314 protein-coding genes, 2 tRNA genes, 1 pseudogene and 1 riboswitch (1 of these 318 only partly in view) are annotated in these 373,225 nt (G+C 67.7%); of the genes and pseudogenes, 151 read left to right on the plus strand and 166 right to left on the minus strand.

The window, feature by feature from the left end:
* From QT382_RS16390 to QT382_RS16410, 5 genes are all read right to left on the minus strand, one after another.
* Nucleotides 1–1,201, minus strand: the start of a protein-coding gene (locus QT382_RS16390; protein ID WP_289255480.1) for a ribonucleoside-diphosphate reductase subunit alpha. 1,655 nt of this gene lie to the left of the window's left edge; the window shows 1,201 of its 2,856 coding nt (coding positions 1–1,201); the start codon lies at nucleotides 1,199–1,201; its stop codon lies beyond the left edge, outside the window.
* Nucleotides 1,202–1,917: 716 nt separating this feature from the next.
* Nucleotides 1,918–3,423 carry a sigma-54-dependent transcriptional regulator gene (locus QT382_RS16395; protein ID WP_289255161.1) on the minus strand — a complete coding sequence of 502 codons (1,506 nt, stop codon included), beginning with the start codon at nucleotides 3,421–3,423 and terminating at the stop codon, nucleotides 1,918–1,920.
* Complete coding sequence (locus tag QT382_RS16400; protein ID WP_289255162.1) at nucleotides 3,420–5,264, minus strand: sensor histidine kinase; 1,845 nt, start codon at nucleotides 5,262–5,264, stop codon at nucleotides 3,420–3,422. Before QT382_RS16400 ends, QT382_RS16395 begins: the two co-directional genes overlap by 4 nt.
* Nucleotides 5,251–5,496, minus strand: a complete 246-nt coding sequence (locus QT382_RS16405; protein WP_289255163.1) for a PP0621 family protein — start codon at nucleotides 5,494–5,496, stop codon at nucleotides 5,251–5,253. The genes QT382_RS16400 and QT382_RS16405 overlap by 14 nt, the downstream gene beginning before the upstream one ends.
* A 32-nt stretch (nucleotides 5,497–5,528) precedes the next feature.
* Entirely contained in the window at nucleotides 5,529–6,353 is an 825-nt protein-coding gene (locus tag QT382_RS16410; protein WP_289255164.1) for a cytochrome C assembly family protein, read from the minus strand.
* Nucleotides 6,354–6,404: 51 nt separating this feature from the next.
* Here QT382_RS16410 and ffh point away from each other — a divergent pair, with 51 nt between their 5' ends.
* Nucleotides 6,405–7,796: a signal recognition particle protein gene (gene ffh, locus QT382_RS16415; RefSeq protein ID WP_289255165.1), complete on the plus strand. Its 1,392-nt coding sequence runs from the start codon at nucleotides 6,405–6,407 to the stop codon at nucleotides 7,794–7,796.
* A gap of 8 nt (nucleotides 7,797–7,804) precedes the next feature.
* Here ffh and ftsY read toward each other — a convergent pair whose 3' ends face one another.
* Complete coding sequence (ftsY, locus tag QT382_RS16420) at nucleotides 7,805–8,851, minus strand: signal recognition particle-docking protein FtsY (protein WP_289255166.1); 1,047 nt, start codon at nucleotides 8,849–8,851, stop codon at nucleotides 7,805–7,807.
* 79 nt (nucleotides 8,852–8,930) lie between these two features.
* Here ftsY and QT382_RS16425 point away from each other — a divergent pair.
* Both QT382_RS16425 and QT382_RS16430 read left to right on the plus strand, forming a co-directional pair.
* A tRNA-Met gene (locus tag QT382_RS16425) sits at nucleotides 8,931–9,007 on the plus strand.
* Between the two features lie 66 nt (nucleotides 9,008–9,073).
* Nucleotides 9,074–9,598 carry a GNAT family N-acetyltransferase gene (locus QT382_RS16430; protein WP_289255167.1) on the plus strand — a complete coding sequence of 175 codons (525 nt, stop codon included), beginning with the start codon at nucleotides 9,074–9,076 and terminating at the stop codon, nucleotides 9,596–9,598.
* 33 nt (nucleotides 9,599–9,631) lie between these two features.
* Here the strand turns inward: QT382_RS16430 and QT382_RS16435 are convergent, their stop codons facing one another.
* The 5 genes from QT382_RS16435 to QT382_RS16455 all read right to left on the minus strand — a co-directional run bounded on the left by QT382_RS16435 (nucleotide 9,632) and on the right by QT382_RS16455 (nucleotide 21,840).
* Entirely contained in the window at nucleotides 9,632–10,981 is a 1,350-nt protein-coding gene (locus QT382_RS16435; protein WP_289255168.1) for a Gfo/Idh/MocA family protein, read from the minus strand.
* A 39-nt stretch (nucleotides 10,982–11,020) separates the two neighbouring features.
* Nucleotides 11,021–13,996: a TonB-dependent receptor domain-containing protein gene (locus QT382_RS16440; RefSeq protein WP_289255169.1), complete on the minus strand. Its 2,976-nt coding sequence runs from the start codon at nucleotides 13,994–13,996 to the stop codon at nucleotides 11,021–11,023.
* Nucleotides 13,997–14,028: 32 nt separating this feature from the next.
* Nucleotides 14,029–15,303, minus strand: coding sequence for a DUF3472 domain-containing protein (locus QT382_RS16445; protein ID WP_289255170.1), 1,275 nt, complete (start codon nucleotides 15,301–15,303; stop codon nucleotides 14,029–14,031).
* 25 nt (nucleotides 15,304–15,328) lie between these two features.
* The gene (locus QT382_RS16450; RefSeq protein ID WP_289255171.1) at nucleotides 15,329–18,367 is read right to left on the minus strand and encodes a TonB-dependent receptor; all 3,039 of its coding nucleotides are present in this window, start codon (nucleotides 18,365–18,367) and stop codon (nucleotides 15,329–15,331) included.
* 113 nt (nucleotides 18,368–18,480) lie between these two features.
* The gene (locus QT382_RS16455; protein WP_289255172.1) at nucleotides 18,481–21,840 is read right to left on the minus strand and encodes a TIM-barrel domain-containing protein; all 3,360 of its coding nucleotides are present in this window, start codon (nucleotides 21,838–21,840) and stop codon (nucleotides 18,481–18,483) included.
* Nucleotides 21,841–22,202: 362 nt separating this feature from the next.
* On the opposite strand from QT382_RS16455, the gene QT382_RS16460 reads away from it, so the two are divergent.
* From QT382_RS16460 to miaB, 9 genes are all read left to right on the plus strand, one after another.
* Nucleotides 22,203–23,351: an SIS domain-containing protein gene (locus QT382_RS16460; RefSeq protein WP_289255173.1), complete on the plus strand. Its 1,149-nt coding sequence runs from the start codon at nucleotides 22,203–22,205 to the stop codon at nucleotides 23,349–23,351.
* The gene (locus QT382_RS16465) at nucleotides 23,344–24,291 is read left to right on the plus strand and encodes an ROK family protein (protein WP_289255174.1); all 948 of its coding nucleotides are present in this window, start codon (nucleotides 23,344–23,346) and stop codon (nucleotides 24,289–24,291) included. Before QT382_RS16460 ends, QT382_RS16465 begins: the two co-directional genes overlap by 8 nt.
* Nucleotides 24,288–25,625, plus strand: coding sequence for a D-tagatose-bisphosphate aldolase, class II, non-catalytic subunit (locus tag QT382_RS16470; protein ID WP_289255175.1), 1,338 nt, complete (start codon nucleotides 24,288–24,290; stop codon nucleotides 25,623–25,625). Before QT382_RS16465 ends, QT382_RS16470 begins: the two co-directional genes overlap by 4 nt.
* Before the next feature lie 42 nt (nucleotides 25,626–25,667).
* Nucleotides 25,668–26,435: a DeoR family transcriptional regulator gene (locus QT382_RS16475; protein WP_289255176.1), complete on the plus strand. Its 768-nt coding sequence runs from the start codon at nucleotides 25,668–25,670 to the stop codon at nucleotides 26,433–26,435.
* Between the two features lie 11 nt (nucleotides 26,436–26,446).
* A complete protein-coding gene (locus tag QT382_RS16480) occupies nucleotides 26,447–27,550 on the plus strand; it encodes an N-acetylglucosamine-6-phosphate deacetylase (RefSeq protein ID WP_289255481.1) in 1,104 nt (367 codons plus the stop codon).
* 29 nt (nucleotides 27,551–27,579) lie between these two features.
* The gene (locus QT382_RS16485) at nucleotides 27,580–29,364 is read left to right on the plus strand and encodes an MFS transporter (protein ID WP_289255177.1); all 1,785 of its coding nucleotides are present in this window, start codon (nucleotides 27,580–27,582) and stop codon (nucleotides 29,362–29,364) included.
* Nucleotides 29,361–31,211 (plus strand): glycoside hydrolase family 35 protein, encoded by a 1,851-nt coding sequence (locus QT382_RS16490; RefSeq protein ID WP_289255178.1) that lies wholly within the window; start codon nucleotides 29,361–29,363, stop codon nucleotides 31,209–31,211. Before QT382_RS16485 ends, QT382_RS16490 begins: the two co-directional genes overlap by 4 nt.
* A 76-nt stretch (nucleotides 31,212–31,287) precedes the next feature.
* Complete coding sequence (locus QT382_RS16495; protein ID WP_289255179.1) at nucleotides 31,288–31,671, plus strand: hypothetical protein; 384 nt, start codon at nucleotides 31,288–31,290, stop codon at nucleotides 31,669–31,671.
* Nucleotides 31,668–33,035, plus strand: coding sequence for a tRNA (N6-isopentenyl adenosine(37)-C2)-methylthiotransferase MiaB (miaB, locus tag QT382_RS16500; protein WP_289255180.1), 1,368 nt, complete (start codon nucleotides 31,668–31,670; stop codon nucleotides 33,033–33,035). Before QT382_RS16495 ends, miaB begins: the two co-directional genes overlap by 4 nt.
* A gap of 7 nt (nucleotides 33,036–33,042) precedes the next feature.
* Here miaB and QT382_RS16505 read toward each other — a convergent pair whose 3' ends face one another.
* Together QT382_RS16505 and QT382_RS16510 are read right to left on the minus strand one after the other, a co-directional pair.
* Nucleotides 33,043–34,377, minus strand: a complete 1,335-nt coding sequence (locus QT382_RS16505) for an MBL fold metallo-hydrolase (RefSeq protein ID WP_289255181.1) — start codon at nucleotides 34,375–34,377, stop codon at nucleotides 33,043–33,045.
* Between the two features lie 70 nt (nucleotides 34,378–34,447).
* The gene (locus tag QT382_RS16510; RefSeq protein WP_289255182.1) at nucleotides 34,448–34,726 is read right to left on the minus strand and encodes a hypothetical protein; all 279 of its coding nucleotides are present in this window, start codon (nucleotides 34,724–34,726) and stop codon (nucleotides 34,448–34,450) included.
* A gap of 56 nt (nucleotides 34,727–34,782) precedes the next feature.
* Here QT382_RS16510 and hemA point away from each other — a divergent pair, with 56 nt between their 5' ends.
* From hemA to QT382_RS16540, 6 genes are all read left to right on the plus strand, one after another.
* Nucleotides 34,783–36,102: a glutamyl-tRNA reductase gene (hemA, locus tag QT382_RS16515; RefSeq protein WP_289255183.1), complete on the plus strand. Its 1,320-nt coding sequence runs from the start codon at nucleotides 34,783–34,785 to the stop codon at nucleotides 36,100–36,102.
* Between the two features lie 81 nt (nucleotides 36,103–36,183).
* On the plus strand, nucleotides 36,184–37,266 hold the full coding sequence (prfA, locus tag QT382_RS16520) for a peptide chain release factor 1 (RefSeq protein WP_289255184.1): 1,083 nt from the start codon (nucleotides 36,184–36,186) through the stop codon (nucleotides 37,264–37,266).
* A complete protein-coding gene (gene prmC, locus QT382_RS16525) occupies nucleotides 37,263–38,078 on the plus strand; it encodes a peptide chain release factor N(5)-glutamine methyltransferase (RefSeq protein ID WP_289255185.1) in 816 nt (271 codons plus the stop codon). The genes prfA and prmC overlap by 4 nt, the downstream gene beginning before the upstream one ends.
* A 116-nt stretch (nucleotides 38,079–38,194) precedes the next feature.
* A complete protein-coding gene (locus QT382_RS16530) occupies nucleotides 38,195–38,785 on the plus strand; it encodes a hypothetical protein (RefSeq protein WP_289255186.1) in 591 nt (196 codons plus the stop codon).
* Nucleotides 38,786–38,856: 71 nt separating this feature from the next.
* Nucleotides 38,857–39,174, plus strand: a complete 318-nt coding sequence (grxD, locus tag QT382_RS16535) for a Grx4 family monothiol glutaredoxin (RefSeq protein ID WP_289255187.1) — start codon at nucleotides 38,857–38,859, stop codon at nucleotides 39,172–39,174.
* Nucleotides 39,175–39,177: 3 nt separating this feature from the next.
* Nucleotides 39,178–39,756, plus strand: a complete 579-nt coding sequence (locus QT382_RS16540) for a UbiX family flavin prenyltransferase (RefSeq protein WP_289255188.1) — start codon at nucleotides 39,178–39,180, stop codon at nucleotides 39,754–39,756.
* Here QT382_RS16540 and QT382_RS16545 read toward each other — a convergent pair whose 3' ends face one another.
* Nucleotides 39,757–40,305, minus strand: a complete 549-nt coding sequence (locus QT382_RS16545; RefSeq protein WP_289255189.1) for a hypothetical protein — start codon at nucleotides 40,303–40,305, stop codon at nucleotides 39,757–39,759. It abuts the gene before it with no gap.
* 141 nt (nucleotides 40,306–40,446) lie between these two features.
* On the opposite strand from QT382_RS16545, the gene QT382_RS16550 reads away from it, so the two are divergent.
* Nucleotides 40,447–42,297 (plus strand): winged helix-turn-helix domain-containing protein, encoded by a 1,851-nt coding sequence (locus tag QT382_RS16550; protein WP_289255190.1) that lies wholly within the window; start codon nucleotides 40,447–40,449, stop codon nucleotides 42,295–42,297.
* Here QT382_RS16550 and QT382_RS16555 read toward each other — a convergent pair whose 3' ends face one another.
* Together QT382_RS16555 and QT382_RS16560 are read right to left on the minus strand one after the other, a co-directional pair.
* Nucleotides 42,298–42,915, minus strand: coding sequence for a lytic transglycosylase domain-containing protein (locus QT382_RS16555; protein ID WP_289255191.1), 618 nt, complete (start codon nucleotides 42,913–42,915; stop codon nucleotides 42,298–42,300).
* A 2-nt stretch (nucleotides 42,916–42,917) separates the two neighbouring features.
* A complete protein-coding gene (locus QT382_RS16560; protein WP_289255192.1) occupies nucleotides 42,918–44,666 on the minus strand; it encodes a proline--tRNA ligase in 1,749 nt (582 codons plus the stop codon).
* Nucleotides 44,667–44,790: 124 nt separating this feature from the next.
* Between QT382_RS16560 and QT382_RS16565 the strand changes: the two genes are divergently transcribed.
* Nucleotides 44,791–45,378, plus strand: coding sequence for an RNA pyrophosphohydrolase (locus QT382_RS16565; protein WP_289255193.1), 588 nt, complete (start codon nucleotides 44,791–44,793; stop codon nucleotides 45,376–45,378).
* Nucleotides 45,379–45,400: 22 nt separating this feature from the next.
* Here the strand turns inward: QT382_RS16565 and proB are convergent, their stop codons facing one another.
* From proB to rplU, 4 genes are all read right to left on the minus strand, one after another.
* Nucleotides 45,401–46,519, minus strand: a complete 1,119-nt coding sequence (proB, locus tag QT382_RS16570) for a glutamate 5-kinase (RefSeq protein WP_289255194.1) — start codon at nucleotides 46,517–46,519, stop codon at nucleotides 45,401–45,403.
* The gene (cgtA, locus tag QT382_RS16575; protein ID WP_289255195.1) at nucleotides 46,519–47,601 is read right to left on the minus strand and encodes an Obg family GTPase CgtA; all 1,083 of its coding nucleotides are present in this window, start codon (nucleotides 47,599–47,601) and stop codon (nucleotides 46,519–46,521) included. Before cgtA ends, proB begins: the two co-directional genes overlap by 1 nt.
* Nucleotides 47,602–47,766: 165 nt before the next feature.
* Nucleotides 47,767–48,024: a 50S ribosomal protein L27 gene (rpmA, locus tag QT382_RS16580; RefSeq protein WP_289255196.1), complete on the minus strand. Its 258-nt coding sequence runs from the start codon at nucleotides 48,022–48,024 to the stop codon at nucleotides 47,767–47,769.
* Nucleotides 48,025–48,058: 34 nt separating this feature from the next.
* Nucleotides 48,059–48,370: a 50S ribosomal protein L21 gene (rplU, locus tag QT382_RS16585; RefSeq protein ID WP_195797624.1), complete on the minus strand. Its 312-nt coding sequence runs from the start codon at nucleotides 48,368–48,370 to the stop codon at nucleotides 48,059–48,061.
* 309 nt (nucleotides 48,371–48,679) lie between these two features.
* Here rplU and ispB point away from each other — a divergent pair, with 309 nt between their 5' ends.
* The 8 genes from ispB (at nucleotide 48,680) to QT382_RS16625 (ending at nucleotide 55,563) form a co-directional block, all read left to right on the plus strand.
* Complete coding sequence (ispB, locus tag QT382_RS16590; RefSeq protein ID WP_289255197.1) at nucleotides 48,680–49,609, plus strand: octaprenyl diphosphate synthase; 930 nt, start codon at nucleotides 48,680–48,682, stop codon at nucleotides 49,607–49,609.
* Between the two features lie 59 nt (nucleotides 49,610–49,668).
* Nucleotides 49,669–49,745 (plus strand) — tRNA-Pro (locus QT382_RS16595).
* 231 nt (nucleotides 49,746–49,976) lie between these two features.
* Nucleotides 49,977–51,707, plus strand: coding sequence for a type IV-A pilus assembly ATPase PilB (gene pilB, locus QT382_RS16600; protein ID WP_289255482.1), 1,731 nt, complete (start codon nucleotides 49,977–49,979; stop codon nucleotides 51,705–51,707).
* 50 nt (nucleotides 51,708–51,757) lie between these two features.
* Nucleotides 51,758–52,981, plus strand: a complete 1,224-nt coding sequence (locus QT382_RS16605; protein ID WP_289255198.1) for a type II secretion system F family protein — start codon at nucleotides 51,758–51,760, stop codon at nucleotides 52,979–52,981.
* Nucleotides 52,982–52,999: 18 nt separating this feature from the next.
* Nucleotides 53,000–53,929 (plus strand): prepilin peptidase, encoded by a 930-nt coding sequence (locus tag QT382_RS16610; RefSeq protein ID WP_289255199.1) that lies wholly within the window; start codon nucleotides 53,000–53,002, stop codon nucleotides 53,927–53,929.
* Nucleotides 53,930–53,946: 17 nt separating this feature from the next.
* Nucleotides 53,947–54,540, plus strand: a complete 594-nt coding sequence (gene coaE, locus QT382_RS16615; protein WP_289255200.1) for a dephospho-CoA kinase — start codon at nucleotides 53,947–53,949, stop codon at nucleotides 54,538–54,540.
* A 79-nt stretch (nucleotides 54,541–54,619) separates the two neighbouring features.
* Nucleotides 54,620–55,375 carry a cell division protein ZapD gene (zapD, locus tag QT382_RS16620; protein ID WP_289255201.1) on the plus strand — a complete coding sequence of 252 codons (756 nt, stop codon included), beginning with the start codon at nucleotides 54,620–54,622 and terminating at the stop codon, nucleotides 55,373–55,375.
* Nucleotides 55,372–55,563 (plus strand): DNA gyrase inhibitor YacG, encoded by a 192-nt coding sequence (locus tag QT382_RS16625; protein ID WP_289255202.1) that lies wholly within the window; start codon nucleotides 55,372–55,374, stop codon nucleotides 55,561–55,563. Before zapD ends, QT382_RS16625 begins: the two co-directional genes overlap by 4 nt.
* On the opposite strand, the gene QT382_RS16630 is transcribed toward QT382_RS16625, so the two are convergent.
* The 3 genes from QT382_RS16630 to tal are packed head-to-tail and all read right to left on the minus strand — an operon-like array spanning nucleotide 55,552 to nucleotide 58,740.
* Nucleotides 55,552–56,172: an HAD family hydrolase gene (locus QT382_RS16630; RefSeq protein WP_289255203.1), complete on the minus strand. Its 621-nt coding sequence runs from the start codon at nucleotides 56,170–56,172 to the stop codon at nucleotides 55,552–55,554. The two genes, QT382_RS16625 and QT382_RS16630, sit on opposite strands and share 12 nt — an antisense overlap.
* 4 nt (nucleotides 56,173–56,176) lie before the next feature.
* The gene (gene pgi, locus QT382_RS16635; RefSeq protein ID WP_289255204.1) at nucleotides 56,177–57,790 is read right to left on the minus strand and encodes a glucose-6-phosphate isomerase; all 1,614 of its coding nucleotides are present in this window, start codon (nucleotides 57,788–57,790) and stop codon (nucleotides 56,177–56,179) included.
* Nucleotides 57,790–58,740 carry a transaldolase gene (gene tal, locus QT382_RS16640; protein WP_289255205.1) on the minus strand — a complete coding sequence of 317 codons (951 nt, stop codon included), beginning with the start codon at nucleotides 58,738–58,740 and terminating at the stop codon, nucleotides 57,790–57,792. The genes pgi and tal overlap by 1 nt, the downstream gene beginning before the upstream one ends.
* A 174-nt stretch (nucleotides 58,741–58,914) precedes the next feature.
* Between tal and zwf the strand changes: the two genes are divergently transcribed.
* Nucleotides 58,915–60,360, plus strand: coding sequence for a glucose-6-phosphate dehydrogenase (zwf, locus tag QT382_RS16645; RefSeq protein ID WP_289255206.1), 1,446 nt, complete (start codon nucleotides 58,915–58,917; stop codon nucleotides 60,358–60,360).
* 8 nt (nucleotides 60,361–60,368) lie between these two features.
* Nucleotides 60,369–61,229 (plus strand): MurR/RpiR family transcriptional regulator, encoded by an 861-nt coding sequence (locus tag QT382_RS16650; RefSeq protein WP_289255483.1) that lies wholly within the window; start codon nucleotides 60,369–60,371, stop codon nucleotides 61,227–61,229.
* Between the two features lie 9 nt (nucleotides 61,230–61,238).
* On the opposite strand, the gene QT382_RS16655 is transcribed toward QT382_RS16650, so the two are convergent.
* The 25 genes from QT382_RS16655 to QT382_RS16775 form a co-directional block, all read right to left on the minus strand.
* On the minus strand, nucleotides 61,239–61,538 hold the full coding sequence (locus QT382_RS16655; RefSeq protein WP_289255207.1) for an STAS domain-containing protein: 300 nt from the start codon (nucleotides 61,536–61,538) through the stop codon (nucleotides 61,239–61,241).
* An 11-nt stretch (nucleotides 61,539–61,549) separates the two neighbouring features.
* The gene (locus QT382_RS16660; protein WP_502929908.1) at nucleotides 61,550–62,185 is read right to left on the minus strand and encodes an MlaC/ttg2D family ABC transporter substrate-binding protein; all 636 of its coding nucleotides are present in this window, start codon (nucleotides 62,183–62,185) and stop codon (nucleotides 61,550–61,552) included.
* 70 nt (nucleotides 62,186–62,255) lie between these two features.
* Entirely contained in the window at nucleotides 62,256–63,050 is a 795-nt protein-coding gene (locus tag QT382_RS16665) for an MlaA family lipoprotein (RefSeq protein WP_289255208.1), read from the minus strand.
* On the minus strand, nucleotides 63,047–63,532 hold the full coding sequence (gene mlaD, locus QT382_RS16670; protein ID WP_289255209.1) for an outer membrane lipid asymmetry maintenance protein MlaD: 486 nt from the start codon (nucleotides 63,530–63,532) through the stop codon (nucleotides 63,047–63,049). The genes QT382_RS16665 and mlaD overlap by 4 nt, the downstream gene beginning before the upstream one ends.
* Before the next feature lie 15 nt (nucleotides 63,533–63,547).
* The gene (gene mlaE / locus QT382_RS16675; RefSeq protein WP_289255210.1) at nucleotides 63,548–64,330 is read right to left on the minus strand and encodes a lipid asymmetry maintenance ABC transporter permease subunit MlaE; all 783 of its coding nucleotides are present in this window, start codon (nucleotides 64,328–64,330) and stop codon (nucleotides 63,548–63,550) included.
* A complete protein-coding gene (locus QT382_RS16680; RefSeq protein WP_289255211.1) occupies nucleotides 64,327–65,163 on the minus strand; it encodes an ABC transporter ATP-binding protein in 837 nt (278 codons plus the stop codon). Before QT382_RS16680 ends, mlaE begins: the two co-directional genes overlap by 4 nt.
* A gap of 98 nt (nucleotides 65,164–65,261) precedes the next feature.
* On the minus strand, nucleotides 65,262–65,870 hold the full coding sequence (locus QT382_RS16685; protein ID WP_289255212.1) for an energy transducer TonB: 609 nt from the start codon (nucleotides 65,868–65,870) through the stop codon (nucleotides 65,262–65,264).
* On the minus strand, nucleotides 65,867–70,270 hold the full coding sequence (locus QT382_RS16690) for a pilus assembly protein (protein WP_289255213.1): 4,404 nt from the start codon (nucleotides 70,268–70,270) through the stop codon (nucleotides 65,867–65,869). Before QT382_RS16690 ends, QT382_RS16685 begins: the two co-directional genes overlap by 4 nt.
* A gap of 116 nt (nucleotides 70,271–70,386) precedes the next feature.
* Entirely contained in the window at nucleotides 70,387–71,016 is a 630-nt protein-coding gene (locus QT382_RS16695) for a pilus assembly PilX family protein (protein ID WP_289255214.1), read from the minus strand.
* A 68-nt stretch (nucleotides 71,017–71,084) separates the two neighbouring features.
* The gene (locus tag QT382_RS16700; RefSeq protein ID WP_289255215.1) at nucleotides 71,085–72,251 is read right to left on the minus strand and encodes a PilW family protein; all 1,167 of its coding nucleotides are present in this window, start codon (nucleotides 72,249–72,251) and stop codon (nucleotides 71,085–71,087) included.
* Entirely contained in the window at nucleotides 72,248–72,679 is a 432-nt protein-coding gene (locus tag QT382_RS16705) for a type IV pilus modification PilV family protein (protein WP_289255216.1), read from the minus strand. Before QT382_RS16705 ends, QT382_RS16700 begins: the two co-directional genes overlap by 4 nt.
* 5 nt (nucleotides 72,680–72,684) lie before the next feature.
* Nucleotides 72,685–73,296 carry a GspH/FimT family pseudopilin gene (locus QT382_RS16710; RefSeq protein ID WP_289255217.1) on the minus strand — a complete coding sequence of 204 codons (612 nt, stop codon included), beginning with the start codon at nucleotides 73,294–73,296 and terminating at the stop codon, nucleotides 72,685–72,687.
* The gene (locus tag QT382_RS16715) at nucleotides 73,290–73,721 is read right to left on the minus strand and encodes a type IV pilin protein (protein WP_289255218.1); all 432 of its coding nucleotides are present in this window, start codon (nucleotides 73,719–73,721) and stop codon (nucleotides 73,290–73,292) included. The genes QT382_RS16710 and QT382_RS16715 overlap by 7 nt, the downstream gene beginning before the upstream one ends.
* A 335-nt stretch (nucleotides 73,722–74,056) precedes the next feature.
* Entirely contained in the window at nucleotides 74,057–75,532 is a 1,476-nt protein-coding gene (locus QT382_RS16720) for a glutamate synthase subunit beta (protein WP_289255219.1), read from the minus strand.
* A 25-nt stretch (nucleotides 75,533–75,557) separates the two neighbouring features.
* A complete protein-coding gene (locus QT382_RS16725) occupies nucleotides 75,558–80,321 on the minus strand; it encodes a glutamate synthase-related protein (protein WP_502929909.1) in 4,764 nt (1,587 codons plus the stop codon).
* A gap of 146 nt (nucleotides 80,322–80,467) precedes the next feature.
* On the minus strand, nucleotides 80,468–81,178 hold the full coding sequence (locus QT382_RS16730) for a transposase (protein ID WP_289255220.1): 711 nt from the start codon (nucleotides 81,176–81,178) through the stop codon (nucleotides 80,468–80,470).
* Between the two features lie 112 nt (nucleotides 81,179–81,290).
* The gene (locus QT382_RS16735) at nucleotides 81,291–82,424 is read right to left on the minus strand and encodes a deoxyguanosinetriphosphate triphosphohydrolase (RefSeq protein ID WP_289255221.1); all 1,134 of its coding nucleotides are present in this window, start codon (nucleotides 82,422–82,424) and stop codon (nucleotides 81,291–81,293) included.
* A 16-nt stretch (nucleotides 82,425–82,440) separates the two neighbouring features.
* On the minus strand, nucleotides 82,441–83,541 hold the full coding sequence (gene aroB, locus QT382_RS16740) for a 3-dehydroquinate synthase (protein WP_289255222.1): 1,101 nt from the start codon (nucleotides 83,539–83,541) through the stop codon (nucleotides 82,441–82,443).
* A 31-nt stretch (nucleotides 83,542–83,572) separates the two neighbouring features.
* Entirely contained in the window at nucleotides 83,573–84,136 is a 564-nt protein-coding gene (locus tag QT382_RS16745) for a shikimate kinase (RefSeq protein WP_289255486.1), read from the minus strand.
* The gene (locus QT382_RS16750) at nucleotides 84,133–87,492 is read right to left on the minus strand and encodes a hypothetical protein (protein WP_289255223.1); all 3,360 of its coding nucleotides are present in this window, start codon (nucleotides 87,490–87,492) and stop codon (nucleotides 84,133–84,135) included. Before QT382_RS16750 ends, QT382_RS16745 begins: the two co-directional genes overlap by 4 nt.
* 89 nt (nucleotides 87,493–87,581) lie before the next feature.
* Nucleotides 87,582–89,690 carry a type IV pilus secretin PilQ gene (locus QT382_RS16755; protein WP_289255224.1) on the minus strand — a complete coding sequence of 703 codons (2,109 nt, stop codon included), beginning with the start codon at nucleotides 89,688–89,690 and terminating at the stop codon, nucleotides 87,582–87,584.
* Nucleotides 89,691–89,758: 68 nt separating this feature from the next.
* Nucleotides 89,759–90,223 carry a pilus assembly protein PilP gene (locus tag QT382_RS16760; protein WP_289255225.1) on the minus strand — a complete coding sequence of 155 codons (465 nt, stop codon included), beginning with the start codon at nucleotides 90,221–90,223 and terminating at the stop codon, nucleotides 89,759–89,761.
* Nucleotides 90,224–90,312: 89 nt separating this feature from the next.
* On the minus strand, nucleotides 90,313–90,999 hold the full coding sequence (locus QT382_RS16765; protein ID WP_289255226.1) for a type IV pilus inner membrane component PilO: 687 nt from the start codon (nucleotides 90,997–90,999) through the stop codon (nucleotides 90,313–90,315).
* Nucleotides 91,000–91,003: 4 nt separating this feature from the next.
* Complete coding sequence (locus QT382_RS16770) at nucleotides 91,004–91,612, minus strand: PilN domain-containing protein (RefSeq protein WP_289255227.1); 609 nt, start codon at nucleotides 91,610–91,612, stop codon at nucleotides 91,004–91,006.
* Entirely contained in the window at nucleotides 91,609–92,688 is a 1,080-nt protein-coding gene (locus QT382_RS16775) for a pilus assembly protein PilM (RefSeq protein ID WP_289255228.1), read from the minus strand. The genes QT382_RS16770 and QT382_RS16775 overlap by 4 nt, the downstream gene beginning before the upstream one ends.
* A gap of 260 nt (nucleotides 92,689–92,948) precedes the next feature.
* Between QT382_RS16775 and QT382_RS16780 the strand changes: the two genes are divergently transcribed.
* A complete protein-coding gene (locus QT382_RS16780) occupies nucleotides 92,949–95,306 on the plus strand; it encodes a penicillin-binding protein 1A (protein WP_289255229.1) in 2,358 nt (785 codons plus the stop codon).
* Here QT382_RS16780 and cyaY read toward each other — a convergent pair.
* Nucleotides 95,296–95,652: an iron donor protein CyaY gene (cyaY, locus tag QT382_RS16785; RefSeq protein WP_289255230.1), complete on the minus strand. Its 357-nt coding sequence runs from the start codon at nucleotides 95,650–95,652 to the stop codon at nucleotides 95,296–95,298. The two genes, QT382_RS16780 and cyaY, sit on opposite strands and share 11 nt — an antisense overlap.
* On the opposite strand from cyaY, the gene lptM reads away from it, so the two are divergent.
* Nucleotides 95,651–95,845, plus strand: a complete 195-nt coding sequence (gene lptM, locus QT382_RS16790) for an LPS translocon maturation chaperone LptM (RefSeq protein WP_289255231.1) — start codon at nucleotides 95,651–95,653, stop codon at nucleotides 95,843–95,845. The genes cyaY and lptM overlap by 2 nt on opposite strands.
* Here lptM and QT382_RS16795 read toward each other — a convergent pair.
* From QT382_RS16795 to QT382_RS16825, 7 genes are all read right to left on the minus strand, one after another.
* Nucleotides 95,842–96,837 (minus strand): ABC transporter ATP-binding protein, encoded by a 996-nt coding sequence (locus tag QT382_RS16795; protein ID WP_289255232.1) that lies wholly within the window; start codon nucleotides 96,835–96,837, stop codon nucleotides 95,842–95,844. The genes lptM and QT382_RS16795 overlap by 4 nt on opposite strands.
* On the minus strand, nucleotides 96,834–97,817 hold the full coding sequence (locus QT382_RS16800; protein ID WP_289255233.1) for an ABC transporter ATP-binding protein: 984 nt from the start codon (nucleotides 97,815–97,817) through the stop codon (nucleotides 96,834–96,836). Before QT382_RS16800 ends, QT382_RS16795 begins: the two co-directional genes overlap by 4 nt.
* A complete protein-coding gene (locus tag QT382_RS16805) occupies nucleotides 97,814–98,743 on the minus strand; it encodes an ABC transporter permease (protein WP_289255234.1) in 930 nt (309 codons plus the stop codon). Before QT382_RS16805 ends, QT382_RS16800 begins: the two co-directional genes overlap by 4 nt.
* A gap of 2 nt (nucleotides 98,744–98,745) precedes the next feature.
* On the minus strand, nucleotides 98,746–99,729 hold the full coding sequence (locus QT382_RS16810) for an ABC transporter permease (protein ID WP_289255235.1): 984 nt from the start codon (nucleotides 99,727–99,729) through the stop codon (nucleotides 98,746–98,748).
* 130 nt (nucleotides 99,730–99,859) lie between these two features.
* Nucleotides 99,860–100,603, minus strand: coding sequence for a DUF3047 domain-containing protein (locus QT382_RS16815; protein WP_289255236.1), 744 nt, complete (start codon nucleotides 100,601–100,603; stop codon nucleotides 99,860–99,862).
* Between the two features lie 112 nt (nucleotides 100,604–100,715).
* Nucleotides 100,716–101,819, minus strand: coding sequence for a porin (locus QT382_RS16820; RefSeq protein ID WP_289255237.1), 1,104 nt, complete (start codon nucleotides 101,817–101,819; stop codon nucleotides 100,716–100,718).
* Between the two features lie 182 nt (nucleotides 101,820–102,001).
* On the minus strand, nucleotides 102,002–103,024 hold the full coding sequence (locus QT382_RS16825) for a porin (RefSeq protein ID WP_289255238.1): 1,023 nt from the start codon (nucleotides 103,022–103,024) through the stop codon (nucleotides 102,002–102,004).
* 275 nt (nucleotides 103,025–103,299) lie between these two features.
* Here QT382_RS16825 and coq7 point away from each other — a divergent pair, with 275 nt between their 5' ends.
* On the plus strand, nucleotides 103,300–103,935 hold the full coding sequence (gene coq7 / locus QT382_RS16830) for a 2-polyprenyl-3-methyl-6-methoxy-1,4-benzoquinone monooxygenase (protein WP_289255239.1): 636 nt from the start codon (nucleotides 103,300–103,302) through the stop codon (nucleotides 103,933–103,935).
* Here coq7 and QT382_RS16835 read toward each other — a convergent pair.
* Nucleotides 103,932–105,347 carry a wax ester/triacylglycerol synthase family O-acyltransferase gene (locus tag QT382_RS16835; protein ID WP_289255487.1) on the minus strand — a complete coding sequence of 472 codons (1,416 nt, stop codon included), beginning with the start codon at nucleotides 105,345–105,347 and terminating at the stop codon, nucleotides 103,932–103,934. The genes coq7 and QT382_RS16835 overlap by 4 nt on opposite strands.
* Nucleotides 105,348–105,474: 127 nt before the next feature.
* Here QT382_RS16835 and QT382_RS16840 point away from each other — a divergent pair, with 127 nt between their 5' ends.
* Nucleotides 105,475–105,726 (plus strand): acyl-CoA-binding protein, encoded by a 252-nt coding sequence (locus QT382_RS16840; RefSeq protein WP_289255240.1) that lies wholly within the window; start codon nucleotides 105,475–105,477, stop codon nucleotides 105,724–105,726.
* A 40-nt stretch (nucleotides 105,727–105,766) separates the two neighbouring features.
* On the opposite strand, the gene QT382_RS16845 is transcribed toward QT382_RS16840, so the two are convergent.
* Genes QT382_RS16845 through QT382_RS16855 form a run of 3 tightly spaced genes read right to left on the minus strand, consistent with a single transcriptional unit; the run spans nucleotide 105,767 to nucleotide 109,173 of the window.
* Nucleotides 105,767–106,072: a polyhydroxyalkanoic acid system family protein gene (locus QT382_RS16845; protein ID WP_289255241.1), complete on the minus strand. Its 306-nt coding sequence runs from the start codon at nucleotides 106,070–106,072 to the stop codon at nucleotides 105,767–105,769.
* A 21-nt stretch (nucleotides 106,073–106,093) separates the two neighbouring features.
* A complete protein-coding gene (locus QT382_RS16850) occupies nucleotides 106,094–107,140 on the minus strand; it encodes an aminopeptidase (protein WP_289255242.1) in 1,047 nt (348 codons plus the stop codon).
* The gene (locus QT382_RS16855; protein ID WP_289255243.1) at nucleotides 107,137–109,173 is read right to left on the minus strand and encodes a molybdopterin-containing oxidoreductase family protein; all 2,037 of its coding nucleotides are present in this window, start codon (nucleotides 109,171–109,173) and stop codon (nucleotides 107,137–107,139) included. Before QT382_RS16855 ends, QT382_RS16850 begins: the two co-directional genes overlap by 4 nt.
* Before the next feature lie 136 nt (nucleotides 109,174–109,309).
* Between QT382_RS16855 and QT382_RS16860 the strand changes: the two genes are divergently transcribed.
* On the plus strand, nucleotides 109,310–110,506 hold the full coding sequence (locus QT382_RS16860; protein ID WP_289255244.1) for a M20 aminoacylase family protein: 1,197 nt from the start codon (nucleotides 109,310–109,312) through the stop codon (nucleotides 110,504–110,506).
* Complete coding sequence (locus QT382_RS16865; RefSeq protein WP_289255245.1) at nucleotides 110,503–111,051, plus strand: DUF1415 domain-containing protein; 549 nt, start codon at nucleotides 110,503–110,505, stop codon at nucleotides 111,049–111,051. The genes QT382_RS16860 and QT382_RS16865 overlap by 4 nt, the downstream gene beginning before the upstream one ends.
* A gap of 16 nt (nucleotides 111,052–111,067) precedes the next feature.
* Here the strand turns inward: QT382_RS16865 and QT382_RS16870 are convergent, their stop codons facing one another.
* From QT382_RS16870 to QT382_RS16880, 3 genes are read right to left on the minus strand one after another with little or no spacing between them, the layout of a single operon-like run.
* Nucleotides 111,068–112,441, minus strand: coding sequence for a serine hydrolase domain-containing protein (locus QT382_RS16870; RefSeq protein WP_289255246.1), 1,374 nt, complete (start codon nucleotides 112,439–112,441; stop codon nucleotides 111,068–111,070).
* An 11-nt stretch (nucleotides 112,442–112,452) separates the two neighbouring features.
* The gene (locus QT382_RS16875; protein WP_289255247.1) at nucleotides 112,453–113,973 is read right to left on the minus strand and encodes a permease-like membrane multi-spanning protein; all 1,521 of its coding nucleotides are present in this window, start codon (nucleotides 113,971–113,973) and stop codon (nucleotides 112,453–112,455) included.
* A gap of 8 nt (nucleotides 113,974–113,981) precedes the next feature.
* Nucleotides 113,982–114,731 carry an ABC transporter ATP-binding protein gene (locus tag QT382_RS16880; RefSeq protein WP_289255248.1) on the minus strand — a complete coding sequence of 250 codons (750 nt, stop codon included), beginning with the start codon at nucleotides 114,729–114,731 and terminating at the stop codon, nucleotides 113,982–113,984.
* A 127-nt stretch (nucleotides 114,732–114,858) separates the two neighbouring features.
* Here QT382_RS16880 and QT382_RS16885 point away from each other — a divergent pair, with 127 nt between their 5' ends.
* Complete coding sequence (locus QT382_RS16885; RefSeq protein WP_289255249.1) at nucleotides 114,859–116,550, plus strand: tetratricopeptide repeat protein; 1,692 nt, start codon at nucleotides 114,859–114,861, stop codon at nucleotides 116,548–116,550.
* Nucleotides 116,551–116,554: 4 nt separating this feature from the next.
* Here QT382_RS16885 and QT382_RS16890 read toward each other — a convergent pair whose 3' ends face one another.
* The 7 genes from QT382_RS16890 to QT382_RS16920 all read right to left on the minus strand — a co-directional run bounded on the left by QT382_RS16890 (nucleotide 116,555) and on the right by QT382_RS16920 (nucleotide 135,504).
* The gene (locus QT382_RS16890; RefSeq protein ID WP_289255250.1) at nucleotides 116,555–117,625 is read right to left on the minus strand and encodes a WD40/YVTN/BNR-like repeat-containing protein; all 1,071 of its coding nucleotides are present in this window, start codon (nucleotides 117,623–117,625) and stop codon (nucleotides 116,555–116,557) included.
* Nucleotides 117,622–118,257 (minus strand): Crp/Fnr family transcriptional regulator, encoded by a 636-nt coding sequence (locus QT382_RS16895; protein ID WP_289255251.1) that lies wholly within the window; start codon nucleotides 118,255–118,257, stop codon nucleotides 117,622–117,624. Before QT382_RS16895 ends, QT382_RS16890 begins: the two co-directional genes overlap by 4 nt.
* Nucleotides 118,258–118,331: 74 nt before the next feature.
* Nucleotides 118,332–119,369 carry an adenylate/guanylate cyclase domain-containing protein gene (locus QT382_RS16900; protein ID WP_289255252.1) on the minus strand — a complete coding sequence of 346 codons (1,038 nt, stop codon included), beginning with the start codon at nucleotides 119,367–119,369 and terminating at the stop codon, nucleotides 118,332–118,334.
* Nucleotides 119,362–119,703, minus strand: coding sequence for an Hpt domain-containing protein (locus QT382_RS16905; protein ID WP_289255253.1), 342 nt, complete (start codon nucleotides 119,701–119,703; stop codon nucleotides 119,362–119,364). Before QT382_RS16905 ends, QT382_RS16900 begins: the two co-directional genes overlap by 8 nt.
* Before the next feature lies 1 nt (nucleotide 119,704).
* Nucleotides 119,705–126,988 (minus strand): GAF domain-containing protein, encoded by a 7,284-nt coding sequence (locus QT382_RS16910; protein ID WP_289255254.1) that lies wholly within the window; start codon nucleotides 126,986–126,988, stop codon nucleotides 119,705–119,707.
* On the minus strand, nucleotides 126,978–132,824 hold the full coding sequence (locus tag QT382_RS16915; protein ID WP_289255255.1) for a GAF domain-containing protein: 5,847 nt from the start codon (nucleotides 132,822–132,824) through the stop codon (nucleotides 126,978–126,980). Before QT382_RS16915 ends, QT382_RS16910 begins: the two co-directional genes overlap by 11 nt.
* A 103-nt stretch (nucleotides 132,825–132,927) precedes the next feature.
* A complete protein-coding gene (locus tag QT382_RS16920; protein ID WP_289255256.1) occupies nucleotides 132,928–135,504 on the minus strand; it encodes a sensor domain-containing diguanylate cyclase in 2,577 nt (858 codons plus the stop codon).
* A 102-nt stretch (nucleotides 135,505–135,606) separates the two neighbouring features.
* On the opposite strand from QT382_RS16920, the gene QT382_RS16925 reads away from it, so the two are divergent.
* Nucleotides 135,607–136,284, plus strand: a complete 678-nt coding sequence (locus QT382_RS16925) for a GGDEF domain-containing protein (protein ID WP_289255257.1) — start codon at nucleotides 135,607–135,609, stop codon at nucleotides 136,282–136,284.
* A gap of 155 nt (nucleotides 136,285–136,439) precedes the next feature.
* Nucleotides 136,440–137,999: a sensor domain-containing diguanylate cyclase gene (locus QT382_RS16930; protein ID WP_289255258.1), complete on the plus strand. Its 1,560-nt coding sequence runs from the start codon at nucleotides 136,440–136,442 to the stop codon at nucleotides 137,997–137,999.
* Here the strand turns inward: QT382_RS16930 and QT382_RS16935 are convergent.
* Complete coding sequence (locus tag QT382_RS16935) at nucleotides 137,996–138,568, minus strand: DUF1134 domain-containing protein (RefSeq protein WP_289255259.1); 573 nt, start codon at nucleotides 138,566–138,568, stop codon at nucleotides 137,996–137,998. The two genes, QT382_RS16930 and QT382_RS16935, sit on opposite strands and share 4 nt — an antisense overlap.
* A gap of 2 nt (nucleotides 138,569–138,570) precedes the next feature.
* Nucleotides 138,571–139,194: a TetR/AcrR family transcriptional regulator gene (locus tag QT382_RS16940; protein WP_289255260.1), complete on the minus strand. Its 624-nt coding sequence runs from the start codon at nucleotides 139,192–139,194 to the stop codon at nucleotides 138,571–138,573.
* Nucleotides 139,195–139,297: 103 nt separating this feature from the next.
* Here QT382_RS16940 and QT382_RS16945 point away from each other — a divergent pair, with 103 nt between their 5' ends.
* The 11 genes from QT382_RS16945 to QT382_RS16995 all read left to right on the plus strand — a co-directional run bounded on the left by QT382_RS16945 (nucleotide 139,298) and on the right by QT382_RS16995 (nucleotide 149,577).
* Nucleotides 139,298–140,383, plus strand: a complete 1,086-nt coding sequence (locus QT382_RS16945; RefSeq protein ID WP_502929911.1) for an MBL fold metallo-hydrolase — start codon at nucleotides 139,298–139,300, stop codon at nucleotides 140,381–140,383.
* 163 nt (nucleotides 140,384–140,546) lie between these two features.
* Nucleotides 140,547–141,683: a sensor histidine kinase gene (locus tag QT382_RS16950; protein WP_289255261.1), complete on the plus strand. Its 1,137-nt coding sequence runs from the start codon at nucleotides 140,547–140,549 to the stop codon at nucleotides 141,681–141,683.
* Nucleotides 141,680–142,765 (plus strand): histidine kinase, encoded by a 1,086-nt coding sequence (locus QT382_RS16955; protein WP_289255262.1) that lies wholly within the window; start codon nucleotides 141,680–141,682, stop codon nucleotides 142,763–142,765. The genes QT382_RS16950 and QT382_RS16955 overlap by 4 nt, the downstream gene beginning before the upstream one ends.
* Nucleotides 142,766–142,783: 18 nt before the next feature.
* Nucleotides 142,784–143,563, plus strand: a complete 780-nt coding sequence (locus tag QT382_RS16960) for a LytR/AlgR family response regulator transcription factor (RefSeq protein ID WP_289255263.1) — start codon at nucleotides 142,784–142,786, stop codon at nucleotides 143,561–143,563.
* Nucleotides 143,564–143,586: 23 nt separating this feature from the next.
* Complete coding sequence (locus QT382_RS16965) at nucleotides 143,587–144,114, plus strand: protein tyrosine phosphatase family protein (RefSeq protein ID WP_289255264.1); 528 nt, start codon at nucleotides 143,587–143,589, stop codon at nucleotides 144,112–144,114.
* Nucleotides 144,115–144,234: 120 nt separating this feature from the next.
* The gene (locus tag QT382_RS16970) at nucleotides 144,235–145,005 is read left to right on the plus strand and encodes a LytR/AlgR family response regulator transcription factor (protein ID WP_289255265.1); all 771 of its coding nucleotides are present in this window, start codon (nucleotides 144,235–144,237) and stop codon (nucleotides 145,003–145,005) included.
* Between the two features lie 187 nt (nucleotides 145,006–145,192).
* Entirely contained in the window at nucleotides 145,193–145,645 is a 453-nt protein-coding gene (locus QT382_RS16975) for a hypothetical protein (RefSeq protein ID WP_289255266.1), read from the plus strand.
* Nucleotides 145,646–145,719: 74 nt separating this feature from the next.
* On the plus strand, nucleotides 145,720–147,921 hold the full coding sequence (locus QT382_RS16980; protein ID WP_289255267.1) for a molybdopterin-dependent oxidoreductase: 2,202 nt from the start codon (nucleotides 145,720–145,722) through the stop codon (nucleotides 147,919–147,921).
* A 224-nt stretch (nucleotides 147,922–148,145) separates the two neighbouring features.
* Complete coding sequence (locus QT382_RS16985) at nucleotides 148,146–148,352, plus strand: cold-shock protein (protein ID WP_289255489.1); 207 nt, start codon at nucleotides 148,146–148,148, stop codon at nucleotides 148,350–148,352.
* A 151-nt stretch (nucleotides 148,353–148,503) separates the two neighbouring features.
* Entirely contained in the window at nucleotides 148,504–148,719 is a 216-nt protein-coding gene (locus QT382_RS16990) for a hypothetical protein (RefSeq protein ID WP_289255268.1), read from the plus strand.
* Nucleotides 148,720–148,779: 60 nt separating this feature from the next.
* Entirely contained in the window at nucleotides 148,780–149,577 is a 798-nt protein-coding gene (locus tag QT382_RS16995; protein ID WP_289255269.1) for a type 2 periplasmic-binding domain-containing protein, read from the plus strand.
* Between the two features lie 7 nt (nucleotides 149,578–149,584).
* Here the strand turns inward: QT382_RS16995 and QT382_RS17000 are convergent, their stop codons facing one another.
* Genes QT382_RS17000 through QT382_RS17010 form a run of 3 tightly spaced genes read right to left on the minus strand, consistent with a single transcriptional unit; the run spans nucleotide 149,585 to nucleotide 155,367 of the window.
* Nucleotides 149,585–150,943, minus strand: coding sequence for an efflux transporter outer membrane subunit (locus QT382_RS17000; RefSeq protein ID WP_289255270.1), 1,359 nt, complete (start codon nucleotides 150,941–150,943; stop codon nucleotides 149,585–149,587).
* Nucleotides 150,944–150,966: 23 nt separating this feature from the next.
* Entirely contained in the window at nucleotides 150,967–154,137 is a 3,171-nt protein-coding gene (locus QT382_RS17005) for an efflux RND transporter permease subunit (RefSeq protein ID WP_289255271.1), read from the minus strand.
* Between the two features lie 21 nt (nucleotides 154,138–154,158).
* Entirely contained in the window at nucleotides 154,159–155,367 is a 1,209-nt protein-coding gene (locus QT382_RS17010; protein ID WP_289255272.1) for an efflux RND transporter periplasmic adaptor subunit, read from the minus strand.
* Nucleotides 155,368–155,513: 146 nt separating this feature from the next.
* On the opposite strand from QT382_RS17010, the gene QT382_RS17015 reads away from it, so the two are divergent.
* The 17 genes from QT382_RS17015 to QT382_RS17095 all read left to right on the plus strand — a co-directional run bounded on the left by QT382_RS17015 (nucleotide 155,514) and on the right by QT382_RS17095 (nucleotide 174,918).
* Nucleotides 155,514–156,236: a TetR family transcriptional regulator gene (locus QT382_RS17015; RefSeq protein ID WP_289255273.1), complete on the plus strand. Its 723-nt coding sequence runs from the start codon at nucleotides 155,514–155,516 to the stop codon at nucleotides 156,234–156,236.
* A 91-nt stretch (nucleotides 156,237–156,327) separates the two neighbouring features.
* Nucleotides 156,328–158,646 (plus strand): YgiQ family radical SAM protein, encoded by a 2,319-nt coding sequence (locus tag QT382_RS17020; RefSeq protein WP_289255274.1) that lies wholly within the window; start codon nucleotides 156,328–156,330, stop codon nucleotides 158,644–158,646.
* Between the two features lie 229 nt (nucleotides 158,647–158,875).
* Nucleotides 158,876–161,116, plus strand: coding sequence for a GGDEF/EAL domain-containing response regulator (locus QT382_RS17025; protein ID WP_289255275.1), 2,241 nt, complete (start codon nucleotides 158,876–158,878; stop codon nucleotides 161,114–161,116).
* Nucleotides 161,117–161,335: 219 nt separating this feature from the next.
* The gene (gene pilM / locus QT382_RS17030; protein ID WP_289255276.1) at nucleotides 161,336–162,187 is read left to right on the plus strand and encodes a type IV pilus biogenesis protein PilM; all 852 of its coding nucleotides are present in this window, start codon (nucleotides 161,336–161,338) and stop codon (nucleotides 162,185–162,187) included.
* Nucleotides 162,184–162,789, plus strand: coding sequence for a PilN domain-containing protein (locus QT382_RS17035; RefSeq protein ID WP_289255277.1), 606 nt, complete (start codon nucleotides 162,184–162,186; stop codon nucleotides 162,787–162,789). Before pilM ends, QT382_RS17035 begins: the two co-directional genes overlap by 4 nt.
* On the plus strand, nucleotides 162,786–163,409 hold the full coding sequence (locus QT382_RS17040; protein ID WP_289255278.1) for a type 4a pilus biogenesis protein PilO: 624 nt from the start codon (nucleotides 162,786–162,788) through the stop codon (nucleotides 163,407–163,409). The genes QT382_RS17035 and QT382_RS17040 overlap by 4 nt, the downstream gene beginning before the upstream one ends.
* Complete coding sequence (locus QT382_RS17045; RefSeq protein ID WP_289255279.1) at nucleotides 163,394–163,777, plus strand: hypothetical protein; 384 nt, start codon at nucleotides 163,394–163,396, stop codon at nucleotides 163,775–163,777. The genes QT382_RS17040 and QT382_RS17045 overlap by 16 nt, the downstream gene beginning before the upstream one ends.
* On the plus strand, nucleotides 163,774–165,342 hold the full coding sequence (gene mshL, locus QT382_RS17050) for a pilus (MSHA type) biogenesis protein MshL (protein WP_289255280.1): 1,569 nt from the start codon (nucleotides 163,774–163,776) through the stop codon (nucleotides 165,340–165,342). The genes QT382_RS17045 and mshL overlap by 4 nt, the downstream gene beginning before the upstream one ends.
* An 11-nt stretch (nucleotides 165,343–165,353) precedes the next feature.
* A complete protein-coding gene (locus tag QT382_RS17055) occupies nucleotides 165,354–167,063 on the plus strand; it encodes a GspE/PulE family protein (RefSeq protein ID WP_289255281.1) in 1,710 nt (569 codons plus the stop codon).
* A 22-nt stretch (nucleotides 167,064–167,085) separates the two neighbouring features.
* The gene (locus tag QT382_RS17060; RefSeq protein WP_289255282.1) at nucleotides 167,086–168,321 is read left to right on the plus strand and encodes a type II secretion system F family protein; all 1,236 of its coding nucleotides are present in this window, start codon (nucleotides 167,086–167,088) and stop codon (nucleotides 168,319–168,321) included.
* A gap of 2 nt (nucleotides 168,322–168,323) precedes the next feature.
* Nucleotides 168,324–168,671: a hypothetical protein gene (locus tag QT382_RS17065; RefSeq protein WP_289255283.1), complete on the plus strand. Its 348-nt coding sequence runs from the start codon at nucleotides 168,324–168,326 to the stop codon at nucleotides 168,669–168,671.
* 22 nt (nucleotides 168,672–168,693) lie between these two features.
* Complete coding sequence (locus QT382_RS17070; RefSeq protein ID WP_289255284.1) at nucleotides 168,694–169,101, plus strand: type II secretion system protein; 408 nt, start codon at nucleotides 168,694–168,696, stop codon at nucleotides 169,099–169,101.
* Nucleotides 169,102–169,119: 18 nt separating this feature from the next.
* Nucleotides 169,120–172,683, plus strand: coding sequence for a DUF6701 domain-containing protein (locus tag QT382_RS17075; protein WP_289255285.1), 3,564 nt, complete (start codon nucleotides 169,120–169,122; stop codon nucleotides 172,681–172,683).
* Nucleotides 172,664–173,137: a prepilin-type N-terminal cleavage/methylation domain-containing protein gene (locus tag QT382_RS17080; RefSeq protein WP_289255286.1), complete on the plus strand. Its 474-nt coding sequence runs from the start codon at nucleotides 172,664–172,666 to the stop codon at nucleotides 173,135–173,137. The genes QT382_RS17075 and QT382_RS17080 overlap by 20 nt, the downstream gene beginning before the upstream one ends.
* Nucleotides 173,127–173,603, plus strand: a complete 477-nt coding sequence (locus tag QT382_RS17085) for a type IV pilus modification PilV family protein (RefSeq protein ID WP_289255287.1) — start codon at nucleotides 173,127–173,129, stop codon at nucleotides 173,601–173,603. Before QT382_RS17080 ends, QT382_RS17085 begins: the two co-directional genes overlap by 11 nt.
* Complete coding sequence (locus QT382_RS17090) at nucleotides 173,603–174,466, plus strand: prepilin-type N-terminal cleavage/methylation domain-containing protein (protein ID WP_289255288.1); 864 nt, start codon at nucleotides 173,603–173,605, stop codon at nucleotides 174,464–174,466. The genes QT382_RS17085 and QT382_RS17090 overlap by 1 nt, the downstream gene beginning before the upstream one ends.
* A complete protein-coding gene (locus QT382_RS17095) occupies nucleotides 174,463–174,918 on the plus strand; it encodes an MSHA biogenesis protein MshP (RefSeq protein WP_289255289.1) in 456 nt (151 codons plus the stop codon). The genes QT382_RS17090 and QT382_RS17095 overlap by 4 nt, the downstream gene beginning before the upstream one ends.
* 6 nt (nucleotides 174,919–174,924) lie before the next feature.
* Here QT382_RS17095 and QT382_RS17100 read toward each other — a convergent pair whose 3' ends face one another.
* The 3 genes from QT382_RS17100 to QT382_RS17110 form a co-directional block, all read right to left on the minus strand.
* Nucleotides 174,925–177,690 (minus strand): diguanylate cyclase, encoded by a 2,766-nt coding sequence (locus QT382_RS17100; RefSeq protein ID WP_289255290.1) that lies wholly within the window; start codon nucleotides 177,688–177,690, stop codon nucleotides 174,925–174,927.
* A gap of 98 nt (nucleotides 177,691–177,788) precedes the next feature.
* Nucleotides 177,789–179,420, minus strand: a complete 1,632-nt coding sequence (locus QT382_RS17105; RefSeq protein ID WP_289255291.1) for a S41 family peptidase — start codon at nucleotides 179,418–179,420, stop codon at nucleotides 177,789–177,791.
* Between the two features lie 110 nt (nucleotides 179,421–179,530).
* Nucleotides 179,531–180,451, minus strand: a complete 921-nt coding sequence (locus QT382_RS17110) for an alpha/beta hydrolase family protein (protein ID WP_289255292.1) — start codon at nucleotides 180,449–180,451, stop codon at nucleotides 179,531–179,533.
* A 70-nt stretch (nucleotides 180,452–180,521) separates the two neighbouring features.
* Here QT382_RS17110 and QT382_RS17115 point away from each other — a divergent pair, with 70 nt between their 5' ends.
* Nucleotides 180,522–181,451: a LysR family transcriptional regulator gene (locus QT382_RS17115; RefSeq protein ID WP_289255293.1), complete on the plus strand. Its 930-nt coding sequence runs from the start codon at nucleotides 180,522–180,524 to the stop codon at nucleotides 181,449–181,451.
* On the opposite strand, the gene QT382_RS17120 is transcribed toward QT382_RS17115, so the two are convergent.
* The 12 genes from QT382_RS17120 to QT382_RS17175 form a co-directional block, all read right to left on the minus strand.
* On the minus strand, nucleotides 181,448–181,717 hold the full coding sequence (locus QT382_RS17120; protein WP_289255294.1) for a DUF2277 domain-containing protein: 270 nt from the start codon (nucleotides 181,715–181,717) through the stop codon (nucleotides 181,448–181,450). The two genes, QT382_RS17115 and QT382_RS17120, sit on opposite strands and share 4 nt — an antisense overlap.
* Nucleotides 181,718–181,723: 6 nt before the next feature.
* On the minus strand, nucleotides 181,724–182,086 hold the full coding sequence (locus QT382_RS17125; RefSeq protein ID WP_289255295.1) for a GFA family protein: 363 nt from the start codon (nucleotides 182,084–182,086) through the stop codon (nucleotides 181,724–181,726).
* A 17-nt stretch (nucleotides 182,087–182,103) separates the two neighbouring features.
* Nucleotides 182,104–183,234: an acyl-CoA dehydrogenase family protein gene (locus tag QT382_RS17130; protein WP_289255296.1), complete on the minus strand. Its 1,131-nt coding sequence runs from the start codon at nucleotides 183,232–183,234 to the stop codon at nucleotides 182,104–182,106.
* Nucleotides 183,235–183,250: 16 nt separating this feature from the next.
* Nucleotides 183,251–183,919: an SDR family oxidoreductase gene (locus tag QT382_RS17135; RefSeq protein WP_289255297.1), complete on the minus strand. Its 669-nt coding sequence runs from the start codon at nucleotides 183,917–183,919 to the stop codon at nucleotides 183,251–183,253.
* Nucleotides 183,920–183,999: 80 nt separating this feature from the next.
* On the minus strand, nucleotides 184,000–185,178 hold the full coding sequence (locus QT382_RS17140) for an acetyl-CoA C-acyltransferase (RefSeq protein ID WP_289255298.1): 1,179 nt from the start codon (nucleotides 185,176–185,178) through the stop codon (nucleotides 184,000–184,002).
* Between the two features lie 23 nt (nucleotides 185,179–185,201).
* Complete coding sequence (gene aceK, locus QT382_RS17145; protein WP_289255299.1) at nucleotides 185,202–187,016, minus strand: bifunctional isocitrate dehydrogenase kinase/phosphatase; 1,815 nt, start codon at nucleotides 187,014–187,016, stop codon at nucleotides 185,202–185,204.
* A 28-nt stretch (nucleotides 187,017–187,044) separates the two neighbouring features.
* Nucleotides 187,045–187,725: a carbonate dehydratase gene (gene can / locus QT382_RS17150; RefSeq protein WP_289255300.1), complete on the minus strand. Its 681-nt coding sequence runs from the start codon at nucleotides 187,723–187,725 to the stop codon at nucleotides 187,045–187,047.
* The gene (locus QT382_RS17155) at nucleotides 187,722–188,642 is read right to left on the minus strand and encodes a pyridoxal-phosphate dependent enzyme (RefSeq protein ID WP_289255301.1); all 921 of its coding nucleotides are present in this window, start codon (nucleotides 188,640–188,642) and stop codon (nucleotides 187,722–187,724) included. The genes can and QT382_RS17155 overlap by 4 nt, the downstream gene beginning before the upstream one ends.
* Nucleotides 188,643–188,648: 6 nt before the next feature.
* Nucleotides 188,649–189,830 carry an isovaleryl-CoA dehydrogenase gene (locus QT382_RS17160; protein ID WP_289255302.1) on the minus strand — a complete coding sequence of 394 codons (1,182 nt, stop codon included), beginning with the start codon at nucleotides 189,828–189,830 and terminating at the stop codon, nucleotides 188,649–188,651.
* A gap of 148 nt (nucleotides 189,831–189,978) precedes the next feature.
* Nucleotides 189,979–190,656 (minus strand): DUF6438 domain-containing protein, encoded by a 678-nt coding sequence (locus tag QT382_RS17165; protein ID WP_289255303.1) that lies wholly within the window; start codon nucleotides 190,654–190,656, stop codon nucleotides 189,979–189,981.
* 26 nt (nucleotides 190,657–190,682) lie between these two features.
* Nucleotides 190,683–191,150 (minus strand): cyanophycin metabolism-associated DUF1854 family protein, encoded by a 468-nt coding sequence (locus tag QT382_RS17170; RefSeq protein ID WP_289255304.1) that lies wholly within the window; start codon nucleotides 191,148–191,150, stop codon nucleotides 190,683–190,685.
* A gap of 2 nt (nucleotides 191,151–191,152) precedes the next feature.
* Nucleotides 191,153–193,435: a cyanophycin metabolism-associated ABC transporter gene (locus QT382_RS17175; protein ID WP_289255305.1), complete on the minus strand. Its 2,283-nt coding sequence runs from the start codon at nucleotides 193,433–193,435 to the stop codon at nucleotides 191,153–191,155.
* 176 nt (nucleotides 193,436–193,611) lie between these two features.
* Between QT382_RS17175 and QT382_RS17180 the strand changes: the two genes are divergently transcribed.
* The 3 genes from QT382_RS17180 (at nucleotide 193,612) to QT382_RS17190 (ending at nucleotide 199,810) form a co-directional block, all read left to right on the plus strand.
* Nucleotides 193,612–195,792, plus strand: a complete 2,181-nt coding sequence (locus QT382_RS17180) for a cyanophycin synthetase (protein WP_289255306.1) — start codon at nucleotides 193,612–193,614, stop codon at nucleotides 195,790–195,792.
* A 29-nt stretch (nucleotides 195,793–195,821) separates the two neighbouring features.
* Nucleotides 195,822–198,386 carry a cyanophycin synthetase gene (gene cphA, locus QT382_RS17185; RefSeq protein WP_289255307.1) on the plus strand — a complete coding sequence of 855 codons (2,565 nt, stop codon included), beginning with the start codon at nucleotides 195,822–195,824 and terminating at the stop codon, nucleotides 198,384–198,386.
* A gap of 146 nt (nucleotides 198,387–198,532) precedes the next feature.
* Nucleotides 198,533–199,810 (plus strand): serine hydrolase domain-containing protein, encoded by a 1,278-nt coding sequence (locus tag QT382_RS17190; protein WP_289255308.1) that lies wholly within the window; start codon nucleotides 198,533–198,535, stop codon nucleotides 199,808–199,810.
* Between the two features lie 18 nt (nucleotides 199,811–199,828).
* On the opposite strand, the gene QT382_RS17195 is transcribed toward QT382_RS17190, so the two are convergent.
* The gene (locus tag QT382_RS17195; protein ID WP_289255309.1) at nucleotides 199,829–200,596 is read right to left on the minus strand and encodes a substrate-binding periplasmic protein; all 768 of its coding nucleotides are present in this window, start codon (nucleotides 200,594–200,596) and stop codon (nucleotides 199,829–199,831) included.
* A gap of 67 nt (nucleotides 200,597–200,663) precedes the next feature.
* Between QT382_RS17195 and QT382_RS17200 the strand changes: the two genes are divergently transcribed.
* Together QT382_RS17200 and QT382_RS17205 are read left to right on the plus strand one after the other, a co-directional pair.
* Nucleotides 200,664–201,992, plus strand: coding sequence for an MATE family efflux transporter (locus QT382_RS17200; RefSeq protein ID WP_289255310.1), 1,329 nt, complete (start codon nucleotides 200,664–200,666; stop codon nucleotides 201,990–201,992).
* Between the two features lie 108 nt (nucleotides 201,993–202,100).
* Nucleotides 202,101–203,537, plus strand: coding sequence for a GGDEF domain-containing protein (locus QT382_RS17205; protein ID WP_289255311.1), 1,437 nt, complete (start codon nucleotides 202,101–202,103; stop codon nucleotides 203,535–203,537).
* Here the strand turns inward: QT382_RS17205 and soxA are convergent.
* From soxA to QT382_RS17235, 6 genes are read right to left on the minus strand one after another with little or no spacing between them, the layout of a single operon-like run.
* A complete protein-coding gene (gene soxA, locus QT382_RS17210; protein WP_289255312.1) occupies nucleotides 203,534–204,241 on the minus strand; it encodes a sulfur oxidation c-type cytochrome SoxA in 708 nt (235 codons plus the stop codon). The two genes, QT382_RS17205 and soxA, sit on opposite strands and share 4 nt — an antisense overlap.
* A complete protein-coding gene (locus tag QT382_RS17215; protein WP_289255313.1) occupies nucleotides 204,238–204,561 on the minus strand; it encodes a thiosulfate oxidation carrier complex protein SoxZ in 324 nt (107 codons plus the stop codon). Before QT382_RS17215 ends, soxA begins: the two co-directional genes overlap by 4 nt.
* Before the next feature lie 9 nt (nucleotides 204,562–204,570).
* Entirely contained in the window at nucleotides 204,571–204,981 is a 411-nt protein-coding gene (locus QT382_RS17220) for a thiosulfate oxidation carrier protein SoxY (RefSeq protein WP_289255314.1), read from the minus strand.
* Nucleotides 204,978–205,346 carry a c-type cytochrome gene (locus QT382_RS17225; RefSeq protein ID WP_289255315.1) on the minus strand — a complete coding sequence of 123 codons (369 nt, stop codon included), beginning with the start codon at nucleotides 205,344–205,346 and terminating at the stop codon, nucleotides 204,978–204,980. Before QT382_RS17225 ends, QT382_RS17220 begins: the two co-directional genes overlap by 4 nt.
* The gene (locus QT382_RS17230; protein WP_289255316.1) at nucleotides 205,343–207,505 is read right to left on the minus strand and encodes a xanthine dehydrogenase family protein molybdopterin-binding subunit; all 2,163 of its coding nucleotides are present in this window, start codon (nucleotides 207,503–207,505) and stop codon (nucleotides 205,343–205,345) included. The genes QT382_RS17225 and QT382_RS17230 overlap by 4 nt, the downstream gene beginning before the upstream one ends.
* Nucleotides 207,502–208,002 (minus strand): (2Fe-2S)-binding protein, encoded by a 501-nt coding sequence (locus tag QT382_RS17235; protein ID WP_289255317.1) that lies wholly within the window; start codon nucleotides 208,000–208,002, stop codon nucleotides 207,502–207,504. Before QT382_RS17235 ends, QT382_RS17230 begins: the two co-directional genes overlap by 4 nt.
* A 125-nt stretch (nucleotides 208,003–208,127) precedes the next feature.
* Here QT382_RS17235 and QT382_RS17240 point away from each other — a divergent pair, with 125 nt between their 5' ends.
* Together QT382_RS17240 and QT382_RS17245 are read left to right on the plus strand one after the other, a co-directional pair.
* Nucleotides 208,128–209,267 carry a GGDEF domain-containing protein gene (locus tag QT382_RS17240; protein ID WP_289255318.1) on the plus strand — a complete coding sequence of 380 codons (1,140 nt, stop codon included), beginning with the start codon at nucleotides 208,128–208,130 and terminating at the stop codon, nucleotides 209,265–209,267.
* 56 nt (nucleotides 209,268–209,323) lie between these two features.
* Nucleotides 209,324–209,668 carry an HU family DNA-binding protein gene (locus QT382_RS17245; RefSeq protein ID WP_289255319.1) on the plus strand — a complete coding sequence of 115 codons (345 nt, stop codon included), beginning with the start codon at nucleotides 209,324–209,326 and terminating at the stop codon, nucleotides 209,666–209,668.
* Between the two features lie 16 nt (nucleotides 209,669–209,684).
* Here QT382_RS17245 and QT382_RS17250 read toward each other — a convergent pair whose 3' ends face one another.
* The 4 genes from QT382_RS17250 to QT382_RS17265 all read right to left on the minus strand — a co-directional run bounded on the left by QT382_RS17250 (nucleotide 209,685) and on the right by QT382_RS17265 (nucleotide 215,080).
* Complete coding sequence (locus tag QT382_RS17250; protein ID WP_289255320.1) at nucleotides 209,685–211,988, minus strand: M56 family metallopeptidase; 2,304 nt, start codon at nucleotides 211,986–211,988, stop codon at nucleotides 209,685–209,687.
* Nucleotides 211,981–212,379: a BlaI/MecI/CopY family transcriptional regulator gene (locus QT382_RS17255; RefSeq protein WP_289255321.1), complete on the minus strand. Its 399-nt coding sequence runs from the start codon at nucleotides 212,377–212,379 to the stop codon at nucleotides 211,981–211,983. Before QT382_RS17255 ends, QT382_RS17250 begins: the two co-directional genes overlap by 8 nt.
* An 82-nt stretch (nucleotides 212,380–212,461) precedes the next feature.
* Nucleotides 212,462–213,703 carry an anion transporter gene (locus QT382_RS17260; protein ID WP_289255322.1) on the minus strand — a complete coding sequence of 414 codons (1,242 nt, stop codon included), beginning with the start codon at nucleotides 213,701–213,703 and terminating at the stop codon, nucleotides 212,462–212,464.
* Between the two features lie 39 nt (nucleotides 213,704–213,742).
* Complete coding sequence (locus QT382_RS17265) at nucleotides 213,743–215,080, minus strand: pectate lyase family protein (protein WP_289255323.1); 1,338 nt, start codon at nucleotides 215,078–215,080, stop codon at nucleotides 213,743–213,745.
* 120 nt (nucleotides 215,081–215,200) lie between these two features.
* Between QT382_RS17265 and QT382_RS17270 the strand changes: the two genes are divergently transcribed.
* The 5 genes from QT382_RS17270 (at nucleotide 215,201) to QT382_RS17290 (ending at nucleotide 220,815) form a co-directional block, all read left to right on the plus strand.
* Nucleotides 215,201–216,178, plus strand: coding sequence for a TRAP transporter substrate-binding protein (locus tag QT382_RS17270; protein WP_289255324.1), 978 nt, complete (start codon nucleotides 215,201–215,203; stop codon nucleotides 216,176–216,178).
* On the plus strand, nucleotides 216,178–216,675 hold the full coding sequence (locus QT382_RS17275; protein ID WP_289255325.1) for a TRAP transporter small permease: 498 nt from the start codon (nucleotides 216,178–216,180) through the stop codon (nucleotides 216,673–216,675). The genes QT382_RS17270 and QT382_RS17275 overlap by 1 nt, the downstream gene beginning before the upstream one ends.
* Nucleotides 216,666–217,955, plus strand: coding sequence for a TRAP transporter large permease (locus tag QT382_RS17280; protein ID WP_289255326.1), 1,290 nt, complete (start codon nucleotides 216,666–216,668; stop codon nucleotides 217,953–217,955). The genes QT382_RS17275 and QT382_RS17280 overlap by 10 nt, the downstream gene beginning before the upstream one ends.
* Before the next feature lie 71 nt (nucleotides 217,956–218,026).
* A complete protein-coding gene (locus QT382_RS17285) occupies nucleotides 218,027–218,746 on the plus strand; it encodes a response regulator (protein WP_289255327.1) in 720 nt (239 codons plus the stop codon).
* Nucleotides 218,743–220,815, plus strand: a complete 2,073-nt coding sequence (locus QT382_RS17290; RefSeq protein WP_289255328.1) for an ATP-binding protein — start codon at nucleotides 218,743–218,745, stop codon at nucleotides 220,813–220,815. The genes QT382_RS17285 and QT382_RS17290 overlap by 4 nt, the downstream gene beginning before the upstream one ends.
* A gap of 17 nt (nucleotides 220,816–220,832) precedes the next feature.
* On the opposite strand, the gene QT382_RS17295 is transcribed toward QT382_RS17290, so the two are convergent.
* Nucleotides 220,833–221,633: a Crp/Fnr family transcriptional regulator gene (locus tag QT382_RS17295; protein ID WP_289255329.1), complete on the minus strand. Its 801-nt coding sequence runs from the start codon at nucleotides 221,631–221,633 to the stop codon at nucleotides 220,833–220,835.
* Between the two features lie 244 nt (nucleotides 221,634–221,877).
* Here QT382_RS17295 and QT382_RS17300 point away from each other — a divergent pair, with 244 nt between their 5' ends.
* Entirely contained in the window at nucleotides 221,878–222,351 is a 474-nt protein-coding gene (locus tag QT382_RS17300) for a Rossmann-fold NAD(P)-binding domain-containing protein (RefSeq protein ID WP_289255330.1), read from the plus strand.
* Here the strand turns inward: QT382_RS17300 and QT382_RS17305 are convergent.
* On the minus strand, nucleotides 222,348–223,229 hold the full coding sequence (locus QT382_RS17305; RefSeq protein ID WP_289255331.1) for a hypothetical protein: 882 nt from the start codon (nucleotides 223,227–223,229) through the stop codon (nucleotides 222,348–222,350). The two genes, QT382_RS17300 and QT382_RS17305, sit on opposite strands and share 4 nt — an antisense overlap.
* 67 nt (nucleotides 223,230–223,296) lie before the next feature.
* Here QT382_RS17305 and QT382_RS17310 point away from each other — a divergent pair, with 67 nt between their 5' ends.
* The 6 genes from QT382_RS17310 to QT382_RS17335 all read left to right on the plus strand — a co-directional run bounded on the left by QT382_RS17310 (nucleotide 223,297) and on the right by QT382_RS17335 (nucleotide 234,092).
* Nucleotides 223,297–224,598: an OmpA family protein gene (locus QT382_RS17310; protein WP_289255332.1), complete on the plus strand. Its 1,302-nt coding sequence runs from the start codon at nucleotides 223,297–223,299 to the stop codon at nucleotides 224,596–224,598.
* Between the two features lie 9 nt (nucleotides 224,599–224,607).
* Nucleotides 224,608–227,391, plus strand: coding sequence for a caspase family protein (locus QT382_RS17315; RefSeq protein ID WP_289255333.1), 2,784 nt, complete (start codon nucleotides 224,608–224,610; stop codon nucleotides 227,389–227,391).
* Between the two features lie 190 nt (nucleotides 227,392–227,581).
* A complete protein-coding gene (locus QT382_RS17320; RefSeq protein ID WP_289255334.1) occupies nucleotides 227,582–227,872 on the plus strand; it encodes a co-chaperone GroES in 291 nt (96 codons plus the stop codon).
* A gap of 52 nt (nucleotides 227,873–227,924) precedes the next feature.
* Nucleotides 227,925–229,571, plus strand: a complete 1,647-nt coding sequence (gene groL, locus QT382_RS17325) for a chaperonin GroEL (RefSeq protein ID WP_289255335.1) — start codon at nucleotides 227,925–227,927, stop codon at nucleotides 229,569–229,571.
* 247 nt (nucleotides 229,572–229,818) lie between these two features.
* Entirely contained in the window at nucleotides 229,819–231,846 is a 2,028-nt protein-coding gene (locus QT382_RS17330; RefSeq protein WP_289255336.1) for a DUF1631 family protein, read from the plus strand.
* Nucleotides 231,843–234,092, plus strand: a complete 2,250-nt coding sequence (locus QT382_RS17335; RefSeq protein WP_289255337.1) for a patatin-like phospholipase family protein — start codon at nucleotides 231,843–231,845, stop codon at nucleotides 234,090–234,092. The genes QT382_RS17330 and QT382_RS17335 overlap by 4 nt, the downstream gene beginning before the upstream one ends.
* On the opposite strand, the gene QT382_RS17340 is transcribed toward QT382_RS17335, so the two are convergent.
* On the minus strand, nucleotides 234,076–234,957 hold the full coding sequence (locus QT382_RS17340) for an alpha/beta fold hydrolase (RefSeq protein WP_289255338.1): 882 nt from the start codon (nucleotides 234,955–234,957) through the stop codon (nucleotides 234,076–234,078). The genes QT382_RS17335 and QT382_RS17340 overlap by 17 nt on opposite strands.
* Nucleotides 234,958–234,994: 37 nt before the next feature.
* Complete coding sequence (gene yihA / locus QT382_RS17345) at nucleotides 234,995–235,750, minus strand: ribosome biogenesis GTP-binding protein YihA/YsxC (RefSeq protein ID WP_289255339.1); 756 nt, start codon at nucleotides 235,748–235,750, stop codon at nucleotides 234,995–234,997.
* A 75-nt stretch (nucleotides 235,751–235,825) separates the two neighbouring features.
* Between yihA and QT382_RS17350 the strand changes: the two genes are divergently transcribed.
* The 5 genes from QT382_RS17350 to msrQ all read left to right on the plus strand — a co-directional run bounded on the left by QT382_RS17350 (nucleotide 235,826) and on the right by msrQ (nucleotide 241,690).
* The gene (locus QT382_RS17350) at nucleotides 235,826–236,443 is read left to right on the plus strand and encodes a c-type cytochrome (RefSeq protein WP_289255340.1); all 618 of its coding nucleotides are present in this window, start codon (nucleotides 235,826–235,828) and stop codon (nucleotides 236,441–236,443) included.
* 103 nt (nucleotides 236,444–236,546) lie between these two features.
* Complete coding sequence (locus QT382_RS17355; RefSeq protein WP_502929912.1) at nucleotides 236,547–238,688, plus strand: cytochrome c biogenesis protein ResB; 2,142 nt, start codon at nucleotides 236,547–236,549, stop codon at nucleotides 238,686–238,688.
* A complete protein-coding gene (gene ccsB / locus QT382_RS17360) occupies nucleotides 238,685–240,031 on the plus strand; it encodes a c-type cytochrome biogenesis protein CcsB (RefSeq protein WP_289255341.1) in 1,347 nt (448 codons plus the stop codon). Before QT382_RS17355 ends, ccsB begins: the two co-directional genes overlap by 4 nt.
* An 85-nt stretch (nucleotides 240,032–240,116) precedes the next feature.
* Nucleotides 240,117–241,067: a protein-methionine-sulfoxide reductase catalytic subunit MsrP gene (gene msrP, locus QT382_RS17365; RefSeq protein ID WP_289255342.1), complete on the plus strand. Its 951-nt coding sequence runs from the start codon at nucleotides 240,117–240,119 to the stop codon at nucleotides 241,065–241,067.
* Nucleotides 241,067–241,690 (plus strand): protein-methionine-sulfoxide reductase heme-binding subunit MsrQ, encoded by a 624-nt coding sequence (gene msrQ, locus QT382_RS17370; protein ID WP_289255343.1) that lies wholly within the window; start codon nucleotides 241,067–241,069, stop codon nucleotides 241,688–241,690. The genes msrP and msrQ overlap by 1 nt, the downstream gene beginning before the upstream one ends.
* Here the strand turns inward: msrQ and QT382_RS17375 are convergent.
* Nucleotides 241,655–243,739: a S9 family peptidase gene (locus QT382_RS17375; RefSeq protein ID WP_289255344.1), complete on the minus strand. Its 2,085-nt coding sequence runs from the start codon at nucleotides 243,737–243,739 to the stop codon at nucleotides 241,655–241,657. The genes msrQ and QT382_RS17375 overlap by 36 nt on opposite strands.
* Before the next feature lie 165 nt (nucleotides 243,740–243,904).
* On the opposite strand from QT382_RS17375, the pseudogene QT382_RS17380 reads away from it, so the two are divergent.
* The 5 genes and pseudogenes from QT382_RS17380 to glmU form a co-directional block, all read left to right on the plus strand.
* Nucleotides 243,905–244,795 (plus strand): annotated as a pseudogene (locus QT382_RS17380) (NAD(P)/FAD-dependent oxidoreductase); the annotation flags it as partial.
* 84 nt (nucleotides 244,796–244,879) lie between these two features.
* Nucleotides 244,880–245,248 carry a dihydroneopterin aldolase gene (locus QT382_RS17385; RefSeq protein ID WP_289255491.1) on the plus strand — a complete coding sequence of 123 codons (369 nt, stop codon included), beginning with the start codon at nucleotides 244,880–244,882 and terminating at the stop codon, nucleotides 245,246–245,248.
* Nucleotides 245,249–245,255: 7 nt separating this feature from the next.
* The gene (ttcA, locus tag QT382_RS17390) at nucleotides 245,256–246,203 is read left to right on the plus strand and encodes a tRNA 2-thiocytidine(32) synthetase TtcA (RefSeq protein WP_502929913.1); all 948 of its coding nucleotides are present in this window, start codon (nucleotides 245,256–245,258) and stop codon (nucleotides 246,201–246,203) included.
* A gap of 89 nt (nucleotides 246,204–246,292) precedes the next feature.
* Nucleotides 246,293–246,898, plus strand: coding sequence for a DUF4136 domain-containing protein (locus tag QT382_RS17395; RefSeq protein ID WP_289255346.1), 606 nt, complete (start codon nucleotides 246,293–246,295; stop codon nucleotides 246,896–246,898).
* A 47-nt stretch (nucleotides 246,899–246,945) separates the two neighbouring features.
* Nucleotides 246,946–248,346, plus strand: coding sequence for a bifunctional UDP-N-acetylglucosamine diphosphorylase/glucosamine-1-phosphate N-acetyltransferase GlmU (glmU, locus tag QT382_RS17400; protein WP_289255347.1), 1,401 nt, complete (start codon nucleotides 246,946–246,948; stop codon nucleotides 248,344–248,346).
* Here glmU and QT382_RS17405 read toward each other — a convergent pair.
* Nucleotides 248,339–249,181 carry a phytanoyl-CoA dioxygenase family protein gene (locus QT382_RS17405; RefSeq protein WP_289255348.1) on the minus strand — a complete coding sequence of 281 codons (843 nt, stop codon included), beginning with the start codon at nucleotides 249,179–249,181 and terminating at the stop codon, nucleotides 248,339–248,341. The genes glmU and QT382_RS17405 overlap by 8 nt on opposite strands.
* An 86-nt stretch (nucleotides 249,182–249,267) precedes the next feature.
* Between QT382_RS17405 and QT382_RS17410 the strand changes: the two genes are divergently transcribed.
* On the plus strand, nucleotides 249,268–249,798 hold the full coding sequence (locus QT382_RS17410; protein ID WP_289255349.1) for an SRPBCC family protein: 531 nt from the start codon (nucleotides 249,268–249,270) through the stop codon (nucleotides 249,796–249,798).
* Nucleotide 249,799: 1 nt separating this feature from the next.
* Here the strand turns inward: QT382_RS17410 and QT382_RS17415 are convergent, their stop codons facing one another.
* The 3 genes from QT382_RS17415 to QT382_RS17425 all read right to left on the minus strand — a co-directional run bounded on the left by QT382_RS17415 (nucleotide 249,800) and on the right by QT382_RS17425 (nucleotide 253,128).
* Nucleotides 249,800–251,200, minus strand: coding sequence for an acyl-CoA thioesterase/bile acid-CoA:amino acid N-acyltransferase family protein (locus tag QT382_RS17415; protein WP_289255350.1), 1,401 nt, complete (start codon nucleotides 251,198–251,200; stop codon nucleotides 249,800–249,802).
* A 207-nt stretch (nucleotides 251,201–251,407) separates the two neighbouring features.
* On the minus strand, nucleotides 251,408–252,274 hold the full coding sequence (locus tag QT382_RS17420; protein WP_289255351.1) for an amidohydrolase family protein: 867 nt from the start codon (nucleotides 252,272–252,274) through the stop codon (nucleotides 251,408–251,410).
* Nucleotides 252,271–253,128 (minus strand): transposase, encoded by an 858-nt coding sequence (locus QT382_RS17425; protein ID WP_289255352.1) that lies wholly within the window; start codon nucleotides 253,126–253,128, stop codon nucleotides 252,271–252,273. Before QT382_RS17425 ends, QT382_RS17420 begins: the two co-directional genes overlap by 4 nt.
* Before the next feature lie 107 nt (nucleotides 253,129–253,235).
* Here QT382_RS17425 and QT382_RS17430 point away from each other — a divergent pair, with 107 nt between their 5' ends.
* The 7 genes from QT382_RS17430 to QT382_RS17460 are packed head-to-tail and all read left to right on the plus strand — an operon-like array spanning nucleotide 253,236 to nucleotide 258,273.
* Complete coding sequence (locus tag QT382_RS17430) at nucleotides 253,236–254,150, plus strand: DUF808 domain-containing protein (protein ID WP_289255353.1); 915 nt, start codon at nucleotides 253,236–253,238, stop codon at nucleotides 254,148–254,150.
* 48 nt (nucleotides 254,151–254,198) lie between these two features.
* Entirely contained in the window at nucleotides 254,199–255,758 is a 1,560-nt protein-coding gene (locus QT382_RS17435; RefSeq protein ID WP_289255354.1) for a S10 family serine carboxypeptidase-like protein, read from the plus strand.
* A gap of 17 nt (nucleotides 255,759–255,775) precedes the next feature.
* On the plus strand, nucleotides 255,776–256,144 hold the full coding sequence (locus QT382_RS17440) for an EF-hand domain-containing protein (RefSeq protein ID WP_289255355.1): 369 nt from the start codon (nucleotides 255,776–255,778) through the stop codon (nucleotides 256,142–256,144).
* Nucleotides 256,141–256,857, plus strand: a complete 717-nt coding sequence (locus QT382_RS17445; protein ID WP_289255356.1) for a hypothetical protein — start codon at nucleotides 256,141–256,143, stop codon at nucleotides 256,855–256,857. Before QT382_RS17440 ends, QT382_RS17445 begins: the two co-directional genes overlap by 4 nt.
* 11 nt (nucleotides 256,858–256,868) lie before the next feature.
* Entirely contained in the window at nucleotides 256,869–257,108 is a 240-nt protein-coding gene (locus QT382_RS17450; RefSeq protein ID WP_289255357.1) for a hypothetical protein, read from the plus strand.
* Nucleotides 257,109–257,115: 7 nt separating this feature from the next.
* The gene (locus QT382_RS17455) at nucleotides 257,116–257,742 is read left to right on the plus strand and encodes a UPF0149 family protein (RefSeq protein ID WP_289255358.1); all 627 of its coding nucleotides are present in this window, start codon (nucleotides 257,116–257,118) and stop codon (nucleotides 257,740–257,742) included.
* Nucleotides 257,743–257,745: 3 nt separating this feature from the next.
* On the plus strand, nucleotides 257,746–258,273 hold the full coding sequence (locus QT382_RS17460; RefSeq protein ID WP_289255359.1) for a YgjV family protein: 528 nt from the start codon (nucleotides 257,746–257,748) through the stop codon (nucleotides 258,271–258,273).
* Here QT382_RS17460 and QT382_RS17465 read toward each other — a convergent pair.
* Both QT382_RS17465 and QT382_RS17470 read right to left on the minus strand, forming a co-directional pair.
* A complete protein-coding gene (locus QT382_RS17465; RefSeq protein ID WP_289255360.1) occupies nucleotides 258,246–258,773 on the minus strand; it encodes an AAA family ATPase in 528 nt (175 codons plus the stop codon). The genes QT382_RS17460 and QT382_RS17465 overlap by 28 nt on opposite strands.
* A 5-nt stretch (nucleotides 258,774–258,778) precedes the next feature.
* A complete protein-coding gene (locus QT382_RS17470; RefSeq protein ID WP_289255361.1) occupies nucleotides 258,779–261,442 on the minus strand; it encodes a S9 family peptidase in 2,664 nt (887 codons plus the stop codon).
* Nucleotides 261,443–261,563: 121 nt separating this feature from the next.
* Here QT382_RS17470 and QT382_RS17475 point away from each other — a divergent pair, with 121 nt between their 5' ends.
* The gene (locus QT382_RS17475) at nucleotides 261,564–261,860 is read left to right on the plus strand and encodes a hypothetical protein (RefSeq protein WP_289255362.1); all 297 of its coding nucleotides are present in this window, start codon (nucleotides 261,564–261,566) and stop codon (nucleotides 261,858–261,860) included.
* Nucleotides 261,861–261,872: 12 nt separating this feature from the next.
* Here the strand turns inward: QT382_RS17475 and QT382_RS17480 are convergent, their stop codons facing one another.
* From QT382_RS17480 to QT382_RS17490, 3 genes are all read right to left on the minus strand, one after another.
* Entirely contained in the window at nucleotides 261,873–263,207 is a 1,335-nt protein-coding gene (locus QT382_RS17480) for an HD-GYP domain-containing protein (RefSeq protein WP_289255363.1), read from the minus strand.
* 71 nt (nucleotides 263,208–263,278) lie between these two features.
* On the minus strand, nucleotides 263,279–264,598 hold the full coding sequence (locus tag QT382_RS17485; RefSeq protein ID WP_289255364.1) for an HD-GYP domain-containing protein: 1,320 nt from the start codon (nucleotides 264,596–264,598) through the stop codon (nucleotides 263,279–263,281).
* Nucleotides 264,599–264,694: 96 nt separating this feature from the next.
* Complete coding sequence (locus QT382_RS17490) at nucleotides 264,695–264,907, minus strand: heavy-metal-associated domain-containing protein (RefSeq protein WP_289255365.1); 213 nt, start codon at nucleotides 264,905–264,907, stop codon at nucleotides 264,695–264,697.
* Nucleotides 264,908–264,957: 50 nt separating this feature from the next.
* Here QT382_RS17490 and QT382_RS17495 point away from each other — a divergent pair, with 50 nt between their 5' ends.
* On the plus strand, nucleotides 264,958–267,126 hold the full coding sequence (locus QT382_RS17495) for a heavy metal translocating P-type ATPase (protein ID WP_289255366.1): 2,169 nt from the start codon (nucleotides 264,958–264,960) through the stop codon (nucleotides 267,124–267,126).
* Here QT382_RS17495 and QT382_RS17500 read toward each other — a convergent pair whose 3' ends face one another.
* On the minus strand, nucleotides 267,127–268,200 hold the full coding sequence (locus QT382_RS17500; RefSeq protein ID WP_289255367.1) for a ChaN family lipoprotein: 1,074 nt from the start codon (nucleotides 268,198–268,200) through the stop codon (nucleotides 267,127–267,129).
* A 114-nt stretch (nucleotides 268,201–268,314) separates the two neighbouring features.
* Between QT382_RS17500 and QT382_RS17505 the strand changes: the two genes are divergently transcribed.
* Entirely contained in the window at nucleotides 268,315–268,881 is a 567-nt protein-coding gene (locus tag QT382_RS17505) for an NADPH-dependent FMN reductase (protein ID WP_289255368.1), read from the plus strand.
* Nucleotides 268,881–269,786, plus strand: coding sequence for a pirin family protein (locus QT382_RS17510; protein WP_289255369.1), 906 nt, complete (start codon nucleotides 268,881–268,883; stop codon nucleotides 269,784–269,786). The genes QT382_RS17505 and QT382_RS17510 overlap by 1 nt, the downstream gene beginning before the upstream one ends.
* A gap of 7 nt (nucleotides 269,787–269,793) precedes the next feature.
* Here QT382_RS17510 and QT382_RS17515 read toward each other — a convergent pair whose 3' ends face one another.
* Both QT382_RS17515 and QT382_RS17520 read right to left on the minus strand, forming a co-directional pair.
* On the minus strand, nucleotides 269,794–270,651 hold the full coding sequence (locus QT382_RS17515; RefSeq protein WP_289255370.1) for a pirin family protein: 858 nt from the start codon (nucleotides 270,649–270,651) through the stop codon (nucleotides 269,794–269,796).
* Nucleotides 270,652–270,682: 31 nt separating this feature from the next.
* Nucleotides 270,683–271,306, minus strand: a complete 624-nt coding sequence (locus QT382_RS17520; RefSeq protein WP_289255371.1) for an FMN-dependent NADH-azoreductase — start codon at nucleotides 271,304–271,306, stop codon at nucleotides 270,683–270,685.
* A 192-nt stretch (nucleotides 271,307–271,498) separates the two neighbouring features.
* Here QT382_RS17520 and QT382_RS17525 point away from each other — a divergent pair, with 192 nt between their 5' ends.
* Nucleotides 271,499–272,416, plus strand: coding sequence for a LysR family transcriptional regulator (locus QT382_RS17525; RefSeq protein WP_289255372.1), 918 nt, complete (start codon nucleotides 271,499–271,501; stop codon nucleotides 272,414–272,416).
* A 19-nt stretch (nucleotides 272,417–272,435) separates the two neighbouring features.
* On the opposite strand, the gene QT382_RS17530 is transcribed toward QT382_RS17525, so the two are convergent.
* Complete coding sequence (locus QT382_RS17530) at nucleotides 272,436–273,122, minus strand: energy transducer TonB (RefSeq protein ID WP_289255373.1); 687 nt, start codon at nucleotides 273,120–273,122, stop codon at nucleotides 272,436–272,438.
* A 125-nt stretch (nucleotides 273,123–273,247) separates the two neighbouring features.
* Nucleotides 273,248–273,375, plus strand: a riboswitch (TPP riboswitch).
* A gap of 104 nt (nucleotides 273,376–273,479) precedes the next feature.
* Here QT382_RS17530 and thiC point away from each other — a divergent pair.
* The 5 genes from thiC to QT382_RS17555 are packed head-to-tail and all read left to right on the plus strand — an operon-like array spanning nucleotide 273,480 to nucleotide 279,003.
* Nucleotides 273,480–275,348, plus strand: a complete 1,869-nt coding sequence (thiC, locus tag QT382_RS17535; RefSeq protein ID WP_289255374.1) for a phosphomethylpyrimidine synthase ThiC — start codon at nucleotides 273,480–273,482, stop codon at nucleotides 275,346–275,348.
* Nucleotides 275,348–276,382: an FAD-dependent oxidoreductase gene (locus tag QT382_RS17540; RefSeq protein WP_289255375.1), complete on the plus strand. Its 1,035-nt coding sequence runs from the start codon at nucleotides 275,348–275,350 to the stop codon at nucleotides 276,380–276,382. Before thiC ends, QT382_RS17540 begins: the two co-directional genes overlap by 1 nt.
* Nucleotides 276,379–276,603, plus strand: a complete 225-nt coding sequence (gene thiS / locus QT382_RS17545) for a sulfur carrier protein ThiS (RefSeq protein ID WP_289255376.1) — start codon at nucleotides 276,379–276,381, stop codon at nucleotides 276,601–276,603. Before QT382_RS17540 ends, thiS begins: the two co-directional genes overlap by 4 nt.
* A 1-nt stretch (nucleotide 276,604) precedes the next feature.
* On the plus strand, nucleotides 276,605–277,411 hold the full coding sequence (locus QT382_RS17550; RefSeq protein WP_289255377.1) for a thiazole synthase: 807 nt from the start codon (nucleotides 276,605–276,607) through the stop codon (nucleotides 277,409–277,411).
* Nucleotides 277,408–279,003 carry a bifunctional hydroxymethylpyrimidine kinase/phosphomethylpyrimidine kinase gene (locus QT382_RS17555; RefSeq protein WP_289255378.1) on the plus strand — a complete coding sequence of 532 codons (1,596 nt, stop codon included), beginning with the start codon at nucleotides 277,408–277,410 and terminating at the stop codon, nucleotides 279,001–279,003. The genes QT382_RS17550 and QT382_RS17555 overlap by 4 nt, the downstream gene beginning before the upstream one ends.
* Before the next feature lie 15 nt (nucleotides 279,004–279,018).
* Here the strand turns inward: QT382_RS17555 and QT382_RS17560 are convergent, their stop codons facing one another.
* The 3 genes from QT382_RS17560 to QT382_RS17570 are packed head-to-tail and all read right to left on the minus strand — an operon-like array spanning nucleotide 279,019 to nucleotide 280,340.
* Nucleotides 279,019–279,537, minus strand: coding sequence for a 2'-5' RNA ligase family protein (locus tag QT382_RS17560; RefSeq protein WP_289255379.1), 519 nt, complete (start codon nucleotides 279,535–279,537; stop codon nucleotides 279,019–279,021).
* Nucleotides 279,530–279,958, minus strand: coding sequence for a VOC family protein (locus QT382_RS17565; protein ID WP_289255380.1), 429 nt, complete (start codon nucleotides 279,956–279,958; stop codon nucleotides 279,530–279,532). The genes QT382_RS17560 and QT382_RS17565 overlap by 8 nt, the downstream gene beginning before the upstream one ends.
* A gap of 10 nt (nucleotides 279,959–279,968) precedes the next feature.
* Complete coding sequence (locus tag QT382_RS17570) at nucleotides 279,969–280,340, minus strand: VOC family protein (protein ID WP_289255381.1); 372 nt, start codon at nucleotides 280,338–280,340, stop codon at nucleotides 279,969–279,971.
* 90 nt (nucleotides 280,341–280,430) lie between these two features.
* Between QT382_RS17570 and QT382_RS17575 the strand changes: the two genes are divergently transcribed.
* A complete protein-coding gene (locus QT382_RS17575; protein ID WP_289255382.1) occupies nucleotides 280,431–282,647 on the plus strand; it encodes a putative bifunctional diguanylate cyclase/phosphodiesterase in 2,217 nt (738 codons plus the stop codon).
* On the opposite strand, the gene QT382_RS17580 is transcribed toward QT382_RS17575, so the two are convergent.
* Nucleotides 282,648–283,550: a sensor histidine kinase gene (locus QT382_RS17580; protein ID WP_289255383.1), complete on the minus strand. Its 903-nt coding sequence runs from the start codon at nucleotides 283,548–283,550 to the stop codon at nucleotides 282,648–282,650. It abuts the gene before it with no gap.
* A gap of 98 nt (nucleotides 283,551–283,648) precedes the next feature.
* Between QT382_RS17580 and QT382_RS17585 the strand changes: the two genes are divergently transcribed.
* A complete protein-coding gene (locus QT382_RS17585) occupies nucleotides 283,649–285,748 on the plus strand; it encodes a response regulator (protein ID WP_289255384.1) in 2,100 nt (699 codons plus the stop codon).
* On the opposite strand, the gene QT382_RS17590 is transcribed toward QT382_RS17585, so the two are convergent.
* From QT382_RS17590 to QT382_RS17610, 5 genes are all read right to left on the minus strand, one after another.
* Nucleotides 285,711–286,322: a response regulator gene (locus QT382_RS17590; protein WP_289255385.1), complete on the minus strand. Its 612-nt coding sequence runs from the start codon at nucleotides 286,320–286,322 to the stop codon at nucleotides 285,711–285,713. The two genes, QT382_RS17585 and QT382_RS17590, sit on opposite strands and share 38 nt — an antisense overlap.
* 153 nt (nucleotides 286,323–286,475) lie before the next feature.
* Nucleotides 286,476–287,717 carry a serine hydrolase domain-containing protein gene (locus QT382_RS17595; RefSeq protein ID WP_289255386.1) on the minus strand — a complete coding sequence of 414 codons (1,242 nt, stop codon included), beginning with the start codon at nucleotides 287,715–287,717 and terminating at the stop codon, nucleotides 286,476–286,478.
* Between the two features lie 9 nt (nucleotides 287,718–287,726).
* Nucleotides 287,727–287,978, minus strand: a complete 252-nt coding sequence (locus tag QT382_RS17600) for a helix-turn-helix transcriptional regulator (RefSeq protein ID WP_289255387.1) — start codon at nucleotides 287,976–287,978, stop codon at nucleotides 287,727–287,729.
* On the minus strand, nucleotides 287,975–288,595 hold the full coding sequence (locus QT382_RS17605) for a hypothetical protein (RefSeq protein ID WP_289255388.1): 621 nt from the start codon (nucleotides 288,593–288,595) through the stop codon (nucleotides 287,975–287,977). Before QT382_RS17605 ends, QT382_RS17600 begins: the two co-directional genes overlap by 4 nt.
* An 86-nt stretch (nucleotides 288,596–288,681) precedes the next feature.
* Nucleotides 288,682–289,122: a MerR family transcriptional regulator gene (locus QT382_RS17610; RefSeq protein WP_289255389.1), complete on the minus strand. Its 441-nt coding sequence runs from the start codon at nucleotides 289,120–289,122 to the stop codon at nucleotides 288,682–288,684.
* 56 nt (nucleotides 289,123–289,178) lie between these two features.
* Between QT382_RS17610 and QT382_RS17615 the strand changes: the two genes are divergently transcribed.
* Nucleotides 289,179–290,237, plus strand: a complete 1,059-nt coding sequence (locus QT382_RS17615; protein WP_289255390.1) for an MBL fold metallo-hydrolase — start codon at nucleotides 289,179–289,181, stop codon at nucleotides 290,235–290,237.
* A 172-nt stretch (nucleotides 290,238–290,409) separates the two neighbouring features.
* Here QT382_RS17615 and QT382_RS17620 read toward each other — a convergent pair whose 3' ends face one another.
* The 7 genes from QT382_RS17620 to QT382_RS17650 form a co-directional block, all read right to left on the minus strand.
* Nucleotides 290,410–291,246, minus strand: coding sequence for a M48 family metallopeptidase (locus QT382_RS17620; protein ID WP_289255391.1), 837 nt, complete (start codon nucleotides 291,244–291,246; stop codon nucleotides 290,410–290,412).
* A gap of 30 nt (nucleotides 291,247–291,276) precedes the next feature.
* Entirely contained in the window at nucleotides 291,277–292,059 is a 783-nt protein-coding gene (locus QT382_RS17625; RefSeq protein ID WP_502929915.1) for a lysophospholipid acyltransferase family protein, read from the minus strand.
* Nucleotides 292,056–292,697 (minus strand): D-glycero-beta-D-manno-heptose 1,7-bisphosphate 7-phosphatase, encoded by a 642-nt coding sequence (gmhB, locus tag QT382_RS17630; RefSeq protein ID WP_289255392.1) that lies wholly within the window; start codon nucleotides 292,695–292,697, stop codon nucleotides 292,056–292,058. Before gmhB ends, QT382_RS17625 begins: the two co-directional genes overlap by 4 nt.
* A gap of 13 nt (nucleotides 292,698–292,710) precedes the next feature.
* Nucleotides 292,711–294,849 (minus strand): glycine--tRNA ligase subunit beta, encoded by a 2,139-nt coding sequence (gene glyS / locus QT382_RS17635; protein WP_502929918.1) that lies wholly within the window; start codon nucleotides 294,847–294,849, stop codon nucleotides 292,711–292,713.
* Between the two features lie 12 nt (nucleotides 294,850–294,861).
* Entirely contained in the window at nucleotides 294,862–295,782 is a 921-nt protein-coding gene (gene glyQ / locus QT382_RS17640; RefSeq protein ID WP_289255394.1) for a glycine--tRNA ligase subunit alpha, read from the minus strand.
* A 61-nt stretch (nucleotides 295,783–295,843) separates the two neighbouring features.
* The gene (gene lnt, locus QT382_RS17645; protein ID WP_289255395.1) at nucleotides 295,844–297,358 is read right to left on the minus strand and encodes an apolipoprotein N-acyltransferase; all 1,515 of its coding nucleotides are present in this window, start codon (nucleotides 297,356–297,358) and stop codon (nucleotides 295,844–295,846) included.
* A 10-nt stretch (nucleotides 297,359–297,368) separates the two neighbouring features.
* Complete coding sequence (locus QT382_RS17650; RefSeq protein WP_502929916.1) at nucleotides 297,369–298,253, minus strand: CorC family transporter; 885 nt, start codon at nucleotides 298,251–298,253, stop codon at nucleotides 297,369–297,371.
* A 120-nt stretch (nucleotides 298,254–298,373) separates the two neighbouring features.
* Here QT382_RS17650 and QT382_RS17655 point away from each other — a divergent pair, with 120 nt between their 5' ends.
* From QT382_RS17655 to QT382_RS17670, 4 genes are all read left to right on the plus strand, one after another.
* Nucleotides 298,374–299,426, plus strand: coding sequence for a CobW family GTP-binding protein (locus QT382_RS17655; RefSeq protein WP_289255396.1), 1,053 nt, complete (start codon nucleotides 298,374–298,376; stop codon nucleotides 299,424–299,426).
* A 154-nt stretch (nucleotides 299,427–299,580) separates the two neighbouring features.
* Entirely contained in the window at nucleotides 299,581–300,297 is a 717-nt protein-coding gene (gene dksA / locus QT382_RS17660) for an RNA polymerase-binding protein DksA (protein ID WP_502929919.1), read from the plus strand.
* Between the two features lie 46 nt (nucleotides 300,298–300,343).
* Nucleotides 300,344–302,179: a hypothetical protein gene (locus QT382_RS17665; RefSeq protein WP_289255398.1), complete on the plus strand. Its 1,836-nt coding sequence runs from the start codon at nucleotides 300,344–300,346 to the stop codon at nucleotides 302,177–302,179.
* A 65-nt stretch (nucleotides 302,180–302,244) separates the two neighbouring features.
* Nucleotides 302,245–303,027: a potassium channel family protein gene (locus tag QT382_RS17670; RefSeq protein ID WP_289255399.1), complete on the plus strand. Its 783-nt coding sequence runs from the start codon at nucleotides 302,245–302,247 to the stop codon at nucleotides 303,025–303,027.
* Nucleotides 303,028–303,041: 14 nt separating this feature from the next.
* Here the strand turns inward: QT382_RS17670 and QT382_RS17675 are convergent, their stop codons facing one another.
* A complete protein-coding gene (locus QT382_RS17675) occupies nucleotides 303,042–303,809 on the minus strand; it encodes a type III pantothenate kinase (protein ID WP_289255400.1) in 768 nt (255 codons plus the stop codon).
* A gap of 205 nt (nucleotides 303,810–304,014) precedes the next feature.
* Between QT382_RS17675 and QT382_RS17680 the strand changes: the two genes are divergently transcribed.
* From QT382_RS17680 to QT382_RS17690, 3 genes are all read left to right on the plus strand, one after another.
* On the plus strand, nucleotides 304,015–304,488 hold the full coding sequence (locus QT382_RS17680) for a cache domain-containing protein (RefSeq protein WP_289255401.1): 474 nt from the start codon (nucleotides 304,015–304,017) through the stop codon (nucleotides 304,486–304,488).
* Nucleotides 304,489–304,501: 13 nt separating this feature from the next.
* Nucleotides 304,502–306,034 (plus strand): methyl-accepting chemotaxis protein, encoded by a 1,533-nt coding sequence (locus QT382_RS17685; RefSeq protein WP_289255402.1) that lies wholly within the window; start codon nucleotides 304,502–304,504, stop codon nucleotides 306,032–306,034.
* A gap of 94 nt (nucleotides 306,035–306,128) precedes the next feature.
* A complete protein-coding gene (locus QT382_RS17690) occupies nucleotides 306,129–307,664 on the plus strand; it encodes a methyl-accepting chemotaxis protein (RefSeq protein WP_289255403.1) in 1,536 nt (511 codons plus the stop codon).
* On the opposite strand, the gene cobA is transcribed toward QT382_RS17690, so the two are convergent.
* From cobA to QT382_RS17750, 12 genes are all read right to left on the minus strand, one after another.
* Nucleotides 307,642–308,418, minus strand: coding sequence for a uroporphyrinogen-III C-methyltransferase (gene cobA / locus QT382_RS17695; protein WP_289255404.1), 777 nt, complete (start codon nucleotides 308,416–308,418; stop codon nucleotides 307,642–307,644). The genes QT382_RS17690 and cobA overlap by 23 nt on opposite strands.
* Complete coding sequence (locus tag QT382_RS17700) at nucleotides 308,415–311,168, minus strand: nitrate reductase (protein WP_289255405.1); 2,754 nt, start codon at nucleotides 311,166–311,168, stop codon at nucleotides 308,415–308,417. The genes cobA and QT382_RS17700 overlap by 4 nt, the downstream gene beginning before the upstream one ends.
* 7 nt (nucleotides 311,169–311,175) lie before the next feature.
* Nucleotides 311,176–311,556: a nitrite reductase small subunit NirD gene (gene nirD, locus QT382_RS17705; RefSeq protein ID WP_289255406.1), complete on the minus strand. Its 381-nt coding sequence runs from the start codon at nucleotides 311,554–311,556 to the stop codon at nucleotides 311,176–311,178.
* Entirely contained in the window at nucleotides 311,553–313,994 is a 2,442-nt protein-coding gene (gene nirB / locus QT382_RS17710; protein WP_289255407.1) for a nitrite reductase large subunit NirB, read from the minus strand. The genes nirD and nirB overlap by 4 nt, the downstream gene beginning before the upstream one ends.
* Nucleotides 313,988–314,755, minus strand: coding sequence for an ABC transporter ATP-binding protein (locus QT382_RS17715; RefSeq protein ID WP_502929920.1), 768 nt, complete (start codon nucleotides 314,753–314,755; stop codon nucleotides 313,988–313,990). Before QT382_RS17715 ends, nirB begins: the two co-directional genes overlap by 7 nt.
* 59 nt (nucleotides 314,756–314,814) lie before the next feature.
* Nucleotides 314,815–315,717 (minus strand): nitrate ABC transporter permease, encoded by a 903-nt coding sequence (ntrB, locus tag QT382_RS17720; RefSeq protein ID WP_289255409.1) that lies wholly within the window; start codon nucleotides 315,715–315,717, stop codon nucleotides 314,815–314,817.
* Nucleotides 315,718–315,727: 10 nt separating this feature from the next.
* Entirely contained in the window at nucleotides 315,728–316,948 is a 1,221-nt protein-coding gene (locus tag QT382_RS17725; protein WP_289255410.1) for a CmpA/NrtA family ABC transporter substrate-binding protein, read from the minus strand.
* 292 nt (nucleotides 316,949–317,240) lie between these two features.
* Nucleotides 317,241–317,852, minus strand: a complete 612-nt coding sequence (locus QT382_RS17730) for an ANTAR domain-containing response regulator (protein WP_289255411.1) — start codon at nucleotides 317,850–317,852, stop codon at nucleotides 317,241–317,243.
* Nucleotides 317,853–317,897: 45 nt separating this feature from the next.
* A complete protein-coding gene (locus tag QT382_RS17735) occupies nucleotides 317,898–318,302 on the minus strand; it encodes an FKBP-type peptidyl-prolyl cis-trans isomerase (protein WP_289255412.1) in 405 nt (134 codons plus the stop codon).
* A gap of 101 nt (nucleotides 318,303–318,403) precedes the next feature.
* Complete coding sequence (locus QT382_RS17740; RefSeq protein ID WP_289255413.1) at nucleotides 318,404–319,684, minus strand: TRAP transporter large permease; 1,281 nt, start codon at nucleotides 319,682–319,684, stop codon at nucleotides 318,404–318,406.
* Between the two features lie 13 nt (nucleotides 319,685–319,697).
* Nucleotides 319,698–320,261 (minus strand): TRAP transporter small permease, encoded by a 564-nt coding sequence (locus tag QT382_RS17745; RefSeq protein WP_289255414.1) that lies wholly within the window; start codon nucleotides 320,259–320,261, stop codon nucleotides 319,698–319,700.
* Nucleotides 320,262–320,414: 153 nt separating this feature from the next.
* Entirely contained in the window at nucleotides 320,415–321,434 is a 1,020-nt protein-coding gene (locus tag QT382_RS17750) for a TRAP transporter substrate-binding protein (RefSeq protein ID WP_289255415.1), read from the minus strand.
* A gap of 152 nt (nucleotides 321,435–321,586) precedes the next feature.
* Between QT382_RS17750 and QT382_RS17755 the strand changes: the two genes are divergently transcribed.
* Nucleotides 321,587–323,536, plus strand: coding sequence for a sensor histidine kinase (locus QT382_RS17755; RefSeq protein WP_289255416.1), 1,950 nt, complete (start codon nucleotides 321,587–321,589; stop codon nucleotides 323,534–323,536).
* Complete coding sequence (locus QT382_RS17760) at nucleotides 323,529–324,131, plus strand: response regulator transcription factor (protein ID WP_289255417.1); 603 nt, start codon at nucleotides 323,529–323,531, stop codon at nucleotides 324,129–324,131. Before QT382_RS17755 ends, QT382_RS17760 begins: the two co-directional genes overlap by 8 nt.
* On the opposite strand, the gene QT382_RS17765 is transcribed toward QT382_RS17760, so the two are convergent.
* On the minus strand, nucleotides 324,128–325,702 hold the full coding sequence (locus QT382_RS17765; RefSeq protein ID WP_289255494.1) for an amidase: 1,575 nt from the start codon (nucleotides 325,700–325,702) through the stop codon (nucleotides 324,128–324,130). The two genes, QT382_RS17760 and QT382_RS17765, sit on opposite strands and share 4 nt — an antisense overlap.
* Before the next feature lie 232 nt (nucleotides 325,703–325,934).
* Between QT382_RS17765 and icmF the strand changes: the two genes are divergently transcribed.
* The gene (gene icmF / locus QT382_RS17770; protein WP_289255418.1) at nucleotides 325,935–329,225 is read left to right on the plus strand and encodes a fused isobutyryl-CoA mutase/GTPase IcmF; all 3,291 of its coding nucleotides are present in this window, start codon (nucleotides 325,935–325,937) and stop codon (nucleotides 329,223–329,225) included.
* A gap of 84 nt (nucleotides 329,226–329,309) precedes the next feature.
* Here the strand turns inward: icmF and QT382_RS17775 are convergent, their stop codons facing one another.
* Together QT382_RS17775 and QT382_RS17780 are read right to left on the minus strand one after the other, a co-directional pair.
* The gene (locus QT382_RS17775) at nucleotides 329,310–329,942 is read right to left on the minus strand and encodes a DVUA0089 family protein (RefSeq protein WP_289255419.1); all 633 of its coding nucleotides are present in this window, start codon (nucleotides 329,940–329,942) and stop codon (nucleotides 329,310–329,312) included.
* 220 nt (nucleotides 329,943–330,162) lie between these two features.
* Nucleotides 330,163–330,534 carry a rhodanese-like domain-containing protein gene (locus tag QT382_RS17780; RefSeq protein ID WP_289255420.1) on the minus strand — a complete coding sequence of 124 codons (372 nt, stop codon included), beginning with the start codon at nucleotides 330,532–330,534 and terminating at the stop codon, nucleotides 330,163–330,165.
* A 90-nt stretch (nucleotides 330,535–330,624) separates the two neighbouring features.
* On the opposite strand from QT382_RS17780, the gene QT382_RS17785 reads away from it, so the two are divergent.
* Nucleotides 330,625–331,290 carry a glutathione S-transferase family protein gene (locus QT382_RS17785; protein ID WP_289255421.1) on the plus strand — a complete coding sequence of 222 codons (666 nt, stop codon included), beginning with the start codon at nucleotides 330,625–330,627 and terminating at the stop codon, nucleotides 331,288–331,290.
* A gap of 7 nt (nucleotides 331,291–331,297) precedes the next feature.
* Here QT382_RS17785 and QT382_RS17790 read toward each other — a convergent pair whose 3' ends face one another.
* The gene (locus QT382_RS17790; RefSeq protein ID WP_289255422.1) at nucleotides 331,298–331,771 is read right to left on the minus strand and encodes a GNAT family N-acetyltransferase; all 474 of its coding nucleotides are present in this window, start codon (nucleotides 331,769–331,771) and stop codon (nucleotides 331,298–331,300) included.
* Between the two features lie 26 nt (nucleotides 331,772–331,797).
* The gene (locus QT382_RS17795; protein ID WP_289255423.1) at nucleotides 331,798–332,271 is read right to left on the minus strand and encodes a rhodanese-like domain-containing protein; all 474 of its coding nucleotides are present in this window, start codon (nucleotides 332,269–332,271) and stop codon (nucleotides 331,798–331,800) included.
* Between the two features lie 84 nt (nucleotides 332,272–332,355).
* On the opposite strand from QT382_RS17795, the gene pdxR reads away from it, so the two are divergent.
* The 3 genes from pdxR (at nucleotide 332,356) to QT382_RS17810 (ending at nucleotide 335,300) form a co-directional block, all read left to right on the plus strand.
* A complete protein-coding gene (gene pdxR / locus QT382_RS17800; protein ID WP_289255424.1) occupies nucleotides 332,356–333,813 on the plus strand; it encodes a MocR-like pyridoxine biosynthesis transcription factor PdxR in 1,458 nt (485 codons plus the stop codon).
* A gap of 72 nt (nucleotides 333,814–333,885) precedes the next feature.
* A complete protein-coding gene (locus QT382_RS17805; RefSeq protein ID WP_289255425.1) occupies nucleotides 333,886–334,653 on the plus strand; it encodes an SDR family oxidoreductase in 768 nt (255 codons plus the stop codon).
* 38 nt (nucleotides 334,654–334,691) lie between these two features.
* Nucleotides 334,692–335,300 (plus strand): YdeI/OmpD-associated family protein, encoded by a 609-nt coding sequence (locus QT382_RS17810; RefSeq protein WP_289255426.1) that lies wholly within the window; start codon nucleotides 334,692–334,694, stop codon nucleotides 335,298–335,300.
* An 84-nt stretch (nucleotides 335,301–335,384) separates the two neighbouring features.
* Here QT382_RS17810 and QT382_RS17815 read toward each other — a convergent pair whose 3' ends face one another.
* The 4 genes from QT382_RS17815 to QT382_RS17830 form a co-directional block, all read right to left on the minus strand.
* Nucleotides 335,385–337,073, minus strand: coding sequence for a PAS domain-containing hybrid sensor histidine kinase/response regulator (locus QT382_RS17815; RefSeq protein WP_289255427.1), 1,689 nt, complete (start codon nucleotides 337,071–337,073; stop codon nucleotides 335,385–335,387).
* A gap of 118 nt (nucleotides 337,074–337,191) precedes the next feature.
* Nucleotides 337,192–338,832, minus strand: a complete 1,641-nt coding sequence (locus QT382_RS17820; RefSeq protein WP_289255428.1) for a magnesium transporter CorA family protein — start codon at nucleotides 338,830–338,832, stop codon at nucleotides 337,192–337,194.
* Nucleotides 338,833–338,861: 29 nt separating this feature from the next.
* Entirely contained in the window at nucleotides 338,862–340,949 is a 2,088-nt protein-coding gene (locus QT382_RS17825) for a TonB-dependent receptor plug domain-containing protein (protein WP_289255429.1), read from the minus strand.
* A gap of 49 nt (nucleotides 340,950–340,998) precedes the next feature.
* Complete coding sequence (locus tag QT382_RS17830; protein ID WP_289255430.1) at nucleotides 340,999–342,180, minus strand: GGDEF domain-containing protein; 1,182 nt, start codon at nucleotides 342,178–342,180, stop codon at nucleotides 340,999–341,001.
* A 112-nt stretch (nucleotides 342,181–342,292) separates the two neighbouring features.
* Here QT382_RS17830 and QT382_RS17835 point away from each other — a divergent pair, with 112 nt between their 5' ends.
* Nucleotides 342,293–343,177, plus strand: a complete 885-nt coding sequence (locus QT382_RS17835) for a diacylglycerol/lipid kinase family protein (RefSeq protein WP_289255431.1) — start codon at nucleotides 342,293–342,295, stop codon at nucleotides 343,175–343,177.
* Nucleotides 343,178–343,214: 37 nt separating this feature from the next.
* A complete protein-coding gene (locus tag QT382_RS17840; RefSeq protein WP_289255432.1) occupies nucleotides 343,215–343,685 on the plus strand; it encodes a CreA family protein in 471 nt (156 codons plus the stop codon).
* Here the strand turns inward: QT382_RS17840 and QT382_RS17845 are convergent.
* The 3 genes from QT382_RS17845 to QT382_RS17855 all read right to left on the minus strand — a co-directional run bounded on the left by QT382_RS17845 (nucleotide 343,678) and on the right by QT382_RS17855 (nucleotide 349,162).
* Nucleotides 343,678–344,793 carry a lactonase family protein gene (locus tag QT382_RS17845; protein WP_289255433.1) on the minus strand — a complete coding sequence of 372 codons (1,116 nt, stop codon included), beginning with the start codon at nucleotides 344,791–344,793 and terminating at the stop codon, nucleotides 343,678–343,680. The genes QT382_RS17840 and QT382_RS17845 overlap by 8 nt on opposite strands.
* Before the next feature lie 18 nt (nucleotides 344,794–344,811).
* Nucleotides 344,812–345,510 carry a chitinase gene (locus QT382_RS17850; RefSeq protein WP_289255434.1) on the minus strand — a complete coding sequence of 233 codons (699 nt, stop codon included), beginning with the start codon at nucleotides 345,508–345,510 and terminating at the stop codon, nucleotides 344,812–344,814.
* Nucleotides 345,511–345,592: 82 nt separating this feature from the next.
* Nucleotides 345,593–349,162 (minus strand): alpha-1,6-glucosidase domain-containing protein, encoded by a 3,570-nt coding sequence (locus QT382_RS17855; protein WP_289255435.1) that lies wholly within the window; start codon nucleotides 349,160–349,162, stop codon nucleotides 345,593–345,595.
* 160 nt (nucleotides 349,163–349,322) lie between these two features.
* Between QT382_RS17855 and QT382_RS17860 the strand changes: the two genes are divergently transcribed.
* The 6 genes from QT382_RS17860 (at nucleotide 349,323) to QT382_RS17885 (ending at nucleotide 355,942) form a co-directional block, all read left to right on the plus strand.
* Nucleotides 349,323–350,834: an AMP nucleosidase gene (locus QT382_RS17860; protein ID WP_289255436.1), complete on the plus strand. Its 1,512-nt coding sequence runs from the start codon at nucleotides 349,323–349,325 to the stop codon at nucleotides 350,832–350,834.
* Between the two features lie 207 nt (nucleotides 350,835–351,041).
* Nucleotides 351,042–351,836 carry a CPBP family intramembrane glutamic endopeptidase gene (locus QT382_RS17865; protein ID WP_289255437.1) on the plus strand — a complete coding sequence of 265 codons (795 nt, stop codon included), beginning with the start codon at nucleotides 351,042–351,044 and terminating at the stop codon, nucleotides 351,834–351,836.
* A gap of 110 nt (nucleotides 351,837–351,946) precedes the next feature.
* Nucleotides 351,947–353,110 carry a GGDEF domain-containing protein gene (locus QT382_RS17870; protein ID WP_289255438.1) on the plus strand — a complete coding sequence of 388 codons (1,164 nt, stop codon included), beginning with the start codon at nucleotides 351,947–351,949 and terminating at the stop codon, nucleotides 353,108–353,110.
* A gap of 51 nt (nucleotides 353,111–353,161) precedes the next feature.
* Nucleotides 353,162–353,734 (plus strand): GNAT family N-acetyltransferase, encoded by a 573-nt coding sequence (locus QT382_RS17875; RefSeq protein ID WP_289255439.1) that lies wholly within the window; start codon nucleotides 353,162–353,164, stop codon nucleotides 353,732–353,734.
* Nucleotides 353,735–353,739: 5 nt separating this feature from the next.
* Nucleotides 353,740–354,333 carry a GNAT family N-acetyltransferase gene (locus QT382_RS17880; RefSeq protein WP_289255440.1) on the plus strand — a complete coding sequence of 198 codons (594 nt, stop codon included), beginning with the start codon at nucleotides 353,740–353,742 and terminating at the stop codon, nucleotides 354,331–354,333.
* On the plus strand, nucleotides 354,299–355,942 hold the full coding sequence (locus QT382_RS17885; protein ID WP_289255441.1) for an acyl-CoA dehydrogenase family protein: 1,644 nt from the start codon (nucleotides 354,299–354,301) through the stop codon (nucleotides 355,940–355,942). Before QT382_RS17880 ends, QT382_RS17885 begins: the two co-directional genes overlap by 35 nt.
* Before the next feature lie 6 nt (nucleotides 355,943–355,948).
* On the opposite strand, the gene QT382_RS17890 is transcribed toward QT382_RS17885, so the two are convergent.
* Both QT382_RS17890 and QT382_RS17895 read right to left on the minus strand, forming a co-directional pair.
* A complete protein-coding gene (locus QT382_RS17890) occupies nucleotides 355,949–356,755 on the minus strand; it encodes an alpha/beta hydrolase (RefSeq protein ID WP_289255442.1) in 807 nt (268 codons plus the stop codon).
* A gap of 15 nt (nucleotides 356,756–356,770) precedes the next feature.
* The gene (locus QT382_RS17895) at nucleotides 356,771–357,949 is read right to left on the minus strand and encodes a PQQ-dependent sugar dehydrogenase (RefSeq protein ID WP_289255443.1); all 1,179 of its coding nucleotides are present in this window, start codon (nucleotides 357,947–357,949) and stop codon (nucleotides 356,771–356,773) included.
* 109 nt (nucleotides 357,950–358,058) lie between these two features.
* Between QT382_RS17895 and QT382_RS17900 the strand changes: the two genes are divergently transcribed.
* Nucleotides 358,059–359,279 carry a vanadium-dependent haloperoxidase gene (locus QT382_RS17900; protein ID WP_289255444.1) on the plus strand — a complete coding sequence of 407 codons (1,221 nt, stop codon included), beginning with the start codon at nucleotides 358,059–358,061 and terminating at the stop codon, nucleotides 359,277–359,279.
* A gap of 3 nt (nucleotides 359,280–359,282) precedes the next feature.
* Here the strand turns inward: QT382_RS17900 and QT382_RS17905 are convergent, their stop codons facing one another.
* Together QT382_RS17905 and QT382_RS17910 are read right to left on the minus strand one after the other, a co-directional pair.
* A complete protein-coding gene (locus QT382_RS17905) occupies nucleotides 359,283–360,161 on the minus strand; it encodes a DUF2785 domain-containing protein (RefSeq protein WP_289255445.1) in 879 nt (292 codons plus the stop codon).
* Between the two features lie 17 nt (nucleotides 360,162–360,178).
* Entirely contained in the window at nucleotides 360,179–361,606 is a 1,428-nt protein-coding gene (locus QT382_RS17910; RefSeq protein ID WP_289255446.1) for a M28 family metallopeptidase, read from the minus strand.
* Nucleotides 361,607–361,763: 157 nt separating this feature from the next.
* Between QT382_RS17910 and fusA the strand changes: the two genes are divergently transcribed.
* The 6 genes from fusA (at nucleotide 361,764) to QT382_RS17940 (ending at nucleotide 366,919) form a co-directional block, all read left to right on the plus strand.
* The gene (gene fusA, locus QT382_RS17915) at nucleotides 361,764–363,869 is read left to right on the plus strand and encodes an elongation factor G (protein ID WP_289255447.1); all 2,106 of its coding nucleotides are present in this window, start codon (nucleotides 361,764–361,766) and stop codon (nucleotides 363,867–363,869) included.
* 45 nt (nucleotides 363,870–363,914) lie between these two features.
* Entirely contained in the window at nucleotides 363,915–364,514 is a 600-nt protein-coding gene (locus tag QT382_RS17920) for a hypothetical protein (RefSeq protein ID WP_289255448.1), read from the plus strand.
* Nucleotides 364,515–364,892: 378 nt separating this feature from the next.
* Nucleotides 364,893–365,075, plus strand: a complete 183-nt coding sequence (locus QT382_RS17925) for a hypothetical protein (protein WP_289255449.1) — start codon at nucleotides 364,893–364,895, stop codon at nucleotides 365,073–365,075.
* A 54-nt stretch (nucleotides 365,076–365,129) separates the two neighbouring features.
* Nucleotides 365,130–365,336 (plus strand): hypothetical protein, encoded by a 207-nt coding sequence (locus QT382_RS17930; RefSeq protein ID WP_289255450.1) that lies wholly within the window; start codon nucleotides 365,130–365,132, stop codon nucleotides 365,334–365,336.
* A 117-nt stretch (nucleotides 365,337–365,453) separates the two neighbouring features.
* Complete coding sequence (locus QT382_RS17935) at nucleotides 365,454–366,296, plus strand: HDOD domain-containing protein (RefSeq protein ID WP_289255451.1); 843 nt, start codon at nucleotides 365,454–365,456, stop codon at nucleotides 366,294–366,296.
* A complete protein-coding gene (locus tag QT382_RS17940; protein ID WP_289255452.1) occupies nucleotides 366,296–366,919 on the plus strand; it encodes a methyltransferase domain-containing protein in 624 nt (207 codons plus the stop codon). Before QT382_RS17935 ends, QT382_RS17940 begins: the two co-directional genes overlap by 1 nt.
* Nucleotide 366,920: 1 nt before the next feature.
* On the opposite strand, the gene QT382_RS17945 is transcribed toward QT382_RS17940, so the two are convergent.
* The gene (locus tag QT382_RS17945; protein ID WP_289255453.1) at nucleotides 366,921–367,403 is read right to left on the minus strand and encodes an Lrp/AsnC family transcriptional regulator; all 483 of its coding nucleotides are present in this window, start codon (nucleotides 367,401–367,403) and stop codon (nucleotides 366,921–366,923) included.
* 124 nt (nucleotides 367,404–367,527) lie between these two features.
* Between QT382_RS17945 and hppD the strand changes: the two genes are divergently transcribed.
* Nucleotides 367,528–368,655, plus strand: a complete 1,128-nt coding sequence (gene hppD / locus QT382_RS17950) for a 4-hydroxyphenylpyruvate dioxygenase (protein ID WP_289255454.1) — start codon at nucleotides 367,528–367,530, stop codon at nucleotides 368,653–368,655.
* Between the two features lie 86 nt (nucleotides 368,656–368,741).
* Here hppD and QT382_RS17955 read toward each other — a convergent pair whose 3' ends face one another.
* A complete protein-coding gene (locus tag QT382_RS17955) occupies nucleotides 368,742–369,620 on the minus strand; it encodes an esterase/lipase family protein (RefSeq protein WP_289255455.1) in 879 nt (292 codons plus the stop codon).
* A gap of 36 nt (nucleotides 369,621–369,656) precedes the next feature.
* Between QT382_RS17955 and QT382_RS17960 the strand changes: the two genes are divergently transcribed.
* The 3 genes from QT382_RS17960 to QT382_RS17970 are packed head-to-tail and all read left to right on the plus strand — an operon-like array spanning nucleotide 369,657 to nucleotide 373,066.
* Nucleotides 369,657–370,379 carry a DUF8198 family protein gene (locus QT382_RS17960; RefSeq protein ID WP_289255456.1) on the plus strand — a complete coding sequence of 241 codons (723 nt, stop codon included), beginning with the start codon at nucleotides 369,657–369,659 and terminating at the stop codon, nucleotides 370,377–370,379.
* A gap of 60 nt (nucleotides 370,380–370,439) precedes the next feature.
* Nucleotides 370,440–372,140 (plus strand): long-chain-fatty-acid--CoA ligase, encoded by a 1,701-nt coding sequence (locus QT382_RS17965; protein ID WP_289255457.1) that lies wholly within the window; start codon nucleotides 370,440–370,442, stop codon nucleotides 372,138–372,140.
* A complete protein-coding gene (locus tag QT382_RS17970) occupies nucleotides 372,137–373,066 on the plus strand; it encodes an MBL fold metallo-hydrolase (protein ID WP_289255458.1) in 930 nt (309 codons plus the stop codon). The genes QT382_RS17965 and QT382_RS17970 overlap by 4 nt, the downstream gene beginning before the upstream one ends.
* The last annotated feature ends 159 nt before the right edge of the window (nucleotides 373,067–373,225 follow it).

The raw sequence follows: 373,225 nt of genomic DNA on the forward strand, positions 1-373,225 counted from the left end.
CGTTCGTGCCCTTGATGTGCGAGCCCAGCGCGCGCACCGGGGTCCAGTCGTTGCCCAGGCCGCCGGCGAACTTGGACAGCAGCGCGTTTTCCTTCAGTGCCTCGTAGATGCCGTCCAGGTCGTCAGCCACCGTCGTCAGATAGCAGCTCGACAGCTGCGAGCGGCGGGTGCCGGAGTTGAACAGCGTCGGCGTGCTCGACATGAAGTCGAAGCTCGACAGCACTTCATAGAACTCGATGGCGCGGGCTTCGCGGTCGATCTCGTTCAGCGCCAGGCCCATGGCCACGCGCATGAAGAAGGCCTGGGGCATCTCGATGCGACGACCCTCGACGTGCAGGAAGTAGCGATCGAACAGGGTCTGCAGGCCCAGGTAGTCGAACTGGAAGTCGCGGTCGGCCTTCAGCGCGCCGCCCAGCTTGGCCAGGTCGTACTGGGCCAGCTTCTCGTCCAGCAATTCGGCCTGGATGCCCTTCTTGATGAATTGCGGGAAGTACTCGGCATAGCGCGAATGCATCTCGGCCTGCGTCACTTCCTCGCCCAGGATTTCCTTGCGGACCGTGTGCATCAGCAGACGCGCCGTGGCCTGGCTGTAGCTGGGGTCCTTCTCGATCAGGGTACGGGCGGCCAGGATGGCGGCCTTGTAGACCTCGTCGATGGGCACGCCGTCGTACAGGTTGCGCTGGGTCTCGGCGAGGATGGGCTCGGCCTTGACGTCGGCACCCAGGCCTTCGCAAGACGAGCTGATCAGGGCCGAGAGCTTGGCCAGGTCCAGCGGCACGCGCTGGCCACCATCGACGACGAACAGCTCGGGCTGGACTTGCTTGGCAGCCACCGTCTCGCCCTGGCGCAGGCGCTCCTGCGAACGGCGCTCGCGGTACAGCACATAGGCGCGGGCCACTTCATGGTGGCCGCCGCGCATCAGGCCCAGTTCGACATGGTCCTGCACATCTTCAATATGGAAGGTGCCGCCGCTGGGACGCGAACGCAGCAGCGCGCGCACCACGCTCTCGGTCAGTGCATCCACCGTCTCGCGCACGCTGGCCGAAGCAGCACCGCTGGTGCCGTGCACCGCCAGGAAGGCCTTCATCAGGGCCACGGCGATCTTGCTTGGCTCGAACGAGACCACCGCGCCGTTGCGGCGGATGATCTGGTACGCGGCGTACGTCGACTGCGGTGCCGCGGCGCTGTCGATGCCGACCATGCGGCTGGCGCCTTCGGCGACGGCGGGCTGGGCGAGGTTGGTATGCATATCGGTCGAATTCCTTGTCTTGCTTCTGGTTCGAATCGGAATGGCAAAGCCGCGGCGGCACTGCGGCTGCAGCCGTGGCTTCATCTGGGTCTTGGTTCGGGGCCGCTCCCTGCGCCGCGCACGAGACGCGGGCAAGAGCCCCAGGGTTCCTGCAATCTGCCGTCAAGGATGAACAGCGGATCACCGGCCGATGCCTGGCCCCAGGATCCGCTCGCTGCGGGCGCAGCGTGGTCTGGAATGTCTCCGGGAACAGCTTTTGAGACGGGCATTGCGGTCTGGAACCGAGTCAGCAGGATAGCACGAAAGGACACTATATCTGGGGGTAGATGACCCTTCAAGCACTACCAATAGCGTGCGAACCCCGTTGACCTAGGGGTATGAAATCGCTAGCCGAGAGTCCGTTTGGCGGTCATTGCGCCAGGTCTTGCCTGGCTTGATCGCGAGCCATGCGCGTGCTGTTCGGCACCTGCGCGCTGCAGCCCGCGCCAATGCTGGCTTGCAGCGCGAAATGGCGTGCAAAGCCGCGTCAATCGGTGCTTTGCTTTCGCGGGTCCGGCCTGCGCCTGGGGCTGGGACAGTGCTCCCCGGATGTCTGTCGAGTGCTCACGCTGTAACAAGTGGCAAGCCACCACTAGGGATAGCCTGGGGCCCTCGCAAACCCTTGGGCTTCAGCTGTCGCCGCCGCCCTCGCCCACCGTGATGCCCAGCCGCGCCATGCGGTAGCGGATCTGCCGTAGCGACAGGCCCAGCGCGGCACCAGCCGCCGTGCGGTTGTAGCGATGCCGTTCCAGGGCACGCACCAGGATGTCGCGCTCGACCTCGTCCAGGAACAGGGCCAGGTCTTGCGGCAGCTGGACCACCTCCAGCGGGGCAGGCTGGGTTGGCGGCAGGCTGGCCAGCGGATCGTCAAGCGTGGCGAACTGCGAGTCGTCCAGCGCGGCGTCCGGCAAGTCCAGGTCCTCGGCATCGATGGTCTCGCCGCCCGACAGGGCCAGCGCGCGATGCAGCAGGTTCTCGAGCTCTCGCACATTGCCGGGGAAGGCATAGCGCGCCAGCTGGCCCAGAGCCTCGCCGGTCAGGCGCGGCGGTGGTGAGACGCCGGCGTCGCGGGCGATGCGCTCCAGTACCCGTTCGCTGATCGCCCCCAGGTCCTCGATGCGTTCGCGCAGCGGCGGCACGCGGATCTGGATCACATTGAGCCGGTAGAACAAGTCCTGGCGGAAGCGCCCCGCGGCCACCTCGGCACCCAGGTCCTTGTGGGTGGCGCTGACGATGCGCACATTGACCGGCGCTTCGCTGACCGCTCCTATCGGGCGCACCGAGCGCTCCTGGATGGCGCGAAGCAGCTTGCTCTGCATGGCCAGCGGCAGGTCGCCGATCTCGTCGAGGAACAGCGTGCCGCCATGCGCGGCCTTGAAAAAACCGTCCCGGTCCTCGTTGGCGCCTGTGAAAGCGCCCTTGCGGTAGCCGAAAAACTCGGCCTCAAGCAATTGCTCCGGGATGGCGCCGCAGTTCACCGCGACGAAGGGGCCCACGGCGCGGGCTCCGGCATCGTGGATCGCCCTGGACACCAACTCCTTGCCGGTACCCGATTCGCCTTGGAGCAGCACCGGCGCCATGCTGCGCGCGACCTTGCCTATCAGCGCCCGTACCTGGCGCATCGCCGAAGACTCGCCGGCCAGCCGCTGCAACGCCGACTTCAGCGCAGCACTTTCCTCGCCAGCCGCAGGCTCGGTCGGGATATCGACCACTGGCGTCGCGGGCTTGCTCGAACCGCGCACCGGACTGGGCGCCTCGGCCCTGGGACCACGGCCCAGCGCCGCAGCCACGACCATGCGGAACTGGCGCAGGTCCACCGGCTTGGTCAGATAGTCATAGGCCCCGGCCTTCAGCGCCTCGACCGCGTTCTCCGGCGAGCCGAAGGCCGTGATCACCAGGGTCTTCTCGTCACGAGCCTGGCGTTCCAGCCAGTTCAGCACGTCGAGGCCACTGCCATCGGGCAGCTTCATGTCGGTGATCACGGCGCTGAAGCGACGTGCCTGCAGTCGTTCCAGGGCGGCCTCCACCGTGCCGGCCGTCTCGAGTTCATAGCCCTCGCGCAGCAAGGTCAGCTCATAGAGCGTCAGCAGGTCGGGTTCGTCATCGATGACCAGCAGGCTTTGTTGGGCACTCATGCGGTGACTGCAGTGGAAGCGCTGATGCTGCGATTCAGGCTCAGCAGGAATTCATTGCCCGCCGACTTCGCGTCGCCATCGTGGCGGCGGTAGTCGATGCGGGCGCCATAGCGCTCGCAGAGCTCGCGGCAAATATACAAGCCCAGTCCGCTGCCCCGGCTGCGGGTCGAGAAGAAGGGCTCGAACAGGTGGCGCTCGACCTCGGGCGCGATGGGTGCGCCGAGATTGAAGACCGACAACACGACCGCACCATCGTTGCCGGACCGCAGGCTCACCCGCAGCGCCGCAGCCTGTCGCGGCGCATGGCGCAAGCCGTTGTCCAGCAGATTGATGACCACGCGCCGAAGATGCTCCGGCTCGAACTGCGCCCAGCAGCTGCTGGACGGCAATTCCAGTCTCAGCAGGCCGCCGACCTCGTGGCCCAGGCCATTGGTGCGAGCCCAGTCAGCACAGATGTCGGGCAGCAACCTGGCAAGGTCCAGCGGCACGGCCTGCGGTGGCCTTCCGGGCGCGAGCTCCATCACGTCATCGACGATTCGCTTCAGGCGGTCCACATTGGCCGCCACCATGCTGGTCAGCTTGCGTTGCTGGGCATCGTCCGCGTCTTCGGCCATCAGTGCATTGGCCTGTGCGATGGCGGCCAGCGGATTGCGGATCTCATGGGCGATGCCGGCCGACACCCGGCCCATGGCCGCGAGTTTCTCCTGGCGGCTGCGCGCCAGGACGGTGCGGTGGTCCTCGATGAAGAGAACGCAAAGATCTTCGCCGGCCTGGCTCTCGCGCGAGCGCGTGAAGCGCATGCGCAGCCGCAGCCCGCGCTGCGATTCAGGTCCGAAGCGCAGCACGATGTCGCGCCCCTCCTCCGGCCAGCTGCCTTCAAGGAAGGCCTGCTCCACCGAGCGCACCAGACCGTCCCAGGCTCCTACACCACGCAATTGAAATGGCGCCGTGCGTGCCGGCTGCCGCTCTCCCAACAAGGCCCGAGCCGATGGATTGGCGGCACGGACGCGGCCGCGCCGGTCCACCACCAGCACGCCCTCCTGCATCTCGTCTATCACCAGGCGGCTGAGCTGGGCCTGCTGACGCGCCAGTTCCAGGCTGCCGCGCGCAGCACGCTCCTCGCGCGCCAGGCGGCTCGCAAGCTCGCTGGCCAGCAGGCCGATCACGAACAGGCCTATGCCGGTCATGCCGGCCTGGGTCAGCCGCAGGTCGGGCTCGAGGCCAAATACATAATTCCAGCCGGCCGTGCCCAGCATCAGCAGGGCGGCGATGGCCGCGGTCGCCAGGGTAAGCAGTCGAGGCGTCAACACGCCGGCCATCAGCACTGGCATCACGAACAGGGCGCCGTAGTTGACGCTGGCCTGATGGTCCGTGGCATGCAGCAGGCCGAACAGCAGCAGGTCGAAACCAATGCTGGCCAGCCATTGCGGGCTGTTCAGCCGTGACAGCGTCTGGGCCGAGGCACTGCGCTGTACCCGTGGCAACAGCCAAAGCGCCGTGGCCTCAAAGGCATAGAAGCTGCAGACCAGCAAGGCCCAGCGCGGCGCCGTGGCACCAATCGCGGTGGCCAGCAACAGCGTGGCGACCAAGGCCAGGCCAAGTGCCATGCGCGCGCCCAGGAAGGCGCGGTAAAGCCTCAGGAAGGCGCTGCCACCGGCATTGACCAAGCGCCGCGGCTGCTGAACGAAGAACTGGGCATCCTCCCCTACCGTGCTGCTGCGTGGCAGGGCTTCATCCAGCGCGCCGGCTTCGCTGTCGCCCAGGCCCGGCCCGAACCATGAGGGGCGCGAATCTTCGCCCGCGCCCGGCAGGTCGCCGACCCGGGCGTTATTCGCCGCCATGGGCAGCCTCGTAGGCCGCACGATGGGCCGCGCTGCAGAACACCCCCCCGCGCCCCGGCATCGCTTCCGCCTCGGGCAGGTGCAGGCCGCATTGGGCGCAGGACACCATGTTCTTGGGGCTGGCCGGCTGGGGTGGCGGCGCTGGAGGCTGTACCGGGCCGGCGCGCCGCTTGGCGCCCAGCTTCCAGAACACCAGGGCCACCAGGGCGAGCAGGAGCAGGAACTTGAACATCGTCGGATTGAAGAACTTCGCTGCCTTCTTGATCAGCCGCCCGCCGAGCGCTGCAGCAGCACCTCGAGCACGAAACGCGATCCGGCATAGGCCAGGAGCAACAGGGCTGCACCGAAATACAGCCAGCGTGTCGCGCGACGGCCGCGCCAGCCCAGCACTTGGCGGCCGGTCAACAGGCCGGTCAGCACCAGCCAGCCGAGCACGGACAGCAGGGTCTTGTGGTCCCAGCGCCAATGCGGCGTGAACCACCACCCCAGCAGGATGGCCAGCGACAGCACGGCAACTCCGGCGGCCACGAACTGGAAGGTCAGGCGCTCCAGACGCAGCAGCGGCATGCCGGCGCCGCTGTTCACCATGGCTGCGGCCTTCTTGTCTCGCAGCTGACGTTCAGCGCGGTTCCACATCGCCGCATGCAGGACCGCCACGCCGAACAAGCCATAGGAGGCCAGGCCCAGCACCCAATGCAACGGTGCCCAGGGCGAAACCGCGGTCGGGCGGCTTTCACCGGGAAAGACCAAGGCCAGCACACAAGCCGCCGCAGCCAACAGCGCCAGCACACGGCGGGCGCCTGGCAAGGGCAGGAAGCGGCTCTCGACCAGATAGACCGCCAGCACCAACCAGCAGGTCATGGACAGCGCCGGCGCGAAACCAAACCGAGCCCCGGTGACTACGCCTCCCAGGCCGGAGATGTCCAGCAGCAAGGCCATCGCCTGCGCGACCCAGCCTATGGGAAGTGCCATGCGCAAACGGTCGGCGCGCGCCTCGTCGACCCAGGCCGCCACCCCGTAGGCCAGCACGGCGACCAGGCTGCTTGCGGCCAGGGCCAGAGTGGCGGGAGAGGCGGACGATAAAATCATCGCCACAGTGTACTTATCAGCGGCCGCCCGTCCGGGTGGCGCTAACCCCCGATGGCCTCCACCCTGACCGACCGCCTGAGCCAGCTCGTGAAGACGATGCGTGGCCAGGCCCGCATCACCGAATCCAATGTGCAGGACATGCTGCGCGAGGTGCGCATGGCCCTGCTCGAGGCCGACGTGGCCCTGCCTGTGGTGCGGGACTTCGTCGCCCGCGTCAAGGAAAAGGCGCTGGGCCAGGAGGTGGTGGGTTCGCTGAATCCGGGCCAGGTGCTGGTCTCTGTGGTCCACAAGGAACTCGCCGCGACGATGGGCGAAGGTGTAGCCGACATCAACCTCGCCGCCCAGCCGCCGGCCGTGATCCTGATGGCCGGCCTGCAGGGCGCCGGCAAGACCACGACCACCGCCAAGCTGGCCAAGCACCTGATAGAGAAGCGCAAGAAGAAGGTGCTGACCGTCTCGGCCGACGTCTACCGCCCGGCTGCCATCGAGCAGCTCAAGACGGTGACCAAGCAGGCTGGCGCCGAATGGTTCGCGTCGACCCCGGATCAGAAGCCGCACGACATCGCCCTGGCTGCCATCGACTACGCCAAACGCCACTACTTCGACGTGCTGCTGGTCGACACGGCCGGCCGCCTGGCCATCGACGAAGCGCTGATGGCCGAAATCCGCGACCTGCACGCGACGCTGAATCCGGTCGAGACCCTGTTCGTCGTCGATGCCATGCAGGGCCAGGACGCGATCAACACGGCCAAGGCCTTCAGGGAAGCACTGCCGCTGACCGGCATCGTGCTGACCAAGCTGGATGGCGACTCGCGCGGCGGCGCGGCGCTGTCGGTGCGCCAGATCACCGGCGCCCCCATCAAGTTCGCCGGCGTGTCCGAGAAGATCGATGGGCTCGAAGTGTTCGACGGCGAGCGCCACGCCGGCCGCGTACTGGGCATGGGCGATATCGTGGCCCTGGTCGAGGAAGTGACCAAGGGCGTGGACATGGCCGCGGCCGAGAAGCTGGCCGGCAAGCTCAAGTCAGGCAGCGGCTTCGACCTGAACGATTTCCTCTCGCAGATCGCGTCGATGAAGAAGATGGGCGGCCTCTCCAGCCTGATGGACAAGCTGCCCACGCAGATGGCGGCCAAGGCCGGTCAGGCCGACATGGACAAGGCCGAGCGCGACATGCGTCGCATGGAAGGCATCCTCAACGCGATGACCGCCAAGGAGCGCGCCCATCCGACACTGCTGCTGGACGGCAAGACCAAGGCCAGCCGCAAGCGCCGCATCGCGCAAGGCGCCGGCGTGCAGATCCAGGACGTCAACCGCCTGCTGACTCAGTACGACCAGATGCAGGCCATGATGAAGAAGATGAGCGGCGGCGGCCTCTTCAAGATGATGAAGAAGCTCGGCGGCATGAAGGGCATGGGCGGGATGATGCCGCCCGGCATGAAGTAAGCCCCGGCCTATTCCAGCAGCGCCTGCGCGAACTCCCGCGCATCAAAGGTCTGCAGGTCTTCCAGCTTCTCACCAACGCCGATGAAGTAGACCGGGATCGCACGTTCGCGTGCGATGGCGGCCAGCACACCGCCCTTGGCCGTGCCATCTAGCTTGGTGATGATCAGGCCGGTCAGGCCCAGCGCATCGTCGAAGGCCTTGACCTGGTTCAGCGCGTTCTGGCCAGTATTGCCATCCACCACGAGCAGCACCTCGTGCGGCGCCGAGGCCTCGGCCTTGGCGATGACGCGCTTGATCTTCTTGAGCTCCTCCATCAGGTGGAGCTGGGTCGGCAGGCGGCCCGCCGTGTCGGCGATGACGACGTCGCAGCCGCGGGCCTTGCCGGCAACGACGGCGTCGAAGGTCACCGCCGAAGGATCGCCTCCCTCCTGGCTGACGATCTCGACCTGGGCGCGATCCGCCCAGACTGACAGCTGCTCGCGTGCCGCCGCGCGGAAGGTGTCGGCCGCCGCCAGCAGCACCTTGGCATCGGCCGCTGCCAGATGTCGGGTCAGCTTGCCGATGCTGGTGGTCTTGCCAGCGCCATTCACGCCGACCACCATCATCACCGTGGGCTGGGTCGCGCCGATGGCCAGCGGCTTCTGCAGCGGTTGCAGCAGCTCGGCGAGTGCATCGATCAGCAGGCCGCGCACGGCGGCAGGCTCGGTGGCCTTGGCTTCCTTGACGCGGCGCTTCAGGTCGTCCAGCAGGAACTGCGTGGCCTTGACGCCGGCATCGGCCATCAGCAGGGCCGCCTCGAGTTCTTCATACAGCGCATCGTCGATCTGGGTGCCGATGAAGACCTGGGCGATGCTGGACCCGGTCTTGCGCAGACCCTGGCGCAGCTTGTCGAGCCAGGTCTTGCGCGGCGGCTCGATGGGCGTGATCACCGGCTCGGCGTTGGACTGCAACTCGGCGGCTGCGACCGCCGGGGCCGGTGCCTGCTGGGAAGGGACAGGTGTTGTCTCACTCGCCGAAGCACTGCCGCCGAACTTCTTCTTGAAGAAACTGAACATCGAGAAAACGCTTTTTTCAGGGCTGCCGCCAAAGGACTTGCATTGTCCTTCAAAAGTCCGCTAGAATCGCGGGCTCTTAGGCGCTTTAGCTCAGCCGGTTAGAGCGACGGAATCATAATCCGCAGGTCCGGGGTTCGAATCCCTGAAGCGCCACCAAAATCAGAAGCCCGCTGTCCTCCAAAGACAGCGGGCTTTCTCGTTTTCAAGCCTGGGGTGCAAACCATGTCCCTGCTCCGCCTCGACCCCGCCGGTCTGCGCGATGCCGAAGAACTGCTGGCCTTCGAGACCTTGAACCGCGCGTTCTTCGAGTCCATGGTCAACTCCCGGCCTGCCTCGTTCTACTCACCCGACGGCATCGCCGCTGCGCTGGCCCTGGCGGAGCGCGAGGCGTCCGAGGACCGTGGCTACCAATACCTGATCCGACACGCCTCGGACGGCCGGTTGATCGGTCGCATCAACCTGATCGCGGTACGGCGCAAGCATTTCCATTCGGCCGAACTGGGCTACAGGCTGGCCGAGGCCGAGCAGGGCCAGGGCTTCGCCAGCGAAGCCGTGCGGCTGATGCTGGCCAAGGCCTTTGGTGAGCTGGGCCTGCTGAGGCTGGAGGCCAACGCCCGCGTCGCCAATGTCGGTTCGCAGCGAGTGCTGCTGAAGAACGGCTTCGTCCAGTTCGGCCATTCGCGCCGCAGCTTCCAGCTGGACGGCGTCTGGCACGACCGCTTGCACTACGAATGGCATGCAGCCTAACGGAGGCCGGCAATCCGGCCGCTTGGCACTGCTTCAGTAGCGGTCGTCGAAAGCAAAGATCGGCTTGCGCGTCTTCCACTGGCCGCCGGTGAAGTCCGGGAACTCCAGCGTCTTGAAGCCGCTGGCGATGGACTGCTCGGACAGCGGCGTGATCGCGCTCCAGGCCACGGCGTCGTAGATGTCGATGGGCATGGGCGCCGAGGCCTTCAGCGCTTCGATGAAGGCATGGACCACAAAGAAGTCCATGCCCCCGTGGCCGGCACCTGCCGCCGTGGCCGCGTACTTCTTCCACAGCGGGTGGTCGAACTTGTCGCCGTACTTGTCGAACGGCTCCCACTGGTGGGACGGGCTGATGCCCTCGACATGGATGGAGCGGTTGACGTCCATCCACAAGCCCTTGGTGCCCTGCACCCGGAAGCCCAGCGAATAGGGCCGCGGCAGCGAGGTGTCGTGCTGCAGGATGATGGTCTCGCCGTTCTCGCAGGCCAGCGTGGTGGTGACGATGTCGCCCAGCGCGAACTTCACGCCGGCATTCGGATGCTGCTTGCCGCCCTGCGCCTCCACGTAATCGTGCAGGCCGCGCGCCTTGGTGGCGAAGGCGTTGATGTGGGTGAAGCGGTTGCCGCGATGGATGTTGGCAACCATCGCGCAGGGACCTATGCCATGGCTCGGATAGAGCTCGCCATTGCGTTTGACCGAATGCTCGGTGCGCCAGCGGGCCTCGCTCCAGCCCTTGGCACCGAACTCCACGCCGCCGCCATAAGGCTTGCCCGGGTCGCCCGAGTTGAACTTCACCGCGCGCAGGTCGTGCTGGTAGCCACCCTGCAGATGGACGATCTCGCCGAACAGGCCGGCCCGCACCATCTGCAGCACGGCCATCACGTCGCGGCGGTAGCAGACGTTCTCCAGCAGCATGTAGGGCGTGCCGGTCTTGAGCTGGGTGTTGAGCACCTCCCAGTGGTCCTGCAGCGTCACGCCGGCCACCACCTCGCAGCCCACGGCCACCTTGGCCTGCATCGCCGCAATCGCCATCTCGGCATGCCATTCCCAGGGCGTGGCGATGATGACGCCGTCGATCCTGGACGCGTCCAGCAGCTTGCGCCAGGCCTGTGGGTCCTTGTCGTCGCCGCAGCTGCGGGGCCGGGGCTTGCCGGCCTTATCGGCCATGGCCAGCGCCCGGTTCAGCATGATGGGCTCGATGTCGCACAGGGCCGCCACCTCGACGTCGTCGCGGCGCAGCAGCTCCTTGAGCAGCACCTGGCCGCGCATGCCGGTCCCTATCAGAGCGATGCGAACGCGTTCGCGCCCGGCGGCGCGGGCCGAGGCACCCATGGAAAGGGCGCCCGCCGCGCCCAGGGTGGAAAGAAAGTCTCTGCGTTGCATGGAGTCTCTTGCTTCCTTCTTCTATTCGATGGCCGCGGCTTACCAGAACTTGTAGCTGGCCGAGACCGAGTACGAGCGACCGAACAGGTTGAGGCCATGGTCATAGCCTTCCCAGCCGTTCGGATCGTAGTAGGGCTTCTTGTTCAGCAGGTTCTTGATGTTCAGGCCGAGGTTCAGGTCCTTGATCGGCTTCCAGTTGAAGCCCAGGTTGACCGTGTAGTGTGCCGGCGCTCCCTTGCACAGGTTGGCCGGTAGCGCCACATAGGCCGCCTGGCAATTCTCGGGCGTGTTGTCGGTGTCCCAGTCGCCGTAGCCCCACTTGGTCTTGCCGGTGTAGTTGACGAACAGGCTGGTCACCAGGTTCTGGTAGGTCCAGGCGGCGTCGAAAGTGCCGCGCAATTTGGGCGAGCCGTAGTAGCCCACATAGTTGCTGGAGAAGCCGTAGCCGTCGTCGCTGTTGTAGACCTCCCGCGCCCGGATCGACACGGTCGCGCCCAGGGCCAGCTTGCCGTACTCGCCCAGCGAATGCTTGGAACGGGCGTCGATGTCGAAGCCGTCCAGCAAGGTGCGGCCGCGGTTGAAGTAGCTGTTGGTCAGGCCGGCCAGGTTGCCCACCGAATACTTGGGAACGCCGCCGGCGCAGGCTGCTGCATTGGCAGGGTTGGCGCACATGGCGGTGGCGGCCGCCATGTTGGCGCGGTCTGCGTCGGTGATGGGCCCACGGGTCGCCTGATTGGTGCCGGCCAGGGCCGGGCCATAGGCCTCGACCAGCTTCTGGAACAGCTCGTTGAAGTCCTGGCGCAGGATTTCATTGCGGCGGTAGACGAACCAATAGTCGAAGGACAGGCTGAAGTCCTTCCAGGGCTGCAGCACGATGCCCAGCGTGGAGATCTTGGCCTTCTCGGGCTGCAGGTTCTTGTTCGGCGGCGTGAGGCCGCCGACCGTGCCGCTGCAGTTGGAGTTCAAGAGCGCCTTGCCCAGGTCCACGTCGGTGCTGCTGACCGACTTCATCAGCAGCTTGGCAATGGCATTGGTCTCGTTGCATCGCACCGTGTCGCCCACGCCACCCACCTGGGCATAGACGCCGCCCTCGCCGGCCTCGGCCAGGCTGGGCGCACGGAAGCCCTCGGAATAGGTGCCGCGCAGCAGCACCTCGGGGCTGACGCGCCACTTGAGGCCGATCTTGGGCGCCAGGTTGGCGGCAAAGCCCGGGTACTTGTCCAGGCGGGCCGCAGCGTTCAGCTCCAGGCTCTTGCTGAAAGGCACGATGACTTCGCTGAACAGCGCACCCACTGTGCGCTTGCCGTCGAACCAGGAGCCGCCCTGCTGGGTGATCAGGCCGTTGGCGGCATCGGTATTGCCCGGCGTGAAGAAGCTCTCGCGCATCAGGTTGGCACCGAAGGCGGCGCGCACCTCGCCACCCGGCAGCTTGGCCAGCGTGCCTTCGACCTTGCCGTCCCAGGTGATCAGCTTGGTCCAGGACTGGATGTCGAAGGTCGGATAGGCCTCGCGCAGCAGCGCGGCATTGGCCTCGCTGATCACGCCGAACTGGTAGGCCGGGTTGTCCGAGATGTACGTGCGGCCGGTGACCGGGTCCTTGGTGAACGGGCCGAAGGCCTTCTCGAAGCCCTTGAGGTTGACGTTGACCGTCTGGTACAGCACCGAGTGACTGCCGGCCACGCTCAGCGCGGTCTCGAAATCCCAGTCGCCCCACAGATTGCCGCGCAGGCCGGCCAGGGCACGGTAGTTGTTGTCGGTATTGGTCTGGCCGAAGTGGTCGTTGGCGTCCTGCAGCAGGTAGTTCAGGCCGGCGGCTCCGCCCATCTTGGCCGCCATGTCGGCATCGAGCCGGCCCTTCAGGTAGACGTTGTTGGGGCCCAGGTAGGGATAGCTGAAGGTGTTCAGCGTGGTGCCGGTATTGCGCGAGTACCAGTTCGTGGTGCCACCGCCGCTGTTGAAGGTGCGCGGGCCGTTGTCGCCGTGCATCTTGATGTGCGTGTAGGCCACCTCGGCAAAGCCTTCCAGCGTGTTGCCCAGGTCCACGCGGCCGTTGACGTAGGCCGTGGCGCGGTCCGAACTGGGGCCGGTGTCGAGCTGGTAGGGCAGCGTGTTCCAGATGCAACGCGTGCCCGAAGCCTCGGTCAGCGAGGTGGGGCAGCCCTTGACCGCGCGCTGGGTGCGGGCGTTGTTGGCGTTCTTGTCGAACACGAACAGCGTGCCCGGATTGAACACGCCCGGCTCGCTGCCGCTGCCGATGCGGAAGTTGGTGATGTAGCTGGGGTTGTTGACGTAGAACTGGTCCGGCCGCTTCAGGTAGGTGTCTGACAGCGCGATCGGATCGCGCTTGTAGAGGTTCAGCGAGCCGTAGAGGCTGTAGCCGTCCTGGGCCAGGTCGCCGCGACCGTAGAGCAGGCTGCCCTGGTGCTCGCCATAGGACTTCACCTGCGAAGCCCAGTCGGTGCTGATGCGGCCTTCCAGGCCCTGGTAGCCCTTCTTGGTGATCACGTTGATCACGCCGGCCACGGCGTCGGAACCATAGACCGCCGAGGCGCCGTCGGTCAGGATTTCCATGCGCTCGATCGCCGCCGCCGGGATCGCGTCGATGTTGACGAACATGGTCTGGAAGCCGGCCGGCGCGCCGTAGTACGACAGGCGGCGGCCGTTCAGCAGCACCAGGGTGCCTTGCGCGCCCAGGCCGCGCAGATTGGCCTGCGAGGCGCCGTCGGAGCCGGTGAACATCGAGCGGAAGTCCTGCTGGCCCGGGCGGGCCGCGGGCAGGTTGTCCAGCACCTGCAGCAGCGTGCGGGCGCCCATGTTCTCGATCTGCTTGGCATCGATGACCTGCAGCGGCGAGGCGGTCTCGGTGTTGATGCGCTTGAGGCTGGAGCCGGTCACCTCCACACGCTCGAGCTTGGACTTGTCCTCCTCGGGCGTGGCGGGCGCGGCGGTCTGGGCCTGGGCCCAGCTGGCCAGGCCCGCCGCGATGAGCAGGCCGGTCAATTGCTTGGTCTTCATCTGCTGTCTCCTGTTGGGGTGGGTGGCCGTTGTCAGAGCGACATCGGCGTTTGCTTGGTATCGCCGGGCAGGTTCAGCGGCCGGCCCACGGCCATGCCGCCGGTGCTGAGCCGGAACTTGCCGTTCTCGACGATGTGCTGGTAGTTGGCACAGACCTCGTTGTGCGTCGGCGTGTAGACCGCCGTGCCCTTGGCGGTCTTGACGTCGACCCAGGCGCCGCTGGCCTTGTCCAGGTACTTCACATTGCCGAAGTAGGCAGCGCGCGGCTTGTTGGCCAGGCAGCTGCCGGCCTCGGTGCTCCAGTCCTCGACGAAGCCGTAGGCACCCGAGTTGGTCTGCGGCCTTGGCAGGCGCATCGTGGCCAGCTTCTGGCGCAGGCCGTCGGTCGGGTCGGTGAAGAAGACCGTGTAGTCCTGCTTGTTGTTCGGCGCCGCCGCCACTTCCATCTCGAAGCGGTAGGCCACATTGGTCTTGGGCACAAAGGCTGACTCGCATTTGATGCCCGTGCCCTCACCGCCAAAGTTCGAGCATTTGCTGATGCCCGGGTCGATCACCTCGGGGCTGACACCGTTCACATCCCACAGCGAGAACAGGCGCTGGTGGCTCTGGATGCCGGTGTAGCCGCCATTGATGCCGATGACCTCGTAGTAGGTCGTCGGCTCCCAGGTGATGGGCGTGACCTCGGCGCTGAACTTGTCCCAGGCCGGCGTGCTCCAGCTCAGGTGGATGGAGTTGGCACGCGTGGTGTGGCCGGACGCGGTGCCGCTGATGGCGACCGACTTCACCGTGCCGTCCACGCCCTGGATGCTGACGTCCAGCGCCTGTGAGGTCGCCGTGCCGGCGGTCCACCAGGCCGAGACATAGCCATTGGCGTCGCTGACCGTGCCGTCCGGGAACACCCAGCCGCTGGCGTCGCCGGAGCGCGGCTGCCAGGCCACGTTGCAGCCAGCCTGCGCCTTGCCGTCCAGCGTGACGCGCACCTGCAGCTTTTGCGGCTCATGCGTGTTGTTGACGTCAGTCGGACCGGGGTCGTAGAGCGTCTTCGAGAACACCGATCCCATGCGCGCCAAACCGGCACTAGGCGTGATCGCGGTGATCACGGCGGCATTGGGACAGTCCTTGGTCTGCGGCCGTGCCTGCGTCGGATCGGTGGGCGTCGTAGGCGGGGTAGGCGTCGTGGGTGTTGCCGCTCCGGCGCCACCGCCGCCACCGCCACCGCAGGCGGACAGCAGCGCCAGGCTGGCGAACGCGGCGGCCACCGGCCGCGCACGCTCGCCCCCACGAGACCTTGTCGTGTGCTTGTTCATAGAGACTCCTTCGCTTGCTGCGGCCTCAGAACGCGTAGTTGTATTCAGCCGTCAGGCGCACCGAGCGTGGGCCCGTGCGGCCGGCCACCTGCAGATAGGTCTCGGTGACCGCGCCGCCGTCTTCACGGTTCTCGTTGTAGCGAGTGACCGAACGGCGGTTCAGCAGGTTGAACACGTCGGCTTTCAGGCTCAGGCCCTTCACGGCGGCCGGCATGTAGGCGAGGTTCATGTCCAGCTGCGCCGTCCAGGGCAGGCGGCCCAGGCTGCCGCGCGGCGAGGGCTTGCCGTTGCAGTAGAAGTAGGCGCCGCCGTAGCTGCCGGCAGTGCCGTCATGCAGGGCATCGGGCAGCTCGCCCAGGCAGTTGCGCGGGCCGCCGGAGATCAGCGAGACGTTCGCGCCGACGGTCACTTCCGGCGTGATCTGCACGAAGCCATAGGCCTTGATCGCGTGGCGATGGTCGCTCGGCAGATAGCCGTAGGCGTTGTACATCAGCTCCTTGTGGTCGTCGCTGACGGTCAGGGCCACGTCGCCGCCGCCGAGGGTGTCGGTCTGGCCTTCCATGTTGCCCTTGAGGGTGGACAGCGTGTAGGTCAGCTTGCCGTACCAGCCGTCACGGAACGGATGCTCCGCAAACAGGTTGAGCGCCGCGTACTTGCGCGCCGGCTTGGGCGTGCCCCATTCGGCGGCGCTGATGTCGACGCGGCGCAGGCCCTTGCCGTCGAGGAAGTCGATCCACAGGTTGTTGTCGCGACCCGGGTTCATGATCGCGCACTGGAAGCCGCCCCAGTGGCTGGCGTCCACATGGTTCTTTTCGGCCCAGGCGTCGATCGGGCGCTGGTCGCAGGTGTCGTCGTTGGTGTCGTTCAGGCGGCGGTACAGGAAGCTCGCACCGACCACCAGGCTCTTGTTCAGCGCCTTCTCCAGTCCCAGCGAGAACTCGTCCTGCGACAGCGGCTTCAGGTCGATGGCCGTGACTTCAAGCGCATTGCGCGACTGGCCGTAGGCGTTGTTGGCCGAGTAGGGTTTGCTGATCGCATGCAGGCCGGTCGGTGCACCGTTCGCGTCGACGCCGGTGTAGGTGAACAGCTCGCCGGTGCGCGTCAACGGCGCGGCCATGTTGCTGGACAGGTTGGAAGGCACCGGCAGGTGGTAGCGGCCGGCGTTGGCGAACAGCTTCAGCGAGCCGTCGCCGGCGAAGTCCCAGGTCGCGCCCAGGCGCGGCGCGATCATGTTGCGCTGGGAGATGAAGGCATCGCCGTTGCTGGTGTAGTTGGTGAACTGCTCGCGGCGCAGGCCCAGGTCCAGCAGCACGCGGTCACTCAGCTGCCAGTGGTCCTGGATGTACTGGGCCGCCTGCACACCGCTCGGGCGCGCCAGGTTGGTGTCGATGTCCTTGCTGACGTAATAGCCCTGCGTGCCGTAGCCACCGCCCTGGAACGGCGTCTCGAACGCGCCGGTGATAGCGCGGTTCGGATCGGTGGCCTTGCGGTAGGTCCAGCGATAGCCACCGGCCAGCGAGTTTCCGACCACCGAGTTCACGTTCAGGCGGTCGATGCCGCCGCGCAGCGAGTGCTGGCCCAGCTTGTACTCGATGTCCAGGCGCAGTCCCTTCTGGCGGTCGCCCGACTCCGGGTCCACCAGGCTGCCGGTCACGGTCTGCGGCTGTGCATAGCTCAGCCCGGGCACCCGGGCGCTGACGGCCGACGAGGTCTGCGCCAGGCTGGCGTTGTAGCCCTCCGGCGTGCGCGAATGCTTGGTGCGCGAATCGCCGTAGACGGCCGTGACCGTCAGGTCATCGCTCAGGTAGCCGGTGTACTTGAAGATCGAGATGTCGGCGCCCGGCGCCGAGCCGGAACCGCAGCAATTGACATAGGTCTGCCTGCCGTTGCCGGGGGTGTTGTCGTGCGTCAGCGTCGAGTAGTTGAAGCCGAAGGCCTGGCTGCGCGACGTGGTCTTGTCGTAGAGCTTGGTCAGCTCGAAGTGATGGTCGTCGGTAAGGTTGTAGTCCAGCTTGGCCAGGTAACGATCGACCTTGCTGTCGCTCTTGCTCCAGCCGGTGGGCGAGCTGACGCCCAGGCTGGTGGGCATGGCGATGGACTCGGACTCGCTGCGGGTCTGCTCCAGCGCCACGAAGGCGAACAGCTTGTTGGGAATCACCGGGCCGCCTGCATACAGGCCCACGACCTTGCTGCTGCTCTCGTTGCCCTGGTTCCAGTACTGCAGCTTGCCGTCGGTGGGCGGATGCTCGCCGGTGTTGGGGTAGTAGGTGTCGTATTGCTTGCCCTTGAGCGAACCCGGGATCCAGCTCAGCTTGCCGCCGACCTCGAACTTGTTGCCGCCGCTCTTGGTGGTGATGTTGACCACGCCGCCGGTGCTGCGACCGAATTCGGCGCCATAGCCGCCGGAGAGCACCTGCATATTGCCGATGGCGCCAAAGGGCAGCTCGGAAGCCCCGACCTGGGTGAGGATGTTGGTGATCGGGAAGCCGTTCACGTAGAAGGAGTTTTCGGACTGGCCCGAGCCGGCGATGCTGGGCGCGTTGCCGTACTGGCCGTTGGTGCCACGCACGACGCCGGGAGTCAGCTGGATCACGGCCGCCACGTCGGCCGCCACCGGCAGCGCCTTCAGTTCCTTGGCGGTGAAGACCACGCCGTTGTTGGTGTTGGAGACGTCGATGCGCTTGGCGGCGCCACTGACGGTCACCGTATCCAAGGTGTTGGTGACGCCGAAGTTGGCCTCCACGCCATTGCCCACCAGGGCCTCGACCTCCTGCGTCGCCTCGACCTTGCCATTGCGCATCAGGCGCAGCTGGTAGCGGCCCGGCGGCATGGAATTGGCCTGGAAGCGGCCGGCGGCATCGGGCGTCAGCGTGCGCTGCACGCCGGTGTCCAGGTTCTGGAGCACGACCGTGGCACCTGCGGCGAGCTTGACCTCGCCGTAGATCGTCGTCGTGGTGTTGGACTGCGCGACGGCCACCGGCGCGGCGGCCATCAGGCCCAGGGCCAGGGCAACGGCGCCGGCCGTGACGCTGAGGTGGGCGGGCAGGTTCTTCTTGCTCTGCATGGTTTCTCTACTCCAGTGATGTCTAGGGTTGGGGTCCGGGCGGCAAGGCTCCGCCCCGACCTGCCGGCGGGCAGGCCTTCAATGGCTGACTTGTTTGAACGAGGGTCTGGGGCTCAGTGCTGGACAGTGGCGGCGTCGCCCTCCATCCCGATCAGGACCGCGTTGGCCCAGTTGCCGCAGACGGCAGCTGGCTTGGATCCACGCGCTCCAAGCGTGCGCAGGCTGAGCTGGCTCAGCCCCCGCACATCGATTTCTGGTTTGACCACGGCGGGTGCCTGCACCAGGCCGCTGTCGTAGAGCAGCCGCGGGCCGCTCCAGATCTGGAACTGCAGGCCGCCGGCGGCCTTGCAGCTGTCGTCCACGCCCAGGTCGGCGCGCAGCAGCTGCCAGTCGCCTGCGAGCTTCAGGTCGACACGGCCGCTGCCACCCATGCCCAAGCCCTTGCGGAACAGCAGGCCGTTCATTCGCATCTCCTTGGCCGCGCCTTGCGGCTTGTCGCGCGCCACGCCGGCGGGCAGCTTGGGCAGCGCGGACAGGAAGCGCTGCTGCTCGGGGCGCTGGGCCGGCCGGTGCTCCAGCACGCGGAATTCCGACAGCGTGATCGGCGCCACGTCACTGGGCTGGGTCGCATCGAAGGCCTTGGCCGGCACGGCATTGCCCTGGGCCGCCGTGACCATGGGATCGACCGCGCCTGCGTCCTCGCCCTCGGGGTTGTGGGTGCTCAGCACGCGGAAGCGCAGCAGGCGGCCGGCCTGGGGCTTGGGCAGCTCGATGCGCTGCTCGCCCTGCTGCAGCTTGAGACGGCCGCGCAGCACCGGCTGGCCCCATTCGCCCATGTTGTCGGCGAGGTAGACCTCGTAGTCGCGGATCTGGCCATGCTGCCAATGCGCATCGCTGCGCGGTGCCAGCGCGAGACCCGCGATCAGGCGGCGCTCGGCAAAGCCCAGCACCCATTCATGCGGGCCGGCCTTGACCAGCTGGTTGCGCGAGGTGCGGAACCAGGTCTCGCGCTTGCCGTCGAAGGCGTTCTCCAGCGGCTGGCCCTTTTCCTCGGCCGGACGGGCCACGACCACGATGGCATCGGCCGGAATCTCCGGGCCCAGCTGCGGCGCCGACGGGAAGTCGTCGTCCTGGGCCGGCGCGGCCTGGATGCCTTGCAGGCGGATGGCCAGCGGCTGGCGGATGTCGCGCCTGGCCAGCTTCACATGGACCGTGCCGCGGCGCTCGGCGGCGTCGAAGTACCAGCCCTGCTCGGCCGCCTCGAAGGCCGCCGCTCCGGCCAGCTTGGGCAAGACCTGACCCGCGGCCGTGACCGACGAAGGCTCGCTGCGGCTTAGCACCCGCAGCGAATAGGCCCGCTGCGCCTCCTGGCCGGCGTATTCGCCGCGCACGGCATCGATCTGCACCGACAGCTGCTGCCCTTCCAGCAGCATCGCGATGCGCTGCTCGCTGAACGCACCCTGCTGGTATTTGCGGCTCAGGCCATCGTCCTCGTAGAGCGTGAACTCGGACTTGGCGGCCGGATAGAGGTCCAGGGTCAAACGGTCCTTGGGCTTCTGGCCGTCGAACAGCACCTCGGGGTACAGGGGCAGGATGGCACCGGCACGGACGAAGACCGGCAGCTTGTCCAGCGTGACCTGCAGGTCGATGTCGCGGCCGGCGGCCGGGCTGCTCGCCTGGCGGCCGTCCCAGTAGTCGATCCAACGGCCCTGCGGCAGGTGGATGTTCTTGCGCCAGCCCTGGCTCGCCGCCTGGCTGCGGTAGACCGGTGCCACCAGCAGTTCGCGGCCCAGCAGGAACTGGTACTTGTGGGCCTCGGTCCAGGCCGCCGGATCCTGCGGGTTGTCCCACATCAGGCCGCGAACCAGCGGTGCACCGCTGACCTCGGCCTCACGGGCCAGCGTGTACATGTAGGGCGTCAGTCGCAGCTTGAGCTTCAGGTAGTTTCGGTTGATCGAGCGATAGGGCTCGTCATAGGCCCAGGGATGCTTGCGCGCCGCGGCGGCCCAGCCCGACATGCCCATCAGCACCGGCGTGAAGCTCTTCCACTGCAGGTCGCGGGTGTAGGTCTCGGGACTGCCGCCGAAGATTGCGTCCACGTCGCCGGAGGCATAGGCCTGGCCCGACAGGCCCGAGCCGATCAGCGTCGGCACATGCCAGCGGATGTAGTCCCAGCTGGCGCTCTGGTCGCCGGTCCAGGTCACGGCATAGCGCTGCGTGCCGGCCCAGCCCATCACGGTCCAGATGAAGGGCCGCGCATCGGAGTTGTCGAGGATGCCGTCATAGGCCGCCTTGTTGGCATCGAGCGAGAACTGGTAGCCCTTGCCGGTCCAGGCCACGTCCAGCTTCTGGGCGCGGGTACCGGCCGTGCCGACTTCCCACTTGATCTTGTCGACGCCGTTCTCGGTCCACAGGCCGGTCTTGAAGCCGAGCGTTGAGAGGCCTTCGACGACCTTGGGCAACTCGCTGTAGCCGCAGCCATAGCCGTCGTTGGGCAGGATCCAGCCGCCGGGCATGTCGTGCTCGCGGTACTTCCTCGCCACCGACTCGACCACGTCGGGCGTCTTGCCCGTCGGGCCATCGCTCCAGCCCTGGGGCACGGTGCCGGGCTTCTTGACGTTGTCGCCGTCGTTGTAGCAATCGGCGTCGCCGTATTCCAGGGCCCAGCGCGGCAGCAGCCGGGCACGGCCGGTCCATTCGGTGTAGCGGGCCAGCACCTCGCGGATCGAATCGCCGACGAAGTAGTAGGCGTCGAAGCGGGCCTCCTGATGCGCGAGGGTGATCTGCTCGTTCTGGCGCAGGTCGTAGCTGCCGTCGCTCCAGGTGTTGCGCAGCATGCCCCAACCGCGCGAGCTCATCAGGAAGGGCGCTGGACTGGGCCGGTCGCCCTCTTCCCAGCCGCCCGAGTACGAGACCTCGAGCTGGCGGCCCTTGAATTCATAGCGGCCGTTTTGCTGGCCGCCGCCATAAAAACGCTCGGACGGGCTGCTGGCAAGTGTTTGCACGGCCAGCTTGTCGCTCAGGTCCAGCGGCTCAAGCTCGCGCCACAGCGGCTCGCTTTCGCTGGCGCGGTACAGCGTGAAGCGTAGCGGCTGCTTGTCGACTCGCAGCCGCAGGGCCGAGGTGGTGATCAGCCAATGGTCGGCCTGCTCCTCCAGCTTGGAGACCAGGCGCGGCTCGGGCTGGCCGACGACGATGGTCGCCGCCTTGTCGCCCGCGCCGGTCAGCGGGCCCTTGGCGCTGACCCAAAGCCGCAGCACATCGGCACGCGGCAGGCTGATATGGACCAGGGCGCCACGGTCGGTGCGCAGCTCCCATTGCGCGGCGCTGCCATCGCCGCCGGTGACGGCCTTCAGCGTCCGGGCGTTGCCGACCGGCGCTGCGGTGGCCGCCAGGCTCAGCAGCCCGGCCAGCAGGGCGCCGGCCAGATCGAAGGCGGGGCGGGAAAGAAAGGGATTCGTGGGGCGCTTCATCAAAGTCTCTGGCGGACCCGAGGCCTGAACGACGGGCTTGCGATTTCCATTTGTTGCGCAAACTTTATGCAGCGATTGGATGGCGGTCAACGAAAAGAAAGCAAAAACAAGCAAGTTTCTTGAAAGTTGAGTGAAAACCACTAGTAAATCACCTTGAAAACCTTTCGATATCAGGTTATTCACCGCAGCATTCTTTCGACTTCGTCGCAAATCCGCGGCTGATTTCCGACAAGACCCTCATGATTTGCCGAATATCCGGCTTGTTCCTTCGACAGCTGATGCCAACTTATCTTTCGTTATCTTTCTTTGTTTGACATTACGAAAGTTCGTCGTTATCGTTGCGCCGGACTTTGAATCCCGCAATGAACACCATCCTTCAGCGTCCGTCGCAAGACTGGCGCCAACTCGGCGGCCTGGACACGGCCGAAGAAATCACCCAGCAACCGCGGCTCTGGCGCCAGCTGGCCCAGCAGCTCGATCAGTCACAACAAGCCCGCGTCGCCGCCTTCCTCGGTGACTGGCTGAACCAGCCCACGCATCGCGTCATCCTGACCGGCGCCGGCAGCTCGGCCTTCGTCGGCGAGATCGTGGTCGACGAGCTGAACAGCGCCTGGCCGGCCCAGGTCCGGGCCATCGCCACCACCAGCCTGCTGACCCATCCCGAGCTCTATCTGGAAGAAAGCGCGCCGACCCTCTTGGTCTCGTTCGCCCGCAGCGGCAACAGCCCGGAAAGCCTGGCGGCCGTTGAGCTGCTGCGCCGCCGCCTGAAGGCGCCGCGCTTCATCAACATCACCTGCAATGGCGAAGGCCAGCTGGCGGCCCAGGCCGAAGGCCGCGCCGACAGCCTCAACCTGCTGATGCCGCAAGGCAGCTGTGACCGCGGCTTCGCCATGACCAGCAGCCTCAGTTGCATGCTGCTCGCTGCCCTGGCCGTGCTGGGCAAGCACGGCGATGCGGCGGATCGCATCCAGCAGTTGGCCACGGCGGCCGAGCAGGCCCTGGCGCAGTGGACTGCCCCGATCGCGGCGCTGGCGGCCCAGCCCTTTGATCGCATCGTCTACCTTGGCAGCGGCCCACTGGAGTCCCTGGCCAAGGAGGCGGCGCTCAAGGTGCTGGAACTGTCCAGCGGCCGCGCCCTGGCCCTGGCCAACACGGCGCTTGGCTTCCGCCATGGCCCCAAGTCGGCACTGAACCCGGCTTCGCTGGTGATCTTCCTGCGCAGCAGCAAGCCGCTCGCCCAGCGCTATGAGCAGGACCTGCTGGACGAGCTGCGCCGCGACCAGGTCGCCGGCCACTGCCTGTCCGTGGGGCCTGTCGAATCCGGTGCCGAGCTCGCCGTGGCCGCGCCGGCCGGCCTCGGCGACAGCTGGCTCGCCCCGCTGTGGCTGATCGCCGCCCAGCTGTTCTCGCTGCACAAGTCCGCGGCCCTGGGGCTGACGCCGGACAACCCCTTCCCGGACGGCACGGTCAACCGCGTGGTCCAGGGCGTCACCATCCATCCGCATGACTGAGGTCTCTTCCATGCGCGCGGTCCACGGCATCGACATAGGCGGCAGCAAGATCGAGCTGGTCGGCTATGCCATCGAGCCCGACGGCGCCCTGGTCGAGCGCCATCGCCGCCGCGTGGCCACGCCGCGCGAGGACTTCGCAGCGTTCCAACAAGCGATTGCCGAGCTGGTGAACGAGGCCGACGCGACCCTGGGTCTGCAGGCACCAGTGGGCCTGGGCCTGCCCGGCATCGTCGATGCCGCCAGTGGCCGCCAGCTCAGCTCCAATGTGCCCGCCTTGAACGGCCGGCCCGTGGCGCAAAGTCTGCGCGAGCGGCTGCAGCGGCCGGTGGTCGTGGGCAATGACTGCCAATGCTTCGCACTCTCCGAGGCGCAGGGCGGTGCGGCCGATGGCCTGCCGAGCATGTTCGGCGCCATCCTCGGCACCGGCGCGGCCGGTGGCTATTGCGTGGACGGCCGCCTGATACGCGGGCTCAACGGCATCGCCGGCGAATGGGGCCACTGGAGCCTGCCGGCCTCGCTGCTGGCCCGCCACGGCGTGCCGCTGATTGACTGCCCCTGCGGCCTGCGCGGCTGCCTGGAGCGCTATGTCTCGGGAACCGGGCTTTCCAACCTGCACCGCCATTTCGGAGGCGAAGGCAGCGAGGCCGTTGCCATCGCCGCACGCGCCGCGGCCGGCGATGCGCTGGCTCGCCAGGTACTGGACATCCACGTAGACCTGCTGGCCCAGGCCTTCGCAACTCTCGTCATGACCATCGACCCCCATGCCATCGTGCTGGGCGGCGGCCTGTCCAAGCTGGGCCATCTGTACGAGCAACTGCCGGCGGCCATGGCCCGTCATCTTTTCCAGGGCCTGGCCATGCCGGCCATCCTGCCTCCGCATTTCGGCGATGCCGGTGGCGCCCGCGGCGCTGCCCTGCTCGCCTTGCAATCGCATCCATGAACACCGTCGTCGAATCGCTGTCGCCCGTCCAGTCCATCCTGAAGGCCCACCGCCGCGGCGAGGCCGTGGGCCTCTACAGCGTCTGCTCCAGCCATGAGCTGGTGCTGCGCGCCGCGATCCGGGTCGCGCTGGAGATGGGCACGCCGCTGCTGGTCGAGGCCACCTCCAACCAGGTGGACCAGAACGGCGGCTACACCGGCATGCAGCCGCATGATTTCCGCGCCTATGTCGAAGGCCTGGCGGCCGAGCTCGGCCTGCCGCTGCACGAGCTGGTGCTGGGCGGCGACCACCTGGGCCCCAACAGCTGGCAGAAGCTGCCGGCCGCCGAGGCCATGGCCCATTCGCGGGTGCTGATCCACGACTACGTGACCGCCGGCTTCCACAAGATCCACCTGGACTGCAGCATGAGCTGCGCCAACGACCCGCTGCGGCTGGACGACGAGACCGTCGCTGCCCGTTCGGCCGAGCTGGCCGCCGTGGCCGAGGCGGCGGCCCAGGCTGCCGGCCTGCCGCCGCCGGTCTACGTCATTGGCACGGAAGTGCCCGTGCCCGGCGGCGAAGCGTCGCTGGAGCAGGCCTTGTCGGTCACCCGGCCCGAGGCCGCGGCACGCACGCTGGAAATCCATAGGCAGGCCTTCGTCGCCGCCGGCCAGCGCGAGGCCTGGCAGCGCGTCATCGCCATGGTGGTGCAGCCCGGCGTCGACTTCGACCACAGCCAGGTCCAGCACTATGTGCCGGCCGCGGCGGCCGAGCTCTCAAGCTTTGTCGCCGGCCAGCCCGGCCTGGTGTTCGAGGCCCACTCGACCGACTACCAGCTGGAGTCCTCGCTGCAGGCCCTGGTGCGTGACCACTACGCCATCCTCAAGGTCGGCCCGGCCCTGACCTTCGCACTGCGCGAGGCGCTGTTCGCGCTGAGCCGTATCGAAGAGGAACTGGTCGCCCCGGCCGAGCAGGCCCGCCTGCCCGAGGCCCTGGACCAGGCCATGCAGGCCGAGCCGCGCCACTGGCTCAAGCACTACGCCGGCACGCCGGACCAGCAGCGCCTGCTGCGCCGCTATGCACTGAGCGACCGCTGCCGCTACTACTGGGGCGAGCCGGCTGTGAAGGCAGCCCAGGCCCGCTTGTTTGCCAATCTGCAGGCCAGGGGCATTCCGCTGCCGCTGATCAGCCAATACCTGCCCGAGCAGTTGCCGGCCGTCCTGCAGGGCCGGCTGGCCAGCAGCCCGCAGGCCCTGGTCGAACACAAGATCGGCCAGGTCGTTGCCGCCTACGCACGAGCCACCACGCGCCCCCAGATCGAAAGTCCGCATGCGGGCCGGGTTTCGTCCCTATAAGCTTTCGCCGTCATTCGAAAGACACCCAGCCCTTCCATTGCCATGAGAAACACCAGCCAGCGCCGCGAACAGATTCTTGACCTGCTGGTCACGCAGGGCAGCGTCCAGGTTTCCGACCTGGTGCCCAAGCTGGGCGTGTCCGCCGTCACCATACGCACCGACCTCAGCGCCCTGGAGAACCAGGGTCTGGTGACGCGCAGCTACGGCGGTGCCACCCTGGTGCGCACGCCGCCGCCCGAGCAGAGCATCCGCCAGAAGGACACGCTCAACACCGGGCTGAAGGAGCACATTGGCGCGGCCGCGGCCCGCCTGGTCGAGCCCGGCGACAACATCATCATCGACAGCGGCACCACCACCTTGCACATGGCCCGCCATCTGCAAGGCCTGGACCGGGTCACGGTGATGACCAACGGCCTCAACATCGCCTGGGAACTGGCCGACACGCCCGGCGTCGAGCTGATGCTGACCGGCGGCCTGCTGCGCAAGCAGTCGCTGTCGGTGCAGGGCGCCCAGGCGGAGGCCTGCCTCAACGTCTACAACTTCGACAAGCTGTTCCTGGGCGTGGACGGCTTCGACCTGCAGTTCGGCGTCACCACCCACCACGAGGCCGAGGCCAGCCTGAACCATCGCATGGTCGAGCGGGCCAAGAAGGTCATCGTGCTGACCGACGCCTCCAAGTTCGGCCGGGTCAGCCTGCACCGCATCGTGCTGCTCGACCGGGTCCATGCGGTGATCACCGATGCCGGCATCAGCCCGGAGTACCGCGAAGGCCTGCAGCGCCTGGGCATAGAAGTGATCATCGCCGAGTGACTGACCACGCCATGCTCAGCGGCCGCATCCTCACGCCCCAAGGCTGGATCACCGGCCGTGTGAGCTTTGGCGAGCGCGTGGCGCGCATCGAGGAAACGGCGGTCGAAGGGCCGCTGCGCCACATCCTTCCCGGCTTCGTGGACCTGCATGTGCACGGCGCCTCGGACGTGGACATCATGGCCGGCGGCGATGCCGGCGAGGTCGTGGCCCGCACCCATGCGCGGCACGGAACGACCAGCCTGCTGGGCACGACCATGACGGCCCGCATCGCCCTGATCGAGCAGGCCCTGCAAGGCCTGGCCGGCGTGATCGCCGAGCGCAAGAAGGGCTGCGCCCGCATGCTGGGCGTGCACCTGGAAGGCCCCTTCATCAGCGCCCAGCGGCTCGGCGCCCAGCCGCCCGAGGTGATGCTGGCGACACTGGACAAGGTGAAGCGGCTGCACGAGATCGCGCCCATCCGCGTGCTGACGCTGGCGCCCGAGATCAGCGGTCACCTGGAATTGATCCCCGAGCTGAACCGCTTGGGCATCCGGGTCCAGGTCGGCCACAGCGCCGGTACCTACGAGGACGGCGTCGCCGCACTGCAGGCCGGCGCGGCCGGCTTCACCCATCTATTCAACGGCATGACCGGGCTCAAGCACCGCGAGCCCGGCATGGTGGGCGCGGCCCTGGCCCATGCGGAATACGCCGAGCTGATTCCCGATCTGGAGCATGTGCATCCCGGCGCCATGCTGGCCGCCTTGCGCAGCATCCCCAGGCTCTACTGCGTCAGCGACGCCACGGCTGCCACCGGCATGCCCGACGGCGAATATGCGCTGGGCACGCAACGGGTCTTCAAGTGCCTGGGCTGCGTGCGCCTGGCCACCGGCTCGCTGGCCGGCAGCGCCCTGACCATGGACATGGCCCTGCGCAACCTGGTGTCGCTGGGCCTGGACCTGGCCGACGCCTCGCATCGCCTGTCGCGCAACCCGGCCGACTACCTGGGCGAAGGCCAGCGCGGCCGCATTGAGCCGCAGGCCTTTGCCGACCTGGTGGTGCTGGACGAGCAACTGCAGGTGGAGCAGGTGTTTGTCGAGGGCGAGCCGGTGGACCTGCTATCCGATTCTTCATCCTGAGACGACGAGACAACGAGGGAGTGTTGACGATGACCGTTGAAGCCAAGCCTGTCTGGGCCATGCGCTACCTGCTCTTCATTGCCGGCCTGGGCGGCCTGCTCTACGGCATCGACGTGGGCATCATTGCCGGCGCCCTGCCCTATCTGGAATCCACCGCGTCGGTAGCCTGGAAGCTGTCGGCCCAGCAGCTGAGCTTCATCGTCGCCGCCGTGCTCTTGGGCAGCGTGCTGTCCTCGCTGTTCGCCGGCGCGCTGGCCGACCTGATAGGCCGGCGCTGGGCCATGTTCCTCAGTGGCGCGCTGTTCACGCTCAGCATCCCGGTGATCGCCTTGGCCGAGGGCTACACGCCGCTGTTGCTGGGTCGCCTGCTGCAAGGCATCAGCGGCGGCCTGATAGGCGTGGTCATTCCGCTCTACCTGGCCGAATGCCTGGGCGCCGACAACCGCGGCCGCGGCACGGCCATGTTCCAGCTGCTGCTGACCATAGGCCTGGTGGTGGCCGCGCTGATCGGCCTGTACCAGGCGCAAAGCGTGGAATCGGCCAGCGTGGCCGCCCGCCAGCTCGCCGACACCTCGGCCCAGCAGGCTGCGCTGTTCGCCGCCAAGGACCAGGCCTGGCGCAGCATCTTCTGGATGTGCCTGACCCCGGGCCTGGTGTTCAGCGCCGGCTGCCTGCTGCTGGCCGAGTCGCCGCGCTGGCTGCTGAGCCGCGGCCGCGTGGACGCCGCGCGTGCCGCCCTGCTGCGCACCCGCAAGCCCGAGGTGGCCGAGGCCGAGCTGCGCGAAATGCAGCAGGTCGCCGATCCCGCCAAGGCCGCTGCCAAGGACGCGCTGCTGAGCCGCCGCTATGTGCTGCCCTTTCTGCTCGCCTGCCTGGTGCTGGCCTGCACCCAGGCCACCGGCATCAACTCGGTGCTGGCCTATGTGGTCAACATCCTGAACCAGGCCGGCCTGCCCGGCTCGGTGGCCAACCAGGCCGATGTCGCGATCAAGCTGCTCAACGCCCTGATGACCGTGGTGGCCGTGCTGCTGGTGGACCGCAAGGGCCGCAAGTTCCTCTTGATGCTGGGCAGCGGCGGCATCGTGCTGTCGCTGGTCACGGCCGGCCTGCTGTTCCGCCAGGCCGAGAGCGGCCGGGTCGATGTGGCGCCGGCAGTCCAGGCCCGGGTGCAGGGCGAGGCCCTGGCGCTGACGGTCGATGCCACGCTGATCCAGCAGTTCGGCCGCGCGGCTGATGGCTCGGCCCAGCAGCTCACCTTGTCTTATTCCTACGGGCCCTTCACCAATGTGCAGAGCCGTCGCACGGACGAGGCCGGCGGCACGCCGATCCGCATCAGCCGCGAGGACACGGTCCAGGCCGACAGCGTGATCGGTACCTTCTTCCGCCGCCTGCACCTGAACCCCTTTGCCGATCCGGCCGCGGCGACCAACGCGCCGCTGAAGATCGAACAGGCCCTGATTGGCCCGGTGCCGTCCGAGAACCATGGCTGGGCCGTGGCCGCCGCCATCTTCGCCATGGTCGCGTTCTTCGCCGTGGGGCCGGGCGTCTGCGTCTGGCTGGCCTTGTCCGAGCTGATGCCCACGCGCATCCGATCCAACGGCATGAGCATTGCGCTGCTGATCAACCAGTTCGTGTCGACGGTGATCGCCGCGGTCTTCCTGCCCACGGTGGGCCAGCATGGCTATGCCGCCATGTTCTTCTTCTGGGCCGGCTGCACCCTGGTCTACTTCCTCGCCGCCAGCTTCCTGCTGCCGGAGACCAAGGGCAAGACGCTGGAGGAGATCGAGGGCCACTTCGCGGGCGGCCGCGCATGAGCGGCCTGAGCCGACGCGCGCTGCTGCTCAGCGGCAGCGCCCTCGCGGCCGTTCCGGCGCTCGGAAAACCCGCGCCGCGCTTCGCGGTGCAGGGCTCGCAGTTCATGCTGGACGGCAAGCCCCTGCAGATCCGCTCCGGCGAGATGCACTACCCGCGCGTGCCGCGCGCGGTCTGGCGCGACCGCTTCCGCAAGGCCAGGGCGCTGGGCCTGAACACCATCACCACCTACGCCTTCTGGTCGCAGCATGAGCGCGAGCCGGGGCAATGGGACTTCACGGGCAACAAGGACCTGCGCGCCTTCATCCGCACGGCGGCCGAGGAAGGCCTCTACGTGATCCTGCGGCCCGGGCCCTATGTCTGTGCCGAAGTCGATTTCGGCGGCTTCCCGGCCTGGCTGCTGCGCACGCCGGGCCTCAGGGTGCGCAGCCTGGACCCGCGCTTCATGGCCGCCAGCCAGCGCTACCTGAAGCGTATCGCCAAGGAAGTGGCCGACCTGCAGAGCAGCCGTGGCGGGCCGCTATTGATGCTGCAGGTGGAGAACGAATACGGCTCCTATGGCCGCGACCATGACTACATGGCAGCGATGCTGAAACAGATGCGCGAGGCCGGCTTCGATGCGCCACTGTTCACTTCTGACGGCGGCGCCGAGCGATTGTTCGAGGGCGGCACCCTGCCCGAGCTGACGCCGGTGGTGAACTTCGGCGGTGGCAAGTCCGACGCCCAGGCTTCGTTCGAGGCCCTGGCCGCCTGGCGGCCGCAGGGCCCGCGGATGGCCGGCGAATACTGGGCCGGCTGGTTCGACCACTGGGGCGGCCCGCACCACACGCAGCCACCCGAGCAGGCGGCCGAGACGGTGGACTGGATGATGGCGCAAGGCCATTCCTTCAACCTCTACATGTTCCACGGTGGCACCAGTTTCGGCTGGCTCGCCGGTGCCAACAGCTCGGCCAAGGAGCCCTACCAGCCCGACACCACCAGCTACGACTACGACGCCGTGCTGGACGAGGCCGGCCGCGTGACGCCCAAGTACCGCCTGGTGCGCGAGCGCATCGCCAAGCACCTGGCGGCCCGCGGCGAGACGCTGCCACCGCTGGTGGCCGACGGGCCCGGACCTCAGGCCATCCCGCCCTTCGCGCTGGAGCGCATCACCGGTCTCCTCGATGCCTTGCCGCAGCTGGGCGCCGCCATCGCCTCGCGCTTCCCGAGTCCGATGGAGGCCTTCAAGCAAAGCCATGGCCTGATCCTCTACCGCAAGCGCTTCGAGCAGGCGCGCAAGGGCATGCTGCAGATCGACGAGGTCCGCGACCTGGCCACGGTGCTGGTGGATGGCCGGGTCGTCGGCACGCTGGAGCGCCGGCTGGGCCAGCGCGAGCTGGCGGTCGAGATTCCGGCCGGCGGCGTGCTCGACATCCTGGTCGAGAACCTGGGCCGCATAGGCTTCGGGCCCAAGCTCGATGCCGAGCACAAGGGCATCAGTCGCTCGGTCAAGCTGGCCGACCAGGAACTGCTGGACTGGCAGGTCCATGCGCTGCCGCTGGATTCGCCGACCGGCCTCAAGCCGGTCCAGGCCCAGGCCGGCGGCCACAGCTTCCACCGCGGAACGCTGGAGCTGAAGGCGCCCGTCGACAGCTTCCTCGACATGCGCGGCTGGGGCCGCAGCCTGGTCTGGATCAATGGCCAGTTGCTGGGCCGCAGCTGGGCTATCGGCCCGCAGCAGACCTTGTTCCTGCCGGCCTCCTGGCTGAAGGCCGGCCCCAACGAAGTGCTGCTGCTGTGCGACAAAGCACCGGCCAGCGAGGCCCGCCTGCAGGGCCTGGCCGAGCCGGTTTTCGACACGTCGCGGTAAACTCGCGCCACTTCGCCGGCCCGCCGCACTTGTTGCAGCGGGCCGTTCCCTTTGACGCAGCCACTGGACAAATACCATGTACCGCTGTGCCCTCACCGCCGTCATCACGGCGGTTGCGCTGCATGCCAGCGCCTTCGCCCAGACCCACCGCTTCTTCCCCGCCACCGCCCTGCGCGGTGACCTGGTGGTGCTGCAGACCCCCGACGTGAGCCTCAATGGCAAGCCGGCGCGCCTCGCGCCCGGTGCCCGCGTCAAGGGCGACGACAACATGCTCAAGCAGCCGGCCAGCCTGATGGGCCAGAAGCTGGTGGTGCACTACACGGTGGACCCGCAAGGCCTGCTGATGGATGTCTGGGTCCTGAACCCGGTCGAACTGGCCAACAAGGGCTGGCCGCGCAGCCGCGAGGAAGCGGCCCGCCTGCAGTTCGAGCCCGGCACCCAGACCTGGAGCAAGCCATGAGCGGCGCCAGCGACACCAAGAAGGTCTACATCAAGACCTTCGGCTGCCAGATGAACGAGTACGACTCGGACAAGATGGCCGACGTGATGGGCGCCGCCCAGGGCTATGAAAAGACCGACGACCCGGAGCAGGCCGACCTGATCCTTTTCAACACCTGCTCGGTGCGCGAGAAGGCGCAGGAGAAGGTGTTCAGCGACCTGGGCCGGGTCAAGCACCTGAAGGCCAAGGGCGTGAAGATCGGCGTCGGCGGCTGCGTGGCTTCGCAGGAAGGCGCAGCCATCATCGAACGCGCGCCCTACGTGGACGTGGTCTTCGGCCCACAAACCCTGCACCGCCTGCCGCAGATGCTGGCCGCGCGCGACGAGCAGCGCCGCCCGCAGGTCGACATCAGCTTCCCCGAGATCGAGAAGTTCGACAATCTACCGCCGGCCAAGGTCGAGGGCGCCTCGGCCTTCGTGTCCATCATGGAAGGCTGCTCCAAGTACTGCAGCTATTGCGTCGTTCCGTACACCCGTGGTGAGGAAATGTCGCGCCCCTTCGAGGACGTGCTGACCGAGATCGCCGGCCTCGCGGACCAGGGCGTGATGGAGATCAACCTGCTGGGCCAGAACGTCAATGCCTACCGCGGCAAGATGGGTGATAGCGGCGAGTTCGCCGACCTGGCCCTGCTGCTCGAGTACGCGGCCGAGATCCCCGGCATCCAGCGCCTGCGCTTCACCACCAGCCATCCGAACGAGTTCAGCCCGCGCCTGATCGAGGCCTACGGCAAGATCCCGCAGCTGGTGAACCATCTGCACCTGCCGGTCCAGCATGGCAGCGACCGCATCCTGATGGCGATGAAGCGCGGCTACACCGCGCTGGAGTTCAAGAGCATCGTGCGCAAGCTGCGTGCGATCCGGCCGGACATCCGCATCGCCAGCGACTTCATCGTCGGCTTCCCCGGCGAGACGGAAGAAGACCATGCCAAGCTGATGAAGCTGGTCCATGACGTGGGCTTCGACGCCTCGTTCAGCTTCATCTTCAGCCCGCGCCCCGGCACGCCGGCCGCTGCGCTGGAAGACACCACGCCCTATGAGGCCAAGGTCAAGCGCCTGCAGGAGCTGCAGGCCGCGATCGAAGCCAATGCGGTGAAGATCAGCGAGACCATGGTCGGCACGGTGCAGAAGGTCCTGGTCACCGGCCATGCCCGCAAGGACGCGACCGAGCTGATGGGCCGCACCGAATGCAACCGCATCGTCAACTTCAAGGGCCAGCCGCGCCTGATGAACCAGCTGGTCGACCTGACCGTCACCCAGGCCTTCGCGCATTCGCTGCGCGGCGAGGTGGTGACGGTCGGCGAGGAAGCGGCGAGCCTGCCGGCCTGAGCCGGGTTCAGCGGGCCTGCTGCCTTTGCATCAGGCGCAGGCCCTCGGCCAGCTCGGCCGTCGTGCCCGAGCGGCCGTGGACGCCGACTATCCAGTCCACCTGCAGTGCCTGGTCCTTGATCAAGGCCTGCAGCTCGGCAGCCATGGCAAAGGCCGGCGGCACCGGGCCCACATCCGGGATGTAGAAAAGATCGCCCTGGAACAAGGCCCTGGACGCGCCGTCATAGGCCACCAGCATGTCGCTGGCATGGCTGCTCGGCAGCGGCATCAGCTTGATGCGGCGGTCGCCCAGGTCCAGCTCGCGCGCCTCCAGCACCTCGACCACCTTGGACGCCAGCTCGGCACCATGCTGGCGCTGCAGGGCCAGGCGGGCATTGCGGCCGGCCAGGATCTGCACGCCTTCGCCGAAATAGACCGGCAGGCCGGCCACATGGTCGCGGTGCGCATGCGAGACCACGGCATGGGTGACCGGCCGGCCTGGCGCCAGCTTCTCGATCAAAGCCCTCACACGACGCGCCTCATCGGCGCTGACCGGCGCATCGAAGACGACGATGCCCTGGCTGCCGATCGAGAAACTGCTGTGATAGCGCGAGGCCGAGCCATCTATTCGGTAGCTGCCCGGCGCTATCGGCGTGGCGCGCAGGCCTTGTGCATCGACCACGGGCTCCACGTAGCCGGCCGGCAAGTCGAAAGCGCGACCATCACTGCGGTCTAGGTCGCTGGCCGTCACCTGCCATCGCACCCGCAGGACCTCGCCACGCTTTTCGCTGATCTGGCGCGGCTGGCTCAGGCCCGAAGGCAGGCCCTGGTAGTCGGCATATTCGTAGAGCACGCCGCTGGCGCTGCGGGCGCTGAGCAGCTCGCCGGTCGCTGGGTCGCGCCTCAGGCTGGCGCGCCGGCCGGCCGAGTCCAGGACCTCGATCTCGGCGCCGCTTGCGCTCGCCTCAATGCGTTGCTTCAAGAGCGCCGGCGTCAGGAACTGCAGTTCGGCCAGGTCAGCCTTCAGCGCCTCCGGCGTCTTGCGCGTGATCTCGGTGCCGTTGCGCCACTTCAGGAGGTCCAGCGTCGCGCTGCCGGTGGTGGCCGCGCCCAGCTCCATGAAGTTGAAGCGCACCGGACCGGGATAGACGCTCTCGGTCGTCAGCCGGAAGCGGCCATCGCTGTCCAGCAACAGCCGCATCTGCCGCTGTACCAGTTGGAAGGCCTGGGCCGGATCGCTGGCCTGCTCGGGCACCGGGCTTTCGCCGCGCAGTTCCAGGCTCAGCCGTTGCCAAGACGTCTGGGCCTGCGCCGCGCCCAGGCCTACACCCAGCCCAAGGGCCAGGCTTGCCACTCGTTTCATCGCTCCACTCCCGTTCTTGTTGACGGGCGCGACTGTGCGAGCTGCGCGCACGGCAGCCGAAAGTAAGAACTCAGCTTCGGGGACGCAGGGCCAGCCACCACTGAGGCAGAGCGATGGCGAGGATCATCAGGCCGTAGCCCGCCATCTTGCCGTCACGGCCCAGCAGGGCCAGGGCCGCAACCAGGCCGGCGCTGCCGGCGATGCCGCCCCAGAGGGCCAGGCGGCGCCAGGCCACGGCCTTCAGCTCCTGGCGCCAAAGCAGCTTGGCCAGGCCGGCCATCAAGGCCGCCACGACCCAAGCCGGGGCCAGGAAATTCAGCAGATGCCAGAGCGCGTCAAGGGGGTTCAAGGTCTTGTGACCGATGTCAGGGCGGGTGGTGGCGCGAATTTTATAATCGCGCCCCTATGAGCAGCGTCTTCGCCCTCGGCCTGAACCACAACTCCGCCCCGCTGGACCTGCGCGGCCGGTTTGCGTTCTCGCTCGAGCAGCTGGCGCCCACGCTCTTGGGCCTGCGCGAGCAGCTGTCGCGCCGCCAGGCTCAGAGCCAGCCGGAAGCCGCGCTGGTCTCCACCTGCAACCGCACTGAGCTCTATGTCGCCGGCGCACCGGCCCTGGTCAAGCCGACCATCGCCTGGCTGGCCGAGGTCGGCGGCGTGGGCAGCGATGCGCTGATGAACCATGCCTATGTGATGGAAGGTGGCGCCGCGGCGCGCCATGCGTTCCGCGTGGCCTCGGGGCTGGATTCCATGGTGCTGGGCGAGCCCCAGATCCTGGGCCAGCTCAAGCAGGCGGTGCGCGAGGCCGACCAGGCCGGCACCCTGGGGACCACGCTGCACCAGCTGTTCCAGCGCAGCTTCTCGGTGGCCAAGGAAGTGCGCAGCTCGACCGAGATCGGCGCCCATTCGATCAGCATGGCCGCGGCCTCGGTGCGTCTGGCCAGCCAGCTGTTCGAGGACCTCAGCAAGATCAAGGTGCTGTTCGTGGGCGCCGGCGAAATGATCGAGCTGGTCGCCACCCATTTCGCTGCCCGCACGCCCAGGCACATGGCCGTGGCCAACCGCACGCTGGAGCGAGGCGAGAAGCTGGCCGGCCGGCTCGGCGCCGAGGCGATACGCCTGGCCGAGCTGCCGCAGCGCCTGCATGAATTCGACGCCGTCATCTCCTGCACCGCCAGCAGCCTGCCGCTGATCGGCCTGGGTGCGGTGGAGCGCGCGCTCAAGACCCGCCGCCACAAGCCCATGTTCATGGTCGACCTGGCCGTGCCGCGCGACATCGAGCAGGAAGTGGCCCAGCTCGACGACGTCTATCTCTACACCGTGGACGACCTGTCGGTCGTGGTGCAGAGCGCCGGCGAGAAGCGCCAGGCGGCGGTCCAGCAGGCCGAGGCCATCGTCGAGGCCGGCGTGCAGAGCTTCGTCCACTGGCTGGACCAGCGCCACACGGTGCCGCTGATCCAGGCCCTGAACCAGCAGACCGAAGACTGGCGCGCGGCCGAGATCGCCCGCGCCCGCAAGCTGCTGGCCAAGGGCGAGGACGTGGACACGGTGCTGGAGGCACTGTCCCGCGGCCTCACGCAAAAGATGCTGCACGGCAGCCTGGCCGAGCTGCACGCCAGCGAAGGCGAGCAGCGGCTGCAGCTGGCCCAGACCCTGTCACGCCTGTTCCTGCGCTCCAGCAGCAAGCCTGTTTCCGGCGAGTCCGGCGAGTCCGGCGAAGAGCATTAGCGGCCCTTCTTCGCGCCGCCTTGTCGGCTGACGCGGCATCATCGCGTCGGCTCCTCGCCCCCGCTACCGGATTCCTCCTGAATGAAAGACACCCTGCGCCAGCAGTTCGAACGCCTGGGCTATCGCCTGGTCGAACTGGACGCCACCCTGGCCGACGGCTCGGTCGCCGCCGACATGAAGCGCTACCGCGCGCTGACCAAGGAGCAGAGCGAGGTCTCCAGCCTGGTCGAGACCTACCGCCGCTACCTGCAGCGCGAAGCCGACCTGACGGCCGGCAAGGAGCTGCTGGCCGACCCCGAGATGGCGGAGATGGCCAAGGAAGAAATCGCCGCGGCCGAGGCCGACCTGCTCAGCCTGCATGAGCAGCTGCAGCTGGCCCTGATTCCCAAGGACCCGGACGACGAGCGGCCGGCCTTCCTCGAAATCCGCGCCGGCGCCGGTGGCGACGAATCGGCCCTGTTCGCGGCCGACCTGGCCCGCATGTATCTGCGCTTTGCCGAGCGCCAGGGCTGGCGCAGCGAGATCCTGTCCAGCAACGACTCCGACCTGGGCGGCTACAAGGAACTGGTGGTGCGGCTGGAGGGTGACGGCGTCTATGGCCGGCTCAAGTTTGAATCGGGCGGCCACCGCGTGCAGCGCGTGCCGGCCACCGAAAGCCAGGGCCGCATCCACACCAGCGCCTGCACCGTGGCCGTGATGCCCGAACCCGACGAGGCCGAGGAGATCCAGCTCAACCCGGCCGAACTGCGCATAGATACCTTCCGTGCCAGCGGCGCCGGTGGCCAGCACGTCAACAAGACGGACTCGGCGATCCGCATCACCCATTTGCCGACCGGCCTGGTGGCCGAGTGCCAGGACGACCGCAGCCAGCACCGCAACAAGGCCAAGGCCATGGCCGTGCTGGCCGCGCGGCTGCGCGACAAGGACAAGAACGAGCGCGCCGCCAAGGAAGCCGCGACCCGCAAGAGCCTGATAGGCACCGGCGACCGCAGCGACCGCATCCGCACCTACAACTTCCCCCAGGGCCGCTTGACCGACCACCGGATCAACCTGACGCTCTACAAGCTCGGCGCCATCATGGACGGCGACCTGGAAGATGTGATCCAGGGCCTGCAGCAGGCCCAGGCGGCCGAACAGCTGGCTCAGCTGGAGGGGCGCTCGTGAACCTGGCCCAGGCCCAGGCTCAGGCCCAGGCGGCTGGCCTGGACCGACTTGAGACTCAACTCCTGCTCGGCACCCTGCTGGAGCGCGACCGCAGCTGGCTGCTGATCCATGGCGAGGACGAACTGGCCCCAGAACAACAGGCCCGCTTCGAAGACTGGCTGGCCCGGCGCCTGGCCGGCGAGCCGTTGGCCTACCTGGTCGGCGAGAAGGAATTCCACGGCCTCAGGCTCAAGGTGGACCGCCATACCCTGGTTCCCAGGCCGGACACCGAGGTCCTGGTCGACTGGGCGCTGGAGTTGGTGCCCGAGCAGCAGGCGGCCCACGTGGTCGACCTGGGCACGGGCAGCGGCGCCATCGCCCTGGCCCTGGCCCATCGCCGGCCGCAGGCGCAGGTGGCGGCTGTCGATTTCTCGGCCGGCGCCCTCGCCATGGCCCAGGCCAACGGCCAGGCCCTGGGTTTGAGCGTCGAATGGCTCGCCGGCAGCTGGTTCGCTCCGCTGGCGGGCCGGCGTTTCGACCTGGTCGTCAGCAATCCGCCCTATATCGCCGGCGACGACGAGCACCTGGCGGCGCTCAGCCACGAGCCGCTCAGCGCCCTGACGCCGGGCGGCGACGGCCTGGAATCGTTACGGGAGATTGTTGCTTACGCGCCCGAACACCTGGCTCCAGGTGGCTGGCTGCTGCTGGAACATGGTTGGGATCAGCCGGCGGCTGTGGCCGATCTGCTACTCGCACGGGGCTTTGTCGACCTGGCCTGTAGGCGCGACCTCGGTGGCCAGGCCCGCGTCTCGGGGGGGCGCTGGCCGGGCTGAACACAAAGCCACAAACGAGGCGTTGTTTCCGCTCAAAAGTGGACCCACAAGCGGCCGGCGGCGGCGTAGTATTGGCCGAAAACAGCGGGTGATATTGCCCCGCCAAGGAGACCGCCATGAACCGCCTGCTGCGCCTGAGTACCGTGAGCCTTGCCCTGGCCCTGACCGGCCTGGCCGCACAGGCCGAGGGTCTCCAGCTGCGCAGCAAGCCCATGGACGCGCTGCGCTGGCAAGCCCGGTTGCAGCTGAACCAGCTCGATGCCTCCAGCCCCATGGGTTCGCGCCTGCTGGGCGCTAACCTGCTGGGCGACTACTACCTGACCGGCTCCATGGAAGGTGGCCTGCGCGCCACCGGCGGCCTGCTGCTGGGCCCGCTTTCGCTGCTGCAAGGCAATGGCGGCCTGGCCCTGGGCAACAATGCCATGAAGGCCAGCCACCTGGCCGTAGGCCAGCGCCTGGTCAGCATGCCGGGCCTCGGCGGCGCGCTGGGCAACGACTATGGCTCCTCGCTGTCCTATCTGGGCATTGGCTACACCGGGCAGTCGCTGCGCAGCGGCTGGGGCTTCAGCGCCGACCTGGGCCTGGCCATGAGCGGCCTGGCCGACGGCCTGCGGCTGGGCAGCAGCCGACCGACCGCATTGGACGATGCGGTCCGCACCGCGCGCTTCCAGGCCGTGCTGCAACTGGGCCTGAGCTACCGCTTCTGACCCTGCGCGGGCAAGCGCACCAGGCCTCGCCGATAATTGCGCCCATTGCAAAGAACCCTGGGCGAATTCCTATGAGCGACGTACAACAGCGCATCGACGATCTGGTCAAGAACAACCGTGTGATGCTGTTCATGAAGGGCACGGCCCAATTCCCCATGTGCGGCTTCTCCGGCCGCGCGATCCAGATCCTCAAGGCCTGCGGCGTGGGCGACCTGAAGACCTTCAACGTGCTGGAAGACGAGGCAGTGCGCCAGGGCATCAAGGACTACGCCAATTGGCCCACCATCCCCCAGCTTTACGTCAACGGCGAATTCGTCGGCGGCTCGGACATCATGATGGAGATGTACCAGGCCGGTGAGCTGCAGCAGGTGCTCGGCGGCCAGGCCTGATTGATGTCCAAGCCTCGGCTGGTCGTCGGGATCACGGGTGCAAGTGGCGCTGCCTATGGTCTTCGCCTGCTGCGCCGGGCGCGTGAACTGGGCGCCGAGACCCACCTGATTGCCACGCCGGCCGGCGTCCTCAATGTCCACCATGAACAGGGCCTGAGCCGCGCCGCCTTGGAGGCCGAAGCCGATCACAACCACGCACCGGGCGACGTGGGCGCCTGCGTGGCCAGCGGCAGCTTTGCCACGGCCGCCATGGTCGTGGCACCCTGCTCCATGAAGAGCCTGGCGGCCATCGCCCATGGCTTTGGCGACAACCTCCTGACTCGCGCCGCCGACGTGACGCTGAAGGAGCGCCGCCGGCTGATCCTGATGGTGCGCGAGACCCCGCTTAACCTGGCCCATCTGCGCAATATGACGGCGGTGACCGAGATGGGCGGCATCGTGTTCCCGCCGCTGCCGGCCTTCTACCACCGGCCGCAGACCATTGACGAGCTGATCCACGAGAGCTGCGAGCGGGTGCTCGAACTCGCCGGCCTGGCGGGCGCAGCTCCGCAAGCCTGGGAAGGCCTGCGGAACCGTCCCTGATCAGCCCAGCATGCGCTTGCTGGTCTCCTGGCCGCAGCCGCGCTGGATCTCTACGCCGTTGCGGTCGAGGGCCAGGAAACTGACCTCGCCCTGTCCGGTCGTGCCGTCATGGCCCAGCTTGAGCTGACGCCGCACCAGGCGGGTGGACACCCGCTGGCCATTGGCGTCGTACTCGTAGATGCGCTGCCAGATCAGATAGCTGCGCTCGGACTCGGCCGTCCGCCCCCATTGCCCCATGCCGACGCCGCGCGAGGCCGGCGGGGCCTCGTTGGTATCGGTCAGCGCGCCGCCGCGGCCGAACAGGTTCATGCCGACGAATTCGCGCAGCACCTGGCCGCTGTTGCAGTCGCGGATCTGCACCCGCGACTCCCAGACGCCTTCGATCGGGTCGGCTTCTGACAGCGGCGTGACTGCAGCGAACTCGGCCTGGGCCAGCACCGGCAGGCTGCCCGCCCCGCCGCCGCAAGCCTGGATGAGCAGCGTGGCCACGGTCGCCGGCAACAAGGCGCCGGCCACCGATCTGAGAGAACTCGGTATCTGCTTGTTCATCAGCATGCTCCTGAAATTGAAGGACTGCCGCCGTGAAGCCCCCCTTGGAACCGACGCGGCGGCAAGGGCAGAATCGGCGACGCCTTGCTCAAAAGTCTTGAAATTCAGGTGAAGAAGCCTGAAAAACAGGGGCCTGAAGCGATGAGCCCACCGCTAGCGTTCGGAGACTTCCTGATCGACGTCCAGCAGCGCCGCCTGGTCCGCCAGGGCACCGGCGAGGTGCTGGCGATCACGCCTCGCGTGTTCGACCTGCTGCTGGCGCTGATAGACCGGGCTCCCGAGGTGGTGTCGCGGGAAGAGCTGCTGAGCCAGGTCTGGCCCGGCCTGGTGGTCGAGGACAACAACCTCAGCCAGCACCTGTCCATCCTGCGGCGGCTGCTGGGCGACGAGGCGGAATCTCCGCGCTACATCCAGACCGTTCCGCGGCGCGGCCTGCGCTTCATCGCCGAACTCCGCCCGTCCATCGATCCGGCGCCGGTGGCAGCCCAAACTCCAAGGCGCAAGGCCTTGCTGCTGGCCGGTCTGGGCGGCGGGCTTGGGGTCGGCGCCCTGCTCTGGTGGAAGCTGGCTCGCGTCGGCGAAGGCAGACCCGACAGGATCCGCTCGCTCAGCGTCCTGCCCTTCAAGCCGCTGGTCGAGGGCTCGTCGAATCCGGTGTTGGAAATCGGCCTGGCCGATGCCTTGATTACCCGCCTGGGACGCCTGAAGGACCTGCGCGTGACGGCCATTGCCAGCAGCCGGCGCTACAGCGACCCGCAGCAGGATCCGCTGGCCGCCGCCCAGGCCCTGGACACGGACAGCGTGCTGGATGGCACCCTGCAGCGCCAGGGCGACCGGCTGCGCGTCACGGTGCGGCTGCTGCGCCGGGCCGATGGCGCCTCGCTCTGGAGTGCCAGCTTCGACGAACAGGCCGGCGACCTGTTCGCGCTGCAGGAGCGCATCGCCCAGCAGGTCGCCAACTCCCTGCAGCGCGAACTGGGCCTGCCACCGCGCAGCTTCGGCCGCGGCGGCCAGGCCCAGGAGCTCTACATGGCCGGGCGGCTCAACATCATCACCATCAAACCGGCCCATGTGAGGCGCGGCATCGAGTTGTTCCAGCGCGCGATCGAGTTGGACCCGGAGCATGCGCTGGCCCATTCAGGCCTGGCCGAGGCCTGGCGCCGCCTGCCGGTCACCGAGGACTCGCCGCCTCAGCAGGCCTTTGCGACGGCGCGTCGCTACGCCCTGCGGGCGCTGGAACTGGAGCCGGAACTGGCCGAGGCCCATGTGGCCCTGGGCTGGGTCTATCTGTGGCACGACTTCGATTGGCCCAAGGCAGAGGCTTCGTTCCGGCGTGGCATCGCGCTGAATCCCAGTCTGGTCGAGGGTTACACGGCCTATGGCCACCTGCTGTCCCACCTTGCCCGCCCCGAGCAGGCCGTGGAACAGCTGCAGCTGGCCCGTCAAGTCGACCCGCAATCCCTGGTCGCGATCTTTCTGATGGCCTGCTTCCTGGTACCGCTGGGCCGGCTCGACGAGGCGCAGCGCTATGTCGACCTTGCGCTGAACATAGACCCGCAGTTCTGGAACGCCTACTTCGCCCAGGGCCTGATCTCCAGCGCCCGGCGCGATCCTGCGGCCGCCATCGCTGCGCTGCGCAAGGGCCTGACACTGACGGACAGCAGCCAGATCAGTTCCAGCCTGGCCTGGCTGCTCGCAAAGACCGGCCAGGTGCCCGAGGCGCGTCGCATGCTGGCCGAGATGATGCAACGCCAGCAGGCCGGTCGCATGCTGCCCAGCTCCCTGGGCTTGGTGCATCTGGGACTGGGCGAGGAAGACCAGGCCATGCAGTGGCTGCAGGAGGCTCGGCGAGTCGGAGATCCGCGGGTCAGTTTTCTGCGCGTCGATCCGCGCTGGTGGGCCCTGCGTCGCCGGGCCGATTTCATGCAGCTCTACGAAGGCCTGAAGCTGCCGCCTTTGCCACAGCCGGAAGCAGCGGCCAAGCCTGGCTAATCAGCGCTCGCCCGCCAGCAGCCACTGCCGACGCGCACCGAGCACGGCATTCGGATACTCGGGTCGGCCACGGCTGCCGTTGTAGCGGCCCAGGGCCAGGAAGAGGTCGCCCTTCTCGATGTCGAGGTAGTGGCGCAGGATCACGCAGCCGAAGCGCAGGTTGGTCTGCATGTGGAACAGGCGCGAGGACTGGCCGTCGCCGATCAGGCGGGTCCAGAACGGCATCACCTGCATGTAGCCGCGCGCGTCCGCAATGCTGATTGCGTACTTGCGGAAGCCGCTTTCAACCTGAACCAGGCCGAGCACCAGGGCGGGCTCCAGGCCGGCCCGCTTGGCCTCGTACCAGACCGTCTCGAGGAATTCGATCCGGGTCAGCGCCTCGCTCTTGCGCTTCTTCAGCCGCTCGCTCATCGTGCCCAGCCAGCTCATGTAGGCCAGGCGGTCATCGAGATTGTCGAAGCGTGGCTTGGGCGGTGCGCTATTGCCTATCGAGGCCGACAAGGCCGAGCGCACAGCATCGGCCAAAGGCTCCTCGACCTGGGCACCGGCTCGTGCCCAACCCGGCACGAGGCCGGCGGCAGCGGCTCCGATCAGCAGCTTGCGCCGCGATGCCTGCATCGTCAGTTCAGGCCCAGGCGCTGCTTGATGAAGGCGACGGCCTCGCCCGCCGCGACCTTGGTGGCCTCGGCGTCGCGACGGCCCTGGTACTCCAGCTGGCCTTCCTTGAGGCCGCGGTCGGAGATCACGAGGCGATGCGGCACACCCACCAATTCCCAGTCGGCAAACATGGCGCCGGGGCGCTCGCCGCGGTCGTCCAGCAGCACGTCGACGCCCAGCGCCTGCAGCTCGTCATGCAGCTTGTGGGCTGCTTCCTTGACCGCTTCGCTGCGGTCCATGCCAATCGGGCACAGCACCAGGGTGAAGGGCGCGATGGCGTCGGGCCAGATGATGCCGCGCTCGTCGTGGCTCTGCTCGATGGCAGCGCCCAGGATGCGGGTCACGCCTATGCCGTAGCAGCCCATCACCATCAGCTGGGGCTTGCCGGTCTCGTCCAGGTAGCTGGCGTTCATGTCCTTGGAGTACTTGGTCCCCAGCAGGAAGACATGGCCGACCTCGATGCCACGCTGGATGGCGAGCACGCCTTTGCCATCCGGCGAGGCATCACCGGCAACCACGTTGCGGATGTCGGCCACCAGGTCCGGCTCGGCCAGGTCACGGCCCCAGTTGGCGCCGGTGTAGTGGAAGTCGGCCTCGTTGGCGCCGCAGACGAAGTCGCTCATCTGGGCGACGGTGCGGTCAGCGATGACTTTGACCGGCTTCTTCAAACCGATGGGACCCAGGTAGCCGGGCTTGCAGCCGAAGTGCTCGTCGATCTCGGCCGTGGTCGCGAAGCGGAAACCGGCCTTCAGGCCTTCCAGCTTGCCGGCCTTGACCTCGTTCAGCTCATGATCGCCGCGCACCAGCAGCAGCCAGACCTGGGTCTTGGCAATGTCGCCCGCCTCGTTCTTCTCATCGGTGGCCAGGACCAGCGACTTGACGGTCTGCGTGAGCGGCAGGCCCAGCAACGCGGCCACGTCTTCACAGGTGCTCTTGCCCGGCGTGGGCGTCTTGGTCAGTGCTTGCGCGGCAGCGCCGCGAGGCTGTGCAGGAGCGACCGCTTCGGCCAGCTCGATATTGGCCGCGTAGTCGCTGCTCGGGCAGTAGACGATGGCGTCCTCGCCGGTATCGGCGATGACCTGGAACTCGTGCGAAGCCTCGCCGCCGATGGCGCCGGTGTCGGCATTCACCGCCCGGAACTCCAGACCGAAGCGCTGGAAGATGCGCTGGTAGGCCTGGAACATGGTCTGGTAGCTGAGCTTGGCGCTGTCGATGTCACGGTCGAAGGAGTAGGCGTCCTTCATCGTGAATTCGCGGCCGCGCATCAGGCCGAAGCGGGGACGACGCTCGTCGCGGAACTTGGTCTGGATGTGATAGAAATTTTTGGGCAGCTGCTTGTAGCTGCGCAGTTCCTGGCGGGCGATGTCGGTGATCACCTCTTCCGACGTGGGCTGGATCACGAAGTCGCGCTCGTGCCTGTCCTTCACGCGCAGCAGTTCGGGGCCCATCTTGTCGAAGCGGCCGGTCTCCTGCCAAAGCTCGGCGGGCTGAACCACCGGCATCAGCAGCTCGACGGCGCCGGCCCGGTTCATCTCGTCGCGGATGATGCCCTCGACCTTGCGTATCACCCGCAGGCCCATGGGCATGTAGTTGTAGATGCCCGCGCCCAGGCGCTTGATCATGCCGGCGCGCATCATCAGCTTGTGGCTGACGATCTCGGCGTCGGCGGGGGCTTCCTTCAGGGTCGAGACGAAGAACTGCGAGGCTTTCATGGGCGGAACGGGGACAAGCAAAACCCGGCCCTGAGGCCGGGTCGGGGTGTGAGGGTTAGCGAGGGGAGCGCCGGGGAGGCGGCCCGATGCAATAATCGATCCAACTATAGATTCGAGGTTGATTATGCTCGACCGGGAAGGCTTCCGCCCCAACGTCGGCATCATCCTGCTCAACCACAGGAACGAGGTGTTCTGGGGCAAACGCATCCGCACCCATTCCTGGCAGTTCCCGCAAGGGGGCATCAAGTACGGCGAAACGCCCGAGCAGGCGATGTTTCGTGAGCTCCACGAGGAAGTGGGTCTCACCAGTGACCATGTGCGCATCATTGCGCGAACGCGCGACTGGCTGCGCTATGAGGTGCCTGAGCACTTCATCCGCCGCGACGCGCGCGGACATTACCGCGGCCAGAAGCAGATCTGGTTCCTGCTGCAGATGATGGGGCGCGACAGCGACATGAACCTGCGCGCCACCGACCATCCGGAGTTTGATGCCTGGCGCTGGAACGAATACTGGGTGCCGCTGGACGCGGTCATCGAGTTCAAGCGCGGCGTCTACGAGATGGCGCTGACTGAGCTGGCCCGCTTCCTGCCGCGCATCAACCACCACAACCGGTACCTGCGCTCGGGCATGCGTCCGCAGGGGCACCGTGAGCAGCGGGAGCCTGAGAGCGAAACCGCGGCCGAGCAGCCGGCAGAAAAGCAGGGCGAGTGACGCTGAGACAACGGGGGGCTCGCTAGGCGAGAACCATGTTGTCCCTGTGGATCAGTTCCGGTTCGGCGGCGTAGCCCAGCACCTGTTCGATCTCGAACGAGGGCTTGCGGGCGATCAGGCGAGCCTCGGCGCTCGAGTAGTTGGTCAAGCCGCGGGCCAGTTCCTGGCCGCCGGCGTCACGAACAGCGATCACATCGCCGCGATGGAAGTCTCCCTGCACCTCGACGACACCGATCGGCAGCAGGCTCTTGCCCTCCTCGCGCAGCTTGATGGCGGCGCCGGCATCCACACCGACCGAACCTCGAAGCTGCAGATGGTCGGCCATCCACTGCTTGCGGGCGGCCAGCTTGGCCGTCGATGCAAGCAAGGCTGTACCGATGGCCTCGCCGCGCGCCAAGCGCAGCAGCACGTCGGGCTCGCGCCCCCAGGCAATCACCGTGGAAGCACCGCTTCCGGCGGCCCGCTTGGCAGCGAGGATCTTGGTGATCATACCGCCGCGACCCAGCGACGATCCGGCACCGCCGGCCATTTGCTCAAGCTCGGGCGTGCCTGCGACAGCTTCGTCGATGAAACGAGCATTGGGATCCTTGCGCGGATCGGCCGAGTACAGGCCCTTCTGATCGGTCAGGATGACCAGGGCGTCGGCCTCGACCAGGTTGGCCACCAGAGCGCCGAGGGTGTCGTTGTCGCCGAACTTGATCTCGTCGTTGACGACGGTGTCGTTCTCGTTGATCACCGGCAGCACCCGGTGCTGCAGCAGGGTCAGCAGCGTGGAACGGGCGTTCAGGTAGCGTTCACGATCCGCCAGGTCGGCGTGGGTCAGCAGCACCTGGGCGCTGCCCATGCCCTGCTCCCGCAGCTTGGTCTCGTACATCTGGGCCAGGCCCATCTGGCCGACGGCCGCAGCGGCCTGTAGCTCATGGACTTCCTTGGGCCGCGTGGCCCAGCCCAGGCGCTTCATGCCTTCAGCGATGGCACCGCTGGACACCATTACCAGCTCTCGCCCCTCCGCAGCCAATGCAGCCAGCTGCCTGCACCAAGTGGCGATGGCTTCGGCATCGACGCCCCGACCTTCGTTGGTCACCAGGCTGGAACCAACCTTGACGACGATGCGGCGTGCGTCCCTGAGCGCAGCGGCCATTACGCCGCCCCCTTGCCTGCACCCTCTTCGACCGGCCCATCGAAGCGCACGTCGCGCTCGACATGGTGGACCTGCTGAGCAGCCACGTGGTCGTAGATCGCGTGGATCAGCGGCTGACAGCCTTCGCGGGTCAGGGCCGAGATCTCGAACACCGGGCCCTTCCACTTGTAGCGCTTGATGAAGTCCTTGACTCGTTCGGCGCGCTCTTCTTCGGGGACCATGTCCAGCTTGTTGAGCACCAGCCAGCGAGGCTTGTCGTACAGCTCCTGGTCGTACTTCTTCAACTCGGCGACGATGGCCTTGGCCTCGACGACCGGGTCGATCGCTGGATCGAACGGAGCCAGGTCAACCACGTGCAGCAACAGGCGTGTGCGCTGCAGATGGCGCAGGAACTGATGACCCAGGCCAGCGCCTTCCGAGGCACCCTCGATCAGGCCGGGAATGTCGGCGACGACAAAGCTTTTCTCCGGCGCGACGCGGACGACGCCGAGATTGGGATACAGCGTGGTGAAGGGATAGTCGGCAATCTTGGGCCGCGCATTGGACACGGCCGTGATCAAGGTTGACTTGCCCGCGTTGGGCTGCCCCAGCAGGCCCACGTCGGCCAGCACGCGCAGTTCCAGCTTGACCTTCTTCGCTTCCCCAGGCCAGCCGGGCGTCTTCTGACGCGGAGCCCGGTTCGTGCTGCTCTTGAAATGCAGATTGCCGAAGCCGCCATCGCCGCCCTTGGCGAGCAGCACCGGCACACCGGGCTCCAGCAGTTCGGCGATGACCTGCTCGGTCTCCAGGTCCTTCACGATGGTGCCTACCGGCATGCGCAGCGTGATGTCCTCGGCCGCAGCACCGTACTGGTCGGAACCGCGCCCGGCTTCGCCATTGCGGGCCTCGTGGCGGCGTGCGTAGCGATAGTCGATCAGCGTGTTGAGGTTGATGTCCGCAACCGCAAAGACGCTACCGCCCCGACCACCGTCGCCGCCATCCGGGCCACCGAAGGGGATGAATTTCTCGCGCCGGAAGCTGGCACATCCGGCTCCACCATTGCCGGCCACGATGTCGATGGTGGCTTCGTCGACGAACTTCATAGGGATGCTTGCTTTTCGAGCCCGATGGGCCATGGTAAGCCAGACCAGAGAATGGCCAGGCCTGTCGGCAGCCGCAAAAAACAAAGCCCCGGGCAATGCCGGGGCTCTTGCATCACGACGCGGCCGGCTGCTGCCACCGCGTCATGTCCGCTGAATCTCGGGGATTCAGACCGGCGTGACGACGACCGTCTGGCGGTTGTTCTCGCCCTTGACGGCGAACGACACCTGACCGTCGACCAACGCGAACAGCGTGTGGTCCTTGCCCATACCGACGTTGTTGCCAGCGTGGAACTTGGTGCCGCGCTGACGGACGATGATCGAGCCAGCCGAGATGGTCTGGCCGCCGAACACCTTCACGCCCAGCATCTTGGGCTTCGAGTCACGGCCGTTCCGTGTGGAACCGCCGCCCTTTTTCTGTGCCATGGATTAACTCCTTGAACTGTTGGCGAAAGCCGGTTTAGCCATTGACCGCGCTGATTTCCAGCTCGGTGTAGGTTTGGCGATGGCCTTGGCTCTTCTTGTAGTGCTTGCGACGACGCAGCTTGAAGATGCGCACTTTGTCGTGCTTGCCCTGGGCCACAACAGTGGCCTTGACGCTTGCGCCAGCAACCAAGGGAGTGCCGACCTTCAGCTCAGCGCCGTTACCAACGGCGAGAACTTGGTCGATCACGATCTCTTGGCCAACATCCGCAGCAATCTGTTCTACCTTGATCTTTTCGCCAGCAGCAACCTTGTATTGCTTGCCACCGGTTTTTATGACCGCGTACATATCAGCCCTTTCAGCAGTGAACGCCTGCGCCCCTCGCCTGACCGTTGCCGGCCTGGCCCCAGGACGCAAGACCCGAACTACGCCCGAACGTCGAGCGCAGAGCCCGCGAGTGTAGCAGTTCTGCAAAACAAGGGCAAACCCTACACAAGCGGCGCCTCGGCGGAAGCGACTCAACGCACCACCTCGCAAGAGCATCCAGGAGCTGTTTCTATAATTCCGTCTTCATTTCACAGTGAGCCAAGATTGCAAGCCGCGTCTGCCTCGTCCCAATCCCCTGTCGCCGAGGTCCTCGCGGCATTGAACGCCGAAATGCTCGAGGTCGATGCCGTGATCGCGCGTCGACTGCAGTCGGACGTGGCCCTGATCAACCAGATCGGTCACTACATCGTCCATGCAGGCGGCAAACGAATGCGGCCAAAGCTGGTGCTGCTGTTCGCAAATGCACTGGGCTTTCGGGCCCCCGCGCGATTCGAGCTTGCCGCGGTCGTCGAATTCATCCACACGGCAACTTTGCTGCACGACGACGTCGTCGATGAATCGTCGCTGCGCCGAGGCAAGGCAACGGCCAACGCCCTTTTCGGCAATGCCGCCAGCGTCCTGGTCGGCGACTTCCTGTACTCCCGCGCCTTCCAGATGATGGTGGCAGTCGATCGCATGCGGGTGCTCGAAGTGCTTGCCGAGGCCACGAATGTGATCGCTGAAGGCGAAGTGCTGCAGTTGATGAACATGCACGACCCTGACGTTTCGGTGGAGAGCTATCTACGCGTTATTCGCTACAAGACAGCCAAGCTATTCGAAGCCAGTGCACGCCTTGGTGCGGTCCTGGCGAAAGCCAAGCCGGAAGTCGAGGAAGCCTGCGCAGCCTATGGTCGCAGCCTAGGCACTGCTTTCCAGCTGATTGATGACCTGCTGGACTATGAGGGCGACTCCCACGAGCTCGGCAAAAACGTTGGCGACGATCTGCGCGAGGGGAAACCCACGCTGCCGTTGCTTGTAGCCATGGAGCGAGGCAGCGCCGACCAACGCCAAATGATCCGCCATGCCATCGAGCATGGCGAAGTTGAACGTCTCGGAGACATCGTGCAGATCGTGCGAGCCACGGGCGCCATCGAAGCTACGCGCGATGCGGCGCGAACAGAAGCGCAGAAAGCACGCGAAGCACTGAACGCACTCCCACTTAACAAGTGGCGCGAATCTCTGCTAGAATTCGCCTTTCAGTCAGTTGAGCGAACTTCTTGATCGCTTGATTGAAGAGAGCTGACGCCTCGCGCCCTCCCGGGCCAAGAGGCTTCGGAAATCGGGGTGTAGCTTAGCCTGGTAGAGCGCTACGTTCGGGACGTAGAGGCCGGAGGTTCGAATCCTCTCACCCCGACCAAATCCTCTCTTCAATCCAAACCCTGGCACATTCGTGCCCCAGCGGAAAATCCTGGTTTCAAGCCCAAAGTGTTGCGTCGCTCATGCGCAGGACAAGGCTGCGCCATGTGCGCACACCGTCACAGCGCGCGCTCGCCCCGGGAAAAAGCTCGGTTTACAGTGTGAAATCGATGGGTCATCATGACCCGCCCTCACGGAACATGCGGGTTGCTATTGCCCGCCTTGAGATCGCATTCACGTGGACACCACCTTGGCCGAGTCGACCCATTCCTCCCTGTCAGGAGTTGCGCGCGTGCTCGTCCATGCTGGCAAGCTGCCGGTCAAGACGGTGGAGGACTTGGTCCGCCAGGCCAAGGAGAAAAAGACCAGCTTCGTCGGTGCCCTGATGGCGGCTTCTGCCCTGCCTGCTGCCGACCTGGCGCACACGCTGTCGCATGCCCTGGCGCTGCCGGTGCTGGATCTGAATTCCATCGACCAGCAGAAGTTGCCGCAGAACATCATCGACGCCAAGTTGATGCACCAGTACAACGTGGTGGTGCTGGGCCGTCGCGGCAGTCGCCTGTTCATTGGCGGCGCCGATCCCACCGACCAAGAGGTCGTCGAGCGGATCAAGTTCGCCACCCAACTGTCGCCTGAATGGGTGATCGTCGAGTACGACAAGCTTGGCAAGATGCTGCAGGGCACTGGATCGAGCGCAAGCGAAGTCCTTGAATCGATCGCCGGCGGAGACTTCGAATTCGATGTCTCCGAAGAAGACCCGACCGCCCAACAGGAAGCGTCCGACATTTCGGCCGACGTTGAAGACGCCCCTGTCGTGCGCTTCCTGCAGAAGATGCTGATCGACGCCATCAACATGCGTGCGTCCGACCTGCACTTCGAGCCCTACGAATACCACTACCGGGTCCGCTTCCGCGTCGACGGGGAACTGCGTGAGATCACCCAGCCGCCCGTGGCAATCAAGGACAAGTTGTCGTCGCGAATCAAGGTGATTTCGCGCCTGGACATTGCTGAACGTCGTGTTCCGCAGGACGGCCGGATGAAGCTGAAGTTCGGCGCTAAGGCCATCGACTTCCGCGTCAGTACGCTGCCGACCTTGTTCGGCGAAAAGATCGTGATTCGTATCCTCGACCCCTCGTCAGCCAAGCTCGGCATCGAGGCCCTAGGCTACGAAAAGATCGAGAAGGAGCGGCTGCTGGGATGCATCAGCCGCCCCTATGGCATGGTGCTTGTCACCGGACCGACCGGCTCGGGCAAGACGGTGTCGCTCTACACCTGCCTGAACATTCTGAATCAGCCCGGCGTCAATATCTCGACAGTCGAGGATCCGGCCGAAATCAACCTGCCCGGCATCAACCAGGTCAATGTCAATGACAAGGCCGGACTGACCTTTTCCGCAGCCCTGAAGTCCTTCCTCCGCCAGGATCCGGACATCATCATGGTCGGCGAGATCCGCGACCTGGAAACCGCCGACATCGCGATCAAAGCGGCACAGACCGGCCACATGGTGATGTCCACGCTGCACACCAACGACGCGCCGACGACGCTGACCCGATTGATGAACATGGGCGTCGCACCATTCAATATCGCGTCAAGCGTGCTGCTGATCACCGCCCAACGTCTTACGCGACGCCTGTGCGAAAGCTGCAAGACCCCAGCCGACTATCCACGCGATGCCCTGATACGCGCCGGCTATGCTGAAGAAGACCTGGACGGCAGCTGGAAGCCTTACCGAGCCGTCGGCTGCAGCAGTTGCAACAATGGTTACCGGGGCCGGGTCGGCATTTACCAAGTGATGCCAGTGACCGAAGCCATCCAACGCATCATCCTGACCCAGGGCACGGCCATGGACATCGCCGCCCAGGCGCAAGCCGAAGGAGTACGTGATCTGCGCCAGTCCGGGCTGGTCAAGGTGCGCGTTGGCGTGACAACGCTGGAAGAAGTGCTCGCGGCCACCAATGAATAATTCGCAGGCGCATACAAGCAGCCTGCCAGGGCCCCTGCCCAGGAGTATCTATGGCAACTAGTGCATCGGCGGCAGCCAAGGTCAAGGACTTCGTCTTCGAATGGGAAGGCAAGGACCGCAATGGCAAGGTGGTCCGCGGCGAGATCCGAGCCGGCGGCGAAGCCATGGTCAGTGCCACCTTGCGCCGCCAGGGCATCCTCGTCAGCAAGGTCAAGAAGCGCCGTGCCAGCGGTGGCAAGTCCATCAGTCAAAAGGACATTGCCGTCTTCACCCGTCAGTTGGCCACCATGATGCGAGCTGGCGTACCGCTGCTGCAGGCCTTCGACATCGTTGCGCGCGGTAGCACCAACCCAAGGCTGACCCGACTGCTGAACGACATCCGCCAGGACGTGGAGACCGGCACCAGTCTGTCTGCCGCTTTCCGCAAGCACCCGATGTACTTCGATGCGCTGTACTGCAACCTGGTCGAAGCCGGCGAGTCGGGCGGTATCCTGGAAGCCCTGCTGGACCGCCTGGCCATCTACCAGGAAAAGACGGTTGCGCTGAAGAACAAGATCAAGTCGGCCCTGACCTATCCCATCGCCGTGATGGTGGTGGCCTTCGTGGTCGTGGCCGTGATCATGATCTTCGTGGTGCCGTCGTTCAAGGACGTGTTCACGTCTTTCGGCGCCGATCTGCCTGCGCCGACGCTGGCCGTGATCGCCCTGTCCGAGTTCTTCGTCAGCTACTGGTGGCTGGTCTTCGGCACGCTGGGTGGTGGCATCTACTTCTTCCTGCAGACCTGGAAACGCTCCGAGAAGATGCAGAAGGCCATGGACCGGCTGTTGCTCAGAATCCCGGTCTTCGGCGACCTGCTCTACAAGTCGGCCGTGGCGCGCTGGACCCGCACCCTTTCAACGATGTTCGCCGCCGGCGTGCCGCTGGTGGAGGCGCTGGATTCGGTCGGAGGCGCCTCCGGCAACGCCGTGTTCACCGAAGCAACCGAGAAGATCCAGCGCGACGTGTCCACGGGCGCGGCGCTGACGACCTCGATGCAGACCACGGGCATCTTCCCGACCATGGTGCTGCAGATGGCCTCCATCGGCGAAGAATCCGGCTCGCTGGACCACATGCTGGGCAAGGCGGCCGAGTTCTACGAGGACGAGGTCGACGAGGCGGTCAAGGCCCTGTCGAGCCTGATGGAGCCCATCATCATCGTGTTCCTCGGTACTGTCATCGGCGGCATCGTCGTTGCCATGTACATGCCTATCTTCAAGCTCGGCCAGGTGGTCTGAGCAAGCGCTCTCCTCTTCATGATTGCAGACTACGGCTGGCTTCTCACCCCCTGGGCCCTAGGCATCCTGGGCCTTTGCATAGGCAGTTTCCTGAACGTCGTCATCCACCGGATCCCGTTGATGCTGGAGCGTCAATGGACGTCGGATGCTGCTGCGCAGCTGACCGAATCGGACGATGTCCAGAAGGCCTCTGGCCTTGCCAAGGCCGATGCCGACAAAGTCGCCAACGCGGCCAACATGCTGGTCAAGCAACTCGACCAGCAAGCACCGCTGAGCCTGTCCAAGCCACGCTCGCGCTGCCCGCATTGCGGCCACCAACTGGCCTGGCACGAGAATATTCCGCTGCTTGGCTGGCTGCGCCTGGGCGGCAAATGCGCTCACTGCAAGGCGTCGATCTCCAAGCGCTACCCGCTGATCGAGCTGACCACCGGCTTGATGTTCGCTGCCCTGTCGTGGCGTTTCGGCGCACAGCCGACCACCTTGCTGTGGTGCGGATTCGCGGCCACGCTGCTGGCGCTGGCCGCGATCGACTGGGACACCACCCTGCTGCCCGACTCACTCAATCAGCCTCTGCTGTGGGCCGGCCTGTTAGCCGCCCACTTGGGCTGGACCGTGCCCATGCACGTCTCGCTGGCCGGCGCAATGCTCGGTTATCTGTCGCTCTGGTCGGTCTACTGGCTGTTCAAGCTGGCGACCGGCAAGGAAGGCATGGGCTATGGCGACTTCAAGCTGCTGGCCGCCCTGGGGGCCTGGTTGGGCTGGAAGATGATCCTTCCCATCGTGCTGGGCGCCTCGGTCATCGGTGCCATCGTCGGCATCGCGATGAAGATGTCCAGCAGCCTGCGTGAAGGCCGCTATGTGCCGTTCGGCCCCTTCCTGGCGGGTGGCGGCTTCGTCGTGCTCTTTGCCGGCTCGGAGCGCGTGCTGGGCTGGCTGGGCTGGGTCTGAACCCTGCTTCTTCTGCCATGCGAATAGGCCTGACCGGCGGCATAGGCAGCGGCAAGAGCACGGTATCGCGCTGCTGGGAGCAGATGGGCGCCACCGTCATCGACAGCGACTCGATCGCCCGCGAACTGACCCTTGCCGGCGGTGCGGCCATGGCACTGATCGTGGCCGAATTCGGCCCAAGCATACGGTCCGCCGATGGCTCGCTGGACCGGCAGCGCATGCGCGAATTGGCCTTCACCGAAGCCGATGCCAAGAAGCGCCTGGAAGCCATCCTCCATCCGCTAATTGGCGCCCAGACGGAGGCGCGTGCTGCCGCGGCGGGCACCGAGTTCATCGTGTTCGATGTGCCCCTGCTGGTCGAATCTGGTCGCTGGCGAACCAAGGTGGACCGGGTGCTCGTGGTCGAATGCCTCGAAGCCACCCAGATCGAGCGCGTCGTCCAACGATCAGGCTGGACACGCGAAGCCGTCGAAGCCGTGATGGCCCAGCAAGCCAGCCGCGCTCAACGCCGTGCCGCTGCCGATGCCGTGATCTACAACGAGGCCGTGAAGCTGGCCGAACTGCAGCGCCAAATCAAGGCCCTGGCGCGGCATTGGCGGCCAAAACCCTAGAGTTGTTATGAAACAATCGGGCCCTTCGCGAACGAGCATCCGCTTGCCGCCGCACCGCTGCTGTTGAGGAATGGCCCCCTTGGTCCTATACGAATACCCGTTCAACGAGAGCATCCGCACGATGCTGCGTCTGGAACATCTGTTCGACCGCCTGGGGCAACTGATCCCTCGCGAAACCCCGCTGGACCATCATTTCGCGCTGACGACCATCTTCGAGATCATGGACGTGGCCTCACGGGCCGACCTCAAGTCCGACCTGATGAAGGAGCTGGAGCGCCACAAGGCCCAGTTCAACAGCTACCGGGGCAACCCGGCCATCGCCGAAGCCGCGCTGGACGAGGTGATCGCCCGCATAGACCACGCCTACGCCGGCCTCAACCAGCTGCAAGGCAAGGCCGGCCAGGCCCTGACCTCGAACGAATGGCTGATGAGCATTCGCAGCCGCATCAGCATCCCCGGTGGCACCTGCGAATTCGACCTGCCGGCCTACTACAGCTGGCAGCAGTTCCTGCCGGCGCGCCGCCGCAAGGACCTGATCACCTGGACCCAGTCGCTGATGCCGCTGGCCGAAGGCCTCAACGTGCTGCTGGGCCTGCTGCGGGATTCGGGCACGCCGCACAAGGTGGCAGCCCAGAGCGGCCAGTACCAGCAGAGCCTGGGCGCCGGCCGTTCGTTCCAGCTGCTGCGCCTCAAGATCGACCCCAGCCTGGGCCTGATCCCCGAGATCAGCGGCAACCGCCTGATGGTGTCCATCCGGCTGATGCGTCAGGACGAGGAAGGCCGCCTCAAGTCCGCCCAGCAGGACGCCAGCTTCGAGCTGACGCTGTGCGCATGAGCGACGACGTCAAGCCCCGCATCGTCAGCTGCCCCAGCTGTGGCGGCGACAGTGTGTTCGCGCCCAGCAATCAGTGGCGCCCATTCTGCAGCGAGCGCTGCCGCCATATCGACCTGGGCGCCTGGGCCAGCGAAAGCTTCCGCGTCGAGGCCAGCCCGCCGGCCGAAGGCCAGGACCTAGAGCAATAGCAGGCCGCGGGCCTGCAAGGCCAGCCGTGCCGATCCCGCATCGGTGAACAGCTCGGCCTGCCAAGCGCTGGCGCGAGCGGCCTCGATGTTCGCCGGATGATCGTCCAGCAGCAGCAGCGTTTCAGGCGCAACACCGAATTGCGCAGCCGCCAGCTGGAACACCTCGGCCGAAGGCTTGGACTGCTTGACCCGGCTGGAGAACACGCCGGCCTCGAACCACTGATGCAGCGGATGAAGCTGCTCCAGGTGATCGGCCAGCGGCGCCGGCATATTGGACAGGAAGAACAGCCGGTGGCCGGCTCGCTTCAAGTCTTCCGCCAAGGCCAAGGTGTCCCGTTGCAACTGCAGTTCCTCGGGCACGGCATCCACGACTGCCCTCACCTCGGCCTCGGGCCAGCCGGTGCGCGCTGCGATGCGGCGCACGACCGTGTCTTCGTCGATAAGGCCCTGGTCGAAGGCCCCCCAGTCACCGCCATAATTCTGGAAGAACTCCGCCACCACAGCCTTGCCCGCCTCGGCATCCGGCACGCGATGCGGCCAGACCCGTGCCAGGAAACTGGGCGGGTGCCAGCGAAACAGCACGCCGCCAAAGTCAAAGACGACGTTCACGCGATCAGGCCCGCAGATGCGCAAGCAGGCCAGCGGTCGAGCCGTCCAGGCCCGTCGCGTCGCCTGAAGTCAGGCGCGGCAGCAGGCTGTTGCACAGCGCCTTGCCCAGCTCCACGCCCCATTGGTCGAAGCTGTTGATGCCCCACAGAGCGCCGGTGACGAAGACGCGGTGCTCGTACAGCGCGATCAACGCGCCCAACGAGGATGGCGTCAGGCGGTCCAGGACGAAGGTCGTGCTCGGCCGGTTACCAGGGAAGCTGCGATGGCGTGCCACAGTCTCTGCATCCAGAGAGGCCGAGGCCGTGGGTGCCTTTTCCTGCAGCGCCGCCGCAGTCGTCTTGCCCTGCATCAGGGCCTGCGACTGGGCCAGGCAGTTGGCCAACAGCTTGCAATGCTGGTCAGCGAGTCGCGCGGCCAGCTCGCCCTCGAGCTGGCCGTGATTGGGATGCTTGACCGCGATGAACTCGACCGGGATCACGTCCGTGCCCTGGTGCAGCATCTGGAAATAGGCATGCTGGCCATTGGTGCCGGCCTCGCCCCAGACCACCGGGCTGGTGCCATAGGGCAAGGACCGACCCTCGCGGTCCACGCCCTTGCCGTTGCTCTCCATCTCCAGCTGCTGCAGATAGGCCGGCAGCCGACGCAGGCCCTGGTGATAGGGCGCGACGCTGCGGCTGGTGAAGCCATGGAAGTTGCGGTACCAGAGGTCGAGCAGACCCAGCAGCACCGGCAGGTTGCGCTCCAGCGGAGCACTGCGGAAATGCTGGTCCATGCCATGGGCACCCGCCAGAAGCGCGCGGAAGTTGGCGGCCCCCACGGCGATGGCGATGGGCAGGCCTATCACCGACCACAGCGAATAGCGGCCGCCCACCCAGTCCCAGAAGCCGAAGCTGGTCGTGATGCCGAACTCGCCCGCGGCCCGGGTGTTGCTGCTGGTCGCAACGAAATGCTTGGCGATGTCGGTGCCGCCGGCGGCCAGGAACCAGGCCTTGGCGGCCAAGGCATTGGCCAAGGTCTCCTGCGTGGTGAAGGTCTTGGAGGCGATGACGAACAAGGTCTTGGCCGGGTCCAGGCCCTGCAGCACCGGGGCCAGGTCATGCCCGTCCACGTTGGAGACGAAGTGCAGCTTCAGGCCCGGCCGGCCATAGGCCTGCAGCGCCTGCACCACCATGGCCGGGCCCAGGTCGCTGCCGCCAATGCCGATATGGACCACGTCGCTAAAGCCACGCGCCGGCACGCCTTCGGCGAACTCCAACATGCGGGCCAGCGAGGCCTGGACCTCATCCGAATGCAGGCCAGCGCCAGCCGGCGCCCGCAGTGCGGTGTGCAGCACGGCGCGACCTTCGGTGTGGTTGATGGCCTCGCCATTGAACATGGCCTCGCGTTGCGATTCGAGCCCGCAGTCCCTGGCCAGTTGCACCAGCAGCGCCAGCGTGGCGGCGTCGATGCGGTTCTTGGACAGGTCGGCAAACACCTCGGGCGCCTGCAGCGACCATTGCTCGAAGCGCAGCGGCTCGGCCGCAAAGGCCTCGCGCAGGTCGAAGCGGCGGCCGCTCTGTTCGTACTGGGTCTGCAGGGCGCGCCAGGCCGGGCTCTGGTCGCAACGCGGATGGGACATCAAAGACTCTTTTCGATCATCTGATCCAGCTTGCCGGCATCGACGGCAAACAGGCGGATGCCCTCGGCCAGCTTCTCGGTGGCCATGGCGTCCTGGTTGAGGGCGAAGCGGAAGCCCGCCTCGTCGAAGGAAACGGCAGGGATGTCGGCAGCGCGCGCAGCCTCAGCATCAAGTGCGCGCGTCAGCGGCGCTTCGCTAGCCTGCAGTTGGGCCAGCAGGTCGGGACTGATGGTCAGCAGGTCGCAGCCGGCCAGGGCCGTGATCTGGCCCACGTTGCGGAAGCTGGCGCCCATCACCTCGGTCGCGATGCCGTGCTTCTTGTAGTAGGCGTAGATCTGGGCCACGGACTTGACGCCCGGGTCGTTGGCGCCCGCCATCGCTGCTTCGTCCCAGGCAGCGCCGGCCGACTTCTTGTACCAGTCGTAGATGCGGCCGACGAAGGGCGAGATCAGCTGCACCTTGGCGGCGCCGCAGGCCACGGCCTGGCAGAAGGAAAACAGCAGGGTCAGGTTGCAGCGGATGCCCTCGCGTTCCAGCTCGGCGGCCGCCTGGATGCCTTCCCAAGTCGAAGCGACCTTGATCAGCACGCGCTCGCGGGAGATGCCGGCGGCTTCGTAAAGCGCGATCAAGCGCTTGCCGCGGGCCACGCTGCCTGCCTTGTCGAACGACAAACGGGCATCGACCTCGGTCGACACGCGGCCCGGCACCACCTTCAGGATCTCCAGGCCGAAGCGCACCAGTACCTGGTCGACGATCTGGTCCAGCGGCTTGCCCTTGTGGGCCGCCACGGTCTCGGCCAGCAGCGGCGCGTAGTCGGGCGACTGGACGGCCTTCAAGATCAGCGAGGGATTGGTCGTCGCATCGCGCGGCGCGAACTGCGCCAGCTGCAGGAAGTTGCCGGTGTCGGCGACGACGGTGGTGAAGGACTTCAGTTGTTCGAGCTGGTTCATGGCGAGACTTGCGTTCCGGCGAGAGAGGAAGGGAAGGCGCAATTAGAACCGCTGAGGCGCTCCTGATTGACCCTTGCAAGAAACTCGGGCATCATAATTCCCGTAACTTCGTTACATCAAGAGAACATTTCCAAGCGTACTTTTCAAGGGACCACCCTGACGGTGGCTGAGCGCATGTCTTTCGATCTCGTCTTCTTTGGTGGCACCGGCGACCTCACCTGGCGCAAGCTGATGCCGGCGCTGTTTCAGGCCTTCCGCCACGGCAAGCTGCCCGCGGGTGGCCGCATCCTCGCGGTGGCCCGCGACGAGATGCCCGACGAGCGCTACCGCGAGTGGCTGAAGGAACGCTTCCGCGAGGTCGATGGCCCCAAGCGTCCCAGCGACGAGGAGTTCGAGAAGTTCGCGGCCCTGGTGCACTACCGCCGCATGGATCTGTCCCAGCCCGAGCATTACCAGCGCCTGAAGGAATGGCTGGGCGAGCGCCAGGCCGACACGGTGGTGCTCTACCTGGCCACCAGCCCCCACCTTTTCACCCAGATCTGCGAACAGCTGGGCGCCGCCGGCCTGAACGAGCCGCGGATCCGCGTGGTGCTGGAAAAGCCGCTGGGCCACGACCTGGCCAGCGCCCAGCAGATCAACAAGGTGGTGCGCTCGGTGTTCGCCGAGTCGCAGGCCTTCCGCATCGACCATTACCTCGGCAAGCCCTCGGTGCAGAACCTGATGGCGCTGCGCTTCGGCAATGCGCTGTTCGAGCCGCTGTGGCACCGCGAGAGCATCGCCAACATCCAGATCACGCTGGCTGAAGGCCTGGGCGTCGGCACCCGCGGCCCGTTCTACGACGGCACCGGCGCGCTGCGCGACATGATCCAGAACCATGCGCTGCAGCTGCTGACCATGATCGCCATGGAGCCTCCGGCCACCAACGACGCCGATGCGATCCGCGATGAGAAGCTCAAGGTGCTGCGTTCGCTCAAGCCCTTCACGGCCGAGTCCGTGGCACGCGACGTGGTCCGTGGCCAGTACCGCGCCGGCAGCGTGGACGGCAAGGCCGTGGTCGGCTACTTGGACGAGGCCAAGATTCCGGCCGAAAGCCATTGCGAGACCTTCGTGGCCCTGCGTACCGAAGTGCAGAACTGGCGCTGGGCCGGCGTGCCCTTCTACCTGCGCACCGGCAAGCGCCTGGCGGCACGCGACGCGCAGATCGTCGTCAACTTCCGCCCCGTGCCGCACCCGATCTTCCCCGGCACCAACCAGCCCAACCGCCTGGTCATCAAGCTGCAGCCCGAGGACGGCCTGGAGCTTCAACTGCTGGCAGCCAAGGGCGGCGCCCATGGCGAGTCGCTGGCGCCAGTCTCGCTGGACCTGGACTTCGACAAGGCCTTCGGCAGCGCCCGCGTCGGCGCCTATGAGCGCCTGCTGCTGGACGCCATCGCCGGCCGCCTGAACCTGTTCGTCCGCAGCGACGAGCAGGAGCAGGCCTGGCGCTGGGTCGAGCCCATCCTGGACAGTTGGAAGCAGGACAGCACTGGCCCGCGCCCCTACAACGCCGGCTCCTGGGGCCCGGCCGCCGCCAGCGCTCTGGTGGCGCGCGATGGATACGCCTGGGCGGAGGAATCCTGATGAGCAGCATGTTGGAACGCGTCCGGGCTGCCCTGCCCGCCCTGCCGCCCGCCGAGCAGCGAGTGGCCAAGCTCCTTCTGGCCGATGCCCGCGCCTTTGCCAATCTGCCGGTCAGCGAACTGGCAGACCGCTCGCATGTGAGCAAGCCCACTGTGGTGCGCTTCTGCCGCTCGGTCGGCTATGACGGCCTGGCCGACTTCAAACTCAAGCTGGCCGGCAGCGTCAACGAAGGCGTGCCCTTCGTGCACCGGGCAGTGGATGAGGACGACAAGCCGGGCGACCTGATCGTCAAGGTGGTCGACAACGCCGTGGCCGCCCTGCTCCACTACCGCAACGACGCCGCCAGCCACGCGTTCGAGCGCGCCATCGCAGCGCTGGCCGAAGCTGGACGCAACGGTCGCCGTATCGAGTTCTATGGCGTGGGCAATTCGGGCATCGTGGCTCTGGACGCGCAGCACAAGTTCTTCCGCCTCGGCGTCAACACTGCAGCCTGCAGCGACGGCCACGTGCAGCTGATGAGCGCCACCATGCTCAAGCCGGGCGACTGCGCGGTCGTCATCTCGAATTCGGGAAGAAGCCGCGACCTGTTGGACGCGGCCGAGATCGCGCGCAAGAAGGGCGCGACGACCATCATCATCACGGCCAGCGGCTCGCCGCTGGCGGCCCTGGGCCAGAGCCCGGGTCAGGTTTTGCTAGCGGTGGATCACCCCGAGGACTTCGACCGCTACAGCCCTATGGTGTCGCGGCTGCTGCACCTGATCGCCATTGACATCCTGACCACCGGCGTGGCCCTGCAGCTGGGGCAGAACCTGCGGCCGGTGCTGCAGGAGATCAAGCGCAATCTGCGCAGCAAGCGCTACGCGTCCTGAGCAACAGGATCAGGCCGTGAGGCCGCTCCACAGCACCTCGTCCACGCCGTAGACGCGGGCCAGTTCCTGCAGCTTGGCCGGCACCTGGCGTACCTGCAGACGCAGGCCCTGCTGTTCGAGCAGGCGAGCCGCGCTGAGCAGCAAGGTCAGTGCGCCGGAGTCGAAGTCCTGCAGGTCGCCGGCATCGAGTTGCACCACCTTGCCGGCCGCACTGCCCACCTGAGCGCCCTCGGCCCGCAGGCTGGCCTGGATCTGCGGCCACAAGGCCGGCAGCTGTGCCATGCGCACCGATTCCGGAAGCTTCAGCATGCCGTCCGCCATCACTTGGCCGGCGCGGCGGCGGCCTTCTGGTTCTTGTCGGTCAGCGCCTTGATCAGGCCGTCGATGCCGTTGGCACCGATCTCCTGGCCGAAGCTGCTCTTGTACTGATCAGCCAGCCAGATACCCAACACGTTCACGTCGTAGATCTTCCATCCGGCCGACGTCTTCTCCAGGCGGTAGTCCAGCTGGATCGGGTCGCCCTTGCCACGCACCTCGGTGCGCACGACGACCTCGGTGTCCTCGGCTGCGGCGCGCAGCGGACGCAGGGCGATGTTCTGGTCCTTCACCTGGGTCAGCGCACCGGCATAGGTCCGCATCAGCAGGGTCTTGAACTCGTCCTGCAGGCGCTTCTGCTGCTCGGGCGTGGCCTGGCGCCAGTAGCGGCCCACGGCCGTGGACGTGATGCGCTGGAAATTCACGTGCGGCATGATGGTCTTGTCGACCAGGGCCACGATCTTGCCCACATCACCGGCCTGGATCGCCTTGTCGGCCTTGACCGCCTCTATGGTCTCCAGCGAGAGCTGGCGGATCAGGCCGTCGGCCGTGCTGTTGTCCGCGGCCTGGGCCAGGTTCAGCGCCAGGATGGTGCTGATGCCCACCAGGGCCTTCTTGAAGATTGACGTCGTCATCGTCATCGTTCCATTCCTTTGTTCACGGGCGCTGCAATGCGCCTGTTGCCGGCAACGCGCCGGCGGGTATTTCGGTTCACAGGCCCGGCGCCGAAGCGGCCGAGGCCGCCGGTACCACGGTTGGGGCCGATGCAGCCGATCCGGGTGTCAGGACCTCGAAGTCATCATCCTCATCGCGCGAGATGCTGCCGCGGCGGGTCAGGTAGGCATCGCGGATGAAGGTGTACTTGTCCAGCGCGATGCCATCGAGCATCTCACCAGCGCGCAAGAAATTCGAGCGGGCATTCACAGTCTGCAACACATAGATGGTCACCTTGCTGCGACCATCGTTGAACGCCAGGGCCGGCGATGCGACACGATCCCAGGGCAGTGCCAGCGAGTCACGCACCGACGAAGGGCCGAACAGCGGCCAGACGATGTAGGCGCCGGTGCCGAAACCCCAGCGGCCGAAGGTCTTACCCAGGTCCTCGGTCGTTCGCTCCAGCCCGACCTCGGTGCCCACGTCCAGCAGGCCGCCAAGGCCGAAGGTCGTGTTCACCGCAAAGCGCATGGTCTGCTGCAGTCCGGTCTTGAAACGGCCCTGCAGGAACAGGTTGACCGCCGACCAGGCGTCGCCGACGTTGGAGAAGAAGTTGTCAACGGCCTGACGGACCGGCGAAGGCACGACATCGCTGTAGGCCGTGGCCACGGGCTTGAGCACTTTTTCGTCCAGGGCCTCGTTGAAGCCGAAGACCTTGCGGTTCCAGCTTTCGAACGGGTCGAGCTTGCGGCCGGCGCTGGGCCCTCGCAGCGTGGCGCAGCCGCCCAGTACCAGCAGGCTGAGCAGCAGAACCAGCACGCGGCGCCAAGCAAAGGCAGAGGCTGGGCTCACTTCTTGTCTCCCGCGGGAGCCGTTCCCATGTCGGCTGCCTTGCTGTTGAGGAACTGGCCGATCAGGTTTTCCAGCACCACGGCCGACTGCGTTGCCTTGATCTGGTCGTTGTGGGCCAGGTTCTTCTCGCTGGCACCCGGCTCCAGGCCGATGTACTGCTCGCCGAGCAGGCCGGCCGTGAGGATCTTGGCCGAGCTGTCGGTCGGGAACTGCACGCCCTTGTGCAGATTGATCACGACCCTGGCCTGGAAGGTCTTGTCGTCGAACGTGATCGACTCGACCCGACCCACCACCACGCCGGCGCTCTTGACCGCCGCACGCGGCTTGAGGCCGCCGATGTTGTCGAACCGTGCCGAGACCTGGTAGGTCTCGTCGAAGTTCAGGCTCAGCAGGTTGCCGGCCTTGAGCGCCAGGAACAGCAGCGCCGCGCCACCGATCAGCACGAACAGGCCGACCCAGGCGTCATGACGAGAGGATTGCATTTGGGTTTCTCTCCCTCAAATCGAAAACATCATGGCGGTCAGCATGAAGTCCAGTGCCAGGACCGCCAGAGAAGAAATCACCACCGTCCGGGTCGTCGCCTGCGACACGCCCTCGGGGGTGGGCGAGCATGCATAGCCCTGCTGCAAGGCGACAAAGGTCACGGTGATGCCGAACACCAGGCTCTTGATCACGCCATTGCCGACATCGGCGAACACATCGACGCCGCCCTGCATCTGCGACCAGAAAGAACCGCCGTCGATGCCGATCAGTGGCACGGCGACCAGCCAGCCGCCGATCACGCCCACAGCCGAGAACACGGCCGCGAGCAAAGGCATGGCGATGAAGCCGCCCCAGAAACGCGGTGACAGCACGCGGGTCAGCGGGTCGACGGCCATCATCTCCATGGCTGTCAGCTGCTCGCCCGCCTTCATCAGGCCGATCTCGGCAGTCAGCGAGGTGCCGGCGCGGCCGGCAAACAGCAGGGCCGTCACGACCGGCCCCAGCTCGCGCACCAGGCTCAGGGCAACCAGCAGGCCCACGGCCTCGGCCGAACCGTAGCGCTGCAGCGTGTAATAGCCCTGCAGCGCCAGCACGAAGCCGACGAACAGGCCCGAAACGCCGATGATGGACAGCGAGCGATTGCCCAGAAAGAAGACCTGCTCGCGCACCAGCGAGAAGCGCTTCAGCGCCGGCAGCGTGCGGGCCAGGATCTGGAAGAACAGGCGGGCGCCCCAGCCAATGCCGTCCAGCTTGTTGCGCAGGCCCAGGCCTAGCGATGAACAGAAGGCCATGATCATGCGGCGGCTCCCAAGCCGAAGTCCTCGGCCACCGGCGCGGCCGGCTGGTGGAAGCGGACCGGGCCGTCGGACTCGGCATTGACGAACTGCTTGACCAGCGGATCCTCGCTGTGGCGCAGTTCGTCGGGCGTGCCCTGGGCGACCACGCGGCCGTTGGCCACCATGGCCACGCGGTCGGCGATCTCGAAGGTCTCGTGCAGGTCGTGCGAGACGATGATGCTGGTCAGGCCCAGCGCATCGTTCAGGTCGCGGATCAGCCGGGCGGCCACACCCAGCGAGATCGGGTCCAGGCCGGCGAACGGTTCGTCGTAGAGCACGACGTCCGGGTCCAGGGCGATGGCGCGGGCCAGGGCCACGCGGCGGGCCATGCCGCCGGAGATCTCGGAAGGCATCAGGTCGCGCGAGCCGCGCAGGCCCACCGCATTGAGCTTCATCAGCACCAGATCGCGGATCATGGGCTCGGAGAGCTGGGTGTGCTCGCGCAGCGGGAAGGCCACGTTCTCGAACACCGACAGGTCGGTGAACAGGGCGCCGAACTGGAACAGCATGCCCATGCGGCGGCGGACGGCATAGAGCTGGTCCAGATTGAGCGGCGCCAGGTCCTGGCCGTCGAACAGCACCTGACCCGTCAGCGGCCGGATCTGCCGGCCGAGCAGGCGCAGCACCGTGGTCTTGCCGCCACCGGACGTGCCGATAAGGGCCAGCACCTCGCCGCGCTGGACCTTCAGATTGACGTTTTCGAGGATGACCCGGCCGCCATAGCCGCAGGTGACGTTGCGGAGTTCAATCAGCGGGGGGTCGGACCGTGTGGGCTGAATTGTGGTGGGGGCCATTTGCCTCGGGGCTTGGATCGGAGCCCGCGAGACCGGAGGTTCTGCGGACGGAAGGCGCCATCATAGGGGAAACACCTGATATGCGCCGCCGACCCCTGTCACAAGCCTGACCCACCTTTTCTGACACGACCTTCGGCATCGAAGGCGACCTGGATGCGGATCCGCGATTTCACCGGCTTCCCATCCAACTGGCCGGGGCTGAAACGCGAGCCCAGGAAGGCCTCGCGCGCCTGCTGCTGAAGCAGGTCGGGCAGGCCGTCCCCCTCGAAACGAACCTTGCGGACCAGACCGGCTTCATCGATGAACAGCGTCGCAACTTCGCTGTAATGTCCAGCGAGCACGCCCTCGGCCGGCCAGACCAAAGGCACCTCGACCACCAAGGCGGGCGCCACACTGAGTTCGCGGCGTGCAAGGTAGTCCTGCTCCTCAAATCGTTCGAAAACCGGCTTTCCAAACACGGCCGCACTGCGAGCCGCCGGCTGCGCCTTGGGTTCGGGACCGGCCTCGACCTCGCCTGGCACCGCCTGGACAGGCGGCTCCGTCGCGGCCTTCGCGTCGGCCGCCAGCAAGCGCACATTGACGGCACCATGCACGGCCGGCTCGGCGGGCTGGGCCCGCCATCCCGGCAGAGCCAGCAGCAGGTGGCCTCCCACCGCCAGCGCTACGCAGAACAGCAGCGGGGTGGCCCGCCCCGCTGCTCCGCTCAATCGATCAGCTCGCGCCACGAACTGCGCCGGGCCTTGCTGTTGGTCGTCGCTGACGGGGGTACGGTCAACGGATCCGGAGAGGAGGCATCGGTCTTGGTGACCACCGTCACGCCGGTGCCGTCGGCCAGCTGCACGGTACTGAGGCCGGCCACCATGGAGCTCAGTGTCTTGGCGCTGCCACGTCCACTGATCACGTTGAGCTGATAGATATACGAGGTGCCGTCCTGTGCCTTGTCGCAGTCGGTTGCCGTATTGCCCGGAATATTGCCGGCCGCCGTCAGCATGTTGAAGGCCAGCTGCATGTCCACGTTGATGCGCTCTCGCGTGGATGGCAGGTCCAGATACCAGCCGTTCTTGCTGCTCCAGTCCACCGGATTGGTGTCCTTGACCTTGCGCAACGTCGCGTCCGGATCAACGATTTCCTGCTGCACCAGCTGACCATCCTTGCGCAGGTCACCCAGGCTGACCGAGCCCAGGGCGTCCTTCACCGCATAGATGCTCTGGACATCGGCGTTGGTCACATCGGTCTTGCCCAGGTACCGGCCCGTACCGAAATAGACGACGGCATGCTTGCCGCCATTGGCCTCGATCTCGGCAATCTGCGGCGCCGTCGTGATCGGCTGAGGGATTTCATTCTTGATGGCCTGGCCCAGCTTGAAGGCGCTGTTCTTGGGCTCGAGCAGACCATCGACGTCGAAGCGCCAGATGTTGCCGTACAGGTCGCCGGCGTAGTAGCGCAGGGCCGTGTTGTCGGTGTCGGCATCGACCCAGGCATTGAGCTTGCCGAGGCCGCTCGGATTGGCCGCCGTCCCCACGCCGGTGCTGATGTCCTTCAGCTTCTCGCCGGTCGCAGCGTCAACGACGAACAGGTGACCTGTGCCATCGGCATTGTTGTAGCCCGACGTGAAAGCCACGACCCACTTGCCGCTCTTGAGCTTGGTGATGATGGGGTTGCCATAGCTCAGGCCTTGATTGGCATCGGTGAACTCCCACAGAGCGACCGGGCTGGCCGGATTCGTCACGTCAATCGCGTAGTAGCCCGATCCACCTGAATTCAGACCACCGACCAGGATGGTCTTCCAGGCGCCGCCCACATAGATATCACCGACGACCGGCGTGGCATCAACGGTGTAAAGGTGCTTGGACTCATAGAAGGAATCGCCGAGTCGATACACCTTGTCCATCACCAGGCGGGGCATGTAGGCCCAACGCTCATTGCCGTTGGTCGCATCAAAGGCATGCAGCATGCCGTCGTTCGCTCCAACGTACAGCGTGACCGCCCGGCTGGCATTGGAAGACTTGAAGGTGGCGTAGCTGTTCTCGGTGTAGGAGAAGCCGGGCTTGCCCACATAGACCGGAGACGAGTTGACGATATCGCCGAGGATCTTGTTGCGCACGCGGTACTGCGTCTGAGCCTGGCCGCGCAGGAAGCTCACCATGTTGGCGCCGGAATTGAGACTGCTCAGGAGCGCCGCGCCGGCGCCGGTGCACTGGGTGAGCGACGGTGACTTTGAGCAGGCATTGTCGAAGTAGCCATTCATGGCATCGGCCGTCAGATTGGCATAGGTGAACTCGCGCAAGGTGCCCGTGTTGCCGGTGGCCCCCTTGAAGTAGTAGATCTTCCGCTCGTAGGCAGCCGTCAGCTGCGTGCTTGCCGACCAGGTCGAAATGTCATTGCCAGCAGCGTCCGTGGTCGGCACGGCGCCGGTCTTGACGTTCATCGAATAGGCCTTCAGGTCGCCGGTCCACTCGGAGGACATGAACTGGGCGATGAAGACGCCGTTGTCGCCTTCCACAGGCTGCAGCGTGCTGGTCGCAGCTGCCGACGAGGCTCCAAGCACGGCCTTGATGGAGTTCAGCGCTGCCGACAGGCTGGCGGCCAGCGTGGTCGGATCGGTTGCACTGAAGTAGCGCCCCCGCCCGTTGACGGCGGCGTGCCAGAGGTCGTCGATGTTGGCGATCGCATCGCTGGACGGCGTCGGCCAGTTCTTGTTGCCGCCCTTGATTTCCTTGTAGTCGCCGGTCTCGGCCGTGTCGTAGTCCGCCTTGTAGGTCAGCAGGCCATTCACGCCCAGGCCCAGCGTGTAAGTGCTCATGTGCTGCCAGGTGGCCGTGTCCTCACCGAGCGACTTGACATTGTTCTCGCAGATCGAGGTGCCCAGGGCGCCAGTGCAATTGCCAAGTGCGCTGTCGCGCAGGTCGCTCTTGTAGTAGTACATGGCCACGTCCGCCAGCGAGTCCGTGCTGCCGCCGCTGTTGACGACCGTGCTCGACTCCGTGACCGCGCCGTTGGTCGAGGTCGGATAGCTGTCGGTATTGGTCGTCGCGCCATTGGTCGTCGTCGGGCCGGTACTGCCGGTCTGCGTCGGACCCGTGGTGGCGGTCGAACCCGAACCGGCGGTGTCCGTGTCCGCCGGTGCAGCCGTGGTGCTGCAGGATCCGTAGGTCGGGTAGCCGGCGGTGGTCGCCGGCGTGCTGTTGCTCGAGCTGTTGCTGACGCTGGAAGATGAGGTGCTCGCGGTCGCGCCGTCGACGACGGTCGGCCCGCTGACCACCGAGCCGACCGTCACGGTGGAACTGCCTGAGGACGTGGTGTCGGATTGCAGCACGCCGTCAAGGTAGACAAGCACCTGCGTCATCGGCGTGGTTCGCGTCAGGTTGTAGACGGTGGTCGAGGTACCAGGCGTTGTCGTCGACACCGTCGTGTCGGTCGTCTTTGTCGCCGTGTTCGTGTAGGTCTGGCGAACCGTAATCAGCTGCCCCTGTCCAACCGTGGCGCAGCTATGACTGGACGGCGCCACCGAACCCGTCAGGCTGCTGGGGCTGCTCGGGCGGCTTGGCAGCACATAAGTGAAGGTGGTGGAGTTGACAACGGTGATCGTGAAGGTGCCGTTGTAGGCCGAAATGTTGGTACTCATGGTGACGCTGTCGCCCGTCGAGTAGCCATGGTTGCCTGAGGTTTCAACAGTGATCGTGCACGATCCACCGCCGCTGCCGCATCGATTCACGTCGCTGATGGTGCGGGTGTACAGCTTGCTGTAGGACAAGGTCGTATGGGGCGTCGTCGTCGTCTCGATCTTGCGCGTCGTCGTGGAGCCCACGGTGGTCCGCGCCGTCGAAGCGCTGCGCGTCCCCGTTTCGGTCTTGGTCCAGGTCTTGGTCGTCGTCGTGCGGTCCACGCCACCGTCGTAGTACGGCCGCGTTACGCCCGAGCCGTCTTGCTGGCCAATGGCTGAGCTGCCGTCCAGCTTGTAGCCGGCATTGCCGTTCCAGTAGCCGTCGGTCGACAGGATGGTGAAGTTCTTCTGGCAGGAATACTGCACCGGGTCATAGGTCTGGCCGGAGATCTTCTTCGCGTAGTACAGACCCGCCTGAGACAGGGCGGCCCGCAGCGGCGTGCTGTTGTTCGGGTTGGCGCCATTCACCCGGGAATAGAAGGTGGTCTTCTGGTCGCTGTCGAAGTCCTTGACGTCGAGGATGCCCCCGGTGTTTCCGTTGATCGTCATGAAGCCGATCCGGTACTTGTCGTCCAGCGGTGAGAAGGCCCGGGTCAGGCTGGTCTTCATCATCCGCATGCGGGTGCTGTAGTAGTAGTACCAGTTCGCGTAGTTCTGAGCATCGCTAGACGAGGGCAGAACCAGGTTGGCCGTGAACACCGACTTGCCAGGGTCCGACCCCAGCGATGAGGAGCATTCGTTGTAGAACGTATTGGCGGTGACGCCACTGCTCGTGTAGACGTAGCCCAGCTTGGTCTGGCTGCCGCTGTAGCTGTAGTAGACGTTGTCGATTGGCGAACCCATGCCAACGTAGACGCTGTCGATGTTGTTCGAACCGACCGACATCTTGATGTCGACCTTCAAGGTCTTGGTGCCCGAGTTCCAGCTGGTGACCTTGCCGATCATGTAGGCATTGCTGCTGTAGTACCGACGCCCCCCGCTCGTGTAGCTACCGAACAAGCTGACCACCATCCCCGTGACGTAGGACTGGGTGCTGCTCACCACCACCGTCACCTCGCCACTGCTGACGACGGCATAGGTCGTGGTCCCCGTGGCGGCATTTCGATTGATGGTGTTGTAGACGTCGCCAGTGGTCAGGAAGCTGGCCGAGTCGACGTAGGTCCCGGACAGGAAGTCCTTGCTGGCAGCGCTGCCGTCGGTTCCGGAGGCCGTCAGCGGCAGCACGTAGGTCTTGCTAGGGTCGAAACCCAGGCCATTGCACTGAGCCGCGCGGCGGCCATAGACCGATGTGTAGTCCGAACTGCCGAACTTGGCATCGTCCGGCATGAAGTCCCAGGCCATACTGCCGGAGTCGTCCAGCACGAAAAGCACATTGGGCTTGACCACCGTCGTACTCGTGGTGAACAGCGGCGCCGTCGCAATGTCGGTCGTCCCGGCATGCACTTGGCCAACTGCAGGCCAGAGCAAGCTCAGGGCCAGCGCCGAGATTCGGCGGGAAAGTTTGGGAAACTTGGATTCGGTCATGACAGCCTCACGAATCAGGGCTCGCTACGCCGGGATCAGAAATGGACGAGAGTTTCGGTGTACGAGACCGTGCCGCGGACACCTTCTACCCGCGTGATGATGCGGAAATAGGTGCCGGGGCTCAGGTCGGTGAACCGGATGTTGGAGCCGTAGCCCAACGACCCGCGCTGGGTCGTGGTGCCCGTAGTGGACAGCACCACCGGCTTCACGCAATCGTTGGTCGAGTCGGGCAGACCTTCATTGGCACAAAGTCGGGTGATGAAATAGCGGATCTTGTTGTTGCCCAGGTCGGGCGCATGGGCGGGGGAACTGCAGATCTCGATCGCGCGACCATTCAGGCCCGGCACCTGACAGCCGTTGTCCAGCCAGTCGATCAACACGGCCTTGCTGCCGGCATTGGCATCGGCCCGCGGGCCGACCGGCTCCAGCGCCGTCATGGCCACGGCGGAATAGCCCATGGCCGCTTGAGGCTTGCTCAAGGATTCCGTGGTCGAGCCCTGGATCCAATTGATGGCCGTTTCCGTTCCCAGCGACGAGGCCGCCAGTGCATCCTGCTTGAAGCCCAGATTGCCGAGAACCATCAGCCCGGTATCCACTGAGCGCAGCAGCGCCACCGCACCCAAGGTCAGCACCACGAGGCCCATCAGCGCGAACAGCAGCGACACGCCTTGCTGGGCGCGGCGGGCCTGGACAGCCAGGCGTTGATACATCGGGGTCCTAGTCATAGTGAGCCTCACAGGGACGCCGGCACCGAAGGCGCGGATGCCGCCGGCGAGAAGTCGGCACGCCAAAGCTGGTTGCGCAGTGGCACCAGCAACTCGAACACCTTGTATCGGTAGTGACGCCAGTCTTCGGTCACGTCGGCCTTGAGCGCTACACACTTGCTGGTACCGCAGGTGGTGCTGCCACTCACGGTGGCGAAGGTACCCACGTCCCAACTCGGCGCAGCAGCGGTCACCTCGTCTTTCTCGAACTGGCCGCTGCGGGCCAGCAGGGCAATGCGGACCGCCCTCACCTGCAGCCAGCCTGCGGTCGAGTTCGGCGTGGTGGTGTCGAAGGTGTCCACGACATCATCAGCATTGGTGTCCTTGCCGTAGAACGCCTTCAAGTTGACGATGTTGGGCTGCAGGTCCTGCGTCGTGGTCGTTTGGCTGCGCAGCAATCGTGTGGTCTGGCGCAGCTTGTAGTCGTCAGTGCGCGAGATCGTCACATCGTTGAGCAGGCCGAGGTTGACGACGAAGGCGCCCTCGGCAGCCGCTCGGTCGGGGAAGCCGATCGGATTCCAGGCACCACCAGTCTGGCGCGCCACCTCCTTCAGGCCGGGGTCGGCAGAAATCTGGAACACCTGGCAATCCCGCTGCGCTGCCGCCGGCACCGTGTCCTGGTAGACCAGGACCAACAGGTCGTTCAGCGTCATGCCCAACGACGAGGTCAATGCCAGACGGCGAGCCTTGTCGCCGACCACGTCGGTAGGGTCGTAATAGGGGGCCGTCAGCTTCGCAGGGACGGCGAAACTGGTCTTGGAGCTGGACAGCATGCGAATCGTGTCCGGCGCTCCGTTTGCGCCAGCCGTGATCAGCACGGGCGCCAAGGTGGGGGGCAAATCGGCCGGCGCCGCACCGTTGAATCGGGCACTCAGGTTGCAACCCAGCGCCGCGCCTTCCACGGTCAGGCCATAGCCTGCCATCTTGAGCTGCCGCTCCAGCGAGTAGATCGCGAGGCCGCCGCTGACCTGGGCGTCCGAACCCGATGTCGAACTGCGCCGCTGGCCCTCGGCCAGTCCCAGGATCTTGGCGATCATCAGCGTCGCCAGCAGGCCGACCAGCACGCCGACCATCAGTTCCACCAGCGTGAAGCCGGCCTGTCGGACGGAAGGGCTCTTGAAGATTGGTCGCTTCATTGCTGCCACACCATGGTCGAGCTGTACTGGTTGCGTGTTTCCTGGCCTTGCTGCCAGGAAATCTTGACCTCGATCGAGCGCGCGGCCTCATTGGTGGTCAAGGTCACCTGGGCACTGGGCAGAGCCGCAGTCACCTTGGTCTTCCAATCCGCACAGCGTGGATAGCCGGCACAGTTGGCCGTGCTGTACTGGCCCAGCATGGTCGCGTGATCGGTCTGCACCAGGCCGAAGAGGTCCGAGGCCAGGTTGGCCGCATCGGCCCGGATCTTGCCGGTGGTCTGGGCGCGGGTCATGGCGGCCTGCAGGCCGACCAGGCCCAACACGCCGAAGGCGAAGATCAGGATGGCAATCAGAGCCTCGATCAACGCGACGCCGCGCTGGCGCCGGGACGGGCTGCTGGCCTGGAAGCGCTGGATCTGCTTCATCATGGACCTCACAAGGCCGGGCAGGCGCGCGGGTCGTCGGACGCCGCACCCCGATCGCACATCCGGATGGCGCCGCCACTTTCGACGACCACGCGCAGGCGACGGCCACCACCCGCACTGGCCTCGACATCGACCGTCTGGATGCTCTTGTTGCCGGTGACCGGCTGGACCTGACCCAGGCCATTGAACATGACCCGATCAGCGGCCGCACCGGCCGAGTCCAACGCACTGACGCTGAGATTGGACGCGTTCTCCTGCGCTGCGGAGCGCTGCACCAGTTGCGGTGCCGCAGTCAGGGAAGCCTCCTGGCCGCATTTGCCGGCAGGATCTGCCACGCTGACCACCCAGGCGGGCGAGGTCGACGAAAGCACACAGTTGTCGGTAGGCACCTTGGAGCTATCGCTCACCAGCCACAGGCCAACGGTGGAGTTGCGGCGCAGCGCCTCCATGCGGGCCAGTTCCAGGCCGTTCTTGACACCTTCGGCCGCGTTGCGGACCCGCAGCCCACGCAACCAGTCGGCGGCCTGAGGCAAGGCCACAGCCAGCATCACGCCCAAGATCACCAGCACCACGGCTGTCTCGACGAGGGTGAAGCCGCGAACGGCCTGGCGGCTCAGCATTCGTCCCCCTTGACCAGCCAACAGGCCTTGGCCGAGGCTGCGCCCTTGAAGGTCGTGGTGGCCTGCACGTTCTGGTCGGTCAGCGTGTAGACATGGTCGTTCGCAGCCTTGATCGAGCCCTTGGCCGTCAGCTTGTAGCCCTGGCCCAGGTTGGTCAGCTCACATTCGTAGGTCCAGTACTTGGAAGCCGGCGTATCCGTCAGCGTCACCGTTCCCTCAGAACAGTTGTTGGTACCGAACTTTCGGTTGTCCTGGTAGTACTGTTCCAGCTTGATGCGCAGCGTCGCCAGGCGCGAGCTGCCTTCCGGCAGGCGGCTGCGGCGCACGTAGTCGGTATAGGCCGGCATGGCCACGGCAGCCAGGATGCCGATGATGGCCACCACAATCAGCAGCTCGACCATGGTGAAGCCGGTACTCCGGTTCATCGAACCGGCACTCCGGACAGCCAAGCGACGCTGGACCGGGGAGATATTGAACTGAAGAGCTTGCATGACCAACCCTTGTCGAATCGTGATGCCGGGATTCTGTCCGGTGGCAGGGAAAACAGAAGGCACTGATTCCCGAACTCTCATGCAACGGTATTCTGGGCGCATGATCCCCCAAAAGCTGTGCAATATTGCTCTTGCCAAGTCCGCGTTCCGATGGGCGCGACGCTACAAGCGATGAGTGGTCGGGCCAGGTAAGTACTTGATACCAAGCCCCGCAATGCAGAAGGCCGCCCCTCGGGGCGGCCTTCAGTTTCTGGGGCAGGAGGACCGGCTCAGCGCGGCAGCCGGCTATCGCCCATCAGGAACTCATCCACCGCCCGCGCTGCCTGCCGGCCTTCGCGGATCGCCCAGACCACCAGGCTCTGGCCGCGGCGCATGTCGCCGGCGGCAAACACCTTGGGCACATTGGTGGCGTAGCCGCCGCTGAAATCGGTCGTGGCCTTGGCATTGCCGCGGGCATCCTTGTCCACGCCGAAGGCCTCGAGTACGGTGGCGACCGGCGCCACGAAGCCCATGGCCAGGAAGACCAGGTCGGCCTTGAGCACCTGCTCGCTGCCGGGCACCTCGACCATCTTGCCGCCCTGCCACTGCACCCGCACCGTCTTGACGCCGGTCAGCTTGCCCTTCTCACCCAGGAATTCCTTGGTGGCGATGGCGAATTCGCGCTCGCAGCCTTCCTCGTGGCTGGACGAGGTGCGCAGCTTGATAGGCCAGTAGGGCCAGGTCAGCGGCCGGTCCTCGACCTCGGGCGGCTGCGGCATCAGCTCGAACTGCACCACGCTCTTGGCGCCGTGGCGGTTGCTGGTGCCGACACAGTCGCTGCCGGTGTCGCCGCCACCGATGACGATGACGTTCTTGCCGTCGGCGCGGATCTGGCCCTTGAGCTTGTCGCCCGCATTGACCTTGTTCTGCTGCGGCAGGAACTCCATCGCGAAATGGATGCCGGCCAGGTCGCGGCCCGGCACCGGCAGGTCGCGCGAAGCCTCGGCGCCGCCGCTCAGCAGCACGGCATCGAACTGGCTCTTCAGGTCCTCGGCCGACACGGTCTCCTTGGCCCAGTTCGTGACCTTGGAGCCCTCGCCCAGGCTGGCCACCAGCACGCCGGTGCGGAACACCACGCCCTCGGCCTGCATCTGCTCGACGCGGCGGTCGATGTGCGACTTCTCCATCTTGAAGTCGGGGATGCCGTAGCGAAGCAGGCCACCGACACGGTCGTTCTTTTCGAACACCGTCACCTCGTGGCCGGCGCGGGCCAGCTGCTGGGCGGCGGCCAGGCCGGCCGGGCCGGCTCCCACGACGGCAACCTTCTTGCCGGTCTTGACTTTGGCCGGCAGCGGCTTGACCCAGCCCTCGGCCCAGGCGCGGTCGATGATGGCGTGCTCGATGGACTTGATGCCCACCGCATCGTCATTGACGTTCAGCGTGCAGGCCGCCTCGCAGGGCGCGGGGCAGATGCGGCCGGTGAATTCGGGGAAGTTGTTGGTCGAGTGCAGGACCGCGATGGCACTCTTCCAGTCCTCCGGACGGCCCTTGTAAACCAAGTCGTTGAAGTCCGGAATGATGTTGTTGACCGGGCAGCCGTTGTTGCAGAACGGCGTGCCGCAGTCCATGCAGCGGGCACCCTGCTGCTTGGCCTGGTCGGTGTTCAGGCCGATCACGAACTCCTTGTAGGTCTTGACCCGCTGGACCACGGGTTCATAGCCCTCCTCGAGGCGCTCGTATTCCATGAAGCCGGTGACTTTTCCCATGATGGCTACTTCCTAGTGTTGGGCTTCAGGCCTTGACGGCGGGCTTGGTGGTGCTGGCCTTGACCACCTCGATGGTCTGCGCCGTCTGCTTGGCTGCATGGATCTCGCCGAGTGCCCGGCGGTACTCGTGCGGGAACACCTTGACGAACTTGGCACGCGACTCGGCCCAGTGGTCCAGGATGTCGCGGGCACGCTGGCTGCCGGTCCAGCGGTGGTGGTCCTCGATCAGCTTCTTCAGGATGGCCTCGTCGGTCTGGGCTTCGGCACCGGCCAGGTGATGCCAGATCGCCTTGTCGACGCCGGCCTCTTGCTCATGGGCCGGCAGCACCTTCTCCAGGGCGACCTGGGCGGTGTTGCAGCGCTTGGCGAAGTGGCCGTCCTCGTCATAGACATAGGCGATGCCGCCGCTCATGCCGGCGGCAAAGTTGCGGCCGGTCTTGCCCAGCACGACCGCGGTACCGCCGGTCATGTATTCGCAGCCATGGTCGCCCGTGCCCTCGACCACCGCCGAGGCGCCGGACAGGCGCACGGCAAAGCGCTCGCCGGCCACGCCACGGAAGAAGGCCTCGCCGCGGGTCGCTCCGTACAGCACCGTGTTGCCGACGATGATGTTCTTGGTTGCATCGCCGCGGAAATCGATGCTCGGCCGCACGACCACGCGACCGCCCGACAGGCCCTTGCCGGTGTAGTCGTTGGCATCGCCTATCAGGTACAGGGTGATGCCCTGCGCCAGGAAGGCGCCAAAGCTCTGGCCGCCCGTGCCTTCCATCTGGATGAAGATGGTGTGGTCCGGCAGGCCCTCGGGCCGGTGGCGAATCAGCTCGCCCGACAGCATGGCGCCCACGGTGCGGCGCACATTGCTGACCTCCTGCATGAACTGCACCTTCTCGCCCTTGTCGAAGGCGGGCTGGCACTTCTCGATCAGCTTGACGTCCAACGCGCGGTCCAGGCCGTGGTCCTGGCGGTCGTTGTGCAGGCGGGACACCTCGGCCGGCACGCTGGGGCGATGGAATACGCGAGCAAAGTCCAGGCCCTTGGCCTTCCAGTGGCTGATGCCCTTGCGGGTGTCCAGCAGGTCGGAGCGGCCGATCAGCTCGTCGAACTTGCGGATGCCCAGCTGCGCCATGATCTGGCGCGCTTCCTCGGCGACGAAGAAGAAGTAGTTGACGACATGCTCGGGCTTGCCGGAGAACTTGGCGCGCAGCACCGGGTCCTGCGTGGCCACGCCCACCGGGCAGGTGTTCAGGTGGCATTTGCGCATCATGATGCAGCCCTCGGCCACTAGCGGCGCGGTGGCGAAGCCGAACTCGTCGGCACCCAGCAGCGCACCGATGACCACGTCGCGGCCGGTCTTCATCTGGCCGTCGGCCTGCACCCGCACACGGCCGCGCAAGCGGTTCAGCACCAGGGTCTGCTGCGCCTCGGCCAGGCCCAGTTCCCAGGGCGTGCCGGCATGCTTGATCGAGCTCCAGGGCGAAGCACCGGTGCCGCCATCATGGCCGGCGATGACGATGTGGTCGGCCTTGGCCTTGGCCACGCCGGCCGCAATCGTGCCGACGCCGACTTCCGACACCAGCTTGACCGAGATGTCGGCCTTGTCGTTGACGTTCTTCAGGTCGTGGATCAGCTGGGCAAGGTCCTCGATGGAATAGATGTCGTGGTGCGGCGGCGGCGAGATCAGGCCGACACCCGGCACCGAGTAGCGCAGCATGCCGATGTACTCGGACACCTTGCCGCCCGGCAGCTGGCCGCCCTCGCCCGGCTTGGCGCCCTGGGCCATCTTGATCTGGATCTGGTCGGCGCTGACCAGGTACTCGGTGGTCACGCCGAAGCGGCCCGAGGCGACCTGCTTGATCTTGGAGCGCAGCGAGTCGCCTTCCTTCAGCTCGTAGTCGACCGCGATGACCTTGTTGCCGATCACGTCCGAGACCTTGGTGCCGGCCGTGATCTTGATGCCCTTGAGCTCGTTGCGATAGCGGGCCGGGTCCTCGCCGCCTTCGCCGGTGTTGCTCTTGCCGCCTATGCGGTTCATGGCCACGGCCAGCGTGGCATGGGCTTCGGTGGAGATCGAGCCCAGCGACATGGCGCCGGTAGCGAAGCGCCTGACGATGTCGGCAGCCGATTCGACCTCCTCGACCGGGATCGCCTTCGTCGGATCGAACTTGAACTCGAACAGGCCACGCAGCGTCATGTGGCGCTTGCTCTGGTCGTTGATGATCTGGGCGTATTCCTTGTAGGTGTCGAACTTGCCCGAGCGCGCGCTGTGCTGCAGCTTGGCAATCGCGTCCGGCGTCCACATGTGCTCTTCGCCGCGCGTGCGCCAGGCGTACTCGCCGCCGGCTTCCAGCATGTTCTCGAGCACCGGGTCGTCGCCGAAGGCCGCGGTGTGAAGGCGGATCGCCTCTTCGGCGACCTCGAACACGCCGATGCCGCCGACCTGGGTCGGCGTGCCGCGGAAGTACTTCTCGACGAAGTCTGCCTTCAGGCCAATCGCCTCGAAGATCTGGGCACCGCAGTAGGACATGTAGGTCGAGATGCCCATCTTGGACATGATCTTGGACAGGCCCTTGCCCACGGCCTTGATGTAGTTGTAGATCGCCTTCTCGGACGAGAGATTGCCCGGCAGCTCGGCCGTCATGCTCTGCAGCGTCTCCAGCGCCAGGTACGGGTGCACCGCCTCGGCGCCAAAGCCCGCCAGCACGGCGAAGTGGTGGACCTCGCGGGCCGTGCCGGTCTCGACCACCAGGCCAGCGGTCGTGCGCAGGCCCTCGCGAACCAGGTGATGGTGGATGGCCGACAGCGCCAGCAGGGCCGGGATCACCACGCGCTCGGCGCTGAGGTGGCGGTCCGTGATGATCAGGATGTTGTGGCCGGTCTTGATCGCGTCCACGGCCGAGGCGCACAGAGAGGCCAGCTGAGCCTCGACGCCGGCACGGCCCCATTCACGCGGATAGCTGATGTCCAGCTCGAAGGGCTTGAACTTGCCGTGCGTGTGCGACTCGATGGAGCGCAGGCGGGCCATGTCCTCGAAGTCGAGCACCGGCTGCGAAACCTCAAGCCGCATAGGCGGGTTGACCGCATTGATGTCCAGCAGGTTGGGCTTGGGGCCGATGAAGTTGTTCAGCGACATCACGATGGCCTCGCGGATCGGGTCGATCGGCGGGTTGGTGACCTGGGCGAACAGCTGCTTGAAGTAGTTGTAGAGCGGCTTGTCCTTGCTCGACAGCACGGCCAGGGGCGAGTCGTTGCCCATGGAGCCAATGCCCTCTTCGCCATTGGCGGCCATGGGCGCCAGCAGGAACTTGACGTCTTCCTGGGTGAAGCCGAAGGCCTGCTGGCGGTCCAGCAGCGAGGCCGGGAATTCGGCCGGCGCCGCCGCCTCGACCGGGATGTCGTCCAGCTTGACACGGACGTTCTCGATCCACTGGCGGTAGGGACGCGCGTTGGCGTACTGGTTCTTGAGCTCCTCGTCGTCGACGATGCGGCCCTGTTCCAGGTCGATCAGGAACATCTTGCCCGGCTGCAGGCGCCATTTCTTGACGATCTTGCTCTCGGGGATGGGCAGCACGCCGCTCTCGGAGGCCAGCACGACCAGGTCGTCGTCGGTGATGCAGTAGCGGGCCGGGCGCAGGCCATTGCGGTCCAGCGCGGCGCAGACCTGGCGGCCGTCGGTGAAGGCCATGGCGGCCGGGCCGTCCCAGGGTTCCATCATGGCCGCGTGGTACTCGTAGAAGGCACGGCGGCGCTCGTCCATCAGCTCATGGTTCTCCCAGGCTTCCGGGATCATCATCATGGCCGCATGGGCCAGCGGATAGCCGGCCATGGTCAGCAGCTCGATGGCGTTGTCGAAGGTGGCCGTGTCGCTCTGGTGCTCGAAGCTGATCGGGTACAGCTTCTTCAGGTCCTCGCCCAGCACCGGCGACTTCATCACGCCTTCACGGGCACGCATCCAGTTGAAGTTGCCCTTGACCGTGTTGATCTCGCCGTTGTGGGCGACCATGCGGTAGGGGTGGGCCAGCGGCCATTCGGGGAAGGTGTTGGTCGAGAAGCGCTGGTGCACCAGAGCGATGGCCGAGGTGACTCGGGTATCGCCCAGGTCCTTGTAGTAGGCGCCGACCTGGTCGGCCAGCAGCAGGCCCTTGTAGATCACGGTGCGGCAGCTCATGCTCGGCACGTAGTACTCGCGGCTGTGGGTCAGCTTTAGCGCCTGGATGGCGCTGCTCGCGGTCTTGCGGATCACGTAGAGCTTTCGCTCCAGGGCATCGGGCACGATGATGTCCGGGCCGCGGCCGATGAAGATCTGCCGGATGATGGGTTCCTTCTCCCGCACCGTCGGCGACATTGGCAGCTCGGCATCCACCGGCACGTCGCGCCAACCCAGCAAGACCTGGCCCTCGGCCTTCACGGCACGCTCCAGCTCCTGGACGCAGGCCAGCCGGGAAGCATGTTCCTTGGGCAGGAAGATCATGCCGACGCCGTATTCGCCGGGGGGCGGCAATTCGACGCCCTGCTTGGCCATCTCCTCGCGGTAGTACTCGTCCGGGATCTGGATCAGGATGCCGGCGCCGTCGCCCATCAGCTTGTCGGCCCCGACCGCGCCGCGGTGGTCCAGGTTCTCCAGGATCTTGAGACCCTGCTGGACGATGGAATGCGCCTTCTGGCCCTTGATGTGGGCGACGAAGCCGAGGCCGCAGGCGTCCTTTTCATTGGTCGGGCGGTACAGGCCCCGGGCGGTCAAATCCTCGATCTCGGCTTGAACCTGTGCGGCCTGGCTGATCTTGCTGTTCACGGCGCTCTCCAACTACTGACTACTGACGCGAAGAAAGGAGCCGCGAGATTACTGCGCTGCAGCATTACATACAAGAACGAACAATAGGGGTCAGACTCCTTTTACTGCGATGAGTCAGATTGCAACTGCGTTAATTGGGGACACAGTCATTCGACGGCCGCTGGCAGTGCGCGGCGACCAGCCGGTCTTCCCCGCTTGCGCGGTTGAACCGGCCGGTCGGTCTCATCGGCCAGTCCCTTCAGGAAAGCGGCCGAGCCCAGCGGCCAGCCCTTGTGGGCTGCCTCGGTCAGAGCCTTCCATTCCGAGGCCGCACAGCCCTGTTCCAGCCACTGCCTCCAGGCCATCTCGCGCTCGAACGGCGTATTGCCCATCGCCCAGAACAGCGCGTGGTCGTAGACCAGGGGGTCACGCCTCAGCCCCAGATGGTGGGCGGCGCTGGACCAGAGATAGTCGGCCGGCTGTCCGCCGAGCTGAGCCCGCTGCGGATTCAGCTCCAGGTAGCGCATGCACGCCAGCAGGTAAGTGCTGGCTTCGATAGGTGCGGCTCGGAAGCGGCCGTCCCACAAGGTCCCGCTGCGGCCATGCCGCTTGTTGAAGGCCGCCACATAGCGGCGACCCAGGGCCTGCATCATGCGGCTGAGACCGTCCCCGGTTTCCGGCGTGGCCAGCAGGTGCAGGTGGTTGTCCATCAGCACATAGGCATGGACCTGCACCTTGTAGGTCGCCGCGCATTCGCGCAGGTCGTCTAGCAGGCGCTGGCGGTCCTGGTCGTCGGCCACGATGGGCTGGCGATTCAGGCCGCGCTGGATCAGGTGATGGGGCAGTCCTGGGACGGCAAGTCGAGCAAGTCGGGCCATGGAAGGGGCAGACAGATTGAACCTGTCCCCATTATTGCGCCTCAGCCCGGCCGCTCGTATGGCGTCCGGGCCTTCGTCAGCCACAGGCTCCTACCGGAGCCTGTGCACGGACTCAGACCTGGATCAGTTGCTGCCCGGTCAGGCGCTGGTGTTCCTTGATCGCATAGCGGTCGGTCATGCCCGCGATGTAGTCGGCCACGGCACGCGGCTTGTCGGGAGCGGCCGAGAACTCCTCGGGCATCTGGGCCGGGTCCGTCATGTAGAGCGAGAACAGGTCGCGCAAGACCTGCTCCGCCCGGGTCCGGGTCTGAGCGACCTGGGGATGGCGGTAGAGGTTGGCGAACAGGAATCGCTTGAGCTCGGTACTGGCGGAGCGCATTTCTTTGCTGAAGCGAAGCAGCGGAGCATCGGCGGTGCGGACGGCTTCGACGTCGGCCGGGGCCGCTTCCTCCAGCCGGGTGCGGCTTGCGTCAATGATGTCGTAGACCTGGTTGGACAGCATGCGCCTGATGGTCTCGGCCAGCAGGCGTTTGCCGACCAGTTGGGGATACTCGGCCAGGGCCTCGCGCAGGTAGCGCTGCACCAGCGGCACGGCTTCCAGTTGCTCCAGCGTGACCAGGCCCGAGCGCACGCCGTCGTCGATGTCGTGGGCGTTGTAGGCCACCTCGTCGGCCAGATTGCAGAGCTGGGCCTCGAGGCTGGGCTGGCCGCCATTCAGGAACCGAGCTGCTATGCCGTCGGGCTCCACGGCTTCTATGGCTTGCGCGTTGCGGCGCGAGCAATGCTTGAGGATGCCCTCGCGCGATTCGAAGCTGAGATTGAGCCCATCGAAGGCTGGATAGCGCTGCTCCAGCAGGTCCACCACGCGCAGGCTCTGCAGGTTGTGCTCGAAGCCGCCGTAGTCCTTCATGCAGTCGTCGAGCACGTCCTGGCCCGCATGGCCGAAGGGCGTGTGGCCCAGGTCGTGGGCCAGGGCGATGGTCTCGATCAGGTCTTCGTCCAGGCCCAGGCTGCGGGCGATGGAGCGGCCCAGCTGGGCCACTTCCAGCGAATGGGTCAGCCGGGTGCGGAACAGGTCGCCCTCGTGGTTGAGGAAGACCTGGGTCTTGTAGACCAGGCGACGAAAGGCCGTGCTGTGGACGATGCGGTCGCGGTCGCGCTGGAATTCGCTGCGCGTTGGCGCCGGAGGCTCGGGGAAGCGGCGGCCTCGGCTGCGGTTCGGGTGGCAGGCGTAGGCGGCGCGCATCTTGGGGTGTCCCGGGTCAGGCGGCCGTGCAGTGTTCGAGCACCTCGGCCACCAGGGCTTCGGGCGCGCTTCGCATCACGGCCTTGCCCAGGGCCTCGATCAGCACGAAGCGGATCTCGCCGCCCTCGGCCTTCTTGTCGACCCGCATCAGCTCCAGATAGCGTTCAGTGCCCAGTCGCGGACCTATCGTGGGCAGCCCCGCCCTCTGGATGACGCGGCGCATGCGGCTCGCAAATTCGGCCGGCATCAGGCCAAGCCGTACCGACAACTCGCTGGCCATCACCATGCCGCAGCCAACGCCCTCGCCGTGCAGCCATTCGCCATAGCCCAGGCCGGTCTCAATGGCATGGCCGAAGGTGTGGCCGAAATTGAGGATGGCGCGCAGGCCGCTCTCGCGCTCGTCCTGGCCCACGACCCAGGCCTTGATCTCGCAGCTGCGCTTCACGGCATGGGCCAGTGCGGTCTTGTCACGCGCCATCAGGGCATCAAGATTGGCCTCGATCCAGTCCAGGAAGGCGGCATCGGCGATGGGGCCGTACTTGATCACCTCGGCCAGGCCGGCGGACAGCTCGCGCTGCGGCAGGGTGTCCAGCGTGTCCAGGTCGGCCAGCACCCGCACAGGCTGGTAGAAGGCTCCGACCATGTTCTTGCCCAGCGGATGATTGATGGCCGTCTTGCCGCCCACCGAGGAATCGACCTGCGAAAGCAAGGTGGTGGGCACCTGGACGAAGGGCACTCCGCGCATGTAGACCGCCGCGGCGAAGCCGGTCATGTCGCCGATCACACCGCCGCCCAGGGCGACCAGTACCGTCTTGCGGTCGCAGGCCGTGGCCAGCAGCTGGTCGATGATGGCGTTGAGAGAGGTCCAGTCCTTGTGCTCTTCGCCGTCCGGAAGGACCACGGTCTCGATACGCTGGAAGTGCGACGCCAGTTGCGCCCTCACCCGCTCCAAGTAGAGCGGTGCCACCGTTTCGTTGCTGACAATCAGTGCCGCGGCCGCCTTGGGCAGGCCCTGCCAGCTGGCGGCTTGATCGAGCAGTCCGGGGGCGATCAGGATGTCGTAGCTGCGCTCGGCCAGCGCGATGGGCACGGTGATCAGGGACAGCTGGGAACTCATGCCCGGAGTGTACGGGCCGCTACTGCATGCCTTAGACGTCTCGCTCGGCACCGACCGAGGCCTTGACACGCGTGGGGCTGACCAGGCCGGCGAGTTCCAACTGCATCAGCACCATGTTGACCAGGCCGTGGACCGAGGGTCGGCCCGTTTCCAGCACATAGTGGGCGGTGCGCCGATACAGCGGGTCGCGCTGGCCGAACAGTTCGCGCAGCTTGCCCATCGGATCCTTCACCTGCAGCAAAGGCCGGGTCGTGTCATGGCGAAGCCGGCGGAACAGCTCTTCCGGCGTGGAGCGCAGATAGATCACCGTGGCCTGTTCGTGCAGGCATTGGCGGTTTTCTTCGCGCAGCACAGCGCCACCACCGGTGGCCAGCACCATCTCCTGCTCATGACTCAGCAGCGTGGCGATGACTTCGCTCTCGATCAGCCGGAAAGCCTCTTCGCCCTCCCGGGCAAAGAACTCCTTGATCGAACAGCCGATCCGCTTCTCGATTTCGGCGTCCGAATCGACAAAAGGCACGTCGAGTTGACGTGCCAGTTGTTTGCCGACGGTGGACTTGCCACCGCCGGGCATGCCTACGAGAGCCAGTCTCAGGGGCACGAGGCCTTTTTGACGACGTTCAGCGTCACGGTCGTGGTCAGACCACCCGGCGACTTGAACGCGATCGCCACCAGCCCTTCACTAGCCGTATCGAAGGCATAGCTGACCGTTGCCCTGGAGGCATCCAGCGTGCTGGCGACCGGGCTGCCTCCAATCACCGAGCTCGCAAAACCTTGGGTCGGCGTCGACGACGAAATCACCGTCCCTGCCGCCATAGGATTGAGTCGATAGGCATTGGCGTCGGCCGCCAGAATCTGGAAGCTTCCCGTCTTGGCAGTGGTGCAAACCACGTCGAGACTGTCCACCACGCTGAAGGTCGTCTTCGGCCTGGCCGGGTCGCCATCGGTCGCAAGACTGATGGTCGGCCCGTTCTTGGCAATGGTTGCAGATGCATCAGTAGGCCAGAGTGGCCGCGCTTCAGAGGTCGACAGCACCGTCTCGATAGCACGCCGCACATAGACCTGGCCGGCACCGCTCCAGACCCCGTCGCACGTGCCTGCCACGGAAGGCGTGAAGGCGCTCAGCAACATGGTCGCGGGAGGTGCGACGCAGGCATTCTTGTTGTTGATGGTCAGGCTGATGAACTCGTTGCCGGTCGGGTCGTTGTTGTAGTACCTATCCTTGAAGATATTGCCCAGGTCCTGGAACGGTTCGCCCAGGTCGTAGACGTTGTTGCCGTTGAGGTCGATGAAGGATTCTTCACCCAGCGCGTAGGCGATCACCGTGATACGACCATCGTCAGGCTTGGGCTGCGAGGTCACGAAGTTGGCCGTGAGACGGGCGATGCCATTGACCTGCTGGATCTGCTTGACTGCCTCGATCTGGCCGCCTTCGGTCACGAAGTTCACCGAGGTGCCCGCCGGCACCGGGTTGCCGCTGCGGTCGGAGGCGATGATCTGATAGGTGTTGGGCGTGCCGTCGATGCCATAGCCCTCGATGTTCTTGGTGCCCTGCGACAGCGAGAAGTTGGCCTGCGAGGGCAAGCCGACTGCCACACTGAGATTGCTGGACACCGTAGCGATGGCCGGCGACGAGCCCTGGAGCTTGGCGTGGATACGCACAGGCGTCGGCTGGGTGCCCGAGTTGACGCGGGCCGACACCCGACCCAGGGCGTTGGAAGTTTGCGTGAACGGATTGGCCGAAGGCGGTTCGACGGCCTCGACGCCATGCCCCTCCATGATCACGCCACCAGCACCGGTCTGCAGCCGCATCTCGACCACGCGGTTGGGCAGGGGGTTTCCTGCAGCGTCACGAACCTCGAAGGTCACCAGCGATGACTCCGTGAAGCCGGATCCTTTCAGATAGATGGCTTCGGGCAGCGCCTGGACAAAGGCCAGGCTGGCCGCGGCCGGCGCATCGATCGGCAGGGTCAGCGACCTGGTCGCCGCCGTGCCGTCAATCACCGCCTGGATCTGGTCCGAGGCCTGGACCGCACCGCAGCCGTTGTCGCGGAACTGGATGGTGACGGTATTGCTGGTGGCCGACAGCGTCGACGGCGACAGGCTGGCCTTGCCCTGAGCGGTACACGAGGAGCTGAGCGTCAGCTTGACTGGCGAGGTCACGCTCGCCCCGGACAGGCCCAGCGTCAGCGTGGTCTGACCGTAGGCCGAGAGAGGGCTGAGCAGCGGCGTCAGGCTGTTGATGGATACATCGGTCGCCTGGACCTGGAAGCCCTTGGTTGCCTGCAGATTGGTGCCTGCATAGGTCGCCGTTGCATTGATCTCGTCGGCACCAGCCGACGAGGTGCTGGTGGGCGACATCACAACGATGGCGTCGCCATTGGCGTCGGTCAGTGCAGTTGCAACATTGGTCTTGGCCAGGCTACGGATGACCGTGAAGGTCACGACCTGACCGGCCACCACGGCGCCACGGCTGTCCGTTAGATGGGCGGTCACGGTGGCGGGCACGGCCGCGCTGATGGAGGCCGAGCTGAGCGTCAGCTGCAGCACCGGAATGCCTGAGGAACCGCTGGTCGCCAATTGCAGGGCCGCTTGCGCCAGCACGGCGACGCCACCCACGGTGACGCGGGCCTCGACCACGTCACCCCCGCTGGCACCTACACGCGGACTGATGACGACCGAGCCTGCACCGGTGCCGTCGGTCTTGGCCGTCGAAGCATCAAAGCTGACGAGGCCGTACTGGGATGAGAAGCTGACCACTGCGTCCTTGACGATGGCGCCGGTCGGATCCTTCACGACGGCAACGGCCGTCGCAGGCTGCGTGCTCGAAATCAGGGAATTGCTGAGCGTCAGCGTGACCGATGGCTTCTCGCCGACGATCTGCACACCGAGTTCGGTCAGGAGGTCCTTGCCGGACACCGACGCGCTGGCCTGCACCACGTCGGCCGAGGTGGTCGCGCCGTCCTTGGGCAGCATCGTGGTCGATGCGACACCCGAGGCATTGGTCAGAGCGCTTGTGTTGCCGAAGCTGACACCCCCGGTCTTGGAGACGAAGCTGACCAAACGGCCGGCCACCGGCTTGGCTTGAGCATCGCGGACCGTTGCCTGCAGTGCCACCGCGCCCGTGGAGGTCTTGAGCGTGGTCGTGGTGGCGCCCAACGTCAGGGTGGGCGCCGCCCCCTCGACGGTGAAACCACGCTGGCCGCTGACCTGCACGCTGCTCACCGTGGCCGATGCCAGCAGTTCGTCGGCCCCGGTCAGGCCTGAACTGCCGGCAGAAACCGTCAGCGTTGCCACGCCACTGGCATTGGTCAGGACGGAGCTGCTGGACAGCTGCGCCAGGTTGCCGCGGGCCGTCGCCAGGTTGACCACCACGTTGGGCAAGCCGACGCCGGCGGCCGAACGAACCGTCACCGTGGCGGTACTCGGGAGCAAGGCAGTCACCGAGGTCGAGGACATCGCCACATCGAGCACAGGCCCTGCATTGCCGCCGGGCGTCGGATCCACGACGTCGATCGTGGCCGTCCGGGTGATGGACCCGCTGGTGGCCGTGACCGTAATGGTCCGCTTGGACTGGTCCGAGCCAATGCTGATCGAGGCCGTCATTGAACCGGTCGTATCGGTCTTGGTGCCGCTGGGCGTCGCGATCGCGTTGCTGTTGACGCTGATGGTCACAGGAACATCGGCCACCGTGTTGCGCTTCGAATCCAGCGCAGATACCGTGACGACCGACTTGACCGAGCCGTCGGTCGGCAGGCTGGCCGTGCTCAGCACCAGGGCCAGGTCCGTGGCGGTCGCGCCGGTCCCGCCAGTACCACCGCCACCACCCCCACCCAGCACCGGCGTGCCCGCCGATCCTCCGCCTCCGCCGCAGGCAGTCATCAATACGGTCAGCAGCAGCAGCGCCATGCGCGCAAACCAGCCTCGACCCAGTGCAGCGACCATCTTCATCTCATATCTCCATCGGAACCGACGCACTTGCCGTCGGAATCTCCCTCAAGCCATTGGATTCACTTGCCATGCCGCGTCGCCGTGCCGACTCACTTCACCACGGCTCGTTCCGTCACCACCTTGGGGGTGAGGAAGATCAGCAGTTCTGTCTTGCTCGAAATCCGCGACTTGTTCTTGAACAGGTTGCCAATGATCGGAATGTCTCCCAGCAGCGGCACCTTGCTTTCGTCGATTCGTTCGTCTTGCGTGAAGATGCCGCCGATCACGACCGTGCCGCCGTTCTCCACAAGCACCTGCGTCTGCACATGCTTGTTGTTGATGGCATAGCCCTGGGGCGTCAGCGTGCCCCGGCTGTCCTTGTTCACGTCGACGTTCATGATCACATTGCCTTCCGGCGTGATCTGCGGCGTGACCTCCAGCTTGAGCACGGCCTTCTTGAACGCGATCGACGTGGCACCGCTGGCCGTGGCCACCTGGTAGGGCAGTTCCTCGCCCTGCTCGATCAGGGCCTTCACCTGATCAGCCGTGATGACACGCGGGCTGGACACGATCTTGCCCTTGCCGTCCGCCTCCAGGGCCGACAGCTCCAGGTTCAGGAAGCGGTTGGACGCCGCGCTGAACAGAGACAGCGCAAACGAGACCGGGTTGGCGCCGCCGAAGGTATCGGACGAGACATTGGCCGGCAAATTGACGAACTGGCTGTTGGCATAGCTTTGCGCCACGCCTTGCCCGGTTTGCGCGCCCACGGCGTTGTAGTTGCCGCCGAGCGTCAGGTAGTTGTTGCCGGACAGGTTGTAGCCGGGGATGCCACCCTGGATGCCGCGCAAATCCTGGCTGCCCAGCTTGACACCCAGCGCACGACCGAACTTGTCGTCCGCCTCGACGATGCGGGCCTCGATCAGGACCTGGCGCACCGGGATGTCGATCTTGGCGATCATGGCCTGGATCTCTTCCAGCTTGGACGGAATGTCGCTGACGAAGAGCTGATTGGTGCGCGTCTCGTAAATGACGCTGCCGCGGGGTGACAGGATGCGTGTCGTAGCGGCACCGCTGTTGCCACCACTGCCACTGGTGGATTGGCCCGTCAGCCCCTTGGCCACTTCCTCGGCCTTGGTGTAGTTCAGCTGGAAGGCCTGGGTACGCACCGGTTCGAGGTTTGCAATTTGAGCCTTGGCCTCGAGCTCCATCTTTTCCTTGGCCGCCAGTTCGTCCTTGGGAGCGATCAGCAGCACATTGCCGGTCTTGCGCAGGCCCAGGTTCTTGGCCTGCATGATGATGTCCAGCGCCTGGTCCCAAGGCACGTCCTTGAGTCGCAGCGTGACGCTTCCGGTCACGGTGTCACTGGTCACCACGTTGAAATTGGTGAAGTCGGCGATCACCTGAAGCAGGGCTCGCACTTCGATGTTCTGGAAGTTCAGCGACAGCTTGTCGCCAGCAAAGCCAGGGCCCTGCACCAGCTTGTTGGGATCGACCTTCTGAGGCCGCACTTCGAGGACGAACTGGTTGTCGGTCTGGTAGGCGCTGTGTTCCCAGGCCCCCTTGGGCTCGACCACCATGCGAACCCGGTCACCGACCTGGTTGGTCGAGATGGCTTGCACCGGCGTGCCGAAATCGGTGACGTCGAGGCGGCGACGCAGGGCCTCCGGCAGGGTCGAACGCAGGAACTCGACGACCAGGGACTGGCCTTGCTGCTGGATGTCCACGCCCACCTGGTTGCTGGGCAGGTTCACGATGACTCGGCCCGTGCCATCCTGGCCGCGGCGGAAATCGATCTCACGCAGCGATTGCGGGCTGGCGTTGAGCGACTGCGCAAAGTGCACCGGCTCGCTGGTACCGGAGGCGGTCACGGCCGTCGGCGTGCTGTTCTCCAGAAACAAAACCAGGGCATTGCCCTGGATCTCGGCGCGATAACCTGCCGGCTGACGGAGGTTCAGCACCAGCCGGGTCCGCTCACCGGCCTGCGCGACCGCAATGGTGCGCAGATTGCCCTGGTTGATCTCGATCAGCGATCGGCCCAGATCGTTGCTGACGCCCGCCAGGTCGATCGCGACCCGCGGCGGCGTCTGCACCGTGAAGCCGCGTGGCACCTCGGTCAATGGCTGCGCCAGTTCGATGCGAACGACCTCGGTCCCGGCTTGCTGGACGCTGTTGATCGACTTGATGCTGTTCTGTGCCCAGGCCTGGAGCGGCAGCAGCATGCAGGTAGTGAGCGTCAAGGCCCATGCGCGCCAACGATTCATCCTGGAGATCTCCTGACTGATTGTTCTCATCGTCCCTTCTCCTGAAGCTGGAGGGTCGTGATGCGCTCCACCTGGTCGCCGGTCGCGTCCTGGACGAGTTCCCGCAAGGTGATGGCCGTCTCGCTGATCTGTTTGACAAGGCCGAAGTTCTGGCCGAGGTAGTCACCCACCTTGACCTGGTACAGCAGGTTATCCACCTTCACCAGGGCGTAGCGGCGCTCCTGCCGTGTCAGGCTGCCGACCATGCTCATGCTGTCCAGCGGATAGGCTTCGAGCGGCTCGCGCCGGCGGTTCAGTTCGGCCGCCAGCAGCGAGTTCGGCTGGCTCGCTTCCTGTTTGACCGCCACGCTGAGTTTCTGTGTGCTGTAGGGGTCGACGCCACCCATGGCCTCATAGGGCTGAGGCAGAAATTTCTTGGGCGGCACCAGCGGCGGAACACTGGCCTTGGCATTGCCGGCTTCGGTCTTCATCCAGGCTTGCAGCTCGTCCATATCGGCCGAACAGCCTGCCAGGCTCAGCCCGAGCAGCAGCGGTGCCAGCCAACGCGGTCTTGCTTGTTGCATCGTCGTCATCGCCGACCTCACTTCTTCGCCGCCTTGGCCGCGGCACGCTTCTGCTCAGCCACCTCGGCGGCATCCAGATAGCGGTAGGTCCGCGCCGTCGCTTCCATGCTCAGATTGCCGCTCTGCTGATCCTTGGTCGGCGCAGGCACGACCACCGCCAGGTTGTGAAGGGTCACGATGCGCGACAGGTTGGCGACGTCGGCCGCGAACGAACCTATGTCGTGATAGCGGCCCGAGACGCGCAGGCTGATCGGCTTTTCGGCGTAGTAGTCCTTCATGACTTCCTGACCAGGCCTGAACAGCTCGAACTGCAGGCCGCGCCCCAGGCCGGCCTGGTTGATGTCGGACAGCAGGGCGTCCATCTCGGCCTTGTTCGGCAGTTGCTTCTCGAGCTGCAGCACGTATTCCTCGACCTGGCTCTTCTGCTTGCGCAGCTCGGGCAGGTTCACTGCCTGTTTCAGTTTGGCCAGATATTGATCGCGCAACTTGGGTTCTTCGTCCTTGGCCGCATCGAGCCCGGTCTGCGCATCGGACAGCGCGAGCATCCAGCCTGCAACGCAGACCAGCGCGACGACGGTGATGAAGGCCGCCAGCTTGGGCAGCACCGGCCATTGACCCGGTTCGTTCGGATTGAGGCCGCGGAACTGCTCCGCGACACCTTCGAACCAGGCATTGACGTCAATATTGATGTTCTTGCTTGCCATGTGCTCAGGCCTTGTTCGGCGCGCCCTTCTTGGCGCCAGCATCAGGCTCGACCTGCGGCGTCTTGATCGACACCTTCATCGAGAACTCGAACAGTCGTCGCTGGTCCCGCGAGGTCGTGGTCAGATTGGCTTGCTTGATCTCGACCAGGTCGGCCTTCTCCAGCCACTCCGACCCGCTGCCGGCATTGCGCAGGAACTCGGAAACACGTTCCTGCGTCTGGGCGATACCGACCACGGTCACCACCTTCTCGGCCTGCTTGATGCTGATGAGGTAGATGCCTTCGGGCGTGAACCGGGCTAGCTCATTCAGCAGATGGACCGGCGTGTTGCGATCGGTCTGCAAGCCTTCGACCGCCTTTTGCCGGGCCTGCAGAGCCTCGATTTCGGCCTTGAGGTTGGCAATGTCCTTGATCTGCAGGTCCAGCCGCGCGATCTCGGCGCTGAGGTAGCTGTTGCGGCGTTGCTGCTCGCTCGTCATGTGCTGCAGCAGCAGGTAGACGAAGCCGACGATCAGCAGGCCGAGCACGGCGGAAACGCCAATGCCCGCAAAGAAGGCTTGCTTGCGGCGCTTGCGCTTTTCTTCGCGATACGGGAGCAGGTTGATCAGGATCACGAGTAGAACCTCCGCATCGCCAGACCGCAGGCGGTCAGGTAGGACGGGGCCTCGCGGCGCAGCTTGGGCTCACGCACCGCCGAACCCATGCCCATGTTCTCGAACGGGTTCACGATCATGCAGGCGAATCCGGTCAGCTCGGTCACCCGTTCCTTCAGCCCCGGCACGGTGGCCGTGCCGCCGGCCAGCATCACGTAGTGAACCTTGTGGTGTGGCGTGCTGGTGAAGAAGTACTGCAGGGCACGTCCGATTTCCTGCGACAGACTATCGACGAAGGGGTTCAGGACCGCAACCTCGTAGTCTTCCGGCAGGTCGTTGGCCAGCTTTTTGGCCTCAGCCTCCTCGAAGGAGAAACCGTACTGGCGCGAGATCAGCTGGGTCAGTTGCGAACCGCCAAAGGCCTGGTCGCGGTCGTAGAGCATCTCGTCATCGCGCAGCACCTTGAGGCTGGTGGTGTCGGCGCCGATCTCGAACAGTGCCACCAACGCGTCCTTGCCTTGATTCGGCAGGGCATCGATCAGACGCCCCATCGCCATCCGCGAGGCATGCGATTCGATGTCAAGAACCACGGGGCGCAAACCGGCTGCTTCAGCAAGACCCTGGCGGTCTTGCACCCGGTCCTTGCGGGACGCGGCGATCAGCACCTCGACGTCGCCGACCGAGGTCGGGCTGGGTCCGATCACGCAGAAGTCCAGGCTGACTTCGTCCAGTGAAAAGGGGATGTACTGGTTGGCCTCGGCCTCGACCTGGATCTCCATCTCCTCGTCGCGCAGACCGGCGGGGAGCATGATCTTCTTGGTGATCACCGCAGACTGCGGCATGGCGAGGACGGCATCCCGGGTGCGAGTGCCGCTGCGGGCAACCACCCGTCGCACGGCATCGGCCACCTCGTCGAATTTCTCGATTTGGCCGTCGGCAATCCAGCCTTTTTCGAACGGCTCGGATGCAAAACGCTCCAGCACCATCTCGCCGCTGGCGTTCTGGCTCAACTCCACCAGCTTGACGCTGGACGAGCTGATATCCAGGCCGATCATGGGCGGGTGCTTGCGCCCCAGCAGTACGTCTAGTATTCCCATGACGCGTATCCCCAAACGCGCAAACCTGCGCCGGACTTATTAATAAGTTACTTGAATGCTAGCAGCAAAGCCTATGACGCTTCAAAGAAATCCGGTCACAGCAAGTAACGCCGCGTTGCTAAACATACACGCGGGCTCGTTCAATAAAGGGACAAAAACCACCGCCCGGCGGACCTTGTCAAGACCTGACGTGACGCATCTCACGAACAGAATCGCGGGGGCACCCCTTCCTATAATCGCCCGACTCAAAACGGAGCCCCATGAGCGAAGCCAAGTCCAGTGACACGCCGTCCCCCCCTCAGCTGCACTGGGCCGCAAGAACCGGGCTTTGGTTTCTCGGACTGGGGGCCGCCGCCAGTTTTGCCGGGGCGTTGGTGCTGGGCATGGTGCTGGCGCTGGCCTATCCCAACCTGCCGGATATCTCCGGCCTGACCGATTACCGGCCCAAGCTGCCGTTGCGCGTGCTGTCGGCCGAAGGGGTGTTGCTGGCGGAATTCGGGGAAGAGCGCCGCAACTATCTGCCAATCGCCCAGATTCCCAAGGTGATGCAAGAGGCGGTGCTGGCGATCGAGGATGCCCGCTTCTACCAGCATGGTGGCGTCGACTATTTGGGTGTCATCCGCGCCGGCCTGGCCAATGTGGGCGAAGCCCGCAGCCAGGGCGCCTCGACGATCACGATGCAGGTTGCCCGCAATTTCTACCTGTCCACCGAGAAAACCCTGACACGCAAGATCTACGAGATTCTGCTGGCGCTCAAGATCGAGAGCGCGCTGAGCAAGGAGCAGATTCTCGAGATTTACATGAATCAGATTTTCCTGGGCCACCGCGCCTATGGCTTTGCGGCGGCCAGCGAGGTCTATTTCGGCAAGCCGCTGAAGCAGGTGACGATCGCCGAGGCGGCGATGCTGGCCGGCCTGCCCAAGGCCCCGTCGGCCTACAACCCGATCAACAACCCGCGCCGGGCCAAGGTACGCCAGCAATACATCATCGACCGCATGCTGGACAACGGCTACATCACGGCCGAGCAGCACGCCACTGCCAAGGCCCAGGTGCTGCGCTACCGCCAGCTCAGCGAATCGCCGTCGCAGGCTCAATATGTGGCGGAAGCGGCCCGCCAGCTGATTCACAGCCAGTATGGCGACGAGACCTATTCGCGCGGCCTCAACGTTTATCTGACGCTGCGCGCCGATGAGCAGAGCGTGGCCTACAAGGCATTGCGCCGCGGCATCATGGATTTCGAGCGCCGCCAGGTCTATCGCGGGCCCGAAGCCTATGTGGACCTGCCAGCCGAGCAGAAGGAACTGGATGCCCGCATCGCCGACGCGCTGTCCGACCATCCGGACAACGACGAACTGCAGGCTGCCGTGGTGCTGGAGGCCGATCCCAAGAAGGTCGTCGCCTCCCTGCTGAATGGTGAGGCCATCACCATCGTCGGCGAAGGCCTGCGACCCGCCACCTCCGGCCTGTCCGAGAAAGGCAACCCCAAGACCCGCATCCGCCGCGGCGCGGTGATCCGCGTCATCAAGTCGGTCGGCAAGGCCGGCAAGGATGAATGGACCATCACCCAGCTGCCCGAAGTCGAGGGCGCATTCATTGCCATGGACCCGCGCAACGGCCAGGTCCGCGCCATGGTCGGCGGCTTCGACTTCAACAAGAACAAATTCAACCACGTCACCCAGGCCTGGCGCCAGCCGGGCTCCAGCTTCAAGCCCTTCATCTACTCGGCGGCGCTGGAAAAAGGCTTCACGCCCAGCACCGTGGTCAATGACGCGCCGCTGTTCTTCGATGCCACCACGACCGGCAGTCAGCCCTGGGAACCGAAGAACTACGACGGCACGTTCGACGGCCCGCTGCCTTTGCGCAGGGCGCTGGCCAAGTCGAAGAACATGGTGTCGATCCGCGTCCTGCAGTCCATAGGCGTCCATTACGCACAGGACTGGATCACGCGCTTCGGTTTCGAGGCCGACAAGCATCCGGCCTACCTGACCATGGCCCTGGGCGCCGGCTCGGTCACGCCGATGCAGATGGCACAGGGCTACGCAGTTTTCGCCAATGGGGGCCACAGCATCACCCCACAGCTGATCAGCAAGCTGACCGACAACAAGGGCAAGCTGCTCTACCAGGCGCCGGAGCCGGTGGTCGATGAAAGCAAGCGCGTGATCGACGCCCGCAACGCCTTCATGATGACCAGCCTGCTGCAGGAAGTGACCCGCAGCGGCACAGCCGCCAAGGCGCAAGCGGCACTCAAGCGCCCCGACATCTACGGCAAGACCGGCACGACCAACGATTCGATGGACGCCTGGTTCGCCGGCTACCAGGAAGAAGTGGTGGCCGTGGTCTGGATAGGCTATGACCAGCCGCGCAAGCTGGGTGACCGCGAAACCGGCGGCGGCCTGGCCCTGCCGGTGTGGATCGAGTACATGGGCTTCGCGCTGCGCAACACCGCGGTGTCAGAAGCGGCGGCGCCCGAAGGCGTGGTGCAGCTCAACGGAGAGTGGTACTACGACGAATACACCGGCCATACCGGCGTCAAGGCCCTGGCCAACGATGAGGCCAAGGCACCTCAACCGGTGAGCGAAGCCGAGAAGAAGAGCATCCTGGATCTGTTCAAGCGTTGACGAAGCTCAGCGCTTGGCCAGCCTGGGCGCTGGCCTGCTCGGACAGCACGACATGGAACTCGCGGCCCTCGCGCTCTATCCACTGCCCGTCCACGTAGCGGAAATGGAAGCCGCCGCCGCGCGCCGCCAGCCAAACCTCCTGCAAGGGCGGCTGGGTGTTCAGCACGATCTTGCTGCCGCCCGGCAGGCTCAGCTCCAGCAGGCCGCCGGTCCTGTGGCTGTCGATGTCGATCACGTCCTCGTCCAGCCAGGCGTCTACTGTGGCCTCGACCCGGTCCAGCAGCGCCCGCGTCCTGGTCTGGTAATCGATATCGCTGAGGGGCGTGGCAACAAGAGAGGCGGTCATGGCCGATAAACTTCCTCGAATGGAGCTGAACAAAGAACTGAACGGAAGTGTAGGTCTTGGCCGCTTGGGCCTGGGCTTGACCCTGTTGCTGGTGCTGGCGGCCTGCGGCCAGAAGGGACCTCTGGTCCTGTCCGACGACAAGCCGGCCAAGCCAGGCTCCGCGGCGTCGGCACCGCAGCAGCTAGCGCGCTAGATCCGACCTTCCTCGACCGCGTGGCAGGCCACGCGAATCCCCTTGAGTTCCTGCATGGCCGGCCGCTCGGCCTGGCAGCGTGCGTTGGCATGCGGGCAGCGCGGATGGAAGCTGCAACCGCTGGGCGGATTCAAGGGATTGGGCACTTCGCCCTGCACCGGCGTGCGGCTGCGGCCTGACATCGCAATGTCGGGAATCGCGTCCAGCAGCATGCGCGTGTATGGGTGCCGGGGTTGCGCGAACAACTCGGCCTTGTCCGCCAATTCCACCAGGCGGCCCAGGTACATCACGCCGACCTGGTCGGCCACGTGACGCACCACCGCCAGGTTGTGCGAGATGAACAGATAGGTCAGGCCCTGGCTGCGCTGCAGGTCCTTCATGATGTTGAGGACCTGGGCCTGCACCGAAACGTCCAGCGCCGAGGTGGGCTCGTCGCAGACCAGGAACTCGGGCTGCGTGGCCAACGCACGGGCAATCGAGATCCGCTGGCGCTGGCCGCCCGAGAACTGGTGCGGGAATTTCTGCCGGTCGGCCGCCGACAGGCCGACCATGCGCAGCAGTTCGTCCACCCGGTCCTGCAAGACCTGTCCCTTGCGCATGAGGCCATGTTCCAGCAAGGGTTCGGCCACGATCTGCTGAACCTGCCAGCGCGGATTCAGCGAGGCATAGGGATCCTGGAAGATCATCTGCATGCGCCGACGCAAGGCCGGCGCGGCCTTGGAGCCCAGCGTGGCACCAAGGTCCAGACCATCGAAGCTCAATGAGCCCCGGCTCGGCTGATACAGGCCGACCAGGAGGCGAGCCACCGTGCTCTTGCCGCAACCCGATTCGCCAACCAGGGCCAGGGTGTGGCCCTTCTCGATGCTGAAGGACAGGCCATCGACCGCATGAACGAACTGCCGCGGCTTGCGCTCGACCACGCGGTTCAACCAGGGCGCCGAGACCTCGAAGGTCTTGGCCAGATCCACTACTTCGATCAATGGGCGGCTCATGGCTTGGCCCCCTCTTGATCGTGCAGCCAGCAAGCCGCAAGACTCGCTCCCGCATCGATCAGCTCCGGCCTCTGCTCACTGCATCGAGCCATGGCACGCTCGCAGCGCGGATGGAAGGCGCAGCCCTTGGGAATCGCATTGAGCCGCGGCATTGCCCCATCGATTTGCAACAGGCGCTCACGGTCCTGGTCCATGGCGGGAATGGCCCCCATCAGCCCAGCCGTGTAGGGATGGGCCGGTCGATGTATGACCTCCTGCACAGGCCCGATCTCAACGATGCGGCCGGCGTACATCACGGCCACGCGGTCGCAGGTTTCCGCGATCACGCCCATATCGTGCGTGACCAGCATGACCGCAGCGCCCTGCTCTTTGCAGACCGACTTGAGCAAGCCGATGATCTGCGCCTGAATGGAGACGTCGAGCGCCGTCGTCGGCTCGTCGGCCACGATCAGCTGCGGCTTGGCGGCCAGGGCCAGGGCAATGACGACGCGCTGGCGCATGCCGCCAGAGAACTGGTGCGGGTACTGGTCGATGCGGGCTTCTGGCGCCGGGATGCCGGTTTGCCGCAGCAGGTCGATGGCTCGCTCACGCGCCTGTGCACGACTCATCGGCAAATGGGTGCAGATGGTCTCGATCAACTGCCTCCCCACCGTGTACAGCGGGTTCAGCGAGGTCAGCGGGTCCTGGAAGATGGCGCCTATGCGGCGCCCACGGATCTGGCGCAGCTTGGCCTCGGTCAGCTGGTCTATGCGCTCGCCGGCCAGGCGGATCTCGCCACCGGCGATGCGGCCCGGCGGATCGAGCAGGCCGATGATGGCCGCGCCGGTCAGCGATTTGCCGGCACCTGACTCGCCGACCACGCCCAGCACTTCGCCCGGCGCAATCTCGAAGCTGATGTCGTCCAGTGCCAGCAAGGTGCCGCGGCGCGTCGGGAACTCGACCCGCAGCGAGCGGACTTCCAGCAAGGGCTCGCGGCTCATGAGCGCAACCTCGGATTCAAGGCGTCGCGCAGCCAGTCGCCCAGCAGGTTCACGCTCAGAGAGATCAGCACCAACATCAGGCCTGGCCAGATCGTGATCCAGAGCTCACCAGAGAACAGGAAATCGTTGCCGATGCGGATCAGGGTGCCCAGCGAGGGGCTGGTCGGCGGCACACCAACGCCGAGAAAGGACAAGGTCGCCTCGGTGATGATGGCTGCCGCCACCTGCAGAGTGGCCAGCACCATCACCGGCCCCAGCACATTGGGCAGCACATGACGGAACATGATGCGCCACTGCGGCACGCCGATGACGCGGGCCGCCTGCACATATTCCTTGTTGCGCTCGACCAGGGTTGCCCCGCGCACCGTGCGCGCGTACTGCACCCAGCCCGACAGCGCTATGGCCAGTATCAGCACCAGGAAGGCCAGCGTGTCATGCGCGTTGGGGAACAGGGCTCGCCCGATGCCGTCGATCAGCAGCGCGATCAGGATGGACGGGAAGGACAGCATCACGTCGCAGACCCGCATGATGAAGGCATCGACCCGGCCGCCGACGAAGCCCGACAGCAGGCCCAGGCTCACGCCAATCAGCATGGACAGGCAGACCGAGGCCAGGCCCACGAAAAGCGAGATGCGGGCGCCATACATCAGGGCCGAGAGAATGTCCCGCCCCTGGTCGTCGGTACCAAGCAGGTACTTGGTGCTGCCGCCCTCCATCCAGGCTGGCGGCAGCCTCGCATCCATCAACTCCAGCGTGGCCAGGTCGAACGGGTTGTGCGGTGCCAGGCGCTCCGCGAAGAGCGCACAGACCAGGCAGGTCAGGGCGATGAGGGCGGCGACGATGGCCACCGGCGAGCGACGGAAGGAATACCAGAGGTCTCCGTCGAGGAAGCGGCGCCAGGCGCCGGGCGACTTGGTCTGCGCCATCGTCAATGAGCCCCGGCCTTGCCCTCGACGCGCAGGCGCGGATCGACGGCGAAATAGAGAAGGTCGACCAGCAGATTGATGGTCACGAAGATGAACGAGATCAGGCACAGGTAGGCCGCCATCACCGGGATATCGGCGAACTGCACGGCCTGGATGAAAAGCAGGCCCATGCCCGGCCACTGGAACACGGTCTCGGTGATGATGGCGAAGGCAATCAGCGAGCCCAGCTGCAGGCCGGTGATGGTGATCACCGGCACCAGGGTGTTCTTCAGCGCATGGCCGAAGTAGACGGCCCGGTCGCTCAGGCCACGGGCACGGGCGAAGCGGATGTAGTCGGTTCGCAGCACCTCAAGCATCTCGGCACGGACCAGGCGCATGATCAGCGTCAGTTGGTAGACCGAGAGAGTCAGCGCCGGCAGCAGCAGGTGCTTGAGGCCGTCAGCGGTCAGCAAGCCGGTGCTCCAGGTTCCGAAGGCCACGACCTCTCCGCGGCCAAAACTGGGCAGCCACTTGAGGGTCACGGCGAACACCAGGATCAGCAGGATGCCGATCAGGAAAGTGGGCAGCGAGACGCCGAGCAAAGACATCATCATCAGCAGCTGGGCACCGAAGCGACCGCGTCGCAAGGCTGCGTAGACCCCCAAGGGAATGCCCAGGCCCAGCGCAATCAGACCGGCGCTGAGCGCCAATTCCAAGGTGGCCGGAAGCCGCTCGGCGATCAGGCTGGAGACCTTACGCCCCTGCCGCAGGCTGATGCCGAACTCGCCTTGCACGGCGTTGCCGACGAAGTGCGCGAACTGGACCGGGAACGGCGCATCCAGGCCCAGGTCGTGGCGCAGCTGGTCGCGCTGCTCCTGCGTGGCGTCCTGTCCTAACAGGTTGGTGACGGGGTCGCCGACATACTGGAACAGCATGAAGGCCAGAAAGGCCACCGTCAGCATGACGATCAGGGCCTGGACCAGCCGGCGAAGAATGAAGACAAGCATGTCGTCGAGAAAGCCAGGGCTATCGAATCACGGCGACCGGCCAGCCTCACCGCTGGCGCGAATCATGTCGCAGCGCCTCACGCGCAGCCAAGCGGGTTAGCCCCGATGCAAGGGCCTGCGAACGAAATGCTCAGAAGCTCATGCCGCCAGGCAGTTCGCGCTGCTGTGGGTCAAGGAACTGCAGGCGGCCGTAGCAGGCTTCGGTCCGGCTCTTGGTGTTGTCGGCATCAGTCATCACGGCCGCCTGCACCAGGCGCCCGGGCTCCTCGCCGAAGGCCTTCCGAAAGTCCGAGGCGATGTCTCGGCTGAACCGCTTCCAGGCCCCGGTTGACCGCCCGGAGCCCACGACGATCTTGCGGATCCGGTCGCTGTGCGCATTGACGATGACGGATTCGGGCTCGGCCTTGGCATCCCAGACATACATCAAGGTGGCATAGGGCGGCGCTTCGCCGGTCAGCGTTCGGGCCAGTTCGAACAGCATGCGATTTCGCATGGACAGTCGCCCCTCCTCGCCGCCAAAGGCCAGGACCAGCCGGGCCGGTGCGTCGTCCAGGGGTTCTTCATGGGCGGCGTGCCCGAGCAAGGCGTCGGGCGCGATCCACCAATCAAACTCAACACGGCCCAGCTGTTGCGGATCCAGATCGAGTGGCCGACGCAGCAGGCTGGCCGATTGATTGGCTTCGGCCAGCAAGCAGGCTCGGCCAGCCCGGTTCGCCAGGCCATAGCGTGTTTGTCGCTTTCCGGGAAGTTCGCGGACCGACCAGTCAGGCAATTCGGCCGTCACCGAAGCTGCCGCCTGCTTGTCCGGCTTCGGATCGTGCGAAGCGCAAGCCGCCAGCAGCAGCGGCAGAAAAGACAGCAACAACCTGCTCAAGCCAGCTCCCAATCAGTCGCGGCACGCGCCCATGCACGACGCACAAAAAGAAACGGGCCGCTCTCGCGGCCCGTTGCGGCATCGGTTTGCACCGACGCAATCCCTTTAGGGATTAGAAGCGGTGACGCAGGCCGACCATGTAGCCGGTGCGGGTCAGCGCGGTGTTGGCCAGCGTCAGGTTGCCCTTGGCGCGGAAGTTGTCGAACTCGACGTAAGCGTCGGTACGCTTGGACAGCGCGTAGTCGGCAACGAAGGCCATGGCGTCGATCACGCCGTCAGCACCCGAAGCCAGACCGGTTTGCTTGCCCTTCCAGACCTGGGCACCCACGTTCAGCTGAGGGGTCAGCTGATAGGTGACGCCAGCGGAATACAGGTCACGAACCTTGGCAGCAGCGCCCGTGGCAACTGCCGTACGGGTACCGATAGCCGTGTAGACCGTGCCCAGCAGACCAGCGTTCACTGCCGGATCAAAGCCGGTTTCGAACTTGTTCTGTGCCCAGGCGACGTTGACGTACAGGGGACCGTCGGTCCAGCTGGCGCCCAGCGTCTGAGCCGTGACCTTCTTGCCGCTCTTGTCTTCCGACTGCAGCCAGACATAGGCACCGGCGAAGCTGCCAACAGCGTAACGGGCCATACCGCCCATCGACTTGCCTTGGCCGATCGTGGCGGCGTCGCCACCGTTTTCACCGGCGCTCACCTGTGCTTCGAAGCGCAGGCCGCCCGACTCAACCAGGTACTTGACCATGTTGCTCTGGCGAGCGGTGATGGCCATGCCGATTTCCGGCTTGAACACTTCGATGTACGGCGAGTACTTGAACGAAGCGTAGGTCGACGTTGCAGCGTCGAACAGCAGGTTGTACTGGCGACCCAGGGTGATGCGGCCGAAGTTGTTCGACTGCAGGCCCACCCAGGCTTGACGCCAGAAGTCGGCACCGGCGGACGTGCCGGTGTCGAGCAGCAGGCGGTGTTCCATGCTGGCCAGGGCCTTCAGGCCGTCGCCCAGGTCTTCAACCACGTTGACACCCAGACGGCTCTGCGACATGCCGCCACCGACCATCTGAGACAGCGAAGCAGCCTTGGTCGCGGCGGTGGGGCCGGAATTGGTGGTGTAGCGCACGGCGCCATCCAGGATGCCGTAAATCGTCACACTGGACTGGGCCCAGGCGGCGCTGGTGCTGGCGGCCAGGATGCTAACGGCCAGGCAAAGTTTCTTCATCAAAGTGTCTCCTGCTGAAAAGAGGTCCGAGGCGCATTCTCCACGCCACAAGCTAATGCCGCCAACTTGCCTGTTGCAGACCGCCAACAGTCAGGTCCCGGGCGCCCAGCGCCCAAACAAGAAAGCAAAAGAGCCGCACTGGGCAGCTCGATCTCTGGCGCCGATGGTCGGCGACTTTAACCTTAATAGCTGTGGCGCAGGCCGACGTCAAAGGCGCTGGACTTCTGGCCGGCCGTGACGGTCGGGGAACCGGCGATGGCCACGGCGCTCTTGCCGCTGTTCTTGATTTCGGCGACCGTCATGTACAGCGCCGTGCGCTTGGAGACTGCGTGCACGTAGCCCAGGGTCAGCAGCTTGATGTCACCCACACCCGACAGTGCCTCGGCTGCTGCATTGGCATTGCTGCTTGCGTAGTGCGCACGGAACGACGAGTCTCCGACCACCGGCACGATCACGCCGACCGTGTAGATCGACTGCTTGGCCGCGTTGAACTTGGTGTTGCCGACGGTCGCCTGGACCGTGGCCGGGCCGAAGTTGTACGAAGCGCCGATGACGTTCAGCTTGTAGCTGGAAGCCTTTGCATCGGTATCGGCCAGGCCGCCAGCGATGTTCAGTGCGCCATCCTTGTAGCCCAGTCGGGCCGACTTGTACTTCTTGCCGTCGGTACCTTCGCCGGCGCCCACTTCCAAAGTGCCATACAGGCCGCCGAGGTTGTCGGGCAGGTTGTAGGCGACCTGGTTGTCGGCGCGGTTCAGCGTGTCGGCCGCGCTGCCCAGCAGCGAGTAGACCTTGGAGATGTCGGCGATACCGGCCGTCTCGAACGGCGTGAAGCCGTCGATCACCAGGCGCGCAGCGGTCTTGTGGCGACCCAGGCGAATTTCACCCAGCTTGCTGTCGCTCAAAGACACGGTGGCGCGGCGGCTCCAGAAGCGGGCGGTGTCGCTGCCCTGCGTGCCCACGTCGGCGGCCAGCGCGGCTTCAATCCAGAAATTGGCCTTCAGGCCGTCGCCCAGATCTTCGGTACCACGGAAGCCCAGACGACTGCTTGAGTTGCCGTCGGTGGCCAGCAGGTTCAACGTCTTGCCGCTGGACTTGGCCTGGCGCATGGCCAGGTCGACGACGCCAAAGGCCGTCACGGTCGACTGGGCAGCCGCAGCGCCGGCCAGCGAAGCCAGGACCGCGCCCAGCAGGATCGATTTCTTCATTTGATGTAGCTCCTTGATGTACGAAAACGGCACAGTTGGCCTCAACTACCGCGGCGACGCCCTGATCTGTCGTGAGCCGCAGCTGAAGTTGACGCTATTGCACCAGAGCAAACCCTAGGTTCGCCATCAAGGATTTATGACAAAGGGCTTTCGTTGCCGACCGACAACGACACGCGGCACTCACGAAATCGTCATATCGAACTGCAGGCCGGGCCGGGAGAAGGTGCCCGGTCGACGCACTTAAACTGCCCGCGTCGTCAGCTTGTTGCCCCGCCATGTCCCGCCCCGCCCTGCCCGCCTCCGACCGACTGCTGAGCGCCCTGGACCACGGACTGCGGACCGTGTTTGCCAAGCCGCCAGGCTCCAGGCCATCGCCGGCTTCGAGCCGGGCCGACCTGAGCGAAGACCAGCGTCGCGAATCCGCCGCGCTGATGCGGGTGAATCATGTGGGCGAAGTCTGTGCCCAGGCGCTGTACCAGGCCCAGGCCCTGGTGTGCAGCGACCCGATCCTGCGCGAGGCCTTCGATCAGGCGGCCAAGGAAGAAATCGACCACCTGGCCTGGACCCGGCAGCGCCTGGATGAGTTGGGTGACCGACCCAGCCTGCTCAACCCGCTCTGGTACGGAGGCGCCTTCGCGCTCGGCACCCTGGCCGGCCTGGCCGGCGACAAGGTCAGCCTGGGCTTTCTGGTCGAAACCGAACGCCAGGTCGAACAGCACCTGGCCTCGCACCTGGAGCGGCTGCCGGCCGAGGATCTGCCCTCGCGCGAGGTCGTGGCCCAGATGAAGATCGACGAGGCCCAGCACGCCGAGCATGCCCAGGCAGCCGGTGCCATGGTCCTGCCGACCCCGGTGCCACAGCTGATGAAGATGGCAGCGCGCGTGATGACCCGCGTCGCCCACCGGATCTAGACCGCGTCCTCGCCCCAGGGCAGCATCAGGGCCAGCCACAGCAGCTTTTCGAACTCGGGTGCGAAGCGCTCGATGATGGCCTCGGGATCGGGGCACAGCCCGCTGTCGGTGATCAGGCCGAACTGCACCTTGCCGGCATAGGTGAGGATGCTGACCCCCATGCCGATGTCACCCGACTGCGGCACCCAGAACATCACCCGCTCGACCTCGGAGCCGCAGAACTTCAGGGCCTGGGCCGGACCCGGCACATTGGTCATCACTGCCGTGGCCTTCTTGGCGAAGATGTTCAGCATCGCATGCTGCACCGGCTTGATCAGCAGGCCGGCCACCGAAAGCAGGCCGAAGGCCATGATGGGTTGGAAGCTGCCCTTGAGCTCTTGCATCCGCGCACGCACCGCATAAAGCCGCTCGACCGGATTGGCGATGCCGATCGGCAGCACCAGAGGTACCAGGCCGAAACGATTGCCCAGCTGGTAAGCCTTTTCCAGCGGCCGCAGATTGACCGGCACCATGGCGCGGATTTCCTGGCCGGAAGGGTCGTCGCCCTTGTCGCGCAGATAGGCGCCGATGGCACCGGCCACGCAGGCCAGCAGCACGTCGTTGATCGAAGTGTTGAGAGCCTTGCTGACCGCCTTGACCTCGTCCAGCGGCAGGCCGTTGTCCCAGGCCACGCGCTTGCTCGCGCCTGGCTTCCCCTTGAGCCGGGTGTGGGAGTCGTCCGGCATCAGCGCGAAGGCGGCCACGTCGCTGACTGCCTGGTAGCCCATGCGCGCCATTTCCACGGAACTGTCCAGCGGATGCGGCGGATTGATCATGGTCGCTATCGACTTGCCGGCGCCCGCACCCGCCAGGCCTATGGCCTTGACCGTCATGTCGCTGAAGGGCTTGAGCACCGTGTCGGTGAGCCAGTCCTGGTCGTCGCGAGGCTGCTGCTGGCGCTTGGGCGGCGCCTTGCCGCCATCGGTGATGGACAGCATCACCGAGATCAAGGCGATGCCGTCGGCGATGCAGTGGTGGATGCGGGCGATCAGGTAGCTGGCGCCGTCCAGGTCCTCGATGATCTGAAACTGCCACAGCGGATGGTTCGGGTCCAGCGGCTGAGCGGCCAGCTCGCCCACCCTCTCCTTCAGCGTCTCCAGCTGGCTCTGTCCGCGCATGGGCAGCAGCACCTCCTGGACCACGTGGCGCGAGATCTGGAAGTCCTCGTCCTCCACCCATTGCGCGCCCAGCGCGTCCTCCACCACTTTCTGGCGGAAGCGCGTGTACTGCAAGAGCCGGGCCTCGACCCGCTCGCGCAGCTGCGCCAGCGTGATCCTGGGGCGAATGGTCCAGACCCCGACGATCATCATCAGGTTGGACTCGGTGTCCATGCGCAGCCAGGCCGTGTCGACCTTGGACATCCGTTCGATCATTGGGGCCAAGGCTGTCTCCTGTGTCGTCGATCAGGGGTCGATCTAGAGTCGATTCACCAGACGATGCTGGTTAACATCGGCGGCGTCCATCCCGATTGTCACCACGTATTTGCAGGAGAGAGACACGATGAGCCTCAAGGAACAGTTCGAAGCCGCGGTTGCAGCATCCAAGCAACTGCCGGAACGCCCCGACAACATGACCCTGCTCAAGATCTACGCGCTCTACAAGCAGGCCAGCGAAGGCGACTGCGAAGGCAAGCGCCCCGGGTTCACCGACATGGTGGGCCGCGCCAAGTTCGATGCCTGGGACGGCCTCAAGGGCACGTCGGCAGACGACGCGATGCAGCAGTACATAGACCTGATCGAAGGCCTGAAATAAGCCTTCGCAGGCAACCGAGAAAAGCCGGCCTCAGGGCCGGCTATTTCTTTTTGGTCGAAGCCTTGAGCAGGCTGTCGAGTTCCTTCTGGACCTCGTTCTCGATGGTCGACTTGAAGGCGCCGAGCAGGAAGCCCAGCTTTGCACTCAGCTCGAAGTGGTCCGGCGCAACGATCAGCTCGCCCTTCACCCCGGAGCGGGTGAATTCCACCGTGTCGCTGGTCTTGCCTTCCAGCACGGTGCATTCCATGTCGAACTTGGCCTCGACCTGCTCGGCCCAGGCCCAGGCGATCTCCCTGGCCTTGGCCAGGCCCAGGCTGTGGTCGCGGTGGATGTGGATGTCGGCCATGTCTTCGTCTCCTTGTCGGACCTATTGTGATGCGGCCAGTGCAGCGCGGCGCTCGGACTTGGGCAACGCGGCGAGGCGCCTGACCTCCGCATGGAAGCGCGGCCAGTCGTCGCTCAGCCGATGGAACAAGGCCTCGAAGGCCGGCACCAGCTCGTCATAGGCCGACATCAGGGCCAGGCTGGCATTGTTGGCCTCGGCGAACCAGCGGTCGTAGCGCGAATCGCCGGCCCAGGACAGCTGCTTGAGCCGTTGGTAGTCGGCCCGCATGGCGGCATAGATCTCGGCCTTGCGCGCCGGCTTGTCGGCCTCGCGGCCGGCATAGAGCTTGAGCAGTTGCTCGCGGTAGGGCGCCACCAGCGCGCGGAACTCGGCGCGCTGCTTCTGGGCCCGGACATCACGGGCCCGCTCGGCCTCGGTGGCATGGAGCTTGAGCCAGCGCTCGCCGCCCAGCCGCTCCACGGCCGTGGCATAGGCCTCGTTGAAGCCGGTGTCGTCGCCGGCATAGGCCACCTGGTGGGCCAGCTCGTGGAACACCATGCGCGCCAGCTCGCCTTCCGGATAGCCGATGAAGGTGTTGAGCAAGGGGTCGCCGCCCAGCCAGGAACTCCAGCCCAGCGTCGAATAGGCCGGCACGCCGTAGACCAGGGTCTCCAGGCCTTGCTCCCTCAGGCCGACGCCGAACTCCTTGGCCTCGGCCTCGTCGAAATAGCCGCGGTAGCCCACGCAACCCATGATGGGAAAACACCAGGTCTTGAGCTCCAGCGACAGCGGGGCCGTGGCCACCACGTTCCAGACCGCCGCGCTGCGCTTGAGGTCCGCATAGCGGCGGTAGCTGTTGTTGTCGGGCAGCCTGAGCTCGCTGACCGCGAAATCGCGCATGCGCTGGCTGAGCAGCAGCCGCTCGCGCAGCCTGGGGGCCAGGTCTTGCTGCTGCAGGACTTCGTCCACCGGCCTGGCCGCGCCCACCAGGCGCAGATGCCCGCCCAGCGACTGGCTCAGATAGCCGAGCTGGCCGCAGCCGGCGAGCGGCACGGCCAGCAGCGGCAGCACCAACCAACGACGCTTCACGCCAGCGCCACTTCAACCAGGCAATCGTAGAAACTGGGTGCGTTGCCCATGTCGGTCAGGCGCTGGTGCGTGACCTCGTTGACGTTGGAATGGCCCGGCCCCAGCTTGCGCCACCAGACGCCCAGGCCATTGACCACGCCGGGCCGGGCCCGCTCGCTGATCTGGGCCTTGCAGAGGTAGCTGCCGCGCTCGTTGAAGGCTCGCACCATCGTGCCGTCGGCAATGCCGCGTGCCGCAGCATCGGTGGCGTGGATCTCGATCAGCGGCTCGCGCTCGATGTCGCGCAGGCTCTTGACGTTGACGAAGCTGCTGTTGAGGAAGTTGCGGGCCGGCGGCGAGATCATGGCCAGCGGGAAGCGCTTGGCCAGCTCCGGGCTGGTCGCACGGCTCTCGTAGTTGGGCACGAAGTCGGCGCCCGCCGCCTGGGCCTTGCCGCTGGCCGTGCGGAAACCTCCGTTGGCGAAAGGCGCATCCGGCAGCGGCAGGTCCTGCCAGCCTTGCTCGCGCAAGGCCTCGAAGTCGATCTCGGCGGTGAAGGCCTGGCGGGCCAGGTCCTCGTCGCTCTCGCTGAAGCAGGGCTCGTCATAGCCCATGCGCCGCGCCAGCTGGCGGAAGAATTCGGTATTGGGCCGCGACTCGCCCTCGGGCGCGATCGCCGGCTCGTTGATCAGCACCGAGGTATGGCCGTAGCTGGTGTGCACGTCCAGATGCTCCAGCTGCGTGGTGGCCGGCAGCACATAGTCGGCCAGGTCGGCCGTGTCGGTCATGAAGTGCTCCAGCACCACGGTGAACAGGTCGGCTCGCTGGAAGCCCTTGACCACCTTGGGCGACTCGGGCGCCACCGCCACCGGGTTGCTGTTGTAGACGATCAGCGCCTGGATGGCCGGGCCGAACGAAGGCGAAGCCTCGGCCAGCAGGGCGTCGCCTATGGTGCTCATATTGATGGTGCGGGGGTCGCGGCCGGCCAGCAGCTCGGGCTTGTCCAGCGCCTTCATGTTCTTGAACGGAGCCGCCCATCCCGAGCTTGAGAGCAGCATGCCGCCGGCCCGGTTGCGCCAGGCGCCGGTCAGGCAAGGCAGCAGAGCCACCAGGCGCACCGCATTGCCGCCACCGCGCACTCGTTGCATGCCGTAGTTCAAGCGGATGGCAGCCGGGCTCGTCGTGCCGTAGTCGCGGGCCAGGCCGCGCACCTCGTCGGCCGTGATGCCGCAGACCTCGGCCACGCGCTCGGGCGGCCACTGCAGGGCCTTCTCGCGCAGCGCTTCCCAGCCCTCGACATGCTGGGCAATGTAGTCTTGGTCCAGCCAGTCGTTGGCGATCAGCTCATGCATCAGGCCCAGGGCCAGGGCGCCGTCGGTGCCGGGCAGCAGGGCGATGTGCTGGTGGCATTTGTCGGCCGTCTCGGTCTTGCGCGGATCAATGCAGACCAGCTTGGCGCCGCTCCGCTTGGCCTGGTTGGCATAGGTCCAGAAATGCAGGTTGGACGCGATGGAATTGCTGCCCCAGATCAGGATCAGCCGGCTCTCGGCGAAGAAGCGCAGATGCATGCCCAGCCGGTGACCATAGGTGCGGTTCAGCGCTTCGGCGCCGGCCGAGGCGCAGATCGTGCGGTCCAGCCGCGAGGCACCCAGCTTGTTGAAGAAGCGCGCCGCCATGCCCTCGCCCTGGATCAGGCCCATGGTGCCGGCATAGCTGTAGGGAACGATGGCCTCGGGGTCGCGGGCGGCGATGCTCTTGAGCCGGGCGGCGATGTCGTCCAGCGCCTCGTCCCAGCTGACCGGCTCGAAGCGCGGTGCTTCGTCCTTGCGGCTGACCCGCTTGAGCGGATGCAGCAGGCGCTCCGGGTGGTAGGTGCGCTCGGGATAGCGCGAGACCTTGGTGCACAGCGCGCCATGGGTGGAGGCATGCTCGGCCGCACCCTGCACCTTGATCGCCCGGCCGTTCTCGACGGTGATCTTCAGGGCACAGGTATCGGGACAGTCATGCGGGCAGGCGCCCTTGACGATGCGGACGTTGGCGGCGGCGGAACTCATGGGGCGAACTATTGCACAGCAGAAAAAGTCGTCCGATGGTCAGGGCTAAGGCGCTTGCGCTTCAGAGAAGCCTCATATCCCCAGGGATAAACTCGGTCGCTTCCAAGGCTTCGTCCGCCCCCGGCGGGCGCTCCCCATGAAGCTGATCGATTCCATCGTCCAGACCGCGCCGGAGATCCGGCAGCTGCGCCGCGACATCCACGCCCATCCCGAACTCTGCTTCCAGGAGCAGCGCACCTCCGACCTGATCGCCAGGACGCTGGAGGGCTGGGGCATCCCGGTGCACCGCGGCCTCGGCACGACCGGCGTGGTCGGCATCGTCAAGAACGGCACGTCCTCCCGCGCCGTGGGCCTGCGGGCCGACATCGATGCGCTGCCCATGACCGAGCGCAACGAGTTCCCGCATGCCAGCACCTACCCCGGCAAGATGCACGCCTGCGGCCACGACGGCCACACGGCCATGCTGCTGTCGGCCGCCAAGCACCTGGCCCAGCACCGCAATTTCGACGGCACGGTCTACCTGGTGTTCCAGCCGGCCGAGGAAGGCGGCGGCGGCGCCCGCGAGATGATCAAGGACGGCCTGTTCAAGCTGTTCCCGATGGAAGCCATGTTCGGCGCCCACAACTGGCCCGGCATGCCGGCCGGCGCCTTTGCGCTCAAGAGCGGCCCGGTCTTCGCGTCCAGCAATGAATTCAAGATCACCATCCGCGGCAAGGGCTGCCATGGCGCCATGCCGCATCTGGGCGTGGACCCGGTGCCGGTGGCCTGCCAGATGGTGCAGGGCTTCCAGACCATCATCAGCCGCAACAAGAAGCCGCTGGAAGCCGGCGTGATCTCGGTGACCATGATCCACACCGGCGAGGCCACCAACGTCGTGCCCGAAAGCTGCGAGCTGCAGGGCACGGTGCGAACCTTCACGCTGGAGCTCCTGGACCTGATTGAGCAGCGCATGCAGACCATGGCCGAGGCCACGGCCGCCGCCTTCGAGTGCACGGTCGAGTTCAAGTTCAAGCGCAACTACCCGCCCACGATCAACCACCCGGCCGAGACCGAGTTCGTGCGCCGCGTGCTGGGCGACATGGTCGGCCCCGACCAGGTCCAGGAGTTCGAACCCACCATGGGCGCCGAGGACTTCAGCTATTTCCTGCTAGAGAAGCCGGGCTGCTATTTCCTGATCGGCAACGGCGACGGCAGCCACCGCCACGGTGGCCATGGCCTGGGGCCATGCACCCTGCACAACCCCAGCTACGACTTCAACGACGAGCTGATACCGCTGGGCGGCTCGATGTGGGTACGCCTCGCGGAAGCATGGCTGAACGAAGCACCGAAATGAACATCGACAAAGCGCAAGCCCAAGCCGACACCATCGCCTGGCTGGAGAAGGCCGTGATCGGCCTCAACCTCTGCCCCTTCGCCAAGAGCGTCCACGTCAACCGGCGCATCAAGTACCTGGTCAGCGAGGCCGACACGCCCGAGGCGCTCTTGCAGGAGCTGGCCCATGAGCTGCTGGCCCTGAATCGCGCCGATCCGGACGAGATCGAGACCACCCTCGTCATCCATCCCCAGGTGCTGCAGGACTTCCTGGACTTCAACGACTTCATAGGCGCGGCCGATGCCCTGGTCGAAGACCTGGAGCTGGACGGCGCGCTGCAGATCGCCAGCTTCCATCCGCAGTTCCAGTTCGACGGCACCGAGCCCGACGACATCACGAACTACACCAACCGCTCGCCCTACCCCACGCTGCATCTGCTGCGCGAGTCCAGCATCGAGCGGGCGACCGAGACCATGGCCGACACGGACTCGATCTTCGAGGCCAATATCGCCACGCTGGAAAAGCTGGGCCTGGCCGGCTGGCTGGCCCTCGGCCTGCGCGCCTGAACGATCAGCCGGGCAATCAGTCGCGGCTGAAGACCAGGTCCCAGACCCGCTCGGTCCTTGAATGGACCGCCGTGGCGCGGCCTTCGGCATCACGCTCGAAGCGCAGCAGGCCCAGCGGGCCGGCGCGGAACTGGTCGCGCTGCTCGGTGGCCTGCAGCCGCACGATGCGGCCGGGCCGCTGGCGCAGCACCAGTTGCTCTCCCTCCAGCGCGAGCTGGAACGAGCTCTCGGCCTCGTCCGAACGGTAGCGGCCGATCAGGCCTTGCAGCTCCTGCCGGGTCGGCACCAGCGCCACCGGCCGCGCAGGCGCCGCAGGCATGGGCCGCACCGGTGCGAGCGAGGCATCCGGCAGCAGCAGCTCGGCCACCTGATGGGCCAGCGCCGTTGGCGCCGCATCGCCGGCATTGCAAAGCACGGCCACCGAGACGCCCTGTTCCGGCAGGCGCAAAAGATGGGCGCGGTAGCCCGCCGTCGAGCCGCTGTGGCCGATCTCGCGCAGGCCGCGGTAACGGCCGACCACCAGGCCCATGGCATAGCTGCCGGACTTGCCGTCGTTGAACAGGCCCGGCGTCTCCATGCGCTGCTGAAACCCCGCGTCCCACAGCCGCGGCGAACTCAGGTGCTCGTTCCATATCAGCAGGTCGCCCACCGTGGTCAGCAGGCCGCCGTTGCCGTGCACATTCTCGAAAGGCATGTCCTGCTGGTACTGGGCGCCCTGCGGCTCGTAGGCGATGGCACGGCCCTTGACCACGCGGCGGTAGTCGTCGCGCCAGGCCGTGCTCTTCATGCCCAGCGGCTCGAACAGCTGCTTTCGCGAGAACTCGGCGAAGCTGAGGCCGCTGACCCGCGCCACGAGCATGGCCGCCAGGTTGTAGCCGCTGTTGCTGTACGAGTACTGGCTGCCCGGCACGAAATTGAGCGAGCGCTGGCGCGACAGGATCTCAAGCACCTCGTCATGGCCGATAGTCCGCGTGCCGCGCGGCCAGCCGGCGATGGAGGCCACGGCTCCCCAGTCGCGCAGGCCGGCCATGTGCTGCAACAGGTGGCGGATGGTCAGCGGCGCGCCGTAGTCCGGCAGTTCGGGAAAGTGCTTGCGCACCGGGTCTTCCAGCGAGAGCTTGCCTTCGCGCTCCAGCAGCAGCACGGCCGCGGCAGTGAACTGCTTGGATACCGAGCCGGCCTCGAACACCGAGTCGGCCCGGTTCGGCACCTCGTGCTCAAGGTCGGCCATGCCGTAGGCGCGGGCGAACTCGGTCTTGCCTTTGACGGCCGCGCCGACGGCGCAGCCCGGCGTGCTCGTGCTCCAGCGCGAGAACAACGCGTCCAGCTTGGCCAGGTCGGCCGCCGTGGCGGCTGTTGCTGAAAGCGCGAGCAGCAGCCCGCCCGTCATGCATCGAGTCTTCACAGCTCACCTCGCTTGGACCGGCCCAACCACCAGGTGCCGCCAGTGCCCACCAGCACGGCCAGCAGCGCCAGCGGCGCATAGGCCAGGGCCGCCTGCAGGCAATAGGCCACGCCGACCCAGCCCAGCGTGACGAGCAACTCCAGCCAGCCGACGGCCTGCATGCCTTGCATGCGCTTCTTCATGTCGCCGCGCTTGGCCTGGCGCGGATACCAGACCTGGCCGGCCCCCACCGACACCGTGCCGCCCAGCAGGCAGACCAGCAGGACCAGGGCCTGCCAGCCGCCCTGACCCATCAGGTAGATCTGGTAGGGCAGGACCAGCAGCCACACCGGCAGCAGGGCCGCCAGCACCTTGAGCCAGCGAAGCCGGATCAGCGAGGTGGGCGCACAACCCAGCAGGTCGGGCGCATCTTCGGCGGCCACCGTGATCCAGGCCAGGTTGGCTGCCAGGGCCGTGGCCAGCCAGACCATGGCCGGAATCATGAACACCTGGGCCAGCTGCCCTTCGCCACGCAGCGCGAGAAACAGCATGGGCAGCATGTACATCAGCTGCAAGAGGGTCTGGGTGATCAGCTGCGGGTCGCGCAGGATCAGCCGCCATTCCTTGAGCAGCATGCTGCGCGACAGGCCGGTGCGGAAGCGCACGCTGCCGGCCGCCGGTGCCGGCTGGCCGCGGCGCTCGCTGCCGCTGACCGATTCCTGCGTGCCGGCCAGGAAATGCCGGTGGGTCAGGCTGACCACCAGCCAGAACGAGCCGGCCCCAACCAGCACCGTGGCCAGCAGCGGCAGCCCCTCGCCCAGCAGCGCGCGGGCCGGATACCAGACCGGGCTGTCGATCGACAGGGGCCCGTCGGGCGCCAGCCAGCCGGTCAGCCGGCCCATCAGCCGAGCCTTGGCTTCACGGCTCAGGATGTTGGGCGCCTGGAAGCCCAGGAAGGCGATGGCGCCGACCAGGCTGCCCAGCACCTGGGCCACGGTCCGGGCCCGGCGCGCGCCCAGCATTCGCACCAGCAGCAGCGTGAGCCACAGGCCCAGGGCCGTGACGCCCAGGGCCAGCGCCAGCAGCGTGGGGTAGATGCCGAGCAGCTGCGGATGGCCGGTGAACACGCCGACATTGGCCACCGACGACAGCAGCAGCAGATAGAGCGGCAGCACGCTCACCGCGATGCCCAGGCCTCGCGCCACGAACACGTGGCGGGTGGGCAGGGGCGAGGAGAGAAGCAGGTCCAGGTCGCCGCGGTCGAACAGGGCCGTGACCGACATCAGGATGGCCTGCGACAGCATCAGCGTGACGATGACCCAGAGCGCCAGGCCGCCGGCGAACACGCCGAAGTCCGGCATCTCGCCCGCGGGCAGTCCGGCCAGCAGCTTGTAGGCCGCGAGATGCAGCGAGCCCGACAGTATCAGCAGCAGCACCACCATCAGCGCGATGCCCTTGCCGCCAATGCCACGCCAGGCCAGGCGCAGCTCATGGTGGATCAGCCAGGGCAGGGAACCGGGCCTGCCCTTCAAAGACATAGGACCGCTCATGCGTCTGCCGCCGTCAATTGCAGGAACACGTCTTCCAGCGTCGCGCCGCCCGAGGCCCCGGCGCGCAACTCGTCCAGGCTGCCCTGGGCAATGATGCGGCCGCCCTGGATGATGCTGATGCGCTGGGCCAGGCGCTCGGCGATTTCGAGAATATGGGTGGTCAGCACCACCGTGTAGCCCTTGGCCACGCGGTCCACCAGCAGGTCCTTGACCTGGCGGGCGGCGCCGGCATCGAGGCCGGTCAGCGGCTCGTCCAGGATCAGCAGCTGCGGGTCGTGGATCAGGGCGCCGGCCAGGGCCAGCTTCTGGCGCATGCCGCGCGAGAAGCCCTCGGCCAGCTCGCCCGTGTGCTTCCAAAGGTCCAGCCAGCGCAGCAGCTCCTCGGCCCGCGGCGCGCCCACCACCGGGTCCACGCCCCAGAGGCCGGCCACGAACTCCAGGTATTCCAGCGGCCTGAGCTTGCCGTACAGCAGCGGGTCGTCGGGCAGGAAGGCCATCAGCCGCTTGGCCTCATTCGGCTGCTGCGTGATGTCGTGGCCGAGCACGCGGGCCGTGCCGCCGTCGGGCAGCAGCAGGCCGGCCACCATCCGCAGCGTGGTGGTCTTGCCCGCGCCGTTGGGGCCCAGCAGCGCATGGAACTCGCCGCGCGGTATGGACAGATTCAGCCGGTCCACCGCCGGCTTGCCGCCGAAGGACTTCTGCAGCTCGTTGATTTCCAGGGCGGGCGCGGCGGTATTGGGGCTCATCGTCGAGGCAGAAGCGGTCGTTGCGGGCGGCCCGACTATACGGGCCGAACATCGGCGTCCGGCCCGCGCAGGATTGCCGCTATGCTCGGCGCCGCTTCCCGATCCCCTTGCCTCGGAGGACCGACCCGTGTCCCTGCCCCGCCCCCGCCTGAGCCTGCTGGCCGCCGCCACTCTGCTGGCGGCCTGCGCCACCGTCCCGTTCATGCCGGACCGCAATGCCCGCGCGCCGCAGCTCGACGGCTTCGGCACCGTCAACATGGCGACCGGCATCACCTCGCCGGCCGCGCGAGCCTGGTTCGAGCAAGGCATGGCCCAGGCCTATGGCTTCAACGAAGCGGAAGCGATACGCGCCTTCAAGGCCGGCCTGGCCCAGGACCCCAGCTGCGCCATGTGCGCCTGGGGCGTGGCCTGGCAGCTGGGCCCCAACATCAATGCCACCTCGCGCGGCAACGTCAAGGAAGCGCTGAAGTATGTGGACCTGGCCCTGCGCAACGCCCAGGGCCTGAGCCCCCGCGAGCGCAGCCTGGTCGAGTCGCTGGCGCTGCGCTACGCCCATGCCAGCGAATCCCGCAACACCGCGCCGCTGCAAGGCGCGGTCTGCAGCACCGGCATGAGCGGCGACGAGAAGGCCCATCCGCTGGACATCGCCTATGCCGACAAGCTGCGCGACCTGGTGGACCGCTATCCCGAGGACCCCGACCTGCTGGCCTTCTATGCCGAGGCCGAGCTGGTCGCCACCCGTGACGACTGGTGGGACAGCAAGACCGGCAAGCCGGCCGGCCGCATCGGCGAGCTGGCCGACAAGCTGGAGGCCGCGCTGAAGCGGCATCCGGAGCACACCGGCCTCAACCACTACATGATCCACGCGACCGATGCGGTCCAGGTCGCCGGCCGCGCCGTCGATGCGGCCGACCGGCTGGGTCGCCTGGCCCCCAAGTCGCCGCACCTGCTGCACATGCCGGCCCATACCTATGTGCAGGTGGGCCGCTACGCCGATGCCACGCGGGTCAACCAGGCGGCCATTGCCGCCGACCTCAGCATGGCCGAGACGCTCAAGGCCCAGAAGTTCGAGATCAGCAAGGACTGGCGCGGCCACAACAACCATTTCCAGTGGTACGCCGCGCTGATGGAAGGCCGCGGCGACCTGGCCCTGCAGACCGCCCGCGCGTCGGCCGAGCAGGCCAAGCATGACCACGAGTATTTCGAATATGTGCGCAGCCTGCCCATCCTGACCCTGCTGCGCCTGGAGCGCTGGGACGAGGTGCTGAAAGAGCCCATGCCGCGCGGCAACCAGGGCGTGGCCATCGCCCTGGGCGAGATGGCCAAGGGCATGGCCCTGGCCCGCAGCGGCCAGGCTCAGGCGGCCGATGAGGCCCAGACCCGGCTCGATGCCGCCGCCGAACAGCTGCAGAAGAAGCACCAGGGCAAGGGCTGGGTGGACCGCATGACGCGCGGCATGGCGCGCACGGCCCAGGTCCAGCTGCGGGCCGCGCGGGCCCAGGCCGCCGGCCAGGCCGAGCAGGCGCTCAAGCTGCAGGCCGAGGCGGTGGAGGCGTCCGCTTTTGTAGACAGCACCGAGCCACCCACGCTGGCGGCTGGCACGCGCCTGGCGCTGGCCGAGCTGCAGCTGAAGGCCGGCCAGGCGCTTGATGCCGAACGCAGCCTCCGCGCCGACCTGGCCGAGCATCCGGGCAGCGGCTGGGCCCTGCGTGGTCTGGAGAAAGCGTTGCGAGCCCAGGGCAAGCAGGCCGAGGCCCAGGCCATGGAGAGCCTGCTCGCCCGCACCTGGCCGCAGGCCGACGCCGGCCTGCGCCGCTGAGATCTCAGCGGGCCAGCCGCAGGCCCGCCAGCGCGCCAGCGGCGCCGCTGGCCCAGCCCTGCTTCAGGCCCGGCGCAAAGCTCAGCGCATCGAAGCCGGCCATGCCGGCCGCAAGAGGCATGGGCTGCCAGGTCTTGCCATCGTCGTCGGAACGGTCCGCGCCCTGCGGGCCGACAGCGATCCAGCTGCTCTTGCTCCCCGGCAGGTGCTTGACCACCGAACGGAAGCCCGAGAGCCCTTGCGGCTGCTTGACCAGGGTCCAGGTCTTGCCGCCGTCGCTGGTGAAGGCCGCGTTGTCCACCGCGGCCTGCTCCTGCTTGTAGTCGCCGCCGACGATGACGCCATGCAGGCGGTCGCGGAAGTGCACCGAGAAGATGCCGGCCGTGGCGCTGGCGGCCAGCGGCGTGTCCACCACCTGCCAGCGCTTGCCGCCATCGGCCGTGTGCAGCACGCGGCTGCGGCCCGGCGAGTTGGTGACTATCCAGGCTTCGCGCCTGTCCTGGCCTGAGCCCATCACGGCGATGTTGGAGCCACTGCCCGCAAACGCGCCCTCGCCCGGCAAGGCCGGCGGCAGGGCCGCGTCCGGCACCTTGTCCCAATGGGCGCCGCCATCGCGGGTGACCAGGATCTGGAATCGGCCGTCTATCGAGTCGCCGACCACGAGGCCGTGCCTGGCATCCCAGAACGTCATCGCGTCGTAGAAACCCTGGGCCTCGGTGTTCTGGTGCTGCAGCTGCCAGCTGGCGCCGGCATCGACGGTCTTGTAGATCCGCGAGGCCGGGCCGGGGCCGATTGAGAGCGCATAGGCGGTGCGCTCGTCGATGGCGTCTATGTCGCGGAAGTCCAGCTTGTCGGCGTCCGCCGGCGGCTTGAGCTTGATCCAGTTTGCTCCGCCGTCTGCGGTGCGCAGCAGGCTGAGGTCGGCGCCGCTGGCCCAGGCGACCTTGGCATTGACGGCGCTGACGCCGCGCAGCCGGGCGGTGACGCCGCTGGTCTGGGCGGTCCAGTTCGAATCCTGGGCCAGGGCCAGGCCAGTCAGGGCCAGCAGGCTGATGAGCAGAGGGGAGGTCTTCATGGGCCGGCAGTATCGGCGTTGCCGGAGCGCGAACGCTGGACGTCGCGCATCAGCCGTGCCACCACCAGGCGCATCACGTGGAAACCCAGCTTGGGGTTCTGGTAGTAGAGCCGCGCCATCGCATCGGCCGAGAGGCTGTAGAGCACGCAGTCGGTCTCGCACTGCAGGCTCAAGGTGCGCTGGTGGTCCACGGTGAACAGGCCGATCTCGCCGACCAGGGCGCCCGCCTCCAGCAGCTCGTCGATCTCCAGCAAGCGCAGGCTGCCGCTCTCCAGGTAGAGCATCTCCTCGGCCTGGTCGCCCTTGCTCCACAGCAGGGTACCGGCCTTGGCCGCGCGCCGGCTCATGTGCGGCAGCAGCCATTCGGACACCGGCGTGTCCTCCTTGGCATTGCGTATGGCCCGCACCAGGCGCTGGATCTGCAGCGTCTTCTTGATGTTGATCGGGATCAGGGCGGCGTAGAGGATCAGCGTGGGAATGGCGGCGCTCAGATAGCCGTAGAACACCAGGCACAGGCAGGCCACCAGGGCCACCACGCGCAGCGGCAGCATGCTCTTCATCAGGTAGCTGGTCACCATCAGGGCCGCGCCGATGAAGCCGAAGACATAGGCGATCTGCAGGGTGGTGCTCATGGGGTCCGCAAAGCAAAGCCTGACCCCACTGTAGGCAAGCCGCGTGCCAGCACCAGCGTGCGAACCCCTATCGGTCAGAGGACGGCGAACACCTCGACCGCCTGGGTCTTGCCCTTGAGCTGCTGGGCGCCCAGCGATTCCAGCTCGAAGCCGGCATCCAGCTGCTCGCGCGTCGCACCATCGATGAGCACGGCGCGCTGCGCCTCCTTGGTGCAGACCTCCAGCCGGGCGGCGCGGTTCACCGTGTCGCCCACGCAGGTGTAGGTGGCTCGCTCCTGCGTGCCGGTGTAGCCGGCCACCACGTCGCCGCTGGCAATGCCCACGCCTATGCGGATCTCGGGCCCGCCGGCGGCCTGCTGCTCGCGGCTGAACTCGGCCGCCATCTCCACCATCTCCAGCGCTGCCCGCACCGCGCATTTGGCATGGCCTTCCAGGGGCTGGGGCGCGCCGAAGATGGCCATCAGGCCGTCGCCGATGATCTGGTTGACCACGCCGCCCTGGGCGCCGATCGCGTCGAACATCAGCGTGTAGTAGGTGTTCAAGAGCTCGATCACCTCCTCTGGCGGCAGGGCCTCGGTCAGCGTGGTGAAGCCGCGGATGTCGCAGAACAGCACCGAGGCGGGCACCAGGCGGCCGCCCAGCATGAAGCCCGAGCGCTGCACGTCCTGGGCTACGGCGCTGGTGGCGAAGCGCCGCATCAGCTCGCGCTGCTGGTCGCGCAGCCGCTTCTTCTCGAAGCTGGCGGCGATGCGGGCCCGCAGGAGCACCGGGTTGACCGGCTTGTGCAGATAGTCCTCGGCGCCCAGCTCAATGCAGCGCACCACATTGACCAGGCCGTCCAGGCCCGAGGTCACGATGACCGGCATCTCGCGCAGCTCCGGGTCCGCGGTCAGCTGCTCCAGCACCTGGAAACCGTTCAGGCCCGGCATCTCTATGTCCAGCAGCATCAGGTCGAAGCGCCGCTCGCGCAGCACGGCCAGGGCCTTGAGGCCGTCCTCCACCGCCTGGACCACATGGCCCAGCTGCTCCACCTGGCGCGAAAGCAGCAGGCGGTTGACCCGGTTGTCCTCGACCAGCAGCACCTGGGCCGAGGGCGGGATGCATTCAGCCATGGCAGAGCTCCCGCAGCCGGCCCGCCGCCTGCTGGAACAACAGCTCCAGCCGGCTCAGCAGCGCATCGTCCGCCTCGGCCAGGCCGCCCAGCTCCAGGCTGCGCGCCTGGGCCGCGAAGGCCATCGCGCCGAAGGTGTTGCCGTTGGACTTGAGCGAATGCGAGGTGCGGCGGAAGCTGTCGGCATCGCCGGCCGACCGGGCCTGGTGCAACTGCTTCAGCAGCTGCGGCGCCTCGTCCAGGAAGGTGTCGACCAGCTCGGCGACGAAGTCCGCCCCGGTGTTGGCCTGCAACTCGCCGAACACGGCGAGGTCGATGGCGGTGCTGTCGTTCATCTCAGGCTCCTTCGCGCATCTCGGTGCGCATCAGCGCGGTAACCAGGGCCTCGACCCGGATCGGCTTGGTCACATAGTCGTCCATGCCGGCGGCCAGGCACATCTCGCGGTCGCCCTGCATGGCGTTGGCGGTCATCGCGACGATGCGCGGCCGCTCGCCGTTGTGCCAGCGCTGGTTGATGCGCCGGCTGGCTTCCAGGCCGTCCATCTCGGGCATCTGCACGTCCATCAGCACCAGGTCGTAGGGCTGGCGTTCCACGCATTCGATGGCCTCCAGGCCGTTGCTGGCCACGTCGGCCCGGTAGCCCATCTGCGACAGCAGGCGCAGCGCCAGCTTCTGGTTCACCACGTTGTCCTCGGCCAGCAGGATCCGCAGCGGATGGCGCTCCGCCAGGGCCGGGTCCAGCTGCGACTTGGCCGCCGCCGTGACGTTGTGGCGCTGCTCGCGGTCCAGGGCCAGCACGGTCACCAGGGTGTCGTGCAGCTGGCTCTGCCGCAGCGGCTTGGCCAGGTAGGCGCCGAACAGGCCTTCCGTATCGCCGGCCTCGCGCCGGCCCAGCGAGCTGAACAGCACCAGGGGCAGCTTGGGCTTGAGCGCGCGCAGCCGGCGCGCCAGCTCCAGGCCGTCCATCTGCGGCATGTGCATGTCGAGGATGGCCAGCTCGTAGCTCTCCTTGCCTTCCTTGACCCAGGCGATGGCCTGCTCGGGCAGCTCGGTGTCGGTGACCTCCATGCCCCAGCGCCGCGCCTGCAGCGTGAGGATGCGGCGGTTGGTGGCGTTGTCGTCGACCACCAGGATGCGGTGGCCCAGCAGGGCTGGCTGGGCGCCTATGAACTCGCGCCGGCCTTCGCGCGGCAGCGAGGCCAGCGGCGCGACGATGTTGAAGCTGAAGTTCGATCCGCGGCCCAGGCCTTCGCTCTGCACCGCCATGCTGCCGCCCATCAGCTCGGCCAGGCGCTTGCTGATCGCCAGGCCCAGGCCGGTGCCGCCGTACTTGCGCGTGGTCGAAGCATCGGCCTGGCTGAACTTCTGGAACAGCCGGCCCATGGCCTCGGCGCTCAGGCCAATGCCGGTGTCGCGGATGCTGAAGTCCAGGCTGACCCGGCCCTCGCCCTCGGGCCGGGCCGACAGGGTCAAGACCACCTCGCCGCTCTCGGTGAACTTGACCGCATTGCCTAGCAGGTTCAAGAGGATCTGGCGCAGCCGGGTCACGTCGCCCGACACCGCCTCGGGCACCTCGCCCTCGAACTGGTAGGCCAGGTCCAGGTGCTTGTCGGCCGCCCGGCCGGAGACCAGGTCCAGCGCCGACTCCACGCAGTCGCGCAGGTCGAAGGGCTGGACCTCGATGTCCATGCGGCCGGCCTCGATCTTCGAGAAGTCCAGGATGTCGTTGATGATGGTCAGCAGCGCATCACCGCTGTCGCGGATGGTGGTGGCGAAGTCGCGCTGCTCCTCGTTCAGCGGCGTGTCCAGCAAGAGGCCGCTCATGCCGATCACGGCGTTCATGGGCGTGCGGATCTCGTGGCTCATGGTCGCCAGGAAGGCGCTCTTGGCCTCGTTCGCACCCTCGGCCGCCGCCCTCGCCTCCTGGGCCTCGGCGAACAGGCGCGCATTGCGCAGGGCCACACCCACGTTGGCGGCGATGGTGGAAAGCAGGCGCTGGTCGGCGATGTCGAACACGCCTTCGCGCTCGGTGTTCTGCACGCTGATCACACCCTCGGCGCGGCCCTCGACCACGATGGGAACACCCAGGTAGCTGCGGGTCTGGCGGCCCATGCGCACCGTGCCCAGGGCCTCGGCCCGGCGGTCCAGGTCGGAGTTGATGATCAGCGGCTCGGCCGATTCGATGATGCGGCTGGTCAGGCCTTCGCCAATCAACCGCGACTGGATCTGGTCACCATGCTGGTAGGGGAAATGGATCATGCCGGTGACCCGGTCCAGCAGGGCCACATAGGCGATGTCGGCCTTGAAAAGCTGGCGGCTCTGTTCGCCCACCAGCTCGATCAAGGTGGACAGGTCCAGCTTGCCGGCCAGCTGCTGCGAGACGGCGTTGACCGTGTCCAGCTCGGCCGCGCGTTGCTGGCTGTCGGCGAACAGCCGGGCGTTCTTCATCGCCACCGAAGCGGCCATCGACAGGCCGGCCAGGAACTCCAGCTCATGCGAGCGGAACGGCGCACCGCCGTTGCGCCAGACCACCATGGCGCCGCGCACCGCCTCGCCGGCCAGCAGCGGCGCCACCATCAGGCGCTCGTCCTCTTCCTTGTCGGTGCCGGCGATCTGCACCGCGCGCGCATCGGCATTGGCGTCGTTGACGAACTCGGCCCGGCCGCGCTCGATCACGCTGCCGATGATGCCGACGCCCGGCTGGACCCGCATGTCCAGGATCTGGGCCGCCACCTCGCCCTGGGCCGCGATGGCGCGGTAGCGCGCGCTGTCGGAATCGTCCTCGGGCAGGAAGACCGCGCTGTAGTCGGCGCTCAGCAGCTCGCGGGCGTGGCGCGAGATGCGGTCCATCACCGTCGTCAGGTCCAGCGTGGACGAGATGTCGCGGCCCACCTCGGCCAGGGCTGCGCTCTCGCGCGTGCGGCGCTGGTTGTCGGCGAACAGCCGCGCGGTCTCCAGCGCCAGGCTCATGCTGCTGGACAGAGTCTGCAAGAGCCGCACCTCGCCGTCGCTGAAGGCGTTCTCGCGGTCCAGGTTCTGCAGCGAGATCACGCCGATGACGCGGCCGCCCTGGATCATGGGCACCCACAGCGAGGCCTTGGGCGCCTCGCCGGCGATGGAGGCCGGCTGGCCATAGAGCTTCAGCGCCTTGGCCATGTTGTTGTTGATGACCAGGCTCTGGCCGGTTTCCATCACATGCTTGCGGAAGCCCACCGGCACCGTGCCCGGCGGTATCGCCAGGCGCTGGCCGCGCTCGATGGCATAGGGATGGTTGAGCAGCTGGGTCTGCGGATCGATCAGCGAGATCACCACCACCTGGGCGTCGAAGATCTCGCGGATCTTGTCGCCTATCAGGTCGTGGATGCCCTGCACGTCCATCTTGGCCACCAGGCCGGCCTGCACGCTGTTGATGATGGCCAGTTCGGAATTGCGCTGCTCGGTCTCGTTGAGAAGCCGCTGGGTCTCGGCGAACAGCCGCGCGCTCTCCAGCGCCAGGCTCATGCTGTTGGCCAGCGTCTGCAAGAGGCGCAGGTCGGCCTCGCCGAAGGCGTTCTCGCGGTCCAGGTTCTGCAGCGAGATCACGCCCACGGCCTGGCCGGCCTTGAGCATGGGCACCCACAGCGAGGACTGCGCCGCCTCGCCGGCAAGCATCTTGGGGTTGCCGTACTGCAGGTCCACCGCGTCCGAATGGGCCGCGATCAGCAGCGGCTCGCCCGCGGCAATCACATAGCGGCGGAAGCCGATCAGCGGCGTGGGCTCCAGGTCGAAGCGCTGGCCGCGCTCGATCACATAGGCATGGTGGAGCAGCTTCTCCTGCTCCTCGTACAGCGCGATGTCGACCACCTGGGCATCGAAGATCTCGCGGATCTTGTCGCCTATCAGGTCGTAGATGCCCTGCATGTCCAGCTTGGCCACCAGGCCGGACTGCACGCTGTTGAGGATGGCCAGCTCGGAATTGCGCTGCTCGGTCTCGGCCAGCAGGCGCTGGGTCTGGTCGAACAGCCGCGCGTTCTCCAGCGCCACGCTCATGCTGTTGGACAGAGTCTGCAAGAGCCGCACATCGGCCTCGCTGAAGGCATGCTCGCGGTCCAGGTTCTGCAGCGAGATCACGCCCAGGGCCTTGCCCGACTGGATCATGGGCGCATAGACCGCCGACTTGGGGCTCTCGCCGGCCAGCACCACCGGGTTGCCGTAGCGTTCGCAGGCGCCCAGCATGTCCTCGTTGACCAGCAGGCATTGGCAGCTCTGCATCACATGGCGGCGGAATCCGACGATTTCGGGGAACGGCGCCAGCTTCAGCCGCTTGCCGCGCTCGATGGCATAGGGGTGATGCAGGCCGCCGGCCTGCGGGTCGAGCAGCGAGATCACCACCACCTGGGCGTCGAAGATCTCGCGGATCTTGTCGCCGACCAGGTCGTGGATGCCCTGCATGTCCATCTTGGCCACCAGGCCGGACTGCACGCTGTTGATGATGGCCAGCTCGCTGTTGCGTTGCTCGGTCTCGGCCAGCAGGCGCTGGCTCTGGTCGAACAGCCGCGCGTTCTCCAGCGCCACACTCATGCTGTTGGAGAAGGTCTCCAGGAGGCGCTGGTCCGACTCGTTGAAGGCATGCTCGCGGTCCATGTTCTGCAGCGAGATCACGCCCACGGCACGACCGCCCTGCAGCATGGGCACCCACAGCGTGGACTTGGGCACGTCGCCGACGATGGCCTTGGGGGCGTCGTACTTGACGAAGGCGGAGGCCATGTCCTCCTTGAGCAGCAGGCTGCGGCCGCTGGCCAGCACATGGCGGCGGAAGCCGATCACCGGGATGTTGGCGATCTGCTGGCGTTCGCCCTTCTCGATGGCATAGACGATCTTCATCGACTCGGCGTCGTCGGCCAGCAGGCTGATGTTGACCGCCTGCGCATCGAAGATGTCGCGGATCTTGTCGCCGACCAGCTCGTAGATGCCCTGCATGTCCAGCTTGGCCACCAGGCCGGCCTGCACGCTGTTGATGATGGCCAGCTCGGAGTTGCGCTGCTCGGTCTCGGCCAAGAGGCGCTGGCTCTGGTCGAACAGGCGCGCGTTCTCCAGCGCCACGCCCATGCTGTTGGACAGCGTCTCCAGCAGGCGCACATCGGCATCGCTGAAGGCATGCTCGCGGTCCACGTTCTGCAGCGAGATCACGCCCAGCACGCGCGAGCCGGCCGACATGGGCACGAACACCGCCGACTTGGGCATCTCGCCGGCCAGGCGCACCGGATTGCCGAAGCGGCGCGCCGCCTCCAGCGAGTTTTCCAGGATCACCAGGCTGCGGCCGGTCTCGACCACATGTTTGCGGAAACCCACCAGCGGCGTGGGCGGCACATGCTGGCGCTCGCCGCGCTCGATCATGTAGCGGTGCTGGATCTGGCGCTCGATCAGGTCCACGGTGGCGATGCTGACCACCTGGGCATCGAAGATGTCACGGATCTTCTCGCCTATCAGCTCGTAGATGCCCTCGATGTCCAGCTTGGCCGCCAGGCCGGCCTGCACGCTGTTGATGATGGCCAGCTCGGAGTTGCGCTGCTCGGTCTCGGCCAGCAGGTGCTGGGTCTGATCGAACAGCTTGGCGCTCTGCAGGGCCGCGCTCATGGCGCCGGCCACGGTCTGCAGCAGGCGCACGTCGGAATCGCTGAAGGCGTTCTCGCGCTGCATGTCCACGAGCACGATCAGGCCCAGCACCTCGTTGCCCGACAGCAGCGGCATGTAGACGCCCGATTTCTCCAGCTGCGTGCCCGGCAGCAGCGTGCTGCCATAGGTCTTGAGCGTGGCCTCCAGGTTCTGGTTCATGACGACGGCCTGGCGGGTGCGCATCACGTGGGCGTTGACGCCGGTGTCGCGCAAGGGCCGCGCCGCCACCTTCAGGTGCTGGCCATGCTCGACCAGGTAGGGGTAGTGCATCAGGCCGGCCTGGCGGTCGACGATGCGTATCGCCACGTCGGCCTGCTGGAAGATCTCGCGCAGCTTGTCGCCCACCGCGTCGTAGATGCCCTGCATGTCCAGCCGCGCCGCCAGCGCCTGCTGGATGCTGTTGACCACGGCCAGCTCGGCGGCGCGCTGCTCGCTCTCGCGGAACAGGCGCTGGGTCTCGTCGAACAGGCGCGCGTTCTGCAGCGCCGCGCCCATGGCACCGGCCATGGTCTGCAGCAGGCGCACATCGGCCTGGCTGAAGGCCTTCTCGCGTTCGCAGTCGAACAGGCTCAGGAGCCCGCGCACCTGGCCGCCCCACTGCAAGGGCACCCAGACGGCCGACTTCTCGTCCGAGCTGGTGCCCGGCAGCGGCGGCGCCCCCAGGCGCCGGCAGGCCTCGTCGAAGTTCTCGTTGATGAGAAGCGGTTGGCCGGTCTTGATCACATGGGCCGTGATGCCGTGCAGCGGCTGCGGCTCGATGCGGACCCGCTCGCCCTTCTCGATCAGATAGGGGAAGTCGACCTTGCCCGTCAGCGGGTTGAGGATGCGGATATTGACATCGCGGCCCGAGAAGATCTCGCGCACCTTGTCGCCGACGGCGTCGTAGATGCCCTGCAGGCTCAGCTCGGCGGCCAGGGCCTGCTGCACGCTGTTGACCACGGCCAGCTCGGCGGCCCGCTGCTCGCTCTCGTGATAGAGACGCTGGGTCTCGGCCATCAGGCCGGCGTTGTGCAGGGCCGCACCCATGCTGTTGGCCAGGGTCTGCAGCAACTGCTGGTCGGACTCGCTGAACGCGTCCTCGCGGTCCAGGTTCTGCAGCGACAGCACGCCTATGCGCTGGGCGCCCACGGTCATGGGGACGAAGAGCACCGAGCGCGGCATCTCGCCGACCAGCACCGGATTGCCGAAGCGCTTGGCCGTGGCCTCGGCATCGCGGTTGATCAGCAGCGGCTGACCGGTGTCCAGCACATGCTTGCGAAAGCCATAGGGCGGCCGCGGCGCCGAAGGCGTCAGCCGCTTGCCGCGCTCGCGGATGTACTTGCTCGCCAGCAGGCCGGTGCCTGGCTCGATCAGGCCGAAGCTGACCACCTGGGCGTCGAAGATCTTGTGCACCGAGTCGCCGACCAGCTCGTAGATCTGCTCGATGCTCAGCTCGGCCGCCAGCGCCTGCTGCACGCTGCCGATGACGGACAGCTCGGCCGCGCGCTGGTTCGATTCGTCCTGCGCCTGTTCGAGGCGGCGCGACCGCAGCAGCGCCTCGGCCGCGCCTTCGGCAAAGCGTGCGAGCAAGGCCAGGTCATCACGCTCGTAGCGGCCTATGCGGCCGTCCTGGTCGGCATAGAGCAGGCCGGTCAGTTCGCGCCCCTGCTGCATGGGAACCAGCAGGCAACTGCGCTGCTCTCGCGGCGACGCGCCCTCGGGGCCATGGCGCAGCCGGGGCTTGCGGCTGCGCAGGCCCTCGTCAACCCAGGCCCCTATCGCCTGCTGCACGGCCGTGGTCCGCTCGCCGCGCGGCGCCCGACCGGCCGCCAGCTGCACGCCGTCCTCGCCCACCAGCAGCACCAGGCTACGGCGCGGCGCCAGCAGGCGCGCCAGGGCCTCGTCTATCAGGCCCGGCAGCTCGGCCGGCGAGGCCGCCTGGTACAGGCCCAGCAAGGCCTGCAGCAGTTCCTGTTCAGTTGCCATCGTGCACCTCCCCGCGCCAGCGGGTCTGTTCGAGCGCCCCGACCAGGGCGTCCACGCGGATAGGCTTGGTGATGTAGTCGTCCATGCCGGCGGCCAGGCATTCCTCGCGGTCGCCCTGCATGGCGTTGGCGGTCATGGCCACGATGCGCGGCCGCGCCCCATTGGTCCAGCGCTGGTTGATGCGGCGGCTGGCCTCCAGTCCGTCCATCTCGGGCATCTGCACGTCCATCAGCACCAGGTCGTAGGCCTGGCGTTGCAGGCATTCGAGGGCTTCGAGGCCGTTGCCCGCCACGTCGGCCCGGTAGCCCATCTGCGAGAGCAGGCGCAGGGCCAGCTTCTGGTTCACCGCGTTGTCTTCGGCCAGCAGGATGCGCAGCGGATGGCGCGCCGCCATCTGGGCGTCGATGCTGGCCGCCCGCGGCGCGGCCGCTCGCTCCGGTCGTGCCTCGCCGGACAGCAGGTTGACCAGGGTGTCGAACAGCTGGCTCTGGTGCAGGGGCTTGGCCAGATGGGCGGCGAACAGGCCGTCCTCGGCCTCGCGCCGGCCCAGCGAGCTGAACAGCACCAGCGGCAGCTGCGGACGCAGTGCGCGCAGCCGCGTGGCGAGCTCGCGGCCATCCATGCCGGGCATGTGCATGTCGAGGATGGCCAGGTCGAAGGCCTCGCCGGCCTGCACCGCTTCAAGCGCTGGCGCTGCGCCCTCGAACGAACGCACGGTCAACCCCCAGCGCTCGGTCTGCAGGCTCAGGATGCGCCGGTTGGTCGGGTTGTCGTCCACCACCAGCAGGCGCCTGCCCTGCAACAGGGCCTGCGGGCCGCGCAGGTCGCGCCGTGCCTCGGGGCCGCGTTCGGCCAGCGGCACCCGGATCGTGAACAGGAAGCGCGAGCCCTGGCCGGGGCCCTCGCTCTCCACCCACATGGCTCCGCCCATCAGCTCGGCCAGCCGCTTGCTGATGGCGAGGCCCAGGCCGGTACCGCCGTACTTGCGCGTGGTCGAGGTGTCGGCCTGGCTGAATTTCTGGAACAGCCGGCCCATGGCCTCGCTGCTCAGGCCTATGCCGGTGTCGCGCACGCAGAAGCGCAACTCGGCCTCGTCTGCATCGCCCTGCGCGCTGACGCTCAGCACCACTTCACCCTGCTCGGTGAACTTGACCGCATTGGCCAGCAGGTTGAGCAGCACCTGGCGCAGCCGCGTGACGTCGCCGCCGACCCACTCCGGCACCTCGCCCTCGAATTGATAGGCCAGGTCCAGGCCCTTGTCCGCAGCCCGGCTGCCGACCAGGTCCAGCGCCGACTCCACGCAGTCGCGCAGGCCGAAGGGATGGACTTCGATGTCCATGCGCCCGGCCTCGATCTTCGAGAAGTCCAGGATGTCGTTGATGATGGTCAGCAGGGCATCGCCGCTATCGCGGATGGTGCCGGCGTAGTCGCGCTGGTCTTCGCTGAGCGGTGTGTCGAGCAGCAGGCCACTCATGCCGATGACGGCATTCATGGGCGTGCGGATCTCGTGGCTCATGGTCGCCAGGAAGGCGCTCTTGGCCTCATTCGCGCCCTCGGCCGCCGCGCGTGCCTCGCGCGCCTCGGCGAACAGCTGGGCATTGCGGATCGCCACGCTGACGCCGGCCGCCAGGGTTTCCAGCAGGCTCTGGTCGGCGGCCGTGAAGCGGCCCTTCTGCCGGGTGCTCTGCACGCTGATCACGCCGATGGCGCGGCCCTCGACGAAAACCGGCACGCCCAGATAGGAGGCGGTCTGCATGCCGACCTGGGTGGCGCCTATGGCATCGACCGCAGCGTCCACGTCCTCGTTGAGCAGCAGGGCCTGGCCGGTCTCGATGATCTTGCCGGTCAGACCCTCGCCCGGCTGCAGCGGCAGGAGCTCGTCGCCCACCGCGTAAGGGAAGCGGATCAGCCCGGCCGCCTCGTCGAGCAGGGCCACATAGACGATGTCGGCGGCAAAGGTCTCGCGCAGCTTCTCGCCGACGGTCTGGATCAGCTCGCCCAGTTCGATCTTGCTGGACAGCGCCTGGCCCAGCGCATTGACCGTGGCCAGCTCGTTGGCACGCTGCTGGGTCTGCTGGAACAGCCGCGCGCCTTCCAGCGCCACGCTGAGGCTGCCGGCCAGGGTGGACAGCAGGCGCAGGTCGCTGTCGCTGAAGGCGTTCTCGCGGTCCACGTTGTCCAGACCGATGACGGCCACCACGCGCCCGCCCTGAAGCACCGGCACGCGCAGCAGGCTCCTGGACATCTCGGTGCCCGGGATGATGTTTCGCTGGATGCCCAGGGCCTTCAGCGTCTCGTCAAGCCGCTCGTTGATCAGCAAAGGCTGCGCCTGGTTTGCCACGTGCGACAGCAGCGGCGAGATCGGCCCCTCGGGAACCACGATGGGCTGGCCGCGCTCCAGCATGTAAACCACCTGGCGCGTGCCGGCCTCGGCATCGACCGTCGCGATGCTGATGGCCTGGCTGTCGAACAGGCCACGCAGCTTGTCGCCGACCAGGCGGTAGATGGCCTGCGCGTCGAGCTTGTCGCCCAGGCCTTGCTGCACGTCGGCAATGATGGCCAGCTCGGCGGCGCGGGCATCGGTCTCCTTCAAGAGGCGCTGGGTCTCGTCGAACAGGCGGGCGCTTTCCAGGGCCACGCCCATCGACGAAGCCACCGTCTGCAGGAGGCGCACCTCGGCCGGGCCGAAGGCATGTTCGCGCGAATGCTCTTCCAGCACGACCTGGCCCAGCAGGCGCTCGCCATTGGCGAACGGCATGATCACGATGGACGGGGCCTGGTCGGTGCCGGGCTGGGCGCTGACGCCCTGGGCCGCCTGTTCCGCCAGCGTGCCGAAGATGGTGGGCTCGCGCAGCCGCAGGCCAGCCAGCCAGCGCGGGTCGTCGGCCGCCATGACGCGCGGCTGAAGATACAGGCGCTCCCCATGCTCGGTCTCATAGAGGTAGTGGGTGGTGCGGCTGTCCTGGTCTATCCAGCGGATGCCGACGCTGTCGCAGTGCATCACCTCCCCCAGCTTGTCGCCCACCAGGTCGACGATGCCCTGGAAATTCAGCGAGCCGGCAATGCCCTGCTGGATGCTGTTGATCACCGCCAGCTCGGCGTTGCGCTGCTCGGTCTCCTTCAGCAGACGCTGGGTTTCGTCGAACAGCCGGGCGCTCTGCAAGGCCACGCCCATGGCCGAGGCAATGGTCTGCAGCAGGCGCAGCTCGGCGTCGCCATAGGCGTATTCCTTCTGATGGTCTTCCAGACCGAGCAGGCCCAGCACGCGGTCGCTGGCGATGATGGGCACGTAGATGACCGACTTGGCGCGGTCGGTGCCGGGCATCGCGATGGTCTGCTGATCCTGCTCGAGTGTGCTGCGCAGATAGGGCTGGCGGCTGCCGGAGATCCTGTCCCACATGCCGCCGGGGACGGGCTGGGCCGGTGCGACCTGCAGGCGCCGGCCATGCTCGATCTCGTAGAGGCAGTGCAGGAGGCCAGTCGGGGCGTCGAACCAGCGGATCGCAATGTCCTCGCTGCCCAGCACGCGGCGCAGCGTCTCGCCCACCAGGTCGACGATGCCCTGGAAGTCCAGCGAGCCGGCAATGCCCTGCTGGATGCTGTTGATCACCGCCAGCTCGGCATTGCGCTGCTCGGTCTCCTTCAGGAGGCGCTGGGTCTCGTCGAACAGGCGCGCGTTCTCCAGCGCCACGCTCATGCTGTTGGCCAGGGTCTGCAGCAGCCGCACATCGGCGTCGCCGAAGGCATGCTCGCGGTCCAGGTTCTGCAGTGAGATCACGCCCTTGGCCTCGTCGCCCACCAGCATGGGAACGAACAGGCCGCAGCGGGGGAACTCGCCCTGTATCGGCGTGGCCGTGCCGTAGCGCGCGGCGATTTCCCTCATGCTCTCGCTGATCAAGAGCGGCTGACGCTCGGCGATCACGTGGCCGCGCAAGCCGCTGACCGCCATGGGCTCATCCGGGAAGCGCTGACCGCGCTCGATCGCATACGGAAAGTGCAGGAGCCCGTCGCTCGCATCGAGCAGACTGATGTCGACCACCTGGGCATCGAAGATGTCGCGGATCTTGTCGCCCACCAGGTCGTAGATGCCCTGCATGTCCATCTTGGCCACGAGGCCGGCCTGCACGCTGTTGATGATGGCCAGCTCGGCGTTGCGCTGCTCGGTCTCTCTCAACAGGCGCTGCGTTTCATCGAACAGGCGGGCGCTTTGCAGGGCCATGCCCATGCTGGCCGCCACGGTCGAGAGCAGGCGGACCTCGGCCTCGCCGAAGGCGTACTCGCGCCTATGGTCCTCCATCAGGATGCAGCCGAGCACGCGGTCCTTGCCCGTGATGGGCACGCGCAGCGTCGATTGGGCCTGGTCGGTACCGGCCATGGCGCCCTCGTTGACCGCCAGCTGTTCGGCCACGGTATTGCGGACCACGGGGACGCGCAGGCTGGTCACCTGGGCAAAGCGCTCCGCGGTCGCCTGGGCCACCGGGATCTGCAGGTGCTGCCCATGCTCGACCTCGTAGAGGTAGTGCACGCTGCAGGTCTCATGGTCGTACCAGCGGATACCGATGTCCTCGCTGCGCAGCACCTGGCACAGCTTCTGCCCCACCAGTTCGACGATGTCGCGGAAGTCCAGCGCGCCGGCCATGCCCTGCTGGATGCTGTTGATCACCGCCAGTTCGGCGTTGCGCTGCTCGGTTTCCTTGAGCAGGTGCTGGGTCTGGTCAAACAGGCGCACGTTCTCCAGCGCCACGCCCATGGCTCTGGCCACGGTCGTCAGCACCCGCAGCTCGGAATCGCCATAGGCGTTCTCGCGCTCGTAATGGCGCAGCGCGATCGCGCCGCGCAGCCGGTCGCCGGCCAGCACCGGCACGAAAACCATGGACTTGAAGGGCCGCACATCGTCGAGCGGCGACACGGGCCGGATGCCGGCCGCCTTCCCTTCGGCGTGGGAGCCGATGACCCAGGGCTGAAGCGTCTGCGAGAGCCTGCGCCAGGATGCCGTGGTCGAGCTGCGCAAGGGCGCAATCTTGGTCTTGACCCCACCCAGCAGCTCGTACAGGCACAGCGTCTGGTCGGTCTGGTCGTCGAACCAGCGGATCGACAGGCTCTGGGTGTCGAAGACCTCGCGCAGCTTGTCGCCAACCACGTCGACGATGGCCTGGAAGTCCAGCGAACTCGCAATGCCCTGCTGGATGCCGTTGATCACGGCCAGCTCGGCGTTGCGCTGCGCGGTCTCGCCGAGCAGGCGTTCGGTCTCGGTGAACAGCTGGGCGTTCTCCAGGGCCAGAGCCATGCTGCCGGCCAGGGTCTGCAGCAGGCGCACGTCGGCCTCTGTGAACGCATGCTCGCGGTGCAAGTCGTGCAGCGTCAGCACCAGGCGGGCCTCGCCGCCGACCAGCATCGGCACCAGCAGCTGCGATTTGGGCTGGGCGCCGAGCACCTTCACGCTGCCCAGCGCCGCCGCCACGGCCTCCAGGTTCTCGTTGACCAGCAGCGGCTGGCTGGTACGAAGCACCTCGAGGGTGAAGCCGAGCAAGGGCGTGCGGAAGTCGTCGGTATGGCGCTGTCCGTCGATGAGGCGGTACGGATAGCGGACCTCGCCGGCCGCGCGATCGATGACGCGGATCGTGACGCCCTGGTCGCCGAAGATGCGGCTGAGCTGGTCGCCGATCACCTCGTAGATCGCCTGCATGCCGGGACGACCGGCCAGTGCGAGCTGGATGGCGTCGATCACCGCGCGCTCGGCCTGCAGGCGCGCCAGCTCCTGGCGCAGGCGTTGCAGCTCGTCCGGGCCGTCAACGGGCCCGTCATGGCTTGAATCGCTACTCGACTGCACGAACATCCGCACGCGCCTTTCGACTGCCTGCCTCGTCACGAGGCGCAAGCAGTCTAGGACCGACGGGGAGCCCTGCCCAGCCCGCTGTTTTCCCTAGGGTGCGGCGTCCTTACTCGAGGGGACGGGCCACGCAGTAGCGGCCCTTGCCGCCCCGCTTGGCGGCGTACATGGCGTCGTCGGCACGGCGCAGCAGGCTGTCCGGCGCCTCGCCCGGCGTGGCCATGGCCACGCCAATGCTGGGCGTCACCACGGGCCGGCCGGCGGCCAGCAGATGGGGCTGGCCCAGCAGCTCCAGGATGCGTTCGCACAGCCGGCCCACATCGGCCTGGCTGCCGGCGTCCTCGACGATCACGGTGAACTCGTCGCCACCGAGGCGGCAGACCGAGTCCACGCTGCGCACACAGGCCTTGAGCCGCTCGGCCACGCCGCACAGCAGCTGGTCACCGGCCGCATGGCCCAGGGTGTCGTTGACCTTCTTGAAGCCGTCCAGGTCGACGAACAGCAGGCCCAGCAGGTGGCCGCTGCGGCCGCTGCGCGCCAGGGCTTCGGCCAGACGTTCGTCAAAACTGCGCCGGTTGGGCAGGCCGGTCAGGCTGTCCAGCCGCGCCATCTCGTCCAGCTCCTCCTGGTGGCGCTTCAGCGCCGAGATGTCGCTGAACACGCGCACCTGGTGGCTGGGCCGGCCGTCGGCATCGCTGATCCGGCCCACGCTGAGCCAGATGTCCAGCACCCGCCCGTCCGCACACATGAGCAGCGATTCACCCACCCAGCGCTGGGTGTTCGGGTCCAGCTCTCCGACGGGCGGCAGGCCGCATTCGGTGGCCGGCCGACCCAGCAACTGGGCAGCGGCCCGGCCGGTCAGGGCCGAAAAGGCCGGATTGCAGTCGATCACCCGGTCCTGAGCATCGGTCAGCAGCACGGCATCGCCGATCTCGGCCAGCACGCGCGAGGCCAGACGCAGCCGCTCGGCACTGCCCCGCTTCTCGGTGACGTCCTCGGCAATCACCAGGACATAGTCAGGCAGGCCATCGCTGCCGAAGACCGGGGCCTTGAGCATGTCGAAGTAGCGGCGGCCTTCGGGACTGTCGAAATGCTGGTCCGGATAGTGCCGCGGCACGCCGCCGGCCTGGACCTCCAGATCCTGCTGCTCGTAGCGGCGGGCGTCCTCGGCATCGGCCACGATGTCGCGCACCTTGTGTCCGATGACCTCGTCGCGACGGCGGTGGAACCCCCGCTCGGCCGCGCGGTTCCAGAACAGGTAGTCCCCGCGATTGGCGCCGCGCAGGCTGCGGGCAAACACCGGAATGGGCAGGTAGTCGAGCAGGCTCTGCAGGAAGCTGCGCTGCTCGTCCAGACGCACCTCGGCCGCCTTGCGCTCGCTGATGTCGCGGGTGAACAGGGCCACGCCGTCCTCCAGCGGCACGATCTGGTGCTGCAGCCAGTGGTCATGCAGATGCGGCGAATGCGCAGCCCGCTCGCTGAGCAAGGTCTGACCACTGGCCAGGGCCAGCTCGAACTCGTTGAGCATGCCGCTGTCGCGCGCGCTGGGCAGCAGCTCGCAGAAGCGCCTGCCTATGGGCTCACGCACGTCGAGCAGCCTAGCCGCGCGCGAGTTGGCATCGATCACCGTCAGGTCGTCCAGCCGCCCCTGGGCATTGCGCTCGGCCCGCATCATCAGCACGGCATCCAGGCTGCCTTCCAGCGTGGCCCGAAGGCGCGATTCGGCGCTCTGGACAAGCTGGCCACTGCTGGCCAGACGACGCGCCTGCAGGATCAGCAGCCAGGCGGCGCCAAGCAGCAGCAGGCCGACCAAGCCGCCGGTGGTCAGGATGCGCATCCGGTGGTCGCGGTAGCTCGCCAGCGCCGACTCGGCTTCCAGGCCGACGGCGGCCAGCAGCGGGTAACGGCCCGGCTCGGCCAGCGCCAGGAAGCGCAACTGCCCGTCGAGCCGGCTGGGCAGTGGCTCGAGTTCGGCCCGGGCCTGCGCCTGGCGCTTGCGCAGGCTTTCCAGGTCGATCAGCTCGCCGTGCGAGAGCTTGCCGTCGTTGAGCCGGGCGCGCACCCGGCCGTCGGCGCCCACCAGGGTGAAGGTGCCGCTGAGTCCGGCCTGCTCCTCGGCAGCGGTCAGATCGTCCAGGGCAATCAGGGCCGTGACCGCGCCGACGAAGCTGCCGTCCGGGCCGCTCAGGCGCCGGCTCATGGGCAGCACCGGCCGCGGGTCGCCGCCGGGCAGGACCTCGGTCTCGGCCAGGTCGAGAGCGGCATCCGACAGCTTGGCGGCGCGCCGGAAGAAGGGCCTGGCCGACACCGAAGCCGGCAGCTCGCGTCCGCCGCTGGCTATCAGGTTGCCGCGGGCGTCGACCACCAGCCAGCCAGCCACGCCCCCATTGCCCAGCAACTGGGCCGCGTCGCGCAATCCGCCTTCGCCCGAGCCCCGCAGACGCTGGAGCAGGTCCAGCGTCCGTGCCGCCCGGTCCAACACATTGCTGGCGTGGCTGGCGAGTTTCTGCGCGCCGCGGTCGGCGTCGACCTGAATGCGCTCGGCCTCGGAGCGGTACTCAAGCTGCAGCAGCAGCGCCACGTTGAAGGCCAGCAGGACCAGCACCAGCCCTGCCGCGGCCACGATGCGGCCGGGCGAGGAATTGAGCCGAAGGCGCCAGGGGGCCGGATCGACGGTGACGGGCATGGTTGAGGGCTTGCGTCTGCTTGGCGCGCGAAAAGGTCGCTGAGTGTATCGGCGCACCGGCGTGGCTTGGCTGGGCGGGCGCGGCCGGGCTATTCTTGCCCGATGGACGAACGCATCAAGCCCCTGCTGCAGGCGGCACAGGGGGCCGAACAGCAGGCAGCCCAGGGCGAATGGTCGGGGGTCAGCGAGTTGCTGCCCCGCCTGAGCGGCGCCGGCCTGGCTGCGGCACCGCTGGCCGAGCGCCTGAGCCTGCTGGCTGAACGGGCCGGCCAGTTCGAGCTGGCGCTGCGCTTCTTTCAGTGTTTCCACCGCTTGAGCCAGGCGGAGCCCGGCGGGCTGACCGAGCGCTCGACGCTGGAAGCGCGCTGGCCGGCCCTGCAGGCCGCAGGCCGTCCGCTCTGCCTGGCCCTCCTGGAGCCGGACCAGAGCACCTCGGATCCGACCCGGCAAGACCCGGTACTGCTGCAGCTGGTCCAGCTGCAGCGCAACCAATGCCGCGCGCATGACCTGACGCTGCGCCAGGGCCCGCAGCAGTTGCTGCTGGTGCTGCTCGACATCGAGCTGGCCGCGGCCCGCAATGCCTGCGAAAGGGTGCGCCGGGCGGTCAAGGCCCATGACTGGGCCGCCTTTGGCGTCGAGGGCCTGAGCGTCTCCATCGGCTTCACCGCCTTGCGCGGCGGCGAGTCGCTGGACCGGCTGCAGGCCCGCGCCGAGGCCGGCCTGCTGGCCGCCCGCCGCGAGGGCCGCAACTGCGTGCGGGCCGGCCTGCTGGCCGACTGAACCCAGCCCTCGTCACCTAGGGTCTGCACGGCCTATCGATTGAGGAGGCGGCCTCGGCCGGCCAGGGTCGGACGAGGGATTGCCGCCATAGGCTTGTCGCACGGCGCTGCCTACCATGGTGAGAACCATCGGGAGGTCGCCAGGCGCGAGGGACCATGCTGTCGCTGCCAATCAACAGGGCTTTCAGGCTCAGCCTGAGCCAGTGGATGCTGGTCATCACGCTGCTGACCCTGTTGCCCTTCCTGGCGTTCGCTGTCTATGCCGGGCAGCGCATGATGGCCGACCGCACGGCCGAGCGCGACCGCCAGCTGCTGTCGGTGGCCCAGGACCGCGCCGCCGAGGTCCAGATGCTGCTCAACAAGGCGCAGGCCATGCTGCGGGTGCTGACGGTGTCACGCCCGGCCCAGCAGGGTGACCTGGCCGGTCTGCACGAGCTGGCCGTGGCCGCCCGGCCGCTGCACAGCGATGCCGCCGACATCTGCCTGATCGCGCCGAGCGGCCAGGTCCTGTTCAGCACCGAACAGGCATTGGGCAGCGAGCTGCCGGCCCATCCGGCCCAGCCCGGCCTGATCGAAAGGCTGGAAAAGGGCGAGACCGTGGTGTCCGCCCTGCACCTCAACCCACGCAACCAGCAGCACGAGCTGTCGCTGTCCGTGCCCCTGCAGCTGGGCAACCGGGGCCTGCACGAGCTGCGCCTGGTGATGCGCAGCCAGACGCTGTCGGCACACCTGGCCCGCACGCCCATCAATGGCGCACTGGGCACCTCTCTGATGGACAGGGACGGCACCGTGCTGGCCCGTAGCAGCGATGCGCCCAAGTTTGTCGGCAAGCGCGCGGCCGACAGCGTGCGCGGACTGCTGGCCCAGTCCAGCGGCAGCGTGGCCGACACCACCGACCTGCTGGGCCGCGAGCTGCGCATGGCCCAGGTGATGGTGGCAGGCGCCCCCTGGCACGTGGTGGCCGGCGTGCCGCGCGCGCAGGTCCAGGAGGCCGAGCGCGGCACGCTGCTGCAGCTGGCCCTGCTGGGCGCGGTCTGCATTGCGCTGAGCATCGCCTGCTCTCTGGCGCTGGGGCTCTACCTGGGCCGGCAGATGCGCAAGGTGGCGGCCTTCCACAGCACCAGCCCGGCCGAGCTGGCCAATGAAAGCGCCAGCTTCAATGTGCGCGAGCTGCATGTGGTGGCAAGCGCCCTGGTCAACGCCGCCGAGAACGAACGCGCCGCCAGCGATCAGGCCGCCCGCGCCCAGCTCGACGGCCTGACCGGCCTGGCCCGCCGTCCGCTGTTCATCGGCACGGGTCAGCGCCTGGCCAACGAGGCGCTGCGCCGCCACCATGCGCTGGCCGCGCTCTACATAGACCTGGATGGCTTCAAGCGGCTCAACGACAGCCAGGGCCATGCGGCCGGCGACGCGGCCCTGACCCGGGTGGCCGCCCTGATCAAGGACTGCATCCGCGGCGAGGACTGCGCCGGCCGCCTGGGCGGCGACGAGTTCGGCGTCTTCCTCAGCGCGCCGACCTCGGCCCTGCGCCATATCGCCATGGCCGTCAGCTCGCGCCTGGTCAGCCGGGTCGGTCAGCTGCCCGATGGCCTGGGCTGCAGCATAGGCATCGCCGTGGCCGAGCAGCCGCCGTTCGACATCGAGCAGCTGCTGGCCGAGGCGGACGCCGCAATGTTCAAGGCCAAAAAGGCGGGCAAGAACCGCTGGAGTTTTTAGAACGGATTGAAGCTCTTCTCGCGCCGGTAGTGCAGGTAGCCGACGCTGGCACCGGCGCGCAGGCCGACGCCCAGGCGGATGGGCGCGAGGGTCACGCCGTTGGCGCGCTGGTAGTTGATGCCCACGCCGCCCACGTAATAGAAGCTGCCGTCCACGCCGGGATAGCGGCGGTAGATGGCGCCCACGTTGGGCAGCTTGTAGACCAGGGTGAAGACCTTGGCGGCATTGGCGCCGGCGTCGAAGCCAATCGACGGGCCGGCCCAGAAAACCTTGGCCGAGCCGCCGGCCTTGGTCTGCAGCGTGCCCTCGCCGTAGCGCAGGCCCACGGTCAGCGCGGCGCTGCCCTCCTCGCCCTTGATGTAGCCGTTGGGGCGGCCCTGGTCCTTGAAGGCCTTCTCGATGACCTTGGCAATGCCGGCGGCACCATTGCCGAAGAAGTCGACCGCGGCGGACAGCACCGTGTCTTGGTCGTAGGTCGAGGATTCGTCGTCGGCCGCCAGGGCCGGCAGCGACAGGGCCGGCAGGCCGGCCAGCATCAGCAGGGTGTCACGGCGTTGGGGGTTCATCATCTTCATGCCTCCTTGCGGGAAAAGCGGCCCAGGAACATGTCCACGCAGTCGTCGAGCAGTCGCTCGGCGGCCGCGGAGCCCAGCGGCTCCTGGCCCATGGTCAGCTGCGGCCAGAAGGCCAGCGACTTGAGCAGGCCCTGCAGCAGCTGGGAGGCGTACTGCGGGTCGACCGGCTCGAGCCGGCCATCCTGCTGCGCCGAGGCGATCCATCCAGACAGGCCCGACTCCTTCTCGCCCAGGCGCTCGACCATGTGACGGGCCCGGTCCGGACTGTGCATCATCTCGGCCACCGCGACCCGCACCAGGTCAAGGAAGCTTGTATCGGACAGTAAGCCCAGCTTGCGCGCCAGCAGCTGGCGTAGCTGCTCGCGCAGCGGGCGGCCGGGGTCGTAGGCCAGCTCGCCCATCGCCGCACTGCGCTGGAACAGCTGCAGCAGGATCTCGGCGAACAGCTCGTCCTTGCTGGGGAAATGGTTGTAGACGGTGCGCTTGGACACCTCGGCAGCGGCGGCAATTGCATCCATGCTGGCGCGCTGGAAGCCATGTTCGCGGAACTGCGCCAGCGCCGCCTGGACGATGGCCTCGCGCTTTCGCTCGGTCAGGGGGCGGTCGTCTTCGGAGCTCATGGCAGCAGCAATGTCCTTGCAGAGGGGACGGGAATCTTACACCGCACGGTTTACTTTTCAAACGCAAACACTACACTGTACAGTGTAATTTCAAGACCCAGCCATGACACCACGCCTCCGCTGGACCGCCCTCGTCCTCACCCTGGTTGCACTGATGAGCACTGCCTTCCTGTCTTCCGCCTGCACCTCGCTGCCCCGCGCCGACTACTCGAGCTCGCCGCAGCAGCGCGAGGGCAACTTCCGCAACACCGAGCCGCGCCGCGAGGCGGCCGGCCTCGCCAAGACCTTGCAGATCGCCTGGCGCTTCATGTTCGACAAGCCAGCCGACACCGTGCCCGACCGGGCGCTGGATGTGCTGCCGCTCAGCCAGTCCGAGCTGCTGGCCGCACCCGACCTGAGCCTCTGGCGCCTGGGCCATTCGACCCTGCTGCTGAAGCTGGAAGGCCGCTTCTGGCTGACCGACCCGGTGTTCTCGCTGCGCGCCTCGCCCTTTCAGTGGATGGGCCCCAAACGCTTCCACGCGCCCCCGATTGCGCTGGATCAGCTGCCGCCCATTGCCGGCGTCATTCTTTCGCATGACCACTACGACCACCTGGACGAGGCTGCGGTCAAGGCGCTGGCACCCAAGGTCGAGCTCTTCGTGACGCCGCTGGGCGTGGGTGATCGCCTGATCGCCTGGGGAATACCGGCCGCCAAGGTGCGCCAGCTGGACTGGTGGCAGGCCACCGAGCACCAGGGCTTGCGCCTGGTCTGCACGCCGGCCCAGCATTTCTCCGGCCGCTCGCTGAGCGACGGCAACCAGACGCTGTGGGCCTCCTGGGCCCTGCTGGGCCAGCAAGCGCGGGTGTTCTTCAGCGGCGACAGCGGCTATTTCGACGGCTTCCGCGAGATCGGCGAACGCCTGGGCCCCTTCGACCTCAGCCTGATGGAGACCGGCGCCTACGACCCGCAATGGCCCGACGTCCACATGCAGCCGGCCCAAAGCCTTCAGGCGCACCTGGACGTGAAGGCCCGCGTGATGCTGCCCATCCACAACGGCACTTTTGACCTGGCGATGCACGGCTGGACCGATCCCTTCGAGCAGATCTCGGCCCTGGCCGAGAAGCAGGGCGTGCCGCTCAGCATGCCCCGCATCGGCGAGCGGGTCGCGCTACAGGCTGCCAAGGGCGGCTCGGCCTGGTGGCGCTGAACCAGCACGCTGGCGGGAAGCCGTCACCAACGGAATCGAAATTCATTCAATACGGTCACCACACTCTGGATAGCGTCACGGGAGCAACTGGGTTTCGTCGCCTATCAGCCGGCTTCGTCGCATAGGGCCCATGGGGTTGCGGGCCCGCGACACAATCCGCGCCATGTCAGACATCCCCGCCTCGCCTGCGCTCGTCGTGCCGCCCAACCCGGTCGCGGCCTTGCGGACCATGGTGAACCTGCGCTCGGCCTTGGCGGTACTGGCGATCTGTGTCGTGCACGCGCTGTCGCGCATGCTGGCCTGGGTGCCCTACGAGCCCATGTCGCTGCTGAATTGGGCGCTGGAGCTGCTGGTCTACACCCGGCAGTCCCTGCTGACCGGCACGACCGTGCTCCTGGCCATCGGCCTGGCCGAGGCACTGCTGGCAGCCTGGCGTCTCGGCGGCGCGGCCCGCTTGCTGGTCCAGGGCCTGGCCGTTGCCGGCGGTGCCATGGCGGGCACCCTGCTGCGGGTCCAGGTGTTCCGCTGGCTCGCCAAGGAGCCCATGACCAGCCCGGTCATGACAAGCTGGCTGATTTCCACGTCCGGCCTGTGGTTCGTCCTGGGTTGCCTCGGCTATGCCCTGCTTCAGCTGCTGAACCACGAGCGAGCCATGCAGGCCGAGCTGCAACGCGTGCAGCGCGACCATGAACAGCTGCAGGCCCAGCAACTCGAGGCCCAGGTCTCGGCCCTGAACGCCCAGATCGAGCCGCATTTCCTGTTCAACACGCTGGCCAACGTCAAGCGCCTGTTCGAGACCAGCCCCGAGCGCGGCCGCGACATGCTGCGCAGCCTGATTGCCTACCTGCGAGCGGCCCTGCCCAGCATGCGCCAGCCCGAGTCCACGCTGGGCCAGGAGCTGGACCTGGTCGGCAACTACCTGACCATCCTGCAGATGCGCATGGGCGAGCGCCTGAGCTTCGGCATCGCCAGCGACGCCGAACTGGCCGACGCGCGCCTGCCGCCCATGGTGCTGCCGACCCTGGTGGAGAACGCGATCAAGCATGGCCTGGCCCCGCTGCCCGAGGGCGGCCGCATCGAGATACGCGCCCGCCGCGAAGGACCGGGCAGCCTGGTGGTCGAGGTCCGTGACAACGGCCAGGGCTTCAGCGGCAGCGGTGGCAGCGGCGTGGGCCTGGCCAATACGCGGGCCCGGCTGGCCGCGCTGTTCGGCGAGGCCGCAGCTCTGGAGCTGGAGGCCGCCCAGCCGCGCGGCGTGGTCGCCCGGCTGCGCATGCCCATGCTGGGGGTGGGCGCATGATGTCGCATCTGCTGTCGGCCTGGCGCTCGCTGAAGCGCACTGAATTGCTGCTGCTGCTGGGCCTGAGCCTGATGTTCGGCGCCATCGACCTCAGCGACCTGCTGCGCATCGATGCCGGACCCAAGTTCTGGTCCGTCGTGACCCACCATCTGGTGACCTCTGTCGCCGCTGCCGCGGTCATCATGCTGTGCTGGCTGCCGGCCGACCGCTCCAGCGAGCAGGCCGCCCAGCGCACACGACGTCTCGTCATCGCGACCGTGGTCGGTTCGGTGCTGGCCGCGCTGACGATCTGGGAGCTGACGGTGAGCCTGCCCTGGCCGTCGATCACCGAGCTGGTGATGATCAAGAAGAAGATGCCCATGCCGCAGCTCAGTGCCGGTCTCTTCGTTTCGTTCACCCTGCAGGTGTTGCTCCCGACCTCGCTGCTGGTGGCAGCCAGCGAGATGCTGCGCCGCCAGCGCCGCGCCACCGAGGCGCTTCAAAGGGTGCTGGCCGAGCAGGCCCAGCTGCGCCGCCGCGCCATGGCCTCGCGCCTGGCCGCCCTGCAGGCCCAGGTCGAGCCGCAGCTGCTGTTCGATGCCCTGGTCGATGTGGAACAGGCCTACGACCAGCAGCGTCCCGATGCCGCCCTGCGCATGGAGCGGCTGATCCGCTACCTGCGCGTGGCCCTGCCTCGGCTGCGCGAGGCCGGCTCCTCGCTGGACGCAGAGGCCGAGCTGCTGGACAGCTACCTGGACGTGATGCGCGATCTGCAGCCACGGGCTCCACAACTGGTCCGCCTGTGGGCCGACGGTATCGGTCAGCAAGCCCTGCCGCCCATGCTGCTGCTGCCGCTGTTGCAGACCGCGCTGCAGCGGGCTGCAGGCGATCCGCCGGAGCGCTGCGAGCTCCGTGCCGAGCGCATGGCCGGCAGTCTGCACATCGAACTTAGCTTCGACCGGCCCGGCCTGTGCGGCAGCGTCGAGGACCTGGCGGAGCTGAACAAGCGCCTGGCCTTGCTGGCCGGACCCAGGGCCTGGCTGAGCTGCACCAGCCGAGACAGCGGACCCACGCGTTTCACCCTGGACTTGCCGGACACCTGAAGCCCGAGAATCCCGACCATGCGCAGCCAACCCACCGCCGTCGTCGCCGAAGATGAATCGACCCTGCGCCATGAACTGGTCGAGCAACTGGACAAGCTCTGGCCCGAGCTGAGCATCGTGGCCGAGGCCGCAGACGGCGTGCAGGCCTTGCGACTGCTGGACGAATACCAGCCCGACATCCTGTTCCTGGACATCGAGATGCCCGGCGCGACAGGGCTGGACGTCGCCCGCCAGGTCGGTGGCCGCAGCCATGTGGTCTTCGTCACCGCGTACGACCAGTACGCCGTCGCCGCGTTCGACCAGGGCGCGGTGGACTACCTGCTCAAGCCGCTGGTGCCGGCCCGGCTCTTCACGGCGATCAGCCGGCTCAAGCAAAGGCTGCAGCAAGGTCTGGCCCCGATGGAGCTGGGCGGCGTGCTGGAACAGCTCGGCGCCCGCAATGGATCGACCGGCGCGTCCCTGGCCGGCCGCGCGCCGCTGCGCTGGATCAACGCCTCGGTGGGGCAGACGCTGAAGCTGATCACGGTGGACGAGGTGCTGTACTTCCAGTCCGACAACAAATACACCCGGGTGGTCACGCGCGAGGGCGAGGCCCTGATCCGCAAGCCGCTGAAGGAGCTGGTCGAGGAGCTGGACCCGCAGCAGTTCTGGCAGATTCACCGCTCGACCCTGGTCAATGCCACGGCCATAGGCGCGGTGACCCGCGACTTCCGCGGCCGCATGCAGATCAAGCTCAAGCAGATTGACGAGCAGTTGCTGGTGGCGGAAAGCTATGTGCATCTGTTCAAGCAGATGTGAACGGAAGCTGGAGACACATGCGCATGAACTTCCGCCGGCTCGCCTGCCTCGCCCTGATGGCCGCAGCCACACTGGCGCACGCCGCACCGCCTGATGCCCCGCCCAACCTGATCGCCATCGACGCCAAGCTGGTCACCTCGGGCCAGCCCTCGGCCGAATGGCTTTCCACGCTGGCGGCGCAGGGCTTCGAGGCCGTCATCTACCTGGCACCGCCCACCGTCGGCGATGCGGTGCGCGATGAGCCCCTGATCGCCGGTCGTCAGGGTCTGATCTGGGCCAATCTGCCGATCCGTTTCGACCGGCCGGCCGACGCCGACTACGAGGCCTTCGCCGCCCTGCTCTCGTCGCTGCGCGGCAAGAAGGTCCTGGTGCACTGCCAGGTCAACATGCGAGCGTCGACGCTGACCTTCCTGTACCGCGTGCTGGTCGAGAAGGTCGAGCCGCAGCAGGCCTGGGAAAACGTCAGCAAGGTCTGGACGCCGCAAGGGCCCTGGAAGGCTTTGATGGTCGAGCGGCTGCGCAAGCAAGGCATCGCCTTCGATCCGTTCTGACCCCCTAACTTGCCGGATCAGCATTCCCCATTTGGAGGAAGCGCGGCGCCGAATCGCGTCCGAAAATTCCTTCACCATGCAGGCGCTTGCAGCATTCAGGCAGGTGCACGGGTGGTGGCGATGAACAACAACGCCACGCCCTTCCCTGAAGCGACGGCCCTGGTCGCCTACGACCAGGCCGACCTGCGCTGCCAGCTCCTGCAGCAACTGCAGCTGCTTTGGCCGGAGCTGCATGTGGTGGGCGAAGCGGCCGACGGATTGCAGGCCTTGCGCCTGGCCGAGTTCTGGCAACCCGAGATCGCCCTGCTGGACGTCGACATGCCGGGTGTCAGCGGCCTCGAGGTGGCCCGCCAGCTGGACCCACGCTGCCAGGTGGTCTTCATGACCGAGCATGAACGCCATGCGATCACGGCCTACGAGCAGGGCGCCGTGGACTGCCTGCTCAAGCCGCTGACGCCGGCCCGGCTCAATGTGGCGCTGACCCGTCTGCGCCAGCGGCTGAGCCATTCGATCGGCGAGCCTCCCGTGGCTGCGCCGACCAACGCGCAGCCGGCGCCTGACGGTGGCTCGCTGCGCTGGATCAGCGCCACGGTCGGACATTCGGTCCGGCTGATCACCATCGACGAGGTGCTCTATTTCAAGTCCGACCACAAGTACACGCGGGTCGTGACCCAGCAGGGCGAAGCGCTGATACGCAAATCGCTGAAGGAGCTGCGGGGCGAACTGGACCAGCAGCAGTTCTGGCAGATCCATCGCTCGACCCTGGTGAATGCACTGGCCGTGGCCGGTCTGACCCGCGATGCCGGTGGCCACCTGAGACTGCAACTCAAGCACCGCCAGGAACTGCTGTCCGTGGCCGACGCCTACGTCCATCGCTTCAGGCAGCCCTAGCGCTGCGACGAACGGCGATCGTCGCAGCGCGACCTCGTTTCATGCCCATGGAATGGAGCTTCGTCACCTGCGGTTTCAACTGAGGCGCAGCGCCTCCTAGATTGGATTGGACCGGCCGTCGCGGGAGCTCACAGGCGTCCGGTCCCACCTCGTCTCCACCTCAGGCAAGAAGAACAGGAGTCCCATCATGAATCTGCACGCCATCGGGCGGGCCGGCCTGCTGCTGGCCCCGGCCCTGACCCTCTTCGTCCCGGCCGCCCTGGCCGAACCTCCGCAAAGCGAGCTGCAGCGCGTAGAGATCAGCTCGCAGAAAACGCAGCAGCCTCGCTACGACGTGACCGAGAACTGCCCGACCATCGCCGACAAGCTGCCCGTGGCCCTGGGCCACGACTGGTACCGCATCCAGAAGGACGGCACGGTCTACGTGGAGTTCACGCTGAGCGAGGGCCGGCCCGGCGAGATCCGTTCGTCCGGCGGACCTCGCGACTACTATCCGGCGATCCGCAAGGCCATGCGCAACCTGGACTGCAAGAAGGGCGGCGCCCCCGAGCGCTTCGCCTTCGAGATCGTCTTCCGCGACGAATGGGACCAGCCTATCGATGAACGGCCACGCCCGGTCGCCTTCCTCAAGCTGCGCTGAGACGCTGTCGCCCGCGCGACCTGCGCGCGGGCGGCAAGCGGCCCACAATCGGCAGACCCCATGGAGGCCTGCCGATGTCCAGCACCCACTACCGCATCTGCCCGCTGTGCGAAGCCTGCTGCGGCCTCGAAGTCCGCACCGAGGGCCGGCAGGTCGTCTCCATCCGCGGCGCGGCGCAAGACGTCTTCAGCCAGGGCTTCATCTGCCCCAAGGGCACCTCGCTGAAGGACCTGCATGAAGACCCCGACCGGCTGCGCCAGCCGCTGATCAAGCGCGAGGGTGTCTTCGTCGAGGCCAGCTGGGACGAGGCCTTCGCCGAGGTCGAAAGCCGGCTGCTGCCTGTGTTGCAGCAACACGGCCCTGATTCAGTGGCCGCCGTGGCCGGCAATCCGAGCGCCCACAAGATCAGCCTGCTGGCCTATTTCCCGCGCCTGGTGAAGGCCCTGGGCACGCGCAATGTGTTCAGTGCCTCGACGCTGGACCAGATGCCCAAGCAGCTTTCCAGCGGCCTGATGTTCGGCCACTGGCTCAGCATCCCCGTGCCCGACATCGAGCGCTGCGACTGGCTGCTGATGCTGGGCGCCAACCCCATGGTCAGCAACGGCAGCCTCTGGACCGTGCCCGACTACCGCGGCAAGGCCAAGGCGATGCGCGCGCGTGGCGGCCGCATCCTGGTGGTCGATCCGCGCCGCACCGAGACCGCGGCAGCGGCCGACGAGCATTTGTTCATCAAGCCGGGCGGCGACGTGTTCCTGTTGCTGGGCCTGGTCAACACCCTGTTCGACGAAGGCCTGGCCAAGCCGGGCCGTTGGTCCGAGCACCTGAACGGGCTCGATGAACTGCAGGCCGCGATCCAGCCCTTCACGCCCGAGCGCATGGCCGAGGGCTGCGGCGTCGCGGCCGAGGTCCAGCGTCGTCTGGCCCGCGAGCTCGCCGGCGCCAAGGCCGGCGCGGTCTATGGTCGCATTGGCACCTGCACCCAGCGCCACGGCACGCTCAACAGCTGGCTGGTTGACGTGCTCAATGTGCTGAGCGGCCACCTGGACCGGCCGGGCGGCATGATGTTCCCCAAGGCCGCGGCCTTTGCCGCCAACACGGCCGGCAAGCCGGGCAGCGGCAAGGGCGTGGCGACTGGCCGACGCCGCAGCCGCGTGTCCGATGCGCCTGAAGTGTTCGGCGAGCTGCCGATCACCGTGCTGGCCGAGGAAATCGAGACGCCCGGCACCGGCCAGGTGCGGGCCCTGATCGCGATGGCCGCGAATCCGGTGCTGTCGGCACCCAACGGCGCGCGCTTGGCCAAGGCCCTGGACAGCCTGGATTTCATGCTGAGCCTGGACATCTACCTGAACGAGACCAGCCGCCATGCCGACGTGATCCTGCCGGGTCTGTCGCCGCTGGAGGATCTGCACTACGACATGGCGTTCCCGCAGCTCTCGTTCCGCAACCATGCGCGCTTCTCCGGCCCGGTGTTTGCCAAGGCCGAGGACCAGCCCGAGGAATGGCAGACCCTGTTGCGGCTGGCCGCCCTGGTCGAGGGCCGTGGGCTCGATGTCGATCCGCAGCAGCTCGACGACGAGGCCATCGCCGCCGACGTGAAGCGCTTTGCCGGCGAGCATGCCGAGGCGGTGCTGAAGGCCCTGGGCGACCAGCGCGGGCCCGAGCGCCTGATCGACCTGGCCATCCGCAGCGGCCCCTACGGAGACCGCTTCGGCCTCAAGCCGGACGGGCTCAATCTCGCCAGGATCAAGGCGGCCGAAGGCGGCATCGACCTGGGCCCGCTGCAGCCGCGCATCCCGGAAATCCTGCGCACGCCCTCGGGTTGCATCGAGCTCGCGCCGCCGCTGCTGCTGGATGAACTCTCGCGGCTGCAGCTGCCGGAGGCGAACGAGGGCCTGCTGCTGATAGGCCGGCGCGACATGCGCTCCGGCAACAGCTGGATGCACAACCTGCCGGTGCTGGCCAAGGGACCGCAGCGCTGCACCTTGCTCGTCCATCCACAGGACGCTCAGCAGCGCGGCATTGCCGAAGGCAGTGATGCCCTGGTGCGCGCCCGCGGCGCCGAGCTGCGCGTGCCGGTGCAGTTCGATGCCGGCCTGATGCCGGGCGTGGTCTGCCTGCCGCATGGCTGGGGCCATGACCTGCCGGGCATGCGCTTGTCGCTGGCCGGCGAACGGCCCGGCGTCAACATGAATTCCCTGCTGAGTGAGGCCGAGCGCGATCCGCTTTCGGGCAATGCCGTGCTCAGCGGCGTGCCGGTGGAAGTCCTCGCGGCCTGAGGGACTTGGGGCGCTGTGTTACATTGCGCCCCCATAGAACCACGAAAGACCGTTTTCACAAGGTCTTCGAATTGCAGCCCCGCATACCGATCTTCGCGCGAGCGGCTCGCTTCAGTTTCAAACTCCCCGTCTGACTGCTCTTGAGTGTTTCTGTCTCCGCCGACCCGTCGGGCCGCGGAGTGTTTGTCCATCTTTTTCGTTTTTCTAAGGAAACTCTCATGACCATCCAGACCGGCACCGTGAAGTGGTTCGACGACGGCAAGGGCTTCGGCTTCATCACCCCCGCTGACGGCGGCAAGGACCTGTTCGCCCACCATAGCGAAATCCGCAACGGCGGCGGCTTCCGTACCCTGGCCGAAAACCAGCAGGTCGAGTTCGAAGTCAAGCAAGGCCCCAAGGGCCTGCAGGCTGCGAACATCAAGCCGCTGTAATCCAGCCGCTTCGCACGGTGGCGCGGGAGCGCCACCCACTTCAGGCCCCGCCGCTGGCCTCGTAAGCGGCAAACATCAAAACCAATCCGCGCCAAGACGGATGGCTGTCAGAAAGCCTTCTCCATCAAGGCGCACACCTCAAGGAAAAACAATGCAATACAAGAGCATTGAGGTGGGGCGTTACCTTGTCTCACCGATGAGCAAGCCGACCGGCGACGGCGGCTACACCGCCTCGGTCTCGATCCGTTCGGGTCAGGGCCAGGCCAGTCATGACCGTGTTCTGCGCTTCGTGCCGCGCTTCGAAAGCCGCCGCGCCGCTCTGCGCTATGCGGTCCGCGAAGGCCAGGACTGGGCCCAGACCCACTAAGCCTCGCGCTATCGAAAACCCCGGTGCAAGCACCCCTGCGGGCTGCGAGCATCGGACTCAATGAAGCTACTCGCGAAAGTGCCCGGCCTGCTGCTGGGCCTCGCCTGCCTGCCGGCCCTGTCGGCGGGCCCCTGTCCGACCCAGGTGCGGATAGGCATCATCGACTACGAACTGGCGCCGCTGGTGCTGGCCGTAGAAAGGGGCGCGCCACCCGAGGGCAAGCTGGTCGACTGGATCCGCATGGCCATGGGCCGCAGCGCCTGCAATCCCGGCTACAGCTTCGAGCGCATGCCCATTCGCCGCGGCCGGGTCGAGCTCGAGCAGGGCAATATCGACATCTGGGCCGTCTCCCTCCCGAATCCGGAACTGCATGACCAGGGCGTGCTGCCCATGGCCAAAGGTGCTCCGGACGCGGGTCTTGGCTTCTTCCGCACCGCCTACTCGCTCTACGTCCTGGCCGGGGAGCAGCGCGTCAAATGGGACGGCAGGCAGCTCGTCGGTCCGGCGGACCTGAGCATAGGCATCTCGCCGGTGCGGGCCATCGAAGACCTGGCCCGCGAGCGCGGCTGGCCGGTTGACCGAGCCGTCGACACACCCAACGCAATGAACAAGCTGCTGAGCGGCCGTCACCTGGCGGCCGTGCTGCCCGAGGCCGCGATCTCGAGCCAGCCACCCGACATCCTCAAGAAGCTGCAACGGCTGGAACCGCCGGTGCTGATGGCCTGGTATTACTCGGTGGCGAGCAAGCCCTTTGCGAGCCGCTACCCAGAGTTCATGCGGGGCTACTGGCTGGAGCTCTGCCGGCTGGGCCGGACCGAAGCGCCCAAGGGCGAATGGCCGGCCTGCCGCGAGTCCTGACTGAGCCTCAGCTGGCGGAAGCTCCGCCGCCCAGGGCTTTGTAGAGCTGCACAGCATTGAGCTGCTGGGCCAGGCGAACCTGGACCAGGGCCAGTTGTGCCGCGAAGCTTGCGCGCTGGGCATCGAGCAGCTCCAGGCTGCTGGAGGCGCCGTTGCTGAAGCGCAGCTGCACCAGCTTCAGGCGCTGTTGCTCGGCCTCCGACTGCTTCTGCTGGGCCTGCAGCTGCGTGCCCAAGGTGGCGCGGCCGGCGAGTGCATCGGCCACCTCGCGGAAGGCGGTCTGCACCGCCTTCTCGTACTGGGCCACGGCCATGTCCTGGGCTGCCTTGGCCGAGTCCAGGTTGGCCTGGTTGCGACCGGCATCGAAGATGGGCAGCAGGGCCTGGCCGACAAAGCTCCAGGCCGTGTTGCTGAACAGATCGGACAGATGCGAGCTGGCCGTGCCCAGGCTGGTGGTCAGCGCAATGCTGGGGAAGAAAGCCGCACGGGCCGCGCCGATATTGGCCGAAGCGGCGCGGAGCATGCCTTCGGCCTGCAGCACGTCGGGACGCAGAGTCAGCACTTCGGAGGGAATGCCCACCGGCAGATCCGGCAGCGCCGCCTTGCCGACGGCCGGCAGCGAAGCCGGCAGCGGCTGGCCGACCAGCAGCACCAGGGCGTTCTCGTCCTGGGCGCGCTGGCGTTCGGCCGCGGCCAGGGCGACCTGGGCGGCGCCCAGGGCCGACTCGGCGCCGGCCAGTTCCAGCGCGGAGGCCACGCCGGCCTCGTACTTCTGGCGGGTCAGCCGCAGGCTGTCGGTACGCGTGGCAGCGGTCGAGCGGGCGAGTTGCAGCAGCTCTTCGTCGGCCTGCAGGGCCAGGTGGCTGGAAGCCACGCCGGCCACCAACGCGATCTGGGCCGCGCGGGCGCCTTCGCTGGACGCCAGGTAGCGGGCCGTGGCGGCATCACCCTGGTTCTTCAGCTTGCCGAACAGGTCCAGCTCATAGGCATTGATCTGCAGGCCGGCCTGGTAGGCGGCGGTGATCGTGTTGTCCTTGCCCGGCGTGCGGCTGTTGACGAAACCGGCCGCCACGGTGGGCCAGCGGTTCGCGTCCGACACCCGGGCCAGCGCACGGGCCTGCTCGACGTTGAGCAGCGCAACACGCAGGTCGCGGTTGTTCTTCAGCGCCAGTTCGATCAGGGCTTGCAGGCGCTCGTCACCAGCATAGAACTGCTGCCAGGCGAGCGAGCGGGCGGCCGTGCCTTCGCTGGCCGAGGCCTGCGGGAACTCCGCCGCCACCGGCGCCGCCGGCCGCTGATGATCGGGCGCCAGGTTGACGCAGCCGGCCAGCAGCAAGGCCGTCGCCAGGGCCGTGATTCTCGTCATCGTGAATTGATGGGCAGCCATTTTCAGTGGCCCTCCTTGGGGGTCTCGGTCGCGGTCGTCATCACATGGGCATGCTCGGCAGCGAAGCGCTGTTGCCGCTCGCTGCCCTTGAAGATGCGCCTGACGACCAGGAAGAAGATGGGCACGAAGAGCACGGCCAGCACCGTGGCCGAGACCATGCCGTACATCACGCCGGTGCCGATGGCGCGCTGGCTGGCCGAGCCGGCGCCGGTGGCGAACACCAGGGGCATCACGCCCAGGATGAAGGCGAACGAGGTCATGATGATGGGGCGGAAGCGCAGGTGGCAGGCCTCCAGCACAGCGGCCACCAGGCTCTTGCCCTGGGCCTGCAGGTCCTTGGCGAACTCCACGATCAGGATCGCGTTCTTGGCCGAGAGGCCGATGATGGCGATCAGGCCGACCTTGAAATACACGTCGTTCGGCAGGCCGCGCAGCGTGGCGCCCAGCACCGCACCCAGCAGGCCCAGCGGCACCACGAGCAGCACGGCGACCGGAATGCTCCAGCTCTCGTACAGCGCGCCCAGGCACAGGAACACCGCCAGCAGCGAGAACGCCAGCAGGATGCCGGCCTGCGAGCCGGAGATCTTCTCCTCGCGCGACAGGCCGGTCCATTCGAAGCCAATGCCGGCCGGCAGCTTGGCGACCATGGCCTCCAGCTCCTTCATCGCATCGCCGGTTGAGGCACCGGGCGCGGCGTCGCCGGCCAGGCGCATGGCCGGATAACCGTTGTAGCGCACGGCCTGCATCTGGCCGGTGATCCAGCGAGTCGAGGCGAAGCTCGAGAGCGGCACGCTCTGGCCGCGGCTGTTCGAGACGTTCAGCTTGAGCAGATCCTCCGGCTGCATGCGGGCAGCCGCGTCTGCCTGCACGACCACACGCTGCAGACGTCCCTGGTTGGGGAAGTCGTTCACATAGGCCGAGCCCAGATTCGTGCCCAGCACGGCGGCGATGTTGTCGAAGCTGACGCCCAGCGCGGCCGCCTTGTCACGGTCCACATCGATCTGCAGCTGCGGCGCATCTTCCAGACCGTCGGGACGCATGCCGGTGATCAGCTTGCTCTGCGAGGCCATGCCCATCAGCTGGTTGCGCGCATTCAGCAGGGCCTCGTGGCCCAGGCCGGCGCGGTCCTGCAGGCGCAGGGCGAAGCCGGTGGCCGTGCCCAGCTCGGGGATGGGCGGTGGCGACAGCGGGAAGATGAAGGCATCGCGAACCGCCATCAGCGCACCGAAGGCGCGGCCGGCCAGCGCCTGGGCACTGTGTTCGGGGCCATGGCGCTCGTCCCAGGGCTTGAGCGGCACGAACACCAGGGCGGCGTTCTGGCCCTGACCCGAGAACGAGAAGCCGATCACGCCAATGGTGGCCTGCACTTCGGGCTGGGCCAGGAAGAACTTCTCGACCTCGGCCACCGCGTCCTGCGTGCGGTTGGAGGTGGCGCCCGGCGGCAGCTGCACGTTGACGATCAGGTAGCCCTGGTCTTCATTGGGCAGGAAGGAGGTCGGCAGCCGGGTGTAGAGCACGCCGACGGCAATCGCCAGGCCCAGGTAGACCAGCAGCAGGCGGCCGGCGCGCGGCAGCAGCTTGGCGACCCAGCCCTCGTAGCCCTTGGCGGTGCGCGAGAAGCCGCGATTGAACCAGCCGAAGAAGCCGCCCTTGGCATGGTGGTGGCCGGCCTCGACCGGCTTGAGCAGGGTGGCACACAGGGCCGGCGTGAGGCTCAGCGCCATCACGGCCGACAGCAACATCGAGGCCACCATGGCCAGCGAGAACTGGCGGTAGATATTGCCCACCGAGCCGGCGAAGAAGGCCATGGGCACGAAGACCGAGACCAGGACCACGGTAATGCCGATGATGGCGCCCGAGATCTGGCCCATGGCCTTGATCGTGGCATCGCGGGGCGACAGCCCCTCCTCGCTCATGATGCGTTCGACGTTCTCCACCACCACGATGGCATCGTCCACCAGGATGCCGATGGCCAGCACCATGCCGAACAGGGTCAGCACGTTGATGGAGAAACCCAGGCCCAGCATGATGGCGAAGGTGCCGAGCAGGGCCACCGGCACGACCAGGGTCGGGATCAGGGTGTAGCGCCAGTTCTGCAGGAACAGGAACATCACCAGGAACACCAGCACGATGGCCTCGGCCAGGGTCTCGACCACCTGGGTGATCGAGATCTTGACGAACTTGGACGAGTCGTACGGGATCTCGTAGATCACGCCTTCGGGGAAATAGGCCCGCAGCTCGGCCATGCGGTCCTTGATCGCGGTGGCCGTGGCCAGCGCGTTGCCGCTGGGCGAGAGCTGCACGCCGATGCCGGTCGAGGGCTTGCCGTTCAGGCGCGAATAGGTGCCGTAGCCCTGGCCGCCCAACTCCACCTTGGCCACGTCCTTGAGCCGCACGGTCGATCCGTCGGCGTTGGCGCGCAGCACGATGTTCTTGAACTGGTCGACGTTGTCCAGCTGGCCCTTGACCACGATGGTGGCCGACATGGTCTGGCTGGTCAGGTTGGGCAGGTCGCCCAGCACGCCGGCCGGCACCAGGGAGTTCTGGGCGCGGATCGCGTTGTTCACCTCGAGCGGGCTGATGTTGAAGGACAGCAGCTTGGCCGGGTCCAGCCAGATGCGCATGGCGCGCTCGGTGCCGAACAGCTGGGCCTGGCCCACGCCCTGAACGCGCTGCAGCTCGGGAATGATGTTGCGGGCGGCGTAGTCGCCCAGCGCCACCGGGTCCATGCTGCCGTTCTTGCTCGACAGCGTGACGAACAGCAGGAAGTTGTTGCGGGCCTTGTCGACCCGCACGCCCTGCTGGGTCACCGCCGCCGGCAGGCGCGGCGCGGCGCGGCCCAGGCGGTTCTGGATCTCGACCTGGGCCAGGTCGATGTTGGTGCCGGGCTCGAAAGTCACGGTGATCGCGCCACTGCCATTGGCTTGGCTGACCGATTCCATGTAGGCGAGGCCGGGCGCGCCGTTGAGCTCCAGTTCGATGACCGAGAGCACGCTCTCGTCCAGGGTCTTGGCCGAGGCACCGGGATAGAAGGCCGAGATCACCAGCGAAGGCGGTGCGACCGTGGGGTACTGCGCCACCGGCAGCTTGGTGATCGCGACCGCCCCGAACACCAGGACGAACAGCGCGATCACCCAGGCGAAGACCGGGCGATCAATGAAGAAGCGGGCCATGTTGAGTCGTTCCCTGCTTGTTTACTTGCTGGCGGCCGGGGCGGCGGAGGCAGAGCCGGCCGGCGTCCAGGGCACCGGCTTCACCGGCGCGCCAGGCACGAACATCTTCTGGAAGCCGTCGGCAATGACCTGCTCGCCGGCCTTGAGGCCATCGACCACCAGCCACTGGTTGCCAACGGCCTGCGACACCTTGACCGTGCGCGGCTGGGGCTTGCTGTCGGCGCCTACCACGAGGACGGTGTCGCCGGTGGCACCGCGGGTCACGGCCTGCTGCGGCAGCAGGATGCCCTGGGGCAGCTCGGCCTGGGCCAGGCGCACCCGCACGTACTGGCCGGGCAGCAGCTGGCCATCGACATTCGGCACTTCGGCGCGCAGCTGCACCTGGCCCGAGGTGGCGTCCACACTGAGGTCGGTGAACAGCAGCTTGCCGGGCTTGGCCAGCTCGCTGCCGTCTTCCAGCACCACGCGCACCGGCGCGGCATTGGCGGCCTTGACCTGGCCCTTGGCCAGCGCGCGGCGCAGGGCCTGCACCTCGTTCGCCGACTGGGTGAAGTTGACGTAGACGCTGCCGGTCTGCTGGATCAGCGCCAGCTGCGTGGCCTCGGCGGCGCTGACCAGCTGGCCTTCGCTGACCAGGGCGCGGCCGATGCGGCCCGAGATGGGCGCGCTGACGTGTGCGTAGTCCAGGCCCAGCCTGGCATTGGTGACCGCCGCCTTGGCGCCGGCCACGTCGGCCTCGGCCGCCTTGGCCGCAGCCACGCTGGCCACATATTCCTGCTGGCTGATCGCCCGGCTCTCGACCAGTGGCTTGTTGCGCTCGGCCTGGGCGGCGGCCTGGCTCAGGTTGGCTTGCGCCTTAGCCAGTTGGGCCTGGGCGCTTTCCATGGCGGCCTGGTAGGGCGCCGGATCAATCTGGAACAAGGCCTGGCCGGCCTTGACCTCGGCGCCTTCCGTGAACAGGCGCTTCAGCACCACGCCGTTGACTCGGGCCCGGACCTGGGCAGTGCGGATCGCCTCGACCCGGCCGGGCAGCTCGGTCTGCAGGGCCACCGGCTGCAGGGCCGTAGTCACCACGCCGACGGCCGGAGGCGGCATGCCGCCGCCATGGCCTTGCGCCTGGGCGCCACCACCGCAGCCGGTCAGGGCGGCGGCCACGGCGATCACCAGGGGCAGCAGGTAAAGAGCCTGCGCGCGCAGGCCGAGGGCTTGTTGTTGGGGGGCGGTGTGCATGGTGTCCTTGACGGGTTTCTTCTCGATCAACCAGACGACGGGCCGGACCGGCCAGTTTCGACAGGTCCAGGGCGGGGAGCTAGGGTTGGCCCGGAGTATATACATACATTCGCGTATGTATGTTTAACCCCGTACAATTCGGGGCCATGGCTCGCAAGACCAAACAGGAAGCGCAGGAAACCCGCTCGGGCATCATCGATGCCGCCGAGCGGCTGTTCCATGCCAAGGGTGTGGCCAGCACATCCTTGCAGCAGATTGCCGAAGAGGCACAAGTCACTCGCGGCGCCATCTACTGGCACTTCAAGGACAAGGCCGAGCTGTTCGAGGCCATGATGGACCGGGCCACGATGCCGCTGGAAGAAGGCATGCAGCCGATAGAGGCGACAGAGCCCGAGCCGGTACTCAGCCTGGCCGAGCTGCGCTTCGGCCTGGTCAATGTCTTCCATTCGGCCCAGCACAACGAGCGCACCCGGCGGGTCTTCGAGATCGCCATGACCAAGGTCGAGTACACCGGCGAGATGCAGGGCCTGCACCTGCGCAAGCTGGATGCCCACCGCGACTGGCGGGCACAGAACCGCGCCGCCTTCGACCTTGCCGTGACCGAAGGCGTGCTGCCCAAGGGAACGAACGCCGAGATGGCCGCGATCGCGCTGGTGGCCCTGGTCGATGGACTGCTGCACCAGTGGATCCTCGAGCCGGGCGCCTTCGACCTGGTGGCGGTGGGTCAGGCCTCGGTCGAGGGCTTCCTGACCAGCCTGTCCCAGAAGGCCACGCCGCTGCTGCCACCGCTGACGGCGGATGAAAAAGCCCGCCTGGGCCAGCAGGGATTCTGCCGGCGCTCGGCCGCGCAGCAGCTTCCGTCCAACTAAATCACTGGCCGACGAGGGCCAAGGCCCTTGAAGCTGACCGGGTTTGCCCGTAGTCAAGGACAATAGCGGGTTACGCGAAAGAGCCCAAGCCGTGTCCGCCCATATCGCCATCACCCCACCCAAGGCCGCCAAGGCCCTGACCGCCTACCGCCCGTTCTGGGCCAAGCGTTTCGGGCCGGCCCCGTTCCTGCCCATGAGCCGGCAGGAAATGGACCTGCTCGGCTGGGACAGCTGCGACATCATCATCGTCACCGGCGACGCCTATGTGGACCACCCCAGCTTCGGCATGGCGGTCATTGGCCGGACGCTGGAGGCCCAGGGCTTCCGCGTGGGCATCATTGCCCAGCCCGACTGGCAGAGCGCCGACGCCTTCAAGGCGCTGGGCAAGCCGAACCTGTTCTTCGGCGTGGCGGCCGGCAACATGGATTCCATGATCAACCGCTACACGGCCGACCGGAAGATCCGCTCGGACGACGCCTACACGCCCGGCGGCGAAGGCGGCAAGCGGCCGGACCGCGCGACCCTGGTCTACACCCAGCGCTGCAAGGAAGCCTGGAGCGAGGTGCCGGTGGTGATTGGCGGCATCGAGGCCAGCCTGCGCCGCATCGCCCATTACGACTACTGGCAGGACAAGGTGCGCCGCTCCATCCTGGTGGACGCCAAGGCCGAGCTGCTGGTCTACGGCAATGCCGAGCGCGCCATCGTCGAGATCGCCCACCGCCTGGCCCAGCGCCAGCACATCCACAGCCTGACCGACATCCGCGGCACCGCCTTCATGCGCCGCGACGACCATGCCGACCTGGCCGACTGGTTCCAGCTGGACTCCACTTCGGTCGACACGCCGGGCCGGGTCGACGAGCTGATCAGCCCCTACCAGACGATTGACGAGACGGCCGCCGACCAGGGCGGCAGCTGCGCCACGCCGGCTGCGCCTGGGGCGGCCGACGCCCCCAAGCCCATCACCATCCACCGCACCGGCAAGCTGGCCCTGCCGCCGCGGGAGCAGACGGTGATACGCCTGCCCGACTACGAGCAGGTGCGTGCCGACCCAGTGCTCTACGCCCATGCCAACCGGGTGCTGCACCTGGAAACCAACCCCGGCAACGCCCGCGCCCTGGTGCAGCGCCATGGCGACCGCGACCTCTGGATCAATCCGCCACCCATCCCGCTGACGACGGCCGAGATGGACCATGTGTTCGACCTACCCTATGCCCGCTCGCCCCATCCGGCCTATGCGGACGAGACCGGTGGCCATGACGGAGCGACCAAGATCCCGGCCTGGGAAATGATCCGCTTCAGCGTCAACATCATGCGCGGCTGCTTCGGGGGCTGCACCTTCTGCTCGATCACCGAGCATGAAGGCCGCATCATCCAGAGCCGCAGCGAAGACTCGGTGATCCGCGAGATCGAGGAGATCCGCGACAAGGTCAAGGGCTTCACCGGCGTGGTCTCCGACCTGGGCGGCCCCACGGCCAACATGTACCGGATCGGCTGCAAGAGCCCCGAGATCGAGGCCGCCTGCCGCAAGCCCAGCTGCGTCTACCCGGACATCTGCCAGAACCTCAAGACCGACCACGGCCCCCTGATCAAGATGTACCGCCGGGCCCGCGCCTTGCCGGGCGTCAAGAAGATCCTGATCGGCTCGGGCCTGCGCTACGACCTGGCGATCAAGAGCCCCGAGTACATCAAGGAGCTGGTCACCCACCACGTGGGCGGCTACCTGAAGATCGCCCCCGAGCACACCGAGGGCGGCCCGCTGTCCAAGATGATGAAGCCGGGCATTGGCACCTACGACCGCTTCAAGCAGCTGTTCGAGCAGGCCAGCGAGGCGGCCGGCAAGAAGCAGTACCTGATCCCCTACTTCATCGCCGCCCACCCGGGCACCTCGGACGAGGACATGATGAACCTGGCGATCTGGCTCAAGCGCAACGGCTTCCGCGCCGACCAGGTCCAGACCTTCTACCCCAGCCCCATGGCCACGGCCACGGCGATGTACCACACGAACAAGAACCCGCTGCGCAAGGTCACGCGCGACAGCGAGACGGTGGACATCGTCCGCGGCGAGCGCCGCCGCCGGCTGCACAAGGCCTTCCTGCGGTATCACGACCCGAACAACTGGCCGCTGCTGCGCGAGGCGCTGAAGGAGCTGGGCCGCTCCGACCTGATAGGCAACGGCAAGCACCACCTGATCCCGACCTTCCAGCCGAGCACCGACGGCAGCTACGAGAGCGCCCGCCGCAAGAACTCCACGGCCACCGGCAGCAAGACCTCGCTGGCCAAGCCGGCCGGCAAGGCCGAGATGAGCCCGGCCCGGCCGCCGCGCGGCCGCATGCTGACCCAGCACACCGGCCTGCCACCGCGGGAGACGGGCGGCGCCAAGAGCACGACACGCGTCAAGAAACCCCGCTGAGCCCCTTCCCCAAGGGGCAGGTTTGCCTGGCTTGCAGGCTGCCAAGGCCCAATCCGCCCGCCCGCGACTGTGGGTTTTGTGCTTTCATGCGGGCAAGCCCTGTGAAATGATCACCCGATTGGCCCTATCGTCTAGCTCAGCGCATGCGCCGAGTAGCCGGAACAGGAAGCCGGTCCGGTGCCGATAGCAAGCAGTCCGTCCCTTACCCGGGGACGACCACGGAAGCCTCATGTCCGATCAACACAGCCTCGAGAACCGCGACAGTCCTGGCGACGACGATGTGCTGGAGTTCCTTGAAGGGGACGAATCGGGTTCACCGGGCGAGGCTGCCCACCCCTGGCGGGTGCTGATCGTCGACGATGACAGCGACGTCCACAAGGCCACCGAGCTGGCCATGCAGGGGCTTGAGGTCGAGGGTCGTCCGCTGCAGTTCCTGCATGCCAGTTCGGCCTCCCAGGCCCGCGAGCTGATGGAGCGCGAGCACGACCTTGCCGTCGTGCTGCTGGACGTGGTGATGGAGAGCGAGGACGCCGGCCTGCAGCTGGTGCGCTGCATACGCCAGGAGCTGGACCAGCATGCGGTGCGCATCGTGCTGCGCACCGGCCAGCCCGGCTATGCGCCCGAGATCGAGACGGTCCGGGCCTTCGACATCAACGACTACAAGACCAAGTCCGAGCTGACCCGCACCCGGCTTTACACGGTGCTGACCGCGGCGATCCGCTCGTACCGCCAAATCCAGGCACTGGAATCGGCCCGCCATGGCCTGGAAATGATCGTCGAGGCCAGCACCGAGCTGAGCCGCCTGCGCGGGCTGTTGCATTTCGCCGAGGGCGTGCTGAACCAGCTGTGCCATGTGCTGGGCGTGCTGCCTGCCGGCCTGGTCTGCGCCCAGATGAACGACGACACCGGCAGCGGCTGGCGGGTGCTGGCGGCCACCGGTCAATACAACAACCTGCGGGACACCGCGCTGACGGCGGTGCCGGTGGAAGAAGTCCGCCAACGGCTGCAACGCTGCATCAACCAGCGCGAGACGCAGGTCGAGGACACCGGGCTCAGCCTCTACCTCGGCCTGTCCAACGGACGGGCCATGGTCGCCATGGTCGACCTGGGCCGCGAGCTCGACCGGGTCGAGACCCATCTTCTGCGCGCCTTCTCGGCCAACATCGTGGTCGGCCTGGAGAACGTGCTGCTGTACGGCCAGTTGCTGGACCAGGCCTACAACGACCAGCTGCTGCACCTGCCCAACCGCACGCGCTTCATCGAGCTGATGGAGCGCAACCTGCAGGATCCGCAGGGCATCTGCCTGGCCCTGATCGACATCGACGACTTCTCCGACATCAACGACGCCTTCGGCCACCATTTCGGCGACCAGGTGCTGCAGGCCGTGGTCGGCCGCATGTCGGCCATGCTGGGCTTCAACACCTCGATGGCCCGCGTCGCGGCCGACGCCTTCGGCCTGCTGGGCCCGGAGAGCACGGTCAACGGCGGCTCCATCGGCCGGGTGTTCACCGAGCCCTTCGAAGTCGAGGGCGAAAGGCTGCAGCTCTCGGCCACCACCGGCCTGGTGCGGCTGTCCGAATCCTCCTCGGTCGGCTCCGAGCTGTTGCTCGATGCCCAGATCGCGCTGAAGCGCGCCAAGCAGCAGCACCGCGGCAGCTCGCAGTACTTCTCTTCCGCCATGGGCACCGATGCGCGCGAGCGCTTCAAGCTGCTCAAGGGCCTGCGCGCCGGCTTCGAGGACAACCGCCTGTTCGTGGTCTACCAGCCCCAGGTCGAGCTGGCCAATGCCAGCCCGATCGGCGCCGAGGCCCTGCTGCGCTGGCGCACCGAGGACGGCAAGTTCGTGCCGCCCGACCAGTTCATCCCGCTGGCCGAGCAGAGCGGTCTGATCATCAGCATCGGCGAATTCGTGCTGCGCACCGCCTGCCACCAGCTCAAGCGGCTGGAGGACCAGGGCTATGCCGACTTCCGCATGTGCGTCAACGTCTCGCTGGCCCAGTTCCGCCACGCTGGCTTCATCGACACGCTGAACGGCGCCCTGCGCGACAGCGGCGTCAATCCGGCCAACCTCGAACTGGAAATCACCGAGTCCATGGCCATGGAAGACGCCGACCTGGTGATGAGCCTGCTGGCCGCGATCAAGCGGGCCGGCGCCACCGTGGCCATCGATGACTTCGGCACCGGCTTCTCGTCCCTGAGCCAGTTGCGTCAGCTCGAGGTCGACCGGCTCAAGATCGACCGCGCCTTCGTGCGCGAGGCGCAAGTCTCCAGCGCCGGCTCCACCATCGCCCAGATGGTGATCAACCTCGGCCGTGGCCTGGGCCTTCGCGTGATTGCCGAAGGCATCGAGACCGAAGAACAGCGCCAGCAACTGCTGGCCCTGGGTTGCCAGGAGGGTCAGGGCTACCTGTTCGCGCGTCCGGTGCCCTCCGACCAGCTGGAGCGCTGGCTGCGCAAAGAACCGATCTGAGTGGCCTGTGCGACTGTCACGGACCCGCAACGTGCCCCAGGCCAAGGCAGGACTGGGTGTGACATTCCCCCCACTTCCTGCCCGGCGGCGGCAGGGTCGGCTTCGACAATAGGCCAATAACCGCGCGGATCCTCTGCTGTGCCCCTCTTTGGTCGTCAATCTCAACGTGCTGGCTGGGTCGCCCTGGCTCCCCACCAGGACCAGGCCCGACTGGCCTGTGTGGAAACGCGCGCCGACGCACCGCCGCGCCTGCAATGGATTGCCCAGCAGGACTGGTCCACGCCGGCCGCCGCCCTCAAGGAGCTGAAAGCCAGCCGTGGGCTGCACCAGCACCGCGTGGTCGAGCTGCTGGAGCGCGGTCAGTACCAGCTGGTGACGCTGGAAGCGCCCGATGTGCCGCGGGCCGACTGGAAGGACGCCACGCGCTGGATGCTGCAGGAACGGGTGGACTTCCCGGTCGACACGGCAGCGCTGGACGTGCTGGAGATCCCGGCCGACCAGGGCCAGCGCCGTAAGCCCGGCCTGATCGCCGTGGCCGCGCCGCGTGCCCTGGTGCTGCCCCTGGTGCAGCAGGCCACCCAGGCCGGCACGCCGCTGACCGCCATCGACGTGGCCGAGACCGCGCTGCGCAACATCTCCGCCTTGCTGGAAGAGCCCGGCCGCGGCCAGGCCCTGCTGCATGTGGGTGAGGGCCACAGCTGCCTGGTGGTCACGGCCGGCGGCGAGCTGCTGCTGTCGCGCCAGATGGAGGCCAGCCTGGCCACGCTGGGCCATGCCGACCCCGATGTCCGCCAGCAGGCCTTCGAACGCACCAGCCTGGAACTGCAGCGCACGCTGGACGGCTTCGAGCGCAGCTTCACCCAGGTCAGTCTGAGCCGCGTGCTGGTCGCGCCGGGCCAGGTGCTGGAAGATTTCATGGCCTATGTGCGCGAGCTGCTCTATGTGCCGGTGCTGGCGCTGGAGCCAGGGGCCGCATTGGACCTGTCGGCCGCGCCCGAGCTGGCCGATCCGCGGCTGCTGGCCCAGTACCTGATCGCGGTGGGTGCCGCGCTGAGGGGTGAGACGCGATGAGCCTCAGCCCTCAGCACATCAACCTCCTTGACGCCAGCCTGCTGCCGCCCAAGGCACGCTACACCGCCGTCCAGGGTCTGGTGGCCGCGGCCCTGCTGATCGCCGCCGTGCTGGCGGCCGGACTGGGCCTGCGCTGGGCCGCTGCCGGCGAGGCCCGTGAAGCCTTGGCCCTGCAGCAGCAGCTGCGGCCGCTGCAGGCCCAGCTTGCAACGCCGCTGCCACAGCAAGCCGCAGCCGAAGCCCAGGCCCGCCAGCTCGAATCGCTGCGCCAGGAAGTGGCGGCGCTGGGTCAGCTGCAGCAGGTCCTGCAAGGCGGCAGCGCCGGCAGCACCCGGGGCTATGCCGACTACCTGCTGGCCCTGTCGCGCCAGGCGGCGCGGGGGGGCGGGCAGTTGTGGATCACCGGCTTCAAGGTCTTGCCCGATGGCCAGCTGGAGGTCCACGGCCGCATGCTGGACGCCCGTGCCCTGCCCGAATACCTGCGCCGGCTGAACGAGGAGCCGCTGTTCCGCGGCCGCAGCTTTGCCCAGCTCAATGTCAAGGCGGGTGAGTCGTTCAGCGAATTCCAGTTGCAGGCCGCGGTCGAGGGAGCAAAACCATGAAGGCCTGGCTGGAACGCTTTGACGCGAGACCCCAGCGCGAGCGCGTGCTGATGCTGGGAGCGGCCCTGGCGGTCCTGCTGCTGCTTGCCGACAGCTTCTGGCTGAGCCCGGCTTACAAGGAATGGAAGGCCCAGACCGCCCAGCACCAGCAGGCCGCCGCCGCGGCCGCCCAATTGCACCAGGCCCTGGGCCTGCGCCAGCAGCAGCTGGGTGAGAAGGTCCAGGCCCAGGTCCGGGAGCTGCAGGACTGGCAGCAGCGGCTGCGCCAGGCCGAGGCGGCCCTGTCCGACCGCGGCGGCCAGCTGGTCCATGCCAACGAGATGGTCGGAGTGCTTGAGGCCGTGATCCGCCAGAACGCCGGCCTGAAGCTGCGCAGCATGCAGAACCTGCCGCGCACCGAGGTCGACACCGGCGGCGGCGCCCTGCTCTACCGCCATGGCGTCGAGCTGGTGGTCGAGGGCAGCTATGCCGAGTTGCTGACTTATTTGCAGGCGCTGCAGGCCCTGCCCCAGCGCTTGTTGTGGGGCGGCATGGGCCTCAACGCCGAACAGCATCCGCGCCTGACGCTGACGCTGCGCCTCTACACGCTGAGCCAGGACAAGCAATGGCTGGAACTCTGATCCGCACCGCCCTGGGCGCGCTGCTGGCCCTGGGGCCCGGCTGGGCCGCCGCGCAGCTGGCCGACCCTACCCGTCCCCCGCCGCCGGCCGCTGCCAGCGCCCCCGTGGCCGGTGCTTCCGCCGCCTCGGCCGCCGTGCCGCGCGAACCGCAGCTGCAGGCGCTGCGCCTGTCCAGCCGCCTGGGCGACCTGGCCCTGATCGACGACAAGCCGGTCAAGGTCGGCGAACGTGTCGGCAATGCCCAGGTCATGGCCATCACCGAAGACGGCGTGCTGCTGCGCGCCGGCCGCGGCCCCGATCGGTGGCTGCGCCTGAATCCCGACGTGCGCAAGCTGCAGGCCGGCGCCGCCAAGGAGAGCAAGCAATGAAGAAGAACCGACTGATCACTGCCGCGCTGGCATTGGCCCTGGCCGGCCCGGTGCTGGCCGCACCGCCCGCTGACAGCGAACCGCGCTTCGACCTGGCGGTCAGCAATGCGCCGGCCACCCAGGTGTTCTCGCAACTGGCGGTCGGCACCGGCTACAGCGTGCTGGTCTCGCCCGAGGTCGGCGGCCAGGTGTCGCTGACCCTGCGCGACACCACGGTCCTGGAGGCCCTGGAAAGCCTGCGCGAGCTCTACGGCTACGACTTCCGCATCGCCGGCAAGCGCATCTTCGTCCAGCCCAACACCATCCAGACCCGGCTGTTCAAGATCAACTACCTGCCGGGGCGCCGCCAGGGCGCCAGCGACCTGCGCGTGACCTCCAGTGCCATCACCACCGCGTCGACCGGCGGCCAGAACGGCCAGGGAGGCAACAGCACCCAGCCGCCGTCCCAGTCGCAAGGCGGCCAGCAGGGCCAGCGCCAGGATGAGGCCGCCCATGTGCGCATGACCTCGGATGCCGACTTCTGGCGCGAGGTGCAGAGCTCGCTGAACGCCCTGGTCGGCAATGCCGACAAGCGCAGCGTGGTGCTGAATCCGGCAGCCGGCGTCATCGTCGTCCGAGCCCTGCCTGGCGAGCTGCGCCAGGTCGAGCAATACCTGAAGGCGATCCAGCTGAGCATCGAACGCCAGGTGATGCTGGAAGCCAAGATCATCGAGGTCGAGCTGAACGAGGACGCCCAGGCCGGCGTCAACTGGAATGCCTTCGCCAGCAGCCTGCTGGACGGCCGGCTGCGCGCCACGATCGGCGTAGGAGCGCCGGGCGTCACGCTGAACAGCAACGGCAGCTTCACCGACGGGGCGGGCAACCAGGTCACGGCCGGCGGCACCGTGAGCACGGCACCGCTGGGCAAGGGCTTCTACGGCCTGGCCCTGCAGACCCGCAACTTCAGCTCGCTCCTGAACTTCCTGGAGTCGCAGGGCAAGGCCCATGTGCTGTCCAGCCCGCGCATCGCCACGCTGAACAACCAGAAAGCCGTGCTCAAGGTCGGCACCGACGAACTCTTCGTCACCGGCATCTCGACCACGACCACCACCAGTGGCGCGAACAACAACGCCGTCGCCTCGCCGACCCTGACGCTGACGCCCTTCTTCAGCGGCATCGCCCTGGACGTGACGCCGCAGATCGACGACGAAGGCAATGTGATCCTGCATGTGCATCCTGCCATCAGCACGGTGACCGAGCGCACCAAGAACCTGGACCTGGGCACGCTGGGCACCTACCGTTTCCCGCTGGCCTCGTCCAGTGTCAACGAGACCGATTCCATCGTGCGGGTCAAGGATGGCCAGATCGTCGCCATCGGCGGCCTGATGCAGCAGGTCACCAGCACCGACCGCAGCGGCATGCCGGGCATCTCCAAGATCCCGCTGATTGGCGGCCTGTTTCGCCAGAGCGCCGACGTCAACAAGAAGCGCGAGCTGGTCATCCTGATGAAGCCCACCGTGATCGCCGCCGATGGCAGCACCTGGCCCGAGGCGCAGATCCCGGCCAGCACGCCCAGGACGGAGTAAGAGGTCACGCCATGCCCCGTCCCGAAAGAGTCCGCCTAGGCGACCTGCTGGTCCAGCAGGCGCTGATCAGCGCCGACCAGCTGACCGAGGCCCTGGCCAGCCAGCGCACCAGCGGCCGCAAGCTGGGCCGGGTCATCATCGACAGCGGCTGGGTCACCGAGGAGCAGATTGCCCAGGCCCTGGGCAAGCAGCTGCGCATTCCCTTCATCGACCTGGCACGCCGCACCGTGCGGCCCGAGATCGCGCGGCTGCTGCCCGAGGTCCAGGCCCGCCGCCTGCGCGCCCTGCCGCTGCAGGAGAGCGGCGGCGTGGTCATGGTCGGCATGGCCGACCCCAGCGACATCAATGCCTACGACGAGGTCAGCCGCCTGCTCAAGCGCGAGTTCGACCTGGTGGTCGTGGCCGAGACGCCGCTGCTGGCCGCCATGGACTCGGCCTACCAGGGCGCCGGCGAGATCGCCGGCCTGGCCAAGCAGCTGGGCACCGAGCTGGCCAGCGTAGAGGTCGACCTGGGCGATCTGCTGGGCCTCAACGCCGCGGCTGCCGAAGACGCGCCGGTGGTGCGCCTGCTGCTGACCATGTTCGAGGAGGCATTGCGAGTGCGTGCCTCCGACATCCACATCGAGCCGCAGGAAAAGCACCTGCGCATCCGCTACCGCATCGACGGCGTGCTGCATGTGCAGACCGAGGCCGATCCCAAGATCGCCAGTGCCGTGGCCCTCAGGCTCAAGCTGATGTCCGGCCTCGACATCTCCGAGCGCCGACTGCCGCAGGACGGCCGCTTCGCGGTCAAGCTCAAGAGCGGCGCGGTCGACGTGCGCCTGTCCACCATGCCGACCCAGTACGGCGAGTCGGTGGTGATGCGTCTCTTGAACCAGAGCAGCGGCCTCCTGAGCCTGCCGGCCCTGAACCTGCCACCGCATGTGGCGGAGGCCATCCACCGCGCCATCCACAAGCCCAGCGGCATGGTGCTGGTGACCGGCCCCACCGGCAGCGGCAAGACCACCACGCTGTACGCGGCGCTGAACGAGCTCAACAGCACCGGCCGCAAGATCATCACGGTCGAGGACCCGGTCGAATACCGCCTGCCCGGCATCAACCAGGTGCAGGTGATGGAGAAGATCGACCTCAGCTTCGGCCGCGTGCTGCGCGCCGCGCTGCGCCAGGACCCGGACATCATCCTGGTCGGCGAAATGCGCGACCTGGAGACGGCCGAGATCGGCCTGCGCGCCGCCATGACCGGCCACATGGTGCTGTCCACGCTGCACACCAATGACGCGGCCTCGACGCCGGTGCGACTGATCGACATGGGCGTGCCCCACTTCATGGTGGCCACCTCGCTGCAGCTGGTGCTGGCCCAGCGCCTGGTGCGCATGCTGTGCCAGTCCTGCGCCCAGCCCTACCAGCCCGACGAGCACGAGGCCGCCTGGCTGCGCGCACTGTCGGGCCGCATGGACCCCGACCTCTCCGGCCTGCGCCACAGCCCCGGCTGCGCCAAGTGCAACCACACGGGTACCAGCGGCCGCACCGGCGTCTACGAATACCTGGAGATGGACCGCGACATGATCCAGGCGGTCAACCAGGAGGATCCGAACCGGGTCGCCGACGTGGCCCGCCAGCAGATGCAGGGCCGCACGCTGGCCAAGGAAGCCCTCGCCCTGGCCCTGGCCGGCCAGACCACGGTGGCCGACGCCATGAGCGTGTCCAGCCAGCTGGATTGAGCGACGACGAGGCTGAGCCGCGATGCCGCATTTCGCCTACACCGCCCGCAGCGGCAGCGACCTGCTCAAGGGCGTGCTGGAAGCCGGCAGCCCGGCCGAAGTGGTCGAGGTGCTGCGCGGTCGCGGCCATCTGCCGGTCTCGATCACACCGGCCAAGGCGCCGACCTCGGCCGACGAGCTGAGCCTGTCCAAGCTGTTCGAACGCTGGACCCTGCCGGCGGTCGGCACCGTGGACCTGATGCTGATGAGCCGCCAGCTGCACACGCTGCTGCGATCGGGCGTGCCCATCCTGCGCGCGCTGGCCGGGCTGCAGGAGTCGGCCACCCACCAGCGGCTCAAGGACACGCTGCTGGCCTTGCGCCAGAGCCTGGAATCCGGCATCGACTTCGCCACCTCGCTGGCCCAGCACCCGGCCGTCTTCAGCGGCTTCTACGTGGCCCTGGTGCGCGTGGGCGAGATGACCGGCCGGCTCGACGAGGTGCTGCTGCGGCTCTACACCCACCTGGAGTTCGAGCTCTTCATGAGCCAGCAGGTCAAGGCGGCCCTGCGCTATCCGATGTTCGTGGGCATCGCCATGGCCATCGCCATCGGGGTGATCAACGTGATGGTGATTCCGGCCTTCGCCGGCGTGTTCAAGAGCTTCAATGCCGAGCTGCCGCTGGCCACCCGCATCCTGCTGGCCACCTCCAACTTCACCATCGAATTCGGCTGGCTGCTGGTGCTGCTGGGCATAGCGGCGTTCTTCGGCTGGAAGCGCTGGACCGCCACGCCGGCCGGCGAACTCTGGTGGGACGAGAAGAAGCTCAGGCTGCCGCTGGCCGGCAAGATCGTCAAGAAGGCCATGCTGGCCCGCATGGCCCGCTCGCTGAGCCTGTCGCTGAAGTCCGGCGTGCCGGTCGAGCAGGCGCTGACCGTGGTGGCACAGACCGTCGAGAACAAGTTCATGCAGGGCAAGGTCGAGAAGATGCGCGAGAGCGTCGAGCGCGGCGACTCCATCCTGCGTTCGGCCGCCGCCAGCGGCGTGTTCACCCCCGTGGTGCTGCAGATGGTGGCCGTGGGCGAGGAAACCGGCGCCCTGGACGAACTGCTGGAGGAGGTCGGCGCGCTCTACAGCAACGAAGTGCAGTACGAGCTCAAGACCCTGAGCCAGCAGATCGAGCCCATCCTGATCGTCTTCCTGGGCGTGCTGGTGCTGATCCTGGCGCTGGGCGTGTTCCTGCCGATCTGGGATCTGGGCCGGGTGGCCATGAAGCGCTGACCATGCGAGCCTTCAAGTCAGCCGCCGGCCAGCCGACAACAGGGAGGCGCGTTGCGCGCACGCCATTTGGCTTGCGCTCGTGCAAGAGAAGCGGCAGCAGCCCGGTGGGATTTCACGGAGAACGGGGCACAGGCAAGCTGGAATTTGCCATCATCACGGCAGTGACGGCGGTGTTGATCAGTGTGGCCTTGACCCGGCTGAACGAGGTCGGCGTCGAAGGCCGCAAGGCCAGCGAGCAGTTCAAGCAGTCGCAAGAGCGGGCCGCGTCAGCCCTGGAACAAGCCGCCTGCGCCACGGCGTCGGCATCCAAGCAGTCGCCGGCCTGCGGCGTCGAGAAGAGAAGCAAGTAAGTCAGAGAGAAGGAGTCTTGCCATGAGGAATCTGCAAAAGGCCGCCCAGCAGGGCTTCACGATGATCGAGCTGATCGTCGTCATCGTCATCCTGGGCGTGCTGGCCGCGACGGCCCTGCCCAAGTTCTTCGACCTCGGCAGCGATGCCAAGGCGGCGGCGCTGCAAGGCGTGGCCGGCGCCGCCAACAGCGCCATGTCGCTGAACTACGGCGGCTGCGCGGTGGTGGGCAACGTGGTCACCGCCAACAAGTGCGTGAAGATCCGCAACTGCAACGAAGTCCCCAACATCCTGCAGGGCGGCCTGCCGACCGGCTATACCGTGGCCAACCTGGCGATCGCGGCCATCGGCACGAACGAGCCGGCCTGCACCATCACCCAGACCGCCGGCGGCGCCACGGCCACCTTCACCGGCATCGGCGCCGGCACCTGACCCCCAGAGGTCGGCATCATGAGGGCGCTGCGGCGGTCAGCGGCGGCGGCCCTGCTGCTCGGTCTCCTGCTGGCAGCGACGGCCGCCCGGGCCACGACCTACAAGGTCGGCACGGCCAGCGCCAGCTGCAGCGCGCCGACCCACAGCACGATCACCGCGGCCCTGGCCGCGGCCGGTGCTTCCGGCAGCAACCACACGATCAACATCTGCGCCGGCACCTATGCCGAGAACAACCTCGACATCACCGGGTCTGGCCATGCCGGGCTGACCCTGCAGTCGCTCAGCGGCTCCATCGACGTCAAGATCTGGCCGGGCAACTGCACCGGCAACAAGCTGATCACGGTCAGCAAGACCAATGTGACGCTCAAGGGTCTGGACCTGCTGGGGCCCAACGGCAACTGCGTGGCCGTGTCAGGCAGTGATGCCGGCAACTTCACCGGCCAGAACCTCAAGGTCGACTCCCAGGGCGACGGCCTGAATTTCAGCGGCTATTCGCCGGCCCTGGTGCTGAGCAATGTCACCATCGTCTCGGCCAAGGGCATGGGGATTGATGTGGCCGGCACCGGCGACACCGTCACCATGACCGGCATCACTGTGACAGGCGCCAAGACCCACGGCATCCACGTCAAGGGTCGAGCCGGCAGCCCGGTGTTCACCGACCTGCAGATCACCGCCACCTCGCACGGCCTCTATCTGGAAGACACCCAGCATGCGACGCTCAAGGTCGCCAGCCTCAGCCGCAACTCGATCAGCGCCGGCAACGACGGCCTGCATTACGTGGGTGACATCGGCACCTTCAAGGTCTACGACACCAACCTCTCGGGCGGCACCGACAGCACCAATGACAACGCCGTCCAGGTGCAGAGCAATGTCTGGGGCGCCTGGGAGATCAAGCGGATCACCATAGGTGCTTCGCGCGGTGGCGCAGTCCGCGTCAACGGTGGCGACAGCCCCGTGCTCGAAGACCTGGACATCACGTCCGAGAAGGAAGGCATCTATCTCAAGGATTCGCAGCACGCGTCGATCCGCGTGAATACGCTGAGCAAGAACACGATCCAGGCCGGCACCACCGGCATCTACCTGGCCGGCAACGCCGGCACCTTCACGGTCAACAAGACCGAGCTCACGGCCGGCACCGGCGGCAGCCACCACGGCATCCGCGCCAACAAGACCTGGGGTGCCTGGCAGGTCACCAACAACAAGATCGTCAGTGCCGGCGGCCACGGCATCTACATAGAAACCGGCGGCGGCGGCGGCGTGGTCAGCGGCAACTACGCGCGCAGCAACGGCAACAACGCGATCCGACTGCTGGATGCCCAGGAATGGACCAGCACCCTGATTTCGGGCAACTGCCTCTATGGCAGCCTGGGCAGCGACGATGTCTACAACCGCGACCAGAACGCCAGCTACACCGTGGGCGGCGTCGGAAACTTCTGGGGCAGCACCACCGGCACGACCGGCTATTCCGAGACCTGCGCCGACGCCAATTCCAACGGCATCTGCGACAGCGCCTACACCGTGCCCGGCAACCCGACCCGCAGCGACACTGCAGCGCTGAAGACGGCCCCCGCCAGCTGCGGCATCACCACGCCCAGCAGCCTGCACCACCTGGAGATCCAGCATGCCAGCGGCAGCGGCGTCACCTGCGCAGCCAATACCCTGACCGTGCGGGCCTGCCAGGACGCCAGCTGCAGCACGCATTACACCGGCGGCGTCAGCGGCAGCCTGAGCGCCGGGGCCGGTGCCACCGTGGTCTGGCCCTCGGGCAGCGGCTTCAGCATTGGCAGCGGTTCCAGCTCGACGAGCGTGGCCATGCAGATGACCACCGTGGGCTCGGCCCTGCTGGGTGCCACGGCCAGCTCGCCGACGGCCAGTTCCTCCACGAGCTGCAACTTCGGCAGCCCCAGCTGCACCTTCAGCGCCGCCGGCGCAGGCTTCCAGTTCGATGTGCTGAACCATGTGTCCGATGCCAGCCAGAGCGTGACCCTCAAGTCGGTGCGGGCGGACAACAACAACAGCTGTTCGCCGGTCTTCGTCAGCCAGGCCAAGACGCTGAAGTTCAAGTGCAGCTACACCAACCCCAGCAGCGGCTATGTGCCGGTGCGCGTCGCCGGTGCCTCGCTGAACAGCGGCAATGACTCGGCCGCCGTCTGCGATGCCACCGGCCGCGACGTGAGCCTGAGCTTCAATGCCAGCGGTGATGCCAGCTTTACGCTGCAATACGCCGACGTGGGTCAGATGGGCCTGACTGCAACCTACACCGGCAGCGGCAGCGATGCCGGCCTGGTGATGACCGGCAGCGACAGCTTCGTCGCCAAGCCGGCCGGCTTCGCCCTCAGTGCGATCAAGCAGACGGCTTCGCCACAGGCCGCGAACCCGGTTCCAGCGGATGCGGCCGGCGCCAAGTTCATCAAGGCCGGCGAGAGCTTCGGGCTCACGCTGACGGCCCAGAACAGCAGTGGTGGCACCACCCGCAATTTCGGGCGCGAGAGCCCGGCCGAAGGCGTGACGCTCACGCCGACCTTGCTGCTGCCGGCCGGCGGAACCAATGGCAACCTCAGCAACGGCAGCGTTGCCGGCGGCAGCTTCAGCTCCGGCGTCGCCACGCTCAGCAACCTGACCTACAGCGAGGTGGGCATCATCCGCCTGAGCTCGGCGCTGGGCGACGGCGACTACCTGGGCGCCGGCAGCGTGGCAAGCAGCAACAGCGCCAACATAGGCCGCATCACGCCCCACCATTTCAAGACCGAGGTCACCCAAGCCTGCGCCAATACCTTCAGCTACGCGGGCCAGCCCTTCACGGTGAAGCTGACCGCGCTCAACGCGGCCGAGGCCATCACGGTCAACTATGCAGGCGCGAGCGGCTTCGCCCGAGATCACACGCTCAAGGAAGGCGTGGCCCTGGGCCTGGGCAGCTTCGGTTCCACGGGCACCATCTCGAGTACCGCCTTCAGCAGTGGCGTTGCAACGCTGAGTACTCCGGCCTACAGCTTCACCAGCAAGCAGAGCGGCCCCGGCACCCTGGTCGTGCGCAGCGAAGACACCGACACCCTCAGCTCCTCAGGCTTCACCGAAGGCAGCACCCTGCTGCGCAGTGGCCGGCTGCGCCTGTCCAATGCCTTCGGCTCGCAGGCCCTGCCGCTGGAGCTGGGCATCGAGCTGCAGTACTGGAGCGGCAAGAGCTGGATCAAGAACACGCAGGACAGCTGTACCAGCATCCTGCCCAGCGCCGTCGTGCTCTACAACAAGCTCGCGCCCAGCGGCGCCTCGACCACGGCCCTGAACAACAGCGTCACGTCGATCAACTTCCTGACCGGCAAGCTGACGCTTTCTGCGGCTTCGCCCGCCACCGCCGGCAGCCTGGACCTGGCCATCAACCTCGGCAGCGGCACGGCCGACGCGGCCTGCACCAGCCTGGCCCGGGATCCCAGCGTCGGCACGAACAAGCCCTGGCTGCGCTCGCAGTACGGCAGCGGCGGCACCTGCGGCAGCGCCTGGGACCGCGACCCCAGCGCACGCGCCAGCTTCGGCATCTTCTCGCCCGAGACCCGGAGGACGCTGCATGCGCGCGAACTCTTCTGAGCGGGGTTTTACGATGGCCGAGCTGGTGATGGTGATCGTCATCATGGGCGTGCTGGCCGTGGTCGCCCTGCCGCGCATCCAGGCCAGCATGGGCTTCGACGACGAGGCCTGGCGCCAGGACGTGGCCACCGCATTGCGCCACGCCCACCACACGGCCGTGGCTGCGCGGCGACTGGTCTGCGCCAATGTCGCCACCGGCAGCGTGACCCTCAGCATTGCCGGAGCCAACCCTGCCAGCAGTTGCTCCGCCTCGATTCCCGGCTACAACGGCAATGCCGCCTTCGCCAGCAGCAGCAAGGCCCCGGCTACCACCAGCGCGACGCTGTACTTCCAGCCCTCGGGTCGCGTCACCAGTGACGGCGCCGGCAGCACGGCCGCCGATTTCACGATCACGATCAGCAGCCAGCCCAGCACGACGGTCAGCGTGACCGGGGAGACCGGCCATGTGGAATAGGCAGCAGCGCTCACTGGCTCAGCGGGGCTTCACGCTGCCGGAGGCGCTCCTGGTCATCGTGGTCCTGGGGCTGGGCCTGGCCGGCATCATGAAGGCCTATTCCACGGTGGCCGCCGGATCGGCCGACCCGGTGGTGCAGAAGCAGCTGCTCAGCATCGCCGAGGAGCTGATGGAAGAAGTGCAGCTGCGGCCCTATGCGGTGGCCGGCAACGTGGCACCCACGGGTTGCGCGCGCAACACCTTCAACGACGTGCGCGACTACGACGGCTATGCCACGACCGGTCAGGTCTGCAGCATCGACGGCAGTCCCATCGGACAGGCAGGGGTGGTGTACACGATCTCCATTTCCGTGCAGCCGACCACCTTGGCAGGTGTCGCCAGCGCCTTGCAGATCACGGTCACCGTGAGCCAGTCCGGCCAGACCCTGAGCCTGGTCGGCTACCGGACCGACTACGCCGGCCCATGATGAACAGCCAGCCGCACCGCCCCCGCCCCGACCTGGGCTTCACCCTGGTGGAGATGGTGATCACCATCGTCATCCTGTCGGTGGTGGCCGTGGCGCTGTCCCTGTTCCTGAAGCCGGCGCTTGAGACCTACTTCACCAGCAGTTCGCGCGCCGCCCTGGCCGACGATGCCGACACCGCCTTGCGCCGCCTGCTGCGCGACGTGCGCTCGGCCGTGCCCAACTCGATCCGCATTCCCAGCAACCAGTGCGTGGAGATGGTGCCGACGACCGCCGGTGGCCGGGTCCGCATGGGGCCGGACACGGTCAACGACTTCCCACCGGGCTGCAGCCCTGGCACGGCCTGCTCCGCACCGCTCAGCCCGACCCAGGCGACCACGGCCATCGACCTGCTGACGCCGTTGAGCAGCACGCCAGCCATCGGCGACTTCCTGGTCATCGGCAATCAGAATGCCAACGATGTCTATGGCGGCGTCAACCGGGCTGCCATCACCGGGGTCCTTCCGATCAGCCCCAGCCAGGGCAAGCACCGACTGACCATCGCCTCGACCCAGTTTCCGCCGGGTTTCGACAGCGGCCGCTTCAGCATCGTCTCGAATGCCGAGAAGGCCGTGTTCTACGTCTGCAGCGGAGGCTCGCTGTGGCGGCTTTCGAACTACGGCTTCAATGCCGGCTATCCGGCCAGTTGCCCGTCCACGGCCGGAGGCCGGAAGGTGGCCAGCGGCCTGACCAGCTGCAGCTTCGTCTACGACCCCAACCCGGGCGCCTCGCCCCAGTTCGGCTACCTCTGGGTACAGCTGGAGTTGAGCCGCAACGGCGAATCCGCCACCATCGCCGGTGGCGCCCACGTCGTGAACGCGCCATGAAGAACAAGAAGTCGCAAGCTCAGAACGGCCTCGGTGCCGTCGCCGTGCTGATTCTGCTGGTGGTGCTGGCGGGCCTGGCCGCCGCCCTGGTGCGCCTGGGCAGCAGCAGCGCCGCCAGCAGCGCACTCGACATCACGGCAGCCCGTGCGCTGCAGGCCGCCAATGCCGGCACGCAGTGGGGCCTGTTCCAGGCGCTACGCGGCAGCTGGACCACCTGCGCCGGCACCAGCCAGACGCTGGACCTGAGCAACCAGCTCGGCATGCGGGTCACGGTCAGCTGCAGCTCCAGCCTCTACAACGAAGGCGAGGTCAGCGAAGGCACGGCCAGGACGGTGCGCATCTACACGATCGATGCCGTGGCCTGCAATTCGAACGCCTGCCCCGACAACAGCCGCGCCGCCTCGCCCGGCTACGTCGAGCGCCGCAAGCAGGTGCAGGCCAGCGACAGCTGATCGCCTTCAGGCGGCTGCCAGGCCCGGCGTGCCGGCGACGACGATGCGGTCGCGTCCGCCGTGCTTGGCGGCATAAAGCGCTGCATCCGCCGCCTCGATCAGCGCCTGACCCTTGTCGCCGTGGACCGGATGCAGGGCCAGGCCCAGCGAGGCCGTGAGGGGGCCCAGCGGCTTGCCGGCATAGACCGGCTGGAGCCGGCGCACCGCATCCAGCAGGTCCTCGCAGCGGCGCAGGGCCAGCTCAGGGCTGAGGTCGGTCAGCAGCACGATGAATTCTTCGCCACCGAAGCGGCAGACCACATCGCTCTCGCGCACCCGCGACTGCAGGGCGGCCGCCACCTGCTGCAGCACCAGGTCACCGGCATCGTGGCCATGGCGGTCGTTGAACTGCTTGAAATGGTCCACGTCGACGACGGCCAGGGCCAGCGACGACTGATGGCGCTTGGAACGGGCCAGCTCACGCCTGAGCGCCTCGTCGAGAAAGCGGCGGTTGTACAGGCCCGTGAGCGGATCGCGGATCGACTGCAATCGCAGCGTCTCGCGCAGCCGGATGTTGGCGAGTGCCAGGCCGGTCTGTTCGGCCAGCGCCACGGCCAGCCGCTGTCGCATGTCGTTGTGCTCGGCCTCGACCGGCGGCTCGCGGTGCAACAGGGTCAGTAGCCCGAAGGTGTCCCCCTGGGCCACCAGCGGCAGACAGGTACTGCCCGGCAGTTGCTCGCGCAGGTGCAGGTGAGGGCAGCAAAGTGAATGGCCGTCGCCGTTCAGATGATGCGGACGGCCGCGACGCAGGGCCCAGCAATCGTTGCTGCCGAAGCTGGGCTCGACTTCGCCCAGCTCGCCCCAGGCCATGCATTCCTCCAGCAGCTCCTCGCCCGGCGCCAGCAGGTAGAGGGCCCCTCCACTGCCCGGGAACAGGCGCGGGCCGTAGCGGCGCAAGCAGTCGTAGGCCTCCTGGGGTGTCTCGCAGGCCTGCAGGAAGCTGGACAGCTCACCCAGCAGGCTGACCTCGCGGTTGGTCTGGCCGACCACCGCCAGACTGCGCTCCAGCTTCTCGTTGGCCGCACGCAGCGCCGACTCGGCGGCCTTGCGCGCCGTGATGTCATGCGACACCCACAGCGCGCCCTTGGAGGGATCGTGCACATCCATGGCCTTGCCATGCATGCTGACCTCGACCGGGCTGCCGTCACGCCGCAGCAGCTGGGCCTCGCCGACCCAGACCTCGCCCTTGTTCAGCGTCTCGTAGGCCTCCTCGCCAAAGGTCAGGAACTCGGCCTCGCTGCTGAACAGCGGCCGTGTCGAGAGTCCGATCAGCTCGCCCGGCGAGTAGCCCAGCATCAGCTCGACGCCCCGGTTGCAGCGGATCACATGCCGGTCGCGGATCAGCATGATGCCGGCATTGGTGTTGTCGAAGATCGCCTGCAGCTCGAACAGGGCCTGCTGCAACGCCCGGTCGGCCTCGTTGCGGGCGCTGATGTCCTCGGTAATGAAGATCGTGCCCTTGCGGCTGTCCTGCGGGTCGATGGCCTTGGCCAGCATGCGGCACCAGAACAGCGTGCCGTCGCGCTTCATCATCTGCAGCTCGACGTCCAGCCGCCCGCCATCACCCAGCACCGGAATGGCCTTGCGGCTCAGCGCATCAAACGCCGCTTCATCGGGATAGACGACGCGCGTGGCACGCCCCACCAGCTCGTGGGCCTGCCAGCCGAACATCTCGCCGAAACGCTCGTTGCAGTGCAGAAAGGTCTGGTCGCGTGTGAAGGTGATGCCGACCGAGGCGTTGTCGAGGATGGCCTCGTACTCCAGCAGCGTCTGTTGGCGCAGGGCCTCGGCATCGTGGCGCTCGGTGATCTCGATGCCGATCCAGAGCGTGCCCTTGGACAGGTCCTGCGGGTCCAGTGCCTTGCCGTGGCAGCTGCACCAGATGTTGGTGCCCTCCTTGCGCCGCACCATCAGCTCTTCCGAATAGCCCTGCCCCGAAGCGATCATCGGACCGGCCGAACGGTGGAACTCCTGCCAGGTCTCGTCGGAACAGAAGTAGGCCCGGGTCGAAAGGCCCACCAGCTCGCCGGCCGCATAGCCCAGCAATTCCTCGGCGCGGCGGTTGCATCGCCGGATGATGCGGTCCTTGTCGACCACCAGGATGGCGACGGTGGCGCTGTCGAAGATGGCGCGCTGTTCCATCAGCGTGCGCTCCAGCTCGGCCGTGCGCTGCTCCACCAGGGCCTCAAGCTGCGACTGGTAGCGCGCGATCTGGTCCTGCTTGCGTTGGCGCTCGATGGCGATGCCGGCGAGCTGGGTGGCGGCGGCCAGCAGATCCAGCTCTTCGGCCCCTGGCGAGCGCACCTCCTTGTAGTACATCGCGAACGAACCCAGCACGCGGCGGTCGGTGGCCAGGATGGGCGTGGACCAGCAGGCGCGAAATCCGTCCCCTTCGATCAAGCCCTTGTACGGCGCCCAGCGGGGGTCGCTGCGGATGTCGGTGACGATGACGGTCTGCTGCAGCGCCATTGCACTGCCGCACGAGCCGACCTCGGGGCCGATCGGATAGCCGTCCAGCGCCTGCAGGTACTGAGGCGGCAGGCGCGGCCCTACACCCGGCCGCACATGGACGCCGTCCTCGTCCAGCAGCAGCACCGAGCAGTACAGGCCGGCCGACTGGGCTTCGATCAGCAGCGCCAGACGCTGCAGGGTCTCGGCCAGCGGCGCACCGCGGGCAATCAGCTCGAGCAGCTGGCCCTGCCCGGCATAGAAGGACATTGGCGCAAGCGACATTTGGCCCCACTCCCTGTTGTGGCCCAAGGTGCGCGTGATCTTAGGGGGCGGCCTGCGGCCCGGCAATCGTCAGCAGCTGGGGCTGCGCAACAGGCCGACTAGCGCGGCAGTTGCGCCAGTGCTTCGTCCAGCACCTCGTCGCGTCCCGCGCGCCAGGCCGCGACCGTCGTCGCGACGGGCTGGTCCGGCTGCAGGCCCTTGCCGATGAACTCGCTGCCATCGGCCAGCAGGTCGCGCTTGGTGCAGACCCGCGCCTGGCCGCCACCGGGGAGCTTGAAGAATAGCGGCTGGCCCGTGCTGCCGCCTGTCGCCGTGCCTACAACCGAGCCGCGGCCCAGCGACTTGAACGCAGCGACGAAGTCCTCGGCGGCCGAGTAGGTGGCGGCGCCGGTCAGCACCCTCACCGGTCCGCGGAACTGGCGCTGCTCATCGGGCCGCACCTCACCATGGTGGCCGCCCTCGACCGGCATGGGGCGGCCCCAGGCCCGCCAGGCCGCCACATGGCTGCGGGTCCACCAGCGCGAGGTCGGCACCGGCTTGTCGGCCAGCGTGGCCAGGATCCGGTAGCCGACGCTGCTGTTGCCACCCGAATTGGCCCGCAGGTCGAACACGATGGCGCGTGCCTGCCTGATCTGCTCGAAGGCCTTCAGATAGCCCTCGGCCGCCTGGTCGTCGTCGAAGCCGTTCAGCTCGACCAGGGCGACGTCGCCGGGCAGCATGCGCCAGGCAAAGGGTGGCGCCTTGGGCAGCGCACGGTAGGCTTCGGTCGTCAGGCGAGGCAGTAGCAGCAAGCGAGGCTTGGCATCGTCGCTGTCGCGCAGCGTCACCCGCAAGGCCTGACGCGAGTCGCCGCGCAAAAGGTCGAAGCCGTACTGGCGGACGTCCAGGTCCTGGGGGGTCGAGGCGCTGACGAAGGGTCGCACCTGCTCACGCGCGTACTCATGGACCGGGCGCCCATCGATGGCCAGCAGCTCCTGGCCCCGCTTGAAGCCGGCGCCGGCCAGGGCCGGATCCAGCAATTCGGTCACCAGCACCCGGCCTTCGATCAGCTGGGTGCGCAGGCCAGGCCGAGCCATGCTGCGGTCCCACAGTTCGTCGGGCGGATAGACATTGCTGTGACCGTCCTGAAGGGCCGCGACCAGTCGTTGCAGCTCCCGGTAGTAGTCCTGGGTCCGCGGCGTCTTCTGCACCTGCTCCAGCGTCTTCAGATAGAGCGCATCCCAGTCCAGGCCCGGCACCAGGTCGAAGTTGGCAAAGTTGTACTTGGCCTCGCTCCAGATCCGCGACACGCCGGCCAGGCGCTCGGCCAGCGGCAGCTCCTCGCGGAACGGCGTCTCGATGGCAGCCGCAGCGTAGCCTCGGGCCTGCCGGGCTTCGCGCTGGCGAGCCAGGTCCAGCATTGGCGCCCAGCGGGCATCGCTGCGCAGCGCTGCCAAGGCCTCGTTCTTCTCCAGCCAGGACGGCGGCAACCACTGCTGCTTGTCGTTGAACAGCTGGGAAAGCAGCTGGAACGCGGCCTCGCTGCGCCCGCCGGCGGCATGCAGCTTCAGCAGCGGCCAGGCATTGGCGGCATTGACGCCGTTGTCGCGGATCTCGCTTTCCAGCAGGCCGCGGGCCTGGGCCGGCTGGCCGGCGCGCACCAGGCGCGCCGCTTCGTCAAGCCGCGGCGATGCGCCGCAGCTCGCTGCCCAAAGCAGCATGGTGGCCAGAGCCAGTACGGCCTTGCGCATTATTCTTTCTCCCCCTCGTCATGGAATGCAGCGGCGAAGACCTGGCCGGTTCAATCCAGCTTATGGGATTGCCTGGCCATCGCGCCGGGCCGGCATCTTCGCCCAAGCGGCTAGCGGGGCCGAAAAGCCATGCCCGCTTCCACGGGGGCCATCAAGAGCGGCCACAGCCGCTCACCCAGCTCGCGCCGGAACATGGCGAAATGGCCGATCGCCTTCAGGCCGACGGCCTGCGGCGCCAGCGTGTGCCTCTGGACCCGGGCGGCACTGAACCGCTGCGCCAGCTCGTCCACCGCCGCGGCCGGGCCGAACAAATGGTCGTCGGTCACGTTCCACAGGTGGACCGGGCCGTCGAAGCGGTCGTAGGCCAGTTCGTCCTGCAAGCTGGGGTCGGTGAACATGAAGCCGCGGCGCCGGCCCCAGGCCGCCCATTCCAGCGCGGCCGGCTTGGGCAGGTCCTGGGCCCGGCTGCCGAACAAGCGGCCCGGCACATGGCCCAGCCCATGGGCCAGGACCGGCAACATGGCATGGAAGAACAGCCAGGCCTTGAGCTTGTGCCGGCCGTACCAGAAGCGCCAGTCGGCCGCCTGGGCCGCAACGCCCAGCACGGCGTCGACCTTCTCCTCATAACCCGGCACCAGGCCCAGGGCATTGCCGCCGAAGCTGTGGCCTATCCAGAGCAGAGCCAGCGGCTTGCCATGGACCGAGCCGGCCAGGCGCCGACGCCGGTCCGCCGCATGCAGGGCCGCCGCCATGTCGAGCCGGGCCCAGTCGCGCAGCCGGGCCGTCTCCTGCTTGGTCGAAGCCGTGCGCGAGGCACCTATGCCGCGGTAGTCGTAGCAAAGCACGGCATAGCCGCGGCAGGCCAGCCATTCGGCAAAGGCCCGGTAGAAGCTGCCGGCCACGGCCATGGCCGGGCTGATGACGGCTATAGCCAGCGGCGTGGCTACCGGTCCGAACCAGGTGGCGGCAAGCAGGCGCCCATCGCTGCAGCGCAGCTGGGTCGGGTGGGCGGTGAACAGCGGCTGGTCCATGGCGGGCAGTCTAGATTGGCAACAATCGAGGCACTAGACTCGCCGAACTCAACACATTGCTTCCATATTGATGACAACGACCTCACGCTCGCGCTACCGGCGCCTGCTGGACGAGCCGGCCCTGGATGCCAATGCGCTGGAGCTGTTCGCCCGCATCGCCGCGGCCGGCAGCTTTGCCTCGGCGGCCCGCGAGCTGGGCCTGACCCGGGCCGCGGTGAGCCGGCGCATCGCGGCCATCGAATCGGCCGTCGGCGTCGCCCTGTTCGCTCGCAGCACCCGCAGCCTGGGCCTGACCGAGGCCGGCCGGCGCCTGCTGGGACGTGCCCGCCAGGTGCGCGAAGCGGCCGAGGGCGCACGCCTGGCCTTGCGCCATCAGCGCGACCAGCTCGGCGGCACGCTACGCATCAGCGCCACGCCCGGCTTCGGCCGCCATGTGCTGGCGCCGCTGCTGAGCCGCTTCCGCGACCAGCATCCGGCGTTGCGCTACGAGCTGTTCTTCACCGAGCGGCGGGTCGACCTGCTGCGCGAAGGCGTGGATCTGGCCTTCCGCGTGACCGCCAAGCCGCCCGAGGATTGGGTGGCCCAGCCGGTGCGGCGCTTTGCCGTGCGGGCCTACGGCCTCGGGCCGGCGCTCGACGATCCCGCGGCTCTGGCCGACGAGCCCTTGCTGCTGCTGGGCCAGCATGAAGAGCCGCTGCTGGGCCATTGGCTCCACCAGGACGGGCGGCGGGCCGAGGTCAGCATGCAGGCCGCCTCCTGGGGCAGCGACCTGGAGGCGCTGCTGGCCATGGCCCGCAGCGGCGGCGGGTTGGCGCCGGCACCGGACTTCTGCGTGCCGGCGGACGATGCGCTGGTGGACCGCCTGCCCGGCTGGCGACTGGTCGTGGCCGAAGGCGAATGGGTGCAGGCCCTGACGCTGCCGGTGCCAGCCGCCTCGGAGACCGCGCGCGCCCTGGTGGCCTTTGTCCGCGCCGAACTCGGTACGGCGGCTCCGGCCTAGCGGCCGAAGCGCTCCAGCGAACGCTGGCGCGCCTTGGCCGCCTCGACCTCGCGGTCGCGCGGCGGCGCCGTCGTCACCAGGCCGGCGATCAACTCACGGGCCACGCGGGCGACCTCCTCGACCGCGCGGTCGAAGGCCTCTTCATTGGCCTTGGACGGCACATTGAAGCCGCTGAGCTTGCGCACGAACTGCAGCGAGGCATCGCGGATCTCCAGCTCGGTGGCCGGCGGCTCGAAGTTGAACAGGGTCTTGATGTTGCGGCACATGCAGGTTCAATCCTTGAGCACCTTCCAGGTCTTGGCTCCATCGAGCCGGCGGATCTTCACATCGCCGATCAGCTCGGGGTCGAACATCCGCGCATTGATGCCGGTGCGGCTCTGGGCCGTCGGCGCCACCGGACGCCACTGCACGATGCAGCCGCAATGGCCGCAGCGCATGAAGTCCAGCATGCAGTCGCCCCACTGGTAGGACTGCAGCACGCCGGGCGCTGCCTCGACCTGCACCTCGGCGAGCGGGTAGTAGGCCCACAAGCTGCCGTAGCGCCGGCAGATCGAGCAGTTGCAGTTGGTGAGGCTGCGCGGCCGCCGCGGAATGGCGACGGAGACGGCACCACAGTGGCAGGTCGCTTTCAGCATCGCTCAACTCCTGCTAATCAGATCAAGGCCCGGCCGATCAGGATCTTCTGCACCTCGCTCGTGCCTTCGTAGATCTGGGTCACTCGCACGTCGCGGTAGATGCGCTCGACCGGGAAGTCGCTCACATAGCCGTAGCCGCCATGGACCTGGATGGCCGCCGAGCAGACCTTCTCGGCCATCTCGGAAGCGAACAGCTTGGCCATGGCCGCTTCCTTCAAACAGGGCTGGCCGGCATCCTTCAGCGCAGCCGCATGCCAGATCAATTGGCGCGCGGCCTCGATCTGCGTGGCCATGTCGGCCAGCTTGTGCTGCAAGGCCTGGTGCTCAAAGATGGGCACGCCGAAGGCCACGCGCTCCTTGCTGTATTTCAGCGCCGCCTCAAAGGCCGCGCGCGCCATGCCCACCGACTGCGAGGCAATGCCGATGCGGCCGCCTTCCAGGCCCGAGAGCGCGATCTTCAGGCCCTGGCCTTCTTCGCCCAGCCGGTAGCGCGCCGGGATGCGGCAGTTCTCGAACAGGATCTGCGCCGTGTCGCTGGCATGCTGGCCCATCTTGTCCTCGATGCGGGCCACGGTGTAGCCCGGCGTCTTGGTCGGCACCAGGAAGGCCGAGATGCCCTTCTTGCCGGCGGCCTTGTCGGTCACGGCCATCACGATGGCCACATCGCCGTTCTTGCCGCTGGTGATGAACTGCTTGACGCCGTTCAGCACGTAGTCGTCGCCGTCACGCACGGCCGTGGTCTTCAGGCCGCCGGCCTCCGATCCCACATGCGGCTCGGTCAGGCAGAAGGCGCCCAGCATGTCGCCACGCGCCAGCGGCTTGAGGAATTCCTGCTTCTGCTCTTCGTTGCCGAAGGCCATCATGATGGAGCAGCAGGGGCAGTTGTTGACACTGACCACGGTCGAGGTCGCGCCGTCGCCGGCACCGATTTCCTCGAGGATGATGGACAGAGCCAGGTAGTCCAGGCCAGCGCCGTCGTACTCGGTCGGCACGGCCACGCCGTAACAGCCCAGCTCGGCCAGGCCCTTGAGCTCGGCCGCCGGGAAATGGTGGCTCTTGTCCCATTCGGCCGCCTTGGGCGCGATCTGGTCTTGGACGTAGGCGCGGACGGCGTCCTGCACCGCGCGGTGGTCTTCACTGAGGATCATCTTCTTGTCTTTCTGCTCACCAGGCCAGCGGCTGGCCGTCGTAGTTGAGGAAGGCGCCGTTGTCGGCGGCCGTGAGCTTGGACAGCTGCTCACGCATGCCGGCCACGCTTTCATCGACGCTGAGGTCGGCGCCGCTGCCGCCCATGTCGGTGCGCACCCAGCCCGGATGGAAGGCCACGCAGACGACACGACCGGCGAACACCAGCGAGGCATCGCGCAGCACCGAGTTCACCGCCGCCTTGGAGGCGCGGTACAGCCAGCTGCTGCTGGCGCTTCGCAAGCCCATGGAACCCATGCGGGAGGACAGGATGGCCAGGCGCGCGCCCGGCGCCATGGAATCGACCAGCTGCGGCAGCACGCGCATGGGGCCCAGCACATTGGTGCGCATCACCGCGTCGAACTCGTCTTGCGGTGGTGTCTGCAGGCCGGTGGTGCGCGTGCCGTGGATGCCGGCGTTCAGGATCACGCGGTCGAACTGATGGCCGTCGATCTGCCAGGCCAGGCCCGAGCTGCTGGCCGTGTCGGCCACGTCCAGCTTCAGGGCCTTGGCGCCGAGCTTGTGCAGCTCGGCCAGGCCGTCTTCGCTGCGCGCCGTGGCCACGACCTGGGCGCCCGCCTGCCGGTACTGGCGGACGAACTCCAGGCCTATGCCACGCGAAGCCCCGATGACGAGGACTTGCATCACGGACCCCCACGGCGCCTAAGCGCCTGCCCCCCGAGGGGGCGCGCGCGCGCCTTGAGGCGGCTCGGCGGCTTGCGCATCGCTTAGATCAGCTCGACGCCCACAGCCGTCGCCTCACCACCGCCGATGCAAAGCGCCGCCACGCCGCGCTTCAGGCCGCGGTGCTTCAGCGCGCCCAGCAGGGTGACGATGATGCGGGCTCCCGAGGCGCCGATCGGATGGCCCAGGGCCACGGCGCCACCGTTGACGTTGACGATCTCGTGCGGCAGCTTGAACTCGGCCATGGCGGCCATGGTCACGGCGGCAAAGGCCTCGTTCACTTCCCACAGATCGACGCTCTTGGCGTCCCAGCCGTTCTTGGCCAGCAGCTTCTGGATCGCACCCACCGGGGCAGTGGTGAACCACTCCGGCGCATTGGCATGCACGGCCGTGCCGACGATGCGGGCCACCGGCTTCAGGCCCATCTGGGCGGCGGTGGACTCGCGCATCATCACCAGGGCGGCGGCGCCGTCCGAGATCGAGGACGAGGTGGCGGCCGTGATCGAGCCGTCTTTCTTGAAGGCGGGCTTCAGCGTCGGGATCTTGTCGAGCTTGGCCTTGAAGGGCTGCTCGTCCTTGTCGATGACGGTGTCACCGGCCTTGCCGGCGATGGTCACCGGCGCCATTTCCCAGGCGAAGCTGCCGTCGGTGTTGGCACGCTTGCTGCGCTCGGTCGAGGCGATGGCGAACTGGTCTTGCGCTTCACGCGTGAAGCTGTACTTGCTGACGCATTGCTCGGCGAACACGCCCATGGCCTTGCCGCGCTCGTAGGCGTCTTCCAGGCCGTCCAGGGCCATGTGGTCGTACATCGCAGCGGCGCCGTACTTGACACCCTTGCGGGCGAACATCAGGTGCGGTGCATTGGTCATGGACTCCATGCCACCGGCGATCAGGATGTCGGCGCTGCCGGCCTTGAGCGTGTCGTGGGCGAACATGGTGGCGCGCATGCCGGCGCCGCACATCTTGGACAGGGTCACGGCGCCGACCGACTGCGGCAGGCCGGCCTTGAGCACGGCCTGGCGGGCCGGGGCCTGGCCCTGGCCGGCCATCAGGCAGTTGCCGATGAAGGCCTCGTTGATCGCGTCGCCGGGCACGCCGGCGCGCTCGACCGCGGCCTTGATCGCGACGGCCGCGAGTTCCCAGGCCTGCAGGCCGGCGAAGTCGCCCAGCAGGCCGCCGATCGGCGTGCGGGCGGCGGAAACGATGACGATGGGATCAGACATGGTGGTGCTCCATGAAGTGGGGGTTATTGGACAGGCAGCTCGTTCGGCTCGGGCTCGGCTGCCATCTGCGACGGCAGCGAGGCGCGGACGCCGGGCTGGGACTGGAAGCGCTTGTGCGCCTCGTAGGGAAAGACGTCATGTACATGGCCGGCCAGGATGCGGGCCTTGTGGCCCTGCCAGAAGGCGGCATCCAGCAGCTCGGCATGGTGCTTCATGAACAGCTCGCGCACACCGGGATGGCCGAGCAGGAAGGGGCCGAAGGTCTCGGGGAACACATCGCCCTTGTGGACCGGATACCAGACCTCGCCCGAGAGCTCGTCCTCTTCATGGCGCGGCGCCGGCACCTTGCGGAAATTGCAGTCGGTGAGGTATTCGATCTCGTCGTAGTCGTAGAACACGACCTTGGCGTGACGGGTGACGCCGAAGTTCTTCCACAGCATGTCGCCAGGGAAGATGTTGGCCGCCACCAGGTCCTTGATCGCATTGCCGTACTCGATCACCGCATGTTCCATCTGGGCCGGCGTCGCCTCCTGCAGGTAGAGGTTCAGCGGCACCATGCGGCGCTCTATGTAGACATGGCGCAGTATCAGGTCCCCGCCCTTCTCTTCCACGAGGCTGGGGCAGAACAGCTTCAGCTCCTTGACCAGCTCCTCGTCGAAGCGGTAGCGCGGCAGGGCCACGTTGCTGAACTCCAGCGTGTCGGCCATGCGGCCCACGCGGTCGTGCTGCTTGACCAGCAGGTACTTGGCCTGGATCAGCTCCCGCGTGGTCTCCTTCTGCGGCGGGAAGTAGTCCTTGATCAGCTTGAACACGAAGGGATAGCTGGGCAGGTCGAACACCAGCATCACCATGCCCTTGATGCCGGGCGCGATGCGGAAGCGGTCGCTGGAATGGCGCAGGTGGTAGAGCAGGTCGCGGTAGAACAGGTTCTTGCCGTGCTTTTGCAGGCCTATGGCGTTGTAGAGCTCGGCGCGCGGCTTGCGCGGCATCATGGAGCGCAGGAAAGCTACAGCAGCGCTGGGCACTTCCATGTCCACCATGAAGTAGGCATGGGCGAAGCTGAACAGCATCAGCAGGTCGTCCTCGCCGAACAGGGCCGCGTCTATGCAGAGCTGATCGCCCTTGTGCAGGATGGGCAGGGCGAACGGCGTCTCGCTGAAGCCGTTGATGATCTTGCCGACCAGGTAGGCGCCCTTGTTCCGGTAGAACAGCGAGCTCAGCACCTGGATCTGGAAATTGGTGCGCCAGCGGAACAGGCCCAGCTCGCGCTGCACCGCATTCAGCACCTGGTCCACGTCACGTCCCAGGTCCTCGAACTCGCGCTCCAGCTGGCAGTTGGTGACGATGCGAATGAAGGTGTCGCGCAGCGTCTCGCGGCTGGGGTAGTAGCAGCGGTAGGTGGGCTTGGCGGCCGGCTCGTCGTTCTCTATGTACTCGGTCGAGACCGCCGGGCGCACGAAGATGAAGTCGTTGTGGAAATAGCCGTGGTGCAGGATGCGGGTGCAGACCGAATTGAAGAAGGTCTCGGCCAGCTCAGGCTGGTGGTGGTCGACCAGCAGGCCTATGTAGTGCAGCTTGACCTGCTGCCAGACCTCCATGGCCAGACGGCTGGCCTGGTAGCGCTCTTCCAGCAGGGCCACGCATTCGTCCACGCGCTTGTCGTAGAACTCGATGCGCAGGGCCTGGGCCCGCTGCTGGCCCTGCCAGTCGGCCTGCTCGAAGCGGCGCTTGGCCTCGGCCGTGGTGGCACGGAACAGCCGGTAGTGGCGATTGAAGCCGCCCAGCAGGGCCTCGGCGATCTCGAAGGCGCGCGCGTCGTTGAGCTTCTGCGGAAACATGCCAGACGCCCTTCGCGCACGACGGCCTTCAGGCCGCGGAACTCAGCCGCGAGCCCTCGTAGCGGCGCTTCACGCCGGCCAGGGCCTTCTTGTAGACCTCGGCCACCTCGTCGGGGCCGGACACCGTCAGCGACAGGTCTTCCAGCAGGCCGTTGTGCAGGCCGTAGACCCAGCCGTGCACCACGACTTCCTGCTGGCGCGCCCAGGCGTCGCGCACCACCGTGGTCTGGCAGGCATTGCGGGCCTGCTCAAGCACGTTGAGCTCGCACAGCGCATTGACGCGCTGCTCGGGTTCCAGCGTGTCCAGCCAGTCCTGGTGGTCGTTGCGCACGTCCTGCACATGGCGCAGCCAGTTCTCGACCAGGCCCACATGCGAATCCAGCAGCGCGGCGCGCACGCCGCCGCAGTTGGAATGGCCGACCACGATGATGTGCTTGACCTTGAGCTGGTCCACGGCGAACTGCATCACCGACAGGCAGTTCAGGTCCGAATGCACCACCACGTTGGCGACGTTGCGGTGCACGAACAGCTCGCCCGGCAGCAGGTTGACCAGCTCGTTGGCCGGCACCCGGCTGTCGGCGCAGCCAATCCACAGGTACTGAGGTGTCTGCTGCTTCAGCAGGCGCGAGAAAAAGCCCGGCTCGCGCGACTCGGTGTCGGCGGCCCACTGCTTGTTGCTCTCGAGGAGTTCTTGAAGGTTGGTGCTCATGCCGGGATTGTCCATGTGGCAAGCATCGAGGTGCTGACGGCGATGCCACCGCAGACTTCGATCAAGGGTCTTTTGAATCGGGCTAGCTCGGCTTCGTGCACGCTCAAGGCCGCCAGGGCCGCGCCGCAGGCCGGCTCCACCATGACGCGCATGGCATCGGCAAAGCGGACGCAGGCTTGCGTGGCCTGCGCGTCGCTGACCGTCAGGCTGAGGGTCGGATGGCTTTGTGCCAGCCGCAGGGCCTCGTCGGCCACGCGGCGTGCGCCCAGCGAAGTGGCGATGGAAGTGATGGCCGGCAGAGTGACGGCCTCGCCGGCTTGCAGGCTCTGGGCCAGGCTGTCGGCGCCAATGGTTTCAACGGCGACGACCGGCACTTCATGCAGCCCATGGCGCTGCAGGCCCTGCACGATGCCACAGAAAAGGCCGCCGCCACCGACCGCCGTGATGACGGCATCGAACTCGAGGCCGTCGGCCAGCACTTCGTCGATCAAGGTCGAATGACCGGCCCACAGCAGCGGATGGTCGAAGGGATGGACATGGCGCGCGCCGCGCTCGGACGCCAGCGCCATGGCAAAGGCGTTGGCCTCATCGAAGGCCGCGCCCTGGCGCAGCACCTTGGCGCCGCGGGCGGCGATCTTTTCGGCCACGGCCGCGCTGCTGGTTTCGGGCAGCACGATGGTGACCGCCATGCCCAGGGCCTGGCCGGCATAGGCGGCGGCGAAGCCGGCATTGCCGCCCGAAGCGCAGACGATCTCGCGCACGCCCTCGCGCGCCGCCTGCTGCACCAGATGCCCCACGCCGCGCAGCTTGAAGCTGCCGCTGGGCTGCAGCGCATCCATCTTCAGCCAGACCTCTTCATGCTTGAAGAGGCCGGGCGCGGCGCGCAGCAGCGGGGTGTTGAGGTGCAGGGCCTTCATGGCCAATTACATGGTCTCGGCAAACAACTCGCGGCCGATCAGCATGCGGCGGATTTCCGAGGTGCCGGCGCCGATCTCGTACAGCTTCGCGTCGCGCCACAAACGGCCCAGCGGGTACTCGTTGATGTAGCCGTTGCCGCCGAAGATCTGAATGCCCTCGCCGGCCATCCAGGTGGCCTTCTCGGCGGTCCACAGGATCACCGACGCGCAGTCCTTGCGGACCTGGCGCACATGCTGGCTGCCCAGCATGTCGAGGTTCTTGGCCACGGTATAGGCGAACGAGCGGGCCGCCTGCATCACGGTGTACATGTCGGCGACCTTGCCCTGGATCAGCTGGAACTCGCCGATGCTCTGGCCGAACTGCTTGCGGTCGTGGATGTAGGGGACGATGTTGTCCATCACGCTCTGCATGATGCCCAGCGGGCCGCCGGTCAGCACGGCGCGCTCATAGTCCAGGCCCGACATCAGCACCTTGGCGCCGTTGTTGATACCGCCCAGCACGTTCTCGGCCGGCACCTCGACGTTCTGGAACACCAGCTCGCCGGTGTGGCTGCCGCGCATGCCCAGCTTGTCGAGCTTCTGCGCAATGCTGAAGCCCTTCATGCCCTTCTCGATCAGGAAGGCGGTGACGCCGCGCGCGCCCAGCTCGGGCTCGGTCTTGGCATAGACCACCAGGGTGTCGGCATCGGGGCCGTTGGTGATCCACATCTTGTTGCCGTTGAGGACGTAGTAGCCGCCCTTGTCTTCGGCCTTGAGCTTCATGCTGATCACGTCGGAGCCGGCGCCCGGCTCGCTCATGGCCAGCGCGCCCACATGCTCGCCGCTGATCAGCTTGGGCAGGTACTTGGCCTTCTGTGCCGCGTTGCCGTTGCGGTTGATCTGGTTGACGCAGAGGTTGGAATGGGCGCCGTAGCTCAGGCCCACCGAGGCCGAGCCGCGGCTGATTTCTTCCATCGCCACCATGTGGGCCAGGTAGCCCATGTCGGCACCGCCGTATTCCTCGGACACGGTCACGCCCAGGATGCCCAGCTCGCCCATCTTGCGCCACAGGTCCATGGGGAACTGGTCCTTGTGGTCGATCTCGGCCGCGCGGGGCGCGATCTCGGCATCGGCAAAGGCGCGCACCGCATCGCGCAGCGCGTCGATGTCTTCGCCAAGTTGGAAGTTCAGGCCGGGCAGTTGGCTCATTGCTTTGTCTCCTGGAGGCCGGGCCATCCTACCCAGCAGGACGGCCTGGTGTCTTACGTTTACGTAAACGTCAATTCTAGGGGCTGACCCGGACGGATCCGGCGTCGGTGAACTTACTTAAGGAGGAGCCCGGAGGCGAGATGGCTTTTCAGCGCTGCGAATAGCCCAGCCACCATGGAGGCACCGTGTAGGTCAGCCCGTTTTCAGCCTTGCAGTGAGGGCCGTCATCGCCGACCCTCCATTTCGGCACCAAGCGCCCCAGCGCGGCCACGTCATCTACTGTTGCCGGAACGCGGGGGAAGGAACCAAACTGGTTCGGCTGATAGCTGAAGGCGCGCTCGCCGGACACGAGGGCAAAACGCAGGCCCACGGTTTCGGCGTCTGGGATGTGGGGCGCCGCCTCTGCGACACGCCAGTCGATAGAACGCAAGGCAACTAGCAAGCGGCGGGCCTGAATGACGTCGATCTTCTGCTTGAATTCGCCCTCCCGGCAGACAAACTGCCTGCCAACAAAGCTCACCTCGCCATTGGCCTGGATGCGTACCTTGTAGATCGGGCACGCGCCATAGCAACCTTGCCGGTCCATCTCGACGAAATCCGTGTCGATCACCGGTTCGGCACTGACCAGCCGACCCGTCAGCAGATCCTGGAAACGAAGCGCTTCTCGCGAGGGCCAAAACCCCTCTGCCAACGTCAACCCGATGCAAAGCAGGATGCCCAGCACCCCAATCAGCGACGCCGCAGCGATGGGACATGCCGCGAACGGGCTACCCTCGGCCGGCAAGGACAGCTCGTCATCGATGCGAGGCTTGATGGCGAGCTGCATGGCATGCGTGAGACCCGAACGACACCTTACAAGAACCGCTCGAGGATCTTCTTCGACGCCCGGTCCAGCGCAAACCGGTCCGGCAGCAGGAACTGCAAGCCGTGGCTGCTGGTGATCATCAGCCGGCCCTCGCCCAGGCGGCGAATGTCTTCCTCGGTCTTCAGGATGAACTGGGTCTCGCCGCGATCGGTCTCTATCGTCCATTGGCTGGGCGTCGAGAAGGTCGAGACCTTGCGGATGCGCAGCACCGTGGGGATGAAGTCGCGCTGGGCGAACTCGGAGGCCAGCAGCTCGCGTTCCGGCGTCGGCAGGGCCGAGAGACTGTCTATCCAGGCCAGCTCATGGCCATCGGTGCCGACCAGGGAGATGCCCTCGTCGGGCGCCGTGATCGGATGGGCGCGCACCGGCACGACGCCCACATGCTCGCCGCCCTGCAGGTCGATCAGCACCAGGCGGCCAAAGGCATTGCGGCTCAGGGATTGGTAAATGCTCATGCTCAGGCCTCCACCGTCGTGTGGGCGTTCGGATTGGGCAGGGCCATGGCCTCGGCCTCTTCGGCATCGACCCGGCGCGCCTGCGCCTCGTACAGCCGCCAGTAGGCGCCCTTCTTCTCCATCAGCTCGTCATGCGGACCGACCTCGACCACCTGGCCGCGGTCCATCACCACCAGGCGGTCGGCCTTGCGCAGCGTGGACAAACGGTGGGCGATGGCAATCGTCGTGCGGCCCTTGACCAGGTTGTCCAGCGCCTTCTGGATTTCCTTCTCGGTCTCGGTGTCCACCGACGAAGTGGCCTCGTCCAGGATCAGGATGCGCGGGTTGATCAGCAAGGCGCGGGCGATGGAGATGCGCTGGCGCTCGCCACCCGACAGGCCCTGACCGCGCTCGCCGACCAGCGAGTCGTAACCCTGGGGCAGGCGCAGGATGAATTCATGGGCATGGGCGGCGCGGGCCGCGGCGACGATCTCTTCACGCGTGGCCTCGGGCTTGCCGTAGGCGATGTTCTCGGCAATGGTGCCGAAGAACAGGAAAGGCTCCTGCAGCACCAGGCCGATGTGGCGACGGAAGTCCGCCACGCCAATGCGGCGCAGGTCCACGCCATCCACGCGGATGCCGCCTTCGGTCACGTCGTAGAAGCGGCAGATCAGGTTGACCAGGGTGCTCTTGCCCGAGCCCGAGTGGCCGACCAGGCCGATCATCTCGCCCGGCTTGATCTCCAGGCTGAGACCGCGGATGACGGCGCGGTTGCCGTAGCGGAAGCCTATGTCGTCGATCTGCAGGCCGCCCTCGACCTTGTCCAGCTTCACCGGATTGGCCGGGTCGGGCACGTTGGACTGGTGGTCCAGGATGTCGAAGATGCGCTTGGCGCCGGCCGCGGCCTTCTGCGTCACCGAGACGATGCGGCTCATCGAATCCATGCGGCCGTAGAAGCGGCCTATGTAGGCGATGAAGGCGGTCAGCACACCGACCGTGATGTCACCCTTGGCCACCAGCGAGATGCCGAAGGCCCAGACGACCAGCAGGCCGATTTCGGTCAGCAGCGAGACCGTGGGCGAGAACAGGCTCCAGGTCTTGTTCAGCTTGTCGTTGACGGCCAGGTTGTGGGCATTGGCCTGGCGGAAACGCTGGGCCTCGCGGCGCTCCTGGGCGAAGGCCTTGACCACGCGCACGCCGGGAATGGTGTCGGCCAGCACGCTGGTCACCTCGCCCCAGACCCGGTCGATCTTCTCGAAGCCGGTGCGCAGCCGGTCGCGCACCAGGTGGATCATCCAGGCAATGAAGGGCAGCGGCAGCAGGGTCGCCAGGGCCAGCCAGTGGTTGATGGAGAAAAGGATCAGGGCCGTCATGCCGAGCATCAGCACGTCGGTGATGAAGTCCAGCGCATGCAGGGACAGGAAGACCGAGATGCGGTCGGTCTCGGAGCCGATTCGGCTCATCAGGTCGCCGGTACGCTTGCTGCCGAAATACTCCAGCGACAGGCTCAGCAGGTGTTCGAAGGTGGCGGTCCGCAGGTCGGCCGCGATGCGCTCGGACACCAGGGCCAGGATGTAGGTCTTGGCCCAGCCCAGCAGCCAGGACACCAGGCCGGCCGCGAACAGCCCGCCCAGGTACATGCCGACCAGCCAGGGGTCGATCTGCTGGCCGTTCTGGAACGGGATCAGCACCTTGTCCATCAAGGGCATGCTGAGGTAGGGAGCCACCAGGGTGGCGCCGGTCGAACCGAGCATCAGCGCAAAACCCAGGGCCAACTGGCCCTGGTAGGGCTTGGCAAAGCGCCACAGCCGCAAGAGCACCCAGGTCGAGGGCGGCGTGTGCAGCTCACGGGCGCAGGTGGGGCATTCCTCGCTCTCGGGCGGCAGCGGCGCCTTGCAGCTGGGGCAGAACTCCACTTCTTCGGCAGCGTCGCGGGCCGGCTCGTCGCGCTTCTCGAACAGCTCGTGCCAGCGCTGGGCCTGCAGATTGATCTGCAAGGTGAAGCGCCAGCAGGCCAGGCGGGCCTGGGCATCCACCAGCTCCAGGCTGCCGACGCCGGCATGGTCGTAGATCCTCATCTGCAGGCCGGGATGCAGGGCCCAGTCCTGCCACTGGCCGGTGGCCGGATCCCAGGCATGCAGGCGTTGGTTCGTGAGGACCAGCAGGCCGCGGGCGAAGCGCAAACGGGAGTCGAGGTCAACCTCCAGCTCGCCGACGACGTTCTCACCGACCATGAGACGCGCCTTCAAGGCCGCCATTGCCGGATGTTCGGGGTCCGGCGCGACTTCAGGATGTTGATGCTGCATTGTTCTGTTCTGCCAAGGGGTCCCGCGAGGCCCCATGTGCCGGTCCGGCGCTTGTTGTAATTAAGCGGATTTTGACCGAACCGCGCCGGCTGCCGCAAAAGCGCCGGTCGCCGACACCCGGCCAGAAGCGCGCACAATGGCGCCCTGGCCCACAGAAGCACCCCAATTCCCCTTCCATGAGCAGCCGACACGACGACATCAAGCTCCTGCGCGTCAACTATTTGCGCGGCCCCAATATGTGGACCTACCGCCCGGTCCTGGAAACCTGGCTGGACCTGGGGGCGCTGGAAGACCACCCCTCCAACAAGCTGCCCGGCTTCACCGAGCGCCTGACCACCGCCCTGCCGGCCCTGGCCGAGCACCATTGCGGCGTGGGCGAGCGGGGCGGCTTCCTGCAGCGCCTGAACGAAGGCACCTGGATGGGCCATGTGCTGGAGCATGTAGTCATCGAGCTGCTGAACCTGGCCGGCATGCCCACCGGCTTCGGCCAGACCCGCTCCACCTCCCAGCACGGCGTCTACCGCATGGTGTTCCGGGCCCGCGACGAGCAGGTCGCCCGCCAGGCGCTGGCCGAGGGCCATGGCCTGCTGATGGCCCAGATCAATGCCGAGGCCTTCGACGTGCTCGCCGCCGTGGAGCGTGTGCGAGACAAGGTGGACGACTGCTACCTGGGCCCGTCCACCGCCGCCATCGTGGCCGCTGCGACGGATCGCCGCATACCGCACATCCGTTTGAATGACGGCAACCTGGTGCAGCTGGGCCATGGCGCCCGCCAACGCCGCATCTGGACCGCCGAGACCGACATGACCAGCGCGATCGCCGAAGGCATCGCCCGCGACAAGGACCTGACCAAGGACCTGCTCAAGGCCGTGGGCGTGCCGGTGCCCTCCGGCTCCGTGGTCAAGGATGCCGACGAGGCCTGGGCGGCCGCCGAGGACCTGGGCCTGCCGGTGGTGGTCAAGCCTTCGGACGGCAACCATGGCCGCGGCGTCACCCTGGACCTGAGCAAGCGCGAGGACATCGCCGCCGCCTTCGAGGTGGCCGCGCGCCACGGCTCCGAGGTGCTGGTCGAGCGCTACATCCGCGGCAACGAGCACCGCCTGCTGGTGGTCGGCGGCCAGGTCGTGGCTGCGGCCCGCGGCGACGAGGCCTGGGTCACCGGCGACGGCAAGCACACGGTGCTGGAACTGGTCGAGCTGCAGATCAACAGCGACCCGCGGCGCGGCACGACCGAGGAATTCCCGCTCAACCGCCTGAACATCGCCAACGACGGCGTGATCCTGCTCGACCTGCAACGTCAGGGCCTGGGCGTGGACAAGGTGGCCGCCGCGGGCCAGCGCGTGCTGATACAGCGCAACGGCAACGTGGCCATAGACTGCACCGACGAGATGCATCCCGACGTGGCCTTCCACATTTCGCTGGCGGCCCGCACCATCGGCCTCGACATCGCCGGCGTCGACCTGGTCACCAGCGACATCTCCAAGCCGCTGCATGAGACCGGCGGCGCCATCGTCGAGGTCAATGCCGGCCCCGGCCTCCTGATGCACCTGAAGCCTGCCGCGGGCAATCCGCAGCCGGTGGGCCAGGCCATCATCGACCACCTGTTCGCCGCCGAAGAGAACGGCCGCATCCCCATCGTCGGCATCACCTCTTCCAGCGGCGGCAACAACATCGCCCGCCTGGTCGCCTGGCTGATGCATTTGAACGGCCGCCATGTGGGCCTGTCCTGCAGCGACGGCCTGTTCCTGGGCAACCGCCGCGTCGAGCACAAGCGCGGCGCCCGCTGGGAAGCCGCCCACCGCCTCCTGATGAACCGCGGCGTCGATGCCGTGGTGGCCGAGAGCAATTCGCACAGCATCCTGCAGGACGGCCTGGCCTATGACCGCTGCACGGTCGGCCTGGTCACCGACATGGGTGGCCTGGGCCAACTGGACGATCACGACATCCGCACCGAAGACCAGTTGTTCAAGGTGCTGCGCACCCAGATCGACGTGGTGCTGTCCGACGGCGTGGCCGTGCTGAACGCCGCCGAGCCGCGCCTGGTGGAAATGGCCGAGCTGAGCGACGGCGAGGTGCTGCTCTACGCCCTGGACGAGCAGAACGTCGCCCTGGCCGAGCACCGTGCCAAGGGCGGCCGTGCGGTCTTTTTGCAAGGCGGCGTGGCGATGCTGGCTCAAGGGGCCTCGGAAACGCCGGGCGCCAACCTCGACTCGCTGCTCAAGCGCTTCGCCGCGGCCGGCATCAAGACCGATGCGGCCACGCTGCTGGCGGCCGTGGCCACCGGCTGGGCGCTGAACATCTCGCCTGAACTGATCTCCGCCGGGGCCGACACCTTCGTGCCCGCGCTGAACCACTAATCGCAAGCTAGCAGCAGAGAACCCCCAGCATGGAAGTCTCCCGCACCCGCGCCCTGCGTGGCCCCAATATGTGGAGCCGTCACACCGCCATCGAGGCGGTGGTGAGCTGCAGCGGCCCCGAGCTCGCCATCACCGACCAGCCCGGCTTCGAGGCCCGGCTGCGCGAACTGTTCCCCGGCATAGGCGCGCTGCGCGCCGGCATGTCGCTGGCCCATGTGCTGGAGCAGGCCACGCTGGCCCTGCAGGCCCAGGCCGGCTGCCCGGTGACCTTCAGCCACACGCACACCACCTCCGAGGCCGGCACCTACCAGGTGGTCGTGGAGTACAGCGAGGAAGACGTGGGCCGCCTGGCCTTCAAGGCCGCCTGCGAGCTGCTCGTGGCCGCCACCAGCGGCGGCAGCTTCGACGACGACAAGACCATCGCCCAGCTGCGCGAACTGGACGAGGACGTGCGCCTCGGCCCGTCCACCGGCTCCATCGTCGATGCGGCCGTGGTCCGCGGCATCCCGTTCCGCCGCCTGACACAGGGCAGCCTGGTGCAGTTCGGCTGGGGCGCCAAGCAGCGCCGCATCTGGGCCGCCGAGGTGGACGCGACCAGCGCGGTCAGCGAATCGATCGCCCAGGACAAGGACCTGTGCAAGCGCCTCTTGCAGTCGGCCGGCGTGCCCGTGCCCACCGGCAGCCCGGTGGATACGGTCGACGAGGCCTGGCAGGTGGCCCTGGACATCGGCCTGCCGGTGGTGGTCAAGCCGCAGGACGGCAACCAGGGCAAGGGCGTCACCGTCAACGTGACCACGCGCGAGCAGCTGGAAGCGGCCTACAAGGCGGCCGACGAGATCGGCCATGTGATGGTCGAGAAATTCCTGCCCGGCAGCGACTACCGTCTGCTGGTGGTCGGCGACAAGCTGGTGGCCGCGGCCCGCCGCGATCCGCCGCATGTGATCGGCGACGGCGTGCACACGGTCAAGCAACTGGTCGACAAGGTCAATGCCGACCCGCGCCGCGGCGACGGCCATGCCACCTCGCTGACCAAGATCCGTTTTGACGACATCGCGGTCGGCCGCCTGGAGATGCAGGGCCTGAATCCCGAGTCTGTGCCCGAGAAGGGCCGCCGCGTGATCCTGCGCAACAACGCCAACCTCAGCACCGGCGGCACCGCCACCGACGTAACCGACGACGTCCATCCCGACGTGGCCGCCCGTGCCGTGGCCGCGGCGCAAGTCGTGGGCCTGCATGTCTGCGGCGTCGACGTGGTGGCCGAGAGCGTGCACCAGCCGCTGGAAGAAGTCAGCGGCGGCATCGTCGAGGTCAATGCCGCGCCGGGCCTGCGCATGCACCTGAGCCCCAGCTTCGGCAAGGGCCGAAACGTGGGCGAGGCCATCATCTCGCACCTGTACGGCGCCACCGCCTCCAAGGGCGACGACGGCCGCATCCCGGTCGTGGCCGTCACCGGCACCAACGGCAAGACCACGACCAGCCGTTTGATCGCCCATCTGTTCGCCACCCTGGGCCTGCGCGTCGGCATGACCAATACCGACGGCGTCTACGTCGATGGCCGCCAGATCGATAGCGGCGACTGCTCCGGCCCCAAGAGCGCTCGCAATGTCCTGATGCATCCCGACGTCGAGGCCGCGGTGTTCGAGACGGCCCGCGGCGGCGTGCTGCGCGAAGGCCTGGGCTTCGACCGCTGCCAGGTCGCGGTCGTCACCAATCTCGGTGCCGGCGACCACCTGGGCATGAACTTCCTCAACACGGTCGAGGAACTGGCCCTGGTCAAGCGCGTCATCGTCCAGAACGTGGCGCCCAACGGCTATGCGGTGCTGAATGCGGCCGACCCGGTGGTGGCCAATATGGCCAGCGTCTGCCCCGGCCAGATCATCTTCTTCGCCGCCGACCGCCACCATCCGCTGATGGCCGCACACCGCTCGCAGGGCAAGCGCTGCGTCTACATCGATGGCGAGCAGCTGGTGGCCGCGCAAGGCGCCTGGCGCGAGACGATTCCGCTGCGCGACATCCAGATCACCCGCAACGGCACCATAGGCTTCCAGGTCGAGAACGCCATGGCCTCGGTGGCCGCCGCCTGGGGCGTGGGCCTCGACTGGGACACCATCCGCCGCGGCGTCGCCAGCTTCACCAATGACAGCGACAACGCGCCCGGCCGCTTCAATGTGATGGACTTCCGCGGCGCCACCGTGATCGCTGACTACGGCCACAACGGTGATGCCATGCATGCGCTGGTGGCCGCGGTCGAGGCCATGCCGGCCACGCGCCGCTCGGTCGTGATCTCGGGCGCCGGCGACCGCCGCGACGAGGACATCACGATCCAGACCCAGATCCTCGGCAAGGCCTTCGACGAGGTCATCCTCTACCAGGATGCCTGCCAGCGCGGCCGCGAGGACGGCGAGGTGCTGGCCCTGTTGCGCCGCGGCCTGGAAGGCGCGGCGCGCACCAGCAGCGTCGAGGAGATCCAGGGCGAGTTCGTCGCCATCGACCGCGCGCTCGAAAAGCTGCAGCCGGGCGAGCTCTGCCTGGTGCTGGTGGACCAGGTCGAGGAAGCGCTGGCCCATCTGGCGCAGCGCATCAAAGCCGGCTGATCAGCGGCCACGGCCCGGACCGTCCTGCAATTTGAGGACGATTCCCGGGTCGCCCCTGGCCCCTCCCCGCCAATCGCAGTAAGGTCTCGGCCGCCTCGGCATGGCCCGGGGCCTGCTCGGCTGGCCGTCCTCGAAAGGAGGGGATCATGGTGACTCGCTCATCTAGGCTCGTCTGCCTGCTGCTCGCCCTGGGCTCAACGGCCTGGGCGGCCGATCCCCTGCCCAGGGCCAAGCCCGAAGCGGTGGGCATGTCCTCGGAGCGACTGGCCCAGATAGGTACGGTGCTGCAAGCCGAGATCGCCAAGGAGCGCATGCCCGGCGCCGTGCTCGCCATCGCGCGCAAGGGCAAGCTGGTCCACTACCAGGCCTATGGCTACTTGGACAAGGCCGCCGGACTGCCCATGCCGCGGGATGCGATCTTCTCCATCGCCTCGATGACCAAGCCCCTGGTCGGCGCGGGCGTGCTGCAGCTGATGGAGGAAGGGCGTTTGCAGATGAGCGACCCGGCCAGCCGGTGGTTCCCGACACTGGCCAAGCTCCCGGTGGCGGTGCTCAAGCCCGATGCCGCACCGGACGCACCGCTAGAGACGGTCGCGGCGCGACGGGACATGAACATCCAGGATCTGCTGCGCCACACTTCGGGCCTGAGCTACGGGAATCGCAACGGATCGGGCGTGCAGAGGATGCTGCCGCCTGGCAACTTTCCATGGGCGGAGCCCATGACCGGCGCGGAGTTCATCGAACGCCTGTCCAAGGCACCGCTGCTGCACCAGCCGGGCACGGTCTGGGAATACGGCTTCTCGACCGACGTGCTGGGTCTGGTCATCGAGGCCGAGACAGGACAGACCCTGGGCGCGTTCCTGCAACAGCGCCTCTGCAAGCCGCTGGGCATGCAGGACACCGGCTTCGTGGTACCGGCCGCCCAGGCGGGCCGCGTCGCCAAGGTGCTGGCCAAGGAGCCGGGCACGGGCAATCCCCAGAATGCCCTGGACCGTACCGTCCCACTCAAGTTCGAATGCGGCGGGGCCTGCGCCGTGTCGACGGCGGCCGACATGCTGCGCTTCGGCCAGATGCTGCTGAACCGCGGCCAGCTGGGCAGCGCCCGCGTGCTGGGCAGCAAGACGGTCGACTACATGACGGCCGACCACCTGGACCCTGGCATCGTCAACCAGGTCGGGAAGTCCGACCCATCGCGCGCTGGCTATGGATTTGGCCTAACCATGGCGGTCCGCACCACAGCAGGCGGCCCGCAGATGCTGGGCTCGCCGGGCGAATTCGGCTGGTCCGGTGCATTGGGCACCAACTTCTGGGTCGATCCCAAGGAGCAGCTGGTGGTCGTCTTCATGGCCGCGACGCCCGGGCCGATACGCTGGCACTACCGGCGCATGATCAGCGCCCTGGTCGATGCCGCCATAGTCGACTAGCCCCGACCGAGTCGAGGTTCAGCGGTATTTCGCGAGGATGCGCTGCAGGCCGCCATCGGCCTGCAGTGCCGTGATCGCCTTGTTCAGCTCGGCCAGCGTGAGAGTGCTGCGGCGAGACAGCGCGCACTGGCTCTGGTAGCTGGAAATCACCTGAGGCCGGTAGAGGCTCAGCTGGTAGCTGCCCAGGCGCAGCTGGTAGTCCAGCTGCAGGCGGCCCGCCACCGCATAGCGCACCCGGCCCACGGCCAGCTTGCGCAGGTTCGCGGAGGCGTCGGGAGCGTCGTCGCGGACGAAGCTGCTACCCAGGATCTGCTGCAGTTCCGGATAGACGAAGCCCAGCACGGTGCCGATCCGCTGGCCTTTCAGCTCTTCGAGCTGGCGCGGGAACGGCGCGACCCGGCTGGTCAGCAGCAATTGCTCGTCGGGCAGGAAGGGGCGGCTCCAGTCGAGCGCGCCGGGCAGCCAGTCGGGCAAGTAGCCGCAGACGATGTCGGCCTGACTGCCGGCCACCAGCTCATCGGCCAGGCGCTTGCGCGGCAGGACCCGAAACCGCACCTCGCGCCCCAGCCGCACAGCCAGGGCCAGACCCACGTCGCGGTGGATGCCGTCGACCAGGCGCTCCTGCTCCATCAGGGCCTGCGGCATCTCGGCCGTGTTGTCGACCAGCATGTGCAGCACCGGCAGTGCCGGCGCCGAGGCCGGCGGCTGCGCCCGGCTCGTGCCAGCCAGGGCCAGGCCGAGCAGCCCGCCCAGCGTTGCCAGCAAACGGCAGCAGCTCGGTTTCATCGCATTACGTCCGCACAATGGCGCCCCATGCCGGCAGCTTAAGTCCGGCCCTTTTGCATTGCTTGACATGACGCAGGCCCAACCGCGCCTTGTTTCACTGGCTTGGCCACTTTTTCTCGAACTCTGCCTCGGCATTGCGGTCGGCATGCTTGGCACGGCCCTGGCCGCGCGCGTGTCGGACACCGGCGGTGCGGCATTCGCCCTGGCCAACCACGTGGTGGCCATGCTCTTCATCCTGTTCCGGCTGATAGGCGCCGGCATCAGCGTGGTGATCACGCAGAGCCTGGGCGGCGGCCGGCGCGACCAGGCCGACGCCCTGGCCCGCGCCGCCCTGGGTGCCAGCAGCTGGATGGGCCTGTTCATCGCCCTGCTGACCTGGCTGGGCGCCGAGGGCCTCCTGCGCCTGATGAATGCGCCGGCCGAGGTGCTGCCCCTGGCCCTGCCCTTCATGCAGGTGCTGGCGCCGGCCCTGCTGCTGGATGCCTGGAACTCATCGATGGCCAGCGTGATGCGCGCCCACCTGCGCACCCGTGACACCCTGGCCGTGATCGTGGCCATGCACGCCAGCCATCTGCTGCTGGCCTGGCTGCTGATGCCCAGGCTGGGCCTGAGCGGCTTCGCCTGGGCCATGCTGGTCAGCCGGGTGCTGGGCGTGGCCCTGCATCTGTGGCTGTGGAGGCTGCGCCTGGACCTGGTGCCGCGCGCCGCCGACTGGTGGCGGCTACCGCGCGCCGAGCTGGCCGCCATGCTGCACATAGGCCTGCCGGGCGCGGCCGAGAACATTGGCTATCGCCTGGCCTTCATGGTCAGCGTGGCGGTGGCCGGCAAGCTGGGCGCCAGCGCCCTGGCCACACAGGCCTACACGCTGCAGCTGATGTACTTCATCCTGCTGTTCGGGCTGGCCACCGGCTTCGCGGCCGAGATCGTGGTCGGCCACCTGATTGGCGCCGGCGAGCTGCACCAGGCGCACCGACTGGTCCGCAAAGCCCTGGCCCGTGGCCTGGCGGTCAGCGTGCTCGTCGCGCTGGCGGCGGCACTGGCCGGACCCTGGCTGCTCCGCCTGTTCACCAGCGACCCGCAGATCATCGCCACCGGCAGCACCCTGCTGTGGATCACCGTGCTGCTCGAGCCGGGCCGTACCTTCAACCTCGTGGTGATCAATGCGCTGCGTGCCGCTGGCGATGCGCGTTATCCGGTGATGGCTGGCGCTGCGTCCATGCTGCTGGTGCTGGCCGGCGGCAGCTGGCTGCTGGGCTGGCAGTTCGGCCTGGTGGGCATCTGGCTGGCCTATGCAGCCGATGAATGGGTGCGCGGCCTGCTGATGTGGCGGCGCTGGGCCCGGCTGGACTGGGTGCCGCATGCCCGCGCCACTCACCGGCGGCTGCGCCGGCAATGAGCCCGGCTCCCGGCGCTGTCGCCTGAAGCTGCGGCAGTAGAAACACCGTGGTCGCGCCGTGGCAGGCGCATATGCTGGACCGGTCCCAGGCCACCCCGACCGAGGCTGATGTCTGCTGCGATAGACGAGACCCGCATGCGCCTGCTGCGCACCTCGCTGAGCGTGTTGCTGGCCGGCAGTCTGATCTTCGGCGCCAGCATGTGGTGGCAGGGCCAGTTGCCCACCAGCCGCCTGCTGGGCCCGGGCCTGCTGGCCCTGCTCAGCGTCGTCAGCCTGGTCCACCTGCGCCGCCGCCAGCCGCTGCACACGCTGGGTTTGCTGGCCTGTGGCGGCTGGGCCATCGCCACGCTGATGGGCTTCCGGGTGGAGGGCGTGCGCACGCCCATCCTGCTGGCCTATCCGCTGATCGTGATCTTCACCGGCTGGCTGCTGGGCGCGGCCTGGGCCAAGGTCTTCACCGGGGCCTCGGCCCTGGCCCTGCTGGCCATGGCCGGCGCCGAAGCGATGGGCTGGCTCAAGCCCATGGCGCCCATCCCCTCGTTCACGCTGGCCCTGGCCCAATGCCTGATCCTGGCCGTGGCGCTGACGCTGACGCTGAACCTGCTCAAGGTCTTCCAGGAACGCATGGACGAGGCGCTGCGCCTGGGCCGCCTGGCCGAGCAGAACCTGGCCACGGTGCGCACCCGCGAGCTGGAGCTGCAGCGCCTGGTCGAGGCCATGCCGGCCCTGATCTGCCAGTTCGATGCCGAGCTGCGCTGCGTGCTGGCCAACCGGCATTTCGCCCGCTTCTTCGGCCCCAGCGACGAGGAGCTGAACCGCCGGCCGCTGCAGGAGGTGTTCGGCCCCAATGCCTTCGACGAGCTGCGCCCGCTGCTGCAGCGCGCCCTGACCGGCGAGAGCCTGCGCCACCAGGCCCGCTTCGGCCTGGGCGAGGGCCAGGCCGAGCATGTGTTCGAGATCGCCATGGTGCCGCGCCGGCTCGAGGGCCATTCCGACGGCGGCTATGCCCTGCTGCATGACGTGACCGAGCGCGAGCGCAGCGCCGAGCGGCTGCGCCAGCTGGTCAGCCAGGATTCGCTGACCGGCATTGGCAACCGTACCCATCTGATGGACCGCCTGGGCCAGGCGCTCAAGCGCAGCGCGCGGCGGCCCCAGTGCTTCGCCCTGATGGTGCTGGACCTGGACGGCTTCAAGGCGGTCAACGACAGCCATGGCCATGAGCGCGGCGACCAGCTCTTGCAGCAGGTGGCCCGCACGCTGGCCGAGACGCTGCGCGCCGACGACACGGTGGCTCGGCTGGGTGGCGACGAGTTCGTGCTGCTGGCCGAGAACCTGCACAGCCCCGAGGATGCGCTGCTGATCGCCGCCAAGGTGGTCGAGCGCATCGCCCGGCTGGCCAGCCCGGATGCGCCCATCAGCGCCAGCCTGGGCCTGGCCCTGCATCCGCAGCAGGGCGCCGTGGCCGAGGAGCTGATACGCAAGGCCGACGTGGCGCTCTACAAGGCCAAGGCGGCCGGGCGCAACCAGTGGCGCCTGGCTGACTAAGGTCGCACTGCCGGTGCTTCCAGCGGCAGGCCGGTGCTGCGCTTGGCCAGATAAGCCTGCAAGGCCAGCAGCTCGTCGCCCTGCAGCGGCTCGGCGCGCACACCGACCTGGCAGTTGCGCAGCCGGCGACTGAGGCCGCCCAGGGCCTGCCATTCCAGCCGGTACTGCGGATAGGCCGCCACATGGCCGGGCGGTATCAGCGCACCGCCCAGGCGCCGGCCGGCATTGTCGTCATGGCATTGGGCACAGGACAGATTGAGCTGGCCGATACGCTGGCGGTAGAGCTGCTCGCCGCGCCGCTGCCAGTCCGCCAGCGCCGTATCGGCCTTGAGCGGCTGGCCGCGCGACTGCAGGGCCACCAGGGTCTCCAGCGCCAGCAGCTCGTCCTCGCGCAAGACCTGGCCCTGGCGCTTGCTGCGGCAGCGCTCGATCTGGGCAGCCAGCGTCAGGGGCTTGCCGGCGTCGAACCGCGGGTAGCGCGCCGCCGCGCCAGCCAGGGCGCCCGGTGCGCCGTGGCAGCCGGCGCAGGCCTGTGCGTTGGCGGGCGCCTGAGTCCACAGCTCGCGGCCCTGCTGGGCCCACAACATGCCGGGGTTCTGGCTGTCGTCGCGCTGCATGGCCTGCAGGGCCGGGCTGAGCTGCTGCAGGCCGGAGTCCGCCGCCATGGCGGCGCCGCACAGCATGGCCAGCAGCAGCACTTTCATCGCAGCTGAAGCCGCCGCGTCTCGCGGTGCTGGAATCCCTGGTCGCCGCGCCATTCGAAGCTGAGCTCGCCGCCGCGCTGAATCTGCAGCCAGAAGGCCAGGTAGGGATTGGCCGAGACCGCGGGATGCAGGTCGGCCGCGAACAGCAGCTCGCCGTCCAGCCGGCATTCGAAGCGGCGCAGGATATTGCGTGCCAGCAGGGCACCTTCGTCGCCGCGCCTGAAGCCGGTCTCCATCGCATGGGCGATCAGGCAGCGGACCTCGAAGGCTTCGCCGGCGCGTGGCGGCTCGGGCGGCAGCGTGATCAGGGCGCGGGCCATGAACGTTCCTCAGCCCTCGATGCAGGCGGCCAGCGTGACCAGCACCTCGACCGAGGCCTGCCAGCAGCGCCCGTCGGCCGCGCGGGCCACGGCCACCAGCTGCTGGCTGGTGGCCAGGCGGATGCGGGTCGAGGCCCGCGGCAAGGCGCCTGGCCCGAACTCGAACTGCACGACCTCGCGCAGCGGATTGAGTTCGCTGAACAGGGCCAGGCGCTGGATGCCGACTCCATCGACCGACAGCATCACCGGCACGGCGTTGCCGTTCTCTATCAGCGGCTCGATCTCTATCGCCACTCGGCCGGGCTGAGGCTCGATGCCGCCGGTGAACGCGAGGATGGCGGCCCGCAGCTCGGCCTGGTCGGCCCAGGCGCTGGGCAGGCCTACGGCCAAGGTCGCTGCGAGCAGGTGGCGGCGCTTCATTTCAGAGATTGAAGATAGGCCAGCACATCTTCCAGCTGCTGCGCATCAAAGATGGGCTTGTCGCGCCAGCGTTCGCCCACGTGCTGCAGACCGGCGGTCGGGCCGAAGACCGGCATCATCGATCCGGCGCGCGGCTCGGTCATGCGCTGGCGCAGCTGCTGGGGCGTCAATCGGCTGGCCACGCCGGCCAGGTCGGGCGCCAGATTGCCCTGCTGGCGCTGCTCGGCGATGGGCGCCGCATGGCACAGCAGGCACAGGCCCTGCTCACGGCTGGCCACCAGGGCCCGGCCGCGCGCGGCATCGCCTTCGGCCGCCTGCGCGCTCCAGGCGCAGGCCGCCAGCAAGGCGACGCCCAACGGCTTCATGTGGCCAGGCTGTGCTTGCTCAGCGGCAACTCGCGGATGCGCTTGCCGGTGGCCGCAAAGATCGCGTTCAGCACGGCCGGCGCCGCCACCGCGATGGTGGGCTCGCCCACGCCGCCCCAGAAACCGCCCGAGGGCACCAGCACGGTCTCAACCGCCGGGCAGTCGGCCATCTTCATGACCGGGTAGTCATGGAAGTTGCTCTGCTCGATGCGGCCGTTCTTCAGCGTGCATTCGCCGAACAGCGCGGCCGACAGGCCATAGACGAAGGAGCCCTCGACCTGGGCCGCGATCTGCTGCGGATTGACCGCATGGCCGGGGTCGGTGGCGGCGGTGATCTTGTGGATCTTCAGCTGGCCCTTCTTGCTGACCGAGACCTCGGCGCAGGCCGCCACATAGCTGCCGAAGCCCTGGATCTGGGCCAGGCCGCGGTAGCGTCCCTTGGGCGCCTGCTTGCCCCAGCCGGCGCGCTCGGCCACGGCGTTGAGAACCGCCAGATGGCGAGGCGAACCGGCGAGCAATTCGCGGCGCAGGGCCAGCGGATCGCGCTTGGCGGCATGCGCCACTTCGTCGATGAAGCATTCCAGGTAGACCGCGTTCTGGTTCAGGTTGACGCCGCGCCAGAAGCCTGGCGGCACCGGCGGGTTGCGCATCGCATGGTCGATCAGCAGGGCCGGCAGCTTGTAGCCCAGCGCGCCTTCGGCGCCACCATCGTTGAGGCCCTGGAACACCGCCGGGTCCTTGCCCTCGCGGATGTTCTGCGGGAACAGGCCGGCCACGATGGACTGGCCCGAGATCCGCATGTGCAGCCCGGTGACGCGGCCCTCGGCATCCAGGCCGGCGCTGAGCTTGCACTGGGTGACCGGGTGGTAGCGGCCATGCTGCATGTCCTCCTCGCGGCTCCAGATCAGCTTGACCGGCGTGCCGGGGAATTCCCTGGCAATCTTCACAACCTGGGTGACCCAGTCCTGGGTCGCGCCACGCCGGCCGAAGCCGCCGCCGAGGTGCAGCTTGTAGACCTCGCAGGCCGTGGCCGGCAGGCCGGCAGCCTCAGACGTGGCGGCCAGGGCGGCCTCGCCGCTCTGGGTCGGGGTCCAGACCTCGCAGCGCTCCGGGGTCCAGCGCGCCGTGGCGTTCATCACCTCCATGCAGGCATGGTTCTGGTACGGATAGCCGTAAACCGCCTCGACCCGCCGGCTGCTGGCCGCGATGGCGGCTCGCGCATCGCCCTTGCTGCTGCCGACGACGGCATCGCTGGCTTCCAGGCCGGCCTTCAGCGTGGCAGCGATCTGGGCGCTGTCCAGGCCGGCATTGGGGCCCTCGGCCCATTCGATGGGCAGCAGATCCAGCGCGGTCTTGGCCCGCCACCAGGTGTCGGCCACCACGGCCACGGCCGTGTCGCCGACCTTGAGCACCTTCTTGACGCCGGGCCGCTGCAGCACGGCCGTCGCATCGAAGGACCTGAGCTTGCCGCCGAACACCGGGCAGTCCTTGATGGCTGCGTTCAACATTCCGTGCAGCTTCAGGTCCATGCCATAGACCTGGCTGCCATTCAGTTTGGCCTTGGTGTCGAGCCGGCGCATGGGACGGCCGGCCAGGCGCCAGCTCTTGGGGTCCTTGAGCGGTATCTCGGTCGGTGCCGGCAACTGCGCAGCCGCGGCCGCCAACTGGCCGTAGCGCAGGCCACGGCCGCTGGGCTTGTGGACGACCACGCCCTCGCGCGCCTGGCAGTCGGCTGCCTCGACCTTCCATTCATTCGCCGCCGCCTGCACCAGCAGCATCCGCGCCGCCGCCCCGCCCTTGCGCACATAGTCCTGCGATTCGCGGATGCCGCGGCTGCCGCCGGTGGAGAAGCTGCCCCAGGGCCGCTTGCGCGCCAGGCTCTGGCCCGGCGTCGGGTATTCGGTCGTGACCTGGTTCCAGTCGCACTCCATCTCCTCGGCCACCAGCTGGGCCAGGCCGGTCAGCGTGCCCTGGCCCATCTCGGAGCGAGCGATGCGGATCACGATCGTATCGTCGGGTTTGACCACGACCCAGGCATTGAGCTCGTCCGGCTGCACCGGCTGGGCAAGACCTGGCACCTGAAAGCCGACCAGCAGGCCGCCGGCCGTAGCCGCTCCGCTGGTCAGCAGGAACTCGCGTCGCGTGGTGACCGTGCTCATGCCTGGCTCCCCTGGTCGACGATGGCGATGGGGATGCTCTTGCGCGGCGTCTGGCCGGCCGCCAGGTGGATGGCGGCGCGCACCCGGTTGTAGGTGCCGCAGCGGCAGATGTTGGTGATGGCCGCGTCTATGTCGGCGTCCGTGGGCTTGGGCTTGGTCTTGAGCAGGGCCGCGGCGGCCATGATCATGCCGCTCTGGCAGAAGCCGCACTGCGGCACGTCCAGCTCGTACCAGGCCTTCTGCACCGGATGCTCGGCCTGGGCCGACAGGCCCTCGATGCTGACGATCTTCTGCTTGGGGCTGAGCGCCGAGACCGGCATAACGCAGGAGCGCGTGGCCTGGCCGTCGATGTGGACCGTGCAGGCCCCGCATTGGGCCAGGCCGCAGCCGTACTTGGTGCCGGTCAGGCCCATCTGCTCGCGCAGGGCCCACAGCAGGGGAGTGTCGGGTTCGGCTTCGACTTCGCGCAGCGCGCCATTGATGTTCAGTTGCGGCATCGGCAAGGCTCCTGATCGACAACTAGCAACAGCGGCGCAGCGTAGCAGGATCGCCTGGTGCGTGCAGCACACCACAAGCGCACCGCCCTGCCCTAGACTGGGCCGGCCCACCGACCTCGCTGCCCATGCTCCACGAATCGACGCTGCTGCTGGTTGAAGTCCTGTTCACCTTGCTGACCACCGGCTTGCTGGTGATCGCCGCCCTGATGATCGGGCGCCATGCCGAACTGCGCAGTTGGGCCCTGGGCAACGTGGTGGCCTGCCTCGGTCTGGCCGTGGGCATACAGACCGGCCTGCCGGTGTTCTTCCATGCGGTGCTGGGCTATGGCTTCATGGGCCTGGGCCAGGCCCTGGTCTGGCGTGGCCTGCGGCGCTTCTGCGGGCTGGAGCTGTCGCGCATTTCCATTGCCGCCATCACCCTTGCCGCCATGGCGCTGCCGGCCTATTTCGTCTGGGCCGAGCCCAGCCTGAACGGACGGCTGATCGTCACCGGCTTCGGCTTCGGCCTGCTGTCCCTGGTCTGCGCCGTCACCCTGGTCCAGGGCGTGCGCGACCGCATCCGGCCGGTGATGTGGGTCAGCGCCGGCGGCTTCGTCGTGCTGGGCCTGGTGCTGATGATGCGGGCCTTGTGGCTGCTGCTGTTCGGCAGCGAGCAGGCCGACCAGGAACTGGTGATGAACGCCACGCTGTTCATGATCCCGCCAGCCCAGGTCTGCATCGCCTTCGGTCTGGTGTTGATGATCACGCGCCGCTATGCCGAGGAGCTGCGCCGGCTCTCGCTGACCGATCGCGTCACCGGCGCCTACAACCGCGCCGGCCTGGACAGCCTGGGCCAGCGCATGCTGCAACGGGCTCGCCGCTCGGGCCGCGGCGTGGTGCTGGTGCTGATCGAGGTCGATCATTTCGACCACATCACTTCCAACTTCGGACCGGGTGCCGGCGACGAGGTGCTGCGCCAGCTGGCCACCCTGCTGCTGGCCCAGCTGCGGCCCGGCGACATGGTGGTGCGCTACGGCGGCGAGGAATTCCTGGTGCTGCTGGACGGTGTCGATGCGGGCATCGCGGCCAAGGTCTGCGAGCGGGTCCGCAAGCAGGTGGTCGAGTCGCGCATCCAGCTGCCTAACGCCGAACTGAACTACACGACCAGCCTGGGCCTGGCCGGGTCCGAGGCCCGCGGTCATGAGCTTGAACGCCTGGTCGAAAGTGCCGATGCCGCCTTGCAAAAAGCCAAGCTGGATGGTGGGAATCGGGTGCTTGCCGGCTAGAGCGACAATCACGCCGCCCGAGATGGTCGGGCGTCATCCCAATGAGACTGTAGACAATGAACAAATCGGAACTGATTGAACACCTGGCCAGCAAGCACGAACTGAGCAAGGCCGAAGCCGGCCGCGTGCTGGAAACCCTGCTGGACGCCATCGTCACCACCGTCAAGAAGGGCGGCGCTGTCACGATCCCCGGCTTTGGCTCGTTCAAGCAGCACGCTCGCGCCGCCCGCACCGGCGTGAACCCCTCGACCGGCGACAAGATCAAGATCGCCGCCGCCAAGCTGCCGAAGTTCACCGCCGGCGCCACCTTCAAGGCCGCCGTCGACCCCAAGGCTGCTGCCCGCAAGGCCGCCAAGGCCCCGGCTCCTGCTGCCAAGAAGCCGGCCGCCAAGAAGAAGTAATCGCTCCCGCGATTACTCAGCCACGGTCGAGACGGTCCAGCGCCTTCTCGACCTGGCCCCGCTCGAAGTCGCTGAGCCTGCGTGCCGTCTTGCGGTAGCGGCTCAGCACTTCGGGATCTGCGGGCATCTGCTCGGCCAGCGCCTTCAGCGTGGTGGCCAGATCGAAATCCGAACCCATGCGCGACATGCCGTTCAGCACCATCAGGGTGCCGGCCTTGTCCAGCGGTCCGCGCGCTATCAGCGTCATCAGCGCCTCGCGATGATCGAAGTCGCCGCCCAGGGCTGAGGCCGACTGCACATAGGCTTCCAGCTGCGTCGCCAGGTCCAGATGCGGCGCGATGTGCTGCAGGGCCGTGCGGCGGTCGAAGTCCGAACCCAGCAGGCGGCTGGCTTCCAGTGCCGCGTCCACGCTAGGCTTGCCCAGCGGGCGACGGTCCATCAGCTTCTCTATGGCCGTGCGCTGGTCGAAATCCGAGCCCATGGCCTTGAGCACGCCGTACCAGGCATTCAGCACCTCGGTCTGCTCCAGCTGCTGCGGAGCCAGCGCTTCCAGCACCGTGCGGCGGTCGAAGTCCGAGCCCATCTTGGCCGTGGTCTGCAGCAGGGCCACCTGCTGCGCCGCCTCCAGCGGCTGGTGCCCGATCAGCGCCACCATGGACTCGCGGCGCTCGTAGTCGGAATCGATCTGCGCGGCCGCGGCGATCAGGCGGCCGGCGGTCTTGGCATCCAGCTTGCCCACGTCGGACAGCTTGAGCAGCGCCTGGATGCGGTTGCGGCGATGGTGGTCCTGGCCCGGCTTCTCGCAATCGGCCAGCACCGCTTCCAGCCCGCCTCGCTTGAACAGCTTGCGGGCGCGCTCGTCGGCATTGACCGCGCTTTCGGCCAGGGCCTTGGTCATGCCCTTGATCCATTCGGCACCGGCCGCATCGACCGCCTGGACCTTGCCGTTGACGCTGTAGATCTGCTTGAGCTTGCCGTCCGGCTGGCTCTCGATGCTGACGCTGCGCCGCATGCCGCCCTTCTGCTCGGTCATGCGGACCGAACCATCGATGGCGAGCAACTCGTCCTCGTCCTCATTGAACTTCAGCTCGCCGCCACGCACGCTGATGCGGGTCGAGGTGCCGTCGTTGTTGAAGACCATGCGCAGGCCGCGATGGAAGCTGACACCGTCCTCCAGCTCGACGATCCAGTCATGGTCCATGCGGCCCAGCACCACGGCCGGCACGGCCACGGCGCCGAACAGCGCCGACAACACGCAGCCCAGCACGAGCCAGCGCCACTTGAAGCCCTGCTTCTTCGCCACCACGGCCTCGCCCCCATCTTGATTCGTTGTGGTCATGTTCTGGTCCTCCAGCAGTGAACGGATGCGCTTGAGCAGCGCCGATTCGGAACGCGCCATGGCCATGGCCAGGCGCGGGGCCCGCGCGCGGCGGACCACGATCTGCTCGGCGCAGGCATAGAGACTCTCGGCCAGCGCGCGCGGCCGGCCCGAGGCCTGGGCCGCCCAGCGGTCGCAGGCCAGCTCGGCCAGCTCGTCGAGCCGGCGCAGCGCCAGGCCGTTGAGCGGTTGCAGCCAGCCCAAGGCGGCCACAGCCTGGCCGGCCAGGCGCCAGGCCGGGTCGCGGCGCTGCAGATGGGCGATCTCATGGGCCAGCACCGCTTCGCACTGGCCGGCATCGAGCTTGAGCGCCAGCCAGCGCGGCAGGCAGACCGTGCCGCCGGGCGCCACCAGCGGGCTGGTCCAGCGCTCGCTCAGGCGCAGCGGCGGCGTGCGCACGCCGGCCAGCTCGGCCAGGCGCGAGGCGCTGTCCTGCCAGCGATCCGCGGCGACCTGCAGCCGCCCGACCCGCCAATGCAGCAGGCCCAGGCGCAGCAGCAGCAGAACGATGGAAGCGACCGCCACCAGGGCCCAGGCCAGGGTCAGCAGGCCGGCGGCATTGGCCAGGCGGGACGGCAGGGGCAGGTCTTGCCGACTCTGCTCCTCGATCTTCTCGGAACTGGCGGCCTGGGCCGGCGCCACCGGTTCGCGGCGCAGCAGCGGGGGCTCTACCGAGCTCAAGACCAGGCCGACGTTGCTGGGTTCCGCCGCCGAGCTGATCGCCGGCATCTGGAAGCGCCGCGCCATTTCGAAGGCCGAAGGCGCCAGCGCCTGAGCCGTCGCACTCAGCAGGCCACCGAACAAGGCAATGCGCCACAGCAGCTCACGCGCGGCCAGCGCGTTGCGCAGCCGCGGATGGCGCTCGGCCAGCGCGGCGCCGGCCAGCAGCACCGTGCTGTGGAGCAGGTAGTTGACGAGCCAGCTGGTGAGTGCTTCAAGCATGGCGGCCTCCTCGGCGCGACAGCAGCTTGCGCATCTCGGCCAGGTCGTCGTCGGCGATCTCGCCTTCGCTGAGCAAGTGGCTCATCAGCCGGCTGGGCTGGCCCTGGAACAGGCTGCTGAGCAGGCCCGACACCATGGAGCGCTGCACCTCGGGCTCGTCCACAAGGGCGACGTAGCGCAGCTGGCGGCCGTCGCGGCTGGCGCTGATCAGGCCGCGCTTCTCGAGCCGGCTGAGCAAGGTAGCCACGGTGGTGTGGGCCAAGGGCCGGCCGCTTTCATGCAGGGCCTCGACCACTTCGGCCGTGCTGGCCTCGCCGCGCGCCCACAGCACGCGCATCAGCGTCAGCTGCAGTTCCGAAAGCGCGAGGTCGTTGCTTCTCTCTTCATCCATGGCGGTTCTTCTACAGATGTCGTACTACAACTGTAGAAGAAAGCCCGCGAGCCTGGCAAGTGACTTTCGGCAGGGACGAAGTTCAGCGGCCGGCCAGCCAGGCCAGCCAGAGCGCCGTGACGGCCAGGCTGGCCAGGGTCACGGGCACGCCGGTGCGGGCATGGCGGCGCCAGTCGATCAGCACGCCGGCGCGGCGCGCCGCATCGATGACGATCAGGTTGGCGATGGAGCCGACCAGCAGCAGATTGCCGGCCAGGGTGCTGACCAGGGCCAGCGTGGTGCCGGACGTAGGCGCATGGGCGCCGGGCAGCAGCAGCATCACGGCCGGCACGTTGGAGACCAGGTTGGACAGGCCCAGCGTCGCGATGAACAGCGGCCAGGGCTGGGACAGGTCCACGCCGCCAGCCTGCAGCGCGGCGATGGCATCGCGGGTCAGGCCGCTGTGCTCCAGCGCGGCGTTGACCACGAACAGGCCCATGAAGAGGATCAGCAGTTCCCAGTCGATCAGGCCCATGACCTGGCTGGAATGGAAGCGCTGGCTGAGCAGCAGCAGGCCGGCGCCGACCAGGGCGGCCACATCGCGCGGCCAGTCGCTGAACAGGAAGACCACCACCAGCACGCCGGCCACGACGAGGCCCTTGGTCGTCTGCCAGGCGTCGAACGGCGGCTCGTCCGGCGGCGGCAGAACATGCTCGCTAAGCGCCTCGCTGCCGCGCATCTGCCAGGCCAGCAAGCCCCACAGCGCCAGCAGACCCAGCAGCACCGGCGGCAACGCCTGCAAGGCATAGCCGCCGAAAGGCAGCTTGAGCACCTCGCCGATCAGCATGTTCTGCGGATTGCCTATCAGCGTGGCGGCCGAGCCGATATTGCTGGCGCAGGCCAGGCCGAGCAGAAAGGGCACGGGATCTAGGCGTCGGCGCAGGCAGGCCTCGAGCAGCAGCGGCGCCATGGCCAGGCAGACGATGTCGTTGGAGAACACGGCCGACAGCAGGGCCGAGGCCGCAACGACCACACCCATCAGGCCGGCCGGGCCCAGCTTCAGCGCGGCGATGCGCCGGGTCACCGCGCCGTAGAAGCCGCCGAGCCGCATCTGGGCCGAGATCACCATGAAGGAGAACAGCAGCAGGATGGTGGGCAGGTGGATGGCCTGGGCCGCTGCCTCGGGCGTCATCACGCCGGCGCCGACTATGGCGATGGCACCGAGCAGGGCCACGCCGGTGCGGTCCAGCTGCAGCCGTGGCAGGCCGCCCAGGATCATGCCCAGGTAGACGGTGCAGAACACGCCCAGCACCAGCCAGGACGTCGCCGGCAGTCCTTCCATCATCGAATCCAGCCTCCAGAAATCAGAGGCATTGTCACCGGCTCAGGACTTGGGCTTGCGCGCGACGAACAGGCTGTCCCAGCCGGCCTTGGGGCTCATGTCGTCGAGGTTCCAGGCCGCGACGTCGAAGGCGCGGCGCGTGGGCTTGTAGCGTGGATGGCCGTATTGGTTCTGCGATTCGGAATCGATGATCTGGCCGCGGCCCTCGGCCACGTCGGACAGCAGCTTGAAGTCGATCGGGTCGCGGGCCCAGGGCCGCATGCCGGCCACCATGGGCAGCACCTGCTCCAGCCGCTCGACCGGCAGCCAGCGCAGGCCAGTCGGCAGATAGGCTTCGCGCGATTCGAGGATGCGCGCCGTGCCGCTGGTGTAGCGGCCGGTCATTGGCAAGGCCTGGCCCTGGGCGTCCAGCGCCAGGTTGCCCTGCAAGAAGAGCTCCACGTCGCCGACGCCGCCGAGCGTGAACAGCGGCAGGCCGGGGCGGCTGTCCGGTCCCTGACGATAGGCATTGGCCACCAGGGTCACGCGGCCCAGTTGGTGCTCGTGGCCGGCCCATTCATGCTCGACCAGGTTGTAGTGCACCGCGCGCTGGCCGGGGTTGTAGATCAGGTTGTTGACCATGGCCGCCCGCACCCCGCCCTTGAACAGCGCGTTGCGCTCCAGGTTGGAGGCGTAGACATTGCCGTAGATCAGCAGGCCCGTGATGTTGTCGTGGATCAGGCTGCCCTTGGAATGCTCGCCCTTCTCGTGCACCGAGTGGGCCAGGCCTTCGTAGATCAGGTTGTGGCTGAAGGTGATCTCGTGCGAGGTGTTGCGCCGCCAGTCGTCGGGCGTGGCGCCCTCGAAGCGCGGGCCGCTGGCCGACAGGTTCTCGTCGGTGGCCCAGGACAGGCTGCAGTGGTCCACGATCACCCGCGCCGCGCCGGCCACGGTGGAGATGCCGTCATGGTCGCCGCCGCCCTTCTTGGGCCGGCCGTATTCGCCGGGGCGGATGGCGAGGTGCTGGATCACCACGTCATGCGCGCCAATGTTCAGTTCGCCCTTGATCAGGGTGATGCCGGGGTCGGGCGCGGTCTGGCCGGCCACGGTGAGAAAGGGCTCCTTGATGCGCCAGGAGGCGCCGCCCATGTCGATCACGCCGCCGACCTCGAAGACCACGATGCGCGGCCCCTTGGCCTCAAGCGCGGCACGCAAGGAGCCCGGGCCCTGGGCTTCCAGGTTGGTCACGCGCAGGATCTGGCCGCCCTTGCCGCCCGGCGTCGTGACCCAGCCGGCATGGTCGTAGGTCGCGCGGTTCAGCGTGGGCAGTGGCTGCGCCAGCGCCGTGCCGGCCAGGCCGAACAGCAGCAGCCAGGCCAACTGCCGGCAGCGAAAAGACAAGGGCCTTGACCGAGGATCCATGGAACCACCGATGCGTCTGAAACAGTGTTTCGATATTGTCCTGGCCAAGCACCTCGCCCAGAAACGGTGTCTACCCTGAGCCCTTGCGGAGACAAGCCCATGCGCACCGCCCTGCGTTCCCTCCCCTTGCTGCCCTGCCTGCTCGCCGGGCTGCTGGCCGCGCCGGCCGGCGCCCGCGAGCTGCGCTCGGCCGACATCCACAACAGCGACGACTACCCCACGGTCCAGGCCGTGCGCTACATGGGGGAGCAGCTGGCCAGGAGCAGCGGCGGCGCGCTGAAGATCAAGGTCTTCAACAAGGCCGCCCTGGGCAACGAGAAGGAAACCATAGACCAGCTCAAGGTCGGCGCGCTGGACATGGCGCGGGTCAACATCAGCCCCATGAATGCGCTGTGCCCCAAGACGCAAGTGCCGGTCCTGCCCTTCCTGTTCCGCGACACCGCCCATATGCGCCAGGTGCTGGACGGCCCGGTGGGCGATGAGATCCTGAAAGCCTGCGAGGCCCAGGGCTTCGTCGGTCTGGCCTTCTACGACAGCGGCGCCCGCTCCATCTACGCCAAGCGGCCGGTGCGCAACCCGGCCGAGGCCAAAGGGCTGAAGATCCGCGTGCCGCAGTCAGACCTCTGGGTCGCCCTGGTCGCCGCCATGGGCGCCAACGCCACACCCATGTCGATCGGCGAGGTCTACACCGGCCTGCGCACCGGCCTGATCGATGCCGCCGAGAACAATCTGCCCTCGTTCGAGGGCTTCAAGCATTTCGAGGCGGTCAAGGTCTATTCCCGCACCGAGCATGCGATGGCACCTGAGATGCTCTTGATGAGCAAGCGCATCTGGGACAAGCTGAGCCCGGCCGAGCAGGCCCAGATCCGCCAGGCCGCCAAGGACTCGGTGGCGGTGCAGCGCAAGCTCTGGGATGCACAGGAGCAGAAATCGGCCGACGTGCTGAAGGCCGCCGGCGTGCAGTTCGTCGAGACCGACCGCGCCGCCTTCCGCGCAGCGATGGCGCCGGTCTACGCCCGCTTCGCCGCCACGCCCGACGCCCAGCGCCTGGTCAAGGCGATCCAGGACCAGCGCTGATGCTGGCCGCCTTCCACCGCAGCTGCGCCCTGCTGTCGCGGCTGGCCCTGCAAATCGCGGCTGTGGCGCTGATCGCCGTCGTGCTGTGCGTGCAGGTCCAGGTCGTCGGCCGCTACCTGCTCAACGACACGCCCACCTGGACCGAGGCCCTGGCCCTGCTGCTGGTGCTCTACATCACCGGCCTCGCGGTGGCCGTGGGCGTGCGCGAGGCTTCGCATCTCGGCCTGGAGTCGCTGCTGGTGCTGCTGCCCGAACGGCCGCGGCGCTGGGCCGAGCGCCTGATCCATCTGCTGGTCGGCCTGTTCGGCGCGCTGATGGCCTGGTCGGGCTGGGAGTGGACCCTGCTGAAATGGGACGAGGCCAAGCCCATGCTGGGCGTGCCCGAAGGCCTGGACTACCTGCCGCTCTTGATCTCGGGCCTGCTGGTCCTGCTGTTCTCCATCGAGCAGCTGATCGCCTCGGTGCAAGGCCTTGAACTGGAGCCAGCATGGCCCTGAGCATTCTAGCGATCGGCTTCACCCTGCTGCTGCTGCTGGGCGTGCCGGTGGGCTTTGCCATCGGCCTGGCCTCGGTGGCCACCATCCTGTTCGAGGGCCTGCCGCTGGCCATCGTGTTCCAGAAGATGGTGGGCGGCATGCAGGTGTTCTCCTTCCTGGCCATCCCCTTCTTCGTGTTCGCCGGCGAGCTGATGCTGCATGGCGGCATCGCCGAGCGCATAGTCCGCTTCGCCAACAGCCTGGTGGGCCATGTGCGCGGCGGCCTGGGCATGAGCAATGTGCTGGGCTGCACCCTGTTCGGCGGCGTGGCCGGCTCGCCGCTGGCCGACGTGTCGGCCATGGGCTCGGTGATGATCCCGCTGATGAAGCGCGAGGGCTACCACGCCGATTACGCGGTCAACGTGACCACTCACGCGGCCCTGGTCGGTGCGCTGATGCCAACCTCGCACAACCTGATCATCTACGCCCTGGCCGCCTCGGGCCTGGCCGCGGTCAGCGTGTTCGACCTGATCCTGGCGGCCCTGCTGCCGGCCCTCCTGCTGACGATCTGCAACCTGGCCGCGGCCTATCTGGTGGCGCGCCGGCGCGGCTATCCCACGCACGGCGCCTTCCCGGGCTGGGCCGCCGTGGGTCGCAGCTTCCTGGCCGCGCTGCCGGGCCTGCTGGTGGTGCTGATCATCCTGGCCGGCATCCTCAGCGGCGTGTTCACCGCCACCGAGTCGGCCGCCACGGCGGTGTTCTGGGCCCTGGCCGTGACCACGCTGATCTATCGCTCGCTGGGCTGGCATGCCTTCATGCAGGCCTGCGCCAAGGCCTGCAAGACCACCGGCGTGGTGCTGTTCCTGATCGGCATCTCGTCGGCCTTTGGCTACTTCATGGCGCTGTACGAGGTGCCGCAGCAGACCGGCGAATTGCTGAAGTCGCTGAGCAGCTCGCCCTGGGTCATCTTCCTGATGGTCAACCTGCTGCTGTTCCTGCTGGGCACCTTTCTGGACATGGCGGCCACCATCCTGATCTGCACGCCGATCTTCCTGCCGATCTGCCAGCAGGCCGGCATGGACCCCACGCAGTTCGGCATCATGCTGCTGATCAACTGCGCCCTAGGGCTCAACACGCCGCCGGTGGGCACGACCCAGTTCGTCGGCTGTGCGATAGGCGGCATCTCGGTCGGTCAGGTGATGCGTTCGATCTGGCCTTTCTACGGCGCCCTGCTGCTGACCCTGGCCCTGGTGACCTTCCTGCCACCGCTTTCGCTGACATTGCCGGCGCTGTTCAAGTAAGCCGGGCGCCGGGTCTTGCTGCTAGGCTTCCGGCCCAGGCACCACCCACCCGTGTTCCGACCGCAGGACCCATGGCCCAGCATCTCGCCATCGTTGACGACGAACCCGACATCACCCAGCTGCTGGGCAACTACCTGCAGGCCCAGGGTTTCCGCGTCACGCCGCTGCACAGCGGCCGCGCCCTGATCGACATGATGCGCGAAGACCCACCGGACCTGGTGCTGCTGGACCTGGGTCTGCCGGGCGAGGACGGCTTCTCGATTGCCCGCCAGCTGCGTGAGCACTGGCGCTGCGGCCTGGTGATCGTCACCGGCCGAGGCGATGCGATCGACAAGGTCGTTGGCCTGGAAGTCGGTGCCGACGACTATGTGACCAAGCCCTTCGACCTGCGAGAGCTGCTGGCCCGCATCAAGGCCGTGCTGCGCCGGCTTGCACCGCCCGCGGCGGCACCGGAGTCGGGCGGCAGCAGCGAATGCCTGCAGTTCGCCGGCTGGCGGCTGGACGCCGCCGCGCGCCGCCTGGTCAGCCCCGCAGGGCAAGAGGTGACCCTGACCAGCGGCGAGTTCGACCTGCTGCTGGCCTTTGCCCGCCATCCGGGCCGGGTGCTGTCACGAGACTTCCTGCTGGAGCACACGCGCGGGCGCGAAGCCGGGCCCTACGACCGCACGATAGACGTGCAGGTCGGGCGGCTGCGCAAGAAGCTGGAGCCCGAGGCGGAGACGCCGCAGCTCATCAAGTCGGTACGCGGCGCCGGCTACATCCTGGTCCCGCCGGTCAGCAGCGCCTCATGAGGCCGGGCGGCGAAACCCCGGCCCTGCCGGCCGGCATGGATGCCTCGACGGTGTTCCGCTCGCTGTTCCAGGCCTATCCGGACGCGCTGCTGCTGGTCGATGCGGCCGGCCATATCGTGCTTTGCAACTCGGCCGCCTCGCTGCTGCTGGGTTACAGCATCGACGAGCTGCATGCGCTGACGGTTGAGGACCTGGTGCCCGAGTCGATACGTCCGCGCCATGCCGAGTACCGCGACGCCTATGGCAAGGCCCCGCGGGCGCGACCCATGGGCACGCAGATGGACCTGGTGGCCCGGCGCCGCGACGGCTCCGAGGTGATGGTCGAGATCGCCCTGAGCCCGCTGCCCGAGCAGGGCCTGGTGGTGGCGGCCATCCGCGACATAGGCGCCTATCCGCGCGTCAAGCAGGCCCTGCAGCGGGCCCGCTACAGCGAACACCTGGCCCAGCTCGGCCGGCTCGGGGTCGACACCCGCGACCCGCAGCTGCTGCTGGAGCGGGTCAGCACCATCGCGGTCGAGGCCATGCAGGTCGAGATGGCCGCGGTCTTCCTGCTGGACGCCGATCGCAACGAATTCACCCTCACCAGCGGCGTCGGCCTGCTGACGGGCGAGCCCATAGGCACGCGGCATCCCAACCGGCCCGACACCCCCCCCGGCTTCGTGGTCGCCGCCGGCCGGCCGGTGGTGGTGGCCGACTACAGCACCGAAAGCCGCTTTGCCGTGCCCAGTGCCTACCTGAAGGCCGGCCTGCACAGCGCGCTCGCCGTGCCACTGGTCGAGCGCGGTCGCATGGTGGGCGCGCTGACGGTGCGCTCGACACGGATCCAGCGCTTCGGCGACGACGAGGTCCATTTCCTGGAATCGCTGGGCAATCTGCTGACCAGCAGCCTGCAGCGTGCCCGCACCGAAGACGCGCTGAACCATGCACAGCGGCTGGAGAGCGTGGGCCAGCTGACCGGGGGCATCGCCCACGACTTCAACAACCTGCTGACCGTGATCCAGGGCAATCTGCAGGTGCTGGAAGACCTGCCACTGGCCCGGTCGCCGCAGGCCCAACCCTTGCTGGCGGCTGCCACGCGCGCCAGCCGCCGTGCCGCCGAGCTGACCGGCAAGCTGCTCACCTTTGCACGCCGCCAGGTGCTGCAGCCGGCGCCGGTGGACCTCCAGGCCCTGCTCAGCTCGCTGGCCGACATGCTGCGCCGCACGCTGGACCAGCGCATCCACATCGAGCTCGAGGTGGCCGATGCCTGCCCGCTGGTGATGGCCGACCCCGGCCAGCTGGAATCCGCCCTGCTCAACATCGCCATCAATGCCCGTGACGCCATGCACGAGGGCGGCCGCCTGCGCTTCAAGGCCTGCCCCTGCGCCGCCCTGCCGACCGAGCTGCGCAACGAGCTGGACGACCCCAGCGCCGCGAGCGACCGCTTCGTCGAGATCGAGATCAGCGACAGCGGCCACGGCATGCCGGAGTCGGTGCGCGAACGCGTGTTCGAGCCTTTCTTCACCACCAAGGAAGCCGGCCGCGGCACCGGCCTAGGCCTGGCCACGGTCTACGGCTTCGTCAAGCAGTCCAAGGGCGCCATCGCGATTGCCAGCAGCGAAGGCGCCGGCACAACGGTGACGCTCTACATTCCGCAGCCCTGGCATCCGACCCGCGAGGCGGACCTCGATGCGCCTCCGCCGCCGCTGCGCCAGGGCCTGCGTGTGCTGCTGGTCGAAGACGATGCCGAGGTGCGGGCCATCATCCAGACCTTCCTGCTCGCCCTGGGCTGCCAGGTCGACGCGGTTTCATCGGCCGAGCAGGCCCTGTTGCTGCTGGCCCCGCAGGCCGGCGAAGCGCCACCGTTCGACCTGCTGCTCAGCGACATCGCCCTCGGTCCCGGCCTTCGGGGCACCGAGCTGGCGCGGCTGGCCCAGCAGCAAAGGCCCGACATGGCCGTGCTGCTGATGTCGGGCTATTCGTCCGAGCTGCTGGAGGCCGACCGCGACTCGCCGCCGGAATGGGAGTTGCTGCGCAAGCCCTATGGCCGCGACGAACTGGCTGCCGCCATGGCGCGCCTGCTGGGCTGAGGCGTTGCTTCGCAGGCCTACTGAAGCAGCTTGGGTGCCGGTGCCATGCCGCCCTGGACGAAGCTGCTGAGTGCCGCCACGTCGGGAATCTGGATGTCGCGCCGGCCACCTTCGGCGAATTCGATCAGGCCGTTCTTGGCCAGACGTGACAGGGCGCGACTCACCGTCTCGAGCGTCATGCCCAGGTAGTTGCCGATTTCGGCCCGGGTCATGCGCAGCTTGATCTGGTCGGTACGAAGGCCTCGCTGGGCCAGCGAATCGGCCCAGTAGCGCAGGAAGTCGGCCACACGGGCGTCGGCCGGGAGTGTGCAGACCGACATCAGCGAATCGCGGTCGGTGGCGATCTCGCGGCTCATGGACTGGTGCAGCAGGCCCAGCAGCGCCGGGCGATGCAGACTGGCGGCCAGCAGCTCGTCATAGCGGATGGCCCAGATCTCGCCGGTGTCCATGGCCACGGCGTCGCAGCCATAGGCCTGGGTGGCGATGCCGTCGAAGCCCAGCCAATCGCCACGGAAGCGCAGGCCGACCACCTGCTCGCGGCCGTCGCTGGCCAGGCTGATGATCTTCACGAAACCGGAGTTCAGCAGGTACAGGCACTGGAAGCGCTCGCCGGCCTGGCAGATCACATCGCCGGCCCGGACGACCTGGCGCTGAGGCTTGAGGGTTTCGCTGACGAGGGCCAGGGCATCGGCGATCCGCTGGCTGGTCTTGATCTGGGCCTGCTGCACGGCATGGCGACGCGCGGACTGGGCATGCTCGGCCAGGCGCTGGGCCGGCAGGATATTGGACGAGGCGAGGACGGTGGCGCTGTTCATCATGGTGCAACTCCTGGACTTGATGAAGCTCAGTCTAGGAACCGCTCGGCAATGGCATGACAACGGCAGCCGGTGTTTTGGAACAGTTGGCAAGCGCTTTGTAAACGCTCGGTAACGATCGGTCGCGGGATCCGGGTTTACTCAGGCAGAGCCTCGCTTGTTGATCGCTGTCAACGGTTTCACTGGCCCGGTGACTAGCATGCCCCAAGGCCTGCTTCAAACGGGCATGTATTCCCGACCATAGAAGATGCAAACCACCTTGCTGGCGCCCATGACAGCCACCGACACCGCAAGCCTGCTGGCCAGCGCCAGGGCGCTGCGGCATGCGCGGAAAAGCGGGCACGCCGGCGACCTGCTGAAGGGCAAGAACATTGGCCTGCTGACTGAGACGCCGGAAGACGAGACCGCCCGGCTGTTCATCCAGGCCGCCCAGGGCCTGGGCGCGCAGGTCGCGCTGATACGTCCGAGCCATGCCGGCCTCCTGCGCCCTGAATCCGCCCTGGCCACGGCGCGCATGCTGGGCCGGCTCTATGAGCTCATCGAATGCCAGCGGCTGCCGGGGGCCGTGGTCGAACAGCTGCGCCAGCACAGTGGCATCGCCGTGCTCGACAGCCAGGCCAGCCTGGAAGGCGACCTGCACCGGCCGCTCGAGGAAGTTGACGAAGCGGAAGCCCAGCTGCTTTGGCTCCAGGCGCTGCTGCTGACAGCCCTGAACCGCTAGGGCGATCCGGAGCGAACCAGTTCGCCGGCCGCGGGAAGCGGGCCCTCGTCGCTGAGCAGGCGGAACCAGGGCTCTTCGGACAGCAGCTCGAACAGCGAGACCGGGCGCCCGTCGCGATAGGCGGTCTGCGCGATCAGTCGAACCCCATGGCTGTAGTCGGCATAGGCCGCCGCATGGACCAGGCTCAGCGGCTGGATCGGCAAGCCCACCTCACGGTGCCAGCCATAGATCGCCACTCGGCCGGGCTGCAGCCACAGCCGTCGACTCAGTACCAGGTCCTTCTTGTGGCCGGCTGCCAGTCGGCCTGGGGCGGCACCGGCTTCGACCCACTGCTGCTGAAGGATCTGCTGATGCCGCAGGTAGTAGGCCGTGCTGCGCATCTGCTCGCCGGGCGGCAGGGGTTGGGGCGCGAGTCGGACGCTTGCTTGCAAATAGATGGCGTCGACGATGCGGCGCGTCGGCAGGCTGAAACCGAACGCGCGGGCCAGGCCCAGGGCCGTGTCCAGGCCCATGGGCATGCGCAGGAAATCGGCATCGCTGCCGATGGCGAGGTAGTCGGGCAGCACACACAGGACCAGCCGAGTCGGCACGCCGTCGCGGCCTTCACCTTGCATTTCAAGCGGCACGGCGCGGCGGAGGAAGTCGGGCAGGTTGCCGGCCAGCAAGGCCTCGCGGATCGCCAACTCCCGCTCCGCATCGTTCAGCGCAGAGACCTGCTGTGCAAAGGCCGTGCCGGTCAAGGCCTGCGGCGAGCGGACGGGCAGCGTGGCCGTTGCCGACGCACAGACATTGCCGGTGCCCGCTTGGGCTGCGGCCACGGCCCAGCCGGCCATGGCTGCCAGAAGCCAGGTCTTGGAATCAAGATTGAGCAGGTGCATCGAGCGCGGAATTTACACAACCGGCGGAGCGGGCTATAACCGCCCTCTGTCACGCCGGAGGCCTGCGATGGACGCCGCCGATAGCCTGAGCAACCGCCGCCTTGCGGCCGTGAGTCTGGGACTGATGGCCCTGCTGCTGGGTTGCAGCACGCCACCACCGCCTGCAACGCCGGCCGCCGCGCCCGCGGCGCCCGTGGTGCCTGCGCCGGCCCCGGTGCCGCCGCCTCCACCCCCACCCCCACCGCCCCCGCCTCCACCGCCGCCCCCGACGCAGCCCCATGCGGAAGCGGTGCTCGGTGCCGCGAACACGCTGTTCTCCAAGGCCAACCTGGCCCCGCTGGAAGCCGGCAGCACGCGCTACACGGTGCTGGTCGATCCGCTGGTCGACGGCGTCTCGCGCATGCAAACCAAGACCACGCAGGCGATGGAGACGCGCATCGTCCAGCTGGCTAGAAGCAGCTATCCGCAGTTCGAGGTCAAGCCCTTCAATGCCGGCAACCTGGCGCAGTCGCCGCTGCTGATCGTCGGCACCTTCACGCCCATCAACCAGGAAGGCAAGACCGAGGGCGAGCGCGACATGTACCGCTTCTGCCTGGTGATGGTGGACCTGAAGTCCGGCAAGCTGGTCAGCAAGGCCGTGACCCGCTCCAAGATGGAAGGCGTGGACGCCACGCCGCCGCCCTTCTTCGCCGATGCGCCGGCCTGGACCCGCGACCCGGTCACCGAGGGCTACGTCAAGACCTGCCAGGCCTCCAAGCCGGGCGACTCCATACAGCCCAGCTATGTCGAGGGCCTGGTGGTCTCCAGCCTGATCGACGAGGCGGTCCGCGCCTACAACGCCCAGCAGTACAAGAACGCCCTGGCCCTGTTCAACAAGGCCGGCAGCATGGGCGCGGGCCAGCAGCTGCGGGTGCTGACCGGTCTCTACCTCAGCAACTGGAAGCTGGGGCTGCGTGACGCCACGGCGCAGAGCTTCGGCAAGCTGGTGGACTACGGCCTGGCCCAGGGCCAGCTGTCCATGCAGTTCACTTTCACGTCCGGTTCCACCGTGCTGCCGGCCGATGGCCGGGGCGCGCCCAATCACCTGTGGCTGAAGCTGATCGCCCAGCGCCTGGCCGAGGCCAAGTCCTGCGTCGAGGTCGGCGGCCACGCCAGCCGCGGCGGGCCTGAGCTGATCAACGAAAGGCTGTCGGCCCTGCGCGCGGAATATGTGCGCAAGCGTCTGGTCGACGAGTCGGCCGGCCTGGCCAAGCGTTCGCTGGCCGTGGGCTATGGCTCGCGCGCCACCTTGATAGGCACGGGCAAGGACGATCCCTCGGACGCGCTGGACCGGCGTGTCGAACTGAAGCTGCTGGCCTGCAGCGGCTAGGCGCCGGCCATGGCACTGCTGCGCTGCTGGCTGTCGCTCGTCCTGCTGGTCGGGGCGCTGGGCAGCGCTGGCGCGCAGGAGGCTGTACAGCCCATGCTGCGGGTCGAGGCCGGCACCCATGTCGCAGCGATCCGGGCCCTGGCCACCGATGCGCGCGGCGAGTTGCTGCTCACGGCTTCCGAGGACAAGACGGCGCGGCTCTGGCGGCTGTCCGACCGCAGCCTGCTGCGCGTGCTGCGGCCGCCCATAGGCGCGGACAATGAAGGCAAGCTCTACGCCGCAGCGCTGAGCCCGGACGGCACGGTGGCCGCCGTGGCCGGCTGGTCGGCCGACAACGAGGTCTACCTGTTCGACAGCCGCAGCGGCCGCATGCGCGGGCGGATCGAGGGCCTGCCCAATGTGGTCAATGCCCTGGCCTTCTCGCCGGACGGCAAGCAGCTGGCCGTGCTGAGCTGGGGCGGCGCCGGCCTCAGGCTCTATGCCAGCAGCGACGACTGGAAGACCGCCCGCCCGACCAGCAGCGACGAGGCCTATGGTGCCGATGCCTACGGCCTCGCCTTCTCGCCCGATGGCCGGATGCTGGTCAGCAGCGCTTACGACGGCGCGCTGCGCCAGTACGCGCTGCGCGGCAACAGCCTCTGGCTGCAGAAGACCGAGCGCATCGCCGGCCGGCCGCATGGCCTGGCGTTTTCTCCGGACGGCAAGCGGCTGGCCCTGGGACTGGCCGACACGGCCCAGGCCCTGGTGCTGCATGGGGACACGCTGGCGACCGTCTGGCGTTCGCCGGTGCTCGAGGGCGGCGCCCTGCCCTGCGTGGCCTGGTCCCGCCAGGGCAATGAGCTGCTGGCCGCCGGCAGCTGGCGCAGCGCGCCCGGTCGCCATGGCGTGCAGCGCTGGAACCTGGCTCGTGCGTCCGGCAGCGAACTTGCTGCGGCCAGCGACTCGGTCACCGCCCTGCTGAGCGCGGGCGGCGAGGTGCTGTTCGCCTCGGGCGATGCCAGCTGGGGCCAGGTCGGCGGCGCCTCGGTCCGCTCGATGCGGCCGGACTTCCGCCTGCCGGTCGCCGCCGGCAGCAGCAGCCTGAGGCTGTCCAGCGATGCCCGCGAGCTGAGCTTCGCCACTCGCTTCGGTGGCCTGGCCCCGGTGCGTTTCGACCTGGCCGGACCGGCGTGGCGTCCGGCCCAGCCCTTGGACGACAAGCCGGCCGCCCTGCTGGATGTGCGCGACTGGCAGGACAGCAGCAGCCCCAAGCTGGCCGGCCGGGCCCTGAGCCTGGGCCAGGGCGAGGTCTCGCTGGCCCTGGGGATTGACCCGTCCGGCCGCGGCTTTGCGCTCGGCAGCAACCACCGGCTGAGGCTGTACGCCGCCAACGGGCAGCTGCTCTGGAACGTGCGTATCCCGGCCCCCTGTTTTGCCGTCCAGCTCAGCCGCGACCAGCACTGGGTGGTGGCCGGATTCGGCGACGGCACGCTGCGCTGGTTCCGACGCAAGGACGGCGCCGAGACACTGGCCTTCTATCCCCATGGGGACGGCAAGGCCTGGGCGGCCTGGACGCCGGACGGCCGCTTCTCGGCCGGCGGTGGCGGTGAGCGCCACATAGGCTGGCATGTGAACCGCGGGACCGGCGAAGCAGCGGAGTTCCTGCCGCTGGAGCGCTTCAGCGAGCGCTATTTCGATCCGCTGGGCGTGATCAGCGCGCTGGCCGACAAGCCCCGGGTCCGCCCGCTGCCCGACCCGCGCCAAGGGCTCAAGCTGCCGCCGGTGGTCGCCTTCCTCAGCCCCTCGGACGGCAGCAAGGTCAATGAGGACAGCGTGCGCCTGGACCTGCATGTGATGGACCAGGGCGGCGGCGTCGACGAGGTCCGGCTGATGCACAACGGCAAGGTGGTACAGACCGTGGGGCCCAAGCCGGCCGCGCCGGCCAGCCGCTTGCATTTCGAGCTGGCACTGGAGAGCGGACGCAACGAGGTCAAGGCCGTGGCCCTGGGGCTGGACCGCACGGAATCGGCCGTGGCCGAGCTGACGGTGCAGGCCCCGGCGCGGCCGGACAGGCCCAAGCTGCGCGTGCTCAGCGTTGGCGTCAATGCCTACCGCAACAGCCAGCTCAATCTCAGCTTCTCGGTGCCCGACGCGCGCGGCGTGGCCAACACTTTCAAGGCCCTGGGCCGCAAGCTGTTCGCCGACATCGCGGTCAGCGAGCTCTACGACGGTCAGGCCACCCGCGCCGGCATCCTCGCCCAGCTCGCCGACTTCAGTGCCAGCAAGCCCGAGGACGTGGTCGTGGTCTACCTGGCCGGCCATGGCGAGACCCTGGGCGACGACTGGTACTTCATTCCGCACGAGGTGACCCAGCCCGAGCAGGCCGACAAGCTGCGCAGCGAAGGCCTGTCCTCGCAGGAGCTGTCGCGGGCGATCAAGGCCATTCCGGCGCGCAAGGTCGTGGTGCTGATCGACGCCTGCAAGTCGGGCGCCGCCATTGCCAGCTTCCGCGGCCTGGAGGAGCGGCGGCTGCTGTCCCAGCTCTCGCGGTCCACCGGCACCCACCTGATTGCCGCGACCAACAAGGAGCAGCTGGCGGCCGAGCTGTTGAATCTGGGCCATGGCGTGTTCACCTACACCCTGCTCGAAGGCCTGTCCGGCAAGGCCGCGGCCGGCGGCCCGGACGTCACGGCCCGCAAGCTGATGGTCTATGTGGAGCAGACCCTGCCCGAGCTGTCCAAGCGCTACCGCACCGAGGAACAGTTCCCGGTCGTCAGCTCGACCGGCATGGACTTTCCGTTGGTCGTCCGCTAGGGCTGAACCAGGGGCGCTCTTGAAAGCCCAAAACCCAACCCTATAATCCCGCTGCTAGCACTCACAACGACAGAGTGCTAACCCATCCGACGGAGCCTCCGGGCTCCGTCAGTCATATCGCATGTGAGTGGGCGCTCATTACCGCGGCGCCTACCGTCAAGCAAGCACCGACCAACATCAAGGAGATGTGATGAAACTGCGTCCTCTGCACGATCGCGTGATCGTTAAGCGCCTGGAAAACGAGACCAAGACCGCTTCCGGCATCTTCATCCCCGACAACGCCGCCGAGAAGCCGGACCAGGGCGAAGTCCTGGCCGTGGGCCCGGGCAAGCGCAATGACAAGGGCGAATTCGTCGCCCTGAACGTGGCCGTCGGCGACCGCGTGCTGTTCGGCAAGTACTCGGGCCAGACCGTCAAGGTCGATGGCGACGAACTGCTGGTGATGCGCGAAGAGGACCTCTTCGCCGTGGTGCAGAAGTAAGTCCTGCCCCCACCGCTGAACACCCTTTCTTAAAGAATCCGGAGAAATACACATGGCAGCAAAAGACGTGATCTTTGGCGGCGAAGCTCGTGCTCGCATGGTCGAAGGCGTGAACATCCTGGCCAACGCGGTCAAGGTGACCCTGGGCCCCAAGGGCCGCAACGTGGTGCTGGAGCGCTCGTTCGGCGCCCCCACGGTGACCAAGGACGGCGTGTCCGTCGCCAAGGAAATCGAGCTGAAGGACAAGCTCCAGAACATGGGCGCCCAGATGGTCAAGGAAGTCGCTTCCAAGACCAGCGACAACGCCGGTGACGGCACCACCACCGCCACGGTGCTGGCCCAGGCCATCGTCCGCGAAGGCATGAAGTACGTGGCCGCCGGCATGAACCCGATGGACCTGAAGCGCGGCATCGACAAGGCGGTCGCCGCCCTGGTCGTCCAGCTGAAGGCCGCTTCCAAGGCCACCACCACCTCCAAGGAAATCGCCCAGGTCGGCACCATCTCGGCCAATAGCGACGGCGACGTCGGCCAGATCATCGCCAACGCGATGGACAAGGTCGGCAAGGAAGGCGTGATCACCGTCGAAGACGGCAAGAGCCTGAACAACGAGCTGGACGTGGTCGAAGGCATGCAGTTCGACCGTGGCTACCTGTCGCCCTACTTCATCAACAACCCCGAGAAGCAGGCCGCCATCCTGGACAACCCGTTTGTCCTGCTGTTCGACAAGAAGATCTCGAACATCCGTGACCTGCTGCCGACGCTGGAGCAGGTCGCCAAGGCCGGCCGTCCGCTGCTGATCATTGCCGAGGAAGTCGAGGGCGAAGCCCTGGCGACCCTGGTGGTCAACACCATCCGCGGCATCCTGAAGGTCGTGGCCGTCAAGGCTCCGGGCTTCGGCGACCGTCGCAAGGCCATGCTGGAAGACATCGCCATCCTGACCGGCGGCAAGGTCATCGCTGAAGAAGTGGGCCTGACGCTGGAGAAGGTCACGCTGGCCGACCTGGGCCAGGCCAAGCGCGTCGAAGTGGGCAAGGAAAACACCACCATCATCGACGGCGCCGGCACGGCCGACGTCATCGAAGCCCGCGTCAAGCAGATCCGCATCCAGATCGAGGAAGCCACCAGCGACTACGACCGCGAGAAGCTGCAAGAGCGCGTGGCCAAGCTGGCCGGCGGCGTGGCCGTCATCAAGGTCGGTGCTGCCACCGAAGTCGAGATGAAGGAAAAGAAGGCCCGCGTGGAAGACGCGCTGCACGCCACCCGTGCCGCCGTTGAAGAAGGCATCGTCGCCGGCGGCGGCGTGGCCCTGCTGCGTGCCCGTCAGGCTGCTGGCGACATCAAGGGCGACAACGCCGACCAGGACGCCGGCATCAAGCTGATCCTGAAGGCCATCGAAGCCCCGCTGCGCGAGATCGTCTACAACGCCGGCGAGGAAAGCTCGGTCGTCGTGAACGCCGTGCTGGCCGGCAAGGGCAACTACGGCTACAACGCCGCCAACGGCACCTATGGCGACATGATCGAAATGGGCATCCTGGACCCGACCAAGGTGACCCGTACCGCGCTGCAGAACGCCGCTTCGGTCGCTTCGCTGATGCTGACGACCGAATGCATGGTCGCCGAGTCCCCCAAGGATGACGCACCGGCCGGCGGCATGCCTGGCGGCATGGGCGGCATGGGCGGCATGGGCATGGACATGTAATTCGGACATGCAACCCTGCCTGCGCAGGGTTGCGTGCCGATTTGCACCCAAGGGCCTGCCAGCCCGAGGGGTAAGTCAGGAAGGGCCGCAGCGATGCGGCCCTTTTTTATTGCCTGGTCCGGCCGATAGAAAACGGTGATATTTCATGCTTGGCTCGGCAGACCCATCACCCTCAGGGGGGCCTTGCCAAACATCCGCTTTCGCTTCTGTGGCCCACTGATAATGCGGCATCCGTCAAAGTAACGAAATGGCCCACGCACCCACTCTGCAGTCGCTGGTCGACGACACGCTCGCGGCCTTGCCCATGCTGGCTCGCTCGATCCAGGACGAAACCCAGGACGAGCTCGAGCGCCGACCGCAGCATTTCGCGCTGCTGGAAGGTTGGCGCCGCCAGCGCGGCCGCTTCGCCAGCAATCTGGAAGCCGCGGTGCGGCCCATGCTGGAACTGGCCAAGCGCGGCCAGGATCCGCTGCGCCGCGCCTCGTCCATGTCGCTGGATGCGCTCAGCCTGGTGGATGAACACCAGGCCCTGCAGGATGTGGCCATCGCCCATCTGATCGCCACGGTCGAAGACCAGTGCCGGCCCGAGCTGCACCAGCTCGGCAATTTCTTCGTCGCGCTGCGCGGCGGCACCACCTCGGTCAAGGACGACAACCCGTTGCGTCCGGCCCTGTTCGCCCAGGCGATGTACGACGCCCTGGTCGATACCCACCTCGATTCGGAAGGCCGCTACGCCCTGCTCAAGGTGGCGGCCGTACCGCTGGGCAGCATCCTGCAGCGGCATTACGCGGGCCTTTGCACCCAGCTGCAGGCGGCCCAGCTGAGCCAGATGGTGTCCAGCTACGGCGTGGGCGGTGGCCAGCAGGACCCGCGTCTGCGCCGCATGGCCGAACTGGCCAAGGCCCAATCCGGACAGCAGCCGGCCCAGGCCACGCTGGACGGCCTGGCCCGCAAGGTCAGCGAGATCAACAGCCGGCCCCAGAAATTCCCGGCCAAGCCCGAGACACCGCCGGTGCCGGGCGGCCTCAACTTCAGTCCGGCCGCTGCCGGTGGCGCTGGCGGCGACCTGCTGACCCGGCTCTACGACCAGATCCTGGCCGACCCGCGCCTGCTGCCGCCGGTCAAGGCGCTGATGGCGCGGCTGCAGATCCCGGTCGTGCGCCTGGCCCGTATCGACCCCAGCCTGCTGCGCCGGCAGGAGCACCCGACCTGGCAATTGCTGAACCGTGTCGCCGCCCACGCCATGGGTTTCGACAACCCCAACGACGAGCGGCTGCAGCAGTTTCTGCAGTTCATGGAATCGCGCCTGGCCATGCTGGTGGCCACGCCCAGCCCCAGCGCCCAGCTGTTCCAGCAGGTGCTGACCCAGGTCGACGAGCACATCGGCGCCCAGGCTCGCCAGCGCAGCGAACGCAGCGCCACGGCCCTGGCCGCGCTGGAGCGCGAGCAGATGCGCGACGAATGGACCCAGGTGCTGCGCGAGCAGATCGGCGACCAGCTGATCGACGCCCCGGTCAGCCCGGCGATCCGCAGCTTCCTGAAGACCAGCTGGGTGGACGTGATCGTGCAGGCCATGGTGCTGAACGGCCGCGATGCGCCCGAGGCCCATGCCCATATCGATACGGTCGACGAGCTGCTGTCCAGCTTCGAGCCCTGCCGCAGCCCTTCCGAGGGCGCCCGTTTGCGCGCGCGACTGCCGACCCTGGTGCAGCGGCTGGAAAAGGGCTTCGAAGAGATCGCCCTGCCGGCCCAGAAGGCCCAGGCCCTGATGCATGAGCTCTCGCAGATGCATCAGCGGGTGCTGCAGGGCCAGCCCGCCGCCATGCCGGCCTCGGCGATCCGCAACGTCGAAACCCGCGAGCTGAGCCCGGAAGACCTGCTGAACCAGTTGCTGACCGAGCGCGAATCGCAGATGCCTTCGCGCTGGGCTCATGACCAGGTGGACCGCGGTCACCTGCCCACGGTGCCGACCCAGCTCTACGACGCCGACGACAGCCCCGAGGCCCGCGCGGCGCTGTCGGCCTGGATGGACAAGATCGAGGTCGGCAACTGGTACCACCTGTTCATCCAGAGCCAGTGGCTGACTGCCCAGATCGCCTGGATCAGCGAGAGCCGTCAGTTCTTCCTGTTCGTCGGCCAGGATGCCGAAGACCGTCATTCGCTGACCCGCGGCGCGCTGGAAAAGCTGCTGTCCAACGGCTTGATCACCTCGCTCGAGGAAGAGACCTTGGTCCAGCGTGCCGTCGACACGCTGATGCAGGGCCTGGCCACTTGAACTTGCGCCGGGTCGCCCTGGCCGGGGGACTCGGCCTGCTGCTGCTGGCCGCCCAGGTCGCGGCGCAAACCCCTGAGCCGGCCGCGTCCGTCGCACGCCCCAAGCTGGGGCTGGTGCTCTCAGGCGGCGGCGCCCGTGGCCTTGCCCATGTGGGCGTGCTCAAGGTGCTGGAGCGCGAGCGCGTGCCGGTGGACGTGATCGCCGGCACCTCGATGGGCGCGATCATCGGCGGCCTCTACGCCAGCGGCATGACCGCCGACGAGCTCGAACGCGAGTTGCTGCAGGTCCGCTGGGACCGCGTTTTCGCCAGCCGGGTCGACCGCCAGCAGCTGTCGCAGCGCCGCAAGGAAGAAGATTTCGAGTTCTCGCCGGTGCTGGAGCTGGGCCTGCGTGATGGCGAACTGCGCGCTCCGCAGAGCACGATTTCCAGCCGTGGCCTTGAAGCGCTGCTGCGCCGGCTGACGCTGCCGGTGCGAATGGTCCAGCGCTTCGACAAGCTGCCCATCCCCTTCCGCGCCGTGGCCACCGACATGGAAGACGGCCATCAGGTCGTGGTCGGCGAAGGCGACCTGGCCCTCGCCATGCGCTCCAGCATGAGCGTGCCTGGCGTGTTCGCGCCGATCGAATGGAACGAGCGCATCCTCGGCGATGGTGGCCTGGTCAACAACCTGCCGGTGGACATCGCCCGCAGCATGGGGGCCGAGCAGGTGATCGCGGTCAACGTGGGCACGCCGCTGGCCGCGCGATCGGCGCTGAGCTCGGTGGTCGGCCTGACCGGCCAGATGGTCAACATCCTCACCGAGCAGAACGTGCAGCGCAGCCTGGCCAGCCTGTGGATGGAGGACCTGCTGATCACGCCCAACCTGGGCAAGCTGACCTCGGCCGACTTTGAACGCACCCGCGACTTCATCAGCCAGGGCGAGGCCGCGGCCGAGGCGCTGCTGCCGCGCTTGCGTGCCCTGGCCTTGTCGGAGAAGGACTACGTGCAATGGCGGCTGGCCCGCCTGCCCACGCAGCCCGAAGCCCCGTCATTGGAAGCCGTGGTCTTCGAGGGCAGCGACAGCACCCATCCCGAGCGCTTCAAGGCCCAGCTGGAAACCCAGCCTGGCCAGATGTTCGACCCGGCCAAGGCCGAGCGCGACACCCGCAAGCTGGCTTCGTCGGGTGACTATGTGCGGGTCGACTACCACGTCGAGCAGCGGCCCGAAGGCGACACCCTGGTGTTCCTGATGGAAGACAAGCCCTGGGGCCCGAACTACTTCCGCGTCGGCCTGGACCTCAGCACCAACTTTGCCGGTGAAAGCTCGTTCAATCTGCGGCTGAGCCACAACCGCCACTGGCTGACCGAGCATGGCACCGAATGGCGCAATCAGCTGACCGTGGGCCAGACGCCGCGCTACTACACCGAGCTCTACCACCCGCTGCTGGGCCGGCTCGACAAGTCCAGCGACTGGTTCCTCTCCGGATGGGCCGAGCTGGAACGGCGCCAGATCACGCTCTACGACCCGGACAGCGGCCAGGGCCTGGCGCGGCTGGCGCGACAGTCCGGCCAGCTCGGCCTGGACCTGGGCCAGCCCTGGGCCCAGCTCGGCGAGGTGCGCTTCGGCCTGACGCATCAGCGCTGGCGCATCGAGCCCAAGCTGCTGGCGGTGGAGGTGCCGGACGAGCTGCTGCGTCAGACCTGGAGCGAGACCGGCGTGCGCCTGCGCACCGTGGTCGACCAGCTGGACTTTGCCAATTTCCCGCAGCGCGGCTACCGCGTTTCGTTCGATGCCATCGCCGGCCTGCAGTCGGGCACCAACACGCGGCGCCAGCATTTCAGCCGTTTCGAACTGCTGGGCACGGCCGCCATGAGCAGCGGGCCGCATACGCTGAACCTCAGCACGCGGCTGCTGCAGGCCAATCAGCCCAGCGACTCGACGCAGGGGCCCTACACGCTGGGCGGCTTCCAGCAGCTCTCGGGCTACCAGCCGGGCCAGCTCTACGGCAACACCCTGGCCTTCGGCCGCGCCACCTACTACCTGCGCATGCGCGAGGCGCCGGTGCTGACCCGCGGCTTCTTCGTCGGCGGATCCCTGGAAGCCGGCAATGCCTGGAATGCGCGCACCGACGCCAGCTTCAAGGACCTGCGCTACGCCGCCAGCGCCTTCGTCGGCGCGGACACCGGCCTCGGCCCGCTCTACCTCGCGCTGGGCCATGCGCCGCGCGGCGGCACGGCGGTCTACCTGTTCATTGGCAGACCCTGAGCAGCTGTTCGGCGATGAAGTCCGGCTGCTCATGGACCAGCCAGTGGCCGGCCGTGGGCAAGCGCAACAGCTCCAGCCGCGGCACGTAGCGCTCCAGGCCATCGATCAGGCCGGGCGGCAGGGCCCGGTCGTCCAGGCCCCAGATCACCAGGGTCGGCAGGCGCACGGTGATGAACTCGTCGGGGAACTGCAGCGCCATCGCGCCCGGGTCGCCCGGCCGCGGCGGCCGCATCGGCGAGGCGCGGTAGTAGTTGATCGGGCCTCTCAATCCGTGCGACCACAGCTCGCGGTAGCGCTGCTTCAGCGCCTCGTCCAGCCAGGGCTGGCCGCCATGGTCGGTGAAGAAAGGCCAGAGCCGCGCGAAGTCATTCGCCGCGAGATGCTCCTCCATGCCCGGCTCGCAAAGCTCGTTCATGTAGGCGCTGGACTGGCGCTGTGCCTCGCTCTGCTGCAGCTCGCGCAGAAATGTGCCCGGATGTGGCGAGTTGAGGATGACCAGGCGCTGCATCAGCTGCGGCTGCTGAACGGCCAGGTTCCAGGCCACGGCACCGCCCCAGTCGTGGGCGACCAGGGCTGCCAACGGGCCTTCTCCAGTGGCCGCCACCAGGGCCGCGATGTCGGCCATCAGATGCTTGGCCCGGTAGGCCTCGACCTCGGCCGGGCTGCTGGACTTCTCGTAGCCGCGCAGATTGGGCGCGATGCAGCGGAAGCGGTCCGCCAGCTTCTCCATCAGCTCGTCCCAGACGAAAGCGCCCTCGGGAAAGCCATGCAGAAACACCAGGCGCGGCAGCGCCGCATCGCCAGCGGCACGACAGGACAGCGTGATGCCGTGCGGCAGGTCCAGCGCAAAGGTCTCGATGGGCATGGCGCCGAGCATAGGCAGGGCGCCGGCCGCACCGCTGTCAGTCGGGCGACACCTCGCCGCTCTCGGAAGCAGCGGCCGGCTCGGCCTCGCCGACGATGGCGCGCGGCAGGTGGACCCACTGGTGCAGGATATGGGCCACGTCGGCCACGCCCTGCTTCTTCAGCGCCGAGAACAGCGTGATCGAGACGTCGGATTCCTCGGTCACGATGGCGCCCAGGTGCTCCTGGGTCTTGCGCAGGGCCGCATCGGCTTCCTTGCGGTTGAGCTTGTCGGACTTGGTCAGCAGCACCAGCAGCTTGACCTCGCCATTGGCGACGCGACGCTGAACGAAGGCCAGCAGCTGCTGGTCCAGGTCGGTCAGGCCCAGGCGCGAATCGACCATCAGCACCACGCCCGAAAGGCTGCGGCGTATCTCCAGGTAGTCGGCCATCACCTTCTGCCAGCGCTGCTTGGCGGTGCGGTTGACCGCGGCATAGCCATAGCCCGGCAGGTCGGCCAGCAACGCGTCGGGTGCATCCTTGGGACCGACCTCGAACAGGTTGATGTGCTGGGTGCGGCCCGGCGTCTTGGAGGCGAAGGCCAGGCGCTTCTGCTGGGCCAGCGTGTTGATCGCCGTGGACTTGCCGGCATTGGAGCGGCCGACGAAGGCGATCTCGGGCAGCTCGTTGGCCGGCAGGTGTTCCAGCTGGCTGGCCGTGGTCAGGAAACGGGCCGTATGGGTCCAGCCCAGCACCTGCTTGTCGGTGATCTCGGTGGTGTCCGCGACCGGCGTGTTGTTGTTGTTCTCTGTCATGGGATTCCTGGGAGGCCTGATTGGCGTTCCGGCCATTGTAAAATCCGCCGCTTGCGCTTACCGAACCCCCTACTCATGAAGAATGCCGCTCTCCTGTTGACGGGTCTGTTCCTGGCCGCCGCAGCTCACGCGAACGAAGCCAAGGCCCCGGCCAAGCCCGATCTGGCCAAGGGCCAGGCCCTGTCCACGCAAGTCTGTGGCGCCTGCCACACGGCCGACGGGTCGCGCGGCAGCCCGGCCAATCCCATCCTGCAGGGCCAGCATGCCGAGTACCTGAGCAAGCAGCTGGAAGACTTCAAGGCCAACAAGCGCGCCAACCCGGTGATGAGCGGCATGGTCGCTCCGCTGTCGCAAGAGGACATGAAGAACGTTGCCGCGTTCTACGCCTCCAAGCAGGCCAAGCCCGGTTTCGCCAAGAACAAGGACATGGTTGCCCTGGGCGAGAAGATCTACCGCGGCGGCATTGCCGACCGCAACATCCCGTCCTGCGCCGGCTGCCACAGCCCGACCGGCGCCGGCATGCCGGCCCAGTACCCGCGTCTGGCCGGCCAGCACAGCGACTACACCGAAGCCCAGCTGAACGCCTTCCGCGCGGGCAGCCGGGCGAACAGCGCCCAGATGACGGCCGTCGCGGCCAAGATGAACGACCGCGAGATCAAGGCCGTGTCGGACTACATCGCCGGCCTGCGCTGAGCGATTCCTCCGCTTTCACAGCTTGATGAGCCAAGGCCGGTGCATGTCACCGGCCTTTTCTTTGGCCCAAACGCCCGCCGACGCCAGCCCCGACAATCCGCCGATGTCCTCCGCTGAAACGCTGCCCCCCGCCCCTGCCCCGGCGCGCGCCCGCCCGCTGCATGACCTGGTCGAGCTGCTGTCCTCGATGCGCTTTGCCATCGCCCTGCTGGTGGCGATCTGCATAGCGGCGGTCACGGGCACGGTGGTCAAGCAGCGCGAGCCGCTGAACAACTATGTGAACCAGTTCGGCCCGTTCTGGTCCGAGCTGTTCGGCCGCATCGACCTCTACGCGATCTACAGCGCCTGGTGGTTCCTGCTGATGCTGGCCTTCCTGGTCGTCTCGACCAGCCTCTGCATCGCCCGCAACACGCCCAAGATCATTGCGGACCTGAAGAGCTACAAGGAACACATCCGCGAAAGCGCCCTGCAGGCCTTCCACCACAAGGCGCTCGGCGCCATGCCCGTGTCGGCCGAGGGCGCGCTGCAGCGCGTGTCGGACCTGCTCGCCGCCGACGGCTGGAAGGCCAAGGCCCAGGTGCGCGACCGCGGCACCATGGTGGCGGCTCGCAAGGGGGCGGCCAACAAGATCGGCTATCTGTCCGCCCATTCGGCCATCGTGCTGATCTGCCTGGGCGGCCTGCTGGACGGCGACCTGCTGGTGCGCGGCCTGATGTGGGCGCAAGGCAAGAGCATCTACAACGGCGGCGGCATGGTCAGCGAGGTCAAGGCCGAGCACCGGCTCTCGGCCAGCAGCCCCAGCTACCGCGGCAACCTGCTGGTGCCCGAGGGCGGCCGCGCCACCACCGCCATCCTGAGCATGACCGACGGCGTGGTGCTGCAGGAGCTGCCCTTCGACGTGGAGCTGAAGAAGTTCATCGTCGAGTACTACGACACCGGCATGCCCAAGCTGTTCGCCAGCGAGATCACGATCCGCGACCATGCCACCGGTGCCCTGCGCCAGGCCACCGTCAAGGTCAACGAGCCGGTGATCCACGATGGCATCGCCATCTACCAAAGCAGCTTCGACGACGGTGGCTCCAGCGTGAAGCTGCGGGCCCTGCCGTTGAGCTCGGCCAGCGAACCCTACTTCATCCAGGGCACGGTGGGCGGCGCCACCACGCTGAGCAACGGCAACGACAAGCTGCAGCTGGAGTTCACCGGCCTGCGCGTGATCAACGTCGAGAACATGGCCGGAAGCAGCGCCAGCGGTGCCGACGTACGCAAGGTCGACCTGAGCGAAACCCTGGGCAAGCACCTGGGCAGCGGCGCCAAGGGCACGAACGACAAGCAGCTGCGCAACGTCGGCCCCTCGGTCAGCTACAAGCTGCGCGACGCTGCCGGCCAGGCGCGCGAGTTCAACAACTACATGGTGCCGGTGGAGCTGGACGGCCAGCGGGTCTTCCTCGCCGGCGTGCGCGACACGCCGGCCGAGGCCTTCCGATACCTGCGCATCCCGGTCGATGCCGAGGGCGGCATCGAGGGCTGGTTCCAGCTCAAGCAGGCCCTGGCCGACCCGCAGCAGCGTGCCCGCGCCGCCGAGCGCTATGCCGTGCTGGCCACGCCGGCCGACAAGCCGGCGATGAAGCCGCAGCTGCAGGCCACGGCCCAGCGCGCCCTGGGCCTGTTCGCGGGTGCCGAAGGCGTGCGCCCCGGCGAGGTGCCGCCCAGCGCCGGCTGGGGCGGCCTGCCGGCGCTCTCGGCCTTCATCGACAAGGAAGTGCCCGAGGCCGAGCGCCAGCGCGTCTCCGAGGTGCTGCTGCGCATCCTCAACGGCTCGCTGTTCGAGCTGCACAAGCTCAACCTGGCCAAGGCCGGCAAGTCGCTGCCCGCCAATGACGAGCAGACCCAGCGCTTCATGACGCAGTCGGTGCTGGCCCTGTCGGACAGCCAGTTCTACCCGGCGCCGCTGCTGCTGCAGCTGGACGACTTCAAGCAGGTCCAGGCCAGCGTGTTCCAGGTCGCGCGAGCCCCTGGCCAGAAGCTTGTCTATCTGGGCGCCATCTTGCTGATCGTCGGCGTGTTCGCCATGCTCTATGTGCGCGAGCGCCGGCTGTGGATCTGGCTGGAACCGACGGCGCCGGAGCAGACCCGGGTCCGCATGGCCCTGTCCTGCACCCGCCAGACCCTGGATACCGATGCCGAGTTCACGCGCCTGAGCCAGGCGCTGCTTGGTTCCGAGGATTTGAACAAGGCCTCAACATGAACACCACCACCCTGACCCTGGGCCGTCGCCGCTCGCTGGTCCAGCGCAGCCCGGCCGACTGGGCCTTCGCCCTGCTGGTGCTGATAGGCGGCGGCTATGCCTTCTCGCGCTACGGCGCCTCGATGGACGTCTACGAGAAGGGCATCCTCGGCTTCGCCATGCCGGCCCTGGTCGCCCTGGGCTGGTTCTGGCGGCCGCTGCGCCTGCTGTCGGTGCTGGTCGGCGCCTTCAGCCTGCTGGCCATCAACCTCTACCTGCGCAAGCTCGACGGCTTCGGCGCCGACCTGGCGGCGGCGGACCAGGTCTTCTTCCTCAAGTACATGCTGTCCAGCCAGAGCGCCATCCTGTGGATGAGCCTGCTGGTCTTCATGAGCATGGGCGCCTACTGGGTGGGCTTCTTCGCCCGCGGCGAGAGCAGCACGGCCGAGGTGCTGGGTTCCAAGCTGGCCTGGGGTGCGGTCTTCATGGCCCTGGTCGGCACGATGGTTCGCTGGTTCGAGAGCCACCAGATCGCGCCGGACATCGGCCACATCCCGGTCAGCAATCTGTACGAGGTCTTCGTCCTCTTCACCTGGCTGACCTCGCTGATCTACCTGTACTACGAGGAGCGCTTCAAGACCCGCGCCCTCGGCGCCTATGTGATGCTGGTCGTGGCCGGTGCGGTCGGCTTCCTGCTCTGGTACACGCTGGACCGCGGCGCCCACGAGATCCAGCCGCTGGTTCCGGCCCTGCAGAGCTGGTGGATGAAGATCCATGTGCCAGCCAACTTCGTCGGCTACGGCACTTTCGCGCTGTCGGCCATGGTGGCCCTGGCCTATCTCTTGAAGACGGCCAGCCAGCGCGCGCTGCTGATCGGCCTGGTCGGCGTGCCGGTCGGTCTGGTGGCCTTCATCCTGGCGGTGCGCTTCGGCGCCCAGCTGCCGGCCGAAACCCTGGCCGGCCTGGACGGCTGGGCCCGCAAGATGGGCGCCGTGGCGATCTTCCTCGGCATCTGCGTGGCGCTGCGCAAGCCGTTGTCGGCGCGCCTGCCGGCCCTGCCCCTGCTCGACGACCTGATGTACAAGGCCATCGCCCTCGGCTTTGCCTTCTTCACCATCGCCACCATCCTGGGCGCCTTCTGGGCGGCCGAGGCCTGGGGCGGCTACTGGAGCTGGGACCCCAAGGAAACCTGGGCCCTGATCGTCTGGCTGAACTATGCGGCCTGGCTGCACATGCGGCTGATGAAGGGCCTGCGCGGCGCCATGTCGGCCTGGTGGGCCCTGCTGGGCCTGCTGGTGACCACCTTCGCCTTCCTGGGCGTCAACATGTTCCTGTCGGGCCTGCACAGCTACGGTACCTTGTAGCAATACAGGGATTGCAGCGCGGCAGTAAGCTTTGCGGCCTTGGACCGACTGAGGTTCATCGCCATAGCAAAGCAAGCAGCCCGCCATGCATTTCCATCCCGACCGCGGCCACGGCCGCCCGCTCGAATCCGAAGTCACGCCGCAGCGTCTCTACCTGCGGCGCCGTGAATTGCTGACCCTCGGTGCCGGCGGCCTGCTGCTGCCGAACCTAGCGGCGGCCGAGGCCAAGCTGCCGGCCGTGAAAAGCACCGTGGCCGGCGCCCTGGTGATGGACAAGCCCACCCGGGTCGAGGACGCCACCCGCTACAACAATTTCTACGAGTTCGGCACCGACAAATCCGACCCGGCCCGCAACGCCCACACGCTCAAGACCGCGCCCTGGAGCGTGATGGTCGAGGGCGAATGCGCCAAGCCGCAGCGCTTCGACCTGGACGCCCTGCTCAAGCTCAGCCCCATGGAAGAGCGCATCTACCGGCTGCGCTGCGTCGAGGGCTGGTCCATGGTGATTCCCTGGGTCGGCTATTCGCTGGCCGAGCTGATCAGGAAGGTGGAGCCAAGCTCGCGTGCCAAGTTCGTCGAGTTCACCACGCTGGCCGACAAGGCCCAGATGCCCGAGCTGCGCAATGGCGCGCTGGACTGGCCCTACGTGGAAGGCCTGCGCATCGACGAGGCCATGCATCCGCTGACCCTGCTGGCCTTCGGCATGTACGGCGAGGTCCTGCCGAAGCAGAACGGCGCGCCGCTGCGCCTGGTCGTGCCCTGGAAATACGGCTTCAAGTCGGCCAAGAGCATCGTCCGCATCCGCCTGGTCGAGAAGCAGCCCACCAGCAGCTGGACCAAGGCGGCCCAGCAGGAATACGGCTTCTATTCCAACGTCAATCCGCAGGTCGACCATCCGCGCTGGAGCCAGGCCACCGAGCGCCGCATAGGCGAGGACGGCCTGTTCGCCAAGAAGCGGGCCACGCTGATGTTCAACGGCTACGAGGCCCAGGTGGGCCAGCTGTACGCGGGCATGGACCTGCGCAAGAACTACTGATGGTCGGCGCGCGCAAGACGCATTGGCTGCTGCACTGGGCAGCCAAGCCGCTGCTGCTCATCGTCCTCATGCTGCCGCTGGTGCGGCTGGTCTGGGGGGCGGCCAACGACGGCCTGGGGCCCAACCCGGCCGAGGCCCTGATACGCGGCACCGGCGACTGGACCTTGCGGCTGCTGTGGCTGACCCTGGCGGTGACGCCGCTGCGAGAGCTGCTCAAGCAGCCGGCCCTGGCGCGCTTTCGCCGCATGCTGGGCGTGACCACCTTCTGCTACGCCTGCCTGCACCTGCTCTGCTACGCCTGGCTGGACATGGGGCTGGACCCGGCCGACATCGCCAAGGACATCGCCAAGCGGCCCTTCATCCTGATGGGATTCACGGCCTGGCTGTTGCTGCTGCCGCTGGCGGCGACCAGCTTCAACCGGGCGATCAAGGCACTGGGAGCCAAGCGCTGGCAGGCGCTGCACAAGAGCGTCTATGCGATCAGCCTGATCGCCCTGGCCCATTTCATCTGGATGCGGGCCGGCAAGCAGCTGTTCGGCGAGCCGGCCCTCTATGGCGCCCTGCTCGCCGTGCTGCTGGCGGCGCGCTTACTGCTGCGTCACCGGCGGCGTGGCCGTGACTGAGCCGTTGCGGCTGCCCGCGCCGATGTGGCGCTCGAAGAACTTCAGCTTGGCTTCGTAAAGCTCGATGTTGTTCTCCAGCTTGCCGTAGCCATGGCCTTCCTCGGCCTTGATCATGACCAGCTCCGGCGGCTTGCCCGCCTTGCGCAGCGCCTCGATCATCAGCTCGGTCTGCTGCACCGGCGTGCGGCGGTCATTGGCGCCGGCATAGATGAACAGCGGAATGCTGGAACGCTCGGCATGCAGGGCCGGCGACACCTCGCGGGCCGGCGCCCAGTCCTCGCCCTCGACGCCGAGCAGGCGCTTCCAGGTCGCCACGCCGCCACGGCTGCGCGCGTAGTCGGTCTGGGTCGATTTCTGCTGCAGTTCCATGTCGCCGATGGCAAAGCCGGCCGCCGCGCACTTGAAGACCTCGGCCGAACGGACCGTGGCCCACAGCGAGGCATAGCCGCCATAGCTGCCGCCGGTAATGCAGATCCGCGACGCATCGGCAAAGCCCTGCTGCACCGCCCAGCGCGCCGCATCCTCATGGTCGTCGGACATCTTGCGACCCACCTGGCCGAAGCCGGCCTCGTAGATCCGGCCGCCGAAGCCCGGGGTGATGCGGTGGTTGGGCAGCACGACGGCATAGCCGCGTGAGGCCAGCAGCTGGGCCTCGCGCACGCCGCCGCCGCTCATCGGGCCCCAGATGTCGGCCCGCACATGGGGACCGCCATGCACGTGGACCACGGTCGGCAGGCGCTGGCCCGGCTGGTAATCGGCCGGCAGGAAGTAGTACGAGGGAATCTCCAGGCCGTCCCGCGTCTTGAGCAGGAACGGACGCATGGCGACCAGGTGCTGCTCATTCAGGTCGCGCCTGGAACGGAGCAGCTGCTTCAGCGACTTGGCCTTCTCGTCGTACAGGTGGTAGGTGTGCGGCTTGCGATCGCTGAAGGTCGTCACCAGGGTCCGACCTGCGGTCGTGCGCTGGATCTGCACGACCTCGTCGGGGAACACCTTCTGCAACGCCTCGTGGAGGCTGGCGTAGGTGGGGTCGATGTAGACCACGCTGCGGCGATCGGCGTCGATGCCGAAGCCGACCAACTCGCTGGTGTCCCGGTCCATGAAGCCGGTGATCGCCGCCGCGTCATAGCGCGGATGACCGATCAGCATCTCGCCCAGTTCCTTCTTGTCCACATCGAACAGGAAATAGGCCGAGGTCGCTCGCTTGCTGGTGGACGAGACGATCAGGTTCTTGTTGTCCGGGGCGAAGCCCACCGGCGTCCAGCGACGCCCCTTGTCGGCCTCGGTGAAGCTGGCCACTTCGCGCCAGGGACTGTCCGCCGTGTCGCGGACCATGATGGTACGAACCAGCTCGGCCTCGGTGGCGTCTTCCTTGTTGAAGACCACGGCCCCGCGGACCTCGCTCTTTTCGTCCAGGAACCAGCTGGCCACCAGGCCGGGCGTGTTGAAGGTGAGCAGCTTGCGCTGACCGGTCGTCAGATCGACCTTGTAGACGTCGGTGCGCGTGGTGCGCAGATTGCCCATGGCGATGATCTCGGTGCTCGACCCGGGCACGACGGCCGCGAAATCCAGGCGCCGGTAGATCGTCGTCCCGTTGGCAATCTGCTCGCCCAGCGTCGGCTGCAGCTTGCGGAAATCGGAACCGTCCACCCGCACGGCGAACAGGCCGCCGCCATCACCGGTCTCGGCACCGGTCGGGGTGTCCAGCGTGCCCAGGTTGAAGACCAGGAACTCCGAGCCCACCCAGTGGTAGCCGATCACGTCAAAGTTGGAGAAGGTCGTCACGGCGCGCGACTTCATGTTCTCCAGGTCGAGCACCACCAGGTTGCGCTTGCCCTTCAGCGGGGACAAGGCCGCCAGGAAGCGTCCGTTGGGTGAAATGCTCACCTGGGCAAAGTCGGCCGGGGCCATGTAAGCAGCGACCGGCAGCGGCTGCGCCTGGGCCGGCTGGGCCTGCACCAGGCCGCACAGGGCCGGCAGGGCCACGGAAAGACAAACCAGGGGCGCGCGCCCCAACCATTGGCGGATCGCCAGCTTCTTCTTCAACATCGGTACTCCTCGTTTACTGCGCCGCGTCGGACCCGGCGGGTCGGATCGCGGCTGTGCGCATCGCCGTACTTCGCGGCGTCCCTCACGCGGGCCGCATTCTCGCCCAGGCGCCGTCGGGGCCGGCCTGGGATAATTCACGGTTGACCTCCCTGCCCCCTCATCCCGATGCCTGACTTTCCGCCCAACTCCGTCGACTGCGCCGTCCTGGGCGGCGGTCCGGCCGGCTGCAGCGCTGCCGTCTGGCTGGGGCAACTGGGCCTGGGCACCCTGCTGCTGGAGCGCGGCGAATCATTGTGCGGCAGCCTCTCCAGCCTGCACTACCCGCAGGACTGGCTGCTGGGCCACCCGGGCGAGACCCTGGCCAGCCTGGGCGAGCGCTATGCGGCCCATGTCCAGGCCCTGCCACAGATCCGTACCGAGCTGAATGCCCGGCTGGACCACCTGGACTGGCACGCCCAGGAGGGCTGGACCCTCTACCTGGCCGGCGGCAGCACGGTCCGCGCCCGCAGCCTGCTGCTGGCCACCGGGCTGCAGCCGCGCCGGCCCGAACCGCTCTACCCCCAGCATCCGCGCAGCCCGCGGGTGATGGATTCCATCGAGCTGACCCAGCGGCGCGAGGCGCTGAAGCCCGGCCACATCCTGCTGCTGGGCGGCGGCGACAACGCGGTCGAGAATGCCCTCTTCCTGGCCCGGCGCGGCCACGAGGTGACCATCTGGTCGCGCAGCGAATGGCGCGCCCAGAGCCACCTGATCCAGCAGTTGGAGGCCGAGACCGGCATCCAGCGTCGACCGGCCGACCCCATGCCGGCCACGGTGCAGGCCGAGGGGGAGCAATTGCTGGTCCGCTCCAAGAAGCATGGCGACGAACGCTTCGACCAGGTGGCCGTGCTGCTGGGCTACGAGCCCGAACCCAGCGCCTGGCTGCTGGTGGCCGACGCGCTGCAGCGCGCCGGAGTGACCGCCCCGTCCCACCCGTTCCGCGACGAGCCCCGCTTCGCCGCCCTGGGCCTGTTCACCGCCGGCGATGCCAGCGGTCGCCAGCATCCCAGCGTGCAGACCGCCCTGGGCGACGGCGTGGTGGCGGCCAAGCAGGTCGAGAACTTCCTGCGCCCGCTGGCCGAGCACCAGCCGCCGCCGGCCCTGCGGCGCAACAACCGCCAGGTCATCCACATCTCGGGCCTGCGCTTCGGCGCCAACCTGGGCGTGCTGGACTTCGAACGCGAAGGCCCCCAGCCCATCCAGGTCGATGCCGAGGTCAACCTGGGCGCCCAGACCATAGTCTCCCGCGACGCCGACATCGGCCATGTGCTGGACTACCGCCGGGTGCGCCAGATCATCATCGACGAGTGCACGGCCGAGCACACGGACCTGCTGGAAGCCCTGCTGGGCAAGCTCTGCACCCGGCTGATGAAACTGCACGGCGTGGTGGGCGTGCGCCTCAAGGTGAGCAAGCTAGAGATCTTTCCCGACTGCCAAGTCGCAATCAGTGCCGAATGCGGCCAGTGGTAATCAACAGGTGAATGCAATGACGACGACCGAACTCCTCCTGACCCCCGAGGCCGATGCGGCCAAGGCCGCCGAGAAGAAGGCGGCGCACGAGATCAACAAGCTGAGCAAGCGCCTGCACCGCCAGGTCGGCCAGGCGATCTCGGACTTCAACATGATCGAGGACGGCGACAAGGTGATGGTCTGCCTGTCGGGCGGCAAGGACAGCTATTCGATGCTGGACATCCTGATCAACCTGCAGCAGCGGGCACCGATCAAGTTCAGCCTCGTGGCCGTCAACCTCGACCAGAAGCAGCCCGGCTTCCCCGAGGAGGTGCTGCCGGCCTACCTGAAGAGCCGCGGCGTCGATTTCCACATCGAGAACCAGGACACCTACAGCATCGTCAAGAAGCTGATCCCCGAGGGCAAGACCACCTGCAGCCTGTGCTCGCGCCTGCGCCGCGGCATCCTGTACCGCGTGGCCGGCGAGCTGGGCGCCACCAAGATCGCCCTGGGCCACCACCGCGACGACATAGTGACCACGCTGATGCTGAACATGTTCTTCGGCAGCCGCATGAAGGGCATGCCGCCCAAGCTGGTCAGCGACGACGGCAAGAACGTGGTCATCCGCCCGCTGGCCTATGTGCGCGAGCCCGACCTGGTGCGCTGGTCCCAGCACCGCGAGTTCCCCATCATTCCCTGCAATCTCTGCGGCAGCCAGGAAAACCTGCAGCGCGTGCAGGTCAAGGCCATGCTGAACGACTGGGACAAGCGCTTCCCCGGCCGCATCGAGAACATGTTCACCGCCATGGGCAACATCGTCCCCTCGCACATGATGGACAAGACCCTTTATCCGTTCACCAGCATCAAGGCCAGCGGCCAGCCCGAGCCGGGCGGCGACATCGCCTTCGATGACGACGAGAGCTGCCAGACCCCGGCGCCGTCCATCATCAGCCTGCATCGCGACATCGACGATTGAACCCTGCCGCCTAGGTAGAAACATAGGTAAACAAAACCGGCGCGCGAAGCGTTCACAATGGCTCCACACACAAGACCCTGGAGGCCCTCATGAACGCTTTCCTGCATCGACGTCTGGCCCTGAGCGCCTTGCTGGGCGCGACGCTGCTCGCCGCGGTGGGTTGCGGCAGCATGTACACGCTGACCAGCGAGGTCGCCACCTACGGCGAATGGCCGGCCGACCGCAAGGGCGGCAGCTACGCCATCGAACGCCTGCCCTCGCAGAAGAATTCCGACAAGCGCGACGCCATCGAGGGCGCGGCCCGCGTGGCGCTGGAGAAGGCCGGTTTCACGCCGGCCGCCGACGCCAAGGCGGCCGATTTCGTCGTCTCCATTGGTGCCCGCTCCACACTGACCGAATACTCGCCCTGGGAAGATCCGCTTTGGCGCCACTGGCGCAGCAACTGGCGCTTCGGCCCGCCGAACCGCATGTTCTACGGCCCCTTCACGCTGCGCGAGCGCGCCTACGAGCGCGAGGTGGCGGTGCTGGTGCGCGAGCGCAGCAGCGGCCAGCCGGTCTACGAGGCGCGGGCCAGCAGCGATGGCCTGTCGGTCGGCGACGAAAAGGTCTTCGGTGCGATGTTCCAGGCGGCCCTGAGCGATTTTCCGCAGACCAAGGACAAGCCGCACCTGGTCTCGGTGACGGTCGAGCGCTGAGCCCAAGCAGATAATCGCGGCTTTTCCTTGCACAGGAATCGCCGCGCATGTCGTCGACCCAGCTGAACATCGTCATCATGGCCGCGGGCAAGGGCACCCGCATGAAGTCCGCCCTGCCCAAGGTCCTGCACAAGCTGGCCGGCCGCTCGCTTCTGCAGCATGTGCTGGGCATGAGCGAGCGGCTGGGCCAGGCCCGCCGCATTGTCATCACCGGCCATGGCGCGGAGCAGGTCGAGACGGCCGTGGCCGCACCCGGCCTGAGCTTCGTCCGCCAGATGCCCCAGCTGGGCACCGGACATGCCGTCCAGCAGGCCGTGCCGGCGCTGGACGATGCCGCCCCGGTGACCCTGATCCTCAACGGCGATGTGCCGCTGATTCGCGCCGAGACGGCCCAGGCATTGGTCGAGGCCTGCGCCGGCGGCAGCAAGCTGGCGCTGATGACCATTGAGCTGGCCGATCCCACCGGCTACGGCCGCATCGTCCGCGATGCCGAGGGTGGCGTGCAGGCCATCGTCGAACACAAGGACGCCAGCCCCGAGCAGCGCCAGATTCGCGAGGGCTACACCGGCATGATGGCCGCGCCCACGGCCGCACTGAAGCGCTGGCTGTCGCAGCTGACGAACGACAACGCCCAGGGCGAGTACTACCTGACCGACATCGTCGCCATGGCCGTGGCCGAGGGCCTGCCGGTCACCGGCACGCTGGCTCCAAGCGAGACCGAGGTGCTGGGCGTCAACAGCCCGCTGCAGCTGTCCGACCTGGAGCGCCGCTTCCAGCGCCAGCAGGCCGAGACCCTGATGGAACAGCAGGGCCTGCGCCTGGCCGATCCGGCCCGCTTCGATCTGCGAGGCCAGCTGACGGTGGGCCCCGACGTCGAGATCGACGTGGGCTGCGTGTTCGAAGGCCAGGTGAGCCTCGGCGAAGGCGTCCGCATAGGCGCCTACTGCGTGATCCGCAATGCCACGATTGCGGCCGGCGCGCGCATCCACGAGTTCACCCATATCGACGGCGAAAAGCCGGGCGGCGCCAAGGTCGGAGCTGGCGCCCTGATCGGCCCGTTCGCCCGGCTGCGCCCGGGCGCCGAGCTGGGTGACGAAGTCCACATCGGCAACTTCGTCGAGGTCAAGAATTCCACCTTGGCCAAGGGGGCCAAGGCCAACCACCTGGCCTACCTGGGCGATGCCACGGTGGGCGAGCGTGTCAACTACGGCGCCGGCTCCATCACCGCCAACTACGACGGCGCCAACAAGCACCGCACCGTGATCGGCGCCGATGTGCACGTCGGCTCCAACTGCGTGCTGGTCGCGCCTGTAGAGATCGGCGCCGGTGCCACGGTAGGCGGTGGCTCGACCATCACCAAGCCGGTGGGCGCCGGCGAACTGGCCGTGGCCCGCGGCAAGCAGGTCGCCATCAGCGGCTGGGCGAGGCCGGTCAAGAAGCCTAAATAAAACCCCGCACCGGCAGCTCAATGCCACGCTGCAGCCAGTTGCGCTGCGAGTACGCGCTGGCCGCATCGGTCACATGCAGCGTGTAGGCATGGCGCGAGACCGGTGAGCGGTTGGGCGCGCTGTAGTGAGGCAGCAGGCCGTGGAACAAGACCAGGGTGCCGGCCTCGGCTTCCAGCGGCACGGCGCCATAGTCCGGGCCGGGCCATGGCGTCGTATCGAGCGTTTCCATCTTCACCTGGCGGCCCTCGCGGACGAAGCGCTCGCGCAAGGGACCGCGGTGGCCGCCCGGCTCCACCCACAGGCAGCCGTTCTCGCGCGTGGCGTCTTCCAGCGCGAACCAGAAGGTGGTCACAGTGATGGGCTCGCTGTCGAAGAACGAGGCGTCCTGGTGCCAGCGCACCTCGCCACCTATGCCGGGCTGCTTGAAGATGTACATGGACTGCCAGACCTGGGACCGGGTGAGGCCCAGGTCGCGCGCAACGGCCGCCAGCTCCGGACCGTGGGAGAAGCGCTCGAACACCGGGTCCAGGTCGTGCAGCGCGTGGCCGATCTTGTTGATCGCCAGTTCCTTGGGCACGCGCAGCCGACCCTGCTCGTCATGGGCTTCCTCCTCGAAGAAGCAGCGCACCTCGGTGGCCGATTCGAGGAAGTAGTCGTCGACCTTGCGGTCCTGTTCCTGGGTCGTGAAGACCGGCCGGTTCTCGCTGGGGTCGAAGCCGGCCACGATCTGGCCGGCGCGTTCGCGCACGGCGGCGATCTGCTCGGGGGACTTGAAGCCGGGCAGGACCAGATAGCCCTGCTCGCGGAACTGCGCTTGTTGGTCGGGGGTCAGCATGGGCGCAAGTCTAGGGTCTGTTCGCATTGCTAGCCGCCAGGCCCGGCGCGAAGCTGCGGCCACCTCAAGACAAGCAAGGACCCGCCATGAAGATCCTCAAGACCCTGGGCCTGATCCTGCTGGCCCTGTTAGCCGTGCTCTTGGTCGGCGGCATGCTGATGTCGCCCAAGTACAAGGTGCAGCGCACGGTGGCCATCAAGGCCGCGCCGGACAAGGTCTATGCCCTGGTGGCCAATCCGCGGCAATGGAAGCAGTGGAGCATCTGGAACCAGCGCGACCCCAATATGACGATCGAGTACAGCGGCCCCGAGTCGGGCGCCGGCGCCGTCTGGTCCTGGAAGAGCAAGACCGAGGGCGACGGCAAGATGAGCTTCACCGCCGCCGAGCCGCCCAAGCGCGTCGTTTACTCGCTCTACTTCCCCGACTTCGAATCGACCTCGACCGGCGAGATGCGCCTGGAGGTCCAGGGCGAGATGACCCAGGTCACCTGGACCATGGACGGCGACATGGGCGGCAACCCGCTGATGCGCTGGTTCGCGCTGTTCATGGACGGCATGATCGGCAAGGACTTCGAGGGCGGCCTGAACAACCTCAAGGTCCTCGCCGAGAAGGCCTGATTCAGAGCGCCAGGGTCCGCTTCAGGAACGCCAGCATGCGCGGCCAGGCATCGCCCTGGGCCCGCGCGTCGGCCTCGGGCGTGCCGCCCATCTTCATGGGCCCGGCGTTGTGCATCGTGGTCGGCTGGTAGCCGCTGCCCTGAATGGCATGGCCGGCCCCTTCGTAGACCAGGGCCTCGGTGACCAGGCCACGCTCGGCGCGCTTGGCGGCGATGGCGCGGGCCATGCCGCCCGAGTCCCACATCTCGTCGTCGGTGCCGGCCACCAGCAGCATCGGGCCGGGGTAGAGCTCGACCGGGATGCGGGCCTCGGCCGCTCGCTGCGGATGAGCGGCCCGGCCCTTGTCCTGCGGCCGCCGCACGATGACGGGCGACCCGGTCATGAAGCCTGAGAACTCCTGCTGGAAGTCCTGGTAGGGCACGAAGGGCAGAGCCTGGCCCTTCCAGGCGAACGAAGGCTGGTTCAGCGCCGCGCTGCGGCCGGAATCCCAGCCCTCCCAGACCACGTCGCTGGGCACCACGGCCACCACGCCCTTCAGCCAGGGCATGCGGGCCGCAGCCGACAGCGCGAACTCCGCGCCCTTGGAAACGCCGTAGACGGCGATCCGACGGGCATCGACCTCGGCCTGCGTCGCCAGCCAGTCGCGCGCCTGCTCCAGCCGTGCCAGCTCGATCATGGCGAAATTGCGCGGCAGCTCGGGCAGCTCGGGCGGCAGCGGTCCCGCCGCGCCCCAGCGGCCTGGCGAGTAATAGGGCAAGGCCAGCGTCGCGAAACCACGCGAGGCCAGCTCGGCGGCAATGCTGGCCGCGTAGCCGGTGCCACCTTCCGAGCCGCCCAGCACGATGACCACGGGCAGCTTGCTGCCGCCCTGGCTCGGCGCCGGCAGCACCAGCTGGGCGCCTGGCATGCCCTCGACCGCGCGACGCTGAAGGCCTTCGGCCACCGGACGCAGCAGCAGGCGCTGCTCGGCCAGCAGGGTTTCGGCACCGTCGGCGGCCACCGACGAAGCCTGGATCAGGACCTCGCCGTTCGGTGCGTCACGCAGTTGCTTGGCCAGCGCCTCCTCCACCTTGGCCGGCTTCATGGACCAGAACAGGCCGCGGCTGTCGGCGCCGGTGTAACTGCCGCTGCGCGGCGCCTGGATCGTGGGATCGATGCGGCCCACTGCATCAACCAGAAACACAGCTTCGGCACGGAACACCTGAGCACCCATGTAGGCGTTACGGACCACACGCAAGGCCTTGAGCCGCACCTCGCTGCCGGGCTTGAACTGGCTCAGCTCGAGGCTGACCGGCTCGCCCTCCAGCACCTCGCGGCCGGGCTTGACTTCCAGGCTCTGTGCCACGGCAGCTGCATTCACCAGCGCCAGCAGGGCGGCCAGCATCGTCGTCGTCTTCCTCATCGCCATCTCCTCGGTTGGGGATGGGATGGATGCTAGGAAGCGAGCCTCGGCCGGCCCGTCGCAGACCGACGATTCGACAGCCGGTCCGATGAATCGCCCGACTGCCTCATTTTTCGGCAGAGCAGGCTTTTGCTTGACGGCTCAAGCACTTGGCAGCGCTGTCGCCACGTTTCCCACGATCTTGTCCACAGGCGCTGGGGACATCAATCAGGGCCGCTGGTCCAGGCCGAACAGCCGGGCGCCATTGCCCCAGGCGATGCGCCGGGCCGCCTCGGGCGGCAGATGGCCCAGCCAGCGCCGGTAGTCCTGCATCAGCGACTCGTACTGCGGCCAGCGGTCAAGCGACCAGGTATCGGAGCCGATCAGGAAGCGGTCGCTGTACTCGATCAGCAGCTCGCGCCATTCGGTACTGAGCTGACCGGCCGCGACCGTCAGGCCCGGCCGGTAGGACAGCTCGCCCATCAGCGCCGGATAGCGCTTGAGCAGTTCCCTCACCCGCGCCACCGGCGTGCCGCCAATGCCGGTGTGGGCCCAGATCAGCCGAGCCTGCGGCGCATGGGCCATCAGCTTGTCGATGGCCGGGTCGTCCACATGGGCCAGCACCCAGAGCCCGCGCTCGGCGCTGAGCTTCATCAGCGAACGGGCCACCGGCCCATCGGCATTGGCGCTGTCGTACAGATGGAATTCGCCGATGCCGCGGAAGGGCCCGGCCGCCGTGCCGCGCGTCAGCTCTTCCAGCACCATCTGGTGGATGCTGGCGTCGGCGAACCAGCCGGTGTAGTCGGCCCGGTTGCGGTACAGGCGCACGAAGGGCACGACGGTGATACCCGCCGCCCGCGCTTCAGCGCTGGCGGCCAGCTGATGGGTGCCGGCATTGGGCCGGCTGTTGGACAGCACGGCGCGCACGCCCGCGCGCTGCATGCGGGCCACCACGTCGGCCACCGGATGCGGGCCCTCGGCCGCCTCGACGTTGAAATGCATGTGGGCGTCGAACAGCGGCCCCGTGTAGGGCAGGCCTGCCCGGGCGGGACCCAGCAGCAGGAGCAGGAGAACGAGGCCTAGCAGCCGCCTCATGAAAGAGCGCGCTCGACGCCCTTGATCAGCCGGCTGACCCTCGACACCGACAGGCCCAGCTCGCCGGCCAGGGCCGTCATCGAGATGCCGCCCTCGGTGTGAGCGCGGTACAGGGCCTGCTCCCGCGAGCCGGTTTCGCCCAGCCATTGCGCATAGCTGCGCTGGCGGCCACGCGGCAGCTCGGCGCCGCGGCGGCGCTGGCGGGCCATGGCCTGCATGCGCTCGGCGAACTTGGCGTCGCCGAGGAAGATCTGCTGGCGCAGATGGCCGGGCCAGAGCTGCAGATCGGGCTCGCTGGAGAGCAGCCTGGCATAGCGCTCGGCGGCGCGCCGGTGGTCGGCGCCGGACAGCGCCGGCCGCTCGATCAGGTGGCTGTGCAGGCCGTCCACGTCCAGCCAGGCCGGTGGCTCGACCAGGCCCATGTGCGCCCGGCAGCTGGACCAGGCCCAGTCCGAGGCCTGGCGCACCAGGCCCAGGCGCTGCGGATTCAGCTCCACATAGCGGCAGGCGTCCAGCAGCAGGGCCTCGCGGTCCACCAGCACCGCCTTGAAGCGGCCCTGGAACAGATGGCCGGCCGTGCCGTGGCGCCGGTTGTAGCCCTGGGTGTAGACCCCGTTCACATGGCGCATCAGCCGCGACAGATTGGCCTGGCGCGTGAACAGCAGCAGGTGGTAGTGGTCGGGCAGCAGGCAGTAGGACAGCACCTGGGCGTCGAAGCGCTGCATGGCCTGGCCCAGCACGGCCAGCAGCGAAGCCCGGTCGGCGTCGTCGGCAAACACCGGCTGGCCGGCCTCGCTGCGCGAGCTGACGTGGTAAACCGCACCGGCAAATTCGATCCGCAAGGGCCTGGCCATGAGCCAAATTAGGCGAGTGCCCGGCAAAAGGCAAGGATTGACCCCCGGCGGAACGCGGGAAGGAATCGGGTACAAACGCGCCTCCAAGCCTGCCATCGGACCCAGAAATGCCTTCCAGCCTGCTAGCCCTGCTAGACGACATCGCCACCACGCTAGACGACGTGGCCCTGCTCTCCAAGGTCGCCGCCCAGAAGACCACCGGCGTGCTGGGCGACGACCTGGCGCTCAATGCCCAGCAGGTCACCGGCGTGGCCGCCGAGCGCGAGCTGCCCGTGGTCTGGGCCGTGGGCAAGGGCTCGATGATCAACAAGGCCATCCTGGTGCCGGCCGCGCTGGGCATCAGCGCCTGGGCGCCCTGGGCCGTGACGCCGCTGCTGATGATCGGCGGCGCCTATCTGTGCTTCGAGGGCTTCGAGAAGCTGGCCCACAAGTTCCTGCACAGCCCGGCGGACGACGAGGCCGAGCACCAGAAGCTGACCGAGGCCTTGAGCGATCCCAAGGTCGACCTGGTGGCCTTCGAGAAAGACAAGATCAAAGGCGCGGTCCGCACCGACTTCATCCTCTCGGCCGAGATCATCGCGATCACGCTGGGCACGGTGGCGACGGCCTCCTTCACCACGCAGGTGCTGGTGCTGAGCGGCATCGCCATCGTGATGACCATAGGCGTCTACGGCCTGGTGGCCGGCATCGTGAAGATCGACGACGCCGGCCTGTGGCTCAGCCGCAAGTCGGCTGCCTGGAAGCAGCGCCTGGGCCGTGGCCTGCTGGTGGCGGCGCCCTGGCTGATGAAGTTCCTGTCGGTGGCCGGCACTGCAGCCATGTTCCTGGTCGGCGGCGGCATCCTGAGTCACGGCGTGCCCTGGCTGCACCATGCGGTGGAGTCGCTGCAGGCGAGCATGGGCCCCTTGGGCTGGCTGGGCGGCCTGCTGGGCGACGGCCTGATCGGCGTGGTCGCCGGCGGCCTGGTGCTGGCGGGCGTGAACCTGGTCAGCCGCCTCCGTCCGGCAGCGCAGAAGGCCTAGAAGTACGGCTACAGTCGGTTCATCCCCGCCTCAACGAGCGCGCTGCGGATGAGAACACCGACCAGCATTCGAAGGCTCCGCGGACTGGCCGCGACTGCCCTGATCCTGCTGCTGCATGCCTGCGGAGGTGGTGGTGGCGGTTCGGGCGGCACGAGCACGCCGGCGCCGACCGCACCGGTCGACCCCGCGGTGCTGGTCGATCCCGTGGCCTATGCCATGGGCGCCACGGACTCCCTACCCACGGCCACCGAATCCGCTGCCATCACCCACCATCAGCTGAGCCTGAGCACCGGCAACCTGGTCTACACGGCCACGGTCGGCCACCTGAACGCGGGCGAGCCGAACGTGCGGGCCAGCATGTTCTACGTGGCCTACACGCTGGACAACGCGCCCGCCAACCGGCCCCTGGTCATCTTCTACAACGGCGGCCCGGGCTCGGCTTCGATGTGGCTGCACATGGGCTCCTACGGGCCGCAGCGCGTCGTCACCAACAACCCGACGACCAACATCCCGCTGCCCTACCAGGTGGTCGACAACGCCCAGACCCTGCTGGCCGTGGCCGACCTGGTCTTCGTCGATGCCATCGGTACGGGCTACTCACAGGCAGTGGCCCCGAACAACAACCGCAGCTTCTGGGGCGTCGATGCCGATGCCTCGATCTTTCGCGACTTCGTGCTGCGCTACGTACGCAAGAACCAGCGGGAGGCGGCGCCGCTGGTGCTGTTCGGCGAGTCCTATGGCGGCCTGCGCACGCCCATCCTGGCCAGCGCCCTGCTGAGCGCCGGCGCCAGGCTCAAGGCCGTGGTGCTGCATTCGGCCATCCTCAACTACAACAGCAACTGCGGCGTGCTCACGCCGGGCCGGCTCAGTTGCGGCCACTACGTTCCCAGCTATGCAGCCACGGCCGCCTGGTACCAGCGCTCTCGGCCGGTGCCCACCTCGCTGGCTCCGTTCGCGCAAGGCGTCATCGACTACATGGCCGGCACCGCCGAGCCGGCCATCGACCAGTACCTCCGGAACGCCTTGCCGCTGAGCAGCGCCGTCAACCAGCAGCTGGCGGACTACACCGGCCTGGCCGCAGCCGAATGGCAGGCCACGCCGCTGATGCGGCCCGAGCGCTACCGCCAGATCCTCAGCCCGCAGACCTTGCTGGGCCGCTACGACACGCGCGTGAGCGCCGCCGTCGGCTCGGCCCTGGCCAGCGAGGGCGACCCGTCGAGCACCGTCCTCAACACCGCCTTCCCGACAGCGCTGGCCGACCAGCTGCGCCAGCGCCTCAAATACCAGGCGGCCGTGGGTTACACCAGCTTCAACAGCACCGTCATCAACCTCTGGGACTGGCGGCATGACGGCCAGGAGCTGCCCGATTCCTTGCCCGATCTGAGCCTCGCCCTGATGCTGGAGCCGGCGCTGAAGATCCTGGTGATTGGCGGCTACCATGATGTGGCCACGCCGTTCTGGCTGACCGAGCTGGACTTGGCGCGGCTGCCACAGCGACCGCCCGGCTTGCAGCTGAAGCGCTACGTGGGTGGCCACATGACCTATCTGGACGATGCAGTGCGGCCGCAGATGGCGGGCGACCTGCAGGTGCTGCTCAGCAGCCTTTGAACAGGAGGGAGACTGCGATGAAGACCTGCCCCACCTTGCTGCTCGGCCCGCTGGCCGCCAGCGCGCAATCGCTGGCGCCAGCACCGCTGTCCGACCCCTGGCTGCCTCCCGCAGCTCGCTCCGCCTCCCTCGCCCCAGCCAAGCAAGGCGCGGCCTTGCAGGCCCAGGCGCAGGCCAAGCTGCTGAAGCAGTTCCAGGCCGCCGACAGCCTAGGCCGTCAGGCCCTGACCGTGGACGAGGCGCGCCGCGCCGGTTTCGGCTTCGCGGTCCGGAATTTCGAGCAGATCGACAGCGAGCGCCGCGGCGAGATCCGCATCCAGGACCTGCAGCGCTTCCTGGCTCTGCAGGCCGCCAGGGAGGCGGCCAAGCAGGAGATTCAGCGATGAGGAGGCTGCTGCTCGCCCTGCTGCTGGCCGCCGCTGCGGGCTCGGCCGCAGCAGATGCCTACGACTACGTGGTCACGCCCTACTTCGGCAGCAGCAAGCCGCTGGTGAGGCTGGGCTGGGGCGCGGCCGACAAGCGCAACGTCAGCGCCACCGGCCAGTCGCTGGCCGTGGGCATCGCACCGACCTCGTATTGGTATACCGAGGCCTGGGTCAGTTGGAACCGCGACAACGGCCGGGCCCTGTCCTACAACGGCTGGTACCTGACCAACCAGTTCGCACTCGGCAGCAGTGCCCGCAGCGACTGGGCGCTCTACACCAGCGTCTGGAAGCCCGACTTCATCAACTCGGGCTGGACCTGGACCGTCGGCCCGATGTTCCAGTACGCCGGCGACGGCTTCGACCTCAACCTGAACGTCTTCATCTACAAGTGGCTGCGACCGGGCCGCTACATCCCGGCCGAGCTGCAGTACCAGGCCCAGATCAAGACCCTGCTGGCCCCGGGTTGGGAATGGGGTGTGCAGGCGCTGGGCGAGCCCGGGCCGCTGTCCAACCCGCACCGCTTCGGCCTGCAGGAGCATCTGGTGGGGCCGGCGATCTTTGGCCACAAGCCCTATGCCGGCGGCAGCCTGCGCTGGGATGCGGGCCTGCTGCTGGGCCTCAACCAGGCCTCGCCACGGGCCCAACTGCGGGCCCAGATCGGCTACCAGTTCTAATACGGCCCATCATGAAGATCCACACCGTCGAAATCCAGAAGCTCAAGGCCGCTTCGAACTCGCTCAATGGCCAGGTCCTGTTCAAGGTCGATGCCCTGGTCTCGCCCAAGGAGCCGGTCGAGGGCATAGAGCCCAGCACGCTGCTGGTCATGACCGAGGCCAATGCCCGGGTGCTGATGCATCTGCTGAAGGCCCAGCTGGCCGAGTTCGACGCCAAGAAGCCCAAGAGCCGCCACGGCCGCCACGGCTGAGAACCCCATGGAATATCCACAATACCGCCCCCAGCAGTCCGACCGCCTGCCGCTCAGCGATGCCGAGCTGGACACCCTGGACGACCTGCTGACCCGCTTGCCCAGCGAAGCCGCGATGAACATCGAGGCGCTGGACGGCTATCTCTGCGCCCTGCTGCTGAGCCCCCAGGCCATCGAAGACCTGCCCGGCAGCGCCTGGCTTCCCGTGATCTGGGGTGGCGACGGCGAGGACGGCGTCAAGCCCTTCGCCAGCGGCAAGCAGAAGAAGCGCACCATCCTGCTGGTGCTGCGCCACCTGCATGCCATCGCCTGCCAACTGGCCGACAAGCCGGACCGCTGGGAACCGATCTTCAGCGTGGCCGACCAGGGCGAGACCGAGCTGGCCGATGCCGAGGAATGGTGCATAGGCTTTCTCACCGCCGTGGACCTGGCGGCCAATGCCTGGTCGCCGCTGTTCGACGATGTCGAGGCCGGCCTGCTGCTGGAGCCCATCGCCCAGCTGGGTGGCGACGAGGCACAGCTCAGCGAGCAGGAGCGCGAGGAACTGGCCGACCCGGCGATCCGCGACGCACTGAGCCGCTCGGCCGCCGAGGCCGTGCCCGAGCTGTTCGCCCGGCGCCGCGCCCCCTCCTGAACCATGGGGGAGTGGCTGAGCCCGGCCCAGTTGCTGGGCTACCTGGCCTTCGTCCTGGGCCTGGCCTGCTTCGCGCAGAAGGACGACCTGCGCTTCAAGCTCTTCATGGCCGGCGAATGCGCGGCCTATGCCCTGCACTTCCTGCTGCTGGGTGAGCCCACGGCCGTGGCCAGCACCCTGGTCTCGCTGGGCCGTTCACTGGCCTCGATCAAAAGCCGCTCGCCCTGGATCGCGCTGTTCTTCATCGCGCTGTCGGCCGGGCTCGGCGCCTGGCTCTACCAGGGCCCGCTCTCGCTGCTGCCTATCTGCGCCTCCATCATCGGCACCAGCGCCCTTTTCCTGCTGAAGGGGCTGCGGATGCGGCTGCTGATGCTGGTCGGCACCGGCCTGTGGGTGGCCAACAACCTGCTGGTCGGCTCCATAGGCGGCAGCCTGCTGGAGCTGACCCTGCTGGCCACCAACAGCTGGACGATCCTGCGGATGTGGAAGGCCGCGCGGGACGATCAGGCCGCGACGGCCTCGGCCAGATAAGGCTGCAGCTGGCGCAAGCGCTGCGCCACCGAGCCGCTCACACGCACGAAAGGCAGGCCGTAGTCCTGCAGCAGCTCCACGGCCCGCAGATGCTGGGCCGAGGTGAAGCCGGCATCGCGCCGGCAGCCGTCCTGGACGAAATCGAAGTCCGGCTCGCACAGCACGATCAGGTCGTACGGCCGGCGCGCCAACTGCACCAGCTCGGCCGGCGCACAGCCATGGTCGAGCTCGCAGTACACGAGGGTGGTCAGGGCCGAGGTGTCGCAGATCAGCCAGCCGGTGGCCCGGGCCGCGTACTGCTCCTCATGCTCGACCTGAACCTGGCCCACGCGTATCAGCTCCGCGACCGACAGCACGCCGCCGATCTCCTCCCAGCGGGCGCGGCCGTATTCCGGCACCCAGACCGTGCCCAGCTGCTCGGCCAGGGCGACGGCCAGCGTGGTCTTGCCGCTGGACTCGCCGCCCAGCAGGCAGAGACTTCTGACCGGCCTGGCGTTCATGGCCTTCACTGCGCCTTGCCGAGATGCTCGAGCCAGAAGCGCTCGTACTTGCGGTGCCAGCCCACGGCCTTGACCGCGCCGCCCATGCCGTGCTCGCCGTCCGGGTCGAGGTACAGGTCGACCAGGGCGTCCTTGCCGGTCAGCAGCAGCTCGCGGTAGACGTTGACCGTGTCCTGGTACAGCACGTTCGGATCCTGCATGCCATGGACCAGCATCAGCGGATGCTTGAGGTTCTTGGCCATCGGCAGCAACGAGTACTTGCGCAGATTGGGCTTGGTGCGATCGACCTTGCCGATCGTGCGGCCGCTGTACCAGCTGTTGTAGTTCTCCCATTCGGTCGGGCCGGCGCCGGCGATGCCGGCGGCGTACAGGTCGGGCTTGCTGTACATCAGGTACTGGGTCTGGAAGCCACCGAAGCTCCAGCCGTTCAGGCCCACGCGTGACCCATCGACGCCCAAGTTGGCGCTGATGTGCTTGTGCAGGTCTTCCAGGTCCTCGGCCTGCGGCAGGCCGACCTGCTCGAAGTTGGCGCCCGAGAAGCGGCGGCCGTAGTTCGAGTGGCCGCGCGTGTCCACGGCCACGGTCACATAGCCGTGCTTGGCAGCCATGTACATGCCGAACATGTAGCCGGTGGGCTGGAAGCTGTCGGTCTCCACCGTGTGGCGGTCGCCCAGCGGGCCGCCGTAGACGTAGACCACGGCCGGGCGCTTGTCGCTGGCCTGCCAGCCGGCCGGCTTGAACCAGTAGGCATGCAGGGTGTCGCCATGGCGGTTCTTGAAGCTGAATCGCTCGGGACGCATCACGTCCACCTTGGACCAGCTGGGGTCATGGCTGTCGGTCAATTGCTTGGCGGGCGCGCCGGCCTTGAGCAGCTTGAGCTCAGGACGCTGGGCCCAGTGGCCGGCCATGGCGGCAACCTGGCTGCCGTCATAGGAAGCCACGGCGCTGCGGTGGTAGTCCGGTGCGCTGCCCAGGGCCTGCATGCTGCCGTCCGCGAGGTTGACCTTGAACACGTTCATGGCCGCCAGGTCGTCCTTGTTGGCCAGCACCAGCATGCTCTTGCTGTCGGGCGAGAAGCCCAGCACCTGATGGGCCTCGAACTCGCCCTTGAGCAGGGGCTTCAGCTGCTTGCTGGCGACGTCGTAGCCATAGGGCTGGCGCCAGCCGGCCTCGTCCATCACGACGACCAGGGTCTGGCCGTCCGGCGTGAAGCGCGGGTTCAGCGAGCTGACCACCTCATGGCCCACGTCGCCGCGGCGCTCGATCACGACCTCGGGCCTGGCCTTCTCGTCGGCCTGGCCCAGATAGACCTTGAGCAGTTCCTTCTCGCGCTCCCAGGTGGCGAAGGTGTAGCGCTTGCCGTCCTTGCTCCAGACCACCGGGCTCAGCTCGAACCAGACGTCGCCGCCGGCATGCGTGAACACCGGCGTCGGCTGCTTGGTCGGCGTGGCCTCGCCCTGCGGCACGGCGCGGATGTAGATCGCGGTGGGCTGGACCATGCGCTTGTCGTCGGAGACCTCGCGGTCGACCTTCTTGGCCGTGGCGAAGCGCTCGCTGTAATTCATGATCTCGACCTGGCGGCCGGGCTTGGGTGCCGGCTTGCCTTCCTCGCCCAGCGGGGCCTGGGCGGTCAGCGCCATCCAGCGGCCGTCTTCGCTGATCACGGTGGACGAGATCTTGTACTTCTTGTCGGCATCGTCCGGATGGATCAGCTCGCGGTTCAGCACCTGCACGCCGCCGGCGGCGAAGCGCGAGCGCAGCACACGGCCTTCGTCCATGTAGACGAAGCCCTGGTCATCGGGGCTGTAGGCCACCATGCGCAGATTGCGCTGCGTGGCCAGCAGCGGCTGGATCTTTTCCGAACCGGCCTGCCAGCGGAACAAGGCGCCGCGGTACTGGAAGATCAGCTCGTCCTTCTCGTTGGCCCAGACGATCTGGCTGACGCCGGGGTAGAGGTCACTGGGCTTGAGCTTGTTCTTGGCCAGCTTCTTCTTCAGCTCGTCGCGCCATTCCCAGGCTTCCTTCTCCGTGGCCTTGGCGGCCGAGGCCGCTCCAGCAGCGGTCGGTGCCGAAGCGGCGGCCTCGGCCGGAGCCGGCTTGCCGGCGCGCTTGGCCGCCAGCGCCGCCATGGCGCGCTTCTCGGCATCGGCCTCGGCCTTGTCGGCCGCCTTCTGGGCGTCGTCCTTGGCCTTCTTGTCGGCGAATTCCTTCTTCAGCTCCTCGATGGCCGCCTTTTCCCATTGCTCGAGGTCGACCTTCTCGCCGCGCAGGTAGGCGGCATAGGCCTCTTCCTTGACCTGGCGTTCGGCGGTTTCGTCATTGCGCTGCTTGAGCTTCTTCTGGAAGCGCTCCAGGTCCTCGGGCGCGTCGTAGGCCGCCATCAGGGTCGGCGAAGTCAGACGCCAGGTCTTGCCCGTCTTGGTGTCGTGCACATGCAGGTCGGCACCTGGCTCGCGGAACGGCGCCCAGGCATAGGCCAGGTAGCGGCCGCTGCGGCTGAACTTGGCGTCGCGGGCGGCTTCGCCGCGGTAAGGCTCGGCGCGGAACAGCTGTTCCAGCGTCAGCGAGGGTGCGGCCACCGGGGCCGCCTGGGTCAGGGTCGCACCGGCAAAAGCAGCCGACAAGGCAAGGGCCAGGCAGCTGTTGGCCGCCAGAGTTCGTAGCTTCAAGGGGGAATCTCCTTCCGACTGCCCCGGTTCAGGGCAGGGCGCATTGTAGAAAGCCCCCGCTTTTCATCCGTGCGTCATACGCGCAGATGCGCGACACTCGCGATCAGCGCCGTCAATCCCCATGTTGCCCAAGCCCTTGGCCGCCCTCGGCCTGATCATCTGCCTGCTGATCGCCCTGCACATGATGCTGGGCCCGGCGCAGCGTGCCCGGGTCGATGACTGGCTGCGTGGCCTGCGCGTACGCATTCACCAGCTGCTGGATTTCAGCGGTCGCCGCCGGGATGCCCGCCGGGCGCGAGCCGAGACCGAATCGCTGATACGCCGCGTCAAGGCCAGCAATCCGCTGCCCGAGGGCGAATGGGAAGGCAACGTCTACCGGCCCAAGTCCTTCGAGCCCGACAAGCGCAAGCTGCACTGAGCCGTACCGCGCTCAGGCCGCCTGGGCCAGGTCGCCCTCTCTGGTCTCGCCACGCAGTCGCTGCACCCAGGCCTTGACCACCTGCAACTCGGAATCGGTCAGCAGGCCGGCGCGCAACAGGGCCTCGCGCTCAAGCTCTCGCAGCCGCCAGCCGAATTCCCCGATCAGCGCCGCCAGCTCCTGCTTGAGCTCCGGATCGTCGCCCAGCTCCTGTTCGCGTTGCAGGTCGTCGGGACGCAGCGAATTGAGGCCGCTGGAATAGAACGAGGCCTGAATGCGCAGCATGCGCCTCAGGCCCTGCTGCAGCACCTCGCGCAGGGCCGGGCCGCTGTCGGCGATCTGGCGGTCCAGCCAGGCCCGCAGGGTCTCGAACCGCTCCAGCGTCGCGGTCACGCGCTGGAACTGCGGCTGCATCGAGGCCAGCGGCTGCAGCGATTGCAACCAGGCATCCATCTCGCCGCTGTTGCGTGCCGCGGCGTTGATCGCCTCCAGCAGGCTGGGACTGAACTCGCCCGGAATCAGCTTGCTGGCCACGCTGGCACGGGCGAGCGCGCCGCCGCCCGATTCGATCAGGGCCATCAGCCACTCGGACACGGCCAGGATCTGTCCATCGAGCGGCACCTGGTCCTCGACCAGTCCCCGCGGATAGCCGAAGCCGTCCAGCCGCTCATGGTGGTTCAGCACCGCCTCGGCCACGGCGGCCCCGGCACCCGGCAAGGCCAGCAGCACGCGATGCCCGATCACCGGATGGCTGACGATGTGCCGCCATTGCTCGGGCTCCAGGTCGCGGCCACGTTCCAGGTAGCTGGGGTCGATGTAGAGCTCGCCCACGTCATGCAAGAGGCCGGCCAGGGCCAACTGGCGATGCCGGTCGATCTGATCCGGCAGCAGGCGACGAGCCAGGGCCAAGGTCAACATGGCAACGCCGACGCTGTGGGAGAGCCGGTCGCCCTGGTAGCCGGCATAGACCGTCAGCAGCGACTGCACCTGCATGCTCAAGCGAAGTGTGGACAGCGTGGCCGACACCGGCTGGGCGCGCTGGTGCGAGCACAGGGTCTTGAGCAGTGGATGCTCGTCCTGCAGCTTCTCGGCCAGCGGGCCGAACAGCTCGGGCACCACGCCGTCTATGACCTGCACGCAGTCTTCCAGCGGCTTCGACAACTTGTGGGCCAGCAGCCGGTCGCGGGTGCTTTCGTCGATGGCCGCACCCTTGGCCAGCAGCTTGATGCCCTGGGCGCTGTAAATGTCTTCGCTGGTCTGGACCTGGCGGGTCGCGGCGGTCGCGACGACGTGATTGAAGAAATGCGGATTGACCGATTCGACACCGGTCGAGCCTGACGCGGACATGGGCTGCTACTCCTTGACCCTGAGCGGCCGTCATTGTTTGCCGACAAGCCTGACACCAGGCTTGTTGGAAATCAAGCCAGGGCGCCGTCCTTCACCGCGGCAATCAGGTCCGCCACCATCAGGCGGTCGCTCTCGCTCAGTGCGGCCGAGCGCAGTTGCAGCTCCCGCTCCAGTTCCTTCATGCGCCAGTGGAATTCACGCAACAGGGCGAGCACTTCCAGGTGGACCTCGCCTTCTTCGGCCACGAGCTCCTGGACCAGGGCCTCGGGATGGTCGGCATCCAGCCCGGCGCTGCTGAAGGCCGACTGCAGCTGCAGCATGCGCTGCAGGCACAGGTCCAGCAGGCTGCGCAGGTCGGGGCTGGCGCCAATGGCCCTGGCCCGCAGCTGCGCCCTCGATGAGCGGAAACGGGCCAGCAGCTCGGCCACCCGCAGCGCGCGCGGCAAGGCATCGGCCAGGCCGCGGTCCTGGTCCAGCACGTGGTCGGGGCCCTCGCAGTCCCGCGCCGCCTGGCGCAGCGCGCCGAAGATCTGCTCGCTGAACTCACCGGGAATCAGCTTGCTGGCGACGCTGCTCTGCGTGATAGGCAGGCTGCCGGCATCGACCAGTCCCATCAGCCATTCGGCCGAGGCCAGGATCTGGGCCGACAAGCTGAAGTCGCGACCGGCCAGGCCGCGCGGATAGCCGAAGCCGTCCAGCCGTTCGTGGTGGCACAGCACCAGCTCGGCGAGCTGGGGCCCGGCGCCTTCCATGCCGGCCAGCACCCGCTGGCCAATGACCGGATGGCTGACGATGTGCCGCCACTTTTCGGCGGTGAGCGGCCCCTCGCGGCTCAGGACCGCGGGCGCCAGGTAGAGCTCGCCAACGTCGTGCAGCAGGCCTGCCAGGCCCAGCACGCGGTGGGCGTCCACATCGCCGGGCAGGAGGCGCCGGCCCAGGGCCTTGGCGATCAGTGCCACGCCGACCGCATGGCTCAGGCGCCCGCCGGGCTGGTCGGCATAGACGGTCAGCAGCGAGCGCACAGGTCCGCTGAGCTTGAGCTTGGCGAGCGATTGCTCGACCGGCAGCGCACGTTCGTGAGACGCCAGCGCACGAAGCAGAGGATGCTTGTCCATCAGCTGCTCGGCCGCAGCAGCAATCTGCTCGGAAGACACGCCATCGGCCATGCCCAGGCAGTCTTCGAGCGGCCGGCTCAGCTTGTGGGCCAGCAGGCGTTCGTGGATGCAGCCGTCGACCTGCGTCCCCTTGGCCAAAAGCTTGACGCCGCTACCGCTGATGATGTCTTCGGTCACCTCGACCTGATGGGCCGCCGCGCTGGCAACCAGGTGCTCGAGGTAGTGCGGGTTGACCGCGCCGACGGCGTCCGCGGATTCGACGGCTGTTGTTGTCATTGCTGCCTGACTGCTGACTGCTTGCCGAGGGCCCGGTCCCGGGGAGGGTCGGGCCATTGTGGCGAGCGGACCAGGCGGCGTCCAGCCGCTTTTCCCTCAGGCGTGGGAAGGCGGGTAGCCGGCCTCCGTGAGCGCCGCGGCCAGCTCGGTGCGCGATTTGCTGCTGCCCTCGACCTGCAGGTGCCGACCCTCGCGGTCGAAGTTCAGCCGTGCGGCCGCGTCCAGCTCATGGATCGCCTCGGTGATGGCCGCCACGCAATGGCCGCAGCTCATGTCGGGCAGGTGGAAATTCTGGACATCGCTCCCCATTTGTCACTCCTCAAACCAGGTCTATCAGCCGCAGCTTATCCTCACGCGCCATGAGCAGCAGCCGTCCCCAGCAATGGACCCTCGCCGTCGAGGGCATGTCTTGCGCGTCCTGCGTAGGTCGGGTCGAAAAGGCCTTGCTCAAGGTGCCCGGCGTGGCCGAGGCCGAGGTCAATCTGGCCACCGAGACCGCCACGGTCCAGGGCCGGTCCGGTCTGCAGATCGCCCAGCTGTTGGCGGCGATCAGCAAGGCCGGCTACCAGGCCCGTCTGGCCGAGGAGCCGCAGCGGCAGAGGGACTGGTCGTCCAGCGGCTGGCCGGTGCTGCTCGCCACCCTGCTGTCGGCGCCGCTGGTCCTGCCCATGCTCGGCCTGCTGGTCGACAAGCACTGGATGCTGCCGGGCTGGTTGCAGCTGCTGCTGGCCACGCCAGTGCAGTTCTGGCTGGGCGCGCGCTTCTACCGCCACGGCTGGTCGGCACTGCGCGCCGGCAGCGGCAATATGGACCTGCTGGTCGCCCTGGGAACCAGCGCCGCTTTCGGGCTCAGCCTCTACCTGCTGGCGCGCGGCGAGGTGCATGGCCTGTACTTCGAATCGGCCGCCGTCGTCATCACCCTGGTGCTGCTGGGCAAGTGGCTGGAAGCCCGGGCCAAGCGCCAGACCACCGAGGCGATTCGCGCCCTCAAGCAGTTGCGCCCAGAAACCGCTCGCGTGCTGCGCGAGGGGGCCGAACAGACCCTGCCGATCTCGGCCCTTCGCCTGGGCGACGAGGTGCTGGTGCGGCCCGGCGAACGCATCCCGGTGGACGGCGAGGTGCTGGAGGGCGACAGCCAGGTCGATGAATCGCTGATCACCGGCGAAAGCCTGCCGGTGGCCAAGCATGCCGGCAGCAAGGTCGTGGGCGGAGCAGTCAATGGCGAGGGCCAGCTGCGCTTGCGGACCATGGCGCTGGGCGCTGAATCGACGCTGTCGCGCATCGTGCGACTGGTCGAATCGGCGCAGGCCAAGAAGGCGCCGATCCAGCGCCTGGTGGACAAGGTCAGCAGCGTCTTCGTGCCGGTGGTCGTGTTCGTCGCCCTGGTGACCCTGGTCGGCTGGGGCCTCGCCAGCGGTGACTGGCAGGACGCCCTGCTCAAGGCCGTGGCCGTGCTGGTGATCGCCTGCCCTTGCGCCCTGGGACTGGCCACGCCCACGGCCATCATGGCCGGCACCGGCGTGGCGGCGCGGCACGGCATCCTGGTCAAGGACGCCGAGGCGCTGGAGCTGGCCGCCAGGCTGGAGCTGGTCGCCTTCGACAAGACCGGCACCCTGACCCTGGGCCAGCCCCGGCTGCGCGAGCTCCGGCCTGCACCCGGCGAAAAGGCCGAACCCCTGCTGCTGCTGGCCGCAGCCTTGCAGTCAGGCAGCGAACACCCGCTGGCGCGGGCCGTGCTCGAAGCGGCCGAGGGCCAGGTCTTGCCAGCCACGCGCGCGCTACGGGCCGTGCCAGGCCGCGGCGTGACGGCCGAACTGCCCGAGCAGGACCTCAGCCTGCACCTGGGCTCGGGTCGCTACATGGCCGAACTCGGCATTGCACTGGATCCGCTGCTGACCCAGGCCCAGGCGCGGCAGGCCGAGGGCGCCACCGTGTCCTGGCTGGCCCAGACCGCTCCGCAGCCGCGCCTGCTTGCGATGCTGGCCTTTGCCGACGAGCTCAAGCCGGCGGCGGCCGCCGCGGTCCAGGCCCTGCGGGAGCAAGGCCTGCGCAGCGTGATGCTGAGCGGCGACAACCGCGGCAGTGCCGGAGCGGTTGCGGCGAAGCTGGGCATCGACGAGGTGCGCGCCGAGGTGCTGCCGGCCGACAAGGCCCGCATCGTGGTCGAGCTGCGCGAGGGCGGCCGGCACGTGGCCATGGTGGGCGACGGCATCAACGACGCGCCGGCCCTGGCCGCGGCCGACGTGGGCATGGCGATGGCCACCGGCACCGACGTGGCCATGCAGGTGGCGGGCATCACCCTGATGCGCGGCGACCCGGCCCTGGTACCGCAGGCGATCGCGCTGTCGCGCGCTACCGTGCGCAAGATCCACCAGAACCTGTTCTGGGCCTTCGTCTACAACGTGGTCGGCATTCCGCTGGCCGCGCTGGGCTTGCTGAGCCCGGTGATCGCCGGCGCGGCCATGGCTTTCTCCAGCGTCTGTGTGGTCGGTAACGCCTTGCTGCTCAAGCGCTGGCGTCCGGATTGATCAGGAACCGCTCTGGTACTTGCAGGGACTGGCCGTGCGCCGGGCCATGATCTTGCGGACAAACGCGCTCTGGTCCTCACCCTCGACGAAGGAAGGCGGGTTGGGATAGACCAGCTGCAGCACCGTGCCCTCCTTCAGCGCCGAAGCGGCGACCGAAGGCGCCTTGGCATCGACCACTTCCTGCGGATCGATGACGGCGATCTTCAGCTCCGGCAATCGGCGCTTGAGCCGCTCCACCGTGCCCAGGAAGGCGGCCGAATGGAAGTTGCCGTCCAGGTGCAGGACTTTGTGGCCGGGCCTGGCCTTGATCGCCGCCGCGATGGCCTCGGCCATGGTCTCGTCGCGCGCCACCTGGGCCGCATAGCTGCGCTCGGCGCGCAGCTTGGCCGCGTCCGACATCGCGGCACCGCCGCCATGCGTGGCCGCGCCGGCCTGGAAGCGCATGTACTTGTCGCGGTAGGCACCCGGACCCAAGTCCAGCTCGCGCGCCACCCAGCTGCGCTCCTCCGGCGTGAACTTCTCCATCACCTCGGTACCCTGCTGGCCTATGCAGGAGATGGCCCAGGTCGGTGCCTCGGCCGCCACCACGGGCAGGCCGTGGTCCTTGGCGAACTGCAGCAGCGGCCGGTACGAGGGCCGGTAGTTGTCCCAGGCGCGGCCGTTCTCGACCAGGGCGTTCTCGCCGACCTTGCCGGCCAGGTAGTCGTCGACCACGCCCTGCACATCGCGCTCGAACTGTTCCATGGACAGGATCCAGGCCGGGTGGATGGCCTGCAGCGCGCGCAGCAGACGCTGCTGCTGCAGATGGACGCCGGGGTGGCGGTGGTGCTCGCCGAAGAACACGACGTCGTAGCCGGCCAGGCGCCGGGCCAGTTCGTCGGCGTCTATCAGCCGGGGCTCGGCCTTGCCACCGTCGCTCCAGACGAAGGCCGTGTCGTAGAAGTCCTGCAGCGGCTGCCTGAGCAGCAGGCGCTCGCCTTCCTTGACCAGGACCTGGGGCGGCTCGGCCGCGCCGGAAGAGGCCATCGCCAGGGCCAAGGACAGGACGGAAATCAATCGGCGGTGAATGGGCATGAAGGCTTCCTTGCACAGTTCGCCCCGGCAAGACCCTGAGGCCTGCGGGCCCAGCGATTGCAGCACAGCCACATGCTGATAATCGACGCCAATCGCCCGAACCCGAACCGATCCATGAGCCTCCAACTGATCGCCCTGTCCGGCAGCCTGCGCGCCGCTTCCTTCAACACCGCCTTGCTGCGCGCCGCCGCCGGACTCTGCCCGGAAGGCGTCAGCCTGCAGGTCCACACGCTGCACGGCATCCCGCTGTACGACGGCGACGTGGAAGCGCAAGGCGTGCCGGCTCCGGTCGAAGCGCTGCGTGCCGCGATCCAGGCGGCCGATGGCCTGCTGATCGGCACGCCCGAATACAACAACTCCATTCCCGGTGTCTTGAAGAACGGCCTGGACTGGCTCTCGCGCCCGCCGGCCGCCGGCAAGGCCACCTTCGCCGGCAAGCCCACGGCCATGCTGGGCGCCAGCCAGGGCGGCTTCGGCAGCCTGCAGTCGCAGGATGCGCTGCTCAGCGTGATGCGGGCCTTTGCGGTCGAGTTCTGGATGGGCGGCCGGCTGACGGTCTCGCGGGTCCAGACCCTGTTCGACGCACAGGGTCAGCTGCAGGACGAGGCGCTGCGCGAGCAGCTGCGTGGCTTCATGGCCGGCTTCGCCACCCATGTGAAGCGGGTCAAGGGAGTGGCCTGATGGCCCAGCTCGAACTGCTGGACGCGCACCAGAGCCAGGTCGGCGGCCTGCCAATACGCCGCGCCCTGCCGCATCCGGGCCGGCGCCGCGTCGGGGCCTGGTGCTTCCTGGACCATGCAGGCCCGGCCCACCTGCATCCGCCCGGCATGCGCGTGGGCCCGCATCCGCATACCGGGCTGCAGACCTTCAGCTGGCTGATCGAGGGCGAGATCCTGCATCGCGACAGCCTGGGTAGCGAGCAGGTGCTGCGCCCCGGCCAGGTCAATCTGATGACGGCCGGTCGCGGCATCTGCCATTCGGAGGAATCGCTGTCCGACCGGCTGCAGCTGGCCCAGCTGTGGATCGCCCTGCCCGAGTCGCAGCGTCATTGCGCACCGGCCTTCGAGCATTTCCCGCGCTTGCCGCAATGGAGCGACGGCGGCTTCCACCTGACCCTGCTGGTCGGCAGCCTGGACAGTGCCCACGAGGGCCACCAGCAGTCGCCCGTGCCCAGCCACACGCCGCTGCTGGGCGTGGACCTGGCCTGCTCGGCCGCCTCGCGCCTGATGCTGCCGCTGACCCGCAGCCATGAGCATGGGCTGATGGTGCTGGAGGGCGAGCTGGAGATCCAGGTCGATGGCCAGGAAGAGCGGCTCCAGCCCGGCCGCCTGCTCTATGTGCCGGTCGGTGCCAAGCAGCTGCTGATACGCAGCGAGGGCCGGGCCCGGCTGCTGCTGCTGGGGGGCGAGCCGCTGGATGAGCAGATCCTGTTGTGGTGGAACTTCGTAGGCCGCACGCAGGACGAGATCCGCCAGTGGTCGGAGCAATGGAATGCCGGCACCGGGCCTTTCGGCGCGGTGCACGGCTATGAGGGCGAGCGACTGCTGGCCCCGGATGCCAGCGCGCTGAAGATGCGCGCCAGCTGAAGCCGGCTCAGGCCAGCCGGCCTTCCTGGAAGTCGCGCACCGCCTGGAACAGCTCGGCCTGCGTGTTCATCACGAAGGGGCCGTACTGGGCGATGGGCTCGTTCAGCGGCTGGCCCGCGATCAGGATCACGCGCGCACCCTCGCTGCCGGCTTGCAGCACCACGCCGTCGCTGCCCGCCTTGTTGGCCAGGATGGCCATGCGCTGCTGCGGCACCTGGGTCTCGACTATGCTGACCTCACCGCGGTAGACATAGACGAAGGCGTTGTGCGCCGTCGGCAGCACCTGCTCGAAGCGGGCGCCGGCCGGCAGGTGCAGGTCCAGGTACAGCGGTGCGGTGTGCTCGCGCTGCACCGCACCGGCCAGGCCATGGCTTTCGCCGGCGATCACGCGCAGGGTCACGCCCTCGGCCGTCGTGGTCTCGGGGATCTCGCCGGTCGGGATGTCGCGGTACCAGGGCTCGCGCATCTTGTCCTTGCCCGGCAGGTTGAGCCAGAGCTGGAAGCCTTCCATGCGGCCTTGCTGCTGCTCGGGCAGCTCGGAATGGATCACGCCGCGGCCGGCCGTCATCCACTGCACGCCGCCCGGGCCCAGCAGGCCTTCGTTGCCGGCCGAGTCGCGGTGGCGCATGCGGCCCTCGAGCATGTAGGTCACGGTCTCGAAGCCGCGGTGCGGATGGTCGGGGAAGCCGGCGATGTAGTCGTCGGCCTGGTCCGAGCCGAAGGCATCCAGCATCAGGAAGGGATCCAGACGCCGCTGCAGCTGATGGGTCAGCACCCGGGTCAGCTTGACACCGGCGCCATCGCTGGTGGGCTGGCCCGCGATCAGGCGCTCCACGGGGCGGGCTTGGGTGACGGTGGCAGTCATGGTCGGATCTCCTTCTTGCTTCAATGCAGGATTAGACAGTGGCGGTTTCGGTGATGGCGGCGATCTGCGCACGGGCGGCGGCCACGCCGGCGGCTTCGGCTTCCGGGCCCATGTTCAGGCCTTCGGCGAACACGAATTCCACGTCGGTGATGCCCAGGAAGGCCAGCACCGTGCGCAGATAGGGCGTCACGCCGTCGGTCGGCAGGTCGCGGTGCACGCCGCCGCGGGTGGTCACCACATAGGCCTTCTTGTTCTTCAAGAGGCCGACCGGACCGGTGGCGGTGTAGCTGAAGGTGACGCCGGCGCGGGCAATCGCGTCGATCCAGTTCTTCAGCTGCGAGCTGACGCCGAAATTGATCATCGGCGCGCCAATGACGATGGCGTCGGCCGCCTGCACTTCGGCGATCAGCGCGTCGTTCAGGGCCACGCGGGCCTGCTGCTCGGGGCTGCGGGCGTCAAGCGGGGTGAACAGGGCGCCCAGGGCGGCCTCGTCCATGGCGGGCAGCGGCGTGGCGGCCAGTTCGTGGACCGTCAGCGAGCCCTGGCCGTCGCGGGCCTTCAGGGCGGCCGTCAGTTCATCGGCCAGGCGGGTCGACCAGGAACCCTGTCCGTCTTGCACGCGGCGGGCGCTGGAGTTGATTTGCAGGATGTTCATGTGGTGCTCCGGTTGGGGGTATTCGTCATTCAACTTGACGATGGAGCAACTTTATTGGGAGCATTGGTGGGACAGAAGACGTTGAAATGCATTTGACTGTTCCATAGGTAGAACAATGAACGAAGCGCCGGACCGCCCCAAGCAAGTTCGCTCCCGCCTGGCGGGACAGGCCGCAGGCCGAAGGGTGCCCCAATGAGCCTTGATGCCGATGACCTGCTGCTATTTGCCAGGGTGATGGAGGCCGGCAGCTTCAGCCGCGCCGCCGAGCGGGTGCAGCTGCCCAAATCCACCGTTTCGCGCCGCATCGCGGCGCTGGAGCAGCGCCTGGGCGAGAAGCTGCTGCAGCGCAGCACCCGCCGCCTGGTGCTGACCGATTTCGGCCAAGGGGTGCTGGAGCATGCGCGGGCGCTGGCAGCCGAGGTCGATGGCGCCCTGGCCCTGGCCCTGCACCGCCAGAGCAAGCCCACCGGGCGGCTCAGGGTCAGCATGCCGGCCGACATGGCCCAGCAGGTGCTGCGCCAGATGCTGATCCGCTTCACGCTGGACTATCCCGAGGTGCAGCTGGAGCTGGACCTGTCGCCGCGCCGGGTCGACCTGATTGCCGAGGGCTTCGACCTGGCCGTGCGCATGGGCAGCCTGGATGCCGACAGCCAGCTCGCCGCGCGACGCATGACGACCCTGAGCGTGGGCCTCTATGCCTCGCCCGACTACCTGCAGCGCCATGGCCATCCGCTGCGGCCCGAGGCGCTGGAGAGCATGCACGGCCTGATGATCCTCAGCCGCCATGGCGAGGCCGTGCCCTGGAAGCTGCGCCGCAGCGAGCCCGAACTCGAGGAACTGCAGGCGTTGCCGGCCCAGCGAACGCTGATCAACGCACCGGATTCACTGCTGCTGCTGGCCTGCGCCGGTGTCGGCATCACAGCCGTGGGCGACCACTACGCCCGCGAGTACGTCGAACGCGGCGAACTGGTGCGCGTGCTGCCGACCTGGTGCCTGCCGCCAGTGGAATGCTGGGCCGTGTTCCCCGAGCGCAAGCTGATGCCGCTGCGCACGCGGGTGTTCCTCGAAGCGATGGCGCTGACGCTGTCGCGCTGCCCGGCTGCGGCCTGAGCTGCGGTCTTGGCTGCGGCTATTGAGCCGTACTGAAGCCGATCTCGACCGTGGCCTCGCGGGCCGCCGGAATCGGCGCAAAGCGCCATTGGTTCACCGCTTCCAGCGCGGCGCTGGAGAGCTTGCGGTGCGAGGTCTTCAGCACTTCCAGATTGCTGACCGTGCCATTGGGCTGGACCATGAAGCGCACCAGCACCGCACCGCTGCTGACGGTGCTCATCAGCTGGCGCGGGAACTCCGGCTCCACGCGGTGGACCAGGCGCAGGTCGGCTTCGACGACCGGCGCGGGTTCGGGTTCTGGAGCCGGCGGAGGCTCGGAGCGCGCGACGATGGCGGCCGGCGCGGGCGGAGCAGCCGTCTCGGGCACGCGGCTCGCTGAACTCATCGAGGTATCGGCCACGGCCAGCAGGGTCGGCGGCGTTTCGGCGGGGGCCGCGTCGGCCTGGATCTTGGGCGCAAGGGCCGGCTTGGGCGCAGCGACGGCGGCAGTCCTGACCGGGGCCGGCTTGGGGGCCGCGGCCACCGGCTTGGGCGCCGGCTTGTCGGCGCTCAGGCGTATCCAGTGGAAGACCTTGTCGGCATCGCGCTGGGCCCGCTCGGCCGGCGTCAGGGCCGGCTTGGAAGCGGCGGCCGCTGGCGGCGTCTGCGACCAGGCCGGCAGGGCGCAGGCCAGCATCATGGCAGTTAGCAGTCGATGATGTTTCAAGCGGCCCTCCCCTGACCTGGCGGTGCGCACCGATTCTGGGCAGGCCACCCAAAGGTCATGCGCGGGTTTGTCCCGAGGCTTGGCGCGCATCCGTGAAGTCCTGCGCGGACCGCTGGCTATACTGGCCGCTCGCTCCGGGGTGCCCTGCCGGTTTCAATCTGAAACCGGCGTCGGGCTGAGATGTGGCCAAAGCCATGGACCCGCTGAACTTGATCCGGCCCGTACCGGCGTAAGAAGAGCCTGCCATCCGTCTGCCTCACGGCCCTCAGCCGTGCTGCGTCGCTCGCCGGGCCCTGAACCGCCCGCACCACCGGCTCCAGGCCGGCCTCCGGAGATTGACCATCCACCGGAGGAGCCATGAGCGACAAGAACGACCAACCGACCACCACCGAACTGCTGCAGCGCAGCCGCAAGCCGCTGCCCGCCTCGACCAAGGACTGGCTGCACGGCCGCCTGTTCCCCGGGCTGCGCGTGCCGCAGCGGCGCATAGCGCTGACCAATGGCGAGCAGGTCTGCGTCTACGACAGCTCGGGCCCCTACACCGACCCGGAAGCCAGCATCGACGTGCGCCAGGGTCTGCCCACGCCACGCGCCGCCTGGATAGCCGAGCGCGGCGACACCGAAGCCTACGAAGGCCGCCAGATCGCCCTGCTCGACGACGGCCTGCGTGAAGCCGCCCAGCAGCAGGCCTTGCGTGCCGAGAGCGCCGGCCTGCAGCGCCAGCCGCGCCGCGCCAAGGCCGGCACACACGTCAGCCAGCTGCACTACGCGCGCCGCGGCATCGTCACGGCCGAGATGGAATACGTGGCGATCCGCGAGAACCAGAAGCTGGAATGGATGCGCGAGTACAAGCAGGACGCCGAGCGCGAGCAGCGCCTGCACGGCGACTCGCGCGGCGCCGCCATCCCCGAGCTGATCACGCCCGAGTTCGTGCGCGACGAGATCGCCCGCGGCCGCGCCATCATCCCGGCCAACATCAATCACCCGGAGCTGGAGCCGATGATCATCGGCCGCAACTTCCTGGTGAAGGTCAACGCCAACATCGGCAACTCGGCCGTCACCTCGAGCATCGAGGAAGAGGTCGAAAAGCTGGTCTGGGCCACGCGCTGGGGCGCCGACACGGTGATGGATCTTTCCACCGGCCGCAACATCCACACGACCCGCGACTGGATCCTGCGCAACAGCCCGGTACCGATTGGCACGGTGCCGATCTACCAGGCGCTGGAGAAGGTGGGCGGCGTGGCTGAGGAGCTCTCGTGGCCACTGTTCCGCGACACCTTGATCGAGCAGGCCGAGCAAGGCGTCGACTACTTCACCATTCACGCCGGCCTGCGCCTGGCCCATGTGCCGCTGACCGTGAAGCGCCGCACCGGCATCGTCTCGCGCGGCGGCTCCATCCTGGCCAAGTGGTGCATAGCCCATCACCGCGAGAACTTCCTCTACACCCACTTCGAGGAGATCTGCGAAATCATGCAGGCCTTTGACATCAGCTTCTCGCTGGGCGATGGCCTGCGCCCGGGTTCGCTGGCCGATGCCAACGACGAGGCCCAGTTCGCCGAGCTGCACACGCTGGGCGAGCTGACCAAGATTGCCTGGAAGCACGAGGTGCAGACCATGGTCGAAGGCCCCGGCCATGTGCCCATGCACCTGATCCAGGCCAATATGGACGAGCAGCTCAAGCACTGCGACGAGGCGCCGTTCTATACGCTGGGTCCGCTGACCACCGACATCGCGCCGGGCTACGACCACATCACCTCGGGCATAGGCGCGGCCATGATCGGCTGGTTCGGCTGCGCCATGCTCTGCTACGTGACGCCCAAGGAGCACCTGGGACTGCCCGACCGCGACGACGTCAAGGCCGGCCTGATCGCCTACAAGATCGCCGCCCACGCGGCCGACCTGGCCAAGGGCCATCCGGGCGCGCGGGCCCGCGACGACGCGCTGTCCAAGGCCCGCTTCGAGTTCCGCTGGGAAGACCAGTTCAACCTCGGCCTGGACCCGGACACGGCACGCGAATTCCACGACGAGACCCTGCCCAAGGACAGCGCCAAGCTGGCGCATTTCTGCTCCATGTGCGGGCCGAAGTTCTGCTCGATGAAGATCAGCCAGGACGTGCGCGAGTACAGCGAGGGCATGGCCAGAAAGAGCGCCGAGTTCCGCGCCGGCGGGGGCGAGCTCTACATCCCGCTGAAACCGCTGCAGTCGCTGAACACAGAGAACGCCTGATGGCCCGCATCGCCATTGCCGGCGCCGGCCTGGCCGGACGCCTGTTCGCCTGGGCCCTGGTCCGGGCCGGGCACGAGGTCGAGGTGTTCGACCCTTCGCCCGGTCCCGCGCCCGAGGGGGTTCCGCGCGCGGCCGGCTTCAGCGCGGCCGGGCTGCTGAGTCCGCTGGCCGAGCAGGACAGCGGCGCCGATGCCGACATGGTCGCAGCGGGCTGGCGCTCGCTGCAGCTTTGGCCGCGCATCTGCGCAGCGCTGCCCTTGCCGGTCCGCATGCGCCGCGAAGGCAGCCTGCTGCTGGCCCACCGCGAGGACCTGGGCGCGGCCCAGCGCATGCTCCAGCATGTGGCCAGTGCCAGGCCGCTGGACGAGGCCACGCTGCGCGAGCTGGAACCCGCGCTGGTCCCGGGGCTGCGGGCCTGGCGACTCGAAGGCGAAGGCTTCATCGATGCGCCCGCCGCGATGACGGCCCTGCACCAGGGCGCCGCCGCAGCTCGCTGGCAATGGGGCCAGGCCGTGAGCGAGATCGGCCCGGGCCGGCTGCGGCTGGCCGACGGCCGCCGCATCGAGGCCGACTGGGCCATCGACTGCCGCGGCCTCGGGGCCCGCCCGGCCCTGCCGCTGCGCGGTGTCCGTGGCGAGATCCTGACCCTGGAATTGAGCGGCCATGGCCTGCGCCGACCGCTGCGCCTGCTGCATCCGCGGCACCGGCTCTACCTGGTGCCGCGCAGCGAATCCACGCTGATCCTGGGCGCCTCCGAGATCGAGAGCGAGGACCTCAGCCCGGTCAGCCTGCGCAGTGCCGTCGAACTGATGGCGGCAGCCCACAGCGTGATGCCGACGCTCGCCGAAGCCCGTATCCATCGGATGGAGGTCAATTTGCGCCCTGCCTTGCCGGATCATCGACCCGCGCTAAACTCCGCCCCCGGTCAGTTGAACATCAACGGCCTGTACCGCCATGGATTCCTATTGGGACCGGCGCTGGTGCAAGAGCTGCTCGTCAGAAGTGGGCTCGGCACCTTGGAGGAGGAAAGATGAGGAAGAGCACCGAGGAGCTCATCGAGATTCGTCTCGATGAGGCGCCGCTGCGCCTGGGCGCCGGCACCACCCTGGCCACGCTGCTTGAGCAGCTGGGCCGCAACCCCATGGCCGTGGCCACCGCCCACAACGGCCAATTCATCCCGCGCGACGCCCGCCATCACACGGTGCTGCGCCAGGGGGACCAGGTCCTGCTGTTCAGCGCCATCACCGGGGGCTGACATGGCCGAGGACGATTTCTTCCGGATTGCCGGCGTGCCCCTGGCCAGCCGGCTGCTGCTCGGCACGGCGGGCTATCCCAGCCCGGCGGTGCTGACCCAGGCCATCCAGGCCTCGGGCACGCAGGTCATCACGCTGGGCCTCAAGCGCACGCTGCAAGGCGGCGACAACGGCTTCGTCAAACTGGCCCTGGAGGCCGCCCAGGCCCAGGGCGCCCGCTTGCTGCCCAATACCGCCGGCTGCCACACGGCCCACGAGGCGGTACAGCTGGCCCGCATGGCGCGTGAGCTCTATGGCACGGACTGGATCAAGCTCGAGGTCGTGGGCGATGCCCACACGCTGCAGCCCGACCCCTTCGAGCTGCTGGCCGCCGCCACCGAGCTCGTGCGGCAGGGCTTCACCGTGCTGCCCTACTGCACCGAGGACCTGGTGTTGTGCCGCCGCCTGCTCGATGCCGGCTGCGCGGTGCTGATGCCCTGGGGCGCGCCGATTGGCTCGGGCCAGGGCCTGGTCCATCTCGCCGGGCTGCGCACACTGCGCGAGCGGCTGCCGGACGCTACGCTGATCATCGACGCCGGCCTGGGCGCGCCTTCGCAGGCGGCCCGGGCGCTGGAGCTGGGCTTCGACGCCGTGCTGCTGAACAGCGCCGTGGCCCAGGCCCGCGACCCGGTCGCCATGGCAGCCGCCTTCGGCGAGGCCGTGCGTGCGGGACGAACCGCCTGGCGGGCCGGCCTGATGGCACCGCAGGACTTTGCCCGCGCCTCGACGCCGGTCAGCGGCCATGCCTTCCTGCTCGGGGACCAGCCATGATCTGGACCCGCGAAAGCCATCCCCCGGTGATCTGGAGCATCGCCGGCAGCGACAGCGGCGGCGGCGCCGGGCTCTCGGCCGACAGCCGCGCGGCCCAGGCCATGGGCGCCCACCTCTGCCCGGTGGTGGCGGCAGTGACCGCGCAGAATTCGCTGGGCGTCAGCGCCATCTGCCCTCTGCCCGCCGCGCAGATCGAGGCTCAGATGGAAGCTCTGGCCGCCGACCTGTGGCCGCGCGCCATCAAGACCGGCCTGCTGGGCTCGGCCGCCGCGGTCGAATGCGTGGCCCAGCTGCTGGACCGCATGCGCCGCGACGACCCCAGCCTCGCCCTGATCGTCGATCCGGTGCTGGGCGCCAGTGCCGGCGGCTTGAGCTTTGCCAACGCCGCCGTGCTGCGCGCCATGCGAGAGCAGCTGCTGCCGCGGGCCACCTTGGTCACGCCCAACCGGCGCGAGGCCGAGCGGCTGCTGGCCGTGCCACACGACACGCACACTGTGCCGGAGCTCGCGGCACGGCTGCGCGCCACCGGCGCCCGCGCGGTCTGCATCACCGGCGGCGACGACCCCAGCACGCCGGGCGGCCAGGAGCTGGCCCTCGACTACCTGGACAGCGAGCTGGCCTGCGGCTGGCTGGCCAGCCCGCGCCTGCCCTCGCCCCATCACCATGGCAGCGGCTGCAGCTTCGCCACCGGTGCCGCCTCGGCCCTGGCAAGAGGCTTCGCCCTGCCCGATGCAGTGTTGCTGGCCAAGATGCTGACCTGGTGCGCAGTACGCGATGGCCATGTGGCCGGCCGCGGCTCCGGCCCGGTGCGGGCGCGGGCCAGCTTCGTGCTGGACCCGACGGCCATGCCGGTGATGAGCTTCGGGCCCGAGATCGACCCGCTGGCCCCGGCCCGATGGCTGCATGTGCTCAACAAGCCCAGCGCGCCCACCGAGCTGGGCCTGTACGCGATTTGCGACACGATCGAACGGGTGGCCGAGCTGGTGCAGGCCGGCATCCCGCAGATCCAGCTGCGCATCAAGGCGCCGCCGGCCGAGGCCGAGCTGGTGGAACAGATCCGCCAGGCCCTGCGCCTGGTCGAGGACAGCCGCAGCCGGCTCTGGATCAACGACCACTGGCGTGCCGCGGTCCAGGCCGGTGCCCGGCATCTGCATCTGGGCCAGGAAGACTGGGCCGCCCTGCGTCCGGACGAGGAGCGCTGGCTGCTGGACAGCGGCCTGGCTCTGGGCCTGTCCAGCCACAGCCTCTGGGAGCTGGCCCGGGCCCGCGGCCTGGCACCCAGCTACATCGCCTGCGGGCCGGTCTGGCCGACGACGACCAAGGACATGCCCTGGGAGCCACAAGGCACGGACAACCTGGCCTGGTGGTCGCAGATGGCCGGGCGGCCGGTGGTCGCCATTGGCGGCGTACTCAACCCCTCGCAAGCCCGCGACTGCGCGGCCGCCGGAGCTTCCGGCGTGGCCCTGGTGCGCGGCCTGGATGCCGAGCTGAGCCTGGTGGACAGCTACCTGAACGCCTGGGTCAGTGGCCGCGTGCTGGCGCGCGGCGCCGTACGGCCGCCGCGACCCAGCCTGGCCTCGGAAACGGTCTAGGTCCGGGGCAGGCGCTCAGCTTGCCCCCAAGGCATGGCAGGCCAGCTCGCGCCAGCGGCCGGCGCCACGCTGCTCTATCAGCCGCAGCCGGTCGAGCCGGATGGGAAGCCGGTCCGGCAGCAGGGGCAGCGCCTGCGCAAGGGCGCTGGCCGAAGGCGCCGGGTTGCGTGGGTGGGCCAGCGTGAGATGGGCCTGCTGCTCCCGCGCCGGCTCGCGTCCCAGCAGCTGGCTGCGCAGACGGGCAAAGGCCTCCGCACCTTGCACGCAGGGCAGCAGCCAGCCAGTCTCATGGAATTGCCTGGGCGCGCCCAGCACCAGGTCCAGCACCGGGAAATCGGCGCCGGCCGACAGCTGCTGCAGCAGGCCGTCGGGCTCGGCCAGGTCGCCCAGCTCATCCTCGCGGCATAGCGTCAGGTGCGCAGGGATCAGGGACTGCTGCAGCGGATCGAGCAGGCCGCGCGCCCGCTCGACCAGCAGGGTCTCGGGACCGGACAGGTACAGGCTCAGCTGTCGCCGCAGGGCGGCCTCAGGCATCACCGGGCTTCCAGCTGCCGTCGGCCGTCCCATCGGGGCTGGCCAGCACGATCTTGTAGCCATTGGGGTCGCGCAGCCAGACTTCCCAGTGGTTGGGGCCGCCGTCGCAGTCCGGTGGATTGCGGTGGCGGCCCAGCAGCACTTCGGCACCCAGGGCCTCGGCGCGGACCAGCGCGGCGTCGAAGTCATCGACCTCGAACCACAGCAGCACGCCGTTGCCGCGCGAGGGCTCGTGCCGCTCGCCAATCGGACCGTGGTGGTGCTCTTCCTCCCAGCGGTGCAGTTGCAGCAGCAGGAGGCCGTCCTTCTCCAGCCGCTCGTAGTTGGGGCCACCATGGGCACTCTGCAGGCCCAGCAGCTGCTGGTACCAGCGGCTGCTGGCCTCGACGTCGTCGCAGCAGATCAATGGCTGGGGTCGCATGGCCCGGCCCTCAGCGATGCTGGTCCACCAGGACCGGGTTGCCGTCCGGGTCTATGACCACGAAGCTGGCCGGGCCGCTGGTGGACTCGTCCGCCTCGGTCATCAGCGTCACGCCCTGGGCCTTGAGGCTGCGCTGCAGCTCGCGGACGTCGGTGAACTCGGCGAGCGGTTGGGCGTCCTGGTCCCAGCCCGGGTTGAAGGTCAGCATGTTCTTCTCGAACATGCCCTGGAACAGGCCGATCACATGGGGGCCGTTCTTGAGGATCAGCCAGCCCTGGGCCGCATTGCCGCCCCAGGCCTGGAAACCGAGCTTGGCGTAGAAGGCCTGCGAGGCCGCCAGGTCCTTGACCGCCAGGCTGATCGAGAAAGCGCCGAGTTGCATGAAATTCCCCGCGATGGCCATTGGAGCGCGGAGCATGACACAGCAGGTCGGCTACGGCACACTGGGGCGCTGCGAAAGGAGCCCGCAGCCATGGCCGACAACGAGCGCATCCTGCTGATCGACACCGACGAAGACGAGGCCGCTGCCGGGCCGGTGCTGCCCCCCTGGCGCGTGCTCGTGGTCGACGACGACGACGAGGTGCACCAGGCCACGCGCTATTCGTTGCGCCGCACCGAGATCATGGGCCGGCCGCTGGAGCTGGTCCACACGCATTCAGGCGGCGAGACCGAGGCCCTGCTTGAGCGGGACCGTGACTTCTCGCTGATCCTGCTCGATGTGGTGATGGAGAGCCCGCAGGCCGGGCTCAACCTGGTGCAGTACATCCGCGAACACTGCGGCATGAACGAGGCGCGCATCATCCTGCGCACCGGCCAACCGGGCTTCGCTCCCGAACTGCCCATCATCCAGGCCTACGACATCAATGATTACCGGACCAAGTCCGAACTGACGCAGACCCGTTTGATCACGGCCGCCACGGCGGCGCTGCGCTCCTACAACCAGATCCGCACCATCGCGGAGAGCCGGCGCGGACTGGAGATGATCGTGCGCTCGGCCGCCGACCTGATGGAGCGCCACGCCATGCTCAGCTTCGCCGAGGGCGTGCTCACCCAACTGGCCGCTCTGCTGGGCTTGCCCAAGGAAGGCATAGTCTGCGCCCACCGCGGCCGGCCCGAGCATGGCGAGGATGTCGACAGCTTCTATGTGATCAGCGCGGCCGGCCGACTGGCCAGCTATGTGTCGCGGCCACTGGAGGAACTGGCCGAGATCCACATCCGCCAGGCAGTCACCGATTGCCTGAGCAGCCGCCAGCACCAGTTCGCCGACAGCGCCACCGTGCTCTACGTGGCGGCGCGCGACCAGGAGGCAGCCGTCTTCCTGCAGACCAGCCATCCGCTGGAACCGCTGGACCGTCAGCTGGTCGAGGTCTTCGCCACCAACATCTCGGCCTATTTCGGCAACCTCAACCTGATTGCCGAGCTGAACCGGCTGGCCTACTACGACACCCTGACCCAGCTGCCCAACCGGCTTCAGTTCCTGCGTGAACTCGATGCGCAGACCGATCGCCAGGGCCAGGTGCTGCTGCTGCTCGACATGCAGCGCTTCGCCGAGCTGAACAACGGCCTGGGCCACGAGGTCGGCAACGCGCTGCTGATGGCCCTGGCCCAGCGCCTCGACCAGGGCTTCGACACCCGCGTCAAGCTGGCACGCCTGGGCAGCGATGTATTCGGCGTGCTCGGGCCGGCCGCGGTGGTCAATGCCGAGCACATCCAGCAGTTGCTGGCCCAGCCGCTGGAAGTCGGCGAGCATCGCCTGCCGGTGACCGTGACCCTGGGCTGGTATGTGCTGGACGACCATGCAGAAGACGGCCTCACGGCCTTGCGCCGCGCCAGCATCGCGCTGGAAGTGGCCAAGGCCGACCAGCGCCGCGGCGGCCTGCCGTTCAAGGCGGCCATGGAGGCCGGCGTGCAGTCGCGCCTGGCCCTGGTGAGGCGGCTGCGCAGCGATCTGGCGGCGCGCAAGCTTGAGGTCTGGTACCAGCCCCAGGTGCTGCTGCGCGACGACAGCCTGATAGGCATGGAGGCCCTGGTGCGCTGGCCCGACGGCCAGGGCGGCATGGTGCAGAACCCCATGGTCTTCGTCGGCCTGGCGGAGCAGGCGGGCCTGATCGACGAGATGGGCAGCTGGGTGCTGGACCAGGCGGCGCAGGACTGGCGGCTGCTGCAGGACCAGCCCGGCGCACCGCCGCGCGTCAGCGTCAACGTCAGCGTCTTGCAGTTCCGCTCCCAGGGCCTGACCGATCAAGTGCGCAGCCTGATCGCCCGCCATGCCATGCCTCCCGGCAGCCTGGAGCTGGAAGTAACCGAAAGCGTGGCCATGGACGATCCGCAGCTGGTGGTCGACAGCCTGCGCGCGCTGCACGAGGCCGGGGCCCGTGTCGCCATGGACGACTTCGGTACCGGCTATTCCTCGCTATCGCAGCTGCGCGCGCTGCCCATCGACTGCCTTAAGGTGGACCGCGCCTTCGTCTCGCAGATCGGCGAGGCCCAGGGCGATGCCTATGCCGAGACGGTGATACGCCTGGGCCAGCGCATAGGCATGGAAATCGTCGCCGAGGGCGTGGAGACCGAGGCCCAGGCCGTCTTCCTGCGCGACCGGGGCTGCGACGTGGCCCAGGGCTGGCGCTATGCCAAGGCCATGCCGCTGGCCGTGCTGCGCGGCTGGATCGAGGCGCGGCGCACTGCCTAGCTAGGCTGGCGCCGGCCGGTTGTCCGGCGCCTTGAGGGGAAAGCGCAGCTCGAAACGCGTGCCCTCGCCCGGCCGGCTGTGCACCTGCACCTCGCCGGCCAGCGGCCCGGTGGCCAGGCTGTGGACCAGATGCAGGCCCAGTCCCGAGCCGCCCTGGCCCAGGCGGGTGGTGAAGAAGGGCTCGAAGATGCGGCCCAGGTGTTCGGGCGCGATGCCGACGCCGTCGTCGCTGACCGTCAGCAGGATCCAGCCATCCAGCTCGGCGGCCTCGATGCGCACGCTGCCCCGCCCCTTGGGCTCCAGGCCATGGCGCACCGCGTTCTCGACCAGGTTGTTGACCACCTGGGTCAGCGCGCCGGGATAGCTGTCGCATTCCACGCCGCCCGGACATTTCAGCTCCAGGCTCACCGGCTGGTGCCTGAGGCCCGGATTGAGCAGGGCCAGGCAGTCCTCCAGCGCGGTGCGCAGGTCGAAGGCCATGCGGGCTTCGCTGGTCTCGTTGACCGCCACCGACTTGAAGCTGCGGACCAGATTGGCCGCCCGCTCCAGCGAGCGGGCCACGATGCTCGCGCCTTCGTCGACCGAGTTCATGTAGTCGTCCAGGTCGCGGCGGTTCAGGCTGTCGCCGCGCACCTTGCGGTTCATCAGCTGGGTTTCCTGCTGCAGATTGGTCGCGGCCAGCAGTGCATTGCCAATCGGCGTGGACAGCTCATGGGCCACGCCGGCCACCACATTGCCCAGGGCCGCCAGCTTCTCGCTCTGCAGCAGCAGCTTCATCGCCTGCTCCAGCTCGCGACTGCGCTCCTGCAGCTGCTGCTCCAGCCTCCGCACTTGCTGGTTGGCCGCGCCTGACGGCTTGCGCCGCAGGCCCTTGGGACTTGGGGTGGGTCGACGACGCTTCAACACAGGTCCTCCCGCGCGCCTTGGCGGCTTCTCAGGCTGTTGCAATGCGGGCAAACTGACCCGCATTCAGCGTTAGGAGCAAGGCCTCCGCCCTTGGCATGGACGAACAAGATCCCCTGATAAGGCTGCAGCCGGCCGCGCCGACCGAAACCAGCGCTCAAGCGCCCTGGCGCATCCTGGTGGTCGACGACGACAGCGAAGTCCACGCCGCCACCCGCTATGCGCTGCGCCGGGCGCAGATACTCGGGAGGCCGCTGGAGCTGGTCCATGTGAACTCCGAGGCCGAGACCCGTGAGCTGCTCGCGCAGGACCGCGATTTCGCCCTGGTGCTGCTGGACGTGGTGATGGAGCACATGCATTCGGGCCTGCGCCTGGTGGAGCACATGCGGCGCGACCACGGCATGAGCGCCTGCCGCATCATTCTGCGCACCGGCCAGCCCGGCTACGCGCCCGAGATGGAGATCTTCGGCGCCTACGACATCAACGACTACCGCACCAAGTCCGAGCTGGACCGCGCCCGCCTGCTCAGCAGCCTGACGGCGGCCTTGCGCGCCTATGAGCAGATCCAGCGTTGCCTGGCGGCCGAGGAGGCTATGCGTCAACTCAATGCCGAGCTGGAGCGGCGGGTGATCGAACGCACCGAGCAGTTGCGCCAGGCCCGCGATGCGGCCGAAGCGGCGACCCAGGCCAAGAGCGAGTTCCTGGCCAAGATGAGCCACGAGATCCGCACGCCCATGAATGCCATCCTGGGCCTCAGCGACCTCGCGCTGCGCAATGCAGACCCCGGCCCGCGCCAGCAGCGCTATCTCGGCCAGGTCAAGTCGGCGGCCGAGGCCCTGCTGGGCATCGTCAACGACATCCTGGACTTCTCCAAGATCGAGGCCGGCCGCCTGGCGCTGGAGCAGACCGAGTTCGAGCTGGCAGCCCTGTTCGACCAGGTGCTGGCCGTGGTCGGCTTCAAGGCCGAGGAAAAAGGCTTGACCCTGCGGCTCGAAGGCGTGGCCGAGCTGCCGCAACGCCGGCTCGGCGACCCCTTGCGGCTCTCGCAGGTGCTGATCAATCTGGCCGGCAATGCGGTCAAGTTCACCGAGCAGGGCGAGGTCGTCCTGCGCCTGGCGCTTGAGGAGGCCAGCGGCCAGCTGCGCTTCAGCGTGACCGACACCGGCCCGGGCCTCACGCCCGAGCAGCTCGCCCGTCTGTTCCAGCCCTTCGAGCAGGCCGACAGCTCGATCACACGGCGCTACGGCGGCACGGGCCTGGGCCTGGCCATCTGCAAGCAGCTGGTGGAGCTGATGGGCGGCCAGATCAGCGTTTGCAGCGAACCGGGCCGCGGCAGCGAATTCAGCTTCACGCTGAGCCTGGCTGAAGCCGCGGAACAGGCCGCGCTCGCCTCGCCTGGGCCGCAGCTGGCCGAGGACGCCCGCCACGCCGGCCTGGACCCGGCGGCTCTGGCCCGCGTGCGCGGCCGCCGCGTGCTGCTGGTTGAGGACAACGACATCAACCAGATGCTGGCCTGCGACCTCTTGCGGGACATAGGCGGCGTCGAGGTCCAGGTCGCCCAGCATGGCGCCGAGGCCTTGGAGCGGCTGGCCAGCGAGCCCTTCGACCTGGTGCTGATGGATGTGCAGATGCCGGTGATGGATGGCCTCGAAGCCACGCGCAGGCTGCGCGCCCAGCCCGACTGGCAGGCCCTGCCGGTGATTGCCATGACGGCGCAGGCGATCCCGGCCGACCTGGAGCGCTGCCGTGCCGCCGGCATGAACGACCACTTGCCCAAGCCGGTGCGGCCGGACGAGCTGTTCAGGTTGATGGCCCGCTGGCTGCCTGATTCGGGCACGCCCACCGCGCCGGTGCTGGACGACCAGCGGGCGCTCCAGCATTGCCAGGGCCAGGCCGACCTCTTGCAGAAATTCCGCCGCCGCTTTGCCGAGACCCGGCTCGGCGATGCCGAGGCCATCCGGCTGGCGCTTGAGGAGGGCGACCTGGCCAGCGCCTCGCGCCTGGCCCATACCGTGATCTCGACCGCCGCCATCATTGGCGCCGAAGCCCTGGCCCGTTCGGCCCGGGCCCTGCAGGAAGGCCTGGACCAGGGGGAGCGCTCTCAATGGCCGGGTTTGCTGGCGCATTTCGAACACCATCTGGGTGTGGTCGCCCGGGCCCTCAGCGCCGCGGGCTCCGGCCAGTCGCAGCCTGCCTGAGCGCCTCGGCCAGCAGGGCCTGGTCTACCGGCTTGGCCAGCAGCTGGACGGCCTCGGGCAGGCGCCCCAGGCGCTCCAGGCTTTCGCGGCTCTGGCTGGACACGGCCACGATGCAGGGCGGCTCGGCCTGGCCCTGCAGCTCACGGATCATTTCCAGGCCGTTCATGTGGGGCATCACCATGTCGGTGATCACCACGTCGGGCCGCGCGCGGCCCACGGTCAGCAGCGCCTGAAAACCGTTCTCGGCCAGCAGCAGCTGGGCGCCCGGCTGGGCGATGCGAACTTGCGTTTCCAGCAACTCGCGGGCGATCGGATCGTCATCGACGACCAGGACGGTGAAGGGCTGGGCCGCGGCTGCCTGCGCCGGCTCGGCCACGCGGCTCGGCAAGGGCAGTCCGGCGCCCTGGGCCGCGACAAAGGCGTCGGCGCTGTCGGCATCGATGCGGCGATGGCCACCCAGCGTCTTCCAGGCCTTCAGATGGCCGGCGTCCACCCAGCGCTGCACGCTGGCCGGTGAAATGCCCAGCAAGCGCGCGGCTTCAACCGTGGTGTAGGAGCGGGGACGTTCGGCCATTTCAATCAATCAATTCCTGCGAAACCAGAGCGACTCTACTCCAGGGCTGCGCCTTTTGAGCAATTTTGCGCTAGGGAACCGACCCTATCCGGCCCATTTCAGGAATCTTGCGGCCACTATGGCTGCTTTGATCGATTCTCTGGCGCGCTGCCGCTAGCGGCGCTTGCGGGCTTCGGCCAGGAACAGCTCGGTCAGCCGCGTCGCCTCGGGCGCCAGCACGTCCAGGTTCTCCTGGCCCTTGTTCATCATCACCGACACCACCATCCGGTGCTCCGGATAGACCGCGAAGTACGAGGTGCTGCCCACCGCCGTGCCATGGTGGCTGAGCATGGGCGTGCGCAGCTGGCCCTGCAGCAGCTCGCGCTGAGGCGCGACGCGGATGCCCAGGGCATAGCCCTGCGGGTTGGGGCTGCCGTCGGCCAGCTTCTGCGGCAGGGTCAGCTGGGCTCGCGTGGCGGCGTCGAGCAGGCGGCCTTCTTCCATCCAGGCCCGGCCCAGCAGCAGCATGTCCGCGGGCGTGGAAAGCAGGCCGCCCGAGGGGTAGCGGATGCTGTTGTCGACCGGGTCCGAGCGCTTGTAGCGATGCTCGGTCACCTCGTAGAAGCCTGCCCGCGCCGGATCGGCCGCGTCCCTGATATCGAGCCGGCTGCGGCTCATGCCCAGCGGCTTGAACACCGCCTCGTCCAGCAACTCGCCATAGGGCTTGCCGGCCGCGGCCTCGAGCACGGCGCCGACCAGGTTGCTGCCATAGCTGCTGTAGCGAAAACCACTGCCGGGCGCGAACAGCAGCGGGCGCTGATCGAAGACGCCAAGCGCCTCGCGCACGCCGTCGAAATGGCGCTGGTTGCGGTGTTCCCAGATCGGGAAGCACAGGCACAGGCCGTAGTCGGGCACGCCGGCCCGGTGGCTGACCGCCAGGCGAGGCGTGACGGCGTCATAGTGCGATGGCAACTCGGGCAGGTACGCGCGGACCGGCTTGTCGATATCGACGCGGCCCTGCTGCATCAGCACGCCCATCGCCATCGCCGTGGCCGCCTTGGAGCTGCTGCCTATGCGGAAGCGGGTCTCCAGGTCGGCGGCCCGGCCGCTCTCGATGTCGGCCAGGCCGATGGCGCCGGCCCAGACCGGTTCACCGTCGACCATCACGGCCGCCGACAAGGCTGGCGCATCCAGGCGCTGGCGGACGTCGGCGAGCAGCGCATCGGCCTGCGCCGCCGTGCCGCTCCAGGCCGGCATGGAGCGACTGCTGGCTTGGGCTTGTTGCTCCGGCAGGGGCTGCCAGCCGCTACTCCAGGTCAGAACCGGCTCGAACATCCGGAACAGGGCCCAGGCCAGGCAGGCGACAGCGATTCCCAGCGGCGCCCGGTAGCGCCACTGCTTGGGTAGCAGCGTCATGGGGATTCCTTAGAGAGGAGGCGGCGCACCGTCGCGCCAGAAGAAGACCTCGTCGACCTTGCGGCCGAACACGTGGCACAGGCGCATCGCCAGCTCCAGCGACGGCGCATAGCGGCCGCCCTCGAGCGCGACTATGGTCTGGCGCGTCACGCCCACGGCGCGGGCCAGCGCTTCCTGACTCATCTCGCCGTGCTCGAAGCGCAGGCGGCGCAGCAGGTTGTCCACCGGCGTGGCCGGTGGCGGCTTGGGGGCGGCGCTCATGCCTCGGCCTCGCGTTGCGCCTCTAGCCTTGCTTCTAGCCCGTACAGCCGCAGCTGCGCGGCCTCGTGGACGACGCAGGCCAGGGTCAGCAGCAGGATCAAGAGATGAGCGATCAGCGGCTGGTTGAAGCCGGCCACCGGCGTGCGCTCGCCAAAGCCCAAGGCCAGGATCAGCATCACCAGCAGAGCGGTCAGCGCGTGCCAGGCGGTGCGCAGGGCCGCGGCCTGGAACAGGCGGTCGCGCTCATCGCGCAGCGGCTGCGGATCCCGGGCGATCTGCCAGCTCAGCAAGGCGCCGAGGATCAGGGTCCAGCTGTCCACCGCCAAGGCATGGCCGCGCAGGCTGTGCATGTCCAGCTGCGGACCCAGGCGCCAGAGCAGGCCGCCCAGATGGCCCGCCAGCAGGCTGTAGCTGGCCAGCCCGTGCCAGCAAGCCCGCTCCACGGACCCGGGACCCTGCGGGCTGCGCTGCCAATGGCGACGGGCCAGCACGGCGCTGGACAGCATCAGGGCCAGGCCCAGCAGACCGGGCCGCAGCGGCAGCCAGCTCAAGAGCTCGCTGGCCAGCAGGGCGCCGAGCAAACAACTCCCCAGGGCCAGGGCAAGAATCAGGATCATATGTCTGGTCAACCGGATTAAATGTCCGGTTTACTTTACATACAAACTTGCGTCTCTGGCAAGCGGGGCAACGAAGGGAAAACGAATCAGGCCTTGGCGGCGGCCTGCTTCAACAGCGCCTGGCAGCGCTCCTCATGCTGGCTGATCTCGGCCAGCGTGACCTCGATATCGTCCAGCTGCTGCTGCAGTTGGCGCTTGTGCTGGTCCAGGATGCCGAGGAAGGCCTTGAGCTGGGGCACGGCGCCGCCCTCGGCGTCGTACATGTCGACCAGCTGCTTGACCTCCTGCAGCGACAGGCCCAGGCGCTTGCCGCGCAGGGTCAGCTTGAGGCGGGTGCGGTCGCGGTGGCTGTAGACGCGGTTGCGGCCGGCGCGGGCCGGTTCCAGCAGGCCCATGTCCTCGTAGAAGCGGATCGCGCGCGGCGTGATGTCGAACTCGGCCGCCAGTTCGGTGATGGTGAACAGCCGGCCCTGGCCATCCGGGAGGGCGTTGGACGGCGAGCGGGACAAACGGGACGCGGGGGGCATGGCTACACTGGCCTGACTCACGTTGACGTAAACGTAAGTCTAAGTCAGGCAGGACCATGGCCAATCCGCGCGAACACGAACTCCACTATCCGCTGGGCGATGCCCTGCCCGCCCCAGGCCAGGTGCTGGACCTGCTGCCTGGCGTGCGCTGGGTCCGCATGGGCCTGCCCTTTGCGCTGGACCACATCAACCTCTGGCTGCTGCGCGACGAGATCGATGGGCGGCCCGGCTGGACCGTGGTCGATTGCGGCATCCACAGCGACGCGACGATAGCGAACTGGGAGCAGGTGTTTGCCGAGCACCTGGATGGTCTGCCAGTGCTGCGCGTGATCGTCACGCATTTCCATCCGGACCACATGGGCCTGTCGGCCTGGCTGACCGAGCGGTGGCAATGCCGCTTGTGGATCAGCGCCACCGACTACAACCTCGCCCGCGTCGCCAGCAGTTCCACGGTTGGCATGGGCGGCGAGACCGCCGCCGCCTTCTTCGGCAGCCATGGCCTCACCGACCCGGATTCGCTGGCCAAGATCCGCGCCCGCAGCAGCTACTACCCGAGCATGGTGCCCGCCGTGCCGGCCAGCTACCGGCGCTTGCTGGACGGGCTGGAGATCGCCATCGGCGGCCGCATCTGGCGCTGCATGGTCGGCTACGGCCATGCGCCCGAGCACATCAGTCTGTTCTGCGAAGAGCTGGCAGTGCTGATCTCAGGCGACATGCTGCTGCCGCGCATCTCGACCAATGTCTCGGTGGTGGACGTGGAGCCCGAGGCCGATCCGTTGTCGCTGTACCTGGCCTCGCTGCAAAGGCTGCTGCCGCTGCCCGAGAACACCCTGGTCCTGCCCTCGCATGGCAAGCCCTTCCGTGGCCTGCATGCACGCGTCGATCAGTTGCAGGAGCACCATCGCGAGCGCCTGGAAGAAGTGATGCAGGCCTGCGCCGCCAAGCCCTGCCACGCGGCCGAGCTGCTGGAGCTGCTGTTCAAGCGCAAGCTGGACCTGCACCAGACCACGTTCGCGATGGGTGAGTCGGTGGCGCACCTGAATGCGCTTTGGCGGGCACAAAAACTGAAACGCCGTCTGGAGGCAGACGGCGTGTATCGATTCAGTCCGGTTTGAGGAATTCGCCGCCGGCATCCCTGCGCCGGCGGCGTTTCCATTCTTGGCGCATCTGCCTGCATGGGCGGATGCTTCGTGATGACAGCAACGGGCGGGAGTCTGAAGGCCTTGCAGCCTGCCAACAACCCCCCTTAGGTGGGACCGCTCGCCAGGCTTGCGGACAAAGCGTGCGCTAGTCGGCAAATGCCGTGAGGCTTTCCTCACGAAGCAGGTCCTTGGCCTGCTCGAAGTCGGGCAGGACCGAACGCACCACGGCCCAGAAGCGCGGGCTGTGATTCATCTCGCGCAGATGGGCCAGTTCATGGGCCACCACATAGTCGATGGTGGCCGGCGCGTAGTGGATCAGGCGCCAGTTCAGGCGCACCGAACCATCGGCACTGGCACTGCCCCAGCGGGTCTGTGCCGAGGACAGGCGCAGCGACTTCATGCTCACGCCCAGCGCCGCCGCGAAATGCTCGCAGCGGGCCTGGAACAAGGGCTTGGCCTGGCGCTGCAGCCAGCCATGGACGGCATCGCGGATCTGTGCAGCTTCGGCCGCATGCGGCAGGCCCACGGCCAGCAGTTGCAGCCCGCCTTCCACCTGCGCATCAAGCAGGCGCACACCATTGAGCTGCGGCTGCAGCGAGAGGATCAGCTTGCGACCCAGATAGGGCAGCTCGCCGCCCTCACGCCATTCGACCCGTGCGGCCTCAAGGCGACGCCGGCGTTCCTGCTGCTCGACCAGTTTGCGCAGGATCCAGTCCTGCTTCTGCACCAGGGCGGTCTCGATGTCGGCGATAGTGACCCAGCGCGGCGCGCTGACCTTGAGCCCATCGGGATTGACGACGAAGCCGATGCTGCGCCGGCGCGCGCGGCGCAGCTCGTAGCCGACGCGATGCTCGCCGAGCAGCAGCTGGCGGCCGCGCGGCGCCGCGGGCCCGGCTTCGCGCGCTGGCGCGGGCGGGACGACCGCTTCGGTCTCGAACAACGGCAACTGGGTCTGCAGCAGGCCGGCGAGTTTCTTCAGCATGGCCTTGATTCTGTCCTGTTGTGCCGGCACTCAGGTGGCCAGGGCATCCTGACGGGTCGCCGTCGGCGCATAGGCCTCGGGATCCAGACGCTGCATCTCGGATTCGATCCAGGCCTCGACCTCGCGCATCAGCTCGGCCGGCTCGCGATCGGTCGACGCAATGGGCTTGCCGATGGAGATGTCCACCACGCCCGGCCGCAGCAGAAAGCTCTTGCGCGGCCAGCAGCGGGCCGAGGTGGCGGCGATGGGCACCACCGGCACGCCGGTCTCGATGGCCAGCCGTGTGCCGCCGGTCTTGTACTCGCCCTTCTTGCCGCGGGCGATGCGCGTGCCCTCGGGGAACATGATGACCCAGATGCCGCGCGCCGCCAGCTTCCTGCCCTGCTCGGCCACCTTGCTCCAGGCCTGGGCGCGCTTGCTGCGGTCGATGTGGATCATGTCGGTGCGGCCTATGGCCCAGCCGAAGAACGGGATGTAGAGCAGCTCGCGCTTGAACACATAGGCCAGCGGATGCGACATCAGCGTCGGGAACGCAAAGGTCTCCCAGGTGCTCTGGTGCTTGGCCAGCAGGACCACGGCCGATTCGCTCTGCTCGGCGCTGGGCAGGTTGTCCATGCCCTGGACGCGCCAGCGCACGCCGCAGATCCAGCGCGCCCCCCAGATTGAAAGCCGCAGCCAGAACACGCAGGTCCAGTAGACCGGATTGCCCCGCACGAAGACCGACACCAGCAGCACGGCCAGGGCCACGGGAACGACCGTCACGGCCAGCCAGACGATGAACAGCGCCGAACGCAGCGCATGCAGGAGGATCATTCGCTCAAGTCTCCGGGGCGGCTCTCGGTGCCGCCGGTTTCGCCGCGGGCGCGGCGGTCTTCCTGGATCAGCCATTCGGCGAAATTCGCCAGGCTGTCATGCACCTGGCTGCCCGGCACCTGGGCCAGCAGCGCGTCCACGGTGGCCTGGTCGGTCGAGGCCAGGCGATCACCGCGGACCAGGTGCGGAATGCAGCCGGCCGCATGGGCCGTCTGCAGGTCTCGCAAAGAGGCGCCAACCATGTGGACCTGGGCCAGGGCCACGCCGAAGCGCTCGCCCACCTGCTGCAGCAGGCCCGGCAGCGGCTTGCGGCAGCTGCAGCCCTCGTCCGGCGTGTGCGGACAGAAGAACACGGCGTCGAGCCGCCCGCCCTTCTCGGCCAGCAGCTGGTTCAGCCGCAGGTGAACCGCATTCAGCGAGGCCATGTCCAGCAGGCCGCGGCCGATGCCGGGCTGGTTGGTCGCCATCACCGTGTGCCAGCCCGCATGGTTGAGCCGGGCCACGGCTTCCAGCGCGCCGGGCAGCGGGCACAGCTCGTCGGGCGACTTCACATGGTCGTCGCGGTAATGGTTGAGCGTCCCGTCGCGGCCCAGGATGACCAGCTTGGTGCCGTGGCCGTGGTCGGAACGCATGCCCATCTTGCTCAGCTCCTCAGGCCGCCAGGCGCGACAGGTCGGCCACGCGGTTCATCGCCTCGTGCAGGCTCTTCAGGAGGCCCAGGCGGTTGGCGCGCAGCTGCGGGTCTTCGGCGTTGACCATCACGTCGTCGAAGAAGGCATCGACAGGACCCTTGAGCGCTGCCAGCTCGCTCAGCGAGGCCGCGTACTCGCCGTTGGCAAACATGCCGTCGGCCAGCGGCTTGACCGTGGCCAGCGCATTGGCGAGCTGCTGCTCGGCCGCTTCCTTCAACAGCGAAGGAACGACCTTGGCTTCGACCGGCGTCTCGACCTTCTTCAGGATGTTGGCGATGCGCTTGTTGGCCGCGGCTAGCGAAGCGGCTTCGGGCAGGGCCGCAAAGGCTCGCACGGCCGCCAGGCGACGCGGCACTTCACCCAATCGCGCGGGCGCCAGCGCCAGCACGGCCTCGACCTCCTGCGCGCTGTAGCCCTGCTCGCGCAGGCTGACGGCCAGGCGGTCGGCAAAGAACGTGAGCATCGCCTCGCTGGGGTTGTTGATCAGCTCGCCGAAGGCCGGACGCGCGGCCTCCAGCAGGGCCGGCAGTTCCAGCGGCAGGTTCTTCTCGACCAGGATGCGGATCACGCCCAGCGCATGGCGGCGCAGCGCGAACGGGTCCTTGTCGCCGGTGGGCAGCTGGCCGATGCCGAACAGGCCCACCAGGGTCTCCAGCTTGTCGGCCAGGGCCACGACCGTGCCCGTGTGGTTGCGCGGCAGCGCGTCACCGGCAAAGCGCGGCTTGTAGTGGTCCTCGATGGCGATGGCCACGCCGTCGCGCAGGCCTTCGTGGCGGGCGTAGTAGCCGCCCATGATGCCCTGCAGCTCGGGGAACTCGCCGACCATGTCGGTCAGCAGGTCGGCCTTGGCCAGCACGGCGGCCTGCTGCACCTTGCTGTCCAGCACCTCGAACTCGTCCTTGGCCTCGACCGTGTACGGCAGGGTCGCCATGCGCAGCATGTTGACGATGGCATGGGCAATCGCGCGCACCCGCTCGACCCGCTCGCCCTGCGTGCCCAGCTTGCCGTGGTAGACCACCTTGGCCAGGCCCGGCACGCGGTCCTGCAGCTTCTTCTTGCGGTCCTGGTCGAAGAAGAACTTGGCGTCGGCCAGGCGCGGACGCACGACCCGCTCGTTGCCACCGGTCACAGCCGAAGCATCGGCCGGACGGATGTTGGAGACGACCAGGAACTTGTGGGTCAGCTTGCCCGCCGCGTCGAGCAGCGGGAAGTACTTCTGGTTGGCCTTCATCGTCAGGATCAGGCATTCCTGCGGCACGGCCAGGAACTCGGGCTCGAATTGGCAGGTCAGCACATTGGGCCGCTCGACCAGGGCCGTCACCTCGTCCAGCAGGGCCTCGTCGTCTATGGGCTTGAGGCCTTGCTTGGCGGCTGCCTCGTTCAGCTGGCGCAGGATCTCGGCGCGACGCGATTCGAACGAAGCGATCACCGCGCCCTGCTCCAGCAACTGGCTGGCGTAGCTGTCGGCGCTTTCGACGTTCACGGTCTCGGCCAGGGCCTCGAAGCGGTGGCCGCGGGTCACGCGGCCCGACTTCAGGCCCAGCGCCTGCACCGGCACGATGTCGCTGCCATGCAGGGCCACCAGGCCATGGGCCGGGCGCACGAACTTCACATCGGTCCAGCCATCGGCCAGCTGGTAGCTCATCACCTTGGGGATGGGCAGCTTGGCCAGCGCTTCGTCCAGCGCCTTCTGCAGACCCTCGGACAGCGTGGCACCGGCCAGCTGCTGGTCCAGGAAAAGGGCCTCGGCCTTGCCATCGGGCGCACGCTTGAGCTGCGGCACCACGCTGGCATCGGCACCCACCGAGGCCAGCTTCTTCAGGAGAGCCGGCGTCGGATTGCCCGAGGCATCCAGCGCCACGGCCACCGGCATCAGCTTGAGCTGCACGGACTTGTCGGCGGCCTTGGCGGCCACGGCAGTCAGATGCAGGCCCAGCCGGCGCGGCGAAGCGAACGAGGTTGCGACGGCCGAGGCGCCCGCCAGGCCCTGGGCCTTGAGGCTGTCGGCCAGCACGCTCGCGAAGGCCTCGCCCAGCTTCTTCAGGGCCTTGGGCGGCAGCTCTTCGACGAACAGTTCGATGAGCAGGTTCTTTTCCATCGTCGTCATGGCTCAGGCCGCCTTCTTCTTCTCGATCTGCGCGATCACTTCGTCGGCCCAGGCCTTGGGCGCCATGGGGAAGCCCAGGCGCGCGCGGCTGTCCAGATAACTCTGGGCCACGGCACGCGCCAGGTTGCGGATGCGGCCAATGTAGGCGGCGCGCTCGGTCACGCTGATCGCACCGCGCGCATCCAAGAGGTTGAAGCTGTGGCCGGCCTTGAGCAGCTGCTCGTAGGCCGGCAGGGCCAGTTGCTGAGTCATCAGGTGCTGGCTCTGCTTTTCATGCGCGGCGAAGGCGCCCAGCAGGAAGTCGACGTCGCTGTGCTCGAAGTTGTAGGTCGACTGCTCGACCTCGTTCTGGTGGAACACGTCGCCGTAGCTGATGCCGTCGGTATAGACCAGGTCGTAGACGCTGTCCTTGCCCTGCAGGTACATGGCCAGCCGTTCCAGGCCATAGGTGATCTCGCCGGTGATCGGCTTGCAGTCGATGCCGCCGACCTGCTGGAAGTAGGTGAACTGGGTCACTTCCATGCCGTTCAGCCAGACCTCCCAACCCAGGCCCCAGCAACCGAGCGTGGGGTTCTCCCAATCGTCCTCGACGAAGCGCACGTCGTTCTTCTTCAGGTCGAAGCCCAGGGCCTCGAGCGAGCCGAGGTACAGCTCCAGGATGTTGGCCGGGGCCGGCTTCAGCACCACCTGGTACTGGTAGTAGTGCTGCAGGCGGTTGGGGTTCTCGCCGTAGCGGCCGTCCTTGGGGCGGCGGCTGGGCTGCACATAGGCGGCCTTCCAGGGCTCCGGACCCAGCGCGCGCAGGAAGGTGGCCGTGTGGCTGGTGCCGGCGCCGACCTCCATGTCATATGGTTGCAGCAGGGCGCAGCCTTGCTTGGACCAGTAGTCCTGCAGGGTCAGGATGATTTGCTGGAAGGTCAGCATGGATGGGGTCGCTTCTCGGTCAGACGGAGTAGGAAATCGGCCCCGATTCTACGGGCCGGGTTCAGCGCTTCCGCCGGCCGCGCCAGGCCCAGAGGATGGGGGCCAGCGCAAGGGCCCACAAGGGCCACAGGCCGACGGCGGCCAGCCAGCGCGCATAGGGCGTCGCACCCCGGCGGCCCTCGACCTCGATCTCCAGCCGGTCACGCGTTTCCACCGGCAGCCGCGCAAGCACCTTGCCCTGATGGTCGAGCACCGCGGTCGCGCCGGTATTGGTCGAGCGGATGAAGGGCCGCTGGAATTCCAGCGCCCGCATCTGCGAGAACTGCAGATGCTGGTCCTGCACCATGCGCGGCCCGAACCAGGCCAGGTTGCTGACGTTCAGCAGCAGGGTCGCGGCCTCGGCATCGTCCTGCACGCTGGCGACGAAGTCCTCGCCGAACAGGTCCTCGTAGCAGATCAGCGGGCGTATGCGCTGGCCGGCCACCGGCAGCGGGCGCTGGTGGTCGCCGCGGGCCTGGTCGTCCATGGGAATGCCCAGCGCCTTGACGAACCAGCGGAAGCCCGGCGGAATGCTCTCGCCGAAGGGCAGCAGGTGGCGCTTGCCATAGCTGTAGGCTTGCTCGGTGCCCAGGCCCAGCAGCGAATTCACATAGCCGTCCTGCGGATTGCCCAGGAAGATGCCGAGCAGCACCGGCCGCTCCGCGGCGGCCTTGCGCAACCGGGCGGCCTGGTCAGGGAAGTCCTTCTCCAGCCAGTCCATCGGCAGGGGCACGACCGACTCCGGCGTCAGCACCAGCTGGCCGCGGGCCGCCTCGATCTGGCCGACCAGCTTGTCAAGGTTGTCGGCCATCAGCCCGGCATTGAACTTCTGGTCCTGCGGCACATTGGGCTGCAGCAGCGAAACGCGGAGCTTGCCGCTGGACTCGGTGAACTGCTGCGGCAGCACCAGGCCCAGGCCGACCAGCAGCAGGGCCGCCATCAGCACCCGGCCGCTAGAGCGCAGCGCCGCCGCCACGCCGGCCGACAGCAGACCGGCCAGGGCCACGATGCCGTAGACACCGACCCAGGGCGCCCAGCCGGCCAGCGGGCCGACCGCATGGGCATAGCCGCTGGCGATCCAGGGAAAGCCGGTCAGCCATTGGGCCCGTGCCAGCTCCGCCGCCAGCCAGCAGCCGGCCCAGACCAGGGCATGGACGGCCGGATGCCGGTCGTCGCGCAGCCAGGCCGCCAGCGCCAGCGCGGCGCCGTAATACAAGGAGAGGACGAAGGCCAGCAGCAGCACGGCCGCCCCGGCCAGCACCGAGGGCAGATGGCCGAAGTCGTGCAGGCTGATGTAGAGCCACCACAGCCCCGAGGCCAGCCAGCCCAGGCCGAACACCAGGCCATGGCGGAAGGCGCGCGCCGGACGCTGGTCCCAGCTGGCATGGGCCAGCAGCGCGACAGCCAGCAGTTGCAGCGGCCAGGCATGGCCGGGCGAGAAGGAGGCTGTATGCAGAACGCCGGCCAGCAGCACGACCGGCCAGGCGCCCAAGACGTCCAGACCCAGCAGCAGTTTGCGATTGACGGCCGGCAGCATCGGACTCGCGTCAGGCGTCCGTGTCCGCGCGGGTCACCTTGAACCAGCGCACGGCACCGCCGCGAGTCAGCATGACGGCAAAACGCAGGCCGGCCAGCTCGACCACCTCGCCACGCCGCGGCACGCGGCCATGCTGGTGGGCGACCAGGCCGCCTATGGTGTCGAACTCGTCTTCCGGCAGCTGCAGCGAGAAGGCCTCGTTGACCGCCGCGATCGCGGCATCGCCGGCCACCCGCTGGCTGCCGTCGGCCAGGGTGTAGAGGCCGGATTCGCCGTTCTTGTCGTCGAACTCGTCCTCGATCTCGCCGACGATCTCCTCCAGCACATCCTCGATGGTGATCAGGCCGGCGGTGTTGCCGAATTCGTCGATCACGATGGCCAGGTGGTTGCGGTTGGAGCGGAAGTCGCGCAGCAGCTCGTTCAGGCCCTTGCTCTCGGGCACGAAGACGGTCGGCCGCAGCAGCGCCCGCAGGTTCAGCTCCGGGGCGCGCTGGATCTTCAGGAGGTCCTTGGCCAGCAGGATGCCGATGATGTTGTCGCGCTGGCCCTCAAAGACCGGAAAGCGCGAGTGGCCGGTGTCTATCACCAGGCCCAGCAGGTCCTCGTAGGGCGACTCGATGTCGAGCAGGTCCATGCGCGGCGCGGCCACCATCACATCGCCGGCGCTGAGCTCGGCCATGCGCAGCACGCCTTCCAGCATCTGCCGCGATTCGGGTTCGATCAGCTCGCGCTGTTCGGCATCGGCCAGCGTCTCTATCAGTTCGCTCTTGCTGTCCGGCCCGGGGTGCAGGAAATCGACGATGCGATCCAGCAGGCGCCGCGGTTCGGCGGAAGAAGAAGACTTCTTGTCGCCCCCTCGATGCTGAGGGGGCCGAGTAGGCTGAGGTTCGGACACGAGGACGTCGGTGCCTGAGTGGGGAGGCGGCAAGAATAACCGATTGACATTGCCCTTCCCTTGAACCAAAGTCAGCCGCCCTCATTTGCGAGGGCCTCTGCTCTCCCCTGCATTTCGACCATGTCCCAAGCCCTCATCCCCGTCACCATCCTCACCGGCTTCCTAGGCTCGGGAAAGACCACCCTGCTCAAGCGCGTGCTGACCGAATCCCATGGCCAGAAGATCGCCGTCATCGAGAACGAGTTCGGTGAAGAGAACATCGACAACGACATCCTGGTGAACGATGTCGAGGAACAGATCATCCAGATGAACAACGGCTGCGTCTGCTGCACCATCCGCGAGGATCTGCGCAGCACGCTGGCCGAGCTGGCCGCCAAGAAACGCAAGGGCGAGCTGGACTTCGAGCGCGTGGTCATAGAGACCACCGGCGTGGCCGACCCCGGCCCGGTGGCCCAGACCTTCTTCATCGACGACGAGATCGCCGAGGCCTATCTGCTGGACTCCATCCTGACCCTGGTCGATGCCAAGCATGCCGAGAACCAGCTGAACGACCGCCAGGAGGCGCGCCGACAGGTCGGTTTCGCGGACCAGATCTTCTTCAGCAAGACCGACCTGTGCGACGACGCCGCCGTCGAGGCCCTGGCCCACCGCATCAAGCACATGAACCCGCGCGCTCCGCAGCAGCGGGTGCATTTCGGCGACGTGCCCATCGCCAAGGTGTTCGACCAGCGCGGCTTCAACCTGAATGCCAAGCTGGACATCGACCCCGACTTCCTCAATGCCGACCCGCACGGCCACGACCATGATCATGACCACCATGACCATGACCATGAGCACGGCGAGCATTGCGACCATCCGCACCACCATGCGCACGACGACGACGTGAAGTCCTTCGTGTTCAAGACGGAGCGGCCCTTCAACCCTGCCAAGCTGGAGGACTTCCTCGGTGCCATCGTCCAGGTCTACGGGCCCAAGATGCTGCGCTACAAGGGCGTGCTGTACATGAAGGGCACGGACAAGAAGGTGATCTTCCAGGGCGTGCACCAGCTGATGGGCTCGGACCTGGGACCCAAGTGGCTGCCGAACGAAAAGAAGAGCAGCAAGATGGTCTTCATCGGCATCGACCTGCCCAAGGACATCCTCTTGCAAGGCCTGGAAGGCTGCCTGGCCTGAGGCTGCGCTGGGCGGCAACCGAGGGTTGCCCCTCCCCTGGCAAGCCCCAGGACGCGGCGTCAGTTTCGACCCGTACAAGCATGGCTACAATCCGCCGCGCCCGAACCTGGCAACCTAGGTGGCAAAAGCCGCTTACAAATGCCAACCGGCCCGGCTGAGCAGGTATAAAGTCCCTAGCGAGGAGACGACAGTGAGCAAGACCACGGCCCCGAAACCCACCGCCGCGCCGACAGCAAGCGCTGCGGGCCGGCCGGCCGCCAAGACCTCCAAGGCCAAGGCAGTTGCCGTCGCCGTTGAAGAAGAAGCTGTCGCACCGGCCGCAGGCAACAGCCGGTTCGCCGAACGATTCGCTCCCCCGAAGCCGCCAACGCGTCAAATGAGTAGTCCCGTGATCGAAAGTCCCCGTACCCCCGTCAAGGCCGACCCCAAGCTGGCCAATGCCTGGAAGACCAAGGCAGGCAAGGACCTGAGCGACGCCGAAGTGCTGGCCATGCCCGAGTCGGAATACATGAACGACAAGCAGATCGAGTTCTTCCGCGCCAAGCTCAACGAGCTGCGCGAAGGCGTGCTGTCGAATGCCGGCGAGACCACCGAGCACCTGCGCGAAGACACCTCCATCGTGCCGGACCCCGCGGACCGCGCCACGATCGAAGAAGAGCATGCCCTGGAGCTGCGCACCCGCGACCGCGAGCGCAAGCTGCTGAAGAAGATCATGCAATCGCTGGCCCGCCTGGACACCGGCGAATACGGCTACTGCGACGAGACCGGCGAACCCATCGGCCTGGGCCGACTGATCGCCCGCCCGACCGCCACGCTGTCGCTGGAAGCCCAGCAGCGTCGCGAGCTCAAGCAGAAGATGTTCGGCGACTGACGACCAGGAAACCAGCCATCCCCAAACGCTCGACGACCCCGCGCGCATGACTGCCCCGAAAGACGGTGAAAGCTTCTTCCGCAAGGTCGCGCGCTTCGTGGCCAACCCCACGACCGACTGGGCCGAGCTGAATTCCCGCCAGGACGACCCGGAGGCCGATGCGGCCAAGGCCGAGCTCCGGGCCATGGTGGAGCGCAAGCGGCGCAACGACTTCGTCCGCAAGCGCGAGCTGGACATGCTGCGGCGCATCCGCCGCGAAGGCCTGACCCCCGAGCAGCTGGCCGCCCTGGGCGGCTCCTCGTCGCGAATAGACGAGATGGAGCGCGGCAGCGGGGCCCGCAACAGCGGCATCGATTCCAAGCTGGAGCAGGGCCTCAAGGCCAAGATCGACCAGATCGAGCAGCAGATGGCCGGCGAGGGCTACACCGGTGCGCCCCCTCAGCAGGCGGCCCACCCGCCCGGCTTCTTCGAGACCAGCACCCGCCCCATCCATTTCGCCTCGACGACCACCGAGCCGCCGCCCGCCGAGGGCCGTGTCAGCGAGTTCTCGCCGCCCGAGGAGGCCCAGCGCCTGGTGGCGCCACCGCCGGCCGCCGCCGCAACCATGGGCGCTGGCATGTCGCCGCCGTCCAATGGTGCGCCCAGCCGCCTGCCCGACCTGCATTTCGATGTCGAGCCCAGCCTGAGCTTCAAGGCCGCCGAGCACCATCCGGCCCCGCCGCCGCCCGTTGTGGCCGCACCGCCCGGCCCCGAGTTGCCGATGCCGCCGCCCGTGTCGGCGCCGGCCGAGCCGGCCGAGCTGGTCCACGATGCCGAGCTGGACAACGCCGTCATCGCTTTCGCCAATGCCGATTACGACAGCTGCGAACGCGACCTGGTCGAGCTGACCAAGGCCGGCGGTCCGCGCAACCTGCATGCCGAGACCTGGCTGGTGCTGTTCGACCTGTACCGCGCCACCGGCCAGGCCGCCAAGTTCGAGACGCTGGCCAACGAATATGCCCAGCAGTTCGGCCTCTCGGCGCCGCAGTATTTCTCCATGCCCAAGCTGGTGGCCGAGGCCGCCCGCAGCGAGAAGGTGCCGCATGCCAAGGCCGGCGGCGTCAGCTGGACCGCCCCCGAGCAGCTGAACATAGAAGCCATCATCAAGCTGGAGCAGCGCTGCCAGATGATGCCCCTGCCCTGGGTACTGGACTGGAGCGAGCTGCGCAGCCTCGATGCCGACAGCGCCAGCCGGCTGCGCGAGCTGTTCCGCAGTTGGGCCGGCCAGCCGCTGGACATTCGCTGGATGTCGGGCGACCAGTTCCTGCAGCAGCTCAAGGACCTGGCGCCGGTGGCCGTGCGCGATACCGATGCCGCGTTTTGGATGCTGCGCCTGGAAGCCTTGCGCCTGGTGAACCGGCCCGACCAGTTCGACGAAGCCGCCATCGACTACTGCGTGACCTACGAGGTCTCACCGCCTTCGTGGGAGCCGACCAAGTGCCGCGTGCGCGTCGGCGGCCAGTCGCTGTCCACCGCCGGCATGCCACCCACCACGGTGCATGGCGGCGAGCCCACGACCTCGTTCATGGAATCGCAGATCACCGAGATGGCCCAGCTGCCGGCCCATGTGCAGCTGGAGCTGAGCGGCCAGCTCAGCGGCGACATCACCGAGACGCTGAAGACCCTGAGCAGCCAGCTGGGCGCCTCGACCACGGTGCTGATCCACTGCCCGCTGCTGATACGCCTGGACTTCATGGCCGCCGGCGACCTGCTGAACTGGGTGCTGACCCGCCGCAGCGAGAACCGCGCCGTGATCTTCGTCGAGGCCCATCGCCTGGTCGCTCTGTTCTTCGGCGCCATGGGCATCAACGAGCATGCCCGCGTGAAGGTCCGACAGGTCTAGTCGGAACCCATTGCTGCCTGCGCAATATCAAGGCGCAGGCCAGGCGTCGCGCTTAGTCTGGGCGGATGACGACAAGCCGGCATCGGATCCGCCGCTGGGGTTGGTTGCCCGCCGAGACGCCGGGGAACTCGCGCGCCCACCAGATCGCCGACCGTTGGCGCTGGCCCCTTCTGGCCGCCTTGCTTTGCACCATCCCGGCCTTCTACATCGAGTTGCTGGAGAACCTGCCGACGCCCCTCGCCGTGGCCATCTATGCGGGCGCGGCCGCACTGATGGCCGTGGCGGGCCTGCATCTGGCCAGGCACAGCGGCGAGGCGCTGAACTACTGGCGCAACAACCTGATGGACCTGATCCTGATCGTTGGCCTGCTGCTGGCCGCGACGCTGCCGCCCAGCATTGACTCGCATGCGGCACTGGCGGCCCGGCTGCTGGTGGCGTTTCTGACGCTGGCGCGCATCATCTGGGCGATCAAGTCCTGGGTCACACGCGGCGGCCTCCCCTATCTGCTGCTGCTCTCGCTGGCGGTGCTGCTGTTCAGCGGTGTCGGCTTCTGGGCGCTGGAGCCCAGGGTAAAGGGACTGGGCGAAGGCTTGTGGCTGGCATTCACCACGGCCGCCACCGTGGGCTACGGCGACCTGGTGCCGACCACTCCGGCGGCGCGGATCTTCGCGGTCTTTGTCGTGCTGCTGGGCTATGCGGTGCTTTCGCTGGTGACCGCTGCGATCGCGGCGCGCTGGGTCGAATCCACCGAACGCGAGGTGGAGCGTGACATCCTGCGTGACCTGCACGGCCAGGTGCGCGAATTGAGGCAGGAGATTCAGGCGCTGCGCGAGCGGCTGGACGCCTGAATCCCGATCGATCCCTAGAGCGCCAGCCGCTGCGCCTGCAGCGCCAGGATGCCGTCGAAGATCAGCGACTCGTGCAGCTCGTGCTCGAGTTCCAGCGCCGGCGCGACCTTCCAGCCGGCACCACCGGTCATCAGGCAGAGCGGCTGCTGGCCGGTCCTGCGCTGCAGATGCCTGTGCATGCGCTCGATGGCCCCCGTGATCGCATAGGTGCCGCCGCTGGTCAGCGCATCCGAGGTGTTGGTGGGAAATTCGCTCACTTCACCCGTTGGCACACGCAAGCCGGCCGTGCCGCCTTCCAGGGCTCGCAGCATGATGCCGTGGCCGGGCAGGATCAGGCCGCCGAGGAAATGCCCTTCCGCATCGACCGCATCGACGGTCACGGCCGTGCCCACCATCACCACCAGCAGCGGCCGGTGCTGGCCGCGGCGCTGCAGCAGCGAGCGCGCGCCTATCTGCGCGACAAAGCGGTCGGTGCCCAGGCGGCCCGGGTGGTCGTAGCCATTGCTGATGCCGCCGGCATGGGAGCTGGACACGATCCAGCGCGTTTCCAGGTCCCACAGCTCCAGCTGTTCCTCGACACGGCGGCGCACCGAATCGCCGGCCACATTGCAGCCCAGCATGCTGTGCGGCGTGGGCAGCTGGGCCCACTCGGTCTCTGCCAGTCGGTCGATGTTCTCGAGGAACACCGCCCCGTGCTGGACCAGGACGGCGCCGGGCTGGGGGGACGCATAGAGCGCCCACTTGAGCCGGGTATTGCCTATGTCGATGGCCAGGAAACTCATTGCGGATAAGGGTCGAATCGGGGTGCAGCGTACCAGGGTCCGCCGACGCCGTGCCCGGCTCACGGTCAGTGGAATCCCGCGTCGGCGTTCCGCAGCCACGGCTTGCCAAGTCCGAGAGCTTGTGCAGAGAATGGGCCGCGACCCCAACCCAGGCCGGCGTCGGCAAAGGCTCCAGCGCCCGCCCACCAACGATGGAGACATTGCCATGCCGCATGCCCGTACGTTTCGCACCCGCCTGATCCTGGCCGCGCTGTTCACGGCACTGGGCACGACCACCGCCGGCGCGGCCGACGGAGGCGCGACGCCCGACCAGGCCATCGCCATGGTCAAGAAGGGCGTGGCCTTCATCAAGGCCAACGGCAAGGACAAGGGCTATGCCGAGATCACCAGCAAGACCGGCCAGTTCCGCTACCAGGATCTCTACCTCGTGGTCTACGGACTGGACGGCACCGTTCATGCGCATGGCGCCAACGAGAAGCAGGTGGGCCGCAACCTGATCGAGCTGAAGGACATAGACGGCAAGGCCTTCGTCAAGGAACGCGTGGACATGGCCAAGGCCAAGCCCACGTTCTGGCAGGACTACAAGTTCACCAATCCCGAGAACAAGAAGATCGAGCCCAAGTCCATGTACTGCGAACGACTGGAAGAAACCGTGGTCTGCGGCGGCATCTACAAGTAAGCCGCGAGCCCCGATGAAGCTAGCCACCAAGCTCCTCCTGGCACCGGTGCTGACGGCCGTCGTGGCCCTGTCGGCGGGTCTGGTCAATGCCGTGCTGATAGGCCGCGAGGCGGGCCGGATGCAGACCCAGGCCGGCGTCGCCCAGGACCGCTACAAGACCCTGGCCTCGGTCCAGTTCCAGCTGGGGCAGGTCCATGTCGCCGCCTACCGGACCGTGGGCCTGGTGGCTTCGCTGGACGATGCGAAGGTCAAGTCCATACGCGGTGAGCTGGGCAACCAGCTGGCCGGCGTCAAGCGCACGCTGGAAGCCACGGTAGGCGCCGACGCCGATGCCGCGATGCGTGAAGCCATGGCGGCCTCGTCCAAGGCGCTGGACGCCTACGCCAAGGCCGCCGATGTGGCCATCGACCTGGCCACGGTCGATCCCAACACCGGCATCGCCGCCATGCAGCAGGCGGACGCCGCGCACGAGGCGCTGAAGACGGCCCTGGGCCGCGTCGTGGCCCACGACGAGCAGGCGGCCGAGTCCGTGGCCGATGCCTCGAGCCAGCGCAACCGCAACACCACGCTGTTCATGGCCCTGGTCGGCGTGATCGCGGCCGGTGCCGCCATCTGGCTGAGCTGGCGCATGCAGCGCCAGATCGTTGTCGACCTCAAGCGCGCCGGCAGCCTGGCCGATGCAGTGGCCGATGGCGACCTGACGGTGGACGCCCGCAGCGACAGGACCGACGAGGTCGGCGACCTGATCCGTTCGCTGCACAGCATGTGCACGCAGCTCAGCAGCTCGCTGCGCACGGTGCGTGAGTCTTCCAGCTCGATCCAGCAATCCAGCGCCGAGATCGCCTCCGGCAACCAGGACCTGAGCCAGCGCACCGAGCATGCGGCCTCCAACCTGCAGCAGACAGCCAACTCCATGGGTGAGCTGACCGGCACCGTGCAGCAAAGCGCCGACAGCGCCCGCACCGCCAACCAGCTGGCCGGCAGCGCGGCGCAAGTCGCTCAGCGCGGCGGCGAGGTGGTCGGCCAGGTGGTCTCGACCATGGAGGAGATCAACAGCAGCTCCAAGAAGATCGCCGACATCATCGGCGTCATCGACTCGATCGCCTTCCAGACCAACATCCTGGCGCTGAACGCCGCCGTCGAGGCGGCGCGTGCCGGCGAGCAGGGCCGCGGCTTTGCGGTCGTGGCTTCAGAGGTGCGCTCGCTGGCCCAGCGCTCGGCCGGTGCGGCCAAGGAGATCAAGTCGCTGATCGACACCAGCGTGGACAAGGTCGAGGCCGGCAGCCGCCTGGTCCAGGACGCCGGCTCCACGATGAACGAGATCGTGGCCAGCGTGCAGCGCGTGACCGACATCATTGCCGAGATCAGCGCCAGCACGGTGGAGCAGAGCCAGGGCATTGCCCAGGTCAACGAGGCGGTCAACCAGCTGGACCAGATGACGCAGCAGAACGCGGCCCTGGTCGAGGAAAGCGCCGCGGCCGCCGAGTCGCTGAAGGACCAGGCGGTCCGCCTGTCCGACGTGGTCGGCGGCTTCCGGCTGCGCTGAAGCCCGCACCAGCAGGGCGCCGCGGTGCGAGCTGCGGCGGCCGCCGCACCAGGGTCGTTGTATAACCGAGCCCAAATTGGTGCAGGAGCTTTGAATGACGCTGTCCGTCCGCAACAAGCTGTGGTTGCCCGTGGCCGCCCTTTTCGTGATCGTGCTGCTGATGACCGCCGGCTCGGCCATGCGCACCCAGGGCCTGGCCGAACATGCGCGCAGCATCCAGGCCCAGCAGCAGCAGAAATTCGAGCTGTCGCTGCGCTGGCGAGGCCAGACCGAGACCAATGCCACGCGGGCCGTGGCCGGCATACTGTCCAGCGACCCCAGCGTCAGCGCTACGTTCAAGCCCGAGATGGAAGCCACGACGGCCGCCATCTCGGAGATCCAGAAGAAGCTGGAAGAACTGGCGACCGAGCCCGATGAGAAGGCAGCCATGGCCCGCATTGCCGAAGCCCGCAAGGCCTACATCGAGGTCCGGGGCGAGGTCACCAAGCTCAAGGCTGGCGGTGACACGGCCGCGGCCTCGACCCTGCTCAAGGACCGCCTGATGCCGGCCCTGAAGAGCTACCTCGACGCCCAGCAGGACTTCGTCAAGCTCCAGCAGCAGCGCTCCGACGCATTGCGCGATGCCGCCACGGCCGAGCGCATGCGCACGGTCTGGCTGGTGGCCGTGGTGATGCTGGCCCTGGTCGCGATGATGGGCGTGGCCACGCATTTCCTGGCCCGTTCGGTGGTGGTGCCGCTGGAGCAGGCCGCGGCCCAGGCCCAGCGGATCGGCGAAGGCGACCTCAGCCAGGAGATCCGCGTGGAGCGCGCCGACGAGATCGGCCAGCTGCTGGGCGCGCTGTCCGGCATGCAGGACTCGCTGAATCGCATGGTCGGATCGGTGCGCCACAGCGCCGACAGCATCCAGACCGCCAGCGCCGAGATCGCCTCGGGCAACCTGGACCTGAGCCAGCGCACCGAGCAGACCGCCTCCAACCTGCAGAAGACCGCCAACTCCATGGGTGAGCTGACCGGCACCGTGCAGCAAAGCGCCGACAGCGCCCGCACCGCCAACCAGTTGGCCGGCAGTGCTGCGCAGGTGGCTCAGCGCGGCGGCGAGGTGGTCGGCCAGGTGGTCTCGACCATGGAAGAGATCAACAGCAGCTCCAAGAAGATCGCCGACATCATCGGCGTGATCGACTCGATCGCCTTCCAGACCAACATCCTGGCGCTGAACGCCGCCGTCGAGGCGGCGCGTGCCGGCGAACAGGGCCGCGGCTTTGCGGTCGTGGCTTCAGAGGTGCGCTCGCTGGCCCAGCGCTCGGCCGGTGCGGCCAAGGAGATCAAGTCGCTGATCGACACCAGCGTGGACAAGGTCGAGGCCGGCAGCCGCCTGGTCCAGGACGCCGGCTCCACGATGAACGAGATCGTGGCCAGCGTGCAGCGCGTGACCGACATCATTGCCGAGATCAGTGCCAGCACGGTGGAGCAGAGCCAGGGCATAGGTCATGTCAACGAGGCCATCAACCAGCTGGACCAGATGACGCAGCAGAACGCGGCCCTGGTCGAAGAGAGCGCCGCGGCCGCCGAGTCGCTGAAGGACCAGGCGGTCCGCCTGTCCGACGTGGTCAGCAGCTTCCGACTGCGCTGAGCTGAAGCCCCGGCAGCGTTTCGACCTGCCAGGCCTCGTTCACCACCGTGCCTATCACCAGGATGGCCGGGCTGGCGATGCGCTGCGACTTCAGCGTCGCCGGCAGGCTCTCCAAGGTGCAGATCGCCTGGCGCTGCTGCGCCGTGTGGGCGGCAGCGATGACCGCGGCCGGGGTGCGAGGGTCCAGGCCACCGGCGCGCAGCGAGGCCACCAGTTCCTCGGCCCGCGCCAGGCCCATGTAGATCACCAGGCTCAGGCCCGAGCGGGCCAGGGCCGCCCAGTCCGGCGCGTCCTCTCCGTCCTGCCTGTGGCCGGTGACGAAGGCCACGCCGGGCGCATGGCGACGATCGGTGACCGGGATGCCAATGCTGGCCGGCGCCGCGATGCCGGCAGTCAGTCCGGACACCACCTCGACCTCGATGCCGGCCTCGCGCAGCGCCGTCACCTCTTCGCCGCCACGGCCAAAGACAAAAGGATCGCCGCCCTTCAGGCGAACGACCCGTGCGCCGCTGCGAGCCTCGCGGATCATCAGTTCGTGGATGAAACGCTGCTCCGTCGAGATGCAGCCGCCGCGCTTGCCGACGCGCAGCACCCGGGTCTCCGGACGCAGCAAGGCCAGCACGCGCGCATCAACCAGATCGTCCGTCAGCACCACGTCGGCCTCCTGCAGGCGCTTGAGCGCGCGGACGGTCAGCAGCTCCGGATCGCCGGGACCGGCACCGACCAGGCTGACCGTGGGAATGCTTGCGTTCATGTCGTCACCTCCTCAGGCACTTGATCGACCAGCCGGCGCAGCGCCGGCAGACAGGAGCCGCATTGCGTACCGCAGCGCAGCTCGCCCTGCAGCTGCTTGAGCCGCTCCGCCGGTGCGCCACTGCAGGCGGCCAGCCTGGCCTTGATGCGGTCTTCGCGCACGTCGAAGCAGTTGCAGACCTGCGGACTGGCCGGGGCCAGGTCTTGCGCCGCACCGGCGGACTCCGGTGCCAGCAGGCGTCGGCCATGCGGGGCCACGGCACCGGCCTCCAGCCAGAGCTGGTGCAGCCAGCCGCCCTCGCCGCCCTCGCCCACGGTCAGCAGGCTGTCCAGCCGCTGGCCGGATTCGTCGAGACGCAGCAGGCGCAGACGGCCGCGGCGGCTGTCGGCATAGCGCAGTGCGCCGGCACGGTCCAGGCCCAGCACCGCCGCGAAGCGCTGCAGGAGCTCGGCCGGAATCGCCTCGCCATGGGCCGCCTCGAAGCGCCAGCCTTCCAGACCTTCCGGCCCCGCGATCGGCAGGCAATGCGCATAGTCCAGCTCGCTCATCAGCGCCCGCAAGCCATGGCCGGCCGGGCCCCATGCCGAGGCCGACAGGCGCCAGGGCAGGTTCAGGCGCTCGACCGAGACCGCGGCGAACTTCAGCTCTGGCTGGCGCGAATCGGGGCAGAAGGCGCCCTGGGTCACCGCGTTGATGCCGCGCAGCGCCTGGCCCTGCGCGCCGCGGCCCGAGACGAACTCCTCGCCCCAGTGCATGGCCACATAGGCCTGCTGCGCGGCGATGGCATCGTCGGCGGCGAGCATCAGGTTCAGCTCGCCGCGCCGCGAGCGCAGGCGTACAAAGTCGCCGTCGGCCAGGCCACGACGCCCCATGTCGGCGGGATTCATGCGCAGCAGCGGACGCGACTCATGGGCGAACAAGCGGCCCAGCAAACCGGTCCGGCTCATGCCATGCCACTGGTCGCGCAGCCGGCCGGTGCTGAGCGCGAAGGGATAGGCCGCGTCGACGACATCGAGCGCCGGCCGGTAGGGCCGCACGACGAAGCGGGCGCGGCCATCGGCGGTGGCGAAGCGGCCGTCCTCGTAGAGCCGGCTCTTGCCCTCGGTAGCGCCCTCCGGGAAGGGCCATTGCTGCGGCCCCTTCTCGTCGAGCAGGCGGTAGCTGAGGCCGGTGATGTCGAGGTCGCGGCCGCGCGTGGCCTCGCGGTGCTCCAGCCACAGCTGCTCGGCCCGCTCGGCACCGAAGAGGCTGGGCAGGCCGGGCCGCAGCAGTTGTTCCAGCTCGCGGGCCACATCGCGGACGATGCGCCAGTCCGCCCTCGCCTCGCCCGGCGCCGGCACGGCGACGCGCACGCGGCTGATGCGGCGCTCGCTGTTGGTGACCGTGCCCTCCTTCTCGCCCCAGCTCGCCGCCGGCAGCAGCACGTCGGCATAGGCGGCCGTGGCGGTATCGGCAAAGGCCTCCTGCAGGACGACCAGTTCGCAGCGTTCCAGCGCGCGGCGCACCAGGTCCTGATCGGGCAGGGACTGGGCCGGGTTGGTGCAGGCTATCCACAGGACCTTGATCTCGCCCCGCGCCGCCGCCTCGAACAGCTCGACCGCGGTCTTGCCCGGCGTCTCGGGAAGGCCTTCAACGCCCCAGATCCGCGCCACCTCGGCCCGGTGCTGCGGCTTGGCCGGGTCGCGGTGGCCGGGCAGCAGGCTGGCCATGCCGCCGGTCTCGCGGCCGCCCATGGCATTGGGCTGGCCGGTCAGCGAGAACGGCCCGGCGCCGGCCCGGCCGATCTGGCCGGTGGCCAGGTGCAGATTGATCAGGGCCGTGTTCTTGGCCGTGCCGCTGGTGCTCTGGTTCAGGCCCATGCAGTACAGCGACAGCGCAGAAGGCGACTTGGCGATCCAGCGCGCCGCCTGCAGCAGGTCGGCCTCGGCGATGCCGCAGATGCGCGCCGCCTCGCGCGGCGTCATGTCGCGCACCTCGTCCTTCAGCGCCGCGAAGCCCTCGGTATGGGCGGCGATGAAGTCCTGGTCCAGCCAGCCTTCCCAGATGCAGGCATGCAGCAGGCCCTGGAACAGGGCCACGTCGCTGCCGGGCCGGATCTGCAGATGCAGGTCGGCGAACTCGGCGGTCTCGGTGCGGCGCGGGTCGGCCACGATGATCTTCATCGCCGGCCTCGCCTCGCGCGCCGCCTCGATGCGGCGGAACAGCACCGGATGGGCCCAGGCCGTGTTGCTGCCGGCGATGAACAGGCAGTCGGTCTGCTCGACATCCTCGTAGCTGCACGGCGGCGCATCGGCGCCGAGCGTCTGCTTGTAGCCGACCACGGCCGAGCTCATGCACAGCCGCGAGTTGGAGTCGATGTTGTTGGTGCCGACCAGGGCCCGCGCCAGCTTGTTGAACGCGTGGTAGTCCTCGGTCAGCAGCTGGCCCGAGACATAGAAGGCGATCGCATCCGGTCCGTGGTGCAGGCGCACCGAGGCCAGCTTGTCGGCGATGCGGACATTGACCTCGTCCCAGCCCAGCGGCTCGGCCTTGGCACCGCGCGCGGCGCGCCAGGCCGGCTGCAACAGGCGGCGCTGCAGCGTCAGGGGCGCGGCCGTCAGGTGCAGGGTCGAGCCCTTGGTGCAGAGCCGGCCGAAGTTGGCCGGATGCCCGGGATCGCCGCGCACGCCGGTGATCTGCGCCCCCTCGCTCTCGATGATCACGCCACAGCCGACACCGCAGTAGGGACAGGTCGAGCGTGTCTCGGTCATCGCAGCCTCAGCAATGGGCGCGAGTGCAGGGGCCGGCCTTGACCGGCTCCAGCTCGGTGGCGATGGTGTCCAGCTCCTGCTGGTCCAGCTGCACCTGACCGGCCTCGATACGGACCGCGAACTTCGGCGTACTGCCCTCATCGGGCTCACGGGCGCAGCCGGTGTCCAGGCCTATGGTCCAGTTGTGCAGCGGACAGGCCACGGCCTTGCCGAACACGATGCCCTGGCTCAGCGGGCCGGCCTTGTGCGGGCAACGGTCCAGCAGCGCAAACACCTGGTCGTCCGCCGTGCGGAACAGCGCCACCTGCGGACCCTTGGCGCGCTGCACGCGGCGCGAGCCCAGCGGCGGGATGTCCTCGACCGCGCAGATCGTCTTCCAATCACTCATGTCAGCACCTCGAACTGGCGAAGATCCACCTTGGCCTTGTCGAACTCGAACCAGGGATCGGGCTCGCCGTCCAGCGCGAACTGCAGCTCGGCCCAGAGCTTCTTGCGGCCCTCGTGGTCATCGAGGATGCGGGCCTTCACATGGTCCAGGCCCACGCGCGACACGTAGTGGACTGTGCGCTCCAGATACCAGCCTTCCTTGCGGTACAGCTGCATGAAGGCGCCGGTGTACTCCAGCACCTCCTCGGCCGTCTTCAGCTTGGTGAAGAAATGCGCCACCTCGGTCTTGATGCCGCCGTTGCCGGCGACGTACATCTCCCAGCCCGAGTCCACGCCGATGATGCCCACGTCCTTGATGCCGGCCTCGGCGCAGTTGCGCGGGCAGCCCGACACGGCGAACTTGACCTTGTGCGGCGCATACATGCGCCACATGGCCCGCTCCAGGTCCTTGCCCATCTGCGTCGAATCCTGCGTGCCCATGCGGCACCATTCGGATCCCACGCAGGTCTTGACCGTGCGCAGCGCCTTCGCATACGCATGGCCCGAGGGCATGCCTATGTCCTTCCAGACATTGACCAGGTCTTCCTTCTTCACCCCCAGCAAGTCGATGCGCTGGCCGCCGGTGACCTTGACCGTGGGGATCTTGTACTTGTCGACCGCATTGGCGATGCGCCGCAGCTCATCGGCCGTGGTCTCGCCGCCCCACATGCGCGGTATCACCGAGTAGGTCCCGTCTTTCTGAATGTTCGCGTGGCTGCGCTCGTTGATGAAGCGGGCCTGCGGATCGTCCTGAGCTTCCTTGGGCCAGCTGGAGATCAGGTAGTAGTTCAGCGCTGGCCGGCAGCTGGAGCAGCCGTTGGGCGTCTTCCAGGCCAGCTTCTCGTAGGCCGAGGCCAGGCTGGTGATGTGCTCCTTGAAGATGGCGTCGCGCACGTCCTGGTGGCTCAGGTCGGTGCAGCCGCACATCGCCTTCTTTTTGGGCGTGGCCGAGTAGTCGCCGCCGGCCGTGAACATCAGGAGCTGCTCCACCAGGCCGGTGCAGGAGCCGCAGCTGGCGCTGGCCTTGGTGTGCTTGCGCACCTCTTCCAGCGTGAACAGGCCCTTGTCCTTGATCGCCTTGCAGATGCTGCCCTTGCTGACGCCGTTGCAGCCGCAGACCTCATCGGTGTCAGCCATCGCGGCAGCCTTGTTGTGGCCCTGGTGGCCCACGTCGCCGATGTTGGATTCGCCGAACATCAGCTTGTCGCGGATGTCGGCGATCTTGCGGCCCTCGCGCAAGAGCTTGAAGTACCAGCTGCCGTCCACCGTGTCGCCGTACAGGCAGGCGCCAACCAGCTTGTCGTCCTTGATCACCAGTTTCTTGTAGACCCCGCCGAAGGGGTCGCTCATCACGATCTCCTCCGTGCCCTCGCCGCCCATGAAGTCGCCGGCCGAGAACAGGTCGATGCCGGTGACCTTGAGCTTGGTCGAGGTCTGCGAGCCCTGGTAGCGGCCTATGCCGAACTCGGCCAGGTGCGTGGCGCAAACCTTGCCCTGCTCGAACAGCGGCGCCACCAGGCCATAGGCGATGCCGCGATGCGCAGCGCATTCGCCCACCGCGTAGATGCGCGGGTCGGTGACCGTTTGCAGCGTGTCGCTGACGACGATGCCGCGGTTGACCAGCAGGCCGGCGCTTTCGGCCAGCTGGGTGTTGGGGCGGATACCGGCGGCCATCACCACCAGGTCGGCCGGAATCTCCTGGCCGTCCTTGAACTGCAACGCCATGACGCGGCCGTCCTTGTCGGGGATCAGGGCCTGGGTCTGGGCGCCCAGCATGAACTTCAGGCCGCGGTCCTGCAGCGACTGGCGCAGGAGCCCGCCGGCCTGGTCGTCCAGCTGGCGCTCCATCAGCCAGGGCGCGATATGGACCACGGTCACCTGCATGCCGCGCAGCATCAGGCCGTTGGCCGCTTCCAGTCCGAGCAGGCCGCCACCGATGACAACCGCATGCCGGTACCTGGTCGCCGCCTCGATCATGGTGTTGGTGTCGGCGATGTCGCGGTAGGCGATCACCCCGTCCAGCTCCTTGCCGGGCACGGGCAGGATGAAGGGGCTGGAGCCGGTGGCGATCAGCAGCCGGTCGTAGTCGGCCTCGGTGCCGTCTTCGGCAATCACGCGCCGCTTGACCCGGTCGATCTGCGTGACCTTCTTGCCCAGGTGAAGCGTGATGCCGTTGTCCGCATACCAGTCCAGCGGGTTGAGGATGATCTCGTCCAGCGTCTGCTCGCCGGCCAGCACCGGGCTCAAGAGGATGCGGTTGTAGTTGGGATGCGGCTCGGCGCCGAAGACCGTGATGTCGTAGAGCTCGGGTGCGATCTTCAGCAGCTCTTCCAGCGTGCGCACGCCGGCCATGCCGTTGCCCACCATCACCAGCTTCTGCTTTCTGGATTTCATCAGCATGGCAGGGCCTCCACATGGGCATGACGGGTGTAGAGGAAGTCGATCACCGCCTTGCGGGCATGGACGTAGACCGGGTCCTCGGCCAGGGCCACGCGGTCGCGCGGCCGCGGCAGGTCGACGCTGAGGATCTCGCCTATGGTGGCGGCCGGGCCGTTGGTCATCATCACGATGCGGTCCGACAGCAGCACGGCTTCGTCCACGTCGTGCGTCACCATCACCACCGTGCTGTGCGTGCGGGCGACGATCTTCAAGAGCTCGTCCTGCAGCTTGGCGCGAGTCAGCGCATCGAGTGCGCCGAAGGGCTCGTCCATCAGCAAGACCTTGGGCTCCATGGCCAGCGCGCGGGCGATGCCTATGCGCTGCTTCATGCCGCCCGAAATTTCCTGCGGCTTCTTGGCGGCCGCATGTCCCATGCCGACCAGCTCCAGCGCCTCTTGGGTGCGCTGTTTCAGCTGGGTTCTTGTCTCCTCGGCACCGAAAACTCTCTCCACCGCCAGGTACACGTTCTCGAAGCACGTGAGCCAGGGCAGCAGCGAATGGTTCTGGAACACGACGGCCCGCTCCGGGCCGGGCTCCGCAATCTCGCGGCCGTCGCAGATCAGGCCGCCGCTCGTGGGCCTCAGGAGGCCGGCGATCAGGTTCAGGAGCGTGGACTTGCCACAGCCCGAATGGCCGATCAGGGTGATGAACTCGCCGCGCTGCACCTCGAGGTTGATCTCGCGCAGCGCATGGAACCGGCCCTTGCGGCTCGTGAACACCATCTCGGCGTCCTGCACCAGCACGAAGGGTTTGCTGCCATTGTTCGTCGTGCTCATGGTCTTTAGTCCTCGCTGAAGCTGAAGCGCTTGGCCACGAGCATCAGCAGCTGCTCCAGGGCCAGGCCGACGATGCCGATCACGAAGATGGCGATGATGATGTGCTGAACGTTGAGATTGTTCCACTCGTCCCAGACCCAGAAGCCGATGCCGACGCCGCCTGTCAGCATCTCGGCCGCCACGATCACCAGCCAGGCCGTGCCCACCGACAGGCGCACGCCGGTCAGCAGATAGGGCAGGACGGCCGGGAACAGGATGCGCGTGATCACCTTCCATTCGCTGAGCTTGAGCACGCGGGCCACGTTCAGGTAGTCCTGCGGCACACGCTGCACGCCCACCGCGGTGTTCACGACCATGGGCCAGATCGAGCAGATGAAGATGGTCCAGATCGCCGCCGGGTTGGCGCTCTTGAACACCAGCAGGCCGATCGGCAGCCAGGCCAGCGGCGACACCGGCTTCAGGAGGCTGATCAGCGGAGAGACCATGCGGCTCGCGAACTCGAAGCGGCCGATGATGAAGCCCAGCGGGATGCCCACCAGGGCCGCCAGGCCGAAGCCCAGGCCCACGCGCTGCAGCGAGTTGAGGATGTTCCAGCCTATGCCCTGGTCGTTCGGTCCCTTGCTGTAGAACGGGTCGGCAAACAGCTTGACGGCGGCATCGAAGGTTTGAACGGGCGTGGGAAAGCTGCCGCCCTTTTGCGTCAGCAGACCCCAGACGCCCACCAGCAAGGCCAGGCCGAGGATGGGTGGCAGGACGCGCATCCAGAAGGCGCGCCAGTCGATCGGCGTGCGCGGCTTCTTCGGAAGCGCGGGCGCTGCCGTGGCGGCCACGCGGGGCTTGGCGGCAGGCGCCACCGGCTCGTCGACGACGCTCACTTCGCGCGGTGAATGAAAGACTGCGGAGACCATGCTGAACTCCTCAGGCCTTGACCTTGAACGAATCGGCGTACTTGGCCGGATCCTTGCCGTCCCACACCACGCCATCTATCAGCTTGCTGGAGCGCATCGCGTCCTTGGGCACGCTGACCTTGAGCTGCGCAGCCGCCTGCCTGTAGAGATCGACCTGGTTGATCTGCTTGGCCACGCCCAGGTAGTCCGGGTGCTCCTTGATCAGGCCCCAGCGCTTGTGCTGGGTCAGGAACCACATGCCGTCCGACAGGTAGGGGAAGTTCACCGCGCCGTCGGCGAAGAACTTCATGTGGTTGGGGTCGTCCCAGGTCTTGCCCAGGCCGTTCTGGTAGCGGCCCAGGATGCGCTGGTTGATCGCGTCGGCGCTGGTGTTGACGTAGGACTTGTCGGCGATGGTGTCGGCCATCTTCAGCTTGTTCTGCAGGCCGGCATCGATCCAGCGGCTGGCCTCCATCACGGCCATGATCACGGCCCGCGCGGTGTTGGGGTACTTCTTGGCGAACTCGCCGGTCGTGCCCAGCACCTTCTCGGGATGGTCCTTCCAGATGTCCTGCGTGGTCACCGCCGTGATGCCTATGCCGTCCATGATGGCGCGGTGGCCCCAGGGCTCGCCGACGCAGTAGCCGTCCATGTTGCCGACGCGCATGTTCGCCACCATCTGCGGCGGCGGCACGGTGATGACCTTGGCGTCCTTCATGGGGTTGAGCCCGAAGCTGGCCAGCCAGTAGTACAGCCACATCGCATGGGTGCCGGTCGGGAAGGTCTGGGCGAAGGTGTATTCGCGCTTCTCCGCGCCCATCAGCTTGGCCAGCGAACCGCCGTCCACCGCGCCCTTGTCGGCCAGCTTCTTGGACAGCGTGATCGCCTGACCGTTGTTGTTCAGGGTCATCAGCACGGCCATGTCCTTCTTGGGACCGGCGATGCCAAGGTGCACGCCGTAGATCAGGCCGTAGAGCACATGGGCCATGTCCAGCTCGCCGTTGACCAGCTTGTCGCGCACGCCGGCCCAGGAAGCTTCCTTGGTCGGGATGATCTTGATGCCGTACTTCTTGTCGAAACCCAGCACCGAAGCCATCACCACCGAGGCGCAGTCGGTCAGCGGAATGAAACCGATGCGTACCTCCTCCTTCTCGGGCTTGTCCGAACCGGCGGCCCAGGCCCCGGGCATCGCCAGACTTCCCAAGGCAGCGCCGGCCGCGCCGGCCAGCAAAGTGCGGCGTTCCTCGCTCATCAGACCCTCCTTGCGGTGCGTGGGCTTCGCAGTCGTTTGATTCATGGCAGCAATCTCCAAGCAGAAAAGGACAAAGGCGTCGCGACCGCAGACAAGCCATTCAGCCTGTCTCCATCGGTCGGACGCCTTTGTCCTTGTTCGATTCCAGAGAGGCCCACGCCGTTGTGGGCCCGTCACTTTCAGTTCAGCAGAAAGCGTGCCAGCGGTTTTCGGGGAGGTTTGGCGGGGTTGGAACGGTTTGGCGCACCGTTCGCCGGCAAGGCCGCGCCAGTTTGGTGCACCGCAGCATCAATCAGGACGGACGCAGCAGCTGGTGGGCCTCGATCACGCGCTCGGCCACGGCGGCCAGCGGCTCGCCGCGGTCCATGGCCAGCTTGCGCAGGCGCTTGTAGGCTGCGTCCTCGTCCAGGCCCTGCTCGCTCATCAGGATGCCCTTGGCCTTTTCCACGCTCTTGCGGCCGGCCAGCTGGGCCTGGGCGCGGCCCAGTTCCTGGCGCAGCGCCAGGTCCTGCTCGAAGCGGGCAATCGCCACCTGCAGCACCGGCGCCAGGCGCTCCGCGCGCAGGCCGTCCACCACATAGGCACTGACCCCGGCGCGCAGCGCGCGGCGCATGGTCTCGCCGTCACCGTCCTCGGAGAACATCACCACCGGCCGCGGCAGCGTCTCGGAGACCGTGGCCAGCATCTCCACCGTGTCGCGGGTCGGCGATTCGCTGTCGACGATGACCACGTCGGGCTTCAGCCGCTGCACGCAGTCGTGGATCAGGGTGGCCTGCTCGACCACGCCCAGCACCTCGCAGCCCAGGCGGGTCAGCTCGTCGCGTATCAGCGCAATGCGGTGCGCCCCGTCGTCTATCAGCAGGACACGGAGGCTGGACGGCGGGAATTCGGGGGCATGGGACATCTTGGCCGGGGCGGCGCAAGAACTGTGCCCAGCAGCCCTTGCGCCTCAGGGCGCGACGATGGCAATCAGCTCGATCTCGAAGTTCAGCGGCGTGTTCGGCGGGATGAAGCCGCCGCCGGCGCCCTTCTCGCCATAGGCCAGGGCCGCCGGGCAATGCAGCTTGGCCTTGCCGCCGACCTTCATCAACTGCACACCCTCGGTCCAGCACTTGATCACGCGGTTGAGCGGCAGGTCCATGGGCTGGCCGCGGGCCACCGAGCTGTCGAACTCGCGGCCGTCCAGGAAGCGGCCGACGTAGTGGACCTTGACCTTGTCCGTCGCCTTGGGGCTTTCGCCGGTGCCGGCGACGATCTCCTGGTAGACCAGGCCCGAGGCCGTGGTGACCGGCTCGGCCGCCTGGGCCGAAGCGAACGCAAGAAAGGACAGACTGGCGAGGAGTAGCTGGCGCATGGACAGGGCCTGGTGGGTTTGCTTGGGTCCCGCATCATCGCACCGCCGCCCCATGAAAAAGGCCCGCCGAAGCGGGCCTGCGGACCAGGGGATGCGCCGCGCTACTTCAGCAGCAGGTGCGGCAGCCACAGCGAGATCTGCGGCACATAGGTCACCACGCCCAGGAAGACCAGCATGGTCAGCAGCCAGGGCCAGACGGCCACGGTCAGCTCCGAAATGCCCATCTTGGTGATGCCCGAGGCCACGTAGAGGTTCAGGCCCACCGGCGGATGGCACATGCCCACCTCCATGTTCACCACGATCAGGATGCCGAAGTGCACCGGGTCAATGCCCAGCTTCATCGCCACCGGGAACAGGATGGGCGCCAGGATCAGCACGATGGAGCTGGGCTCCATCACATTGCCGGCCAGCAGCAGCAGGATGTTGCAGACCAGCAGGAAGGCGATGGGCCCGAAGCCCTGGCCTATCATCCAGTCGGCCATGGCCTGCGGAATGTTCTCGCTGGTCATCAGGAAGCTGAACAGCACCGCATTGGTGATGATGTACAGCAGCATCGCGCTCATGCTGGCCGAGTCCAGCAGCACCTTGGGCAGGCGCTTCAGCGACATGTCCTTGTAGACGAAGGTGGCGATGATGAAGGCGTAGACCGCCGACATGGCCGCCGCTTCCGTCGGCGTGAAGACGCCGGTGTAGATGCCGCCCATCACGATGACGATCAGCAAGAGGCCCCAGACGCTTTCGCGGAAGGCGGTCCAGCGCTCGGCCCAGCTGGCCTTGGGCATGCGCGGGTAGTTGTTCTTGCGGGCGATGAACCAGGTGGTGAAGCCCAGGCAGATGGCCAGCAGGATGCCCGGCACGACGCCGGCGATGAACAGCGAGCCGACCGAGGTATTGGTCGAGACCGAGTACATCACCATCACGATGGACGGCGGGATCAGGATGCCCAGCGAGCCCGAGGTGGTCAGGATGCCGGCGCCGAAGCGGTTGGGGAAGCCCTGCTTGACCATGGCCGGCAGGATCACCGAGCCGATGGCGACCACGGTGGCCGGCGAGGAGCCCGACACCGCCGCGAACAGCGCACAGGCCATCACGCCGGCCAGGCCCAGGCCGCCGTTCCAGTGCCCGATCATCGAGGTAGCGAAGCGGATCATCCGCCGCGCCACGCCGCCATGGGTCAGGAAGTTGCCGGCCAGGATGAAGAAGGGGATCGCCATGATCTCGAACTTCTCTATGCCGGTGAACAGCTTGAGGGCGACCGACTGTATGGGCACGTCTGTCATGGTGAAGAGGAAGGTCAGGACCGTCAGGCCCAGCGAGATGCTGATCGGCATGCCGGTCAGCATCAGGACGATCAGCAGCACGAAGATGATGGTGGCATTCATGGTTCGTGCTCCCTCAGGCCTTGGCCGGCGTGGCTTCGTCGTCGTCCAGGCCCTCGACGTGGCCGTGGTCATGGTGGGGCAGCTCGCCGGTCTTCATGAAGCCCCAGGCCACCTGCAGGAAGCGGAAGCTCATCAGCGAGGAGCCCAGCGGCACGCAGAGGTAGACCCACCACATCGGCACCTCCAGGTCGGCCGAGGTCTGCTCGGTCTGCGACATGTGCCAGACGAAGTTGGCGCCCATGGCCGCCACCGTGCCGGTGAACAGCGCGCCAGCCAGCAGGCCGACCAGAACCAGGCCCTTGTGAGCCGGCCCCTTGAGCTTGCGCAATATCACGTCCACGCCCACGTGGATGCCGGTGCGCACGCCGTAGGCGGCGCCGAACTTGGCCATCCAGACGAACATGAAGATGCACAGCTCCTGCGCCCAGCTCATGTTGAGCTGGACCGTGTAGTCCTGGATGTAGGGCACGCCGGACAGGTAGCGGTGCACCACGGCGGCGAAGATCACCAGCGTGGCGCCCCCGATCAGGAAGGCGATCAGCCATTCCTCGAGGTGGTTGAGGATGCGGTTGAGCATGCCAGAGCTCCGGTTGAAGTAGCAGGTTCTAGCCAAGAGACGGCCGCCCCTTGAGGGGGCGTTGCCCGGACACGGACAGTCCTGAGGACTGTTCGTGCCTGGCAACGGCCAAGGCCTCCGGCCTTGGCCGGCGCAGCCGGTACGGGGGTGGGCTTATTTCGGGACGACGAAGCCGGCGGCCTTGTAGGTGTCGACGATCATCTGCTTGCCGACGCGCGACTCCATGTCCTTGTGCACCGGCACCAGGGCCTTCTTCCACTCGTTGATCTCGACCGCGGTGGGCGTGTAGATCGTGGTCTTGCCGGCGGCCTTGATCTTGTCCAGCGCGGTCGCGTTCTCGGTGGCGGCGATGGCGTTGGCATAGGTCGTGGCATCACGCATCGCGCCCTCGAGCTGGCTGCGCAGCTCGGCCGGCAGGCCGTCCCAGAACTTCTTGTTGACCACCACGGCATAGGCCAGGTGACCATGGCCGGACAGGGTCATGTTCTTCTGCACCTCGAAGACCTTCTGGGTGTAGATGTTGGAGGGCGTGCTCTCGGTGCCGTCCACCACGCCGGTCTGCAGGGCCTGGTAGAGCTCGCTGAAGGCCATGACCTGCGGAATCGCGCCCAGGGCCCGCATCTGGGCGTCCAGCACCTTGCTGGACTGGATGCGCATCTTCATGCCCTTGAAGTCGGCCACGCTCTTCAGCGGCTTGTTGGCCGTCATGTGGGTGGCGCCGTTGTCCCAGTAGGCCAGGCCGGTGATGCCCTTGCTCTCCAGCTTCTTGAACAGACCGGCACCGACCGGCCCGTCGGTCACGGCGCGGAAGGCCTCGGTGTCCTTGAAGATGAAGGGCAGGTCGAAGACCTCGTACTCCTTGACGCCCAGCGGGCCGAACTTGGACAGCGAGGGCGCCAGCATCTGCACCGAGCCCAGCTGCAGGGCCTCCAGCTCTTCCTTGTCCTTGTAGAGCTGGCTGTTCGGGTAGACCTCGATCTTGACCCGGCCGCCGGTGCGCTGCTCGGCCAGCTCCTTGAAGCGCAGCGCGCCCTTGCCCTTGGGCGTGTCAGGGGCCACCACATGGCTGAACTTGATCACGATGGGCGCCTGGGCCTGGGCACCGATGCTGGCGAATCCCAGCAGGGCGACGGCGGCGAGGGCCAGGGAACGGCGGGCAAAGGAATGAGCCATGGTCTTGTCTCCTTGTTGCGCGGCCGCTGTGAAGGTTGGGCCACTCTGGCGGCGATTGTGCGAAGCCGGCCGCGGTGGCGGTAGTTGTGGACATCCACATTTGCGGGTCCGCCGCCTGCCCGGCCCGGGACGGGGCCCGTAGACTTTCCGCCATGCAGGCCCGGCCCCATCCCGACGATGCCCACCCCCGCCGCGGCGGCTGGCGGCCGCTGCTGTGGACGCTGCCGCTGCTGCTTTCGCTGGTCTTCGTGGCCGGCGTGCTCGCCTGGGTGCGGGCCAATGAGCTGGCCGAGCGCGAGCTGGAACGCCAGACCCTGATCACCGACGCGCTCTCGACCGAGGCCCAGCTGCGCAACCGCATCGCCGAGGAATCCGCGTTGCTGCGCCGCCTGGCCGCCGGCCTGGCGGGCCAGCCGGCCGGTGCCGAGGCGCTGGCGGCCCGGCCCGAGGTCAATGCCGGCCTGCGCCGGCTCTGGCTGACGGTCACCTGGCTGGACACCCGCAACCGCCAGATCGCCCAGCTGCCGCCGCAGGGCAGCCCGGCCGGCGATGGTCTGACCCTGCACCTGGTCGAGCCGGTCGGTCCCGAGGGCCGCGACGGCAAGCTGGTGGTCCGCTACGACCCCTCGCTGCTGCTCAAGAACGGCGTGCCGTGGTGGCTGTCGCGCAAGTACGAGGTGCAGATGATCGACAGCGCCGACCTCCTGATCGCCAGCACCAGCGAAAGCCGCAATGCCGTGGCGAGCGGCCCCAGCTACCGGGTCTCGCTGACCGGCCCGCTGCGCACCGGCCCGCTGGCCGAGGCCGCGCTCAGCGATGCCGCCCTGGTGCTGACGCTGCGTGAGGCCCAGCCCACGGCGCTGAAGCCGCTGGCCCTGGTGCTGATCGCCGGCTTCCTGCCGCTGTCCATCGTGGCGAGCTGGCTGCTGCGCCGCCAGATGCGCCAGGTGATGAAGGCCGAGGCCGCCTGGCGCACCGAGGCCGCCTGGCGCCAGGCGATGGAGGACTCGGCCCTGGTGGGCCTGCGGGCCCGCGATGCCGAGGGCGTGCTTCTGTATGTCAATCGCACTTTCTGCGAGCTGGTCGGCTGGCCGGCCGAGCAGCTGCTGGGCCTCAAGCCGCCCATGCCCTACTGGCCACCCGATGCCATCGACGAAGTCACGCAGCGCAACCGCCGCACGCTGGCCGGCGAGGCGCCGCGCGAAGGCTATGAAGCGCGCTGGCGCCACCGCGACGGCCATGCCATCGAGGTGCTGGTGTTCGAGTCGCCGCTGGTCGATGCCGCCGGCCGGCAGATCGGCTGGATGGGCTCCATCCTCGACATCACCGAACGCAAGCGCCTGGAAGAACGCGAACGCCGCCAGGTCGAGACCCTGGCCCACAACGCGCGCCTGACCATGCTTGGCGAGGTGGCCTCCACCCTGGCCCATGAGCTGAACCAGCCCCTGACCGCGATCTCCAGCTACAACGCCGGCGTGCTCAATTCGCTGGAGCGCCAGGGTGGCACCGACCCCGTGGTGCTCGGCGCCTTGCAGCGCCTGGGCCAGCAGGCCGCCCAGGCCGGCCGCGTGGTGCAGCGCATCCGCGAATTCCTGACCCGGCGCGAACCGCAGCGCGAGCCCTGCGAGCTGGGCGGCGTGATCGCCGATGCCGTCGCCTTGCTCGGCAAGGAGCTGGCGCGCTCGCGCATCCAGCTGAGCCTGCAGCTGGCGCCCGATCTGCCCGAGGTGGTGGCCGATGCGGTGCTGGTGGAACAGGTGGTGATCAACCTGGTCCGCAATGCCGCCGACGCGTTGGCCGGCCATCCGGAGCCGCGCCGCATCGAGGTCGCTGCGCGCGTGGCCGGCGAGCGCTTCGTCCGCATCGACGTGAGCGACAACGGCCCCGGCCTGCAGGGCCTGACGGCCGAGCAGCTGTGCGCGCCCTTCTATTCGACCAAGCGCGAAGGCATGGGCATGGGCCTGGCGATCTGCCGCTCCATCGTCGAGGCCCACCAGGGCCTGCTGGATGCCGGCGAGGCCAGCGGCGGCGGCGCGCGCTTCTCGTTCAGTCTGCCGCTGGCCACCGAAGACAGCCAGGAGGAGGCGCTGCAGGATGTCTGATGTCTGGCTGGTCGACGACGACCCGAACGTGCGCGATGCGCTGGCCTTTCTGCTGGGCTCGCGCGGCCTGCAGGTGCGGCCCTATGAGAGCGGCGCAGCGGTGCTGGCGGCGCTCGATGCCTTGCAGCGGCCGCCGCGTGGCGTCTTCCTGCTCGACGTGCGCATGGAAGGCATGAACGGCATGCGCCTGCATGACGAGCTGCTGGCGCGCTCGATCAGCAACCCGGTGCTGTTCCTGACCGGCCATGGCGACATTCCCATGGTGGTCGATGCGCTGAAGAAGGGCGCCTTCGATTTCCTCGAGAAGCCCTACAGCGACAACGCGCTGGCCGACCGCATTGCCCAGGCGCTGGCGGTCGATGCCGCGACCCAGGCCGACAACGCGGTGTCGGCCGAGCGTGAGGCCCGGCTGGCCAGCCTGACCGAACGCGAGCGCGAGGTGATGCAGCGCGTGGCGGCCGGCAAGCTCAACAAGGTGATCGCCGACGAGCTGCATGTCTCGGTGCGCACGGTCGAGGTCCATCGCGCGCGGGTGTTCGCCAAGCTAGGCGTGCGCTCGGCCGCCGAGGTGGCGACGCTGCTGGCCCAGGCCTAGCCGGCGTCCTTCAGGAAGCGCGGGGCACGGTAGTGCCGGCTCGCCTGCTCGTAGGCATGGGCCAGGCCCAGCAGCTTCGCCTCCTGCCAGGCCAGCGTACCGAGCGACAAGCCCACCGGCATGCCCGACACCTGGCCCATGGGCACGGTGATGTGGGGATAGCCGGCCACGGCAAACGGCCCGGTGAGCGTGGAGCCGCCGCCGTAGTCGCCCAGCAGATGGTCGATGCGGCAGGCCGGATCGCCGGTCGGCGAGACCACGGCATCCAGCCGGTGCTCGGCGAACAGCGCATCCAGGCCCTCGGTGCGCGCATAGCGCTGGTTGGTCGCCAGCGCCTCGCGGTACTCGGCGCTCTGCAGGTCGCCCTTGGACTGGGCCGTGAGGAACAGCTCCTGGGCGAAATACGGCATGGCCCGGTCGGCATGCTGCTGGTTCCAGGCGATCAGCTCGGCCAGGTCCCTGAACGGTGCGTCGGGCTGGAATTCGGCCAGGTAGCGCGGCAGGCCGTCCTTGAATTCATGGTGCAGGCAGATGCCCTCGGTCTCCAGGTACTTGGCCCGGTTGGGAATCTGCAGGCCCTCGACCAGCTCGGCGCCCTGCTCGCGCAGCACCTGGAGCGCAGCCTCGAACAGCACGCCCACCTGCGGCAGCGGTGGGCGGGCATTGCGCACCACGCCGATGCGGGCGCCCTTCAGTGCATCGGTCCGCAGCGCGGCCCGGTAGTCGGGTAGCTCAGGGGCGGCGGCCGTCGCGGCATCGCGCGCATCGCGGCCCGCCAAGGCCTGCAGCAGCAGGGCCGCATCGGCCACCGAACGGGCCATGGGGCCTGGCGTGTCCTGCGAGGCGGCGATGGGAATCACGCCATCGCGGCTGACCAGGCCCAAGGTGGGCTTGAGGCCGACGATGCCGCAACGGTTGGCCGGCGAGACGATGGAGCCGTCGGTCTCGGTGCCCACGGCGAAGACGCACAAGCCGGCGGCCACGGCCGCGCCGGAGCCCGAGCTGGAGCCGCTGGGGCTGCGGGTCAGGGCATGCGGATTGAGGGTCTGGCCGCCGCGGCTGCTCCAGCCGCTGCTGGAGCGGGTCGAGCGGAAGTTCGCCCATTCGCTGAGGTTGGTCTTGCCCAGGATCACGGCCCCGGCCTCGCGCAGCCGCTGGACCAGGTAGGCATCGCGCCGGGCCTTGAGGCCGGCCAGCGCCAGCGAACCGGCGCTGGTGCACATCTTGTCGCCGGTGGCGATGTTGTCCTTCAGCAGCACCGGCAGGCCGTGCAGCGGGCCGCGCAAGCGACCCTTGCGGCGCTCGGCATCGAGCTGCCGGGCCTGGGCCAAGGCCTCGGGGTTCAGCTCGATCACCGAAGCCAGGCGCGGGCCGCGCCTGTCGATCTCCTGGATGCGGCGCAGGAATTGGCGGGTCAGCTTCTCGGCGCTGGTCTTGCCGGCCTGCATCTGCGCCAGCAGGGTGGCTGCATCGGCGAGATCGGCGCCGGCGACACTGGCAACCGGAGCAGCCACCGCGCCGCCAGCAGCGACCAAGGGCAGCGAGCCAGCCAGAAAGCCGCGGCGGTTCAGGGCATTCGACATGGGAACCTTTCGACCGCCGGAAGCGGCAGCCCACCATCATCAGCCAGCCTCGGCCCCCGCCTGGCTGAGGACAAACCCAGCCGGTCCCACCCCAGGGGCGCCTGGCGCCCAGGGGCCGACACGAGCTGACGTTTACGTAAACGTCAACCAAACCTAGAATCGCCGCTCCTTTGCTGCTAGAACCAGGACGCCGCCCCGCGCGCGCCCACCGGAGACGCCCATGACCGACCTGTCCGCCGAATACAAGGCGCTCGCCGAGTACCGCCCCACGAACAAGGTCCGTTTCGTGACCGCCGCCAGCCTGTTCGACGGCCATGACGCGGCCATCAACATCATGCGGCGCATCCTGCAGAGCATGGGCGCCGAGGTGATCCACCTGGGCCACAACCGCTCGGTCGACGAGGTGGTGACCGCCGCACTGCAGGAAGATGCGCAAGGCATCGCGATCTCGTCCTACCAGGGTGGCCACGTCGAATACTTCAAGTACATGGTCGAGCTCCTGAAGGCGCGCGGCGGCGACAAGATCCAGGTCTTCGGCGGCGGCGGCGGCGTGATCGTGCCGGCCGAGATCCGCGACCTCGCGGACCACGGCGTGCGCATCTTCAGCCCCGAGGACGGCCAGCGCATGGGCCTGGCCGGCATGATCGGCGAGATGGTGATGAAGTCCGACCAGGACTTCACGGCCGATGCGCCCAAGGCGCTGGCAGCCATCCAGGGCCACGGCGAAGCCGCCTGGCGCGCCCTGGCCCAATTGATTACCGCCTTGGAAAACGGCAAGGCCGATGCCGGCGTCGTGTCGGCTCTGCAGACCGCCGCCAAGGATCTCAAGACCCCGGTGCTCGGCATCACCGGCACCGGCGGCGCCGGCAAGTCCAGCCTGACCGACGAGCTGATACGCCGGCTGCGCCTGGACCAGGACGACGCGCTGCGCGTCGCCGTCATCTCCATCGACCCCTCGCGCCGCAAGAGCGGTGGCGCCTTGCTGGGTGACCGCATCCGCATGAACGCGATATCGCCCTGGAGCCAGGGTGCCCGCGTCTACATGCGCTCGCTGGCGACCCGGGATTTCGGGTCCGAAATTTCCGCCGCCCTGCCCGACGTGATCGCCGCCGCCAAGGTGGCCGGCTTCGACCTGGTCATCGTCGAGACCTCGGGCATTGGCCAAGGCGATGCCGCCATCGTCCCGCATGTGGACGTGCCCATGTACGTGATGACGCCCGAGTTCGGCGCCGCCAGCCAGCTCGAGAAGATCGACATGCTGGACTTCGCCGAGTTCGTGGCGATCAACAAGTTCGACCGCAAGGGCGCAGCCGATGCGCTGCGCGATGTGGCCAAGCAGGTCCAGCGCAACAAGGAAGCCTGGACCCAGAAGCCGGACCAGATGCCGGTCTTCGGCACCATGGCCAGCCGCTTCAACGACGACGGCGTCACCGCCCTGTACCAGGCCCTGAAGCCGCGCCTGGCCGCGCTGGGCCTGAAGCTGGCCGAAGGCCGCCTGCCCATCGCCGCCACGCGCCACAGCACCCACCAGACCCCCATCGTGCCGCCGGCCCGCGTGCGCTACCTGGCCGAGATCTCGGACTCGGTGCGCTCGTACAAGAAGCGCGCCCGCGGCCAGGCCCAGCTGGCGCGCGAGATCCAGCAGCTCAACGCCGGCGCCCGCATGCTGCTCGAGGACAACCCGGACAAGCACAACGCCCGCAATGCCCTGATAGCGCTGGCCGACCAGCGCGCCAGTCGCCTCGACGCCGATGCGCGCCAGCTGCTGAACCAGTGGCCCGACATGCAGAAGGCCTATGCCGGCGACGAGTACGTGGTGAAGATCCGCGACAAGGAGATCCGCACCGCCCTGGTCTCGACCAGCCTCTCGGGCACCAAGATCAAGAAGGTGGTGCTGCCCGGCTATGAGGACAACGGCGAGCTGCTGAAGTGGCTGATGCTGGAGAACGTGCCCGGCTCCTTCCCGTTCACGGCCGGCGTGTTCGCCTTCAAGCGCGAGGGCGAGGACCCGACCCGCATGTTTGCCGGCGAAGGCGATGCCTTCCGCACCAACCGCCGCTTCAAGCTCGTGTCCGAAGGCATGCCAGCCAAGCGGCTGTCCACAGCCTTCGACTCGGTCACGCTGTACGGCGCCGACCCGGCACCGCGGCCCGACATCTACGGCAAGGTCGGCAACTCCGGCGTCAGCATCGCGACGCTGGACGACATGAAGGTGCTGTACGACGGCTTCGACCTCTGCAACCCGACGACCTCGGTGTCGATGACGATCAACGGTCCGGCGCCGACCATCCTGGCCATGTTCATGAACACGGCCATAGACCAGAACCTGGCCAGGTTCCGCGCCGACAACCAGCGCGAACCCACCGCCGACGAAGCCGCCAAGATCAAGGACTGGGTGCTGGCCAATGTGCGCGGCACGGTACAGGCCGACATCCTGAAGGAAGACCAGGGCCAGAACACCTGCATCTTCTCGACCGAGTTCAGCCTCAAGGTGATGGGCGACATCGCCGAGTTCTTCGTGCACCACAACGTGCGCAACTTCTACTCGGTGTCGATCAGCGGCTATCACATCGCCGAGGCCGGCGCGAACCCGATCTCGCAGCTGGCGCTGACGCTTTCGAATGGCTTCACCTTTGTCGAGGCCTATCTGGCCCGCGGCATGCACATCGACGACTTCGCGCCCAATCTGTCGTTCTTCTTCAGCAACGGCATGGACCCGGAGTACACGGTGCTAGGCCGCGTGGCACGCCGCATCTGGGCGGTGGCGATGCGCGACCGCTATGGCGCCAACGAGCGCAGCCAGAAGCTGAAGTACCACATCCAGACCTCGGGCCGCTCGCTGCATGCGCAGGAGATCGCCTTCAACGACATCCGCACCACGCTGCAGGCGCTGATCGCGATCTACGACAACTGCAACTCGCTGCACACCAACGCCTACGACGAGGCGATCACCACGCCGACCGAAGAGTCGGTGCGCCGCGCGATGGCGATCCAGCTGATCATCAACCGCGAGTGGGGCCTGGCCAAGAACGAGAACCCCTCGCAGGGCGCCTTCATCATCGAGGAGCTGACCGAGCTGGTCGAAGAAATGGTGCTGGCCGAGTTCGAGAAGATCGCCGAGCGTGGCGGCGTGCTGGGCGCTATGGAGACCGGCTACCAGCGCAGCAAGATCCAGGAAGAGTCGCTGCACTACGAGATGCTCAAGCACACCGGCGAGTACCCCATCATCGGCGTCAACACCTTCCGCAACCCGCATGGCGAGCCGGTGCCCGAGCACATCGAGCTGGCCCGCTCGACCGAGGAAGAAAAGCAGAGCCAGCTGAACCGCCTGGCCGAGTTCCATGAACGCCATGCCGGCGCCAGCGGCGCCATGCTCAAGCGCCTGCAGCAGGCCGTCATCGCCAACCAGAATGTGTTCGACGTGCTGATGGACGCGGTGCGCGTCTGCTCGCTGGGCCAGATCACCTCGGCGCTGTTCGAGGTGGGCGGGCAGTACCGGCGCAGCATGTGATCCGCCTGCACCGCCCCGGGCCTCGCTGTGAAGTCCGGGGCGGTCAGCGCTCAGTCGATTCGCCGGCTCACGTCACCCGGGAGCTCAGGCGCGCTTGCGACGCAGCCCCAGCACGGTCAGGCCAAGGGCGGCCAGCGCCAGGCTGCCAGGTTCCGGCACGCCCTGCTGGTCGGCCGCTTCGACATTCAGGATGTCGAAGGCCCAGTAGTGGCCGCGGCCGTCGAACGGCGTGCTGAGGAAATTGGGGTTGTTGTCGTAGCGGAAGCCATCCGACAGGTTGGCTCCGGCCGTGAAGTTGTCGTACTGCATGACGGACACCGTGTACTGGCCGGCGGCCAGCTGCAGCTCGAAGCAGGTGTCGAACGGGAGGCCGTTGTGCGGCGTCACGGCGCTCGCACCACAGGCACCCGTCGTGTTGCTGATGGCGTCGTCGTTCTGACCGATGCGTACACCTGTGGCATCGAAAACCGCCAGGATGGGGTCGAAGCCGCCGGCCGCGACCGCACGGCCGTTGGCCTGGGTGCCACCGCCATAGCTGTAGCTGATCAGCCGAACGACCGAGCTGCCGTTGGCCGCGAAGTTGAACAGCTGCACATCGTTGTTGTTCTCGAAGTTGCCCTCGAAAGAGAAATTCACAGGCGAGGCCTGCGCGGAGACGGCTGCAAATCCCAGGGACAACAGCAGGCCCAGCCGCGCCAGGCGGTTCTTGATGGTCATGGAGACACCCTCTTTGGTCGATCGAATCGTTGTAGTGACATCGCCGCCGGACGCTGATCCGACGGGATGCGGGTTTTCCATGAGCAAGGACCGGGCCAGATTTCAAAAGTCCCGCCGGGCCAAGGACTTGGCCCGGCGGACTCGGCGCCGCGCCAGGATCACTGTCAAGTCTCCCGACGGACAGCGACCCAGGAAGTTATGACGAATGACACCCCGAGGCCTACATGCCCCGCTGCACAGCCCGCCCCAGGCGGCCGGCCAGGTGCTGAGGCGTGCCGCCATTGCTGACATGCAGATAGCCCATGCGCCGCAGCTGGCGCAGCGCCTGCTCGGCGCGGGTGCCGCTGGAGCAATAGAGAACGATGGGCAGGGACGGGTCGGGCACCAGGTGGACGATGTCTTCCATCAGGCGGGGCAGCGGCAGGCAGCGCGCGCCCTCCACATGGCCGGACATGAATTCGGAATAGGAGCGCACGTCCAGCAGCAGGGCCTCGGGAGGCAGCCCGGCCGGTGCGGCCTCATGGTCGTGCATGGGAAGTTCCGGCGGGGCTTGAAAGCCTTCGGCGGGCAGCAGGGTCGAGTTCCAGAGCATGGCGGCGCTCCTCGGCAAGAATCTGGGGGCTCCCTGGGAACTGGTTCTACTCCCAATCGCATCGCCACGCCAGCGTCACAAAGGCCAGCAATGAAGCTTTACCACTGCCACTCGGCCCGCTCGTTCCGCCCCTTGTGGGCGCTGGAAGAGCTGGGCCTGCCCTGCGAGCTGCGCATGCTGCCGTTTCCGCCGCGCGTGCTGCGCAAGCCCTACCTGGAGGAGAACCCGCTGGGTACCGTGCCCTGGCTGGTGGACGGTGAGATCCATATGAGCGAATCGGCGGCGATCTGCCAGTACCTGGCGGCCCGGCATTCACCCGGCCAGCTGGACGTGGCCGTGGGCGAGCCCGACTTCGGCGCCTACCTGAACTACCTGCACTTCGGCGAAGCCACCCTGACCTTTCCGCAGACCCTGCTGCTGCGCTATGGCCGCTTCGAGCCCGTGGAGCGCCGCCAGCCCCAGGTGGTCGAGGACTACCGGCGCTGGTTCCTGTCGCGGCTGCGCACGCTGGACGCGCGCCTGGCCGAACGCGAATGGCTGTGCGCCGGCCGCTTCACCGCGGCCGACATCTCGGTCGGCTATGCCCTGCTGCTGGCATCGCATCTGCAGCTGGACCGCGAGTTCACACCCGCCGTGGCGGCCTACTGGCAGAGGCTGCAGCAGCGGCCGGCCTACCAGGCCTCGCTGCGCCGGCAGGATGAGGCCGCACGCAGCCAGCAGATTTCGCCGGTGCCCGCGCCGGACCTGACACCCTGAGATGCCTTCAGCGCGGCAAGGCCAGACGGAAGCGACGCTTGTCGCAGCCCTGCGCGCCGCAGGCTTCGTAGAAGGCGATCGCGCCCTGGTTCCAGGGCGGGGTCTGCCATTGGAGCTCGCGGCAACCCTGCTGGCTGGCAAAGGCCTGGACGCAGTCGAGCAGGCGCTGCCCCAGGCCCTGCCGGCGCGCTGCCGGCCTGAGGTACAGGCAGTCGAGATGCGCGAAGCGGTAGGCCCCCAGCGTCGCGAAGTCCAGCGTGACGCTGGCATAGCCCAGGGCCTCGCCCGAACCGGTCAGGACCAGCCAGGCATTCAGGCGGCCGGAGGCCAGCGCCTCGGCCAGGCGGCTGGCCAACCCGGGGTCGGCGGGCCAGTTCGCCAGTCGCTCGTAGGCCGCATGCTCGGCGCAGAGGGCTGCCAGCACCGGCGCATCCGCCGGGCCGGCAGCCCGCAGCCCGGCCTCTCCTCGCCCATATTTCATCGCCGGCTCGGCCATCCGACCCGCGCTCAGCAGCCGCAGACGATGGCCGGCGCGTTCGGGTCCAGGCTGCCCGGCGCCTCGCCGGTCGCCACCGGCTGGCCGTCGCGGCGCCAGAAGTCCAGGCCGCCCAGCATTTCCTTGACCCGCAAGCCCAGCCGCGCCAGCTTGTAAGCCCCCTGGGTCGAGCCGTTGCAACCGATGCCGTCGCAGTAGCAGACATAGGTCTTGCTGCTGTCCAGCCGCGCCACGCTCTCGGCCGTCATCGTGCGGTGGGGGAAGCTGATCGCGCCGGGCACATGGCCGGCTGAATAGAGCTCGGGCGAGCGGGTGTCGATCACGACGATGCCGGTCACGCCTGCACGCAGGTCCTCGGCCACGTCCCAGGCATCGGTGTGATAGGCCAGCTTGGCGGCCATGAAGGCGGCACTGTCCTGCGGCTCGGGGGCCGGGTGGGCCAGCACCAGCGAGATCGGGGCGGCAACGGTTGCGACGGTAGACATGCAGGGCTCCTCGGTTGGAAGGCCTTCAGTGTTCCATCGATTGGACTTAGCATTGATACCAATGTCACCCTATGGATAAGACCAATGTCCGCTCGCCCCGGCCTCTGGATGCAGCTGCTGGACCAGGCCATGGAACCTGGCCTCGGCCGCCGTGAACAGCTGGTGGCGGCGCTACGCCACGGCATCCGCAGTGGCGCGCTGCGGCGCGGCGACCGCTTGCCGGCCAGCCGGCAGCTGGCTGAGGACCTCGGGCTTTCGCGCGTCACCGTCGAGGCAGCCTATGGTCGTCTGGAGACCGAGGGCTATCTGCGGCGCGAGGTCGGCCGCGGCAGTTTCGTGGCGATCGACACCGGCCGTGCACTGCCTGATGTGCGGTCCGCAAGAACAATGGTTGCGGCGGCACCCGTCCTGTCCACGCGTGGCCAGCGGATTGCCGATGGCGGCGGCTGCATCGATCCGGCCCGGCCGCTGCCCTTTGCCGCCGGCAGTCCCGAGCTGCGGGCCTTCCCGCTGGCCCTGTGGCGCCAGTTGCTGAACCGCAGACTCAGGCGCCAGCCAGGACTGCTGGGCTACGGCGATCCGCAAGGCCTGCCCGAACTGCGCGAGACCATTGCAGCCTATCTGAACACCTCGCGCGGCCTGCGCTGCCGACCCGAGCAGGTGCTGGTCCTGAGCAGCTCCCAGCAGGCGCTGCAGCTGGCGGCCCTGATGCTGCTGGATGCGGACGACTGCGTCTGGATGGAGGAACCCGGCTACCGCGGCGCGGTCACTGCCTTCGAAGCGGCCGGCGCCCGGCTGCAGCCTGTGCCGCTGGACCGCGAGGGCCTGCGTCCCGATCCGGCCCTGCCGTCGCCACGGCTGGTCTACCTGACACCTTCGCACCAGTACCCTTGCGGCATGGCCCTGAGCCTGCCGCGCCGCCTGGCCCTGCTGGAGATGGCCCGGCGCGAGCAGGCCTGGATCATCGAGGACGACTACGACAGCGAATTCCACTACGACGGCCGGCCGATGCCGGCGCTGCAAGGCCTGGACGAGCACGGCCGGGTGCTCTACGTCGGCACGTTCTCGAAGGTGCTGTTCCCGTCGCTGCGCCTGGCCTACCTGGTGCTGCCCGAAGCCCTGGTTGCGCCCTTCGTCACCGCCCGCACCACCCAGGACGGCCACGCGGCCCAACTGCCCCAGGCCGTGGCGGCCGACTTCCTGCGTCAAGGCCATTTCGCCGCCCATCTGCGGCTGATGCGCAGGCTCTATCAGCAGCGCCGCGACTGCCTGCTGCAGGCCTTGCAGCCAATCCGCGCCTGGCTGGAGCCACAGCCCGGCCCGGGTGGACTGCAGCTGGCGGCCCTGCTGCCCCGGGGCGAGGAGGCCCGCTTCACGCGCGCCGCAGCCGCCCTCGGCCTGCTGACGCCGGGCCTGTCGGCGCTCTACCAGGGCCCGCTGCGGCAGGACGGCTGGCTGCTGGGCTACTCCGCCCTGACGCCGGACGAGATCGCCGTCGCCTGCCACAGCCTTGGGCAGCTGAAGATCACGTCCCGCAGGTGACGGCTCGTCTCCGCGGCGACTGCGAGGCCTGCCAGAGCGCCGCAGACTCGATCCCCACAGGAGGTATCGACCATGGAGCAGCTGTTTTCTCTGCAGGGCCGCGTGGCCCTGGTCACCGGCGGTTCGCGCGGCATAGGCCGCATGATCGCGGCCGGCTTTCTGCGCCAGGGCGCTAAGGTCTACATCTCGGCGCGCAAGGCCGAGGCCTGCAGGGCGGCTGCCGAGGAGCTTTCATCGCTGGGCCCCTGCGTGGCCCTGCCGGCCGATGTTTCCGCGGTGGCCGGCGCCCAGGCCTTGGCGCAGGAACTCGCCCGCCTGGAGGAGCGACTGGACATCCTGGTCAACAACGCCGGCGCCGCCTGGGGCGCGCCCTTCGACGAATTCCCCGAACAGGGTTGGGACAAGGTGGTGGACCTCAATCTGAAGGCGCCCTTCTTCCTCACCCAGGCCCTGCATGGCCTGCTGCAGAAGGCCGCCGAACATCATCCGGCCAAGGTGATCCAGATCGCCTCGATCGACGGCCTCTCGGTCAATCCGCTGGAGACCTATTCCTATGCCGCCAGCAAGGCCGGCCTGATCCACCTGACCCGGCGCATGGCCTTGCGCCTGATCGAGAACAACATCGTGGTCAATGCAATAGCGCCCGGCGCCTTCGCTTCGGAGATGAACCGCGCGGCCCGCGACCACGAGGCCGAGGTGGCAGCCCGCATCCCGGCCGGCCGCATAGGCTGCGAGGACGACATGGCCGGCGCCGCCATCTACCTGGCCTCGCGGGCCGGCGACTATGTGGTGGGCACCACGCTGGTGGTCGATGGCGGGGTGACGCACGCGCGCGGCTAGCCTATGCTCCGGCCCCTCAGCTGTACGGAGACAACTGCATGCCGACGCTAGATCCGCGCATTGACGCCTACATCGAGGGCGCCCCCGAATTCGCACAGCCGCTGCTGCGCCACTGGCGGGCCCAGGTCCATGCGGCCTGCCCGGAGGTCGAGGAGACCATGAAGTGGAGCCGGCCGCATTTCATGTACGGGGGCAAGATCCTCACCGGCATGTCTGCATTCAAGGCCCATTGCGGCTTCGGTTTCTGGAACGACCAGGCGGTGGACGAGTCCGACCGCAAGGACGGCGCCATGGGCCAGCTGGGCCGGGTCAGCACCCTGAAGGATCTGCCCAACCAGCGCGAGCTGCGGGTCATGATCAAGCGCGCCGCCGAGCTGATCGCGAGCGGCGCCAAGCCGCCCCGCATGGCGCAGCGAAGCGCCGAGCGCAAGCCGCCACCGGAGATTCCCTCCGACCTGGCCGCCGCGCTCAAGGCCAACGCCGCCGCCAGGCAGGTATTCGAGGGCTTCCCGCCCGGTGCCCAGCGCGAGTACGTGGAATGGATCATCGAGGCCAAGAAGGAAGAGACCCGGCTCAAGCGCCTGGTCCAGGCGGTCGAATGGATCGCCGAGGGCAAGCGGCGCAACTGGAAATACGAGAACTGCTGAAGCAGTGCGCCCCCCAGCCCGGCCCCTTGTATCGGGGCCGGTCCTTCGGCAGCCACAGGCCCCTTCCGGGCCCTGTGTGCGGCCTCAGCCAAGTAGGTTGAGCAGGCTGGCGTAGAGCAGCTCCGGCGCCACCGGCTTGGGCAGGAAGTCGTCCATGCCGGCGGCCAGGCAGGCCTCGCGGTCGGACGAAAAGGCATTGCCGGTCAGGGCCACGATGGGCGTCAGCGCATGGACCGTGTCGCGGCGTATCGCCCGGCAGGCGTCCAGGCCGTTCATCTCCGGCATCTCCATGTCCATCAGGATGGCGTCATAGCGCTGCACGCGGGCCCGGCGCAAAGCCTGGGCGCCGTCCCCCACCATGTCCACCTCCAGGCCCGCGGCCTGCAGCAGCGACCACACGACCATCTGGTTGACCGGGTCGTCCTCGGCCAGCAGCACGCGGCGGCCGGCATGGCGCTCGCGCAGCAGCTGCTCGGCCTCGCTGGGCGCCAGCAGAGGCGCCTCCTGGGCCAGCAAAGCCTTGGCCGCCGGCATCTCGCCGAGCTGCAGCTGCACAGTGAACCAGAAAAGGCTGCCTGCACCCACCGCGCTCTGAGCCCCTGCATCGCCGCCCATCTTGCGGGCCAGGTGGCGGGTGATCGCCAGGCCCAGGCCGGTGCCGCCGTAGCGCCTTGCATTGCCGGCGTCAGCCTGCTCGAAAGGCGTGAACAAGCGCCCCATGGCTTCGGCGCTGATGCCTATGCCACTGTCGCGCACCTCAAAGCGCAGCAACAGGTTCTGCCCGGTTCGCTCCAGCACTCGCGCCGCCACCCAGACCGCGCCCTGCTCGGTGAACTTGACCGCGTTGGACAGCAGGTTCAGCAGCATCTGCATCAGCCGCGTCGGGTCGCCGTGCAGGCGCAGCGGCAGGTCGCCCAGGTCCACCTGCAGCTCCAGGCCCTTGGAGGCCGCGGCATCGGCCACCTGGGCCACGCTGCGCGAGACCAGGGCGGCGCTGTCGAAGTCCACGCCCTCCAGGTCCAGCCGGCCGGACTCGATGCGCGACATGTCCAGCACGTCGTTGATGATCTGCAGCAGATGCTGGGCCGAACCGTCTATGTCGCGCAGGCGCCGGGCCGCGAGCTCGTCCTGCGCATCGCGGCGCAGCAGGTGGGTCAGGCCCAGGATGGCATTCATCGGCGTGCGGATCTCGTGGCTCATATGGGCCAGGAAGGCGCTCTTGGCGCGGCTGGCGGCCTCGGCCTTGTCGCGCGCCACCAGCAGCTCGCCATTGATGTCCTTCAGGGCCAGCTCGGCCCGCTTGCGGACGCTGATGTCCAGGGCCAGCACGACGAAGCCGCGTACCCGGCCGTCCTGCACATCGGGCAGGTACTGGATCCATTGCCAGTCGGGCGAACGGCCGCGCACCTCGGCCTCGAAGGACTGCATCTCGCCACGCAGCGCGGCGTTCACGTTGGGCTCGATCTGGGCCCAGTCCTCGGGGGCGAACAGCTCGCCCATGCGTCGGCCCAGCACCTGATCAGGACTCAGGTCGAACCACTCGTGATAGCCGCGGTTGGCGAAGCGGCAGCGCAGCTGGCGGTCCCAGTAGGCGATGCGTCCGGGAATGTGGTCGGCGATCAGCCGCGCGACCAGTTCGCTGCGGGCCTGCGCGCGACGCGCCTGCACCAGCCCGTGCTGGTAGCAGCGCTGGCGCCGGCTGACGACGCTGCTGCCTCTGGCGACGCTGCGACGCGCCGACGCCCTCGTATCCGGATGCTGCTCTGCAGACATGGCCACTGCTCCCCTTCACCATCGGCGGACTTGACCTCAGCGGGCCCTCGATCCGGCAACAGCAAGGGAAATCCTGCCCGCGATTCGGCGCGGCTGCAAGCCCGTATCTTGAGGATGCTCAAGCAATCCATACCGCGAAGAAGGCGCGGAGCTTGTTCCAGGCGCTTACACGTTCGTCCGACAGCACATCCAGGAAGTCAGAGAGGCGCTTGGACTTGGCCATGGTGTAGACGGTCAGCGCCACGGTGACCAGCAGGGTGAGCATGAAGATCCAGAAGCGGCGCGACAGCGGCGCCTCGGCCTCGGCCAGCAAGTTCATGCCCAGGAAGCCGGTGGTAATCGTGCCCACCAGACCGAAGATGGTCACCACGGTCAGGCGCACCACGGTGTTGGCCTGGCGCCTCAGATTGTCGGCTTCGAGGTAGGAGGCCATGTCGCTGATGCGGCTCTTGACCTCGGCATACAGGGTTTCGGTCTCCAGATGCCGCTGACATAACGCGAACAGCGCCCGTGCCTGGGCCTGCTCGGCCAGGGCGTGAAACCAGTAGCGGTGGGTGAAGCGCAGAAAGCCCTCGAAGGCAGCCCGGATCGCCCGCTTGAAGCGGCGCACGCTGTCCGCATCCTGAACATTCAGCCGGCGCAGCGCCTCGACCAGGCGGTCCGAGAACATCAGCAGCGTGGCTTTCTGGAAATGGGCGATCAGGAAGATCAGGAAATGCTGGTGGCGGAACTGGGCCAGCACGCCGCGGTCGCGGCAGCAGAAGAATTCGGCGTCGCTGCGGCCTATGACGATCAGGGCATGGCCGCAACCTATGTAGCGGGTATCGGGTGCCGCGCCGCCGGACTGCCAGAAGCGGTCGTAGCAATAGCGCTGCTCGAAGTCGGCGAGCATCGCATCGCCGAAGGGCAGTTGCTCGGTCGCGCCGGCGCCGGTGACCAGGCCCAGACGCACGAAGTCGGCGCGGCTCAGTGCACGCGGATCGTCCAGCGCCAGCCAGGCCATCATCGGCATGCGGTAGTAGTCGATCTGGCGGTAGCGCAAGAGGCCGGCTTCGGTCGAAGCATCGGGCACCAGCGGGCGCAGCAGGAAGTCCCAGTGGGCGGCGATGCGCGGCGCCCGCTGCTCATGCACATGGGCGATGAAGCGCTCGCGCTCGCCGCTGTCCGAACTGGCCAGCACCCGGCCCTGGTCATCGAGCCAGGCGGCCTCGACCAGGGTGTGCAAGGGCTGGCCGGCCGCATCCCAGCCCGAGGGGTAGGCACGGCCCAGCCGGTAGAGCAGGTCCTGCGCTTCCGCCAGGGCCAGCTCGTCGCCGGCCAGCTCCACGTTGAGCAGCACCACGTCCACGTCGAAGAAGAAGTAGAGGTCGATGTGGATGACCTTGAGCGTGAGCGGCTCGGCTTCCGGGCGCGTCCGCGCGCGCAGCATGGCCACGTCATGGCGGCGGAACACCTTCATGCCGGCTTCGGCCGGTGCATCACCACGGGCCTGGGCCGCGGCCTGACCCTCGCCGTAGAGAAAGCGCTGGACGAAAGGCAGGAAGGTGACGAACTCCTGGTAATGCCTTTCGTGGAAGCTGGCCGAATCTCCGGTGTATTCATCGACCACCGGCGCCCAGGGCCCCGGCTGCTTCGCCAGCAGCTCCCAGGGTCGGCGCGGCGCCGCGTCCTCGCCGGGTAGCGGCATCAGGCGAAGCGGCCAGAGCAGGACCTGGTGCAGGCGCCGCACCACAGGACTGGCACGCTGGGTTTCGCTCATCGGGTCTCCTGTTCCGCCTTGTGTCGTCGTCAGAAGCGCAGCCTGGCCTCGACCGACCAGCTGCGGCCCGCCAGCGGCAGGTCATTGGGCAGCGTGCCTCCGGGCAGGGTGGGCTCCCGGGCGTCGGCGTCGAAGGCATTGCGCAGCAGCGCGGCGATCTCCCAGCCGGAACCCGCCATGGTGCGCCGCAGGCTGAGGTCCACCGTGGTGTAGTCGGGCACTGGTGCGCGGGCATCGCCGCTCGCGCGCTTGCGATCTGCCACGCGATTGAGCTGGGTGCCCAGCTGCCACTCGCCCGAAGCCCGCCAGTCAACGCGGGCGTAGTGGTGCTGGTGCGGCGCATAGCCGGCGTCCAGCCCGGTGGCCCGGTCGGTCGTGCGCTGGAAGGCCAGGTGCCCGGACACGCGCAGCTGGCGCAGCGCATCCCATTGCATCTCCAGCTCGCCGCCGCGGCCGCGCAACCGGCCGACGTTGCGATAGGTCGCGCCGGTGGCCGGCGGCGGATTCGCGACGACGCGGATGATCTCGCTGGCATCCAGCCGGTACAGGCTCAGGTTCAGCTGCAACTCGGCGACCGGCGCCCAGGCGAGCGCCAACTCGCTGGTCTTCATGCGCTCGGGCTTGATGTCCGGGTTGCCGGTGCTGACCGGGTTGATCGTGAACTGCTCGCTGAAGCCCGGCGCGCGGAAGGCCCGGCCATGCATCAGCTTGGCCGTCACGTTGTAGGCCGCCTCCCAGACCAGGGCCAGGCGCGGATTGGTCGTGCCGCCGAAGTCCGAGTAGCGGTCATGGCGCAGGCCGGCGGTCAGGCTCCAGTCGGGCGCCAGGCTCCACTCGTCCTGCGCATAGAGGTAGTTGCTGGTGCGTCGCGCCGGCAGGATGTGCGGCTGGATGGGGTTGTAGTCGATCACCGGCCCGGTCGGCACCGGCACGCCGGTCGGCGACACGATGAAGTTCTTGCGGGTCTCGGCGCGATAGAGGTCGGTGTCGTCGTGGCCCAGGCCTATGCGCAGGCTGTGGCCGGCCAGGCCGCTGTAGATCGCATGCGTATCGAAACGCCAGACGCGCTCCCAGCGCGCCGGCCCGCCGATCATGCCGTTCGGAAAGAGGTTGGCGCCTATGCGCGTGCCCGCCGGGAACAGCGTCAGGCCGCGCGGCGTCACGAACTGATAGCGGCTCATCGCCACCGTGGCACCGGCCACCCAGTCCTGCGCGAACTGCGCGTCGGTCCAGCTCAGATCGGCCATCAGGCGGTCCATGTCGATGTGGCTGTCCGGATCGAGCGCCGAGTTGACGCCGGCGCCGGTGCCGAGGTTGTGACGCATGAACTTGTTGGCTCGCAGCCTCCACTTTTCCCAGCCCAGCTCAAGGCCGGCGTCGAGCGCATCGTGGCCGGCATTGATAGGCCCGGGGGCACGGCTCGCGTGGGTGCCGAACAGGTTGTCGAGCCGCGTCGCTGCATCGGCTTCTATGGTCTTGCCGTGGCCGTCGGTCTTGCCGACACGCAGGTAGGCACTGAGCGCCGCCGGCCCGAGGCTGCCGGCATGCTGCAACCACAGGTCGCCTGCCTTGAAGGCGCCGACGCGCGCGCCGAGCTCCGTGCCCTTGAGCGCGGCCGGCCCCTTGGTGACGATGTTGATCACGCCGGCGAAGGCGTCGGCCCCGTAGAGCGCCGAGCCGGGCCCGCGTATCACCTCGATGCGCGCCACGTTCTCGAGCGGAAATCCGCCCCATTCATTGCCCTTGTCGCCGGCATAGGCCGTCTTCATCGGCTGCCCGTTCAACAGGACCAGCACCTGCACATTGAGCGGCTGGCTCAGCATGCCGCGGATGCCATACAGGGGCACGTTGAGGATGGGCCCGTAGCTGACATGCAGGCCGGGCACGCTCGCCAGCGCCTGGTCGAGGTCGGTCGCGCCCATGGCCGCGATGTCCTGGGCCGTGATGACGGTCGCCACGGCCGGCGCACGTTTCAGGGACTGGCGGCTGCCGGTCGCGATGCTGACCATGTGCTTGTCACCGAATGCCAGGGCAATGTCCTCCTCAGGCACCGGACCGGCCAGTGCAAGAGGCAATAGAAGATTGCCTCCGCACAGGGCCAGCCAGACATTCTTCATGTGCTGCTCCTTGCCCGGCGCGGCCAGGCCAAGTCAGGCCAGTCTATGCTCAGTCGGCGGCCTGCGGCAGAGGCAGGGGCGACACGCGCTCCACGCGGTTGCGCCCCCCATGCTTGGCCTGGTAGAGCGCCTTGTCGGCCTGGGTGTAGACCCGGCCCGCGTCCAGGTTGCTGTCCGAGGCCGCGACGACCAGGCCGGCCGACACCGTCATCGAGAACTCGCGCCCGTCGGGCAGCTTGATCTGCAGCGCCGCCACGCTCTGGCGCACCTGCTCCAGCAGGCGCAGCGCGCCGGGTTCATCAGTGGTCGGCAGCAGCAGGCCGAACTCCTCGCCGCCCAGGCGGCCCAGCACGTCGGAGGCGCGCAGGCGCTGGCGCACCTCGCGGGCGAACAGTTGCAGGGCCAGGTCGCCGGCCTGGTGGCCGTAGCGGTCGTTGATCTGCTTGAAATGGTCCAGGTCGAGCATCGCAAACGCCACCGGCGAGCCCTCGCGGCGGCCGCGCTCCAGCGTGTGGGCCAGCAGCGCGTCGGTGCTGCTGCGGTTGAGGCAGCCTGTCAGTCCGTCGTGGCTGGCCAGCGACTCCATGCGCGCCGCGGCCCGCTCGAAGCTGGCCAGCACGAAGCCGAAGCCCGTGCCCATCAGAGCCAGGAAGGAGCAAAGAAAGGTCAGGCCCTGGCCCAGGCTCGCTTGCATCAGGTCGGTGTACTGCTCAGGCACCTGCAGCGCATGCCAGCCGCGCAGGCAAAGCGCGGTAGCCGCCAGCGCCAATGTCAGGCCCACGGCCCGCAGCGTGGCCTCGCGGCGCCAGCCATGGCGCATCACCACATAGATGCCCGGGCTGAGCAGCAGCGCATAGGCGACCGACAGCCAGGCCGTGCGCCAGGCCAGCGTGCTGTCCAGCAGCAGGCCGGTCAGGCTGGAGCTGAGCATCCAGGCGATCCAGAACGGCGCCACCGGCCAGCCGCACTCCACAAAACGCTGCAGCGCCCGCACATAGAGCAGCAGGCCGGCGAAGATGAAGCTGTTGCCTACCAATACCGAGATCCACAGCGGCAGCACCACCCGCGCGCCCAGCATGGCAAAGCCAAGCACGAAGGCCCAGTTGCCCCAGGCCCAGAGGCCCAGTTCCGGCTGGCGCAGCGCGCCCCTTCGAGCCACCAGCAACTGCAGGCCCAGCAGCAGATAGCCGCCGAGCAAGGCCAACAGCAGGGTGGGGATGTGCAAGCTCATCGCCGCCCAGTTTAGGGATCGCCCGCGGCCGCGGCTGCGGGACTTTCCCGCTGACCGGGGCGGCGCAAAGGACTATCGTGTGCGGCTGCCAACAGAAGTCCTCCTCCGTCCCGTGCAATCCCTCGCCCTGTGCCTGCTCAATCCCCTGGCGGCCGGCGGCCGTGCTGCCGCCCTGGCCGCGCCGCTGCGCGAAGCCCTGCCCAAGGTGCCGCTGTTCCTGCCGACCGACGTGGCCAGCGCCCGTGCACGCCTGCTGGCCCTGCCGCCGCGCAGCCGGGTCATCGTGGCCGGCGGCGATGGCACGGTCCATCAGCTGCTGCCGGCCCTGGTCGAACGAGAGCTGGAACTGGCCCTGCTGCCCGGCGGCACCGGCAATGACCTGGCCCGCGCCCTGGGCCTGCATGGCCTGAGCTTCGAGACCGCACTCGAGAAGGCGCGCCACGGCCTGGCCGGCAGCATGGACCTGGGTTGCGTCGAGGTCGAGGGCCGCGAACACCACTTCATGTCCAGCCTGGCCCTGGGCTTCGACGCCGCCGTCGGCGCCCGCGCGCTGGCCGCGCCGACCTGGCTGCGCGGCATGCCGCGCTACCTCTGGGCCACGCTGGCCGAAATCGGCTCGCTGCGCCGCTATCCGCTCAAGCTGTCCAGCGGGGGCCAGGTCTTGCATGAAGGCGAGATGCTGTTCGCCTCCTGCCTCAATACATCCAGCTATGCCAGCGGCATGCCGGTGGCGCCGGGAGCGCAGATCGACGACGGCCACCTGGACCTGGTCTGCGTGGGCCGCTACGGCCGGCTCGGCGCCCTGGCCGCGATGCCGGCCCTGCTGGCCGGCCAGCACCTGCGCCTGCCGGGCATCTTCATGCGGCGCATCAGCAGCCTGCAGATCAACAGCCCCGAGCCACTGCCCCTGGCTCTGGATGGCGAGCCGATTCCGGCGGCGCGCTCGCTGACGGTCCAGGCCCGGCCGCTGGCGCTGCGGGTGGTGCGCGGCGGCTGATAGGCTTGGCGTCGACATCGCCACCTGGAATACCGCCATGCGCCTACCCTGCCTTGCCCTCCTGCTTTGCTGCTCGCTCCCCGCCTTGGCCGAGGGCGAGCGCATAGGCGCGGTCGATACCGTCTTCAAGCTGATAGGACCGGACCACAAGATCGTGGTCGAGGCCTATGACGACCCCGCGGTCGAGGGCGTGACCTGCTATGTCTCGCGGGCCAAGACCGGCGGCGTCAAGGGCGCGCTGGGCCTGGCCGAGGACAAGGCCGAGGCCTCGATCGCCTGCCGCCAGGTCGGGCCGGTGCGCATCGCCAAGCCGCTGCCGAAGCAGGACGAGGTGTTCAACGAGCGCATCTCGCTGGTGTTCAAGAAGCTGCGCATAGTCCGCATGGTCGATGCCAAGCGCAACACCCTGGTCTACCTGACCTATTCGGACCGGCTGATCGAGGGCTCGCCTCAGAACAGCGTGACCGCGGTGCCGGTGGACCGGGCCACGCCCATTCCGCTCAAGTGACAAGCACCAGGTGGGCCGGGCTGGGCGCGGCCACCTGCCCGGCAAAACGCAGGCCGCCGTCCTCGGCCTGGCGCTCGAACAGGCTCACTTGCTGGCTGCGCTGGTTGCAGACGAACAGCCAGCGGCCCTGCGCATCCAGCGTACAGGAGCGCGGATAGCTGCCGCGCACCCAGGCCTCGCCCTGCCATTGCGGCCGGCCGTCGGAGGCCAACGCGAAGATGCTGATCGCATCATGCAGCCGGTTCAGGCTGTAAAGGTGGCGGCCATCGGGCGAGACCACCAGGTCCGAGGCATAGCTGAGCCCCACATGGCCGGCCGGCAGCGCGCTCAGCTCCGCTTGCACACGCAGCTTGCCGCTGCCGGCGTCGAAGGCCAGCCACAGCAAGGTGTTGGATTTTTCGTTGAGCAGGTAGAGCTGCTCGGGCAGGCGCGGATGGAAGGCGAAATGCCGCGGCCCGCTGCCGGCGCGCAGGGCCAGCGAGCGGCCCGGCGCCAGGCGGCCGTCCTGCCAGCGCCAGGCGCTCAGGCGGTCCTGGCCGAGGTCGGTCGCGAGCACCCAGCGGCCGCTGGGGTCGGGTCTTGCCATGTGGGCATGGGGCTTGGCACCGTCCGGCGCCGGCACACGCTGCACCGGCGCGCCGAGGCTGCCGTCCGGCTGCACAGCCAGCAGCGCCAGCTCGCCGCTGCCGTAGTGCGAGACGATGGCATGGCCCTGGTGCAGGCTCAGGTGGACAGGCCCTGCCCCGCCCGAGGCGACCTGGGCCAGCGGCGTCAAGGCGCCACTGGCTGAATCCATCGAATAGCTGCCGATCGAGCCGCTGGCCCGGCCCTCGAAATCCGCATGCTCGTTGACCGCGTAGAGCCGCTGTCCGTCGCCCGAGAGCTGCAGCCAGCTGGGGCTGTGGCGATTGGGCTGGACCGGTCCGGCCGACCAGGCTCCGTCGGCCTTCTGCTCCAGGCTCAGCAAGCCTTTGGACTCGGGTGCATAGCCGCCGAGATAGGCCCGGCGAACCGCACTTGTGGCGCCGGCTTCGCCGAGCGGCAGGACCAGGGCCGAGGCTTGCAGCAGGTGGCGGCGAGACAGCATGTCGTCGGAATCCTCGTCCATGGTCTTGTTCTGCTTCGCTCAGCAGTGCAGGGGGCCGAGCGGCTCGACGCCGAACAGCGCCGTGGCCCGCTGGTAGAAGGCGACACGGCTGGCCTGCTGGCGCCAGCCCTGCGAGCCCTCGCCCTTGTCGCACTCCAGCACGCCGTTGATAGCGCGCGTGGTCGCGCCGAAGCCGGCGCCGGCCTGCAGGGCCGCATGGGCGCTGCGGTCCGAGGGGCCGGTCTGGTTCATCCAGTACCAGAGCGCCGTGCGCCAGGCCACGCGCGAATCGCGGGCCACCAGGTCGGGGTCGGACCACAGGTCCAGGCCCAGGGCGCGGCCGGCGGCCAGGTACTGGTAATTCCAGCTCAGCTGGATGGGGCCCCGGCCGTAGTACTGCTGACCGGGTGCGCAGTCCTCACCGGGGCCGCGGCGGCAGTAGTGGTCCCAGGCCGCGCGGTTGTATTCGCGCTGGGCGCGCAGCTGGTCGGACTCATGGGCGATCTGGGCCAGGAAAGCGGCCATCTCCTGGCGCCGCTGCTGCGGGTTGCCGCGCGAGGCAAAGCCCGGCGTGGCCTGCACCGCGGCGACGAAGCCGGCATGGTCGTAGAAGGCAATGCGCTGCGGAAACAGCTGGGCGAACTCGGCCTCGCTCGGCAGGAAGGGCGCGTCATCAGACGGCTGGCTGGCACAGGCAGCTAGAACAAGAGCGGTCAGGCAGCAGGCAAGGCGGCGCATGGGCAGGCAATCAGCGGTGGGCGCAACTCTAGCCGCTGAATGCGCTGCCCGGTTTCAGCCGGGTTTCATCCTGCTGTCCGCCTCAGTTCAGCACCCAGACCAGGGCCGAACGGGCCGGCACCGTGAACTTGCCGCTGGCCACATCGAAGCGGGCTTCGGCGGCGATGCGCTTGTCCGCCGCGCTGCTCGCCAGATGCACGGGATGCAGCTGATAGGCCTTGCCCTTGAGTGCGTCCACCGTCAGCGGCTGGGCCTGCTTGTCGGCATTGACCAGGTAGACGATTTCCTTGAAGCCGGCGCCGGAGTAGCCATTGCCATCGATGCGCGCCGCCAGCACGGTAGGCAGTTGCGAAGCGCCGGTGTTGAGGAAGCTCAGCCGCGCCTTGATGTCGTCGGCGGTGCGCAGCCGGAACAGCGTGGAGCTGGCACGCAGCTTCAGGAGGTCGCGGAAGGCGTCGCGGGTCCAGGCGATCTCGGTGGCCGTGGGCTTGATGGCGGCGTTCGCCAACAGCGGCTTCATCACGGCCCAGCTGTCCTGGTTGTCGCCCTTGAGCGGCAGGCCCGCGCCGAAGTTGTTGTCGGCATAGCTCCAGTCCAGCCGGTTGAACCAGTCGCCCGAGTCGTAGCTGTTGCGGTCCAGCGATTTGCTGCGCAGCGTGTCGACCCCGGCATGGAAGTAGGCCACGCCCTGCGAGAACATCGTCAGCGCCGCGCCCAGCATCTGCACCCGCGCCCGGTCCTCGCGCGAGGTGGCCAGCGGCAGCTTGTAGGCGTTGTTGTCGAACAGCGTCTGGTTGTCGTGGTTCTCCACGTAGTTCACCACCTCGGACGGGTCGGTGACGAAGCCGGCGCTGTTCATCTGCTCCAGCGTGAGGTTGGCGTCCCAATGCGTCTTCATGGCGAAGCTGCGGATCGAACCGGCCAGGCCGGCCTTGATCAGGTCGCCCTGCCACATCAGGTCGGTCTTGCTCTTGCCCGCTCCTTGCGCATTCGGGTCGTACCAGAGGCCGTTGATCCAGCCCTGGTTGGCGATCAGCGCATTGCCGCTGTCGAAGGGGCTGCCGCCGCGCACGGCGTCGCGGATGAAGGGGTTGAAGCTGCCTATGCCCGAGCCGTTGAGGCTCCACATGCTGGCCTGCACGAAGCGGGCGCCGCCGGCCACCTCGCCGAAGTCCCAGCCCTCGCCCAGCAGCTGCACGGTACGGCCGGCCGCGGCCGCCACCTTCGTCTTGAGCTGCTCCATCACCGAGCGCGGCTGGTGGCCCATGATGTCGAAGCGGAAGCTGCTGACGTGGTAGTCGCGGGCCCAGACGATGGCCGAGTCCACCATCAGCTTGCCCATCATCAGGTTCTCGGTCGCCGTGTTGTCGCAGCAGGTCGAGGTCTCGAGGGCGCCGGCTGCGTTGTAGCGGTGGTAGTAGCCGGGCACGATGCGGTCCAGCACCGATCTTGGTTGCTGGCCCGAGGCGGTCGTGTGGTTGTAGACCACGTCCATGCCCACGCGCAGGCCGGCGGCATTCAGGGCCTGCACCATCTGGCGGAACTCGAGGATGCGCTTGCCCCCGTCGCTGGCATCGCTGGCGTAGCTGCCTTCGGGCGCCGTGTAGTGGTAGGGGTCGTAGCCCCAGTTGAAGCAGTCGCCGCCGGCCGATGCGCTGACCGTGGCCTGCTGAGTTTCGGCATCGGCCGCGCCGCTGGGGCTCGGCGTGGTGCAGCCGGTCTCGGGCACGCTGGCCAGGTCGAAGGTCGGCAGCAGATGCACGTCGGTCATGCCGGCGTCGGCCAGGGCCTTCAGGTGCTTCATGCCGTTGCTGCTGCTTTCGGTGAAGGCCAGGTACTTGCCACGGTTGGCGCTGCTCACGGTCGCGTCATTGGCCGAGAAGTCGCGCACATGGAGCTCGTAGATCGTCATGTCCGGGCCGGCCGCCACCTTGGCCGGCGGCGTGCTCTGGTCCCAGCCCGCAGGCTTCAGCGCCGCCGAATCCAGGTTGGCGATGTAGCTGCGGCGCGAGTTGTCCGTGAGGCTCAGCGAATAGGGGTCGGTCACCAGGTTGCGTACCTGGCCCGTGCCCCGCACGAAGGCCTCGACCGCGAACTTGTAGTACTTGCCCGAGAGGTCACCGGCCTTGGTCACGCTCCAGACGCCGGTGGCCGGGTCCATGGCCAGCTTGTCCACCGTGGCTGCATCGGCCGTGCCGCTGTTGTAGGTGAAGACCAGCACAGCCTGCGCCGTGGGCGCCCACAGCTTGAAGCTGGTGGCGCCATTGGCGATGCGCACGCCCAGGTCGGTGACATTGGCTGCCGCCGCATAGAGGTCGTCCAGCGCGCCGGCCAACTGGGCCGTGGTCGCGTTCTGCACATTGCCGTTCGCATCCTCCTGCACCAGCACCAGTTGCTTCTTCAGCAGGTCCGGCAGCTGGGCCTGGTCGGCCGCCTTGATGGACAGCACCACGCCCGGCGCGACGTACTTGAAGCGCTCGGCCAGCGCCACCGGCACGCTGCCGCTGAAGCGGTCCAGCGTGATCGAGCCGTCGGCGCCGCTGACCTTGCCGTCCTTGGGCGCCACCACCTGGCCGGTCGTCGAGTGGTAGAGCTTGACCGTGCCGCCGGCATCGACCCGCGGCCACTGGATCAGCTGCTTGCTGAGCCAGTAGGCCCGCGCATCGGTGGTCGAGACCGAGCGGGTGTCCGGCGCGGCCAGGTAGACCGTGGCGTCCTGCTGCACCAGCCAGACCTCGGCCACCTGGTTCTTGATCGTGAGGCCGCCGAAGTCGATACGGATGTTGTCGGCGCGGCCGTCCTTGTCGTTCTCGTTCGGCGCCTGGCCGTGGATGATGAATTCCAGCGTCTTGCGGCTGGCATCGGCCTTGGGATTGAGCACGGGAATGTCGAACACGAGCTCGGCCGTGCCCGCCTGGTAGCCCGGCATCTTGGAGAAGGCGACGGCCGCGTTCCACTGCTCTATCGCTACGCCGCTGATGCGAGCCGAATCCAGGCCGCTGCCGTTCCACAGGTGCAGGCCCCAGGCCGCGTAGTTGGCATCGAAGCGCTTGTAGTGCACGCGTACCGTCGTCAGGTCCGGCGCGGCCGCGCCCAGCGGATTGCTGGTGTAGGTGGCGCCATCGCCCTGGATGCGCCAGATCTCGTTCTTGCCGGCCTTGAGCGTGTATTTCTGGTCGGCGCCGCCATGGTCCTTGTCGTCGCCCTTGTGGAACAGGTAGCCGACCTCGCCAGTGGCGGCCGCCAAAGGCACTTCGTAGATGGCGCCATAGCTGTCGCTGCCGCTGGCGTTGTGGCCCAGTCCCCAGCCCGGATCCTTGGCCGCGCCCCAGCTGTGCACTTGCCAGCCGCTGTAGTCGCCGACCGTGCGACGGTAGTGGATGGTCAGGCTGGTCGGCGTCTCGCCGCCTCCCGATCCGCCGCCCCCGGCCGGATTGACGGCCTGGGCCTGCATCAGGGTCTGGAAGCCGTCACCATTGCCTTGGACCAGCAAGGGATCGACCGGCGCCGGCGTGACCGGCGTACTGCCACCGCCAGACGTGCCTCCACCTCCTCCGCCGCCACAGGCCGCAAGGCATAGGCCGGTCGCCAGGTACAGGGCCAGACGACGGGCGCGCGAGCTGAATTCGCGCAGGCTGGGGAGGTCGAGCATGGGTGTCTCCAGATCTCTGTCTTGCTTTGGGCGCAATGCTATTGGAGTAAAACTACAGCTCAAAGAACGGAGTTACCCGCGGATTTTCAGGAAACCTGCTGGTAACTTCCCAGACATCGGTAGGTGAACTACAGGTTCACATGGGGCCACAATGGCCCACATGAAGCCCGCCGCCCCGTTCTTCGCTCCGCTGGCCTGTGCCGATGCGGAGGCCGCCCTGACCCAGGTCCAGCGCATCTACGACGCCGGTGTCCAGCACCTGACCCAGGCACTCAAGGACTTCGTCGCCGGCCGCGATCCCGGGCCGGTGCGGGCCTGCTATCCCTATGTGAGATTGCGTGTGGCCAGCGCCCAGCGCGCCGACGCCCGGCTGGCCTGGGGCTTCGTCGCCGGCCCCGGTGTCTACGAGACCACGCTGACCGAGCCGCGGCTGTTCGCCAACTACCTGCGCCAGCAGTTCCAGCTGCTGCTGGCCAACCATGGCGGCGAGATTGAGGTTGGCAGCAGCCACGAGCCCATCCCGCTGCACTTCGCACTGGGCGAGGAGGCGCATATCGAGGGCGAGCTGAGCCCGGCCCAGCGCCAGCGAATGCGCGAGATCTTCGACCTGCCCGACCTGGCCAAGATGGACGACGCCATCGCCAACGGCACGCATGAGACTGCACCGGGCGAGGCCGAGCCGCTGTCGCTGTTCACCGCGCCGCGCATCGACTACTCGCTGCAGCGGATGCGCCACTACAGCGGCACCTCGCCGGCGCATTTCCAGAACTTCGTGCTGTTCACCAACTACCAGTTCTACATAGACGAGTTCATCCGCATGGGCCATGGGCTGATGGCCACGCCGCCCGACCCGGCAAGACCTGACCCGCTGGACGACTGCATCGCCTTCGTCGAACCCGGCAACGTCATCACGCGCCGCGCCGGGTTGCCGCCCGAGGCGGCCGATGCGCTGGGCAAGGCGCCGCCGCGGCTGCCGCAGATGCCGGCGTATCACCTGGTGCGGCAGGACAGCAGCGGCATCACCATGGTCAACATAGGCGTGGGACCGGCCAACGCCAAGACCATGACCGACCACATCGCCGTGCTCAGGCCCCATGCCTGGCTGATGCTGGGCCATTGCGCCGGCCTGCGCACGAGCCAGCAGCTGGGCGACTACGTGCTGGCCCACGGCTATGTGCGCGAGGACCATGTGCTGGACGAGGAGCTGCCGCTGTGGGTGCCGATCCCGCCGCTGGCCGAGATCCAGGTGGCACTGGAGCAGGCGGTGGCCGAGGTGACCCAGCTCTCGGGCTTCGATCTCAAGCGCGTGCTGCGCACCGGCACCGTGGCCTCGACCGACAACCGCAACTGGGAACTGCTGCCCAGCCACCGCGATGGCGGCCCCGAGCGCCGCTTCAGCCAGAGCCGCGCCATTGCGCTCGACATGGAGAGCGCCACCATCGCCGCCAACGGCTTCCGCTTCCGCGTGCCCTACGGCACCCTGCTCTGCGTCAGCGACAAGCCGCTGCATGGCGAGATCAAGCTGCCCGGCATGGCCAACCATTTCTATCGCGAGCGGGTGGACCAGCACCTGCGCATAGGCCTGCGCACCGTGGAACTGCTGCGCACCGCCTCCCTGAGCCGGCTGCACAGCCGCAAGCTGAGGAGCTTTGCGGAAGTGGCGTTCCAGTAGCCAAGACAACGAGGCCAGCCACCGGTTCCGGTGGCTTTCAATCAACGGGTGAAGCGATCCACCCCCCCCCCCGGCCTGGGGCTTCCCACCCTCCCCAATAAATCAAACAATTCAACCAATACGAGCAATTAATGCGATTGCGCCTGCGCTGCCAGGCCGGTTCGCGCGCACGCGGCCCGAGGGATTTGTTGGCATCTGGAGGAGTTGATGGATAGCGCAGGATTCAAGTCTCAAACGGCGGCGAATGGCCGCAAGTACCCACTCGCCTACGCCAACCTGGTGGTCGGCCTGTTCTTCCTCCAGCTGTTCGTCATCGCGCTGCGGCTGACCCTCGAGCATGGCGAGCTGGATTCGCTGTCCGTCTTCTCCGCCATCAACAGCGGCTCCCTGGCCTTGTGGCTGCGAACCATGGCCCGGCGGCGAGACCTGGCGTCGACGACGCTGCAAGGCAGCCCCGCCGGGATCAGCATGGTCACGCTTCACGCGGGCAGTTGGGCCCAGGCCTCGCGGTCCCTGAAGCTGGAGGCGTGGCGGCCGTTCCAGTATTCGTGGCGCAGCGGACTGAGCACGCTGCTGCTGGGGTTCGGGCTGACGATAGGCCTGATCACGCTGATCGAGACCCTGGCTGCCTGGGCCCACTTCCAACTGCCGCCGTGGCTGGCGCTTTCGTTTGATCCGGCTGGCATCCTCGCGGTCTTGGCGCTCGCACCGGTGCTCGAGACATTTCTCTTCGCCTGGATCGTCCACCTCGCCTCTCGCGCCTTCAGCAAGTCCTCAAGCGCCGCCTGCGTTGCGGGTCTGTTCTTCGGCGGGCTGCATTGGTTCAACGGCTGGCAATATGCCGTCGCCGTCGTCCCCGGCTTCGCGGTCGATGGCTTCGCTTTCCTCCAGCTGAGGTCGGCCGGACACTCGCTGAAGCGTCGGCTGCTTTATCTGATGGCCATCCACGCGGCGCACAACGGCCTGGCCCTGCTGTTCGTCGCGGCCGGCCTGCGCGGCTGAAGTCCGCTGACCGGTATCAACACCTGCCCCCCGAGGGCAGGCCCCATGGCCGCGCTACCCGTTTTGCACCCACAATCGCCGCAACCTCAGCCTGCCGGTTGCCCGCGACCATGCAATTCGACGTCAACACCCTTTTCAGCCTGCTGCTGATCCAGGCCCTGATGCTGGCCATCATGTTGCCGGCGCTGATGGGCTGGCGGGCGGTCAGCCAGGCAGCCAAGGTGGTGCAGGCCGCAGCGGTGCTGCAGTCGTTGGGCTGGATGGGCATCGTGCTGGCCGGGCAATGGCCGGGGCGCTGGGCCTATGGCGGCGCACTCCTGTGCCTCAGCGCCGGCTTCAGCGCGCTGTGGTGGGCCCTGCAGACCTGGGTCGGCCAGCGGCCGGGACGCTGGCTGATGATGGGGCTGCCGGTGCTGATGCCGGCGGTCTATGTGATCGCCTATGACTACCCGGGCTTCCGCATGCTGTGGGCCAACGGCCTGCTGGCCGTTCAGCTGGGCCTGATCTGCCTGGCCCTGGCCTGGCCGGCCAAGCACCTGGAACGCTCCAGCCGGCGCTGGCGCACCTTGTTGTTACTGGCCCTGCTGGCCGTAGGCGCGCTGACCGCCTGGCGCGCCGTGCTGGGCCTGCAGTCGCCCGATGTGGAACTGCAGTTGCACAGCAGCCATCCGCTCAACATCAGCGCCGCCATCCTCAGCCACGTGGCCCTGCTGGCCTGCGCCATGTCGGTGCTGGTGGCCTGGCGGGCCGAGACCGAGTCCACGCTCAAGCGCCTGACCCATACCGATGCCCAGACCGGCCTGTGCAACCGCCGCTCGTTCACCGCCCGCTCGGTGGACATGATCTCCATGGCCCGCCGCCACAACGAGCCGCTGGCCGCGATGAAGCTGGACCTCGACAACTTCAAGGCGGTCAACGTCGAGCATGGCGAGGAAGCCGGCGACAAGGCCATCGCCCTGTTCGGCGCCTGCCTGATTCAGGAGATGCGCCTGGGCGACCTGGGGGCCCGGGTCGGCGGCCAGGAGTTCGCCGTCGTCATGGCGCGCTGCGACGCCCAGGGCCCGCAGGCGCTGGACCAACGCATGCGCAAGGCCCTGGCCGAGCGCGCGCCCAAGGAGCTGGGTTTTGCCCTGTCCTTCAGCGCCGGCTGGGCCAAGCTACGCCCCGGCGACCGCAGCATCGAGGACCTGATGCCGCGTGCGGCTGCCGCCCTCTATGCGGCCAAGGAAGCCGGCAAGGGCCGGCTGTGTGCGGAGCCCGGCCTGGAGGAGTAAAGGCTGGCATGGGGTTTGCACGGGGTTCCCTATCGACAAGAGGGAGTCTCGATGCAGTACCCGCAACAACTCCAGCTCAGGCCGACCCCGCGTGACCGCGCGCAGGCCGTGCTGCACAAGCTGAATTCCGGTGACACCCACTGGATCCCCGCCCTCGCCGAGCTGCTGGTAGACAACGTCCACCAGGGCGCCTGCCTGGGCTTTCTGGCGCCGCTGTCGCGCTTCGCCGCCCAGGACTACTGGCACCAGGTGCTGGCCCGCCTGGGCCCGCACCACCAGCTCTGGATCGCCTGCGACGGCGAACGCCTACAAGGCAGCGTCCAGCTCTCGCTGTGCCCGCGGGCCAATGCCCACCACCGGGGCGAGGTCCAGCAGCTGATGGTCCACAGCCGCGCCCGCGGCATGGGCTGGGCCGGCCGGTTGATGGCCCGGGTGGAATGCGCCGCACTGGCCCAGGGCCGCACATTGCTGGTGCTGGATGCACCGGCCGGCACCCAGGCCGAGGCGGTCTACCTGCACCTGGACTGGCAGCGGGCCGGCGAGATTCCCGGCCACAGCGCCTGCGCCGACGGCGTTCTGCTCGCCTCGGCGATGTACTACAAGCGCCTGCAGTTGCCGAGCTGAGCATGATGGACCGCGAACCCACCCTGCTGCGCCTGGACTCCGCCCAGGCCGGCCGCGCCTGGCTGCCCCAGCTCTGCGATCTGCTGCTGGACGAGGTCTCGCATGGCGCCTCGATTGGCTTTCTCGCGCCGCTGTCGGCCGGCGAGGCCCTGGACTACTGGGAGGAGGTGCTGGCCCGGCTCGGCAGCGAGCACCGGCTCTGGCTGCTGCTGGACGGCCCGCGGCTGCTGGGCTCGGTGCAGCTGAGCCTGTGCGAGCGGGCCAACGGCCGCCACCGGGCCGAGGTGCAGAAGCTCTTCGTCACCCGCCGCGCCCGCGGCCAGGGCCATGCCCGGCGGCTGATGCAGGCGCTGGAACTGGAAGCCCGGGCCGCCGCCCGGACCCTGCTGGTGCTGGACACCGAGGCCGGCTCGCTGGCCGAGACCGTCTACCGCCGCCTGGGCTGGCGCCATGCCGGCGAGATTCCGGCCTTTGCCGCAAGCCCTGATGGCGAGCTACGCGCCACTGCGCTCTACTTCAAGCTGCTGAAGCACAAGCCTCAGCAAGCTGAAGGAACGACGAGCAGTGAACAGCAGCAACAATCCATGGCCCACGCATGAGGTCGCCAACCAGGTCGACGAGCTGAGCGGCTACAACCTCTTTGCCAGCGACCCGGCCCTGCAGGAGGGCCTGCAACGCAGCGGCGCCGATTGGGCCGCCGCACAGTTCCACGGCTATGGCGAAACCCTGGGCAGCGCCGAGACCTATGCGCTAGCCGATGCCGCCAACCGCCACGCGCCCGAGCTGCACAGCTTCGACGCCCGCGGCCGGCGCATAGACCGGGTCGAGTTCCACCCCGCCTGGGACCAGCTGCTGGCGATGTACCGCGGCCAGGGCCTGGTCGGCCTGGCCTTCGAACCCGAGGCCCGGCCCGGCCGCTGGGCCGCCTTTGCTGCAGGCTTCTACCTGCATGGCCAGGCCGAGGCCGGCACGCTGTGCCCGGCCACCATGACCCAGGCCGCGATCCCGGTGCTGGCGCGCGACCCGCAACTCGCGGCCCTGCTGCCCCAGCTGCGCTCGCCTATGCACGACCCGCGCGACCTGCCCATAGCCCAGAAGAACAGCCTCTGGATAGGCATGGGCATGACCGAAAAGCAGGGCGGCTCCGACGTGCGCGCCAACAGCACGGTGGCCACGCCTCTTGGTGGTGCCGGTGGCCGCGAATACAGCCTGCGCGGCCACAAGTGGTTCTTCTCGGTACCCATGAGCGACGCCCACCTGGTCACCGCCCAGACCGAGGCCGGCGTGTCCTGCTTCTTCGTGCCGCGCTGGCGGCCGGACGGCAGCAAGAACCCGGTCCAGGTCCAGCGGCTCAAGGACAAGATCGGCAACCGCAGCAACAGCAGCAGCGAGGTCGAGTTCCTCGGCGCCTGGGGCCAGCTGGTGGGCGAGGAAGGCCGCGGCATCCCGACCATCATCGAGATGGCCGGCTACACCCGGCTCAACTGCGTGATCGGCAGCGCGGCCCTGATGCGCCAGGCCCTGGTCCAGGCCCTGCACTACAGCCGCCGCCGCGAGGCTTTCGGCCGCCGCCTGGCCGAGCAGCCGCTGATGCGCAGCGTGCTGGCCGACCTGGCGCTGGAGAGCGAGGCGGCCTTGCAGCTGTCGCTGCGCCTGGCACAGGGATTCGAGAACGGCGAGCGTGCCTGGCAGCGCATCCTGGCGCCGGCCGCCAAGCTCTGGGTCTGCAAGCGCGCGGTGGAGTTCTGCGGCGAGGCCATCGAGGTCTTTGGCGGCAATGGCTATGTCGATAACGGCGTGATGGCGCGCTTGTACCGCGAAGCCCCGGTCAATTCGATCTGGGAGGGTTCGGGCAATGTGATGGCCCTGGACCTCTTGCGCGCCTTCGCCCGCGAACCGCAGGAGCTGCTGGCCCTGCTGGACCAATGGCAGTCCGAGGCCGAGCCGCTGCTGCAGGGCGAGATCGAAGCCTTGCGCCGCCAGCTCACCGGCGACCCAACGCCGCTGGAAGCCCAGGCCCGCTGGCTGGGCCAGCGCCTGGTGCTGCTGGCCCAGGCCATGCTGATGCGCAAGCATGCGCCGGCCTTCATGGCCGACGCCTTCATCGCCACGCGCTTCGCCAGCCGCGACGGTGGCCGCATCTACGGCGCCCTGGACCTGCGGGCCTTCGACGTGGCGGCCATCCTGGAGCGGGCCTTCCCGCAGTAACAAGCCTCAGGGCAGGACTTCGCGCACCGCCTCCAGGTAGCGCGGAAAGGCCTGCAGGTCGTTGTGGCCGGCGCCCGGGATGCGCACCAGGCGCGACTGCGGCTGGCCGGCCTGCAGGCTTTCGCTCTGGGCCGGCGGGATCAGCTCGTCGCGGTCCCCATGGATCAGCAGCAGCGGACCCTGCCAGGCCTGCAGCGAGCCGGCCGTGTCCAGCGGATAGCGCAGCAGCGGCGTGGGCAGCAGCGGGAAATGCAGGCGCATCAGCTCGACCATGCGCGTGAACGGCGAGACGAGGATCAGCTGCTCGGGCCGCACCTCGGCCGCCAGCCCGGCCGCCAGGGCCGTGCCCAGCGAGCGGCCGATGATGATGCGGCGCTTGCCGGCGTACTGCGGTGAGACCAGGTCCCAGGCCGTGCGCACATCGGCCCGCAGTTGCGCCTCGCTCTCGATGCGGCCGCCGCTCTTGCCGTAGCCGCGGTAGTCCAGCATGAAGAGGTCGTAGCCGGCGCGCCGGTAGAAATCGGCATTGGCGAACCAGCCCTGCAGATTGCCGCCATTGCCGTGCAGGTAGAAGACCAGGCCCTTGGGCTCGTCCAGCTTCAGGTGCAGGGCCGACAGCTCGGCGCCACCGGCCACCGGCAGGCGCAGTTCCTTCACGTCGGCGCCGAAGTCGTAGTGGTGCTCGGCCGGCAAGGCCTCGGGAAAGAAGATCAGCCGCTCCTGCCGCAGGTAGATCCAGACCAGGCCGGCCAGCAGCAGCAGGCCCAGGCCCAGGCCCATTCGAAACAGCCAGGCGCTCAGCGTCGTGGACATGTTCTTCGTCGTCGCTCAGCGGGCCAGGCGCAAGAGCTTGCCGCTGTCGGTCAGCAGCAGGAGCGCGCCATCCGGCGCCTGGCGCACGTCGCGGAAGCGCTCGCCGAGGTCGCCGAACATCGAGGTCCGCGCCGTCACCTGGTTGCCATTGAGCTGCAGCCGCCACAGCGCCTGCCCGGCCAGCGCGCCGGAGAACAGCTGGCCCTGCCACTCGGGGAACATGGCGCCGGTGTAGAAGGCCAGGCCCGCGGGCGCGATGGAGGTCGGCACCCAGTAGGTCAGCGGCTCCACATAGGTCGGCGCATGGATGCCACCGCCGAGCCGGCAACCGTCGCCAACCGGGTCGCCGTAGTTGCAGCCATAGCTCTTCACCGGCCAGCCGTAGTTGGCGCCGGCGCGGGCGATGTTGATCTCGTCGCCGCCCTGAGGCCCATGCTCGCTCACCCACAGTTCGCCGGTGGTCGGATGCAGGGCCGCGCCTTGCGGATTACGGTGGCCCAGGCTCCAGATACCGGGCCGCGCGCCGACGCCGAAGGCCGGGTTGTCGTTCGGCAGGCTGCCGTCGCGGTTGATGCGCACCACCTTGCCCAGGGTCTGTGCCAGGTCTTGCGCCGGGCTGCCCTGCTGGCGCTCGCCCAGGGTCACGAACAGGGTCTTGTCGCGAGCGAACACCAGGCGTGAGCCGAAATGCCCGCTACCGGTGACCTTGGGCGCCTGGCGGAAGATCACCGTCACGTCCTGCAGCGCATTGCCGACCAGGCGACCGCGTGCCACCGAGGTGCCGGCCCGGCCGGCCTCGGCGCCGACGCCGGGTTCGGAATAGCTGAGGTAGACCCAGGGCGTGGTCGAGAAATCGGGATCGATGGCCACATCCAGCAGGCCGCCCTGCCCGGCCGAATTGACCGCGGGCACACCGCTGATCGTCGTCGCCACGCCCTGGCCTCCGGCCGGCAAGCGCACCAGGCTGCCGCCGCGCTGGGTCACCAGCATCTGGCCGTCGGGCAGGAAGGCCAGGCCCCAGGGGTTCTGCAGGTCGCTGCGCAGCGTGGTCAGCTGCGGCGGCGTGGTCGGCACGGGCGTCGGTGCAGGTGTGGGCGCAGGTCCAGCCGAAGCGCCACCGCCGCCACCGCATCCTGCGATCAGCCACAGCAGCAGGCCCAGCAGGGTCCAGGCGGAGCGACGGTTGCTTTGCATGACGGAGCTCCCTGCGTTCATTGCGGGTCGAGCGGGCCAGTCTAGTGCAGGGGCTTGCGCCTGTTGGTGACCAAGCGTAGCTTGCCGCCATGGCTGCCAGGGAGACCGGATGAAGAACCCGCTGCGGAGACGACTAGTCTGTGCCTTGCTGCTGCTGACGCTGGCCCTGCCGGTCCGGGCCATCGACCCCGGCGTGGTGCTGGACTGGGCGGCGCAGGCCACGGCCAGCATAGAAATGCTGCCCGCGTCGCGCCAGCCGCGCGCGTCGGCAATGGTCGATCTGGCCGTCTTCAATGCGTTGAACGCCATCGAGCCCCGCTACCGCGGCTACGGCCCGCCGCTGGAAGCGAGTCCGCAGGCCTTGCCGGAAGCGGCCGTGGCCGCCGCCGTCTGGGGCGTGCTCAGCAATGAGCCACAGGCCGAGCACAGCCGCCTGGCGCGCGCCTACCAGGACGCCATCGCCCGCCTGCCCGAGGGCGCGGCACGCCAGGCCGGCATTGCGCTGGGCCTGCGGGCGGCCCAGCAGCTGATTGCGCTGCGCGCCGAGGATGGCTTCGAGCACGTGGCCGGCCCGCAGCCGGCGGCTTCCAGCGGCTTGTTCCAGACGATCCCGGGCCGCGGCGCCTCGGCCTTCCGGATCAACAAGCAGCCCTTGAACCCGCTGGGCGTGATCAACATCGACCGCTTCGAGCCGGGCGCCCCGCCCTCGCCTGAAAGCGAACTGGCCAAGCGCGAACTGGTCGAGGCCAAGACGCTCGGAGGCCGGCAGAGCAGCAGCCGCACGGCCGACCAGACGGCGGCCGCCCTGTTCTGGAACTCGGGCCCGCCGGGCGACGAGCAGCAGTTCATCCGCGGCCTGCTCCATGCCCAGCCGCTGCCCGCGCTGGAGACGGCGCGCCTGCTGGCCCTGCTGTCGATGAGCGACTTCGACTCGCGCCTGCTGGGCAGCCGGCTCAAGCTCAAGCACCAGCGCTGGCGCCCGCAGACCGCCATCGCCAGCGAGTTCACGCCGGCTGCGCAGCGCGATGCGAGCTGGCTGCCGCTGCTGCGCACGCCGGTCGATCCCGAGTACCCATCGGGTTATGCGCTCTGGGCCGGTGTGCTGGAGGCACTGCTGCCGCTGGTCCAGCCCAAGGCACTGGAGCGCTTCAATTCGGCCACCGGCCAGACCCGGCAATGGGCCAGCGTCCAGGCCCTGGCCGAGGAGATGGGCCAGTCGCGGATCTGGGGCGGCGTGCATTTCCGCAGCTCCATCGAGGCCGGCCGCCGACTGGGCCGCCAGGTGGCCGAGGAAATCCTGGCCAACCAGCTGCAGCCGCTGGCGCGCTGAGGCTCAGCCCAGGCGCTTGAGCGCCGCGCTGACCGCCGGCAGAAGCCGCGCCTTCAGCGCCTCGTCGCGTAGCTCGTTGAGGCTCACATAGAGCGGCCAGAGGAACTCGCGGGCGTTGTGCAGGCGGGCCAGCTCGGCGGTTGTGGGTGTCGAGGAAGGTGGCAGCACGCTGGCCAGGGCGCCGTTCAGCCATTGCTGCCATTCGTCGGCCGACAGCTCGCCGCGCCAGGCCGCGAACAAGGCCGGGCGGGCCAGGCGCTGGCCTTCGCCGAACTGGTAGGCATGGGCTTCGCCGGCCAGCACTTGCGAAGCCACGGCCTGCAGGATGCGGCGCTGGGCCGCGCCGTCCAGGGCCGGGTTCAGACTCAGCTGCATCAGCAGGTCGGCGCCATGGGCCACGCCATGGCGCCAGCCCTCGCCGGGCGTGTAGCCGCGCCTGTCCTTGACGCTGGCCAGGTAGGCGCAGGCCTTGGCCAGCAGCTCGGCGCGCTGCTCCGGATTCAGGAAGGGCTGCAGCCGGTCGACACGAGCGACCTCGGCCAGCGTCAGGGCCGCGAATGGCGCGTGGACGCCGGCAGCGTCCTGACTTTGCAGAGCAAGCAGCAAGGATTCACGCAGCGACTGCAGCGTGGCGGGCTGCAAGGCCTTGGCACGCATCCATTGCGAAAGCAGCTCGAAGGCCAGGCCGTCGCGCAGCGCAGGGTCAGGGCTTGCCAGGCAGCCGGCCAGCGCCAGGGCCTGGGGCTGGAGAGCCGCAAGCTCGGCTTCGCTGGGCTGCGCCTTCAGCGCCGATTTCATCTCGGCCGCCCGCGGCGGGCAGGCTGCAAGCGTGGTGGCACTGAGGCCGGAGAACAGCAGCAAGGCAGGCAGCAGGCGGCGCATGGATCCTCGTCGTCAAGTCATGGGCGCAGCAGCGGCAGCGGAAAGCTGGCCAGGCTGGCATGGCCGCGCTTGGAGAGGGCCTGCACGCCGAAGACCAGATTGTCTTTGGACACCGGCAGCCGGACTTTGGTCACGTCCTTGCCCAGCTCGCGCGACTGCTGCCACGCGACCGAATCGGTATTGCGCCAGACCACACGGTAGCCGGCCAGCTCGGGCTCAAGGTTGGGCGACCAGCTGAGCGTGCTGTCGTTGCTCAGCTCGCTGGCATCCAGCCTCACATTGCGCGGCGCGGCCGGCGCCAGGGCCAGCGTGGCCAGGCCGGCCGCATTGACCCGGGCCACGTCGGCCACGTAGGCGAAGTCGACGAACTCGGGCAGGTCGCCATAGACCTTGCCGTTCTCGCTGCGCAGGTTCTGGTGCTGGTGGGCGAAGTCCTCGAAGGGCTCGCTGATGCGCACGGCCGGGTAGCCGTTCTCAAGGAAGGGGATGTGGTCGCCGCCGCGCAGGTAGCGGTCACGGCGCTGGATCAGGTTGACCGTGAAGCCGGGCAGATAGCGTTCGCCGGCCTGCTTCAGATGCCGGCCCAACTGGTGCGTCGGCAGGTCCAGCGTGCCGCCGGCCATCACCAGCGGCTGTATCTCCTTGCGCAGCGCCTCCTGGGCCTTGAGCTCAACCTCGCTGGCATTTGCACGCGGCGCGGCCGTCAGTTGACGCAACAGCGGGTCCAGCCCATCGGCGAAAAGGCGCAGCTGCTTGGGGTCGTGCTGGCCGGCGTCGCCGCGCGAGCTGCCGATGATGTCGTTGGTGATCATGGCCTCGACCTGCAGGCCCTTGAGCCGCGCCTGGCGGGCCCAGTGCCGCGCGCCCAGCAGGCCCTGCTCCTCGCCGGCCACGGCGATGAAGACCAGGGTCGCGTCGTAGGAGCGCCTGGCCATGGCGCAGGCCAGCTCCATCACCACGGCCGTGCCCGAGGCATCGTCATTGGCGCCCGGCGCTTCGCCGACGGCGTCCATCACATTGCCATTGCGCGAGTCGTAGTGGCCGCTGATGACCAGCAGCCTGTCCTTGGACGCCGCCGAGCTGCCAGGCAAGGTGGCGACCACGTTGACCACGGTGGTCGGCTTGGGCACCCGGTTGCCGGGCGGCTCGATGAACTCGTCCATCTCGACCTGCAGGCGTCCACCGGCGGCCCGCGAGCAGGCCTGCAGCTCGCGCTGTATCCAGCGCCGCGCGGCACCAATGCCGCGGGTCTCGGACTCGGTATCCGACAAGGTATGGCGGGTGCCGAAGCCGACCAGGCTGCGGATGCGCTGCTCGATCCGCTGGGCCGAGACATCGACCAGCAATTGCTGCACTGCGGGATCGAGGGCGTCGGCCGCTCGGGCCGGGCCTGTGATGGCCATCAGCACGGCAACAAACAGAGCGGCAGGCAGTCGTGTCTTCATACGAACTCCGGAACTGGCGTCGCGGCGATTCTGTCAGTCGTCCGCACAAGGCCCAGTCCTCTTGTGCGCCCCGCGTCCTTGGCCTACCCTGGCCGCAGGCCGGGTCTAGCTAGCTAGGGCCCCGCAAAGCTTGGGTCAGCAGACTAAGGAGCACACCATGTCCAACCCCAGCAACGGCTCCCAAGGGAGCGCCAACCACGGCAGCCCAGGCAGCGCCGGCGGTTCCCACCCAGGGCTTGCGGCCATCCGCAGCCTGGCCCTGGTAGGACCGGCCGGCGCAGGCAAGACCACCCTGGTCGAGGCCCTGCTGCACCAGGCCGGCGCGATTGCAACGCCCGGCAGCATCGAACGCGGCAGCACGGTCAGCGACAACGACCCGCTAGAGAAGCGAATGCAGCATTCGCTGCAGGCCTCGCTGCTGCACATGCAGCATGGCGGCATACGCATTCACGCCATAGACACGCCCGGCGCCCCGGATTTCACCGGCCAGTCGCTGCCGGCCCTGGAAGCGGCCGACACGGCCGTGGTCGTGATCAATGCGCAGAACGGCATCGAGCTGATGGCCTCCCGTTTGATGGACACGGCGAAAGCCCGTGGCCTGTGCCGGCTGGTCGTGGTCAACCGCATCGATGCGCCCGGGGTCAAGCTGCCCGAGCTGCTGGAGCAGCTGCGCGAGAGCTTCGGCCGCGAATGCCTGCCGCTGAACCTGCCCGCCGGCAATGCCAGCCGGGTGCAGGACTGCTTCTTCAGCCGCGAGGGCGAGGCCGATTTCTCGTCGGTCGCGGCGGCCCACCAGGCCTTGGTGGAGCAAGTGGTCGAGGTGGACTCGGACTTCGTCGACCGCTATCTCAACGAGGGCGACGTGGACCCGCGCGAGCTGCATGCGCCGCTGGAACAGGCGCTGCGTGAAGGCCACCTGATCCCGGTCTGCTTCTGCTCGGCCAAGACCGGCGCCGGCGTGGCCGAGTTGCTGGACGTGATCGAGCGACTGCTGCCCAACCCCGGCGAAGGCAATCCGCCGCAGTTCCTGGTCGGCGAGGGGCCCGAGGCCCAGCCGCTGCAGATCGCGCCCGACCCCGAGGCCCATGTGGTCGCCCATGTCTTCAAGATCAACGCCGACCCCTACCTCGGCAAGCTGGGGCTGATGCGGGTCCATCAGGGCACGCTCAAGCGGGGCGCCCAGCTGTTCGTCGGCCATGCTCGCAAGCCCTTCAAGGTCGCCCATCTGTTCATGCTGCAAGGCAAGGAGCACGTAGAGGTCGACCAGGCATTGCCAGGCGAGCTCTGCGCCATCGCCAAGGTGGACGAGCTGCAGTACGACGCCGTGCTGCATGACGCGCAAGAGGACGAGCACATCCATCTGAAGCCACTGGAGTTCCCGGTGCCGGTCCATGGCCTGGCGATCACGCCGGCCCGCCATGGCGACGAGCAGCGGCTGTGGGAGATCCTGATGCGGCTTGTTGACGAAGACCCCTGCCTCAAGGTCGAGCGCACCGGCACGACCAACGAGACCGTGGTCTACGGCCTGGGCGAGCTGCACCTGCGCATGCTGCTGGACCGGCTGCGCGAGACCTACAAGTTCGAGGTCAACACCCAGCCGCCGCGCATCGCCTATCGGGAGACGATTTCCAGCCCGGCCGAGGGCCATTTCCGGCACAAGAAGCAGTCCGGCGGCGCCGGCCAGTTCGGGGAGGTCTACCTGCGGGTGGAACCGCTGGAGCGCGGTGGCGGCTACCAGTTCGTCGACGCGGTCAAGGGCGGCACCATCCCGGGCCAGTTCATGCCGGCGGTCGAAAAGGGCGTGCGGGCCGCGATGGAGAGCGGCGTGGTCTCGGGCAATCCACTGGTCGACGTCAAGATCACCGTGTTCGACGGCAAGCACCATTCGGTGGACAGCAAGGAAATTGCCTTCTTCACCGCCGGCAAGCGGGCGCTGATGGCGGCGGTGCGCGAAGCCCGGCCGCTGGTGCTGGAGCCCATAGTCCAGATCGAGATCAGCGCGCCGGATCACGCCATCGGCGACATCACCGGCGACCTGGCCTCGCGGCGCGGCCAGGTCAACGGGACACGCTCGACCGTGCCTGGCATGCTGACCGTGCAGGGGCTGGCGCCACTGGCCGAGCTGGCGGCCTACCAGAACCGGCTCAACGCCATGACCAGCGGCCAGGGACGCTACACGGTGGCGCTGTCGCACTACGAGGCCGTGCCGCCCAATACCCAGTCGGCCATGGTGTCGGCCTACCGAAGCCAGGAAGAGGAGTAGTACCTCGGGGCAAGGCCTGGTGAACGGAGCTTTATCATTGAGGCCATGTCTTCCGCGCTCCGCGACGTTGCCCAGGTCCGTCTGGACAACGCCCTGCTCCTCTTCGAGGAGTTCGTCTCCGCCACCGTCAAGCACCCCGATGCCGCCGCGCTGCGCGGCCTGGAGCGGCGCTTTGCCGAGCGTCTGCAGATCCAGCCCAGCTACTGGAGCCAGATCAAGAGCCGCTCGCGCCAGATCGGCGAACGGCTAGCGCGGCAGTTCGAGCAGCTGTGCCACAAGCCCCAGGGCTGGATGGATCAGGAGCACAAAGCCCTGGCCAGCCCAGGCCTGGCTGATCAAGATCCCTTGCCCAACCTGCCGCAGGACGACGACGAACGCTTCATCGTCGGCCTGGTGCTGACCTACTACCGGCGCCACCCGCAACGCGCCCGTACCCGGCTGCTGGACCTGCTGGGCGAAGTGCTAACGCCGGGCACGGCCTCCACACCCTCGCTGGCCGCAAGCCCAGCAGCCATCGCGGCTGCAGCCGGCAAGCCCCTGCCGCCGGCCTCGAGCCGAAGCCCGGCGGCGGCTCCCGCCTCCGACATGGACGATTGGCGCCGACTGCAGCAGGGCATCGCTCCGCTCAAGGGCAAGAAGAAGTAGGACCTCCCCCTAACTTGTTTATCTGGTTAGATAAAAAGTACTTGCGCAAGATAATCATTTGTTTATCATTCGCGCAAGTTGCGGCGTGGTTCACCGCAGCGACAAGACAAGTCCTCTTCCCAACCCGGGGCCTGCCCCGCTGAGATCGGCATCGAGAAGCGCCTGAACCGGCGCGACGCGATCACCGCCTCGGCCACCGCAGCGCCCCTGCCGCCGACCGGCGCGCCCGAACGGGCGCAACCCGGTCAGGCGAGACCGATGGTTCTGGCCCGCCTCTGGGGCCGCGTTTCTTTTTCCGTTTCAAACGCTGTGACGTCCGCAGTGGCGCTGCCGCATGGTCCAACGCAACGCGAGCCCCGTCTCGCTCAGGAGATTTCTATGCCCCAGTTCACCTCACCCCGCGCCAACGGCCTGCGCCTGAACAAACCGCGCAATCCGCTGGTAGGCCCGGCCCTGATGCGTCAGGCCGGCCGTCATGGCAGCGGGGCCCAGCGCCAGCAGGCGCAGCAACGACTGCACCAAGAACTGAAGCTGCTCGGCCAGCCCGACCGCAGCCCGTGAAACCCTAGGTCCGATACGAGCGACTCGTGCGGACCGGACCGGAGAGTCCCCATCATGTTGAGACGCGATGATTCCCTGCTCGGCGTTCCCGATCCTGCCGAGGTTCATGCCGCCTGGAAGCGGCGCTTTGCCGGCCTGCTGTTCAAGCTGAGGCCTGCACAACGGCAGGCGAAGCACTCGCCCGCCGCCGAGGCCTGCGCTCCCGAAGGCGCACTGCTTTCCGACGAGGTGCTGGCCCGTCTGCCCAAGGGGCTGACATGAGTCCCCCGTCGAATGCCGTGATGAAGTTCATGGCCCTGCTGTTGCTGCTGCTGGCCGCGCTCAGAATGGCGGCCGGCGAGCCGATATACGATCAAGCGCAACCGGCCAAAGCCAGCCATGAACCAGCCCCCGCATGCCAGTCCCCTGCACCAGGCCCTGCCGGACCTGGCGCGCTGGACCGGCTTCTTCCGCAACGCGGAGATCCCGGTGCTGGCGGCAACCGCCGAGTCGCTTGAGCTGATGCGGGCCAACGAGGACGACGTCGACGCCAACATGCTCGGCGAGCTGATCTCCACCGATCCGCTGATGTCCTTGAAGGTCCTGGCCTATGCGGCAGCGCATCGCAGCAGCCGTCTGGTCACCGACGCAGAAACCGTGACCGCGGCCCTGGTGCTGATGGGCATTCCGCCCTTCTTCCGCGCCTTCGGGCCGCAGCCGACGGTGGAGAGCTGGCTGGCCGACCGGCCCGATGCGCTCGAAGGCCTGCAGCGCGTGCTGCGCCGTGCCGATAGGGCCTCGCGCTTCGCCCTGGGCTTCGCCGCCCACCGGCTCGATCCCGACGCGGCCGTGGTCTACAGCGCCGCCTTGCTGCATGACTTTGCCGAGATGCTGCTGTGGCTGCATGCGCCGGACCTGGCGCTGGAGATCCGGAACCGTCAGCGCGCCGACCGCTCGCTGCGCAGCGCCGAAGTCCAGCAGGCGGTGTTGAACATCGAGCTGGGCGACCTGGAGCAGTCGCTGATGCAGACCTGGCGGCTGCCCGAGTTGCTGACCCAGATCACCGACGACAAGCATGGCCACGATCCTCGTGTGCTTAGCGTGCGCCTGGCCGTCCGCCTGGCCCGGCACTCTGCCGATGGCTGGAGCGACGCCGCCCTGCCCGACGACATACGAGACATTAGCCAACTGCTCAATCTGGACCTGGCGGCCACCGAGCGGCTGCTGCACGAGTTCGACTGATGGCCGGTCCCAGCATCGAGTTCTGGCAGCAGCGCTTCGAGACCGGCCAGACCGGCTGGGACAGAGGCGCGCCCCATCCGCAATTGCAGCGATGGCTGGACGCCGGCCTGCTCCAGCCTGGCCATAGCGTGCTGGTACCGGGCTGCGGGCGAGGACATGAGCTGGTGCCGCTGGCCCGCGCCGGCTTGCTGGTGCGCGGCCTGGACTACACGCCGGCAGCGGTCGTCGAAGCCCGGTCGCGTGTCGAAGCAGCGGGACTCCATGCATCGCAGGCTGCGGTCGAGCAAGCCGATGTGCTGCAGTGGCAAGCATCGCAGATGCTGGATCGCATCTACGAGCAGACCTGCCTTTGCGCCCTACATCCCGACCATTGGCTGGCCTATGCCGCGCAACTGCATACCTGGCTGAAACCCGGAGGCCTGCTGCTGGGCCTGTTCATGCAGGCGCGGCGAGACAGCGCGGCCGAAGGCCGGGTCGAAGGGCCGCCCTACCACCTGGACATCAACGCGGTCAGGGCCCTGTTCCCGTCGGACCGCTGGGACTGGCCGGCACCGCCCTATGCCGCCGAGCCACATTCGCAAGGCTGGGCCGAGCTGGCCGTCGTGCTGACCAAGCGCGGCTGATTCAGACCGGCACGGCCGTCGTGCCCTTGACCCGATCCAGCATGAAGCTGGTCTTGCAGTCCTGCACGCTGGGATGCTTGAGCAGGGTCTCGCTGATGAAGCGCGCGTAATGCGCCATGTCCTGCACCAGTACCCTCAGCAGGTAGTCCATCTCACCGGTGAGGGCCGCGCATTCGACCACTTCGGGCCAGGTCTGCACCGCCGCGCGGAACAGGTCCATGGGGTTGCGCTTGTGGGTCTCGGTGTGCTTTTCCAGGCGCACGTTGATGTAGGCCGTCAGCCCAAGGCCGACCTTCTCGGCGGCTACCAGGGCGACATAGGCGGCGATCACGCCGGACTCCTCCAGCCGCCTGACCCGCCGCAGCACGGCCGACGCCGACAGCCCGACCTCCGCGCCCAAGGCGTCATACGTCACGCGGCCATCGACCTGCAACGCTCTCAGAATGCGCCGATCTATCGCATCGACCTGGGTTGACTGCTCCATGTGGTGGAGTTTTGCAGGATTACTGCGCAATGACCAGTGACGACGCCAAACTTCGCAGGATTCCTGCGGACCCCAGTCCCTAAAGTCTTGCCCTAGCTCAAACCAACCGCAGGAGTCATTCGCGATGGCATTCACCCCCTGGGACAACCCGATGGGCACCGACGGCTTTGAATTCATCGAGTTCGCCGCGCCCGATCCCGCTGCCCTGGGCCAGTTGTTCGAGACCATGGGCTTCACCGCCGTGGCTCAGCACCGGCACAAGAACGTCACCCTGTACCGCCAGGGCGATGTGAACTTCCTGATCAATGCGGAGCACGATTCGTTCGCGCAGCGGTTTGCTCGCCTGCACGGTCCGTCGATCTGCGCCATCGCCTTCCGAGTCAAGGATGCAAATTTCGCCTACCACCGCGCACTCGAACTGGGCGCCTGGGGCTTTGACAACAAGGCCGGCCCGATGGAGCTCAACATCCCGGCGATCAAGGGCATCGGCGATTCGCTGATCTATTTCGTTGACCGCTGGCAGGGCAAGGGCGGCGCCGCCGCCGGCGAGATCGGCAACATTAGCATCTACGACGTGGATTTCGTGCCGCTGCGCGATGCGGCTGGCAAGCCGGTCGAACCCAACCCGGTGGGCCATGGCCTGACCTACATCGATCACCTGACGCACAACGTGTTCCGTGGCCGCATGAAGGAATGGGCCGAGTTCTACGAGCGCCTGTTCAACTTCAAGGAAGTTCGCTACTTCGACATCGAGGGCAAACTGACCGGCCTGAAGAGCAAGGCCATGACCAGCCCCTGCGGCAAGATCCGCATCCCGATCAACGAGAGCAGCGACGACAAGAGCCAGATCGCCGAATACCTGGACCTCTACAGCGGCGAAGGCATCCAGCACGTGGCCCTGGGCACGGACGACATCTACACGACGGTCGAAGGCATGCGCGGTACCGGCGTGGTGTTCCAGGACACCATCGCCACCTACTACGACCTGGTCAGCAAGCGCCTGCCCCAGCATGGCGAAGACCTGGAACGCCTGCGCTCGCTGCGCATCCTGATCGACGGTGCGGCGCACGAAGGCGCCCCGCACGAGCTGCTGCTGCAGATCTTCACCAAGGAAGTGATCGGCCCGATCTTCTTCGAGCTGATCCAGCGCAAGGGCAACGAAGGTTTTGGAGAGGGGAACTTCAAGGCACTGTTCGAGAGCATCGAGCTCGACCAGATTCGCCGAGGAGTCTTGAAGGCCGAAGAAGCCTGACGAGGGACTGGTCGAGCTGCTGTCCAGGCAGGCCAGGAGCCCCGGGTCGAAAGGCCCGGGGCTTTTTTCGCCCCGAGCGTTCACCCCTATGCCCGCAGCAATGCCATGACCTCGGCGGTGACCTGCGGGTCTTCGACCAGGCTCAGATGGCCGCGTCCCGGCAGGTGGAGATTGCGGGCCTGCGGCAAGGTGGCCGTCTCGGCCGGACAGACGATCTGGTCGCAGTCGCTGAAGTAGCAATGCGTCGGGGGTGCGGCGGGAGATGCTCGCACCAATTCATCCAACCAGCGGCTGTGGCGGCGCATCTGCATGGCGTTGCGCGCCGGCGAAAAGCGCGCCATTACTGTGCCCGCATGCGGCGAGCCCAGGGTCACCAGGCCATGGATACGTGCGTCGCGACCATGGCGGCGCCACCAGGCACGCGCGGCCAAACCGCCCATGCTGTGTGCCAGCACCAGCGGCGCCTGGCCCGTGGTGGCCTGTAGCTTGACGACAGCTTGCTCGATCTCATCCACATAGGCATCGATGGAGCCGAAGGCGGGCTCCATGCTCAGCGCCATATGCGGAACGTCCAGCGCTCGCAAGCGTTGCATCCAGCCGTTCCACAGGCCGCGGTTGCAGTTGAAGCCGTGAAGCAGCAACACGCCTCGAGCCGAAGCTGACGGCGGGAGATAGTCCGCATGGCGGTGCTCTGCAAAGGGCTGGCGCCAACTGAACGTGCGCTCCAGGGCCCAAAGCTCCAGCCACCAGGCTCGCAGCAGGTCGCCGACGCCCGGCAGATGCTGCCGGTTGATAAAGGCCAGCGAGATGAACAGCAGCAGCAAGACGATGTTGCGCAGATTGACGGCCAAGACGGCCAGCGCCAAAGCCCAGGGCCAGCCACCGAGCTGCCAGCCCAATGCCAGGCCGCCGGCCCCCAGCAGGCTGCGTATCAGCAGGCTCAATCGTTGCAGTCGCGCGTTCATGCAGCCAGTGTAGGGGCGGGCAAAATCGCAAGCGCCATGGACGATATCGCCGCCCACATCCTCAGCCAGCTCTCGACCGTCGACGTAGAAAGACGTGCGCGCGGCGCCGATCCGATGCTGGAGAACAGGGTCGAGGCCCTGAAGCTCTATCAGCAGCAGCGCTTTGCGCGCACCTATGCGGACCTGCTGGCCAGCGAACGCTATCGCCACGCCGCCCGCTTCTTCCTGGAGGAGCTTTATGGGCCCGGTGATTTCAGCCGGCGCGATGCCCAGTTCGCCCGCGTGGTACCGAGCGTGGTTCGATTGTTCCCGCGAGACGTGGTCACCACGGTGGCCCAACTGGCCGAGCTGCACGCATTGTCGGAGCGCCTGGACAGCCGCATGGGCAAGCTGCATGGTGATGCGAGCTGGGATCGCTTGTCCTACATTCGTGCCTGGCAGGCTTGCGGCATGGCAGCGGAGCGGCAACGGCAGATCGACCTGACGCTGTCGATTGGCGCGGCCCTGGAGGGTTACACCCGCAAGCCCTTGCTGCGGCACGCCCTGCGAATGATGCGCGGCCCCGCTACGGCCGCGGGGATGCTAGAGCTGCAGCAGTTCCTGGAAACCGGCTTCGACACCTTCCGCGAGATGCATGGCGCGGCCGAGTTTCTGCGAACGGTTCGCGAGCGCGAGGAAGCACTGGCGCAGGCGCTGTTTGGGCAACCACCGGCCGACAGCTGTCCCGTCGGTGACGATCCATTGGGGAAATTGCCCTAGGCGCTGGACGCCGGCCTCCCGACCATGTCGTCAGCAAGAGAACGAGACTTAGGAGACATGGTGCAGTACGCAGCGAGCAAGCCCTGGCTGAAGAGCTATCCACCCGGGGTTCCGGCCGAAATCGCCGCCGAAACCTATCGCTCGCTGGTCGAGCTGCTGGAAGAAGCCTTCCGCAAATACGCCTCGCGGGACGCGGCGGCCTGCATGGACCAGCGGCTCACATTCGGCGACATCGACCGCTTGTCCCAGGCTCTCGGCGCCTATCTGCAGGGTTGTGGCCTGGCACGGGGTGCTCGCGTGGCCATCATGATGCCCAATGTGCTGCAGTACACGATCGCCATTGCGGCCATCCTTCGTGCCGGCTATGCAGTGGTCAACGTCAACCCGCTATACACGCCGCGGGAGCTGGAGCACCAGCTGAAGGACTCGGGCGCCGAGGCCATCATCGTGCTGGAGAACTTCGCCGCCACGCTGGAAGAAGTGATTGCGGCGACCCAGGTTCGCCACGTGATCCTCGCTTCGCTAGGGGACCTACTCGGCTGGTGGCGCGGCCCGATGATCAACTTCGCCGTCCGCCACGTGAAGAAGATGGTGCCGGAGTTCCGCCTCCCCACCGGCGAAGGCCGCACGGTGCTGCGATTCAACAAGGCACTGGAGGAAGGCGAGCGCGGCACGCTGCGCAAGGTGGAAGTCGGGCCCGATGACGTGGCCTTCCTGCAGTACACAGGCGGCACGACCGGCCTGTCCAAGGGAGCGACGCTGCTGCATCGCAATGTCGTGGCCAACATCCTGCAAGCCGAAGCCTGGTTTGAGCCCATGACCAGCAAGCTGGGCGGCAAAGCCCTCACCACGGTCTGTGCGCTGCCGCTGTATCACATCTTCGCGCTGACGGCCTGCTACATGCTGGGCGCGCGGCTCGGCATGATGAACCTGCTGATTCCCAATCCGCGCGACATCCCCGGCTTCATCGCCACGCTGCGCAACTATCGGGTCAATCTGTTCCCGGCGGTCAACACGCTGTTCAATGCGCTGGCCAACGATCCGGCCTTTGCGCGACTCGACTTCAGCGAGCTGGTGATCTCCAACGGCGGCGGCATGGCCGTGCAGCAGGCCACGGCCGAGAAGTGGCTCAAGATCACTGGCTGTCCTGTGGTCGAAGGTTACGGGCTGTCCGAGACCGCGCCCGTGGCGACCATCAATCGCATGGACATCACGACCTTCAACGGCAGCATCGGCCTGCCCATGCCTTCTACCGACATCGCCATCCGCGATGACGATGGCAAGGACGTGGCGCTGGGCGAGCGGGGAGAAATCTGCATTCGCGGCCCCCAGGTGATGGCCGGCTATTGGCAGCGCCCCAACGAGACGGCCAACGTCATGACCGCCGACGGCTTCTTCAAGAGCGGCGACATCGGCGTGATGGATGAGCAGGGCTTCGTGCGCATTGTCGACCGCAAGAAGGACATGATCCTGGTGTCCGGCTTCAATGTGTATCCGACCGAGATCGAGCAGGTCGTCAGCATGCATCCCGGCGTGCTTGAGTGCGCAGCCGTCGGCATCCCGGACGCGCGCTCGGGCGAGGCGGTCAAGCTCTTCGTGATCAAGAAGGATCCGACCCTGGCCGAAGAGGATCTGGCCAGCTTCTGCGCCGAGCAATTGACCGCCTACAAGCGGCCCAAGTACATCGAGTTCCGCGACGACTTGCCCAAGACCAACGTGGGCAAGATCCTCCGCCGCGAGCTCCGTAGCAACACGGCATGAGCGATGCGGCGACGGCGCTCTTACCCGATGACGTTCGGATACTGGAGCGCGGTTGGCTGTCGTCGAACTCCGTGCTGCTGCGCGGCGACGGCAGCGGCGCAGTGCTGGTCGACACCGGCTACTGCACGCATGCTGAGCAGACATCAGCATTGGTCCGACATGCCCTGTGGGGCGAGCCGCTACGGCTGATCGTCAATACGCATCTGCATTCCGATCATTGCGGCGGCAACGCCCGCCTGGCGGCAGAGCATGGTTGTGCGATCTGGGTCCCGCCTGGCGAGTTGGCAGCGATCATGGCCTGGGATGAAGAGCGCTTGAGCTACCGGCCCACTGGCCAATCTTGCGACCGCTTCGCGCCCGAGCGGGCGTTTCGGCCGGGTGAAGTCCTTGTGCAGGGTGGGCGCGAATGGCAGGTGCTAGCCGCCCCCGGACATGACCCCCATTCGGTCATCCTGTTCGAGGCGGTGACCGGAATCCTGGTGTCGGCCGACGCCCTTTGGGAACATGGCTTTGGCATCGTCTTTCCAGAGCTCGACGGCTCGCGTGGTTTCGATGAAGTAGCGCAAACACTGGACCTGATCGCTGCGCTACCCGTCCGCCTGGTGATTCCCGGCCACGGCAAGGCCTTTGTCGATGCAGAGACCGCCTTGCAGGAGGCGCGCTCGCGCCTGGACTTCTTCCGTACTCATCCCGAGCGGCATACGCGGCATGCGGCCAAGGCTCTGCTGGTCTTCCACATGCTTGAGCTGCAGCGCTGTCAGCGCGCCGAGCTGCTGGCATGGCTTCAAGCCACGCCCATCCATGTCCGAATGTGGCAATTGCATTTCGCCGACCGTCCATTGCCGCAATGGAGCGAGGAACTCCTGCAGGAGCTATGTCAGGCCAAGATATTGCAGCTAGAGGGTGGAATCGTCAGCGTGTGCTGACTGGAATTACATCTCACGTTTCCAGCGCCGCGACTCCAATCCCGCAAAAGCAAAACCCCCAGCCTCTTTGGAAGGCTGGGGGTTTGCGGGGTAAATAGCCTGACGATGACCTACTTTCACACGGGAATCCGCACTATCATCGGCGCTGACTCGTTTCAC

The organism is Pelomonas sp. SE-A7 (assembly GCF_030345705.1).
In the GTDB taxonomy this organism is placed as follows: Bacteria; Pseudomonadota; Gammaproteobacteria; order Burkholderiales; family Burkholderiaceae_C; genus JAUASW01.

What these genes read in the sequence shown, in the direction of transcription:
- QT382_RS17870 (WP_289255438.1), top strand. Translation starts at nt 351,947, where the DNA reads ATGCAATTCGACGTCAACACCCTTTTCAGCCTGCTGCTGATCCAGGCC.
- ispB (WP_289255197.1), top strand. Translation starts at nt 48,680, where the DNA reads ATGCTCGAGGTCGATGCCGTGATCGCGCGTCGACTGCAGTCGGACGTG.
- QT382_RS16710 (WP_289255217.1), bottom strand. Translation starts at nt 73,296, where the DNA reads ATGCTGAGCCGCCAGGCCGTTCGCGGCTTCACCCTCGTCGAGACAGCC.
- QT382_RS17795 (WP_289255423.1), bottom strand. Translation starts at nt 332,271, where the DNA reads ATGTCTACCGTCGCAACCGTTGCCGCCCCGATCTCGCTGGTGCTGGCC.
- QT382_RS17460 (WP_289255359.1), top strand. Translation starts at nt 257,746, where the DNA reads ATGGGGGAGTGGCTGAGCCCGGCCCAGTTGCTGGGCTACCTGGCCTTC.
- QT382_RS17690 (WP_289255403.1), top strand. Translation starts at nt 306,129, where the DNA reads ATGACGCTGTCCGTCCGCAACAAGCTGTGGTTGCCCGTGGCCGCCCTT.
- QT382_RS17830 (WP_289255430.1), bottom strand. Translation starts at nt 342,180, where the DNA reads ATGAGCTTGCACATCCCCACCCTGCTGTTGGCCTTGCTCGGCGGCTAT.
- QT382_RS17565 (WP_289255380.1), bottom strand. Translation starts at nt 279,958, where the DNA reads ATGCGACCCCAGCCATTGATCTGCTGCGACGACGTCGAGGCCAGCAGC.
- QT382_RS16930 (WP_289255258.1), top strand. Translation starts at nt 136,440, where the DNA reads ATGCTGTCGCTGCCAATCAACAGGGCTTTCAGGCTCAGCCTGAGCCAG.
- QT382_RS16915 (WP_289255255.1), bottom strand. Translation starts at nt 132,824, where the DNA reads ATGTTCGTGCAGTCGAGTAGCGATTCAAGCCATGACGGGCCCGTTGAC.
- QT382_RS17970 (WP_289255458.1), top strand. Translation starts at nt 372,137, where the DNA reads ATGAGCGATGCGGCGACGGCGCTCTTACCCGATGACGTTCGGATACTG.
- QT382_RS16540 (WP_289255188.1), top strand. Translation starts at nt 39,178, where the DNA reads ATGTCCAAGCCTCGGCTGGTCGTCGGGATCACGGGTGCAAGTGGCGCT.
- QT382_RS17810 (WP_289255426.1), top strand. Translation starts at nt 334,692, where the DNA reads ATGCCGACGCTAGATCCGCGCATTGACGCCTACATCGAGGGCGCCCCC.
- QT382_RS17895 (WP_289255443.1), bottom strand. Translation starts at nt 357,949, where the DNA reads ATGCAAAGCAACCGTCGCTCCGCCTGGACCCTGCTGGGCCTGCTGCTG.
- QT382_RS17500 (WP_289255367.1), bottom strand. Translation starts at nt 268,200, where the DNA reads ATGCCCATTCACCGCCGATTGATTTCCGTCCTGTCCTTGGCCCTGGCG.
- QT382_RS16955 (WP_289255262.1), top strand. Translation starts at nt 141,680, where the DNA reads ATGATGTCGCATCTGCTGTCGGCCTGGCGCTCGCTGAAGCGCACTGAA.
- QT382_RS16465 (WP_289255174.1), top strand. Translation starts at nt 23,344, where the DNA reads ATGACTGAGGTCTCTTCCATGCGCGCGGTCCACGGCATCGACATAGGC.
- QT382_RS17430 (WP_289255353.1), top strand. Translation starts at nt 253,236, where the DNA reads ATGCCTTCCAGCCTGCTAGCCCTGCTAGACGACATCGCCACCACGCTA.
- QT382_RS17255 (WP_289255321.1), bottom strand. Translation starts at nt 212,379, where the DNA reads ATGGATGAAGAGAGAAGCAACGACCTCGCGCTTTCGGAACTGCAGCTG.
- QT382_RS16920 (WP_289255256.1), bottom strand. Translation starts at nt 135,504, where the DNA reads ATGCCCGTCACCGTCGATCCGGCCCCCTGGCGCCTTCGGCTCAATTCC.
- QT382_RS17180 (WP_289255306.1), top strand. Translation starts at nt 193,612, where the DNA reads ATGAGCAGCCGACACGACGACATCAAGCTCCTGCGCGTCAACTATTTG.
- QT382_RS16865 (WP_289255245.1), top strand. Translation starts at nt 110,503, where the DNA reads ATGAACATCGACAAAGCGCAAGCCCAAGCCGACACCATCGCCTGGCTG.
- ntrB (WP_289255409.1), bottom strand. Translation starts at nt 315,717, where the DNA reads ATGGTCTCCGCAGTCTTTCATTCACCGCGCGAAGTGAGCGTCGTCGAC.
- cyaY (WP_289255230.1), bottom strand. Translation starts at nt 95,652, where the DNA reads ATGACCGCCTCTCTTGTTGCCACGCCCCTCAGCGATATCGATTACCAG.
- QT382_RS17060 (WP_289255282.1), top strand. Translation starts at nt 167,086, where the DNA reads ATGCCGCATTTCGCCTACACCGCCCGCAGCGGCAGCGACCTGCTCAAG.
- QT382_RS17590 (WP_289255385.1), bottom strand. Translation starts at nt 286,322, where the DNA reads ATGGCCGAACGTCCCCGCTCCTACACCACGGTTGAAGCCGCGCGCTTG.
- prfA (WP_289255184.1), top strand. Translation starts at nt 36,184, where the DNA reads ATGAAAGACACCCTGCGCCAGCAGTTCGAACGCCTGGGCTATCGCCTG.
- QT382_RS16810 (WP_289255235.1), bottom strand. Translation starts at nt 99,729, where the DNA reads ATGCTTGTCTTCATTCTTCGCCGGCTGGTCCAGGCCCTGATCGTCATG.
- QT382_RS17665 (WP_289255398.1), top strand. Translation starts at nt 300,344, where the DNA reads ATGACTGCCCCGAAAGACGGTGAAAGCTTCTTCCGCAAGGTCGCGCGC.
- QT382_RS17270 (WP_289255324.1), top strand. Translation starts at nt 215,201, where the DNA reads ATGCGCACCGCCCTGCGTTCCCTCCCCTTGCTGCCCTGCCTGCTCGCC.
- QT382_RS16925 (WP_289255257.1), top strand. Translation starts at nt 135,607, where the DNA reads ATGGACGAACGCATCAAGCCCCTGCTGCAGGCGGCACAGGGGGCCGAA.
- QT382_RS17625 (WP_502929915.1), bottom strand. Translation starts at nt 292,059, where the DNA reads ATGATCCTCCTGCATGCGCTGCGTTCGGCGCTGTTCATCGTCTGGCTG.
- QT382_RS17745 (WP_289255414.1), bottom strand. Translation starts at nt 320,261, where the DNA reads ATGCTCAACCGCATCCTCAACCACCTCGAGGAATGGCTGATCGCCTTC.
- pdxR (WP_289255424.1), top strand. Translation starts at nt 332,356, where the DNA reads ATGTCCGCTCGCCCCGGCCTCTGGATGCAGCTGCTGGACCAGGCCATG.
- QT382_RS17855 (WP_289255435.1), bottom strand. Translation starts at nt 349,162, where the DNA reads ATGCTCGACCTCCCCAGCCTGCGCGAATTCAGCTCGCGCGCCCGTCGT.
- QT382_RS17725 (WP_289255410.1), bottom strand. Translation starts at nt 316,948, where the DNA reads ATGAGCGAGGAACGCCGCACTTTGCTGGCCGGCGCGGCCGGCGCTGCC.
- QT382_RS17785 (WP_289255421.1), top strand. Translation starts at nt 330,625, where the DNA reads ATGAAGCTTTACCACTGCCACTCGGCCCGCTCGTTCCGCCCCTTGTGG.
- QT382_RS17310 (WP_289255332.1), top strand. Translation starts at nt 223,297, where the DNA reads ATGGACGCCGCCGATAGCCTGAGCAACCGCCGCCTTGCGGCCGTGAGT.
- QT382_RS16610 (WP_289255199.1), top strand. Translation starts at nt 53,000, where the DNA reads ATGATTGCAGACTACGGCTGGCTTCTCACCCCCTGGGCCCTAGGCATC.
- QT382_RS16720 (WP_289255219.1), bottom strand. Translation starts at nt 75,532, where the DNA reads ATGGGAAAAGTCACCGGCTTCATGGAATACGAGCGCCTCGAGGAGGGC.
- QT382_RS16530 (WP_289255186.1), top strand. Translation starts at nt 38,195, where the DNA reads ATGAACCGCCTGCTGCGCCTGAGTACCGTGAGCCTTGCCCTGGCCCTG.
- QT382_RS17485 (WP_289255364.1), bottom strand. Translation starts at nt 264,598, where the DNA reads ATGACAACAACAGCCGTCGAATCCGCGGACGCCGTCGGCGCGGTCAAC.
- QT382_RS17865 (WP_289255437.1), top strand. Translation starts at nt 351,042, where the DNA reads ATGGATAGCGCAGGATTCAAGTCTCAAACGGCGGCGAATGGCCGCAAG.
- QT382_RS17215 (WP_289255313.1), bottom strand. Translation starts at nt 204,561, where the DNA reads ATGGCCCGCGCCCTGATCACGCTGCCGCCCGAGCCGCCACGCGCCGGC.
- QT382_RS17670 (WP_289255399.1), top strand. Translation starts at nt 302,245, where the DNA reads ATGACGACAAGCCGGCATCGGATCCGCCGCTGGGGTTGGTTGCCCGCC.
- coaE (WP_289255200.1), top strand. Translation starts at nt 53,947, where the DNA reads ATGCGAATAGGCCTGACCGGCGGCATAGGCAGCGGCAAGAGCACGGTA.
- QT382_RS17130 (WP_289255296.1), bottom strand. Translation starts at nt 183,234, where the DNA reads ATGATCCTCAGTGAAGACCACCGCGCGGTGCAGGACGCCGTCCGCGCC.
- QT382_RS17095 (WP_289255289.1), top strand. Translation starts at nt 174,463, where the DNA reads ATGAAGAACAAGAAGTCGCAAGCTCAGAACGGCCTCGGTGCCGTCGCC.
- QT382_RS17610 (WP_289255389.1), bottom strand. Translation starts at nt 289,122, where the DNA reads ATGCCCCCCGCGTCCCGTTTGTCCCGCTCGCCGTCCAACGCCCTCCCG.
- QT382_RS17440 (WP_289255355.1), top strand. Translation starts at nt 255,776, where the DNA reads ATGAAGACCTGCCCCACCTTGCTGCTCGGCCCGCTGGCCGCCAGCGCG.
- QT382_RS17480 (WP_289255363.1), bottom strand. Translation starts at nt 263,207, where the DNA reads ATGTCCGCGTCAGGCTCGACCGGTGTCGAATCGGTCAATCCGCATTTC.
- QT382_RS17105 (WP_289255291.1), bottom strand. Translation starts at nt 179,420, where the DNA reads ATGCGCAAGGCCGTACTGGCTCTGGCCACCATGCTGCTTTGGGCAGCG.
- cphA (WP_289255307.1), top strand. Translation starts at nt 195,822, where the DNA reads ATGGAAGTCTCCCGCACCCGCGCCCTGCGTGGCCCCAATATGTGGAGC.
- QT382_RS17925 (WP_289255449.1), top strand. Translation starts at nt 364,893, where the DNA reads ATGCCCCAGTTCACCTCACCCCGCGCCAACGGCCTGCGCCTGAACAAA.
- QT382_RS16715 (WP_289255218.1), bottom strand. Translation starts at nt 73,721, where the DNA reads ATGAACCGGAGTACCGGCTTCACCATGGTCGAGCTGCTGATTGTGGTG.
- QT382_RS17200 (WP_289255310.1), top strand. Translation starts at nt 200,664, where the DNA reads ATGACGCAGGCCCAACCGCGCCTTGTTTCACTGGCTTGGCCACTTTTT.
- QT382_RS16760 (WP_289255225.1), bottom strand. Translation starts at nt 90,223, where the DNA reads ATGGACGAGCTGCAAGCCTGGATGAAGACCGAAGCCGGCAATGCCAAG.
- QT382_RS17555 (WP_289255378.1), top strand. Translation starts at nt 277,408, where the DNA reads ATGATCTGGACCCGCGAAAGCCATCCCCCGGTGATCTGGAGCATCGCC.
- QT382_RS17790 (WP_289255422.1), bottom strand. Translation starts at nt 331,771, where the DNA reads ATGAAATATGGGCGAGGAGAGGCCGGGCTGCGGGCTGCCGGCCCGGCG.
- QT382_RS17175 (WP_289255305.1), bottom strand. Translation starts at nt 193,435, where the DNA reads ATGCAGCATCAACATCCTGAAGTCGCGCCGGACCCCGAACATCCGGCA.
- QT382_RS17605 (WP_289255388.1), bottom strand. Translation starts at nt 288,595, where the DNA reads ATGATCCTGATTCTTGCCCTGGCCCTGGGGAGTTGTTTGCTCGGCGCC.
- QT382_RS16505 (WP_289255181.1), bottom strand. Translation starts at nt 34,377, where the DNA reads ATGAAACGAGTGGCAAGCCTGGCCCTTGGGCTGGGTGTAGGCCTGGGC.
- QT382_RS16855 (WP_289255243.1), bottom strand. Translation starts at nt 109,173, where the DNA reads ATGAGTTCCGCCGCCGCCAACGTCCGCATCGTCAAGGGCGCCTGCCCG.
- QT382_RS17585 (WP_289255384.1), top strand. Translation starts at nt 283,649, where the DNA reads ATGGACGAACAAGATCCCCTGATAAGGCTGCAGCCGGCCGCGCCGACC.
- msrQ (WP_289255343.1), top strand. Translation starts at nt 241,067, where the DNA reads ATGGTCGGCGCGCGCAAGACGCATTGGCTGCTGCACTGGGCAGCCAAG.
- QT382_RS17355 (WP_502929912.1), top strand. Translation starts at nt 236,547, where the DNA reads ATGTCCTCCGCTGAAACGCTGCCCCCCGCCCCTGCCCCGGCGCGCGCC.
- QT382_RS17155 (WP_289255301.1), bottom strand. Translation starts at nt 188,642, where the DNA reads ATGAAGGCCCTGCACCTCAACACCCCGCTGCTGCGCGCCGCGCCCGGC.
- QT382_RS16840 (WP_289255240.1), top strand. Translation starts at nt 105,475, where the DNA reads ATGAGCCTCAAGGAACAGTTCGAAGCCGCGGTTGCAGCATCCAAGCAA.
- tal (WP_289255205.1), bottom strand. Translation starts at nt 58,740, where the DNA reads ATGAACCAGCTCGAACAACTGAAGTCCTTCACCACCGTCGTCGCCGAC.
- QT382_RS17515 (WP_289255370.1), bottom strand. Translation starts at nt 270,651, where the DNA reads ATGACTGCCACCGTCACCCAAGCCCGCCCCGTGGAGCGCCTGATCGCG.
- QT382_RS17300 (WP_289255330.1), top strand. Translation starts at nt 221,878, where the DNA reads ATGCAAACCACCTTGCTGGCGCCCATGACAGCCACCGACACCGCAAGC.
- QT382_RS17025 (WP_289255275.1), top strand. Translation starts at nt 158,876, where the DNA reads ATGTCCGATCAACACAGCCTCGAGAACCGCGACAGTCCTGGCGACGAC.
- QT382_RS17575 (WP_289255382.1), top strand. Translation starts at nt 280,431, where the DNA reads ATGGCCGACAACGAGCGCATCCTGCTGATCGACACCGACGAAGACGAG.
- QT382_RS17655 (WP_289255396.1), top strand. Translation starts at nt 298,374, where the DNA reads ATGTCCCAAGCCCTCATCCCCGTCACCATCCTCACCGGCTTCCTAGGC.
- zwf (WP_289255206.1), top strand. Translation starts at nt 58,915, where the DNA reads ATGTCTTTCGATCTCGTCTTCTTTGGTGGCACCGGCGACCTCACCTGG.
- QT382_RS17850 (WP_289255434.1), bottom strand. Translation starts at nt 345,510, where the DNA reads ATGCGCCGCCTTGCCTGCTGCCTGACCGCTCTTGTTCTAGCTGCCTGT.
- QT382_RS16950 (WP_289255261.1), top strand. Translation starts at nt 140,547, where the DNA reads ATGTCAGACATCCCCGCCTCGCCTGCGCTCGTCGTGCCGCCCAACCCG.
- QT382_RS17075 (WP_289255285.1), top strand. Translation starts at nt 169,120, where the DNA reads ATGAGGGCGCTGCGGCGGTCAGCGGCGGCGGCCCTGCTGCTCGGTCTC.
- QT382_RS17560 (WP_289255379.1), bottom strand. Translation starts at nt 279,537, where the DNA reads ATGCCTGAGGCCGCCCTGCGGCGACAGCTGAGCCTGTACCTGTCCGGT.
- QT382_RS17330 (WP_289255336.1), top strand. Translation starts at nt 229,819, where the DNA reads ATGGCCCACGCACCCACTCTGCAGTCGCTGGTCGACGACACGCTCGCG.
- QT382_RS16605 (WP_289255198.1), top strand. Translation starts at nt 51,758, where the DNA reads ATGGCAACTAGTGCATCGGCGGCAGCCAAGGTCAAGGACTTCGTCTTC.
- QT382_RS16660 (WP_502929908.1), bottom strand. Translation starts at nt 62,185, where the DNA reads ATGACGATGACGACGTCAATCTTCAAGAAGGCCCTGGTGGGCATCAGC.
- QT382_RS17945 (WP_289255453.1), bottom strand. Translation starts at nt 367,403, where the DNA reads ATGGAGCAGTCAACCCAGGTCGATGCGATAGATCGGCGCATTCTGAGA.
- QT382_RS16730 (WP_289255220.1), bottom strand. Translation starts at nt 81,178, where the DNA reads ATGGCCCGACTTGCTCGACTTGCCGTCCCAGGACTGCCCCATCACCTG.
- QT382_RS17280 (WP_289255326.1), top strand. Translation starts at nt 216,666, where the DNA reads ATGGCCCTGAGCATTCTAGCGATCGGCTTCACCCTGCTGCTGCTGCTG.
- QT382_RS16895 (WP_289255251.1), bottom strand. Translation starts at nt 118,257, where the DNA reads ATGAGCACCACCCTGCAGATCGCCTATGTCTTCGGCTTCATCGGCGCG.
- QT382_RS16655 (WP_289255207.1), bottom strand. Translation starts at nt 61,538, where the DNA reads ATGCTGAAGCTTCCGGAATCGGTGCGCATGGCACAGCTGCCGGCCTTG.
- QT382_RS17510 (WP_289255369.1), top strand. Translation starts at nt 268,881, where the DNA reads ATGGCCCAGCTCGAACTGCTGGACGCGCACCAGAGCCAGGTCGGCGGC.
- QT382_RS17920 (WP_289255448.1), top strand. Translation starts at nt 363,915, where the DNA reads ATGTCTTCCGCGCTCCGCGACGTTGCCCAGGTCCGTCTGGACAACGCC.
- gmhB (WP_289255392.1), bottom strand. Translation starts at nt 292,697, where the DNA reads ATGGGCATGCGTTCCGACCACGGCCACGGCACCAAGCTGGTCATCCTG.
- QT382_RS17905 (WP_289255445.1), bottom strand. Translation starts at nt 360,161, where the DNA reads ATGCGCCGCCTGCTGCCTGCCTTGCTGCTGTTCTCCGGCCTCAGTGCC.
- QT382_RS16485 (WP_289255177.1), top strand. Translation starts at nt 27,580, where the DNA reads ATGACCGTTGAAGCCAAGCCTGTCTGGGCCATGCGCTACCTGCTCTTC.
- QT382_RS17410 (WP_289255349.1), top strand. Translation starts at nt 249,268, where the DNA reads ATGAAGATCCTCAAGACCCTGGGCCTGATCCTGCTGGCCCTGTTAGCC.
- QT382_RS16775 (WP_289255228.1), bottom strand. Translation starts at nt 92,688, where the DNA reads ATGGGAATACTAGACGTACTGCTGGGGCGCAAGCACCCGCCCATGATC.
- QT382_RS16905 (WP_289255253.1), bottom strand. Translation starts at nt 119,703, where the DNA reads ATGAACGACAGCACCGCCATCGACCTCGCCGTGTTCGGCGAGTTGCAG.
- QT382_RS16430 (WP_289255167.1), top strand. Translation starts at nt 9,074, where the DNA reads ATGTCCCTGCTCCGCCTCGACCCCGCCGGTCTGCGCGATGCCGAAGAA.
- QT382_RS16445 (WP_289255170.1), bottom strand. Translation starts at nt 15,303, where the DNA reads ATGAACAAGCACACGACAAGGTCTCGTGGGGGCGAGCGTGCGCGGCCG.
- QT382_RS17405 (WP_289255348.1), bottom strand. Translation starts at nt 249,181, where the DNA reads ATGCTGACCCCCGACCAACAAGCGCAGTTCCGCGAGCAGGGCTATCTG.
- QT382_RS17120 (WP_289255294.1), bottom strand. Translation starts at nt 181,717, where the DNA reads ATGTGCCGCAACATCAAGACCCTGTTCAACTTCGAGCCGCCGGCCACC.
- QT382_RS17395 (WP_289255346.1), top strand. Translation starts at nt 246,293, where the DNA reads ATGAACGCTTTCCTGCATCGACGTCTGGCCCTGAGCGCCTTGCTGGGC.
- QT382_RS16455 (WP_289255172.1), bottom strand. Translation starts at nt 21,840, where the DNA reads ATGAAGCGCCCCACGAATCCCTTTCTTTCCCGCCCCGCCTTCGATCTG.
- QT382_RS16765 (WP_289255226.1), bottom strand. Translation starts at nt 90,999, where the DNA reads ATGGCAAGCAAGAACATCAATATTGACGTCAATGCCTGGTTCGAAGGT.
- QT382_RS17065 (WP_289255283.1), top strand. Translation starts at nt 168,324, where the DNA reads ATGCGAGCCTTCAAGTCAGCCGCCGGCCAGCCGACAACAGGGAGGCGC.
- QT382_RS17840 (WP_289255432.1), top strand. Translation starts at nt 343,215, where the DNA reads ATGCGCCTACCCTGCCTTGCCCTCCTGCTTTGCTGCTCGCTCCCCGCC.
- QT382_RS17320 (WP_289255334.1), top strand. Translation starts at nt 227,582, where the DNA reads ATGAAACTGCGTCCTCTGCACGATCGCGTGATCGTTAAGCGCCTGGAA.
- QT382_RS17880 (WP_289255440.1), top strand. Translation starts at nt 353,740, where the DNA reads ATGGACCGCGAACCCACCCTGCTGCGCCTGGACTCCGCCCAGGCCGGC.
- QT382_RS17730 (WP_289255411.1), bottom strand. Translation starts at nt 317,852, where the DNA reads ATGTCCCATGCCCCCGAATTCCCGCCGTCCAGCCTCCGTGTCCTGCTG.
- QT382_RS17910 (WP_289255446.1), bottom strand. Translation starts at nt 361,606, where the DNA reads ATGAAGACACGACTGCCTGCCGCTCTGTTTGTTGCCGTGCTGATGGCC.
- QT382_RS16800 (WP_289255233.1), bottom strand. Translation starts at nt 97,817, where the DNA reads ATGAGCCGCGAGCCCTTGCTGGAAGTCCGCTCGCTGCGGGTCGAGTTC.
- QT382_RS17680 (WP_289255401.1), top strand. Translation starts at nt 304,015, where the DNA reads ATGCCGCATGCCCGTACGTTTCGCACCCGCCTGATCCTGGCCGCGCTG.
- QT382_RS17775 (WP_289255419.1), bottom strand. Translation starts at nt 329,942, where the DNA reads ATGACCATCAAGAACCGCCTGGCGCGGCTGGGCCTGCTGTTGTCCCTG.
- QT382_RS17760 (WP_289255417.1), top strand. Translation starts at nt 323,529, where the DNA reads ATGTCTGATGTCTGGCTGGTCGACGACGACCCGAACGTGCGCGATGCG.
- QT382_RS17205 (WP_289255311.1), top strand. Translation starts at nt 202,101, where the DNA reads ATGTCTGCTGCGATAGACGAGACCCGCATGCGCCTGCTGCGCACCTCG.
- QT382_RS17620 (WP_289255391.1), bottom strand. Translation starts at nt 291,246, where the DNA reads ATGCTGAAGAAACTCGCCGGCCTGCTGCAGACCCAGTTGCCGTTGTTC.
- QT382_RS17700 (WP_289255405.1), bottom strand. Translation starts at nt 311,168, where the DNA reads ATGACCGAGACACGCTCGACCTGTCCCTACTGCGGTGTCGGCTGTGGC.
- mlaD (WP_289255209.1), bottom strand. Translation starts at nt 63,532, where the DNA reads ATGCAATCCTCTCGTCATGACGCCTGGGTCGGCCTGTTCGTGCTGATC.
- QT382_RS17115 (WP_289255293.1), top strand. Translation starts at nt 180,522, where the DNA reads ATGACAACGACCTCACGCTCGCGCTACCGGCGCCTGCTGGACGAGCCG.
- QT382_RS16990 (WP_289255268.1), top strand. Translation starts at nt 148,504, where the DNA reads ATGCAATACAAGAGCATTGAGGTGGGGCGTTACCTTGTCTCACCGATG.
- glyS (WP_502929918.1), bottom strand. Translation starts at nt 294,849, where the DNA reads ATGGAAAAGAACCTGCTCATCGAACTGTTCGTCGAAGAGCTGCCGCCC.
- QT382_RS16550 (WP_289255190.1), top strand. Translation starts at nt 40,447, where the DNA reads ATGAGCCCACCGCTAGCGTTCGGAGACTTCCTGATCGACGTCCAGCAG.
- yihA (WP_289255339.1), bottom strand. Translation starts at nt 235,750, where the DNA reads ATGACAGAGAACAACAACAACACGCCGGTCGCGGACACCACCGAGATC.
- QT382_RS17900 (WP_289255444.1), top strand. Translation starts at nt 358,059, where the DNA reads ATGAAGAACCCGCTGCGGAGACGACTAGTCTGTGCCTTGCTGCTGCTG.
- QT382_RS17755 (WP_289255416.1), top strand. Translation starts at nt 321,587, where the DNA reads ATGCAGGCCCGGCCCCATCCCGACGATGCCCACCCCCGCCGCGGCGGC.
- QT382_RS16805 (WP_289255234.1), bottom strand. Translation starts at nt 98,743, where the DNA reads ATGGCGCAGACCAAGTCGCCCGGCGCCTGGCGCCGCTTCCTCGACGGA.
- QT382_RS17375 (WP_289255344.1), bottom strand. Translation starts at nt 243,739, where the DNA reads ATGTTGAAGAAGAAGCTGGCGATCCGCCAATGGTTGGGGCGCGCGCCC.
- QT382_RS16410 (WP_289255164.1), bottom strand. Translation starts at nt 6,353, where the DNA reads ATGATTTTATCGTCCGCCTCTCCCGCCACTCTGGCCCTGGCCGCAAGC.
- QT382_RS16935 (WP_289255259.1), bottom strand. Translation starts at nt 138,568, where the DNA reads ATGATGAACCCCCAACGCCGTGACACCCTGCTGATGCTGGCCGGCCTG.
- QT382_RS17525 (WP_289255372.1), top strand. Translation starts at nt 271,499, where the DNA reads ATGAGCCTTGATGCCGATGACCTGCTGCTATTTGCCAGGGTGATGGAG.
- QT382_RS16795 (WP_289255232.1), bottom strand. Translation starts at nt 96,837, where the DNA reads ATGAGCCGCCCATTGATCGAAGTAGTGGATCTGGCCAAGACCTTCGAG.
- QT382_RS16435 (WP_289255168.1), bottom strand. Translation starts at nt 10,981, where the DNA reads ATGCAACGCAGAGACTTTCTTTCCACCCTGGGCGCGGCGGGCGCCCTT.
- mshL (WP_289255280.1), top strand. Translation starts at nt 163,774, where the DNA reads ATGAAGAAGAACCGACTGATCACTGCCGCGCTGGCATTGGCCCTGGCC.
- QT382_RS17890 (WP_289255442.1), bottom strand. Translation starts at nt 356,755, where the DNA reads ATGTCCACGACGCTGAGCGCCTGGCTGTTTCGAATGGGCCTGGGCCTG.
- QT382_RS17285 (WP_289255327.1), top strand. Translation starts at nt 218,027, where the DNA reads ATGGCCCAGCATCTCGCCATCGTTGACGACGAACCCGACATCACCCAG.
- QT382_RS17825 (WP_289255429.1), bottom strand. Translation starts at nt 340,949, where the DNA reads ATGAAGAATGTCTGGCTGGCCCTGTGCGGAGGCAATCTTCTATTGCCT.
- QT382_RS17495 (WP_289255366.1), top strand. Translation starts at nt 264,958, where the DNA reads ATGAGCAGCAGCCGTCCCCAGCAATGGACCCTCGCCGTCGAGGGCATG.
- QT382_RS17445 (WP_289255356.1), top strand. Translation starts at nt 256,141, where the DNA reads ATGAGGAGGCTGCTGCTCGCCCTGCTGCTGGCCGCCGCTGCGGGCTCG.
- QT382_RS17040 (WP_289255278.1), top strand. Translation starts at nt 162,786, where the DNA reads ATGAAGGCCTGGCTGGAACGCTTTGACGCGAGACCCCAGCGCGAGCGC.
- QT382_RS16490 (WP_289255178.1), top strand. Translation starts at nt 29,361, where the DNA reads ATGAGCGGCCTGAGCCGACGCGCGCTGCTGCTCAGCGGCAGCGCCCTC.
- QT382_RS17140 (WP_289255298.1), bottom strand. Translation starts at nt 185,178, where the DNA reads ATGTCTGATCCCATCGTCATCGTTTCCGCCGCCCGCACGCCGATCGGC.
- ccsB (WP_289255341.1), top strand. Translation starts at nt 238,685, where the DNA reads ATGAACACCACCACCCTGACCCTGGGCCGTCGCCGCTCGCTGGTCCAG.
- QT382_RS16875 (WP_289255247.1), bottom strand. Translation starts at nt 113,973, where the DNA reads ATGTCTTTGAAGGGCAGGCCCGGTTCCCTGCCCTGGCTGATCCACCAT.
- QT382_RS17240 (WP_289255318.1), top strand. Translation starts at nt 208,128, where the DNA reads ATGCTCCACGAATCGACGCTGCTGCTGGTTGAAGTCCTGTTCACCTTG.
- QT382_RS17715 (WP_502929920.1), bottom strand. Translation starts at nt 314,755, where the DNA reads ATGGTGTTCACGAGCCGCAAGGGCCGGTTCCATGCGCTGCGCGAGATC.
- QT382_RS16475 (WP_289255176.1), top strand. Translation starts at nt 25,668, where the DNA reads ATGAGAAACACCAGCCAGCGCCGCGAACAGATTCTTGACCTGCTGGTC.
- QT382_RS17250 (WP_289255320.1), bottom strand. Translation starts at nt 211,988, where the DNA reads ATGCTTGAAGCACTCACCAGCTGGCTCGTCAACTACCTGCTCCACAGC.
- QT382_RS17415 (WP_289255350.1), bottom strand. Translation starts at nt 251,200, where the DNA reads ATGAGGAAGACGACGACGATGCTGGCCGCCCTGCTGGCGCTGGTGAAT.
- ftsY (WP_289255166.1), bottom strand. Translation starts at nt 8,851, where the DNA reads ATGTTCAGTTTCTTCAAGAAGAAGTTCGGCGGCAGTGCTTCGGCGAGT.
- QT382_RS17080 (WP_289255286.1), top strand. Translation starts at nt 172,664, where the DNA reads ATGCGCGCGAACTCTTCTGAGCGGGGTTTTACGATGGCCGAGCTGGTG.
- QT382_RS16870 (WP_289255246.1), bottom strand. Translation starts at nt 112,441, where the DNA reads ATGACGGGCGGGCTGCTGCTCGCGCTTTCAGCAACAGCCGCCACGGCG.
- QT382_RS17420 (WP_289255351.1), bottom strand. Translation starts at nt 252,274, where the DNA reads ATGAGGCGGCTGCTAGGCCTCGTTCTCCTGCTCCTGCTGCTGGGTCCC.
- QT382_RS17110 (WP_289255292.1), bottom strand. Translation starts at nt 180,451, where the DNA reads ATGGACCAGCCGCTGTTCACCGCCCACCCGACCCAGCTGCGCTGCAGC.
- QT382_RS16400 (WP_289255162.1), bottom strand. Translation starts at nt 5,264, where the DNA reads ATGGCGGCGAATAACGCCCGGGTCGGCGACCTGCCGGGCGCGGGCGAA.
- QT382_RS16625 (WP_289255202.1), top strand. Translation starts at nt 55,372, where the DNA reads ATGAGCGACGACGTCAAGCCCCGCATCGTCAGCTGCCCCAGCTGTGGC.
- cgtA (WP_289255195.1), bottom strand. Translation starts at nt 47,601, where the DNA reads ATGAAGTTCGTCGACGAAGCCACCATCGACATCGTGGCCGGCAATGGT.
- QT382_RS17740 (WP_289255413.1), bottom strand. Translation starts at nt 319,684, where the DNA reads ATGAATGCCACCATCATCTTCGTGCTGCTGATCGTCCTGATGCTGACC.
- pgi (WP_289255204.1), bottom strand. Translation starts at nt 57,790, where the DNA reads ATGTCCCATCCGCGTTGCGACCAGAGCCCGGCCTGGCGCGCCCTGCAG.
- QT382_RS17425 (WP_289255352.1), bottom strand. Translation starts at nt 253,128, where the DNA reads ATGGCCAGGCCCTTGCGGATCGAATTTGCCGGTGCGGTTTACCACGTC.
- QT382_RS16960 (WP_289255263.1), top strand. Translation starts at nt 142,784, where the DNA reads ATGCGCAGCCAACCCACCGCCGTCGTCGCCGAAGATGAATCGACCCTG.
- ffh (WP_289255165.1), top strand. Translation starts at nt 6,405, where the DNA reads ATGGCCTCCACCCTGACCGACCGCCTGAGCCAGCTCGTGAAGACGATG.
- QT382_RS17490 (WP_289255365.1), bottom strand. Translation starts at nt 264,907, where the DNA reads ATGGGGAGCGATGTCCAGAATTTCCACCTGCCCGACATGAGCTGCGGC.
- QT382_RS17160 (WP_289255302.1), bottom strand. Translation starts at nt 189,830, where the DNA reads ATGAGCCAACTGCCCGGCCTGAACTTCCAACTTGGCGAAGACATCGAC.
- QT382_RS17815 (WP_289255427.1), bottom strand. Translation starts at nt 337,073, where the DNA reads ATGTCTGCAGAGCAGCATCCGGATACGAGGGCGTCGGCGCGTCGCAGC.
- QT382_RS17930 (WP_289255450.1), top strand. Translation starts at nt 365,130, where the DNA reads ATGTTGAGACGCGATGATTCCCTGCTCGGCGTTCCCGATCCTGCCGAG.
- msrP (WP_289255342.1), top strand. Translation starts at nt 240,117, where the DNA reads ATGCATTTCCATCCCGACCGCGGCCACGGCCGCCCGCTCGAATCCGAA.
- QT382_RS17435 (WP_289255354.1), top strand. Translation starts at nt 254,199, where the DNA reads ATGAGAACACCGACCAGCATTCGAAGGCTCCGCGGACTGGCCGCGACT.
- QT382_RS16480 (WP_289255481.1), top strand. Translation starts at nt 26,447, where the DNA reads ATGCTCAGCGGCCGCATCCTCACGCCCCAAGGCTGGATCACCGGCCGT.
- QT382_RS17805 (WP_289255425.1), top strand. Translation starts at nt 333,886, where the DNA reads ATGGAGCAGCTGTTTTCTCTGCAGGGCCGCGTGGCCCTGGTCACCGGC.
- QT382_RS17290 (WP_289255328.1), top strand. Translation starts at nt 218,743, where the DNA reads ATGAGGCCGGGCGGCGAAACCCCGGCCCTGCCGGCCGGCATGGATGCC.
- QT382_RS16940 (WP_289255260.1), bottom strand. Translation starts at nt 139,194, where the DNA reads ATGAGCTCCGAAGACGACCGCCCCCTGACCGAGCGAAAGCGCGAGGCC.
- fusA (WP_289255447.1), top strand. Translation starts at nt 361,764, where the DNA reads ATGTCCAACCCCAGCAACGGCTCCCAAGGGAGCGCCAACCACGGCAGC.
- QT382_RS16395 (WP_289255161.1), bottom strand. Translation starts at nt 3,423, where the DNA reads ATGAGTGCCCAACAAAGCCTGCTGGTCATCGATGACGAACCCGACCTG.
- hemA (WP_289255183.1), top strand. Translation starts at nt 34,783, where the DNA reads ATGAGCAGCGTCTTCGCCCTCGGCCTGAACCACAACTCCGCCCCGCTG.
- aroB (WP_289255222.1), bottom strand. Translation starts at nt 83,541, where the DNA reads ATGAGTTCCCAGCTGTCCCTGATCACCGTGCCCATCGCGCTGGCCGAG.
- QT382_RS16565 (WP_289255193.1), top strand. Translation starts at nt 44,791, where the DNA reads ATGCTCGACCGGGAAGGCTTCCGCCCCAACGTCGGCATCATCCTGCTC.
- QT382_RS17275 (WP_289255325.1), top strand. Translation starts at nt 216,178, where the DNA reads ATGCTGGCCGCCTTCCACCGCAGCTGCGCCCTGCTGTCGCGGCTGGCC.
- QT382_RS17600 (WP_289255387.1), bottom strand. Translation starts at nt 287,978, where the DNA reads ATGAGCGCCGCCCCCAAGCCGCCACCGGCCACGCCGGTGGACAACCTG.
- QT382_RS16440 (WP_289255169.1), bottom strand. Translation starts at nt 13,996, where the DNA reads ATGAAGACCAAGCAATTGACCGGCCTGCTCATCGCGGCGGGCCTGGCC.
- QT382_RS17235 (WP_289255317.1), bottom strand. Translation starts at nt 208,002, where the DNA reads ATGCCGCAACTGAACATCAATGGCGCGCTGCGCGAAGTCGAAGCCGAA.
- QT382_RS17055 (WP_289255281.1), top strand. Translation starts at nt 165,354, where the DNA reads ATGCCCCGTCCCGAAAGAGTCCGCCTAGGCGACCTGCTGGTCCAGCAG.
- QT382_RS16965 (WP_289255264.1), top strand. Translation starts at nt 143,587, where the DNA reads ATGAACTTCCGCCGGCTCGCCTGCCTCGCCCTGATGGCCGCAGCCACA.
- QT382_RS17070 (WP_289255284.1), top strand. Translation starts at nt 168,694, where the DNA reads ATGAGGAATCTGCAAAAGGCCGCCCAGCAGGGCTTCACGATGATCGAG.
- QT382_RS17125 (WP_289255295.1), bottom strand. Translation starts at nt 182,086, where the DNA reads ATGCTGAAAGCGACCTGCCACTGTGGTGCCGTCTCCGTCGCCATTCCG.
- grxD (WP_289255187.1), top strand. Translation starts at nt 38,857, where the DNA reads ATGAGCGACGTACAACAGCGCATCGACGATCTGGTCAAGAACAACCGT.
- QT382_RS17225 (WP_289255315.1), bottom strand. Translation starts at nt 205,346, where the DNA reads ATGAAGCCGTTGGGCGTCGCCTTGCTGGCGGCCTGCGCCTGGAGCGCG.
- QT382_RS16680 (WP_289255211.1), bottom strand. Translation starts at nt 65,163, where the DNA reads ATGGCCCCCACCACAATTCAGCCCACACGGTCCGACCCCCCGCTGATT.
- QT382_RS17750 (WP_289255415.1), bottom strand. Translation starts at nt 321,434, where the DNA reads ATGGCTCATTCCTTTGCCCGCCGTTCCCTGGCCCTCGCCGCCGTCGCC.
- QT382_RS17595 (WP_289255386.1), bottom strand. Translation starts at nt 287,717, where the DNA reads ATGACGCTGCTACCCAAGCAGTGGCGCTACCGGGCGCCGCTGGGAATC.
- QT382_RS17220 (WP_289255314.1), bottom strand. Translation starts at nt 204,981, where the DNA reads ATGAAGCGCCGCCACCTGCTCGCAGCGACCTTGGCCGTAGGCCTGCCC.
- QT382_RS17505 (WP_289255368.1), top strand. Translation starts at nt 268,315, where the DNA reads ATGAGCCTCCAACTGATCGCCCTGTCCGGCAGCCTGCGCGCCGCTTCC.
- QT382_RS17935 (WP_289255451.1), top strand. Translation starts at nt 365,454, where the DNA reads ATGAACCAGCCCCCGCATGCCAGTCCCCTGCACCAGGCCCTGCCGGAC.
- QT382_RS17955 (WP_289255455.1), bottom strand. Translation starts at nt 369,620, where the DNA reads ATGAACGCGCGACTGCAACGATTGAGCCTGCTGATACGCAGCCTGCTG.
- proB (WP_289255194.1), bottom strand. Translation starts at nt 46,519, where the DNA reads ATGGCCGCTGCGCTCAGGGACGCACGCCGCATCGTCGTCAAGGTTGGT.
- QT382_RS17540 (WP_289255375.1), top strand. Translation starts at nt 275,348, where the DNA reads ATGGCCCGCATCGCCATTGCCGGCGCCGGCCTGGCCGGACGCCTGTTC.
- soxA (WP_289255312.1), bottom strand. Translation starts at nt 204,241, where the DNA reads ATGAAAGTGCTGCTGCTGGCCATGCTGTGCGGCGCCGCCATGGCGGCG.
- QT382_RS16735 (WP_289255221.1), bottom strand. Translation starts at nt 82,424, where the DNA reads ATGCGCGCCGCCTACGCCTGCCACCCGAACCGCAGCCGAGGCCGCCGC.
- rplU (WP_195797624.1), bottom strand. Translation starts at nt 48,370, where the DNA reads ATGTACGCGGTCATAAAAACCGGTGGCAAGCAATACAAGGTTGCTGCT.
- QT382_RS16545 (WP_289255189.1), bottom strand. Translation starts at nt 40,305, where the DNA reads ATGAACAAGCAGATACCGAGTTCTCTCAGATCGGTGGCCGGCGCCTTG.
- QT382_RS17315 (WP_289255333.1), top strand. Translation starts at nt 224,608, where the DNA reads ATGGCACTGCTGCGCTGCTGGCTGTCGCTCGTCCTGCTGGTCGGGGCG.
- QT382_RS17455 (WP_289255358.1), top strand. Translation starts at nt 257,116, where the DNA reads ATGGAATATCCACAATACCGCCCCCAGCAGTCCGACCGCCTGCCGCTC.
- QT382_RS17615 (WP_289255390.1), top strand. Translation starts at nt 289,179, where the DNA reads ATGGCCAATCCGCGCGAACACGAACTCCACTATCCGCTGGGCGATGCC.
- QT382_RS17165 (WP_289255303.1), bottom strand. Translation starts at nt 190,656, where the DNA reads ATGCAGCTCGCCATCAAGCCTCGCATCGATGACGAGCTGTCCTTGCCG.
- QT382_RS16780 (WP_289255229.1), top strand. Translation starts at nt 92,949, where the DNA reads ATGAGCGAAGCCAAGTCCAGTGACACGCCGTCCCCCCCTCAGCTGCAC.
- miaB (WP_289255180.1), top strand. Translation starts at nt 31,668, where the DNA reads ATGAGCGGCGCCAGCGACACCAAGAAGGTCTACATCAAGACCTTCGGC.
- aceK (WP_289255299.1), bottom strand. Translation starts at nt 187,016, where the DNA reads ATGTTTCCGCAGAAGCTCAACGACGCGCGCGCCTTCGAGATCGCCGAG.
- QT382_RS17550 (WP_289255377.1), top strand. Translation starts at nt 276,605, where the DNA reads ATGGCCGAGGACGATTTCTTCCGGATTGCCGGCGTGCCCCTGGCCAGC.
- QT382_RS17035 (WP_289255277.1), top strand. Translation starts at nt 162,184, where the DNA reads ATGAGCCTCAGCCCTCAGCACATCAACCTCCTTGACGCCAGCCTGCTG.
- QT382_RS17015 (WP_289255273.1), top strand. Translation starts at nt 155,514, where the DNA reads ATGGCTCGCAAGACCAAACAGGAAGCGCAGGAAACCCGCTCGGGCATC.
- QT382_RS17005 (WP_289255271.1), bottom strand. Translation starts at nt 154,137, where the DNA reads ATGGCCCGCTTCTTCATTGATCGCCCGGTCTTCGCCTGGGTGATCGCG.
- QT382_RS17860 (WP_289255436.1), top strand. Translation starts at nt 349,323, where the DNA reads ATGAAGCCCGCCGCCCCGTTCTTCGCTCCGCTGGCCTGTGCCGATGCG.
- QT382_RS17245 (WP_289255319.1), top strand. Translation starts at nt 209,324, where the DNA reads ATGAACAAATCGGAACTGATTGAACACCTGGCCAGCAAGCACGAACTG.
- lnt (WP_289255395.1), bottom strand. Translation starts at nt 297,358, where the DNA reads ATGCTGCCGGCCGTCAATCGCAAACTGCTGCTGGGTCTGGACGTCTTG.
- QT382_RS16975 (WP_289255266.1), top strand. Translation starts at nt 145,193, where the DNA reads ATGAATCTGCACGCCATCGGGCGGGCCGGCCTGCTGCTGGCCCCGGCC.
- QT382_RS16450 (WP_289255171.1), bottom strand. Translation starts at nt 18,367, where the DNA reads ATGCAGAGCAAGAAGAACCTGCCCGCCCACCTCAGCGTCACGGCCGGC.
- QT382_RS16470 (WP_289255175.1), top strand. Translation starts at nt 24,288, where the DNA reads ATGAACACCGTCGTCGAATCGCTGTCGCCCGTCCAGTCCATCCTGAAG.
- QT382_RS16900 (WP_289255252.1), bottom strand. Translation starts at nt 119,369, where the DNA reads ATGGCTGAATGCATCCCGCCCTCGGCCCAGGTGCTGCTGGTCGAGGAC.
- QT382_RS17780 (WP_289255420.1), bottom strand. Translation starts at nt 330,534, where the DNA reads ATGCTCTGGAACTCGACCCTGCTGCCCGCCGAAGGCTTTCAAGCCCCG.
- thiC (WP_289255374.1), top strand. Translation starts at nt 273,480, where the DNA reads ATGAGCGACAAGAACGACCAACCGACCACCACCGAACTGCTGCAGCGC.
- QT382_RS16825 (WP_289255238.1), bottom strand. Translation starts at nt 103,024, where the DNA reads ATGAAGAAATCGATCCTGCTGGGCGCGGTCCTGGCTTCGCTGGCCGGC.
- rpmA (WP_289255196.1), bottom strand. Translation starts at nt 48,024, where the DNA reads ATGGCACAGAAAAAGGGCGGCGGTTCCACACGGAACGGCCGTGACTCG.
- QT382_RS16820 (WP_289255237.1), bottom strand. Translation starts at nt 101,819, where the DNA reads ATGAAGAAACTTTGCCTGGCCGTTAGCATCCTGGCCGCCAGCACCAGC.
- QT382_RS17960 (WP_289255456.1), top strand. Translation starts at nt 369,657, where the DNA reads ATGGACGATATCGCCGCCCACATCCTCAGCCAGCTCTCGACCGTCGAC.
- QT382_RS16405 (WP_289255163.1), bottom strand. Translation starts at nt 5,496, where the DNA reads ATGTTCAAGTTCCTGCTCCTGCTCGCCCTGGTGGCCCTGGTGTTCTGG.
- QT382_RS17170 (WP_289255304.1), bottom strand. Translation starts at nt 191,150, where the DNA reads ATGAGCATTTACCAATCCCTGAGCCGCAATGCCTTTGGCCGCCTGGTG.
- QT382_RS17230 (WP_289255316.1), bottom strand. Translation starts at nt 207,505, where the DNA reads ATGAGCACGGTCACCACGCGACGCGAGTTCCTGCTGACCAGCGGAGCG.
- QT382_RS16755 (WP_289255224.1), bottom strand. Translation starts at nt 89,690, where the DNA reads ATGCTGCTGCCGCTCCAGGCCTGGGCACAGAACAGCATCAAGTCGATC.
- QT382_RS17940 (WP_289255452.1), top strand. Translation starts at nt 366,296, where the DNA reads ATGGCCGGTCCCAGCATCGAGTTCTGGCAGCAGCGCTTCGAGACCGGC.
- QT382_RS17675 (WP_289255400.1), bottom strand. Translation starts at nt 303,809, where the DNA reads ATGAGTTTCCTGGCCATCGACATAGGCAATACCCGGCTCAAGTGGGCG.
- QT382_RS17845 (WP_289255433.1), bottom strand. Translation starts at nt 344,793, where the DNA reads ATGGACGAGGATTCCGACGACATGCTGTCTCGCCGCCACCTGCTGCAA.
- mlaE (WP_289255210.1), bottom strand. Translation starts at nt 64,330, where the DNA reads ATGATCATGGCCTTCTGTTCATCGCTAGGCCTGGGCCTGCGCAACAAG.
- QT382_RS17305 (WP_289255331.1), bottom strand. Translation starts at nt 223,229, where the DNA reads ATGCACCTGCTCAATCTTGATTCCAAGACCTGGCTTCTGGCAGCCATG.
- coq7 (WP_289255239.1), top strand. Translation starts at nt 103,300, where the DNA reads ATGTCCCGCCCCGCCCTGCCCGCCTCCGACCGACTGCTGAGCGCCCTG.
- QT382_RS17085 (WP_289255287.1), top strand. Translation starts at nt 173,127, where the DNA reads ATGTGGAATAGGCAGCAGCGCTCACTGGCTCAGCGGGGCTTCACGCTG.
- hppD (WP_289255454.1), top strand. Translation starts at nt 367,528, where the DNA reads ATGGCATTCACCCCCTGGGACAACCCGATGGGCACCGACGGCTTTGAA.
- QT382_RS16995 (WP_289255269.1), top strand. Translation starts at nt 148,780, where the DNA reads ATGAAGCTACTCGCGAAAGTGCCCGGCCTGCTGCTGGGCCTCGCCTGC.
- QT382_RS17295 (WP_289255329.1), bottom strand. Translation starts at nt 221,633, where the DNA reads ATGATGAACAGCGCCACCGTCCTCGCCTCGTCCAATATCCTGCCGGCC.
- QT382_RS16845 (WP_289255241.1), bottom strand. Translation starts at nt 106,072, where the DNA reads ATGGCCGACATCCACATCCACCGCGACCACAGCCTGGGCCTGGCCAAG.
- QT382_RS16970 (WP_289255265.1), top strand. Translation starts at nt 144,235, where the DNA reads ATGAACAACAACGCCACGCCCTTCCCTGAAGCGACGGCCCTGGTCGCC.
- QT382_RS17100 (WP_289255290.1), bottom strand. Translation starts at nt 177,690, where the DNA reads ATGTCGCTTGCGCCAATGTCCTTCTATGCCGGGCAGGGCCAGCTGCTC.
- QT382_RS17820 (WP_289255428.1), bottom strand. Translation starts at nt 338,832, where the DNA reads ATGAGCGAAACCCAGCGTGCCAGTCCTGTGGTGCGGCGCCTGCACCAG.
- icmF (WP_289255418.1), top strand. Translation starts at nt 325,935, where the DNA reads ATGACCGACCTGTCCGCCGAATACAAGGCGCTCGCCGAGTACCGCCCC.
- QT382_RS17875 (WP_289255439.1), top strand. Translation starts at nt 353,162, where the DNA reads ATGCAGTACCCGCAACAACTCCAGCTCAGGCCGACCCCGCGTGACCGC.
- QT382_RS17010 (WP_289255272.1), bottom strand. Translation starts at nt 155,367, where the DNA reads ATGCACACCGCCCCCCAACAACAAGCCCTCGGCCTGCGCGCGCAGGCT.
- QT382_RS17520 (WP_289255371.1), bottom strand. Translation starts at nt 271,306, where the DNA reads ATGAACATCCTGCAAATCAACTCCAGCGCCCGCCGCGTGCAAGACGGA.
- glmU (WP_289255347.1), top strand. Translation starts at nt 246,946, where the DNA reads ATGTCGTCGACCCAGCTGAACATCGTCATCATGGCCGCGGGCAAGGGC.
- QT382_RS16650 (WP_289255483.1), top strand. Translation starts at nt 60,369, where the DNA reads ATGTTGGAACGCGTCCGGGCTGCCCTGCCCGCCCTGCCGCCCGCCGAG.
- QT382_RS16835 (WP_289255487.1), bottom strand. Translation starts at nt 105,347, where the DNA reads ATGATCGAACGGATGTCCAAGGTCGACACGGCCTGGCTGCGCATGGAC.
- QT382_RS17685 (WP_289255402.1), top strand. Translation starts at nt 304,502, where the DNA reads ATGAAGCTAGCCACCAAGCTCCTCCTGGCACCGGTGCTGACGGCCGTC.
- QT382_RS16460 (WP_289255173.1), top strand. Translation starts at nt 22,203, where the DNA reads ATGAACACCATCCTTCAGCGTCCGTCGCAAGACTGGCGCCAACTCGGC.
- QT382_RS16700 (WP_289255215.1), bottom strand. Translation starts at nt 72,251, where the DNA reads ATGAAGCGACCAATCTTCAAGAGCCCTTCCGTCCGACAGGCCGGCTTC.
- QT382_RS17570 (WP_289255381.1), bottom strand. Translation starts at nt 280,340, where the DNA reads ATGCAACTCGGCGCTTTCTCGATCAGCCTGGCGGTCAAGGACCTGGCG.
- QT382_RS17190 (WP_289255308.1), top strand. Translation starts at nt 198,533, where the DNA reads ATGGTGACTCGCTCATCTAGGCTCGTCTGCCTGCTGCTCGCCCTGGGC.
- QT382_RS17000 (WP_289255270.1), bottom strand. Translation starts at nt 150,943, where the DNA reads ATGACGAGAATCACGGCCCTGGCGACGGCCTTGCTGCTGGCCGGCTGC.
- nirB (WP_289255407.1), bottom strand. Translation starts at nt 313,994, where the DNA reads ATGCTGATGAAATCCAGAAAGCAGAAGCTGGTGATGGTGGGCAACGGC.
- QT382_RS16750 (WP_289255223.1), bottom strand. Translation starts at nt 87,492, where the DNA reads ATGAAGATGGTCGCTGCACTGGGTCGAGGCTGGTTTGCGCGCATGGCG.
- cobA (WP_289255404.1), bottom strand. Translation starts at nt 308,418, where the DNA reads ATGAACGCAAGCATTCCCACGGTCAGCCTGGTCGGTGCCGGTCCCGGC.
- QT382_RS16890 (WP_289255250.1), bottom strand. Translation starts at nt 117,625, where the DNA reads ATGAAGACCTCCCCTCTGCTCATCAGCCTGCTGGCCCTGACTGGCCTG.
- can (WP_289255300.1), bottom strand. Translation starts at nt 187,725, where the DNA reads ATGAGCACCAACCTTCAAGAACTCCTCGAGAGCAACAAGCAGTGGGCC.
- QT382_RS17450 (WP_289255357.1), top strand. Translation starts at nt 256,869, where the DNA reads ATGAAGATCCACACCGTCGAAATCCAGAAGCTCAAGGCCGCTTCGAAC.
- nirD (WP_289255406.1), bottom strand. Translation starts at nt 311,556, where the DNA reads ATGAGTGATTGGAAGACGATCTGCGCGGTCGAGGACATCCCGCCGCTG.
- QT382_RS17475 (WP_289255362.1), top strand. Translation starts at nt 261,564, where the DNA reads ATGTTGCCCAAGCCCTTGGCCGCCCTCGGCCTGATCATCTGCCTGCTG.
- QT382_RS16980 (WP_289255267.1), top strand. Translation starts at nt 145,720, where the DNA reads ATGTCCAGCACCCACTACCGCATCTGCCCGCTGTGCGAAGCCTGCTGC.
- QT382_RS16705 (WP_289255216.1), bottom strand. Translation starts at nt 72,679, where the DNA reads ATGATGAAGCAGATCCAGCGCTTCCAGGCCAGCAGCCCGTCCCGGCGC.
- QT382_RS17045 (WP_289255279.1), top strand. Translation starts at nt 163,394, where the DNA reads ATGGCTGGAACTCTGATCCGCACCGCCCTGGGCGCGCTGCTGGCCCTG.
- QT382_RS16560 (WP_289255192.1), bottom strand. Translation starts at nt 44,666, where the DNA reads ATGAAAGCCTCGCAGTTCTTCGTCTCGACCCTGAAGGAAGCCCCCGCC.
- QT382_RS16860 (WP_289255244.1), top strand. Translation starts at nt 109,310, where the DNA reads ATGAAGCTGATCGATTCCATCGTCCAGACCGCGCCGGAGATCCGGCAG.
- QT382_RS17195 (WP_289255309.1), bottom strand. Translation starts at nt 200,596, where the DNA reads ATGAAACCGAGCTGCTGCCGTTTGCTGGCAACGCTGGGCGGGCTGCTC.
- QT382_RS17340 (WP_289255338.1), bottom strand. Translation starts at nt 234,957, where the DNA reads ATGCCCATCGAGACCTTTGCGCTGGACCTGCCGCACGGCATCACGCTG.
- QT382_RS17735 (WP_289255412.1), bottom strand. Translation starts at nt 318,302, where the DNA reads ATGCGCCAGCTACTCCTCGCCAGTCTGTCCTTTCTTGCGTTCGCTTCG.
- QT382_RS16910 (WP_289255254.1), bottom strand. Translation starts at nt 126,988, where the DNA reads ATGGCAACTGAACAGGAACTGCTGCAGGCCTTGCTGGGCCTGTACCAG.
- QT382_RS16555 (WP_289255191.1), bottom strand. Translation starts at nt 42,915, where the DNA reads ATGCAGGCATCGCGGCGCAAGCTGCTGATCGGAGCCGCTGCCGCCGGC.
- lptM (WP_289255231.1), top strand. Translation starts at nt 95,651, where the DNA reads ATGGCCGATAAACTTCCTCGAATGGAGCTGAACAAAGAACTGAACGGA.
- QT382_RS16495 (WP_289255179.1), top strand. Translation starts at nt 31,288, where the DNA reads ATGTACCGCTGTGCCCTCACCGCCGTCATCACGGCGGTTGCGCTGCAT.
- groL (WP_289255335.1), top strand. Translation starts at nt 227,925, where the DNA reads ATGGCAGCAAAAGACGTGATCTTTGGCGGCGAAGCTCGTGCTCGCATG.
- QT382_RS17465 (WP_289255360.1), bottom strand. Translation starts at nt 258,773, where the DNA reads ATGAACGCCAGGCCGGTCAGAAGTCTCTGCCTGCTGGGCGGCGAGTCC.
- QT382_RS16945 (WP_502929911.1), top strand. Translation starts at nt 139,298, where the DNA reads ATGACACCACGCCTCCGCTGGACCGCCCTCGTCCTCACCCTGGTTGCA.
- QT382_RS17350 (WP_289255340.1), top strand. Translation starts at nt 235,826, where the DNA reads ATGAAGAATGCCGCTCTCCTGTTGACGGGTCTGTTCCTGGCCGCCGCA.
- glyQ (WP_289255394.1), bottom strand. Translation starts at nt 295,782, where the DNA reads ATGCTGACCTTCCAGCAAATCATCCTGACCCTGCAGGACTACTGGTCC.
- QT382_RS17090 (WP_289255288.1), top strand. Translation starts at nt 173,603, where the DNA reads ATGAACAGCCAGCCGCACCGCCCCCGCCCCGACCTGGGCTTCACCCTG.
- thiS (WP_289255376.1), top strand. Translation starts at nt 276,379, where the DNA reads ATGAGGAAGAGCACCGAGGAGCTCATCGAGATTCGTCTCGATGAGGCG.
- QT382_RS17260 (WP_289255322.1), bottom strand. Translation starts at nt 213,703, where the DNA reads ATGATGGAAGGACTGCCGGCGACGTCCTGGCTGGTGCTGGGCGTGTTC.
- QT382_RS16880 (WP_289255248.1), bottom strand. Translation starts at nt 114,731, where the DNA reads ATGAGCCCCAATACCGCCGCGCCCGCCCTGGAAATCAACGAGCTGCAG.